The organism is Streptomyces mobaraensis (assembly GCF_020099395.1).
Taxonomy (GTDB): Bacteria; Actinomycetota; Actinomycetes; order Streptomycetales; family Streptomycetaceae; genus Streptomyces.
Genome location: NZ_CP083590.1, coordinates 2,631,012 through 3,088,486, shown reverse-complemented (window position 1 = coordinate 3,088,486; position 457,475 = coordinate 2,631,012). Strand labels below are relative to the sequence as shown.

At 72.6% G+C, this 457,475-nt stretch carries 398 protein-coding genes and 5 pseudogenes (1 of these 403 only partly in view); 232 read left to right on the top strand and 171 right to left on the bottom strand.

What is annotated here, in order from left to right; genetic code table 11:
- Positions 1–1,412, top strand: the 3' portion of a protein-coding gene (locus K7I03_RS13100) for an NCS2 family permease (protein WP_185941662.1). The gene continues 55 nt to the left of window position 1, outside the view; only the last 1,412 of its 1,467 coding nucleotides appear in the window; the start codon falls outside the window, past its left edge; its stop codon occupies positions 1,410–1,412.
- 72 nt (positions 1,413–1,484) lie between these two features.
- Here K7I03_RS13100 and K7I03_RS13095 read toward each other — a convergent pair whose 3' ends face one another.
- Both K7I03_RS13095 and K7I03_RS13090 read right to left on the bottom strand, forming a co-directional pair.
- Complete coding sequence (locus K7I03_RS13095; protein ID WP_185941465.1) at positions 1,485–1,877, bottom strand: type II toxin-antitoxin system VapC family toxin; 393 nt, start codon at positions 1,875–1,877, stop codon at positions 1,485–1,487.
- Positions 1,874–2,155, bottom strand: a complete 282-nt coding sequence (locus tag K7I03_RS13090) for a hypothetical protein (RefSeq protein WP_185941464.1) — start codon at positions 2,153–2,155, stop codon at positions 1,874–1,876. Before K7I03_RS13090 ends, K7I03_RS13095 begins: the two co-directional genes overlap by 4 nt.
- Before the next feature lie 241 nt (positions 2,156–2,396).
- Between K7I03_RS13090 and K7I03_RS13085 the strand changes: the two genes are divergently transcribed.
- Entirely contained in the window at positions 2,397–2,903 is a 507-nt protein-coding gene (locus K7I03_RS13085; protein ID WP_398857106.1) for a MarR family winged helix-turn-helix transcriptional regulator, read from the top strand.
- Between the two features lie 25 nt (positions 2,904–2,928).
- A complete protein-coding gene (locus K7I03_RS13080; protein WP_185941463.1) occupies positions 2,929–4,314 on the top strand; it encodes an MFS transporter in 1,386 nt (461 codons plus the stop codon).
- A gap of 67 nt (positions 4,315–4,381) precedes the next feature.
- Here K7I03_RS13080 and K7I03_RS13075 read toward each other — a convergent pair whose 3' ends face one another.
- A complete protein-coding gene (locus tag K7I03_RS13075; protein WP_185941660.1) occupies positions 4,382–4,915 on the bottom strand; it encodes a GNAT family N-acetyltransferase in 534 nt (177 codons plus the stop codon).
- A 19-nt stretch (positions 4,916–4,934) separates the two neighbouring features.
- Here K7I03_RS13075 and thpR point away from each other — a divergent pair, with 19 nt between their 5' ends.
- The gene (gene thpR / locus K7I03_RS13070) at positions 4,935–5,495 is read left to right on the top strand and encodes an RNA 2',3'-cyclic phosphodiesterase (RefSeq protein WP_185941462.1); all 561 of its coding nucleotides are present in this window, start codon (positions 4,935–4,937) and stop codon (positions 5,493–5,495) included.
- A 390-nt stretch (positions 5,496–5,885) separates the two neighbouring features.
- On the opposite strand, the gene K7I03_RS13065 is transcribed toward thpR, so the two are convergent.
- On the bottom strand, positions 5,886–6,863 hold the full coding sequence (locus tag K7I03_RS13065) for an aldo/keto reductase (RefSeq protein WP_185941461.1): 978 nt from the start codon (positions 6,861–6,863) through the stop codon (positions 5,886–5,888).
- 385 nt (positions 6,864–7,248) lie between these two features.
- On the opposite strand from K7I03_RS13065, the gene K7I03_RS13060 reads away from it, so the two are divergent.
- Positions 7,249–8,622, top strand: coding sequence for a glycosyltransferase (locus tag K7I03_RS13060; protein ID WP_185941460.1), 1,374 nt, complete (start codon positions 7,249–7,251; stop codon positions 8,620–8,622).
- Between the two features lie 273 nt (positions 8,623–8,895).
- Here the strand turns inward: K7I03_RS13060 and K7I03_RS13055 are convergent, their stop codons facing one another.
- On the bottom strand, positions 8,896–10,656 hold the full coding sequence (locus tag K7I03_RS13055; RefSeq protein ID WP_224347025.1) for an isocitrate lyase/phosphoenolpyruvate mutase family protein: 1,761 nt from the start codon (positions 10,654–10,656) through the stop codon (positions 8,896–8,898).
- A 64-nt stretch (positions 10,657–10,720) separates the two neighbouring features.
- Between K7I03_RS13055 and K7I03_RS13050 the strand changes: the two genes are divergently transcribed.
- Complete coding sequence (locus K7I03_RS13050; protein WP_185941459.1) at positions 10,721–11,395, top strand: ArsR/SmtB family transcription factor; 675 nt, start codon at positions 10,721–10,723, stop codon at positions 11,393–11,395.
- A gap of 97 nt (positions 11,396–11,492) precedes the next feature.
- Positions 11,493–12,455, top strand: a complete 963-nt coding sequence (locus K7I03_RS13045; RefSeq protein WP_185941458.1) for an RNA polymerase sigma-70 factor — start codon at positions 11,493–11,495, stop codon at positions 12,453–12,455.
- 50 nt (positions 12,456–12,505) lie between these two features.
- Here K7I03_RS13045 and K7I03_RS13040 read toward each other — a convergent pair whose 3' ends face one another.
- The gene (locus tag K7I03_RS13040) at positions 12,506–13,201 is read right to left on the bottom strand and encodes a DinB family protein (protein WP_221902666.1); all 696 of its coding nucleotides are present in this window, start codon (positions 13,199–13,201) and stop codon (positions 12,506–12,508) included.
- Positions 13,202–13,711: 510 nt separating this feature from the next.
- Between K7I03_RS13040 and K7I03_RS13035 the strand changes: the two genes are divergently transcribed.
- Complete coding sequence (locus K7I03_RS13035; RefSeq protein ID WP_185941457.1) at positions 13,712–14,728, top strand: helix-turn-helix domain-containing protein; 1,017 nt, start codon at positions 13,712–13,714, stop codon at positions 14,726–14,728.
- A 73-nt stretch (positions 14,729–14,801) separates the two neighbouring features.
- Here the strand turns inward: K7I03_RS13035 and K7I03_RS13030 are convergent, their stop codons facing one another.
- From K7I03_RS13030 to K7I03_RS13015, 4 genes are all read right to left on the bottom strand, one after another.
- Complete coding sequence (locus tag K7I03_RS13030) at positions 14,802–15,143, bottom strand: cupin domain-containing protein (RefSeq protein WP_185941456.1); 342 nt, start codon at positions 15,141–15,143, stop codon at positions 14,802–14,804.
- A gap of 58 nt (positions 15,144–15,201) precedes the next feature.
- Positions 15,202–16,092, bottom strand: a complete 891-nt coding sequence (locus K7I03_RS13025) for a putative protein N(5)-glutamine methyltransferase (protein WP_224347024.1) — start codon at positions 16,090–16,092, stop codon at positions 15,202–15,204.
- Between the two features lie 229 nt (positions 16,093–16,321).
- Entirely contained in the window at positions 16,322–16,660 is a 339-nt protein-coding gene (locus tag K7I03_RS13020; RefSeq protein ID WP_185941455.1) for a deoxyxylulose-5-phosphate synthase, read from the bottom strand.
- Positions 16,661–16,739: 79 nt separating this feature from the next.
- Positions 16,740–17,243: a MarR family winged helix-turn-helix transcriptional regulator gene (locus K7I03_RS13015; protein WP_221902665.1), complete on the bottom strand. Its 504-nt coding sequence runs from the start codon at positions 17,241–17,243 to the stop codon at positions 16,740–16,742.
- Between the two features lie 178 nt (positions 17,244–17,421).
- On the opposite strand from K7I03_RS13015, the gene K7I03_RS13010 reads away from it, so the two are divergent.
- From K7I03_RS13010 to K7I03_RS13000, 3 genes are all read left to right on the top strand, one after another.
- On the top strand, positions 17,422–17,850 hold the full coding sequence (locus K7I03_RS13010) for a DMT family transporter (RefSeq protein ID WP_185941454.1): 429 nt from the start codon (positions 17,422–17,424) through the stop codon (positions 17,848–17,850).
- Positions 17,851–17,919: 69 nt separating this feature from the next.
- A complete protein-coding gene (locus tag K7I03_RS13005) occupies positions 17,920–18,240 on the top strand; it encodes a DMT family transporter (RefSeq protein ID WP_185941453.1) in 321 nt (106 codons plus the stop codon).
- A gap of 157 nt (positions 18,241–18,397) precedes the next feature.
- On the top strand, positions 18,398–19,891 hold the full coding sequence (locus K7I03_RS13000) for an amino acid permease (RefSeq protein WP_221902664.1): 1,494 nt from the start codon (positions 18,398–18,400) through the stop codon (positions 19,889–19,891).
- 143 nt (positions 19,892–20,034) lie between these two features.
- On the opposite strand, the gene K7I03_RS12995 is transcribed toward K7I03_RS13000, so the two are convergent.
- Positions 20,035–20,553, bottom strand: a complete 519-nt coding sequence (locus tag K7I03_RS12995) for a DinB family protein (RefSeq protein ID WP_185941452.1) — start codon at positions 20,551–20,553, stop codon at positions 20,035–20,037.
- Positions 20,554–20,640: 87 nt separating this feature from the next.
- Complete coding sequence (gene serC, locus K7I03_RS12990) at positions 20,641–21,762, bottom strand: phosphoserine transaminase (RefSeq protein ID WP_185941654.1); 1,122 nt, start codon at positions 21,760–21,762, stop codon at positions 20,641–20,643.
- Between the two features lie 228 nt (positions 21,763–21,990).
- Here serC and K7I03_RS12985 point away from each other — a divergent pair, with 228 nt between their 5' ends.
- On the top strand, positions 21,991–22,638 hold the full coding sequence (locus K7I03_RS12985) for a class I SAM-dependent DNA methyltransferase (RefSeq protein WP_185941451.1): 648 nt from the start codon (positions 21,991–21,993) through the stop codon (positions 22,636–22,638).
- Positions 22,639–22,942: 304 nt separating this feature from the next.
- Here the strand turns inward: K7I03_RS12985 and K7I03_RS12980 are convergent, their stop codons facing one another.
- Positions 22,943–24,235 (bottom strand): MFS transporter, encoded by a 1,293-nt coding sequence (locus K7I03_RS12980; RefSeq protein WP_224347023.1) that lies wholly within the window; start codon positions 24,233–24,235, stop codon positions 22,943–22,945.
- A 98-nt stretch (positions 24,236–24,333) separates the two neighbouring features.
- On the opposite strand from K7I03_RS12980, the gene K7I03_RS12975 reads away from it, so the two are divergent.
- Positions 24,334–24,789, top strand: coding sequence for a winged helix-turn-helix transcriptional regulator (locus tag K7I03_RS12975; RefSeq protein ID WP_185941450.1), 456 nt, complete (start codon positions 24,334–24,336; stop codon positions 24,787–24,789).
- Positions 24,790–24,951: 162 nt separating this feature from the next.
- Here K7I03_RS12975 and K7I03_RS12970 read toward each other — a convergent pair whose 3' ends face one another.
- The gene (locus K7I03_RS12970; protein WP_185941449.1) at positions 24,952–25,341 is read right to left on the bottom strand and encodes a VOC family protein; all 390 of its coding nucleotides are present in this window, start codon (positions 25,339–25,341) and stop codon (positions 24,952–24,954) included.
- A 326-nt stretch (positions 25,342–25,667) separates the two neighbouring features.
- On the opposite strand from K7I03_RS12970, the gene K7I03_RS12965 reads away from it, so the two are divergent.
- Positions 25,668–26,507, top strand: coding sequence for a GNAT family N-acetyltransferase (locus tag K7I03_RS12965; protein WP_185941448.1), 840 nt, complete (start codon positions 25,668–25,670; stop codon positions 26,505–26,507).
- On the top strand, positions 26,504–26,728 hold the full coding sequence (gene infA / locus K7I03_RS12960) for a translation initiation factor IF-1 (RefSeq protein WP_185941447.1): 225 nt from the start codon (positions 26,504–26,506) through the stop codon (positions 26,726–26,728). Before K7I03_RS12965 ends, infA begins: the two co-directional genes overlap by 4 nt.
- Before the next feature lie 101 nt (positions 26,729–26,829).
- Here the strand turns inward: infA and K7I03_RS12955 are convergent, their stop codons facing one another.
- From K7I03_RS12955 to K7I03_RS12925, 7 genes are all read right to left on the bottom strand, one after another.
- Positions 26,830–27,180 carry a hypothetical protein gene (locus K7I03_RS12955; protein WP_185941446.1) on the bottom strand — a complete coding sequence of 117 codons (351 nt, stop codon included), beginning with the start codon at positions 27,178–27,180 and terminating at the stop codon, positions 26,830–26,832.
- 22 nt (positions 27,181–27,202) lie between these two features.
- Positions 27,203–27,853, bottom strand: coding sequence for a TMEM175 family protein (locus K7I03_RS12950; RefSeq protein ID WP_185941445.1), 651 nt, complete (start codon positions 27,851–27,853; stop codon positions 27,203–27,205).
- A 76-nt stretch (positions 27,854–27,929) separates the two neighbouring features.
- A complete protein-coding gene (locus tag K7I03_RS12945; RefSeq protein ID WP_185941444.1) occupies positions 27,930–29,123 on the bottom strand; it encodes an alpha/beta hydrolase family protein in 1,194 nt (397 codons plus the stop codon).
- 122 nt (positions 29,124–29,245) lie between these two features.
- Positions 29,246–29,662, bottom strand: coding sequence for an NUDIX hydrolase (locus K7I03_RS12940; protein WP_185941443.1), 417 nt, complete (start codon positions 29,660–29,662; stop codon positions 29,246–29,248).
- 268 nt (positions 29,663–29,930) lie between these two features.
- Complete coding sequence (locus tag K7I03_RS12935; protein ID WP_185941442.1) at positions 29,931–30,125, bottom strand: DUF397 domain-containing protein; 195 nt, start codon at positions 30,123–30,125, stop codon at positions 29,931–29,933.
- A gap of 15 nt (positions 30,126–30,140) precedes the next feature.
- Entirely contained in the window at positions 30,141–30,992 is an 852-nt protein-coding gene (locus K7I03_RS12930; RefSeq protein WP_185941441.1) for a helix-turn-helix domain-containing protein, read from the bottom strand.
- A 762-nt stretch (positions 30,993–31,754) separates the two neighbouring features.
- Positions 31,755–32,069 (bottom strand): hypothetical protein, encoded by a 315-nt coding sequence (locus tag K7I03_RS12925; protein ID WP_221902663.1) that lies wholly within the window; start codon positions 32,067–32,069, stop codon positions 31,755–31,757.
- Positions 32,070–32,515: 446 nt separating this feature from the next.
- Between K7I03_RS12925 and K7I03_RS12920 the strand changes: the two genes are divergently transcribed.
- The 6 genes and pseudogenes from K7I03_RS12920 (at position 32,516) to K7I03_RS12895 (ending at position 41,079) form a co-directional block, all read left to right on the top strand.
- Positions 32,516–34,198 carry an acyclic terpene utilization AtuA family protein gene (locus K7I03_RS12920; protein ID WP_185941440.1) on the top strand — a complete coding sequence of 561 codons (1,683 nt, stop codon included), beginning with the start codon at positions 32,516–32,518 and terminating at the stop codon, positions 34,196–34,198.
- Positions 34,195–35,793: an acyl-CoA carboxylase subunit beta gene (locus K7I03_RS12915; RefSeq protein WP_185941439.1), complete on the top strand. Its 1,599-nt coding sequence runs from the start codon at positions 34,195–34,197 to the stop codon at positions 35,791–35,793. The genes K7I03_RS12920 and K7I03_RS12915 overlap by 4 nt, the downstream gene beginning before the upstream one ends.
- Before the next feature lie 24 nt (positions 35,794–35,817).
- A pseudogene (locus K7I03_RS12910) lies at positions 35,818–37,870 on the top strand (ATP-binding protein); the annotation flags it as partial.
- 641 nt (positions 37,871–38,511) lie between these two features.
- A complete protein-coding gene (locus K7I03_RS12905) occupies positions 38,512–39,684 on the top strand; it encodes an acyl-CoA dehydrogenase family protein (protein WP_221902662.1) in 1,173 nt (390 codons plus the stop codon).
- Positions 39,685–39,739: 55 nt separating this feature from the next.
- Positions 39,740–40,477, top strand: a complete 738-nt coding sequence (locus K7I03_RS12900) for an enoyl-CoA hydratase family protein (protein WP_185941437.1) — start codon at positions 39,740–39,742, stop codon at positions 40,475–40,477.
- A 59-nt stretch (positions 40,478–40,536) separates the two neighbouring features.
- On the top strand, positions 40,537–41,079 hold the full coding sequence (locus K7I03_RS12895) for a TetR/AcrR family transcriptional regulator (protein WP_221902685.1): 543 nt from the start codon (positions 40,537–40,539) through the stop codon (positions 41,077–41,079).
- Positions 41,080–41,125: 46 nt separating this feature from the next.
- Here K7I03_RS12895 and K7I03_RS12890 read toward each other — a convergent pair whose 3' ends face one another.
- On the bottom strand, positions 41,126–42,220 hold the full coding sequence (locus tag K7I03_RS12890; RefSeq protein WP_185941436.1) for a citrate synthase 2: 1,095 nt from the start codon (positions 42,218–42,220) through the stop codon (positions 41,126–41,128).
- Between the two features lie 721 nt (positions 42,221–42,941).
- Between K7I03_RS12890 and pdxH the strand changes: the two genes are divergently transcribed.
- Both pdxH and K7I03_RS12880 read left to right on the top strand, forming a co-directional pair.
- Positions 42,942–43,643 (top strand): pyridoxamine 5'-phosphate oxidase, encoded by a 702-nt coding sequence (gene pdxH / locus K7I03_RS12885; RefSeq protein WP_185941435.1) that lies wholly within the window; start codon positions 42,942–42,944, stop codon positions 43,641–43,643.
- Positions 43,644–44,178: 535 nt separating this feature from the next.
- Entirely contained in the window at positions 44,179–45,657 is a 1,479-nt protein-coding gene (locus tag K7I03_RS12880) for a PAS domain-containing protein (protein WP_185941434.1), read from the top strand.
- Between the two features lie 476 nt (positions 45,658–46,133).
- Here the strand turns inward: K7I03_RS12880 and K7I03_RS12875 are convergent, their stop codons facing one another.
- A complete protein-coding gene (locus K7I03_RS12875; RefSeq protein ID WP_185941433.1) occupies positions 46,134–46,889 on the bottom strand; it encodes an SIS domain-containing protein in 756 nt (251 codons plus the stop codon).
- 250 nt (positions 46,890–47,139) lie between these two features.
- Between K7I03_RS12875 and K7I03_RS12870 the strand changes: the two genes are divergently transcribed.
- From K7I03_RS12870 to K7I03_RS12860, 3 genes are all read left to right on the top strand, one after another.
- Positions 47,140–47,832 carry a metal-dependent transcriptional regulator gene (locus tag K7I03_RS12870; RefSeq protein ID WP_185941432.1) on the top strand — a complete coding sequence of 231 codons (693 nt, stop codon included), beginning with the start codon at positions 47,140–47,142 and terminating at the stop codon, positions 47,830–47,832.
- 1,439 nt (positions 47,833–49,271) lie between these two features.
- The gene (locus K7I03_RS12865; RefSeq protein ID WP_185941431.1) at positions 49,272–50,183 is read left to right on the top strand and encodes an alpha/beta fold hydrolase; all 912 of its coding nucleotides are present in this window, start codon (positions 49,272–49,274) and stop codon (positions 50,181–50,183) included.
- 193 nt (positions 50,184–50,376) lie between these two features.
- The gene (locus K7I03_RS12860; RefSeq protein ID WP_185941430.1) at positions 50,377–51,930 is read left to right on the top strand and encodes an FAD-dependent monooxygenase; all 1,554 of its coding nucleotides are present in this window, start codon (positions 50,377–50,379) and stop codon (positions 51,928–51,930) included.
- A gap of 76 nt (positions 51,931–52,006) precedes the next feature.
- On the opposite strand, the gene K7I03_RS12855 is transcribed toward K7I03_RS12860, so the two are convergent.
- The 4 genes from K7I03_RS12855 to K7I03_RS12840 all read right to left on the bottom strand — a co-directional run bounded on the left by K7I03_RS12855 (position 52,007) and on the right by K7I03_RS12840 (position 55,937).
- Positions 52,007–52,603: a DUF7691 family protein gene (locus K7I03_RS12855; RefSeq protein WP_185941429.1), complete on the bottom strand. Its 597-nt coding sequence runs from the start codon at positions 52,601–52,603 to the stop codon at positions 52,007–52,009.
- 75 nt (positions 52,604–52,678) lie between these two features.
- Positions 52,679–54,307, bottom strand: a complete 1,629-nt coding sequence (locus K7I03_RS12850; RefSeq protein ID WP_185941428.1) for a transporter — start codon at positions 54,305–54,307, stop codon at positions 52,679–52,681.
- Entirely contained in the window at positions 54,304–55,092 is a 789-nt protein-coding gene (locus K7I03_RS12845; protein ID WP_185941427.1) for an ABC transporter ATP-binding protein, read from the bottom strand. Before K7I03_RS12845 ends, K7I03_RS12850 begins: the two co-directional genes overlap by 4 nt.
- A 170-nt stretch (positions 55,093–55,262) precedes the next feature.
- Positions 55,263–55,937: a bifunctional DNA primase/polymerase gene (locus K7I03_RS12840; protein WP_185941426.1), complete on the bottom strand. Its 675-nt coding sequence runs from the start codon at positions 55,935–55,937 to the stop codon at positions 55,263–55,265.
- Positions 55,938–56,300: 363 nt separating this feature from the next.
- Here K7I03_RS12840 and K7I03_RS12835 point away from each other — a divergent pair, with 363 nt between their 5' ends.
- The 4 genes from K7I03_RS12835 to purU all read left to right on the top strand — a co-directional run bounded on the left by K7I03_RS12835 (position 56,301) and on the right by purU (position 61,274).
- The gene (locus tag K7I03_RS12835; RefSeq protein WP_185941425.1) at positions 56,301–57,689 is read left to right on the top strand and encodes a transcriptional regulator; all 1,389 of its coding nucleotides are present in this window, start codon (positions 56,301–56,303) and stop codon (positions 57,687–57,689) included.
- Between the two features lie 434 nt (positions 57,690–58,123).
- Entirely contained in the window at positions 58,124–59,650 is a 1,527-nt protein-coding gene (locus K7I03_RS12830) for a hypothetical protein (protein ID WP_185941424.1), read from the top strand.
- Between the two features lie 103 nt (positions 59,651–59,753).
- The gene (locus K7I03_RS12825) at positions 59,754–60,197 is read left to right on the top strand and encodes an SCO4402 family protein (RefSeq protein ID WP_040890138.1); all 444 of its coding nucleotides are present in this window, start codon (positions 59,754–59,756) and stop codon (positions 60,195–60,197) included.
- A gap of 186 nt (positions 60,198–60,383) precedes the next feature.
- On the top strand, positions 60,384–61,274 hold the full coding sequence (gene purU / locus K7I03_RS12820; protein ID WP_185941423.1) for a formyltetrahydrofolate deformylase: 891 nt from the start codon (positions 60,384–60,386) through the stop codon (positions 61,272–61,274).
- A gap of 131 nt (positions 61,275–61,405) precedes the next feature.
- On the opposite strand, the gene K7I03_RS12815 is transcribed toward purU, so the two are convergent.
- Positions 61,406–62,656: an anti-sigma factor family protein gene (locus K7I03_RS12815; RefSeq protein WP_317988264.1), complete on the bottom strand. Its 1,251-nt coding sequence runs from the start codon at positions 62,654–62,656 to the stop codon at positions 61,406–61,408.
- Entirely contained in the window at positions 62,653–63,246 is a 594-nt protein-coding gene (locus tag K7I03_RS34055; protein WP_313772139.1) for a sigma factor, read from the bottom strand. Before K7I03_RS34055 ends, K7I03_RS12815 begins: the two co-directional genes overlap by 4 nt.
- A gap of 531 nt (positions 63,247–63,777) precedes the next feature.
- Here K7I03_RS34055 and K7I03_RS12805 point away from each other — a divergent pair.
- Positions 63,778–64,149, top strand: coding sequence for an STAS domain-containing protein (locus K7I03_RS12805; RefSeq protein WP_185941421.1), 372 nt, complete (start codon positions 63,778–63,780; stop codon positions 64,147–64,149).
- 306 nt (positions 64,150–64,455) lie between these two features.
- Here the strand turns inward: K7I03_RS12805 and K7I03_RS12800 are convergent, their stop codons facing one another.
- Entirely contained in the window at positions 64,456–65,577 is a 1,122-nt protein-coding gene (locus K7I03_RS12800) for a sensor histidine kinase (RefSeq protein ID WP_185941420.1), read from the bottom strand.
- On the bottom strand, positions 65,574–66,242 hold the full coding sequence (locus tag K7I03_RS12795) for a response regulator (RefSeq protein WP_185941419.1): 669 nt from the start codon (positions 66,240–66,242) through the stop codon (positions 65,574–65,576). Before K7I03_RS12795 ends, K7I03_RS12800 begins: the two co-directional genes overlap by 4 nt.
- Positions 66,243–66,441: 199 nt before the next feature.
- Between K7I03_RS12795 and K7I03_RS12790 the strand changes: the two genes are divergently transcribed.
- Complete coding sequence (locus K7I03_RS12790) at positions 66,442–67,308, top strand: DUF4344 domain-containing metallopeptidase (RefSeq protein WP_185941418.1); 867 nt, start codon at positions 66,442–66,444, stop codon at positions 67,306–67,308.
- A 116-nt stretch (positions 67,309–67,424) separates the two neighbouring features.
- On the opposite strand, the gene K7I03_RS12785 is transcribed toward K7I03_RS12790, so the two are convergent.
- On the bottom strand, positions 67,425–68,600 hold the full coding sequence (locus K7I03_RS12785) for a tetratricopeptide repeat protein (RefSeq protein WP_185941417.1): 1,176 nt from the start codon (positions 68,598–68,600) through the stop codon (positions 67,425–67,427).
- Positions 68,601–68,698: 98 nt separating this feature from the next.
- A complete protein-coding gene (locus tag K7I03_RS12780; protein WP_185941416.1) occupies positions 68,699–69,883 on the bottom strand; it encodes a winged helix DNA-binding domain-containing protein in 1,185 nt (394 codons plus the stop codon).
- A 189-nt stretch (positions 69,884–70,072) separates the two neighbouring features.
- Here K7I03_RS12780 and K7I03_RS12775 point away from each other — a divergent pair, with 189 nt between their 5' ends.
- The 4 genes from K7I03_RS12775 (at position 70,073) to K7I03_RS12760 (ending at position 77,060) form a co-directional block, all read left to right on the top strand.
- The gene (locus K7I03_RS12775; RefSeq protein WP_185941415.1) at positions 70,073–71,407 is read left to right on the top strand and encodes a serine hydrolase domain-containing protein; all 1,335 of its coding nucleotides are present in this window, start codon (positions 70,073–70,075) and stop codon (positions 71,405–71,407) included.
- 73 nt (positions 71,408–71,480) lie between these two features.
- Positions 71,481–73,445, top strand: coding sequence for a serine/threonine-protein kinase (locus K7I03_RS12770; RefSeq protein ID WP_185941414.1), 1,965 nt, complete (start codon positions 71,481–71,483; stop codon positions 73,443–73,445).
- 150 nt (positions 73,446–73,595) lie between these two features.
- Complete coding sequence (locus tag K7I03_RS12765; RefSeq protein ID WP_185941413.1) at positions 73,596–75,230, top strand: succinic semialdehyde dehydrogenase; 1,635 nt, start codon at positions 73,596–73,598, stop codon at positions 75,228–75,230.
- Between the two features lie 51 nt (positions 75,231–75,281).
- Positions 75,282–77,060 (top strand): GMC oxidoreductase, encoded by a 1,779-nt coding sequence (locus K7I03_RS12760; protein ID WP_185941412.1) that lies wholly within the window; start codon positions 75,282–75,284, stop codon positions 77,058–77,060.
- A gap of 683 nt (positions 77,061–77,743) precedes the next feature.
- Here the strand turns inward: K7I03_RS12760 and K7I03_RS12755 are convergent.
- The gene (locus tag K7I03_RS12755; RefSeq protein ID WP_185941411.1) at positions 77,744–78,040 is read right to left on the bottom strand and encodes a chorismate mutase; all 297 of its coding nucleotides are present in this window, start codon (positions 78,038–78,040) and stop codon (positions 77,744–77,746) included.
- A 319-nt stretch (positions 78,041–78,359) separates the two neighbouring features.
- Between K7I03_RS12755 and guaA the strand changes: the two genes are divergently transcribed.
- Complete coding sequence (gene guaA / locus K7I03_RS12750) at positions 78,360–79,955, top strand: glutamine-hydrolyzing GMP synthase (protein ID WP_185941410.1); 1,596 nt, start codon at positions 78,360–78,362, stop codon at positions 79,953–79,955.
- A gap of 209 nt (positions 79,956–80,164) precedes the next feature.
- Complete coding sequence (locus tag K7I03_RS12745; protein ID WP_185941409.1) at positions 80,165–80,689, top strand: DoxX family protein; 525 nt, start codon at positions 80,165–80,167, stop codon at positions 80,687–80,689.
- A gap of 43 nt (positions 80,690–80,732) precedes the next feature.
- Here the strand turns inward: K7I03_RS12745 and K7I03_RS12740 are convergent, their stop codons facing one another.
- On the bottom strand, positions 80,733–80,960 hold the full coding sequence (locus K7I03_RS12740; protein WP_185941408.1) for a hypothetical protein: 228 nt from the start codon (positions 80,958–80,960) through the stop codon (positions 80,733–80,735).
- Positions 80,947–82,281 carry a PspC domain-containing protein gene (locus tag K7I03_RS12735; protein WP_221902659.1) on the bottom strand — a complete coding sequence of 445 codons (1,335 nt, stop codon included), beginning with the start codon at positions 82,279–82,281 and terminating at the stop codon, positions 80,947–80,949. The genes K7I03_RS12740 and K7I03_RS12735 overlap by 14 nt, the downstream gene beginning before the upstream one ends.
- Before the next feature lie 132 nt (positions 82,282–82,413).
- Between K7I03_RS12735 and K7I03_RS12730 the strand changes: the two genes are divergently transcribed.
- The 4 genes from K7I03_RS12730 to K7I03_RS12715 all read left to right on the top strand — a co-directional run bounded on the left by K7I03_RS12730 (position 82,414) and on the right by K7I03_RS12715 (position 87,517).
- Positions 82,414–84,111, top strand: coding sequence for a serine/threonine-protein kinase (locus K7I03_RS12730; protein ID WP_224347022.1), 1,698 nt, complete (start codon positions 82,414–82,416; stop codon positions 84,109–84,111).
- Positions 84,112–84,273: 162 nt separating this feature from the next.
- On the top strand, positions 84,274–85,581 hold the full coding sequence (locus K7I03_RS12725) for a PspC domain-containing protein (protein WP_185941406.1): 1,308 nt from the start codon (positions 84,274–84,276) through the stop codon (positions 85,579–85,581).
- Positions 85,578–86,270: a LuxR C-terminal-related transcriptional regulator gene (locus K7I03_RS12720; RefSeq protein WP_185941405.1), complete on the top strand. Its 693-nt coding sequence runs from the start codon at positions 85,578–85,580 to the stop codon at positions 86,268–86,270. The genes K7I03_RS12725 and K7I03_RS12720 overlap by 4 nt, the downstream gene beginning before the upstream one ends.
- A gap of 128 nt (positions 86,271–86,398) precedes the next feature.
- Positions 86,399–87,517: an alpha/beta hydrolase gene (locus K7I03_RS12715; RefSeq protein WP_224347021.1), complete on the top strand. Its 1,119-nt coding sequence runs from the start codon at positions 86,399–86,401 to the stop codon at positions 87,515–87,517.
- Positions 87,518–87,535: 18 nt separating this feature from the next.
- Here the strand turns inward: K7I03_RS12715 and K7I03_RS12710 are convergent, their stop codons facing one another.
- The gene (locus tag K7I03_RS12710) at positions 87,536–88,612 is read right to left on the bottom strand and encodes a C40 family peptidase (protein WP_185941404.1); all 1,077 of its coding nucleotides are present in this window, start codon (positions 88,610–88,612) and stop codon (positions 87,536–87,538) included.
- 313 nt (positions 88,613–88,925) lie between these two features.
- Between K7I03_RS12710 and K7I03_RS12705 the strand changes: the two genes are divergently transcribed.
- Together K7I03_RS12705 and pcrA are read left to right on the top strand one after the other, a co-directional pair.
- Positions 88,926–89,279, top strand: coding sequence for a hypothetical protein (locus K7I03_RS12705; RefSeq protein WP_185941403.1), 354 nt, complete (start codon positions 88,926–88,928; stop codon positions 89,277–89,279).
- Positions 89,280–89,361: 82 nt separating this feature from the next.
- Positions 89,362–91,821, top strand: coding sequence for a DNA helicase PcrA (gene pcrA, locus K7I03_RS12700; RefSeq protein WP_185941402.1), 2,460 nt, complete (start codon positions 89,362–89,364; stop codon positions 91,819–91,821).
- A gap of 45 nt (positions 91,822–91,866) precedes the next feature.
- Here the strand turns inward: pcrA and K7I03_RS12695 are convergent, their stop codons facing one another.
- Both K7I03_RS12695 and K7I03_RS12690 read right to left on the bottom strand, forming a co-directional pair.
- On the bottom strand, positions 91,867–93,441 hold the full coding sequence (locus K7I03_RS12695; protein ID WP_185941401.1) for a M23 family metallopeptidase: 1,575 nt from the start codon (positions 93,439–93,441) through the stop codon (positions 91,867–91,869).
- Between the two features lie 266 nt (positions 93,442–93,707).
- Positions 93,708–94,574 carry an esterase/lipase family protein gene (locus K7I03_RS12690; RefSeq protein ID WP_185941400.1) on the bottom strand — a complete coding sequence of 289 codons (867 nt, stop codon included), beginning with the start codon at positions 94,572–94,574 and terminating at the stop codon, positions 93,708–93,710.
- A 370-nt stretch (positions 94,575–94,944) separates the two neighbouring features.
- Between K7I03_RS12690 and K7I03_RS12685 the strand changes: the two genes are divergently transcribed.
- Positions 94,945–95,358 carry a cobalamin B12-binding domain-containing protein gene (locus K7I03_RS12685; RefSeq protein ID WP_185941399.1) on the top strand — a complete coding sequence of 138 codons (414 nt, stop codon included), beginning with the start codon at positions 94,945–94,947 and terminating at the stop codon, positions 95,356–95,358.
- On the opposite strand, the gene K7I03_RS12680 is transcribed toward K7I03_RS12685, so the two are convergent.
- Both K7I03_RS12680 and K7I03_RS12675 read right to left on the bottom strand, forming a co-directional pair.
- Positions 95,324–97,012, bottom strand: coding sequence for a DUF5691 domain-containing protein (locus K7I03_RS12680; protein ID WP_224347020.1), 1,689 nt, complete (start codon positions 97,010–97,012; stop codon positions 95,324–95,326). The two genes, K7I03_RS12685 and K7I03_RS12680, sit on opposite strands and share 35 nt — an antisense overlap.
- Positions 97,013–97,074: 62 nt before the next feature.
- Positions 97,075–98,427 (bottom strand): SWIM zinc finger family protein, encoded by a 1,353-nt coding sequence (locus K7I03_RS12675; RefSeq protein WP_185941398.1) that lies wholly within the window; start codon positions 98,425–98,427, stop codon positions 97,075–97,077.
- 126 nt (positions 98,428–98,553) lie between these two features.
- Between K7I03_RS12675 and K7I03_RS12670 the strand changes: the two genes are divergently transcribed.
- The 7 genes and pseudogenes from K7I03_RS12670 (at position 98,554) to K7I03_RS12640 (ending at position 108,796) form a co-directional block, all read left to right on the top strand.
- Positions 98,554–99,750 (top strand): ATP-binding protein, encoded by a 1,197-nt coding sequence (locus K7I03_RS12670; protein ID WP_185941397.1) that lies wholly within the window; start codon positions 98,554–98,556, stop codon positions 99,748–99,750.
- Positions 99,747–102,134 (top strand): DUF5682 family protein, encoded by a 2,388-nt coding sequence (locus K7I03_RS12665; protein ID WP_224347019.1) that lies wholly within the window; start codon positions 99,747–99,749, stop codon positions 102,132–102,134. The genes K7I03_RS12670 and K7I03_RS12665 overlap by 4 nt, the downstream gene beginning before the upstream one ends.
- Positions 102,131–103,372 carry a VWA domain-containing protein gene (locus tag K7I03_RS12660; protein WP_185941396.1) on the top strand — a complete coding sequence of 414 codons (1,242 nt, stop codon included), beginning with the start codon at positions 102,131–102,133 and terminating at the stop codon, positions 103,370–103,372. The genes K7I03_RS12665 and K7I03_RS12660 overlap by 4 nt, the downstream gene beginning before the upstream one ends.
- A gap of 403 nt (positions 103,373–103,775) precedes the next feature.
- Positions 103,776–104,951: an ADP-forming succinate--CoA ligase subunit beta gene (gene sucC, locus K7I03_RS12655; protein WP_185941395.1), complete on the top strand. Its 1,176-nt coding sequence runs from the start codon at positions 103,776–103,778 to the stop codon at positions 104,949–104,951.
- 22 nt (positions 104,952–104,973) lie between these two features.
- Positions 104,974–105,858, top strand: coding sequence for a succinate--CoA ligase subunit alpha (gene sucD, locus K7I03_RS12650; protein ID WP_152262140.1), 885 nt, complete (start codon positions 104,974–104,976; stop codon positions 105,856–105,858).
- Between the two features lie 255 nt (positions 105,859–106,113).
- Positions 106,114–106,468: pseudogene (locus tag K7I03_RS12645) on the top strand (cell division protein PerM); the annotation flags it as partial.
- Between the two features lie 150 nt (positions 106,469–106,618).
- Positions 106,619–108,796, top strand: coding sequence for a cell division protein PerM (locus K7I03_RS12640; protein ID WP_224347018.1), 2,178 nt, complete (start codon positions 106,619–106,621; stop codon positions 108,794–108,796).
- A gap of 64 nt (positions 108,797–108,860) precedes the next feature.
- Here the strand turns inward: K7I03_RS12640 and K7I03_RS12635 are convergent, their stop codons facing one another.
- Entirely contained in the window at positions 108,861–109,712 is an 852-nt protein-coding gene (locus tag K7I03_RS12635) for a hypothetical protein (RefSeq protein WP_185941394.1), read from the bottom strand.
- Here K7I03_RS12635 and K7I03_RS12630 point away from each other — a divergent pair.
- The 3 genes from K7I03_RS12630 to purH all read left to right on the top strand — a co-directional run bounded on the left by K7I03_RS12630 (position 109,711) and on the right by purH (position 112,559).
- The gene (locus K7I03_RS12630) at positions 109,711–109,860 is read left to right on the top strand and encodes a hypothetical protein (RefSeq protein WP_185941393.1); all 150 of its coding nucleotides are present in this window, start codon (positions 109,711–109,713) and stop codon (positions 109,858–109,860) included. The genes K7I03_RS12635 and K7I03_RS12630 overlap by 2 nt on opposite strands.
- A gap of 468 nt (positions 109,861–110,328) precedes the next feature.
- Positions 110,329–111,000 (top strand): phosphoribosylglycinamide formyltransferase, encoded by a 672-nt coding sequence (gene purN / locus K7I03_RS12625; protein ID WP_185941392.1) that lies wholly within the window; start codon positions 110,329–110,331, stop codon positions 110,998–111,000.
- Complete coding sequence (purH, locus tag K7I03_RS12620) at positions 110,997–112,559, top strand: bifunctional phosphoribosylaminoimidazolecarboxamide formyltransferase/IMP cyclohydrolase (protein WP_185941391.1); 1,563 nt, start codon at positions 110,997–110,999, stop codon at positions 112,557–112,559. Before purN ends, purH begins: the two co-directional genes overlap by 4 nt.
- 121 nt (positions 112,560–112,680) lie before the next feature.
- Here purH and K7I03_RS12615 read toward each other — a convergent pair whose 3' ends face one another.
- A complete protein-coding gene (locus K7I03_RS12615; protein WP_185941390.1) occupies positions 112,681–113,271 on the bottom strand; it encodes a hypothetical protein in 591 nt (196 codons plus the stop codon).
- A gap of 313 nt (positions 113,272–113,584) precedes the next feature.
- Between K7I03_RS12615 and K7I03_RS12610 the strand changes: the two genes are divergently transcribed.
- The 6 genes from K7I03_RS12610 to K7I03_RS12585 all read left to right on the top strand — a co-directional run bounded on the left by K7I03_RS12610 (position 113,585) and on the right by K7I03_RS12585 (position 120,143).
- Positions 113,585–114,478 carry a bifunctional methylenetetrahydrofolate dehydrogenase/methenyltetrahydrofolate cyclohydrolase gene (locus tag K7I03_RS12610; protein ID WP_185941389.1) on the top strand — a complete coding sequence of 298 codons (894 nt, stop codon included), beginning with the start codon at positions 113,585–113,587 and terminating at the stop codon, positions 114,476–114,478.
- Complete coding sequence (locus tag K7I03_RS12605; protein WP_185941388.1) at positions 114,468–114,893, top strand: DUF3017 domain-containing protein; 426 nt, start codon at positions 114,468–114,470, stop codon at positions 114,891–114,893. The genes K7I03_RS12610 and K7I03_RS12605 overlap by 11 nt, the downstream gene beginning before the upstream one ends.
- Before the next feature lie 469 nt (positions 114,894–115,362).
- Positions 115,363–116,187, top strand: a complete 825-nt coding sequence (locus K7I03_RS12600) for a helix-turn-helix domain-containing protein (protein ID WP_185941387.1) — start codon at positions 115,363–115,365, stop codon at positions 116,185–116,187.
- Positions 116,184–117,083, top strand: coding sequence for a helix-turn-helix domain-containing protein (locus K7I03_RS12595; RefSeq protein ID WP_185941386.1), 900 nt, complete (start codon positions 116,184–116,186; stop codon positions 117,081–117,083). Before K7I03_RS12600 ends, K7I03_RS12595 begins: the two co-directional genes overlap by 4 nt.
- A gap of 423 nt (positions 117,084–117,506) precedes the next feature.
- Positions 117,507–118,988 (top strand): helix-turn-helix domain-containing protein, encoded by a 1,482-nt coding sequence (locus tag K7I03_RS12590; protein ID WP_185941385.1) that lies wholly within the window; start codon positions 117,507–117,509, stop codon positions 118,986–118,988.
- A 165-nt stretch (positions 118,989–119,153) separates the two neighbouring features.
- Positions 119,154–120,143, top strand: a complete 990-nt coding sequence (locus K7I03_RS12585) for a malate dehydrogenase (RefSeq protein ID WP_185941384.1) — start codon at positions 119,154–119,156, stop codon at positions 120,141–120,143.
- Between the two features lie 169 nt (positions 120,144–120,312).
- Here K7I03_RS12585 and K7I03_RS12580 read toward each other — a convergent pair whose 3' ends face one another.
- The 4 genes from K7I03_RS12580 to K7I03_RS34315 all read right to left on the bottom strand — a co-directional run bounded on the left by K7I03_RS12580 (position 120,313) and on the right by K7I03_RS34315 (position 123,408).
- Positions 120,313–121,356: a helix-turn-helix domain-containing protein gene (locus K7I03_RS12580; protein ID WP_185941383.1), complete on the bottom strand. Its 1,044-nt coding sequence runs from the start codon at positions 121,354–121,356 to the stop codon at positions 120,313–120,315.
- A 251-nt stretch (positions 121,357–121,607) separates the two neighbouring features.
- A complete protein-coding gene (locus K7I03_RS12575) occupies positions 121,608–122,345 on the bottom strand; it encodes a class I SAM-dependent methyltransferase (RefSeq protein WP_185941382.1) in 738 nt (245 codons plus the stop codon).
- A 154-nt stretch (positions 122,346–122,499) separates the two neighbouring features.
- Positions 122,500–122,733: a glycine-rich domain-containing protein gene (locus K7I03_RS12570; RefSeq protein ID WP_224347759.1), complete on the bottom strand. Its 234-nt coding sequence runs from the start codon at positions 122,731–122,733 to the stop codon at positions 122,500–122,502.
- A 21-nt stretch (positions 122,734–122,754) separates the two neighbouring features.
- On the bottom strand, positions 122,755–123,408 hold the full coding sequence (locus K7I03_RS34315; protein WP_185941381.1) for a hypothetical protein: 654 nt from the start codon (positions 123,406–123,408) through the stop codon (positions 122,755–122,757).
- Positions 123,409–123,692: 284 nt separating this feature from the next.
- Here K7I03_RS34315 and K7I03_RS12560 point away from each other — a divergent pair, with 284 nt between their 5' ends.
- Positions 123,693–124,400, top strand: coding sequence for a toxin-antitoxin system YwqK family antitoxin (locus K7I03_RS12560; RefSeq protein ID WP_185941380.1), 708 nt, complete (start codon positions 123,693–123,695; stop codon positions 124,398–124,400).
- A 147-nt stretch (positions 124,401–124,547) separates the two neighbouring features.
- Positions 124,548–125,090, top strand: coding sequence for a cupin domain-containing protein (locus K7I03_RS12555; RefSeq protein WP_185941379.1), 543 nt, complete (start codon positions 124,548–124,550; stop codon positions 125,088–125,090).
- Between the two features lie 4 nt (positions 125,091–125,094).
- Here K7I03_RS12555 and K7I03_RS12550 read toward each other — a convergent pair whose 3' ends face one another.
- Together K7I03_RS12550 and K7I03_RS12545 are read right to left on the bottom strand one after the other, a co-directional pair.
- Entirely contained in the window at positions 125,095–125,505 is a 411-nt protein-coding gene (locus K7I03_RS12550) for a VOC family protein (protein ID WP_185941378.1), read from the bottom strand.
- Positions 125,506–125,688: 183 nt separating this feature from the next.
- Positions 125,689–126,267, bottom strand: a complete 579-nt coding sequence (locus tag K7I03_RS12545) for a TetR/AcrR family transcriptional regulator (protein WP_185941377.1) — start codon at positions 126,265–126,267, stop codon at positions 125,689–125,691.
- Between the two features lie 89 nt (positions 126,268–126,356).
- Between K7I03_RS12545 and K7I03_RS12540 the strand changes: the two genes are divergently transcribed.
- Positions 126,357–126,803 carry a DUF1772 domain-containing protein gene (locus K7I03_RS12540; protein WP_185941376.1) on the top strand — a complete coding sequence of 149 codons (447 nt, stop codon included), beginning with the start codon at positions 126,357–126,359 and terminating at the stop codon, positions 126,801–126,803.
- Positions 126,804–126,953: 150 nt separating this feature from the next.
- Here K7I03_RS12540 and K7I03_RS12535 read toward each other — a convergent pair whose 3' ends face one another.
- Both K7I03_RS12535 and K7I03_RS12530 read right to left on the bottom strand, forming a co-directional pair.
- A complete protein-coding gene (locus tag K7I03_RS12535) occupies positions 126,954–127,346 on the bottom strand; it encodes a helix-turn-helix domain-containing protein (protein WP_185941375.1) in 393 nt (130 codons plus the stop codon).
- 51 nt (positions 127,347–127,397) lie between these two features.
- On the bottom strand, positions 127,398–127,958 hold the full coding sequence (locus K7I03_RS12530; RefSeq protein ID WP_185941374.1) for a protease inhibitor I42 family protein: 561 nt from the start codon (positions 127,956–127,958) through the stop codon (positions 127,398–127,400).
- Positions 127,959–128,046: 88 nt separating this feature from the next.
- Here K7I03_RS12530 and K7I03_RS12525 point away from each other — a divergent pair, with 88 nt between their 5' ends.
- The 6 genes from K7I03_RS12525 to K7I03_RS12500 all read left to right on the top strand — a co-directional run bounded on the left by K7I03_RS12525 (position 128,047) and on the right by K7I03_RS12500 (position 136,992).
- Positions 128,047–128,781, top strand: a complete 735-nt coding sequence (locus K7I03_RS12525; RefSeq protein ID WP_185941373.1) for a hypothetical protein — start codon at positions 128,047–128,049, stop codon at positions 128,779–128,781.
- Positions 128,782–129,052: 271 nt separating this feature from the next.
- Positions 129,053–130,555, top strand: coding sequence for an aldehyde dehydrogenase family protein (locus K7I03_RS12520; RefSeq protein ID WP_185941372.1), 1,503 nt, complete (start codon positions 129,053–129,055; stop codon positions 130,553–130,555).
- A gap of 366 nt (positions 130,556–130,921) precedes the next feature.
- Positions 130,922–132,484 (top strand): GMC family oxidoreductase, encoded by a 1,563-nt coding sequence (locus tag K7I03_RS12515; RefSeq protein WP_185941371.1) that lies wholly within the window; start codon positions 130,922–130,924, stop codon positions 132,482–132,484.
- Positions 132,485–132,966: 482 nt separating this feature from the next.
- Positions 132,967–134,079 carry a quaternary amine ABC transporter ATP-binding protein gene (locus K7I03_RS12510; protein WP_185941645.1) on the top strand — a complete coding sequence of 371 codons (1,113 nt, stop codon included), beginning with the start codon at positions 132,967–132,969 and terminating at the stop codon, positions 134,077–134,079.
- On the top strand, positions 134,076–136,031 hold the full coding sequence (locus tag K7I03_RS12505) for an ABC transporter permease (protein WP_224347017.1): 1,956 nt from the start codon (positions 134,076–134,078) through the stop codon (positions 136,029–136,031). Before K7I03_RS12510 ends, K7I03_RS12505 begins: the two co-directional genes overlap by 4 nt.
- A complete protein-coding gene (locus K7I03_RS12500; protein WP_185941370.1) occupies positions 136,021–136,992 on the top strand; it encodes an ABC transporter substrate-binding protein in 972 nt (323 codons plus the stop codon). The genes K7I03_RS12505 and K7I03_RS12500 overlap by 11 nt, the downstream gene beginning before the upstream one ends.
- A gap of 4 nt (positions 136,993–136,996) precedes the next feature.
- Here the strand turns inward: K7I03_RS12500 and K7I03_RS12495 are convergent, their stop codons facing one another.
- The 3 genes from K7I03_RS12495 to K7I03_RS12485 all read right to left on the bottom strand — a co-directional run bounded on the left by K7I03_RS12495 (position 136,997) and on the right by K7I03_RS12485 (position 139,333).
- Positions 136,997–137,899, bottom strand: coding sequence for an aminoglycoside phosphotransferase family protein (locus K7I03_RS12495; protein WP_185941369.1), 903 nt, complete (start codon positions 137,897–137,899; stop codon positions 136,997–136,999).
- Positions 137,900–138,116: 217 nt separating this feature from the next.
- Positions 138,117–138,836, bottom strand: coding sequence for an isocitrate lyase/PEP mutase family protein (locus K7I03_RS12490; protein WP_185941368.1), 720 nt, complete (start codon positions 138,834–138,836; stop codon positions 138,117–138,119).
- Positions 138,836–139,333, bottom strand: coding sequence for a carboxymuconolactone decarboxylase family protein (locus tag K7I03_RS12485; RefSeq protein WP_185941367.1), 498 nt, complete (start codon positions 139,331–139,333; stop codon positions 138,836–138,838). Before K7I03_RS12485 ends, K7I03_RS12490 begins: the two co-directional genes overlap by 1 nt.
- 47 nt (positions 139,334–139,380) lie before the next feature.
- Between K7I03_RS12485 and pdxR the strand changes: the two genes are divergently transcribed.
- From pdxR to tgmC, 10 genes are all read left to right on the top strand, one after another.
- On the top strand, positions 139,381–140,874 hold the full coding sequence (gene pdxR, locus K7I03_RS12480; RefSeq protein WP_185941366.1) for a MocR-like pyridoxine biosynthesis transcription factor PdxR: 1,494 nt from the start codon (positions 139,381–139,383) through the stop codon (positions 140,872–140,874).
- Between the two features lie 81 nt (positions 140,875–140,955).
- Entirely contained in the window at positions 140,956–141,312 is a 357-nt protein-coding gene (locus K7I03_RS12475; protein WP_185941365.1) for a hypothetical protein, read from the top strand.
- A gap of 5 nt (positions 141,313–141,317) precedes the next feature.
- Positions 141,318–142,514: a glutathionylspermidine synthase family protein gene (locus K7I03_RS12470; RefSeq protein WP_185941643.1), complete on the top strand. Its 1,197-nt coding sequence runs from the start codon at positions 141,318–141,320 to the stop codon at positions 142,512–142,514.
- Positions 142,515–142,705: 191 nt separating this feature from the next.
- Positions 142,706–143,935, top strand: coding sequence for a helix-turn-helix domain-containing protein (locus K7I03_RS12465; RefSeq protein WP_224347016.1), 1,230 nt, complete (start codon positions 142,706–142,708; stop codon positions 143,933–143,935).
- Between the two features lie 55 nt (positions 143,936–143,990).
- Positions 143,991–144,431, top strand: coding sequence for a hypothetical protein (locus K7I03_RS12460; protein WP_185941363.1), 441 nt, complete (start codon positions 143,991–143,993; stop codon positions 144,429–144,431).
- Positions 144,428–144,856: an ATP-binding protein gene (locus K7I03_RS12455; protein WP_224347015.1), complete on the top strand. Its 429-nt coding sequence runs from the start codon at positions 144,428–144,430 to the stop codon at positions 144,854–144,856. The genes K7I03_RS12460 and K7I03_RS12455 overlap by 4 nt, the downstream gene beginning before the upstream one ends.
- Complete coding sequence (locus tag K7I03_RS12450) at positions 144,856–145,356, top strand: hypothetical protein (protein WP_185941362.1); 501 nt, start codon at positions 144,856–144,858, stop codon at positions 145,354–145,356. Before K7I03_RS12455 ends, K7I03_RS12450 begins: the two co-directional genes overlap by 1 nt.
- A gap of 97 nt (positions 145,357–145,453) precedes the next feature.
- Positions 145,454–145,756 carry a putative ATP-grasp-modified RiPP gene (tgmA, locus tag K7I03_RS12445; RefSeq protein ID WP_185941641.1) on the top strand — a complete coding sequence of 101 codons (303 nt, stop codon included), beginning with the start codon at positions 145,454–145,456 and terminating at the stop codon, positions 145,754–145,756.
- Positions 145,753–146,715, top strand: a complete 963-nt coding sequence (gene tgmB / locus K7I03_RS12440; RefSeq protein ID WP_185941361.1) for an ATP-grasp ribosomal peptide maturase — start codon at positions 145,753–145,755, stop codon at positions 146,713–146,715. The genes tgmA and tgmB overlap by 4 nt, the downstream gene beginning before the upstream one ends.
- Positions 146,705–148,021: an ATP-grasp peptide maturase system methyltransferase gene (gene tgmC, locus K7I03_RS12435; protein WP_185941360.1), complete on the top strand. Its 1,317-nt coding sequence runs from the start codon at positions 146,705–146,707 to the stop codon at positions 148,019–148,021. Before tgmB ends, tgmC begins: the two co-directional genes overlap by 11 nt.
- Here tgmC and rocD read toward each other — a convergent pair.
- A complete protein-coding gene (gene rocD / locus K7I03_RS12430; protein WP_185941359.1) occupies positions 148,018–149,223 on the bottom strand; it encodes an ornithine--oxo-acid transaminase in 1,206 nt (401 codons plus the stop codon). The genes tgmC and rocD overlap by 4 nt on opposite strands.
- A 102-nt stretch (positions 149,224–149,325) precedes the next feature.
- Between rocD and trpS the strand changes: the two genes are divergently transcribed.
- The 3 genes from trpS to K7I03_RS12415 all read left to right on the top strand — a co-directional run bounded on the left by trpS (position 149,326) and on the right by K7I03_RS12415 (position 152,139).
- A complete protein-coding gene (gene trpS / locus K7I03_RS12425; protein WP_185941358.1) occupies positions 149,326–150,339 on the top strand; it encodes a tryptophan--tRNA ligase in 1,014 nt (337 codons plus the stop codon).
- Between the two features lie 185 nt (positions 150,340–150,524).
- Positions 150,525–151,115 carry a 2'-5' RNA ligase family protein gene (locus K7I03_RS12420; RefSeq protein WP_185941357.1) on the top strand — a complete coding sequence of 197 codons (591 nt, stop codon included), beginning with the start codon at positions 150,525–150,527 and terminating at the stop codon, positions 151,113–151,115.
- 133 nt (positions 151,116–151,248) lie between these two features.
- Positions 151,249–152,139 (top strand): YihY/virulence factor BrkB family protein, encoded by an 891-nt coding sequence (locus K7I03_RS12415; protein WP_185941356.1) that lies wholly within the window; start codon positions 151,249–151,251, stop codon positions 152,137–152,139.
- 44 nt (positions 152,140–152,183) lie between these two features.
- On the opposite strand, the gene K7I03_RS12410 is transcribed toward K7I03_RS12415, so the two are convergent.
- A complete protein-coding gene (locus tag K7I03_RS12410) occupies positions 152,184–153,566 on the bottom strand; it encodes a D-alanyl-D-alanine carboxypeptidase family protein (protein ID WP_313772142.1) in 1,383 nt (460 codons plus the stop codon).
- 115 nt (positions 153,567–153,681) lie between these two features.
- Here K7I03_RS12410 and K7I03_RS12405 point away from each other — a divergent pair, with 115 nt between their 5' ends.
- From K7I03_RS12405 to K7I03_RS12380, 6 genes are all read left to right on the top strand, one after another.
- On the top strand, positions 153,682–153,963 hold the full coding sequence (locus K7I03_RS12405; RefSeq protein WP_185941355.1) for an SCO4848 family membrane protein: 282 nt from the start codon (positions 153,682–153,684) through the stop codon (positions 153,961–153,963).
- Positions 153,964–154,086: 123 nt separating this feature from the next.
- Positions 154,087–155,655: an ABC transporter substrate-binding protein gene (locus K7I03_RS12400; RefSeq protein ID WP_185941354.1), complete on the top strand. Its 1,569-nt coding sequence runs from the start codon at positions 154,087–154,089 to the stop codon at positions 155,653–155,655.
- 266 nt (positions 155,656–155,921) lie between these two features.
- Positions 155,922–156,353 (top strand): SgcJ/EcaC family oxidoreductase, encoded by a 432-nt coding sequence (locus tag K7I03_RS12395; RefSeq protein WP_185941353.1) that lies wholly within the window; start codon positions 155,922–155,924, stop codon positions 156,351–156,353.
- Positions 156,354–156,458: 105 nt separating this feature from the next.
- Positions 156,459–157,451, top strand: a complete 993-nt coding sequence (locus tag K7I03_RS12390; RefSeq protein ID WP_185941352.1) for an aldo/keto reductase — start codon at positions 156,459–156,461, stop codon at positions 157,449–157,451.
- 47 nt (positions 157,452–157,498) lie between these two features.
- Positions 157,499–158,029: a PadR family transcriptional regulator gene (locus K7I03_RS12385; RefSeq protein WP_185941639.1), complete on the top strand. Its 531-nt coding sequence runs from the start codon at positions 157,499–157,501 to the stop codon at positions 158,027–158,029.
- Positions 158,030–158,191: 162 nt separating this feature from the next.
- On the top strand, positions 158,192–159,313 hold the full coding sequence (locus tag K7I03_RS12380; protein ID WP_185946280.1) for an IS30 family transposase: 1,122 nt from the start codon (positions 158,192–158,194) through the stop codon (positions 159,311–159,313).
- Positions 159,314–159,389: 76 nt separating this feature from the next.
- Here K7I03_RS12380 and K7I03_RS12375 read toward each other — a convergent pair whose 3' ends face one another.
- From K7I03_RS12375 to sdhC, 4 genes are read right to left on the bottom strand one after another with little or no spacing between them, the layout of a single operon-like run.
- A complete protein-coding gene (locus K7I03_RS12375) occupies positions 159,390–160,148 on the bottom strand; it encodes a succinate dehydrogenase iron-sulfur subunit (protein WP_185941950.1) in 759 nt (252 codons plus the stop codon).
- A complete protein-coding gene (gene sdhA / locus K7I03_RS12370; RefSeq protein ID WP_185941949.1) occupies positions 160,148–161,902 on the bottom strand; it encodes a succinate dehydrogenase flavoprotein subunit in 1,755 nt (584 codons plus the stop codon). The genes K7I03_RS12375 and sdhA overlap by 1 nt, the downstream gene beginning before the upstream one ends.
- Positions 161,903–161,922: 20 nt before the next feature.
- Positions 161,923–162,393: a succinate dehydrogenase hydrophobic membrane anchor subunit gene (locus K7I03_RS12365; protein ID WP_004944539.1), complete on the bottom strand. Its 471-nt coding sequence runs from the start codon at positions 162,391–162,393 to the stop codon at positions 161,923–161,925.
- Positions 162,394–162,401: 8 nt separating this feature from the next.
- A complete protein-coding gene (gene sdhC / locus K7I03_RS12360; protein WP_185941948.1) occupies positions 162,402–162,782 on the bottom strand; it encodes a succinate dehydrogenase, cytochrome b556 subunit in 381 nt (126 codons plus the stop codon).
- Positions 162,783–163,117: 335 nt separating this feature from the next.
- Between sdhC and K7I03_RS12355 the strand changes: the two genes are divergently transcribed.
- From K7I03_RS12355 to K7I03_RS12325, 7 genes are all read left to right on the top strand, one after another.
- Positions 163,118–164,788, top strand: a complete 1,671-nt coding sequence (locus tag K7I03_RS12355) for a beta-N-acetylhexosaminidase (protein WP_185941947.1) — start codon at positions 163,118–163,120, stop codon at positions 164,786–164,788.
- A 219-nt stretch (positions 164,789–165,007) separates the two neighbouring features.
- On the top strand, positions 165,008–167,095 hold the full coding sequence (locus tag K7I03_RS12350; RefSeq protein ID WP_185941946.1) for a glycosyltransferase: 2,088 nt from the start codon (positions 165,008–165,010) through the stop codon (positions 167,093–167,095).
- A 674-nt stretch (positions 167,096–167,769) separates the two neighbouring features.
- Entirely contained in the window at positions 167,770–169,023 is a 1,254-nt protein-coding gene (locus K7I03_RS12345) for a DUF4328 domain-containing protein (RefSeq protein ID WP_224347419.1), read from the top strand.
- Between the two features lie 34 nt (positions 169,024–169,057).
- The gene (locus K7I03_RS12340; RefSeq protein WP_185941944.1) at positions 169,058–169,774 is read left to right on the top strand and encodes an RNA polymerase sigma factor; all 717 of its coding nucleotides are present in this window, start codon (positions 169,058–169,060) and stop codon (positions 169,772–169,774) included.
- Positions 169,774–171,060 carry a hypothetical protein gene (locus tag K7I03_RS12335; RefSeq protein ID WP_185941943.1) on the top strand — a complete coding sequence of 429 codons (1,287 nt, stop codon included), beginning with the start codon at positions 169,774–169,776 and terminating at the stop codon, positions 171,058–171,060. The genes K7I03_RS12340 and K7I03_RS12335 overlap by 1 nt, the downstream gene beginning before the upstream one ends.
- A gap of 478 nt (positions 171,061–171,538) precedes the next feature.
- Entirely contained in the window at positions 171,539–173,140 is a 1,602-nt protein-coding gene (locus K7I03_RS12330) for an acyl-CoA mutase large subunit family protein (RefSeq protein ID WP_185941942.1), read from the top strand.
- A gap of 40 nt (positions 173,141–173,180) precedes the next feature.
- Positions 173,181–173,393, top strand: a complete 213-nt coding sequence (locus tag K7I03_RS12325; RefSeq protein WP_185941941.1) for a hypothetical protein — start codon at positions 173,181–173,183, stop codon at positions 173,391–173,393.
- Positions 173,394–173,431: 38 nt separating this feature from the next.
- Here K7I03_RS12325 and K7I03_RS12320 read toward each other — a convergent pair whose 3' ends face one another.
- Both K7I03_RS12320 and K7I03_RS12315 read right to left on the bottom strand, forming a co-directional pair.
- Complete coding sequence (locus tag K7I03_RS12320; RefSeq protein ID WP_185941940.1) at positions 173,432–174,949, bottom strand: alpha/beta hydrolase; 1,518 nt, start codon at positions 174,947–174,949, stop codon at positions 173,432–173,434.
- Positions 174,950–175,131: 182 nt separating this feature from the next.
- A complete protein-coding gene (locus K7I03_RS12315) occupies positions 175,132–175,491 on the bottom strand; it encodes an ADP-ribosylation/crystallin J1 (protein WP_185941939.1) in 360 nt (119 codons plus the stop codon).
- 290 nt (positions 175,492–175,781) lie between these two features.
- On the opposite strand from K7I03_RS12315, the gene K7I03_RS12310 reads away from it, so the two are divergent.
- The 4 genes from K7I03_RS12310 (at position 175,782) to K7I03_RS12295 (ending at position 180,092) form a co-directional block, all read left to right on the top strand.
- The gene (locus K7I03_RS12310) at positions 175,782–177,146 is read left to right on the top strand and encodes an amidase (protein ID WP_398857059.1); all 1,365 of its coding nucleotides are present in this window, start codon (positions 175,782–175,784) and stop codon (positions 177,144–177,146) included.
- Positions 177,147–177,475: 329 nt separating this feature from the next.
- Entirely contained in the window at positions 177,476–177,745 is a 270-nt protein-coding gene (locus K7I03_RS12305; protein ID WP_185941937.1) for a hypothetical protein, read from the top strand.
- Positions 177,746–178,063: 318 nt separating this feature from the next.
- A complete protein-coding gene (locus tag K7I03_RS12300; RefSeq protein ID WP_185941936.1) occupies positions 178,064–178,387 on the top strand; it encodes a hypothetical protein in 324 nt (107 codons plus the stop codon).
- Positions 178,388–178,577: 190 nt separating this feature from the next.
- Positions 178,578–180,092 carry a hypothetical protein gene (locus K7I03_RS12295; RefSeq protein ID WP_185941935.1) on the top strand — a complete coding sequence of 505 codons (1,515 nt, stop codon included), beginning with the start codon at positions 178,578–178,580 and terminating at the stop codon, positions 180,090–180,092.
- A gap of 14 nt (positions 180,093–180,106) precedes the next feature.
- On the opposite strand, the gene K7I03_RS12290 is transcribed toward K7I03_RS12295, so the two are convergent.
- The gene (locus K7I03_RS12290; RefSeq protein ID WP_185941934.1) at positions 180,107–180,808 is read right to left on the bottom strand and encodes a FadR/GntR family transcriptional regulator; all 702 of its coding nucleotides are present in this window, start codon (positions 180,806–180,808) and stop codon (positions 180,107–180,109) included.
- A gap of 224 nt (positions 180,809–181,032) precedes the next feature.
- On the opposite strand from K7I03_RS12290, the gene K7I03_RS12285 reads away from it, so the two are divergent.
- Positions 181,033–181,509 carry a gluconokinase gene (locus tag K7I03_RS12285; RefSeq protein WP_185941962.1) on the top strand — a complete coding sequence of 159 codons (477 nt, stop codon included), beginning with the start codon at positions 181,033–181,035 and terminating at the stop codon, positions 181,507–181,509.
- A gap of 357 nt (positions 181,510–181,866) precedes the next feature.
- Positions 181,867–183,264: a GntT/GntP/DsdX family permease gene (locus K7I03_RS12280; protein WP_185941933.1), complete on the top strand. Its 1,398-nt coding sequence runs from the start codon at positions 181,867–181,869 to the stop codon at positions 183,262–183,264.
- 42 nt (positions 183,265–183,306) lie between these two features.
- On the opposite strand, the gene K7I03_RS12275 is transcribed toward K7I03_RS12280, so the two are convergent.
- Entirely contained in the window at positions 183,307–184,827 is a 1,521-nt protein-coding gene (locus K7I03_RS12275) for an FAD-dependent monooxygenase (RefSeq protein ID WP_185941932.1), read from the bottom strand.
- 70 nt (positions 184,828–184,897) lie between these two features.
- Here K7I03_RS12275 and K7I03_RS12270 point away from each other — a divergent pair, with 70 nt between their 5' ends.
- Positions 184,898–185,548, top strand: coding sequence for a TetR/AcrR family transcriptional regulator C-terminal domain-containing protein (locus tag K7I03_RS12270; RefSeq protein WP_185941931.1), 651 nt, complete (start codon positions 184,898–184,900; stop codon positions 185,546–185,548).
- Positions 185,549–185,561: 13 nt separating this feature from the next.
- Here K7I03_RS12270 and K7I03_RS12265 read toward each other — a convergent pair whose 3' ends face one another.
- The 3 genes from K7I03_RS12265 to K7I03_RS12255 form a co-directional block, all read right to left on the bottom strand.
- On the bottom strand, positions 185,562–186,695 hold the full coding sequence (locus K7I03_RS12265) for an acyltransferase family protein (RefSeq protein ID WP_224347013.1): 1,134 nt from the start codon (positions 186,693–186,695) through the stop codon (positions 185,562–185,564).
- Between the two features lie 242 nt (positions 186,696–186,937).
- On the bottom strand, positions 186,938–188,290 hold the full coding sequence (locus K7I03_RS12260; protein WP_185941930.1) for a polysialyltransferase family glycosyltransferase: 1,353 nt from the start codon (positions 188,288–188,290) through the stop codon (positions 186,938–186,940).
- A complete protein-coding gene (locus K7I03_RS12255; RefSeq protein ID WP_185941929.1) occupies positions 188,290–189,276 on the bottom strand; it encodes a glycosyltransferase family 2 protein in 987 nt (328 codons plus the stop codon). The genes K7I03_RS12260 and K7I03_RS12255 overlap by 1 nt, the downstream gene beginning before the upstream one ends.
- A gap of 250 nt (positions 189,277–189,526) precedes the next feature.
- On the opposite strand from K7I03_RS12255, the gene K7I03_RS12250 reads away from it, so the two are divergent.
- The 11 genes and pseudogenes from K7I03_RS12250 to K7I03_RS12200 all read left to right on the top strand — a co-directional run bounded on the left by K7I03_RS12250 (position 189,527) and on the right by K7I03_RS12200 (position 202,974).
- Positions 189,527–190,819 carry a DUF6716 putative glycosyltransferase gene (locus tag K7I03_RS12250; RefSeq protein WP_185941960.1) on the top strand — a complete coding sequence of 431 codons (1,293 nt, stop codon included), beginning with the start codon at positions 189,527–189,529 and terminating at the stop codon, positions 190,817–190,819.
- Positions 190,820–190,890: 71 nt separating this feature from the next.
- Positions 190,891–191,787, top strand: a pseudogene (locus K7I03_RS12245) (acylneuraminate cytidylyltransferase family protein); the annotation flags it as partial.
- A gap of 252 nt (positions 191,788–192,039) precedes the next feature.
- Positions 192,040–193,071, top strand: coding sequence for an N-acetylneuraminate synthase family protein (locus K7I03_RS12240; RefSeq protein ID WP_185941928.1), 1,032 nt, complete (start codon positions 192,040–192,042; stop codon positions 193,069–193,071).
- A gap of 13 nt (positions 193,072–193,084) precedes the next feature.
- On the top strand, positions 193,085–194,407 hold the full coding sequence (locus K7I03_RS12235) for a hypothetical protein (protein WP_224347012.1): 1,323 nt from the start codon (positions 193,085–193,087) through the stop codon (positions 194,405–194,407).
- 132 nt (positions 194,408–194,539) lie between these two features.
- Entirely contained in the window at positions 194,540–195,790 is a 1,251-nt protein-coding gene (locus K7I03_RS12230) for an amidohydrolase (protein ID WP_185941958.1), read from the top strand.
- A 129-nt stretch (positions 195,791–195,919) separates the two neighbouring features.
- Entirely contained in the window at positions 195,920–196,951 is a 1,032-nt protein-coding gene (locus K7I03_RS12225) for a BMP family lipoprotein (protein WP_185941927.1), read from the top strand.
- Positions 196,952–197,205: 254 nt separating this feature from the next.
- Positions 197,206–198,810 carry an ABC transporter ATP-binding protein gene (locus K7I03_RS12220; RefSeq protein ID WP_185941926.1) on the top strand — a complete coding sequence of 535 codons (1,605 nt, stop codon included), beginning with the start codon at positions 197,206–197,208 and terminating at the stop codon, positions 198,808–198,810.
- On the top strand, positions 198,807–199,913 hold the full coding sequence (locus tag K7I03_RS12215) for an ABC transporter permease (protein ID WP_185941925.1): 1,107 nt from the start codon (positions 198,807–198,809) through the stop codon (positions 199,911–199,913). Before K7I03_RS12220 ends, K7I03_RS12215 begins: the two co-directional genes overlap by 4 nt.
- Positions 199,910–201,202 carry an ABC transporter permease gene (locus K7I03_RS12210; protein ID WP_185941924.1) on the top strand — a complete coding sequence of 431 codons (1,293 nt, stop codon included), beginning with the start codon at positions 199,910–199,912 and terminating at the stop codon, positions 201,200–201,202. The genes K7I03_RS12215 and K7I03_RS12210 overlap by 4 nt, the downstream gene beginning before the upstream one ends.
- Positions 201,199–201,594, top strand: a complete 396-nt coding sequence (locus K7I03_RS12205) for a cytidine deaminase (protein ID WP_185941923.1) — start codon at positions 201,199–201,201, stop codon at positions 201,592–201,594. Before K7I03_RS12210 ends, K7I03_RS12205 begins: the two co-directional genes overlap by 4 nt.
- Positions 201,595–201,690: 96 nt before the next feature.
- Positions 201,691–202,974, top strand: coding sequence for a thymidine phosphorylase (locus tag K7I03_RS12200; RefSeq protein WP_185941922.1), 1,284 nt, complete (start codon positions 201,691–201,693; stop codon positions 202,972–202,974).
- 344 nt (positions 202,975–203,318) lie between these two features.
- On the opposite strand, the gene K7I03_RS12195 is transcribed toward K7I03_RS12200, so the two are convergent.
- On the bottom strand, positions 203,319–204,608 hold the full coding sequence (locus tag K7I03_RS12195) for an MFS transporter (protein ID WP_185941921.1): 1,290 nt from the start codon (positions 204,606–204,608) through the stop codon (positions 203,319–203,321).
- Between the two features lie 141 nt (positions 204,609–204,749).
- On the opposite strand from K7I03_RS12195, the gene K7I03_RS12190 reads away from it, so the two are divergent.
- Positions 204,750–205,715: a LysR family transcriptional regulator gene (locus K7I03_RS12190; RefSeq protein WP_185941920.1), complete on the top strand. Its 966-nt coding sequence runs from the start codon at positions 204,750–204,752 to the stop codon at positions 205,713–205,715.
- Between the two features lie 3 nt (positions 205,716–205,718).
- Here the strand turns inward: K7I03_RS12190 and K7I03_RS12185 are convergent, their stop codons facing one another.
- Positions 205,719–206,447 (bottom strand): alpha/beta hydrolase family protein, encoded by a 729-nt coding sequence (locus K7I03_RS12185; protein ID WP_221902774.1) that lies wholly within the window; start codon positions 206,445–206,447, stop codon positions 205,719–205,721.
- A 260-nt stretch (positions 206,448–206,707) separates the two neighbouring features.
- Here K7I03_RS12185 and K7I03_RS12180 point away from each other — a divergent pair, with 260 nt between their 5' ends.
- Positions 206,708–207,823 (top strand): adenosine deaminase, encoded by a 1,116-nt coding sequence (locus K7I03_RS12180; RefSeq protein WP_185941919.1) that lies wholly within the window; start codon positions 206,708–206,710, stop codon positions 207,821–207,823.
- 191 nt (positions 207,824–208,014) lie between these two features.
- A complete protein-coding gene (locus K7I03_RS12175) occupies positions 208,015–208,410 on the top strand; it encodes a hypothetical protein (RefSeq protein WP_185941918.1) in 396 nt (131 codons plus the stop codon).
- Positions 208,411–208,534: 124 nt separating this feature from the next.
- Here K7I03_RS12175 and K7I03_RS12170 read toward each other — a convergent pair whose 3' ends face one another.
- From K7I03_RS12170 to afsQ1, 5 genes are all read right to left on the bottom strand, one after another.
- Positions 208,535–208,741 carry a PspC domain-containing protein gene (locus K7I03_RS12170; RefSeq protein WP_185941917.1) on the bottom strand — a complete coding sequence of 69 codons (207 nt, stop codon included), beginning with the start codon at positions 208,739–208,741 and terminating at the stop codon, positions 208,535–208,537.
- An 80-nt stretch (positions 208,742–208,821) separates the two neighbouring features.
- Complete coding sequence (locus K7I03_RS12165) at positions 208,822–209,418, bottom strand: VanZ family protein (RefSeq protein ID WP_185941916.1); 597 nt, start codon at positions 209,416–209,418, stop codon at positions 208,822–208,824.
- 91 nt (positions 209,419–209,509) lie between these two features.
- Positions 209,510–210,088 carry a hypothetical protein gene (locus tag K7I03_RS12160; protein WP_185941915.1) on the bottom strand — a complete coding sequence of 193 codons (579 nt, stop codon included), beginning with the start codon at positions 210,086–210,088 and terminating at the stop codon, positions 209,510–209,512.
- The gene (locus K7I03_RS12155; protein WP_185941914.1) at positions 210,085–211,665 is read right to left on the bottom strand and encodes a sensor histidine kinase; all 1,581 of its coding nucleotides are present in this window, start codon (positions 211,663–211,665) and stop codon (positions 210,085–210,087) included. Before K7I03_RS12155 ends, K7I03_RS12160 begins: the two co-directional genes overlap by 4 nt.
- 193 nt (positions 211,666–211,858) lie before the next feature.
- Positions 211,859–212,536 (bottom strand): two-component system response regulator AfsQ1, encoded by a 678-nt coding sequence (afsQ1, locus tag K7I03_RS12150; RefSeq protein WP_004943811.1) that lies wholly within the window; start codon positions 212,534–212,536, stop codon positions 211,859–211,861.
- Positions 212,537–212,772: 236 nt separating this feature from the next.
- On the opposite strand from afsQ1, the gene K7I03_RS12145 reads away from it, so the two are divergent.
- Positions 212,773–213,531: a SigE family RNA polymerase sigma factor gene (locus K7I03_RS12145; protein WP_185941913.1), complete on the top strand. Its 759-nt coding sequence runs from the start codon at positions 212,773–212,775 to the stop codon at positions 213,529–213,531.
- Between the two features lie 279 nt (positions 213,532–213,810).
- Here K7I03_RS12145 and K7I03_RS12140 read toward each other — a convergent pair whose 3' ends face one another.
- Entirely contained in the window at positions 213,811–214,479 is a 669-nt protein-coding gene (locus K7I03_RS12140) for an ATP-binding protein (RefSeq protein ID WP_224347011.1), read from the bottom strand.
- Between the two features lie 124 nt (positions 214,480–214,603).
- Between K7I03_RS12140 and K7I03_RS12135 the strand changes: the two genes are divergently transcribed.
- A complete protein-coding gene (locus K7I03_RS12135) occupies positions 214,604–215,071 on the top strand; it encodes a hypothetical protein (RefSeq protein WP_185941912.1) in 468 nt (155 codons plus the stop codon).
- Positions 215,072–215,150: 79 nt separating this feature from the next.
- Here K7I03_RS12135 and K7I03_RS12130 read toward each other — a convergent pair whose 3' ends face one another.
- From K7I03_RS12130 to deoC, 3 genes are read right to left on the bottom strand one after another with little or no spacing between them, the layout of a single operon-like run.
- Positions 215,151–216,035 (bottom strand): aldehyde dehydrogenase family protein, encoded by an 885-nt coding sequence (locus K7I03_RS12130; RefSeq protein ID WP_185941911.1) that lies wholly within the window; start codon positions 216,033–216,035, stop codon positions 215,151–215,153.
- The gene (locus tag K7I03_RS12125; RefSeq protein WP_185941955.1) at positions 216,028–217,464 is read right to left on the bottom strand and encodes an aldehyde dehydrogenase family protein; all 1,437 of its coding nucleotides are present in this window, start codon (positions 217,462–217,464) and stop codon (positions 216,028–216,030) included. Before K7I03_RS12125 ends, K7I03_RS12130 begins: the two co-directional genes overlap by 8 nt.
- The gene (deoC, locus tag K7I03_RS12120) at positions 217,461–218,453 is read right to left on the bottom strand and encodes a deoxyribose-phosphate aldolase (protein ID WP_185941954.1); all 993 of its coding nucleotides are present in this window, start codon (positions 218,451–218,453) and stop codon (positions 217,461–217,463) included. The genes K7I03_RS12125 and deoC overlap by 4 nt, the downstream gene beginning before the upstream one ends.
- 380 nt (positions 218,454–218,833) lie before the next feature.
- Between deoC and K7I03_RS12115 the strand changes: the two genes are divergently transcribed.
- The gene (locus K7I03_RS12115; RefSeq protein ID WP_185941910.1) at positions 218,834–219,322 is read left to right on the top strand and encodes a hypothetical protein; all 489 of its coding nucleotides are present in this window, start codon (positions 218,834–218,836) and stop codon (positions 219,320–219,322) included.
- Between the two features lie 194 nt (positions 219,323–219,516).
- Positions 219,517–220,134, top strand: a complete 618-nt coding sequence (locus K7I03_RS12110; protein WP_185941909.1) for a PH domain-containing protein — start codon at positions 219,517–219,519, stop codon at positions 220,132–220,134.
- Here K7I03_RS12110 and K7I03_RS12105 read toward each other — a convergent pair.
- Positions 220,119–221,321, bottom strand: coding sequence for a hypothetical protein (locus K7I03_RS12105; RefSeq protein ID WP_185941908.1), 1,203 nt, complete (start codon positions 221,319–221,321; stop codon positions 220,119–220,121). The genes K7I03_RS12110 and K7I03_RS12105 overlap by 16 nt on opposite strands.
- A 288-nt stretch (positions 221,322–221,609) precedes the next feature.
- On the opposite strand from K7I03_RS12105, the gene K7I03_RS12100 reads away from it, so the two are divergent.
- The 3 genes from K7I03_RS12100 (at position 221,610) to K7I03_RS12090 (ending at position 223,959) form a co-directional block, all read left to right on the top strand.
- Positions 221,610–222,143, top strand: coding sequence for a DUF6879 family protein (locus K7I03_RS12100; protein WP_185941907.1), 534 nt, complete (start codon positions 221,610–221,612; stop codon positions 222,141–222,143).
- Between the two features lie 33 nt (positions 222,144–222,176).
- Positions 222,177–223,403, top strand: a complete 1,227-nt coding sequence (locus K7I03_RS12095) for a helix-turn-helix domain-containing protein (protein ID WP_185941906.1) — start codon at positions 222,177–222,179, stop codon at positions 223,401–223,403.
- Positions 223,404–223,563: 160 nt separating this feature from the next.
- Positions 223,564–223,959, top strand: a complete 396-nt coding sequence (locus K7I03_RS12090) for a DUF6415 family natural product biosynthesis protein (RefSeq protein WP_185941905.1) — start codon at positions 223,564–223,566, stop codon at positions 223,957–223,959.
- Positions 223,960–224,012: 53 nt separating this feature from the next.
- On the opposite strand, the gene K7I03_RS12085 is transcribed toward K7I03_RS12090, so the two are convergent.
- From K7I03_RS12085 to K7I03_RS12060, 6 genes are all read right to left on the bottom strand, one after another.
- Positions 224,013–224,426 (bottom strand): PIN domain-containing protein, encoded by a 414-nt coding sequence (locus K7I03_RS12085; RefSeq protein ID WP_185941904.1) that lies wholly within the window; start codon positions 224,424–224,426, stop codon positions 224,013–224,015.
- Positions 224,408–224,692 carry a hypothetical protein gene (locus K7I03_RS12080; RefSeq protein WP_185941903.1) on the bottom strand — a complete coding sequence of 95 codons (285 nt, stop codon included), beginning with the start codon at positions 224,690–224,692 and terminating at the stop codon, positions 224,408–224,410. The genes K7I03_RS12085 and K7I03_RS12080 overlap by 19 nt, the downstream gene beginning before the upstream one ends.
- Before the next feature lie 69 nt (positions 224,693–224,761).
- Positions 224,762–225,619 carry a LolA-like protein gene (locus K7I03_RS12075; protein WP_185941902.1) on the bottom strand — a complete coding sequence of 286 codons (858 nt, stop codon included), beginning with the start codon at positions 225,617–225,619 and terminating at the stop codon, positions 224,762–224,764.
- A gap of 158 nt (positions 225,620–225,777) precedes the next feature.
- Positions 225,778–227,469, bottom strand: a complete 1,692-nt coding sequence (locus K7I03_RS12070; RefSeq protein ID WP_185941901.1) for a phospho-sugar mutase — start codon at positions 227,467–227,469, stop codon at positions 225,778–225,780.
- Between the two features lie 491 nt (positions 227,470–227,960).
- On the bottom strand, positions 227,961–228,782 hold the full coding sequence (locus tag K7I03_RS12065; protein WP_185941900.1) for a purine-nucleoside phosphorylase: 822 nt from the start codon (positions 228,780–228,782) through the stop codon (positions 227,961–227,963).
- Positions 228,783–229,011: 229 nt separating this feature from the next.
- Positions 229,012–229,449, bottom strand: coding sequence for a gamma-glutamylcyclotransferase (locus K7I03_RS12060; protein WP_004943863.1), 438 nt, complete (start codon positions 229,447–229,449; stop codon positions 229,012–229,014).
- A 146-nt stretch (positions 229,450–229,595) separates the two neighbouring features.
- On the opposite strand from K7I03_RS12060, the gene K7I03_RS12055 reads away from it, so the two are divergent.
- Entirely contained in the window at positions 229,596–231,017 is a 1,422-nt protein-coding gene (locus tag K7I03_RS12055) for an NAD(P)H-quinone dehydrogenase (protein WP_185941899.1), read from the top strand.
- Positions 231,018–231,196: 179 nt separating this feature from the next.
- Positions 231,197–232,201, top strand: coding sequence for a DeoR/GlpR family DNA-binding transcription regulator (locus K7I03_RS12050; RefSeq protein ID WP_238513586.1), 1,005 nt, complete (start codon positions 231,197–231,199; stop codon positions 232,199–232,201).
- A 105-nt stretch (positions 232,202–232,306) separates the two neighbouring features.
- On the opposite strand, the gene K7I03_RS12045 is transcribed toward K7I03_RS12050, so the two are convergent.
- Positions 232,307–232,867, bottom strand: a complete 561-nt coding sequence (locus K7I03_RS12045) for a TetR/AcrR family transcriptional regulator (protein ID WP_185941953.1) — start codon at positions 232,865–232,867, stop codon at positions 232,307–232,309.
- 163 nt (positions 232,868–233,030) lie between these two features.
- On the opposite strand from K7I03_RS12045, the gene K7I03_RS12040 reads away from it, so the two are divergent.
- Both K7I03_RS12040 and K7I03_RS12035 read left to right on the top strand, forming a co-directional pair.
- Positions 233,031–233,312 carry a type II toxin-antitoxin system Phd/YefM family antitoxin gene (locus K7I03_RS12040; RefSeq protein ID WP_185941897.1) on the top strand — a complete coding sequence of 94 codons (282 nt, stop codon included), beginning with the start codon at positions 233,031–233,033 and terminating at the stop codon, positions 233,310–233,312.
- The gene (locus K7I03_RS12035; RefSeq protein WP_185941896.1) at positions 233,309–233,554 is read left to right on the top strand and encodes a type II toxin-antitoxin system RelE family toxin; all 246 of its coding nucleotides are present in this window, start codon (positions 233,309–233,311) and stop codon (positions 233,552–233,554) included. Before K7I03_RS12040 ends, K7I03_RS12035 begins: the two co-directional genes overlap by 4 nt.
- A 73-nt stretch (positions 233,555–233,627) precedes the next feature.
- Here K7I03_RS12035 and K7I03_RS12030 read toward each other — a convergent pair whose 3' ends face one another.
- Complete coding sequence (locus K7I03_RS12030; protein WP_185941895.1) at positions 233,628–235,391, bottom strand: acetyl/propionyl/methylcrotonyl-CoA carboxylase subunit alpha; 1,764 nt, start codon at positions 235,389–235,391, stop codon at positions 233,628–233,630.
- A 557-nt stretch (positions 235,392–235,948) separates the two neighbouring features.
- On the opposite strand from K7I03_RS12030, the gene K7I03_RS12025 reads away from it, so the two are divergent.
- Entirely contained in the window at positions 235,949–236,689 is a 741-nt protein-coding gene (locus K7I03_RS12025; protein ID WP_185941894.1) for a hypothetical protein, read from the top strand.
- 81 nt (positions 236,690–236,770) lie between these two features.
- On the opposite strand, the gene K7I03_RS12020 is transcribed toward K7I03_RS12025, so the two are convergent.
- The 5 genes from K7I03_RS12020 to K7I03_RS12005 all read right to left on the bottom strand — a co-directional run bounded on the left by K7I03_RS12020 (position 236,771) and on the right by K7I03_RS12005 (position 241,331).
- Positions 236,771–237,403: a Maf family protein gene (locus K7I03_RS12020; RefSeq protein WP_185941893.1), complete on the bottom strand. Its 633-nt coding sequence runs from the start codon at positions 237,401–237,403 to the stop codon at positions 236,771–236,773.
- A gap of 66 nt (positions 237,404–237,469) precedes the next feature.
- On the bottom strand, positions 237,470–238,933 hold the full coding sequence (locus K7I03_RS12015) for a peptidoglycan D,D-transpeptidase FtsI family protein (protein WP_224347009.1): 1,464 nt from the start codon (positions 238,931–238,933) through the stop codon (positions 237,470–237,472).
- 195 nt (positions 238,934–239,128) lie between these two features.
- Entirely contained in the window at positions 239,129–239,257 is a 129-nt protein-coding gene (mmpB, locus tag K7I03_RS33810) for a morphogenic membrane protein MmpB (protein ID WP_260630143.1), read from the bottom strand.
- Between the two features lie 102 nt (positions 239,258–239,359).
- Positions 239,360–239,569, bottom strand: coding sequence for an acyl-CoA carboxylase epsilon subunit (locus tag K7I03_RS12010; protein ID WP_004949088.1), 210 nt, complete (start codon positions 239,567–239,569; stop codon positions 239,360–239,362).
- Between the two features lie 100 nt (positions 239,570–239,669).
- Positions 239,670–241,331, bottom strand: a complete 1,662-nt coding sequence (locus K7I03_RS12005; protein ID WP_221902765.1) for an acyl-CoA carboxylase subunit beta — start codon at positions 241,329–241,331, stop codon at positions 239,670–239,672.
- Positions 241,332–241,693: 362 nt separating this feature from the next.
- On the opposite strand from K7I03_RS12005, the gene K7I03_RS12000 reads away from it, so the two are divergent.
- The 6 genes from K7I03_RS12000 to hutH all read left to right on the top strand — a co-directional run bounded on the left by K7I03_RS12000 (position 241,694) and on the right by hutH (position 249,050).
- Positions 241,694–242,551: a biotin--[acetyl-CoA-carboxylase] ligase gene (locus tag K7I03_RS12000; RefSeq protein WP_185941891.1), complete on the top strand. Its 858-nt coding sequence runs from the start codon at positions 241,694–241,696 to the stop codon at positions 242,549–242,551.
- Positions 242,552–242,642: 91 nt separating this feature from the next.
- Entirely contained in the window at positions 242,643–243,866 is a 1,224-nt protein-coding gene (locus tag K7I03_RS11995; RefSeq protein ID WP_185941890.1) for an adenylate/guanylate cyclase domain-containing protein, read from the top strand.
- Between the two features lie 258 nt (positions 243,867–244,124).
- On the top strand, positions 244,125–244,844 hold the full coding sequence (locus tag K7I03_RS11990; RefSeq protein WP_185941889.1) for a ribonuclease H family protein: 720 nt from the start codon (positions 244,125–244,127) through the stop codon (positions 244,842–244,844).
- Between the two features lie 183 nt (positions 244,845–245,027).
- Positions 245,028–245,828 carry an enoyl-CoA hydratase/isomerase family protein gene (locus K7I03_RS11985; RefSeq protein WP_185941888.1) on the top strand — a complete coding sequence of 267 codons (801 nt, stop codon included), beginning with the start codon at positions 245,028–245,030 and terminating at the stop codon, positions 245,826–245,828.
- Positions 245,829–246,055: 227 nt separating this feature from the next.
- Positions 246,056–247,156 (top strand): GGDEF domain-containing protein, encoded by a 1,101-nt coding sequence (locus tag K7I03_RS11980; RefSeq protein WP_185941951.1) that lies wholly within the window; start codon positions 246,056–246,058, stop codon positions 247,154–247,156.
- A gap of 340 nt (positions 247,157–247,496) precedes the next feature.
- On the top strand, positions 247,497–249,050 hold the full coding sequence (gene hutH / locus K7I03_RS11975; protein ID WP_398858508.1) for a histidine ammonia-lyase: 1,554 nt from the start codon (positions 247,497–247,499) through the stop codon (positions 249,048–249,050).
- A 167-nt stretch (positions 249,051–249,217) separates the two neighbouring features.
- Here the strand turns inward: hutH and K7I03_RS11970 are convergent, their stop codons facing one another.
- The gene (locus K7I03_RS11970) at positions 249,218–249,496 is read right to left on the bottom strand and encodes a hypothetical protein (protein ID WP_224347008.1); all 279 of its coding nucleotides are present in this window, start codon (positions 249,494–249,496) and stop codon (positions 249,218–249,220) included.
- A 314-nt stretch (positions 249,497–249,810) separates the two neighbouring features.
- Between K7I03_RS11970 and K7I03_RS11965 the strand changes: the two genes are divergently transcribed.
- Together K7I03_RS11965 and K7I03_RS11960 are read left to right on the top strand one after the other, a co-directional pair.
- Positions 249,811–251,088, top strand: a complete 1,278-nt coding sequence (locus K7I03_RS11965; RefSeq protein WP_185941863.1) for a L,D-transpeptidase — start codon at positions 249,811–249,813, stop codon at positions 251,086–251,088.
- Positions 251,089–251,174: 86 nt separating this feature from the next.
- The gene (locus K7I03_RS11960; protein WP_224347007.1) at positions 251,175–252,473 is read left to right on the top strand and encodes a DUF2786 domain-containing protein; all 1,299 of its coding nucleotides are present in this window, start codon (positions 251,175–251,177) and stop codon (positions 252,471–252,473) included.
- Between the two features lie 93 nt (positions 252,474–252,566).
- Here K7I03_RS11960 and K7I03_RS11955 read toward each other — a convergent pair whose 3' ends face one another.
- The 7 genes from K7I03_RS11955 to K7I03_RS11925 form a co-directional block, all read right to left on the bottom strand.
- Entirely contained in the window at positions 252,567–253,961 is a 1,395-nt protein-coding gene (locus K7I03_RS11955; protein WP_185941861.1) for a glutamine synthetase family protein, read from the bottom strand.
- A complete protein-coding gene (locus K7I03_RS11950) occupies positions 253,961–255,442 on the bottom strand; it encodes an amino acid permease (protein WP_185941860.1) in 1,482 nt (493 codons plus the stop codon). Before K7I03_RS11950 ends, K7I03_RS11955 begins: the two co-directional genes overlap by 1 nt.
- Before the next feature lie 200 nt (positions 255,443–255,642).
- Positions 255,643–256,764, bottom strand: a complete 1,122-nt coding sequence (locus K7I03_RS11945) for a hypothetical protein (protein WP_185941859.1) — start codon at positions 256,762–256,764, stop codon at positions 255,643–255,645.
- Complete coding sequence (locus tag K7I03_RS11940) at positions 256,764–257,234, bottom strand: hypothetical protein (protein WP_185941858.1); 471 nt, start codon at positions 257,232–257,234, stop codon at positions 256,764–256,766. Before K7I03_RS11940 ends, K7I03_RS11945 begins: the two co-directional genes overlap by 1 nt.
- Before the next feature lie 108 nt (positions 257,235–257,342).
- Positions 257,343–258,623 carry a helix-turn-helix domain-containing protein gene (locus tag K7I03_RS11935; RefSeq protein WP_185941857.1) on the bottom strand — a complete coding sequence of 427 codons (1,281 nt, stop codon included), beginning with the start codon at positions 258,621–258,623 and terminating at the stop codon, positions 257,343–257,345.
- A 167-nt stretch (positions 258,624–258,790) separates the two neighbouring features.
- Positions 258,791–259,078: a hypothetical protein gene (locus tag K7I03_RS11930; protein ID WP_185941856.1), complete on the bottom strand. Its 288-nt coding sequence runs from the start codon at positions 259,076–259,078 to the stop codon at positions 258,791–258,793.
- Positions 259,079–259,173: 95 nt separating this feature from the next.
- Positions 259,174–259,695, bottom strand: coding sequence for a hypothetical protein (locus tag K7I03_RS11925; RefSeq protein WP_185941855.1), 522 nt, complete (start codon positions 259,693–259,695; stop codon positions 259,174–259,176).
- A 431-nt stretch (positions 259,696–260,126) separates the two neighbouring features.
- Between K7I03_RS11925 and K7I03_RS11920 the strand changes: the two genes are divergently transcribed.
- The gene (locus tag K7I03_RS11920) at positions 260,127–261,377 is read left to right on the top strand and encodes a glycosyltransferase (protein WP_224347006.1); all 1,251 of its coding nucleotides are present in this window, start codon (positions 260,127–260,129) and stop codon (positions 261,375–261,377) included.
- Between the two features lie 133 nt (positions 261,378–261,510).
- Entirely contained in the window at positions 261,511–261,630 is a 120-nt protein-coding gene (locus K7I03_RS11915) for a SapB/AmfS family lanthipeptide (RefSeq protein ID WP_221902723.1), read from the top strand.
- A 69-nt stretch (positions 261,631–261,699) separates the two neighbouring features.
- Here the strand turns inward: K7I03_RS11915 and msrA are convergent, their stop codons facing one another.
- Both msrA and K7I03_RS11905 read right to left on the bottom strand, forming a co-directional pair.
- Positions 261,700–262,365, bottom strand: a complete 666-nt coding sequence (gene msrA / locus K7I03_RS11910; RefSeq protein WP_185941854.1) for a peptide-methionine (S)-S-oxide reductase MsrA — start codon at positions 262,363–262,365, stop codon at positions 261,700–261,702.
- Positions 262,366–262,462: 97 nt separating this feature from the next.
- Complete coding sequence (locus K7I03_RS11905; RefSeq protein ID WP_185941853.1) at positions 262,463–263,533, bottom strand: hypothetical protein; 1,071 nt, start codon at positions 263,531–263,533, stop codon at positions 262,463–262,465.
- A gap of 177 nt (positions 263,534–263,710) precedes the next feature.
- Here K7I03_RS11905 and K7I03_RS11900 point away from each other — a divergent pair, with 177 nt between their 5' ends.
- Positions 263,711–264,862 (top strand): cystathionine gamma-synthase, encoded by a 1,152-nt coding sequence (locus K7I03_RS11900; protein ID WP_185941852.1) that lies wholly within the window; start codon positions 263,711–263,713, stop codon positions 264,860–264,862.
- A 329-nt stretch (positions 264,863–265,191) separates the two neighbouring features.
- Here the strand turns inward: K7I03_RS11900 and K7I03_RS11895 are convergent, their stop codons facing one another.
- Positions 265,192–265,692 carry a MarR family winged helix-turn-helix transcriptional regulator gene (locus K7I03_RS11895; RefSeq protein ID WP_004949133.1) on the bottom strand — a complete coding sequence of 167 codons (501 nt, stop codon included), beginning with the start codon at positions 265,690–265,692 and terminating at the stop codon, positions 265,192–265,194.
- 281 nt (positions 265,693–265,973) lie between these two features.
- On the opposite strand from K7I03_RS11895, the gene ilvA reads away from it, so the two are divergent.
- The 3 genes from ilvA (at position 265,974) to K7I03_RS11880 (ending at position 269,331) form a co-directional block, all read left to right on the top strand.
- Positions 265,974–267,290 (top strand): threonine ammonia-lyase, encoded by a 1,317-nt coding sequence (ilvA, locus tag K7I03_RS11890; RefSeq protein ID WP_260630124.1) that lies wholly within the window; start codon positions 265,974–265,976, stop codon positions 267,288–267,290.
- Between the two features lie 158 nt (positions 267,291–267,448).
- On the top strand, positions 267,449–268,474 hold the full coding sequence (locus K7I03_RS11885; RefSeq protein ID WP_185941851.1) for an ATP-binding cassette domain-containing protein: 1,026 nt from the start codon (positions 267,449–267,451) through the stop codon (positions 268,472–268,474).
- Positions 268,471–269,331 (top strand): ABC transporter permease, encoded by an 861-nt coding sequence (locus K7I03_RS11880; RefSeq protein ID WP_185941850.1) that lies wholly within the window; start codon positions 268,471–268,473, stop codon positions 269,329–269,331. Before K7I03_RS11885 ends, K7I03_RS11880 begins: the two co-directional genes overlap by 4 nt.
- A 168-nt stretch (positions 269,332–269,499) precedes the next feature.
- Here K7I03_RS11880 and greA read toward each other — a convergent pair whose 3' ends face one another.
- The gene (greA, locus tag K7I03_RS11875) at positions 269,500–269,997 is read right to left on the bottom strand and encodes a transcription elongation factor GreA (protein ID WP_004947986.1); all 498 of its coding nucleotides are present in this window, start codon (positions 269,995–269,997) and stop codon (positions 269,500–269,502) included.
- Positions 269,998–270,301: 304 nt separating this feature from the next.
- On the bottom strand, positions 270,302–270,712 hold the full coding sequence (locus K7I03_RS11870) for a DUF4307 domain-containing protein (protein WP_224347005.1): 411 nt from the start codon (positions 270,710–270,712) through the stop codon (positions 270,302–270,304).
- Between the two features lie 104 nt (positions 270,713–270,816).
- Between K7I03_RS11870 and mca the strand changes: the two genes are divergently transcribed.
- Together mca and K7I03_RS11860 are read left to right on the top strand one after the other, a co-directional pair.
- Entirely contained in the window at positions 270,817–271,686 is an 870-nt protein-coding gene (mca, locus tag K7I03_RS11865) for a mycothiol conjugate amidase Mca (RefSeq protein ID WP_185941848.1), read from the top strand.
- 7 nt (positions 271,687–271,693) lie between these two features.
- A complete protein-coding gene (locus K7I03_RS11860; protein WP_185941884.1) occupies positions 271,694–271,984 on the top strand; it encodes an RAMP4 family protein in 291 nt (96 codons plus the stop codon).
- A gap of 269 nt (positions 271,985–272,253) precedes the next feature.
- Here K7I03_RS11860 and K7I03_RS11855 read toward each other — a convergent pair whose 3' ends face one another.
- Entirely contained in the window at positions 272,254–275,556 is a 3,303-nt protein-coding gene (locus K7I03_RS11855) for a tetratricopeptide repeat protein (protein ID WP_185941847.1), read from the bottom strand.
- 218 nt (positions 275,557–275,774) lie between these two features.
- Here K7I03_RS11855 and K7I03_RS11850 point away from each other — a divergent pair, with 218 nt between their 5' ends.
- A complete protein-coding gene (locus K7I03_RS11850) occupies positions 275,775–277,817 on the top strand; it encodes a thioredoxin domain-containing protein (protein WP_185941846.1) in 2,043 nt (680 codons plus the stop codon).
- A gap of 46 nt (positions 277,818–277,863) precedes the next feature.
- Here the strand turns inward: K7I03_RS11850 and K7I03_RS11845 are convergent, their stop codons facing one another.
- The 3 genes from K7I03_RS11845 to trhA all read right to left on the bottom strand — a co-directional run bounded on the left by K7I03_RS11845 (position 277,864) and on the right by trhA (position 281,258).
- Positions 277,864–278,496 carry a TetR/AcrR family transcriptional regulator gene (locus K7I03_RS11845; protein WP_185941845.1) on the bottom strand — a complete coding sequence of 211 codons (633 nt, stop codon included), beginning with the start codon at positions 278,494–278,496 and terminating at the stop codon, positions 277,864–277,866.
- Entirely contained in the window at positions 278,493–280,061 is a 1,569-nt protein-coding gene (locus K7I03_RS11840) for an MFS transporter (protein WP_185941844.1), read from the bottom strand. The genes K7I03_RS11845 and K7I03_RS11840 overlap by 4 nt, the downstream gene beginning before the upstream one ends.
- A 462-nt stretch (positions 280,062–280,523) precedes the next feature.
- Positions 280,524–281,258 carry a PAQR family membrane homeostasis protein TrhA gene (gene trhA, locus K7I03_RS11835; RefSeq protein ID WP_185941843.1) on the bottom strand — a complete coding sequence of 245 codons (735 nt, stop codon included), beginning with the start codon at positions 281,256–281,258 and terminating at the stop codon, positions 280,524–280,526.
- Between the two features lie 273 nt (positions 281,259–281,531).
- Here trhA and K7I03_RS11830 point away from each other — a divergent pair, with 273 nt between their 5' ends.
- Positions 281,532–283,364: a phosphoenolpyruvate carboxykinase (GTP) gene (locus tag K7I03_RS11830; RefSeq protein WP_185941842.1), complete on the top strand. Its 1,833-nt coding sequence runs from the start codon at positions 281,532–281,534 to the stop codon at positions 283,362–283,364.
- 91 nt (positions 283,365–283,455) lie between these two features.
- Here the strand turns inward: K7I03_RS11830 and K7I03_RS11825 are convergent, their stop codons facing one another.
- The 5 genes from K7I03_RS11825 to K7I03_RS11805 all read right to left on the bottom strand — a co-directional run bounded on the left by K7I03_RS11825 (position 283,456) and on the right by K7I03_RS11805 (position 289,991).
- Positions 283,456–283,878 (bottom strand): SCO4983 family protein, encoded by a 423-nt coding sequence (locus tag K7I03_RS11825; RefSeq protein WP_185941841.1) that lies wholly within the window; start codon positions 283,876–283,878, stop codon positions 283,456–283,458.
- 98 nt (positions 283,879–283,976) lie between these two features.
- Positions 283,977–285,188 (bottom strand): pyridoxal phosphate-dependent aminotransferase, encoded by a 1,212-nt coding sequence (locus tag K7I03_RS11820; protein ID WP_185941840.1) that lies wholly within the window; start codon positions 285,186–285,188, stop codon positions 283,977–283,979.
- A gap of 86 nt (positions 285,189–285,274) precedes the next feature.
- The gene (locus tag K7I03_RS11815) at positions 285,275–286,909 is read right to left on the bottom strand and encodes an N-acyl-D-amino-acid deacylase family protein (protein WP_185941839.1); all 1,635 of its coding nucleotides are present in this window, start codon (positions 286,907–286,909) and stop codon (positions 285,275–285,277) included.
- 276 nt (positions 286,910–287,185) lie between these two features.
- Positions 287,186–288,466, bottom strand: a complete 1,281-nt coding sequence (locus K7I03_RS11810) for an amino acid deaminase (protein ID WP_185941838.1) — start codon at positions 288,464–288,466, stop codon at positions 287,186–287,188.
- A 193-nt stretch (positions 288,467–288,659) separates the two neighbouring features.
- Positions 288,660–289,991, bottom strand: coding sequence for a M14 family metallopeptidase (locus K7I03_RS11805; RefSeq protein ID WP_185941837.1), 1,332 nt, complete (start codon positions 289,989–289,991; stop codon positions 288,660–288,662).
- Positions 289,992–290,205: 214 nt separating this feature from the next.
- Here K7I03_RS11805 and K7I03_RS11800 point away from each other — a divergent pair, with 214 nt between their 5' ends.
- Positions 290,206–291,114 carry a trypsin-like serine peptidase gene (locus tag K7I03_RS11800; protein ID WP_185941836.1) on the top strand — a complete coding sequence of 303 codons (909 nt, stop codon included), beginning with the start codon at positions 290,206–290,208 and terminating at the stop codon, positions 291,112–291,114.
- Between the two features lie 87 nt (positions 291,115–291,201).
- Here K7I03_RS11800 and K7I03_RS11795 read toward each other — a convergent pair whose 3' ends face one another.
- Positions 291,202–293,055 carry a chitinase gene (locus tag K7I03_RS11795; protein WP_185941835.1) on the bottom strand — a complete coding sequence of 618 codons (1,854 nt, stop codon included), beginning with the start codon at positions 293,053–293,055 and terminating at the stop codon, positions 291,202–291,204.
- A 506-nt stretch (positions 293,056–293,561) separates the two neighbouring features.
- Between K7I03_RS11795 and K7I03_RS11790 the strand changes: the two genes are divergently transcribed.
- From K7I03_RS11790 to K7I03_RS11725, 14 genes and pseudogenes are all read left to right on the top strand, one after another.
- Positions 293,562–294,392 carry a hypothetical protein gene (locus K7I03_RS11790; RefSeq protein WP_224347004.1) on the top strand — a complete coding sequence of 277 codons (831 nt, stop codon included), beginning with the start codon at positions 293,562–293,564 and terminating at the stop codon, positions 294,390–294,392.
- A 304-nt stretch (positions 294,393–294,696) separates the two neighbouring features.
- The gene (gene cpaB / locus K7I03_RS11785; RefSeq protein ID WP_185941833.1) at positions 294,697–295,497 is read left to right on the top strand and encodes a Flp pilus assembly protein CpaB; all 801 of its coding nucleotides are present in this window, start codon (positions 294,697–294,699) and stop codon (positions 295,495–295,497) included.
- Positions 295,412–296,452, top strand: a pseudogene (locus tag K7I03_RS11780) (AAA family ATPase); the annotation flags it as partial. The gene cpaB and the pseudogene K7I03_RS11780, both read left to right, overlap by 86 nt.
- A gap of 418 nt (positions 296,453–296,870) precedes the next feature.
- Entirely contained in the window at positions 296,871–297,287 is a 417-nt protein-coding gene (locus tag K7I03_RS11775) for a TadE/TadG family type IV pilus assembly protein (protein WP_224347417.1), read from the top strand.
- Between the two features lie 423 nt (positions 297,288–297,710).
- Positions 297,711–298,175 carry a pilus assembly protein gene (locus K7I03_RS34310; protein ID WP_238513483.1) on the top strand — a complete coding sequence of 155 codons (465 nt, stop codon included), beginning with the start codon at positions 297,711–297,713 and terminating at the stop codon, positions 298,173–298,175.
- Positions 298,172–299,731, top strand: a complete 1,560-nt coding sequence (locus K7I03_RS11765) for a CpaF family protein (RefSeq protein ID WP_185941831.1) — start codon at positions 298,172–298,174, stop codon at positions 299,729–299,731. Before K7I03_RS34310 ends, K7I03_RS11765 begins: the two co-directional genes overlap by 4 nt.
- Before the next feature lie 194 nt (positions 299,732–299,925).
- The gene (locus K7I03_RS11760; protein ID WP_185941830.1) at positions 299,926–300,870 is read left to right on the top strand and encodes a type II secretion system F family protein; all 945 of its coding nucleotides are present in this window, start codon (positions 299,926–299,928) and stop codon (positions 300,868–300,870) included.
- Between the two features lie 85 nt (positions 300,871–300,955).
- Positions 300,956–301,843, top strand: coding sequence for a DUF5936 domain-containing protein (locus K7I03_RS11755; RefSeq protein ID WP_185941829.1), 888 nt, complete (start codon positions 300,956–300,958; stop codon positions 301,841–301,843).
- A 286-nt stretch (positions 301,844–302,129) separates the two neighbouring features.
- Positions 302,130–302,291 (top strand): Flp family type IVb pilin, encoded by a 162-nt coding sequence (locus tag K7I03_RS11750; protein WP_004947925.1) that lies wholly within the window; start codon positions 302,130–302,132, stop codon positions 302,289–302,291.
- Entirely contained in the window at positions 302,288–302,938 is a 651-nt protein-coding gene (locus K7I03_RS11745) for a pilus assembly protein TadG-related protein (RefSeq protein ID WP_185941828.1), read from the top strand. Before K7I03_RS11750 ends, K7I03_RS11745 begins: the two co-directional genes overlap by 4 nt.
- Positions 302,939–302,963: 25 nt before the next feature.
- Positions 302,964–303,545 (top strand): hypothetical protein, encoded by a 582-nt coding sequence (locus K7I03_RS11740; RefSeq protein ID WP_185941827.1) that lies wholly within the window; start codon positions 302,964–302,966, stop codon positions 303,543–303,545.
- 3 nt (positions 303,546–303,548) lie between these two features.
- On the top strand, positions 303,549–304,193 hold the full coding sequence (locus K7I03_RS11735) for an OmpA family protein (protein WP_185941826.1): 645 nt from the start codon (positions 303,549–303,551) through the stop codon (positions 304,191–304,193).
- A gap of 171 nt (positions 304,194–304,364) precedes the next feature.
- On the top strand, positions 304,365–305,486 hold the full coding sequence (locus K7I03_RS11730; RefSeq protein ID WP_185941825.1) for a DUF2332 domain-containing protein: 1,122 nt from the start codon (positions 304,365–304,367) through the stop codon (positions 305,484–305,486).
- A 90-nt stretch (positions 305,487–305,576) separates the two neighbouring features.
- Positions 305,577–306,833 (top strand): hypothetical protein, encoded by a 1,257-nt coding sequence (locus K7I03_RS11725; protein WP_185941824.1) that lies wholly within the window; start codon positions 305,577–305,579, stop codon positions 306,831–306,833.
- Positions 306,834–306,849: 16 nt separating this feature from the next.
- Here the strand turns inward: K7I03_RS11725 and K7I03_RS11720 are convergent, their stop codons facing one another.
- Positions 306,850–307,230, bottom strand: coding sequence for a DUF192 domain-containing protein (locus K7I03_RS11720; protein ID WP_185941823.1), 381 nt, complete (start codon positions 307,228–307,230; stop codon positions 306,850–306,852).
- A gap of 128 nt (positions 307,231–307,358) precedes the next feature.
- Between K7I03_RS11720 and K7I03_RS11715 the strand changes: the two genes are divergently transcribed.
- On the top strand, positions 307,359–308,099 hold the full coding sequence (locus K7I03_RS11715; protein WP_185941822.1) for a prepilin peptidase: 741 nt from the start codon (positions 307,359–307,361) through the stop codon (positions 308,097–308,099).
- A gap of 782 nt (positions 308,100–308,881) precedes the next feature.
- On the opposite strand, the gene mgrA is transcribed toward K7I03_RS11715, so the two are convergent.
- Positions 308,882–309,925 carry an L-glyceraldehyde 3-phosphate reductase gene (mgrA, locus tag K7I03_RS11710; RefSeq protein WP_185941821.1) on the bottom strand — a complete coding sequence of 348 codons (1,044 nt, stop codon included), beginning with the start codon at positions 309,923–309,925 and terminating at the stop codon, positions 308,882–308,884.
- A gap of 126 nt (positions 309,926–310,051) precedes the next feature.
- Here mgrA and K7I03_RS11705 point away from each other — a divergent pair, with 126 nt between their 5' ends.
- The 4 genes from K7I03_RS11705 to K7I03_RS11690 all read left to right on the top strand — a co-directional run bounded on the left by K7I03_RS11705 (position 310,052) and on the right by K7I03_RS11690 (position 315,456).
- Positions 310,052–310,813: an isoprenyl transferase gene (locus K7I03_RS11705; protein ID WP_185941820.1), complete on the top strand. Its 762-nt coding sequence runs from the start codon at positions 310,052–310,054 to the stop codon at positions 310,811–310,813.
- Between the two features lie 441 nt (positions 310,814–311,254).
- Positions 311,255–312,577, top strand: a complete 1,323-nt coding sequence (locus tag K7I03_RS11700; RefSeq protein ID WP_185941819.1) for a PhoH family protein — start codon at positions 311,255–311,257, stop codon at positions 312,575–312,577.
- Positions 312,578–313,060: 483 nt separating this feature from the next.
- Positions 313,061–313,798 carry an aggregation-promoting factor C-terminal-like domain-containing protein gene (locus K7I03_RS11695; protein ID WP_185941818.1) on the top strand — a complete coding sequence of 246 codons (738 nt, stop codon included), beginning with the start codon at positions 313,061–313,063 and terminating at the stop codon, positions 313,796–313,798.
- 200 nt (positions 313,799–313,998) lie between these two features.
- On the top strand, positions 313,999–315,456 hold the full coding sequence (locus K7I03_RS11690; protein WP_185941817.1) for an AI-2E family transporter: 1,458 nt from the start codon (positions 313,999–314,001) through the stop codon (positions 315,454–315,456).
- 163 nt (positions 315,457–315,619) lie between these two features.
- Here the strand turns inward: K7I03_RS11690 and K7I03_RS11685 are convergent, their stop codons facing one another.
- Positions 315,620–316,153 (bottom strand): alkyl hydroperoxide reductase, encoded by a 534-nt coding sequence (locus tag K7I03_RS11685; RefSeq protein ID WP_004941958.1) that lies wholly within the window; start codon positions 316,151–316,153, stop codon positions 315,620–315,622.
- An 11-nt stretch (positions 316,154–316,164) separates the two neighbouring features.
- The gene (locus tag K7I03_RS11680) at positions 316,165–316,719 is read right to left on the bottom strand and encodes a peroxiredoxin (RefSeq protein ID WP_185941816.1); all 555 of its coding nucleotides are present in this window, start codon (positions 316,717–316,719) and stop codon (positions 316,165–316,167) included.
- A gap of 131 nt (positions 316,720–316,850) precedes the next feature.
- Between K7I03_RS11680 and K7I03_RS11675 the strand changes: the two genes are divergently transcribed.
- The gene (locus K7I03_RS11675) at positions 316,851–317,882 is read left to right on the top strand and encodes a LysR substrate-binding domain-containing protein (protein WP_224347003.1); all 1,032 of its coding nucleotides are present in this window, start codon (positions 316,851–316,853) and stop codon (positions 317,880–317,882) included.
- 32 nt (positions 317,883–317,914) lie between these two features.
- On the opposite strand, the gene K7I03_RS11670 is transcribed toward K7I03_RS11675, so the two are convergent.
- The 6 genes from K7I03_RS11670 to K7I03_RS11645 all read right to left on the bottom strand — a co-directional run bounded on the left by K7I03_RS11670 (position 317,915) and on the right by K7I03_RS11645 (position 323,779).
- Positions 317,915–318,520: a Uma2 family endonuclease gene (locus tag K7I03_RS11670; protein WP_185941815.1), complete on the bottom strand. Its 606-nt coding sequence runs from the start codon at positions 318,518–318,520 to the stop codon at positions 317,915–317,917.
- A gap of 78 nt (positions 318,521–318,598) precedes the next feature.
- A complete protein-coding gene (locus K7I03_RS11665) occupies positions 318,599–321,250 on the bottom strand; it encodes an ABC transporter permease (protein ID WP_317988263.1) in 2,652 nt (883 codons plus the stop codon).
- Positions 321,247–321,933 carry an ABC transporter ATP-binding protein gene (locus tag K7I03_RS11660; RefSeq protein WP_185941814.1) on the bottom strand — a complete coding sequence of 229 codons (687 nt, stop codon included), beginning with the start codon at positions 321,931–321,933 and terminating at the stop codon, positions 321,247–321,249. The genes K7I03_RS11665 and K7I03_RS11660 overlap by 4 nt, the downstream gene beginning before the upstream one ends.
- Complete coding sequence (locus K7I03_RS11655) at positions 321,930–322,454, bottom strand: PadR family transcriptional regulator (protein ID WP_185941813.1); 525 nt, start codon at positions 322,452–322,454, stop codon at positions 321,930–321,932. Before K7I03_RS11655 ends, K7I03_RS11660 begins: the two co-directional genes overlap by 4 nt.
- A 99-nt stretch (positions 322,455–322,553) precedes the next feature.
- Positions 322,554–322,832, bottom strand: a complete 279-nt coding sequence (locus K7I03_RS11650; RefSeq protein WP_185941812.1) for a hypothetical protein — start codon at positions 322,830–322,832, stop codon at positions 322,554–322,556.
- On the bottom strand, positions 322,829–323,779 hold the full coding sequence (locus K7I03_RS11645) for an SPFH domain-containing protein (RefSeq protein WP_185941811.1): 951 nt from the start codon (positions 323,777–323,779) through the stop codon (positions 322,829–322,831). The genes K7I03_RS11650 and K7I03_RS11645 overlap by 4 nt, the downstream gene beginning before the upstream one ends.
- Before the next feature lie 204 nt (positions 323,780–323,983).
- On the opposite strand from K7I03_RS11645, the gene K7I03_RS11640 reads away from it, so the two are divergent.
- Positions 323,984–326,275: a transglycosylase domain-containing protein gene (locus K7I03_RS11640; protein WP_185941810.1), complete on the top strand. Its 2,292-nt coding sequence runs from the start codon at positions 323,984–323,986 to the stop codon at positions 326,273–326,275.
- Positions 326,276–326,372: 97 nt separating this feature from the next.
- On the opposite strand, the gene K7I03_RS11635 is transcribed toward K7I03_RS11640, so the two are convergent.
- The 5 genes from K7I03_RS11635 to K7I03_RS11615 all read right to left on the bottom strand — a co-directional run bounded on the left by K7I03_RS11635 (position 326,373) and on the right by K7I03_RS11615 (position 333,091).
- Positions 326,373–327,860 (bottom strand): catalase, encoded by a 1,488-nt coding sequence (locus tag K7I03_RS11635; RefSeq protein WP_185941809.1) that lies wholly within the window; start codon positions 327,858–327,860, stop codon positions 326,373–326,375.
- A 136-nt stretch (positions 327,861–327,996) separates the two neighbouring features.
- Complete coding sequence (locus tag K7I03_RS11630) at positions 327,997–329,976, bottom strand: SpoIIE family protein phosphatase (protein WP_185941808.1); 1,980 nt, start codon at positions 329,974–329,976, stop codon at positions 327,997–327,999.
- Positions 329,977–330,091: 115 nt separating this feature from the next.
- Positions 330,092–330,772 (bottom strand): class I SAM-dependent methyltransferase, encoded by a 681-nt coding sequence (locus tag K7I03_RS11625; protein WP_185941807.1) that lies wholly within the window; start codon positions 330,770–330,772, stop codon positions 330,092–330,094.
- A gap of 155 nt (positions 330,773–330,927) precedes the next feature.
- The gene (gene fomD, locus K7I03_RS11620; RefSeq protein ID WP_185941806.1) at positions 330,928–331,620 is read right to left on the bottom strand and encodes a cytidylyl-2-hydroxypropylphosphonate hydrolase; all 693 of its coding nucleotides are present in this window, start codon (positions 331,618–331,620) and stop codon (positions 330,928–330,930) included.
- 76 nt (positions 331,621–331,696) lie between these two features.
- On the bottom strand, positions 331,697–333,091 hold the full coding sequence (locus tag K7I03_RS11615) for a class II fumarate hydratase (protein ID WP_185941805.1): 1,395 nt from the start codon (positions 333,089–333,091) through the stop codon (positions 331,697–331,699).
- A 108-nt stretch (positions 333,092–333,199) separates the two neighbouring features.
- On the opposite strand from K7I03_RS11615, the gene K7I03_RS11610 reads away from it, so the two are divergent.
- Positions 333,200–334,726 (top strand): ricin-type beta-trefoil lectin domain protein, encoded by a 1,527-nt coding sequence (locus tag K7I03_RS11610; RefSeq protein ID WP_185941804.1) that lies wholly within the window; start codon positions 333,200–333,202, stop codon positions 334,724–334,726.
- Between the two features lie 232 nt (positions 334,727–334,958).
- Here K7I03_RS11610 and K7I03_RS11605 read toward each other — a convergent pair whose 3' ends face one another.
- The gene (locus K7I03_RS11605) at positions 334,959–336,644 is read right to left on the bottom strand and encodes a fumarate hydratase (protein ID WP_185941803.1); all 1,686 of its coding nucleotides are present in this window, start codon (positions 336,642–336,644) and stop codon (positions 334,959–334,961) included.
- A gap of 217 nt (positions 336,645–336,861) precedes the next feature.
- On the opposite strand from K7I03_RS11605, the gene K7I03_RS11600 reads away from it, so the two are divergent.
- Complete coding sequence (locus K7I03_RS11600; protein WP_185941880.1) at positions 336,862–337,515, top strand: DUF1707 SHOCT-like domain-containing protein; 654 nt, start codon at positions 336,862–336,864, stop codon at positions 337,513–337,515.
- A gap of 259 nt (positions 337,516–337,774) precedes the next feature.
- A complete protein-coding gene (locus K7I03_RS11595) occupies positions 337,775–338,080 on the top strand; it encodes a WhiB family transcriptional regulator (protein WP_004941922.1) in 306 nt (101 codons plus the stop codon).
- A gap of 327 nt (positions 338,081–338,407) precedes the next feature.
- Here K7I03_RS11595 and glpX read toward each other — a convergent pair whose 3' ends face one another.
- A complete protein-coding gene (glpX, locus tag K7I03_RS11590; RefSeq protein WP_185941802.1) occupies positions 338,408–339,439 on the bottom strand; it encodes a class II fructose-bisphosphatase in 1,032 nt (343 codons plus the stop codon).
- Positions 339,440–339,649: 210 nt separating this feature from the next.
- Between glpX and K7I03_RS11585 the strand changes: the two genes are divergently transcribed.
- Positions 339,650–340,288, top strand: coding sequence for a DUF4245 domain-containing protein (locus tag K7I03_RS11585; RefSeq protein WP_313772144.1), 639 nt, complete (start codon positions 339,650–339,652; stop codon positions 340,286–340,288).
- Positions 340,289–340,394: 106 nt separating this feature from the next.
- Here the strand turns inward: K7I03_RS11585 and K7I03_RS11580 are convergent, their stop codons facing one another.
- The 4 genes from K7I03_RS11580 to K7I03_RS11565 form a co-directional block, all read right to left on the bottom strand.
- A complete protein-coding gene (locus K7I03_RS11580; RefSeq protein WP_185941801.1) occupies positions 340,395–340,985 on the bottom strand; it encodes a malonic semialdehyde reductase in 591 nt (196 codons plus the stop codon).
- A gap of 136 nt (positions 340,986–341,121) precedes the next feature.
- The gene (locus K7I03_RS11575) at positions 341,122–341,394 is read right to left on the bottom strand and encodes an exodeoxyribonuclease VII small subunit (RefSeq protein WP_185941800.1); all 273 of its coding nucleotides are present in this window, start codon (positions 341,392–341,394) and stop codon (positions 341,122–341,124) included.
- Positions 341,395–341,434: 40 nt separating this feature from the next.
- A complete protein-coding gene (xseA, locus tag K7I03_RS11570; protein ID WP_185941799.1) occupies positions 341,435–342,652 on the bottom strand; it encodes an exodeoxyribonuclease VII large subunit in 1,218 nt (405 codons plus the stop codon).
- A gap of 208 nt (positions 342,653–342,860) precedes the next feature.
- Positions 342,861–344,234, bottom strand: coding sequence for an APC family permease (locus K7I03_RS11565; protein WP_185941798.1), 1,374 nt, complete (start codon positions 344,232–344,234; stop codon positions 342,861–342,863).
- Between the two features lie 115 nt (positions 344,235–344,349).
- Between K7I03_RS11565 and K7I03_RS11560 the strand changes: the two genes are divergently transcribed.
- Positions 344,350–345,372 carry a 4-hydroxy-3-methylbut-2-enyl diphosphate reductase gene (locus K7I03_RS11560; RefSeq protein WP_185941797.1) on the top strand — a complete coding sequence of 341 codons (1,023 nt, stop codon included), beginning with the start codon at positions 344,350–344,352 and terminating at the stop codon, positions 345,370–345,372.
- A gap of 30 nt (positions 345,373–345,402) precedes the next feature.
- The gene (gene ppgK, locus K7I03_RS11555) at positions 345,403–346,170 is read left to right on the top strand and encodes a polyphosphate--glucose phosphotransferase (RefSeq protein WP_185941796.1); all 768 of its coding nucleotides are present in this window, start codon (positions 345,403–345,405) and stop codon (positions 346,168–346,170) included.
- Here ppgK and K7I03_RS11550 read toward each other — a convergent pair.
- Positions 346,064–346,690 carry a DUF6542 domain-containing protein gene (locus K7I03_RS11550; protein WP_224347001.1) on the bottom strand — a complete coding sequence of 209 codons (627 nt, stop codon included), beginning with the start codon at positions 346,688–346,690 and terminating at the stop codon, positions 346,064–346,066. The genes ppgK and K7I03_RS11550 overlap by 107 nt on opposite strands.
- A 199-nt stretch (positions 346,691–346,889) precedes the next feature.
- Between K7I03_RS11550 and ychF the strand changes: the two genes are divergently transcribed.
- On the top strand, positions 346,890–347,978 hold the full coding sequence (gene ychF, locus K7I03_RS11545; protein WP_185941795.1) for a redox-regulated ATPase YchF: 1,089 nt from the start codon (positions 346,890–346,892) through the stop codon (positions 347,976–347,978).
- Between the two features lie 117 nt (positions 347,979–348,095).
- On the opposite strand, the gene K7I03_RS11540 is transcribed toward ychF, so the two are convergent.
- Positions 348,096–348,359 (bottom strand): tyrosine-type recombinase/integrase, encoded by a 264-nt coding sequence (locus K7I03_RS11540; RefSeq protein WP_224347000.1) that lies wholly within the window; start codon positions 348,357–348,359, stop codon positions 348,096–348,098.
- A 343-nt stretch (positions 348,360–348,702) separates the two neighbouring features.
- Between K7I03_RS11540 and K7I03_RS11530 the strand changes: the two genes are divergently transcribed.
- The 7 genes from K7I03_RS11530 (at position 348,703) to K7I03_RS11500 (ending at position 360,639) form a co-directional block, all read left to right on the top strand.
- Positions 348,703–350,283: an IS1182 family transposase gene (locus tag K7I03_RS11530; protein WP_185941877.1), complete on the top strand. Its 1,581-nt coding sequence runs from the start codon at positions 348,703–348,705 to the stop codon at positions 350,281–350,283.
- A gap of 303 nt (positions 350,284–350,586) precedes the next feature.
- Entirely contained in the window at positions 350,587–353,019 is a 2,433-nt protein-coding gene (locus K7I03_RS11525; RefSeq protein WP_185941794.1) for a type I restriction-modification system subunit M, read from the top strand.
- 17 nt (positions 353,020–353,036) lie between these two features.
- Entirely contained in the window at positions 353,037–354,248 is a 1,212-nt protein-coding gene (locus tag K7I03_RS11520) for a restriction endonuclease subunit S domain-containing protein (RefSeq protein WP_221902721.1), read from the top strand.
- Positions 354,245–357,337, top strand: a complete 3,093-nt coding sequence (locus K7I03_RS11515; RefSeq protein ID WP_185941792.1) for a type I restriction endonuclease subunit R — start codon at positions 354,245–354,247, stop codon at positions 357,335–357,337. Before K7I03_RS11520 ends, K7I03_RS11515 begins: the two co-directional genes overlap by 4 nt.
- A complete protein-coding gene (locus tag K7I03_RS11510) occupies positions 357,324–358,046 on the top strand; it encodes a M48 family metallopeptidase (RefSeq protein ID WP_185941791.1) in 723 nt (240 codons plus the stop codon). Before K7I03_RS11515 ends, K7I03_RS11510 begins: the two co-directional genes overlap by 14 nt.
- Positions 358,047–358,243: 197 nt before the next feature.
- Positions 358,244–359,770: an AAA family ATPase gene (locus K7I03_RS11505; RefSeq protein WP_185941790.1), complete on the top strand. Its 1,527-nt coding sequence runs from the start codon at positions 358,244–358,246 to the stop codon at positions 359,768–359,770.
- A 20-nt stretch (positions 359,771–359,790) separates the two neighbouring features.
- Positions 359,791–360,639: an HNH endonuclease gene (locus tag K7I03_RS11500; RefSeq protein WP_185941789.1), complete on the top strand. Its 849-nt coding sequence runs from the start codon at positions 359,791–359,793 to the stop codon at positions 360,637–360,639.
- An 885-nt stretch (positions 360,640–361,524) separates the two neighbouring features.
- On the opposite strand, the gene K7I03_RS11495 is transcribed toward K7I03_RS11500, so the two are convergent.
- Positions 361,525–362,916 (bottom strand): M1 family metallopeptidase, encoded by a 1,392-nt coding sequence (locus K7I03_RS11495; RefSeq protein WP_185941788.1) that lies wholly within the window; start codon positions 362,914–362,916, stop codon positions 361,525–361,527.
- 263 nt (positions 362,917–363,179) lie between these two features.
- On the opposite strand from K7I03_RS11495, the gene K7I03_RS11490 reads away from it, so the two are divergent.
- From K7I03_RS11490 to K7I03_RS11470, 5 genes are all read left to right on the top strand, one after another.
- Complete coding sequence (locus K7I03_RS11490) at positions 363,180–363,932, top strand: GntR family transcriptional regulator (protein ID WP_185941787.1); 753 nt, start codon at positions 363,180–363,182, stop codon at positions 363,930–363,932.
- A gap of 359 nt (positions 363,933–364,291) precedes the next feature.
- The gene (locus tag K7I03_RS11485; RefSeq protein ID WP_185941786.1) at positions 364,292–365,944 is read left to right on the top strand and encodes an APC family permease; all 1,653 of its coding nucleotides are present in this window, start codon (positions 364,292–364,294) and stop codon (positions 365,942–365,944) included.
- Between the two features lie 158 nt (positions 365,945–366,102).
- A complete protein-coding gene (locus tag K7I03_RS11480; RefSeq protein WP_185941785.1) occupies positions 366,103–366,324 on the top strand; it encodes an SPOR domain-containing protein in 222 nt (73 codons plus the stop codon).
- 215 nt (positions 366,325–366,539) lie between these two features.
- Complete coding sequence (locus tag K7I03_RS11475; protein WP_185941784.1) at positions 366,540–366,953, top strand: ATP-binding protein; 414 nt, start codon at positions 366,540–366,542, stop codon at positions 366,951–366,953.
- Between the two features lie 191 nt (positions 366,954–367,144).
- Positions 367,145–369,703: a SpoIIE family protein phosphatase gene (locus K7I03_RS11470; RefSeq protein WP_185941876.1), complete on the top strand. Its 2,559-nt coding sequence runs from the start codon at positions 367,145–367,147 to the stop codon at positions 369,701–369,703.
- Positions 369,704–369,902: 199 nt separating this feature from the next.
- Here K7I03_RS11470 and K7I03_RS11465 read toward each other — a convergent pair whose 3' ends face one another.
- The 5 genes from K7I03_RS11465 to K7I03_RS11445 form a co-directional block, all read right to left on the bottom strand.
- A complete protein-coding gene (locus K7I03_RS11465) occupies positions 369,903–371,885 on the bottom strand; it encodes a TPM domain-containing protein (protein WP_185941783.1) in 1,983 nt (660 codons plus the stop codon).
- Between the two features lie 54 nt (positions 371,886–371,939).
- Positions 371,940–372,719: a succinate dehydrogenase/fumarate reductase iron-sulfur subunit gene (locus K7I03_RS11460; RefSeq protein ID WP_185941782.1), complete on the bottom strand. Its 780-nt coding sequence runs from the start codon at positions 372,717–372,719 to the stop codon at positions 371,940–371,942.
- Positions 372,716–374,665 (bottom strand): fumarate reductase/succinate dehydrogenase flavoprotein subunit, encoded by a 1,950-nt coding sequence (locus K7I03_RS11455; protein WP_185941781.1) that lies wholly within the window; start codon positions 374,663–374,665, stop codon positions 372,716–372,718. Before K7I03_RS11455 ends, K7I03_RS11460 begins: the two co-directional genes overlap by 4 nt.
- 13 nt (positions 374,666–374,678) lie before the next feature.
- The gene (locus K7I03_RS11450) at positions 374,679–375,521 is read right to left on the bottom strand and encodes a hypothetical protein (RefSeq protein WP_185941780.1); all 843 of its coding nucleotides are present in this window, start codon (positions 375,519–375,521) and stop codon (positions 374,679–374,681) included.
- Between the two features lie 68 nt (positions 375,522–375,589).
- Positions 375,590–375,865: a hypothetical protein gene (locus tag K7I03_RS11445; RefSeq protein ID WP_185941779.1), complete on the bottom strand. Its 276-nt coding sequence runs from the start codon at positions 375,863–375,865 to the stop codon at positions 375,590–375,592.
- Positions 375,866–376,197: 332 nt separating this feature from the next.
- On the opposite strand from K7I03_RS11445, the gene K7I03_RS11440 reads away from it, so the two are divergent.
- The 7 genes from K7I03_RS11440 (at position 376,198) to K7I03_RS11410 (ending at position 386,904) form a co-directional block, all read left to right on the top strand.
- Positions 376,198–378,291 (top strand): ABC transporter family substrate-binding protein, encoded by a 2,094-nt coding sequence (locus K7I03_RS11440; protein ID WP_185941778.1) that lies wholly within the window; start codon positions 376,198–376,200, stop codon positions 378,289–378,291.
- Positions 378,292–378,646: 355 nt separating this feature from the next.
- A complete protein-coding gene (gene typA, locus K7I03_RS11435) occupies positions 378,647–380,554 on the top strand; it encodes a translational GTPase TypA (protein WP_185941777.1) in 1,908 nt (635 codons plus the stop codon).
- A gap of 466 nt (positions 380,555–381,020) precedes the next feature.
- On the top strand, positions 381,021–382,649 hold the full coding sequence (locus K7I03_RS11430; protein ID WP_185941776.1) for a peptide ABC transporter substrate-binding protein: 1,629 nt from the start codon (positions 381,021–381,023) through the stop codon (positions 382,647–382,649).
- A gap of 93 nt (positions 382,650–382,742) precedes the next feature.
- On the top strand, positions 382,743–383,669 hold the full coding sequence (locus tag K7I03_RS11425) for an ABC transporter permease (protein ID WP_152262286.1): 927 nt from the start codon (positions 382,743–382,745) through the stop codon (positions 383,667–383,669).
- Complete coding sequence (locus tag K7I03_RS11420) at positions 383,662–384,675, top strand: ABC transporter permease (protein WP_185941775.1); 1,014 nt, start codon at positions 383,662–383,664, stop codon at positions 384,673–384,675. The genes K7I03_RS11425 and K7I03_RS11420 overlap by 8 nt, the downstream gene beginning before the upstream one ends.
- Before the next feature lie 11 nt (positions 384,676–384,686).
- Complete coding sequence (locus K7I03_RS11415) at positions 384,687–385,739, top strand: ABC transporter ATP-binding protein (protein WP_004941835.1); 1,053 nt, start codon at positions 384,687–384,689, stop codon at positions 385,737–385,739.
- Complete coding sequence (locus K7I03_RS11410) at positions 385,732–386,904, top strand: ABC transporter ATP-binding protein (protein ID WP_185941774.1); 1,173 nt, start codon at positions 385,732–385,734, stop codon at positions 386,902–386,904. The genes K7I03_RS11415 and K7I03_RS11410 overlap by 8 nt, the downstream gene beginning before the upstream one ends.
- A gap of 66 nt (positions 386,905–386,970) precedes the next feature.
- Here the strand turns inward: K7I03_RS11410 and K7I03_RS33800 are convergent, their stop codons facing one another.
- The 4 genes from K7I03_RS33800 to K7I03_RS11390 form a co-directional block, all read right to left on the bottom strand.
- Positions 386,971–388,179 carry a cytochrome P450 gene (locus tag K7I03_RS33800; protein WP_185941773.1) on the bottom strand — a complete coding sequence of 403 codons (1,209 nt, stop codon included), beginning with the start codon at positions 388,177–388,179 and terminating at the stop codon, positions 386,971–386,973.
- 270 nt (positions 388,180–388,449) lie between these two features.
- The gene (locus K7I03_RS11400) at positions 388,450–389,772 is read right to left on the bottom strand and encodes a lanthionine synthetase C family protein (protein WP_224346999.1); all 1,323 of its coding nucleotides are present in this window, start codon (positions 389,770–389,772) and stop codon (positions 388,450–388,452) included.
- Position 389,773: 1 nt separating this feature from the next.
- Complete coding sequence (locus K7I03_RS11395) at positions 389,774–392,851, bottom strand: lantibiotic dehydratase (protein ID WP_185941772.1); 3,078 nt, start codon at positions 392,849–392,851, stop codon at positions 389,774–389,776.
- An 87-nt stretch (positions 392,852–392,938) separates the two neighbouring features.
- Positions 392,939–393,109 carry a hypothetical protein gene (locus K7I03_RS11390; RefSeq protein ID WP_154080448.1) on the bottom strand — a complete coding sequence of 57 codons (171 nt, stop codon included), beginning with the start codon at positions 393,107–393,109 and terminating at the stop codon, positions 392,939–392,941.
- 584 nt (positions 393,110–393,693) lie between these two features.
- Here K7I03_RS11390 and K7I03_RS11385 point away from each other — a divergent pair.
- From K7I03_RS11385 to K7I03_RS11355, 7 genes are all read left to right on the top strand, one after another.
- Positions 393,694–395,322: a peptide ABC transporter substrate-binding protein gene (locus K7I03_RS11385; RefSeq protein ID WP_185941771.1), complete on the top strand. Its 1,629-nt coding sequence runs from the start codon at positions 393,694–393,696 to the stop codon at positions 395,320–395,322.
- 34 nt (positions 395,323–395,356) lie between these two features.
- A complete protein-coding gene (locus K7I03_RS11380) occupies positions 395,357–396,280 on the top strand; it encodes an ABC transporter permease (RefSeq protein ID WP_185941770.1) in 924 nt (307 codons plus the stop codon).
- Complete coding sequence (locus K7I03_RS11375) at positions 396,273–397,337, top strand: ABC transporter permease (protein ID WP_221902719.1); 1,065 nt, start codon at positions 396,273–396,275, stop codon at positions 397,335–397,337. The genes K7I03_RS11380 and K7I03_RS11375 overlap by 8 nt, the downstream gene beginning before the upstream one ends.
- A 10-nt stretch (positions 397,338–397,347) precedes the next feature.
- Positions 397,348–398,346 carry an ABC transporter ATP-binding protein gene (locus tag K7I03_RS11370; RefSeq protein WP_185941769.1) on the top strand — a complete coding sequence of 333 codons (999 nt, stop codon included), beginning with the start codon at positions 397,348–397,350 and terminating at the stop codon, positions 398,344–398,346.
- Positions 398,346–399,395 (top strand): ABC transporter ATP-binding protein, encoded by a 1,050-nt coding sequence (locus K7I03_RS11365; RefSeq protein ID WP_185941768.1) that lies wholly within the window; start codon positions 398,346–398,348, stop codon positions 399,393–399,395. The genes K7I03_RS11370 and K7I03_RS11365 overlap by 1 nt, the downstream gene beginning before the upstream one ends.
- Before the next feature lie 84 nt (positions 399,396–399,479).
- Positions 399,480–400,037 (top strand): RNA polymerase sigma factor, encoded by a 558-nt coding sequence (locus tag K7I03_RS11360; protein WP_185941767.1) that lies wholly within the window; start codon positions 399,480–399,482, stop codon positions 400,035–400,037.
- The gene (locus K7I03_RS11355) at positions 400,034–401,092 is read left to right on the top strand and encodes a hypothetical protein (RefSeq protein ID WP_185941766.1); all 1,059 of its coding nucleotides are present in this window, start codon (positions 400,034–400,036) and stop codon (positions 401,090–401,092) included. Before K7I03_RS11360 ends, K7I03_RS11355 begins: the two co-directional genes overlap by 4 nt.
- Positions 401,093–401,095: 3 nt before the next feature.
- Here the strand turns inward: K7I03_RS11355 and K7I03_RS11350 are convergent, their stop codons facing one another.
- From K7I03_RS11350 to K7I03_RS11325, 6 genes are all read right to left on the bottom strand, one after another.
- Complete coding sequence (locus tag K7I03_RS11350; protein ID WP_185941765.1) at positions 401,096–402,115, bottom strand: ABC transporter ATP-binding protein; 1,020 nt, start codon at positions 402,113–402,115, stop codon at positions 401,096–401,098.
- Positions 402,112–403,236: an ABC transporter ATP-binding protein gene (locus tag K7I03_RS11345; protein WP_224346998.1), complete on the bottom strand. Its 1,125-nt coding sequence runs from the start codon at positions 403,234–403,236 to the stop codon at positions 402,112–402,114. Before K7I03_RS11345 ends, K7I03_RS11350 begins: the two co-directional genes overlap by 4 nt.
- Positions 403,237–403,287: 51 nt before the next feature.
- Positions 403,288–404,265, bottom strand: coding sequence for an ABC transporter permease (locus tag K7I03_RS11340; protein ID WP_185941764.1), 978 nt, complete (start codon positions 404,263–404,265; stop codon positions 403,288–403,290).
- Between the two features lie 87 nt (positions 404,266–404,352).
- The gene (locus tag K7I03_RS11335; protein WP_185941763.1) at positions 404,353–406,146 is read right to left on the bottom strand and encodes an ABC transporter substrate-binding protein; all 1,794 of its coding nucleotides are present in this window, start codon (positions 406,144–406,146) and stop codon (positions 404,353–404,355) included.
- A 95-nt stretch (positions 406,147–406,241) separates the two neighbouring features.
- Positions 406,242–407,249: an ABC transporter permease gene (locus tag K7I03_RS11330; protein ID WP_224346997.1), complete on the bottom strand. Its 1,008-nt coding sequence runs from the start codon at positions 407,247–407,249 to the stop codon at positions 406,242–406,244.
- Positions 407,250–407,632: 383 nt separating this feature from the next.
- Positions 407,633–409,753 (bottom strand): S9 family peptidase, encoded by a 2,121-nt coding sequence (locus K7I03_RS11325; protein WP_185941761.1) that lies wholly within the window; start codon positions 409,751–409,753, stop codon positions 407,633–407,635.
- A 226-nt stretch (positions 409,754–409,979) separates the two neighbouring features.
- Between K7I03_RS11325 and K7I03_RS11320 the strand changes: the two genes are divergently transcribed.
- The 8 genes from K7I03_RS11320 (at position 409,980) to K7I03_RS11285 (ending at position 418,677) form a co-directional block, all read left to right on the top strand.
- Positions 409,980–410,174 carry a hypothetical protein gene (locus K7I03_RS11320; RefSeq protein WP_004954526.1) on the top strand — a complete coding sequence of 65 codons (195 nt, stop codon included), beginning with the start codon at positions 409,980–409,982 and terminating at the stop codon, positions 410,172–410,174.
- An 80-nt stretch (positions 410,175–410,254) separates the two neighbouring features.
- Positions 410,255–411,184, top strand: a complete 930-nt coding sequence (gene mshB / locus K7I03_RS11315; protein ID WP_185941760.1) for an N-acetyl-1-D-myo-inositol-2-amino-2-deoxy-alpha-D-glucopyranoside deacetylase — start codon at positions 410,255–410,257, stop codon at positions 411,182–411,184.
- On the top strand, positions 411,178–411,561 hold the full coding sequence (locus K7I03_RS11310; protein WP_185941759.1) for a DUF6113 family protein: 384 nt from the start codon (positions 411,178–411,180) through the stop codon (positions 411,559–411,561). The genes mshB and K7I03_RS11310 overlap by 7 nt, the downstream gene beginning before the upstream one ends.
- Before the next feature lie 228 nt (positions 411,562–411,789).
- On the top strand, positions 411,790–414,858 hold the full coding sequence (locus K7I03_RS11305; protein WP_185941758.1) for a hypothetical protein: 3,069 nt from the start codon (positions 411,790–411,792) through the stop codon (positions 414,856–414,858).
- 172 nt (positions 414,859–415,030) lie between these two features.
- A complete protein-coding gene (locus K7I03_RS11300; RefSeq protein ID WP_185941757.1) occupies positions 415,031–415,990 on the top strand; it encodes an ABC transporter ATP-binding protein in 960 nt (319 codons plus the stop codon).
- Positions 415,987–416,727 (top strand): ABC transporter permease, encoded by a 741-nt coding sequence (locus K7I03_RS11295; protein ID WP_185941756.1) that lies wholly within the window; start codon positions 415,987–415,989, stop codon positions 416,725–416,727. The genes K7I03_RS11300 and K7I03_RS11295 overlap by 4 nt, the downstream gene beginning before the upstream one ends.
- Positions 416,728–416,775: 48 nt before the next feature.
- Positions 416,776–417,963 (top strand): sensor histidine kinase, encoded by a 1,188-nt coding sequence (locus tag K7I03_RS11290; RefSeq protein WP_224346996.1) that lies wholly within the window; start codon positions 416,776–416,778, stop codon positions 417,961–417,963.
- Positions 417,964–418,038: 75 nt separating this feature from the next.
- Positions 418,039–418,677, top strand: coding sequence for a response regulator transcription factor (locus tag K7I03_RS11285; protein WP_185941755.1), 639 nt, complete (start codon positions 418,039–418,041; stop codon positions 418,675–418,677).
- 19 nt (positions 418,678–418,696) lie between these two features.
- Here K7I03_RS11285 and K7I03_RS11280 read toward each other — a convergent pair whose 3' ends face one another.
- Positions 418,697–419,530 (bottom strand): transglutaminase-like domain-containing protein, encoded by an 834-nt coding sequence (locus K7I03_RS11280; RefSeq protein ID WP_185941754.1) that lies wholly within the window; start codon positions 419,528–419,530, stop codon positions 418,697–418,699.
- Positions 419,531–419,641: 111 nt separating this feature from the next.
- Positions 419,642–420,625, bottom strand: coding sequence for a GNAT family N-acetyltransferase (locus K7I03_RS11275; protein WP_185941753.1), 984 nt, complete (start codon positions 420,623–420,625; stop codon positions 419,642–419,644).
- 114 nt (positions 420,626–420,739) lie between these two features.
- Between K7I03_RS11275 and fdxA the strand changes: the two genes are divergently transcribed.
- Positions 420,740–421,060: a ferredoxin gene (fdxA, locus tag K7I03_RS11270; RefSeq protein WP_004950253.1), complete on the top strand. Its 321-nt coding sequence runs from the start codon at positions 420,740–420,742 to the stop codon at positions 421,058–421,060.
- Positions 421,061–421,171: 111 nt separating this feature from the next.
- Positions 421,172–422,293, top strand: coding sequence for a succinyldiaminopimelate transaminase (dapC, locus tag K7I03_RS11265; RefSeq protein ID WP_185941752.1), 1,122 nt, complete (start codon positions 421,172–421,174; stop codon positions 422,291–422,293).
- Positions 422,294–422,446: 153 nt separating this feature from the next.
- Here dapC and K7I03_RS11260 read toward each other — a convergent pair whose 3' ends face one another.
- Together K7I03_RS11260 and K7I03_RS11255 are read right to left on the bottom strand one after the other, a co-directional pair.
- The gene (locus tag K7I03_RS11260) at positions 422,447–422,893 is read right to left on the bottom strand and encodes an ATP-binding protein (protein ID WP_185941751.1); all 447 of its coding nucleotides are present in this window, start codon (positions 422,891–422,893) and stop codon (positions 422,447–422,449) included.
- A 327-nt stretch (positions 422,894–423,220) separates the two neighbouring features.
- A complete protein-coding gene (locus K7I03_RS11255) occupies positions 423,221–424,138 on the bottom strand; it encodes a hypothetical protein (RefSeq protein WP_185941750.1) in 918 nt (305 codons plus the stop codon).
- Positions 424,139–424,305: 167 nt separating this feature from the next.
- Between K7I03_RS11255 and dapE the strand changes: the two genes are divergently transcribed.
- A complete protein-coding gene (gene dapE, locus K7I03_RS11250) occupies positions 424,306–425,388 on the top strand; it encodes a succinyl-diaminopimelate desuccinylase (RefSeq protein WP_224346995.1) in 1,083 nt (360 codons plus the stop codon).
- A gap of 80 nt (positions 425,389–425,468) precedes the next feature.
- Complete coding sequence (locus tag K7I03_RS11245) at positions 425,469–426,218, top strand: LOG family protein (protein WP_185941748.1); 750 nt, start codon at positions 425,469–425,471, stop codon at positions 426,216–426,218.
- Positions 426,219–426,293: 75 nt separating this feature from the next.
- Here the strand turns inward: K7I03_RS11245 and folP are convergent, their stop codons facing one another.
- The gene (gene folP / locus K7I03_RS11240; protein WP_185941747.1) at positions 426,294–427,154 is read right to left on the bottom strand and encodes a dihydropteroate synthase; all 861 of its coding nucleotides are present in this window, start codon (positions 427,152–427,154) and stop codon (positions 426,294–426,296) included.
- Between the two features lie 130 nt (positions 427,155–427,284).
- Between folP and K7I03_RS11235 the strand changes: the two genes are divergently transcribed.
- Positions 427,285–427,653 (top strand): hypothetical protein, encoded by a 369-nt coding sequence (locus tag K7I03_RS11235; protein WP_185941746.1) that lies wholly within the window; start codon positions 427,285–427,287, stop codon positions 427,651–427,653.
- Positions 427,650–428,240, top strand: a complete 591-nt coding sequence (locus tag K7I03_RS11230) for a DNA-3-methyladenine glycosylase I (protein WP_185941745.1) — start codon at positions 427,650–427,652, stop codon at positions 428,238–428,240. Before K7I03_RS11235 ends, K7I03_RS11230 begins: the two co-directional genes overlap by 4 nt.
- A 207-nt stretch (positions 428,241–428,447) precedes the next feature.
- On the opposite strand, the gene K7I03_RS11225 is transcribed toward K7I03_RS11230, so the two are convergent.
- Positions 428,448–429,248, bottom strand: a complete 801-nt coding sequence (locus K7I03_RS11225) for an enoyl-CoA hydratase-related protein (protein WP_185941744.1) — start codon at positions 429,246–429,248, stop codon at positions 428,448–428,450.
- A gap of 329 nt (positions 429,249–429,577) precedes the next feature.
- Between K7I03_RS11225 and K7I03_RS11220 the strand changes: the two genes are divergently transcribed.
- The gene (locus tag K7I03_RS11220; protein ID WP_185941743.1) at positions 429,578–429,745 is read left to right on the top strand and encodes a DUF3117 domain-containing protein; all 168 of its coding nucleotides are present in this window, start codon (positions 429,578–429,580) and stop codon (positions 429,743–429,745) included.
- A gap of 158 nt (positions 429,746–429,903) precedes the next feature.
- Here K7I03_RS11220 and K7I03_RS11215 read toward each other — a convergent pair whose 3' ends face one another.
- Positions 429,904–430,614 (bottom strand): O-methyltransferase, encoded by a 711-nt coding sequence (locus tag K7I03_RS11215; protein ID WP_078588175.1) that lies wholly within the window; start codon positions 430,612–430,614, stop codon positions 429,904–429,906.
- A 141-nt stretch (positions 430,615–430,755) separates the two neighbouring features.
- Here K7I03_RS11215 and sigE point away from each other — a divergent pair, with 141 nt between their 5' ends.
- The 5 genes from sigE to K7I03_RS11190 all read left to right on the top strand — a co-directional run bounded on the left by sigE (position 430,756) and on the right by K7I03_RS11190 (position 436,839).
- Positions 430,756–431,529: an RNA polymerase sigma factor SigE gene (gene sigE / locus K7I03_RS11210; RefSeq protein WP_078588176.1), complete on the top strand. Its 774-nt coding sequence runs from the start codon at positions 430,756–430,758 to the stop codon at positions 431,527–431,529.
- Positions 431,526–432,290 (top strand): zf-HC2 domain-containing protein, encoded by a 765-nt coding sequence (locus K7I03_RS11205; RefSeq protein ID WP_185941742.1) that lies wholly within the window; start codon positions 431,526–431,528, stop codon positions 432,288–432,290. The genes sigE and K7I03_RS11205 overlap by 4 nt, the downstream gene beginning before the upstream one ends.
- A gap of 1,376 nt (positions 432,291–433,666) precedes the next feature.
- Entirely contained in the window at positions 433,667–435,382 is a 1,716-nt protein-coding gene (locus K7I03_RS34305) for a trypsin-like peptidase domain-containing protein (protein ID WP_398858505.1), read from the top strand.
- A 106-nt stretch (positions 435,383–435,488) separates the two neighbouring features.
- Positions 435,489–435,932, top strand: coding sequence for a sec-independent translocase (locus K7I03_RS11195; protein WP_185941741.1), 444 nt, complete (start codon positions 435,489–435,491; stop codon positions 435,930–435,932).
- Positions 435,933–436,047: 115 nt separating this feature from the next.
- Entirely contained in the window at positions 436,048–436,839 is a 792-nt protein-coding gene (locus tag K7I03_RS11190) for a hypothetical protein (protein ID WP_185941740.1), read from the top strand.
- A gap of 287 nt (positions 436,840–437,126) precedes the next feature.
- Here the strand turns inward: K7I03_RS11190 and K7I03_RS11185 are convergent, their stop codons facing one another.
- Genes K7I03_RS11185 through K7I03_RS11175 form a run of 3 tightly spaced genes read right to left on the bottom strand, consistent with a single transcriptional unit; the run spans position 437,127 to position 440,220 of the window.
- Positions 437,127–438,284 (bottom strand): Mrp/NBP35 family ATP-binding protein, encoded by a 1,158-nt coding sequence (locus K7I03_RS11185; RefSeq protein WP_185941739.1) that lies wholly within the window; start codon positions 438,282–438,284, stop codon positions 437,127–437,129.
- Positions 438,285–438,326: 42 nt separating this feature from the next.
- Positions 438,327–438,902: a DUF1003 domain-containing protein gene (locus K7I03_RS11180; RefSeq protein ID WP_185941738.1), complete on the bottom strand. Its 576-nt coding sequence runs from the start codon at positions 438,900–438,902 to the stop codon at positions 438,327–438,329.
- Entirely contained in the window at positions 438,892–440,220 is a 1,329-nt protein-coding gene (locus K7I03_RS11175) for a magnesium transporter MgtE N-terminal domain-containing protein (protein WP_185941737.1), read from the bottom strand. The genes K7I03_RS11180 and K7I03_RS11175 overlap by 11 nt, the downstream gene beginning before the upstream one ends.
- 156 nt (positions 440,221–440,376) lie before the next feature.
- On the opposite strand from K7I03_RS11175, the gene K7I03_RS11170 reads away from it, so the two are divergent.
- Complete coding sequence (locus tag K7I03_RS11170; protein WP_185941736.1) at positions 440,377–441,180, top strand: hypothetical protein; 804 nt, start codon at positions 440,377–440,379, stop codon at positions 441,178–441,180.
- A gap of 219 nt (positions 441,181–441,399) precedes the next feature.
- Here the strand turns inward: K7I03_RS11170 and K7I03_RS11165 are convergent.
- Positions 441,400–441,904, bottom strand: a pseudogene (locus tag K7I03_RS11165) (hypothetical protein).
- A gap of 184 nt (positions 441,905–442,088) precedes the next feature.
- Here K7I03_RS11165 and K7I03_RS11160 point away from each other — a divergent pair.
- Positions 442,089–442,994 (top strand): DMT family transporter, encoded by a 906-nt coding sequence (locus K7I03_RS11160; protein WP_185941871.1) that lies wholly within the window; start codon positions 442,089–442,091, stop codon positions 442,992–442,994.
- Here the strand turns inward: K7I03_RS11160 and corA are convergent.
- Positions 442,972–444,078 carry a magnesium/cobalt transporter CorA gene (gene corA, locus K7I03_RS11155; protein WP_185941734.1) on the bottom strand — a complete coding sequence of 369 codons (1,107 nt, stop codon included), beginning with the start codon at positions 444,076–444,078 and terminating at the stop codon, positions 442,972–442,974. The two genes, K7I03_RS11160 and corA, sit on opposite strands and share 23 nt — an antisense overlap.
- Positions 444,079–444,566: 488 nt before the next feature.
- Here corA and K7I03_RS11150 point away from each other — a divergent pair, with 488 nt between their 5' ends.
- The 4 genes from K7I03_RS11150 to K7I03_RS11135 all read left to right on the top strand — a co-directional run bounded on the left by K7I03_RS11150 (position 444,567) and on the right by K7I03_RS11135 (position 447,858).
- Positions 444,567–445,178: a suppressor of fused domain protein gene (locus K7I03_RS11150; protein WP_185941733.1), complete on the top strand. Its 612-nt coding sequence runs from the start codon at positions 444,567–444,569 to the stop codon at positions 445,176–445,178.
- A 78-nt stretch (positions 445,179–445,256) separates the two neighbouring features.
- The gene (locus K7I03_RS11145) at positions 445,257–445,898 is read left to right on the top strand and encodes a DUF6758 family protein (protein ID WP_185941732.1); all 642 of its coding nucleotides are present in this window, start codon (positions 445,257–445,259) and stop codon (positions 445,896–445,898) included.
- Positions 445,899–446,133: 235 nt separating this feature from the next.
- Positions 446,134–446,994 carry a PHP domain-containing protein gene (locus K7I03_RS11140; protein WP_185941731.1) on the top strand — a complete coding sequence of 287 codons (861 nt, stop codon included), beginning with the start codon at positions 446,134–446,136 and terminating at the stop codon, positions 446,992–446,994.
- Between the two features lie 258 nt (positions 446,995–447,252).
- Entirely contained in the window at positions 447,253–447,858 is a 606-nt protein-coding gene (locus K7I03_RS11135; RefSeq protein ID WP_185941730.1) for a MarC family protein, read from the top strand.
- 144 nt (positions 447,859–448,002) lie between these two features.
- Here the strand turns inward: K7I03_RS11135 and K7I03_RS11130 are convergent, their stop codons facing one another.
- Positions 448,003–448,155, bottom strand: a complete 153-nt coding sequence (locus K7I03_RS11130) for a hypothetical protein (RefSeq protein ID WP_004945549.1) — start codon at positions 448,153–448,155, stop codon at positions 448,003–448,005.
- A 186-nt stretch (positions 448,156–448,341) separates the two neighbouring features.
- On the opposite strand from K7I03_RS11130, the gene K7I03_RS11125 reads away from it, so the two are divergent.
- Both K7I03_RS11125 and K7I03_RS11120 read left to right on the top strand, forming a co-directional pair.
- On the top strand, positions 448,342–449,268 hold the full coding sequence (locus K7I03_RS11125) for an NYN domain-containing protein (RefSeq protein WP_185941729.1): 927 nt from the start codon (positions 448,342–448,344) through the stop codon (positions 449,266–449,268).
- 198 nt (positions 449,269–449,466) lie between these two features.
- A complete protein-coding gene (locus K7I03_RS11120; RefSeq protein ID WP_185941728.1) occupies positions 449,467–450,243 on the top strand; it encodes a VOC family protein in 777 nt (258 codons plus the stop codon).
- Here the strand turns inward: K7I03_RS11120 and K7I03_RS11115 are convergent.
- Positions 450,218–451,147 (bottom strand): alpha/beta fold hydrolase, encoded by a 930-nt coding sequence (locus K7I03_RS11115; RefSeq protein ID WP_185941727.1) that lies wholly within the window; start codon positions 451,145–451,147, stop codon positions 450,218–450,220. The genes K7I03_RS11120 and K7I03_RS11115 overlap by 26 nt on opposite strands.
- Before the next feature lie 67 nt (positions 451,148–451,214).
- Between K7I03_RS11115 and K7I03_RS11110 the strand changes: the two genes are divergently transcribed.
- Complete coding sequence (locus tag K7I03_RS11110; protein ID WP_185941726.1) at positions 451,215–451,985, top strand: SDR family oxidoreductase; 771 nt, start codon at positions 451,215–451,217, stop codon at positions 451,983–451,985.
- A gap of 211 nt (positions 451,986–452,196) precedes the next feature.
- On the opposite strand, the gene K7I03_RS11105 is transcribed toward K7I03_RS11110, so the two are convergent.
- Complete coding sequence (locus tag K7I03_RS11105; RefSeq protein ID WP_224346993.1) at positions 452,197–455,265, bottom strand: DEAD/DEAH box helicase; 3,069 nt, start codon at positions 455,263–455,265, stop codon at positions 452,197–452,199.
- A 550-nt stretch (positions 455,266–455,815) separates the two neighbouring features.
- Here K7I03_RS11105 and K7I03_RS11100 point away from each other — a divergent pair.
- A complete protein-coding gene (locus K7I03_RS11100; RefSeq protein ID WP_152262320.1) occupies positions 455,816–456,562 on the top strand; it encodes a ferritin-like fold-containing protein in 747 nt (248 codons plus the stop codon).
- A gap of 81 nt (positions 456,563–456,643) precedes the next feature.
- On the opposite strand, the gene K7I03_RS11095 is transcribed toward K7I03_RS11100, so the two are convergent.
- Complete coding sequence (locus K7I03_RS11095) at positions 456,644–456,922, bottom strand: hypothetical protein (RefSeq protein WP_185941724.1); 279 nt, start codon at positions 456,920–456,922, stop codon at positions 456,644–456,646.
- A gap of 314 nt (positions 456,923–457,236) precedes the next feature.
- Positions 457,237–457,464, bottom strand: coding sequence for a DUF3107 domain-containing protein (locus K7I03_RS11090; protein WP_185941723.1), 228 nt, complete (start codon positions 457,462–457,464; stop codon positions 457,237–457,239).
- Positions 457,465–457,475 lie beyond the last annotated feature (11 nt).

Below are 457,475 nucleotides of genomic sequence, written 5' to 3'. Positions count from 1 at the left end.
CCGGCGGTCCGCTCGACCGCTACTTCCGGATCAGCGAGCGGGGCTCGTCCGTCGCCCGCGAACTGCGCGGCGGTCTCGCCACGTTCTTCGCGATGGCGTACATCATCATCCTGAACCCGATCATCCTCGGGGCCGGCCAGGACAAGTTCGGGCACCAGCTCGACAACGCCCAACTGGTCACCGCCACCGCGCTGATGGCCGGCCTCAGCACCGTCCTCATGGGCGCCATCGGCAACGTCCCCATCGCCTGCGCCGCCGGCCTCGGCATCAACGCTGTCGTCTCGCTCCAGCTCGCCCCCAAGATGAGCTGGCCGGACGCGATGGGCATGGTCGTCCTGGCCGGCCTGGTGCTGATGCTCCTGGTCGCCTCCGGCCTGCGGCAGCGCGTCATGGACGCCATCCCCAATGGCCTCCGGCGCGCCATCGCCATCGGCATCGGTCTGTTCATCTCGCTGATCGGCCTGGTCGACTCGGGCTTCGTCACCCGCAACCCGGACGCCGCCCACACCACCGTCCCGATGGGCCTCGGGCAGGGCGGTCAGCTGCACGGCTGGCCGGTGCTGGTCTTCGCCGCCGGGCTGGCGCTGACGTTCATCCTGGTCGTCCGCAAGGCGCCCGGGGCGATCCTGATCGGCATCGTCGTGATGACCTTCGTGGCGATCCTGATCAACGAGCTGGCCGTGATCCCGGACCTCAACTGGGGCCTCAGCGTGCCCCGCATCCCCGACAGCGTCGTCGCCACCCCCGACTTCGGCCTGGTCGGCAACATCAGCCTCTTCGGCGGCTTCCACGAGGTCGGCCTGCTCACCGGCTGCCTGTTCGTCTTCACCGTGCTGCTGTCCGGGTTCTTCGACGCGATGGGCACGATCATCGGCGTCGGCGAGGAGGCCGGGCTCACCGACGAGAACGGCCAGCTGCCCAACATGGGCAAGATCCTGATGGTCGACGGCGTCGCCGTCGCCGCCGGCGGCCTCGGCTCCGCCTCCGCCAACACCTGCTTCGTCGAGTCCACCGCCGGCGTCGGCGAGGGCGCCCGCACCGGCCTCGCCAACCTCATGACCGGCGGCCTCTTCCTCCTCGCCCTGATCTTCACCCCGCTGGCGACCGTCGTCCCCTCCCAGGCCGCCACCCCGGCCCTGCTCGTCGTCGGCTTCCTGATCATGGCGGCCAACGTCAAGGAGATCGACTGGAGCGACTTCACGATCGCGATCCCCGCGTTCCTGACGATCGTCTCGATGCCGTTCACCTACTCCATCACCAACGGCATCGGCATCGGCGTCCTCGCCTTCATCCTCCTCCGCGTCGCCGACCGCCGCGCCCGCGAGATCCCCTGGCTCCTCAACGTGGTGGGCGCCTGCTTCCTCGTCTACTTCATGCTCGACCCGATCGAGCGCGCGCTCGGCGTGAAGTAGCCCTTCCCCGCACGCGGCCACGACGGCCGGGGCAACCGGTGACGGTTGCCCCGGCCGTCGTGCCGTCCGGCGTCAGACCGCCTCGACGGCGATATGGGGCCGACAGAGCCGACGCAGGTCGTCGACGTCGCTGGTGATCACTGTGACGTCCCCGTGCTCCGCATGCGCGGTGGCCGCGAGCATCGCGTCGATGGCGTACTTGTGGCCGTGCGGACCCTCGGTCGCCAGCAGCCTTCCAGCCGCGCGGGCGATCTCCTCGGTGACGGGGCGCACCTTGGTCAGGGATACCGCGTGGTCGAACGCCGCCTGTGGCACTTTGGGGTCGCGTGCTTCGACGAGGGCCGCGGCGCTGGTCACCACCACGAGGTCCAGTCTTCGGGCGACGTCCAGCCACACGGTCATGGTGCGATGCCGGCGGCACAGCGTGGAGAGGGCTTCGCTGTCGAGAACCAGCGTCCCGCTCACGCGGCGTTCTCCGGGGCTGACCCGCTCCGGCGGGCGGCGTGGAAGGTGCGCAGACGCTCCACCTGGGCATCCACCTCGGCCTGGTCGACCGGGCCGTGATCGGCTTCGGCGGCCGCGATGAAGTCGTCGATCGCCTCCCGCTGGAGCTGCCGCTGAACGGCTTCCTCCACGTATGCGGACACGCCTTGCCGGCCTGCGCGCGCACGGATGGCTTCCAGGGTCTCGGTCCGCAGGGAGACGCTGGTGACGCTGGTGCTGCCACGGCGAGCTGGGGTCATGAGCCGAGCGTAATAAGCCATGTATGAAGGCGGCTAGGAATCACGGGAACTGCTAGGAAGTGCCAGGAACTACGGGGAACTGCGGCGGCGAAGTGCTGGGGGCGGCGAGTCGCGCGAGGCGTCGAGGGCGCGTACCTGCCGCCGTGCGCCCCTCTGCGGCCCGCCCCTGGGACCCCGCTGCTCCCGTGCGCCCGTCCGTGCACACTTTCCTTAGGTGAAATAATGAGTTAATCTAATGAACATGCCGGACCTGTCCCGCACCTCTTCCCCTGAGGTCCCCGACCCCGCACAGCAGCCCTCGGACACCGCCGCCGCCGACAGCGGCACCGACCCCGACACGGACGCCGTCGACGCGTTGCGCTCGGGTGTCATGCGACTGTCCCGGAGGCTCAAGCACCAGCGGGTCGACGAATCGCTCAGCCCGGCCGAGATGTCCGTCCTGGGCACCCTGGCCCGGTGCGGTTCGGCCACCCCGGGGGAGCTGGCCCGCAAGGAGCACGTCCAGCCGCCGTCGATGACCCGCATCGTCGCGCTGCTGGAGAGCAAGGACCTGGTCAGGCTGGAACCGCACCCCGAGGACCGCCGGCAGAAGGTGGTCACACAGACCGAGCGGGCCGAGGCCATGCTCGAAGAGAGCCGGCGCAAGCGCAACGCCTGGCTGGCCGAGCTGGCCGGGCGACTGGACGAGGACGAGTGGGCGACGCTGCGCGCCGCCGCACCGGTACTGGAGAAACTCGCGCACTTGTAGCCCGAGCAAAGGAGGCGAACCCACTTTGAGTACGGGACCCGGAGCAGACTCCGCACCCGCACCGAACCGCCACGACGACGCACGCACCACCCCCCTGACCCGCAAGGGGGGCATGTTCAGCTCACTCAGGATCCGCAACTACCGGCTCTTCGCCGCCGGCCAGGTCGTGTCGAACACCGGCACCTGGATGCAGCGAATAGCCCAGGACTGGCTGGTCCTCGGCCTCACGGGCTCCTCCGCCGCGGTGGGCATCACCACCGCCCTGCAGTTCCTGCCGATGCTGTTCCTCGGGCTGTACGGCGGCGTCATCGCCGACCGGTGCCCCAAGCGCCTCCTGCTCCTCGTCACCCAGGCGGCGAGCGGACTGACGGGCCTCGCGCTCGCGGTCCTGACCCTCTCCGGCCACGTCCAGGTGTGGCACGTCTACCTCACCGCCCTGGCCCTCGGCCTCGTCACGGTCGTCGACAACCCCGCCCGGCAGGCGTTCGTCCACGAGATGGTCGGCCCCGCCGACCTCGGCAACGCCGTCAGCCTCAACTCCGCCAACTTCCAGACCGCGCGGCTCGTCGGTCCCGCCGTCGCCGGTGTCATGATCACCGCCGTCGGCAGCGGCGCCGCCTTCCTCTTCAACGGGCTCTCCTACATCGCCCCGATCGCCGGTCTGCTGATGATGCGCACCGGGGAGCTGCACAAGGCCGAGACCGCCCCGCGCGGCAAGGGACAGCTCCGCGAGGGGCTGCGGCACGTCCGCGAACAGCCCGACCTGCTCTGGCCGATCATCCTCATCGGCTTCGTCGGCACCTTCGGCTACAACTTCCCCATCTGGCTCACGGCGTTCGTCAACGACGTCCACCACGCCGGCGCCGGCACCTACGGCCTGCTCAACACCCTGATGGCGGCCGGCTCCCTGGCCGGCGCCCTGCTCTCCGCCCGACGCGGCAGCTCGCGGCGGCGCGTCATGGTCGGCGCGGCCCTCGTCTTCGGACTGCTGGAGGTCGCCGCCGCCCTGTCGCCCACGTTCTGGCTGTTCGCCGTGCTCCTGGTGCCCATCGGGATGTTCGGTCTGACGATCAACGTCACCGCCAACTCCAGCGTGCAGCTGGCCGTCGCCCCCGCCATGCGCGGCCGGGTGCTCAGCCTCTACATGATGGTCTTCATGGGCGGCACCCCGATCGGCGCGCCCCTCGTCGGCTGGATCACCGACGCCTACGGCGCCCGCGTCGGCTTCGCGGCCGGCGGTGTGATCTCCGTCCTCGCGGCGGCCGGCATCGGCCTCGGCCTGGCCCGCGCCGCCGGCCTGCGGCTCCAGGTCGACCTGCGGCGCGGCCGCCGGCCCGTGCGCTTCGTGCCACGCCGGCCGGCGCCGGCGGAGGAGCGGCAGGAGGCGGGGACGCTGACGACGGCGGCGTGAGGGGAGACGGCGGGGGCGCTGACGACGGCGGCGTGAAGTGAGGCGGCGGGGGCTCCCGGGGCCCTCGTCACCCCACCCGGCGCTCCAGCACCTGCCCCGGCCAGTCGCCCACGCGGAACGTCTCCGTCGGGACGAACCCCTGGCCCCGGTAGTACGCGACCAGCCGCCCGTCGTCGCCCGCGTAGCAGTCCACCCGGAGCAGGTCCACGCCCTGCCGCCGGGTCTCCCGCACCGCGTGCGCGAGGAGCGCCGCGCCGGTGCCCCGGCCCGCGCGGCGGCGGTCGGTGACGAGCAGGCGGATGAACACCTCCGGTTCCCCGGCCGGTTCGACGTACTCGGACGGCCGGGGAGCCAGCGTCAGCGTGCCGACGGGTATGCCGTCGCACTCGGCGATCCAGGCGGTGGCCGACGCCAGGTTGTCGCGGATCCTGTCGACGCTCGCCGGCCGCGCCGAGAACGGCTCGGTGCCCCACTGCCCCGGACGGCCCCGGGCCGTCAGCCACGCGACGGCACTGTCGAGCATCGCGAGGACCGCGGGGAGGTCCTCGACCCCGCCCTTCCTGATGACCAGCCGGTCGTCTTCCCGCTGCGTGATCTCCATCCGCGCGACACTAATCGGCATGCGCCTCTTTGTCGCCGTCATTCCCCCGCCGGCCGCCCTGTCCCAACTCGGCGCGGCGGTGGCCGGGTTGCACGCCCTCCCCGACAGCGGACGGCTGCGCTGGGCCGCCCCCGCGACCTGGCACTTCACCCTCGCCTTCCTGGGCGAGGTGGACGAGGCGCTGCTGCCGGACCTCACCGAGCGCCTGGGCCGGGCGGCCCACCGCCACCCCGCGCACGAGCTCCGGCTGGCGGGCGGCGGCCGGTTCGGCGACCGCGTCCTGTGGACCGGCGCGGACGGCGACGTCGCCACCCTCCGCGCCCTCGCCCGCTCCACCGGCGCGGCCGCCCGCCGCGCGGGCATCCCCGTCGACGAGTCCCGCCCCTTCCACGCCCACCTCACCCTCGCCCGCGCCGGCGGCGGCGTCCCCCTCCGGCCGTACGCGGAGGCGCTCGCCGACTTCCAGGGCTCACCCTGGACCGCCGAGCGGCTGGAACTGGTCCACAGCCGGCTGCCCGGCTCGGGGGTGCCGGGGGAGCGGCCCCGCTACGAGACGGTGCGGTCCTGGGGGCTGGGGTGATGAGGGGGTACCGAGGGGGAACTGAGGGGGTTCGTTACCCTTCCAAGGTGGACCCGAAGACCAGAAACCGGATCATGACCGGGGCGCTTGCCCTGGTGCTCGTCATTGTGGCCGTGGTGGCGGCTGTGCGCTGATTGCCGCCTGTGGCGGGGGGTGCCCCGGTCCCTCCCCCAGAGGGGGCACCCCCACTTCGCCGCTTCCCGGGGGCGAGCCCCCCGGACCCCCTGAAGCGCGCTGCGCGCGCTGTCCTCAAACGCCGGACGGGCTGATATAGCCCGTCCGGCGTTTGAGGACGAGCGGCGAAGCCGCGACAAGCGGGGTCTGGGGCGCAGCCCCAGGAATCGGCGAAGTGGGGGTGCCCCCTCTGGGGGAGGGACCGGGGCAGCACCCCTACCAGGCGAAAGCCTCCGGCGTCTCGCCCGGCCCCGGGAAGATCTCGTCCAGCGACACCAGGAGCTCCTCCGGCAGCTCCAACTCCACAGCCTTCAGGGCGGAGCCCAACTGCTCCACCGTCCGGGGCCCCACGATCGGCCCGGTCACCCCCGGCCGCGCCAGCAGCCACGCGAGGGCCACCTCGCCGGCCACGAGCCCATGCGCGTCGACGACGTCCTCGTACGCCTGGACGCGTTCCCGCACCGCCGTGTTCGCGAGCGCCTCCGCCGACCGTCCCGTCTCCGCCGCGCGGCGGATCGCCCCGCCCAGCAGCCCGCCGCCCAGGGGCGACCAGGGGATGATGCCGAGCCCGTAGGCCCGGGCCGCCGGGATGACCTCCATCTCGGCCCGCCGCTCGACCAGGTTGTACAGGCACTGTTCGCTGACCAGCCCGTACGAGCCGAGACTGCGGGCGGTCTCGTTGGCCTGGGCGATGTGCCAGCCGGCGTGGTTGGAGGAACCGGCGTAGAGGATCTTGCCCTGCTGGACCAGGACGTCGACCGCCTGCCAGATCTCCTCCCAGGGCGTCTCCCGGTCCACGTGGTGGAACTGGTAGAGGTCGATGTGGTCGGTGCGGAGCCGCCGGAGGCTGGCCTCCACGGACCGCCGGATGTTCAGCGCCGACAGCCGGGACCGGTTGGGCCACTCGCCCTCGGCCCCCGGTTCCGTCGCGCCGTACCCCTTGGTGGCCAGCACCACCTTGTCCCGCCGGCCGCCGCCCTTGGCGAACCAGTCGCCAATGATGATCTCGGTCCGGCCGCGGTCGTCGCGGGAACCGTAGGTGTTGGCCGTGTCGAAGAAGTTGACGCCCGCAGTGAGGGCGGCGTCCATGATCGCGTGGCTGTCGGCCTCGTCGGTCCGCGGTCCGAAGTTCATCGTCCCGAGAACGATCCGGCTGACACTGAGTCCCGTGCGCCCGAGTTGCGTGTACTCCATGCGCCCAGCCAACGCCCTGGGCCGGGCGGGAATCAAGGGTGACTCTTTCGAGGGCGCGGCGGGCTCGCGGCCCGCGACGGGGAGCGCGACGTGCGCCGGGGCGCGGACGTGTACGTAGGTGGCCACGGCAAATATTCGGAATCGTGGCGCATCGGGGTGGAACCGGCATCCCGCCCGGGTAGCCCGAAGACCGGACGAGAGCGACGAGCCGAGAGAGGCGCCGCCCGCGAGGCCCCGCTTCAAGGCCGGGCGGCCCTCGGAGCCGGGCGGTTCCCGGAGCCGGGTGACCCTCAAGGCTCGCCGGTCGTCGAACCCGCCGGTTCTCGAAGCCGGCCGGTCGTCGAAGCCGCGCGTCCCGGACGAGAACGCCCGCGGAAAGGATCCCGTGGCCGCACTGGACAGGATCGCCCAATACGTCGCCCTCGGGGTCGCCCTGTGCACGGTCGTGTACAACATCCCGCTCCTCCTCCGGGGCATCGCCCTCGCCCGCCGCGCCGACGGCTCACTCCGGGGTCAGCTGGGAGCGGCACACGAGCGGCCCGCCCCGCTCCCCGCCGACTGGAGCGTCTTCGTCCTCCTTCCCTGTCTGAACGAGGAACGCGTCGTCGGCAACACCCTGCGGTGCCTGCTCGACGGGCAGCCGGGTGTGCGCGCCGTCGTCGTGGACGACGGCAGTGACGACGCCACCTCCCGCATCGTGGCCGCCGTCGGCGACGACCGCGTGACCCTCCTCCGCAGGACGCCGCCGGCCGCGCGGCAGGGCAAGGGCGCGGCCCTCAACACCGGCCTGCGTGCGGTGCGCGAGCGGGCGGGGAAGGAGGGCCTCGACGCGTCGCGGGTACTGGTGTGCGTTCTGGACGCCGACGGCCGGATGACGCCGGGCGCCGCGAACCGGGTGACGCGGCTGTTCGCGGAACCGGGGGTGGGCGCGGTCCAGTTGGCCGTGCGCATCCGCGGCAGGCACCGCCTGCTGCTGCGGTTGCAGGACATGGAGTTCTGGGCCCTGAGCGCACTGACCCAGTTCGGCCGGGTCCGCACCGGCTCGGTGAGCATGGGCGGCAACGGCCAGTTCAGCAGGCTGTCCGCGCTCGACGGCGTCGGGACCCAGCCCTGGTCGGACTCCCTGACCGAGGACCTCGACCTGGGCATCAGCCTCGCCGCCCGGGGCTGGACGGTCACCTCCACCACCACGGCGTACGTCTCCCAGCAGGGGCTGACCAGCCCGCGCCGGCTGCTCCGCCAGCGCACCCGCTGGTTCCACGGTCACATGAGCGCCATCAAGCGCCTGCCGGAACTCTGGGCACGTCCCGCCGTCGGCTTCCTCGGCCGCGTCGAGCTCACCGGCTACCTGCTCGGCCCGTACGTCGTCACGTTGCCGGCCTCGGTCGTCCAGCACTACTCGATCTTCCGCGCGCTGTGCGGCCACGGCGTCGGCACGCCTCTCCTCGTGCCCGGCCCGGTATGGCTCAACCTCCTGGCCTGGCAGGCGCTTCCCTTCGCCGCCTACCTGGCGGCGGCGTTGCTCTACTGGCACCGGACGGACGACCTTCCGCTCTGGAAGGCGGTCTGCTGGTCCCCCGCCGTGGTGGTCAGCCTGTATCTGAGCTTCGCGGCCGGCTGGCGCGCTCTGGGGCAGATCGTCACCGGGCGGGGGCACTGGACCAAGACCGAACGCGCGGTGGAGGCGCCTGTCGCGGGCGGGACGCCCGCTCCCGGAGAACGGACGGCCGAAGGTGCCGGGTCCGCGGAGTACGGGTAGCGGACGGGCGGGTTCCCTTCCGCCCGGCCGGGTTCCCTTCCGCCTGGCCGCGTTCGCTTTCGCCCCGGTCGGGATCCGGGCACGCCGGGGAGCGAACGGGCGGGGTACTTCCCGTGGTTGCCGGTGCCGCGGTGTGAGGGGCGGCGCTGGAGGCGGAGCCCGGTCCACCGGCCGGCGCGCGCTTCGCGCGGTCACAAGGGGGACGCCGTCGGCAGGGCCTTCGCCCAGCGATTCCGGTCGGCGTACTCCTCCGGGCCGTCCACCGCCCCCTCGTCACCGCGTACCGTCCCCCGGCCCGCGCCGCCCGGGGGCCGACAGTGCCTGTACCTCCGCGTAGGAGGGCGCCGGAAGGCGGCGTTCCACCGACCGGCCGTCGCGTACGGCGGTCGCGACGGCCACGGCCGCCGCCAGGGCCGTCCGGTAGGGCAGCGAACCGAGGCTCACCCGGCGCACCCCCAGGGCCGACAGCTCGGCGAGGGTGGGACCGTCCGGTGCGTGCAGGACGTTCAGCGGGACGAGCAGACCGGCGACCAGGGCGGCGATGCCGTCCGGGTCCGTGAGGCCGGGCACGAACACGCCGTCGGCGCCCGCCTGTTCGTAGCGCGCGAGGCGTGCGGCCGTCTCCTCCCGGCGGACGCCGAGCCAGTGGGTGTCGGTGCGGGCGTTCACGAACAGGTCCGGTACGGCGGCCTTCACGGCGGCGATCTTCGCGGCGTGCAGGCCGGCGGGGGCGAGGGTGCCGTCCGGACGGCCGTCCTCCAGGTTGATCCCGACGGCTCCGGCCGCGTGAAGCTCCCGGGCCAGCCCGGCCACCTCCTCCGGGTCGTCGCTGAACCCGCCTTCGGCGTCGACGCTGAGGAGGAACGGACCGCGCCCGAGCCGGCGGGCCAGCGCGAGCGTCTCCCCGGCGGTGGCGGCGGCCCCGTCCGGGAGCCCGGCCGCGGCGGCGACGCCCAGGCTCGTCGTGCCGACCGCCGGGAACCCTTCCGCGGCGAGCGCGGCGGCGGAGGCGTGGTCCCAGGCGTTCGGCAGCAGGAGCGGCGCGGAGCGGTGGTGCAGCCGGGCGAAGGGGGTCGACGGGCGGCGGCCCAGCAGCCCCTCGGCCAGGGCGAGGGCGTGTGCCCGGCCGGGGCACGGGCGGGGCTCCGCCCCGAAGGTGAGCGGTGCGGGGTGGGTGCGGTGGGCGGCGGCGATGTCCAGGACGACCACGTCGCCCGCGGCGATGTCGCGTCCGGCGAGGCGGGTGGGGCGGGTGGCCACGCGCCGCATGCCGCGCAGGGGGGTGTTCTCCCGGATGACCCGCGCCAGCGGTTTGTTGCTGCCGGTCGCCGTCTCCACCAGTGCGGCGGTGGCGCAGGCTTGTACGAGGAGGCCGATGCGGTTGGCGACTGCCTCTGCGTGGGGGGTATGCCCCGGTCCCTCCCCCAGAGGGGGCACCCCCACTTCGCCGTTTCCTGGGGGCTGCGCCCCCAGACCCCCTTGATCGCGGCTTCGCCGCTCGTCCTCAAACGCCGGACGGGCTGAAATCAGCCCGTCCGGCGTTTGAGGACAACCGCGCGAAGCGGGGTTTCGGGGGTGCGGGGGCTCGCCCCCGCAAGAAACCGGGGGCGCCCCCAGCAGCGCCACCAGCCGTCCCACCGCCTCATCCGCGGCCGGATCCTCACCACCGAAGTAGACCCCGGCCACCAGAACCACGTCGTCAGCGACCTGCCGAGGCTCCGGCATCCCCAGAGCCTCCGCCAGCGCGCGCACCACCCGCACTCGAACGTCTTTCCCGGCCCGTGCCGGAGCCTTCCCCTCCACCGCCCGCCGCAAGGCGCCGGGCTCCACGCGGGCCAGTTCCGCCTCCACCAGGGCCCGCCGCCGGCGGTGCGTCTCGCCGGAGGAGAAGCGGGCCACGGTGGCCCGCAGCCACGCGACACTCGCGCCGGCGGGGCCCGGCGCGCCGGCCGGGAGTTCGGGGGCGAGGGCGGGGTCGGCGAGGGCGGCCCGGATGTCGGCGGCGTCGTCGAGGACGTGCGTGTGCGTCGTCATGCCCCGACGCTACGGCCGGAACGTTTCGGCGCCCGCCGAACCGTTCCCGCGCCATGATGACGTCATGTCACCTCTCGCCGAGACCGCCGCGCTGCTCGCCGACCGCACCCGGGCCGCCTTCTGCCAGGCCCTGCTCGACGGCCGCGCCTGGACGGCGGGCGAGCTGGCCCGCCACGCGGGGGTGCGGCCGTCCACCGCCAGCGAACAGCTCTCCCGCCTCGTCGAGGGCGGCCTGCTGACCGAGGAACGCCAAGGGCGGCACCGGTACGTCAGGCTGGCGGGCCCGGAGGCGGCCGGGCTGATCGAGGCCCTCGCCTCGTACGCCCCCGGTACGCCGCGCCCGGACGGCCTGCGCGCGTCCGTCCGGCTCGGCGCCGAGGCCCGGGCCCGTACCTGCTACGACCACCTGGCCGGCCGGCTGGGCGTGACCCTGGCCGACGCGATGCTCGCCCGGGGCCTGGTGGCCGCCGACGCCGGACTCGCCGTCACCCCGGCGGGCCGCGCCTGGCTGGCCGACGCCCTCGCCTTCGAACACCCCGCGGGCAACCGCCGCCCCCTGGTCCGGAGCTGCCTCGACTGGACCGAACGCCGCCACCACCTCGCCGGTGCCCTGGGCGCCGCCCTCTGCGCCACGGCGCTCGACCGCGCCTGGGTACGCCGCGTCGGATCCGGACGGGCGGTGAAGGTCACGCCGGACGGCGCGGAGGCGTTCCGCGAACTGCTGGGGGTGGACGCGTAGGCTGCCCGGCGTCCGCGAGCCACCCCGGATGTCACAGGCGGCGCCGCCGTCTCGTCGTGTAGGGGAGCGGAGCATTCTCGATCATGGGGGTACGGCGATGACGACGACCGTGGAGCACACGTCACAAGAAAGCGGCACGAGCAGGACCGACGACTTCGAGGAGCTGCGCCCCCTCCTCTTCTCGATCGCCTACCGCCTCCTGGGCAGCGTGAGCGAGGCCGAGGACGCCGTGCAGGAGACCTGGCTCCGCTTCGCGGGCACCCCGACGCGGCCCCGCTCGGTCAGGGCCTTCCTCTCGACCACGGTCACCCGGATCGCCATCGACGTGCTGCGCTCGGCCCGCGTCCGGCGGGAGGCGTACGTCGGTCCGTGGTTCCCCGAGCCGCTGCTCGCCGACCCCTATGCGGATCCGGAGCGCTCGGCGGAGCTGGCCGACTCCGTCTCGATGGCCGCCCTGTTGCTGCTGGAACGGCTGAGTCCGGCGGAGCGGGCGGTGTTCGTGCTGCGGGAGGTGTTCGACTTCGGCTTCCCCGAGGTCGCGGCGGCCGTGGGACGCTCCGAGGCGGCCTGCCGCCAGCTCGCCGTCCGGGCCCGGCGTCACATGGCCGACGGCCGCCCGCGCTTCGAGGCGGCCCGCGAGGAGCGCGAGGAACTGGCGGCACGGTTCTTCGGCGCCCTGCGCGAGGGGGACGTCACCGGTCTGCGCGGCCTCCTCGCCACCGACGCGTCCGTGGTCGGGGACGGCGGCGGGAAGACCCCGCAGCTCGCCAGGGCCGTCGTCGGCGACGGGAAGGTGGCCCGGCTGCTCGCCGCCTTCTTCCCGCGCCTGGCGCACGCCGACGTCACGTACGAACGCCGGGAGGTCAACGGGCAGGAGGGCGCGGTCTTCCGCGATCGGGACGGCAAGGTGCTCCAGGTCATGGCGCTCGACGTCCACGACGGGCGGATCCACGCCATCCGCATCGTGCTCAACCCGGACAAGCTCGGGCACGTCGGACCGGTCGCGGACGCCTGGGCGATCCACGACGAGCTGCGCCGCAATCCGAGGTGCGCGGTCTGAGGACGGCCGTGTCGAGGCGGGCAGAGCGAGGAGGCCGCGCCCGCCGCCTGCTACAGCTGCCGCGGCCGCCCGTCCCACCGCCACCGCGTCACCCGCTCCCGGCCCGGGAGTTCGCCGCGGCCGGTGGCCCACAGCAGGGTGGCCCACGGGTCGGTGTCCGCCGGCGCGCCGGGGAACAGTCGGGCGCGTACGCGGGCGCACACGTCGGCGGGCGGGTCCCAGGCCAGGCCGAGGCCGGCCGCGAGGTCGTGGGTGTGCAGGAGCGCCTCGACGGTGCCCATGGCGGCGAAGCCGGCCGGGTCGGACGCGCCGAAGACGTGGTGCGCCCGGACGTCCGGCGGCGTCGTCCGGACCACGGCGACCAGCAGCGCGCCGCACGCCTCCAGCACCTGGAGGAGTCCGTCGGGGCCCGCCGCGCGGTCCGCGTGGATGACGTTCGCCGGCCCGCCCGGACGCCGGCTCTCCCACACGAACGGAACCTCGCCGTCCTGCGGGGGCCGCCGCGGGCCCAACTGGGCGGCGTAGGCGAAGAAGTCGTCGCTCAGGTGCTCGACGGTCTCCCAGCACGTCCACTCCAGGCCGCCCGCCGGGCGGTCCCAGGCGGCCGGTTCGGCCTGCCGGAGGGTGTCCGACGCGAGCCGTACGACGAGGGCCAGGTCATCGGCGAAGGCGGAAGCGGAAGCGGAGGCGACGGAAGGGGAGGCGGCGGAAGAGGGCGTACGGCCGGGAGGCGGAGGAGTCACCATGCGGTGAACGTACTGTGCGCACCGGCGCCGCCGACAGCGCGTTTCGCACGTGACGAGAGCGCGTACCGCCCTGCTCCGAGGGCACCCGGGAAAGGGGAGGGCGCCGTCCCGCCCCCACGCGGGACGGTGCCCTTCCGCTTCGTCCAGGCATGCCCCCCAGCACAACCCCGCCGTCCCCCCAAGAGTCGGCAGGGCCACCTGGACCGCGCCGCGTCGGCGGCGCCCGGGCCGATGTGGAGGCGGCCCGCCCGGGGAGTGTGGGGCAGGCGGGACCGCGCCCGCAAAGCCCTTCGGCCCTGGCCGAATACCGGTACCGGCAGGGGGCCGGAGGGGCGCGTCCGGTCGCGCTTAACATAAGCGGACGAACGAGCCTCTTCGTCCTGTACGTACCCATGCGTTCCCATGCGTTCCCTGCGGCCCGCTATGGGGTGGTCGTGCGTCCGGCCATGGGACGGCCGAAGGGTCCGCTCGTGCCCTTGTTCCCGCGCAGCGACCGGAGGGAGGTCGGCCATGACCCTGCGACTGCACTTCGAGGCGGAGGACCTCGCCCGGATCCGCGTCACGCCCGTACCCGACCCGCTCGCGGAGGCCACGTTCAGCCTGCCGCTGCTGCAGAGCCCCGGCCTGGGCGCGACCGCGTTCGACGGCTGGCGGGAGCGGTCGCTGCGCCGGCTGACCCCGGCCGTCCGGCCGCTGCTGGAGCTGGCGCCGGCGGGCCTGGACGAGTACGTGCCCGAGGCGTTCATCCGGGTCCGGGGCTCGGCCTCGCTGGAGGACAGCCTCCGGGCCACCTGGAGCATGCCGCGCCGGATCTGGACGGCCGACCTGTCCGTCACCGAGGAGTGGCGGTCCGACGTCCCCCGCTGGATCGGCGACCTGCACACCGGCGACCGCGAGGCCGCCCGGCTCGTCGACCGCGGCTTCCGCGCCTACTACGACGCCGCCATCGCGCCCTACTGGCCCCAGCTGGCCGCCGCCGCCCACGCGGACCGGACCCACCGCGCCCGCGTCCTCGCCGACCACGGCGTCGAGCGGCTGCTCGCCGACCTCCACCCCACCCTGCGCTGGGAGTCGCCGGTCCTGCACGCGCCCTGCACGCTCGACATCGACCTGCGCCTCGGCGGCCGGGGCGTGCTGCTCACCCCCACCTTCTTCCTCACCGCGCCGGTGCTCCGCCTGGACAGCGCCGACCCCGACGCGCCCCTGGAGATCCGCTACCCGATCGCCCGCGAACCGGCCGCCCACCTCTCCGTCCTCACACCACCCACCGGCACCGGGCGTCCCGGCGAACTCGCCCACCTGGAAGCCCTGATGGGCCGCACCCGGGCCCGCGTCCTCGCCGCCGCCGCGACCGGCGGCAGCACCGCGGAACTCGCCCGCTCCGCCGGCGTCTCCCCGGCCTCCGCCAGCGAACACGCCACCGTGCTGCGGACGGCGGGCCTCATCACGACGCGCCGCGCCGGCCCGTCGGTGCGGCACACACTGACGCCGCTGGGCCGGGCGTTGCTGGAGAACGGACCGGGGTGAGCGGGGCAAGGTGAACAGGCCGGGGTGAACGGGCCGGGGTGAGCGGGCGCGCCCGCCCCGTAAGGGCGTCGAGTCAGTCCGCCGCCCGCTCGACGATCACCAGCGTGCCGTGGCTGCCCGGCAGCACCGCGTGCGGAGTGCCCGCCGGGACCGTGTACAGCGCACCCGGCCCGACGTCCACCGGGCGCCCGTCGACGGCCAGCCGGAGCAGGCCGTCGAGGACGAGCAGCGCCTCGGCCGCCTCATGCCGCTCCTCCGGCACCGGACGCCCGTCCATCCGCAGCACTTTGATCTGCGCGGTCCCCACCTGCCCCACGACCGCCGAACTCCAGGCTGCGGGCAGCCGGGCGGACACTCCGGTCACATCGGTCGAACCCGTCGAACCCGTCGAACTCGCCGCTCTCGTCGCGCACATGGGCACACGTCTCCTCCGCGGCCGGCACGTGGGGACACACCGGCCGCCGCTGTGGTGATCAGGGATGACGGGAGCGTATGCGCACCGGACCGTCGGTGGGTCGACCGTTCGGCAAAGACCGGGACGAGGGGCGGACGCCCCCGCGCCCCGGCCGGGTCCCGACGACGACCGTGGCGTCCCGTTCGTCGCAGACCGCCAGGCGCGGCACCAGCCCCGCGCCGGCGAACAGGGCCATCGACCGCACCGCCTGCCGCTCGCTCGTCTCCATCAGCAGCCGGCCGCCCGGCGCCAGCCACCGGACCGCCTCCGTGGCCACGCGGCGCTGCACGTCCAGGCCGTCCGCACCGCCGTCCAGTGTCACCAGCGGCTCGTGGTCGCGCGCCTCGGGCGGCAGCAGCGGGATCTCGCCGGTGGGGACGTACGGGGCGTTGGCCACCAGGACGTCCACCCGGCCCCGGAGGCGTGCGGGAAGTGGTGCGTAGAGGTCGCCCTCGTACACCCGGGCCGCCGGCCCGAGGTTGCGCCGGGCGTAGTGGACGGCGGCCGGTTCGACGTCGGCGGCGTGCAGTTCGACGCTGCCCAGGGCCGCGGCCACCGCCGCGCCCACCGCGCCCGAGCCGCAGCACAGGTCGAGGACGACCGCGCCGGGACGGGCCGCCGCGACGGCCTGCTCGACCAGGAACTCGGTACGGCGGCGGGGGACGAAGACCCCGGGGCCCACGGCGACGCGCAGCCCGGCGAACTCGGCCCAGCCCAAGACGTGTTCCAGGGGGACGCCGGAGACGCGCTGCTCCACGAGGGCGTCGAGGGCCGCGGCGGAGCTTGCCGCGGAGTGGAGCAACTCGGCTTCCTCCTCGGCGAAGACGCACCCCGCGGCCCGCAGCCTGCTGACGGTCGAGGAAAGCGAGGAGAGAGGGGTGAGAGGGGAAAGAGAGGATGATGTCGACATGAGAGCCTTCCGGGGAATCAGAAGGGCACTCCCGTACGCCGCGTCGCCTACGCGGCGACCGCACTCATCCGGAGGGGGAGCACCCGACCTGCCACTGCGGTGATCGGTCCCACCTCCTCAGGTCGTACGCGGTTCTGGTCGGCGTCACTGTACCTGACCCGCCGTCCGCCGGCCGGTCGGGGCCGGGCACCCTGCCCGGAGGCCGGAACGCCCTCGTCCGCCGGTCCGTTCAGGGCAGTTCGCGCCGGACGAGCGCCCGCGCGAAGGGCTCGCCGGTCCGGCGGGCGTACGTCATGCGCTCACGCACCTCGAAGAGGGTCCGCGGACGGTAGCCGGGGCCGTCGTCGCAGCAGTCCGTATGGAAGCGGACGCCCGCGTTCAGGAGGACGGAGAGGGTGCGCCAGCCCGCCGCGTCCCGGCGGCGCGGCGGCTGGAACGCGGCCCCCGCCTCGGTCATCGGCTCCGCGCAGCCCGGACAGCGCCGCGCCGGTTCCCCCGGCCCGAGCCGCGCCAGCTTGAACGACGACCGGCAGGGGAGGCAGACGTGTGAGGTCTTCGCGGGAGGCATGGCGAGAAGGGTAGGCGGGGTCGCGCGACAGGCGCGAACGCTTTTGCGTCCCAGGGACTTTCGGGGGTGCGGGTGGAGGTCAGCCCAGGGTGCTCCGCAGGGCCGCGACCGTCGCCCCCGCGCCGCTGTCGTTCTCGGCCGCCTCCTCCAGCGCGGCGGTGAGGGTGGCCTCGTACGTGGCGGTGGCGGCGGTGTGCCGTGCGCGGCCGGCCTCCTCCAGGACGGTGTAGACGCCGCGCTTGTCGTCCGGGCAGACGTCGCGGTACGTGAAGCCGGCCGCGTTCAGCCGGCCGACCAGGCGGGTCACGGAGCTCTGGTTGAGCCCCAGCCGGTCGGCCAGTTCCTGCATGCGGAGCTCACTCCGGGGCGCGGCGGCCAGGAAGCCCAGCGCCCGGTACTCGGAGAGGCCGAGGCCGTGGTGGCGCTGGAGCGCGGTGCTCAGCCGGTGCTCGACGTGGGCGTGGAGGGCGAGGAAGCGGTGCCACATGCGGGCGTCCGCCGAGGGTGCGGGGGTTGGTGCGGGGTCCGTCGGACGGCCGGACGCCTCGGAAGACTCGGCGGGCCTGGCGGTCGGTGCGGGCATCTGCGGCTCCGGAGCGGTCGTGGTGGCGGTGATGACGGTGGCGGCGGCGGTGTGGGTGGCTGTACGGCGTTGACACAAGATTACTTGCACATGCATGCTTCTTCCTGTCCCCAAAAGCATGCACGTACATGCAACTACATGTGTCGACCATCCGCCAACGCCCGGAGGAGCCGGAACCATGGCCTGGATCTACCTGCTCATCGCGTCCGTCTTCGAGGTCGTCTTCGCCCTCGCCACCAACGCCACCGAAGGCTTCACCCGGTTGGGGCCCTCGCTGCTGACCGCCGGGGCCGCCGCGGGCGGCATCTTCTTCCTGAGCCTGGCGCTGCGGACGCTCGACGTCGGCGTGGGCTACACCGTCTGGACGGGCATCGGGTCCGTCGGCACGGTCGTCCTCGGCTCGGTGATCTTCGACGAGCCGGTCAACGCCTGGAAGGTGCTCGCCTTCGCCCTGATCATCGGCGGGGTGCTCGGCCTCAAGCTCGCCGACGGGTTCGGCGGGTCCGGCGGGTCCGGGGAAGCGGGCGCGGGCGACGAAGCGGGCGCGGACGGCGAGGGCGCGTCCACCGGCCGGCGCCGCGCCCCGGCCTCCCCGGCCTCCGCCTGAACCGTCCGCCCCTCACCACCACCCCTCTCGTAACCCTGTCGCCACCCCCCCCCGCAAAGGAGCGCCGTCATGGCCTGGGTCTACCTCGCCGTCGCCATCGTCTTCGAGATCGCCTTCGCGCTGGGCACCAACGCCACCAAGGGCTTCACCCGGCTCTGGCCGTCCGTCTTCACCGTCCTCGCCGCCGCCGGCGGCATCTTCACCCTCAGCCAGGCGCTCAGGACCCTCGACGTGGGCGTCGGCTACACGATCTGGACGGGCATCGGCTCCATCGGCACCGTCGTCCTCGGCGCCGTCCTCTACAAGGAGAAGATCACGCTGCCGAAGCTGCTCTCCTTCGCCGCGATCATCGCCGGGGCCGTCACGCTCAAGCTGGCGGCCGGCGCCTGAGCCCCGGCGTACGGGGTGTGACCTGCGCCCCTGTGCTGTATGAAGATCTCGAAAACACTTGTCGATGGCCGAAAAGCGTACCTAGGGTCGCGGAACCGAGCTCCGTGCCGAAGAGGCGGCACGGCTCGTCGGCACGGATCGAGAAGGGTTCTGTTGCATGCAGCCACCGACAACGGGCGGGACGACGCCCGCCGAGCCCGTGGACGCCGTTCCCGGCAAGGGCGGCGCGGGGATCGCGGAGCAGGCCGGGCCGGCCGGGCATGACGCGGGGGCCCGCGGGGCCGAGACCGCCGAGGGCTACAAGCGCGGACTCGGCACCCGGCAGATCCAGATGATCGCCATCGGCGGCACCATCGGCACGGGCCTGTTCCTGGGCGCCGGAACGGCCATATCCCAGGCCGGGCCGAGCCTGATCATCTGGTACGCGGTGGCCGGCGCCGTCCTGTTCCTGGTGATGCGCGCGCTCGGCGAACTCCTCACCCACCGCCCGGTGTCCGGTAGCTTCGCCGAGTACGCCCGGGAGTTCCTCGGCCCGTTCTGGGGGTACGCGACCGCCTGGACCTACTGGATCATGTGGGTCACCACCGGCATGGCCGAGATCACGGCGGCCGGGCAGTACGTCAAATACTGGTTCCCAGGCGTGGCCCAGTGGCAGACGGCCCTGGTGTCGCTGGTGGTGCTGCTGGCCGTGAACATGATCTCGGTGAAGGCGTTCGGCGAGCTGGAGTTCTGGTTCGCGCTCGTCAAGGTCGTGGCCATCGTCGCGATGATCCTCGTCGGCGTCGCCGTCCTGGTGGTCGGTTTCGGCGACGTCGGTGACACCGCTTCCGTGACCCACCTGTGGAAGGACGGCGGGATCGCGCCGCACGGCGTGCACGACTCCCTGATGACGCTCCAGATCGTCCTCTTCGCCTACCTCGGCGTCGAACTCGTCGGCGTCACCGCCGGCGAGGCGGAGGACCCGCAGAAGAACATCCCCCGGGCCATCAACAGCCTCCCGGTGCGCTTCGGCCTCTTCTACATCGGCACCCTCATCGTCATCCTCTCCGTCGTCAGCTGGGCCGAGTTCAGCCCCGGCGTCAGCCCCTTCGTCGCCGCCTTCGCCAAGATCGGCATCCCGGCCGCGGCGGGCATCGTCAACTTCATCGTGCTCACCTCCGCGCTGTCCTCCTGCAACGCGGGCGGCCTCTACTCGACGGCCCGCATGCTGCGCACCGCCTCCGTCAACGGCCACGCCCCCAAGGCCCTCTCCCGGCTCACCGGCCGCGGGGTCCCCGCCCCCGCGCTCTGGGTGTCGGCGGTCGTCATGGGACTCGGCGTCCTCATCAACGCCCTCGACCCGGAGCACGCGTTCGCCTACATCACCTCGGTCTCGACGGGCGGCGCCATCCTCGTCTGGAGCGTCATCCTCGTCACCCACCTCCGCTACCGCCGGGCGGTGGCGAGGGGAGCGGCGGAACCCTCCCCGTACCGCCTCCCCGGCGCGCCCTACACCAACATCCTGGCGCTGGCCTTCTTCGCGTTCGTGACCGTCCTCATCGCCTGGAGCGCGGACACCCGGATCGCCCTGTACGTGATGGGCGTCTGGGTCGTCCTGCTGCTCCTGGGCTGGGCGGCCCTGCGGCGACGAGGGACGACGGCCCGGGCCTGACGTGGCCTGACGGGGGAGGGACCGGAGGGCGCCCCGGCATCCGTGCCGGGGCGCACGGCGTTGTCGGCCCCCGGCCCTCAGCGCCCCGGCCCGGAACGGGCCGGGCTCCCGGCGGGCCCCGCCACTGCACAACTGCCCGGCGCCTACACGCCCGTGACCCCGTCCACCGCCTCCCGGAGGAGATCCGCGTGCCCGTTGTGGCGCGCGTACTCCTCTATCAGGTGGATGAGGATCCAGCGCAGGGACACCACCTCCGAGCCGAGCCCCGCGGCCTCTTCCGGCGACAGCCGCCCCACGTCGTCCAGCGAGGCGTCCGCGATCAGCTCCCGCCCGACCGCGATCTCGGCCCGCCAGGCGGCCAGGGCCTCGTCCAGCCCCTGCGCGGGGTCGAGCCCGAAGCCGGCGTGCGCCGGGATCTCCGGCACCGTGCGCCCGGCGAACACCCGCTGGAACCAGTTGCGTTCCACTATCTCCATATGCCGGACCAGGCCCAGCAGGGACATCGTGGAAGGCGAGACGGAGGTGCGGCGCACCTGCTCGTCGTCGAGACCCCGGCACTTCGTCTCGAGCGTCGCGCGCTGGAAGCCGAGCCAGCTCTCCAGCGCCTCGCGCTCGCCGGCGAGCGGGGGCGGAACGGGTCGGCCGTCGGGTGTCGTCGTCATGGAGCCACCTTCCCACGCACCACTGACAATCGCCCCGGCTCGCCGGCCTACCCGGACCTCCCCGAACGTCCTCCCCAGGTCACGGCGTCAAAGCCGCTCCACCACGAAGTCGACGCACGCCGTCAGCGCCTCGACGTCCGCCGGGTCGATCGCCGGGAACATGGCCACGCGCAGCTGGTTGCGGCCCAGCTTGCGGTACGGCTCGGTGTCGACGATGCCGTTGGCGCGCAGCACCTTGGCCACGGCCGCCGCGTCGACGTCGTCCGAGAAGTCGATCGTGCCGATGACCTGCGACCGCTTGGCCGGGTCGGTGACGAACGGGGTGGCGTGCTTGGACGCCTCCGCCCAGCCGTAGAGGGCGCGGGCCGAGGCGGCCGTGCGGCGGACGGCGAAGTCCAGGCCGCCCTGGCCGTTCAGCCACTTCAGCTGCTCGTCGAGGAGGAACAGGGTGGCGAGCGAAGGGGTGTTGTACGTCTGGTTCTTCAGCGAGTTGTCGATCGCGGTGGGCAGCGAGAAGAACTCGGGGACGTGCCGGCCGGAGGCGTGCACCCGGGCGGCGCGCTCCAGCGCGGCGGGGGAGAAGACGCCGATCCACAGGCCGCCGTCGGAGGCGAAGGACTTCTGCGGCGCGAAGTAGTAGACGTCCGTCTCGGCGATGTCCACAGGCAGGCCGCCCGCGCCGGAGGTGGCGTCCACCAGGACGAGCGCGCCCTCGTCCGCCCCCGCCACGCGGCGGATCGGCATGGCGACGCCGGTGGACGTCTCGTTGTGGGTGAGCGCGTAGACGTCGGTGCCCGGCTCGGCGTACGCCTCGGGGTGGGTGCCGGGGTCGGCGGAGACGACGGTCGGCTCCGCGAGCCAGGGCGCGAGCTTCGCGGCCTTGGCGAACTTCGAGGAGAACTCGCCGAAGGAGAGGTGCTGCGACCTGGACTCGATCAGGCCGTGGGTGGCGATGTCCCAGAACGCGGTGGACCCGCCGTTGCCGAGGATCACCTCGTAGCCGTCGGGGAGCGGGAACAGCGCGCGGATGCCGTCGCGCACGGACCCGACCAGGTTCTTCACCGGCGCCTGGCGGTGGGACGTGCCGAGCAGCGAGGATCCGGTGGCCGCCAGGGCGGCGAGCGCCTCCGGGCGCACCTTGGACGGGCCGGCGCCGAAACGGCCGTCGGCGGGCTTGATGTCGGCGGGGATCTGGATATCAGCCTGGATGTCAGCCACGGGGGCAGCCTAATCCGTCGGACGGTCGCGGGTGGAGGAATGTCCATCGGGTGAGACGTGCGTTCGGGCAGGCGGGGGCGGCGCTGGACTCCGCGGTCGCCGAGGCGATCGGCCCCTCCGGAGAGCGGCCGGCGCCCGTCGCGGACGGGCGTGAGGGCGCCGGGGCCCATGGCCCAGGCCCCCTCCCCACCGGAGAACGCGCCCCGCTACGGTCTCCGGATGACCGAATCCGACGCCCTGCCCACCACCCGCGAGGCATACGACGCCGTCGCCGCCACCTACGCGGACCTCTTCCGCGACCACCTGCGCGAACGCCCCCTGGAACGCGCCCTCCTGAGCGCCTTCGCCGAGCTGGTACGGACGAACGGCGACGGCCCGGTCGCCGATCTCGGCTGTGGGCCGGGCCACATCACGGCCCACCTCCACGAGTTGGGCCTGAACGCCTTCGGCATCGACGCCTCGCCCGCCATGATCGAGCTCGCCCGCGAAGCGAGCCCCGCCCTGCGGTTCGAGACGGGTTCGATGTCCGCCCTGGACATCGAGGACGGCACGCTCGGCGGCGTGCTCTCGCGCTGGTCCGTCATCCACACCCCACCGTGGGACCTGCCCACCATCCTGGCCGAGTTCGGCCGCGTCCTGGCTCCCGGCGGACACCTCCTGATCTCCTTCCCCGCGACGGACGCCCCGGACGACGAGCCGCAGCCTTACGAGCACACGGTGGCGACGGCCTACCGCTGGTCTCCCGACCGCTTCGCCACCCTCCTCCGCGAGCATGGGCTGACGGAGACGTCCCGCCTGCTGATCGAACCGGAGCCCACGGACCGCCGGCAGTTCCGCGAGGTCCAGCTCTTGGCTCGGAAGGCGTAAGCGAAAGGCGTAAGCGGCCGCCCAACGGGCCCCTGCCGGGCGGGTGCCGGACGGGGGCTTCCGGCACCCGCCCGACCCGAACGCACCGTCGGCCGACGGCGTACCGGAAGCGGCCACCGGAGGGCGGATCGTTTTATCGGACCGTATGCGTGACGATCCGGGTGCCGGGCCGTTCACCCGGTGTGCGCGCCGCCGGGCCGAGTGGCCAGGGCTTCTCCAGCGCGACGTCGGACGGATCTCCGATGAGCCACGATGAAATGGAGGCTTCCGTCCGGAACTTCGTCGACACGTACGATCCCGACGACTAGCGGAGCGGAACCGCACGGTGATCCCCCGGGGCCGTCCCGGCCCGCCGGGTGATCAACCACAGCACGAATCCGAGTCCGGCGAACCCGGCCCCCAGGGCGCACACCGCCCCCCACCCGGCCGCCGCGTAGAGGGAGGTCGCGGCGAGGGCGCCGACGGCGCTGCCGATCGAGTAGAAGACCATGTATCCGCCGATCAGGCGGCTGCCGGCGTCCGGGTGGAGGGTGTAGATCAGGGTCTGGTTGGTGACGTGGACCGCCTGGACGGCGAGGTCGAGGACGATCACGCCGAGGAAGAGGGCCCAGAGCGAGCTGCGGGTGAAGGCCAGGGGCAGCCAGGAGGCGGTGAGCAGGGCCAGGGCGATGCCGGTGGTGCGCCGGGAGTGGCCGCGGTCGTTCAGGCGGCCGGCGACGGTCGCGGCGAGGGCGCCGGCGACCCCGATCAGGCCCAGTGCCCCGATCGCGCTGTGGGAGAGGCGGTACGGGGCCTCGCTGAGCGGCAGGGCGATGCTGCTCCACAGGGTGCTGAAGGAGGCGAAGACCAGCAGGCAGAACGCGGCCCGCAGCCGCAGGAGACGTTCCCGGGCGAAGAGGGTGAGGGTGGAGCGCAGGAGCTGCCCGTAGCGCAGGGTGGTCGGCGGGGTGGCGACGCGGCGCGGCAGCACGTGGTGCAGGACGAGGGCGAGCAGCGCGGTCAGCGACGCCGAGGCGACATAGACGGACCGCCAGCCCGCGAGGTCGGCGAGCAGGCCGGACGCGGTCCGCGCGAGCAGGATCCCGGTGACGACGCCGCTGGTGACGAGGCCGACGACCCGCCCGCGCCCGGCGGGTGGGGCGAGGGAGGCCGCGAAGGCCACCAGCGTCTGCGTGACGACGGCGAGCAGCCCCGTCGCCGCCATCCCCACGAGCAGCAGCGCCGCCGAGCGGGCGGCGGCCACCAGGGCCAGCGCCCCGACGAGGAGCAGCAGTTGGACGACGACGAGCCGCCTGCGGTCGGCGACGTCACCCAGCGGCACGAGGAAGAACAGCCCCAGCCCGTACCCCACGTGCGTGAGCGTCACGACGCTGCCGACGACCGCCGGGCTCATGGCGAGGTCGTGGCCCATGGTCACCAGGAGCGGCTGGGAGAAGTAGACGTTGGCCACGGCCGCCCCGCAGGCCACGGCGAAGAGGAGGACGAGGCCGCGGGAGAGGGTGAACGCGGGCCCCTGTTCGCCCTGTTCGCCGGCCCGTCGTGGCGCGGCCCGCCGCTTCGCGGCCTGTCGTGTCACGCTCCCGCTGTCGCCGGACATCGGCACCCCCACCTTTCCCTGGTTGCAACTTGCCACCAGCACCCGACCGTAAACCCGCTTGGTAGCATGTTGCAACCAGCCCGAGAGTGAGGGACGCCATGGTGACCAGGACCCGCTTCGACGACAGCGAATGCCCCGTCGCCCGCTCGGTGGACGCGATCGGCGACTGGTGGTCCCTGCTGATCGTCCGCGACGCCTTCGACGGGAGCCGGCGCTTCGGCGAGTTCCAGCGCAGCCTCGGCGTCGCGAAGAACATCCTCACCGCCCGGCTGCGCACCCTCGTCGCCGGCGGCATCCTGGAGTCCGTCCCCGCCTCGGACGGCAGCGCCTACCGCGAGTACGTCCTGACCCCGAAGGGCAGGGCGCTCTTCCCCGTCATCGTGGCGCTGCGGCAGTGGGGCGAGCAGCACTTCTTCGCCCCTGACGAACCCCACTCGGAGCTCCTCGACCGCCGCCGGGAGCGGCCCCTGCGCCCGCTGGAGGTCCTGTCCGCGGACGGCCGACGGCTGGACCCTGACGACACCGTCGTCCACAAGCTGCCCGCCACTCGGTGAACCGGGCTGGGGGCCGGTCGGTGTCCCTGCCGGGCGGCGCGGGGCGGTCGTGCCGGCCGCGGGCCGCGTCCCGCGCCGGAACGCGGCCCCCGGCTCATGCGCCTACGCCGGCCATCCGCCGCCTACGCCGGCCATCCGCCGCCTACGCCGGCCATCCGCCGCCTACGCCGGCCATCCGCCGTACGGGACGGTGATGAGCTCCATGGCGTGCCCCGACGGGTCCATGAAGTACACGCCGCGGCCACCGTCGTTGTGGTTGACCATGCCCGGGTGCTGTCGCCGAGGGTCGGCGTAGTGCTCGATGCCGCGCCGCGTGATCAGTGCGTACGCCGCGTCGAACTCCTCCTCCGACAGCAGGAAGGCGTAGTGCTGCGGAGCGATCTGTTCCGCGGGGATCGTGGCGTAGTCCAGCGTGACGCCGTTGTTCAGCGCGACCGCGATGAACGGGCCCCACTCCGCGGCGATTTCGAGGCCGAGCAGTTCCGTGAGGAACTCGGCGGATTCCCGGTTGTCCCGGGCGTGGACGATGGTGTGGTTCAGCTCGACTGGCAAGGAATGCCTCCAAAGGCATATCCCCGGCACCTCCATGCCTCACCCGGCCGGTGACCGGCACGCGATGCCGTCGTCGATCTTACGGCGGGACGCGACGGCGCGACGACGTCACCTCGCCACGACGCCCGAGCGCAGTTGCGAAAAAATGAGTTGAGCGAGGCGGCGCCCCGCGGTTACGTTCATGGCGGACCGCGAAGTCGTCGTATGGAGGTGAGACCCGTGAACGCAGTTACCCGTGGGTGCTCCCTCATTCCGTCACGGTCCGGCGGCTGACGTTCGGCGTCGCCAGGAGCGCCTGAGACCGAGGCACTCCTGAGGAGACTCCGATGAACACAACACCTTTCCCTTCCGGCCTGAGCGAGAACGCCGTGGTGATCACGCGCGTCGCGGACAGGCAGTGGCACGCGCTGGACGACGGCCTGGTGGTCGGCCGCGGATACGCGGAGCGCCGGGCCGACGGGCGCCTGTTCGCCTGCGTCGACGCCTGGCACGACGCTGTCTTCGACCGGCTCGCCGAGGCGATGCTGGCCGAACTGCCCACGCCGCTCTACGCGGTGGTCGACGAAGCCGACGCCGGACTGACGGCCGGCTGGCGGCGGGCCGGATTCGCGGTCCGGCGCCGCGAGTGGGAGTACGCCGTGCCGACCGACCCGCGCGCCACCGGACTCGGAGCGGTCCCGCCGCCTCCGGGCGTGACGATCGTCCCCGCCGGCCAGGCGGACGAGGCCCTGCTCCGGGAGCTGGACCGCGCGATACGCGACGAGGTCGGCGCGGCCGCCGGGTGGCACTCGATGCCCGCGGAGGTGATCCCCCTTCCCCCGGGCGACACCATCGTCGACCCGTCGAAGTACGCGGTGGCGGCCGGCCCGGACCGCTACCTGGGCCTGATCCGCGTGGTGACGGTGATCCGGCCGCGCATCGGGCTGCTCGCGGTCCGGGCCGGCGAGCGGCGCCGCGGTATCGCGCGGGCGCTGCTGGCCCACGCGCTGGGGACGCTGCACCACGCCGGATACGCGGCGGCCTGGACGGAAGTCCAGGAGGCCAACCGCGCGGCCTCCGCGCTGGTCGAGGGCTTCGGCGCCCGGCCGATGAGCAGCAACCTGGAGCTTGAACTGGACCAGAACCTGAACCAGAACCTGGACCTGGACCTGGAGCTGGGCCGATGACGAGGAACAAGAACGTCATCGAGGTGCAGGGCAGGGTCATCGAGTGCCTGCGCAGCGCCATGTTCACCGTGGAGCTCGACAACGGCCACCGGGTGCTCGCGCACATCAGCGGGAAGGTCCGCAAGAACTACATCAAGATCATGCTGGAGGACCGCGTGCTGGTGGAGCTCCCGCCGTACGACCTCACACGCGGCCGGATCGTCTTCCGGTACCGCGACTAGCGGAGGCCCGCGCCCTCTGCTGTAGCTGATCCCACCCTCGGACCCCGGCCACGAGACGACATCTCGCGGCCGGGGGCATGTCGTGACCGGAGCCCGCCGGCTCAGAGCCGGCGCTGCGCCGCTTCGACGCTGTCCCCGCCGCTGCTGTTGAACGCGATGGCGGCCTGTGGCGCGTGCTGACGGATCAGGTTCACGATCTGCTCGAAGAGGGGCAGAAGCTGCTCGGTCTTGCGGATCCCGCCGCCGATCACGACCACGCCCCACGGACGCTCGCTCAACGACGCGACGAGCGCGGGCTCGGCCGACGCGTCGACGCGGACGAGCGTCATGGCTGCGTCGATGCCGTGCTCGCCGAAACGCGCCAACTCGGCGTCCAGAGCGGCGCGGAGCGCTGTCCCATCGACGCCGGGTATGCCCTGAGGGTCGTAACCGATCACAAGTACGGAAGACATCCGCCTAAGCTACCGAGGCCCGTCAACCCACCGAGGCCCGTCCGGCGCGGAGCCACCCCAAGAGAGGCCCGCCGCAAGCGGCGGCGCCGTGCGCGACGAACCACAGGACGTAGGCGTAGGGGAATACCCAGGCCAGAGCGCCGCTGAGGACGAACCAGAAACCGACGGACCAGGAGGCGTCGGCCTGCCGGCGCGTGGTGGCAGGAGCGTCGACAACCAGGCGGGCGGCGACGGCGATCTCCTTCACGGTCGCCTCGCAGCACACCATGGCGGCCATCGTGCCCGCGAACAGGGTCTGTGCCAGCGGATTGGTGATCGATGCGCCGATGACCGCCGTCGGGAACGGCAGGAAGGCCACCAGGAGCAGGAACGGCGCGTGCCAGAACGCGAACCCCCTGGACAGCCGGCGGACCCCGTCCATCAGCTCGTGATGGCGCCGCCACACCGACCAGAGCAGCACGAACGCCAACGCGAACGCCAGGTAGGCGCTCCGCTGGTCGACCAGGAAGCCCCACAGCGCGCGCCCGGAGCCGAGTTGCCGGTCGCCCGGGTGTTTGAGCTCCACCGCCAGCAGGGTCATCGCGATCGCGAAGATCGCATCGGTGAAGAAGGCCAGCCTCTCCGGCGAGAGCCCGGCTTCGAGCCGCGCGTCGGTGCTCGTCTCGGTGCTCATGAGGACTCCCTGTCATCGGGATCTTCGACGGGGTCGGGGCGGGCGCGAGCGCACCGGAACCAGGGGAGGGGGCGGCTCAGAGGGTCTGGTCGAGCCAGTCGTACATGTGCTGGTGGAGGGTGGAGCGACCGCCGTACGCGCAGTGCTCGCCGAGCCCGTCGGCCCCCGGCAGGGTGACGAGGGTGCTGGGTGCCCTGAGTGCCCGGTGCAGTCGGGCGGGCTCGCTCTTGAAGAAGGCGTCGTCCTCCGGGTCGAAGATCAGGGCGGGCGTGGTGATCCGGTCGACGACGCCGTCCAGCGTGTAGGCGCGCGAGCGGCGGACGTAGTCGGCGATCGAGTCGGCGCCGAACGTCCACACCCCGTTGCGCAGCGCCCACCGCAGGGAGGTGCTGCCCGCCATCGCCATCCGCAGGACGCGCTCCGCGTCGTCGTCCCGGCCGTCCAGCATCCACTGGAGCAGCCACGGCGGGAGCGGCCGGGTGGTGGCGTCGAAGTAGCTGTAGATGCCGCCGTCGAGGACGAGTGCGGCGGCCCGGTGTTCGAACGCGGCCGCGCGCGGGACGAGTTGGCCGCCGAAGCTGTAGCCGTACAGGACGACGCGGCCGGGGTCGATCTCCGGGCGGGTCAGGGCGTAGTCCAGTACCGGGGTGACGACCGCCTCCCAGTCGGGCCGGAAGAACAGCCGCTGTTCGCGGAGCGCGGCACCCTGGCCCGGGCCGTCGTAGGCGAGGCAGTGGTAGCCGCGGCGCAGCGCCGACGCCGCGACCGCGAAGTACGCCTCCTCCAGGATGGAGTCGAACCCGCTGGTGAAGACGATCGCGGGGCGCGGCGCACCCGAGTCGTCGGCGAGGAAGAGGCAGCCGGGCAGGGTGGTGTCCCCGTACGGGATCGCCACCCGTTCCACCGGAGTGTCGAGATGCGCGGCGGCGGTCGCGAACGTGCTGCGGGCGAGGCCCGCCAGTTCCCTGGCCCGGTCGTCGCCGAACGGGTCGTCGCGGAGGTAGAACTCGGCGGTCCGGTAGTAGTTCGACGCCCGCAATAACGCCTCGCGCGCACCGACGCGCTGCCCTGCCGCGAGCGCCTTGTCCCCCTGTTCGTGGACGCGGGCGGCGGTGGCGCGCCACCGGCGGTACCAGGCGTCCTCGTCACCGTCCGGGATCGCCCGCGCGGTGGCGATCACTTCGCCGAGATCGGCCCCGCCGTACGCAGCGAAGCACGCGGTACGCAGGGTCTCGAAGGCGAAGGACTCGTCATCGAAGAGGAATTTCACGGCGGGCTCTCCTCGCCTTCGGGACGAACGGCACCATCCCGCCCTACCCAGGGCGGCCCGGCGCCAACCGGAGCGCCCGGTGGCGGAGGCGCTCCGGTCGGCGCCGGGCCCCGCCCGTTCGCCTAACGGCCTTCCGTCGTCCTCAAGGCCGTCGCCGCCCCGGTGATGAGGAGGTGTTCGTGGGGGCTGACGCCCTCGGCGATGCCGGGGTAGTCGACGAAGGCGAAGGCGGTGATCTCCGTCCGGGCGCCCGGTAGTTGGATGCGTGCGATGTCGTCCGCCTGGAGGTTGTCGCACGCGAACAGGTACGCGCTGGAGCCGGTGCCCACGATCGGCTCCATGCCGAGGACGAACCGGGGCTCGACCCTGATGTGCAGGTCCCGGCGTACGTGGTAGGCCATCGCGTTCCGGGCCGACTCGTTGGGGAGCGCCGGGCCGCCCGGCAGGCGCCAATTGCCTTCTGCGGTCTTGAGCATGAGGAGACGGCCGTCGGGGTCGGTGAGGTGTGCGAGGCCGGCGATGTGGGGGGTGGGAGGCATGGCTCACTTCCTGGCGCGGGCGGATGGTTCCTTTGGGGAGAGGGTGGCGCGCGCGGAGGTCAGGTAGTGACGTTTTGGCGAATCCAACTGCCCTACGTGCACGCCGAGTTCCGGCGGCGCGGTCGGCGCCGCCCGGGGCGGTGGCGACGTACGGAAGGTAGCGGCGCGCGAAGCCCCGGTGCAAGGGTTCACCGGTGAACGGTTGCACCGGCATATGACAAACGCCCCCCACCTGCACAGATGGAGGGCGACCGAACCTGCTGGTGCACTAAATCGGGTGACGCAATCCACCGGCCTTGACGCCGGAGATGAAAGCGCGCAGCTTGGCGCGAGATGCCTTGATGGTCGCGCCCGGCGCATCGCTCTCGCGAATCAGCACTTCGCCGGGGATCTCACTCGCCAGTTCTATGCACTCGTCTCTGTCGTTGGAAAAGGAAGACTTTTGCCACTTCACTTCCGACATCTGGATGCCTTGCCCTCACAATTGGTTCGCGACGCTGCGGATGAAATCCCGGGAGGCCCTCGGTGGGAGGGCAGTCTTTTTGGCGTGCCTTAGGATGCACCGATAGTTTTCGAGGTGCGAGTCGGTGTCGAGGAAGAGCGATCCATGTGCGGTGTCGATCTGTACCGTATCCAGTCGCGGAACAGGCCCCGCAGCGTAGGTGCAGGAGCTGTTGGCTCCCGGAAACGAACCGTGGGAAAAGGGGATCACGTGGATGGTGAGGCCGTCGTGGGTGCTCATCTCCAGCAGCCGCTCCAGCTGTCGGAGCTGACCCTCCCTGCCGGGGTGGATCATCCGCAGTGCCGCTTCGTGGATCACGAAGGTGCACGGTGTCGCAGGGTCGCGCTGCATCACGCACTTTCGACTCATTCGATGCGATACCCGGCGTTCCACCTCCACTGAGCTCAGCGGCGGAACGGTGTTCCGAAAGAGGCTTGCCGCGTATTCCTCGGTCTGGAGGAGCCCCGGGATGTACGCGAACTGCATAACCGTCAAGCTCGCGGCGTGGTATTCCAGCTCCGCGAGGTCGAGCATGCTGGTGGCCAGGATTCCCCGAAATTGCTCCCACCAACCCTTGTGGCGCTCCTCCGCCATCCGTACCAAGGTCTCGACGAATTCGCCGTCCGGGTATGCGTAGAGGTCGGCGAACGTGCGGATGCGCTCCGCGCTCACGCCGAGCCGTCCGGCCTCGATGTTGCTGATGCGGCTGCGATCCGCGCTGATCAGGCGCCCGGCTTCGGCGACGTTCAAGCCCGCTTGCTCCCGCATCCTGCGCAACTCGGCGCCGATTCGCTGTTGCCGCGCAGTGGGTGCCGTCCTTGGTGGCATGCCGCTCTCGCTCCTTCTCCTGGGCTTGCGGCACAGTCTCGCGTGTGCCATCTGGCGGGTCTAGCCGGTGCATGAAGTTTCCAGTGTGGTTGCAAGGGTGCACCCATGACCCCTATGGTCCTGCGCAGCACCGCGCCGCACGCCGGGAGGATCCGAAGTGCAGCCGCCTGCACGCCCGTTGGGGCGTCCCGGGAGGCGGCCGAGCCACGGACGGCGTCGGATGGACGGTCCCCGACAGCGCGAAGGAGGCGATCCCATGAGGGCCACGCGGCGAAGACCCTGCTCAGGGAAGCGACCAACAGGTACATCGGCGATGGGGGAAGCGCGGCGACGGGTTCCATGTCACGCACGCCGCCTCGGCAGTTCGAGTGAGGGAAGGTGGCGGTCGCCGCCGTCCACGTGCCGCGCCGGGGCTGTGAACGGGGCCTTCCGGCAACGTGCCGGTCCCGGCCGGCATCCGGACGGCGGACCTGCCGGGCCGGGAGCGCCGTCGGCCGGACGGGCCGGCGTCAGCTTCCCGTGAGGCCGGACCCGCGTGACCCGCAACGCGCATAAGCGCGCATAAGGAAGCCGGGCATCGTTCCGCGACGCGCCTGGTGCCCCCGTCTTGCCAGGGCGGGGGCGAACCTGGCGCGCCGTCGGTCGGAGACAACGAGCCACGTCCACCGGTCGGCGGTCCCGGGCCTGCGGAACCCGGCCGGTGCCGGAGCTCGCGGAACGGTTCGACCGGCGAGGGGAGAACGCGGGCTGCCGGCTTCCTCTTCAAGCGCTGTCCGCCTCGTACGGCGGTGAGGGCCGGTTCCAGACGGCGTCGGATCGGCCGACGACCTGGCGGAGTTCGCGGGCGTTCCGAGGCGACATGGCCTGCATCACGGTATCGAGGAGGGCGCGGGCTTCGAAGGGATCGCCGCAGCAGTACCAGTGCGCGTTCCCCCACTCGTGGTCATGCCACAGTTGACGCTCGGGGCGGCGGACATAGTCCTTCCACAGGCGCACGGCCGTGCTGACGTCGCCTGGCCGCAGGTAGTTGCGGCTGCGTTCGAGTCGGGAGATCTCGGACAGCGCGCGCGAGGACAAGCCGTCGATGGCGGTGCCTGTGTCCGGTGTCCGGTGGCGGGAAAGGCCGGTCCGGACGTGTCCTGGCCGGCTACGCGGCATGGACCTTTCGGTTCGTCGTCATGCCATACATCGTGCCACGATCCCGGACGGTGTCGAAACGGAGCCGTACGGGCCGGTCGCCTGGGACGCACCGGGCCTTCGGGCGGCCGTCGTCTGGTCATCCGCTCCCGCCGCGCCGCACGCGATGGTGACGAGGGCTGTCGGGGCGCGTGACCTCCGCGCCCGTCCGTCCACCGGTCCGCCACACGCCGGTACCGGCCAAGTCCGCCTGCCGCCCGCAAGCGCGCACCCCAACGTCACGTTGTCCGGCCGGACCGCACGCGCCGTCCGCCGACGGCGCGAGGCGGCCGGAAACCGAGCAAGCACGCTTGCTTGTTTCGCGGGCCGCTGCCACGCTCACCGACGTGCTGAGGATCGGGAACGCCTCCGGCTTCTACGGTGACCGTTTCGACGCGATGGAGGAGATGCTCACCGGCGGCCCCCTGGACGTACTCACCGGGGACTATCTCGCCGAACTGACCATGCTCGTCCTCGGCCGGGACCGGCTGAAGGACCCGGAGCGGGGGTATGCCCGCACGTTCCTCCGGCAGTTGGAGCACTGCCTCGGGATCGCCGCCGAGCGCGGCGTGCGGATCGTCGCCAACGCGGGCGGTCTGAACCCCGCTGGACTCGCCGAAAGGATAGGCGAGTTGGCCAAACGGTTTGGCACCGGCACCCGTGTCGCGTACGTCACCGGTGACGATCTGCTCCCCGCCCGCGACTGGGGCCCCGGTGTGCTCACCGCCAACGCCTACCTCGGCGGGGCCGGGATCACCGCCTGTCTGCGGGCCGGGGCGGATGTCGTCGTGACCGGCCGGGTCACGGACGCGGCGCTGGTCAGCGGGGTGGCGGCCGCCCACTTCGGGTGGCGGCCGGGGGCGTACGACGCCCTCGCGGGCGCCGTCGTCGCCGGGCACGTGCTGGAGTGCGGGGCGCAGGCGACCGGCGGGAACTACGCGTTCTTCCGGGAGCACGACGTCCGTCACCCCGGTTTCCCCATCGCCGAACTGAACGCCGACGGCAGCTCGGTGATCACCAAGCACCCCGGCACCGGCGGTGCCGTCACCATCGGGACCGTCACCGCGCAGCTGCTGTACGAGACACAGGGCGCCTGCTACCCGGGCCCGGACGTGACGGCCCGGCTCGACACCGTCCGGCTCGCGCAGGACGGACCGGACCGGGTGCGGATCGACGACGTCCGGGGGGAGCCGCCGCCAGCCGTGCTCAAGGCGGGGCTGACCCGCCTGGTCGGGCTGCGCAACGAGGTCGTGTTCGTCCTCACCGGCCTGGACATCGAGGCCAAGGCGCGGCTCGTCCGGGAGCAGATGGAGGACGCGCTCGCCCGCCGCCGGCCCGCCTCCGTCCGCTGGACCCTGGCCCGTACGGACCACCCCGACGCGGCCGCCCAGGAGGAGGCGAGCGCGCTCCTGAGGCTGGTGGTGCACGACCCCGACCCGGGGACCGTCGGCCGGGCGGTCGGTGCGGCGGCCGTGGAGCTGGCCCTGGCGAGCGTGCCGGGGCTGCACCTCACCGCGCCGCCGGATCCGGGTTCCCCGTACGGGACGTTCGAGGCGGTGCCCGTGGACCCGGAGACCGTGCGGCACATCGCCGTCCTGCCCGACGGGACGCGCGTCCCCGTCCTCCCGCCGCCCGTCCGGACCGACGACGCGCCGCCGCTGCCCGACCCCGCGCTCCCGGAACCGCTGCCCGCCGGGCCCGTGCGCCGCGCGCCCCTCGGGCGCGTCGTGGGCGCCCGCAGCGGGGACAAGGGCGGCGGCGTCAACGTCGGCGTCTGGGCGCGGGACGAGGACGCGTGGCGGTGGCTGGCCCACGCGCTCACCGTCGACCGGTTCCGCCAACTTCTGCCCGAGACAGACGCGCTGGAGATCACGCGGCACGTCCTTCCCAACCTCCGCGCCCTGAACTTCGTCATCGAGGGCCTCCTCGGGCGCGGCGTCGCGGAGAACGTCCGCTTCGACCCGCAGGGCAAGGGCGTGGGGGAGTGGCTGCGCGCCCGGTGCACGGAGATACCGGAGGTGCTGCTGTGACCGTCCTGACCTCCCGGCTCGACACCACCGGGCCCGACTACGCGGCCAACCGGGCCGCCATGCTCGACCGCCTCGCCGAGGTCGAGGCCGCCCACGCGCAGGCCGTGGCGGGCGGTGGCGAGAAGTACGCGGCCCGGCACCGGGCCCGGGGCAAGCTCCTGCCGCGCGAGCGCGTCGAGTTGCTGCTCGACCCGGACACGCCGTTCCTGGAGCTGTCCCCGCTGGCCGCCTGGGGCACCGAGTACGCGGTGGGGGCCTCGCTCGTCACCGGCATCGGCACGGTCTCCGGCGTCACCTGCCTGATCAGCGCCAACGACCCGACCGTACGCGGCGGGGCGAGCAACCCGTGGACGCTGCGGAAGGCGCTCCGCGCGCACGAGATCGCCCGCGCCGACCGGCTGCCGGTGATCAGCCTGGTGGAGTCCGGCGGCGCGGACCTCACCGGGCAGAAGGAGATCTTCGTCCCGGGCGGCGCCCTCTTCCGCGACCTCACCCGCCTCTCCGCCGCCGGCATCCCCACCGTCGCCGTCGTCTTCGGCAACTCCACGGCCGGCGGCGCGTACGTGCCGGGCATGTCCGACCACGTTGTCATGGTCAAGGAGCGCGCCAAGGTGTTCCTCGGCGGGCCGCCGCTGGTGCGGATGGCCACCGGGGAGGAGGCCGACGACGAGTCGCTGGGCGGCGCGGACCTGCACGCGCGCGTCTCCGGCCTCGCCGACCACTTCGCCGTCGACGAGTACGACGCCCTCCGGCAGGCCAGACGGATCGTCGCCCGCCTCCACCACCCGCCCGCGCCCGCCGCCCCCTGGCCGTCCGCACCGCCCCGCTACGACCAGGACGAGCTGCTGGGCATCGTCCCCGGCGATCTCCGGGTGCCGTTCGACCCGCACGAGGTGATCGCCCGCATCGTCGACGGCTCGGACTTCGACGCGTTCAAACCGCTGTACGGCGCCGGGCTGACCACCGGCTGGGCCCGGCTGTACGGCCGGCCGGTCGGGATCCTCGCCAACGCGCAGGGGGTCCTCTTCAGCGCCGAGTCGCAGAAGGCCGCGCAGTTCATCCAGCTCGCCAACCAGCGGGACATCCCGCTCCTCTTCCTGCACAACACCACCGGCTACATGGTCGGGCGCGCCTACGAACGCGGCGGCATCATCAAACACGGCGCCATGATGATCAACGCGGTGGCGAACTCCCGGGTGCCGCACCTCTCCGTTCTCCTCGGCGCGTCCTACGGCGCCGGCCACTACGGGATGTGCGGGCGGGCGTACGACCCCCGGTTCCTCTTCACCTGGCCCAGCGCCCGCGCCGCCGTCATGGGACCCAGGCAGCTCGCCGGCGTCCTGTCGATCGTCGCCCGCGCGTCGGCGGCCGAGAAGGGGCTGCCGTACGACGAGGAGGCCGACGCCGGCCTGCGGGAGGCGGTGGAACGGCAGGTGGAGGCGGAGTCGCTGCCGCTCTTCCTCTCCGGGCGGCTGTACGACGACGGGGTCATCGACCCGCGCGACACCCGGACCGTGCTCGGCCTGTGCCTGGAGGCGGTGTACGGCGCGCCGGTGGCAGGGCTCCGGGGCGGCTTCGGGGTCTTCCGCATGTGACGTCCCCGCTGGGGAGGGGTGACCGTGATCGAGAACGTGCTCGTCGCCAACCGGGGCGAGATCGCCTGCCGCGTCGTCCGCACCTGCCGTGCGCTCGGCATCGCGACGGTCGCCGTCCACTCGGACGCCGACGCCGGGGCGCTGCACGTCCGCGCGGCCGACACGGCCGTCCGCCTGCCCGGCACCGCCTCCGCCGACACGTACCTCCGGGCCGACCTGCTCGTCCGGGCCGCAGTCGCGGCGGGGGCGGACGCCGTACACCCGGGGTACGGGTTCCTGTCGGAGAGCGCCGCGTTCGCGAGGGCCGTGCGGGCGGCGGGGCTGGTGTGGATCGGGCCGCCGCCCGAGGCGATGGAGGCCATGGCGTCGAAGACCCGCGCCAAGGAGATCGCGGCCGGCGCCGGCATCCCGGTGCTCACGCCTCTCGTACCGGACGCCGTCCGCCCCGCCGACCTGCCCGTCCTCGTCAAGGCGGCGGCGGGCGGGGGCGGCCGGGGCATGCGGGTGGTGCGCGAACGGGCGGAGCTGGACGCTGCCTTGGCGTCGGCCCGCGCGGAGGCGGCCGCCGCGTTCGGCGACGGGACGGTGTTCGTGGAGCCGTATGTGACGGGCGGACGGCATGTGGAGGTGCAGGTCCTGGCCGACGCGCACGGCACGGTCTGGACCCTCGGCACCCGCGACTGCTCCCTCCAGCGCCGCCACCAGAAGATCGTCGAGGAGGCCCCGGCGCCCGGTCTGCCGGCCGGTCTGGAGGACGCCTTGTGCGCGCACGCCGCCGCACTCGCGCGGGTGGTCGGGTACGAGGGGGCCGGGACGGTGGAGTTCCTGGTCGGGGGTGACGGGCGGCCGTGGTTCCTGGAGATGAACACCCGGTTGCAGGTGGAGCATCCGGTCACGGAGTGCGTGTACGGGGTGGATCTGGTCGCCCTGCAACTGCGGGTCGCGGAGGGCGGCCGGCTGGAGGGCGAGCCTCCCGTGCGGCGCGGACACGCGGTCGAGGCGCGGCTGTACGCGGAGGATCCGGGACGGGAGTGGCGGCCTTGGGTGGGAGTGGTGCGGGAGGTCGCGTTCGGGGGAGTGCCGGCAGGGGGCTCCGGGGGCGGGACGGGCAGTGCGGGGGCATTGGGTGGGCCGTACGTGACCACTGGCGCGGAGGGCGGCCTCGGGTCCGGTGGTGCCGGTGGTGCCAGCGGGCTGCGCGTCGACCTCGGCGTCGGGCCCGGCGACGACGTCAGCCCGTACTACGACGGGCTGCTCGCCAAGGCCGTCGCCCACGCCGCCGACCGCCCGGCGGCCCTCCGGCTCCTCGCCCGCTCCCTCGAACGCGCCCGGATCCACGGCCCGGTCACCAACCGCGACCTGCTCGTCCGCACGCTCCGCCACCCGGAGTTCGCCGCCGGGGGCGCGGGGACGGACTTCTACGACCGCCGCCTCGCCGAACTCACGGCTTCCGGCGGCGCCTTGTACGAGGCCGACGCCCGGCGCGCGGCCCTCGCCGCCGCCCTCGCGGACGCGTGGGGGCGGTCGCCGTTCGGCGGGTGGCGCAACGTTCCGTCGGGGCCACAGGTGAAACGGTTCCGTGTCGAGCCGGAGGGGACGGAGTACGAGGTCCGCTACCGCGTCGGCCGCGACGGCGGCCTGGTGGAACCGTCCGGGCCGGAGGCGACGCGGCTGTGCGCGGTGGAGTTGTTGCGGGGGGGCCGGCGGCGGCCGCGGCGCCCGAGTGGTCCTGGAGACGCCCGACGGCGTCCGGCGGCCGTACGCCGTCGCGTTCCACGAAGACTCGGCGTACGTGGACGGGCCGTCGGGCGCCTGGACGTTCACCGTCCTGCCCCGCTTCCCCGACCCGGCCCCGGCCGTGGAACCCGGCTCGCTGCACGCGCCCATGCCGGGCACGGTCGTGCGCGTCGCCGACGGGGTCGCACCCGGGCGGGAAGTGGCGGCCGGACAACCGCTGCTCTGGCTGGAGGCCATGAAAATGGAACACCGCGTCACGGCCCCCGCCGACGGCACTCTCACGGCCTTGCACGCGTCCCCCGGCCGCCAGGTGTCGACCGGCGACCTGCTCGCCGTCGTCACACCGACGCGCAGGCCGCCGACGCCGCCGGACGTCGGCGTGTCCGCGCCGGACGGCCGCGTCTCCGTGCCGACCGACGACGGAGCCGCGCCGGCCGGCGACGCTTCCGAGCCGGACAGCCGCGTTTCTGCGCCAACCAGCGATGGTTCCACGCAGGGGAGTTACGCGTCTGCGCCGGACGAATACCTGGTCGGGCCGGACGGGCCGACGAACGCGCCGGACACGCCCATGTCCGTACCGGACAAGGTGCCACCGGTACCGGACAGATCCCCGCCTGCGCCGGACAAACACGCGGCCGCGCCGAGCGAGCCCACGTTCGTACCGGACAAGCCCCCGGCCGCTCAGGGCGAGTCCCCGGCCGCACAGGACGAACGCACGTCCGCGTCGGGCGAACCCACGCCCGTACCGGACAAGCGCACGGCGCTACCGGACAAGGCGCCACCCGTACCGGACAAGTTCATGCCCGTACCGGACAAGGTGCCACCCGTACCGGACAAGCTCACGCCCGTACCGGACAAGGCCCAAGCCGCACCGGACGGCTCTCCGCCTGTGCCGGACAATCCCGCACCCGTACCGGACGAGATCCCTCCCGCACCCCCAACGCCCGCGCCCCCGCCCGCCCTCCCCGAGGAGGCACAGCCATGACCACCGCCCCGCACGGCGCCACGGCCCCTCGAAGCACCCGAATCCCTCGGACTCCGCACGGCACCGCCGAGCAGCAGGCCCTTCGCGCCGCCGTCGCCGCCCTCGGCGCACGTGGGCTCTCGCCGGACGAGCTCTGGGCGGAGGCCGGCAAGCTCGGCTACCTCGGGGTCAACCTGCCCGAGGAGTACGGGGGCGGCGGCGCCGGCATCGTCGAGCTCGCCATCGTGCTGGAGGAGCTGGCGGCCGCCGGCAACCCCCTTCTCCTCATGGTGGTGTCGCCCGCCATCTGCGGCACGGTCATCGCCCGCTTCGGCACCGACGAGCAGAAGCGGCGGTGGCTCCCGGGGCTCGCGTCCGGTGCCACGCGCATGGCGTTCGGGATCACCGAGCCCGACGCCGGTTCCAACTCCCACCGCATCACCACCACCGCCCGCCGCGACAAGGGCGACTGGCTGCTCACCGGCCGCAAGGTGTTCGTCTCCGGCGTGGACGTCGCGGACGCGACCCTGATCGTGGGGCGCACCGAGGACGCCAGGACCGGCCGGCTCAAGCCCTGCCTCTTCGTCGTCGATCGCGAAGCACCCGGTTTCCGGCGCAACGCCATCCCCATGGAACTCTCCGGTGACATCCGGCAGTTCGAGCTCGTCCTGGACGACGTACGGTTACCCGCCGACGCGCTCGTCGGCGACGAGGACGCCGGTCTGCTCCAGCTCTTCGCCGGGCTGAATCCGGAGCGCGTCATGACCGCCGCGTTCGCCCTCGGCCTGGCCCGGTACGCGCTCCGCAGGGCCGTCGAGTACGCCCGCGTCCGGCAGGTGTGGGACCGGCCCATCGGCGCCCACCAGGCCGTCGCCCACCCGCTCGCCGACGCCCACATCGGCATCGAGCTGGCCCGGCTGATGACGTACCGGGCCGCCGGGCTCTACGACGCGGGCGACGACGCGGCCGCGGGCGAGGCCGCGAACATGGCGAAGTACGCGGCGGCCGAGGTCGCCGTCCGCACGGTGGACCGGGCCGTGCACACGCTCGGCGGCAACGGCCTCACCAAGGAGTACGGCCTCGCCGCGCTCCTCACGGCGGTGCGGGTGGCGCGCGTGGCGCCGGTGAGCCGGGAGATGATCCTCAACTACGTGTCCCATCGGTCCCTCGGACTGCCCAAGTCGTACTGAAACCCGTACCGTTCGTCCGGACGACCCGGGGCCGTACCGGGGGACTGGAGAGGCCATGCCCGTACAGCTTGGAACCGCCGTCGGCGTCACCACCCTCACCCTCGACCGTCCCGCCCGGCGCAACGCCCTCTCCGCCACGCTGATCGACCGGCTGCGCGCCGGGCTCGCCCGCGCGGCGGACGACCCGGACACCCGGGCCGTCGTCCTCACGCACACCGGCGGCACCTTCTGCGCGGGCGCCGACCTGGAGGAACCCCCGGGCGCGGCCGAACTGACGGGCCTGTTACGAGAGATCGTCGAGCTGCCGAAACCGGTGGTCGCGCGCGTGGCCGGGCACGTCCGGGCCGGCGGTCTGGGCATCGTCGGCGCGTGCGACATTGCGGTGGCGGGGGAGGGCGAGGGGGTCACGTTCGCCTTCACCGAGGCCCGGCTCGGCCTGGCCCCGGCGGTGATCTCGCTGCCGCTGCTGCCCCGGCTCGACCCGCGCGCGGCCGGCCGCTACTACCTCACCGGCGAGACGTTCGACGCCCGCGAGGCGGTGCGCGCCGGCCTGGTGACGGTGGCGGCGCCGGACGTCGACGCGGCCCTGGAGACCGTCCTCGACGGGCTGCGCGCGGCGTCCCCGCAGGGCGTCGCGGAGTCGAAACGCCTGGTCACGGCGGACGTTGTGGCCGCGTTCGAGCGCGATGCGGAACGGCTCACGGCGCTGTCGGAGCGGCTGTTCGCGACGGACGAGGCCCGCGAGGGCATCACCGCTTTTCTGGAACGGAGGCGTCCCGCGTGGCGACAGTGACCACCGGCACCACCGACACCACGGGCCGGAACCGCGGCCGGGCCACCCGCCGCCGGGTCATGGACGCCGCCGTCGACTGCCTCGCCGAGTACGGCTGGACGGGCTCGACGGTCACCGTGGTGGCCGAACAGGCGGGCGTCTCGCGCGGCGCCCTGCAACATCATTTCCCCACCCGCGAGGACCTGTTCACGTCGGCCGTCGAGTACGTGGCCGAGCAGCAGTCGGCGGCGCTCCGCGCGCTCGTCGAGAGCGCGGCGCCGATCGTCGGCCCGGCCCGCCGGTACCTCGCCGTCACCGAACTGGTGGACCTCTACACCGGCCCCCTCTTCCGCGCCGCCCTCCACCTCTGGGTGGCCGCGGCGACCGAGGAACCGCTGCGCCCGCGCGTCGTCGAACTGGAGGCGCGCATCGGCCGCGAGGCGCACCGCATGGCCGTCGGACTGCTCGGTGCGAACGAGAAGGAGCCGGGCGTCCGGGAGACCGTCCAGGGCCTGCTCGACATGGCCCGCGGCCTGGGCCTCGCCTCGCTCCTCACGGACGACGGGGCACGGCGGCGCCGGGTCGTGGAGCAGTGGATGGCGATCCTGGACGACGTGCTGTAGAGGCGGCGTGCTGTAGGGGCCGGGATCCCCGGCCCCTACAGGTGGGTCAGCGCTCCTGGAACCCGGGGATCTCCCGCGGGTCGCGCGGGCCGGGGCCCACGTACTTGGCCGACGGCCGCACCAGGCGGCCGGTGCGCTTCTGCTCCAGGATGTGCGCGCTCCACCCGGCCGTCCGGGCGCAGGTGAACATCGACGTGAACATGTGCGCCGGCACCTCGGCGAAGTCCAGCACGATCGCCGCCCAGAACTCGACGTTGGTGGCGAGCACCCGGTCGGGACGGCGGTTGTGCAGCTCCTCCAGCGCCGCCTTCTCCAGCGCCTCGGCGACCTCGAAGCGGGGCGCGCCCAGCTCCTTGGCCGTCCGCCGCAGCACCCGCGCCCGCGGGTCCTCGGCGCGGTAGACGCGGTGGCCGAAGCCCATCAGGCGCTCGCCCTTGTCCAGGGCCTGCTTGACGTAGGCGGTGGCGTCGCCGGTGCGCTCGATCTCCTCGATCATGCCGAGGACGCGGGACGGCGCGCCGCCGTGCAGCGGGCCGGACATGGCGCCGACCGCGCCGGACAGTGCCGCGGCGACGTCCGCGCCGGTGGAGGCGATGACGCGGGCGGTGAACGTGGAGGCGTTCATGCCGTGTTCGGCGGCCGACGTCCAGTAGGCGTCGACGGCGGCGACGTGCTTGGGGTCGGGCTCGCCGCGCCAGCGCTTCATGAAGCGCTCGACGACGGTCTCCGCCTTGTCGATCTCCCGCTGCGGGACCATCGGCAGGCCTTGGCCGCGCGCCGACTGGGCCACGTAGGAGAGGGCCATGACGGCGGCGCGGGCGAGGTTGTCGCGCGCGGTGGCCTCGTCGATGTCGAGCAGCGGCTTCAGGCCCCACACGGGGGCGAGCATGGCGAGCGCGGACTGGACGTCGACGCGGATGTCACCGGAGTGGACGGGGATGGGGAACGGCTCGGCGGGCGGCAGCCCCGGGTTGAACGAGCCGTCGACCAGCAGGCCCCAGACGTTCCCGAAGGAGACGTGGCCGACCAAGTCCTCGATGTCGACGCCTCGGTAGCGGAGTGCGCCGCCCTCCTTGTCGGGTTCGGCGATCTCCGTCTCGAACGCGACGACTCCTTCGAGTCCGGGTACGAAGTCGGACATCAGGCGGCTCCTCGTGAGGTGTTCGACAAGCGGCTGCCGACCGTGGCGGTGTCCCCGGCCGGTGGTCAGCTGAAGGTTTGGTGAGTCTGGTGAGGCTGATGAGGTCTGGTGCGTGCGGTGTCTGCGGTGCTGCTGCGGCTGTCCCTGCCGCCGGGCCCGTCCCGGACGGTGGCGGGGCGGGTGCCGGCCGGATGCGCGGCCTCGGCTCGCGCTCCGTGGTGTGTTCTTGGGGTCGTGCTCGGGTGGTGCCGGGGGTGGTGCTCTGGGCGGTGCTCGGGGTGGTGCTGGGGGGTCGTGCTCGGCTCGGTCTCGGCTCGTTTCCACCGGTCGTGCTCTTCACCGGTTGTGTGGTCACCGGTGGTGTGCTGACCGGTCGTGCTTTCCACCGGTCATGCCCCGTGCGGGAGCACTTCACCCGGCACTTCACCCGTCTCCTCGGGGGAGCCGGGCCAGGCCGGAAACGATAGCCGGTGCTGTGGGGGGGTCCACAGCCTTCCACCTGGCGATTTTGGTGGGTTCGCCACATGCGGGGAAGGGTGATGTCCGGCACACCGTGCATTTCACCACGGGAAGGGTTGGGGGGAGCGGTGACGGGGCAGGATGAGTGGTTCCTTCGTGCGAAGACCGTTCTGCCGGCCGGCTGTGGAGGAGCGGGCCGGCGTTCGGTTCTCGGGCGCGCAAGGTGCTGCGGACGCCCCCGCGCGTACTGCAAGATGAGCGGATGCCCCACCTCACCCCCGTCCCGCCGGCCGAGGATCCCGACGGCCCGCTGGACCCCGCCGCCATGCGAGCCCAGTACCGCACCTCCGGCCTGCGGGAACAGGACCTGGCCGACGACCCGTACCGGCAGTTCGCCCGGTGGTTCGCCGAGGCGACGGCGAGCGGGCTGGAGGAGCCCAACGCCATGATCGTCTCCACGGCGGACGCGGGCGGGCGGCCGAGTTCGCGGACGGTGCTGCTGAAGGCGTACGACGAACGCGGGTTCGTCTTCTTCACCAACTACGGTTCGCGCAAGGGCCTGGAGATCGCGGCCAACCCGTATGTGTCGCTGCTGTTCCCGTGGCATCCGCTGGCCCGTCAGGTCATCGTCGCGGGCCGGGCGGAACGCGTCGCCCCGGAGGAGACGGCGGCCTACTTCCACTCCCGCCCGCACGGTTCGCAGGTCGGCGCCCTGGCGAGCGCCCAGTCGACGGTGGTCGGCTCCCGGGAGGAGATCGACGCGGCGTACGCGCGGCTGGCGGCCCGCTACCCGGAGGGCACGGAGGTGCCGGTGCCGACGGGGTGGGGCGGCCTGCGGGTGGTGCCGGAGAGCGTGGAGTTCTGGCAGGGGCGGGAGAACCGGCTGCATGACCGGCTGCGGTTCGTACGGGTGGCGGAGGCCGCCTCGGGAGGAATGTGGCGGGTGGAGCGGCTATGCCCGTAGAGGCGTGCTGACGCGGGCGGGTGCGGTCACGTGCGGTCGGATGCGGTCGGGTACGGCTGAGGCGCGTGTACGGCGGAAAGGTGCGGACGTGGTCCCGTCGGCCGCTCGTTCGCGTAGGTGGCCCTGAAACCGCGCGGAACCCCGAAACGCAGACGATCCGTGGGCCGCTGACCGCCGCGCCTGACGGCGCGGCGGTGCCGAGCGGACGACTCGGCGGCCCACGGATCGGGTGACTGCTGGGAATTGGGCCGGCTTCCCCGGGGCCCGTCAGGACCCGGAAGACCCGGCGCTGCGCTCTGCGCGACGACGGGCGCTAGCCCGCAGTCACCTCACGCGTCCGGACTGAAATCACTGTCCGATCACCTCCCTTCTCGTGTGCCCCACACAGTAGGCAGCCGCCGGGAGGGTCACAACCGAATTTCCGCGCGCACCAATTCGCGCACCGATTTCGCCGAAGACGGTGTGGTGTCCGGCGGGGTCGAGTTGAATGGCCCGTCGTGCAGGACATGCAGACGCGTCCAGCAGGGGGTATCTCGTGACCGCTCCACACCACTCCGGTCCCGCCCGCCACGAGGCCCGGCCGGCGGCGGAGGACACCGACGCCACCGGCCCCGGATCCGTCCCCGGCGACGGCCGCGACGCCGACGGCCGCGGGTCCCCCTCCGACGGCGACGACCACGACCTCCTCGCCGCCCTCCTCGACGGCATGGACGCCGCCCTCTGCGCGTTCGACGCCGAAGGCACCGTGACCCACTGGAACCGCGAGGCCGAACGCATCCTCGGCTGGACGGCGAAGGAGGCGGTGGGCCGGCAGGGCCTCGCCGGCTGGGCGGTGCGCGAGGCGGACGCGGCGGCGCTCGACGCCCGGCTGGCCGACGCGATGGGCGGCAACGGGCGGCAGGTGGACGAGTTCGCGCTGCTCACCAAGGACGGCGGCCGGGTCCTGGTCCGTACCCAGACCTCGGCCGTGCCGGGACCCGACGGCGAGCCGGCGGGCGTGTACTGCGCGTTCAGCGAGGTCCACACCCAGATCGACCTGGAACGCTCGGTGGCGCTCAGCGAGGCCCTGTTCGGGGACGCGTCCTGGGGCGTCCTGCTGATCGACGCCGACCTGCGGCCCGCCCTGGCCAACGCGCACGCGGCGCGCGCCCTGCGGTGCAGCCGCTCCGGACTGCTCGGCCGCCCGCTCGGCGACCTGCTCGACCAGGGGCTGGAGGACGTGGAGAGCGCGCTCCAGCACGTCCTCGCGACCGGCGCGCCGCCCGCCCCCACCGAGCTCTGGGTCACCGTCCGGGGCGGCGCCGACACCGCGTCGGACGGCCGCGCGGCGGGCGCGCCCGAGCGGCGCTGCTGGCGGAGCGGGTTCCTCCGGCTGGCCACGCCCCTCGCCGAGGAGCCGGTGCCGCTGGGCGTGGCCTGGCTCTTCCTCGACGTCACCAAGGCCCGGCTCGCCGAGCAGGAGAGCGCCCGGCTGCGGTTCCGCGGCAGCCAGCTGCACCGCGCGGGCCGGGCGGTCGCCGAGTGCGAGGACCCCATGGAGGCCGCCGCCCTGTACATGGACTTCGCCCTCGCCGGCTTCGCCGACCACGCCCTGATCGACCTGCTCCCCGAGCCCGAACCCGACCCCGAGCGCCCGATCCGGCTGCTCAGAGCCGCCGCCACCCCGGCGGGGGCGACGGGCGGGAGCGGCACCGCCTCCGTCCGCGGCTGCCTCCCGGTGCCGTACGCGGAGGGGCACCCGGCCCTCCAGGCGGTCGAGCGCTGCGGCTCCGTCCGGGCCGTCTCCGACCGCACCCGCGACTGGGCCGCCGCCCGCAAATGGCCCGCCGGCACCCAGCACGCCCTCTCCACCGCGCTGCGCAGCAGGGGGCGCACGGTGGGCGTGGTCACCTTCCTGCGCGGCCCGTCACGCCGGCCGTTCGACCGGGCGGACGCGACGTACGCGGAGGACATCGCGACGCGGGTGGCGGCGGCGGTGGACCTGGCGGCGGCGACGGCGGCGCCGGCGGGGTGAGGGGCTCGGGGGCCGCCGGGCCGGAAGCGGGCGTTCCCTCCGGCTCCCTCAGGCTCCCTCCGGCGGCGGGCGGACGGCGCCCTGGGGCGAGTCCGTCAACCGGTCCGGTGCCGGACCGCGAAAGCGGTGCGGTCCTGCGGAACCGGTGCCGTCAGGCGGAAACGGGTACCGCCTTGCGGAAACCGGTACCGCCTTGCGGAACTGATGCCGTCCGCTGACCCCAGCGCCGTCCGCTGACCTCGGTGTCGCCCCGCCGACCTCAGCGCCGGACCGCCGAACCTGGTGCCGGACTGCCGACCCCAGCGTCGCCCCGCCGGACCTGGTGCGTCCCGCCGACCCCAGCGCCGGACCGCTGACCTCGGCGTCATCCCGCCGACTTCAGCGTTGCCCCGCCGGACCGGGTGCGTCCCGCCGACTCCAGCGTTGCCCCGCCGGACCGGGTGCGTCCCGCCGACCCCAGGGCCGTCCCGCCGAACCTAGTGCCGGAAGAAGATCCGGTCCCGGTACTCCGCGAGCACCCGGCCGTTCCACTCGTGACCGCCGTCCACGTTCCCGGACCGCAGCATCGGCGGCTCGATCCCGCGCGCGGCGAGCTCCCCGGCGGCCGAGGCGATCACGGCCTGCATCAGGGCGCTGGTGACGACGGTGGAGGCGGGCGCGAAGGGCGCGGCGATGCCCTCGGCCGTCAACTCCGCGTCCCCAATGCCGATCTTGCTGTCGAGGACGACGTCGCAGTGGTCTTTCAGGAACGTCCCGGACACGTGCCGGGACTTGGTGTGCTCGGCGTAGGCGAGCGAGGTGAGGCCGACGACCTTGAGGCCGAGCGCGCGGGCGTTCATCGCCATCTCGACGGGCAGCGAGTTGCGGCCGGAGAGGGAGATCACGACGAGGACGTCGCCCGCCTGCACGGGACTGGTGTCGAGCACCGCGCCCGCGAGCCCGTCCACCCGCTCCAGGGCGCTGCCCAGGGTGGCCGGGGTGACGTCGACGCCGACCGTCCCGGGCACGGCGAGCAGGTTGACCAGGGCCAGGCCGCCGGCGCGGTAGACGACGTCCTGGGCGGCGATGGACGAGTGGCCGGCGCCGAAGACGAAGATCCGTCCGCCGTCCGCGACGGTGTCGGCGATCAGGGCCGCCGCGTCGGCGATGTGCTCCGCCTCCTCGTCGCGGGCGCGCCGGAGCAGCTCGATCGCGGCGTCGAAGAACTGGCCGGCCAGCTTGTTCCCGCTCATCGCCATGGGCTCCTCGGCATCTCTGTCGGCGTCGTCGGCGTCAGGTCAGGTCGCCCGCGCGGCGGCGATCCGCGGCGCCGGCACGGTGCCGGCGGCGCGGGGGCCGTCGTGGTGGCGCGGCTCACGTTGCGGGTTTGACCTGGGCCCTGTCAATACGGCGGTCCCGGCCCGGGCGGTACACGCCCGGCTTGTCAGTGGTATGCGTCAGAATTGGTGCCAGGGCCAGCGCACGACTTATCGAGGGGCACGCATGTCCGGACTGATCGACACCACGGAGATGTATCTCCGCACCATCCTGGAGCTGGAAGAGGAAGGTGTGGTCCCGATGCGTGCGCGCATTGCGGAGCGGCTGGACCAGAGCGGTCCGACGGTGAGCCAGACGGTCGCGCGGATGGAGCGCGACGGCCTGGTCACGGTCGCCGGCGACCGCCACCTGGAGCTCACCGAGGAGGGCCGCCGGCTGGCGACGCGCGTCATGCGCAAGCACCGGCTCGCCGAGTGCCTGCTGGTCGACGTGATCGGCCTGGAGTGGGAGCAGGTCCACGAGGAGGCGTGCCGCTGGGAGCACGTGATGAGCGAAGCCGTCGAGCGCCGCGTGCTGGAGCTGCTGCGCCACCCCACCGAGTCGCCGTACGGCAACCCGATCCCCGGCCTGGAGGAGCTCGGCGAGAAGGCCGAGGCCGACCCCTACCTGAACGAGGACATGGTCAGCCTGCTCGACCTGACGCCCGGGACGGAGGGCAAGACCGTCGTCGTGCGGCGCATCGGCGAGCCGATCCAGAGCGACGCGCAGTTGATGCACACCCTGCGGCGCGTGGGGGTGCAGCCGGGTGCCGTGGTCAGCGTGACGGAGTCGCCCGGTGGGGTGATGGTCGGCAGCAGTGGCGAGTCCGCCGAGCTGGCCTCGGAGATCGCCTCGCACGTCTTCGTCGCCAAGCGCTGAGCCGGGGCTCGTCCCGGGCCTTCGCCCGGGACGACCGGCGCTGACCGGTGGATTCACCTCCGCCACCGGTCCCGCCACCGGCTCGTACGGCACCCGCCCGCGCGGCCCGCACGGCCCACGCGCGCCGGCCCCGCGCCGCCGCGCGGGCCCACGCGCCTCTCCCGGCGGGGTGCCGGCGGGACCGGCGGTGTGGTCAACTACCCATTCCCCGGCCGGAGTCGGCGGAAGTCGGCGGATCGCGTACAGACGCCCCCGGGGCGTGTCACGCTGGCGTAGTGGCATATGCGCTCGCGCCGCCGACCAGGGAGGGGAGCCGATGAGGCACGGGGTGCTTTCTGCGCTGCCCGCGCCTGTCGGGGCGTGTGTGCCGCCCGTGGTTTCCACCGGGACGGCGAAAACGGCCGTGGCCACGCGGGCGGCGCGTGCCGCGACCACGGCCCGGTCCGCCGCCACGATGCGGGCCGCGGCCACGGCCTGCTCCATCCATGCGGCCAAGGCCTGTTCCGCCCATGCGGCCACGGCCCGCTCCGCCCGCATGGCTACTGTCAGGTCCGCCCACCCGGCCACGGTCCGACTGTTCGCGGCGCGGAGGCCCGCGTTCCCGCAGCGCGTCCGGGCATCTGCCCGCTCCGTCGACGGGGCGGCCGCCCGGGCCGCCGCCGGGACTCTCGCAGCGTGGAGGCCCTTGCTCCCGCACCTCGTCCGGGCATCCGTCCGCCGCACCGGCGTGCTCGCGGCGGCCCGGACTGCCATCGCCGGGGTCCTCGCGGCACAGAGGCCCGAGTGCCCGTACCCGGCTCAGGCGGCCACCCCGGCGCGTCCGGCGCGGGCGCCGCATGGGGCACACGCGCCGAGCGGATCGCTGCGTGCGAGGAAGCGGGCGCGCCCGGCAGAAGCGCCGCACGGCATGGCTGCCGTCCGCTCAGCGCGGGTGCCGTACGAAGCGTCGGCGACGAGCGTGCCGGTTCGCGCGGCAAGGGTGTGGTGCGCGATCGCTGCCGTCCGCCCGGCACGAGTGTCGTGTGCAATCGCCCCCGCACGCCCGGCGTGCGCGCCCCGCATCGCGCGGGTGCGGGCGGCGGCCCGGGCGGTGCGCCGCGGTGCGTCGACGCGGTCGACGGGAGCGCCGCCCACCGGACATCCGCGCCCCGCAGGGGCGCGAAGCATGACAAGGGCCCCGGCGCCCTCGCGGGCGGCCGGGGCCCCGCCTCCCCGTATTCCCCCTGCGGCGACCCGGGGCCCCGAGCTCCCAGGGTGCGCCTCGCGGACCTGTTTCCCCGAGCGGTCCGCGCCCGAGTCGATTTCTCCCCTTGGCGACGACGGTCAACCCTCGGCCCCGGTCACTCGAACGAGGGGTGTTGAGCGCGAGAACCGTCCCATTCGAAAGGGGGTTCCATAAGGTGGAGCTGTCCGGGGGTGAAGTGGGGATGCCAGGAGTGATGGCGCGGCGTATCGATGTCAGTGGCAGTGGTGGAGTGCGGCTCGCCGCCTGGGAGTTCGCCGACCGGACGCGGACGGTCGACGCGCTCGGCAGGGCGCCTGTGCACACGGTGCCGGCCGTGGCCCGGGGGCGGGAGCCCGGCGAGGGCGGGGTCCTGCTGCTGCACGGGCTGATGGGCCGCGCGGCGCACTGGGCCGAGACGGCCCGCTGGCTCTCCACCCGGTACCGGGTGGTGGCCCTCGACCAGCGTGGACACGGGCGCAGCGAGAAGCCCGTCGGGGGCCCGTACGTGCTGGACGCCTATGTGTCCGACGCCGAGGCGGTCGTCGAGCGGCTGGGGCTCGCCCCGGTCACCCTCATCGGCCACGCGATGGGCGCCCTCACGGCCTGGCGGCTGGCGGCGCGCCGGCCCGACCTCGTCCGGGCCCTCGTCATCTGCGACATGCGTGCCTCGGCGCTGGGCGCGGCCACCCAGCGCCGCTGGGGCGAGTGGTTCAAGTCCTGGCCGGTGCCCTTCGCCACGCTGGCGGACGTCCGGCACTGGTTCGGCCAGGAGGATCCGACCCTGGACCGCCCGGCCCCCGCGCGCGGCGACTTCTACGCCGAGGTGATGGCCGAACGCGCGGACGGCTGGCGTCCGCTCTTCTTCCGCCGCCAGATGCTCATGGCCCGCGAGGCGTACGCCCACGACGCCCACTGGGAGGAGCTGGCCCTCGTCGAGTGTCCCGCCCTCGTCGTCCGCGGCCTGGACGGGGAGCTCGGCCGCGCCGAGGCGCAGGAGATGGTCCGCGTCCTCCCTCAGGGCCGCTACGCGGAGGTGGCCGACGCGGGCCACTTCCTCCACTATGACCAGCCCGCCGCCTGGCGCCGCGCGGCCGAGCCCTTCCTCCGGGCGGCGGTGCCGGTGTAGCCGCGGCCCGGGCCGCGCCGAGCGCGCACCCTCACACCGCGCCTCACCCTCCTCCCCCGCAGCCTGCCGAAACGCTGGCGGAAGGGGCGCGCGGCCGCACGCCCGAAATTAATTCAACGGGCGTTGACATTCCTTCGGCCCAGGTGTGCACTGGAAGGGAACAGGCCAGAGGAACCGGCCAAAGGAGGCCGTCATGTCCGCTCGTACCGCCACCTCCACGTCCACCCGCACCGAGCCGCCCGCGGACGTCCTCGTCGTCGGGGCCGGCCCGACCGGTCTGCTGCTGGCCGGGGATCTCGCCGCCTCCGGTGTGAACGTCGTGCTGCTGGAGCGGCGGAGCGCGGAGTCCAACCTCACCCGGGCCTTCGCCGTGCACGCCCGGACCCTGGAGGTGTTCGACGCGCGGGGGCTCGCCGAACCGCTGATCGCGACGGGCCACCTGGTGGACGGCGTCCGCCTGTTCGGGCGGATGGCCATCGACCTCACCCGGCTGGAGACCCGCTTCCCGGGCGTCCTCATGACCCCGCAGTACCACGTCGAACACCTCCTCGAAGAGCGCGCCGTGGCGGCGGGCGCCGACATCCGGCGCGGGGTGCGCTGCACCGGACTGCGGCAGGACGCCGACGGGGTCGCGCTGGACGTCGAGGAGGCGGACGGCACCGCGCGCACCCTGCGGGCGCGGTACGCGGTCGGCACCGACGGTGTGCGCAGCACCGTCCGGCAGGCGCTCGGCATGCCGTTCCCGGGGCGGGCAGTGCTCGACTCCGTGATGCTCGCCGACGTACGGCTGTCCGCCGCGCCGCGCGAACTGCCCGCGTTCCGGGGCGGCGCCGAGGGCTTCGCGTTCGTCGTCCCGTTCGGCGACGGCTGGTTCCGGATCATCGCCTGGCGGCGCGGCACCCGGCTTCCCACCGATGCCCCCGTCGACCTGGACGAGCTCAAGGGCGTCACCCGCGCCCTCTTCGGCACCGACTTCGGCATCCACGACGCCCGCTGGACCTCCCGCTTCCACAGCGACGAGCGCCAGGTGCCCCGCTACCGGGACGGCCGGGTGTTCCTGGCCGGCGACGCCGCCCACGTCCACTCGCCCGCCGGCGGCCTGGGCATGAACGCCGGCCTGCAGGACGCCGCCAACCTGGGCTGGAAGCTGGCGGCCGTCCTCCACGGCCGGGCCGAGGAGGCCCTGCTGGACAGCTACCACGCCGAACGCCATCCCGTCGGCGCACAGGTGCTGCGCGTCAGCGGCGCCATCGTCCGCGCGGTGCTGCTCGACTCCCCGGTGATCCGGGGCGCGCGCAACGTCGCCGCCCGTGTCCTGCCCTTCACACCGGCCGTGGGACACCGGCTCGCCCGTACCGTCTCCGGACTCGCGGTCGCCTACCCGGCACCTTCCGGATCCCACCCGCTCACCGGCCGGCGCGTGCCCGACCTGCCGCTCGTCGAGACCGGCGACGGACCCACCCGCCTCTACGAGGCACTGCGTGCCGGCACCCACCTCCGCGTCCTGCCGCGCGACACCGGCCCCGACGTCCCGCCGGCCCCGCCCGGCGCGCTCACCGTCACCCGAGCCGACTCCGTACGGACGGCCCTGCTCGTCCGCCCCGACGGCTACGTGGAGTCGGCGGAGGAACTGCCGCCGAGCTGGACCCTGCCGGAGGCGGAAGCGGTGGCGGCAACGGGAGCAGGCCGGGAGAAGGCGGCGCCGGCCGGACCGGAGGCCGCGGAACGGAACGCCGTCGTGGCGTGACCGCCCGGCATCGCGCCGCGGGAGCGGAACGGCCGTATCCGGCACCGGGGCCCAACTCCGGTGCCGATCACCCGTCTCACGACAGGAAGCCGACGACCCCGAACCCCGGCATCCGCCCCGCCGCCCGCATCCAGCCGACGCACTCCTCGATCACCTCCATCGTCATCGGGTCCACGGCCCGCCGCCGCTCGTCCGTGGTGGCCTCCCACTGCGCCAGGCCCTTGGCGCACTGCTCCGCCGTCCACTCGCCGTAGCCGGGCAGGTCGGTGAACGGCAGCGGGTCGGGGAGCGAGTAGGTGAGCTCGGACACGGAGACGGCGGTGATGCCCAGGCCCGCCAGCGCCTCGTCGAGGACGGGCAGCCACGAGGCGCGTATCGGGCAGAAGTTGTTGTTGGGCAGGCGGTACCCGGTGAGCTCGCAGAGCCTCTTGTACGCGTAGCCGTACTGGAAGGCGAACCCCTCGTCGAACGGACCGCCGTTGACCACCGCTTCCAGCGCCTGGTACGCGGTGGGGGCACCCCGGCGTATCTCACTGCCGAAGTAGTCGTCGTCGGCGGCCAGATCGGCGCCGAAGTTGTCGCGGACGGCGTGCAGCAGCCCCTCGTCGCGGCAGCCGATGAAGGCGCGCGCGGCGGCGAGGTCGAGCAGTGTGAGGGACATCGCGGAACTCATGGAACCACCGTAGACCCGGGCACTGACAACGCCCCGGGCCCACGGTGGCACCCCCCGTGAGCGGCCCTGTGGCCGCTACGCCTTGCTCGCCGCATCCAGGATCTCCGGCAGCCGCCGCGCCATCCGCGGCGCGGCGAACCGCAGCCCCGCCCAGGCGGCCAGCGGCCCGTAGACGACGCCCAGCGGCAGCACGGTCCACAGCAGCCCGTGGCCGTCCGTCAGGTGCAGGCCGATCGTCAGTCCGATCAGCGGCGCGCAGACGGCCAGGCCGACCAACGACCAGAGCGTGCCGAGCCAGGCGATGCCGGACTGGCCGGGGGCGATGTTCTTGAAGGCGTGGTCCTGCGGGACGGAGTACGGGTACTGCACCGAGGCGATGGCCCCCGTTCCCAGGAAGCCCCCCAGCGCCGCGAGGCTCAGGCCCAGCACCTCCGGGCACTGGTCCCACCTGCCCGTGATCACCGCCATCGCCAGGACGAGCACGAGGAGGTAGGGCACCGTGATCAGGGTCAGGGCGAGCGCGCGGCCGCGCAGTTCGGCGAGCGCGTCGCGCGGCGAGCCGATCGCCTGGAGGACCATCCAGAAGGCCGGTCCGTCCTGACCGAACTGGTTGTACATCAGACCGGTCAGCATGATGACCGCGACGGAGATGAAGTACAGATTGTGCGAGCCCTGCACGATGTTGATCAGAGGGATCGCGACGCCGATGCCCAGCGTCGACCCCCAGGTCGTCTTGATCTTCGGATCGCGCCAGGCGTAGCGCAGCTGCCGCTGGGCGGCCGTGCCCGTCCGCCCGGCGGGCAGCAGGCGGGCGAGGCCCGCGCCGGCCCCGCGCTCCTTCTCCGGCTTCGCCGTGGAGACGAGGGTGGAGGAGTCCGGCGAGGTCATGACCTTGGTGAGGGTGCGCTGCCACCAGAGCGTCAGGACGGCCAGCAGGGCGGCGGTCAGGGCGAGTTCCGCGGCGGCGAGCCCGTACTCGCCCTCGCCCGCGGCCCGTACGGCGTCCAGCGCCGAGCCCGGCGGGATCCAGCGCGTCACGTCGGCCACCGGCTCCAGCCGGGCCAGCCCGGCCTCGCTCAGCTTCTGCACCGCCAGGTTGACGAGCTGTGCCCCGACGCCGATGATCACGCCGCTGAGCAGCGCGAGATCCTTTCCCTTCCGGCTGGACAGCAGCCGGACGTTGGCGGTGGCGACGGCCCGTGTCAGGGCCACGCACACCAGCAGCGTCAGCAGTACCGCCGGCACCGCGACCGCGAACGCCGCGGCCCCGTGCGCCGTCGCGATCACCGAGCCGATCAGGATCAGCAGGGTGAACGCCGGGCCGATGCCGATCAGCGAACTGACCAGCAGCGCGGCGATCAGCGGCGCGGGCCGCAGCGGCAGCATCGCCAGCCGCGTCGGGTCCAGGGTCTCGTCGCCGCCGGGGAAGAACAGCGGCATCACCGCCCAGCCGAGCGCGAGCAGCACCGTCAGCGGCACGGTGAACGCCGCCACGTGCTCGGTGCCGCGCAGCGCCACCAGACCGAGCAGCTGCAGCGCGCCGAACAGGGCGACGAGGACGATGGACGCGATGAAGACGGCCTTGCGCTTGTTCGACTGCCGCAGACCGTTGCGCAGCAGTGTCAGCTTCAGGCGGGCGAAGAGCGGGGTCAGGGAGAGCAGAGGGGCGGCGGGGGCGGCGGGGGAGGGGGTCGCGGTGGTCATCGGACGCCGCCCAGCCAGTCGAGCTCCTGGCCGTCGCTCGTCCCGCGGGCGCCCACGAGGTCGAGGAACGCGGCCTGGAGCGTCGGCGCCTCCCCCCGGACCTCCTCCAGGGTGCCGTGCGCGCGGATGCGGCCCGCGGCGAGGACGGCGACCCAGGAGCAGAGGGACTCCACCAGCTCCATCACGTGACTGGAGAAGACGACCGTGGCGCCGGAGGCGGTGTAACGTTCCAGCACCCGGCGGATGGACTGCGCGGAGACCGGGTCGACACCCTCGAACGGCTCGTCCAGGAAGAGGACTTCGGGGTTGTGCAGCAGCGCCGCCGCCAGCCCGATCTTCTTGCGCATGCCGGTCGAGTAGTCGACGACGAGCTTGTGCTGCGCGCCCGCGAGGTCGAGCACGTCGAGGAGCTGGGTGGCCCGCTGGTCCACCTCGTCGCCGGGCAGCCCCCGCAGCCGCCCGGTGTAGGCGAGGAGTTCGCGCCCCGACAGCCGCTCGAACATCCGCAGCCCCTCGGGCAGCACGCCGATCACGGACTTGGCGGCGGCGGGATCCTCCCAGACGTCGCGTCCGGCGATCTCCACCCGTCCCGAGTCGGGCCGCAGCAGGCCGGTGACCATCGACAGCGTCGTGGTCTTGCCCGCCCCGTTCGGCCCGACGAGCCCGATGAACCGGCCGGCGGGTATCTCCAGATCGATCCCGGCCACGGCCACCTGTTCGCCGAACCGCTTCCAGAGTCCCTCGACGCGTACGGCCGCGGATGTCGCTTCCCGTCCCACTGCCATCCCTCGTTCCTGGTGGTGCTCGGGGGCGGCAGGCCCCGCCCCGTCCTCAGCCTAGGGTCGGCCGGGGACGGAAGCAGGTGACAAACGTCAGGGACTTCCAGACGGGGCGGGTCCTGGTCCGGAGCCCTTTCGGGAAGCCCGGTCCGGAGGCCTTCTGGAGGGCCGGCCCGCTACCGCCCCCGCGCCTCCGCGGACTGCCCCCCGCACGCGTACGCGAGCGCGCTGACCAGCTCCTCCGCGTCCGGCAGCCAGCGGTTGGCGGCGGTGGGCTGGCGCGCCCACTGCACGGCGCCGCGGTTGCCCACCCGGCTCGGCGGCGCCACCACGTAGTCGCCCTCGCCCCGCGCCACCAGGTCCAGCGAGGAGGGGCGCCAGCCCAGCTTGCGCGCCGCGTCCGCGACCTTGAGCGCCCCGCCCGGCAGGACGAAGAAGAGCATCCGGCGGAACGGGGTGCTGGTGATCGGCCCCAGCTCGATGCCCATCCGCTCCATGCGGGCCAGCGCCAGACAGCCCGCGGACTCGGAGACGTCCAGGGCGTCGAACGTCCGCCCCGTCGGCAGCAGGACCGCGGCGCCCGGGTGTTTCGCCCACATGCGGCGCGCGCCGACCGCGCTGCCGGTGGCCTGCGTGGCCCAGTCCGGCCGGGCCGGGTGGGCGCCGGGGGCGGGGCAGTCGAGGTCGCCGCAGGAGCAGCGTTCCCGGCCGTCCACGGCCTCCAGCCAGGTGCCGGCGAAAACGTCCCAGTGCCGCTCCTCCGCGTACCGCACCGCGGCGTCGAGGACGCGCTCGCCGCGTTGTTGGGGAATGCGCGGGGTCCCTACTCCGATCGTCTCTTCCACGTTCATCACAACTCCCCTTGTCACCAGGGGTTACGGGCCGTCCCGGGGGTGCATGGGGGCAGCGGGGATCAGCACACGGGGCGCACGGATGCATGTGCGGGGGCGCAGAGGCGGCTTCGCCCCGGGAGGGGGGTAGCCACTGGCGAGGCGGAAGCCGGCACAGCCGACGCATTCATCAACGCTCTGGCATCAATACGGGAAAGTCCGGCATTCTCAGGACATTGGGGGGAAAGATCGCAGAGGAAGGCGCTCTCAGCTGTCCCAGCTTCTCCGTATGTCGCGAGGTCCTTCGCGAGGAACTCCGTGAAGGACCCCGCGAAGAGCTCCGCGAAGTCCTTCGCGAACGCATAGCAGTCTCAGGGGGTACAGATGGCCGCACGGCCACTCGTCGCGCGGCAGCCGAACGAACGGCTGCAGGCGCTCATCCAGGAGGCCGGCTGCTCCAACGCCGGCCTGGCGCGCCGCGTCAACATGTGCGGCGCCGAACACGGCCTTGATCTCCGTTACGACAAGACGTCCGTCGCCCGCTGGCTGCGCGGCCAGCAGCCCCGCGGCCGCGCCCCGGCCGTCATCGCCGAGGCGCTCGGCCGCAAGCTGGGCCGGACGGTCACCATCGACGAGATCGGCATGGCCAACGGCAAGAACCTCGCCTCGGGCGTGGGCCTGCAGTTCTCCCCGACCGTCATGGGAGCGATCGAGCAGGTCTGCGAGCTGTGGCGGAGCGACGTCGGCCGGCGCGACTTCCTCAGCGGCACCTCGGTCGCCTCGTCCGCGCTGGTCGAACCCAGCCGCGACTGGCTGATCACCGGCGCCGACCCGCAGGTCGCGCGGAGCGCGGGCGCCCGGGTCGGGGTGTCGGACGTGGAAGCGGTCCGCGCCACCACGGAGGCGCTCGTCGAGCTCGACCACCGGTACGGGAGCGGGCACGTCCGCCCGGTCGTCGTCCACTACCTCAACAGCGTCGTCTCCGGGCTGCTCGCCGGCTCGTACCGGGAGGCGGTCGGACGCGAACTCTTCGCCGCCGTCGCACGGCTGACCGAACTCGCGGGCTACATGGCCGTCGACACCGGGCAGCCGGGGCTCGCCCAGCGCTACTACATCCAGGCCCTGCGGCTCGCGCAGGCCGCGGGCGACCGCGGCTACGGCGGCTACGTACTCGCCGCCAGCATGAGCCACCTCGCCGCGTCGCTCGGCAACCCACGGGAGATCGCCCAGCTCGCGAAGGCGGCACAGGAGGGCGCCCGGGGGCAGGTCACGCCACGGGTCGAGGCGATGTTCCACGCGGCGGAGGCGCGCGGGCACGCGCTCCTCGGCGACGCCCGGTCCTGCCAGACCGTCGCCGCCAAGGCCGTCACCAAACTCGAACAGGCCGACGGAGGCATCGACTCCGGCGATGACCCCTCGTGGATCCGGCACTTCGACCGCGCGTACCTCTCGGACGAACTGGCCCACTGCCACCGCGACCTGGGCCAGTCCGAACCGGCCCGCCGGCACGCGGAGGACGCCCTGGCCAACCACCCCGAGGGCCGCGTCCGCCGCCGCGCCATCGGCCTCCTCCTGCTCGCCACCGCACACGTGCAGCAACGCGAGGTGGAAGAGGCCTGCGCGACGGGCACCCGGGCCCTGGAACTCCTCGGCACCCTCCGGTCCAACCGCGGCGCGGAGTACCTGGAGGACTTCCAGCAACGCCTCCAGCCGTTCCGGGACGAGCCGGCGGTACGGGACTTCGGGGCGCGGATGGAGATGCAGGCGGCTTAGGGGGGGGAGGGGTGGGGCCCCGGTCCCACCCCTTCGCCACTTCCTGGGGATGCGCCCCAGACCCCCTTTGTCCTCAAACTCCCCCAGAGGGGGTACCCCCAACGGGCTGAATATCAGCCCGTCCGGCGTTTGAGGACAGCGCGCGCAGCGCGCTGCGGGGGTGCGGGGGTTGGCCCCCGCAAGAAGCGGAGAAAGGGCGGGGCCGGGGCATCCCCCCTCCCCTCCCCACTGCACACGTGGCCTGCCGCCAAGTCACCGGGTAGCGTGAGCCGCCGTTCCGTACCCGTACAGCATGAGGAGTCCCGGTGACGCAGAGCGGACAGGGAAACGAGCCGCAATTCCCTGCGACCCCGCCGGACGGGCGACGGACGCCGCTGCCACCCGAGATGCCTCCGCCCGGCGCCGGCACGGCGCCCCGAATACCCGGCGCGCCGGTGCCCCCGCAGGGACTGGGCCCGGCGGCGCGCGCCTTCGACCCAGTACCGCCCCTGCCGGGCCGCGCCCCGGCGCCCGAGTACCTGCCGCCCGTCGCGGGCGTGGGCGCGGGCGGTGCCGAGGGCGAGCCGGCCACGCAGTACTTCCCGCCGTTCCAGGAGCCGTCGGCCCCCGCGCCGCACGGCGACGGGGAGGCGACGCGCTACCTGCCTCCGGTCACTCCTGCCACCTCCTCCCCAGGAGCTGCTTCGGACTCCGCCGCCACGCAGTACCTCCCGCCGATCCCGGGCGGAACCCCGACCGCCGGTTCGCCCGCCGGGGAGGCCGCCACCCAGTACCTCCCGCCGGTGCCCGGCCCGTCTCCCGCCGGTTCGCCCGCCGGGGAAGCGGCCACCCAGTACCTTCCGCCGGTGCCGGGCGGCCCCGCCGGGGTCGGCCCCGACGCGGCGTCGGCTGCCACGCAGTTCCTGCCGCCCGTCCAGGGGGCCACGGGGCACACCGCCGCTCCCGGTGACCCGGCGGCCGCCACGCAGTACCTCCCGCCGGTCACTCCCGGAGCAGCCGGCACGGCCAGCACGCCAGGCACGGCAGGCACGGCAGCAGCCGGGGCACCCGCAGGCGCCCCCGCCCCGCCCACCGGCGACCGCAGCGCCCCGCCCGCCGAGTTCGACACCCTCTTCCGCCAGTCGGCCGCCTCCTTCCGTGAGGCGCCCGCACGGCCCGGCCCCGGTCCCACGGGCGCCGGCCCGGCGACACCGCCCGGCCCCGCCGGTCCGCGTATCCCCGGCCCCCCGCTGCCCGGGGCCGCCGCTCCGGCCGCCGGCTACGCGCCGCCACCGCCCGCCCCGGCGAAGCCGGCCCGCTCGGGCCGGGGCCGGAGCGTCGCCGTGATCGGCGGCGTCGTGGCCGGCTGCGCCGTCGCGGGCCTCGCCGCGGGCGCGTTCTTCTGGGGCGGAGGTGACGACAAGGACAAGGGGCAGGAGCCTCAGAAGGCCGCCTCCGTCACGACGGAACCGAGCGCCCCGGCCACCCCGGACGGCACCCCGAGCAAGAAGCCCAAGCCGAAAGACCCGGGAGAGGGCCAGGCCAAGGCGCTGGACGCGCTGCTCCAGGACAGCGGCAGCAGCCGGGGCACGGTCATCCAGGCCGTGGACGCCACCAGGAACTGCAAGGACCTCGGCAAGTCGGCCGGTGACCTCCGCGACGCCGCGAAGGACCGGAACGGCCTGGTCGACCGGCTGCGAAAGACCCCCGTGGACAAACTGCCCGGCCACGGCGACCTCACCGCGCAGCTCACCAAGGCGTGGCAGTCGTCCGCGTCCGCCGACGCCCACTACGCGGCCTGGGCCGATCAGGTCGGCGGCAAACACGGCTGCCACAAGGGTCACGCCCGTCCCAGCAAGGAGGCCCTCGCCGGCGACCGGGCCAGCGGTGAGGCGACGGCCGCCAAGAAGCGGGCGGCCGACCTGTGGAATCCGATCGCGAAGAAGTACGGGCTGCCGCAGCGGCAGTGGACGCAGCTCTGACGCCGTCCGGCACCCGTGGACGCGATGCCGGGGCGGGAACGTACGATCGATCGCTGTGCAAGGTTCGGAGAAGTCTTCCCGTCGCGGCCGCCGCTCGACCACCATGGACGGCATGCCGCTCAATGACATGCCATGGTGGCGCTGGCGGGCGAACGTCCGCTCGGCGCTGCACATGCTCTCGGACCCGGCCTTCCAGCAGGAATGCTGGCTGACCGGGCGTGAAGGGTACGGAGACGTGACCGACGCCGTCTACCGCCTGGTCGAGGACACCTGGCTGGACAACTGGTCGGCTGAGAAATACGTCGGAACGGTGTTCCGCGACTCGGGCGAGGCCGCCCTGGTGGACGTGGCGGTGCTGCGCGTGCTGCGGATCATGCACCAGGTCGGCGCCGACGCGCCGGTCTCGGCCTATCTGGAGCACCACGGCTGGCCCGAGGCCGTCCGGGCGGCCCGCGAGGCGCACGTCCGGCTGGCGGCGGGGGACGGGGACGACCCGGACGTACCGCCGCGCTCCCTGCCCGTCCTGGCCGTCCTGACGAAGGTCTGACCCGGGCGAGGACGGGCCGGCGGGGCCCGCGGGGCCGGACGGCGCCACGGGCCCCGACAGGACGGGGCCGTACGCGCCGGGGCTCCCCGCCCCGGCCCTCCGCCCGGCCGCGCTCCCGCCCCCGCCCCGGCCCCGCGGAACCGGGTGGTCCGGCGGAGCCCCGCGGATATGCGACGCTATTGGGCTATGAACGCCTCGCAGCCGGCGCCGCCCGCGCGGACCGCACAGCCCGACCAGTACGTCCTCACCCTCTCCTGCCCGGACAAGCAGGGCATCGTCCACGCGGTGTCCAGCTACCTCTTCATGACCGGTTGCAACATCGAGGACAGCCAGCAGTTCGGCGACCACGACACCGGGCTGTTCTTCATGCGGGTGCACTTCGGCGCCGAGGCCCCGGTGACGCTGGAGAAGCTGCGGGCCAGCTTCGCCGCCATCGGCGACGCGTTCCACATGGACTGGCAGATCCACCGCGCCGACGAGAAGATGCGCATCATCCTGATGGTGTCCAAGTTCGGGCACTGCCTCAACGACCTGCTCTTCCGCTCCCGGATCGGCGCCCTGCCGGTGGAGATCGCGGCGGTCGTCTCCAACCACACCGACTTCGCCGAGCTCGTCGGCTCCTACGGCATCCCCTTCCACCACATCCCGGTGACGAAGGACACCAAGCAGGAGGCCGAGGCGCGGCTGCTGGAGCTCGTCCGCGACGAGAAGGTCGAACTCGTCGTGCTGGCCCGCTATATGCAGGTGCTCTCCGACAGCCTCTGCAAGGAGCTGTCGGGCCGGATCATCAACATCCACCACTCCTTCCTGCCGAGCTTCAAGGGCGCGAAGCCGTACCACCAGGCGCACGCCCGCGGTGTGAAGCTGATCGGTGCCACCGCGCACTACGTCACCGCCGACCTCGACGAGGGCCCGATCATCGAGCAGGAGGTCGAGCGGGTCGGCCACGAGGTGACCCCCGAGCAGCTGGTCGCCATCGGCCGGGACGTGGAGTGCCAGGCCCTGGCCCGCGCGGTGAAGTGGCACAGCGAGCACCGCGTGCTGCTGAACGGCCGCCGCACGGTCGTCTTCGCGTAAGCGCAAGGCCGTCTCGCGGCCGCTCCGGGCCCGCCCGCGTTCGCGGGCCCGGCGGTCGTGCCCCCCCCTGTGCCCCCTTCCCTCGCTCCCGCCGCCTACAGCCGTGACGCCGCCTACAGCCGTGACGCCGCCTACAGCCGTGACAGCGAGGCCGTGGCGAAGAGGACGTCCCGGATGGCCTCCGGGTCCCCGTCCTGTCCGGCCGCGGCCTCCTGCGGCTCGACCCGCCCGGCGGCGAGCCGGCAGAACTCCAGCCCGTCGAGCGCCACATGGGCCACTTCCGTCCCCGGGGAGACGTGGGCGGTGGGGGAGTCCAGGGCGATGTACCAGTGGCCGCCGCCGCTGCCCTCCACCTCCAGGTGCAGCGCGCGTCCCGGCGCGCCGGCGGTGGTCAGCATGTGCGCCGGCGGGGCCAGCCCGGCCCGTCGGCGGCCGGCGATCGCGCCCGGCAGCATCCGGGCCGCCAGGTCGATCATGCGGTGCAGATGGGACGGCGCCGGCGGCTCGTACGGGTACGCGACCGCGTCGGCGACGTCCTCCGCGTGCACCCAGCACTCGAAGGCGCGGTCGAGGAAGGCGTCGCGCAGGGGGAGGCTGAACGGGCCGTACTCGACGCTCGTGGCGGCCGTGGCCTCGGCGTTCCCAGCGGTCTCGCCGCTCCCGGCGTTCCCGCCGTTCCCAGCGCTCCCGGCGCTCCCGGCGCTCCCGGCGGCGAAGGACGCGCTCCTTATCAGGGCGCGGCTCTGGTCGCGCCAGGCCGCGTGGGCGCTGCCCGAGGGCCGGCCCTCCTCGGCCGTCCACAGGGCCTCGGTGCGTCCGTCGGGCGACACCGGCACGCGGCCCGCGGGCGCCGTCGCCGCTCCGCCGCCGGACAGGACGGCCACCGCGGCGGCCGGCGCCGGCACCGGGTCGGGCAGGCCCAGCGAGCCGGCGACGAGGCCGTCCACCGCCGTGAGGTGGCTGATCACTGCGGCCACGCTGACCTCCCGTTCGGCGGGCCGGCGCCCGTCGAACCAGGCGAGCCGCACCGGCGCCCGCCAGTCCTGCTCGCCGATGTCCCGCAGCAGGGCGTCGAGGCGGGCCGTCTCCGCCTCGTAAGGCGCGGCCCAGCCGGGCACCGGGATGCGGGCCGGGCGGCGGCCGAGGCAGTGCGCGAGCACCCGGGAGCGCAGGGACGGATCGAGGTCGAGGCTGTCCTCGGGGTGGAGTAAGGCGACCGCGTCCCGCAGCCGGACGGCCTCCTCGGCGCAGGAGGCGCAGTCGGTCAGGTGCTCCTCGACGGCCGCGGTCTCGTCGGGGGAGCAGGCGGCCAGCGCCCAGGCGCCGAGCAGCGAGGTGAGCGCGGGGTGCGGCCGGGACGGCTGGAGCGGGTGTGCGGTCATCGTGGGTCTCCGCCGGCGGAGGGTGGCGGCGGGCCGGCCGCGCGGTGGCCCGGGTGGCGGGGGCCGTGGGCGGTGGAGAGCAACTGGAGCCCCAGGCGCAGCCGGCGGCGCGCCTCGTCCTCGGTGACGCCCAGGCCGGCGGCGGCCCGGCGGTAGTCGAGGCGGCGGGTGTAGGCGAGGTCGAGGGCCTCGCGCAGGGGCGCGGGCATGGAACCGACGATGTAGTCGGCGCGGGCGGCGACGGAGGCCGCGCGGACGCGTTCGTCGATCTCCTCGGGGGTGGCCGGGCCGCCGGGGCCGTCGCTCTCCGACCGGCGCAGCCGGGCGACGGCCTGCCGGTGGGTGAGGTCGGCGAGCCAGGAGCGCAGCGGGCCCTGCCGGGGGTCCCACTCGCCGGGGTGCTCCCAGACGTGGCCGAAGACGTCGCGCGTGACCCGGTCGGCGCCGGCCTCGTCGCCGAGGACGCGGTGGGCGAGGCCGTGCACCAGAGAGGCGAAACGGTCGTACAGCTCGCCGAGCGCGGCCGCTTCGCCGTGCGCGAGCCGCTGCTGCATCCTCCGGTCCCACCGTGGTGGTGCGTCCGTCGTCATCCGCCCCTCCTCCCGTGCGTCGTCACGACGCCTGCACTTCGCAATGTAACGGGAGGGTCCGACAACGGGCGCTCGTTCGGACGGAAATCCGGGTAACTCCGGGGAAGATCAGGGAAGCCCGGGCACGGGGCCGCCACGGGTGGTAGGGCTTGACGGAGCCGGGATGCCGGCCGGCCGCCGGCGCGGGGTGCCGGGGCGGTCCGGCTCGTCTTCGCAGGTGGCGCGTGGGACGGTGGCAGTCCGTCGGCCGACCGTCAAGCGATCGGTGTTTGACCGGACATGCTCGAATGTGCCGATGTGTTATGCGGGTGTGACCGGATCCGGGGGGAGGAAGGGTCCGGGCTGGGCATAGGGTCAGGGCGGTGGTTTATGCCAGACGGCAATTCGCGGCGGATCCGGCTGCCGGATCCCCGAGGGTCGTACGACCGTCGCGGAGGGCAGGGGACGGCGGCCACACCGCGGAAGGGCTCAGTCCGGAATTGCGCCGGGAAGCGCGAACAGCCGGCGGACCGAGTGGAAGGGCTCGAACGCGTGACGTTGAAGGTGTGGGAGCGCGAGCAGGGGAACTGGGCCGTGCTCCAGGTCAGCGGCGAGATGGATCTGGTGACCTCCCCGGCGGTCCGGCAGCGCGTGCACGACGCGGTGGCGGAGGGGCGGCGGAGTCTGGTGCTCGACCTCGGCGAGGTGCGGTTCTGCGACTCCAGCGGGGTCGGTGTGCTCATCGCCGCCCGGCGTCTGATGCGCTCCTGCCAAGGACGGCTGCGGCTGATCCTGCCCGCCCAGGGGGCGGTCGACGGATCGCACGTCAACAGGGTGCTCGCCGCGCTCGGCGTACGGCGCCTCTTCGAGGTCTACCCGGACCTGGCGAGCGCCACCGCCGAGACCGACCCCCTCTCGGCCTGAACCGGCCCGGCCGCGGAAACGGCCGGACGACCACCCCGCGCCGCACGGCGCCGGGGGCCGTCGACATGCCCGAAGGTGCGCACACCGGTACCGAAAGCGCGCACACCGGCACCGAACGCCGCACACTGACGCCGTCCGGCGCCCCACGGTCACCTTCCGCGCGGAAAAGCACACGGTCACCACCGTCCGGGAAGCACGCCGCCGGTCAGCACGCGGTCACCTCCGGCCGGGAAGCCCGCCGCCGTAAAGCACACGCTCACCCCCGCCCGTACAACACCCGGCCACCCCCGCGCGGAAGCCGCACGCTCATCCCCCGCGCGGAAAGCGCGCCCGCACCACGAACCCGTCGTCCTCCGTCGGCGCCGCCTCCAGCGTGCCGCCGAGACTCTGCGCGCGCTCCCGCAGCCCCACCAGGCCGTGGCCGCCGCCGGGCAGCCCGGGTGCCGGGACGGCCGAGTCGGCCGGCCCGTTGCGGACCTCGACGCGCAGCCCGCCGTCCGGCTCGTCCACCCGCACCCGTACCTTCGCCCCGGGCGCGTGTTTGCGCACGTTCGTCAGCGCCTCCTGCACGGTGCGGAAGGCGGCCCGTTCGACCGCCTCCGAGCGTTCGGCGGCGGGGTCGTACGCGGCCTCGTACGTGACGTCGAGCGCGCTCAGTTCGATCAGCCGCAGCAGGTCCGCGAGCTTCGGCTGCGGTGTCAGCTCCTCGGTGTCCGCGCCCGCCGCCCGCAGGATGCCGACCATGTGCCGCAGTTCGTCCAGCGTGCGCACCGACAGCTCGCGGATGGTCCGCGCCCCGGCGCGGGCCCGGGTGTCGGCCGTGCTGACCTGCACCGCGCCCGCCTGAAGACTGATCAGGCTCACCTGGTGGGCGACGACGTCGTGCATCTCGCGGGCGAGCCGGGCGCGTTCGGTCGCGAGGACCCGGTCGGCGAGGAGCCGGTCCTCGCGGGCCCGGCTGCGGGTCAGTTCGTCCAGTCGGGCGGCCAGTTCGCGGCGGGTCCGGGAGAGCAGCCCCAGCGCGATCGGCGCCGCCGCGATGACGACCGCGTTGATCGCGTCCAGCGCCAGCCCGCGCGGGTTGCCCACCGGCAGGTCGGAGACGGGGTAGGGGAGGAAGTGGACGACGGCGAAGAGCAGGCCGGTGACGCCCAGCAGCCGCCGGTCGGGCCGGCGCACGGCCGCCACCGTGTAGAGCGCGATCAGCGGCGCGAACCAGATGTAGCCGATGTAGAAGCCCGGCAGAACGGCGAGGAAGACCGTCACGGGGAAGCGCCGCCGCCACAGCAGCGCCACGGCGGCCGCCAGGGAGAGCAGCAGGGCGGCCCCCGGCGTCACGCCGTTGACCAGGAGGGCGTCGGCGACGGCCAGCGCCACGGGCGCGACGAGCGGCACCCAGGCCGGCCGGCTCCGCGCCCGGGGGTTCACCGGACGCCGTCCCCGGGCCGTGGGACGGGCACCAGCCCCGCGCGGTCGGCCACGACGGCCGCCTGCACCCGGTTGATCCCGCCGAGCTTGCCGAGGACCGCGCGGACGTGGTCCTTGACCGTGCTGGGCGCCAGGCCCATGCGCTCGGCGATCTGCGGGTTGGCCAGTCCGGCGCCGACGTGGGCCAGCACCTCGCGCTCGCGCGGGGTCAGGCTCCGTACCGCCTCGGCGGCCGAGGCCCCGGCGCCCGCCGCGAGGTAGCCGCCGATCACGGTCCTGGTCACCCCGGGGTCGAGCACGCTGCCCCCGGCCGCGAGCGTCCGCACGGCCCGGACGAGCTGGTCGGGGTCGGTGTCCTTGAGCAGGAACCCGGCCGCCCCGCCGCGCAGCGCGGCGGCCAGGTACTCGTCGGCGTCGAACGTGGTGAGCATGGCGACGGCGGGCGGCTCCGGCGCGGCCCGCAGGGCGCGCAGCACGGTCAGCCCGGAGACGTCCGGCATCCGCACGTCGAGGAGGACGACGTCGGGTCTGCGGGCGAGCACGGTGGCCACGGCGTCGCCGCCCCCGCAGTCCGCGACGACGTCGATGTCCCGGGCCGTGCCCAGGATCATCCGCAGCCCGGACCGGACCAGCTGTTCGTCGTCCACCACAGCGACACGGATCAACGCCCGCTCCCTCGTCCCTTTCACACCAGGAGCCCCGGAGGACTCCCGGCACCTTCCAGCCTGCCGTACCGGCGCGGAGAAAGCGGAATCCAATACTCCGCCGGTCGGCCGGGCCCGGCCAACCGCGGCCGGAGGGCCACGGCGGCCGGCGGACCGGGTGGATTTCCCTCCCGGTCTGCCGTCCGGCAGAGTGCTGCCCATGCTGCACCATGCCGGGTCCGGCCCTGGTACGCCGTCCCGCGCGCGGTACGTCCGTATTCTGCCCGCGGCGCTGGCCTGCGCCTTCATGGCCACGTTCTGCGCCTTGACGGCCACGGCCTGCGGCGGCGGAGGCGGCGGCGCGGGACCGGACGACGGCACGGCCCCCCGCCCCGGAAACGGAGTGACCGTCTCCTACCGGACGGCGGACGGCGGCGACACGGAGCACCTGGCCTTCCTGCGCCGCCGGCGGCTCGCCGAGCGGGTCGCGGACGACCTGAACGCCACCTTCCGGCTGCCCCGGCGGATCGCGATCGTCGGCCGCTCCTGCGCCGAGGACGACGTCCCCGAATACGACCCGGAGACCGGGCGGGTCGGCCTCTGCTACGGCTACGTCGGCGAGGTCCGCGCGATGTTCCGCGCGGCCCACGACCCGGACGTGCCCGGCCGCACCGCCGGAGTGCTCACCGAGACCCTGTACCACGAGGTGGCCCACGCCCTCATCGACCGGCTGGACCTGCGGTTCACCGGACGCGAGGAGGACGTCGCCGACCAGTTCGCCGCGTACCGCCTGCTCTCGGGCGGTGCCGAGGGCCGGGCCGCGCTACGGGCCGCCGCCGACAACTACGCCCAGTACGCCGCCGACGACCCCAAGGACGGCGACCCCAGCGACGAGCACGCCCCCGACGCCGTCCGCAGCGCCAATTACCTCTGCTACCTGCACGGTTCCGCGGGTGCCCACGACCGCGAGTCTGTGGACGGCAAACGGCTCACCCGCGAACGGGCCGAGCAGTGCGCGGACGAGTACCGCGCCCTGCGCCGCGGCTGGGAGGCGCTGCTGAAGCCGTACGCCGTACGGGGTAAGTGATCAGTCTGTCCGGCATTTGAGGACGAGCGGCGAAGCCGCGAAAAGGGGGTCTGGGGCGCAGCCCCAGGAAACGGCGAAGGGGTGGGGCCGGGGCATCCCCTCCGCCCCGCCCCCGCTCACCCGCACGGCCGCCGAGGGCGTACCGCCGGCGCCGGCCCCAGCGTCGTCGTACCGGGCGCGGCACGGTGGCCGAGCCCCGTCCGGTACGCGTTCAGCGCCGCCTCCGTGCGTCCGGTCCGCCGCAGCAGGTCCCCGAGCAGCCGGCACAGATCGGCCAGGTCACCGGCCGCCCCGGTGCGTTCCAGCAGCGACAGGGCCGCGCAATAGTGCTCCTCCGCCGAGTCGGTGTCGCCCCGGTCCTCCGCCATCAGGCCGAGCAGCCGGTGCGCCCCGCCCGCGTGCACGGCACCCCGCTCGGCTCCGAGCGCGTCCGGTGTCAGCAGCGGGGCCAGCAGACCGGCCGCCTCGTCGGCCTTGCCGCGCCGCCGCAGCACGTCCGCGAGCTCCACCTCCACCTGCACGGTGAACAGCGGCGCCCGCTTCGCGGCCAGCATCGCGCGCGCCGTGCGCAGTTCGCGTTCGGCGGCGCCCAGGTGCCCGTCCTGGGCGTGGACGTAGCCGTACGCCCAGTGGCAGTGCGCCAGTTCGGTGCGGATCCGCCGGCTCCGGCACAGCTCCCGGGCCCTGGCCACAGCGGTGCCGGCCTCGGCGAACCGCCCCTCGACGACGAGCGTCCTGGCCGCTCCCCGCAGCGCGCCCGCCACCAGCACCGGATCGTCCACCTGCGCCGTGAGCGCCAGCGCGAGCTCCGCGGCGCGCGCGGCCCGCGCGTACGCCCCGAGGTCGACGTACGGCGCGATGGCCGTGGTGTGCAGGGCGAGCAGGGCCCGCGGGTCCCCCGCGCCCGCGGTGCCGAGCTCGTCCAGCGCGGTCTCCAGCAGGTGGCAGCAGTACCGCAGTTCGCCCGCCAGCAGGTGCGCGGTGGCGCGCCCCCGGCGGGCCGGTGCCCGGCACGCCGGAGGCTCGTCCGCGAGCAGCAGCTCCGCCTCCGCGAAGTGGTCGCGCGCGTCGCTCAGTTCCCCGGACTCCAGGGCGCAGTCCCCGAGGCCGACGAGCGCCGCCGCCCGCTCGGGGACGAGACCGAGCCGGGCGGCCTCCTCCTGTAGTACGCGGTAGATTTCGGCGGCTTCCGCCGCCACTCCCCAGTGCAGGACGTCCCGGGCCTCGGCGAGGCGCGGAACGATGTCGTCCGGCTCGTGGGCCGGCATCCCCTTCGTGCTGTTCTCGGCCACTTCAACCCCCCGGTACATGACGCCGTCGTCCAGGTTGCGGGTTGCGTCCGCACAGGGTCATCCCTGCCCGGAACGGAGCCGTCGCACGGCGATCCGCCCTATTTCGCCAACTCCCGCTCCAGCGGCGCGCGGAACCGGGGCGTGACGCGTACGCCGCCGATCCACCCGGTCAGCCGTTCCGCCTCGGCCTCGACGGCGGTGACCGCCTCCCGGCCCACGTCGGCGAGCAGCCGCCACACCACCTCGCCGTCCGCGCGCTGCGCCCACGCGCCCACCACGCGGCCGTTCCACCAGACCGTGGGGCCCGCATTGCCTGCGCGGTCGAAGAGGGCGGGGACGTGTTCGGGCGACAGGTACCAGTCGCGGTGGCGCCAGCCCATGGTCGTCGGGTCCAGGCCGGGCAGCAGGGCGGCCCACGGCTCGGCCGGGGGCGCCTCCTCCTCCAGCTGACCGGGGAGCGCGCGGCCGGGCCCGCAGTCCAGCTCCACGTCCACCGCGCCCGCGTCGGCGAGGGCCTTCCGGGTGTCCCCGAGCGACCAGCCGGTCCACCACTTGAGGTCCGTCTCGGTCGCCGGGCCGAACGAGTCGAGCCAGCGGCGCGCCAGTTCGGCCTTGGCCTCCCGTACGGGCAGCTCGGGCAGCTGCTCCACGGCGGCCCAGGGGAACATGCTGCTCGTCCAGGAGCCGCGCGGCCGGGCGCGGCGGATGTGGCCGTCGGCGGCCAGCAGCCGCAGGACGCGGCTGCCGACGCTCTGGCGTGCGGCGTAGGGCTTGTCCGGGGACCTCAGGAGGGTTTCCCGCAGGGCGGGCACGTCCTTGTTGAGCTCGGCGGTCGTCGCCTCGCCGCGGGCCGCGAGGGCTTCCAGGGTGGCGCGTTCGGTGGCCGCGAGCCGGTCTTCGTCCCAGTGCGCCCCCTCCTCGATGTCCTCGCGGAGGTGCTTCAGCAACTGCACGCGCTCCCGGGCGGCGATGGCCCGTGCGGTCGACGAAGCGACGTAGGGGGCGAGTCCGGTGGTGACGGCGAAGAGGGTGCGCCGCATGGAGAGCAGCTTCACCAGCGTGACGTCGTCGTACAGCGCCCGGTCCACCTCGTCCGCCGCCGGCTCCGCCAGCCGGGCGCAGACGGACAGGTACACGGTCGCCGGGTCCGTCGCGTGCAGGGCCACGACGGCGTCGGCGACCTCTTCGGCCGAACCGGCCCGGTGCGCGGGCGCCAGGAGGTGGCGGCGTCCGATGCGGGCACGGCGCTGATCGTCGCTGAAGCGGGGGCGGAGGCTGCTCATGACCGCAGGGTAGGGGGTATGTAGGCCGACTCCTGACCTACTTGGGTGGCGTCCGGCCGACGGGAGGGGACGGGGCGCCCCGGGCCTCGCTCAGGGGTGCGGATCGGGGACAACCCTGACAGGAGGTCAGGGGCACGTCGGGGCTCTCCCGGATGGGCCGGCAGCCGTTCCGCCGGAAGACTGGACGGCATGGAGACGACGAGGACGGGGCCACGCGGGGCGGGGACGGGTGCGCCGCAGCAGCGTGGGGCGGAGCCGAGAACGAGGGCGCGCGGCGCGGGGTGGGCGGCGCTGGCGGCCGGGCTGTCGGCCGCGATGCGGAGCGGCAGCGCCGGGCACGGACAGGCGCCGCCGCTGGACCGTGCCGCGCTGCGGCGGGCGGTCGACGGGATACCGGCCAGGGAAGTGACGGGTGCGGTGGTACGGGTGGCCGGGGCGGACGGGCACTGGTGGGGCTCGACGGGCACCGGTGACCTGGAGACGGGCGAACGGGCGCGCGCGGACGGCCTGTTCCGTGCGGACGGCGTCAGCGCCCTCTTCACCGGCACCCTCGTACTGCGGCGGGCGGGGGAGGGCCTGCTCGCCCTGGAGGCGCCCGTCCGCGACCACCTTCCGGACCTGCTGCCGGGCGGGCCGGACGGCTATGACGCGGTCACCGTCGGCATGCTGCTCGACCACACCAGCGGCCTTCCCGGGCCGCACTCTTCCGTCTTCCGTTCGCCGGAGGAGGCGGTCACGGCCGCGCTGCGGGACGGTGGCCGGGCCTTCGCGCCGGGTGAGTACCAGCAGGAGAACGACGTCAACACGTGGGTGGCGGCCCTGGTCGTGGAGAGGGCGACCGGCCGGCCCCTCGCCCAGGAGCTCCGGGAGCGGATCACACGGCCCCTGGGGCTGTACCGCACCCGCCTTGTGCGTGCTGCCGTCCCGCAGACGGGTGCGCGGCCCGGGGACGCGGGGTTCCCCGAGACCGCGACAGGCGAGGGCGGAGAGTGCGCGGGCGGCATGGTGTCCACGGCGGCGGATCTGGACCGCTTCCTTGACGCGCTCCTGGGCGGCCGGCTCCTCGGACCGGCCCAGCAGAGACTGCTGTTCGAGCTCCCGGGGCCCGATGTGATCACCCTGCCCCGGGCCGGGGCCACCGGCGGGGGAGGAGGAACCGGACCGGGAGCACCGGCGGCGGATCCGGCACCGGCGGTGGATCCGGTGGCGACGGATCCGGTGGCGACGACGGGTCCGGTGCCGCACCGGATCAGCCGGGGCGGCCTGACGCGGGTGGTCCTGGCGGACGGCCCGCCGTCCGGCACCCCGTCCGGCACGCCGGACGGAACGGCGAACGGGGCGGCGGTCTGGGGCCGGACGGGGGCGGGCCCGGGGTACGTCAACGGGCTGTTCGGCACCCGAGACCGTACGCGCCGGCTGGCCTGCTCGCTCATCCGGTCCGCTCCACCCGTGCGGGACGGGGAACGGCACGTCGACGACCTGATACGGGCCGCCTTCACCGCCGGACGGCCGGCCGGAAGGTGACGCGGCGGCCCCGGCACCGCGTCGGGCGGTGCGGCGATCCCATGGGACCACCCCGTGGGGCAAGATGTTGCCCATGGGGAGTTTCGCTGCACACGACAGCGTGATCGCGGGGCGCTATCGGCTGGGGCGGCGGATCGGGCGCGGTGGCATGGGCACCGTCTGGCGTGCCACCGACGAGCTGCTGGGCCGCGAGGTGGCCGTCAAGGAGCTGCACACGGACGACGCCGCGTCCGCCGGGGCCGCGCTGTCGTCCCAGGAACGCACCCTGCGCGAGGCCCGGGCGGTGGCCCTCATCAAGCACCCGAACGTCATCGTACTGCACGACATCGTGGAGCAGGACGGCCGGCCCTGGATCGTCATGGAGCTGGTGGACGGCCGGTCGCTGTCCGACCGGCTGGCGGCGGACGGTCCGGTGGACGCGCGCGAGGCGGCCGGGATCGGGCTCGCGATGCTGGGCGCGCTGCGCGCCGCCCATGAGCGGGGAGTCCTGCACCGGGACATCAAGCCGCCCAACGTCCTCCTGGAGGCGGACAGCGGGCGCGTGGTGCTCACGGACTTCGGCATCGCCCAGGTGTCGGGTGCCACGACGATCACCGAGACCGGGGCGTTCGTCGGGTCGCCCGAGTACACCGCGCCCGAGCGGATGGCCGGCGGCCGGACGGGCCCGGAGTCGGACCTGTGGTCGCTGGGGGTGCTGCTCTGCACGGCGCTCAGTGGTGAATCGCCGTTCCACCGTGACTCGCTGGGCGGCATCCTGCACGCGGTGGTCTACGACGAGATCCGGCCGCCGTCGTCCGCGGGGCCGCTGCTGCCGGTCGTCCGCGGCCTGCTGGAGCGCGACCCGGCCCGGCGTATGGGCGCGGACGAGGCCGAGCGGCTGCTGCGCGCCTACCTGGACACCGGTCGCACCCCGGCCGCCTCCCTGCACTACACGCCCACCCAGCGCAGCGTCCCCACCCCGACACCCGCCCCGCCCACCTCACCGGCCGCGCCCGTCGATCCGCGGACCCCAACTCCGGCACCACACGCCTCGGATGCGGCACCCAGCACACCCACCGCCTCCGCCACACCCATCACGTCCGCTCCCCCGTCCGACCCGCGCACTCCGGCCACTCCGGCCACTCCGGCCACTCCAGCCGCGACGCCCTCCGCGCCCGCGCCGGAGGCTCCCGGCGCGCACCCCGGCACGCCCCCGGGCACACCGCCCGCGACGCCCCCGGCGGCGTTCGTCCCGCCCCCCGGGCCGTCCGCCGGGCCGGCCACCGCGCCCCGCCGCACCGTGCGGGTCCGTACGGCCGTCCTGGCGGGCGTCGCCGTGGTCACCCTGGCCGGGCTGGGCGCCGGGGCGGCGGCCTGGCTGATGCTGCGCGGCGACGGGGAGCGGGACGACGCCCGCGGGCCCGTCGTGGTCCACGGCACCCCCGGCCACCCGTCCGCCGCACGCTCCGCCGCCGCGTCCGCGCGCCCCGGGCCGCACGGGCCCACCGCCGGAGCCTCCCCCGGGGCCTCCGCCGCGGGACCGGCCGCGAGCGCGGACCCGGAGACCCCGCCGCCCGGTTCACCGACCCCGCCCGCCTCCCCGGCAGCGGGTAAAGCGCCCGCGGGCTACCACGTCGTCCAGGACCCGCTGGGCTTCACCCTCGCCGTCCCCGACGGCTACACCCGCTCGCTCGAACCGCCGCGCGTCTTCTACTACTCGCCGGACAAGGAGTTCCGCATCGGAGTGCTGATCTCCGACCCCAAGGACGGCGGCCCCGTCGGCTTCATGCGTGACTCCGCCGCGCAGGCCCCGGACCACTACCCGGGCTACCGTGACGGCCGCGTCACACGCACCACGCACAACGGAAACCAGGCGGCCTCCTGGGAGTTCACCTGGGACGGCTTCGAGGACACCGCCGGTCCGCGGCGCACCCAGGACATCTGCTGGAACGAGGGCGGCAAGATGTACGACGTGTGGGTGTCCGCCCCGGTCGCCCGGGCCGCGGAGGGGCGCCGGCAGTTCGACACCGCCCTCGGGAGCTTCGGCCGGTCCGGGTGACCCCGAGCCCCGGCGTTCCCGATCAGGCGAGGCCCCGCCCCGGCCGCCCCGCCAACTCCGCCATCAACCACTGGCGCGATTGTGGATGACCGGTGAAAACAAGCTACTTGCGGGTACCAAAAGGCCGCGCCCCCGCCTACGCTCGCCCTCATGACGGACTCGCGGCACAGCACAGCAGCGACGGCGCAGGCCCCGGCGGCCCCCGGGGGCAACCCCGTCGCCCCGGCCAAGGACACCCGGACGGCGGCCGACGTGGTCACCCCGGAGCTCGTCGCCCGCCTCACCCGCGGGGTGACCGGTTCCGGTACCACCGCCAGCCACACCCCGTTCACCGAGGAGGAGCTGGCCCGCCTTCCGGAGGCGACCCCCGAGGACGTCGCGGCGGCCTTCGCGCGGGCGCGCGAGGCGCAGCGCCGGTGGGCGGACGTGCCGGTGCGCCGGCGCGCGGACGTCCTCCTGCGCTTCCACGACCTCCTGTTGAGCCGGCAGTCCGAGGTCCTCGACCTGATCCAGCTGGAGACCGGCAAGGCCCGCCTGCACGCGCACGAGGAGGTGCAGGCCGTCGCCGTCGCCGCCCGGCACTACGGCCGCGGCGCCCCCTCCTACCTGCGGCCGAAGGCGCACACGGGAGTGCTGCCGCTGCTGACCAAGGTCACCGAACTGCGCCGTCCCCGGGGTGTGGTGGGCCAGATCGCCCCCTGGAACTACCCGCTGGAACTGTCGGCCGGCGACGCCCTCCCGGCCTTCGCCGCCGGCAACGCGGTGGTCATGAAGCCGGACACCGAGACGGCCCTCACCGCGCTGTGGGCCCGCGCGCTGCTGATCGAGGCGGGGCTCCCGGAGGAGCTGTGGCAGGTGGTCCTGGGCGAGGGCCCGGTCGTCGGCCCCGAGGTCGTGGCCCACGCCGACTACGTGACGTTCACCGGTTCCACCCGCACCGGCCGCGACGTCGCCCAGCGCGCCGCCGCCCGCCTGGTCGGCGCCTCGCTGGAGCTCGGCGGCAAGAACGCCATGCTGGTCCTGCACGACGCGGACGTGGAGAAGGCCGCCGCCGGAGCGGTCCGCGGCTGTTTCTCCACCGCCGGCCAACTGTGCATATCCATCGAGCGGTTGTACGTCCACAGCTCGATCGCCGACGCCTTCCTGGAGCGCTTCACCGCCCGCACCCGCGCCCTGCGGCTCGGCACCTCCCTGTCGTACGGCGCCGACATGGGCTCGCTGACCTCCCGGCGGCAGCTGGAGACGGTCGTCCGGCACGTCGAGGAGGCCGTCGCCAAGGGGGCCACCGTCCTCGCCGGCGGCCGTCCCCGCCCGGACGTCGGCCCCCTCTTCCATGAGCCGACCGTCCTGGAGGGCGTCGAGCCCCCGATGGCCGTGTGCGCCGAGGAGACGTTCGGCCCGGTCGTCTCCGTCTACCGCTTCGACGACGAGGACGAGGCCGTGCGCCTCGCCAATGCCACGCCGTACGGGCTCAACGCCAGCGTCTGGACCCGCGACGGCCGGCGCGGCCGGGAGATCGCCGGCCGGCTCCGGGCGGGCACGGTCAACGTCAACGAGGCGTACGCCGCCGCCTACGGCAGCGCCGCCGCGCCCATGGGCGGCATGGGGGAGTCCGGCATCGGCCGCCGGCACGGCGCCGAGGGCATCCTCAAGTTCACCGAGGCACAGACCGTCGCCCACCAGCGGCTGGTGCCGCTCGCGCCCTCCTTCGGGCTGGACGACGCGGCGTACGCACGGCTGATGACCGGCGGCCTGCGCGCGCTGAAGGCCCTCCGCCTGCGCTGACGCGCCCGGCCGCGCCGCCCCGCACACCCCGACCCGCACACGGAGGTACTGGTGGCACAGTTCGACTACGACGTCATCGTCGTGGGATCCGGTTTCGGCGGCGCGGTCGCGGCCCTCCGGCTGTCGGAGAAGGGCTACCGCGTCGGGGTGCTGGAGGCCGGCCGGCGCTTCACCCGGGACTCCCTGCCGAAGACGTCCTGGGACCTGCGGAACTTCCTCTGGGCGCCGGCCCTCGGCCTCTACGGCATCCAGCGCATCCACGTGCTGGGCCACGTCATGGTCCTCGCGGGCGCCGGGGTCGGCGGCGGCTCGCTCAACTACGGCAACACCCTCTACGTCCCGCCCCCGTCGTTCTTCACCGACCCGCAGTGGGCGGACATCACCGACTGGCGGAAGGAACTGGAGCCGTACTACGAGCAGGCGCGGCGCATGCTCGGCGTACGGCTCAACCCGACGACGACGCCGTCCGACGTCCACCTCAAGGCCGCCGCGGACCGGATGGGCTACGGCCACACCTTCCAGGCCGCCCCGGTCGGCGTCTTCTTCGGCGACGGGCGGGACGGGGAGGGCAACGCCCCGGTCGCGCCCGGGACCGAGGTGCCCGACCCCTACTTCGGCGGCGCCGGGCCGGCGCGCACCGCCTGCACCGAGTGCGGCGAGTGCATGACCGGCTGCCGGCGCGGCGCGAAGAACACCCTCAACGAGAACTACCTCCACCTCGCCGAACGGGCCGGAGCCGTGATCCACCCGCTGACCAAGGTGGTGGCGCTGAGCGAACTCCGCGGCGGCGGCTGCCGCGTGGTCACCGTCCCCACCGACCGGCGGCGCGGCGCCCCGCCCCGGGTGCTGCGCGCGGAACACGTGGTCGTCGCCGCCGGCACCTACGGCACCCAGACGCTCCTGCACACCATGCGCGACCGCGGCCTGCTGCCCCGACTCTCGCCCCGCCTGGGGCACTTGACCAGGACGAACTCCGAGGCGCTGTTCGGCGCGCAGACCACCGACCGCCGCTACCGCGCGGTGCACGGCACCGGCGTCGACTTCACCCGCGGCGTGGCCATCACCTCGTCCGCGTACCCCAACGAGGACACGCACATCGAGCCCGTCCGCTACGGCAAGGGGTCGAACGCGATGGGGTTCCTGTCGATCCCGCTGGTCCCGCTCGCCGGCCGGGCGGTGCCGCGCGTCCTGGGCTTCGCCGCGACCTGCGCGCGGCACCCGACGGTCCTCCTGCGGTCCTTCTCCAAACGGCGCTGGTCCGAGCGGACGATCATCGGCCTGGTGATGCAGTCCGTGGACAACTCCCTGACCACGTACCGCCGCGGGCGGGGGCCGGGGAAGGGGCTGCTCACCGCGCGACAGGGGCACGGCGCGCCCAACCCGGTGCAGATCCCCGAGGCGGTGGAGGCGGCGACCAGGATCGCCGAGGAGATCGGCGGGTTCGCCGGCAGCAACGTGGGCGAACTCATGGGCACTCCGCTGACGGCCCACTTCCTGGGCGGCTGCACGATCGGTTCCGGTCCCGACCGGGGCGTGATCGATCCGTACCACCGCGTCTACGGTCATCCGTCGATCTCGGTGGTCGACGGCTCTGCGGTCACCGCCAACCTCGGCGTCAACCCGTCGCTCACCATCACCGCCCAGGCCGAGCGGGCCATGTCCTTCTGGCCCAACAAGGGCGAGACCGACCCCCGGCCCGAGCAGGGGGCCGCGTACGAGCGCGTGGCCGCCGTGGAACCGCGTGAACCGGCGGTGCCGAAGGACGCGTTCGGGGCGCTGCGGCTGCCGTTCCTGCCCGTACCTCCGGTACCGCGCGCGCCCCGGGAGTGAGCACGGCGGTGTGCGCCGCGCGGCCGGTCGCGCACGGCGCACGGCAGGCGAAGGGCCCCGGACCGTCTACGCGGGGGCGTGCGGACGGCCACGGGGCCCTTGACAGCCGGCACCGGTGGAACAGGGCGGCCCGGTGCCGCGGTACGGCGCCGGGGGGAGCGCCGTGGTCCTCGGGTGGTGCGGTGTTCGTCGGTGGTGCGGTGTTCCTTGGTGGTGCAGTGCCGGAACCGTACGGTCCCGGATGGTGCGGGGCGTTCTTCCGGTGGTCCGACCAATGGCGGTGCGGTACGGGGGAATTGGCGCCCTCTTCGCATCGTGGGGTATGAACCGCGTCGAACGCAACCGTTCGGGGTGGATACGGTCGGTTCCAGGCGTCCCCGGAACCGACCGTTCCTTGGTGGCGGCCGGGCTGCTGTCCCCTGCCGACCGGCCGCCGTACCACCGGAGTGAGGTCCCACGACGCGCGTCGGCGCGCGTCTCACACTCCGGTGGAATCCGCCCTGTCGTTGCCGGGCGCCCTGGTGAACAGGGGCGGAGACCACGCGTGGATTCAGGTGGGCCGCTCCTGGCTGGCGCGGACACCGACTCCAACGAAGGCGGATCGCGCCCGGTCACGCGCCGTACGGGTGACGGGACAGGCGGCGGGTTTCCGCCGCGCCGACGGGTTCCGTTGCCCCGGGGCGTCAGACACGGCCCCGGCAGAGGTCCAGCAGGGTCATCGCGAGGACGGTGCCGTTCTTCCCCAGCCGGTCGCTGTAGTGGGTGAGGATCTCCATCTCGCGGGAGAGGCTGACGCGCCGCCCGCCGGAGGCGATGCGCTCGCGCTGGATCTCCTCCGAGACGGCCATCCGTTCCTGGACGAGGCCGATGATCCTGCCGTCGAGATCGTCGATGCGCTCGCGGGCGCCGGTGATCAGGCGGGCGGCCTCGTCGGTACGGGCGCCGGTGTCGGTGGTGACGGGGGTGGCGATGGTGCTCATGTCCGGTGTTCTCCTGGTGTCCGGGGCCCGGCGCCGACACGGCCCTGGGGAGAAACGCACGAGCGCCCCGGGCCTTGGCCGGCCCGGGGCGCTCGTGGAAGTCGCTGTTCTATCGCTGAGCAGCACGACCATGGCAGCCGGACGGGCCGGTGCCATAGGTAAAGACGAAGGTCGAGTGCTCGCGCATGGCGGACAGTATGGCCCCCGGGGGGTTCCGGAGCCAACCGCATTCGGATGGTGAGACAAAAGCGACCACCCCCGTCCCGGTAGAATCGACAAATAGAGACCCCCACCCTCGACCGCCGGAAGGGCCGCTCCCGTGTCAGCAGCACCACCCCCCGCCGCCCACGACAACACCGCGGAGCCGGTCCTCGTCGTCGACTTCGGCGCGCAGTACGCCCAGCTCATCGCCCGCCGCGTCCGTGAGGCCCGGGTCTACAGCGAGGTCGTCCCGTCCACCACGCCGGTGGCCGAGATCCTCGCCCGCAAGCCGAAGGCGATCATCCTCTCCGGCGGCCCCTCGTCCGTGTACGAACAGGGCGCCCCGACGCTCGACCGCGAGATCTTCGAGGCCGGCGTCCCCGTCTTCGGCATGTGCTACGGCTTCCAGCTGATGGCCACGACCCTCGGCGGCACGGTCGACAACACCGGCGCCCGCGAGTACGGCCGCACCCCGCTGTCCGTCTCCCGGCCGTCCTCCACCCTCTTCGAGGGCACCCCGGCCGAGCAGCCGGTGTGGATGTCGCACGGCGACGCCTGCTCCGCCGCGCCCGAGGGCTTCACCGTCACCGCGTCCACGGACCTGGTGCCGGTCGCCGCCTTCGAGAACGACGAGAAGAAGCTCTACGGCGTGCAGTACCACCCCGAGGTGATGCACTCCACCCACGGCCAGCAGGTCCTGGAGCACTTCCTCTACCGGGGCGCGGGCATCGAGCCCACCTGGACCACGGGCAACGTGATCGAGGAGCAGGTCGCCGCCATCCGCGAGCAGGTCGGCACCAAGCGTGCCATCTGCGGTCTGTCCGGCGGCGTGGACTCCGCGGTCGCCGCGGCCCTCGTCCAGAAGGCCATCGGTTCCCAGCTGACCTGCGTCTACGTCGACCACGGGCTGATGCGCAAGGGCGAGACCGAGCAGGTCGAGAAGGACTTCGTGGCCGCGACCGGCGTCAAGCTGAAGGTCGTGGACGCGCAGGAGCGCTTCCTCGCCGCCCTCGCCGGCGTCTCCGACCCGGAGGAGAAGCGGAAGATCATCGGCCGGGAGTTCATCCGGGTCTTCGAGCAGGCCCAGGCCGAGATCGTCGCCGAGGCGCCGGACGACCAGCCCGTCGAGTTCCTGGTCCAGGGCACGCTCTACCCGGACGTCGTCGAGTCCGGCGGCGGCACGGGCACCGCGAACATCAAGTCCCACCACAACGTGGGCGGCCTCCCCGAGGACCTGGAGTTCAAGCTCGTCGAGCCGCTGCGCCAGCTGTTCAAGGACGAGGTCCGTATGGTCGGCAAGGAGCTCGGCCTCCCGGACGAGATCGTCCAGCGTCAGCCCTTCCCCGGCCCCGGCCTCGGCATCCGCATCGTCGGCGAGGTCACCAAGGAGCGTCTCGACCTGCTGCGCGAGGCCGACGCCATCGCCCGCGAGGAGCTGACGGCCGCCGGTCTCGACCGTGAGATCTGGCAGTGCCCGGTGGTCCTGCTGGCCGACGTCCGCTCGGTCGGCGTCCAGGGCGACGGCCGCACCTACGGCCACCCGATAGTGCTGCGCCCGGTCTCCTCCGAGGACGCGATGACGGCCGACTGGTCGCGCCTGCCGTACGAGACCCTGGCGAAGATCTCCACCCGCATCACCAACGAGGTCCGCGACGTCAACCGCGTGGTCCTCGACGTGACCAGCAAGCCGCCGGGGACGATCGAGTGGGAGTGACCCCTCCCTGAGCCCCGACCGTGCCGCCCTTCGTCCACAGCTGTGGACGAAGGGCGGCACGGCCTTTTCCCGGCCCGTCCGGGACACCGGGGGCCGTCCGCTCGCCACGGCGATGCGTAGGGTCGGGGGCGTACGACGCATGACGCATGACCGGGGCGCGGGCGGACAGGCGCCGCCCGGGCCGGGAAGCGAGAGGAGCGGTGGACGGCATGACACTCCTGGGGCGAGGGGAAACGGTGAGCGGCGGTACGGGACGACATCCCTCGGCTTCTCTGTACGCGCTGCTGCCGCTGCGGCTGTTCCTCGGCGTCACCTTCCTCTACGCGGGGCTCGACAAGCTCACCGACGGAGCGTTCCTCGCGAGCGACGGCCCGGGCTCGCTCGGGGAGCTGATGCGCTCCTGCCGGGACAGCGCCGGCGCTCCCTGGCTCGTCGACCTGGGGCTGCACAGCCCGGTCGGTTTCGGCTGGGCGATCGGCCTCGGCGAGGCGGCCGTGGGCGCGGCCACGCTGCTCGGGCTCTTCGCCCGCGTGGCGGCCGCCGGTGGCGCGCTGATCTCGCTCTGCCTCTGGCTGACGGTCAGTTGGTCCTCGACCCCCTACTACTACGGCAACGACCTCGTCTATCTGATGGCCTGGACCCCGCTGGTCATCGCGGGGGCTCCCCTCCTCTCCCTGGACGCCGTCCGCCCCCGCCGCCGGGCCCGCGCCCGGCGGGGCGCCTTGTTCACCTGAGCCCGGTGTGGGCCCGGGTGTGGCGCCGGGGTGCGGCGGCGGCTCACTCCCGCTCGCTCCGGTCCCGCGTCCGGGCCGTCCGGTGCCGGTGCACGAGGAAGCCGATGGACGAGGTGGCCCCCGCCAGGCAGAGCCCCCCGACCAGGGCGGGCAGCAGCGCGAAGGCGGGGAAGTGCCAGCGGCCCGCCGCCGCCCCGAGGTAGGCCAGCCCACCGCCCACCAGCACCAGCCCGATGATGAGCTTGCCGGGTTCGAACTCATGGCGTCGCACGGGTCACCTCCACTTCACCGAGACCGGCCTTGAGCCGCAGTTCCAACGTGCCGCGCGAGGCGTGCCCCGGTCGCGGACCCACGGTCACCCGCTTGCTCTGGCGGGGCTGGACGTCCACGTCGTCGCGGCCGCTGCCGGGCAGCTTGATGTATCCGATGCCCACCTCCACCGTCAGCTCGGCCGTGACGTCGTCCGGGAGGACGACCGTCAGCCGTCCGGCACCCGCCTCGGCACGGGCGGCCAGGGGCTTCGAGCCCTGCTGCCCTTCCGCCGGCCAGGAGAGGCGGGACAGGTCGAGAACACCCACGCCCGTGCCGACCTCGTACTCCGGCCGGAGCTCCGCCGCGCTCACCGGCTGCCACGTCACCCGGCGCCACTCCGCGGTGACCGACTTCGGCAGGGCCGCCGCCCCCACCAGCAGCAGCCCGGTCAGCACGGCCGCGGTGACTGTCCCGCCGCCGGTGCGGCCGTAGCGGGAGCTGAGGGCTATGCCCAGCCCGTACACGCCCAGCGCGCACGCCAGGCCCGTCTCCAGCGAGGTGCCCAGGGGCCGCCCGTGCCAGGTGAGGGCCGTGCCGGCCGAGAACGCCGCCAGGGCCAGCAGGAACGTCCAGCCGCCGAGCTGCCGCCCGTCCCGCGCCGGGCGTCCCCGCCGCGGCTCCCGCCGGGCGGCGTCCTTCGGGCCGTCGCCGTCGTCCGGTCCCCACAGGTAACCGGTGCCGTGATACGGCAGGCCGGCCACCTCCACATGGAGGAGCGGATCCCGCCACCACGACGGAGCGGCCGGCGGCGGGGGCGCCTGGGTCTCGGGCGGCGCGTCCACCGCCTTCTGCGCCTTCGACGGCCTCCCGGCGCCCGGTACCGAGGCCGCCTCCTCGTCGGCGTCGGGCGTCCGGCGCCGCTGCGACCAGTACGCCGTCCCCACCAGGGTCACGGTCAGCAGGAGCGAGAATGACATGGCGCCGCTGTTGTTGAGCATGGACAGGAACAGTCCGCAGCCCACCAGCGCGCACAGCACCGCTGTCAGCGCCGGGCCGTCCACCCGGCCCGACAGCATCCGGCGGCCCTCGTTCTCCTCCTCACCCTCCAGGGGGATCAGCAGCCACGCGAAGCCGTACACGATCAGGCCGAAACCACCGGTGACCGCCAGGACCCCGAGGATCACCCGGAAGATCACGGGGTCCAGGTCGAAGAAGCGGCCCAGCCCTCCGCACACGCCGGAGAGCACCTTGTGGTCGCGGCTGCGCCGCAGCGGTGGCCCGGACGCGGCGGGTGGCGCGTCCCGGTGCCGCGGGTTCTCGGTGGGCGGTGCGTCGGTCATGAGCACATGGTGTCAATCGCGGCCGCCGAGCGGCATCCGTGATGACCCTGGCCCGTCCCTGAGATCGACCCTGAGATCGGGACGGTTAGGGTGGCGCATCGAACAGATAGTCGTCATCCGGAGGGGCGCGCGGTGTCCGAGTCAGTGTCCGGTGCGTCGGCCGGGGCCCCCGGCCCGGCCTCCGGCCGCCTGCTCGCCGGCCGGTACCGGCTGCTCGAGCGCATCGGCCGCGGCGGCATGGGCACCGTGTGGCTCGCCGAGGACGAACTGCTGGGCCGCCGCGTCGCGGTCAAGCAACTGCACGTGTCCCGCGGGCTGGACGAGGAGGAACTCGCCACCCTCTACGAGAGGACCCGCCGGGAGGCGCGCAGCGCGGCGCGGATCAGCCACCCCAACGTGGTCGTCGTCCACGACGTGGTCGAGGACGACGGCCTGCCGTGCATCGTGATGGAGCACGTGCCGTCGAAGACCCTCGGCGACGTGCTGAAACAGGGGCCCCTGACGCCGGAGGAGGCGGCCCGGATCGGGCGCGGGATGATCGCCGCGCTGCGGGCCGCCCACGCGGCCGACGTCCTGCACCGCGACGTCAAGCCGGGGAACGTGCTGCTCGGCGACGACGGCCGCGTCGTGCTCACGGACTTCGGCATCGCGCACCTGGCCGGGAACTCCACCCTAACCAAGACCGGTGAGATGGTCGGTTCGATCGACTACATCGCCCCCGAACGCGTCCGGGGCGCCCGTCCGGGCCCGGCCTCGGACCTGTGGGCGCTGGGCGCCACGCTGTACGAGGCGGTCGAGGGCCGGACGCCGTTCCAGCGGCCCACGCCCGTCGAGACGGCGTACGCCATCGCCGTGGACCCGCTGGAACCCCCGCTGCGCGCAGGCCCGCTGACCCGGTTGATCGAGACCCTGCTGTCCCGTGACCCGGACCTGCGGCCCCCCGCCGACCTGGTCGAGCAGATCCTCCGCGAGCCGGCCGCCGAGCCGGGGACGGCCCGTCACCCGGCGCCGGGAGCAGACGGGTTCGAGCGGTCCGAGGCCACCACCGCCGTGACACCGCCCCGCGTCGAACCCGCCGCGGAGCCGGCCGTTCCGGCACCGGATCCCACGCCGGATCCCGCACCGGATCCCGCGCCGGCTCTCCGTCCGCGGCCGACCGTGCCCACCGCCGTCGCGCCTCCTGGGCCTGTCACCGCCTCAGCTTCCGGCGGGCGCCGGAGGATCGGGAAGTGGGTGGCGGTGGCGGCCGTCACGAGCGTCGTGGGAGCGGTCTGCGCGTTCTTCCTCCTTCCAGGGGAGAAGGAGGACGACGCCGCGCCGCCGGCGCCGAAGCCCCCGGCGTCCACGACCGCCCCCACGCCCACCCCCTCCTCGCCGCCGCCCGTACCGCCCGGCTACCGCCTGGTGACGGAGAAGCGCCTCGGGGTTGCCTTCCCGGTGCCGGAGGGCTGGAGCCGGAAGGAGAAGTCGGCCGTCGAGGTGGACTACATCGATCCCACCGGCCTCGTCGACCTCAAGGTCAACGTCCTGGACCTGGCGAGCCCCGATCCGCTGAAGCACTGGCAGGACGTCGAACAGGAGGTGAGGACGAAGGTCGACGACTACCGGCGGCTGCGCATGCAGGCCACCGCCTACCGCGGGGACCCGGCCGCCGTCTGGGAGTTCGTCTTCAAGGGCCGCGCCCGCGAGTACCGGGCCATCGACCTGGGCTTCGGCCGCGCCGGCGGCGACGAGTACGCCGTGTACCTCTCCGCGCCCGTGGCCGGCTGGGACCGCCACCGGCCGGTCTTCGACGCGGTCCGGGACGGGTTCCGGGTGCTCCCGCGCTGACCGGCGCGTGCACCGGCCGCGGCGGCTCGGGCGGGGACCCGTGCACTCGGGCGGGAAACCGGTGTAAGGGACGCCAACAGGGTTTCCTCAGGGGAACAGATCGGGGTCCGGTCAGGGACGACCCCGATACCGCGGGGGCCCGCGACGTGTGACGATCGTGCCATGACCGGCGCATCGACGACGCAACCCCGAGCCGGCGGTGCCTACGCGCCCGCCACCCCCGACCCCGTGCCCCTGCGCAAGCTCTACCGCAGCGCCGAGGGCCGGATGCTCGGCGGCGTGGCGCGCGGCCTCGCCGGGCACTTGGGCGTGCCGGTCTCCTGGGTGCGGCTGGTCTTTCTCGCCCTGCTCATGGCCCAGGGCATGGGCGCCCTGCTCTACGCGGTCTTCTGGTTCGTCGTACCGCTCGGTGTCGGTGGCGTCGAGGCCCGCCTGCCGGACGCGGAGGTGGCGCCGGACGGCCGGAGACACCTTTTCGCCCGCAAGCCCGACCGGGGCCAGGTCTTCGCGTTCATCGCGCTCATCGTGGGCGCCGCGATCTTCCTGGACCGGCTGCACCTCGGCCGCGCCAACGTCTACGTCTGGCCGCTGGTCCTGATAGGAGCCGGCGTCGCCCTGGTGTGGCGGCAGGCGGACAACGCCCGGCGGGCCCACTGGGTGGAGGTGAGCCGGCGCAAGCGCGTCCTGCCGCTGGCCCGGGGCGCGGCCGGCGTCCTGCTGGTCGGCGCCGGGGTGACGGGCATCGTCGTGCTCCAGGGCTCCGCCGAGCATCTGGGCACCGTGCTGCAGGCGTCGCTCGCGGTTCTGGTCGGCATAGCCCTGCTGGCGGGGCCCTCCGTCGTGCGGATGACGCAGGACCTGTCCGCCGAACGCACCATGCGCATCCGCGCCCAGGAGCGCGCCGAAGTCGCCGCGCACGTCCATGACTCGGTCCTGCATACGCTCACGTTGATCCAGCGCAACGCGGAGGACTCCAGGGAGGTGGCACGCCTCGCCCGGGCCCAGGAGCGCGAGTTGCGCGCCTGGCTCTACAACCCCGAGGGCCACGGCAAGGACGAGTCCGACGAGCCCGAGACCCTGGCGGAGGCCGTACGCGCCAACGCCGCCGAGGTCGAGGACCACCACGGCGTCCCCCTGGAGGTGGTCGTGGTCGGCGACTGCCCGCTCGACGAACGCCTGCGGGCGCAGATGCAGGCCGCGCGCGAGGCCATGGTCAACGCCGCGAAATACGGTGGTCAGGGTGGGGCAGTTCAGGTTTATGCCGAGGTCGAAGGGCGTACGGTCTTCGTCTCGGTGCGTGACAGAGGCCCGGGCTTCGACCCGGACGCCGTGCCCGACGACCGGATGGGGGTCCGGGAGTCGATCATCGGCAGAATGCAGCGCAACGGTGGCACCGCGCGCCTGCGCTCCGTTCCCGACGGGGGGACGGAAGTGGAGCTGGAGATGGAGAGGGCGGAACAGACGTCATGACGAACGGGACGACGACCGAGCCGACGGACCGGAGGGTCCGGGTGGTGCTGGTGGACGACCACCGGATGTTCCGCACCGGGGTGCAGGCCGAGATCGGGGTCACCGACCGGACGGGCGTCGAGGTCGTCGGCGAGGCCGCCGACGTCGACCAGGCCGTCACCGTCATCACCGCCACCCGCCCCGAGGTCGTCCTGCTGGACGTCCACCTGCCCGGCGGCGGCGGGGTGGAGGTGCTGCGCCGCTGCGCCGGGCTGTCGGCGAATACCGAGGCGCCGATCCGCTTTCTCGCGCTCTCCGTGTCCGACGCCGCGGAGGACGTCATAGGGGTCATCCGAGGCGGCGCGCGGGGTTATGTGACCAAGACGATCACGGGCTCCGACCTGATCGCCGCGATCTTCCGGGTCCGGGACGGGGACGCCGTGTTCTCCCCGCGGCTGGCCGGGTTCGTCCTCGACGCCTTCTCCTCCACCTCCGCCCCGCCCGTCGACGAGGACCTCGACCGCCTCACCCAGCGTGAGCGTGAGGTGCTGCGTCTGATCGCGCGCGGTTACGCCTACAAGGAGATCGCCAAGCAGCTGTTCATCTCCGTGAAGACGGTCGAGTCCCATGTCTCGGCCGTGCTGCGCAAGCTCCAGCTGTCCAACCGGCACGAGTTGACCCGTTGGGCGACGGCCCGGCGTCTGGTGTGAGAGACGGCACCTTCCGTCACCGTGCGGAACCATAGGCACGCGCCACCCCTCTGCACAGGGTGAGTGGCTCTCGACCAGCAGGGCCCGGGCCCACCGGGCCTGACGTCGGAACGAGAGCCGCTGACTCGATGAGCCTGATGGGGACGCCCTTCTTCGTGACCACGATCGCCCTGGTCGTGGTGGCACTCGTCCTGCCGCTGCTGGTGTGGAGCAGGGTCCCGGGGCCGAGGTTCGTCCGGTATGCGACGCGGCTGCTGATGCTGCTCTTCGCCCAGGCCGCCGCGATCACCGCGGTCTTCGTGGTCGTCAACGACGACAACGACCTGTATGACAACTGGGACGACCTGCTCGGCACGGGCAACCACGTCACCTCGGCCGCCTACCTGGGAGCGGACGGCACCGGCGGCAAGAAGATGAAGGACCTGCCGAAGGTCGTCCAGAAGTTCACGGCCGCGACCGACTCGCTCATGGGGGATGGCGTCCGGCAGACACAGCTCAAGGGCGCCGTCTCCGGCGTGAGCGGTGAGGTCTACGTCTGGACCCCGCCCCAGTACGACGATCCCCGGTACAAGGACAAGAAGTTCCCCGTGGTGGAGGTGCTGCCCGGCTTCCCTGGTTCGGCGAAGGCGTGGTTCGGCTCCCTGAAGGTCAACGAGCAGCTCAGGCCCATGATGGAGCGGGGCGAGATCCAGCCCTTCGTCATCGTCGCGCCCCGCACCACCCTCCTCGGCGGCAGCGTGGACACCGGCTGCGCCAACACCCCCGGCACGATCAACGCCGACACCTGGCTCAGCTTCGACGTCCGCAAGATGGTCGTCGACAACTTCCGCGTCAGCGACAAGCCCAGGGCCTGGGGCGTCGCCGGCTACTCGGCGGGCGGGCACTGCGCCGCCAAGCTCACCATCGCCCACCCCGACCGCTTCCACGCCGGAGTGAGCCTCTCCGGCTACAACGACCCCGCCGGCGTCCGCTCCTCGCTCACGGCCAAGACCCCCGAACTCCGCCGCGCGAACAACCCGCAGTGGATGCTCGAGCGGGCCAAGACGCCGCCGCACGTGGCGCTGTTCTACTCGGGCAGCGAGCTGGACGGTTACCGGGCTGGTATGGACGTCAAGAAGGTGGCGAAGCCGCCGACCACCGTGGTGGTCAAGAAGATCCCGGCCGACGCCGGCGGCCACAGCACGGCCGTCTGGAAGGAGCAGGTCCCCGAGGTCTTCCGGTGGCTCACCGGGCAGCTCGCCCCCTGACCCGCCCCGGGCGGCCCGCTAGGCGGGTCTGACCGCCCCGGCGAAGGGCATCGAGTCCACCGGCGCGATGCTGACGGGCGCCCCCGGATGCGGGGCGTGGATCATCTTCCCGTCGCCGACGTAGAGACCGACGTGGCTCACACCGGAGTAGAAGAACACCAGGTCGCCCGGGGCCAGCCGGGACCTGGTGACCCGGTGCCCGGAGTTGATCTGGGTGTAGGTGGTGCGCGGCAGCGAGACACCGGCCGCCCGCCAGGCCGCCTGTGTCAGCCCCGAGCAGTCGTAGCCGGAGGGCCCGGTGGCCCCCCAGACATAGGGCTTGCCGAGCGCCCCGTAGGCGAAGGCCACGGCCTGCGCGGCGCGGCCCGTCGCCGGGGCGCGGCCGGCCGGCGCCGCCGCGGGGGGCGGCGCCGCGTCCGCGGGCGCCGAGCGTCCGGCCGGGTGGCCGGCCCCGGTGTCGCCGTGCCCGTCGTCGGCGGGCCGTACGGCGGGCGGCAGCGTACGGAGCAGGTCGCGCGCGGCGGCGAGCTTGGCCTCGATGGTCCGGCGGTGCCGCGCGAGCGCGTTCCGCTCGTCCTCCAGCTCCCGGAGCTTGCCCTCGGCCGTGGTCCTGACCTGCCGTACCTGCCGGAGCTCCTCCCGCACCCGGGCCACCTCGGTGGCCTCGCGGGCCCCGGTGCGCTCGGCCATCGACGCCCGGTCCAGGAAGTGCCGGGGCGAGGACGAGAGCAGCAGCCGCACCGAAGGGGGGATGCCTCCGGCGCGGTACTGGGCCGTGGCGTACGACCCGAGGGCGTCGCGGGCGGCGTTGAGCCGCTCGGTCCGGCGGGCGGCGTCGTCCTGGAGGCCGTCGAGCACGGCCCGGGCCCGGTCCGTGCGCTCCTTCACCCCGTTGTACCGCTCCGTCGCCACCTCGGCCTGCCGGTAGTAGCGCGCGACCTGTGCCTTCACCTCGTCCGGGGTCCGCTGGGGCGCCGCGTGGCCGGTGCCGGCCGGCACGGTGGCGGTGGCGGCACCCGCCAGGGCGAGTCCGGCCGCCTTCCGGGCGGTGCCGCTGAGGAGCGGGTGGTGCTTGGGCTTGCGGTGCGACGCCACGGCGGCCGTCACTTCCTTCCTGTCCGGGGGCAGGCTGGGGGCTCAGGCGGCGGCCCGTCCGAGGGAGGGAGGAGGGCGGGCCACCGCCGTCTGGGGCAGGACGCTAAACCGCGAGATCCGCCGGTAACGCACATGACTGTTAATGGCCGGAACCGGTGGTGAAAAGACCGGTGCGGACCGGGAACTCCTCAGCCCCGCGGAAGGTTTGGATCCAGGACTGACCGGATCGATGATCTTTGCCCGATTACGGGGGAGTTGGTGCTACGGAACCCGATTTATGCGGAGCCTGAACGTCCGGCTAGGGTCGGCCCTCATGGACCTTCTGATTCACGCCATGATCGGCTTGCACATCATCGGCATCGCCGCCCTGCTCGGTGGCTTCCTGGCTCAGATGAAGGCCATGGGCAAGGGAGAGGCCCGGATGACCCCCGGGATGCTGCACGGCGCCCTCACCATGCTGGTCACCGGCATGGCACTGGTCGGTCTGCACCGCGCGCAGGACGACGCGGTGAACACCTTCAAGATCGGCCTGAAACTGACCCTGCTGGTGGTGGTCCTCGGCCTCGTGTACCTGAAACGGGACGACGATCGGGCCGGGGCGGCCGCCTTCGGCACGGTCGGGGCGCTGACCACGGCCGACGTCTTCATCGCCGTCCTCTGGACGTGACCCGCGTCACGGCACCCCTCCCCGTCCCCCGGGAAGCCGGGAGGGACGGGTTGTCAGTGGGGCCGCCTAGACTCGGATGACGATGAGCAGCCTCTTTGACGACAGCTTCCTGGCGGATCTCGTCCCTTCCGACGAGGAGCCGCCGCCTCCTCCGGAGGACACGGCCCCCGAGCCGCTGCCGGACGACCTCTTCGGCGGCGCCTTCGACGCGCCCGTCCCCAGGGAGGCCTACTACCGCGACGGCGCCCCGCGGCCCGTCGTGGACCCCGCCGCGCTGCTGGAGGGCATGAACGACCAGCAGCGCGCCGCCGTGGTGCACTCCGGCTCCCCGCTGCTCATCGTCGCCGGCGCGGGCTCGGGCAAGACCCGCGTCCTCACCCACCGCATCGCCCATCTCCTCGGCGCCCGGGGTGTCCACCCGGGGCAGATCCTCGCGATCACCTTCACCAACAAGGCCGCGGGCGAGATGAAGGAGCGCGTCGAGCAGCTCGTCGGTCCCCGGGCCGACGCGATGTGGGTGATGACGTTCCACAGCGCCTGCGTCCGGATCCTGCGCCGGGAGAGCAAGAAGCTCGGCTTCACGTCGTCCTTCTCTATCTACGACGCCGCCGACTCCAAGCGGCTCATGGCCCTGGTCTGCCGCGACCTGGACCTCGACCCGAAGAAGTTCCCGCCGAAGTCGTTCAGCGCGAAGATCTCCAATCTCAAGAACGAGCTGATCGACGAGGAGGCGTTCGCGGCGCAGGCCGCCGACGGCTTCGAGAAGACCCTCGCCGAGGCGTACGCGATGTACCAGTCGAGGCTGCGCGAGGCCAACGCGCTCGACTTCGACGACATCATCATGACCACGGTCCACCTGCTCCAGGCGTTCCCGGACGTCGCCGAGCACTACCGGCGCCGCTTCCGGCACGTCCTGGTCGACGAGTACCAGGACACCAACCACGCCCAGTACACGCTGATCCGCGAGCTGGTGGGCACCCCGGCGACGGCGGGCGAGGAGGGCCCCGGCGAGCTGTGCGTCGTCGGCGACGCCGACCAGTCCATCTACGCCTTCCGCGGCGCCACCATCCGCAACATCCTCCAGTTCGAGGAGGACTACCCGGACGCCACGACGATCCTGCTGGAGCAGAACTACCGCTCCACGCAGACGATCCTGAGCGCCGCCAACGCGGTCATCGAGCGTAACGAGAACCGCCGCCCGAAGAACCTGTGGACCGAGGCCGGCGCCGGCTCCACGATCACCGGCTACGTGGCCGACACCGAGCACGACGAGGCCCAGTTCGTCGCCGACGAGATCGACCGGCTGACCGACGCCGGCGACGCCAAGGCCGGCGACGTCGCGATCTTCTACCGGACCAACGCCCAGTCCCGTGTCTTCGAAGAGATCTTCATTCGCGTCGGCCTGCCCTACAAGGTCGTCGGCGGCGTGCGCTTCTACGAGCGCAAGGAGGTCCGGGACGTCCTCGCCTACCTGCGCGTTCTGGCCAACCCCGAGGACACCGTGCCGCTGCGCCGGATCCTCAACGTGCCCAAGCGCGGCATCGGCGAGCGCGCCGAAGCCATGATCGACGCGCTGTCCCTGCGCGAGAAGATCAGCTTCTCGCAGGCGCTGCGCCGCGTCGACGACGCCTACGGCATGGCCGCCCGCTCGGCCAACGCCGTGAAGCGCTTCAACGTCCTGATGGACGAGCTCCGCACGATCGTCGAGTCCGGCGCCGGACCGGCCACCGTTCTGGAGGCGGTGCTGGAGCGCACCGGCTACCTGGCCGAACTCCAGGCGTCCACCGACCCGCAGGACGAGACCCGCATCGAGAACCTCCAGGAACTCGCGGCCGTGGCCCTGGAGTTCGAGCAGGAGCGGACCGAGGACGAGCCCGGCACCCTCGCGGAGTTCCTGGAGAAGGTCGCCCTCGTCGCCGACTCGGACCAGATCCCCGACGAAGACACCGAGGGCACCGGCGTCATCACGCTGATGACCCTGCACACCGCCAAGGGCCTGGAGTTCCCGGTCGTCTTCCTCACCGGCATGGAGGACGGCGTCTTCCCGCACATGCGCGCCCTCGGCCAGACCAAGGAGCTGGAGGAGGAGCGGCGGCTCGCCTACGTGGGCATCACCCGGGCCCGCGAGCGGCTGTACCTGACCCGGTCGAGCATGCGCAGCGCCTGGGGCCAGCCCGCCTACAACCCGCCGTCCCGCTTCCTGGAGGAGATCCCCGACCGGTACGTCGAGTGGCGCCGCACCGGGCCGGCCACGCCGTCGGCGTCGGTGTCCGGGATCGCCTCGGGCCGGTCCGCGGCCTCCTCGTCGTCGCGTATCGGCGGCCGGGGCGCGGCGGGGCCGAGCGGCTTCGCCACGCGGCGCGCCAAGGACCGTCCGGTGGTGTCCCTGGCGATCGGCGACCGGGTCACCCACGACTCGTTCGGCCTGGGCACGGTCGTCGGCGTCAAGGGCAGTGGCGACAACGCCGAGGCGACGATCGACTTCGGGCAGGAGAAGCCCAAGCGCCTGCTGCTGCGCTACGCGCCGGTCGAGAAGCTGTAGCCGGGGGCCGGGGGCGGTGCCGGCCGACGGCCGCTCCCGGGCCGGTCAGGTCGGGTCGAGGTCGTGGGCGCGCAGCCACGGCAGCGGGTCGACGGCCGAGCCGCCGGGCCGTACCTCGAAGTGCAGGTGCGGTCCGGTGGAGTTGCCCGAGTTGCCGGAGTAGGCGATCACGTCACCGGCCTTGACCTGCCCGGACCGCACCCGGGTGCTGCTGAGGTGGCAGTACCAGGTCTCGGTCCCGTCCGGGGAGGTCACTATGGCCATGTTGCCGTAGGCGACGTTGTACTGGGTGCGGACGGTGCCGTCGGTAGCCGCCATCACGGGGGTGCCGTAACTGACGGGGAAGTCGATGCCGGTGTGTACGGACATCCAGTTGACGCCCGCCTGTCCGTAGTACGCGCTGAGCCCGTGCTGGGCGACGGGCAGCGCGAACTTGGGCCGTTCGGCCTCCTTGCGGGCGGCCTCCTCGGCCTTCCGCTTGCGTTCTTCCTCCTGGCGCAGCCGCAGGTCGATGCGTTCCTGCGTCCGGTTGGCGCGGGTGGCGAAGTCGTCCGCCCCCCGGCTCAGTCCGGCGAGCTGGGTGTCCAGCTTGTTGTTGGCGGCGGAGAGTTTGGCGGTGGACGCGTCGGGGGCGGACGCGGCCTGGGTCTGCTGCGCCTCGTGGCCCCCGCTGGACGCGACGGTCGCGGCGGCCACACCGGCCACGCCCATCACGGCGACCGAGGGCACGGCCACCGTGAGGAGGGCCTTGCGGCGGGGCCGGTAACCGGAGCGGGGGGCGCCGCCCTTGCGCCGGTTGCGCACCGGGCGGTCGCCGGCGGTCGCCTCGGCGCCGTGCCGGTCGTCGTCACCGGCGGGCTGGTCGTCCGGGACGGACCCGTCGGCCATGAGGTCGCTCGCCGCCGGGTCGTCCGGGGCGAAACCGTCCGTGGCCGGGGCGAAGACGGCGTGCATGGTCCGCGTGTCGGCGTCGGTCACCGGTGCCGGGCCGGGCGGTACGTGCTCCGCGCCGAGGCCGGGGATGACGGCCATCAGCGTCGGGTCGTGCGGCGGCGCGGGCTGCGCGGTCTCCGCCCAGGCGCTGGCGTCCCAGGTCTGCGTCTCCGCCGCGTGGTTGCCGGCCCAGGGGTCGGCGGGCTGGGCCCAGGCCGAGGCGTCCCAGGTCTGGGTCATGGCGTGGTCGACGGGCTGCTGTGGGGCCTGCGGCAGGGAGCCGTAACCACTGGTGTCCCACTGGCCCGAAGTGTCCCACTGGGCGGAGTGTCCGGTGTCCCACTGGCCCGAGGCGTCACCCCAGCCACCATCAGGAAGGTTTCCCCACCCGGTCGAACTCGACGTCTCCCACTGCCACTGCCCGGCGGGCCCGCTGCCGGAGCCGGTCGCCCAGGAGCCGCCCTGGGCCTGTCCCCAGCCGGTCTGCCCGCCGGTGTCACAGGCGCTGAAGTCCCAGGTCTGGGTGTGACCGGAGGCGTCCCACTGATGGGTCGTGTCCCACTGGCCGGTGTCGTGACCGGTCCAGCCGTAGGCGGTGGGCTGCTGGGGGGACGGGTGGTGTCCGAATGCTGCATCGGGAGCGGGAACGGACGGATCCGGGGCCGCCGATGGGTGACGGTCGTTCACCACCACTTCCATTTCGCCTCGGGAGCAGGAGAAGTAGCGGCGACTGTACCCGGCGGTATGCGACGGCCACAATCTTCCTCACGTTTCGTGGGCCGGGAGCCTGGGCATTTAGCCGCCTTTTGGCGGACGGGGCACGCCTGAGTCGCTTTGACGTTCGAAAATCGTTCGACATTAATCGGGCAAGTGGGGTGCGATCAAAGGTTGCCCTATGGTTTCCGCGCGTCACACGAAGGGGCGCCGAAGTTCCCGTGGACGCGACGCCGGAGTCATGCCACGGATACCCGCCCGGCGTCGTCCTCGCTCCCGTCCCGCGACGCCAGCGCCTGCCGGATGCCCGCCACCACGGCCGGGTGGACGGGGAGGGCGAGGTGGCCGACGCCGCTGACGCGGATGTTCCGCACCATCAGGTCCGGATGGTCGAGACGGGCCGTCTCCACGGGGACCATCACCTGGTCCAGATCGCTCCAGAAACCGACGAAGCGCGTCCGGCAGCCGGGGGCCGGCGCGGCCAGCTCCCTGATGACTCCGGAACCCGGGCGCATCTGCCGTACCAGCGGGTGCACCGACATCGGCGGGGCCACCCGCGTGCCGCCGTGCGGCGTCCCGAGCGTGACCAGCCGGCGGACCAGGGCGTCACCCCCCAGCCGCTGGACGTAGTAACGGGCCACCAAGCCGCCCAGACTGTGCCCGACGACATCGATCCGCTCGGCGCCCGTCCGGGCCCGAAACTCCTCGACGTACCGGCTCAGCGCCGTGGCGGCGGTGCGGATGTCGCGGGTGAGGAGCGAGTGGTTGAGCGAGGCCACGTGCCCCCAGCCGTGCCGGAGCAGCGAACGGCGCAGCAGGACGAACACCGAACGGTTGTCGGCGAATCCATGGAGGAGGAGCACGGGAACGCGGTCGTTCGTGATGTCCTTCTCCATGGGTGCCAGTGGCGTGGCGAGGGGCGGTGGATGACGCTCCTGGGTGACGCCCGTCGGGTACAGCAGCGTGTGGCAGGCCAGGATGACCAGCTCCAGCGCCGTGGACCGGACCAGCGCGGCCGACGGCCGCGGGGCGCCGGAACCGGTGGATGGCGAAGCCCCGGAGACCAGAGCTCCGGAGACAAGGGATAAGGCGGGCAAGGCCCCCATGGTCGACCTCCGAACGGCACACAGGCCGAAGCCCTGTCCCCCGTGTGCCCTCATGGGCAGCTGTGCGCCGGCTGCCGGGACGCCGCCGCCGAGCGGCTGTCGGCGGCGGCACGGCAGACCTCGTCGAGGCTCCCCTTCGCGGCCCGCGCCGGGCTCCTTGGCGCCACGGCCGGGCGGCTGTACGGCACGTGGCGGGCGGGAGAGGGGCGCGGGTCGCGGCGAACGTGATGTCCCACGTGTGATTTCCCCCTCCCTCCGCACCGCGAAACGACCGCTTGCGGGATGCTGTGGATAACGTTCGTTCACACCCGGGCCCGTTCGGCACGGGATCCTCGCGGCCGGCTGACGGCAGTCGTACATGGAGGCAGTGATGGGAGTGACCGGTCCGATCCGTGTGGTGGTGGCCAAGCCGGGGCTCGACGGACACGATCGCGGGGCCAAGGTCATCGCACGTGCGCTGCGGGACGCCGGCATGGAGGTCATCTACACCGGGCTTCACCAGACCCCCGAGCAGATCGTCGACACCGCGATCCAGGAGGACGCCGACGCGATCGGCCTGTCCATCCTGTCCGGCGCGCACAACACCCTGTTCGCCAAGGTGATCGAGCTGCTGAAGGAGCGCGACGCCGAGGACATCAAGGTGTTCGGCGGCGGCATCATCCCGGAGGCCGACATCCCGCCGCTCAAGGAGCTGGGAGTGGCGGCGATCTTCACGCCGGGGGCGACGACGACGTCGATCGTCGAGTGGGTCAACGCCAACGTCCGCCAGGCCGCCGGGGCCTGAGCAAGTGGTTCCCTCCGGCGGAGCCGGCCGGGTGTGCGTCACCCGCCAGCTCCGCCCGCATGACGGCGCGCAGCCGGAGCGTTCCGGCGAGCCGCTGGAACGCCTCCGCCCAGTAACCCGTCGCCCCGGGCGGGGTGGCGTCCTCGCGCGGGACGCCTCCGGTACCGGCCGGCACGGCCAGCCGGTCGGCCTGGTCCGGGTCGAGGCAGCGCTCGGCCAGGCCCATGACGCCGCTGAAGCTCCAGGGGTAGCCGCCCGCGTCCCGGGCGGTCTCCAGGGCGTCCACCACGGCCAGCCCGAGCGGTTCGGCCCAGGGCACCGCGCAGACTCCGATCAGCCGGAACGCGTCCGACAGTCCGTGGGCGGCGACGAACCTTGCTACCCAGTCGGCCCGTTCGGCCGCGGGGAGGACGGTGAGCAGCCGGGCCGGGTCCCGCCCGGGCGATCCCTCGGGGGCCGGGGGCGCCGTGGCGGGGCCGAGCAGGGCCCGGGCCCAGGCCGCGTCCCGCTGCCGGACGGCGGCGCGGCACCAGGCCGCGTGCAGGTCGGGCCGCCAGCCGTCGGCGACGGGCAGCGCAACCGCCTCGGCGGCGCCGGGGACGCCCAGCCGGGCCGGCCAGACGGACAGCGGTGTGGCCTCCACGATCCCGCTCAGCCACCAGGACCGCGCGCCGCGCCCCGACGGGGGTCTGGCCGTGATGCCGTCCCGCCGCATCCCGTCGTCGCACTCGTGCGGGGCCTCGACCACGACGACGCCCTGGTCGAGCGCGACGCACGTGCGGGCCCGGGCGGTCATCCGGGCCGTCAGGGCGGAACCGGGCAGTCGGCCGAGGAGTTCGGCGGCCATGGCCCGGACGGAGCGGCCCCGGTCCGACAGGGCCGCCTCGAGGAACGGCTCGTCGTCCGGGGAGAGCCCGTCGCGCAGCGCGCCGAGGAACGCCTGCCGGTCCTCGGCCCGTTCGGTGGTCCAGGTGCCGGCCAGCAGCTCGCGCCCGGCCGCCGGGTCGCGCCGCCGGACCGCGGTGAGGGCGGCCAGACGGTCGGCGAACAGGCCCTCCCGCCACACGCGGCGCAGTCCGACGAGGCCGACGGCGTCCGGTGAGCCGGAGGAGGCCGCCGCCGAACCCGGCGGATGGGAACGGAGCACGTACGCCCACTGCGGGTTGAGGCGGGCCAGCCACCGTCCGCGGGGTCCGGCGAAGGCCAGCGCCTCGGGACGGAGGTCGGTCCGGGCCCGCGCGGCGTCGAGGAGACCGGGCAGCAGGATGTCCGGAGGGCGGTAGCCGTGCGCGTTGGCGGCGGTCAGCCACTGGGGGAGCAGTTCGACGAGGTCGGGGGCCGCCGTCCGGCGCCGGTCCCCGGCGCCGGCGCGCTCGCCGAGGAGCAGCGCCAGCCGTCGTTGGGCGGCCCCGGGAAGCGGCGGGCGGGGATCGGGAGGCGCGGGCTCGGGACGTTTTCCCGCGGCGACGGGCAGGGCGGCGGCACGGCGTCGCACGGTGTGGAGGGCGGCGGCGTCCAGCAGGGCGAGGGCGGGGTCCTGCCCGGGGCGTGGCCCGGCCGGTGTGCCGCGGCGGCCCGTACCGATCAGGGCGGCGGTGACGAGATCGTCCCAGGGGACGTCCGTGGGCGGAGCCTCGGGGCCGGATGCGTTCATGGGTGACCTTTCTCAGGTGGCGCGGGCGGAAGAGGGCGGGAGAGGCGGACCGGTCCGCTTGGTCAGCGCCGTAGGGAGATCAACTCCGGCGCCCAGACGGCCAGGGGCGCGAACCCGCGGTGCCCGCACTCGCCGAAGACCCGTACGGGCCTGCCCGCGGCCACCGCCACCAGCCGCCACCAGCCCGATTCGTCGGTGCGGCGCGCGTCGACGGCCAGCGCGGCGTCCCCCTCCGCGTCGGCCAGCCGGCGGCCGATATCGGGATCGGGCAGGGGGACCACCCCGTCGAGGACCACCGGCCACGCGTCGAGCCACGGGTCGTCGCGCAGCGCCGTCCCGTAGGCGGCGAGGGCGGCCTCGACGCCCACGCCCGGCGGCGGTCCGGCGGCGGGCTCCGGGTCGCCGTGGCGCGTTCCGAGGACGGCGCGCAGCGGCACGGCGGCGGGATGGAAGACCAGGTCGGCGTCGAGGGAGAAGCCGACCGGGAGCGAGAGGCCGGGCGTCCGGCCGGCCGCTCCGTAGGACAGCAGCAGCGCCGCGCGGCCGGTGTGTCTCCCCTGGAGCCGGATGCGCCGCGTGATGAGGCTGTTGTCGTCGGAGGTGTCGTCCTGCGAGAGGACCAGCCACTCGTCCCGGACGGGTGGCGCGGAGGCCGACAGTGCGGCCGAGTCCACGGTGATGCCGACGCGGGCGCGTACGGTCGCGGCCAGTCCGGCGGGCAGCCGGTCGACGCGCGCGTACGCGCGGTTGAGCGTATGCAGGAGCGCGCACTCCTCCAGCAGCCGTGAGGCCCAGTCCGGACCCGCGGCGGGCAGTGAGCCCAACTCGCGGGCGACCGCGGCGAGTCCGGGTGCCTGGGCGTCGACCATGCGGGCGGCGGCACGGTCCCACTCCTCCCGTGCGCCGCCGCCGGAACCGGCGAGGCCGCCGTGCACCAGATCGGCGAGCCGACGCTCCAACTCCTCGGCGCCCTCGGCGATTCGGAGCGCCCGGTTCGCCGCCCGGCGATCGGACGGCGCCGACGCGGCGGGAGGGCGGACCGCAGACGGAGAGGCCCGCCGTCTCCGACGCCCCTCCAGCCACTCGTGCGCCCACGGCGGCGGCTCCTCGGCAGGCCGGACGGACTCGTGACCCGCCGCCCACAGCAGCAGCAACCCCACCGCGTGCTTGCACGGCACCTCGCGGCTTGAACAACTGCACGCGCAGCTCGGTCTGTTGGCGTCCGAGGTGTCGACGACGGTCCGGTACGTCCGGCCGCCGCCGCCCGCGCACTCCCCCCACACCGCGTCCGGGCGCGCTCCCGTCCCCGACCACGATCCCGGCGTCGCGAGCCTGCCGCCCGCCGTGCGCGACGCGGAGTCGCGTGGCGGCGCGAGCGTCTGGTCCGCCGTCCGGTGTTCCCCCTGCGGATTCATGTCATCGACGGTAGGTCCCCCCACTGACAATCGCCCTGACCTGGGGCTTCGTTGCGGCCGAGGGCGATTGTCAGTGGTGTGGTGCAGGGTGGAGTCACTTCCCGGACCGCACGACGAGGGGGACTTGTGACCGTGCCCGGAAACCGCTTCGTACCCACCGACGCGCCTGTCACCACCGACGCGTCCACCACCCACGAGACACCTGCCGCCCACGAGACACCTCCCACCCACGAGACGCCCGCCGCCGAAGTCATCCGCCCGCACGCGGAAACGGCGTTCGCCGGCGAGCTGGCGGCCCTGGCGGCGGCGGACGACCGGCCCCGGCCCGAGCGCTGGCGGCTGTCGCCGTGGGCCGTCGCCACCTACCTGCTCGGCGGAGTGCTGCCCGACGGCACGGTGATCACCCCGAAGTACGTGGGCCCGCGGCGGGTTGTCGAGGTCGCCGTGACCACCCTGGCCACGGACCGGGCGCTGCTGCTCCTCGGCGTTCCCGGCACCGCCAAGACCTGGGTGTCCGAACATCTGGCCGCGGCCGTCAGCGGGGACTCCACCCTCCTCGTCCAGGGCACGGCCGGCACGGCCGAGGAGGCCGTCCGCTACGGCTGGGACTACGCCCGGCTGCTGGCGCACGGGCCCAGTCGGGACGCCCTCGTGCCCAGTCCCGTCATGCGGGCCATGGCCCAGGGCATGACCGCCCGGGTCGAGGAACTGACCCGCATCCCCGCCGACGTGCAGGACTCGTTGATCACGGTGCTGTCCGAGAAGACCCTGCCCGTTCCCGAGCTCGGCGAGGAGGTCCAGGCCGTGCGCGGCTTCAACCTCATCGCCACGGCCAACGACCGCGACCGCGGCGTCAACGAGCTGTCCAGCGCCCTGCGCCGCCGCTTCAACACCGTGGTCCTGCCGCTCCCCGCCACGCACGAGGACGAGGTCGACATCGTCGTGCGGCGCGTCGACCAGATCGGCCGCTCCCTCGACCTGCCGGCCGCGCCGGGCGGCGCGGACGAGATCCGCCGGGTCGTCACCGTCTTCCGCGAACTGCGCGGCGGGGTGACGGCGGACGGCCGGACCAGACTCAAATCGCCCTCCGGGACACTCTCCACGGCCGAGGCGATCTCCGTGGTCACTGGCGGCCTGGCGCTGGCCGCGCACTTCGGCGACGGTGTGCTGCGCGCCGGGGACGTCGCGGCCGGCGTCCTCGGGGCGGTCGTCCGCGACCCGGCGTCGGACCGCACGGTCTGGCACGAGTACCTGGAGACGGTCGTCCGGGAGCGGGACGGCTGGCAGGACTTCTACCGCGCCTGCCGCGAGGTGTCGTCATGAACGCGCCCGCCCTGCTGGGCGTCCGCCACCACGGACCCGGTTCCGCGCGGGCCGTGCGCGCCGCGCTGGAGCGGCTGCGGCCCCGCGCGGTGCTCGTCGAGGGCCCGCCCGAGGCCGACAGGATCGTCCATTGTGCGGCGGACGAGGGCATGCGGCCCCCGGTCGCGCTGCTCGCTCACGCCGCCGACGATCCCGGCCGGGCCGCCTTCTGGCCGTTCGCCGCCTTCTCGCCGGAGTGGGCCGCCATCCGCTGGGCCCTCGCCCACGGCGCCGAGGTGCGGTTCATCGACCTGCCCGCCGCCCACACCATCGCCGCGCGGGGAACGGCCGGCCGGGACGGGCCGGACGGCGCGGCCGGGCCGCCACCCGACCCGCTCGCCCTGCTGGCCGGGGCCGCGGGCCACGACGACCCCGAGCGCTGGTGGGAGGACGCCGTCGAGCACCGCGGCGCCGTCCGGCCGGGCGACGGCGGGCCCGGTGACGATCCCCTCGGACCCTTCCGGGCCGTCGCCGAGGCCATGGCCGCGCTGCGCTCCGCACCGGAGGACGCGCCGCCGGGCGGTGAAGCGCCGTCGGCGGAAGGCGGGCCGCCGAACCCGCGCGACGACGCCGTACGGGAGGCCCACATGCGGCTGCGGCTCCGCGACGCGGTCAAGGAGTTCGGGCACGAGGTCGCCGTCGTCTGCGGCGCCTGGCACGTGCCCGCCCTGGCGGTCCGGCGTCCCGTCACCGCCGACCGGCGGACGCTCAAGGGGCTGCCGAAGGTCAGGACGGAGATCTCCTGGGTGCCCTGGACCCACCGCCGTCTCGCCCGGAGCAGCGGTTACGGCGCCGGGATCGCCTCGCCCGGCTGGTACGCCCACCTGTACGCGGCCCCGGACCGCCCGGTCGAACGCTGGATGTCCACGGTCGCCCGGCTGTTGCGCGAGGAGGGCCGGCCGGTCTCGTCCGCGCACGTCATCGAGTCCGTCCGGCTCGCCGACACGCTCGCCGCCCTCCGCGGCCGGCCGCTCCCCGGCCTCACCGAGACAATCGACGCCGTGCGCGCCGTGCTGTGCGACGGCTCGGACGTGCCGCTCGACCTGGTGCGCGACCGGCTCGTCATCGGCGACGACCTCGGCGAGGTCCCCGACACCGCACCCGCCACACCACTCCAGCGCGACCTCACGCGCCTCCAGCGCACCCTGCGCCTCACACCCGAAGCGGGCGTGAAAGAAAAGGAGTTGGACCTCCGCAAGAACACCGACACCGAGCGGAGCCGGCTGCTGCACCGCCTCCGGCTCCTCGACGTCGACTGGGGCACACCCCTCGCCTCGCGCGCCGGCCGTGGCACCTTCCGCGAGACATGGCGCCTGTCCTGGCAGCCGGAACTGGCCGTCCGGCTCGCCGAAGCGGGCGTCTGGGGCACCACCGTCGAAGCCGCCGCGACCGCCCGCGTGGAAGCCGCCGCACACGAGGCGGACGGCCTCGCCGACCTCACCACCCTGGCGGAACGGTGCCTGCTCGCCGCGCTGCCCGCCGCCCTCCCCGCCGTCCTGGGCGCCCTCGCCGACCGCGCCGCCCTCGACACGGACGTCGGCCACCTCGCCGAGGCCCTGCCCGCCCTGGTCCGCTCGGTGCGCTACGGGGATGTGCGCCGCACGGACACCGCGGCCCTCGACGACGTGGCGGCCGGCCTCGCCGACCGGATCTCCGTCGGTCTCCCCGCCGCCTGCGCCGGGCTCGACCACGACGCCGCGCGGGCGATGAGGGGCCATGTCGACGCCGTCCACCGGGCGGTGGCCCTCCTGGAACGCCCCGGCGTCGGCGACCGCTGGACGGCGACGCTCACCGTCCTCGCCGAACGCGAACACCTCCCCGGAGAAGTGCGCGGCCGGGCGGCCCGTCTCCTGCTCGACGAGGGCACGCTGACCGCCGACCGGACCGCCCGGCTCCTGGGCCGCGCCCTCTCACCCGCCGTGGCTCCCGCCGACGCGGCGGCCTGGATCGAGGGGTTCACCGGCGGCACCGAGCCCGGCGGCGGGCTGCTGCTCCTTCACGACGAGCGGCTGCTCGGCCTGATCGACACCTGGCTCACCGGCATCCCCGCCGGCGCGTTCACCGACGTCCTGCCCCTGCTCCGCCGCACCTTCTCGGAGCACGAGCCGGCCCTCCGCCGCGCGATCGGCGAACGCGTCAGAAACGGCCCGGCCACCGGCCCGGCACGCGGACGCGCCGCACCGGCCTGGGACCCGGAGCGCGCGGCGGCCGTACTGCCCACGATGCGGCTGCTCCTGGGCCTGGACGACGAGGAGCACGGCATACAACACCCGCCTGGCGAAGGGGAGATGGTGGAAGCAGGAGCGAGCACCCGGACGGCATCCACCGGGGGAGGGGCGCGATGACCTCGACGACCACTCCCGCACCGCTCCCTCGCCCCACGGATCCGCCGTCCTCCGAAACCCCCGACCCTGCCGACGAACGGCTGCGCCGCTGGCGGCTCGTGCTCGGCGGGGAGGCGGGCGGGGACGGCACCGGCCGCGAGCTCGCGGGCCGGGACGCCGCCGTGGACCGGACACTGGAGGCGCTCTACGGGGCAGGGCCCCGCCCGTCCGGCGCGGGTGCGGGCGCCGGCGACGGCCGGCGGAGCGGTGGTCTCGGAGCCTCCGCCCCGCGGGTCGCCCGCTGGCTGGGGGACATCCGGTCGTACTTTCCGGCGTCCGTCGTTCAGGTGATGCAGCGGGACGCCCTGGACCGGCTCGGCCTGACCGCCCTCCTCCTCGAACCCGAGCTCCTGGAAGCGGTCGAACCGGACGTCCACCTGGTCGGCACCCTGCTGTCGCTCGGCAAGGCGATGCCGGAGGAGACGAAGGCCACCGCCCGCGAGGTCGTCCGCAAGGTGGTCGGGGATCTGGAGCGGCGCCTGGCGTCCCGTACCCGGACCACGCTCACCGGAGCGCTCGACCGGTCGGCCAGGGCCGCCCGGCCCCGCCACCGGGACATCGACTGGAACCGCACCGTCCGGGCCAACCTCAAGAACTACCTGCCCGAGCACCGCACGGTCGTGCCCGAACGGCTCGTCGGCTACGCCCGGGCGGCGCGCTCGGTGCGGAAGGAGGTGATCCTCTGCGTCGACCAGTCCGGATCGATGGCGGCGTCCGTCGTCCACGCCTCCGTCTTCGGCGCCGTCCTGGCCTCGATACGCGCCCTCGACACCCGGCTGATCGCCTTCGACACCTCCGTCGTGGACCTCACCGACCAGCTGGCCGACCCGGTGGACGTGCTCTTCGGCGTGCGCCTCGGCGGGGGCACCGACATCAACCGGGCGCTGGCCTACTGCCAGTCGAGGATCACCCGCCCGGCGGACACCGTCGTCGTCCTGATCAGCGATCTGTACGAGGGCGGCGTACGGGAGGGGATGCTCGGACGGGTCGCGGCCATGCGGGCGTCCGGAGTGCGGTTCGTCACCCTGCTGGCCCTCTCCGACGAGGGCGCCCCGGCGTACGACCGGGAGAACGCGGCGGCCCTCGCCGCGCTCGGCACACCGGCCTTCGCCTGCACCCCCGACCACTTCCCGGAGGTGATGGCGGCCGCCCTGGAGCAGCGGCCGCTGCCCGTACCCGACCCCGGGGGCGGGACGTGACGGAGACGGGGAAACCCGCCGGGCGGAAAGGGAGATGACGGCGAGGGCGGAGAAGGGAGGACGGGAGGGAGCGCACCGGAGGCGACGGCAGGGCGGCGTGCGGACCGGGAGGTGGGGGACGCCCCGGCGGGACGCCGGCGCGTACCCGCGGGCCGGGGCCGGGCGGCGTACGCTCTGTCGCGATGCGTGCGGGGTTTGTGCGCGATCTGTGAGCGTAATCACGGCCGGAGTGTGATCTGCGATTTAGGGACCTCCGGCCCTCGGGGATAACCTGCGAGACGGACATGCCGCGTATTCGGCGCACGTGTGCCGCCCTCGTCATAGATCGCGTCCTCACGCTGCCACCGCGGCACGCCCGCGCAGACAACGAACCGCGATATCCATGGAAAAGGGACGGACGCGCGTGGACCTGTTCGAGTACCAGGCGAGGGACCTCTTCGCCAAGCACGGTGTACCGGTGCTGGCCGGTGAAGTCATCGACACGCCTGACGCGGCGCGCGCGGCGACTGAGCGCCTTGGCGGCAAGTCGGTCGTCAAGGCGCAGGTGAAGGTCGGTGGCCGCGGCAAGGCCGGCGGCGTGAAGCTGGCCGCCACCCCGGACGAGGCCGTCGCCCGCGCGACGGACATCCTCGGCATGGACATCAAGGGCCACACGGTCCACAAGGTGATGATCGCCGAGACGGCTCCGGAGATCGCCGAGGAGTACTACGTCTCGTACCTCCTCGACCGCACCAACCGCACCTTCCTCGCCATGGCGTCCGTCGCCGGCGGCATGGACATCGAGGAGGTCGCCGCGACGACCCCCGAGAAGCTCGCCAAGGTGCCGGTCGACGCCAACGAGGGTGTCACCATCGAGAAGGCCCGCGAGATCGTCGCCCAGGCGAAGTTCCCGGCCGAGGTCGCCGACCAGGTCGCCGACGTCCTCGTGACCCTGTGGAAGACCTTCATCGCCGAGGACGCCCTCCTCGTCGAGGTCAACCCGCTCGCGAAGGTCGCCGACGGCCGCGTCATCGCGCTCGACGGCAAGGTGTCCCTGGACGCCAACGCCGCGTTCCGCCAGCCGGAGCACGAGGCGCTGGAGGACAAGGCCGCCGCCGACCCGCTGGAGGCCGCGGCCAAGGCCAAGGGCCTCAACTACGTCAAGCTCGACGGCCAGGTCGGCATCATCGGCAACGGCGCGGGTCTCGTCATGAGCACGCTGGACGTCGTCGCCTACGCCGGTGAGAACCACGGTGGCGTCAAGCCCGCCAACTTCCTCGACATCGGTGGCGGCGCCTCCGCTGAGGTGATGGCCAACGGTCTCGAGATCATCCTCGGCGACCCGGACGTCAAGTCCGTCTTCGTCAACGTCTTCGGTGGCATCACCGCCTGTGACGCGGTCGCCAACGGCATCGTCCAGGCCCTGAAGCTCCTTGAGGACAAGGGCGAGAAGGTCGAGAAGCCGCTGGTCGTGCGCCTCGACGGCAACAACGCGGAGCTGGGTCGCAAGATCCTGAACGACGCCGACCACCCGCTGGTGCAGCAGGTGGACACCATGGACGGCGCCGCCGAGCGCGCCGCCGAGCTGGCTGCGAAGTAAGGGACGAGGTCACTAGAACACCATGGCTATCTTCCTCACCAAGGACAGCAAGGTCATCGTCCAGGGCATGACCGGCTCCGAGGGCCAGAAGCACACCAAGCGCATGCTGGCTTCCGGCACCAACATCGTCGGCGGCGTGAACCCGCGCAAGGCCGGCACCACCGTCGACTTCGACGGCACCGAGGTCCCGGTCTTCGGCTCCGTCAAGGACGCGATGGAGAAGACGGGTGCCGACGTCACCGTCATCTTCGTCCCGGAGAAGTTCACCAAGGACGCGGTCGTCGAGGCCATCGAGGCCGAGATCGAGCTGGCCGTCGTGATCACCGAGGGCGTCGCGGTGCACGACACCGCCTCGTTCTGGGCGCTCGCCCAGGCCAAGGGCAACAAGACCCGCATCATCGGCCCCAACTGCCCCGGCCTCATCAGCCCCGGCCAGTCCAACGCGGGCATCATCCCGGCCGACATCACCAAGCCCGGCCGCATCGGTCTCGTGTCCAAGTCCGGCACGCTGACCTACCAGATGATGTACGAGCTGCGTGACCTGGGCTTCTCGTCCTGCGTCGGTATCGGCGGCGACCCGATCATCGGCACCACGCACATCGACGCCCTCAAGGCGTTCGAGGCCGACCCCGACACCGACCTGATCGTCATGATCGGCGAGATCGGCGGCGACGCCGAGGAGCGTGCGGCGGACTTCATCAAGGAGCACGTCACCAAGCCGGTCGTCGGCTACGTGGCCGGTTTCACCGCGCCCGAGGGCAAGACGATGGGCCACGCCGGTGCGATCGTGTCCGGTTCGTCCGGCACCGCGCAGGCCAAGAAGGAGGCCCTGGAGGCCGCGGGCGTGAAGGTCGGCAAGACCCCGTCCGAGACCGCCCGCCTGGCGCGCGCCGCGCTGAGCGCCTGATCACTCGCCTGGTCACTCCCAGATTGGCGGCCTGACCGGCCGTCCGGTCTGATCCGGCCCCTCATGGGCCGGAGTACGCGTGGGCCCGTACCTCTGCGGAGGTACGGGCCCACGCGCGTTCCCTGCGGGTGGCCCCGGCGCAAGGGCCGACGGCCCCCGGCGCAAGGGGACCGGCCGCCCTCCGGACCGCGCCGCCCTGAACACGACACGACGGTCATTTGTCGCTACCCGCCCGAAAGGCGCGTTGTTGGCAGCATGGCCCTTGTGACCCCATATGCCCACAGCGGTCCGCCACTGCCGTCGCACCCCCGATCCGCGGCGCGTCACAAGCCGGGGGCGGGCAGGGCCTTCCTGGGCGGGGCGGTCGCCGCCGGACTGGGACTCGGGGCGTTCGCCACGCTCGTCCTGGTGCTGTGGATCGTGTCGCCCTACCCGGACAGCGGGCCCGCCGGAGCGCTGCACATCGCCACCGGCCTCTGGCTGCTCGCCCACGGCGCCGACCTCGTCCGCACCGAGACCCTCTCGGGCAGCCCCGCACCGGTCGGGCTGACCCCGCTGCTGTTCTCCGTCGTGCCCTGCCTGCTCATCCACCGGGCGGCGCGCCAGGCGCCCATGCCGCCGGACGACGCGGAGCACGCGGACGAAGCGGACGAGGCGATCGAGGCGGATGAGGCGGATGAATCGGGTGGCCCAGGTGACCTAGGTGGCCCGGGTGGCCCAGGCGACGCGCGGGGGGGACGGTTTCCCCACCGCCGCGTCCGTGCCACCCGGTACGCTGCCGGCGCCCTGGGAGGTGCCCCTGCTCCCCGCGCAACTCCCGGTTCCGCCGCTGCCGCCGCGCACCGCGTTCACCGCGCTCCTCGGTGGATACCTGCTGGTGAGCGCCGCCGCCGTGCTCTACGCCTCGTCCGGCCCGATCCGCGTCGACCCCCTGAGCGCGCTGATCCACGTCCCCCTCGTCGCCGCGGTCCCGGCCGCGGCCGGGGTGTGGATGGCGGTGGGCTGCCCGCCCTGGACGCCCTCGGCCCGGGTGCGCCGGGTGTGCCGGGTGGTCCCGGGGTTCGTACGCCGCTGGTTCACGGCGCCGCACGTCGTGGCGGTCGCCCGGGCCGCCGCGGCCGGTACGGCGACGCTGTTCGGTGGCGCGGCGCTGCTGCTGGCGGCGTCGCTGGCCGTGCACGCCGGTGCCGTACGGGACGCGGTGGAGCACCTCACGGTGGGCTGGCCGGGGCAGTTGGGGGTGGCGTTGCTGAGCGTGGCACTGCTGCCCAACGCGGTGGTCTGGACGGCCGCCTACGGCCTGGGGCCCGGGTTCGCGGCCGGCGTCGACGGGCTCGTCGCCCCGCTGGCACTGCCCGTCCTCGGTTCACCCGACCGGTCTCCGCTCCCGCCCTTCCCGCTGCTCGCCGCGCTGCCCGCGCCCGGCGAGGCCGAGCCGGTGGGCCTGGCCGGTGCCGCCGCCCTGGTGACGGCCGTCGGCATCGCGGTGGCGGCCGCGGCCGTGCCGCGCCGCCCGGCGGCCGTGGGGCGGCGCGAGACGGCCGCCGTCGCCTTCCTCGCCGCGCTCCTCTGCGCGGCCGTCGCCGCCCTGCTCGCCTACGCCGCCGGCGGACCGCTCGGCGTCGCCGCCCTGTCCCGCTTCGGCCCCTCGTGGCGCCTCACCGGGCTGGCCTGCCTGGCCTGGACGCTGGTCATCGGCGTTCCGGGGGCGCTGGTCGTCCGCCGGATCCGCAGGGAGGAACGGGCCGTGACGGCACCCGACGGGTCCCGGCCGCGCGGCTGGGGGCGCAAGGCGCGGAAGGCCCTCGGACTGCGGGCCGCCACGGCGGCTTCCACGGATGGTGCGGTGAGTAGTGCGACGGGTGGTGCGGTGAGTGGGGGAACGGCCGCTGGAAAGGGCGCGGCGATGGTGACGGACGAGAAGAGTGCGCCGGACGGGGCGGACGCGACGTCGGCTGCGGGCCCGTCCGCTCCGCGACGCGTACGGCCCTGGGGCCCGCGCGCCTGGTGGCGGGGGCTCGCCCGCTGGCTGGGCTTCGCCGTGGGCGGCGACGGCCCGGACGCCGGTCAGGCGGCCCCGGTGGCGCCCGAACAGCGGCGGACGAAGGGCCGCGGGCAGCGGCCGGCGGGGGATCGTTCAGCGGACCGTTCAGCGGACGCGGACGGTCCATGGCCGGGAGCGCCGGACGGCTCGTGGGACGGTCCGCTGAGCGGTTCACGCGACGGTTCGCGGATCGGCTCACGCGATGGCTCGCGGAACGGTTCGCGCGAGGGCTCACGCGACGGCTCACGCGACGGTTCGCGGAACGGCTCGCGCGACGGCGAGTCGGCCGCCGGGGCCGACGACGGGCCGGCCGGCGCGGCGGGTCCCGGAGCGGCGGGCCCCGGAGCGGGCCGGAAGCCGGCGGGGGGAGCGGACGCGGGCCGGGGCGACGAGCCGGACGGACCTCGACCGTCCATGCCGCCGCAGCAGCAACCCCAGCCTCAGCCGCAGCAGCAACCGTCCCGGCCGGAGCAGCCCGTCCACCGGAACCCCGCGCATCCGGTGAACCCCGTTTCCTACGCCCCCGAGAGCCTGCCCCTCCTCCCCGTCCACGGCATCGTCCTGGGGGCCGACGGGCGGGCGGAACCCCCGCGGCGCAGGCACCGCGGCGCCAGGGTGTCCCGAGCGGAGCGCGCGGCCCGGCGCCAGGCGGCGCGGACCGCCCGGCGCGAGGCGAAGCAGGCGGCGCGCAGGGCGCGGAAGGCGCGGAAGTCACCGATGCCGCCCGTCCCGGGCCCGGCGCCGGCCGGCCGCCCAGAGGGGGCCGACTGGCACGACACCGATGTGCGGCAGGCCCGCTGGGCGGCGATGAAGGACTCGGGCGGCGGGCTGATGCCGGACTTCGAGCCCCGCGACCCGGCACGGCTGCTCGACGAGCGCTGGGGCGAGGGGTGACGCCCCCGCGCAGGCGCTGCGGGTCCGCGGCACCGCGGTCCCGCACGCCCCTCCCGTGCCTCCGTCAGTCGTCCACGCTCAGCAGCGGCCGCAGCGGCTTGGGCAGGTGGTTCTCGCAGGACTGGCGGGACGTCTGCGTCAGCGCGTCGTCCACACAGGTGTAGTAGTCCCGGTAGATCAGCTGGAAGGTGAACGTGGAGACCACGATGACCAGCGCCAGTCCGCCCATCACCAGTCCGCTCACGGCCGCCGTCGTCTGCGGCCGGAAGCCGCCGGGCTGCGGCGCGGGCGCCGGGGCCGGGCCGTCGCCGTTCCGCCGGCCGTTCTTGGCGCGCAGCGAGCTGACCGCCCAGTAGACCGACAGCGCCCCCAGCAGCAGGGCGATCTCGGGGAGGCTGAAGAGCGCGAAGAAGAAGCCCCAGAGCCCGGCGAGGAGGGCGTAGCGGGCGCGGCGCTGGGCCGGGTCGGTGGGGTCCCAGCGCGGGCCGCCGCCGGTGCCGCCGTTGGCGGGGTCCTGGCCGCCGCCCTGCGGGCCGCCGAACCCGCCGCTGTGGCGGCCCGGCTGCCGGCTGCTCCACTGGCTGCCCCACGCGGGCGGCTGCCCGGACCCGTCCTGGCCCTCGGAACCGGAGGAACCGTCGGATCCGCCGCCGTGCCGCGGCTCGCGCGGCCGCCACGGCTGGTCCGGCCGGTCCGCGGGCGGTGCGGCGAAGGGGTTGTCGGCCTCGTTCGCGCCGTGCCCGCCGCGACCGTCGTCCTCGCCCCGGCCGTCCCCGTCCCGCTCCGAGCCCTCCCGGCCCTGCCGCTCCGGCGACCGCCGTTCGCGGACGGCCACCGAACCCGGCCGGGGGCCGAAGGAGGCCGCGACGGCCGACGCGAAGCGGCGACCGGAACCGAAAGCGGAAGCGGAAGCCATGGAGACCGTCGAAGCCATGGAGGTCGTCGAGGCCAGGGAGATCGTCGAGGCCACCGAAGCCACGCGATCACTCGACGCCGCCGCCTCCACGGCGAACGGCCGCGTCCGCGTCCCGGCGGACGCGGCGGACAGCGGAAGGGGGCGGTGAACCGCGGGGCGGCGTCGGTCCGGCATGTGGAGTGTGTCTTCCCCTGGTGTCGTCTGTGTCGCGTCCTGCTGGTCGCGCTCCGCGGCCCGCGCTCCGCTGATCAGCATTCCTGCTGGGCAGCGTCCCGCGGTCCCGCGTCCTGCTGTGTCGCGTGTGTCGCGTCCTGCACTTCGAGCGTACGGCCGGGAGCCCGGTTTCCCGGAGCCGATTCCGTGCCGCGTCGGCCCCACCGGGCGCCTGGCGGGCGTCTGACGGACGGCTGACGGACGCCTGGTGGACGCCCGGCGGGCGGCCGGCGGACGCCGTCCACAGACGCTACCTTCCGCGCGCGCCCCCGTCCCGCGGGGGCCGTCGGGTGTGCCGGTATCGTTGCTGGCGGTCGGCGGCTTCGTAGGGTCCCCCGTATTCGGGGACCCCTCTGTCTCGTACGACCATACAAACCGCACCGCGCGCGAGAAAGGGCCCGCCGTGGCGTCCCCGGCCCCCCAGGCTCACCCCGCCCCCTCCGACCGTCCCGACGAACCGGCCCGGCCGGCCCGTCTCGTCGTCCTCGTTTCCGGTTCCGGTACGAACCTCCAGGCGCTGCTGGACGCGATCGCCGCCGACCCCGAGGGCTACGGCGCCCGGATCGTGGCCGTCGGCGCCGACCGGGACGGCGTCGCGGGTCTCGAACGCGCCGAGCGCGCCGGGATCCCGGTCTTCGTCGAGCGGGTGAAGGACCACGCCTCCCGCGCCGACTGGGACCGCGCCCTGGCCGAGGCGACCGCCGCGCACGCCCCGGACCTGGTGGTCTCGGCGGGTTTCATGAAGATCCTGGGGAAGGAGTTCCTCGCGCGCTTCGGCGGGCGGACGGTCAACACGCACCCCGCCCTGCTGCCCAGCTTTCCCGGCGCCCACGGCGTGCGCGACGCGCTCGCGTACGGGGTGAAGGTCACCGGGTGCACCGTCCACTTCGTCGACGACGGCGTCGACACCGGACCGATCATCGCCCAGGGCGTGGTCGAGGTCCGGGAGGAGGACGACGAAGCCGCTCTGCACGAGCGGATCAAGGAAGTCGAGCGACAGCTGCTCGTCGAGGTCGTGGGGCGTCTGGCCCGGCACGGCTACCGCATTGAGGGACGAAAGGTACGGATCTCGTGACCGCCGAAGGTACGAAGCGGCCCATCCGCCGGGCGCTGATCAGCGTCTACGACAAGACGGGTCTCGAGGAGCTCGCCCGAGGGCTGCACGAGGCCGGCGTCGAGCTCGTCTCGACCGGTTCGACGGCCGGCCGGATCGCCGCCGCCGGGGTGCCGGTCACCCCGGTGGAGGAGCTGACGGGCTTCCCCGAGTGCCTGGACGGCCGGGTCAAGACGCTGCACCCGCGCGTCCACGCCGGCATCCTGGCCGACCAGCGCCTCGACGCCCACCGCGCGCAGCTCGACGAACTGGGCGTGCGCCCCTTCGAGCTGGTGGTCGTCAACCTCTACCCGTTCCGTGAGACCGTCGCCTCCGGCGCGTCCCCGGACGAGTGCGTGGAGCAGATCGACATCGGCGGCCCGTCCATGGTGCGCGCCGCCGCCAAGAACCACCCCTCCGTGGCCGTCGTCGTCAGCCCCGGCCACTACGCCGACGTCCTGAAGGCCGTCGCCGAGGGCGGGTTCGACCTGGCGGCGCGCAAGCGGCTCGCCGCCGAGGCGTTCCAGCACACGGCCGCCTACGACGTGGCGGTGGCCAACTGGTTCGCCGCCGACTACGCCGCGGACGAGGGCCCCTGGCCGGACTTCATCGGCGTCACCTACGCCCGTCAGCAGGCCCTGCGCTACGGCGAGAACCCGCACCAGCCCGCCGCCCTTTACACCGACGGCACGGGCAAGGGCCTCGCCCACGCCGAGCAGTTGCACGGCAAGGAGATGTCGTACAACAACTTCGTCGACACCGAGGCCGCCCGCCGCGCCGCGTACGACCACGACGAGCCCTGCGTCGCGATCATCAAGCACGCCAACCCCTGCGGCATCGCGGTCGGTACGGACGTCGCCGAGGCGCACCGCAAGGCGCACGCCTGCGACTCGCTGTCGGCCTTCGGCGGCGTGATCGCCGTCAACCGCCCGGTGTCGGTGGCGATGGCGGAGCAGGTCGCCGAGATCTTCACCGAGGTCATCGTCGCCCCGGCCTATGAGGACGGTGCGGTCGAGGCCCTGGCGCGCAAGAAGAACATCCGCGTGCTGCGCTGCGCCGACGCCCCCGAGGCCGGCGGCGAGTCGCGGTCGATCGAGGGCGGCGTGCTCCTCCAGGCCAAGGACCGGCTCCAGGCCGAGGGCGACGCCCCGGACCGGTGGACGCTCGCCTCGGGCGAGGCGCTGTCCGCCGACGAGCTGGCGGACCTGGCGTTCGCGTGGAAGGCGTGCCGCGCCGTGAAGTCCAACGCGATCCTGCTCGCCAAGGACGGCGCCACCGTCGGCGTCGGCATGGGCCAGGTCAACCGCGTGGACTCCGCGAAGCTGGCCGTCCAGCGGGCGGGTGAGGAGCGGGCCCGCGGGTCGTACGCGGCCTCGGACGCCTTCTTCCCCTTCCCCGACGGTTTCCAGGTGCTGGCGGACGCGGGCGTCAAGGCCGTGGTCCAGCCCGGCGGTTCGGTCCGCGACGCGGAGGTGGTGGAGGCGGCGAAGGCGGCCGGGGTGACGATGTACTTCACGGGTACGCGGCACTTCTTCCACTGACCGGCCTTGCGCTGACCGGCTTCGGCCGACCGGACGGAGAACGGCCGGAGGCCGCACCCCTGGTGAGGGTGCGGCCTCCGGGCCGGACGGTGTGCGGCGCTCGATGACGCGGCTGCGGCGCTCAGTACCGCGGGCGCTGAAACCATTCGGCGGACGCGCGCTTGGCGCAGAAGACGATGGTCAGGATCGCCATGACCAGCGTCAGCAGGCCCAGGCCGTAGGCGGGGGCGGTGAACAGGCCGCTGATGATGGCGAACGACGCGTAGACGATGGAGCCGACGCGGACGCCGTTGCGGCCCTTGCCGTAACGGATGGCGAGGATGATGCCGATGATCGCGAAGACCGCGGCCAGGATGGCGAGGAAGGCCACGAAGCCCCGGGCGAGGCCGAAGGCGGTCTCGGCGTCGACGGTGTCGCCGTTGCGCGTGGTGACCGTCTCGCCGGTGTGCTTCCCCGCCTGGTCCTTGATCGCCACATAGGCCCAGATCATGAGCCCGGAGATGGTCACGTGCACGGCCGCGATGACCCACATGAAGATCCGCGCGGCCTTGGTGATGCCCGGCATCTCCGCCGGCACCGGCGGCATCCCGTTGTACCCGCTCTGCTGCGGGAACGGCGCGTACGGCTGCCCCGGGTACGGGGCCTGCTGCGGGTAGGCGTAGCCGGCCTGCTGGGGCGGGCCGTACGGGTTGTTCTGCTGACCGAAGCTCATGGTCGGGGGATTCCTCCGTTGCTCGTGCGGGGACGACGCGGACTTCCGGAGGACTGGCTGAGCGGCGCACCCCCCGTCACCGCCCGCGGCACTGGCGATTCATCGTGGTAGGGCTCTTGACATTTGTCCAGCCGATACCCTCTGCGTTGTTCAAGCGCCGCGCGACCGTGATCTCCACGTGAACGTGAACCGACCACGGTGCACCAGCGACCCACCACGGTGCACCGGTGGCCGCCCCCGGTGTACCAGTGAACACAGGGCGGCGTGCCCTCCTGATTGGAAGGGCCGCCGCCGGATCCAGGAGTATGGAGCCATGACCGCTCAGATTCTCGATGGCAAGGCCACCGCGGCCGCGATCAAGTCCGAACTCTCCACGCGGGTGGAAGCCCTCAAGGCCAAGGGCGTCACCCCCGGCCTGGGGACGCTCCTGGTCGGCGACGACCCGGGCAGCAAGTGGTACGTGGCGGGCAAGCACCGCGACTGCGCCCAGGTCGGCATCGGGTCCATCCAGCGCGAGCTGCCGGCGACCGCGACGCAGGAGGAGATCGAGGCGGTCGTCCGGGAGCTCAACGAGAACCCCGACTGCACCGGCTACATCGTCCAACTCCCGCTCCCCAAGGGCATCGACACCAACCGGGTGCTGGAGCTGATGGACCCGGCCAAGGACGCCGACGGCCTGCACCCGATGAGCCTGGGCCGCCTGGTGCTCAACGAGACCGCGCCGCTGCCCTGCACCCCGAACGGCATCATCGAGCTGCTGCGCCGCCACGGCGTGGAGATCAACGGCGCGCACGTGGTCGTCGTCGGGCGCGGCATCACCGTGGGCCGGTCGATCGGCCTGCTGCTCACCCGCCGCTCCGAGAACGCGACGGTCACCCTCTGCCACACCGGCACCCGTGACCTCTCCTCCCACCTGCGGCAGGCGGACATCATCGTCGCGGCGGCCGGCGTCGGGCACCTGATCAAGCCGGAGGATGTCAAGCCGGGCGCCGCCGTGCTGGACGTCGGCGTCAGCCGGGACGGCGAGGGCAAGATCATGGGCGATGTGGACCCGGGGGTCGCGGAGGTCGCCGGCTGGATCTCCCCGAACCCGGGCGGCGTCGGGCCGATGACCCGCGCCATGCTGCTCGTCAACGTCGTCGAGGCGGCGGAGCTCGCCGCGGGTGCCTCCGGCGACGAGGCCGGGGGAAGCGTCGATGCCGGCTGAGACGGGCAAGGCGGCGGGCTCCGGGCGGTCCCGGATGTCGCGCCGCTTCCCCCAGTTCACCCGCGACACCGCGCGGCCGGAGGGCGGCGGGCGCGCCGCCCCCGGGGGCGCGCCCGCCCCGGCGCGGCAGTGGCCGCTGCTGGTGGTGCTGGGGCTGACGGGTCTGGGCTTGCTGATCGTGGCCCTGGACGGCTTCCGGATCGGGACGATGCTGATCGGCATCGCCATGATCGGTGGCGCGGTGCTGCGCTGGGCGCTGCCCTCGGTCGGCATGCTGGCCGTACGGTCGCGGTTCACGGACATGTTCACGTACGGCGGGCTGGGGCTGGCGATCCTGCTCCTGGCGATGCTCGCGCAGCCGCACGCGTGGCTGAAGATCCCTTTCCTGGACGACATTCTGCACTTCACGGTCTGAGTGGTCCGTACGGTGTGGCCCGTCCGTACGGTGTGGCCCGTCCGTACGGTGTGGCCGGTCCGGGGCGGTGTGGCCGCTCCGGGATGGTGGGGCGGGCCCGGGGCGGTGCGGGCGGACCGGATGGTCCCGGTGGACCGTCCTCTCCCCCGTAAGAGGACGGTCCGGCCGGGAGACGGCCGGCCGGCGCGGGGTGGACCGCGCCGACCGGCTCGCTGCACTGACTGTGATGCGCCACATCCCCACCTGCCAAGAGTTTCCGGCCGGATGGGCCGTCGTGGGACGTCCCACGCTCTCAACTGCGGTGACGCCCGCGCTCCTGAGGCCGCGGTGGGACGTTCCGGCTCCACCGCCGTTGGCCGGAAACCTGCGTGTCGGCCGAAGGCACGGGAAAACGCCGTCAGGCGTCGCCATCATGTGCGACACAGGAGGCTCATGCCTCGGGGGACCATGTGACGGTGTGGGGTGGAACATGCCGCGTTGGAAGGAACTGCCGGCGTCGCTCGACCAACGGGTGAGCCAGTTTGTCGTACAACTCCGCAGACTCAAGGACCGCAGCGGACTCAGCCTGGCCGCGCTGGCGGCCAAGACGTCGTACAGCCGGTCCTCCTGGGAGCGCTACCTCAACGGGCGGCAACTGCCGCCCCGCGAAGCCGTGGAGGAACTCGCCCGGGTGTGCGGAGCGGATCCGGCCCGCCTGCTGGTGCTGCATGAGATAGCGGAGGAGGCATGGCCCTCCGCCGCATCCGCCACGTCTGCCGCATCCGTTACGTCCGTCACGTCCGTTACGTCCGCCACCTCTGCCGGGTCCGGTACGTCTCCCGCGCCTCCTGCGTTGCCGGACGCCGCGGGGCTCCAGGAGACCAAGCGGCGCCTGTGGCTGTACATCGCGGCGGTGGCCGTGCTCGTCGTCGCGTTGGCGGCCGCGCTGCTGGCCGCCCGGCCCTGGAAGGACGACGACGCCCACCCGAAGGCCGACGCGCCGTCGGCCATGGACTCCCCGTCCCCCTTCGTCTTCGTGCAGGGACGTTCCCGCCCGTGTCCCGTGGAGCGCCGGGGAGGGGAGCTGTGGGCCGGGTACAGCCCGACCCGCACGGTGCTGATGGACCTCAAGAGCAGTGGCTGGGAGGTGCTGGAGGCCCAGTGCCTGCTCAAGCACCACGGCTTCGACCCCGGACTGACCGACGGGTCCTTCGGCCCTCGCAGCAAGGCGGCGGCGGAGCGGTTCCAGAAGGCCAGGGGCCTGGTCGTGGACGGGATCGTGGGCCCCGACACCTGGAAGGAGCTGCGCCGGTGAACGCCGGGCCCCCGCTGCCCGCGGAGTGCGCCCGGCTGGCCGCCGCACTGCGGGAGTTGCGGGAACGCACCGGTCTGAGCCTGGCCGCGCTCGGCGGGCGGACGGCGTTCAGCAAGTCGTCCTGGGAGCGGTACCTCAACGGCAAGAAGCTGCCGCCGCGCGAGGCCATCGAGGCGCTGTGCGCACTGGCGGACGAGCCGCCCGGCCGGCCGCTCGCCCTGTGGGAGCTGGCGGAACAGCGGTGGACCGGACGGGCCGCGTCCGCTCCCGGGGCCACCGGCGGGGGAGCGGCGGGCACGCCGGTGTCACCGCCCGCGTCCGCCGGCGCGTCCCCGGACGCTCCGGCGGACGCGGACACTGGGCGGCGGCCCGGCCGGCGCGTCCCCGGGTGGTCCCTCGTCGTCGGAGCGGCGGCGCTGGCGGCGGCCGTCCCGCTGGCCCTGGCGCTGCTGTCGGACGAGGATGCGACGACCGGGACGGCCGCCGGGCCCGGTGGACCGGGTTCGTCCTCCGTGCCGTCCTACGCCCAGTCCTTCGAGCCCGGCTGCCACGGCAAGGACTGCGAGGGGGCCGACGCGCAGGCGATGGGGTGCGGCGCTCAGGGGCTGCCCGTCACCCTGGCCTCCCGGCGGTCGGCGGGCGGGGAGCGGATCGAGATCCGGTACGCGGAGAAGTGCGGCGCCGTCTGGGCCAAGGCCACCGGCCTGCGGCTGGGCGACCGGGTGGAGCTGACGCTGCCCGGCGCCGACGCCAAGGAGGTCAGGGCCGCCAGCCGCCGCGACACGGAGATCTACCTGTCGACCGCCATGACGGCGACCGACGATCCGCGCCGGGCCCGGGTCTGCCTGCACCCGGCCGAGGGGGCGGCCGAGTGCTTCGCCGCGCCGGGCGGGTGACGCGCGGGACGCGGGAGGAGCGGGGGGAGCAAGGGGAGCAAGAGGCGACGACGAAGCGGGCGAGGCGGGTGGGGGAACGGGCGGACCCGGCCGGTCCTCCACCCCCGTGGGAGGACCGGCCGGACGTCCTCCCCGAGCATCCAGACGGCGGCATTCCGGTTCAAGGCGGGTCCGGGTCTTGTGACGCGGAACAGATCATTCCGCTACGAGGTCACCGTTCTGTACCGGAATGGCGCCCTGCCCCACCGGAAGGGTGCGTTTCCCGAAGGGTGTTTCGGGTGCACGGCGGGCGAGGGGGCGTGCGCCCTGGTGCGTTGATCAACCCTGAACGCCCCTATGCGCCCGCCGACGAGGAACTGGGAGGCTGTGTCGCGGCATCCCCTGGGTAGCACCGCGGTACGCAGGGTGACTAGGGGGAGGGCCATGCCTCGTTGGAGAGCGCTGTCGGACGAACTCGACCCGCAAGTGCGGGAGTTCGTGGAACAGTTGCGCCGCATCGTCGAGCGCAACGGGATGAGCGTCGGCGCGGTCGCGGACCGCACCGGGTACAGCAAGACCTCCTGGGAGCGCTACCTCAACGGCCGCTTGCTGCCGCCGCGGGGTGCCACCGAGGCGCTCGCGGAGGCGACGGGCACGGACGTCGGGCACCTGCTGACCATCTGGGAGCTGGCCGAACGCGCCTGGAGCCGGTCCGAGCTGCGGCACGACGTGACGATGGAGGGGCTCCGGGTCGAGGCGGCGCGCGCCGCGCTGGCCGAGTACGCGCCGCCGGCCGCCATGGGGAGGCGGGGCTGGACGCTCCGCAGGGGGAGGGCGGCGGAGCCGGGTGCGGGCGATGGTGAGCACGTGACGTCCGGGGCGACGCCCGAGGCGGCGCCAGGGGGGACACCTGAAGCGACGCCCGAGGTGACGCCCGAGGTGACGCCCGAAGGGGCGCGAGAGCTGACGGAATCGCGGCAGGACCAACGGGACAGGCGAGGCGACGCGGAGGGCCAGGATGGGCCCCGGCCCCGTACCGGCCTCCCCTCCGCGAGGGCGGCCGGCGTGGACGCCCGTGCGCAGGCGATCCCCTTGACGGACCTGTCGGCGGACCCGTCCGCCGCTCCCTCCACCAACCCGTCCACCAACCCCTCCACCAACCCGTCCACCGATCCCTCCACCGACGCCTCCGCGGGCCCGCCCGTCGGTACGCCCGGCGGCCGGCCCGGCGGCACGCCCGCAGGTGCGGCGAAGCGGCCTTCGGCCGGCCGGCGCCCGTACCCCCGTCCGTACCCCCGCTCCCACCCCCGCCCCAAGCGCCGCGCGGCGCTGCTGTTCACGGTGGGAGCGGTCGGCGCGCTGTTCATGGTCGTCGCGGCCGTCCTGCTGCTCGGGTACGGGCCGGGCGGCGGCGCCCGGAAGGCCCCGCCGCCGGCCGCCGCGCGGGACGCCGGCAGCCCGGCCGGTCTCCCGGCGGGCGTCAGGTGCGCGGGCGGCGCGTGCACGGGCAAGGACCCCGAGAGCATGGGGTGCGGCGGCCGGCGGGCGACGACGGCGGGCTCGGCGACGATCGGCAGCACCTACGTGGAGGTGCGCTACAGCGAGACCTGCAAGGCGGCGTGGGCCCGGATGACGCAGGGCGGCCCGGGCGACACCCTGCGGGTCAGCGCGGCCTCCCGTACCGGTGAGGGCCGGATAGAGCGCGGCACGGACGGCCACAGCACCATGGTCGCGGTCGCGGCTCCGGGCGAGGCCAGGGCCTGCGTGGTGCTCAGCTCCGGACGCCAGGGCTGCACGCTCCCCAGGAAGCCGGGGACGGGAGAGAGCAGCGGGACGCCCGGGACTGACGGTTCGAAGGGGTCCGCCGGGGCGTCCGGTGCCGCCGGGGCGGAAGAGGCGTCCGAAGCGTCACAGGAGGTGCCATAGGCCCAGGTGAGGCCCGGGTGGGACTCGGGTGAGGCGTCCCACACCGGTTCGGGGGTTCCGGGCGTGCGCGGTCGGATAGCCTGACGCCGGATCTCTTGATACCAAGAGAGGTCCGCACAACAGGGGCAGGGACACCCACCGCCAGTTTCGCAGCAGGAGATCGCCATGACCCGCACTCCCGTCAATGTCACCGTCACCGGCGCGGCCGGTCAGATCGGCTACGCGCTGCTCTTCCGCATCGCCTCCGGTCACCTCCTCGGCGCCGACGTGCCGGTCAAGCTGCGACTTCTGGAGATCCCGCAGGGTCTCAAGGCCGCCGAGGGCACCGCCATGGAGCTCGACGACTGCGCGTTCCCGCTGCTGCGCGGCATCGAGATCACCGACGACCCGAACGTGGCCTTCGACGGCGCCAACGTCGCGCTGCTCGTCGGCGCCCGCCCCCGCACCAAGGGCATGGAGCGCGGTGACCTCCTGGAGGCCAACGGCGGCATCTTCAAGCCGCAGGGCAAGGCCATCAACGACCACGCCGCGGACGACATCAAGGTCCTGGTCGTCGGCAACCCGGCCAACACCAACGCCCTGATCGCCCAGGCCGCCGCGCCGGACGTGCCGGCCGAGCGCTTCACCGCGATGACCCGCCTGGACCACAACCGCGCCATCTCGCAGCTCGCGAAGAAGACCGGCACCGCCGTCTCCGACATCAAGAAGCTGACGATCTGGGGCAACCACTCCGCCACCCAGTACCCGGACATCTTCCACGCCGAGGTCGCGGGCAAGAACGCCGCCGAGGTCGTCAACGACGAGGCGTGGCTGGCCGACACCTTCATCCCGACCGTCGCCAAGCGCGGCGCGGCCATCATCGAGGCGCGCGGCGCCTCCTCGGCCGCCTCCGCCGCCAACGCCGCCATCGACCACGTCCACACCTGGGTCAACGGCACCGCCGCGGGCGACTGGACCTCCATGGGCATCCCCTCGGACGGCTCCTACGGCGTTCCGGAGGGCCTCATCTCGTCCTTCCCGGTCACCTGCAAGGACGGCAAGTACGAGATCGTCCAGGGCCTGGAGATCAACGACTTCTCCCGCGCCCGCATCGACGCCTCCGTCAAGGAGCTCGAGGAGGAGCGGACCGCGGTGCGCGAGCTCGGTCTCCTCTGACCGGGCGGTTCCGATCGGAACGGGTTCTGATCGGACGGTTCCGATCGGACGGGCGGCCCTGCCGCCGGTGACTTCGCGTCGCCGGGGCGGGGCCGCCCGTCCGCGTGAGGGCCCCCGGAACTGCCCGGCACCGCCCCGGACGGCGTCCCCGCCTGAGCGGGCGCTCCGGTCACGTGCCACGCAGGGCGGCGCGTACGGCGGCGCCGCCCCGGACGGCGGCCCCCCGGGCGGCTTCCGCCGCGGCCAGTGCCCGCTCCCTCCGGCAGTCGCGGCACCACGGTTCGTCGTCCACCGGGTGGAAGAGGAACCCTTGCGTGTGATCGCCCCGGCATTCGCGCATGGTCATGTTCTTCGGCTGTGCCCGCTCGCGGGGCGGGGGAGGGGCGGAAATCGGCGGAGCTTCCGGCAGCTTGCGCAGCAGCCGGTTGCGGACGAGGGCCGCGGCGTGATGGATCCGCTCCGGCAGCCCGACGCTCAACTCCTCCCGCAGTTGAGGCGCCTTCACCCCGCGCAGCAGCCAGTCCGCCGCCAGCGGTGCGAGTTCCTTGACCTCCCGGCCGGTCAGCCGCAGCCGGGGTTCGCGGTGGGAGACGGAGGCGAGGATGAGTGCGCCGTGCTCGATGAGTTGCTCAGGCAGGCAGGCCGGGGGAGTCGGGCGCGGCCCGGGTGGGGGAGGCGGTGGCGGTAGCTCCTCCGCTTCCGGCTCCGGTTCTGGCCACGGTTCCGCCTGTGGCTGTGGCTGTGGCTGGGGCTGGGGCTTTGGCTCCGGCGGGGCGGGCGGAAGGGACGTGTTGCTCACCGTCTTATCCCTAGGGTGACCACCGACCACCCGACACCCCGGCTCACCGACGGCCGGTTCCCCGGTACTCGGTGAGCCGGACACCTCCTGCCCGTCCCACACGGCCCGCGCCTCCTCGGCACTCAACGGCACCGAAGCCACCAACTGCGTGGTCACCCACCGCCCGTCGGCCCCCTGCCGCCGCCACTCATGCGCGTAACCGGCCTCCTTCAACTGCGCCTTGGCCCGCTGGAACGCCCCGTTCTTGATCCCAGCCCGCCGCGCGACGTCGGAGAAGGAGACGCCGGAGGTGTCGGCGAGTGACAGCAGCCAGACGAGAAGGCGTACGGCATCCGAAGAAAGGTCCGCGTGGCGAATGATGTCGTTCGATACCTGGGTGAAGCGACGCTGGGGCGCGCTAACATGGCGCATCATCCCGTGGGTCTCCGTTTCAGACCTCGGCGGTGTAGGCCCTCGCGATGTCCTGGCAGACATGCGGGGGCCGCTCCGTTTGTGGAGTTGGGTGTGGCCGAGAGTACACGCAACTCGGCACCGATTAAGGGCTGTTGGGAGCGCCTGGAAGACGTTGCCAGCGCACAGGCTGACTAGGGGGCGCACGCCTCTCGTTGGGGCGCCCTCAAGCAGTTCAGGGCCGTCGCCACCCGCTGTGACAAGCGCGGATACGTCTACCTCGGCACCGTCACCGCCGTCGCACTCCTCGTCTGGCTCCGATCCTGATCGGAGAGACAGAACCTATCCACTGAGGCGCGCACGAGCAGCGTGCCCAGGGCCTCGTCGCCCGGCGGGGGGATGATCCGGGCGTCGACGTCGTCGAAGCCGTGGCGCTTCAGCAGCTCGGCCCACATGTGGGGGGCGTACTGCCAGCGCAGGACGGTCAGTTCGCGCTCGCGTCCTTCCAGCCACTTGCCGTGCATCCGCTGGGGCCCGTACACGTCGGGGGCGGGCTCGGCGTGGCTGAAGACGAAGATGCCGCCGGGGGCGAGCCGCTTGGCGACCAGAGGCAGGAGCTGGTCGGGGTCGGTGAACCACGCCGCGCCCCACATGGAGTAGATCGCGTCGTACTCGGTGGCCTCGGTGACGAGGAAATCGCACACGTCGGCGTGAACGAAGGCGACGTTCGGCTCGTTCGCCCACCAGCGGCGGGCGCGCTCGACCTGGTAGGCGGAGAAGTCCACGGCGGTCACCTGGGCGCCGCGACGTGCGAGGTAGACAGCGTCAGCCCCTTCTCCGGGCCCGAGTTCCAGGACGGTGCGCGGCGTGCCGAGTAGTTCCGGGCCGGGCCCGTGGTCGGGGAACTGCGTCCACTCGAACCGGTCGGGCGCGGGGGCCGGCTGCTCGCCCTCCCCCCGGTATGGCTTGTAGAGGTTCCAGTATTCGGCGGGGGTGAGGGGCGGGCGGGGCATGGGGCTCCTCGCGGGGAACGGCGGGCCACGTGAGTTCGCCACCGTATCGGCACTGCTCTGTCGCCGAGGCGTGTTCGCCGAACTCCGTCCGCTTGGCCCATGGAACGGCCCGGAGACGCTCGCGGCGTCCCCGGGCCTGACCGTTCCGGTTCGCTCAGTGGCAGCTGGTGCCCTGGGCGCACGGCCCGCACTTGGCGTAGTCGGCCTCCCAGAGCTTCCAGTCCACCTCGAACCCGTTCCCGGCGATGATTTCCGCGGTGCGTTCGACCGACCCGTCGTACGTGAACTCGATCTCGGGGATGTGCTCCAGGAACCGGCCCTGGAAGTGCTCGTGGCAGAACTCCGACGCCCGCGCCGCCACCGCCACCGCCACCCGCACGGACGCCACGTATGCGACCCTTTCATCCTGCTACGCCCTGGCCTCGCGCGTCCTGACGAAGATCGGCCAGTACGAGCGTTCCCGGATCACCGCCGACCGGGCCATCACGTACGCGGACCTCTCCGGCGACCCCATCGCCACCGCCGCCGCATCGCGCGAGCTGAGCATCGTCCTGCGGCACCAGGGCCAGCCGGAGGCCGCCCAGCGCCTTGTCGACAGCGCCCTGGTCGCCGTCGAACGGACCGGCCTGGCCACCCAGGCGCAGGCTATGGCGTACGCGCAGATGCTTTGCACCACCTCGTACACCGCCGCCCGGGCCGGCCACCGCGACCAGGCCCTTGCCCTGATCGCCGAAGCTTCGCGGGCGGTCCGCCGACTGCCGAACACGCCGCCGGCGGGGCCGCGTTCTCCATCAGCCCGGCGGCCGTCACCCTCTACGAAGTCGGCGTCCACTGGGCCCTGGGCGACGTCGGCGCCGCTCTCCACGTCGGCCGCGAGCTGCGCCCAGGCCAGTTCCCGACGGCCGAACGGAAGGCCCGCATGCACACCGACCTCGCCCGCGCCTGGTGGCAGTGGGGTAAACCCCAACAGACCGCCGACGCTCTCCTGGAGGCCCTGCGTGCTTCCCCGGCCGAGGTCCGGGATCGGCCGGCGATCCGCCGCGTTGCTGTGGATCTGGTCCACCGGCACCCCCACACGGCGGGGCGACGGGAACTCGCCTCGGGCATTGGGCTGCGTGCCCGGTAGCGCTCACCGTGTCCCATGCCGGGAGGGGGCGTTACGAGGGCATGGATGAGCCGGAGCAACTGCCCGGCGACGGCTGGGTGACGACGGCGCTGCTTCCCTGCGGCGAGCTGGGTGTACCCGCCGCGCCGCGCTGCGGTTGCCCGGCGGCGGGAACCCGCCGGATCATGCCGGGCGTCGTACAGGGACAGGGCGGTTCGTCCGCTCCGGGGAGAGGTGGATCCATGCGCCGAGATCGGCCGACCGACGACCAGTTGACGAGGGTTTTCGCCACCGTGCTGAAAGAGGTGCTGAGCGGACAGGGTCTGCGGAACCACACCGGCCTCGACATGGAAACGGATGACGCCCTGTGGGAGATCGTCAAGTATGGCCCGGGGGCCCCTCCCGAGCTCGTCGACGCCGCCCGTGCCGCCTTCGCCGGACAACTGGACGGCAGCAACGCCGCGCGTTGGCGCGCAGAGCTCACGCGCAAGTTCGGACCCCGCCGGCAGCTCCCCGCCGAGCATGAGTCAGGGCCCAGCGGCACCGAGGCTCGCGGTGGTGCCGAGCCGCCGGTGAAGCCGCTCAAGGAGACGCCGACCTCCGTGCGGGCGGTACGCGTCAAAGGCGATCAGACCTACGTGGACGAGTACGGGCGCACCTGCTACGAAGGGGAACTTTTCACCGGTGAAGTCGAGGAACTGGCGGACAACGGGCACACCTTGTCGCTCGGCACCTACTTCCAGGGCATCGAGCACGGGCGGCAGCAGGAGTGGTGGCCGGACGGGACCAAGCGGGCCGAGGGCGTGACCGTCATGGGTGCCGCGGTGGGTGAGTGGCGGTACTGGCACGCCAACGGCCGGCTGTCGGAGTTGGTCGTCCTCGACGAGAACGGCCGGGAGAAGACGAGAAAGCGCTGGAATGCCTTGGGTGAGGTGAGCATGGATCTGTGACGCGCCGGGCCCGATCCTGCCTGGGCCGGCCCCTGTGAAGTGGCCCATGTTTCCCTGACGGAAGTGGACCAATCCCTCGGGCCGGTCTGCCCCTAGTCTGATCGACGAGCGGCGTGGACGCGCCGCCTGATCAGGGGGAACACCACCATGGCCAGCACCAGCACCAGCACCAGCACCAGCACCAGCACCAGCACCAGCACAAGCACCAGCGCCGATTTCACCGCCGTCCTCACCCGGGCCGCCGAGGCCGAGACCGCGAGTGACCCGAGCAGCGTGATGACGCTGCTGGCGGACTCCGACGCCACCGGCGGTCTGCTGACCAGCTACCGCTCGACCTTCGCCGAGGGGGCCGTCGGGGCGCCGGCGCACTTCCACACGCGTGCCGCCGAGATGTTCTTCGTCGTCGACGGCTCGCTCCGCGTGCTGGTGGACCAGGAGATCAAGGTTCTGAACAGCGGGGACTTCCTCCTCGTCCCGCCGAACACCCCGCACGCCTTCGCCGCCGCTCCGGGCCGCACGGCCGATGTCCTGTTCGCCTTCACGCCCGGCATGGCGCGATTCGACTACCTGCGGCTGCTGGGACGGGTCATGCGCGGCGAGGCCGGTCCCGACGAGATCAGGGAGTCCTCGGAGCGGTTCGACAACCACTACGTGGACAGCCCGGTCTGGAACGCCGCGCTCGGCGCGTGACGCGTCAGCCCTTCGGCTGGGTGAAGCGGATGCGGTTGCCGAAGGGGTCGCGGAGGCCGCAGTCCGTGCCGTACGGGCGCTCGGTCGGTTCCTCGGTGAACTCGACGCCCTGGGCCAGCAGGGTCTCGTACGTCTTGCGGCAGTCGTCCGTGGTGAGGATGAGCCAGCCGGCCATGGCGCCCTTGGTGACCAGGTCGCGGACCTGGGCGGCGGTCTCCTCGGACATGGCCGGGGCGCCCGGCTTCTCCAGCAGGATCTCGCGGTCGGGGTGGCCGGGGACGCGGACGGTGAGCCAGCGCATGAAGCCCATGTCGATGTCAGCGCCGACCTCCAGGCCGAGCTTGCCGACGTAGAAGTCGAGGGCCTCGTCCTGGTCGAGGACGAATATCTGCGAGTGCGTGATGGCGGTGAACATGCGCCTTACGTTAGTGAGCGGGCGGGACGGAAACTTATCCGAAACTGCTCGGTTCGGGCGTTGGCGGATCGGCGGATCGGCGGATCACGCCGATTGGTGGGGCGTGAGCCCGCTCGGCCGTGGTCTGGTGGTGTCGTCGGCGGGCGCGTTCGGCGGCCGGAACGTCAGCGCCGGGGCGGTATGTCAGACCATGACGAGGCGGTCGACGAGCAGCTGCACCCTCCGTTCCATGTCCTGAGGTGGCAGCCGTCCGGCCCGGGTCAGGGTCGCCAGTCCGTGCAGCGTCGCCCAGAACACCTCGGTGAACAGCGCCGGGTCGACGCCGTCCCCAGCGACCTCGCCGAGGCTCTCCAGCAGCCGGGCGAAGGCGTCTTTCAACGGCTCCGGGGTTTCCTTCTGCGCGAACGCCAGACCGCCGTCGAGGCGGAACATCGCGTCGTAGGCCGCCGGGTTGCGCTCGGCGAAGTCGAGATAGACGCGGGCGAGGCGGGCGACTCGGTCGCGCGGTTGGTCCGCGGGTGAGACCGCGGTCCGCAGCGCAGCGGCCAGCTCGGCGGCTCCCTCGACGGCGACGGCGCCGATGATTTCCCGCTTACCTCGGAAATGGCCGTAGAGGACGGGCTGGCTGTACTCGATGTGCTCAGCGAGCCGGCGGGTGGTGACCGCTTCCCAGCCCTGGGATTCGGCGAGTTCACGGGCCGTCGCCACGATGAGGCGCTCGCGGACCGCCCGTTCGCGCTCCTTGCGTTCCTGCACTGACATGGAAGGAATCTAGCAGCGCTAGACAAGCGAGCGACAGACGAACTAGCGTCGCCCTGATATCTAGCGTTGCTAGATCAGGAGGGAAGGTCATGCTTACCGCACTTGAGGTGTTCACCACCGTGGTCGTCGGCGTCATGGTGGGGGTGGAGTTCTCCGTCGCCTTCTTCCTCCATCCGATCGTCGACGGTCTCCCCGGCGACAACGGTCCGCTCGGCCGTACCCGCGGGGCCCGGCTGCTCGGTGCCGTGATGCCGTTCTGGTACGTCGGCTCGCTCGTCCTCGGCGCGGCCTGGGTCATCGTCGGATGGCACCGTCCCGGGACCGGCCTCGTCGTCAGCGCCGCCGCACTGTTGATCCTCAGTGTTGTCATGTCGATCCTGCTGCTCGTCCCGATCAACGACCGGGTCGCGACATGGACTGCCGACTGCCGGCCCGCCGACTGGCGCCGGCAGCTGAGGCGTTGGGACTGCCTTCACTACGTCCGCGTCGCCGTCATCGTCACCGCATTCGCCTTGCTGGTCGCCGCCCTCGTCTGAGTCGGTGGGCCGGGACGGCACATGCGATGCCGTCGAGCGGTCGCTGCCCGACGGCGGAACGGGGGAGCGGGTGGGATCGGTGACTCGAAGCGGAAGCCGTGGGTGGTGAATTCAGGGCTGACGGGCGTGCAGGCGGAGGGGAGCTCGGAATCAGACGCTCGGGCGCGTCCAGGCCATCGCGAAGCACGTCGGCACTCCCGCGGCCGTCGCCTCCTTGCGGTAGGCGCGTGGGGAGCGGCCGACGATGTCGCGGAAGGTGCGGCTGAAGGTGCCCGGGCTGCCGAAGCCGACCTCGAAGCAGATGTCGGTCACGCTGCGGTCGGTGTCGCGCAGCAGGGCCATGGCGCGTTCGACGCGGCGGCGCCGCAGGTAGCGGTGGGGTGTCTCGCCGAACGTGGCCCGGAAGACGCGGATGAAGTGGGCCTCCGAGACATGGGCGATCCGGGCCAGCGCCGGGACGTCCAGCGGCTGCGCGTAGGCGCGGTCCATGGCGTCCCGGGCGCGGAGCATCCGGCGGTTGGTCTCTTCGGTGGGGCGGCTCACGGGGGTATCCCACCACGTCCCGTCCTTCGGCGGCCGGGGCCCGGCCCCGGCTCAGCGCACCGTCACGGGGTACGTGACCGACCGGGCGAGCTCCGGGGAGTAGCAGCCGGCGGTGCGGTCGGAGCCGCAGCGGTTGGTGAGGACGATGCGCGTGGTGCCGGTGCCGACGGCCTCGAACGTGAAGTACAGGGCGTGGCTGGAGCCGATCAACTCCCTTTCCCGCTCCGTCTGGTGGCTGCTGGTTCCGGCGGGGCGCGCGACGGCACGGTCGGGGCCCGGGGAGGCGAGGCTCCAGTTCAGGCGCGCGGACGCGCTCTCGCGCATCGCGATCGTGAAGCGTTCCCCGTGCCGGACGGTGAGCGTGCCCTCGGTGCGGTCGCGCGGGTTCGGCCGCGCCGGGTCGTATGGCGGCATCCGGTCCTCGTGGACCGTGCCGAGCCCGGCGGGACGCTGCCGGTCGTGGTCCCCGCCTCCGACCTCGCGGTCTCCCTTGCCCTTGCCGGTGTCCTCGCCGCCGCCCCCACCCCCGCAGGCGGTCAGGGCGAGCGTCAGCAGGGCCGCTCCCAGGGGCAGGAGGGCGGCGCGTCCGGAGGGTCTCTTCGTTCTGTTCACGCGGCCATGTTCGCGGGTGCGGACGGAAGATGGCCATCCGGTTCCTCGGGCGGCGGGCGATGTCAGTGGGTGGCCCTAACGTGCTGCCATGACGTCGTTCTTCACGCGCTACGCGCGCCAGGGTGAGCACGAGCAGGTCTGGGACGAGCTGCGCGGGCTCGGGCCGGTGCCCGGGGCGCTCCGGGAGGATGTGGAGGCGGTGGCCACGGCCACCATGGAACGGGTGGCGCGGCACGTGGTCCGGCTCGCGGAGGCGCTGCCCGAGCTGGGGTTCGTCCCGGCCACGGCGGGGACAGCGCCGCACCGGCCGCCCACGGAGGGCACCCCGGCCCTCGTGCGCGCGATGGAGGAGGTTGTCGGCGTGCTGCCCGCCGCGCTCAAGGCGAGCTTCCTGACCGTGGGCGACGTGTCCTTCCTCGGCGACTGCCCGGTGCTCGGGCTGCACTACCACGAGGGCCCCCTGCCCCGGACGGGCCCGCCCGGCGCCGGTTACCCCGATCCGCTGGACGTCGCGGGCGCCGAGCACCTGCGGTACGAGTGGGAGGCGTACACGGAGGAGGACGAGGAGGAGGACGCCGAGTTCCTCTTCTCCCTCGCGCCCGACGAGTACCACAAGGCCAACATCAGCGGCGGCACCCACGACGTCGTCCTCCCCGATCCCCATGCCGATCCCGAGGTGTACGGGGTGATCGGCCGCAAGGGCATCACGCTCGTCGAGTACCTGAGGACGTCCATAGCCTGGGGCGGACTCCCCGGGTGGGAGTTCGCCCCGGGCCCGGCGCCGGAGGCGCTCGGGCGGCTGGCCGTCCGCCCCGACTTCTGACCTGCCCGGATGACCCGCACGGATGACCCGCACGGATGACCCGCACGGATGACCCGCACGGATGACCTGCACGGAATGAGCCGCCGGGAAGGGGAACAGACCCGATGAAACCGAGGTGGTTGCAGTGACTTAGGTCACTCTATGAGCAAAAAGAGGCATGGGCGTCCCGCATGCGGTTAGGCGCGCCCCGTTGGCGGCTGAGCTCTGTGCTCTGGGCCCTGTGCTCCGGCCGTCGATGGGACCGCACGGAGACCGGAAGCAGAGGGAGATCATGTCGTCAGTCGAGACGATCCACGTGAACGGGAGGTGGCGTGCCGCCGCCTCCGGCGCTCAGCGGGAGGTGCTCGACCCGGCCGACGCCAAGGTCCTCGCCGTGGTCTCCGAAGGGGGGACGGAGGACACGGACGCCGCCGTGGCCGCCGCCCGGGCCGCGTTCGACGAGGGCCCCTGGCCGGGTACGCCCGTAGCCGAGCGCGCCGCGCTGCTGCGTCGCGTCGCGGACCTGCTCCAGCGGGACCGTGAGGAGATCGCGCTCATCGAGAGCCGCGACACCGGCAAGACGCTGGAGGAGGGCCGGGTCGACGTCGACGATGTCACCAACGCCTTCCGGTACTTCGCCGACCTCGTGGTGAACGAGAGTGGCGGCCGGGTCGTCGACGCGGGCAGCCCCGAGGTGCACAGCGTGGTCGTGCACGAGCCGGTCGGCGTCTGCGCGCTGATCACGCCGTGGAACTACCCGCTGCTCCAGGCCAGTTGGAAGATCGCCCCGGCGCTGGCCGCCGGCAACACCTTCGTGATTAAGCCCAGCGAGGTCACGCCGCTCTCGACCGTGCACCTGATCCGCCTCCTCGTCGAGGCCGGACTGCCCGCCGGTGCGGCCAACATCGTGACCGGCGCGGGCGACCCGGTCGGCGCCCGGTTGTCCGAGCACCCCGACGTCGACCTCGTCTCCTTCACCGGCGGCCTGGCCAGCGGCACCCGCGTGATGCGCGCCGCCGCCCCCACCGTGAAGAAGGTCGCGCTCGAACTCGGCGGCAAGAACCCCAACGTCGTCTTCGCCGACGCCTGCGCCACCGACGAGGGCTTCGACACCGCCGTCGACCAGGCCCTCAACGCCGCCTTCATCCACAGCGGCCAGGTCTGCTCGGCCGGCTCCCGGCTGATCGTCGAGGCGTCCGTCCGCGAGCGCTTCGTCGCCGAACTCGCCCGCCGAGCCGAGAAGATCCGCCTCGGCCGGGGCACCGAGCCGGGCGTCGAGTGCGGGCCGCTCGTCTCCGCCGCGCAGTTGGAGAAGACCGAGGCGTACGTCGCCTCCGCGCTCGCCGAGGGCGCGGTCCTGCGCTGCGGCGGCGCCCGCCCCGAGCCCAGCGACGTCCGGCCCGCCACCGGCTACTTCTACGAGCCGACCGTCCTCGACCGCTGCACGCGCGGCATGAAGGTCGTCCGCGAGGAGACCTTCGGCCCCATCCTCACCGTCGAGACCTTCCGCACCGAGGACGAGGCCGTCGCGCTCGCCAACGACACCGAGTACGGGCTCGCCGGCGCCGTCTGGACCCGGGACGCGGGCCGCGCCCGCCGGGTGGCCGGGCGGCTGCGGCACGGCACGGTGTGGATCAACGACTACCACCCCTACCTGCCGCAGGCGGAGTGGGGCGGCTTCGGCAAGTCCGGCACCGGCCGCGAGCTGGGGCCGTCCGGGCTCGCCGAATACCGGGAGGCCAAGCACATCTACCAGAACCTCGCCCCCGCGCCCGTGCGCTGGTTCGCCGGCTGATTCCGGCATCCGCGCACGTCGTACCGGTGAAGTGCCGGGCGCCGTACCGCCGCCACATCCCGGCGGGGTACGCGCCCGGCCGCCGAGATCGTCGACAAGGCCGACGAAGGCTGAGGCCGACGAGGCCGATGAAGCCGACGAGGCCGGCAAGACAGGAGTCCCGGCCCGCGCGACGGAACGCACCGCCCCCGGAGCGCGGGACCGGCCCGTCACACCCCGACGCCCCGCCGGGCGCCTGCCCCGACGTTCGACCCACCCACGTCTCACTCCCCACATCTCACCCCCCACCAAGCCACAAGCCACGCACACAGCACGACCCAGCGCAGTACCTTCCGCGACCACTCCACCCCAGAGGAGCACTCCCGCATGCCCCCCGCAGTTGAGAAGATCACGGCTGACTACGTCGTCGTCGGCGGCGGAACCGCCGGCTCGGTCATCGCGTCCCGCCTCGTCGAGGACCCCGGCACGAGCGTCGTCGTCATCGAGGGCGGTCCCACGGACATCGACCGCCCCGACGTCCTCACCCTGCGCCGCTGGCTCGGTCTGCTCGGTGGCGACCTGGACTACGACTACCCCACCGTCGAGCAGCCGCGCGGCAATTCGCACATCCGCCACAGCCGCGCCCGTGTGCTCGGCGGGTGCTCCTCGCACAACACCCTGATCTCCTTCAAGCCGCTGCCCGGCGACTGGGACGAGTGGGCCGCTGCGGGTGCCGAGGGCTGGGACTGGGCGTCCATGGACCCGTACTTCAAGCGGCTGCGGAACAACATCGTCCCGGTCGACGAGAAGGACCGGAACGCCATCGCCCGCGACTTCGTCGAGGCCGCCCAGGAGGCCGCCGGCGTGCCGCGCGTGGCGAGCTTCAACGCGGAGCCGTTCCACGAGGGCGTCGGCTTCTTCGACCTCGCGTACCACCCCGAGAACAACAAGCGTTCCTCCGCGTCCGTCGCCTACCTCCACCCCCACATTGAGGCCGGTGACCGCCCCAACCTCCGCATCCTGCTGGAGACCTGGGTGCACAAGCTGGAGCTGGACGGCACCCGGGCGACCGGCGTCCGTGCCCGGACCCAGGACGGGCGGGAGCTGCTGGTCGAGGCCGGCCGCGAGGTGATCCTCTGCGCGGGCGCGGTCGACACGCCCCGGCTGCTGATGCACTCCGGCGTCGGCCCCAAGGCCGATCTGGAGGCGCTGGGCATCCCGGTGGTCCACGACCTGCCGGGCGTCGGCGAGAACCTGCTCGACCACCCCGAGTCGGTGATCGTCTGGGAGACGAACGGGCCGATCCCCGAGAACTCGGCGATGGACTCCGACGCGGGCCTCTTCGTCCGCCGCGACCCGGACTCCACCGGTCCGGACCTGATGTTCCACTTCTACCAGATCCCGTTCACCGACAACCCCGAGCGCCTGGGCTACGAGAAGCCCGCGCACGGCGTGTCGATGACCCCCAACATCCCCAAGCCCCGCAGCCGCGGCCGCCTCTACCTCACCAGCGCCGACCCCGAGGTCAAGCCGGCCCTGGACTTCCGGTACTTCACCGACGAGGAGGACTACGACGCGCGCACGCTCGTCGACGGCATCCGCCTCGCCCGCGAGATAGCGAAGACCGAGCCGCTGGCCGGCTGGCTCAAGCGCGAGGTCTGCCCCGGCCCGGAGATCACCTCCGACGAGGAGCTCAGCGAGTACGCCCGCAAGGTCGCCCACACCGTCTACCACCCGGCCGGCACCTGCCGGATGGGCGCCGTGACCGACGACCAGGCCGTCGTCGACCCCGAGCTGCGGATCCGCGGCCTGGAGGGGGTGCGGATCGCCGACGCGTCGGTCTTCCCGACGATGACGGCGGTCAACCCGATGATCGGCGTGCTGATGGTGGGGGAGAAGTGCGCGGAACTGCTTGTGTCGGGCCCGACCGAGAGGGGTGACGGCCAGTGAGCGGAACCGACACCGTCAACCGCACGCCCGACGCGGGGTCCTCGCGGACGGCCGCGACTGGGGCTTCGCGCTCCGCTGACGCGGGGTCTTCGCGGACGGCCGCGACCGGGGCCTCGCGGGCCGCCCACACCGCGGCCGCGAAGCCGGCCGGCCCCGAGTCCTCGGGGTCCGCTGACGCGGAGTCCTTGCGGACGGCCGCCACTGGGGCTTCGGGGTCCGCCGCCGAAGCGGAGTCCTCGCGGACCGACGCCACCAAGGCCTCGCGGCCCGCTGACGCGGGGTCCGCACGGCCCGCCGATGCCGGGCCCTCGCGCCCGGCCGACGCCCCGGCCGAGCAGGCGTCCGCCGCCGAGCCGGCAGGCGACGGCGCCGCCGGTCAGGCCGGAAGTGCCACCGAGGCGGCCGGGCACGCCGCCGCCGAGGCCGAGGCGAAGCCTGCCGCCGGGTCCGGCCGCGCTACGGCGGCCGAGAGGGGCGACGGCATCGCCCCGGCCTCCGCCACCGACCGCGCCCCCGACCCCGGCGGCACCGCCGCCCCCGTCTTCTCCGTCCGCAACCTGTGGAAGGTCTTCGGCCACCGCCCCGACCGCGTCCCCGGAACCGACCTCGCCGACCTCACCCCCGAGGAGCTGCGCGAGAAGGCCGGCTGCACGGTCGCCGTCCGGGACGTGTCGTTCGACGTCCGGCCGGGCGAGGTCTTCGTCGTCATGGGCCTCTCCGGCTCCGGCAAGTCCACGCTCGTCCGGTGTCTCACCCGCCTCATCGAGCCCACCAGCGGCAGCATCGCCATCGACGGCGAGGACGTCCGCTCCATGGACAAGAACGCCCTGCGCGAACTGCGGCGCCACCGCGCCGCCATGGTCTTCCAGCACTTCGGCCTGCTGCCGCACCGCACCGTGCTCGACAACGTCGCCTACGGCCTGGAGATCCAGGGCATGGCCAAGGCCGAACGCCGCGCCCGCGCCGCCGAGATGGTCGACAAGGTGGGCCTGGCCGGCATGGAGGCCCGCCGCCCCGGCCAGCTCTCCGGCGGCCAGCAGCAGCGCGTCGGCCTGGCCCGCGCCCTCGCCGCCGACCCCGAAGTCCTGCTGTTCGACGAGCCGTTCAGCGCACTCGACCCGCTGATCCGGCGCGACATGCAGGAGGAGGTCGTCCGGCTGCACCGGGACGAGGGCCGGACGATGGTCTTCATCACCCACGACCTCTCCGAGGCGCTGCGCATCGGCGACCGGATCGCGCTGATGCGCGGCGGCCGGGTCGTGCAGTGCGGCACCCCCGAGGAGATCGTCGGCTCCCCGGCCGACGACTACGTCCGCGACTTCGTCCAGGACGTCCCCCGCGAGCAGGTCCTCACCGTCCGGCGCGCCATGCGCCCCGCCACCCTCGGCGAGGCGCGCGGGGACACCGGGCCCACCGTGACGGCCGGGACGACCGTGGCCGAGGCCATCGACGTCGTCGCCCGCGACGGCAAGCCCGCCCGCGTCCTGGACGGGGGCCGCTGCGTGGGGATCGTCGACTTCAAGTGCCTCCTGAACGTCGTCGCGGGGCTTGACGGTCCACAGCGCGGCGGACGCCTGGAGAAAGCGGCCGCATGAGCACCACCAGCACCACCCCCGCCTCCACCCTGGCCACGGCCCCGGACACCGCCCGGTTCCGGGCGCTTCTCCGCCGCCCGGCCGCCCGCAAGGTCCTGGCCCTGGCCGTGGCCGGGCTGGTCCTCGCCCCCTTCGCCCACGCGGCGTGGGGAAGCGGCGGCTGGCCGCACGCGCTGACCGTCTCGCTCGACGAGCCGCTGCGCTCGGCCGGCGACTGGATCGTGGACAACCGTGACAGCCACTGGCTGTTCCTGTACTTCTTCGGTCACATCAGCAACGTCATCATCGGCGCCGTGCACCTCGTCTACGTCGTGCTGCTCGCCCTCGGCTGGGCCGGCGTGACGGCCGGCGCCGCGCTGGTGGCCTGGCGCGCCGCGGGCGTCCGGGCCGCCGTGACGGCCGTGGCGTCGTTCGCCGTCTGCGGCCTGCTGGACATGTGGGTGCCGACGATGCGGACGCTCGCGCTGATGGCCGTCGCCGTCGCCGCGTCCGTCCTGGTCGGCGCGCTCCTCGGCCTCGCGGCCGGGCTGTCCGACCGGACGTTCCGCGTGCTGCGGCCCGTCCTGGACACCATGCAGGCGCTGCCCGCCTTCGCCTACCTGCTGCCCGTCGTCCTCGTCTTCGGCATCGGCGTGGCCCCCGCGGTCCTCGCCACCGTCGTCTACGCGGCGCCGCCGATGGCCCGGCTCACCGCGCTCGGCCTGCGCTCGACCGACGCCGGCGTCATGGAGGCCGTGGAGTCGCTGGGCGCGACCGGGTGGCAGCGGCTGGTGACGGCACGCCTGCCGATGGCCCGCAAGCAGCTCCTGCTGGGCGTCAACCAGACGATCATGATGGCGCTCTCGATGGCCGTCATCGCTTCCGTCATCGGCGCGGACGGCCTCGGCGACCGCGTCTACCAGGCGCTCTCCACCGTCGATGTGGGCGCCGCGCTGGCCGCCGGCATCCCGATCGTGCTGCTGGCGATCGTCCTCGACCGCACCACCTCGGGAGGCTCCGACGGCACCCCCGTCCGCCGCGGCCACCCCGCGGTCGGCTGGGCGCTCGCCGCGGCGCTGGTCGCCGGCTTCGCCCTGACCCGCTCGCACGACTGGCCGCGCGGCTGGACCGTCGCCGTCACCGAGCCCGTCAACCGGGCGAAGGACTGGATGGTCGACCACCTCTACTCGGGCATCCCGGGCATCGGCGGCACCGCCGACTGGGCGGCCCACTACACCGGCTGGGTCCTCGACCCGCTGCGCGACGGCCTCCAGGCGCTGCCCTGGTGGGGCGCCGTCCTGCTGGTCGCCGCCCTGGCCTGGACCATCGGCACCTGGCGCACGACCCTCACGGCCGTCCTGTCGCTCTCCGCGATCGGCGTGCTCGGCCGCTGGGACAGCGCCATGGACACCCTCTCGCAGGTGCTCGCCGCCGTCGCCGTCACGCTCGTCCTCGGCTTCGCCGCCGCCGTCGCGGTGGCCCGCAGCCGCCGCACCGAGCGGCTGCTGCGGCCGGTGCTGGACGTGTTCCAGACCATGCCGCAGTTCGTCTACCTCATCCCGGTGGTCGCCCTGTTCGGCGTGGGCCGGGCGCCCGCCGCCGCGGCGGCCGTCGTCTACGCGCTGCCCGCCGTCATCCGCATCGCGGGCGAGGGGCTGCGGCAGGCCGACCCGCGCGCCATGGAGTCGTCGACGTCCATGGGCGCGACCGGCCGGCAGCAGCTGCTCCAGGTCCAGTTCCCGCTGGCCCGCGACGAGTTGCTGCTCGCCGTCAACCAGGCCGTGGTGCTCGTCCTGTCCGTCGTCATCATCGGCGCCCTGGTGGGCGGCGGCGGCCTCGGCTACGAGGTGGTCTTCGGCCTCGCCCGCGGCGACCTCGCCACCGGCCTCGTCGCCGGCGCCTCGATCGCCTGCCTGGGGCTGATGCTCGACCGGGTCACCCAGCCGACGAAGGGAGCGCGCGATGCGCGGTAAGTGGATCGCGGGGGTGGCCGCACTCAGCTCGCTCGGCCTCCTCGCCCTGACCGGCTGCGGCGCGGCCGACATGACCAAGCAGGGCTCGCCGTACGCCAACGCGGCCGGTACGAAGTCCGTGACGCTCTCCGTGCAGTCCTGGGTCGGCGCCCGCGCCAACACGGCCGTCGCCCAGTACCTGCTGGAGCACGAGCTCGGCTACCGCGTCGACACCGTCCAGGTCGACGAGGTCCCCGCCTGGGACGCGCTCAGCCAGGGCCGGGTGGACGCCATCATGGAGGACTGGGGCCACCCCGAGCAGGAGAAGCGGTACGTCAGCGACAAGAAGACCGTCGCGGACGGCGGCGACCTCGGGGTCACCGGCCACATCGGCTGGTGGGTCCCCAAGTACTTCGCCGACGCCCACCCCGACGTCACCGACTGGCGGAACCTCAACAAGTACGCGGCGCAGCTCAAGACCCCGGAGAGCCGCGGCAAGGGCCAGCTCCTCGACGGCTCGCCGTCGTACGTCACCCACGACAAGGCGCTGGTCGACAACCTCAAGCTCGACTACCAGGTCGTCTTCGCCGGCTCCGAGGCGGCGCAGATCACCCAGATCAAGCAGTTCGCCAAGGACCGCAAGCCGTTCCTGACGTACTGGTACGAGCCGCAGTGGCTGTTCAACGAGGTGCCGATGGTGGAGGTCAAGCTCCCGCCGTACTCGGACGCCTGCGGGACGAAGGGCGAGTCGGACCCCGACTCCGTCGACTGCGCCTACCCGACCACCCCGCTGAAGAAGTTCCTCAACGCCGACTTCGCCCGCAAGGGCGGCGACGCGGCCCGCTTCCTGAAGAACTTCCGCTGGACGAAGCGGGACCAGAACGAGGTCGCCCAGCTGATGGCGGAGGACAAGCTGCCGGCGGACAAGGCGGCGGCGAAGTGGGTCAAGGCGCACCCGGAGGTGTGGAAGAAGTGGCTCTGACCTTTTAGCGGCTGAGCAGCCCGGCCACATGGTCGTACATCCCCACCAGCCACTCCGGGTCTCCGTGGTCGCGCCCCCAGAGCGCAGCCTGGACACAGCGCAACTGCGCCCACCTGAACGTCCGTTCCCGGTCCAGCTCCGCCGCCTCGGCGAACACGTCGAGGCGGCGGAGCAGTGCCGCGCCCAGGTCGGGGGCGGTGAGCAGGTCGGCCGCCCGGCTGCGCAGGAGCGTGAACGCGTCGTAGGCCGGGTCGCCGACGAAGCCCTTCGGGTCGATGGCGAGCCACGGCTCTCGTTCGCCGCGCAGCACGTTGGCGGCGTGCAGATCGCCGTGGACGAGCGTGTCGGGCTGGTCGGGGACCAGCTCGCGGACGGTGGCGAGCGCCGCCCCGAGCACGGCGGCGGGCAGCGGATGACCCAACCGGACGTCGTCGGCCGCCAGTTCCTCCGCCCACACCCCGGCCCGCTCGCGCAGCCGGGGCAGGCCGGGCGGCGCGGGGACGGCCAGCCGCCGGGCGAGCCGGCCGGCGGCCGCCATGGCCTCGTCGGCGTCGGGGAGTTCTGCGAGCGAGCCGGTGCCCGCCCGTTCCAGCAGCATCGCGAAGTGCGCGTCGTCCCGTTCGAGGAGGCGGACGGCGCCGCGCCCGGCCCAGACGGCGAAGGCGTCGGGCTCGTGGACGTTCCCGGGGTGCGGGAACGACACCTTCAGCACGGCGGGCGCGCCGTCGGCCCGCCGCACGGGGACGACGACGCCGACCTGCCCGTGGACGACGGACCCGTCCCGGACGCAGCGCCACCGCCCGAGCAGCTCCTCGACGATGCCGGGCAGCCGGTCGAGCCAGGCACGCCCGGCGTCGCCCTCCCGGCCGGCGGTCGACTGGGCGAAGGCTTCGGGTATCAGGTGCATCGGGTCACGATAACCGCCCCTCGCGGTGGCGGATTTCGGCCCTTGCGTAGGTGTGGCGGGACCCTCGAGTGCGGGGGCCGCTCCGCCTACGTGCCCGTCGTCCGGCCGGCTTCGTCGTCCGGCCGGACGCCGATGGCCGGACGCCGATGGCCGGACGCCGATGGCCGGCCGCCGAAGGGGGAACGGCCTACGCGGGGCGGTTCGCGCCCCGGAGGCCTCACGCCGACCGCAGCCCCTTCGCGACGTCGCCCGCCGCCGCCATCGCGCGCACGTACATCCCCTTGCCGAAGGTGATCCGCCCGGCGCCCAGCGGGCCGAGCCGCCGGACGGCCGAAGCGTCCGGCGCGGACAGGGCGTTGACCGGGACGCCGGACGCGGCGGCGATTCCGGCGAGGGCCTCCTCGGGTGCCATGATCGGGTACACGCAGTCCGCGCCGGCCGCCGCGTACAGCCGGGCCCGCTCCCGTGCGTCCTCGTCGGAGGCGCCGCGCAGGTAGGTGTCGATCCGGGCGTTGAGGAACAGGGCGTCCCCGGCCTCCGCGCGGACGGCGGCCAGCCGGTCGGCTTGCGCGCGCGGGTCGAGGAGCCGTCCGGTGGCCCGGTCGGTGTCCTCCAGGTTGCAGCCGACCGCGCCGGACTCCAGGATGCGTTCGACCAGCTCCCGGGGCGGGAGTCCGTAGCCGTCCTCCAGGTCGGCGGAGACGGGCACGTCGACGGCCCGGACGACGCGGGCGACCGCCGCGAACATCTCCGCCGCCGGAACGTCACCGTCCGCCATGCCCAGCGACGCGGCCACCGCCGCGCTGGGCGTGGCCAGCGCGGCGAAGCCGGCGTCGGCGAAGGCGCGGGCGCTGCCCGCGTCCCACGGGCCGGCCAGGACCAGCGGGTCGCCGGCCGGCCGGCCGTGGTGCAGGGCGCGGAACGCCGCGGCCGTCATCAGCGGGCCTGGTAGGCGCCGGGCACCGCGCGGGTGGTCACGGCGAACCGGTTCCACGCGTTGATCGCGACGATCACGGCGATGAGCTGGGCCAGTTCCTTCTCGTCGAAGATGTCGGCGGCCTGGTCCCAGACCTCGTCCGGCACGAAGCCGTCGGTGATGACGGTGACGGCCTCGGTGAGGGCGAGCGCCGCCTGCTCCTTCTCCGTGTAGTAGCCGGTCGCCTCCCGCCAGGCGCTCAGCAGGTAGATGCGGTCCTCGGACTCGCCGGCCTTGCGGGCGTCCTTGGTGTGCATGTCCAGGCAGAACGCGCAGTGGTTGAGCTGCGAGGCGCGGATCTTGACCAGTTCGACGAGGGTGTGGTCCAGGCCCTCCACGGCGGCCCGCTCCAGGGCGTACATCGCCTTGTAGACGTTGGGGGCGGCCTGCGCGTACTCCATCCGCGGGCCGTGCTGGTGGGTGCCGGTGTGCGCGGTGTTCTTCGTGGTCTCCGTCATGTCTTCGACCCTACGGCCGGGGCGGCCCACGGGTATGGTCCACTTCCATGGAGAAAACGTGGGCCACTTCTGCCGATCCGGCCGCATCCGGGCGCGGCGGGACGGCCTCCGGCGCTGATCTGCACCTCGACCTGTCCGGGCCGGGCGGGGTGCGAGCCGCGCTGGTCAGGGCGCTGCGGGACGCCGTGCGCTCCGGCCGGCTCACCCCCGGCACCCGGCTGCCGTCCTCCCGCTCCCTCGCCGGCGACCTCGGCATGGCCCGCAACACCGTCGCCGACGCGTACGGCGAGCTGGTGGCCGAGGGCTGGCTCACCGCCCGGCAGGGCTCGGGCACCCGAGTGGCCCAGGCACCGGCGGTCCGGCCCGCAGCCCCTGCCCGTTCCGGATCCCCCGTCCGGTCCGCGTCCGCTGGGGGGCTCGTACGGCCGCCCGCGCGCCCCCTGCACGACCTGCGCACCGGCACCGCGGACATCTCCTCCTTCCCGCGCACCGTCTGGGCCGCGGCGGCCCGGCGCGCGCTCACCGCCGCGCCCAACGAGGCGTTCGGATACGGCGACGTACGCGGCCGCGTCGAGCTGCGCACGGCCCTCGCCGAGTACCTGGCGCGGGCCCGGGGCGTACGGGCCGAGCCCGAGCGGATCGTCGTCTGCGGGGGCTTCATGCAGGGCCTCGCCCTCCTCGGGGGCGTCCTGCGGCGGCGCGGGACGCGTGCCGCGGCGGTCGAGTCGTACGGCTTCTGGGAACACCACGACGTGTTCACCCGGGCGGGCCTGCGCCAGGTGCCCATCCCGGTCGACGACCGCGGCGCCGACGTGACCGGGCTGGACGGGCGGCGGGACGTCGGCGCGGTCCTCCTCACCCCCGCCCACCAGTTCCCCACCGGCGTCCACCTCCACCCCGACCGCCGGACCGCCGTCGTGGAGTGGGCCGGGCGCACCGGCGGCCTGGTCGTGGAGGACGACTACGACGGCGAGTTCCGGTACGACGGACGGCAGGTCGGAGCGCTCCAGGGCCTGGCCCCGGACCGCGTCGTCTACTGCGGCACCACGAGCAAGTCGCTCTCGCCCGCCCTGCGGCTGTCCTGGATGGTGCTGCCGGAGGACGTGGCCGCCGAGGTGGTGCGGGCCAAGTCGACGGGGGAGTGGCGCACGGGCACCCTGGAGCAGCTGACGCTCGCCGAGTTCATCACCTCCGGCGCGTACGACCGCCACGTCCGCTCGATGCGGCTGCGCTACCGGCGCCGCCGCGACCGGCTCGTCGCCGCGCTCGCCGAGCACGCCCCGCACATCCGGGTCACCGGCATCGCCGCCGGGCTGCACGTCGTCCTCGAACTCCCGCCCGGCACCGAGCAGTCCACGCTCCAGGCGGCGCACTGGCAGGGGCTGGCCCTGGAAGGGCTGAGCCGCTACCGCCACGCCGCCGCGCCGCCCCTCCCGCCCGAGGGTCCCGACGGCGTGATCGTCGCCTACGGGACCCCCGCCGACCACACCTTCCCCGGTGTCCTGGAGGCGCTGCTGAGGTCCCTGCCGCCAGCGGACTGAGGGGGTCCGGGGCGCTGTCGGTGCCCGGGTCTATCGTGGAACGAACAGCCGGGCACACGGTTGTACGACGGGGGAAGAAGAATGGGACAGAACGCCTCACGACGTAGATTCCGGTCCAGCACGGTCGTCCTGGGCGGCATGGGCGTCCTCGCCGCCGCCCTCACCTCGTGCGGGTCCGAGCCGGACAAACGCTGCGTCGATCCGAACAGTTACGACGTGTCGCGCGGCTATCGCGTGCTGGACTCCAAGGCGTGCAAGAGCACGTCTTCGTCGGGCTCGTCCGGTTCATCCGGCACATCGGGCACGTCGTCGGCCCGCTGGTACTACGGCGCCGACCGCAAGTCCGGCGGCTACGCCGACAGCGGTACGTTCAGCAAGAGCCAGGCCGTCGACCGCGGCGGCTTCGGCTGCTCGTCCTCCGGCTCCGGAGGCGGGTGACCGCCGTGCGCCGCCACCGCACCACCCCGCGCCCCGGCTGGCAGGAGACCGTCGAGGAACAGGGCCTCATCTACCCGCTCACCCGCCACCCCGACGGCGAACTGCGCCCGTACTGGGACGAGAGCGCCTACTACTCCTTCACCCCGCCCGAGATCGAGGCGCTGGAGGAGACCGTAGCCGAGCTGCACACGATGTGCCTGGCCGCCGCCGCGCACCTCGTGGACACCGGCCGCTTCGCCGACCTGGGGATCACCGACCCCCGGCTGACCGCCCTGATAGCCGAGTCCTGGCACCGCCGGGACGAACTGCCGTCGCTCTACGGCCGGTTCGACCTCCGCTACGACGGGACGGGCCCCGCCAAGCTGCTGGAGTACAACGCCGACACCCCCACCTCCCTGGTGGAGGCCGCGAGCCCGCAGTGGTTCTGGATGGAGGAGCGCTTCGCCGACACCCCCGACGCCGACCAGTGGAACTCCCTGCACGAACGCCTCGTCGACGCCTGGCGCCGGCAGGCCGCCCTGCTCCCGCCCGGCACACCGGTCCACTTCGCCCACTCCGCCGGCGACGAGCTCGGCGAGGACCTGATGACCGTCGCCTACCTCCGCGAGACCGCCGCCCAGGCCGGCCTGGAGACCCGCGCCATCTCCATGGAGAACATCGGCTGGGACCGCATATCCCACCGCTTCGTCGACGAGCGCTACGGCTTCCTCCGCGCCTGCTTCAAGCTCTACCCCTGGGAATGGCTGGTCTCCGACGACTTCGGCCCCCACGTCCTGGACACCCTCGACAACGGCGGCGGCACGGGGTCCACGCTGTGGATCGAGCCGGCGTGGAAGATGCTCCTCTCCAACAAGGCGCTCCTCGCCGTCCTGTGGGACCTGTACCCCGGACACCCGAACCTCCTCCCGGCGTACCTGGACGGCCCACGGGACCTCGCCCGTACGACGGGCTACGTCGCGAAACCGCTGCTCGGCCGGGAGGGGGCGGGCGTGACGGTCCACCCGCCGGACGACGCCGCCCCGGCGCTCCGGGACGAGCCCTGCTGCTACCAGGAACTGGCGCCGCTGCCGTCGTTCGACGGGAACCACGTGGTGCTGGGCGCGTGGGTCGTGGAGGACGAACCGGCGGGGCTCGGCATACGGGAGTCCTCCGGACTGGTGACGGACGGCTACGCGCGGTTCCTGCCCCACGTGATCCTTTAGCGCCGGACCGGGCGGGTCACCGGGCGCCCCGTCGCCCGGCCTTGCACCGGACAGCTTCCCGCCAGGTGGCCCTCCACACGCCGTGCAGGCTGTAGGTACGGTGCAGGGGTACGAGCCCGACGGATGGAGCACCCGATGCCTCGCCGCCCGCCTGAGCGCCACCGGCGCCTCACTCCGAATGAGGTGCGTTGATGTTGGAAGAAGCCGAGGAGATCGGACGCCGAGCACGCCGTGCGCGACTCCGACTGGGCATGGCCCAGGCCGACCTCGCGGTCGCCCTGGGAAAGTCTCAGGGGTGGGTATCGAAGATGGAGCGGGGCCTGATCGAAATCGATCGTGTGGGCCTCCTGAACCGGCTGGCCAGTGAGCTGCACATCCACCCGAACGATCTCATCGGACGGCCCTACAACAGCAGCCCTGGCGAGAACCAATGGCAAGTCGCCGCCTCTTCGATCCTCCGGGAGCTTCGCCGCTACGACTTGACCCCGGTCTTCGCCGGAACCCCGCGGCCGGCCCGGCAGCTCTGGCAGGAGACCACCCGGCTTCACCGCCTCAGGGACGCCGCGGCCAACGTGGCGATCATGGAGGTGCTCCCCGACCTCCTACGCGAGGCCCGGGCCCTGGCGGAGGTCTGCACGGGCCACGAGCGGGAAGAGGCTTTTGCCATCTACGCGGTGTGCTGCAAGTTCGCGCACACCGCAGCCCACGCCCTGGGCCACCCTGAGTTGGTCGCCATGTCGTGTGAACGGGCGGCTTGGTCCGCCCGTCTCTCCGGCGACCCGGTCATGCCCGCCGTGGCCGACTGGATGCGCGTATGGGACATGTGGGCGACCGCGGACTGGGAAGACGCAACCACCCTGTCGGACAAGGCCATTCGCAGTGTTCAAGAAGGCTATGACCAGGGTGAACCACTCGCCGTCCGCGCGTGGGGTTCACTCCAGCTCCGGGCCGCCGTCTCCGCGGCACGCGGCAACCGCCGGTCAGAGGCCGAGGACCGTATCGCGCACGCAAAAGCCGCGGCCGACAGGCTGGCCGAGTACGTCGGTCCGCCTGTCTATGACCGGCACTCCCTGACGTTCTCGCCTGGCAACGTGCAGATCCATGCCATCAGTGTTGCCCTTGAGATGCGGGACCAGCGGCGGGCACTGGCCATACACCGACGCACGAGCCCAGAGCTGATCGCCTCGCTCCCCAGCTCCCGTCGAGGGCACCACCACATGGAACTCGCTCGTGCCTGGTTGTGGGACGGCAGTAGAGATGCCGCGCTGGCCGAGCTGGAAAAGGCCGAGCGCATCGCACCCCAGCTCATCCGCAACCACCCCATCGCCCGGTCAACCCTCCGCAGCATCGTGTACGCGGAACGAGCGTCCACCCGCGAGAAGCTGCGCCGCATGTCAGACCGGTTCCACCTCGACGGATGAGAGCGGTATTCCTTCGGTTCATATTCGGTGGCCGGCCACCTCCTAACTTCGGAGCATGGCCGATACGACTTCGGAGCAACTGCCGTTCGTAAAGCGGAAGATGGGGACGGGGGAGCCGTACCACCCTCGTTTGGGTGACCTCGCCTTCGACCTCGGGGCGGGTGGACGGATCGGCGTCGTCGTGGCCCTCCCCCGCGAGGGTGCGAAGACGTACAAGCTGCGCCTACCGGGCGGCGGAAAGGAATGGTCCGCGCCTTCCGACGGCTCCACCCTCCGCATGGTGCCCGTTCCGGTCACGCACGTCACGCTGCTGAAACGCGACGCTCAGTATGACCACCGCGCCCAACGAGCGGTCATGTACGTCCAAGTGCACTTCGAGGACGGCAGCAACGTCGAATCGGCGCTGCTTCTGACACCGTCCGAGGTCCTGATGTCCCAGATCCAGTTCGAAAGGCTGATCCAGCGTCGCGAACGGACACGGGGGTGTGAGAGGTGAGCGCCTTCACACCGGCACTCCGTGCTTGCGCCTCCGCTGGCCAGCCGCCGCATCTCACCCTGCCCGCCACCGAGCAGGCGCCCGCCATGGCCCGCGCCTACGCCCGGGAGGCCGTCAAGCTCGCCGTGGCGGATCCGAACGACGCATACATGTTCGCCGTCACGCTCGTTGTGTCCGAGCTGGCGACCAACTCCGTTCGCTACGGCAGCAACCCTGGTGACCGGCTACGCATCATCGTGGACGCCACCGACACCCGCACCCGTATCGAGGTCTACGACTCCGTGCGCCGCGAGCCTCGGTTGAGGCCCATGAGTGAAGAGTGTCCCCGGGGTCGTGGCCTGCACATCGTCGATGCCTGTGCCACGTGGGGGACCACCCACAGGCCGATCGGCAAGGCCGTATGGGCGGAGGTGAGACCGCGGTGATGGCGACGCGGATCACTCCGAGCCTCGGATTCCTCGCCGGTCTCACCTACAGCCATGGAGTGCGTCACACGGACACCGGCCCCGTCGCCCACCTGCTGCTGACCCACGCCCCGCCCCGGCGGGCCGGTGAAACCGCCGAGTGGATCGAGGCCGGCATGCGCGCCCTGTCCTTCTGTCTGGGCCTGGGCCCCATCGAGGAAGAACCCCGCTATGTCGGATCGCGGATAACCCTGCACCACGGGGTCGCCCGTCTCGACTACGGCGACGACTGGTGGGAACTCCACATCCCCGGCACTGGACGGGAGTGGCAGCAGCACGTCGCCGCCGGCTGCCCCGTGCGCCTGACGCTCTCGTTCGAGCCGACACCCGTCGCCCGCACCCCAGAGGCCCTTTCCCGCTTCATCGAAGCCGGCGTGCAGGGCGGTACGGTCCGCTGGGGCACCACCCGCGCGCGCCCCCGTTCCCGCCTCAACGGACGAACGAGCCGTCGCGAAGCCTGATCCACCCCTGTCCGCCCCCAGCCACCCGGGCCGAATCGCTCGCCGCTTGTCCTCCTACCGCCACAGTCCTGTCCGTCTCCGCATGGAAAGGCTCGCGATGTTCCGTTACGCCGACCGTTTCCCCACCGGGACACCGCTCCCGCAGGGGCAAGAGACCCCCACCCCGTGGGCGCTGCGCCGTATCGCCCCGTACCCGCCCGTCAAGGGGCACCAATACGCCCGCGTCGAACTGGACGCGAGCACGCAGACCGCCCGTTACCTCGACGCCGCCGGCGCGGTGATGGCGGCGCCGGGGCACGGCACGTCGTCCGGTACCAACCCGCCGACCGGCACCACGGGCCAGGGCGACCGCAACAGTGACTCGCCCGACAGCGACACGGGAAACGACACCGACCAGTGACGGGTCCCCGCCCGGTGGCGGTCGTCACCAATCTTGACGACCCGACCGCCGACCTGGTGATCACCGAGCTGCACGACCGGGGCGTTCCGGTCGTGCGGTTCGACTCGGGTGACTTCCCCGCCACCCTCGCGTGCTCCGCCTTCATCGGTGGAGAGGCGGGACAATGGCGCGGAAGCGTGCGGACGGCCACGCGCATTGCCGAGTTGGGCTCCGTCCGGTCCTTGTACTACCGGCGCCCCTCAGGATTTGCCTTTCCCTACCTCGATCCCCAGGACGCCCGGTTCGCCGCCGCTCAAGCCCGATACGGCCTGGGTGGCGTTCTCGTCTCGCTCCCCGACTGCCTGTACGTCAACCACCCGCACCGCATCGGCGACGCCGAGTACAAACCCGCCGGCCTCGCCACCGCCGCCGCGTGCGGCTTCACCGTCCCCTCCACGCTGATCACCAACCGGCCCGACGACGCCCGTGCCTTCATCAAGCGGCACGGCCCCGTCATCTTCAAACCGATCTCCGTGCCGCTCTACTTGGTTGACGGCAAGGCGCAGACCGTGCCCGTCACCGCGGTCCAGGCCGACGAGATCGACGACGCCCTCACCGGCACCATGCACCTCTTCCAAGTACAGGTGGAGAAGGCCGCGGACGTCCGCGTGACCGTGATCGGGCGCCGCATATTCGCGGTGCGCATCGATTCCGGGCTTCTCGACTGGCGCACCGATTACGGCACTCACACGTACACCCCTGTCATCCCGCCGCCGGACGTAGCGCACGCGGCCTTCGCCTATCTCCGGCACTTCGGGCTCGTCTTCGGCGCATTCGACTTCGCCCTCACCGCCTCCGGCGAGTGGGTGTTCATCGAGTGCAACCCTTCCGGGCAATGGGCGTGGATGGAGCCCCCCACGGGCCTGTCCATGACCGCCGCCCTCGCCGACCTACTGGAACGAGGCACGCATGGCACCTGACGTCGTCCCCACCGCAACCACTCTGCGGCATCGACTCGCGGCGCATCTCGCCGACGACGGTTGGCTGCGCAGCCCGGCGTGGCGCGCGGCCGTCGAGGCCGTTCCCCGGCACGAGTTCGTCCGCTGCTTCTACCGCGAGACCGACGCCCCCGGCCTGACGACCTGGGCCCCCGTCACGGCCGGCCTCGTCGGCGTCGAAGAATGGCTGCGGCAGGCGTACTCCGACGAAACCCTCGTCACGCAGTTCGACGGCCAAGAGAGCGACTGGGACGACCCGAAGCCGGTCAGCGGCGCGCACCCGACGTCGTCCTCGACCCTGCCGGCCCTCGTCGTGCACATGCTGGAAGAACTTCGGGTGGACGATGGAACGACCGTCATGGAGATCGGCACCGGTACCGGGTACTCGACCGCCCTCATGTGCCACCGCCTCGGCTCCGACCGGGTCACGTCCATCGAGACGGATCCCGCCGTCGCCGCCCGGGCACGCGGAGCCCTCGGCCACTGCGGGTACACACCGCGCCTCGTCATCGGCGACGGCCTCGCCGGGGCCCCCGCGGGTGCCCCCTACGACCGCACCATCGCCACGTGCGGCGTTCGCCACGTTCCGTACGCATGGGTACGGCAGACCCGTCCCGGTGGGCTCATCCTCGCCACCCTCCGGGGGTGGATGCGCTCACTCGGTCTTGTCCGTCTCACTGTCGGCCGTGACGGCCGTGCCGAGGGCCGGTTCATCGACGGCGACCCCAGTTTCATGATCGCCCGGCAGCAGGACGGCCCCACGAGCCTCGGGGTGATCCCCGCGCAGGACGACGGCGTTTCTCGCGGCACCCCCTACGGACCCGACGTGCTGACCTCGGGCGACAGCGGGTTCATGGCACAACTCGCCATGCCCTGCGCCCGCTTCTTCTCCCTGCCGGCCGACGACGGCACGCCGCGCACGTACGTGCTCGACGGTGCCGACGGCTCCTTCGCCGTCCTCACGCCCCAGGGGAACGGGGTGTGGAACGTCCGGCAGGGCGGTCCGGTCGCCCTGTGGGACGCGCTTGAGGACGCGCTCGACGCGTGGCATGCGGCCGGCTCCCCGGCGCCGACGGAGTGCGGCGTCACCGTCACGGCGGAGAGCCAGTGGGTGTGGCTCGGAGCGCCGGACGGCCCGAGCCTGCGCCTGCCGGCTCAGGTGACGACGTCGGACGGCTCGGCCCAGCCGGACGGCCCCCGACGCCGTTCACCGCGGTCGGGCTCGGCACCGGCCGGGCCGGGTGGCGGCCCGGCCGGTGCCGAGGTCGAAGGGGGCACCCCTCACTAACCCGCCAGCACCGCCCGCAACTGCTCCAGCCCCCAGTCCAGGTCTTCCTTCGAGATCACCAGCGGCGGCGCGATCCGGATCGTCGACCCGTGGGTGTCCTTCACCAGCACCCCCCGCTCCATGAGCCGCTCGGACACCTCCCGCGCGGTCCCGAGTGACGGGGCGATGTCGACGCCGGCCCAGAGGCCCCGGCCGCGGACCGCCTCCACGGCGCCCGTGCCGACGAGCAGTCCGAGCTCGTGGTGGAGGTGTTCGCCGAGGCGGGTGGCGCGTTCCTGGTGTTCGCCCGTCTTGAGGATGGCGATGACCTCCAGGGCGACGGCGCAGGCGAGCGGGTTGCCGCCGAAGGTGGAGCCGTGTTCGCCGGGGCGGAAGACGCCGAGGACGTCGCGGTCGGCGACGACGGCGGAGACGGGGACGACTCCGCCGCCGAGGGCCTTGCCCAGGACGTACATGTCGGGCACGACGTCCTCGTGCTCGCAGGCGAAGGTGCGGCCGGTGCGCCCGAGGGCGGACTGGATCTCGTCGGCGATGAAGAGGACGTTCCGCTCGGCGGTCAGCCGGCGTACCCCGGCCAGGTAGCCGGGCGGCGGGACGAGGACGCCCGCCTCGCCCTGGATCGGCTCCAGGAGCACGGCCACGGTGTTGTCGTCGACGGCCGCCTCCAGGGCGGCCAGGTCGCCGTAGGGCACGATCTCGAAGCCGGGGGTGTAGGGGCCGTAGTCGGCCCGGGCCTCGGGGTCGGTGGAGAAGCTGACGATGGTGGTGGTGCGGCCGTGGAAGTTGTTGTCGGCGACGATGATCTTCGCCCGGCCGTCCGGCACGCCCTTGACCCGGTAGCCCCACTTCCGGGCGGTCTTGACGGCGGTCTCGATCGCCTCCGCGCCGGTGTTCATCGGCAGGACCATGTCCTTGCCGCAGAGCGCGGCGAGCTCGGTACAGAACTCGGCGTACCGGTCGTGGTGGAACGCCCGGGACGTGAGAGTCACCCGTTCGAGCTGTGCCTTGGCGGCGTCGAGGAGACGGCGGTTGCCGTGGCCGAAATTGAGCGCCGAGTATCCGGCGAGCATGTCGAGGTAGCGGCGCCCCTCGACGTCGGTCATCCACGCGCCCTCCGCGGTCGCCACCACGACCGGAAGGGGGTGGTAGTTGTGCGCGCCGTGGGCCTCGGCGGCGGCGATGCTGCGTTCGGTGGCGTTCAACGTGTGCTCCGTTCGGGTCGGGGCATGCGGTTGTCCGCCTTTCTAACACCGGCGCGGCCACCGCCGGACCGAGTCGGGGCCGGTACCTGAGAGAATGTGCGCATGGCCCTTGATCGTCCGCGCGCACTGTCCGGTATCCAGCCCACCGCCGGCTCCTTCCACCTCGGCAACTACCTCGGTGCCATCCGGCAGTACGTGGCGCTGCAGGAGACGCACGACGCGTTCTACATGGTCGTCGACCTGCACGCGATCACCGTCCCGCAGGACCCCGCGGAGCTGCGCGCCAACACCCGCGTCGCCGCCGCCCAGCTGCTCGCCGCCGGCCTCGACCCCGAGCGCTGCACGCTGTTCATCCAGAGCCATGTCCCCGAGCACGCGCAGCTCGGCTGGGTGATGAACTGCCTCACCGGCTTCGGCGAGGCGTCCCGCATGACGCAGTTCAAGGACAAGTCGGCCAAGCAGGGCGCCGACCGGACGACCGTCGGCCTCTTCACGTACCCGGTCCTCCAGGTCGCCGACATCCTGCTCTACCAGGCGGACTCCGTCCCGGTCGGCGAGGACCAGCGCCAGCACATCGAGCTGACCCGCGACCTCGCCGAGCGCTTCAACGGCCGGTTCGGCGACACGTTCACGCTGCCCGCCGCGCACATCGTCCGTGAGACGGCGAAGATCTACGACCTCCAGGACCCGACGGCCAAGATGAGCAAGTCGGCGTCCACCGCCAAGGGCCTGATCAACCTGCTCGACGAGCCCAAGGTCTCCGCGAAGAAGATCAAGAGCGCCGTCACCGACACCGACACGGTGATCCGCTTCGACCCCGAGGAGAAGCCGGGCGTCAGCAACCTGCTCACGATCTACTCCACGCTCACCGGGACGGGAATCGCGGAACTGGAGCAGAAGTACGAGGGCAAGGGCTACGGTGCGCTCAAGACCGACCTCGCCGACGTGATGGTGGAGTGGGTGACGCCGTTCCGTGCCCGTACACAGGAATATCTGGACGACCCGGAGACGCTGGACTCTGTCCTGGCCAAGGGCGCCGAGAAGGCCCGCGCGGTCGCGGCCGAGACCCTCGCCCAGGCGTACGACAAGGTGGGCTTCCTGCCCGCCAAGCACTGAGCCGCACCGCGACCGCATCACCCCGGATGTGAGAAGTCCGTCACACCGGACAAGTCCGGACGGCCCGAAGGCGCAGGGAGGACGGCCGTCCTCCCCGCGCCCGGGACCAGGACACCTGGCAGGGAACGCGGCGCAGCCGCCACACTGACCACGGGGACCTACAGGCGCACAGGAGGGAGAACTCGATGGGGACCGTAACGCTCGGCGTTTCGATCGCGGTCCCGGAGCCGTACGGCAGCTTCCTCCAGAAGCGCCGCGAGGGCTTCGGGGACCCCCACGCGCACGGCATCCCCACCCATGTCACCCTCCTCCCGCCCACCGAGGTCGAGGCGTCGTCGCTCCCCGTGATCGAGGCGTTCCTCGCCGAGGTCGCCGCGGCCGGCCGCCCGTTCCCCATGCGGCTGGCCGGGACGGGCACCTTCCGCCCGCTCTCGCCGGTGGTCTTCGTCAACGTGGTGGAGGGCTCCGCCGCCTGCTCCTGGCTGCAGAAGCGGATCCGGGACGCGTCCGGTCCGCTGGCCCGCGAGCTCCAGTTCCCGTACCACCCGCACGTGACCGTCGCCCACGGCATCGCCGAGGAGGCCATGGACCGGGCCTACGAGGAGCTGGCGGACTACGAGGCGGCCTGGACGATCGACGGCTTCGCCCTGTACGAGCAGGGGGCCGACGGCGTCTGGCGGCTCGACCGCGAGTACCCCTTCGGCCGTCCGGGTCCCGTCCCGGCCGCCCTGCCCCGCCAGACGGGCGCGTCCCGGCCGCCGGCCGCCTCCCGCTGAGCGCCGGCGGCGCGGGTTCGCAGCCGACGGCGCAGGTTCACGCGAGCGCGCCCCGGCGTGCACCCCTCGCGTGCGCCCTGGCGCGCACCCCTCCAGGGCGGTGAGCGGCGCCCGCATGGGGTAGACGTGGATCATGGACTGGTTGATCCGGCTGCCGGTGGTCGGGCCCGCCGCGGCCCGGCTGATGCGGACGCACGCGTGGCGCTCGTACGAGACCCTGGACCGCGTGAAGTGGACGCGGCTCGCCGCGGCGATCACCTTCACCAGTTTCGTCGCCCTGTTCCCGCTGCTCACCCTGGGCGCGGCCGTCGCCGCCGCGATACTCAGCGACAAGCAGGTGCAGGACCTGGAGCAGAAGCTCGCCGAGCAGGTGCCCGGCATCTCCAACGCCCTCGACATCGGCTCGCTGGTGGACAACGCCGGCACGGTCGGCGTCGTGGCCGGTGCCCTGCTGCTGTTCACCGGCGTCAACTGGATCGGCACCCTGCGCGAGTGCCTGCGGGCCGTGTGGGAGCTGGAGGAGAGCCCCGGCAACCCGTTCCTGCTGCGGCTCAGGGACGCGGGCGTGCTGCTCGGCCTCGGCGGGACGACCCTGCTGTCCCTCGGCTGCTCGACCTTCGCCACGACGGCCGTCACCTGGTCGGCGGACAAGACCGGCCTGCCCACCGCCGGCGCCGGCGGCGCCCTGCTCACCGCCGCCGGGTTCTGCGCCGCCGCGCTCGCCGACTTCCTCCTGCTGCTCTACGTCCTCACCCGGCTGCCCCGCGTCCAGCCCGCCCCCCGCACCCTGCTGATCGCCGCGCTGCTCGGCGCGGTCGGCCTGGAGGTGCTCAAGCTGGTGATCGGCGGCTATCTGAGCGGGGTGGCGGCCAAGAGCATGTACGGCGCGTTCGGCACCCCGATCGCCCTGCTGCTGTGGATCAACTTCATCGCCAAGCTGCTGCTGTTCTGCGCCGCCTGGACGGCCACCACGCGGCACGACAAGGCCGGCGCGGACCTGCTGGCGGAGGACTCGCACGAGTGACGGGCGCCTCCGGCCGGAAGGCCGGGCGGCGCCCGTCGACGGGTTCAGGACCGGCCGCCCCGCCGCTTGGCCAGGTCCGGCAGCGGCCACCGGCGGTGCACCACGTACGCCGCCGCGGCCAGCGCCACCACCGAGGCGCCGGTGATCCCCACGGCCGTCCACATCCCGCCGCCGCCCGAGCCGGACGATCCGGCGACCGACGCCTGCGCCTTGTCGCCGGACTGGCCCCCGGCCTTCCCGCCGTCCTTGCCGGGCGCGTTCAGCGGCGCGACGAGCGTGCCCACCGGCTTGACGTGGCCTGCCGCCTCGAAGCCCCAGTCCAGCAGGTGCGCCGCCTCCTTGTAGACCTCGTTGGGCTCCTTGGTCTCCGGGTTCATCACGGTCACCAGGAGCTTGCGGTTGTCATGCTGGGCGACGCCGGTGAAGGTGTTCCCGGCGTTGGTCGTTGACCCGTTCTTCACCCCCGCGATCCCCTTGTAGAAGGGCACGCCCTGGCCGGTGAGCAGCCGGTTGGTGTTCTGGATGCCGAACGTCTCCCGCTTCCCGTCCTTCCGCTCCTCGCCGGGGAACTGGGCGGTGGCGGTCGAGCAGTACTTCCGGAAGTCCTGCTTCTGGAGGCCGGAGCGGGCGAACAGCGTGAGGTCGTACGCGCTGGAGACCTGCCCGTCGGCGTCGTAGCCGTCGGGGGTGACGACGTGTGTGTCGTTCGCCTGGAGTTCCTCGGCGTGCGCCTGCATGTCCCGGACGGTCTGCTGCACGCCGCCGTTCATGGCGGACAGCACGTGCACCGCGTCGTTGCCGGAGCGGAGGAAGACCCCGAGCCAGAGGTCTTCCACCGAATAGGTGGAATCCTCCTTCAGCCCGACCTGGCTGCTGCCCTCGCCCATGCCCTCCAGGTCGGCGGCGACCACCTTGTGCCGCTGCTCCTTGGGGAACTTGGGCAGCAGGGTGTCGGCGAAGAGCATCTTCAGCGTGGAGGCCGGCGCCAGCCGCCAGTGGGCGTTCTTCGCCGCCAGCACCTCGCCGGTCTCGGCGTCGGCGACCAGCCAGGCGTCCCCGCTCAGGTCCTTCGGCAGCTCGGGCGCGCCCGGCCCGCGCAGCACCTGGACGCCCGGCCTGCCCAGCAGCTCGCCGCCGACCTCGGACATCTTCGCCGGCGGCTGTTTGGGCGGCCGGCCCTTGCCGTCGTCGGGCGTCCCGCTCGGCTTCCCGCTCGGCTTCCCGCCGGGCGTCCCTCCGGGGTGCGTGCTCGGGCTCCCCGGGGCGGACGGGGTGTGACTGGAGGAAGGGTGGTGAGGGGCGGGCGGGGCCGCGAGCGCCGGCGCCGCGGCGGCCAGGGGGAGCAGGAACGAGGCGGAGGCGGCCACGAGGGCCGCGCCACGGCGGCGGGCCGTCGCTGAGCGCGTCGCGTTCGGTGATGTCGTCATCGGCACGCCGGTGAACGTACCGTTCCGCCCGCTTCCCGAGGGCGAGCCGGTGGCCCGGGCTTCCGCCGAGGACCCGATAGGACCAGTGCGTGCTCCGGATCGCATACTGAAACCCATGGTGAATCCCTCCGGCTCGACAGCCCCTCGCACCCCCGCGTCCCTCTCCCGCCCCGTCTCCTGGTTCCTGCTCGCCTTCGGCGTATGGAGCTGGTTCATCTGGATCACTTTCGCAAAGAATCTCTGGAAGGACGGAAGCGGGCTCGCCTTCGACGACGCGGGCGAGCCGACCGCGTACTTCTGGGTGCATCTGCTGCTGGCGGTCACCTCTTTTCTTCTGGGGACGGTCATCGGCCTCATCGGGTTGCGTGGGGTTAGGGCGTTGCGTCGCACCTCATAGCGGTTCCCCGGGCAACGCCCCTGACAGCCTGTCGGCCCCGTAAGTCGATCACTTGGCCGATTCCCCGGACGCACGCGCGTTCGTGTGTTTAGGTGAGGCGCGTCACGGAAAGGGGGCGCAGCCATGCGTGGGGTCCGGAGGCGAAGCCGCAGCAAGGTCATTGTGGCGGCGTTGGCGCTGATGTCGGTGGGGTTGAGCGGCTGTTCGAGCCTGTCGTCGGACGACGGGGACGAGAAACCGATCGTCGTGGGGACCACGGATTCGGCCATGGGGCTGGATCCGGCCGGTGTCTACGACGTCGGTTCGTGGTCGCTTTTCGGCAATGTCTACCAGACGTTGCTGACGTTCACGCCGGGCACCGACAAGCCGACGCCCGATGCCGCCAAGAGCTGCGGCTTCAGGGACGTCGAACGGCGGACGTACACCTGCGTCCTGAGGTCCGGGCTGAAGTTCGCCAACGGACACGATCTCACCGCCCAGGACGTCAAGTTCTCCTTCGACCGGATCCTGCGCATCAAGTCGGACCAGGGGCCCGCGGTGCTGCTGGAGACGCTGGAGTCGGTGCGCGCCGAGGGGGACGACACGGTGACCTTCCGGCTGCGCACGCCGGACGCCACCTTCCCGTCCAAGATCGCGTCCGGGGTGGGGTCGATCGTGGACAGCCGCACCTATCCGGCCGACAGGCTGCGGACCGGCAACGAACTGGACGGCTCCGGTCCGTACCGGCTGACGGCCTTCCAGCCGGACGGCAAGGCCGAGTTGAAGCCGAACCCGCACTACAAGGGCGCCAACCGGACGTCGGGAAACCCGGTCACCGTCCGGTACTTCGGCAAGCCCAAGGACCTCATGGCCGCCTGGAAGCGGCAGGACATCGACGTCGCCTCCCGCGACCTGCCGGCCGCCGACGTCGCCAAACTCTCCCTCGGCGACAACGACTTCAGGGTCACCGAGAACGCCTCGGCGAGCACCCGTTTCCTGGCCTTCAACCTGAAGAGCAAGTCCCCGGTGAAGGACGTCGCCGTCCGGCGCGCGGTCGCGTCCGTCCTGGACCGGGTGGCGGTGGCGCGGGACGTCCACTACCGGACGGTCGAACCGCTCTACTCCCTCATCCCGCAGGGCCTCTTCGGGCATACGACGTCCTTCTTCGACCGCTATCCCCGCCCGGACGCGGAGGCCGCCGGCCGGCTGCTGCGGGCGGCGGGCGTGACGACGCCGGTGCGCTTCAAGCTGGCCTACTCCAAGGGCGTCTCCACGGACGAGGAGACGGCCCTGATCAAGAAGCAGCTGGAGGCCACGGGCCTGTTCCGGATCGACACGGAGCACGTGGAGTGGGCGCGGTTCCAGCAGGGCCGGGCCAAGGGCGAGTACGACGCGTACCTCCTGGGATGGGTCGCCGACTACCCGGACGCCGACACGTTCACCAGCCCGCTCGTGGGCACCGGGAACACGCTCTACTCGGGCTACTCCAACGACCGGATCGACAAGCTGATCCGTGACGCCCAGCGGAACGGCCGGCGCGACGGAAGCACGGACGACTACCGCACCATCCAGAAGATCATCGCGGAGGACGTGCCGCTGCTGCCGCTGTGGCAGAAGAAGGAGTTCGTGGTGAGCAAGGAGTCCATCTCGGGGGCGCAGTACCTGAGGGACGGCTCGGGGCTGTGGCGGCTGTGGCGCCTGGACAGGATCTGACCGGCCGGACCGGTCCCGTCCCCTCGCGGTCGACCCGACCGGCCGGCACCGGCCCGTCCCGACCTGACAGACTCCGCCGCCGGCCGGCAGTTCACCGGCCGGCGGCGGACCGCTTCCCTCCGGTCACCGGGCCCCGCACCCGGAACCGAAGCCTCCGCACCGCCCGCCCGACCGCCTTGACCTCGACCGGAGTTGAGGTTGTTGAGTAGGGGACATCGGTCCGGACGGGCCGGAGCCCGGAACAAGGCAAGAAAGCGGTATTCACCATGGCAACGACCAGCGAATTCCACGACGTCGTCCCCGCCGATGTCGCCATCGCCGTACGCGACGTCGTCCGCGCCCTCCAGGACGCGTTCAACGCCAAGGACGCCACGGCCCTGGCCGACTGCTACGCGCGGAACGCCACCTGGACCAACGCCATGGGCAAGCGCCTCACCGGCCGCGAGGAGATCACCGAGCTCTCCCACAAGGTGTTCGCCGTCCTGCCCGACCAGCCGGTCCGCTACGACGTCGTCCGGATGTTCGCCATCCGGCCCGAGGTGATCGCCGTCAACGTCGTCCAGACGCCGGTCTCCCCGGCGGGCGACCCCGTCGAGGGCGCCAAGGGCGCGCCGCTCTACGTCATCTCGAAGGAGGAAGACGGCTGGAAGATCATCGCCGGGATGAACGGCTTCCTCACCGACCCGGCGACGGACTGAACCGCTCCCCGGGACTCCTCGCGGGCGGCGCTTGACTTCGAGTGGACTCGAACTCCTAACGTCTGACACGACAGCGCAGCACAACCGCCCCAGGAGGCACCGGTTATGACCAGCATTCCCACCCGACGACTCGGCGGACTCACGGTCGGCGCCCAGGGGCTCGGCTGCATGGGCATGAGCCACGCGTACGGCGCGTCGGACGACGACCAGTCCATCGCCCTCCTGCACCGGGCCCTCGACCTGGGCGTCACCCTCCTCGACACCTCCGACTACTACGGCGGCGGCCACAACGAGGAGCTGATCGGACGGGCCCTCGCCGCCCCCGGGCGGCGCGAACAGGCCGTCGTGGCCACCAAGTTCGGCTTCGCCAACCGGCTGGGCGAGCCCACGGTGATCCGCGGCGACGCGGCGTACGTCCGGCAGGCGTGCGAGGCGTCGCTGCGCCGCCTCGGCCTCGACCACATCGACCTCTACTACGCGCACCGGATCGACCGGAACGTGCCCGTCGAGGAGACCGTCGGGGCGATGGCCGAGCTGGTGGCGGAGGGCAAGGTGCGCCACCTCGGCCTCTCCGAGGCGAGCGCCGCCACCATCCGTCGGGCACACGCCGTCCACCCGATCGCCGCGCTGCAGAGCGAGTGGTCGCTCTGGACCCGCGACATCGAGGCCGAGGTGCTGCCCGTCTGCCGCGAACTCGGCATCGGCATCGTCCCGTTCTCGCCCCTCGGCCGCGGCTTCCTCACCGGCCGCTACACCTCGGTGGACACGCTGGAGCAGACGGACATCCGGCGCACCCAGCCGCGCTTCGCCGACGGCAACCTGGAGAAGAACCTGGTCATCGTCGAGCGGCTGGAGGCGCTGGCCGCCGACCGCGGCGTCACCGCCGGCCAGCTGGCCCTGGCCTGGGTCCAGCACCGCGGCGACGACGTCGTCCCGATCCCGGGCACCCGCCGCGAGAAGTACCTGACGGAGAACGTCGCCGCCGCCGCGCTCGAACTCTCCGCGGCCGACCTCGCCGCCATCGACGCGGCGGCCCCGGCCGAGGCGATCGCCGGCTCGCGGTACGACGAGACCAGCCTCACCTTCGTCAACGCCTGATCGCTCGGGTCCCGGGCCCCGCGGCTAAGCTCTCGGGCATGTCCGGCCTGTTGGATCTCGCCATCCAGGGGTTCCTCCACGAGGAGCCCCTGCACGGCTATGAGCTGCGCACCCGCATCGCCCGTCTCACCGGTCACGTGAAGGCGATCAGCCACGGCACCCTGTACCCGGCGATCAAGCGCATGGAGACGGCCGGACTGCTCGTCCGCGAGCCGCGACAGGGCGCGGTGGCGGCGCCCCGGCACGTGCTCAGCCTGACCGAGGCGGGGCGGCGGACGTTCCTGGAGCGGCTGCGGCGGCCCGAGGAGCCGTTCGTCACCGACGAGAACCGCTGGTTCGTACTCCTCGCCTTCCTCCGCCACCTGCCGGACCGGCAGGCACAGGCGGAAGTGCTGCGCCGGCGGCTGGCGTTCCTCCGCGAGCCGAGCAGCTTCTTCTACGACGGCGACCGGCCGCTCGGCGTCGAGGACGTGGACGACCCGTTCCGGCGCGGCGTCCTCACCATCGCCCGCGCCACCTCCCGCGCCGAACTGGCCTGGCTGGAGGAGACGATCGCGGAGCTGGAACGGCCGGGGTGAACGCCGAAGGGCCCCCGCTCCGGGCTTGGGTTCTAGTGGTCGTCGCAACACCCCAGTTCAAGGGGTGCGATGGACGTCGAGAGCGGCAGGGTACGGAAGCGTCCGGGGCATGCTCCTTTGATCCATAAACGGGAGGAATACTTCCGGCTTGTGGATCAAGGAATGAGCTTCGCGGAGGCCAGCCGGATTGTCGGCATCAACCTCCGCACAGGCAAGCGCTGGCGAAACGGCCGTCATGCCTCTGGCGGCCGGAAGGCGGTACCACCGGTCAACGCGGTGGTACCGCCTTCCGGCCCGTCCCGGTATCTGTGCGAGGCCGACCGCATCCACATAGCCGACCGGCTGCTGGAGAAGGCCACGGTCCGCGCCATCGCGGCGGAGCTGGGCCGCAGCCCGTCCACCGTCAGCCGTGAGATCCGCCGCAACCGGCATCCGGTCAACGGCCAGTACCGGCCTTATGCCGCCCAGGTCCGCGCTGATGCCCGCCGGCCCCGGCCCAAGACCGGGAAGATCGGGCAGAACCCTGCCCTGCGGGACTTCATCCAGGCCCGCCTGGCCCTACGGTGGAGTCCCGAGCAGATCTGTCAGGCTCTGCGGGAGAACTTCCCCGAGCGGCCGGAGATGCACGTGGTCCACGAGACCGTCTATCAGGCCCTCTACGTCCAGGGCCGCGGCGAACTCCGCCGCGAACTCACCCGAGCCCTGCGCACCGGACGTACCCGCCGCAAACCGCACCGCCAGGCCCAGCACCGTCAGGCCAGGTTCTCCACCCCGATGATCATGATCGGCGAGCGCCCCGCCGAGGCCGACGACCGGGCCGTGCCCGGCCACTGGGAAGGCGACCTCATCATCGGCAAGGACAGCGGCTCGGCAATCGGCACCCTGGTCGAGCGCGCCACCCGCTACACGATGCTGGTGCACCTCCCCGACGGCCGCAGCGCGGAACGCATGCGCGACGCCCTGGTGAACACCGTCCAGAGCCTGCCCGGCCACCTGACCCGCTCACTGACCTGGGACCAGGGCGCCGAGATGGCCGCCCACGGCTCCTTCACCCTCGCCACCGACATCCCCGTCTACTTCTGCGACCCCGCCAGCCCCTGGCAGCGCGGATCGAACGAGAACACCAACGGCCTGCTGCGGCAGTACTTCCCCAAGGGCACCGACCTCTCGGTCCACCCCCGCGAGCACCTCAACGCCGTCGCCGCCGAACTCAACGGCCGCCCACGCAAAACGCTCGGCTGGGAAACCCCAGCCGAGCGCCTGCATAAACTGCTCACGGCCTGATCAAACCAACCCAGTGTTGCGACGATCCCTAGAAACCGCCGGGAGGAGCGGGGGCCCTTCGTGCGTACGACGGGGATCAGAAGCGGCGCGTGATCAGCGCCCGCTTGACCTCCTGGATCGCCTTCGTCACCTCGATGCCGCGCGGGCAGGCGTCGGTGCAGTTGAAGGTCGTCCGGCAGCGCCAGACGCCGTCCTTGTCGTTCAGGATCTCCAGCCGCTGCTCCCCGGCCTCGTCACGCGAGTCGAAGATGAAGCGGTGCGCGTTGACGATCGCCGCCGGGCCGAAGTACTGGCCGTCGTTCCAGAACACCGGGCACGAGGACGTGCAGGCGGCGCACAGGATGCACTTGGTGGTGTCGTCGAAGCGCTCGCGGTCCTCGGCGGACTGCAGGCGCTCGCGCGTCGGCTCGTTGCCCTTGGTGATCAGGAACGGCATCACGTCCCGGTACGCCTGGAAGAAGGGCTCCATGTCGACCACGAGGTCCTTCAGGACCGTGAGGCCCTTGATGGGCTCCACCGTGATCGGCTTCTCGGGGTTGATGTCCTTGATCAGGGTCTTGCACGCGAGGCGGTTGCGGCCGTTGATGCGCATGGCGTCGGAGCCGCAGATGCCGTGGGCGCAGGACCGGCGGAAGGTCAGCGAACCGTCCAGGTCCCACTTGATCTTGTGCAGACCGTCGAGCACGCGCTCCTTCGGGTCGATCTCGACCTCGAAGTCCTGCCAGGTCGCCTCGGCGGAGACCTCCGGGTTGAACCGGCGGACGCGGAAGGTGACCGTGATGTAGGGGGAGGCCTTGCTCGCGGCCTCCACCTTGTCTTCGATCGCGGTGCTCATCAGTACTTACGCTCCATGGGCTGGTAGCGGGTCTGCACGACCGGCTTGTAGTCGAGCCGGATCGAATCCCTGCCGTCCGCGTCGACCTCGCGGTACGCCATGGTGTGGCGCATGAAGTTGACGTCGTCGCGGTTGGGGTAGTCCTCGCGGTAGTGACCGCCGCGGGACTCCTTCCGCGCGAGTGCGGAGACCGCCATGACCTCGGCCAGGTCGAGCAGGTTGCCCAGCTCGATGGCCTCCAGCAGGTCGGTGTTGAAGCGCTTGCCCTTGTCCTGGATGGACACGTTCTTGTAGCGCTCGCGCAGCTCGGCGATCTTCTCGACGGCCGTCTTGATGGTCTGCTCGGTGCGGAAGACCATGACGTTGGCGTCCATGGTCTCCTGCAGCTCCTTGCGGAGCTCGGCGACCCGCTCGCTGCCCGTGGACTCGCGCAGCCGCTCGACCTGCTCCTGGACGAACGCGGCCGGGTCCTCCGGCAGCTCGACGAAGTCGGCCTTGTGCGCGTACTCGGCGGCGGCGATGCCCGCGCGCTTGCCGAAGACGTTGATGTCCAGCAGCGAGTTGGTGCCCAGGCGGTTGGCGCCGTGGACGGACACGCAGGCGACCTCGCCGGCGGCGTACAGGCCCGGCACGACGGTGTCGTTGTCGGCCAGCACCTCGCCCTCGACGTTGGTCGGGATGCCGCCCATGGCGTAGTGCGCGGTGGGCTGGATCGGGATCGGGTCCGTGTAGGGCTCGATGCCGAGGTAGGTGCGCGCGAACTCGGTGATGTCCGGCAGCTTGGCGTCCAGCTGCTCCGGCGGCAGGTGCGTCAGGTCCAGGTAGACGTGGTCGCCCTCGGGACCGCAGCCGCGGCCCTCGCGGATCTCCGTGTAGATGGAGCGCGAGACGACGTCACGGGACGCGAGGTCCTTCATGACCGGCGCGTACTTCTCCATGAAGCGCTCGCCGTCCTTGTTGCGGAGGATGCCGCCCTCACCGCGGGCGCCCTCCGTCAGCAGGATGCCCATGCGCCAGATGCCCGTCGGGTGGAACTGGAAGAACTCCATGTCCTCCAGCGGCAGGCCGCGCCGGTAGCAGGCCGCCTGGCCGTCGCCGGTGAGGGTGTGCGCGTTGGAGGTCACCTTGAAGAACTTGCCGGTGCCACCGGAGGCGTAGATGACCGACTTCGCCTGGAAGATGTGGATCTCGCCGGTGGCCAGCTCGTAGGCGACCACACCGGCGGACTTCTTGACGCCGTCCACCTCGGTGATCAGCTGGTCCAGGACGTAGAACTCGTTGAAGAACTCCACGCCCTCCTTGACGCAGTTCTGGTACAGCGTCTGGAGGATCATGTGGCCGGTGCGGTCCGCGGCGTAGCAGGACCGGCGGACCGGCGCCTCGCCGTGGTTGCGCGAGTGACCGCCGAAGCGGCGCTGGTCGATGGTGCCGTCCGGGGTGCGGTTGAACGGCAGGCCCATCTTCTCCAGGTCGAGGACCGCGTCGATGGCCTCCTTCGCCAGGATCTCGGCGGCGTCCTGGTCGACCAGGTAGTCACCGCCCTTGACCGTGTCGAAGGTGTGCCACTCCCAGTTGTCCTCCTCGACGTTGGCGAGGGCGGCGGCCATGCCGCCCTGGGCCGCGCCGGTGTGGGAGCGGGTGGGGTACAGCTTGGTGAGCACCGCGGTGCGGCTGCGCTTCGTCGACTCGATGGCCGCGCGCATGCCGGCGCCACCGGCGCCGACGATGACGGTGTCGTACTTGTGGATCTTCATGGTCGCGTCAGCCCCGGGCTCTAGCGGATGTTCGGGTCGAAGGTGAAGATCACCAGCGTGCCCAGCAGGACGGTGAACACCGTGGCGGTGTACAGCAGCATCTTCAGCCAGAAGCGGGTGGTGTCCCGCTCCGCGTAGTCGTTGATGACCGTACGGAGGCCGTTGGCGCCGTGCAGCATGGCGAGCCACAGCATGATCAGGTCCCACGCCTGCCAGAACGGCGAGGCCCAGCGGCCGGCCACGAAGGCGAAACCGATCTTGGTGACACCGCCGTCCAGCACCAGCTGGATCAGCAGGTGGCCCAGGACCAGGACGACGAGCACGATGCCGGACAGCCGCATGAACAGCCAGCCGTACAGCTCGAAGTTGGTGCGGGTCGCCTTCGGCGTCTTCTTGGTGCGCTTGCGCGGCGCCTCGATGACCGGCGCCGGGTTGTCGACGTCGTAGAGGGAGACGCCTTCGGCGGTCGCGGGGGTGGTTTCAGCGGACATGTCTTGCGTCAGCTCCCGAACAGCGTGTGCAGCGTGTGGCTGAGCACGGGGTAGAAGGCGCCGGCCATCAGGACGATCCAGACGCCCACGACGGTCCACAGCATCTGCTTCTGGTACCGCGGGCCCTTGGACCAGAAGTCCACCGCGATGACGCGGAGGCCGTTGAGCGCGTGGAAGAGGATGGCGGCGACGAGGCCGTACTCCATCACATTGACGACGGGTGTCTTGTACGTCGCGACGACGTCGTCGTACGCCTCCGGGGAGACGCGGACGAGAGCGGTGTCCAGGACGTGCACGAACAGGAAGAAGAAAATGAGGACGCCGGTGACTCGGTGAGCCACCCACGACCACATGCCTTCCCGGCCGCGGTACAGCGTTCCAGCCGGCACGGAAAACCCTCCGGGAGCGGGGATTGGGGGCGGCCGCCAGCTTTTAACCCAGTCAGGACTGCACTGTCGGTCGGGCCCGGCCGGGTACGGTCCACCGGCCCTGGCCATCGTAGCGACGCCTTGTCGGTTCGGTCGCGCGGGGTCAGTCAGGTGTGATCAAACTGGCATGTACGGGTCGCCGGTGGTGGACGAGAGCCGCATGGGGGTCCATGGTTGGCCGAATGGCCCTGGTTCGCTGTCCGGAATTCACCCATAAGAGAGAGTTTTCGGGCGGGTATTCGAGGCTGTCGGCGGCGGAAAGAACTATCTTTTCCGCGATTGGGAGGTTTTGCTCCATGGGACTGCCTGTCAGAATCACCCGTATCGCCCGTGTCGCCCTTTTCGGGCGGCCCAGGCGTGTCGCGCCCCGCCGGCCGTACGCCGTCCTCGCGCTGCTCGCCGCGGCCGCCCTGCCGGCCGCCGCCGGCTGCGCCCACGACGGCGGGGCGTCCGGGTCCTCCGGCCGGAGCGCCGGCCGGGACGACGACCGCTCCACCCAGGCGGCGGCGCCCTCCTCCGCCGCCCAGGTCACACCCGTCACCGGAATGCCGCGCACCGTCCCGGCCGTCCGCTCCTTCACCGCCCGCGGCGGCCCCGGCTGGCGGCCCTCCTCCGCCGTCCGCGTCGTCACCGACCCCGACGGGCCCCTCGCCGACGAGGCCCGGCTGCTGGCCGGTGAGCTCAAGGTCACCATCGCCCCCGGACCGGCCCGCGCCGGCGACGTCGAACTCGCGCTCCGCCCCGGCCAGCGCGGCGGCCCCGAGAGCTACGAGCTGACCACCCGCGACGGCAGGGTCCTCATCACCGCCCCCGACGAGGCCGGCGCCTTCTACGGCACCCGCACCCTCGTCCAGTCCGTCCGCTCCGGCGGCGGCCTCCCCGAGGGGGTCGTCGCCGACGCCCCCGACCGGCCGCAGCGCGGCCTGCAGCTCGACATCGCGCGCAAGCACTTCACCGCCGAGTGGATCGAGGCCCGGCTGCGCGAGATGGCCGACCTCAAGCTCAACCAGCTCGGCCTGCACTTCTCCGACGACCAGGGCTTCCGGATCGAGAGCGCGAGCCACCCCGAGATCGTCTCCCCGGAGCACCTCACCCAGGCCGAGGTCCGCCGCATCGTCGCCCTCGCCTCGTCGCTGCACATCACCGTCATCCCCGAGATCGACTCGCCCGGCCACCTCGGCGCCGTCCTCAAGGCCCACCCGGACCTCCAGCTCAGGGACGCCACCGGCACCGCCTCCCGGGGCGCCGTCGACATCTCCCTGCCGGGCGCGGCGAAGATCGTGGACGACCTGCTGCGCGAGTTCACGCCCCTCTTCCCCGGCCCGTACTGGCACCTGGGCGCCGACGAGTACCGGGCGCTGATGGCCCGCGACCCGCAGGGGTCCTACCCGCACCTCGCCGACCTCGCCCGGCAGCGCTACGGCTCGCAGGGCCGGGTGCAGGACCTGGCCACCGCCTGGCTCAACGACCGGGCCGCCGTCGTGCGGTCCCTCGGCAAGAAGGCCAAGGCGTGGAACGACGGCTTCTTCCGCGGCGGCCTCGTCGCCCCCGACCAGGCCATCGAGGTCGAGTACTGGACCGGCCGCGAGCTCGGCGCCCGGGACCCGCAGGAATACCTGAACGAGGGACGCACGGTCGTCAACCTCAACGACCAGTACCTCTACTACGTGCTCGGGGAACCGAACGACTTCCGCTACCCCACCGGCGAGCTGATCTACAAGGAGTGGTCCCCGGCCGTGCTGCGCGGCACCGCGCCCGTGGCGGCCGGGACGGCGGACCCGCGCCGGGTGCCGGGCGGCCGGTTCGCCGTCTGGTGCGACCACCCCGACGCGCAGACCCCCGACCAGGTGGCAAACGGAATCCGGCTGCCGCTGGCCGCCGTCTCCCAGCGGCTGTGGGACCCCCGCCCGCCGAAGCCGTCCTGGCAGGAGTTCGGGGCCCTGTACACCGCCGTCCGAGGGGGCTGAAGTCCCGGCGCCGCGTGGGCTTTCGACCGGTTTGCCGGGCCTTGGGAGCGCCCTGAGGGTGGGCGCTCCCCACACACCTGCAAAGCGGGCTAGCCTCCGGGTTGAACCATGCGCGGCGTCCGGTCGTTGTCCAAGCGGAAGGCATCGGCCGGTGCGCGGCGCAGCTGTCCACGGCGGACGTGCGCGCTCGCGCGCCCATCGCACTGAACGAGGGCCCGGATGAAGATCGAATTCCTGCTGCACAATGCGTACGGCATCGGCGGAACCATCCGTTCGACCGTCAACCTCGCCACCGCTCTCGCCGACCGGCACGAGGTCCGCATCATCAGCGTCAACCGGCCCGTGGACGAGCCCGAGCTCACGATCGACCCGCGCGTCCGGCTCACCCCCCTCGTCGACCTGCGCGAAGGCACCGACGGCGACGAGTACGCGGCCCCCCTCAACCAGCGGCCCAGCGAGATCTTCCGCGACGAGCGCATCGACAACGGCCGGATGGCCGCCACCGCCCTCACCGACGAACGCGTCGCCGCCCACCTCGCGGCCACCGACGCGGACGTCGTCATCGCCACCCGCCCCAAGCTCATCGGCTACCTCGCCCGTTACGGCAGCGACCGCTACCTCCGCCTCGGCCAGGAGCACCTCACCCACGAGGCCCACGTCCCCGAGCTGCACGCCGTCATGGACCCGGCCATCGCCGCCCTCGACGCCTTCGTCACCGTCTCCGAGGCCGACGCCGGCCACTACCGCGACGCCCTGCCCGCCGACCGCCGGGCACAGGTGCTGTCCGTCCCCAACGCCGTCCCCGCCCCCGCCGCCGCGCCCTCCGACGGCAACTCGAAGATCATCGTCTCGGCCGGGCGGCTCGTCGGCGTCAAACGCTACGACCGGCTCATCAACGCCTTCGCGAAGATCGCCGACGAGCGCCCCGACTGGCAGCTCCGGATCTACGGCCGCGGCACCTCCAAGGCCAAGCTGCGCCGCCAGATCGAGGACCTGGGCCTCTACGAGCGGATCACCCTCATGGGCGCCCGCTCGCCCATCGAGACCGAGTGGGCCAAGGGCGCCGTCGCCGCCGTCGCCTCCGACGCCGAGTCCTTCGGCATGACCATCGTCGAGGCCATGCACGCCGGACTGCCGGTGATCGCCACCGACTGCCCCTATGGCCCCCGCGAGATCCTCAACGACGGCACCGACGGCATCCTCGTCCCGCTCTCCCCGCAGAGCGAGACCGACAGCGTCGACGCCTACGCGGAGGCGCTGCTCAAGCTCACCGGCGACGACGGACTCCGTGCCCGGCTCGGCGCCGCCGCCCGCGCCGCCGCCCACCGCTACGAGCCCGACGCCATCGCGCAGCGCTACGAGCGGCTCTTCGAGGAACTCCGCCCCGGCTGCACCGCCCCCGCGAAGAAGGGCGGCCTGCTCCGCGGCCTCTTCGGCGGCGGCCGCAAGCAGCAGGCCGCCCCCGCCGCCTCCGCCGTCTCCGCGCCCACCGAGACCGCCCACCCCGAGGCGCGCTGCGCCGTCGCCGCCGACGGCTCCCTCGTCTTCCGGGTACGCGCCGAGCAGCTCACCGCCGACGACTCCCACCTGCTGCTCCGCCACCGCGGCAGCAAGGGCAAGGAGGCCGTCCGCGTCCCGCTCCGGCGGACCCCCGGCGCCGACTGGGCCGAGGCCCGCGTCGAACGCGCCGCGCAGACCCTGCCCGAGGGCCGCTGGGACAGCTACGCCGAGCGCAAGGCCGACAAGTCGCGACGCCGGCTGTCCGCCGTCCTCGTCGAGCAGCAGGCCCTGCTCGGGCTGGGGCTCCAGACCGGCCCGTCCGGCGTCGCGCCCTGGATCCCGTACGAGACCAGCGACGGCTTCCTCGCCGTCCGCAGCTGGCTGCGCGAGCGGCACGCCGAGGTGACGGAGGTACGGGTGGGGTCGGCCGAGGAGGGCGTGGTCACCCTGACGGTCGCCGCCCACGGCGTCGAGCTCCGCGACGGCGCCGAGCTGATCGCCCGGCTGCGCGGCGCCGACGGCGAGGTGGCCGACGTCCGCGCGCCGCTGGAGGGCGGCACGGGCCGGCTGCCGTACGAGCCGATGTGGCGGCGCAGGGGCGAGGAGCAGGACCTGTGGGACCTGTACGTACGCCCCGGCGCGGGCGCCGCTCCCGTCCGGCTCGGCCGGCTGACCGGCGACTTCGCGGACCGCAAGGGGATCGACACCTTCCCCGCGGCGGACCGGGACGGGGTGCGGCTGCGGCCGTTCTTCACGGTGACGAACGACCTGACGGTCTCGGTCAAGGACATCGCCGCGGAGGACTGACGCGGGCTTCGCGCGCCGGCGCGGGCGCGGGGACGGCCGGGCCACCACCCCCCACAGGAGAGGCCGCGGCCGTCGCCCGCCACGCGCCTTGGTGAGGCGCGCACTTCCCTCAGCGCCGAACGGCCGGATTCCGTCACACCGCGCACGGGGGTCCGGGCCGTCGACCGCCCTTGGCCGGGCCGTCGACCGCCCGTGGCCGGGCCTCGGAGGCCCGGCCGGGTGCCTTCCGGGTGTCTTCCGGGTGTCTTCCGGACGCCGTATGTGGCCGGTTCTCTCCGGTCGGCCGTTCGCGCCCGGCCTCTTATGGACGGGACCCGGTCTCTTCTGGACGGGAGCGGTCCGTTGCCCGTAACGTGCGGGCCGCGTCGCCCGGTGCGCACGCGACGGCCCGCCGGCCGCCGCCCCGCCCGTCAGGCCGGCGCCGACGAGCAGTCGACTCACCGGCGCCTGGCCGCCGGTGCCGTTCCGGCGTTCCGTGGGGGGACGAAGAGATGTATCCGTGCGGTCGATGCCGTGCCACCGCCGTCGGACCGGACGGCCGCTGCGCGGCGTGCGGCGCCGAGCAGCGGGGACCGGAGGGGGCCGCGGTGCCGGCCGGACAGCCCGAGCCGCCGCCTCGCCCGTCCCATGCGCCTCCGCTGCCTCCTGTGCCTCCGCTGCCGCCTGTGGGCGAAATGCCGTTCGCCGGCGCGTCCGGGCCCGAGCCGCTCGGCGGGATCGGGGGGTTCGCGGGGATCGCGGGGATCGACCTGCGCCGCGGGGTGCGGATCTCGCTCACCACCGTCCTGACCCTGGCGCTGCTCGGTCTGCTGCTGCTCGCCGCCGCCCGGTTCCAGCAGCGCGGCGCGCTCGGCGACGTGCTGGCGGAGGGCGCCGTGCTCAGCGACGGGACCGCGGACAAGGCGAACCAGGCGGACGCCTTCTTCGGCTCGGTCTCCCTGGTGACCACCGTGCTGGGGCTGGGCGCGGCCGGTCTGTGGGCGGCCTGGTTCCGGCGGGTGCGGCTCAACGCCGAGGTGCTCGCGCCCGGTACGCACCGCTTCGGGAGCGGCTGGGCGGCGGGTGCCTGGTTCACGCCGGTGGTCAACCTGTGGTTCCCCAAGCAGATCGCCAACGACATCTACCGCGCGTCCGCCCCCGCCGGCCCGCAGGGCGCGCGGAAGGGGCTGCTCAACGCGTGGTGGGTGAGCGGGATCGTGGCCGGCGCCCTCGCGGGGGCGAGCGCCTTCGGCTATGCGCTGACCGAGGCGAAGATGCGCCGCGACTTCCGGCTGGAACGGTTCGACGCCTGGGAGGACGACGTCCGCAACCTGAGGATGCTGGCCGGGGCGAGCGCCTTCGGGTACCTGCTGTGTGCCGTCGGGGGCGCTCTGGCGCTGCTGGTGGTGCGGCAGTTGACGCGGATGCAGGAGGAGCGGGCGCTGGAGGGGCTGGGGTGCGAGGGGTCCGCCGGGGCCGGTGGTGCGTATGCGGCCGCCGATCCTTACGTGGCCGTCGGTCCGTATGCGGCCGTCGGTCCGTATGCGGCCGTCGGTCCGTATGCGGCCGTCGGTCCGTATGCGGCCGCCGGTCCGAATGAGACCGCCGGTCCGTATGCGACCGCCGGTTCTTACGCGGCTCCCGGTCCGTACGCGGGACCCTGGCCGTACTCCCATCCGCAGTCAACTCCCGGACCGTACGGTGCTCCTGGGGTGTACGGGACGCCCGGGGTGCCACCCGGGCCCTCTCCGGCCGCCGGGCCGTACGCTCCCTACCCGCCGCCGGGCCAGGGCCCGTTGCCCGGGGCGCCGGTCGGCCCGTACGGTCCTTCGTACGGGCCGTCGTACGGCGCGCCGAACGGTTCGCCGTACGGTTCTCCGCCCGGCGCGGGGAGTTCCGGGCCGAACCCCTACAGCAGTGAGCCCGAGGGCGGACCCGCGCATTACTGATTCATGAGTTCTGCAAGTGATGCAGGATGTGGGTGTGCAGGGGGATGACGCTGAGCTGACCGTCGCGGTACGCGCGGCGCAGGGCGGGGACGAGACGGCCTTCCGCGCGGTCTACCGGTCCGTCCAGCCCCGCCTGCTCGGGTACGTGCGCACGCTCGTCGGCGAGACCGACGCCGAGGACGTGGCGTCCGAGACCTGGCTCCAGATCGCCCGCGACATCGACCGGTTCACCGGCGACGCCGACCGCTTCCGGGGCTGGGCCGCCCGCATCGCCCGCAACCGCGCCCTCGACCACATACGGATGCGCGGCCGGCGGCCCGTGATCGGCGGCGACGACAGCGAACTCGCCGCGCGCGCCGGGGACGCCGACACCGCGGGCGAGGCGCTGGAGGCCCTGGGGACCGAACGGGTCCTCGCGCTGGTCGCCCGGCTGCCGCGGGACCAGGCGGAGGCCGTGGTCCTGCGCGTGGTCGTCGGCCTTGACGCCGCCACCGCCGCGGAGGTGCTCGGCAAACGGCCCGGCGCCGTCCGCACGGCGGCCCACCGCGGTCTGCGCGGACTCGCGCAACTGATGAACGGAACGGACCCGACGGGAGAGGCCGGAGGGGCCGGAGAGGCCGGAGAAGGGGGTGCCGGAGTGAGAGGGCAGCCGGGACCGGACGGCATCCCCGGACAGCGCGGATCATCCACCGGTTCCCGTTCCTCTCGCGGTGTGACGCGATTGGGCGCGCGGACGCAGAAAGACATGTGATGGCGGACGACCACGAGCACGACTGGTTGCGGCACGACGACCGGTTGGACGGAACGGCGCTCGCCTCCTGCGCCGCGTGCGGCCCCTGTGCTTCCTGTGCTGCCCGCACGCCGTCCCCCGACCCCGAGCGGGTGGACGCCGCCGTGGCCGCACTCCGCGCCCTGGCCGCCCCCGCCCCGGCGCCGGACCGCCCGCTCCCGGGCGAGGACGCCGCCGTCGCCGCCTTCCTCGCCGCGCGCCGCGCGGCGCCCTCGGAACAGTCCGTGGGCGCGGGGGAGTTGGTGTCGTCGCGGCATGTGACCGACGATTCGGCGGCCCGGGAGGCCGGCCACCCGCACCGGAGCGGAGAACCGGGCGAGCGGTGGGAACGCGCCGGACGGAACGACGCGCGCGGCAGCGGGACCGGCCCGCGCGGCCGGAGCGCCGACCGCGGCGGCCGGCACGGGACGCGTTCCCTGCCGCACCGCCGCCCCGCCCGGGCCGTGCTGGTCGCGGCCCTGGCCGCGTGCGCGCTGAGCGGCATCGCCGTGCTCTCCGGCGTCGTCGCCGTGCCCACCCCGTTCACCGCCACCGGCCGCGATCCGGCGGCGGTGGACGACCGGGCGGGCACCGTGGGCGGAGACGGCCCGCACACCGTCCGGCCGCGTCCCCACGGTTCCGCGTCCGACGGCCCGGCCGGCGGCCGCGCCGAGGGAGGGCGCGACGGGAAGGGCGCGGACGGACACCTCCTCCCGCCCCCCGCCGGCCCCTCGCCCTCCGGCCACGGCACTCCCCGCCCGAGCGAACGGCCCTCGGCCGGGCCGGGCGCGGGCACCGACCGGGACGGGGAGACGGCCTCCCCGTACCAGGGGGACGCCGACGGCGACTCCCGACAGGCCCTCGGCCTCTGCCGCGACTACCTCACCCGGGGGAAGTGGCGCGAGCAGGCGGACGAGGACGCCGTCCACGCCCTCGAACGCCGGGCCGGCGGCCCGTCCGCCGTCCGCGCCTACTGCACCCGCCTCGTCCACGACCACGACCAGGTCGCCGGTGACGGCAACGGCAACGGGAGCGGCGGCGACGGAAGCGACGAGGAGAACGAGGACGACAAGGAGGGCGAGGCGGACGGCGGGGACGACGAGGACGACAGAGGAAGCGACGACGGGAGCGCTCACCGGGCCGGCGACGCCTACGACGACCGCGGCGATCACGGGGGCCGCGAGGACCACGACGACCACGACAACCGCGACGACCGTGACGACCGCGGCGGCCAGGGCGATCCGGAGAGCCGCGGCCGCGCCGGCTGAGCGCGCGCCGGAAGGGATGAGGCGAGGGCCGGGGCGCCGGGCGCGGCGGTGCGCGGCGGTGACCCGGCGCGTGGTCCTCCGGCAGGCGTCCCACCGGCCCGGCCATCCGGCTCCGCGCCCCGGTCACCCAGCCCTGCGCCCCGGCCGCCCGCCGGCCACGGTGCCGGCTCCCCGGCCGGGACGCCGGGTGTGACGCTTTCCGGGGGCACGGCGCTGTAGGGAGTGGGCCGACTGGTCATCGGCCGCGCGGAAGCCGCAGTTCCCCCCATGCCGCAGGCTCCGCGCAACAGCGCGGGCGGGGTACGTCCCCCCGGCCCTGCCCGCGCTCCTCCCTTCCTCTCCCTCCCGTCACCTGCCACCTTTCTCCCCTCCTCTCCGGTCTCCCCCTTCTCCGGCCTGCGCGTCCCCCTGACAGTGCCGCCCGGCCGTCGCTACAGTCCGGTTGCTCGTAGGCGAGGACGGCGGGAGGCGGCAGCCCATGGCACAGGAGCCGGAAACCACCCGGACCACCGAGTCGGGCCTCGGCATCCGGCCCGTCTACGGGCCCGAGGCGCTCGAAGGCTGGGACCCCGCGGCCCGGCTCGGCGAACCCGGCGCGTACCCCTTCACCCGCGGCATCCACCCCACCCTGTACACCGGGCGGCCCTGGACCATGCGGCAGTACGCGGGGTTCGGCACCGCCGCCGAGTCCAACGCCCGCTACCGGCAGCTCATCGCCCACGGCGGCCACGGCCTCTCCGTCGCCTTCGACCTGCCCACCCAGATGGGTCACGACTCCGACGCGCCGGAGGCCCGGGGCGAGGTCGGCAAGGTCGGCGTCGCCGTGGACTCCGTCGAGGACATGCGCGTCCTCTTCGACGGCATCCCCCTGGACCGGGTCTCCACCTCCATGACCATCAACGCCCCGGCCGCCCTGCTGCTGCTCATGTACGAGATCGTGGCCGAGGAACAGGGCGTCCCCGCGGACCGGCTGACCGGGACCGTCCAGAACGACGTCCTCAAGGAGTACATCGCCCGGGGCACCTACATTTTCCCGCCCGCACCTACCTTGCGCCTCACCTCCGACATCTTCCGCTACTGCCACACCGGGATCCCCCGGTGGAACACCATCTCCATCTCCGGCTACCACATGGCCGAGGCCGGCGCCTCACCCGCGCAGGAGATCGCCTTCACGCTGACGAACGGCATCGAGTACGTCCGCACCGCCGTCGCCGCCGGTATGGACGTGGACGACTTCGCCCCCCGGCTCTCCTTCTTCTTCGTCGCCCGCACCACCCTCCTCGAAGAGGTCGCCAAGTTCCGTGCAGCCCGCCGGATCTGGGCCGGTGTGATGCGCGACCGGTTCGGCGCCCGCAATCCCCGCTCGCAGACGCTGCGGTTCCACACCCAGACGGCCGGCGTCCAACTCACCGCCCAGCAGCCCGAGCTGAACCTGGTCCGGGTGACCGTCCAGGCCCTCGCGGCCGTCCTCGGCGGCACCCAGTCCCTGCACACCAACTCCTACGACGAGGCCATCGCCCTCCCCACCGACAAGGCCGCCCGCCTCGCCCTGCGCACCCAGCAGGTCCTCGCCCACGAGACCGACGTGACGGCCACGGTCGACCCGTTCGCCGGCTCGTACGCCGTCGAGTCCCTCACCGACGACCTGGAACGGGCCGTCCTCGACCTCATGACCCGGATCGACGACATGGGCGGCGCGGTGGCCGCCATCGAGCGCGGCTTCCAGAAGGCCGAGATCGAACGCAACGCCTACCGCATCGCCAGGGAGACCGACGACGGCGACCGCGTGGTCGTCGGCGTCAACCGCTTCCGGCTCGACGAGGAGGAGCCGTACGAACCCCTCCGCGTCGACCCCGCCATCGAGGCCCGGCAGTGCGAGCGCCTCGCCGCCCTGCGCGCCGCCCGCGACCGGCGGGCGGTGGACACCGCCCTCGCCCGGCTGCGGGAGGCGGCGTCCGGCACGTCGGAGAACGTCCTCCCCCCGATGAAGGAGGCCCTGCGCGCCCGCGCCACGGTGGGCGAGGTGTGCGGGGCGCTCCGTGAGGTCTGGGGTTCCCACGTGCCCACCGAGAGTTTCTGACCGCTCCCTCCCCGTCCGGTGGATTTGCGACACTGGACCGATGTCCGCACCCCGCCGCACCTGCCCCGTCTGCTCCCGCGAGATCGCCGTCGTGGGCGGCCGTTACGCCCGCCACGACCCGCCCGGCCGCAGAATCTCCTACGAACTGGTCTCCTGTCCGGGCTCCCGCCGCTCGGCACCCCTCCTGGCCACCGAGCCCCGGCTGTTCGACCCGGAGGAGCCGCCGATGGACGGGCAGGGGCAGCTGTTCTGACGGGAGCGGCGGCAGGGGAGAGGCCGGGCGCCGGCCGGCTAGCCGGCGCAGACCATGTCCTTTCCGGGCCGCTTCCCGGTGCGGAGGAAGTCGGTGACCTTCCGGTCCCCGCAGGCGTTCCCGTTGCCCAGGTACACGCCGTGGCCCCCGGCGTCCACCGAGACGAGCCGGGCCCGCTGCCCCAGCGCCTCCCGCATCTTCAGCGCGCCGAAGTACGGTGTCGCCGGGTCGCGCAGGTTCTGGATCATCAGGATGTTCGACGGTCCGTCGGAGGTGATCCGGGTGGGTTCCTCGGCGGGGGCCCACTTCCAGAAGGCGCACGCGAAGACACCGGCCGGCATGCCGCCGGTGAGCGGGTACCGTGCGCGGTCGGCCGCCACGTCCCGGGCGGCCGCCGGTATGGAACGCCGCGGCCACCGCACGTCGTTGCATATGGTCGAGACCGTCACGGCCGCCTCGTGCTCGGGCACGGAGCCGGCCAGCGCGGCCGGCAGGACCGGCGTCGCCCGTGAGTCGTCGGCGTCCTTGATCAGCTGTGCGGTGTCGGCGAAGGCCCGGTCGCTGTACATCGCCAGTTGCAGTGCCTGCCGCAGCCGGTTGCCGGTGAGCGGCTTGCCGGGCGTGGTCGTCGGCTTGGGGTGGCGGTCGAGCCGTTCCGCCAGGGCGATGACCATCGGACGGACGTCCCCGGCGCGCCGGGCGAGGCGGAGCCCGTCCCCGTCCGCCGGTCCTTCCTTCTCGCGGGCCGGGTCGGCGGCCCACCGGGCGAAGTCGGGGAACCGCTGTTCCATGGCCGGCGACAGATTCGCCGACCAGCCGCGCCCCACCCGCTTCGGATCGGGGTCGCCGTTGCTGTCGAGCACCCAGCGGTCGGTGCGGTCCGGATACTTCTGCGCGTACTGCGCGGCGACGTACGTGCCGTACGACGATGCGTACGCGGAGAGCTTCTCCTCACCCAGCGCCTTGCGGAAGGAGTCGATGTCGCGCGCCTCGTTGGCCGTGCTCATGCTGCGGAGCAGCGGACCGCCGTCACGGGCGCAGGCGTCGGCGATGCGACGGGCACGGCGCACGCTGTCCGAGACGTCGCCGCCCGGCCCGGGCCAGGGGCGGAGATTGACGAGGTCCCGGTCCTCGTCGCTCAGGCCGCAGCCCGTGCGGTCGCTCCCGCCGATCCCTCGCGGGTCCAGGGCGATGAGGTCGTAGGCGCCTTCCAACTCCTTCTGCAGTGCCTTCCCCTTCTGGGTCAGCCGCTGCGTCCCCGAACCGCCCGGCCCGCCGGGAATGACGATCAACGTGCCCCGCCGGGCCTCCGGCCGGTCGCTGAGCACCCGGGACACCCCGAGCCGGGTGCGCGGCCCGTCCGGCTTCCCGTAGTCGAGCGGCACGGAGAGCTCGGCACACTCCTGCCCGGCCGGACCGTCCTCCTGCGCACAGGGTCTCCAGCGGAGCTCCGGTGACGAGGAGCCGGCCGCGTGCACGGGCGTGACCGAGAGAGTGGCGGCGACGGCGGATACGGACAGGGCGAGCAGGAGGCCCGAACGGGCGCGTTGCGTCATGCCCTCAAGGCTGCCGAAGCGGCGGCTCCGGGGATATCGGGGAAACCCCCCAATTGCGGGTGGGGGTTCCCCTCAGGGAAGCGTTCGAGTCCGGGACCGCGCCGAGCGGAAGCCGGCGTGCCGCGCCGGCCATCCGCGTCAACCCGCCGCTGACGCCTGGGCGTTATGCCGCCGCGAAGCCGTCACGAAAAGGAATGCACGACCTCGATCGTTCCGACGATGTGCCGATTGAAGACGTCCAGCTCCTCGGCCGGCACCCAGAGCTCGAGAATGGTGCGTCCGCCTGCCTGCCGCACGGGGTATCGGGTCAGGAATTCCGCGTCCATCGCGAAACGGGTGACATAACCGGCCCCGTCGTGGCGGACGTTCCAGTCCCGGGCGATCCTGATCGCGTAGTCCTCGTTGAGCACCGGATAGAAGATCGGCTGCTCCGGCAGCCGCGGCGGCCAGGCCCGCCAGTCGAGCTCCTCCAGCAGGGCGAGCTCCTTGGGCCCGACAGGGCGCCAGAGCGTGGTGGTGAAGGGGGCGGTGCGGCTGGTCATGGATCTGGTTCCGGTTTCGTTCTCGGCCCGCGCCGGATCGGGCGGCGGGCGGTTTTCGGGGACTTTACCGAGACGGGTGGAAACGGGCGACGGAATTGCCGGTCCGCGCGCTTCCCTGGAGCGTCATCCGTGTGACGCGGCTCTCCTCTCCCGTGGGCTCGTCCCGGCCGGACGGGCGCGCCTACCGTGAGGGGGACGGTCCGGAGGGGAAGGGGCTTGCGGTGGCGCGGTTCGGGAGCTGTGAGTCGGATGGGGTCACGGGGTTATCGCGTGCGCTGGGGCAAGGGGAGGTGTCGGCCAGGGAGTTGGCGCTGGAGGCGCTGCGGCGGATCGACGTGACGCACGGGACGCTGAACGCCTTCCGGTGGGTGCGGGACGAGGACGCCCTGCGGGACGCCGACGCGGCGGACCGGCGGCTGCGGGCGGGGGAGCGGGGAGCGCTGCTCGGTGTGCCCGTGGCCGTCAAGGACGACATGGACGTGGCCGGCCTGCCCACCGCCTTCGGCTGCCCCGGCGACTTCCCGGTGAAGCGGACCGACAGCGAGGCCGTGCGCCGGCTCCGCGCCGCCGGTGCCGTGATCGTCGGGAAGACCAACACGCCCGAGCTGGGGCAGTGGCCGGTGACCGAGGGGCCGGCGTTCGGAGTGACGCGGAACCCGTGGAACACCGCGTACACGCCCGGCGGTTCGTCCGGCGGCTCGGCGGCGGCCGTCGCCGCCGGGATCGTGCCGGCGGCCCTCGGCTCGGACGGCGCCGGATCCGTGCGCATCCCGGCCGCCTGGACGCACCTGGTGGGGATCAAACCGCAGCGGGGACGCATCTCCGCGTGGCCGGAGCGCGAGGCGTTCCGCGGGCTGACGTGCGGCGGAGTGCTGGCGCGCACGGTCGCGGACGCGGCGCTGCTGCTGGCCGCCGCGAGCGGTTCGCACGCCGGCGACCTGCACCGGCCCGCGGCGGTCGACGTCGTCGCCGCCCTGGGGCGCGCCCCGCGGCGGTTGCGGATCGCGCTCTCGCTGCGGCCGGCGTTCGCCGCGGTGCGGCACCGGCTCGACCCCCGGGTGCGGGCCGCGACCGTACGGACCGCGGAGCGGCTGGAGGAGCTGGGGCACGAAGTGGTGGCAGAAGAGCCGCGGTTCGGGCCGGTGGGGCTGACGTTCGTGCCCCGGTCCATGTCGGGGGTGCGCGAGTGGGCGGGCCGGGTGCCCGAACGGCGGCTGCTCGACGGGCGGACGCACCTCAACGCGCGCGGCGGGCTGGTGCTCGGCGGCGCCGTGCTGCGCGCGGCGCGCGCGGCGGAAGCGCCTCTGCGGGGGCGGATGAACGCGCTGTTCGGCCGCTACGACGCGCTGCTCACGCCGACCACGGCCGCGCCGCCGCTGCCCGTCGGGGCGCTGGACGGGCTCTCCGGCCGGGAGACGAACTCGCTGATGATCACGGCGTGTCCGTACGCCTGGCCGTGGAACGTCCTGGGCTGGCCCGCCGTGAACGTCCCCGCCGGGTTCACGGCGAACGGACTGCCGCTCGGCTCGCAACTGCTGGGGCCGGCCGGCGCCGAGCCGCTGCTCGTCTCCCTCGCGGCGCAACTGGAGGAGCGTGAGCGGTGGTTCGAGCGGCGCCCTGCCGTGGACTGGGGCGTGGGGGAGGCCGTGGTGTGACGGGCTCGGCCGGCGGGGTGTCGGGGTGTGAACTCCCCTGCGGGGGAAGGTTTCTTCTTTTGGCGCGGCGACAGGCAGGACAGATTTTTCCCTGTAAGTCCCCATTATTTCCCGGCTCCCCGCCCGACATGCCGTAGATGCCCAATCCAGCTCCAGACGCAACCCGTCCGAGTGAGACGCCGAGCGATGCCGTGCTCGTGATGCGTATCCGGCGCTAGCCTCCTTGCGGGATGGCGGGGCCAGGAAGGCCCACGGGTGTGCCGGGCGCGGTGCCGGGCGACCCGTGGGTGCCGGATGGGGAACGGCGCCGTCCGGAGGGAGGGATGACGATGAGAACCGCTGTGACCTTCGAGGAGCTCGCCGGGCTCCACGGCGAGGAACTGCCGCCTCGTACGGTGCTGTCCAGCCTGCCGGCGGGGAACGGGGATCCGTCGTTGTACCCCATGCTGGTCAGATCCGAGCACGGTACGACCGTCGTGTACGCCTGCCAGTACCGGCAGGACGCGGGCAGCTCCGGCCTCCTGGCGGCGCTGGGTCTGGCACCCAGCACCCCGGGCCACACGATCACCTGCATCCCTGCGGGCATCTCCACTCACTGACCGCGCCTGTCGGCCGCACCGGAAGCGCACCGCACGGCACTGCAACGCGACCAGACGAAGACCTCTCCACCCCGCCGCCGGCGACGCCACCGTGCGCGGCGCGGCGGTGCTGCACGCTCCCCTCAGAGATATCCAAGGTCTCATCCCCGGAGGCCGTCCGGCCGGGGATGGAGTACCCGGTCCCGCCGGTCCGGCGGCCGGGTGCGGAGGCCCGGCGAGTGCGGTCCACCAGGGCATTCCCAGGGCATCCAGTACGTCCCAGGGCACCCAGCACGTTTTTCCGTCCAGCACGTCCCACGTCCAGAGAAAGGGAATGGAATGGACAACCTCATCAGCTTCGAGGAGCTCGCAGGGGTCTCGGGCGAGGTGCTGCCCGAGCGCACGGTCATGGGCATCATGGCCGTCCCGTTCGGTCCCGGCGACGGCGGTGCCGGCAGCGCCGCCGGCAGCTCGTCCAGCTCGACGGCCGGTGGCGGCGGCGTCTTCGCCCCGCCCCCGAGCGACCACGGCACCACGGTGCTGTCGTCCTGCCAGTCCCTCGACCACCCGCAGACCGCGGGCCTGCTCGGTTCGCTCGGTCTCCCGTCACAGAACACGACCACCAGCGTCACCTGCACGCCCGCGGCCATCTCCAGCCACTGATCCCTCCCGGGTCACGGGCCCGGTAGCGGAACGCCGCGCTCGCTTGGTGGGGGAGGGCCGTGTGCCCTCGGTCCTCCCCCGCTGTGCCAAGAGAGCCGTTGCCCAAGAGAGCCGTTGCCCAAGGGATCCGTTGCCCAGGAGATCCGTAACCCAGGGGATTCACCGCCCGACACCCTTTCGGAGAGCACCCATGACCCTGCCCTTCGTCCCGGGCGCCGGCCGCGCGGGATCCCCGCCGGGGCGGCTGCCGGTCCCGGCCCGGCGGGCGGCCGGAGAGCCCCGGCTGGTGCCCGGGATCGAGCTCGTCGGCGAGTTCGAGGGGTCCGGCTACCGCGACCCGCCGCAGCTGGTCTGCCGGCCCGACGGGCAACTGGTGCGCCTGCCCGGCCTGCTGTACCAGGTCGTACGGGCCCTGGACGGCCGCGGTGACGCCTGCGGCGACGGCCGAAGTGGCGGCTCACGTGACGGCTCAAGCGACGGCCACGGCGACGCCGCCGAGGTCGGGGAGCGCTCCGCGGAACGACGGCCGGACGAGGACGGCCCGACGAGCATGGGGAAAGGCGCTCCGGGCGGTGCCCCGGGCGGCGGCTCCGTCATGGCGCGCGTGGCGGACCGGCTGAGCCGGGAGACCGGACGGCGGTTCACCGCCGACCACGTCGCGTACCTCATCGACGAGAAGCTCGCCCCCCTCGCCCTCACCACCTACAGCGACGGCTCCCCGCCACCGCCGGCCCGCCGGAGCGACCCCTTTCTCGCCTTCCGGTTCCGGCTCGCGGTGCTGCCCGAGCGCGTCACCTGGTGCGTCTCCGGCCTCTTCGCCTGGCTCTTCCACCCGTTGGCGGTGTACCTCGCGGTCTGCGTCTTCGTGGTCGGCGAGACATGGGTGTGGATGTCCCCGGAGACCGTGACCGCCCTCCAGACGGTGCTCACCGCCCCGGGCAGCGTGCTCCTCGTGGTATTCCTGGCCATCGCGTCCTGCGTCTTCCACGAGTGGGGGCACGGCGCGGCCTGCCGGTACGGAGGGGTGCGGCCCGGCGCCATGGGCTGCGGCATCTACCTCGTCTGGCCCGCCTTCTACACGGACATCACCAACTCCTACCGCCTCGGCCGGGCCGGGCGCATCCGGGCCGACCTGGGCGGCGTCTACTTCAACGCCCTGTTCGTCCTCGGCCTGCTGGGGCTGTACGCGGCCACGGGGTTTCAGCCGCTCCTGGTCGCGATCGTCGCCGTCAACCTGGAGATCATCCAGCAGCTGCTCCCCACCCTGCGGTTCGACGGGTACTACATCGTCGCGGACCTCGTCGGCATCCCCGACCTCTTCTCGTACATCGGGCCCATCCTCAAGCGCGTGCTGCTCCGGCGCCCGGCGGACGAGCGGCTCCGCGCCCTCAAGCGACGGCCTCAGATCGTGGTCGCGTGCTGGGTGCTGTGCCTGATCCCGGTGCTCCTGCTCCAGGTCGGCATCCTCCTGCTCAACCTGCCCCAACTCCTGGCCGCCGACTGGCAGAAGGCGCGCTGGCTGCTGGAGAACGCGGGCGCGTCCGGCCATCAGATCCTCGGCATGGTCTCGGCCTGCCTGCAGATCGTGCTGTTGGCCCTGCCCATCGCCGGACTGCTGCTCGCCCTGGTGCGGCCGGTGCGTTCGCTCGTCCGGTTCCTGGGCCGCAAGGCGGGGTGGAGCGGCGGGGCGTCCGCCGGGAAGTGACGCCGGGTGAGCCGCTACGGCGCCAGGATGTCCAGCTCGGCCATCGCGCCCGTCGCGATCTCCCGGGTGAGCGCCTCCGCCCGCTCCGCGTCGTGGAGCCGGACCGCCTCGGCCACCTGTACGTGGAGGGTGACCGCGGCCGGATCCGGGTCGGTGAACATCACCTGATGCCGCGTCCGGCCGGTGAGCACCTCGGCGACGACATCGCCGAGGCGGGCGAACATCTCGTTGCCGGAGGCGCGCAGGACGACGCGGTGGAACGCGATGTCGTGCAGCAGGTAGGCGTCCAGCTGCTGGCCCCGTGAGGTGGAGACCATCCCGAGCGCGTGCTCGGTGAGTTCGGCGCACTGCTCCGGGGTGGCCAGGCGGGCGGCGAGCCCGGCCGCGACGGGTTCGACGGCCGAGCGGAGCACGGTCAGCGACCGCAGCTGCCGGGGGCGGTCCGGGCCGGCCAGCCGCCAGCGGATGACCTGCGGGTCGTAGACGTTCCACTCCTCGGTCGGCAGCACCGTGACACCGACCCGCCGCCGGGAGCTGACCAGGTGCATGGACTCCAGGACGCGTATCACCTCGCGGACGACCGTGCGCGAGACCTGGAACCGCTCCTCCAGCTCGTCCGTGCGCAGCACGCTCCCCGGCGGGTATGCGCCCGCCGTGATCGCGGGTCCCAGGGACTCCAGCACCCGTGCGTGCGGTCCCTGCCCATGGTTGGCCATGGGATCAGCCTACGTGTCCATGGCGGCCCCGATTAAGTATGACGTTTGGGTCACAGAGGCTTGATACGTCGTACTTCTTCGGGTTCAGTGGAGCGGCAGCCGGCGCCGAGGAAGACGTCGGAGACAGTGAGGTGCACATGACCACCGCCGACAGCGGAGTCGCCCCCGGCGACGGGACGCCCGGCGCTCCCACGCCCCCGGCGGCCCCCCGGGTCGTCGTCGTGATGGGTGTCGCCGGTACCGGCAAGACCACCGTCGGCCCCCTCGTGGCGGACGCCCTGGGCGTCCCCTACGCCGAGGGCGACGACTTCCACCCGCCCGCGAACATCGCGAAGATGTCGTCCGGCATCCCCCTCGACGACGCCGACCGGGCCCCCTGGCTCGACGCGATCGGCGCCTGGGCACGCGGCCGCGCGGGCCGCGGCGGAGTGGTCAGCTGCTCCGCGCTCAAGCGCGCGTACCGCGACCGGCTCCGGGCCGCCGCGCCGGGCGTCGTGTTCCTGCACCTCACCGGCGACCGGGAGTTGATCGCCGGCCGGATGGCCGCCCGCAAGGGCCACTTCATGACCACCCGGCTGCTCGACTCGCAGTTCGCGACGCTGGAACCGCTGGGCGCGGACGAGGCGGCGGTCGCCGTGGACGTCGCCCCGGAGGCGGCCGTCATCGCCGAGCGCGCGGTCGCCGCCTTGCGGCACGTCTGACCCGGTACGTCGAGGCGCCGGTACTTCGGTACGTCTAGACGTCGGTACGTCGAGACGCCGGCCCGGCCGCGTCGGCAGGCGCTGCGGACGGGCACGATAAGCGCCCGTGGCCGTGCGTCGACCGCCGGCCCGGAACGGACCGTGGCGGTACGACGGCGGGGCGCCCCCGGCGCCGTACTCGCGGAAGCGCCGTCCGCGCCGCTCGCGGCGACCGAACCGCCGGTACCCGGCACTGACCGCCGACCGCCGACCGCCGACCCCGTGCCCCGGCCCCACCCGGCCCCCGGGCCCCCGCCACCGCGGGGCCCCACACCCCCGCGGCCCCCGCCGCGCCCCCCTCACCCCCAAGGAAGCCCCGTGAGCACTCTCAGCGTCGAGATGCTGGCCGCGGCCCCCGCCGAACCGATCACCTCGGCGGGCCACGCACAGCTGGGCATCGCCGTCCTCGCCGGCATCGCCGTCATCGTCCTCCTCATCACCCGTCTCAGACTCCACGCCTTCCTGGCGCTGACCATCGGTTCGCTGGTGCTCGGCGCCGCCGCCGGGGCGCCGCTGGACAAGGCCATCGCCAGCTTCAGCGCCGGTCTGGGCTCCACGGTCGCCGGGGTCGGCGTCCTCATCGCCCTCGGCGCGATACTCGGCAAGCTGCTGGCCGACTCAGGCGGCGCCGACCAGATCGTGGACACGATCCTGGCCAGGTCGAGCGCACGGACGATGCCCTGGGCCGTCGTCCTCATCGCGGGGGTCATCGGACTGCCGCTGTTCTTCGAGGTGGGGATCGTGCTGCTGATCCCCGTGGTGCTGCTGGTGGCCAAGCGCGGCGGGTTCTCCCTGATGCGCATCGGCATCCCGGCCCTGGCCGGCCTCTCCGTGATGCACGGTATGGTCCCGCCGCACCCCGGGCCGCTGGCCGCGATCGACGCGATCGGGGCCGACCTCGGGGTGACCCTCGCCCTCGGCGTGCTGATCGCCGTGCCGACCGCGGTGATCGCCGGGCCGCTGTTCTCCCGCTTCGCCGCCCGCTGGGTGGACGTGCCCCCGCCCGAGAAGCTGATGCCCCAGCGCCCGTCCGAGGACCTGGAGCGCCGCCCGGGCTTCGGCGTCACCGTGGCCACCGTCCTGCTGCCGGTGGTGCTGATGCTGGTCAAGGCACTCGTCGACGTCGTCGTGGACGACCCGAAGGACCACGTCCAGCGGGTCGCGGACGTCGTCGGCTCCCCGCTGATCGCGCTGCTCGCGGCCGTCCTCGTCGGCATGGTGACCCTCGGCCGGGCCGCCGGCTTCGGCCGCGACCGGCTGGCCTCCACCGTCGAGAAGTCCCTGGCCCCGATCGCCGGCATCCTGCTGATCGTCGGCGCGGGCGGCGGCTTCAAGCAGACGCTGATCGACGTGGGCGTCGGCCGGATGATCCTCGACTTCTCCAAGGACTGGTCCGTCTCCGCCCTGCTCCTGGCCTGGCTGATCGCGGTCGGCATCCGGCTCGCGACGGGCTCCGCCACCGTGGCCACCATCTCGGCCGCGGGGCTGGTGGCGCCGCTCGCGGCCGACATGAGCACCACCCACACCGCCCTCCTCGTCCTGTCCGTCGGCGCCGGCTCGGTCTTCTTCAGCCATGTGAACGACGCGGGTTTCTGGATGGTGAAGGAGTACTTCGGCCTGGAGGTCGGGCAGACGCTCAAGACCTGGTCGGTGATGGAGACGATCATCTCGGTGGTGGGGCTGGGGTTCGTGATGCTGCTGTCGCTGGTGATCTAGGCCGGTGGCGGGGTCGCAACCGGCCCCCGCCACCCCCGAGCACTACGCCCCGACCACCTCCGCCAGGTACTTCCGCACCTCCGCCGCGTCCTCCGCGGCGAGCCCGATGTACCCGTCGGGCCGGATCAGGAACAGGCCCGGCCCGTAGGCCCGCGCCAGGTGCCCGTCGACGTCCGTCAGGTGCGCGATCCGCACCAGCGGCCCGGCGACGTCCGCCGGAAGCTCGTCCTCCGCCGCGCGTCCGACCGCGAGCAGGGTGTAGTGCCCGCTCCCGAACAGGTCGAAGAGGCGCACCGGTTCGCCGGAGTCCGTCGCGCACGGCGCGTCGGGCGCGCGGTCGCCCGCGCACGGCGCCTCCCCGGCCGGGAGGGCGCGCGCCTCGCGGCTGAGCGGGCTCTCCCGGTAGTGCAGGTCGAGCTGGTGCGCCTCTTTGCCCCGCCGCGCGCTGAGCTTCAGTCCCTCGCGCCCGTTGCCCCGGTGGATACGGGTGCTGAGGCCGAGCACGCCCGCCGCGACGGGCAGCCGCTCCGCCTCGTACGAGTCGAGAAGCGCGTCCGGCGCGCCGTGCCGCACCACGTGTCCCAGCTTCCAGCCCAGGTTGTACGCGTCCTGGACGCTGGTGTTCAGCCCCTGGGCGCCGGCGGGGGAGTGCACGTGGGCGGCGTCCCCGGCGAGGAAAACCCGTCCTTCGCGGAACCGTTCCGCCATGGCCGCCCGGGCGCGGAAGACCGAGGCCCAGTCCACCTCCCGGGCCGTCAGCCCGGTCCGCTCCGTGACCAGCGCCCGGACGGCCTCCGGCGCCGGGTCCGGCTCGCCGTCCTGGAAGGCGGCGACCAGCTGGAAGGCGTCCGTCGCGTGCAGCGGGCAGAGGACGAGCATGCCGGCGGGGTGGTCCGGCCAGGTGTGCCAGTGCGTGCGCGGCAGCCCCTCCACGTGGACGTCGGCGACCAGCATCGGCGTGGGGTCGACGGTCTCGCCGGAGAACGGGGTGCCCAGCAGGTTCCGTACGGTGCTGCGGCCGCCGTCCGTGCCGACGAGCCAGGAGGCGCGGACCGTGGACGTCGTGCCGTCCGCGGTCTCCAGGTGTGCGGTGACGCCGTCCGCGTCCTGCGTCAGCCCGGTGAGCCGGGTGGCGAACTCGACCGTCCCGCCGAGTTCGCCGAGCCGTTCCCGGAGGATCTCCTGGGTGCGCCACTGCGGCAGCAGCAGCGGCTGTCCGTAGGGCGCGTCGGGCGTCGGCTCGCTCCGGGTGAGCATGTCCCACTCCGCGACCATCTCCCCGTCCCGCCAGCTGCTCATCAGCGGCGCGGGGCCGCCGTCCGCGAGGAAGCGGTCGACGACGCCGAGCGTCCCGAGGAGCTCCAGCGTCCGCGGCTGGATCCCCTTGCCGCGCGACCCGACGAACCCCCCTTCCCCGGCGTCGACCAGGCGGAACGGGACGCCCTGCTCGGCGAGGACGCAGGCCAGGACCAGGCCGGACGGTCCGGCGCCGACGATCAGCACCTCCGGGTTCTCGACGGCTCCGGAGCCGGGCGTAACAGGCGTAGTGGATGTAACGGACATGGCGCAGCCCCCTTAACGGCGTTCAATTTAACGTTGTTAAGCGTGGCCTGAACGGCGTTAAACTGTCAAGGTGGGAAATCGACTGGACCGCGACCAAGTGGTGAGCACCGCCCTGGAGCTGCTGAACGACGTGGGCCTGGAGGGGCTGACCCTGCGCCGCATCGGCAAGGAGCTCGACGTCCAGGCGCCCGCGCTCTACTGGCACTTCAAGAACAAGCAGGACCTGCTGGACGCCATGGCCACGGAGATGCTGCGCCGGATGACCGCCCTCCAGGAGGCGGAGGGCGGATTCGCACACGCGACGTGGCAGGAAACGCTGGCCGGCAGCCACCGGGCGCTGCGGCGGGTGCTGCTCACCTACCGCGACGGCGCGAAGGTGTACAGCGGCACCCGCTTCACCGACACGTCGTACGCCGTCCCGATGGAGCGGTACCTCGCGTCGCTGGTCGGCGCCGGCTTCACGCCGGGAGAGGCCGCGCGTGCGTACTACACCGTGTACTGCTTCACGATCGGATACGTCATCGAGGAGCAGTCGGCGGCGGACCATCCGGAGCGGGGCGTCAAGGGCATCGATGTGGCCGAACGCGCGGAACGGCTCGCGGAGTTCCCGCTCGCCGCCGCGGCGGGGCCCGAGCTCTTCGGGGACGCGGACGCCGGGTTCGAGGCGGGGCTGGCCGCGATCGTCGCGGGGATCGCGGCGACGCGGGAGCGGGTGGGCTGATCGGGGGCGGGGTTCAGCGGCTTTTCGCCGCCGGCTCCCGTGGCGTCGCTTCCAGCCCCCTCCGCAACAGCGGCGTCAGGCGCCGCTCCACCCCCACGTGCAGCACCCAGGCCAGGGCCAGCATCAGTCCCACCGTCAGTGCCAGCACCCCGTACGACGGGATCCCCAGCCTCCGGTGCAGCACCTGCACCACGAGCCACCCCAGGTGCTCGTGAACCAGGTAGAAGGGGTACGTCAGCGCCCCCGCGACCGTCAGCCACCGCCAGGACGGCCACCGGGCACCCCACACCGCCACGGCCGCGACCGCCGCGTACCCCAGGGCCAGCACCGCGATGATTACGACGGGGGAGCGGTACGAGAAGTGGTGCGGGCCCGGCGGATGCCACAGACCCGCCACCGCGTAGTGCTGGCCGACCAGGAAGCTCACCACGACGATGCCCCAGGCCGTCAGCGAGTGGCCGTACCGGTGGACGAGGTAGAGGCCGATGCCGCCGATGAAGAACGGGGAGTCCTCCGGCATCACCACCACCTTGAGCGCCTCGGCGTGCGCGGCCGCGGTGAGCGCCGACGCGAGCGTCCACACCGCGCAGAAGAGGACGACGCGGTGGCGGGTCGCGCCCGGCAGGACGACGAAGAGTGCGAACAGGGCGTAGAAGCGGACCTCCACCCAGAGCGTCCAGCAGACCCCGAGCACCCGCTCGGCGCCGACGGGCTGCTGCAGCATCGTCAGGTTGACGAGGGTGTCGCTGGTGGACACCGAGCCGCCGTAATGCCGAGCGAGCGGAAGCGCGAAGGCGGCGGTGACCAGCAGGATCGCCGCCCAGTAGGCGGGATAGAGGCGGGCGGCGCGGGAGGCGGCGAAGGAGCGGAGGGAGCGGCCCCAGCCGCTCATGCAGATGACGAAGCCGCTGACGACGAAGAAGAGTTGGACGCCTAGGCAGCCGTAGGCGAACGCTTGTGACAGGTGGGGGAATTGGTGGCGTGGGGAGCTTCCCCACGCCGTGGTGATCTGGCCGCCGCGGCCGCCGTAGTGGTAGAGGGCGACCATGAGGGCGGCGAGGAGGCGGAGGGCGTCGAGGGCGGTGAGGCGGGTGGGGTGGCGGGGGGTGGGGTGCCCCGGTCCCTCCCCCAGAGGGGGGACCGCCACTTCGCCGTTTCCTGGGGCTGCGCCCCAGACCCCCTGATCGCGGCTTCGCCGCTCGTCCTCAAGCGCCGGACGGGCTGAATCGTGCGCCTGGGCGGGCACTTCAGCCCGTCCGGCGCTTGAGGACAACCGCGCGAAGCGCGGTTTCGGGGGCGCGGGGGCCCAGCCCCCGCAAGAAACTGGGGGCACCTCCCAGCGGTAGCTGGGGGAGAAAGGGCGGGGCAGGGGCTCTACTCCGGGTCGGCTCACTTGCGCCCCTTTCCGCGCAACCGCCGCTGAACCGACCGCGCCCGGCGCGCGAGCCGACGCACCGCCGGGTTGCGGGGGAGGAAGGCGAGACGGGCGGGAAGGGCGCCGGGCAGGGCAAGGGCGGTGAGGCGGCGCCGCTTGAAATAGCGGCGAGTGCGGGGTGTCAGATGGTGCGCCAGGTAGCGCTCGGCGGCCGGGCGCAGGTCGGCGTTGACGCGTGGCTGCATCGCGTAACCCACCGCCGACAGCAGGTCGTTCAGCTCGGCCGCGTCCGACGGCGGCGCGCCGCCGGAGGTATCCTCCAGCGCGGGCAGCAGCGCGTCGACGATCGTCACCGGCACCCGGTTGCTGTTCTCGTACGGCGAGAGCCGGTCGAGCAGCAGGTCCGTGCCGGTCCGGGCGGCCGGGAGGCCGTAGAAGGCGCGCGCCGTGACGAGCGCGGTCGAGAAGCAGCCGGCCACCAGCGCGGGCCGCAGGCGCTGGAACACCGCCTCCGCCAGGGTGGTGCCGTCCAGCACCGTGAGGCGGACGCCGAGCCGGCCGGCCTCGTCCTCCAGCAGCCGCGACCAGCGGGCGGGTGCGGTCGGGTGTGGTTTGAAGACGACGTCGCGGTGGCCGCGCCCGGCCGCGCCGCGCAGCATGCGGACGTGCAGCCGCTCCTCCTCCTCGGGGGTGAGGATGTCCAGTGCGGAGAGGTACTGGCCGAGGAGCAGCGCGGCGCCTTCCGGGGCGGGCGGCGGCGGGGTGGCGTCGGCCAGTTCGGCCAGCACCTTGGTGACGACGTCGCCGGGGACGATCTCCGGCCGGACCCCGAACTCCCGCAGCAGGAGCGGGCGCAGGCCCGGTACAAGGTCGAGGTGGAGCAGCCGGCGCACCCGGGTGCCGATCAGCGGGTCGAGCTTGTCGCGCGTGGGGCCGTAGCTCATCAGCCCGTCCGCGTAGACGTCCAGCGGGGCGTCGGGGAAGATCCGGGCGACCGCCTGGGCCGGGTCGACCTGGAGGGATTCGAGGACGAGCGAGACGTCGTCCGTCCCCAGGTCCCACAGCAGCCGCAGGTGCCGCTCCCACAGGGGGACGTCGTCGGGGCGCGGGGACCAGCCGCCGGGGTGGAGCGGGCTGATCGTCTCGTTCCAGGAGAGGACGTCGTCGAAGCGGGTGCGCAGCCGGTCGAAGCCGGGGGCCCGGTCGAGTCCGGGGCTGGTCTCGGGGACGGCGGCGTTGTTGGCGACGAGCAGCAGCCGGCGGCTGTCGGCGGGGAAGAGGCCGGCGTCGAGGGCGGCGGCGAGGGTCGCGGCGCCGTAGAGGGTGGAGGCCAGGAAGATCTGGGCGGTGCGCGGGTGGCCGGGCATCAGGCGGGCACCCCCGCCCGGGGCGCGGGGAGGGGACGGCGGCGCAGTCGGCGCAGCCGGGCCGCCCGGTCGGCGTCCATGGCGTTCAGGGCGTCGGTCAGCAATGCCGGGGGCATCCGTTTCATCGCGGCGGCGCTCATCGACCGCAGGGCGCGGGCCACTTCGGGTTCGAAGCGTTCGATGGAACCGAGGTGGTGGGAAATGATCGCGCAATAGGTGCGCACGGCTTTCGGCAGCAGCGCGTCGGCGTCGCGGTCCCGGCGCGTTTCCTCGATCACCTGGTCGAATGCGCGCAGGAAATCGAGTTGCCGCACGTCGCCGATCTGGGTGAGCGAGGAAGCCACCCCGCGGCGGTAGAAGACGCCGAGGAGCCCGGCGATCGCGAAACTGCGGGCCTCGCGGTGCAGCCGCCAGATCCAGGGCCGGTCCTCGGCGGTGCGCAGACCGTCCGGGAAATGCAGGAGTCCGTCGTCCAGCAGCCTGCGGTGGTAGATGCCGGCCCAGGCGTACGGGTAATCGACGGCCGTGGAGCGGTCCGCGGGGAGTATCGCGTCGCGGGGGTCGAGGACGACCCCGCGCCGGCCGTCCGGGACGCGGTGGAGGGTGCGGTTCCGGCCGGTGCACCGCACATGGTCGGTGCGGACGAAGTCCACGCCGATGTCCTCGATGACCTGCACCAATCGCGTGTAGTAGCCGGGCGCGAGCCAGTCGTCGCCGTCCAGGAAGGTCACGTACTCGCCGCGGGCGGCGTCCAGTCCGGTGTTCCGGGCGGTGGCCAGGCCGCCGTTCCGTTCGTGGCGCTTCAGCACCACTCCGGGTATGTCGTCCCGGGCCCGTTCCAGAAGCGCGGACGTGCCGTCGGTCGAACAATCGTCGACGAAAATGAATTCGAAATCCTCACGGGAGTTCGCTTTCAGGCTGCGCAGCGCGTCCGAGGCATACGTCTGCACATTGAAGAACGGCACGATGACGGAGAGCTTGACCACCCGCGTCACGTTAGGTGACGCCCCGGCATTCGTGCTGTCCGGTGCCGTAAGCCGGGGTGAACGAAGTGCGGCGGAATGATGAACCGGGTGCGCGCGTCAACGGCTTCGCCGGGTGTCGGCGCGCTGTTTACCGAGTGTTGCGCTCGCGTTGGTCAGCCAAACCGGATCCATTCCTATCGTCGGTTCCGTGCCCTCAGCGCCCTCCGCTCCCGCAGCGCCCCCGCATTCCGCGTCCCCGCCGCGCGTCGCCGTGCTCGCGGACTCCGACACCCGGTGGAAATGGGGAGCGCTCACCGCGCACCGGCTCGCCCCCGGCGCCCGGCTGGACGGCTTCCTGCTGCGCGGGCGGGCCACTCCCACCCGCCGCCAGCTCACCGAAGTCGGCGTGCGGGCCGACGCGTTGCGCGAGGTGACCGCCGCGGAGTTCACGGCCGCGGCCGGCCGGCCCCCGTACGACGTCGTGCTCCTCGCCTGCGTCGGCGGCACCGTCCAGGCGATGCTGCACGCGCTCGCCCGGGCCTGGTCCGGCGCCGGACGGCGTCCGGTCGCCGTGACCGGCTACGTCGGTGTCGTCTACGAAAAGCTGGCCGACGGACTGCTGTTGCGGCACGGAGCCGACGTGGTCCTCGCCAACTCCCGCCATGACGCGGACCGTTTCCGCGCGGTCTACGAAGGGGTCGGCGCCCCGGCGGACGGCGTCACGGAGTGCGCCCTGCCGTTCCTCGGGGGGCTCCCGTACGAGCCCGTGCCCCGCGAAGTGCGCCCGTACACCGTCGTGTTCGCCGCCCAGCCATCCGTGCCGGAAAGCCGCGCGGACCGGCTGTACCTGCTGCGGCGGGCCGCCGGGCACGCCCGCGCGCACCCCGGCCGCGAAGTGCTGATCAAACTGCGCAGCAAGCCCGGCGAACACACGACGCACATCGAGGAACACCCGTACCAGAAGCTCGCCGCCCGGCTGCCCGGCGGCCTCCCCGCCAACTGCCGCCTGGTGTACGGCAACATGGGCACGGTCCTCGACCGCACCGACCTGCTGGTCACCGTCAGCTCCACCGCCGCCCTGGAAGCCCTGCACCGGGCGGTCCCCACAGCCGTCCTCACCGACCTCGGCATCCGCGAACGGCTGGGCAACCACCACTTCCTGGGCTCCGGCTGCCTGACCTCATGGGACCACCTGGACGCCGGACGGCTGCCGAAGGCCGAACCGGAGTGGCTGGCCCGGCAGGGGGTGGCCGCCGACCAGCCGTACGAGCGGGCGTTCGACGCGGCCCGGCGGCGCGTCGCGGACCTCGTCGCCCGCGACCGGCTGCCGCCCCCGAGCCCGTACTACACACCCGAGACCGCCCCCGGCTACCTGCCCGCCGTCCTCGCCCGCCACGGCTTCGGCCCCGACGGGCGCCCGCTGCCCGGCCGCGCCGCGCCCCCGCCCGGCCGGAGCGCCCTGCGCCGCGCCGGCCGCGACGTCCTGCGCGGGGCGGCCCGAGGGGCGTACCGGCACGGCGTCCAGCGGGTGGCGCCCGTCATCCGGCGGCTGGGGGAGCTGTGAACCCGCCGGCCGGCCACCGCCGCCCCGCGCCGGACGGCGCGTCCGGAGCACCCGAACCCGAGGAGTCCCCGATGCCCTCCGTCCTCGCCGTCGTCCCCGCCCGGGGCGGATCCAAGGGGGTGCCCGGCAAGAACCTGGCGCCCGTCGGCGGGATACCGCTCGTCGCCCGCGCGGTACGCGCCTGCCGGGCCGCCGCGCTCGTCACCGACGTCGTCGTCTCGACCGACGACCCCGCCGTCGCCGCCGCGGCCCGCGCGGCCGGCGCGGACGTCGTCGAACGGCCCGCGGCGCTCGCCGGGGACACGGCGACCAGCGAGGCGGCGGTGCTGCACGCCCTGGACGCGTACGAAGCCGCGACCGGCCGGGCGGTGGACACCGTCCTGCTCGTGCAGTGCACCAGCCCGTTCGTCACCGCCGGGGACGTCGACGGCGTCGCCGCGCCCGTCCTGCGGCGGGAGGCGGACTGCGCGCTGACGGTGGCGCCGTTCCACGGCTTCCTGTGGCGGGAGGGGCGGCACGGGCGGGACGCACCGGAAGTCCTCACGTCCACCGGCGCCCGGGGCGTCAACCATGACCCGTCCCACCGGCCCCGCCGCCAGGACCGCCCGCAGGACCTGCTGGAAACCGGAGCCGCCTACGCCATGCGCGCCGACGGCTTCCGCGCCGCCCGGCACCGCTTCTTCGGCCGCGTCGAACCCGTCCGCACCGAGCCCGCGCGCGTCCTGGAAGTGGACGACCCCGCCGACCTGGCGCGCGCCCGCGCCCTCGCGCCGCTCCTGGACGCCGACGCGCCTGCCACGCACTCCGTGCCCCAGCCCGCCGTCGGCGCCCTCACCGGCACCTCCGGTGGCTTCCCCGACGGCTTCCCCGGGAGCGACGGCATCGACGCCGTCGTCCTCGGCTCCGACGGCACCCGGACCGGCGGCCGGGTCCTGGTGGACACCGACGGCCGCGAGTGCGCCGCCGTCCGTCCCTCCCACCGCGTCCCGCGTCCCTGACCGACCACCGCCGTACCTCACGTCCGGGCCCGTGCGGCCCTGCGGACCGGCCCGGTACACCCGGTCCGGTCCCGGCGGAGAGGTCCGTACCGCGATCCGCACCCCACACCGCCCGCGAGCTCCGCGCCTTGGCGCGGGGCGCGCACCACCGCAGCCCCCGCGCCCAGCAGCCGTCACCACCCCCGTCCCCCCACGCGTCCCCACACGAAGGAAACCGTCCCCATGGCCTCCACCGCCACCCTCATCAGCCCCGCCGCTCGCACCCGCCACCTGGGCGACCGTCCCGTCGGCCCCGGTCACCCCGTCTACATCACCGGCGAGATCGGCATCAACCACAACGGTGACCTCGGTACCGCGCTCGCCCTCGTCGACGCCGCGGCGGACGCGGGCTGTGACGCGGTCAAGTTCCAGAAGAGGACCCCGGAGGTCTGCACTCCGCGCAGCCAATGGGAACTCGAAAGGGACACGCCCTGGGGCCGGATGACGTACATCGACTACCGCCACCGGGTGGAGTTCGGGGAAGACGAATACCGCAGGATCGACGCGCACTGCCGGGAGCGCGGCATCGCCTGGTTCGCGTCGCCGTGGGACGTCGAGTCCGTCGCCTTCCTGGAGAAGTTCGACCTCCCGGCCCACAAGGTCGCCTCCGCCTCGCTCACCGACGACGAACTCCTGCGCACCCTGCGTGCCACCGGCCGCGCGATCGTACTGTCCACCGGGATGTCCACCCCGAAGCAGATCCGGCACGCCGTCGAGGTGCTGGGCAGCGAGAACATCGTGCTCTGCCACGCCACTTCCACCTACCCGGCCCGCGCCTCCGAGCTCAACCTCCGCGTCATCCACACCCTCCAGGCCGAGTACCCCAACGTCCCCATCGGCTACTCCGGTCACGAGACCGGTCTCCAGACCACCCTGGCCGCCGTCGCCCTCGGCGCCGCCTTCGTCGAGCGGCACATCACCCTCGACCGCGCCATGTGGGGCTCCGACCAGGCCGCCTCCGTCGAACCCGGCGGCCTGCAGCGGCTGGTGCGCGACATCCGGGTGGTCGAGGAGTCCCTGGGGGACGGAGTGAAGCGGGTGTACGAGAGCGAACTGGCGCCGATGCGGAAGCTCCGCCGGGTGCCGGGCGTCGTCGCGCAGGCGGACGAACGGGCCGAGGGCGCCGAGGGGCCCGAAGGGGCCCACGGGAGCGGCCGGACCGACCGGACCGACCGTACCGACCCCGCCGGTGACCGCGAACCGGCCGCGGTCTGACGGGCGCCGGCCGATGACCGAACCCGCCGATGACGCGGTGGACGACGGCGCGGTGGACGACGGCGCGGTGGACGCGGAGCGCTCCCGGCGGCCCGGGGACCCGGCCACCGACCCGGACCGTGGCCCGGCCGAGACCCTGGCCTTCGTCGAGAGCCCCGTCCAGCTCCTCAACGTCCTGGAGTGGGCGCACTCCCGCGCGAGCGCGCCCCCCGCACCGCCTCCGCCCCTCGCCGGCCTCCTCAGCGCCGGCGTCCCCCGCCAGACCGACCGCCGCGCCGCCGACCGCCGCGCCATCGAAGGCACCGGCACCACCGAAGCCACGGACACCAGGGACACCAGGGACGACACCCCCGACCCCCACGACACCGTCATCGTCGTCCTCGCCCCCCACGACCCCATGACCCGCGGCCAGCTCCGCCGCATGGCCGAGCTGGCCCGCGCGCAGGGCCACCGGCTGCGCTGGGAGGAGGCGCGCGGCGGGGCCGGGGCGCCGGTGCAGACCATCGGCGGGCTGGCCGGGCCGCTGCGCGCCGCCCGCCGCGTCGTCATCGGCGACCCGTTCTCGCGCTATGTGCAGCTGCTGCTCACCCTCACCCGGGCGAGGGAGCTGGTGGTGGTGGACGACGGCACGGCCACCATGGAGTTCGTCGGCCAACTGGCGCGCGGGGAACGGTTCGTACGCTGGCACCGCTACCGGGGCGGGCGCGGTGGCTGGGGAGCGCTTGACGTCGTCTTCGCGCCGGTATCCGCTTCGGCGCGCCGGATGCTCACTCCGAACAACCGCCGAAGTGTGGAGTTGTTCACGTCGATGCCGGTCGAACCACCCCCGGGAGTGGCCGTGACGGCCAACACCTTCGCGTGGACCCGCGCGGCCTTCGGCCCGCCGCGCCTCACCCGGAGCACGGACCTGGTGGGAACGTCCCTGGTCGAGACGGGGATCGTGGACGCGGAGCGCTACCTGGAGGCGGTCGCCGCGCTGGCCGGGGAGCACGGCGCCACCCGCTACTTCGCGCACCGCCGCGAGAACACCGACAAGCTGCGCCTCATATCCGGACGGCTCGGCCTGGAGGTCGTCCGGCCCGACCTGCCCCTGGAACTGATCGCCCGGCGCGGCCCGACAGGACGTACGGTGCTGAGCTTTCCGTCCACCGTCGTGCACACGCTGCCGCTCGCGCTGGCCGGCACCGGGGTGACCGTCGCCGTCTGCGACGTCGATCCCGCCTGGCTCACCGCCCATGCCTCGCCGCGTGCCGAGGGCTTCCTCTCCCGCGTCACCGGCAGCGCCCGAGGAGCGCACCGCCTACCGCGGATATCCGCCCAAGCGAGTGCCACCTGACGGTGTCTCGCAAAGGTACGCCGTAAATACGGGTCATACCCCCCTGGCGACCCATCCATGCGGCTGAACTTTTCATGATCGGAGGGCAGTTGCCCTGTGAAGGGCTCTACTCTTCAAAGGGTGAATCACCTGATGCCCTGTGAGGCCGCTCCCGAAACCACCGTCGACGATCTCGAAGGCGGCCTGGCCGGCGCGCTGCCCGGCCGTCTTCCGGCCGACCTGCGCGCCGAACTCATCGCCTTCCGGCGGGACTTGCACATGCACCCCGAGCTGGGGCACCGCGAGTTCCGGACCACCGCGGCGGTCAGGGCCAGACTGGAGAAGGCCGGGCTGCGGCCCCGGACACTGGCCTCCGGCACCGGGCTGATCTGCGACATCGGGCGTTCCCGGCCGGGCGCCGTGCGCCGCCCGGTGCTGGCCTTCCGGGCCGATCTCGACGCGCTCCCCATCCCCGACACCAAGCAGGTCCCGTACCGCTCCACCGTTCCCGGCGCGGCCCACGCCTGCGGGCACGACGTGCACACCACCGTCGTCCTCGGCACGGGCCTGGTGCTCGCCGCGCTGGCCGAGGAGGGGCTGCTGCCGCACCCCGTCCGGCTGATCTTCCAGCCCTCCGAGGAGGTGCTGCCCGGCGGCGCCCTGGACGCGATCGAGGACGGCGCCCTGGACGGCGTCGGGCGGATCGTGGCGGTGCACTGCGACCCCAAGGTCGAGGTCGGCCGGATCGGGCTGCGGACCGGACCGATCACCTCCGCCTGCGACAAGCTGGAGGTCGCGCTGGACGGCCCCGGCGGCCACACCGCTCGCCCCCACCTGACCACGGACCTGGTGACCGCCGCGGCCAAGGTGGCCACCGAGGTGCCCGCCCTGCTCGCCCGCCGGATCGACACCCGCGCGGGCCTCGCCGTCACCTGGGGACGGCTGGAGGCCGGGCACGCGGCCAACGTCATCCCGCAGCGCGCCGAGCTCTCCGGGACCGTCCGCTGCCTGGACATCGACGCCTGGCGCGACGCTCCCGACCTGGTGCACGCCGCCGTGGACGAGGTGGCCACCCTGCACCGCGCCAAGTCGCAGATCACCTACATCCGCGGAGTCCCCCCGGTGGTCAACGACGCGGAGATCGCCGGGCTGCTGGGCCGGGCCATGACGGCGCGGCGCGGCGCGGACGCGGTGGAGGACACCGAGCAGAGCCTCGGCGGGGAGGACTTCTCCTGGTACCTGGAGCGGGTCCCGGGGGCCATGGCCCGGCTGGGCGTCCGCCCGGTGGGTGACACGACACGCCGTGATCTGCACCGCGGCGACTTCGACGTCGACGAGGGGGCCATCCAGGTGGGGGTGGAGCTGTTCACGGCCGCGGCTTTGCTTGATCGCAACCAAATGTAGGTTTGTCGGTCGAGTTCGGTTCGCGACGATCCGATAACGGCTTGGGACTAGCCCTTTTCAGGCCATCTACGCGCGTTACGATCCCTCCGAACCAGCGCCAATGGAGGCGCTTCGAGTGAAGGGGCCCTCGTGCGCCGGGTATCCACCATCACTGTCGCGGGCATTGCCACCGCGGCTCTCGCATTCACCCTCACCGCCTGTGGCGAGTCCTCGACCGAGTCGGGCGGCAAGGAGGACAAGGGTCTCGGTCTCGCCTTCGACGTCGGCGGCCGTGACGACCACTCCTTCAACGAGTCCGCCGCCCGCGGCGCCGACAAGGCGGAGAAGGAGCTGGGCGTCAAGGCCCGCCTGATGACCGCCAAGAACGGTGAGACGGAGGCCGAGCGCGAGCAGCGGCTGAACTCGCTGGCCGAGGCCGGGTACAACCCCGTCATCGGCGTCGGCTTCAACTACCAGAAGTCGATCGAGAAGGTCGCCAAGGACCACCCGGACACCACCTTCGCCGTGATCGACTCGGTGGCCCAGGGCAAGAACGTCGCGAGCGTCACCTTCGGTGAGCACGAGGGCTCCTACCTCGCGGGTGTCGCCGCCGCCCTGAAGTCCAAGTCCCACAAGGTCGGCTTCATCGGCGGTGTGAACAACGCCCTCATCCAGAAGTTCCAGGCCGGGTTCGAGCAGGGCGTCAAGGACACCGACCCCAAGGCGCAGGTGACCTCGCAGTACCTGTACCCGAACAACGACAAGGGCTTCAACGACCCGGCCGCGGCCAAGGACAAGGCCAAGGGCATGCTCGACTCGGGCATCGACGTGATCTACACCGCGGCCGGTCTCTCCGGCAACGGCTCCATCGAGGCCGTCGCGGGCCAGAAGGACGCCTGGGCGATCGGCGTGGACTCCGACCAGTACCAGCTGCCGGGCCTGGCGCAGTACAAGGACCACATCCTCACCTCGGTGGTGAAGAACGTGGACGTGGCCGTCTTCGACCTGGTCAAGAGCGTCAAGGACAAGAAGCCGATCACCGGCCCGAAGACCTACCTGCTCAAGGACGGCGGCGTCTCGCTGGTGACCTCGGGCGGCTTCATCGACGACATCAAGGACAAGATCGAGGCCGCGAAGAAGAAGATCGTGGACGGTCAGGTCAAGGTCAAGACCCAGCCGTGACCGTCGGCCGGCTCCGGCCGGCCGACCGGTTGACCGGGCCCGGCGGGGAACACCCTCGCCGGGCCCGCACATACGCGCCAACGCTACGCGCGTAGCGTGCAGTTGCCGCGTGTAGCGTCACCCCCGCCCGTCCGGAGATCTCCACCGTTCCCCCACCCGGTGGACAGCCCGGTGTCACCCCCGCTCCCTTTCCCCGAGGAGAGTGCGCCATCAAAGCGTCCAGCAAAGAATCCAGCAGCGGCACCGCTCCGGCGGTGGAACTGCAAGGCATCACCAAGCGGTTCCCCGGTGTCGTGGCCAACCACGACATCTGCCTCACGGTCCGCCGCGGCACCGTCCACGCCCTCTGCGGCGAGAACGGCGCCGGCAAGTCCACCCTGATGAAGATCCTCTACGGCATGCAGAAGCCGGACGAGGGCACCATCACGCTCGACGGCGAGCAGGTCAGCCTGCACAGCCCGGCCGACGCCATCGCGCGCGGCATCGGCATGGTGCACCAGCACTTCATGCTCGCCGACAACCTGACCGTTCTGGAGAACGTCGTCCTCGGCGCCGAGAAGCTCCACGGCATCGGCGGCAGGGCCCGCAAGAAGATCAAGGAGATCTCCGACGCGTACGGCCTCGGCGTCCGTCCCGACGTCCTCGTCGAGGACCTCGGCGTCGCCGACCGCCAGCGCGTGGAGATCCTCAAGGTCCTCTACCGCGGCGCCCGCACGCTGATCCTGGACGAGCCGACCGCCGTCCTGGTCCCGCAGGAGGTCGACGCGCTCTTCGACAACCTGCGCGAGCTCAAGGCCGAGGGCCTGACGGTCATCTTCATCTCCCACAAGCTCGGCGAGGTGCTCTCCGTCGCGGACGACATCACCGTCATCCGCCGCGGCACCACCGTCGGCACCGCGGTCCCCAGCGAGACCACGCCCAAGCAGCTCGCCGAGCTGATGGTCGGCGAGGAACTGCCCTCGCCGGAGACCCGCGAGTCCACGGTCACCGACACGCCCATGCTCACCGTCGAGGGCCTGCACCTGTCGGCCACCGACTCCGACGGCGTGGTCCGGACCGTCCTCGACGGCATCGGGTTCACCATCCACAAGGGCGAGGTCCTGGGCCTCGCGGGCGTGGAGGGCAACGGCCAGGCCGAACTGGTCGAGACGATCATGGGCATGCGCGACCCGGACCGCGGCACCGTCACCCTCGACGGCGCCGAGATCACCCACACGCCGACCCGCAAGCGGCGTGAGGGCGGCATCGGCTACATCCCCGAGGACCGGCACCGCCACGGCCTGCTGCTGGAAGCCCCCCTGTGGGAGAACCGCATCCTCGGCCACGTCACGGAGAAGCCCAACAGCAAGGGCGCGTTCCTCGACAACAAGGCCGCCCGCGCCGACACCGAGCGCATCGTCCGCGAGTTCGACGTCCGCACGCCCGGCATCGAGGTCACCGCGGCCTCGCTCTCCGGCGGCAACCAGCAGAAGCTGATCGTCGGCCGCGAGATGAGCCACAAGCCGAAGCTGCTCATCGCCGCCCACCCCACCCGCGGTGTGGACGTCGGCGCGCAGGCGCAGATCTGGGACCAGATCCGCGAGGCGCGCCGCGAGGGACTCGCGGTGCTGCTGATCTCTGCTGACCTGGACGAGCTCATCGGGCTCTCCGACACCCTGCGGGTGATGTTCCGCGGCCGCCTGGTCGCCGACGCGGACCCCGCCACCATCACCCCGGAGGAGTTGGGCTCGGCCATGACCGGCGCCGCGACCGGGCACCTCGAGCACGCCGAGAACCCCGAGACCCCCGAAGAGCCGCCGGCCCCGGCCGACGGCACCAACGACGACAGCGACAGCGCGGAAGGAGGAGACTCCAAGTGAAGAAGTTCGACAAGAACAAGATCATCCTGGGGATCGCCGCGCCCCTGCTGGCGATCGTGGCCGCCGTCGCGATCACCTCGGTCATCATCGCGGCCACCGGCAAGGACCCGTTCCACGCCTACCAGGTGATGGTCGACTTCGGTTCGAAGAGCGACAGCCAGGTCTGGATCATCAACAAGGCCACCCCGTACTACCTGTCCGCGCTGGCCGTCGCCATCGGCTTCCGGATGAACCTCTTCAACATCGGCGTCGACGGCCAGTACCGCATCGCGGCCTTCTTCGCCGCCGTCGTCGGTGGCGCGCTCACCCTGCCGGGCATCATCCAGATCCCGGTCATCATCATCGTGGCGATGGCGGTCGGCGCGATCTGGGCGGGCATCGCGGGTCTGCTGAAGACCACCCGCGGCGTCAATGAGGTGATCAGCACGATCATGCTGAACGCCATCGGCGCCTCGGTGATCGGCTACTTCCTTCAGGACGGCCGGCTGGCGAAGAAGGAGGGCAACCTGCTCCACACGCCCTACCTGCCGGACTCGGCGCACTTCTTCGAGATCCCGACCACGCCCAAGCCGATCTACGGCTTCGTGATCGTCGCGGCTGTCGCGGGCCTGGCCTACTGGTTCGTTCTGGGCCGCACCCGCTTCGGCTTCGACCTGCGCACCGTCGGGCAGTCCGAGTCGGCCGCCCAGGCCAGCGGCGTCAGCGTCAAGCGCATGATCGTCACCTCGATGCTGCTCTCCGGCGCCGTCGCCGGCCTCGTCGGCATGCCGACCCTGCTCGGCGTCTCGTACAACTACGGCACCGACTTCCCCACGGGCATCGGCTTCACCGGTATCGCCATCGCCCTGCTGGGCCGCAACCACCCCGTCGGCATGGCGCTGGGCGCCCTGCTCTGGGGCTTCCTGGACCGCACCGGCACGCAGCTCGAATTCGAGGGCTACGCCCAGGAGATCGTCGGCGTGATCCAGGGCGTCATCGTCCTCTGCGTCGTCATCGCCTACGAGATCGTGCGGCGCTACGGCCTCAAGACCCAGCAGCGCAAGGTCGGCGAGGAGCTCGCCGCCCAGGCCCGCAAGAGCGACAAGGCGGAGGTTTCCGCGTGAGTACCACCTTCACCTCCGGGCTCGCCGACCGGCTGAGCGGGAAGAACAAGGGCGACGGCGGGAAGCGGAAGCTCTCCTACCCCGTCATCATGCTGGGCGTGGCGGGCGCGCTGATCCTGCTCTCCGCGCTGCGCGCGATCACCGGCGCCAACGACCTGACCGGCTCCGGCCAGTTCGGCTCGGCCCTCGCGGCCGCGGTGCCGATCGGCCTCGCGGGCCTCGGCGGCCTCTGGTCCGAGCGGGCGGGCGTCGTCAACATCGGCCTCGAAGGCATGATGATGCTGGGTGCCTTCTCCGCCGGCTGGATGGGCTGGCAGCACGGCCCCTGGGTCGCGGCCGCGGCCGGCATCGCCGGCGGCGCGCTCGGCGGCCTGCTGCACGCGATCGCCACCGTCACCTTCAACGTGGACCACATCATCTCCGGTGTGGCCATGAACATCCTGGCCCTGGGCGTCACCCAGTACTTCGCCAAGCTGTGGTTCGGCGCCGAGGGCAGCGCCGCCCAGCAGGCGGGCGGCAACGACAAGCAGTCGCCCGTCATGAGCAACATGGGCGACTTCTCCATCCCCGGCCTTGCCGACTGGCTGCACGACGTGGAGAAGCACCACTGGTTCCTCGTCTCAGACCTCGCCGGCATCGTGCGCGGCTTCGTCTCCGAGGTGTCGTGGCTGACGATCGTCGCCGCGCTGCTCTTCGTCGGCACGTTCTTCGTGCTGTGGCGCTCGGCCTTCGGCCTGCGCCTGCGCTCCTGCGGTGAGAGCCCGGTGGCCGCCGAGTCGCTCGGCGTCAACGTCTACACGTACAAGTACGCGGCGGTTGTCGTCTCCGGCGCCCTCGCCGGACTCGGCGGCGCGTTCCTCGCCATCGGCACCCACATGTACTCCGACGGCCAGACCGGCGGCCGCGGCTACATCGGCCTCGCCACGATGATCTCCGGCAACTGGCGGCCGGGCGGCGTGGCCATGAGCGCCGGCCTCTTCGGCTTCATGGACAGCCTCCAGCTCCGCTCGGGCGGCCCCACCGTCCACGCGCTGCTGCTGCTGATCGCCGTGCTGCTGGTCGGCTTCGCGGCCTGGCGCTTCAAGGGCGGCAAGATCCGCGCGGCCGTCGCCGCCGCGGTCGTCGCCGTGGCGCTGTTCGTCTGGTTCGCCCTGACGGACACCGTGCCGCTGGAGTTCGTGGACGCCACGCCGTACGTCGTCACGCTGCTGGTGCTGTCGCTGTTCTCGCAACGGCTGCGGATGCCCAAGGCGGACGGCAAGCCCTACCGAAAGGGTCAAGGAAAGTGACCTCTCCCGCTCTCTGGGCGGATCTGCGCGCGCAGGCCCGGGACGCCATGTCCCGGGCCTACGCCCCGTACTCCGGCTTCCCCGTCGGTGCCGCGGCCGTCGTCGACGACGGCCGCGTGGTCACCGGCTGCAACGTGGAGAACGCCGCCTACGGCGTCGCCCTGTGCGCCGAGTGCGGTCTGATCTCCGCCCTCGTCTCCTCCGGCGGCGGCAAGCTGACCGCCTTCACCTGCTGCGACCGCAACGGCGACCTCCTGATGCCGTGCGGCCGCTGCCGCCAGCTCCTGTGGGAGCACGGCGGCCCGGAGCTGGCCGTCGACACGGCCTCCGGGATCCGCCCGCTGGCCGAACTCCTGCCGGACGCGTTTGGGCCCGCCGACCTCGATCGATGAAGATGTCCTCAAGCGCCGGACGGGCTGACGCGTCAGCCCGTCCGGGTCACTTTCCGGCCCCGGGAAGACCTGAGGACGCACGAACTTAAGGAAAATGTGCTGATGGACGCCATTTCCGTCATCCGCGCCAAGCGCGACCGCGGCCGTCTGACCGACGAGCAGATCGACTGGATGATCGACGCCTACACGCGGGGCGAGGTCGCCGACGAGCAGATGTCCGCGCTCGCCATGGCGATTCTGCTGAACGGCATGGACCGTGCGGAGATCGCCCGCTGGACGGCGGCGATGATCAAGTCCGGCGAGCGCATGGACTTCTCCTCGCTGCCCGTGCCCACCGCCGACAAGCACTCCACCGGCGGCGTCGGCGACAAGATCACGCTGCCCCTGGCCCCCCTGGTCGCCGCCTGCGGCGCGGCCGTCCCGCAGCTCTCCGGCCGCGGCCTCGGCCACACCGGCGGCACCCTCGACAAGCTGGAATCCATCCCCGGCTGGCGGGCGCTGCTCTCCAACGACGAGATGATGGACGTCCTCCGGAACGTCGGCTCCGTCATCTGCGCGGCCGGTGACGGCCTCGCCCCCGCCGACAAGAAGCTGTACGCGCTCCGCGACGTCACGGGCACGGTGGAGGCGATCCCGCTGATCGCCAGCTCGATCATGTCGAAGAAGATCGCCGAGGGTACGGGCTCGCTCGTCCTCGACGTCAAGGTCGGCTCCGGCGCGTTCATGAAGAACATCGAGGACGCGCGCGAGCTCGCCTCCACGATGGTCGGCCTCGGCACCGACCACGGCGTCAAGACCGTCGCCCTGCTCACCGACATGTCGACCCCGCTCGGCCTCACCGCCGGCAACGCCCTCGAGGTCCGCGAGTCCGTCGAGGTCCTCGCGGGCGGCGGCCCGGCCGACGTCGTCGAGCTCACCCTCGCCCTCGCCCGCGAGATGCTCGCCGCGGCCGGCCTGCCCGACGCGGACCCGGCCAAGGCCCTCGCCGACGGCTCCGCCATGGACCACTGGCGCCGCATGATCATCGCCCAGGGCGGCGACCCGGACGCGGCCCTCCCGGTCGCCCGCGAGCAGCACGTCGTCACCGCGACGGCGTCCGGCGTCCTGACGAAGCTCGACGCCTACGCCGTCGGCGTCTCCGCCTGGCGCCTCGGCGCGGGCCGCGCCCGTAAGGAGGACCCGGTGCAGGCCGGCGCGGGCATCGAGATGCACGCCAAGCCGGGCGACACGGTCACGGCCGGCCAGCCGCTGCTGACCCTGCACACGGACACCCCCGAGAAGTTCGACTACGCCCTCGCGGCCCTGGACGGCGGCGTCGAGATCGCCCCCGCCGGCACGGACTTCACGCCGAACCCGATCGTGCTGGACCGCATCGCCTGACCTGCGGACGCCATGAACGGGTGAACGGGGCCGGTGGCTTGCCACCGGTCCCGTTGCCGTATCCGGGGATTCATCCCCGGCTTTCCCACGGCACGTCACTGCACTGCCCCGCCCGCGCGAACGCCGGTTCGGAGCCCCTGTCCCACCCTTTCACCGTTTCTTGCGGGGGCTGCGCCCCCCCGCACCCCGAGCGCGCCTGCGGCGCGCGTCCTCAAGCGCCGGACGGGCTGATATAGCCCGTCCGGCGCTTGAGGACAATCGCGCGGAGCGCGGTTTCGGGGCGCCGGGGGCTTGGCCCCCGGGAATCGGCGAAGGGGTGGGTCTGGGGCAGCCCACCCGCGGGCTCACGCCCGCGCGGCCACCCGCCGTTCCACCAGCGCCTTGCGCGTCGCGTACAGCGTGATCGACGCCGCCGCCACCATCGCGACGAGACCGAGGACGATGACGCCGTCCCAGCCCCCGGCGCGGAACGCGAGCGCGCCGACCGTGCCGCCCACCGAGCTGCCGAGGTAGTAGGCCGTCTGGTAGAGGGCGGACGCCTGGGCGCGGCCCGTGGTCGCGGTGCGGCTGACCGAGGACGAGGCGACCGCGTGGCCCGCGAAGAAGCCGGCGGTGATCAGGACGAGGCCGAGGAGGACGGCCGTCAGGGAGGACGTCAGCGTCAGCAGCAGGCCCAGGGACGTGGTGCCCATGGCCAGGTAGAGGGCGCCGCGCCGGCCCAGCCGGCCGACCAGCTTGCCGGCCGCGGCCGAGGAGACCGTGCCGACCAGGTAGACGAGGAAGACCGAGCCGACGAGCCCCTGCGGGAGGGAGAAGGGCGCCGCGGCCAGGCGGTAGCCGATGACGGTGTAGACCGCGCCGAAGACGGTCATGAAGAGCGCGCCGATCAGGTACAGCCGGACCAGCAGCGGGTCGGAGAGGTGCCGGCCGAGCGTACGGGCCAGGTCGCGCGGCGCCACCGAACCGGGGGTGAAGTGCCGGGCCTTGGGGATCAGCAGCCGGAACGCCACCGCGCACACCACCGCCAGCACGCCGACCGACGCCAGCCCCGCGCGCCAGTCCCACGCCTGGGCGACCCAGCCGGCGAGGATGCGGCCGGACATGCCGCCGATCGCGTTGCCCGCCACGAACAGCCCGACCGCGCCGACCAGGGCGCGCGGACGGACCTCCTCCGCCAGGTAGGCCATCGCCGACGCCGGCACGCCCGCCAGCGCCGCGCCCTGCGCCACGCGCAGCCCGGTCAGCCAGCCGAGGTCCGGGGCGAACGGCACCAGCAGCCCCAGCAGTGCCGCGACGCACAGGGCGGCCGTCATCATGGCCCGCCGGCCGAACCGTTCCGAGAGGGCGCTGAGCGGGACGACGGCGAGGGCCAGGCCGGCCGTCGCGCCGGAGACCGTCCAACTGGCCTGGTCGGCGGTCACCCCGAGGCCGTCGGAGACCGCGGGGAGCAGGGCCTGGGTGGAGTAGAGGAGCGCGAACGTGGCGACGCCCGCCGCGAAGAGGGCGAAGCTCATCCGGCGGTAGCCGGGGTCGCCGGGCGCGATCCGGGAGTCCTGGGTGGGGGAAGGGGACGGCGAGGGAAAGGCATCCGAGCGCGCTATGACGACGGATGCCCCGGTATCGGCAGGAGGCATGTCCAAACCGTATGCAGGCTGCATCTGATGCGTCCAATGCACAGAATGGCCATAATCCATCCTGTGAAGCATGAACGCAGGTCAGGGCCTCCTCTGTCACCGGAGCGCAACAGAAAAGACATCCCTGTTACTGGCGGATCCTTGACGCCCGTCACCTCGGCGGCAGCGACGGGACCCGCGCCGAGCGCTGACGTCGAGGCGGACTCCTGGGCGGTGACGCTCACTCCGCGGCTCGCCCAGTTCGTCGCCGTGGCCCGGCACGAGCACGTCACCCGCGCCGCCCAGCAGCTGGGGATGCCGCAGTCGACGCTCAGCCGCTCCATGGCCCGGCTCGAACACGACCTCGGCGTCGCCCTGTTCGCCCGCCACGGCCGTACCGTCTCGCTCACCGCCGCCGGCCGGACCTTCCTCGCCACGGTCGAGCGGGCGCTCGGGGAGGTGGACCGCGCCGCCGAGTCCGTCCGGGCGGACGCCGACCCCGCCGCCGGCAAGATCGCGTTCGGCTTCCTGCACACCATGGGCTCCGAGACCGTACCCGAGCTCATCCGCGCGTTCCGCGCCGACCACCCCCGCGTCCGCTTCCAACTGGTCCAGAACTACGGCGAGGCGATGATCGAGCGGCTCCGCGACGGCGACCTCGACCTCTGCCTCACCTCGCCCGTCCCGGACGCGCCGGACCTCGTCGCCCGCCGCCTCGACGAGCAGAAGCTGCGGCTCGTCGTCCCCGACGACCACCCGCTGGCCGTCCGCAAGCGGATCCGCCTCGCGGAGGCGTCCGCCGAGCTGTTCGTCACCCTCGAACCGGGCTACGGGCTCCGCCGCATCACCGACGCGCTCTGCGCCGAGGCCGGGTTCACCCCGAAGATCGCCTTCGAGGGCGAGGACCCCGAGACCCTGCGCGGCCTGGTCGCCGCCGGGCTCGGTGTCGCCCTGCTCCCGCCGCCCGCCGTGCCGCGCCCCGGCGTCGTGGAGCTGACCGTCACCGCGCCGCGCGCGGTCCGCGAGATCGGGGTGGCCTGGCTGGACGGCCACCCCGACACCCCGCCCGTGGCCGCCTTCAAGCGCTTCCTGCTCTCGCGCCGGGGGCAGCTGCTGCTGCACCGCTGACCGTCAGTGGCCGAGCGTCTCCCCGAACCCGCAGGCCAGCGGCATCCGCAGGCCCAGCGGGGGCGGCGCGGCCAGGGCGTCCGCCAACGGCCGGGCACACGGGTGGCCGAACAGGGTGCCCCGGACGAAGTCGGCGGTCAGGGCCAGCACTTCGGCGCGGTGCTGCCGCAACCCATGTCCGTCCGAGTGGACTTCGAACCGGCACACCTCCCGGTTGATCTTCTTGGCCCGCTCGGCGAACCGGTAGGAGAGGTCCGGATCGGTGCGCTCGTCGTTGGTCCCGTGCACCAGCAGCACCCGGCGCCCGGCCAGCTGCCGCACCGGATCCGGGTCGAGGACGGCCTCCGGGTCGGGCAGCCAGAGGGCGATCGCCACCGCGCAGGTCACCGCCGGATGGCCGGCCGCCCGCAGCGCCGCCCGGCCGCCCAGGTCCGTACCCACCAGGCACACCGGCACGTCGCCGTACCGCCGCACGACCTCGTCCGCCGCCCACAGCGCGTCCTCCACCGGATGCGCCGCCGCGCCGTTCCAGCCCCGGTGGCGGTAGCGGACGACGTGGGTGGCCAGGCCCTCGCCGGCGCCCGCGCGGGTGAGCCGGCGGGCCAGCCGGCCCTGGGCGGCCGGGATCCGGGACGGCGGCCGCCGTCGTCCTATGGCCGGGCCGCCGGGCAGCAGCAGCGCCACCCCGGTGACGGCCTCCCCGGCCCGGCCCGCCCCGAACGGCCTGCTCAGCGCGGGCTCGACGGCCTTCCGGCGCTGTGGGCCGCGTTTGCGCCCCCATGGCCCCACAGGGCCGTGCGGTCCCTTTGATCCCTCTGGTTCCTCTGATCCCTGTGAGGACCCTTCCGGCCCCAGCGGATCCGGTTGCGGCAGCGCTTGCTGAACCATGGCAGACAACGATGGCAGAACGAGACGCGGTGTCCACCCCGCCGACGGGTCACCGTTCCGTATCGTTCGGGTGCATCTACGCGCGTAGGGGCTAGAGTGCCGAAATGACGAGCGACACCACCGCACTCCCGAGCCCCGAACAGATCCGCCGCGCCCCCAAGGTGCTGCTCCACGACCACCTGGACGGCGGCCTGCGCCCCGCCACGGTCGTCGACCTGGCCCGGGAGACCGGGTACGACCGCCTCCCCGAGACCGACCCCGAGAAGCTGGGCGTCTGGTTCCGCGAGGCCGCCGACTCCGGGTCGCTGGAGCGCTACCTGGAGACCTTCGCCCACACCTGCGCCGTCATGCAGACCCGCGAGGCCCTGGTCCGGGTGGCCGCCGAGTGCGCCGAGGACCTCGCCGCCGACGGCGTCGTCTACGCCGAGGTCCGCTACGCCCCCGAGCAGCACCTGGAGGCCGGACTCACCCTCGAAGAGGTCGTCGAGGCCGTCAACGAGGGCTTCCGCGAGGGTGAGCGGCGGGCGAAGGCGGCGGGCCACCGCATCCGCGTCGGCGCGCTGCTGACCGCCATGCGGCACGCCGCCCGCGCCCTGGAGATCGCCGAACTCGCCAACCGCTACCGGGACTCCGGCGTCGTCGGCTTCGACATCGCGGGCGCCGAGGCCGGCTTCCCTCCCACCCGCCACCTCGACGCGTTCGAGTACCTCAAGCGCGAGAACAACCACTTCACCATCCACGCCGGCGAGGCGTTCGGCCTCCCCTCCATCTGGCAGGCCCTGCAGTGGTGCGGCGCCGACCGGCTTGGCCACGGTGTGCGGATCATCGACGACATCGAGATCGCCGAGGACGGCACGGTCAAGCTCGGCCGCCTCGCCTCCTACGTCCGGGACAAGCGCATCCCCCTGGAGATGTGCCCGACCTCCAACCTCCAGACGGCGGCGGCCACCTCGTACGAGGAGCACCCGATCGGCCTGCTCCGCAAGCTGCATTTCCGGGCGACGGTGAACACCGACAATCGTCTGATGAGCGGAACCAGCATGAGCCGCGAATTCGATCACCTGGTCAAGGCGTTCGGCTACACGCTCGACGACATGCAGTGGTTCACCGTCAATGCGATGAAGTCCGCCTTCATCCCCTTCGACGAGCGGCTGGCAATGATCAACGACGTGATCAAGCCCGGATACGCCGAGCTCAAGTCGGAGTGGCTGTTCCGCTAGGAGCGACGGAAACCGTCGGGTCGCGGCATTCGCAGGCAATACGACTGGCGGTCAATCGTCCCTGAATACGACTGATACGGCCGGGAATTCAAACGTCCCGGCCGTGTCATTCGGTATGGGCCGGTCGTTCTCGTGACAGGTTGCAAAGCCTCCGGGAAATTAACCTCCCCCGTCACGAGGACAGATTTCACATGAAGCAGGGAACCATCAAGACCATCGGTGCCGCCGCCCTCGGCGCTGCCATCGCCGTCACCGCGGCGGGCACCGCGTCGGCCGCGGCTCCCACGGGCCCGTTGGAGAAGGCCACCAACCTGGCCGCCCGCACCAGCAAGCAGCTGCCCATCGAGGACCTCGCCCCGGTGCTCCCCGGCGGACCGCTGATCAGCGCCACCAACCGCGCGCTGGGCTCCTCCGCGCTGCAGACCACGGCCGGGGCCGTGGACCGCGCGGTGTTCCCCCAGAAGGGCCCGGTGGCGCAGGAGGGTCCGGGTGACAACAAGGGCAACGGCGGCCTCCTGGGCCTCGTCCCGGACGGCGCCCTTCCCAAGGGCCTCTCGACCGGCAACCTGTCCGGCGGGCACCACTGAGAACCGCACGACCTCACGGACGCCGCACCCGGCGCCCCGTCCGCACACCGGCCGCGCCCCCGAGCAGGGGCGCGGCCGCTGTGCGGACGGGGCGCCGGCGGGCCGTCCCGGCGGCGGCCGGGCGTCACCAGGATTCGGACGAGCGGCGGCCCTCGTCGGGCAGCATCACCCAGAGCGCCAGATAGACCAGGAACTGCGGGCCGGGCAGCAGACAGGACACCAGGAAGATCAGACGCATCGTGGTGGGCGTGGTGCCGAAGCGGCGGGCGAGTCCCGCGCAGACACCGGCGATCATCCGGTGGTCACGCGGGCGGACCAGGGCGGCGGGCATGGCGGAGTCTCCTCGCGTACGAGCGGGCGACCCGGGCGGCGGCCCGGGACCGGGAGGGGCGTCCTCCCGATGACTCCACGCTAGGACCGGGCGCCCGGCAGGGCGTCACTCCACGGGGCGACTCCGACCCTGGGGATCGTCGGGGTCGGACCCTGAGACGTACCCTCCTCCCGGAGGAGGGGACGGGGAGGGCGGACCGGGGCGCCCCGGCCCCGCCGGCGCAGCCGGGCCCGCGCCGCGGGCACCACCGCGAGGTGGGCGACCGCCACCCCGGTGACGTTGAGCAGCAGCGCGTCCAGGTCCAGCACCTGCCCCACCACACCGCCCCGGACCACCTGGAGGACCAGGGAGAGCATGGCGGAGGTGAAGACCGTACGGGCCAGCGAGCCGAGCGGCGACGCGTCGAGCCGGCCGCCCGCCCAGGGCAGCAGCACCCCCAGCGGCGCGAACGGGAGCAGCCCCCCGAAGATCGCCCGCGTCGCGTCCCAGGGCCCGAGCGCCAGGTCGGCGCGGAGCGTGGCGAACGGCTCCAGATGCGCGGCGGAGACCCAGGGAGCGGTCAGCGGCCGCATGGCCAGCCAGCCCACCACGACCAGGTGGGCGGCGAGGAGGACGCAGCCCGCGACGCGGTAGCGGTGTCGGAGGGCGGCCGTACCGCCGTAACCATGACGCTGCACGCACCACAGGACGCGGTGTGCGGGGCGCGCGGTTCCGGCCGCGGACGCGCGGTACCGGCGCGGACCGGGCGCCGGCGCCGCGCCGGAGCGCTCAGTCGCCCTGGAGGTTCTCCGGGTGGGCCCGGGTGTCGTCCGTGCACACATAGCTCCGGGGCGCCTCCCCGCCGGGCCCGCCGAGCAGCACCGAGCGCCGCCCCCCGGCCGCCGCGGTGCCCGCGAACGTACAGACGATCTGCGCCAGACCGAGCTGCGGGAGCTCGTCCGGCGGGGTGCTCAGCCGGAGCGTGCCGGCCGGGTCGTCCCGGCGCGGGCCGGCGACGGTGAGCCGCTGCGGCACGTCGGTGGACAGGCCCGTCGCCTCCTCGGCGGACGAGGGCTGGCGGCGCAGCTCCTCCAGGAGCGCCCGCGCCATGTCGACGGTGCGCTCTGGCCCGAGGCCGGTGCGCTGCCGGACCACCGGCGTCAGCTGGGAGGCGCACACCAGTTGCACGGTAAACGTCTGTCCCTCGGGCTGGGGCGTGGCCGGGGCCGGCGCCGGCCGGGTCAGACAGGACGCCCGCGAGGGTGCGCTACCCGCGTCGACGGGGACGGCGGTGCCGCGGATGCCGCAGCCGGCGGCGAGGGCGCACAGGGCGGCGGTGAGCGCGGCCGTCCGCGCCGTGCGCCTCACTTCGTGCCCCCTTGAGCCGGACCGCGGCCGTCCTTGCCGTCCTTGCCGCCGGTCTTGGCGTTCTTGGCGTTCTTCGGGGCCTTCGCGTCCGTGTCCTTCGCGTTCCCGTCCCCGTCCCCGTCCTCGTCCGCGTCCCCGGTCGCGGACACGTCCCGCGGCAGTGTCAGCGTGAAGACCGCGCCGCCCTCGGGCGAGTTGGCGGCCGTGATCTCGCCGCCGTGGATGTGGGCGTTCTCCAGTGCGATGGACAGGCCGAGGCCGCTGCCCTCGGAGCGCGGGCGCGAGGCGCTGGCCTTGTAGAAGCGGTCGAAGACGTGCGGCAGCACGTCCTCGGGGATGCCGGGGCCGTGGTCGCGGACCTCGATGATCAGCTCGTCGTCCACCGGGCGCACCCGCACCCGCACTGGCGAGCCGCCGTGCTTGAGCGCGTTGCCGATCAGGTTCGCCAGGATGACGTCCAGGCGGCGCGGGTCGAGGCGGGCCATGATGCCGCGCTCGGCGTCCAGTTCGACGGCGTCCAGCCAGGCGCGGGCGTCGATGCAGGCGGTCACCTGGTCGGCGACGTCCACGTCGTCCAGGACGAGCCGGGCCGTGCCCGCGTCGAAGCGGGTGACCTCCATCAGATTCTCCACCAGGTCGTTCAGCCGCCGGGTCTCGCTCACCACGAGCTGCACCGCGGGCGCGATCATCGGATCGAGGGAGTCCGCCTCGTCCTCCAGCACCTCCGTCACCGCCGTGATGGCGGTCAGCGGGGTGCGCAGCTCGTGGGACATGTCGGCGACGAACCGCCGGCTCGCCGCCTCGCGGGCGCTGAGCTCCTCGACCCGCTGCTCCAGCGACGCGGCGGCCCGGTTGAAGGTCCGCGACAGCTCCGCCAGTTCGTCCGTGCCCGAGACCTGGAGCCGGGTGTCCAGCTTGCCCTCGCCCAGCCGGCTCGCCGCCTCGCCGAGCCGCTGCACCGGCCGCAGCACCGTCGAGGCCGCCGCCTGCGCGAGCAGGGCCGAGCCGATCAGGGCCAGGCCGGTGGCGATCCCCAGCGACCAGGCGAGCGAGTTGAGGTCCGCGCGCTCGTTCTCCAGCGACTTCAGCAGGTAGCCGGTGGGGCCGCCGCCGATCACCTTGGCGCCGCCCACCAGGTACGGCTTGCCGTCGAGGGTGATCCGCTGCCAGTACAGGTGGTACGGGTACGGGTTCGAGTCGTCGACCTTGCGTTCCCGGTTGACCGCGGTGACCAGCGTCTTCGGCACCGTCTCCAGCGTGAACAGGTCGCGGTCGGAGGGCGCCGCGCAGCTGCCGCCGCCCTTGACCTTCCCGATCAGCAGGACCGCGTACTTCTGCGAGGTCCCGGCCATCCGGTCGGCGGCGTCCTGGAGTTCGGGACAGGTCGGCGACAGCGGCAGCGCGCCGGTGTTGTCCTGGAGCGACTTGCGGAAGTCGTCCAGCGCCGCGTTCTGGGTCCGGGTGAGGACCGCGTCGCGGTTCAGCCAGTAGGCGATCGCCGACGCGGACACCGCCGCCGCCAGCGCCACCAGGGCGAAGACCAGCATCAGCCGCAGCCGCAGGCTGATCCACCGCATGCTGATCCTCATCAGGCTCCCGGCGGCCCGGCCTCGGCCGGTCTCTTCCGTCACTGCGCTCTCTCTGTCCGTATGTGTCCGTATGTGTCGGGCTCTGCCCGTGCGTTGTCACGGTCTGGGGAACTTCCGGCTCACGGCCTGGGGAACCTCCGGCCCAGGAGGCGCCGGGTGCCGGGGGCCCGGGCCTACCGGGTCACTGCGGCGAGTCGAGCCGGTAGCCGACCCCGCGGACCGTACGGATGAGGGTGGGGGAGGACGGTACGTCCTCGACCTTGGCGCGCAGCCGCTGCACACAGGCGTCCACCAGCCGCGAGTCGCCGAGGTAGTCGTGCTCCCAGACCAGCCGCAGCAGCTGCTGGCGGGAGAGGGCCTGGCCCGGGCGGCGGCTGAGCTCCAGCAGCAGCCGCAGCTCGGTCGGGGTGAGCTGGAGGTCCTCCCCGTTCTTGGTGACCGTCATCGCCGAGCGGTCGATCACCAGCGAGCCGAACGTGGCCGAGTCGTTCGACTCCCGTTCGCCCCGGCGCAGCACCGCGCGGATCCGGGCGTCCAGCACCCGGCCCTGCACCGGCTTGACCACGTAGTCGTCCGCGCCCGACTCCAGGCCGACCACCACGTCGATGTCGTCGTTCCGGGCCGTGAGCAGGATGATCGGCAGCTGATCGGTACGGCGGATGCGGCGGCAGACCTCGAAACCGTCGATCCCCGGCAGCATCACGTCCAGCACGATCAGGTCCGGCCGCTGCTCGCGCAGCAGCTTCAGGCCGTCCTCGCCGGACGCCGCCGTCACCACGCGGTGACCCTGGCGGGACAGGGAGAACTCAAGGGCCGTACGGATGGCGTCGTCGTCCTCGATCAGCAACAGGAAAGGCACAGTGGTCATTCTGGCCTACCGCAGGGCGGTAGTTCGACTTCCGCTCCCGCGGCCCGCCGCCGCCCTCCGGTCCGCGGCCCGGCGCGGCCCGTCACGAAGGCCCCGCCCGCTGTTGCACGGCTGTGACAGTCGGCGGACAACGCCATGAAACTGGCCCACCAAGCTGGTGGTCACCGGGCGAGAAGCAGTCCGGAACCACACCGGACCCAGCTGGCTCCACCGACGGGGGGCGCGACATGAACACACTGCACAGCACCACCACCAGCGCAGTTCGCACGCGCCTTCACGACGCCGGGCGGAGCTCCGAGAAGTCCGGTGCCGCGGGCGTACGGGGGTGTGCCCGCGGCACCGGACGCCGGACGCCGGGGATGTACCTGACGGCCATCGACGCCGCCGTGTATGGCGAGCCGGCCGCGCCGCGGAACGGCGAGGGCGCCCCGGAGGCCACCGGCACCGGCACCAAGGCGTCCCGGGCGGAGGCGGAGTTCACCGCCTACGTCCAGGAGCGCCGGGCCTCCCTCTACGCGACCGCCTACCACCTCACCGGCGACCGCTACGAGGCCGAGGACCTGCTGCAGAGCGCGCTGTTCTCCACCTACCGCGCCTGGGACCGGATCACGGACAAGGCGGCGGTCGGCGGCTACCTGCGCCGCACCATGACCAACCTGCACATCAGCGCCTGGCGCCGGCGCAAGCTCAACGAGTACCCGACCGAGGAGCTGCCGGAGACGGCGGGCGACCAGGACGCGATGCGCGGCACCGAGCTGCGCGCGGTCCTCTGGCAGGCGCTCGCCCGGCTGCCCGAGCTCCAGCGGACGATGCTGGTCCTGCGCTACTACGAGGGCCGTACGGACCCGGAGATCGCGGAGATCCTGGACATCAGCGTCGGCACGGTCAAGAGCAGCATCTGGCGCTCGCTGCGCCGGCTGCGCGAGGACGAGGCCATCGGCTCCGGCCGTGGCGTCGAGGAGTCGTTCGGCGAGCTCGTGGCCTAGGACGACTCGGGGGGAACGGGGGAAGCCACGGGGGAATCGAGGGGGGAGAAAAGGGGGGGATAGAGGGGGGAACGGGGGAACCACGGGGGAAAGGGAGCGGGCGGACGGCCGGGGGGTCTGTCCGCCCGCTTCCGCGTTTCCCGGGGCGGGGCGGCCCCTGGTTTCCCAGGGCGGACGGCCTCCGCCTCAGACCGTCGCGCCCGGCCGCCTCGTCCCCTGGGCGGGGTCGGACCGTCGCGCCCGGTCGCCCCGCTCCCTGGCCGCCTCAGACCCGCCGCCTCAGACCGTCGCGCCCGGCCGCTCGGCCCGTTCCGGGACCCCCACCTTCTCGCAGTGCCCGGCCGCCGCGGCCGCGATCCGGCCCATCGCCGCGTCCCGGCCGCAGGCGAACGCGCCGAGCGCGGTGTGCCGGGCCACGATCCCCCGCTCCTCGCGCATCAGCCGCAGCCCCCGGCGCACCAGGTAGCGGACCGGCTTGCGGGCCTCGCGCAGGTCGCGCAGCAGCCGCCGGCGGAACGTCGTCGAGGGACGGCCGCGCAGGCACAGCGCGTCGGCCAGCACGCCCAGGTCACGGCAGCGGTCGATGATGTCGGCGGCGAAGATGCCCTCCGCCACGAACAGCGGCGTACGGCCGATGTCCAGCGTGCTCTCGCCGGTCCGCGCGCTGGTGGAGATGTCGTACAGCGGGACGCCGGTGCGCCGCGTCCGGCAGAGCGCGTCGATCGCGGCGACCGCCGCGTCCGCGTCCCAGGACAGCGGCGAGTCCCAGTCCGGGCCCTCGTTGTCGGGGAGCTGGGGGAGCGTGGGGTCCGTGCCCTCCTTGTAGAAGTCGTCGAGGTTGAGCACGGGCAGCCCGGTGCGGGCGGCGAGGGACGACTTGCCGGAGCCGGAGGGGCCGGTCAGCAGGATCACACGGGCGCACGGCGCCTGGGGCGGGAGGGCAGTCACGGAACACCAGTGTGACGCATTGGGCCGGACGGGGGACCCCCCTGGGTCGCCGGATGCGCCGGGAGTGACCGCTCAACTACGCTGCGTCGCTGAATGGTTCCGGTTCCCGGCTCGGCAGGTGGTCATGGCCTCGCACGCACGTCACGCGTTCCGTCCGTCCTCACGTCTCGCGCGCCCCCTGGTCCGGACGGGGCTGACGCTCACCGCGGGGGCCGCCATCGCCGTCACCGGGGCGACGGAGGCGAGCGCCCATCCGCATGCCGGGCCGAGTGCCCGTCCGGCCGCTCACCCGTCCGGCCACCCGTCCGCCCGTCCCGGCAGTACGGCGCAGGCCCAGCTCGGGCCGGTCGATCTGGCCGCCGCGGCCGAGGGGGCGCGGATCGGCCTCCAGAAGTCGGTGGAGCCGCTGATTCCGGTGCTGCGGATGCTGCCCGTCAATCCGCTCGCGCGGACGGGCTCGGACCCGCTGAACAACGCGGTCGGCACGCAGGTGGGGGACTTCAAGCCGGTCAGCACACGGGCGTTGACGGGATCGCTGTCGGACGGCGGGAAGGTGCAGGACCTTCCGGGGCTGAACATGCTGCCGCGCTGAGGCGGTGCGTGACGGTACGTGGATGCGGAGAGGGCGGGACCGTGACGGTCCCGCCCTCTCGGCGTCTCAGTACGAGGTCTCAGTACGAGGAACCGCCCGCGCCCAGCGACCCCGTCGGGTGCCAGACGGTCTTGGTCTCCAGGAACGCCATCAGCCGCTTGGTGCCCGGCGCCGCCGCCCAGTCCACAGCCTGTGGACGGAGAACGCGCTTCAGGTTGTCCGCCGCGGCCGCCTCCAGCTCGGTCGCGAGCTCCGCGCCCGCCCCGGCCAGGTCGATCGCGTTGACGTCCTGGTGCGCGGCCAGCGACGGCATGATCTCCGCCGCCCGGCCGGACAGGATGTTGACGACGCCGCCCGGCACGTCGGAGGTGGCCAGCACCTCGCCGAGGGAGAGCGCCGGCAGCGGCGCCTTCTCGGACGCGACCACGACGACCGTGTTGCCGGCCGCGAGCGCCGGCGCGATCACCGAGACCAGGCCGAGGAACGACGAGTCCCGCGGCGCGACCACGGCCACGACGCCCGTCGGCTCGGGGGACGAGACGTTGAAGAACGGCCCGGCCACCGGGTTGGTGCCGCCCGCGATCTGGGCGATCTTGTCGGTCCAGCCGGCGTACCAGACCCAGCGGTCGATCGCGGCGTCCACCTGCGCGGCGGCCTTGGCCTTGGACAGGCCCTCCGCGTCGGCGACCTCGGCGACGAACTGGTCCCGGCGGCCCTCCAGCATCTCTGCGACGCGGTAGAGGATCTGGCCGCGGTTGTACGCGGTCGCGCCGGACCAGGCGGAGAACGCCTTGCGCGCGGCCACGACGGCGTCACGGCCGTCCTTGCGGGACGACAGGGGCGCGTTGGCGAGCCAGTTGCCCTTCGAGTCGGTCACCTCGTACACCCGCCCGCTCTCGGACCGGGGGAACTTGCCCCCGACGAACAGCTTGTACGTCTTGAAGACGCTCAGACGCTCAGACATCGAGGTACGCCTCCAGACCATGACGGCCGCCCTCGCGGCCGAAGCCCGACTCCTTGTACCCGCCGAAGGGCGAAGTCGGATCGAACTTGTTGAACGTGTTGGCCCAGACGACGCCGGCCCGCAGCTTGCTCGCGACGGCGAGCATGCGCGACCCCTTCTCCGTCCAGATGCCGGCCGACAGCCCGTACTGCGAGTTGTTGGCCTTGGCGACGGCCTCCGCCGGGGTGCGGAACGTCAACACGGACAGCACCGGGCCGAAGATCTCCTCGCGGGCGATCCGGTGGGCCTGGGTGACGTTGGTGAACACCGTCGGCGCGAACCAGTAGCCGGACGACGGCAGTTCGCAGGACGGGGCCCAGCGCTCGGCGCCCTCCGCCACACCGCTGTCGGCGAGCTCGGTGATCCGGGCGAGCTGCTCGGCGGAGTTGATCGCGCCGACGTCCGTGTTCTTGTCCAGCGGGTCGCCGACGCGCAGCGTCGCCATCCGGCGCTTGAGGGCGTCCATCAGCTCGTCCTGGATCGACTCCTGCACCAGCAGGCGCGAACCGGCGCAGCAGACCTGCCCCTGGTTGAAGAAGATGCCGTTGACGATGCCCTCGACGGCCTGGTCGACCGGGGCGTCGTCGAAGACGATGTTGGCGCCCTTACCGCCCAGTTCGAGGGTGAGCTTCTTGCCCGTGCCGGCGACGGTCCGGGCGATGGCCTTGCCGACGGCGGTGGAGCCGGTGAAGGCGACCTTGTCGATGCCGTCGTGGCCCACCAGCGCGGCACCCGTCGTGCCGTCACCGGTCAGGATGTTGACGACGCCCTTGGGCAGCCCGGCCTGGCGGCAGATGTCCGCGAAGAACAGGGCGGACAGCGGGGTGGTCTCGGCCGGCTTGAGGACGACCGTGTTGCCCGCGGCCAGCGCCGGGGCGATCTTCCAGGCCAGCATCAGCAGCGGGAAGTTCCACGGGATGACCTGGCCCGCGACGCCCAGCGGCCTCGGGTCGGGGCCGAAGCCCGCGTGCTCCAGCTTGTCGGCCCAGCCCGCGTAGTAGAAGAAGTGCGCGGCGACCAGCGGGAGGTCCGCGTCGCGGGTCTCCTTGATCGGCTTGCCGTTGTCCAGCGTCTCCAGGACGGCCAGCTCGCGGGAGCGCTCCTGGATGATGCGGGCGATGCGGAAGAGGTACTTGGCGCGCTCGGAGCCGGGCAGCGCCGACCACTTCTCGAACGCCTTCCGGGCGGCCGCGACGGCCGCGTCGACGTCGGCCTCGGTGGCCTGCGCGACCTCGGAGAGGACCTCCTCGGTCGACGGGGAGACGGTCTTGAAGACCTTGCCGTCGGACGCCTCGCGGAACTCGCCGTCGATGAACAGCCCGTAGGAGGGGGCGATGTCGACGACGGCGCGCGACTCGGGCGCCGGTGCGTATTCGAAAGCCATGGTCAGTCCACCGTCACGTAGTCGGGACCGGAGTAGCGCCCGGTGCTGAGCTTCTGCCGCTGCATCAGCAGGTCGTTGAGCAGACTGGAGGCACCGAAACGGAACCACTCGTTCGTCAGCCACTCCTCGCCGACGGTCTCGTTCACCAGCACCAGGAACTTGAGCGCGTCCTTGGTGGTGCGGATGCCGCCGGCGGGCTTCACGCCGACCTGGACGCCGGTCAGCGCGCGGAAGTCGCGGACGGCCTCCAGCATCAGCAGCGTGTTGGCGGGGGTGGCGTTGACGGCGACCTTGCCGGTCGAGGTCTTGATGAAGTCGGCGCCGGCCAGCATGCCGAGCCAGGAGGCGCGGCGGATGTTGTCGTACGTCGACAGCTCGCCGGTCTCGAAGATCACCTTCAGCCGGGCGGCGGTGCCGTCCGGACGGCGGCACGCCTCCTTGACGGCCTTGATCTCCTCGAAGACCTTCAGGTAGCCCCCGGCCAGGAACGCGCCGCGGTCGATCACCATGTCGACCTCGTCCGCGCCGGCGGCGACGGCGTCCTTGGTGTCCGCCAGCTTCACCGGCAGGGCCGCCCGGCCCGCGGGGAAGGCGGTGGCGACGGACGCGACCTTCACGTCCGAGCCGCGCACGGCCTCGGCCGCGGTGGCCACCATGTCGGGGTAGACGCAGATCGCGGCGGTGCGCGGGGTGCCGCGGTCCGTCGGGTCCGGGTTGAGGGCCTTGGCGCACAGCGCCCGGACCTTGCCCGGGGTGTCCGCGCCCTCGAGGGTCGTCAGGTCGATCATCGAGATCGCCAGGTCGATGGCGTACGCCTTCGCCGTCGTCTTGATCGAGCGGGTGCCGAGCGCGGCGGCGCGGCCCTCCAGCCCGACCGGGTCGACGCCCGGGAGGCCGTGCAGGAAGCGGCGCAGCGCACCGTCGGAGGCGGTGACATCCGCCAGCGAGGCCAGTCGCTCCGCGGCTTCTTTGCCGTGGGAAGGAACAGTGGGCATGGTCACCTGATGAGCATATCTACGCGCGTAGCGCGTGTCACCCCCTGCGGGGTGTCGAAGCGGTGTCGAAGTGGCCCCGGAGCGGTCCGGGAGTGGTCCGGGAGTGGTCCGGGAGTGGTCCAGGAGTGGTCCGGGAGCGGTCCGGGAGTGGTCCGGAGAGGTCCGGGAGTGGCCGGAAGCGGTGCCGGGGCGGGACGAACGCCCGTGGAGGCGTTTCTTCCGTTTACTGTCGAGCGTCCGTGACATACGAAAGACCGTGCGATGACACGCGATCCATAGATTTTTCCCAGCACGACCGCCCGACTCACCGGCCCCACGCCGTGAGGAAAGCGGCATGCCGATCGCCTACCCCGTCCGGCGCTCGTCACCAGGAGCCACGCATGTCCCGACGCCGTAACACCCTGCGCATCACCCTCGCCTCCGCCGCCGTCGCGGGGGTCGTGCTCGCCCCGGTCTCCTCCGCCTTCGCGGCGTCCCACACCCCTGCCGCCGCGTCGGCGAAGCCCTCGGTGGCCCGGGCCGCCAAGGCGCACAAGGACTTTCCGCCCGTTCCGTCGGGCAAGTGCGTGTACAAGAAGTCCCTGAGCATCGGCGCGGGCGCGTCCGCCGACCTGTACAACACCACCGGCGGCCCCCAGGTCTTCCTCATGACCACCGACGAGCGCGGCCGTCCCGAGGTCTTCGGACACCTGGACCGCAAGCACCCGTCGCTGCCCAAGAACGCGGGCATCATCGCCAAGATCGTCAATGCCGGCAGTGCGCAGCCGAAGTTCGTGTTCCAGACCCAGGGCGGCCCCGGCAGCCACCCGGAGACGGTTCTGTTCCGGAAGCTGCCCAAGGGCTGCGTCGCGGTGCACCACGTCAAGTAACACCCCGCTTCACCCCCTATCACCCCAGCAGCACCCCGGCACCGGGGCGGGCCGTCGTCACCAGCGGCCCGCCCCGGTGCCGTCGTTTCCCCTTCACACGGCGTTCCCGTTCATGCGCGTTCTCGCTGGTACGGGCGGTACGGCGTTGCCGTACTGCAACGTCCGGGAGGCCCGCGGTCCGGCAGAATCGGGCCATGACGAGTTCACCAGATGCGCCGGAGTTCGCCGAGCGCCGCTACCGCTCGGCCGCCGGCATCGCGAGCGGCGTCCTGCTGCTGGCGCTGGCCGCCTGGCTGGGCGGCGACGCGATCGTGCGGGGCAGCGGCAGGACGCCCTGGCTGGCGCTGTCGGGGCTGCTGTTCCTGGTGCCGCTGGTCATCGCGTTCACCGTGCGCCCCGCGGTCTGGGCCTCCGAGGACCGCCTCCTCGTCCGCAATCCCTTCCGGACGATCACCCTGCCGTGGTCCCGTGTCGCCGCCGTCCGCGCCGGATACTCCAGCGAGGTGCTGACCGAGACCGCGAAGTACCAGCTCTGGGCCATCCCCGTCTCCCTCCGCCAGCGCAAGCGGGCCGCCGGCCGCCAGCAGCGCGCGGCGGCGGAGGGCATCAGCGACCGGGTCACCGTCCGCCCTTCCGACACCCCGGACCGCTCCCCCTCCGACCAGGCCATCGAGGACCTGCGCGAACTCGCCGAGCGCTGCGCGCGACGGGAGGGCGCGCAGGGGGAGACGTCGGTGCGGTGGGCGTATGAGCTGATCGTGCCGTCGTTGGTGGGGCTGGTGTTGTGCGCGGTGCTTTACGCGGTGATCTGACCGCGCTGATCCGGTCGTTCCACCGCCGGGAGGGTGACGGCCTCTTCCCGGCAGTCGCGGCAGAGCGCACCGGGGTGGGCGGCGCGGATAGCGCGCTCGCAGCCGTCGCAGGTCCGGAGGGGGAGCGGCTTCGGCGCGGCCCGCTCCGGCGGCGAGGGCCGGAGCGGCCCGTCGGGCAGCGCGGGCGGCAGCCCCCGGACGAGCCGGTGCCGCAGCAGCCGTACGGGCCGGGCGATCCGGCCGACGGGCAGGTCGGCGGTCAGCGCCCGGACGACGTGGACGGGCCCGACGCCCCGGTCCAGCCAGGCCCGCACGGCGGGCGTGAGTTCACGGACGTCGTCGGCGGAGAGCAGCAGGCGGGGGTCGTACCGGCGGAGGACGGCGAGGACGTCGGCGGCGGGCTGGTCGGCGGGTGCGTCGGCGGTCGGCAGCGGAGTGGGCGCGGTCCGGGGGCACGTGTCCGGCCGCCTGCCCGGCCGGTCGGCGGAGGACTCACCGCCGTCCGGTCCGCCGGCCTCCCGCTCGGCGCGATCGGCGGGCGCGTGGCCGGGAGCGCCGCCGGGAGCCGGGACGGTTTCACCGGGCCGTCCGTCAGGCAGCGCCCGCACCCACGCGCCGCCGACGCCCGCCTCGCCGCTCCGGCCTCGTCCACCCTGTCCACCCCGTCCACTGGACACCGGCCTTCGGGTGCCTGGCGACACGCCCCCGGCATCCGGCCGTTCCACGTCCGGCGCGGACGGGAACGGGGCGGGCGGCCGTCGCCCGATCACACCCGCCGTCCCCATCGACCCCACCGCGCGCCCCGGGCCAGGCCGCCGCAACTCCCGCGCCGCCGCCCGTGGATGCTCGTTCCACCGCGTGACGGTGACGACCTGCCCGCCCTCCGTCCGGACGCGCCGCCGCTCCAGATACCCGACGGCCTCCAGTTCGCGCAGGCCGCGCCCGATGACCACTTCGCCCTCGCGGAAGCGGCGGGCGAGGTCCTTGATGCCCACGTGAACGCCGTCGGGGAGGGACTGCACGTACACCCCGATCCCGATCGCGACCAGCGACAACTCGCGGTGCTGCGGGAGGTGGTTGCCGACGACGGTGAAGTGACTCGTGTGCCGGTGCCGCAGGTGGATCACTCCACCGTGCGAACGCCCGGCGCGCGCGGAAGCCCGCGCGCTAGACTGCGCCTCAGTCATGGGGAAGGTATCGCTTCCTCGGTGATCAGGCCCTCGCCCGGGATGCCCGTCCCGGCGGGGGCCGTCTGTGTTTGTGGGGTGGTTCGCCGCGACCGTACCGCGCCGCTCGTCGCACGATCCACCGCGTCACCCGATGGTGTGACGGGGAGGGTTTGGTTGGGTATGGCTTTCCCAACTTCCTTTTCCTCCAAGGGTCCGGGCGCGCCGGGAGGCGGTCCGCCGGATCCCGGTTCTCCGGATGCGGCGGGGCGTCAGCGAGCCGCACCCCAAGCCCATGGAAGGCGATGAATGACCGTGCCGGAGTTCGTCCCGCAGCAGCGGATCAGTGAGTTCATCAACGACGGCTTCGAGCACACGGCTTGGCGCCTGGAAACGCGCACTGGCTACGTCTCCGATCAGGTCGTGCCGTCCTACGCGGAGTTCCTCCGCACCGGTGACACGGCAGGGGAAGTGGGCCACCCGTGGTTCGACAACGTCCGCCGTATGACCGGATCGGGAAAGCGCTTCGAGCGCGTTCGTCTGGTCGATAAACCGCCCACGGTGAACCAGCGTTACCTTCTGGCCTGCGCCCGGACCAACGTCGCGGCGGGTGAGGACATCCGCTACTTGTGGCGCGACGACGCCGACCGGCACGGCCTGAATCTCTCCGACTTCTGGCTGTTCGACTCGCGGACACTCGCCCGGTTCCCATTCGACGGCGAACGCACGGTGGGCATGGAGCTGATCACGGATCCCGTGGAAGTGCTGCGTGCCTGCCAGGTCCGTGACGCGGCATGGCACTACGCGGTGAGGTACGGCGAGTTCAGGGCCGCGATGCCGTGAGCACAGCGCTCCGCGAGGGCGTAGCGTCGGAGCATGGTCGCGAACGAGCACCTGGGTGATCGTCTGGGGAAGCTGCGGCGCACGGCCGGGCTGACGCAGGAGGGGCTGGCGGGACGGGCGGGGGTGTCGGTCGACGTCCTGCGCAAGCTGGAGCAGCGGCGCAAGCACTCGGCCCGGCTCCCCACGCTGCATGCCTTGGCGAGGGGACTCGGCGTGGAGCTCACCGCCTTGCTGGGGGACCCGCCGGGGGTTCCCTCCACCGGGCAGGCCGAGCCGCCCCGGCTCGTGGCGCTGCGGCGGGCGATCGCGCCTCCTCTCTTCGCGCCGCCGCCCGAGCCGGACGGGCCGGAGGCCCTTACGTTTCCGTTGCTCCGCGCCACGCTCGAAGAGGCGTGGACGCTGTACCACGCCGCCGCATTCGAACCGCTGATGGCGGCGCTGCCGGGGATCATCGCGGACAACCGCCTGGCCGCCGCGGTGGGCGACGACGCCCAACGTGCCGTCGGGCAAGCCGGCCTGGCGAAGGCGTTGCAGCTCGGCGGGCATCTGTCGATCCGTTTCGGCAAGACGGACCTCGCGCTGTCCGCACTGGAACGGGCGGTCACGGCCGCCGAGGCGTCGGGGGATCCGCTGCTTCCCGCGATGGTCTGCAACTCCGTGGCCTGGGCTTACCAGCGTCAGAACCGGCTGGACGACGCGCTGGGCCTGGCCGTGCACGCCGCCGACGGCGTCGAGCGCGACCGGGCGCGCGGCACGGAGGGCGTACGCGTCTGGGGCGGTCTGCTGATGTCCGCCGCCACCAGCTCCGCCCGCTCCGGCGACTACGACACGGCCGACGAGATGATGCGCACCGCCGAGCAGGCGGCTGGCCGTCTGGCCGCTCTGCCGCCGGCGCCCAACGGCAAGCTGGTCAGCGTGTTCAGCCGGTCGTCCGTGCGCATCGAACGCGTCCGCCTCGCGGTGCAGCACGGCCGCCCGCAGGAAGCACTCCGTCTCGCCCGGCGGATGCGGCTGAGCGCCGACATCCCGCCGTCCTGGCGCACTTGGCTGCTCCTCGATCTGGCCCGCGCCCACGCGGACCTCGGCGACGCGGCGGAAGCGGTCCGCGCCCTGGAGAAGCTGCACCGCACGGCCCCGGGCTGGATGCGGCACCACACGCTCGCCGTCGCCATCGTCGTCGACCTGCTGTCCGGCCCGGCCCGGCCACCGGGGCTGCGCAGGCTGGCCACGCTCCTCGGGGTGGACGAGCGGGGGCGGTGAAGCGCCGGAAAGTGGGACGTTGCGTCCCTGTGGCCGCACAGCCCGTCACGGCAGGCTTGCCGCGAAGGAAGCGGCGGCGCGGGAAAACGGAACGAGCCGCCACTATGAACGGCGCACGGACCGACGGCGCGCCGCCCACAGACGGAAGCAGGCGATCACCATGCCCCCAGCCGAGGAGCCGAGCAGCCATGACCGCGACGCGCATCCACCCGTGATGACGCTGATGACCGGCGACATCGAGCCCATCGACCTCGTCTCCGTCCGGGCCACCGTCCGCCGCGCCCTCCAGGTGCGCGCCCGTCCGCCTCGGGCGGTGGAAGTGCGGGAGATCACCGGGGCGTTGCGGGGGCATGTGCGGCGCATGCTGTGCGTTGCGCGGAGTCGGGTGGAGGGGATCGAGCGGGGGACGGTGGCGTGGATCCAGTGGACCGCGTTGATCCACCGGGCTCAGGATGACCTGGACCGCGTCGCCGGGAGCGGCAGCGCCGCGGCGGCGGTGTACATGGACGACCTCGGGCGGACCTGCCGGCGGCTCGCCGACTGCCTCGACGAGTGAGGCGCCGACCGAAGGCCGGACCTCGTACCCCACCGGCGCGGCAACCGGCCGGTTCACATCGCGACGAGCCGGATCCGGTCTCCGCACAGCTTGGTCATGTCGTCGACGTCCGAGGTCAGCATCACGACCGGTCGCCGCTGCCGGAGGGCCGTCTCGGCCACGGCCGCGTCGATGGCGTACTTGTGGCCGTGCAGACCGGCGGCCATCAGCAGTGCCGAGGCGGCCTTCGCCTCCTCGTCGCCCACGGCGACCACCCGTAGGCCGGACAGCAGCCATCGCAGCCGGGCCTTGTCGGTGCGGGCGTGGACGGTCTCGATGATGGTGAGGGCGCAGATCACCACCTCCATGCCCCGCCGCCGGGCCTCCGTGACCAGGGCGACCACGTGCTCGTCATCGCCCAGCAGCTTGGACAGGCCCTCGCTGTCCAGGACGAGGGTCCCTTCATGGGTCAGCTTGCGGCGGGCCACTGCTCCTCCTCGGCGAACACCTCGTCGAAGACATGCCGCGCCCGCTCCCGCGCCTGTTCCGAAACCGGGCCCAGGCGCTGTTCGTAGTCGGCCAGGTACTCGTCCAGGATCCGGCCGCGCAGCTCACGCTCGACCGCTGCCGTGATGAACGCGGAGAACTCGCCCTTGCCCGCCCGCGCGCGGATCGCCTCCGCCGTCCCCTCCGGCAACGACAGACTCACCCGCGTCGCCGGGCCCTCACCGATGCCGTATGTCTCCTCGGTCATGCGGTCATGGTGTCAAACGAGTAGGAAAGCAACAAGGCGCACAGGCCGGCACGCGGACGCGGGCGGGGTTCAGCCCGCCAGCGGGCCGCCGATCGTGGACGGGTCGACGGCGGGTGCCCCCGGCGGGACGGTGGGGGCGTGGACCGGTTTGCCGAGGTCCGAGAGGGTGAGCAGGGTCGACACCTCGCCGCCGGTGCCCGCGGACATGCCGAAGCGGGTCCGGACGACGCGGCCTTGGCGGTCGACCCAGACGTCCGCGCGGGGCAGGAGGTAGCGCCGCATGTCCCCCCAGTGGGACGCGAGCTTCGTGCGCTGTGCCGTGACCATGCGGTGGGTGAGCGTCTTGAGGTCCGGCTCGGCGCGGTAGTGCGTCGTGGGCGTGCCGTTCACCTTCTCCTCGCCCACCTTCCGGGCGGACGGCAGCATCGCCACCTGGCGGAGGACGTGCGTCGGGTCGTTCATGGGCGCGCGGAAGAGGTAGTGCACCTCTGCCCTGTCCCGGCGCGTGGACCGCCAGGACGTCTTGCCGGTGGGCTCCTGCGGCATCCGGAAGTACACCGTGCGGCCCGCGAAGACCTCGTCGAGCGGGACGGGCGGCCTGCCGTCGCTCCGCAGCCGCACCCGCAGGTCGCCCTTGCCGCCGGCCAGGTCGAGGGCGCCCCGGATGGTGAGGCCCGCTCTCGTCGTGCCGTCACTCATGTCGATCCGCTCGTCGACCCGCGCGGTCGTGCGCGCCGTCGCGGCCGCCGCGGCGCGGACCGCCGCGCCGTCGTCCGCCGGGCGCGGGGCGGGGGCGGTCCGGGACGGCGACGCGGCCGCGGCCGGTTTCCCCTTGCCCTCGTTCCTCTCCCCGCCGCCGCTTCCGCCTCCGCCGCAGGCGGTGCAGAGCATGATCAAGCCGACGAGCGTCACCGTGGAACGCCGCATCACTTACCCCCCAATAGTTGGCAGGGCACCCCCGAGCCCCGTGAATCGAACGTTCACTCTAGCGGCGGCGGCCGCAGGAAGGCTGCGGATTTCCACGGCGGAGGCCCCGCCCCCGGTCTTCCCGGGGGCGGGGCCTCACAAGGCGCTGACCGGCGGCGTCAGATGCCCGCCGCCTCCGCCAGGTCCTTCTTGACCGACGCGAGGACGTCCGCCGCGCGGCGCCGCGCATCCGTCAGGTCCGCCGTGGAGCCGACCGGGACGACGACCTCCAGGTAGCACTTGAGCTTGGGCTCCGTGCCGCTCGGACGGACGATCACCCGGGCGGCCGAGACGGTGCCCTCGGCGTCACCCGAAAGGTGGTACCGCAGGCCGTCGGTCGGGGGCAGGGCCTCGGAGCCCTCGGCCAGGTCCTCCGCCGACGCGACCGCGAGACCGGCCAGGGCCGTCGGCGGCTGCTCGCGCAGGCGGCGCATGGCGGCGGCGATCAGGGACAGGTCCTGGACGCGGACCGACAGCTGGTCCGTGGCGTGCAGGCCGTGCTCGACGGCCAGGTCGTCGAGGAGGTCGGTCAGGGACCGGCCCTGCTCCTTGAGCCCGGCGGCCAGCTCGGCGACCAGCAGGGCGGCGGTGATGCCGTCCTTGTCCCGGACGCCCGCCGGGTCCACGCAGTAGCCCAGCGCCTCCTCGTAGGCGTAGCGCAGGCCGTCGACGCGGGCCAGCCACTTGAAGCCGGTGAGGGTCTCGGTGTAGTCGACGCCGGCGCTCGCCGCGGCGATGCGGGAGAGCAGCGACGAGGAGACGATCGTCGTCGCGAACGTGCCGGTCGCGTCCTTCCGGCCCAGGTGGGCGGCGAGCAGCGCGCCGACCTCGTCGCCGCGCAGCATCCGCCAGCCCGCGTCGGCGGACGGGTCGGGGACGGCGACGGCGCAGCGGTCGGCGTCCGGGTCGTTGGCGATGACGATGTCCGGCGCCTCGCCCCGGCCGGCCGCGGCGCGGGCCGTGGCGAACGCCAGGTCCATCGCGCCCGGCTCCTCCGGGTTGGGGAACGCGACCGTCGGGAAGTCCGGGTCCGGCTCGGCCTGCTCGGCGACGACGACCGGCGCCGGGAAGCCGGCGCGGGCGAAGGCGGCGGTCAGGACGGTCCGGCCGACGCCGTGCATGGGCGTGTAGACCACGCGCACGTCGCGGGCCGAGCCCTCGGTGAGGACGGCGTCGGTGCGCTCCAGGTACGCCTCGACGACCGCGTCGTCCAGCGTCTCCCAGCCCGACTCGGGGCGCGGAACGTCGTCCAGGCTCGCCACGGCGGCGATCTCGGCGGCGATGCCGGCGTCGGCCGGCGGCACGATCTGCGAACCGTCGCCCAGGTAGACCTTGTAGCCGTTGTCGCGCGGCGGGTTGTGGCTCGCGGTCACCTCGACGCCGGCCACGGCGCCCAGGTGGCGGATGGCGAAGGCCAGCACCGGGGTGGGCAGCGGACGCGGCAGCAGCGCCGCCTTCAGGCCCGCGCCGACCATGACGGCCGCGGTGTCGCGCGCGAAGTCCGCGCTCTTGTGACGGGCGTCGTAACCGATCACGACGGTGCCGTTGGCGTGGCCCTGCTTCTTGAGGTACGCGGCGAGGCCCGCGGCCGCCCGGATGACCACGGCGCGGTTCATCCGCATCGGGCCCGCGCCCAGCTCGCCGCGGAGGCCGGCGGTGCCGAACTGGAGGGTGCCGGCGAAGCGGGACGCCAGCTCGGGCAGGTTCTCGGCGTCGACGAGCGCGGCGAGCTCCGCGCGGGTCTCGGGGTCGGGGTCCTCGGCGAGCCAGGTCCGGGCTCGGGTGAGGAGGTCGTCTCGCTCCTGCTCCACGATGTTCCTCCGGGGGTTGTCTGAGTTGCGTGTGCGGGCCGCTGCGCGGTGCTGTTTCAGGGCGGTGCGGTGCGGGGTGCTGGGTGGTGCTGTGCCCCGGGGCGGGGCGTGCCGGGCGGGACGGTCGTGGACGGCCGCGGGGCGGCGGGGGCTGTTACGGGTGTTCCCCGAAACGCCGGGAAGATCGCCCGGGGCTGCCCGGAGCCGGCGGGAACTGGCCGTCGGGGCCTCGGTACGGGTCCGTTCGCCGCTTCGGCCTCCGGCGCGCTTTCGCCGTCCCGCCGCCGGGTGCGCCCGGGGCCGTACGGCCGCGTCCGGACGGACCGCCCGGGCCCGTACGGCTGCCCGGGCCCGTGGCGTCCGGGTCCGTGGCGTCCGGGCCCGTACGGCCGCCCGCGAGCGATACGACGCGCCGGAGGCGCGGGCCCGCCCACGGCGGCCCGCCGTGGGTGAATCCGCGCCTCCGGACGGCCGTCACGCGACGCGTCCCGTCACAGGCGGGGCAGCACCTGGGCCAGCAGCGAGCCCATGCGGGCGGCCGAGTCGCGGCCGGCCTGGAGCACCTCTTCGTGGTTGAGGGGCTCGCCGGTCATGCCTGCGGCCAGGTTGGTGACGAGGGAGATGCCGAGCACCTCGGCGCCCGCCTCGCGCGCCGCGATGGCTTCCAGGGTGGTGGACATGCCCACCAGGTCGGCGCCCAGCAGGCGCGCCATGCGGACCTCGGCCGGGGTCTCGTAGTGCGGGCCGGGGAACTGGGCGTAGACGCCCTCCTCCAGCGTCTCGTCGACCTCCTTGCACAGGGCGCGCAGGCGGGACGAGTACAGGTCCGTGAGGTCGACGAAGTTGGCGCCGACGATCGGCGAGGTCGCCGTGAGGTTCAGGTGGTCGCTGATCAGCACCGGCTGGCCGGGGCGCATGCCGTCGCGGAGACCGCCGCAGCCGTTCGTCAGGACGACGGTCTTGCAGCCGGCGGCGACGGACGTGCGGACGCCGTGGACGACGGCGGCGACGCCGCGGCCCTCGTAGTAGTGCGTGCGGCCGAGGAAGACCAGCGCGCGCTTGTCGTTGATCTTGTACGAGCGCACGGTGCCCGCGTGGCCGGCGACGGCGGCGGCGGAGAAGCCGGGGAGCTCGGTGACCGGGAACTCGGTCTCGGGCGCGCCGAGCGCCTCGGTCGCGGGAACCCAGCCGGAGCCCATGACCAGGGCGACGTCGTGGGTCTCGGCGCCCGTGAGCTCGCGCAGTCGGGCGGCGGCGGCGTCGGCCGCGGCGTACGGGTCGGCCTGGATGTCCGGAGTAACTGATGCGTTCACGCGGACGAGGGTAACCGGTCGGCGCCTACGCGCGTAGATGTCGCAGGTTACGGTCTTGCGACTGTTGCTTTGTCGCTTCTCACGAAGTGGGCCGGGGTGGCCTGCGGGGGTGCCCCTGTCCCTCCCCCAGAGGGGGCACCCCCACTTTCGCCGTTTCTCGCGGGGGCAAGCCCCCGCACCCCCGGAGCGCGCTCCGCGCGCTGTCCTCAAACGCCGGACGGGCTGAAAGTCAGCACGGGCGCTTCCTGATTTCCATCACATAGTCGTGCGGCGCCCCCGCCGACTCCGCCGCGTCCGCGATCTCGCCCAGGTAGCGGGCGGAGGGCAGGCCGCCCTCGTAGCCGTTGAGGACGTAGATCCAGGCGGTCTCGTCACCCTCCAGGGTGTGCACCCGGACCCGCATCCGCCGGTAGATGCCGAGGCCGACGCCCTCCCAGCGGTCCATCGACTCCTCGTCCATCGGGGCGATGTCGTAGAGGGCGACGAAGACCTGCGACCGCGGCTCCTCCACCACGGTGGCCAAGGCGCCCTCCCAGCCCATCTGCTCCCCGCCGAAGGTCAGGCGCCAGTCGGCGAGCCAGCCCGTGCCGCGCAGCGGCGAGTGGGGGGCGCGGCGCGTCATCAGCCGCGCGTCGAGGTTGCCGGCGTACGCGGCGTAGAGCGACATGGTTCTGAGGGTACGGGAGTGAGGCGGGACCGCATTTGGGATGGCAGTCTCGTAGGGACCGCCCGCTTCCGGTTCCGGCGCCGCATCCGGCGGGCGCCGGAACCACCGGAGGCCCCGGAAGGAGTCGCTTTGATGGGTGCGGGACAATGGAGTACGTGACTCGGATCGTGATCATCGGTGGCGGACCCGGCGGCTATGAGGCGGCGCTCGTCGCCGCGCAGCTCGGTGCGGAGGTGACCGTCGTCGACTGCGACGGTCTGGGCGGGGCGTCGGTGCTGACCGACTGCGTGCCCTCGAAGACGCTCATAGCGACGGCGGAGGTGAGGACCTCCTTCGACTCGTCGTACGAGGAGCTGGGCATCACCGTCGAGGACGGCGCCCACATCGGGGTGGACCTGGGGAAGGTCAACCGCCGGGTGAAGCGGCTGGCGCTGGCCCAGTCGCACGACATCACCGCCTCCGTGACCCGGGCCGGCGGCCGGGTGCTGCGCGGCCGGGGCCGGCTGGACCCGGTGCGGGAGGCCGACGGTACCCGCCGGGTGATCGTGCGGACGGGCGACGGCGAGGAGACGCTGCTCGCGGACGCCGTCCTGATCGCCACCGGCGCGCACCCCCGGGAGATCCCGGACGCGCTGCCGGACGGCGAGCGGATCCTCAACTGGACCCAGGTCTACGACCTGGAGGAGCTGCCCGAGGAGCTCATCGTGGTGGGCTCGGGCGTCACCGGCGCCGAGTTCGCCGGCGCGTACCAGGCGCTGGGCTCGGAGGTCACCCTGGTCTCCTCGCGCGACCGGGTGCTGCCGGGCGAGGACCCCGATGCCGCCGCCGTGCTGGAGGACGTCTTCCGCCGCCGCGGCATGAACGTCATGGCGCGCTCGCGGGCGCAGGCCGCCAAGCGGGTGGGCGGCCGGGTGGAGGTCACCCTGGCCGACGGACGCGTCATCAGCGGTACGCACTGCCTGATGGCCGTCGGTTCGATCCCCAACACCGCCGGCATGGGCCTGGAGGAATCCGGCGTCCGGCTGACGGAGTCGGGCCACATCCGGACGGACAAGGTCTCGCGCACCAGCGCTCCGGGCGTCTACGCGGCCGGCGACTGCACCGGTGTGCTGGCGCTCGCCTCCGTCGCCGCCATGCAGGGCCGGATCGCGATGTACCACTTCCTGGGCGACGCGGTGGCGCCGCTCAATCTCAAGGCTGTATCCGCGAACGTATTTACGGATCCCGAGATTGCTACGGTCGGGTATTCGCAGGCGGACGTCGACAAGGGCCTGATTGACGCCCGGGTCGTCAAGTTGCCGCTGCTGCGCAATCCCCGCGCGAAGATGCAGGGAATCCGGGACGGATTCGTCAAGCTGTTCTGCCGTCCGGGGACCGGGATCGTGGTCGGCGGCGTGGTCGTCGCGCCGCGGGCCAGCGAGCTGATTCATCCGATCTCGATCGCGGTCGACAACAATCTGACCGTGGAACAGATCGCGAACGCGTTCACCGTGTACCCGTCCCTGTCCGGGTCTGTCGCGGAAGTGGCGCGTCAGCTGCACACGCGGAAGGCCCAGCGGGAAGGCTGAGGCCCACCGGGGTTCCGGGGGACCGGAGGGGGTGGCTCTCCTTCCGGTTCCCTATACCACTTCTTGGGGTGCTCGGCGAACAACTTCCGTTAGTTGGTGCAACCTGCTGAAAGCAGATGGTCGTTGGCGTTACTGTCGGTTTCGTGTTCGCTGCAGAACGTCGTCAATTGATCCTCGAAATGGTGCGCGCCAACGGAGCGGTATCGCTGCGTGAGCTCGCCCGCGTCGTCCAGACCTCCGAAGTGACCGTACGGCGGGACGTACGGGCGCTCGAAGCCGAAGGGCTGCTCGACCGCCGGCACGGCGGTGCGGTGCTGCCGGGCGGTTTCACCAGGGAGTCCGGCTTCCCGCAGAAATCCCATCTAGCGACCGCGGAGAAGACGGCCATCGCCGATCTCGCGGCGAGCTTCGTCGAGGAGGGCGAGGCCGTCGTCGTCGGCGCCGGTACCACCACGCAGGAGCTGGCCCGCCGGCTCGCGCGGGTGCCGGGGCTCACCGTGGTGACCAACTCCCTGCTCGTCGCCCAGGCGCTCGCCCACGCCAACCGGGTCGAGGTCGTGATGACCGGTGGCACCCTGCGCGGCTCCAACTACGCGCTGGTCGGCAGCGGCGCAGAGCAGTCCCTCCAGGGGCTGCGGGTCTCCCGGGCGTTCCTCTCCGGGAGCGGTCTGACCGCCGAACGCGGCCTGTCCACCTCCAACATGCTCTCCGCCAGCGTCGACCGGGCCCTGGTGCAGGCGGCGGCCGAGGTCGTGGTCCTCGCGGACCACAGCAAGCTCGGCACCGACACCATGTTCCAGACCGTCCCGACGGACGTGATCACCAGACTCGTGACCGACGAGCCGCCGCCGCACGACGAGCGGGCGGCGACGGAGCTCCAGGCGCTCGCCGACCAGGGGGTGCACATCTCCGTCGCGGGCCACGGCGCGCAGCCGGGCCCCCACGGCGAGCCGGGCCCACCCGCCCGCCGCCGGGAGGCGCCGCCCCTGCCCGGGCAGCGGCGGGCCCACCCGCTGGGCGGCGAGGGCGGCCGGCACGGTGCCCACGGCGGCCCGCACGGCCAGCCCTACCCGGGGCCCGCACAGGGCGGACCGCCGGGGATGCAGGCGCAGCTCCGGGGTGCCGGGCCGCTGGGCGAGCAGCCGTCGGCCCGCGTCGCGGACCTGGCGCCGCGACGGCGTTGAGCACCGCAGAACCGCCCGTTCGGGTGAATGCCGAACGGTGGCACAACGGTGGCCGTGACGGTGTCCGTAACGGTGGCCATCGAGAAACGCGCACCGCGGAACCCGTCAGTCCGCGAGGGGCTCGGGCCGAATGCCCCGCAGCGTCAGCGTGAGCAGGCGGTCGGCCAACTCCGGGTCCTCCGGCGTCTGTTCGACCGCCAGCGCGATGGCGTTGGTCAGCTGCAGCAGATCGGTCACGCTCACGTCCGCGCGGACCGCCCCGGCCCGCTGCGCCCGGGCGAGCAGCGTGCCGCCCGCCTCCCGCATCGGCAGACTGCACCGGGCGAGCGCGGACGCCTCGTCGGACTGAGCGGCCATCAGGGCCCGGGCCAGTCCCCGGTAGGTGCTGGCGTGCGCGATGACGGCCCGCAGCCAGTCGACGAGCGCCCGGCACGGCTCGGGCGCGGCCAGCAGCTCCCGCGAGCGCGCCAGCAGCCCGTCGACCTCCCCCTGGAAGACCGCGCACATCAGCGCCGTGCGGTTGGGGAAGTGCCGGTAGAGCGTCCCGATCCCCACCCCGGCCCGCCGGGCCACGTCCTCCAGCGAGGCGTCCGTCCCGTGCGCGGTGAAGGCGGTCCGCGCCTCCGCGAGCAGCCGTTCGTAGTTGCGCCGGGCGTCCGCCCGCATGGGTCGTGCTGACGTCCGTGCCGTCTCGGTCGTCATGTCCGTCCGTCCCTCCGGTCGCTCCCCGCGGTGTCAAGGATGTCATGGGGGCGGGGGGCGTCCGGCGGGGTCGTTTCATACGAACGGGCGACTGTGTACACAGTCGCTTGACGGTACCGTTTTCGGTATGGAGACCTACCCCCTCGTGGAGGCCCGCAACCAGCTCGGGCAGCTGGTCGGCCGGGTGCGGCACGGGCACGAGCACATCGTCATCACCGAGTACGGAAAGCCGGCGGCGGCTCTCATCCCCATAGGGGAGCTGGAAGAGTACGAGCGCCTTCGTGACGAGGCGGATCTGGCGCGGGCCAAGGCCGTCGCGGAAGACCCCGGGAGCCGCTGGATCCCGCATGACCAGGTCGAAGCGCTGCTGGCCGCCGACGAGGCCGCGGAAGGGAAGCCGGCTGCGTGACCTGGACCGTGGTGTGGGAGCACCACAGCGTGAACGCCCTCCGGCGGCTGCGTCACGGTGACCCCACAGGAGCCAAGCTCTGTGTGGCCGCCGTGCGGGAGCTGGCCGGCGATCCGCGTCCGGAGGGCGCCTCACCGTTGGGGGAGACCGGGTACCACCGTCTGGCGGTCGGTGCCTGGCGTGTGCTGTACCGGGTGAGCGAGGACACCGTACGCATCACCCACATCGGACGCGTCGTCTGACGCGCAACGCGCGAGGGCCCCGGCCGGCATCCGCAGGGACGCGACCGGGGCCCTCGCGCAGGGGCGAACCCCGTCAGTCCTTGATCTCGCAGATCACCGCGCCCGACGACACCGAGCCGCCGATCTCCGCCGTGATGCCCTTGACGGTGCCCGCGCGGTGCGCGTTGATGGGCTGTTCCATCTTCATGGCCTCCAGGACCACGATCAGGTCGCCCGCGTCGACCTGCTGGCCCTCCTCGACCGCCACCTTGACGATCGTGCCCTGCATGGGCGAGGTGAGGGCGTCGCCGGAGGCGGCCGAGCCGGCCTTCTTGGCGGCGCGGCGCTTGGGGCGGGCGCCGCCGGCGGCGGCGGTACGGGCGATGGTCATGCCCAGCGACGACGGGAGGGAGACCTCCAGCCGCTTGCCGCCTACCTCGACCACGACGGTCTCGCGGCCGGGCGTCTCGTCCTCGTCCTCGGCGGCGGTGCCCGCGAAGGGGGGGATCGTGTTCTGGAACTCGGTCTCGATCCAGCGGGTGTGGACCTTGAACGGAGTGCCGTCGGTGGGGGCGAACGCCGGGTCGGCGACCACCGCGCGGTGGAACGGGATGGCCGTGGCCATGCCCTCGACCTGGAACTCGCCGAGCGCGCGGGCGGCCCGCTGGAGGGCCTGCTCACGGGTGGCGCCGGTGACGATCAGCTTGGCCAGCAGGGAGTCCCACGCCGGGCCGATGACACTGCCGGCCTCGACGCCCGCGTCCAGCCGGACGCCCGGACCGGACGGCGCGTCGAAGCGGGTGACCGTGCCCGGGGCGGGCAGGAAGTTGCGGCCCGGGTCCTCGCCGTTGATACGGAACTCGAACGAGTGACCCCGCAGCGGCGGGTCGTCGTAGCCGAGCTCCTCGCCGTCGGCGATGCGGAACATCTCACGGACCAGGTCGATCCCGGAGACCTCCTCGGTGACCGGGTGCTCGACCTGGAGCCGGGTGTTGACCTCCAGGAAGGAGATCGTGCCGTCCTGGCCCACCAGGAACTCGCAGGTGCCGGCGCCTTCGTAGCCCGCCTCGCGGAGGATGGCCTTGGACGCGCGGTAGAGCTCGGCGTTCTGCTCGTCGCTCAGGAACGGCGCGGGCGCCTCCTCGACGAGCTTCTGGTGCCGGCGCTGGAGGGAGCAGTCGCGGGTGGAGACCACCACGACGTTGCCGTGCTTGTCCGCCAGACACTGCGTCTCGACGTGCCGGGGGCGGTCCAGGTAGCGCTCGACGAAGCACTCGCCGCGGCCGAAGGCGGCGACCGCCTCGCGGACGGCGGAGTCGTAGAGCTCCGGCACCTCCTCCAGCGTGCGGGCGACCTTCAGGCCGCGCCCGCCACCACCGAAGGCCGCCTTGATGGCGATCGGCAGGCCGTGCTCCTCGGCGAAGGCGACGACCTCGTCGGCGCCCGCGACCGGGTCGGCCGTACCGGCCACCAGCGGCGCGCCGGCGCGCTGGGCGATGTGACGGGCCGCCACCTTGTCGCCCAGGTCGCGGATGGCGTGCGGCGGCGGGCCGATCCAGGTCAGGCCCGCGTCGAGGACGGCCTGCGCGAACTCGGCGTTCTCGGAGAGGAAGCCGTAACCGGGGTGGATCGCGTCCGCCCCGGACTCCGCCGCGGCGGCGAGCACCTTGGCCATGTCGAGGTAGCTGGCCGCAGGAGTGTCACCACCCAGCGCGTAAGCCTCATCCGCCACCCGGACGTGCAGGGCGTCCCGGTCCGGATCGGCGTAGACCGCCACACTTGCGATCCCGGCGTCCCGGCACGCACGAGCAACGCGGACAGCGATTTCGCCACGATTGGCGATGAGCACCTTGCGCACGATGGCTCCCTCCTTGAAACAAGGTGAGTTTAGGTACTGGCGACACTCTGTGCCGACCCGACGTCGAGGGTGACCTTGCCCACACGGAGCGTGAAGCGCGCGTTCCGCGCACCCCGGAGACCCTTGATGTCCCACGGTACGCCGCCTGTACCTGGGTGACGGCCGAATCGGGATGTGGTCAAGGTCTCGACGATCACCCGGGTGCGCCGGGGCGCAATCTTTGTGGGGTCCCTACGAACGGACGGCGGAAAGTTTGCGATGCGGCGCGTTCGGGCGGCGGGGCCTCCGGGGCGGCCGAGAGGGAATGCGAGGGGGGCGAGGGGAGGGGCCCGAGTGGTGTCGGAGGGGAGCGGTACGGGGCGTTCAGGGAGGGTGCGGCAGGTGTTCAACTGCCGTTTCCGCGGCGTGAGTCAGGTCCGGCCCCGTGGGGCGCGCGGGTCGCACACAGGCGGGGGAGGCGTGAAGTGCGTGCGATTTCCGGGGTGTTCCACGGGGACTACGGGGTGCGGGGGTGCCCGGGGCAGTGACCGATATGGCGTGACATCGTTGAAGAAGTCATGATCAAGCGCATCGCAGCAGCCGCCGCCCTGGCCGGGGCCGCCCTCTCCGTGACCACCGCCGCGTCCGCCGCACCGCTGCCGCTGCCGCAGCCGAAGGAGCCGACGGCGAGCGCGGGCGACGTCACCGCACCGCCGGCCACCGCGACCCAGCACCGGACGGCCACCGCGCGGGACACGACGCACGCGCAGAAGGCACAGCAGGCGCAGAAGGCGGCCACCGGGCAGAAGGCGGCCGCCGCACGGAAGGCGACCTCGGCGCAGAAGACGGCGGGAGCGGTGAAGGCGACCGGAGCCGCGAAGACGACCGGGACCGCGAAGACGACCGGAGAGACCAAGACGACCGGAGCCGCGAAGGCCACCTCCGCGCGGCCGGCGGCCGGCCCGCGGCACGCCGCCGGCGCGCGCCATGCGGCGGGTCCGCGCCACGCCGCCGGTCCGCGCCACGCCGCGGGACCGCGGCACGCGGCCGGGCGGCAGCAGCCGAGCGCACCGGCGCAGACGGCGATGGGGCCGCAGGCGCCCATGGCACAGGCGCAGCCTCAGCCCCAGCAGTCGATGCAGCCTCAGGCGCCCACTCCGCCGCAGCAGCCCCCGGCGCCCACTCCGCCCCAGGCCACCGAGATGCCGCAGAACCCGCCCACCAGCATCTACCCGGACGCGGTCAACGAACTGGGCAAGCTGAGCCAGATCAGCCAGCTGAAGAAGGTCGGCCAGGCCACCAAGCAGCTTCCGCTCTGATCACGCCTTTCCGATCAGGTCCGTCTGCTCACGCCCAGGCCACCCGGCCCCCGGACACCGCGCCGGCACGCGGTACGGGCGTCACGCCCACAGATCGGTGATCGCCGTTCCCAGCTCCGCCAGCAGCTTGCGGAGGAGCGGCAGGGACAGGCCGATCACATTGCCCGGGTCGCCGTCGATCCCCTCGACGAAGGGGGCCGACCGGCCGTCCAGGGTGAAGGCTCCGGCCACGTACAACGGTTCGCCGGAGGCCACATAGGCGGCGATCTCGGCGTCGGTCGGCTCACCGAAGCGGACCGTCGTCGAGGCGGTCGCCGAGGTGCGCCGGCCGGTCGCCGTGTCGATCACACAGTGACCGGTCCGCAGCACGCCGGAGCGCCCTCGCATCGACTTCCAGCGGGCCGTGGCGTCCTCCGCGTCCGCCGGCTTGCCGAGCGCCCGGCCGTCCAGCTCCAGCACCGAGTCGCAGCCGATCACCAGCGCCCCCGCGGCCTCCGGCCGGGCGGCCACCGCCGCGGCCTTGGCCTCGGCCAGCACCAGCGCCAGCGTGCCCGGGTCGGGCGCGGTCAGCGCGTCCTCGTCCACCCCGCTGACGATCACCTCGGGGGCGAGCCCGGCCTGGCGCAGCAGGCCGAGGCGGGCGGGGGACTGGGAGGCCAGGACGAGGCGGCGTGCGGGTGAGGCGGTGGTGGTCCCGGAGGGCGTGGCAGTCATACGGGCCAGGCTAAGGGAGACCCCGGGCGGCACTCGCCCGCCCGCCCGAGCCGCACCGCGCGGGCCTCACCTCTTCAGCACCGCCTGCATGATCTTCTTCGCGATGGGCCCCGCGAGCCCGCCGCCCGAGACGTCCTCGCGGTCGACGCCCGAGTCCTTCGGGTCGATGAAGACGGCCACCGCGACCGGCGAGCCGTCGGCCTGCTTGGCGTAGGAGACGAACCAGGCGTACGGGATCTCGCTGTTGCCGACGCCGTGCTGCGCGGTGCCCGTCTTGCCGCCGACCGTCACCCCGTCGATCAGCGCGGCCTTGCCGGTGCCCTCCCGCGCGGTGAACTCCATCATCTCCCGCACCTTGCGGGCGGTGTCCGCCGAGACGGCCTGCGACATCTCCTCCGGCTTGTGCCGCTCGACCGTGGACAGGTCGGGCGAGCGCAGGCTGTCGACCAGGTACGGCTTCATCAGCTTGCCGTCGTTGGCGAGGGCGGCGGTCATCATCGCGACCTGGAGCGGGGTGGCGGCGAGGCTGCCCTGGCCGATGCCGGTGAGCGCGGTCTGCGGCCGGTTCATCTCCTTCGGGTAGACGCTCTTGACCGTCGCCACGGGCATGAAGAGGTCCTGGTTGAACCCGAACTTCTCGGCCGTCTCCCGCATCTTGTCCTTGCCCAGCTCACCGGCGATCTTGGCGAAGACGTTGTTGCACGAGTACTGCATCGCGACCTTGAGCGAGGCGTTGCGGCAGGGCGCGTTCTCGTTCTCGTTCTTCATCGGCGTGACCGTGTCCGGCAGGTTCCAGGGGTACGGCGAGTCGGTCGGCGAGTCGACGTCGTGGTACAGGCCGTGGTCGAGGGCGGCCGCGGCGGTGAGGATCTTGAAGGTGGAGCCCGCCGGGTACAGCTCCTTGATCGCCCGGTTGGAGAGCGGCTTGTTCGGGTCCTTCTCCAGGGCCTGCCACGCCTTCGCGTCCTTGTCGCGCTCCCCGGAGAAGACCGACGGGTCGTACGACGGCGTGGAGACCAGGGCGAGGATCTTCCCGGTGGACGGCTCGATCGCCACGGCGGCGCCCTTGTACTTCGCCAGCCCCTCGTAGGCGGCCTGCTGCGCCTTGGGGTCGATGGTCGTGACCACGTCGCCGCCCTCGGGCTTCTTCCCGGTCAGCGCCCGGGTGGTGTTCCGGAGGAACAGCCGGTCGTCGTCGCCGGTGAGGAAGCGGTCATAGACGTGTTCGAGCTGACTGTTGGCGTAGATCTGCGACGAGTAGCCGGTCACGGGTGCGTACATCGGCCCGTTCTTGTACGTGCGTTTGTACTTCAGATCGCCCGCGGACGTCGGCGTGGAGCCGGTGACCGGACTGCCGCCGACGATGATGTCGCCGCGCGGCTGGGCGTAGGCGGCGATCTTCACCCGCCGGTTCTTGTCGTGGTGCGCGAGCTCGTCGGCCTGGACGAACTGCACCCACGTGCTGCGCACCAGCAGCGCGAGGACCAGCAGGCCGGTGAAGATCGCTATATGTCGCACGGGCTTGTTCAAGGTGTGACCACTCCCCGGTTCGCGGTGGACCCCCCCAGGGGAGGATGCGGAACCGGAGTGGCCCGGTTGCAAAAGGGAAGAAACCTGTGAGGCTCCTGTGAAAAGGGGCAATGCCCGCGCAACAACCCCGAAAGGCCCGTCACGGGACCCCTCACGGACCTCTGACGGACTCCTCACGGACCCCTCAGGGGCCCCTCACGGCGTCCCGAGCAGCACGAACAGCACCACCATCACGACCGCCAGCAGCAGCCCGGCCCGCCGCAGCATGGCCTGGGCCTCGCGCAGCTCGTCGGGCGGTTCGTCGGACGGGTCGGACCACAGCACACCCCCATGGTCCGGCGCACGGTCCGGTCCGGCCTGAGTACAGGTACTCAGGCCGGGATGTGAACCGGGTCTCCCGGGCTCGGGCGGCCCGGTGGCCCGGGCTCAGGCCGGCCAGTACGACGTGCGCCAGGCCCGCGGCCCGGGCGCCGGCGCCCGCCGGGTCCTGGCCAGCCGGGCCGGGCTGGCCCACTCGGGGCGGACGACCTCGTCCGGCGCGGCGGCGTTCGCCCGGGCCGCCGCGCGGGCCTGGACCACCGCCAGTGCGGCGGCCAGCTCCTCCGGCGTGGGGTTGCCGCGTACCACCTTGATCACCTGAAGCTCCCTTCACGCGCTGCCACCGCTGTCCGCCGCGCGTTCCGCCCACACCGCGTACGGGGCCGGAACCGCGGCGCCCTCTTCGTACAGCCGACCGCTACAGCGGGATGTTCCCGTGCTTCTTGGGCGGCAACACCTCGCGCTTGTCCCGCAGGGTGCGCAGGCCGCGGACGATGTGCCGGCGGGTGTCGGACGGCATGATCACCGCGTCCACGTAGCCGCGTTCGGCGGCCGTGTAGGGGTTGAGGAGCGTGTCCTCGTAGTCGGCGATCAGCCGGGCGCGCAGCTCCTCGCGCTCCTCGTCGGACTCGACGGCCGCCAGCGCCCGGCGGTGCAGGATGTTGACCGCGCCCTGGGCGCCCATGACGGCGATCTGGGCGGTCGGCCAGGCCAGGTTCAGGTCCGCGCCGAGGTGCTTGGAGCCCATCACGTCGTACGCCCCGCCGAACGCCTTGCGGGTGATCACCGTGATCAGCGGGACCGTGGCCTCCGCGTAGGCGTAGATCAGCTTGGCGCCGCGCCGGATGATGCCGTTGTACTCCTGGTCCGTGCCGGGCAGGAAGCCGGGGACGTCCACGAAGGTGAGCACCGGGACGTTGAACGCGTCGCAGGTGCGGACGAACCGTGCCGCCTTCTCGCTGGCGTCGATGTCCAGGCAGCCGGCGAACTGCATCGGCTGGTTGGCGACGATGCCCACCGGGTGGCCCTCGACCCGGCCGAAGCCGGTGATGATGTTCGGCGCGAACAGGGCCTGGGTCTCCAGGAACTCGCCGTCGTCCAGCACGTGTTCGATCGCGGTGTGCATGTCGTACGGCTGGTTCGCCGAGTCCGGGATGAGGGTGTCCAGCTCCCGGTCGGTGTCCGAGACCTCCAGGTCGGCCTCCTCGGGGAAGGCGGGCGGCTCGGAGAGGTTGTTGGACGGCAGGTAGGAGAGGAGCGCCTTGACGTACTCGATGGCCTCCTTCTCGTCGCCCGCCATGTGGTGGGCCACGCCGGAGGTCGCGTTGTGCGTGCGCGCGCCGCCCAGTTCCTCGAAGCCGACGTCCTCGCCGGTGACGGTCTTGATGACGTCGGGGCCGGTGATGAACATGTGCGAGGTCTGGTCGACCATCACCGTGAAGTCGGTGATCGCCGGCGAGTAGACCGCGCCGCCCGCGCAGGGGCCGACGATCAGGGAGATCTGCGGGATCACCCCGGAGCCGTGCACGTTGCGGCGGAAGATCTCGGCGAACAGGCCGAGCGCGACCACGCCTTCCTGGATCCGGGCGCCGCCGCCGTCGTTGATGCCGACGACCGGGCAGCCGGTCTTCAGCGCGAAGTCCATCACCTTGACGATCTTCTCGCCGTAGACCTCGCCCAGCGAGCCGCCGAAGATGGTGAAGTCCTGCGAGTACACGCAGACCGTGCGGCCGTCGACCGTGCCGTAGCCGGTGACGACGCCGTCGCCGTAGGGGCGGTTCTTCTCGATGCCGAAGTTGGTGGAGCGGTGCCGCGCGAACTCGTCGAGTTCGACGAACGACCCCTCGTCCAGCAGCAGCTCGATCCGCTCCCGGGCGGTCAGCTTGCCCTTGGCGTGCTGCTTCTCCACCGCCCGCGCGGATCCGGCGTGCGTCGCCTCGTCGATCCTGCGCCGGAGGTCGGCGAGTTTGCCCGCGGTCGTGTGGATGTCGATCCCCTCGGTGCCCGCGGCACCTTCCGCGCCGGGCGGGCCGGCGGCGTCGGGACGGCGGGCGGCGGGCTGGGCGGCTGACTCGGACATCGGGCTGCGGCTCCTGTGTGTCCTGAGGTGGGCGGTGGTCCGGACAAGCGGGGGGGGCGGGAACGGGAAGGTGACGGGGGCGGGGGACGGAGTGCTGGACGACCTGCTGCGGGCGTGCCGGAGCCGGCCGCCGGAGCGGCCCGGATCGGGGCTACCGGGTCGTAGCGTATCGGCGCGGCTGCCTTCCGGGAGTGCGGCGTTGGCCACACCTCGTGGGGCCGGTGAGACATGGGTCATCGGGGGTTTTGGGGTGGTGGCCGGCGGGGTAGACGAGGCGGCCGGTGAGGTGACGGAAGGACGGAAGGTCCGGCCAGGAGGTCCGGGCCGGAGGGTCCGGCGCGGCGGATGTCTAAGGTGACGGCATGACTCCGCCCGACTCCCCCGGAAGCCGCTGGTCCGACCTGGACCGGCCCCCGCTGAACGCCCCCGCGCTCCGGCGCGCGCTGCTGCGGCCCGGAGGGCTGTGGACGTCGCTGGACGTGGTCGCGAACACCGGGTCCACCAACACCGACCTCGCCGCGGCCGACGGCCCCGAAGGCGCCGTGCTCGTCGCCGAGGAGCAGTCGGCGGGCCGCGGCCGGCTGGACCGCACCTGGTCCGCGCCCGCCCGGTCCGGGCTGTTCCTCTCGGTCCGGCTCACCCCCGGGCCCGGCGTGCCCGTCCACCGCTGGGGCTGGCTGCCGCTGCTGACCGGCGTCGCCACCGCCTCCGCGCTGTCCCGTGCCGCCGGCGTCGACACCGCCCTGAAGTGGCCCAACGACCTCCTCGTCACCGTCGAAGGACGGGAGCGCAAGGCCGGCGGCATCCTCGCCGAGCGGGCCGGCGACTCCGTCGTCGTCGGCATCGGCGTCAACGTCTCCCTGCGCGCCGACGAACTCCCGGTGCCCACCGCGGGCTCGCTCGTCCTCGCCGGCGCCGGGCGGCTGGACCGCGACCCGCTGCTGCGGGCCGTGCTCCGCTCGCTGGAGGACTGGTACACGGCCTGGCGTGAGGCCGACGGCGACCCGGCGGCCTGCCGGCTCCAGGAGGCGTACGCGGCCGGCTGCGCCACGCTCGGCCGGACCGTACGGGCCGAACTGCCCGGCGACCGGCAGCTGGTCGGGGAGGCCGTGGCGGTCGACGGCGACGGCCGGCTGGTGCTCGCCACCGAGCACGGGGTGCAGCGGCCGGTGGACGCGGGGGACATCGTTCATCTGCGCCCGGCGTCGTCAGGAGAGTGAGCTAGGGCACACCTGCCGTATCGTTGTGACCGGAAAGCGAGCGAGCGGCGATCGGCAGGGCAGTGCGCACGGATCGGACAGGGGGCGGGCGGTGACCGCCGACGGTGGGGGTACCTCCCGTTCCGTAGAGGCCGGGGAGGCCGGGGAGGTCTCGGAGGCCGACGGGCAGGGGCGGACCGCGCGAGGTGCGGGCGCCCCGGACGACACGGCGGAACGGGCCGACGGGCCCGCGGAGCTCGACTCCGCCGCCGACGAGGGCGGCGACCCGCTCGCGCTCCGGCTGGAGGCGCTGATCCTCGGCGCCGAGCGGCGCTACACCCCGTTCCAGGCCGCCCGCGCGGCCGGCGTCTCCATGGACCTCGCGGCCCGCTTCTGGCGCGCCATGGGCTTCGCCGACATCGGCCAGGCCAAGGCGCTCACGGAGGCGGACGTCCTCGCCCTGCGGCGGCTGGCCGGCCTGGTCGAGGCGGGGCTGCTGAGCGAGCCCATGGCCGTCCAGGTGGCCCGCTCCACCGGCCAGACCACGGCCCGGCTCGCCGACTGGCAGATCGACTCCTTCCTGGAGGGCCTGACCGAGCCTCAGGAACCGGGCCTCACCCGGGCGGAGATCACCTACCCGCTCGTCGAACTGCTCCTGCCGGAGCTGGAGGAGTTCCTCATCTACGTCTGGCGGCGCCAGCTCGCCGCCGCGACCGGCCGTGTGGTGCAGGCCCAGGACGACGCGGAGATGGTCGACCGGCGGCTGGCCGTCGGCTTCGCCGACCTGGTGGGCTTCACCCGGCTCACCCGGCGGCTGGAGGAGGAGGAGCTCGGCGAGCTCGTCGAGGCGTTCGAGACCACGGCCGCGGACCTGGTGGCCGCGCACGGCGGCCGCCTGATCAAGACCTTGGGCGACGAGGTCCTCTACGCGGCCGACGACGCGGGCACCGCCGCGGAGATCGGCATCCGGCTGATCGAGACCCTCAGCCACGACGAGACCATGCCCGAACTGCGCGTCGGCATGGCCTTCGGCACGGTGACGACGCGCATGGGCGACGTCTTCGGCACGACGGTCAACCTGGCCAGCCGGCTGACGTCGATAGCGCCCAAGGACGCGGTGCTGGTGGACGGCGCCCTGGCGGAGGAGCTGCTGCGCAGCGGGGACGCCCCGAAGTCCGAGGCCGAGGTGGCGGCGGCCATGGCCGCGGCGGAGGCGGAGGGCAGGCCCGCCGAGGCGGTCAAGTACCGCTTCGCGCTCCAGCCGATGTGGCAGCGGCCGGTGCGGGGACTGGGCGTCGTGGAGCCGTGGCTGCTCACGCGGCGCGAGCAGGGGTGAACGCGGCCGCTGTGCCCGCGTCGTGGCGGACGGGCGGCGTGAACGGGCCCTCGGCGGGGGCGGCGTGCGCTGCTTGAGCCGACAACTCGCGGGTGAGGGGCGGTGGTCGGTGGCGGGTGCCGTCGCCGCCGGTGACCGCCGGGCGGATGCCGCCCACGCGCGGGCCGGGAGCCGACGGCGCGGTGCGGCCGGGTCCGCCGGAGAGGCGGTTCCGGTGTGAGGGCGGGGGAGGGGCGCGTCTCCTGACATCATCGGGGCATGCTCGATCGCATCATCGCCGCTTGTGACGGCGCTTCGAAGGGGAACCCCGGGCCGTCCGCCTGGGCATGGGTGGCGGCCGACGCCGAGGGGCGGCCGGAGCGCTGGGAGGCCGGCCCGCTGGGCCGGGCGACCAACAACATCGCCGAGCTCACCGCTCTGCGACGGCTGTTGGAGGCCACCGACCCGGCCGTCCCGGTCGAGGTCCGGCTCGACTCGCAGTACGCGATGAACGCGGTCACCAAGTGGCTGCCGGGATGGAAGCGGAACGGCTGGAAGACGGCGGCCGGGAAGCCGGTCGCCAACCAGGACCTGGTCCGGAGCATCGACGAGCTGCTCACCGGGCGCACGGTCGAGTTCCGGTACGTGCCGGCGCACCAGCAGGGCGGCGACCCGCTCAACGCGATCGCCGACCAGGCCGCCAGCGACGCCGCGGTCTCCCAGCGCGCGGCGGGCACGGCCCACGGCGACGACGGGTTCCCCGTCCCGGACACCTCCCGCGCGACGGCCACGCCGCGCCCCCGGCGGACCGGGGGTACGTCGGGCGGGTCCGGTGGCTCGGCCACGAAGGGCTCCCGCTCGCGAGGCACCCTCAAGGCGAAGTTCCCGGGCCGGTGCGTCTGCGGCACGCCCTACGCGGCGGGGGAGCCGATCGCCAAGAACCAGCAGGGCTGGGGGCACGTGGCGTGCAGGACGGATGCCGGCCCGTCCGGCGTCTGAGGACGCTGTGCCGCAGGCGCGCTCGGGGGGTGCGGGGGCCTGCCCCCGCAGGAAACGGAGAAAGGGCGGGGCCGGGGCAACCCCCGGAGGGCACCGGCCCGCGCGGCAAGCCCCCCACGGGTATGGCACCGCCCCGGCGGCCAGTGCATGATCGTGGCCACAGCCGAGGAGAGGGTGAATCGCGTGAGCGAACAACGCTTTGGTGAGTGGGTCGCCGTCCGCCCGCACGAAGACGGCCGGGTGGCCGAGCTCGTACTCGACCGCCCGAAGGCCATGAACGCCGTGTCCACCGGACTGGGCCGCTCGATCGCCGAGGCGACCGCCGCCCTCTCCGCCGACCGGACCGTCCGCGCCGTCGTCCTGACGTCCACGCACGAGCGGGCGTTCTGCGTCGGCGCGGATCTCAAGGAGCGCAACTCCTTCACGGACGCCGACCTCTCGCGGCAGCGCCCGCACGCCCGCGCCGCCTACACCGGCGTCCTGGAGCTGCCGGTGCCGGCCATCGCCGCCGTGCACGGCTTCGCCCTCGGCGGCGGCTTCGAACTCGCCCTGTCCTGCGACATCATCGTCGCGGACGAGACCGCCGTGGTGGGGCTCCCCGAGGTGTCCGTCGGCGTGATCCCGGGCGGGGGCGGCACCCAGCTGCTGCCGCGCCGGGTCGGCGCGGCCCGCGCCGCCGAGCTGATCTTCAGCGCGCGGCGGGTGGCGGCGGCGGAGGCCCGGGAGCTGGGCCTGGTCGACCAGTTGGTGCCGGCGGGGCAGGACCGCGACGAGGCGCTGGCCCTCGCGGCCCGGATCGCCGCGAACTCGCCGGTCGGCCTGCGGGCGGCCAAGCGCGCCCTGCGCCTCGGGCACGGTCTGGACCTGCGGGCCGGGCTGGAGGTCGAGGACGCGGCCTGGCGCACGGTGGCCTTCTCCGGGGACCGCGCGGAGGGCGTGGCCGCGTTCAACGAGAAGCGGACGCCGGACTGGCCCGGCGAGTGACGGTACCGGGGGCCGGCCGGTCCCCGGCCGCGAGCCGATCGTCGTCGACGAAACGGGATGACCTGGGATGAAGAGGGAAGTCGCGGAACCCTCATAAGGCGGATTGAGCGCACCATTCCTACGCTGGAGTGCGAGGGCTGCGCGCAGCGGTGGAATGTGAGGCTCTGGTGGCTGGTGACGCGGATCGTGACGACCGCCTGTCCGCCGTGGTGGAGCTGGCGCAGGCGATGGCGGCGGCACAGTCCCCCCTCGACGGGGTGGCCGCGGCCGCGGAGGGCGCCCGGCGCGCCCTGAACGGCTCCTTCGCCGCGGTCTCCGTCTGGGAGCGCGAGAGCGGCCGGCTGCGGGTCCTCGTCAACGAGGGGGCGCGCGATCTCGACGAGGAGCGGTTCCCCGCCGACGAGACGTACCCGGTGCACAACTTCCCCGAGGTCGCCGAGTTCCTGCACGAGGAATGGGTGGGCGGGCGGCCGCACGCCTGGGTGGAGAACCTGGAGGCCGGGGAGGCCGGGCGGGGCCCCCTTCCCCTGGGCCACCGCGTCGAGGTGCTGCGCCGCCGGCGCCGGGGCAGTTGCGTGATCGCCCCGATCGTGCTGCACGGCCGCGCCTGGGGCGAGCTGTACGTGGCGCGGCCCGTGGGCGCTCCCCGCTTCGACCGCGCCGACGCGGACTTCGCGGCCGTCCTGGCCGCCGTCACCGCCGCCGGCATCGTCCAGACCGAGCGGCTGGAGGAGGCCCGCAGGCTGGCCTACACCGACCCCCTGACCGGCCTGGGGAACCGCCGGGCCGTCGACGCGCGGCTCGACGAGGCCATCGAACGGCATCTGGCGGAGGGCGTCGTCGTCAGCCTGGTCGTCTGCGACCTCAACGGCCTGAAGCGGGTCAACGACACCCTCGGGCACGCGCAGGGCGACCGGCTGCTGGAACGTTTCGGCTCACTGCTGTCGCTGTGCGGCGCACGGCTGCCGGGCGCGCTCGCCGCGCGGCTCGGGGGCGACGAGTTCTGCCTGCTCGCGGTCGGGGCTCCGGCCGACGAGGTGGTGCGGGCGGCCGAGGAACTGTGCTCGCGGGCGCGGCGGTTGGAGCTTGGTGAGGGGGTCGCGTGCGGCATAGCGTCCACGGGTGACCCCATAGGTCCTGTTCGTACCGCCCGCCGTCTCTTCCGGCTCGCTGACGCGGCTCAGTATCGCGCGAAGGCGGCGGGTGCGGAGAAGCCGGTGGTGGCCGGCCGCGAGGGCGGCCCCGACGATCCGGTCGTCCGGCTCGCGGACCGGCCGCCGGAGCCGCCGCGCGCCGAGCGGCGCCGGTTCCGGGGGCGGCGGCCCTAGGGCCGCGCCCGGTGGGGTGCCCCGGTCCCTCCCCCAGAGGGGGGACCCCATTTCACCGTTTCTTGCGGGGGCGAGCCCCCGCACCCCCGAAGCGCGCTGCGCGCGCTGTCCTCAAACGCCGGACGGGCTGAGATTCAGCCCGTCCGGCGTTTGAGGACGAGCGGCGAAGCCGCGACAAGTGGGGGCTGGGGCGGCAGCCCCAGGAAACGGTGAAAGGGCGGGACCGGGGCACCCCCCCCGCAGACGCCCGACGGCATGCGCGCAGCCCGCACGGTGTTGTACCGGACAGTTCCCCTAGTGACAGACCGCGATTCAGACCCTAGGGTGCCTGAATATGGATATGCAGACGCACGTGGACACCGACGTGGTGGTGGGAAGCTCCGGAACGACCGCGAACGACGTGATCGCCGTGGCGCGCCACGACGCGCGCGTCGTCGTGTCCCCCGAGGCCCTGGCCGCCGTCGCCGCCTCCCGGCAGGTCATCGAGGACCTGGCGGCCAAGCCGGACCCGGTCTACGGCGTCTCCACCGGCTTCGGCGCCCTCGCCGTCCGCCACATCAGCCCCGAGCTGCGCGCCCAGCTCCAGCGCAACATCGTGCGCTCGCACGCCGCCGGCATGGGACCGCGCGTGGAGCGCGAGGTCGTGCGCGCGCTGATGTTCCTGCGCCTCAAGACCCTGGCCTCCGGCCGCACCGGCGTCCGGCCCGTCGTCGTCGAGACGATGGCCGCCCTGCTCAACGCGGGGATCACCCCCGTCGTCCACGAGTACGGCTCCCTCGGCTGCTCCGGCGACCTCGCGCCGCTGTCGCACTGCGCGCTGACGCTCATGGGCGAGGGCGAGGCGGAGGGCCCCGACGGCGTCCTCGCGCCCGCCGCCGACCTGCTCGCCGCGCACGGCATCGAGCCCGTCGAACTCCGCGAGAAGGAGGGGCTCGCGCTCCTCAACGGCACCGACGGCATGCTCGGCATGCTCGTCATGGCCTGCGCCGACCTCGCCCGTCTGATCACCTCCGCCGACATCACCGCCGCGCTCTCCCTGGAGGCCCTGCTCGGCTCCGAGAAGGTCCTCGCCCCCGAGCTGCACGCCATCCGCCCGCACCCCGGTCAGGGGACCAGCGCCGACAACATGCTGCGCGTGCTGGCCGGTTCCGGGATGACGGGCCATCTCCAGGACGACGCGCCGCGCGTGCAGGACGCGTACTCGATCCGCTGCGCGCCCCAGGTCGCGGGCGCGGGGCGCGACACCCTCGCGCACGCCCGGCTCGTCGCCGACCGCGAGCTGGCCGCCGCCGTCGACAACCCGGTCGTCCTGCCCGACGGACGCGTCGAGTCCAACGGCAACTTCCATGGCGCGCCCGTCGCGTACGTCCTCGACTTTCTGGCCATCGCCGCCGCCGACCTGGCGTCCATCGCCGAGCGGCGCACCGACCGGCTGCTCGACAAGAACCGTTCGCACGGCCTGCCGCCGTTCCTCGCGGACGACCCCGGGGTCGACTCCGGCCTGATGATCGCCCAGTACACGCAGGCGGCCCTGGTCAGCGAGATGAAGCGGCTGGCCGCGCCCGCGTCGGTGGACTCCATCCCGTCCTCCGCGATGCAGGAGGACCACGTCTCGATGGGCTGGTCCGCGGCGCGCAAGCTGCGCACCGCGCTGGACGCCCTCGCCCGGGTCATCGCCGTGGAGCTCGTGGCTGCCACGCGGGCCGTCGAGCTGCGGGGCGGGCTGACGCCCTCGCCGGCCACGGCCGCTGTGCTGCGGGCGGTGCGGGAGGCGGGGGTCGAGGGGCCGGGGGCGGACCGGTTCCTTGCGCCGGATCTGGCGGCGGCGGAGGGGTTTGTGCGGCGTGGGGGGCTGGTGGCCGCCGTCGAGGCGGTGGTGGGGGAGCTGGGGTGATCCCGGGCTGACGCCCGGTGGGGGCGCCCCTGACCCACCCTTTCTCCCCCAGCTACCGCTGGGAGGTGCCCCCAGTTTCCTGCGGGGGCTTGCCCCCGCACGCCCCACAACCGCGCTGCGCGCGGTTGTCCTCAAGCGCCGGACGGGCTGAGCGGGGGCTGGTGTCCTCAGATGCCTGACGGGCCCGAAGCCCGCGAGCGGCGTATCGCCAGGGTGATCAGTGCCCCGCCCGCCGCCACAAAGCCCACGCCGCCGTAGACGTACGGCGTGGTGTCCACGCTGCCCGAGTCCGCGAGGCGGTGGCCGGCGTCCGGGGCGGGGGCCGACGGGTGGGTGGCCGGTGGTGCGGGATGGGCGGTCGTCGCGTGGGCGGCCGGGACCAGCCAGCCCACGCACAGCAGCGCCCCGGCGGCGACGGCGGTCAGCAGTGGGCGGCGAGCGGTCACGGCGGGGCATCCCCTCGGCATCGGTGAACGTCGAACTGATGGTAGTGATACGCGTGCGCGGTGCGGAAGGCGCGGGTGCCGCCGGTCTTCCGGCCCTCTGACCACCCGGCTTGGGCGCAGGCGCCCCGAGGGTCTTTACTGGGTGGTCTTCCCCACACTTTGCGCGTGGGTGGAACGGGCGCGACGGGTCAGGCGTTCCCTAAGCAGTAGCCGGGACCGGTGGGCGCGCGTGGGCGTCCCGCTGTGCCGGTGAAGGCCGAGGGGCCGGAGCGTGCCCTCGTGGCCCGGTCCGGGGATTTTCGGGGTTCAGAGCGATGGAGATGCGTGTGATGAAGGACGGCAAGCGCCGCAAGGGCCTGGTGGCCGCGGCCGCCGTGCTCGGTGGGGTGCTCACCCTCGCCGCCTGCGGCGGTGGCGACGACGGCGACAACAAGGGTGGGGGCTCCGGCAAGGAGAAGTCCCAGCAGAACGTCGACGCGGCAGCCGCCAAGGACGCCTCCACGGCGCAGATCAAGATCACGCCCAAGGGCGGCACCAGCAACGCCGGCACCGCCGTCGACGCCGTTCAGGTCACGGTCAGCGACGGTGAGCTCACGAGCGTCAAGATGACGGACGAGAAGGGTCGCCCGGTCGAGGGGTCCCTCGCGCCGGACAAGAAGAGCTGGCGGCTCAAGAACCCGCTGGAGCGGTCCTCCAAGTACAAGATCGTCGCCGAGGCGAAGGACGACAAGGGCCGTCGCGCCACGGAGAACTCCTCGTTCTCCACAGTCTCGCCGAACAACAGCTTCATCGGCAGCTTCACCCCGGAGAACGGTCAGACCGTCGGCGTCGGCATGCCGGTCTCGATCAACTTCGACAAGCCGATCAAGAACCGCAAGGCCGTCCAGTCCCACCTCCAGGTGACCTCCAGCAGCGGCCAGCAGGTCGTCGGCCACTGGTTCAACGACCAGCGCCTCGACTTCCGCCCGCAGGAGTACTGGAAGGCCAACTCCGAGGTCACCCTCAAGATGGAGCTCGGTGACGTCGAGGCCGCACCGGGCATCAAGGGCCTGCAGAACAAGACCGTCAAGTTCCGGATCGGCCACTCCCAGGTCTCCACGGTGGACGCCAAGACCCACCAGATGACCGTGGTGCGCGACGGCAAGGTCCTCAAGACCATCCCGATCTCGGCCGGCAGCCCCTCCAACCCCACCTACAACGGCAAGATGGTGATCTCGGAGAAGTTCACCGAGACCCGCATGGACGGCTCCACCGTGGGCTTCTCCAAGGCCGACGGCAAGGGCGAGTACGACATCAAGGACGTCCCGCACGCCATGCGGCTGTCCACGTCGGGCACGTTCATCCACGGCAACTACTGGGGCAGCGGCATCTTCGGCGTCGAGAACACCAGCCACGGCTGCGTCGGCCTGCAGGACAAGCAGGGCGCCGACGACCCGAACACGCCGGGCGCCTGGTTCTTCAAGAACTCCCAGATCGGCGACGTCGTCGTGGTGAAGAACTCCGACGACAAGACGATCTCCCCGGACAACGGCCTCAACGGCTGGAACATGAGCTGGCAGGACTGGGTCAAGGGCAGCGCCACCGGCGCCTGATCCCGACCCGTCCCGCCGCCGGGCGGCGGCCGCCCCGCGCGGCCGCCGCCCGGCGGTTTCGCATGAAACACCAAGGAGGGAATCCCGTGGGCAAGCGCCGGGACCGGGAGCGGCCCGAGGAGGCCGCCGGGCCGGGGCCCGCCGTCGAGGCGGCCGTGCGCCGGCTCCGCGCGCTCCCCGCGGACGCCGTCGGGGCCATCGAGGACGCCGCCGACGCCGACGCCTCCGTCCTCGCCGCCGCGCCCGCCGGACCGGCGGCCGTCGGACGCGCCCTGCTCGCCACCGCCGAGGCGGAGCTCCGGCGCGCCTGGGAGCGCGGCTGGCAGCCCGCCGACGTCGTCCGGCTGGCCCGCCGCGACGCCACCGGCCCCGGCCTCCGCTTCGTCCTCGCCGCCGTCGCCGCCGAGGCCCGCCGCTACGCCCCCGGCACGCTGCCCCCGCGCTGGGCCGGACAGCTCCGCGACCTCGACGCGGCCGTGTGGTGGCCGGACGACGACGCCTTCCTGGACGGCTTCGCGCGCCGCGAGCGCCTCAGCCGCTTCGAGACCGTCGCCACCGCGCTCCTCGCCCTGCGCCTCGTCGTCCGCCTGCCGCACATCGGCACCGCCGGGCCGCTCCCCGGCGCCGCGAGCCATACGGACGTGCGGGCCGCCGCCGTCGAGCCGAAGACGCTCGCCCGGATCCGGGCCCTGCTGGCCAAGGCCGAGTCGACGGACTTCCCCGACGAGGCCGAGGCGTTCTCCGCCAAGGCACAGGAGCTCATGGCGCGCCACTCGCTCGACGACGCCCTCCTCGCCGCCGCCGCGGACGCCTCCGCCGCCGACGGGCCGGGGGTCTGCCGGCTCGGTGTCGAGGGCCCGTACGAGTCCGCGAAGGCCCTGCTGCTCAGCGCCGTCGCCGAGGCCAACCACTGCCACGCGGTGTGGTCCGGCGAGTACGGCTTCTCGACGGTCGTCGGCTTCGAGGCCGACCTGGAGCTCGTCGAGCTGATGTACACCTCGCTGCTGGTGCAGGCGGACGCGGTGATGATCCGCGCCGCCGACGCCCACCACCGCGGCCCGGGCGAGCGCGGTGCGAACGAGCGCGGTGCGCGCGCCCGTTCGGGCCGTCGGACGCGCGACTTCCGCGAGTCGTTCCTCATCGCCTACGCCGCCCGGATCGGCGACCGGCTGTCCGCCGCCGCCCGGGACGTGACCGAGCACGCCGCCCGCCCCGAGGCCCTGCCGGTGCTCGCGGCCCGCGACGTCGCCGTCGGCGAGACGGCCGGGCGCCTCTTCCCCGAGACCACCTCGCACCGGCTCAGGGGCCGCGACGCGGAGGGCTGGGCCCGGGGGATGGAGGCCGCCGACGCGGCCCGGCTGGGGCGGCGGCGCCCGGCGGGGTGAGGCCGCCTTCTTAAGGAGGCCGGCACCTCCTTCTTAAGGAGGCCAGCACCTCAAGGGGATGAGAACCTTCAAGTAAGCGGTCTCACCCGCCCCTTACGCATACTCCCACCACCGCCGCACCTCCTCGTCGGTGACCTCCTCGGCCTCCGCCACCGCGCCCAGCGCCTCCACCTCGACCTCGGCCGCCCGCGCGTAGTGCGCGGCGACCTCGTCCGTGAGCAGTTCCCTGGCCAGGGCGCCGGCGCGGAACCGGTCCAGGGCCTCCGCCAGACCCGTCGGCACCGGGGGCGCGTCCTGCCCGTAGGCGCTGCCGGTGACGGCGGGCGGGGGTTCGAGGGTGTGGTCGAGGCCGTGCCGGATCGCGGCCAGCGCGGCGGTGAGCGCGAGGTACGGGTTGGCGTCCGCGCCCGGCAGCCGGATCTCCAGGTGGAGGCCCTTGCCGCGGCCGACGACCCGGACCGCACAGGTCCGGTTGTCGAACCCCCAGGTGAAGGCGGTCGGCGCGAAGCTCTCCGATACGTAGCGCCGGTAGGAGTTGACGTTCGGCGCGTACAGGGGCGTCAGCTCCGGCAGCGCGGCGAGCAGCCCCGCCACGGCGTGCCGGCCCGTCGCCGACAGCCCGCCGCCGGCGTCCGGCACCACCGGCTCGTCGCCCTTGCCGCCCTTGGTGCCTGACCAGAGGGACAGGTGCAGGTGCAGCCCGCTGCCCACCCCCGGCGCCGGGACCGCCATGAACGTGGGCGCCAGGCCCGCCCGCGTCCCCACGTGTCGGACGGCGTGCTTGAAGAGGACGTGCCCGTCGCAGGCCGCCAGTGCCTCGCCGTACGGGAAGGTGATCTCCACCTGTCCGGGCCCGGCTTCGGTCTTGGCCGCCTCCAGCGGCAGTCCCGCCCCGCGCATCGCCGCCCCGAGCCCGCGCAGGAACGCGTCCGTCCGGTCGTCGTGGTCGAGGGCGAGGTCCCGGTTCCGGCCGGTGACGGGCCGCAGCCCGGCGCGTCCGGCCGCCACCGCGTCGTACGACCCCTCGTAGAGGGCGAACTCGGTCTCCAGCCCCGTCCGGACGCTCAGCCCGCGCTCCGCGAGCAGGGCCAGTTCCCGTCGGAGCATCTCCCGGGGCGCCACCGCCACCGGCCGCCCGTCGATCGTCGCGTCCGCGAGCACGAGCGCGGTCCCCGGCCACCAGGGGAGCACCCGGACGGTCTCCGGGTCGGGGGTCAGGTGCAGGTCGCCGTAGCCGGTGTTCCAGGAGGAGAGGGCGTAGCCGGGCAGCGGGCGCATGTCGACGTCGGTGGCGAGCGCGTAGGCGCACATCTGCGAGCCGCCGTCGACGACCTTCTCGACGAAGTGCCCGGCGTCGTAGCGCTTGCCCTTCAGCCGGCCCTGCATGTCGACCAGGGCCAGCGCCACGGTCTCCACGCGGCCGAGCCGGACCTCCTCGCGCAGTTCGTCCGGGGTGAGCCGGCCGTTCGCCGGTGTGGGAGTGTCCATCAGACGATGTCCTCCATGAGCTGGGTGCCGCGGGACGAGGTGTCGTACGTGGGCGTGGTGAGGGAGCTCTTGGCGAACGGCCACCAGGCGGTGGCCAGCAGCAGCGCCGCGGCCAGGGCGATGGAGGCGTAGTTCATCGTCTCCGCGTTGACCGGGCTGGTCTGCGGCAGGCAGAACAGGACGGTCGCGAACGCCACCCAGCCGACGGCTATCCAGCCGACCGGCCGGCTCCAGCGGCCCAGGCTCCACGGCCCCGGGGTGAACCGCTCGGGGTGGCGCAGCCGCAGGAACACGGGGATGACGTACGAGGGCGTGATGCCGATGACGTTGATGGCCGTGACGGCGTTGTAGGCGGTGGTGGAGTACAGCGACGGCAGGGCGAGGACGAAGGGACCGACGACCGCCAGCCACACGGCCGGGTACGGGGTCTGCGTCTTGCTGCTGACCCGCCGCCACAGCCGGGAGCCCGGCAGCGCGCCGTCGCGGCTGAACGCGAACGTCATCCGGCTCGCCGACGCGATGCCCGCGTTGGCGCAGAACAGCTGCGCGCCGATGACGATCAGCAGCAGGAACGTCGCGCCGTTCGTCCCCACGGCGTCGAGGAAGATCTGCGCGGGCGGCACCCCCGCCTCGGCCGTCGTCGTGTAGTCGCTGATGGCGAAGGTCAGACCGGCCAGCAGGACGAAGCCCGCGATCCACGACACCCAGATCGAACGCACCATTCCGCGGGCGGAGGCCATCGAGGCGTTGGTGGTCTCCTCGGAGAGGTGGGCCGACGCGTCGTAGCCGGTGAACGTGTACTGGGCGAGCAGCAGACCGAGCGCCGTCACGTACAGCGGGTTGTCCCACCCGGTGTTGTTCACGAACTTGGTGAAGACGAACGACGGCGACTGGTGGCCGTCCGGCGCGATCCACAGCACGCCGACGATGATGGCCACACCGAGCAGGTGCCACCACACGCTGACCGAGTTGAGGAACCCGACCATCCGCACGCCGAAGAGGTTCAGCACGCCGAAGACCAGGAGGATGACACCGAAGATCAGCAGGGTCGACTCCGGGGTCGGCGCGTGCCCGAACCGCAGCTCGATGAGCGCGCCGATGAACTGGGCCGCGCCGTAGCCGCTGCCCGCGATGCTGCCCAGCAGGCCCAGCAGGTTGACCCAGCCGGTGTAGTAGCCCCAGCGGCGGCCGCCGAGCCGGTTGGCCATGTAGAACATCGCGCCGGAGGTGGGGTAGGCGCTGGTGACCTCGGCCAGCGCCATGCCGATGAAGAGCACCATCAGGCCGACGCCGGCCCAGCCCCACATCATCACCGACGGGCCGCCGGTGTTCAGGCCGAAGCCGTAGAGGGTCATGCAGCCGGACAGCACCGAGATGATGCTGAAGCTGATGGCGAAGTTGCCGAATCCGCCCATGCGCCGCGCCAGCACCGGCTGGTAGCCGAGGTCCCGCAGCCGCTCGCTCTCGTCCGGCAGCCGCATGGAGTGGTCCGGCCCCACTCCTGCTCGTGGTCTCGACGTAAAGGACACAGGACTTACCTCCGAAGCGCTGAACGGGAAGGGTGACAAGGGGGTCTGTTCGGGGACGCTCTGTTTCGGGACGGTCTGTTCGGGGACGGTCTGGCGTTCGCGACGCGGGCGGCGGGGACGGGACGGGGGTGTGGTGGGGGACTACCGGAAGCTCACCGGCGCGGTCCCCCGCCTCCCTGTCCCCCGCCCCCCTGCCCCTCGGCCGCCGCCTCGCACTGGGCGCGGGCCCGGACGATCCACTCGGCCGCCACCTCCTCCGCGGGCCGGCGGTCGTGGGCCTCGGCGCGGTGGATCCAGGGCCGGGTGGCCGCGCACGGTCCCATCGCCGCGAACACCCGGGCGGCCTCGGTGAACCGGTGGGCCGCCCATAAGGCGTGGGCGAGGTGGCTGAGGTCGAGGATCGAGAGGTCGGGCGGGCCTGCCGCGCCACCTCCTGCCGCGTCCGGGACGGGCGTGTCGGAACCCGCCGCGTGGAACCTCGCGTCGAACCAGCCCCACAGGGCGCGTTCAGCGTCCTGGACGGCGTACTCCCCGGCCCAGTACATGTCCAACTCCCGGCCGGGGCCGTGCCGGTCGCGCCACAGCCCCACGCGCACGTAGAGCGGCAGGACCAGCAGCGGCGAGCCGTGCGGCGTCCGGTCGAGCACCCACCGGACGAACTGGTGCGCCTGCCCCCAGGAACCGTCCGCCCGGGTGGCCAGCAGCGTCGTCATCCGGTGGTACGCCTCGCGGTTGCCCGGATCGCGCCGCTCGACCTCGCCCAGCAGGTTCCACGGACCGGGGGCCAGCAGCGGGTCCGGGGCGGGCACCCGGTGCTCGGGGAGCCGCTGGTGCCCGTCCAGCGGGGCCAGGGAGAGCAGGCAGATCCAGGGCACGGGGTCGTCCGGGGACGCGTACGCCGCGACGCGGCACGCCTCCACCGCCTCGTCCCACAGCCGGGCGGCGTCCGGGTGCCCGACGCGGTACGCGCGTACGGTCCGCTCGACCGCCACCCGGGCGTGCATCACGGCCGCGGCGACGCTGTCCGGCTCCTCCGCCCGCCACATCCGCACCATGTCCGTTCCGGCGGCGGCCGCGCCCAGGACCTGGGTGCGGCTCGCCCACCGGCTCCAGTCGCGGGCGAGGAGGGTCCGGTCCAGCAGGTGCCGCATCGACAGCCAGCGTCCGGCGGGCAGGTCGGGCAGCACCATCCGCAGCTCGTCGTCCAGCCCGGCGGGGTCGAAGCGGGGCCGGAACTCGCCCCGGCCGGCGGCCCCTCGGGTGATCGGCGCCATCAGGACGCCACTTCCCCGGGCCGCGCCGCCCGGCTTTCCCGGGACTCCTCCTCGGCGCGGGCCTTGCGCGCCCTGCCGATCGCCTGCCGCAGCGCGTCCGGTCGCGTGGGCGAACGGGGTGCGGCGGGAACGACGTGCCAGTGCAGGCCGGGCGGCCGGGTGCGCTCGGCGGACGGGACGAGGACGTGGCAGCGCGGCCCGAGCGGCACCGTGCCCTGCACCTCCCAGAGGGCTGCCGTGCCCACCGGGACGAGGAAGTACATCCGGGGCTCGGGCCCTTCGGGGTCCAGCACCACCGGGCCGACCGGTTCGCCGGCCTCCCGGAGGAACGCGACCGCCCGCCGGCCGACGGCCTCCCCGACGCGTACGGCGTCCCACCGTTCCCCCGCCGCGCACAGGTGCGGCCCGTCGCCGACGGGCACCCAGCGCGGGGGGAGGGGCTGCCGGGCCGCCGGACGGGCGCTGGACATCGAACGGTCTCCTCTTCCACAACGTGAGGCCGACCATTCCATTCACCGGGCGTTCGCGTGCGGACAGATTGTCCGCGCGTCCTCCGGCGCGGCCCCTTGACACCGCCCTTATGCGGTCCCGACGCCTGCCCAACTGCCGAAGCGCACCAGCTCATTGGGAGGACTCGCGTCCATCCGCAGCAGCGCGGCCGACGTCTCGCGGACGGACGGGTGGAACCGCGTGTGGTTCGGCGCCAGTTTGCGCGCCCGCTTCAGCGCGGCGAACGCCCCGGACCTGTCCCCGGCGGCGAGCCGGGCGGAGGCCAGGTCGATGAAGTGGTGGCTCGACCGCTCACCGGCCGTGCCGGCGGGAGGAGTCCACTCCCCGCCCGGAACCGGCGACCAGCGCGCCGGCAGCGCGAGGGCCCGTTCCGTATCGCCCGTGACCAGCGCCGTGTGCAGCTCGTGGATGCGGATGTTCGTCGGGCCGAACGACATCTCGTACGCGAGGGAGTCGCGGTTCCCGGCCGCCCGTGCCACGTCCTCCGCCTCCCGCAGCCGGTCCCGCGCCCGTTCGGGGGCGTTCTCGCGCGCTTCCAGCACCGCGAGCTTCAGCAGGACCGCTCCGTGGACGGCGAGCACGTCGTCCGGGGCGGCCGTGGCGGGTGCGGCCGTGGGGCGCAGCTTTCCGAGTTCGGCGTGGAGCGCGCGGAGTTGGCGGCGCGCCGGGGCGTACGCGCCGTGGCGGAGCATCGCCCCGGCGACCAGGTATCCGGCCGTGATCGGCAGCAACGGGTCGCCGGAGCGGTCGGCGGCCCACCGCACCCGTTCCAGGGCGGTGTGCGACAGATCGTGGTGGCCGGTCTTGTGCGCCAGGGAGTTGACCGCCCGGTAGGAGCGGGCCAGCTGGCGGAATGCCTCGTACCGGTCGGCCTCCCGGCCGTCCAGGGCGATATGCGTCAACTCCGCGATGACCGGCGCGAGAAGGGGACCCATGGGGACGTACCGGGCGTCCCGCCGGAGGGCCGCCACCTGGTCGACCTCCGAGGCCAGCACCGGCAGCGGGCGGGGAGGCATGAGCAGGTCGTCGGGGCTGTCGTAGCACAGCAGGGCCCTGCGGAGCTCCGGCAGCACGGCGTACACCCCATCGTCCGCTTCCGGTTCACCGTAGTGCGGCTGCCCGGTGAGGGCCTCCGGGCCGAGGTGCAGCGCCTTCGCGAGGGCCAGGACGAGCGCGGCCGACGGCTTCCGCTTTCCCGACTCCAACTTCTGTACGTAGCTGGGGGAGATGGCGGCCTTCTGCGCCAACTGGGCGGCGGACAGCCCGCGCGCCCGACGGGCGATGCGCAGGCGGTCCCCCGTCGTGAGCCGGTGGCGCGACGGCGGGCTGGTCTCGTCGTGATCAAGCACTCGGCCGAGATTACTGAACTGGGGTTCGAGCGCTACCCCTTGCGCGCCCGGATCGGCGGCCGTTTCCGGGTATTTCACGGTCTGTTCGACGCTCATTCGTCGGGAGGGAGCGGCGCGGGCGGCCCTGTCGGGCCACCGGTCACCGGATACCGGGTGCCGGTCACCGGTCAGGCGAGCAGGTGCGCCGCCTGCCACCCGATGACCCCGTGGGCGATCGCGCACGTCGTCCAGCCGGTGGCCCCACGCACTCCATGGCGTACGACGTCCGCCCAGCCGACGGCGAGAAGGGCCGCGGACAGGCCCCAGAAGACCCAGGCGATGACGTACCAGACGGTGGACGGGTCGGTGACGAACGTCAGGCAGACGGTCGGGATGACCGCCAGGAGCGGGAGCGCCCAGGTGCCTTCGCTCGCCTTGTCGTCCGACATCTCCTGATCACCGGCCGGGGGTGTCATGGCTCGCTGTCGCCTCCTCGGGTCGCCCTCATCATGATGCCGTGTGCCGGGGTGGCCGGGCCGCGAGACCGCCGCGGCCCGGCCACCCCGTTCCGTCACGCGCCGGCGGCCACCTTCGGGTCGGGTGCGTAACCGCCGTTGTGGAAGTGCCAGTAGATGTCGTAGAGCGAGTAGCCCACCGTCAGGGACCTGATCGCGGCCCTGACCGGCCAGGGCAGCCCGTTGTACCAGTCCTTGAACGTTTTGTAGGTGCCGGCGACGGCTTTGGCCCAACCGCCGATCTTCTTCATCAGCTTCAGGACCTTCGCCCAGCTCGCCTTGAGCTCCTGGGGGGCCTGCCCGTCGGCGACGGCCCGCAGGTCGGCCAGTTCCTCGGGGTCGAGGGACGCCACCAGCTCCTGGGCCTCCCGCTCGTCGCTGGCGAGCAGCGACCGCGCGGCCTCCTGGGCCTCTGTCAGGGTGACGACGTGCAGGTCCTCCTCGGTGGGATCGTCGAGACCGGCGACGGCCGCGGGCCGGGTGTCCTCGGTCGCGGCCAGGGCGGCGGGGGCCGCGACGCCGATGGTGACGGCGGCCAGGGCGATGACGCCCGCCGAGCGTAGGGTTGTGCGCTTCACGTACACTCCTCCTGTGGTATGCCGGGGAAGAGGGCATGCGGGCGTTCCGGTGAGGATTGCAGCCGATTCGGGACGCGTGCGGCCCTCTTCCCCGTCTTCATGTCCGGCCGTTACTGGGGGACTTGGTGTGGCCGGATGGGGTGCTGTGACGCTAGCTCACTCCTGTGGCGATGCCCCAGGGTGTGGCGTCGTGGCAAAGGTCACGGAACGCGAGGTGCCCGCCAACTGTCCGGCCCGAACGAACAGTTGCATAGGCGACGCATGTCAATGAGCCTGTAAATAAGGCGGGTTGGGATGACGTGACGGCTCGCCGCGACGCGCGCCACGAAAGGGTGGCCCCCGGGTCGGCCGGTATCTGTCGGTCGAACGGGAGTGCGCGGGCTCCCTGGATGTGAGGGCGGCGACCGCCGTCGCGCGGCATACTGCGGACCATGCGAGTGGCGTTGATGACGGCGGGGTCGCGGGGCGACGTGGCGCCCTTCACGGGCCTGGGACGCGGCCTGGCCCGCGCCGGACATGAGGTCACCCTGGTCACCCACGGCTCTTTCGCACCGCTGGCCGAGGCCGCGGGGCTCCGCTTCCACGCCCTGCCGGTGGATCCGCAGGCGGAAATGCACACCGAACAGGGCCGGGCCCTGCAGGAGAGCCCGACGGGCATCGGGCAAATGGCCCGGGTCGGGGCCATGGCCCGGTCGGCCCTGGAGCGGATGCTCGACGATCTGCTCCGGGCGGCCGAGGAAGCCGACGTGCTGCTGGTGTCGAGCGGGCTCGGCACGCTGGGGCACACCATCGCCACCGGGCTCGGCCTGCCGAGCATGGGCGTCTACCTGCAGCCGCACGCCCCGTCACGGGCGTTCGCGCCCCCGCTCCTCGCCTCCGGCTCCTGGGGCGCCACCGCCAACCGGCTGGCCGGGCGGGCCGTGAACGCCGCCGTGGACAGCATCTTCGTGCACGCCGCGCGCACCGTACGCGCCCGGCTCGGCCTGCCGCCCCTCGGCTCGCGCGCCGCCCGGCGGATCCGGGAACGCCAGTGCTGGCCCGTGCACCACGGCTTCAGCCCCCTCGTCGTACCGCGCCCGGCCGACTGGCATCCGGGCCTCACCGTCGACGGCTACTGGTGGCCGTACACCGCGCCCGACGCGGAACTGCCCGCCCGGGTCCGGGACTTCCTCGCGGCCGGCCCGCCGCCGGTCTTCGTCGGGATGGGCAGCGCGACCCTGCCGCACCCCGAGCGCCTCGCCGCGACGTTCGTGCGCGCCCTGCGCGCGGCCGGTCTGCGGGGCATCGTCCAGCGGGGCTGGGCCGGACTGGAGGCCGAGGGCGACGACCTGCTTACCGTCGACGAGCTGCCGCACGCCGTCCTGTTCCCGCGGCTGGCGGCCTTGGTGCACCACGCGGGCGCGGGGACCACGGCCGCCGGTCTGCGCGCGGGCGTTCCCGCGGTGCCCGTGCCCGTCCAGTTCGACGCCTTCTTCTGGTCCGGCCGGCTGGCCGCCCTCGGCGTCTCCCCCGGCCCCGTCCCCCTCCGCCGCCTCACCGCCCCCACCCTCACCACGGCCCTCCGCAGGGCCACCACCGACCCCGGCTACCGCACCCGCGCCCAGACCCTGGCGACCCGGCTCCGCACGGAGGACGGGGTGGCCCCGGTGGTCACGGCGGTGAACCGGCTCGCGGGGGCGTGAGGGGGCGCACCACGGCGGCGGCGCCGGGCCACGCATCCGGACGCCGGGCTCCACGCCTGCCGCTGCCCGGCGCTTCCCCGGTAGACCTCAAAGCGGGATGTCCGTCGCGACGCGGAGAGGGTGAGGGACAGTGGTGCTGCTCGATCTTCAGGTGCTGGAAGCGGAGTGGGACGCGCGGGCGGGCAGGCCGGGAGAGGAACCCGAGGCCGCTTCCGTCCTCGACAGTGCCCTGAGCCTCCTCCTCTGCCACTAGTCCTCCGCCGGCGGCCGAGGACCCGAAGACGGGCACCACAGGTCTGTCCGACGGCTTGGCCGCCGCCCGTCACTCCCCGGCGGGCGCGACCCCGATCGGGCAGCTCACGCCCGTCCCGCCGATGCCGCAGTAGCCGCCCGGGTTCTTGTCGAGGTACTGCTGGTGGTAGTCCTCGGCCCAGTAGAACGGGCCCGCCGGGGCGATCTCGGTGGTGATGTCGCCGTGGCCGGAGGCGCGGAGGACGGCCTGGTAGGCGTCGCGGGAGGACTCGGCCGCGCGCTGCTGGGCGGGGGAGTGGGTGTAGACGGCGGAGCGGTACTGGGTGCCGCGGTCGTTGCCCTGGCGGAAGCCCTGGGTGGGGTCGTGGGACTCCCAGAAGACCTTGAGCAGCGTCTCGTAGGAGACGACGGCAGGGTCGAAGACCACCCGGACCGCCTCCGTGTGCCCGGTCAGGCCGCTGCACACCTCGTCGTACGTCGGGTTCGGGGTGATGCCGCCCTGGTAGCCGACGAGGGTCGTCCACACGCCGGGCGTCTGCCAGAAGCGGCGCTCGGCGCCCCAGAAGCAGCCCAGGCCGAAGTCGGCGACGGCCAGGCCCTCGGGGTAGGGGCCGGCCAGCGGGTTGCCGAGGACGGTGTGGCGGCCGGTGAGCGGGAAGGCCGGTTCGGGGCGGCCCTTGAGGGCCTCCTGCTCGGTGGGCAGACGGTGGTCGTGGCGGAGGTGGGGGAAGAGCATCACGACTCCAGGGCGGCGGTGAACGGTGCGGTGCGGATCAGGGGAACGCGCGGCCCGGGGGTCGGAATTCCCGGTTCTCCTCCCGCCGTCCCCTCGCTCAGAACCCCGCGACCGCCCGCGCCCGGTACGCGGTGTACACGGCGACCGGGTCCTGCTCGTACGTCCACGGGATCGCGCCGATGTGGCCGTCCACCGCCCGCAGCTGCTCCAGGGCCTCGGCGTACCGTCCCGCGTTGACCAGGAACCAGACCAGCAGGTGCCGCACGTGCGGCAGGACGGGGTGGTCGGCGGGAGCGTGGACGACCGCGTACTGGGCCGCCTCGATCGCGTCCCGCACCACGACGCTGTCGTACAGGCCGCGCACCAGGTTCACGTCGGGCAGGTGGTCGTGGACGGCGAAGAGCGGCAGCGCGGGCAGCAGGCTGCCCTGCGGGGCCGCGGCGGCGGCGTGCCGGGCGAAGGCGTCGGCCTGCTCCTGCGAACCGTGCCACTTCGCGCTCCAGTAGCGCAGCGCCACCAGATGAGCCCCCATGTGCCCCGGTGCGCGGGAGAGGACGGTCTCCCAGACGGACTGGAACTCGGCCTCGCCCGCCCCGAGCCCCCGCTCGACGTTCAGCCGGACGATGTACGGGACGGGGTCACCGGGCGCGAGCAGCGCGGCCTCCGCGCACACCGTCCGGGCCTCCTCCAGGATCATGCGGTAGTCCTGCGACGAGGGGTCGCGCATCGCCCGCTGGACCAGGAACTCGGCCTGCACGGCCGCGCCCCCCGCGTCCTTGGGGGCCACCACGCGCCAGTGGCGCAGCCACATGCCGCCGGTGCCGGGCGTCTCGGCCAGCTCCCGCGCGGCCGCCCCGGCCAGCGTCTGGACGCGCTGCCAGCGCAGCTCGGCGGAGCCGTCGGCCGGGGTGCGGGCCAGCAGCTCGGCGGCCGGCTTCCAGTCCTGGGTGCGGCGGGCCTCCTCGACGGCGGCCAGCAGCTCGGGGTCGGGGCCCGGCAGGCGGACGTCCAGCCGCTCGGCGGGGACGAAGCCGTGCCCGTACGACGGGTCGACGGCCGCGCCGGCGCCCCGCAGCGCGTCCTGGGCCGCGCGCCGGCGGCGCAGCGCGGGCGCGACGACGACGCCGCAGACGACGACGAGGGCGAGCAGGATGAACAGAAACTCCATGAGCTGTCCTGGGTGGGAGGGAGTGCGAGGGGGCGCTCTGTAAGGGCCGACTACGTAAGGACGAGGCAGGGCGCCCGATCGTTCCTGACCTCGGATTCCGTGGCCCGGCCGATCGTTCATCCGCCGGTTACAAGTGAACAGGAGTATTCCGGTAAGGCGGGTACTACTCTCGGAACAATGAGCGACCAGCAGCAACAATCCTTCGAGACCCTCGCCATCCACGCCGGGCAGGAGGCGGACCCGCTGACCGGGGCCGTCGTGCCGCCGATCTACCAAGTCTCGACCTACAAGCAGGACGGCGTGGGGGGCCTGCGCGGCGGGTACGAGTACAGCCGGAGCGCCAACCCGACCCGAACCGCCCTGGAGGAGAACCTGGCGGCGCTGGAGGGCGGCGTCCGGGGCCTGGCCTTCGCCTCCGGCCTGGCCGCCGAGGACTGCCTGCTGCGCACGCTGCTGGCCCCCGGCGACCACGTCGTCATCCCGAACGACGCCTACGGCGGAACGTTCCGCCTGTTCGCCAAGGTCGTCGGCCGCTGGGGCGTCGAGTGGTCCGTCGCCGACACCTCGGACCCCGCCTCCGTCCGGGACGCGATCACCGACCGCACCAAGGCCGTCTGGGTCGAGACCCCCTCGAACCCGCTGCTCGGCATCACGGACATCGCCGCCGTCGCCCAGGTGGCCCACGAGGGCGGGGCCAAGCTGGTGGTGGACAACACCTTCGCCAGTCCCTACCTCCAGCAGCCGCTGGCGCTCGGCGCGGACGTCGTCGTGCACTCGACCACCAAGTACATGGGCGGCCACTCCGACGTCGTCGGCGGCGCCCTGATCACCGACGACGCCGCGCTGGGCGACGAGCTCGCCTACCACCAGAACGCCATGGGCGCCGTCGCCGGCCCCTTCGACTCCTGGCTGACGCTGCGCGGCATCAAGACCCTCGCCGTCCGCATGGACCGGCACAGCGCCAACGCCGAGCGCGTCGCCGACCTGCTGCTCTCCCACCCCAAGGTCACCCGGGTCTACTACCCCGGCCTGCCCGAGCACCCGCTGCATGAGATCGCGGCCAAGCAGATGCGCGCCTTCGGCGGCATGGTCTCGTTCCGCGTCGAGGGCGGCGAGGAGGCGGCGGTCGAGGTCTGCAACCGCGCCAAGCTGTTCACCCTCGGTGAGTCCCTCGGCGGCGTCGAGTCGCTGATCGAGCACCCGGGCCGGATGACCCACGCCTCGGTCGCCGGCTCGGCCCTGGAGGTCCCGGCGGACCTCGTCCGCCTGTCCGTGGGCATCGAGTCGGTGGACGACCTGCTGGCGGACGTCAAGCAGGCGCTGGGCTGAGCGTTTTCAGCCTGGGCGGGCACTTCAGCCCGTCCGGCGTTTGAGGACAACGCGCGCGGAGCGCGGTTTCGGGGTCTGGGGCGGCAGCCCCAGGAAACTGGGGGCACCTCCCAGCGGTAGCCGGGGGAGAAAGGGTGGGGCCGGGGCAACCACCACCCACGCCCCCCGCCGCACCGGACAGCCAGGAGCCGGGCGCCGTACGGCAGATGACGCCGTCGGCGCCCGTCGCGCGGCGCCTGCGCGCGAGCGGGCGGAGGAGCGGACTCCGCACCGACCGCGTCGGTACCGCCGAAGGCCGGCACCGCCGTCAAGAAGCCGGCGGTACCCCGTCAGGAAGCCGGTGGCACCTGCGGCAAAGAGCTGTGCACCTCGGACAGCGCGGAGTTGAAGCGCGTCAGCAACGTGCAGAACACCGCCCGCTCCTCCTCCGTCCACCCCTCCGTGCACAGCGCCATCAGCTGCCGGCGCGAAGCGCGGACCTCGTCCAGCCGCGCCTTGCCGCGCGGCGAGAGCTGGAGGACCACGGCCCGGCCGTCCTCGGGGTGCGAGGTGCGCTTGACCAGGCCGGTGTCGACGAGGGGCGCCACCTGGCGGGTGACGGTCGACGAGTCGATGCCCATGCCCGCGGCGAGCGCCTTGACGCCCATCGGGCCTTCCTGGTCGAGGCGGTTGAGCAGCAGATAGGCGGCGCGGTCCATCGAGTTGTGGACCCGGCCGACGCCGCCGAGCCGGGTCTGTTCTGCACGACGGGCGAAGACGGCAACCTGGTGCTGGAGAGTGTCGAGGACACCTGGTGCGAGGTCGGTCGTCATGTCCGGAGGGGTGGGCATGGCTGGGGACTCACTTCGTGCGGCGGGCTGGAATTGCTCGGGAATGGGGGACAGAGTACGCGGCCGGACGGGCGCGCGTGCCGTTGCCGGGCAAACCGGTCGGTTCGTATGGTCGCGGGGTTCCGTTCGTTCGGATGGCGGCCCCACGGATGGCGGCCCCACGGTGGGGCCCGGGCTGCGAGACTGGCGGTATGGCTGCACGAGTGGGCGGCGGCGACCGTCCGGCGCGCGTTCCGCCCGGTTCATCCGGCTCACCCGGTTCGTCGGCGTCCTCGGTTCCGATGCCCGGCCCTTCCGGCCCTTCCGGCCCTTCCGGCCCTCCCGGTGACCCCGGTACGCCGAGCGAGCCCGGAGAGCATGGAGAGGCCGGAGAGCACGGTGAGCCGCTCTCCGACCTGCCCGTCACCCTCGACGCCATCCGCCAGGCGCAGAAGACGCTGTCCGGCGTCGCCCGGGTCACCGCGCTGGAGGGCAGCCGGCATCTGTCCGGACTGATCGGTTCGCCGGTGCACCTCAAGTGCGAGAACCTCCAGCGGACCGGCTCGTTCAAGGTCCGCGGCGCGTACGTGCGGATCGCGGGCCTCTCCCCGGCGGAGCGCGCGGCCGGTGTGGTCGCGGCGAGCGCGGGCAACCACGCCCAGGGCGTGGCCCTCGCGGCGTCCCTGCTCGGCGTCCGGTCCACGGTCTTCATGCCGGAGGGCGCACCGCTGCCGAAGGTCGTCGCCACCCGTGAGTACGGAGCCGAAGTGCGGTTGCGCGGACAGGTGGTGGACGACGCGCTGTGCGCCGCCCGGGAGCACGCGCGGCGCACGGGCGCGGTCCTCATCCACCCCTTCGACCACCCGGACGTCATCGCGGGCCAGGGGACCGTGGGGCTGGAGATCCTGGAGCAGTGCCCTGAGGTGCGTACCGTCGTGGTGGGCATGGGCGGCGGCGGGCTGGCGGCCGGGATCGCCGTGGCGCTCAAGGCGTTGCGCCCGGACGTCCGGGTCGTCGGCGTCCAGGCGGCGGACGCGGCGTCGTACCCGCGGTCGCTGGCCGCCGGCCGTCCGGTGGTCGTGGAGGCGCCGGTCACGATGGCCGACGGCATCAGGGTCGCGCGGCCCGGCGACGTACCGTTCGGGATCGTCCGGCGGCTGGTGGACGAGGTCCGCACCGTCTCCGAGGACCAGTTGGCGAGCGCGCTGCTGCTCTGCCTGGAGCGGGCGAAGCTGCTGGTGGAGCCGGCCGGTGCGAGCCCGGTGGCCGCGCTGCTGGCCGCCCCGCGCTCGTTCGAGGGGCCCGTCGTGGCGGTGCTGTCCGGCGGGAACGTCGATCCCCTGCTGCTGCAGGGCGTCCTGCGGCACGGCATGGCCGCCGCCGGGCGCTACCTCTCGCTGCGGCTGCGGCTCACCGACCGCCCGGGGGCGCTCGCCGCCCTGCTGGAGGTGCTGTCCGCGGTGGACGTCAACATCCTCGACATCGGCCACGTCCGCACCGACCCGCGGCTGCGGCTGACGGAGGCGGAGGTCGAACTGCACCTGGAGACGAAGGGCCACGAGCACTGCGCCGCCGTGCGCACGGCGCTGCGGGAGGCGGGCTATCCGGTGCTGTCCTGAGCGGTTCCGGCGGCCGTCAGCCGCGAGCACGGTCGCGGGAATATCCGGAATTTCCGTTCACGGAGCGGAATGCTCCCTACGAACGTAGAATCCTCTACTACGTCCCTACATCCTTGGTCCCACGTCCCTGTAGACGCCACCGAACGGGGAGAAGCTCCATGCCGGGAGCGATTCACGCCGAAGGTCTGGTCAAGGCATTCGGCGAGGTAAGGGCTCTGGACGGCGTCGACCTCGACGTCCCGGAGGGGACGGTCCTGGGGCTGCTCGGGCCCAACGGCGCCGGGAAGACCACGGCCGTACGCGTCCTGACGACCCTCATCAAACCCGATCGTGGCATGGCCTCGGTGGCGGGCGTCGACGTGCTGCGACGGCCCGACGAGGTCCGCCGCAGCATCGGCCTGTCCGGCCAGTTCGCCGCCGTCGACGAGTACCTGACCGGCCGCGAGAACCTGCGGATGGTCGGCAGGCTCTACCAGTTGAGCGGGCGCGAGGCGAAGCGCCGGGCCGGCGAACTCCTGGACCGCTTCCACCTCGCCGACGCCGCCGACCGCCCCGCCAAGACGTACTCCGGCGGGATGCGCCGCCGCCTCGACCTCGCGGCGGCCCTGGTCGTCAGGCCGCCCGTGATGTTCATGGACGAGCCGACGACCGGCCTCGACCCCCGCAACCGGCAGCAGTTGTGGGAGGTCATCCAGGAACTGGTCGCCGGCGGAACGACGTTGCTGCTCACCACGCAGTACCTGGAGGAGGCCGACCACCTCGCGCACGACATCGCCGTCGTCGACCACGGCCGGGTGATCGCGCGCGGTACGTCCGACCAGCTCAAGGCGCGGACCGGCGGGGAGCGCGTCGAGGTCGTCGTGCACCGGCCCGAGCACATCCCCGTCGCCGACGCCGTCCTGCGGGGCTTCGGCGACGGCGGATCCGCCGTCGAACCGCACACCCGGCGGATCACCGTCCCGGTCTCCGGCGGCGCCCGGCTGCTCGCCGAGATCATCCGCGAACTGGACGCCCGGGACGTCGGTATCGACGACATCGGACTGCGCCGCCCCACTCTGGACGACGTGTTCATCTCGCTGACCGGCCACGCCGCCGAGGACGCGGACGAGAGGGAACCGGAGCCGGGGCGGGAGCGGGAGCAGGGACGTCAACAAGGACGTCAACAAGGAGGGGTCTCGCCATGACCGCCGTCGACCACACCGTGCGAGGGGGGCCTCCGGCGCTCAGGCGGGGCCGCGTCGGCCGTTCCGTCCACGACTCCCTGGTCATCGCGCAGAGGAACCTGCTGCGCATGCGGCGGATCCCCGAGGTGGTCGTGTTCGGCGTCGTACAGCCCGTCATGTTCGTGGTGCTGTTCAGCTACGTCTTCGGTGGCTCGATCGCCGTCGGCGGCGATACGGAGCCGTCGCTCTACCGCGAGTTCCTCATGGCGGGCATCTTCGCCCAGACGGTCACCTTCGCCACCGCGGGGGCGGGGGCCGGGATCGCCGACGACATGCACAAGGGCCTCATCGACCGCTTTCGTTCCCTGCCGATGGCCCGGGGCGCCGTCCTCACCGGACGGACGCTCGCCGACCTCGTGCAGACCGCGCTGACGCTGGTGGTGCTGGCGATCGTGGCCGCCATCGTGGGCTGGCGGATCCACGAGGGGGTGCCGAAGGCGCTGGCGGGCTTCGCCCTGCTGCTCCTGCTGGGATACGCGTTCTCGTGGATCGGCGCGCTGATCGGGCTCTCCGTGCGGACTCCGGAGGCGGCCACCTCCGGCGGACTCGTCTGGCTGTTCCCGCTCACGTTCATCTCGAACGCGTTCGTGCCGTCCGGCAACATGCCGACCGTCCTGCGGGTGATCGCCGAGTGGAACCCCTTCAGCGCCACCGTCCAGGCGGCCCGGGAGCTCTTCGGCAACCTGCCGCCCGGCTATCCCGTGCCGGCGGCCTGGCCGATGCGGCATCCGGTGTGGGCGTCGCTGATCTGGTCGGCCCTGATCATCCTGGTGTTCCGGTGGCTGGCGGTACGGAAGTACCGGTCCGCCACGGGGTGAGGGCGGGGACGCGACGGGGTGGGGGCGGGGACGCGACGGGCCCGTCCCGACAGAGCTCCGGCCCCGGACCGTTGCGGGCGGTCCGGGGTCGGGAAGCGAGGGTGATGCGACGCGCCTTCACGGTGCGCCTTCGCCGCGCGCCTCCGCGACGCGCCTCGAGGGGCGGGCTCAGCCCTGGTACGGCGTGGCGTCCATGATGCGGACCTTCGCCTTGCGGCCGTTCGGCAGCTCGTACTCGGCGTCCTCGCCGACCTTCTTGCCGTTGACGCCGGTGCCCAGCGGGGACTGGGGGGAGTACGTCTCGATGTCCGAGCTCGCGTACTCGCGGGAGGCGAGCAGGAAGGTCAGGGTGTCGTCCGGGTCGCCGTCGAAGGCGATGGTGACGACCATGCCGGGGGCGACCACGCCGGTGGCGGCCGGGGCCTCGCCGACCTTCGCGTGCTCGAGCAGCTGCGTCAGCTGGCGCACACGGAGCTCCTGCTTGCCCTGCTCCTCCTTGGCCGCGTGGTACCCGCCGTTCTCTCGCAGGTCACCTTCCTCGCGCGCCGCGGCGATCTTGGCCGCGATCTCGGTGCGAGCGGGACCAGACAGGTACTCCAGCTCGGCCTTGAGCTGGTCGTACGCCTCCTGAGTCAGCCAGGTGACGCTGTCGCTGGTCTGGGTCACAGGTGCTCCTCGTCGGTGCTGGGAAAAACTTCGGGGTCACGGATACAAATGAACGCCCTACTCAGAAGGGTGCACCTCCAAAGGCGGGCGAAACCACGAGCCTAACAATTACGTCCGGAATGGGGGAAGAAGTCGTGGGACGAAATCCCGCAAGGATCGCGTCGCCGCAGGTCAGAGCAGTGATCGCCGGATCTCCCCGGCTGCGGCGCCGATCGCTCGTCCGTTCGCCGTCCGCGCCCGCCGACTGTGCGCGCCCGCCGACCGTACGTGCCCACCGGCCGTGCCCGCCGGTCGGCCGCCGCCGTCAGCCGCGGTCGGTGGTCCGGCAGCCCTCCAGCTCCGTGATGCGCGCGGGAGCGGTGGTACGAAGGGTGACGAGCTCGGTGAAGTGCGTCTCACGGCGGTCGAGGGACACGTCCTTGCGGGCGACCTCGGCCCCGTCCTCGCCCAGCGAGCGCAGGGTGCACACGCCGCTGTCGTTCTTCTCCTTACGGACCTCGATGACCGCCTGCACCGACGTCTCGGAGATCTTCTTCGACCGGATGAGCTGGCCGCTGACGTCCGACTTGGTGACATAGTGCACACCGGCCCACGCGACGAACCCGAGCAGCACCGCGAACAGCGCCCCTCCGACGATCTTGAGCTTGCGGTTCGCGCGCTCGTCCGCCGAGCGGCCGTAACGCCCCTCGGGCAGGGCCTCGCGCTGCGCAGCCATGATCATCGCCTCCCGGACGCCGATTTGTGAACGCGGAATGAAACGGCTCCCGCTTCGGTCACTATAGGAGGCGTCTGCCGAGACGAGTGACTGAGGATCGAGCCTTGACTGAGCAGCTGCGAATGATGGCCGTTCACGCCCACCCCGACGATGAGTCGAGCAAGGGCGCGGCCACGATGGCCAAGTACGTGTCCGAGGGGGTGGACGTGCTGGTCGCCACCTGCACGGGTGGGGAGCGCGGTTCCATCCTCAACCCCAAGCTCCAGGGGGACCCCTACATCGAGGAGCACATCCACGAGGTCCGGGCCAAGGAGATGGCGGAGGCCCGGGACATCCTGGGCGTCAAACAGGAGTGGCTGGGCTATGTGGACTCCGGCCTCCCCGAGGGCGACCCGCTGCCCCCGCTGCCCGAGGGCTGCTTCGCCCTCCAGGACGTGGACGAGGCGGCCGGTGCGCTGGTCAAGCTGATCCGCGAGTTCAAGCCGCACGTGATCACCACGTACGACGAGAACGGCGGTTATCCGCACCCCGACCACATCATGACCCACAAGATCTCGATGGTGGCCTTCGAGGCGGCCGGCGACCCCTCGCGCTACCCCGAGGCCGGCGAGCCCTGGCAGCCGCTGAAGCTCTACTACAACCAGGGCTTCAACCGGCCGCGCACCCAGGCGCTGCACGACGCGCTGCTGGAGCGCGGCATGGAGTCGCCCTACGGGGAGTGGCTGGAGCGCTGGCACACGATGGGCCGGGAGCGCAACCTCACCACCTTCGTCCCCTGCGGCGACTTCTTCGAGATCCGCGACAAGGCGCTGATCGCCCACGCCACGCAGATCGACCCGGACGGCGGTTGGTTCAAGGTGCCGCTGGACCTCCAGCGGGAGGTGTGGCCCACCGAGGAGTACGAGCTCGCCAAGTCGCTCGTCGGCACGTCCCTCCCCGAGGACGACCTCTTCGCGGGCATCCGCAACAATTGAGCCCATGATGAGCGCGACTGCCTCCTTCGCCGCCACCCACTTGGTGCCGCTCGCCGCCGCCGGGGACGACCTCGACAAGAGCAAGGTCACCCCCGGTGTCCTGGGCTTCATCGTCTTCGCCGTCATCGGTGCCGCCGTGTGGCTGCTGATGAAGAGCATGACGAAGCACATGAAGCGGGTGTCCTTCGAGGAGGCGCCCGAGGGCGCCGCCCCGGCGCCCGCCGCCGTGTCCGCCACCACCGCCGCGGCTACCGCAGACGAGGCGACACCGGCGGCGGGCGGCAAGCCCTCCGCCTGACCCCGCGGCGGGACCGAACCGCCCGGCCGCCCGCCACGCGGGCATCCGGACGGTCCGGACCTGCGCGGTGGGAGGGCCGCGACGCGACGGCAGCACGCTTCCGCGCGTCGGCCTGCCTTGGCAGCGGCGGCTGCGGCACGCTTTCAGCACGCCGGGACGCCCTTGGCAGCGGCGGCTGCGGCACGCTTCCGACACGTCCGCACGCCTTCGGCGCGCGGCGGCAGACGGCTCCGACGCGCCGGTACGCCCTCGCACGCGACGGCTCGATCTCAACGCGGCAGCACGGCCATCACCTCCCGTGCCCGCCGTCCCGGCACCATGCCCAGGCGCCACGCCTGCCACCCGGTCTCCGGCTCCACCCCGCGCTCCAGCACCAGCGCGTACGCCTCCGCGTACTGCTCCAGAGCCGGGTCCACGGCCCAGTCCGCACCCCGCAGCTCGCGCCGCAGGCGGGCCAGGTCCTCCCCGGCGACGGCCGCGCCCACCACCGAGCCGCCCGGTGACACGAACGGCAGCAAGGTGCAGCGCAGGAAACGCGCCCAGCTCTCGCCGCGCCGGTCGCCGAACCCGGTGAACAGCCGCTCCGCCTCCTCCGTCAGCTCCAGCGCCTGCTCCAGCCTCCCGTTCCCCGCGTCGACCACCGCCAGCTCCAGGCACGACCACGCCTCGCCGTGCGCGACGCCCACCCGCTGGAAGTCCAGCCGCGCGTCCTGGAGCAGCTGCCGGGCGAAACCGCTGTTCCGCAGGCTCCCCGTCTGGGCCGCCCGCTGGTCGCGGGTGACCCGCGCCGAGTGGTGACGGGCACAGGCCAGCCCGTACACGTCACGCATCCGGTTGAACATCGTCCGGGCCCGTTCCAGCTCCCGCAGCGCGGCCGGCAGATCGCCCAGCTCCTCCAGGGCCTGGCCCAGGTAGAACAGGGTCCACGCCTCACCCCGCGCGTCCTCGTGCTCCCGGTGCCGGGAGACGGCCTGCCGGAGACCCTCCACGGCCGCCGCCGCGTCCCCGGCTATCAGCCGGCCCCGCGCCAGCTGGGTGAGGGCCCACGCCGCGCCCCGACCGTCCTGCGTCCGCCCGTACAGCTCCAGCGCCTGGCGCAGCTCGGCCTCCGCCGGCTCGGGGCGGCCCATGCGCAGCCGTACCTGGCCCAGCTGGAAGTGCGCCCACGCCTGGCCGTGCAGGCTTTCGCTCTCCCGGTGCAGCTCCAGCGCCACGGCCAGCAGGTCCAGCGCCTCCGCCAGCCGGCCGCGGTCGCGCTCCACCGCGGCCAGCGCGTGCATCGTCCACGCCCGGTCACCGCTCAGCTCGGGGGCCGCCTGCAACTCCAGCGCCTCTCGCAGCTTCGCCGCGGCCTCCTTGAGGTTCCCCTGGTGCTGGAGGGTGATGCCCAGGTCGCGCAGGGCCCGTGCCGCGCCCGCGTGGTGCTGGGCGTCGAGGTACAGGTCCACCACCGACGTCAGCGTCGTCCGGGAAGTGTCCAGCTCACCGAGCTGCCGGGCGGCCACACCCGTGCGCCACTGCACGGAGCGGGTCAGCAACTCCCGGTCCGTGGCCTGCGTCAGCTCGCTCAGCTCGCCGAGCCGGTAAAGGTCCCCGCGGAGCAGGCAGTAGTCGCACAGGGCGCCCAGCAGGTGCAGCACCGCCGACTGGTCGACGCCCTCCGCGTGCCGGAGCGCGGCCGTGATGAAACTCGACTCGTCGTCCAGCCAGCGCAGGGCCGCGTCCAGCGACGGGAATCCGTGGCCTCCGGCCGCGCCTTGGGAGAACATGTCCGCGCGCGTCGACGTCTTGCCGTCCACCATTCGGATGACCGTGTCGGCGAGCTCGGCATAACTGCGGATCAGCCGCTCCTGGGCCGCCCCCCGCTCCCCGGGATCCTCTTCCTCGTGCAGCCGCGCGTGCGCGAAGTCCCGTACCAGATCGTGCATCCGGTAGCGCCCGGGGCGCACCGGTTCGATCAGCCCGGCCCGTGCCAGCTCCGTCAGCCGCTGCGTCGCCTCCTGGCCGTCGGCCGCGAGCAGGGCCGCCGCGGCGGCCGCGCCCAGGGACGCCCGGCCGGCCAGCGCGAGCCGCCGCAGCAGCCGCCGGGCGTCCTCTCCCTGGTCCATGTAGCGCAGCCACAGGGCCCGTTCCACCGGACCGTTCTGGCCCGCCGCCTCCAGCTCCACGGCCAGCGCGCGCGGCGTCCGCGCGCCGAGCGAGGACCCGGCCACTCGCAGGGCCAGCGGCAGACCGCCGCACAACTCCCTTACGCGGGTGAGCGACTGGGCGTCGTACAGTTCGTCCTCCTGTGCGGTGCCGTCCTCGCGTTCCTCCTCCGGCGCGGTGACCGAGCGCAGCAGTTCCTCCGCGCCCGCCTCGTCCAGCGGGCCGACCTCCAGCTGGTGCACCCACGCCTCCAACTCGGTCGGCAGCTCCAGCGGCTCGCGGGAGGTGACCAGCACCAGGCTCTCCGACCGGTCGGGCACCAGGGCGCGCACCTGCTCCGCGTCGGACGCGTCGTCCAGCACGATCGTCACCGGCAGCCGGGCGAGGTGCTTGTGGTACACCTCGGACAGCCGCCTGAGGTGCTGCTCGCGCGAGGAGCGTTCCCGGAAAAGCAACTGGTCGCGAGGGGCGCCGAGCCGGTTGAGCAGGTGCAGCAGCGCGTCGCGGGTCGGCAGCGGCGGCTCCTCCTGGCTCTCGCCGCGCAGATCCACCAGGCAGGCGCCCCGGAACTGATCCCGCAGTTGATGTGCGGCGCGCAGCGCCAACGCGGACCGGCCCACCCCCGGCGGACCGTGCAGCACCACGACCGTCGGTTTCGTCTCGGTGCTCGCCCGGGCCTGGCGCACCCACTGGGCGATCCGGTCCACCTGGGCCTTACGCCCGGCGAACACCCCGTCGTCCTGCGGGAGATCATCGAAGGAACGGGCCAGGAGGCTGCGCTGCCGGGCCATCGCGCTGCGGTCGCCGCCGCGCAGTTGCGGCCCTCGCGACGAACCGCCCGTCCCCGGCTTGCTCCCCGCCGGGCTTTTGCCGTTGTTCGCTCCCTGAAGCATCCGCTGCCGGTCGAGGAACGGCCGGATACCCCGTACCTCCACCGCCGTCCGCCACTGAAGTCTCAACTGCTCTGCCCCGCCCGGCTGTCCGCGCAGCCCGGCCCGTCGGTGACGGGCCGGCCAATGGCCGGCCGTCAGCTTCGCGAGCGTCGCCACGGAGCCCGCGAGGGCCACCGCCACCGCCGTGCTGACGGCGGTGCCCGTGGACGTCCCGTACCCCAGATCGGCCCCGAGGGCCGTCACCGCCGTCACGGCCGTCACCAGCATGGGCGTACCGAGCGCGGCCCCCGACAAGCGCGCGGACAACGGCCCGACGGCCGCGGCCTCCTCGTCCAGCGCCCGGACGTACGCCGCGTACTCCTCGGCCGCCGCCCGGGCCAGCGCGTCCAACTCCTCGCGCGCCCGCCGCAGCAGCACATCACCGTCGACACGCCCACCCGACCGCCGCACCTCCTCCCCGATCGCCCGCTCCAGCAGGCCCTCGACTTCCGCGCGGTGGTCCTGCCGCAGCGCGGTCAGCGAGTTCTGCATGTGCCGTCCCCCCTTCGACCAGCGAATGCTGAAGGCGTCCCAGTGTTCCGCCTCGAAGAGGATTCCGGCAGGCCTGTGGATAACCCCCTGTGGAAAACCCGGCCGAACGGTCTCAGGGGAGTGGCCGGGGCCCATCAGGGTTCTGTCAGGGGAAGCCGGGGGGAGAGTCGGGGTGCCGAATGAGACGGCCGGGGCTCCTGTTGGGGAAGGATGGAGGCATGCCGAACCGCCTGGCGCACGAGACGTCCCCTTACCTCCTCCAGCACGTCGACAATCCGGTCGACTGGTGGCCCTGGTCCCCCGAGGCCTTCGCGGAAGCCCGGCGCCGGGACGTCCCCGTGCTGCTCAGCGTCGGCTATTCCAGTTGCCACTGGTGCCATGTCATGGCCGGCGAGAGTTTCGAGGACGAGGAGACCGCCGCCTACCTCAACGAGCACTTCGTCTCCGTCAAGGTCGACCGTGAGGAACGGCCCGACATCGACGCGGTCTACATGGAGGCGGTGCAGGCCGCCACCGGGCAGGGCGGCTGGCCCATGACCGTCTTCCTGACGCCCGATGCCGAACCCTTCTACTTCGGCACGTACTTCCCGCCCGCCCCCCGGCACGGGATGCCCTCCTTCCGGCAGGTGCTGGAGGGGGTGGCGGCCGCGTGGCGTGACCGGCGGGACGAGGTCGGCGAGGTGGCCGGGCGGATCGTCGAGGATCTGTCGCGACGGCCCCTGACCGCCGCCGTCGGCGGGCAGCCGCCCACGGCCGATGAGCTGCACATGGCGCTGATGGCGCTGACCCGCGAGTTCGACGCGGTGCGCGGTGGTTTCGGCGGGGCACCGAAGTTCCCGCCGTCCATGGTGCTGGAGTTCCTGCTGCGCCACCACGTCCGCACCGGGTCCGCCGCCGCTCTGGACATGGTGACGGCCACCTGCGAGGCCATGGCCCGCGGCGGGATCCACGACCAGCTGGGCGGCGGCTTCGCCCGCTACTCCGTGGACAACGGGTGGGTCGTACCGCACTTCGAGAAGATGCTGTACGACAACGCGCTGCTGTGCCGCGTCTACGCGCATCTGTGGCGGGCCACCGGCTCGGAGCTCGCCCGGCGGGTGGCCCTGGACACCGCCGACTTCCTGGTCCGGGAGATGCGCACCGACCAGGGCGGTTTCGCCTCCGCGCTGGACGCGGACAGTGACGACGAGCAGGGCCGGCACCGCGAGGGCGCCTACTACGTCTGGACCCCCGAGCAGCTCCGGGAGGTGCTGGGGGAGGCGGACGCCGACCTGGCCGTCGACTACTTCGGCGTCACCGAGGAGGGGACCTTCGAAGAGGGGGCCTCCGTCCTCCAACTGCCCGACCGCGAGCGGCTCGTGGACGCCGAGCGGATCGCGTCCATCCGGGAGCGGCTGCTGGCGGCCCGCGCCCGGCGGCCCCGGCCCGGCCGGGACGACAAGATCGTGGCGGGATGGAACGGCCTGGCCGTCGCGGCACTGGCCGAGACCGGCGCCTACTTCGACCGCCCCGACCTGGTCCAGGCCGCGACGGACGCCGCCGACCTGCTCGTCCGCACCCACATGGACTGGAACGCGCGCCTCTTCCGCACCTCCCTGGACGGCGTCGCCGGTGGCCACGTGGGCGTGCTGGAGGACTACGCGGACGTGGCCGAGGGCTTCCTCGCCCTGTCCGCCGTCACCGGCGAGGGCGTCTGGGTGGACTTCGCGGGACTGCTGCTGGACACCGTCCTAATCCGGTTCCGCGACGAGGAGGGCGCCCTCTTCGACACGGCGGACGACGCCGAGGCGCTCATCCGACGCCCGCAGGACCCGACGGACAACGCCACCCCGTCGGGTTGGACCGCGGCCGCCGGTGCCCTGCTGACCTATGCGGCGCTCACGGGGAGCGCGCCGCACCGGGAGGCGGCCGAGCGGGCGCTCGGTGTGGTGCGGGCGCTCGGGCCCAAGGCGCCGCGCTTCATCGGCTGGGGTCTGGCGGTGGCGGAGGCGCTGCTCGACGGGCCGTACGAGGTCGCCGTCGTCGGGCCGCACGACGACCCCGCCACCCGGGAGTTGCACCGCACCGCCCTGCTCTCCCAGCGGCCCGGGCTGGCCGTCGCCCTGGGGGAACCGGCCTCCGCGACGGCCGCCGAGGTGCCGCTGCTGGCGGACCGGCCGCTGCTGGCCGGCCGCCCGGCCGCGTACGTGTGCCGCGGCTTCACCTGCGACGCGCCGACCTCCGACCCCGAGGAGCTCGCCGCGAAGCTGAGGGGGAGGTGACCCCCGTCCCCGTATAGAGGTGACCCCCCCGTGGAGGGGACGGCGTTCAGAGGGCGAGGCCCCGCTCCAGCACGTCCAGCGCGCGCCGCAGGTAGTCGAGCGGATCGCCGGCCTGGCCCTCGTCCACCCACACCATCACGGCCTCCTGCATGACGACCAGCACCGCGGTCGTCACGACGCGCAGTTCGAAGTCGTCCTCCGGGCGGCCGGTGCGCTCGGCCAGGACGGAACGCAGGAGGCGCGCCGACTCGCCCACGCCCTCACTGGCGCGGGCCCGCAGGCTGGGGACGTCCCGGATCAGCCGGTTGCGCATTCGCATCTCGGGGCTGGCGGTGCCGAGGATGTCCCGCATGCCCTCCAGGACGGTGTTGCGGATCGCGCGGAGCGGGGGCTCGTCGGCCGGGCGGGACCGGAGCGCCGCCTCCAGAAGGGGGTCGTACTCGTCCGTGAGGACGATGTCCTCCTTGGTCGGGAAGTACCGGAAGACGGTGCTGGGCGAGACGTCGGCGGCCTCCGCGATCTGGTCCACGGGCGTCGCGTCGTACCCCTGCTCCTCGAAGAGCCGGTAGGCGGCGTCGCGGATCGCCTGGCGGGTCTGGATCTTCTTCCGTTCGCGCAGCCCGAGCCGGGGGCCCGGCTGGGTGGTGGGGGAGGTTTGTGCGGAGGCCATGAGCGTCATTGTCGGGCATTCGGTGTTTCCGCGGCCACAGCGGTGGGTGCGATCACCGCCCGTGCGCGGGTCCCGGGCAGGAAGGCGGCGATCAGGAGAGCCGCCGCGAAGGCGATGCCGCCGGAGGCCAGCAGGGCCAGGTCCATGCCGTGCAGGTAGGCGGCGTCCGCCGAGCGGGTCAGGGCCGCGTCGCCGAGCCCGGCCGCCACCCGGTGGGCCCCCATGACCGATTCCTCGGCCGCCTCCGCGGCGGCGGCCGGCACGCGGGGCGTCTCCAGGCGCGCGCGGTACGCGGCGGTGAGCAGGCTGCCCAGGATCGCGACGCCGATCGCGCCCGCGACCTGGCGCAGCGTCATGAGGAGACCGGAACCCACGCCCACCCGTTCGCGGGGCAGCATGCCCAGGGCGCCGTCCATGGCGGGGATCAGAGCGATTCCGACGCCGGCACCGGCCAGGACCAGCCAGGCCGCGGTGAACGCGTAGCCGTCGCCGACGGCGGTCCGGCTGCCGAGCAGCGCGCCCAGGCCGAGCAGTACGAGTCCGGCGGGGATGACGACGCGCGCCCCCGCGCGCCGGGTCAGCGGCGGAGCGAGCCGGGAGGCGATCAGCATGCCGACGGGCATGGGGATCATGCGCAGACCGGTGCCGAAGGCGTCGTGGCCGCACACGGTCTGGAGGTAGGAGGGCAGGACGAACAGCAGGCCGGTGAAGATGAACATCGCCAGAGAGGCGGCGATGCAGTTCCACAGGAAGCCGCGGTGCCGGAGCAGCGTCAGGTCGAGCATCGGCCGCACCTGCCGGCGTGACCGCAGGGTCAGCAGGGTGAGCAGGACGACGGCGGCGGCGAGCGTGCCGAGGACGACCGGGGAGGTCCAGCCGCGGTCGGGGCCCTCGGTGACGCCGTAGACGAGCGCTCCGAGGCCGCCGGCGGTGAGCGCGGTGGCGAGGCCGTCGACGCCGGGAGCCGCGGGGTCCTTCATCTCCGGGAGCAGGAAGCGGCAGGCGACGACGGCCACGCCGACGAGCGGCACGTTGACCAGGAAGACCGAGCCCCACCAGAAGTGGTCGAGCAGGAACCCGCCGATGATCGGCCCGAGGGGCAGCCCGAGCGCGGAGGCGCCGGAGACCGCCCCGATGGCCTTGCTCCGCTCCTCGGGTGTGAAGAGGGCGGGGAGTACGGACATCGCGAGCGGCATGATGAAGGCCGCGCCGACCCCCATGACCGAGCGGGCGGCGATGGCGGTGCCCGCGTCCTCCGCGAAGGTCCCGACGAGCGAGCCGGCGAGGAAGAGGACGAGGCCGGCGACGAGGGTGCGGCGGCGGCCGAAGCGGTCGCCCAGCAGGCCCGCGGGGAGCATGAGCGCCGCGAAGACGACGAGGTACGAGTCGGCTATCCACTGCAGGGTGCCCGCGTCGGCGTCGAGTTCGGTGGCCATGGTCGGCAGGGCCACGTTCAGGATCGTGCCGTCGAAGCCCAGGACGAGCATGCAGGCGACGATCGCGCCCAGAGCCCACCAGCGGCGGGGGTCGGGGCGGGGGCCCGCGCTGGGCGGGGACAGGGTGGGCGTGGTCATCGCGGCACTCCTCGGGCAGACTCTGACTGTTGGATGCTTTTGATAGTAGCTCTCAAAAGATGGAAACAGTCAATTCTTGCCGCGCCCCTTGCCGCCTCCCTGACGCCACGCTGATTGTCAGTGGGGTGTGTCACGCTGTGTGCAGGGAAGGGGAACGGTCGGTAAGAGACCGAACGGGAGGGGTGATCCCTGATGGGTGCCGTGGTGAACGCTGGCGCCGTGCTGATCGCGGCACTGAGTGTGGGCGGGTATCTGATCGCGGGCGAGGCGGCGGTGGTGGCCGTGGTGCTGGTCGGCGTCATGGGCCTGACATGGCGAGTGGCCGTGACCTCACGGCCACGGCCACCGCGGGCGGCGCGTCAGGAACGGAACGCGCCCCGGCCGCTGCCGGACGGCCGGTGGGCCGGGCCGTCGGGCGGGCGGAGCGGGGCGCGGAGAGGGCGAACGGAGGGGGCGGGTGGGTCAGGCGTGCTGATAGGCCACCAGGGAGATGCCGACGTAGTGCACGACGAAGGCCGCCAGCGTCAGTGAGTGGAACACCTCGTGGAAGCCGAACCAACGAGGTGACGGATTCGGGCGCTTGATGCCGTAGATCACGCCGCCCACGCTGTAGAGGAGGCCGCCGACGATCACCAGGACGAGCACCGCGATGCCGCCCTTGCGCAGGAAGTCGGGCAGGAAGAAGACGGCCGCCCAGCCCATCGCGATGTAGCAGGGGGTGTAGAGCCAGCGCGGCGCACCGACCCAGAAGACCCGGAAGGCGATGCCGGCCGCGGCCGCGGCCCAGACCGCCCAGAGCAGCAACTGGCCGCGCCCGCCCGGGATCAGGAGCATGGTCAGCGGTGTGTAGGTGCCGGCGATGATCAGGAAGATGTTGGCGTGGTCGAGGCGGCGGAGCACGGCGTTGACCCGTGGGCTCCAGTCGCCGCGGTGGTAGAGGGCGCTGACGCCGAACAGCAGGCATGCGCTGAGGACGTAGACGGCGCAGGCGACCCGGCCGCGGGTGCTGTCCGCGAGCGCGGTCAGGAAGACGCCGGCGATCAGGACGGCGGGGAACATCCCCGCGTGCAGCCAGCCGCGGAGCCGCGGCTTGACGACTGCCGACAGGGGTTCGGGGCAGGAGGTGAGAGGCGCGGTGGTCGCGGCACCGGCGGGAGTTGCGGGCGCGACGGGCGCCGCGTCGGACGCGGGTGTCATGACGCAATGCTACCTACGCCACCGTAGGTTACGGGGCGGTATCACGTGGCGATGGTCACGGGAGTGCCCCCTGGACAGAACCGAAACGGAGTCGGATGATCAAATGAGTGCGGGCGGCACCGGATGAGCGGTCACGAAGCGTCTGGGTCGCAGCCCCCAAGGGGCGAATGTGCAGAAACGGACCAACTGCCGGGTCAGGCAAGCGGATGGTCCGTTCCACCCTCAAGATGCGACGCCGGGCGCCCCCTGGGTCCCCGGCGGGACGGAGCGATCGTGGCGCGCGCAAATGCGGCTCCCACCACCCCCACCCACCACCAGGAACTGATCTCCTGGGTCGACCGGATCGCCGCCCTCACCCAGCCGGACCGGGTCGTCTGGTGCGACGGCTCCGAGGCCGAGTACGAGCGCCTGTGCGAGGAGCTCGTCGCCAAGGGCACCTTCCGGAAGCTCGACCCGGTCAAGCGCCCCAACTCGTACTACGCCGCCTCCGACCCCACGGACGTGGCGCGCGTCGAGGACCGTACGTTCATCTGCTCCGCCAAGGAGGAGGACGCCGGCCCGACCAACCACTGGAAGGACCCCGCCGAGATGCGGGAGATCTTCCAGGGCGAGCAGGGCGTCTTCCGTGGCTCCATGCGCGGTCGCACCATGTACGTCGTGCCCTTCTGCATGGGCCCGCTCGGCTCGCCGCTCTCCGCGATCGGCGTCGAGATCACCGACTCCGCGTACGTCGCCGTCTCCATGCGCACCATGACCCGCATGGGGCAGCCGGTCCTCGACGAACTGGGCACCGACGGCTTCTTCGTCAAGGCCGTCCACACGCTCGGCGCCCCGCTGGCCGAGGGCGAGGCCGACGTCCCCTGGCCCTGCAACTCCACCAAGTACATCTCGCACTTCCCCGAGGACCGCGAGATCTGGTCCTACGGCTCCGGCTACGGCGGCAACGCCCTGCTGGGCAAGAAGTGCTACGCCCTGCGCATCGCCTCCGTCATGGCCCGTGACGAGGGCTGGCTCGCCGAGCACATGCTCATTCTCAAGCTCACCCCGCCGCAGGGCGAGGCCAAGTACGTGGCCGCCGCCTTCCCGTCCGCCTGCGGCAAGACCAACCTCGCCATGCTGGAACCCACCATCTCCGGCTGGACGGTGGAGACCATCGGCGACGACATCGCCTGGATGCGCTTCGGTGAGGACGGCCGGCTCTACGCGATCAACCCCGAGGCGGGCTTCTTCGGCGTCGCGCCCGGCACCGGCGAGCACACCAACGCCAACGCCATGAAGACCCTCTGGGGCAACGCGGTCTTCACCAACGTCGCCCTGACCGACGACGGCGACGTGTGGTGGGAGGGCATGACCGAGGAACCGCCCGCCCACCTCACCGACTGGAAGGGCAACGACTGGACGCCGGAGTCCGGCACCCCGGCCGCCCACCCCAACGCCCGCTTCACCGTTCCCGCCGCCCAGTGCCCGATCATCGCGCCCGAGTGGGAGGACCCCAAGGGCGTGCCGATCTCGGCCATCCTCTTCGGCGGCCGCCGGGCCTCGGCCGTGCCGCTGGTCACCGAGTCCTTCAGCTGGCAGCACGGCGTCTTCATCGGCGCCAACGTCGCCTCCGAGAAGACCGCCGCCGCCGAGGGCAAGGTCGGCGAGCTGCGCCGCGACCCCTTCGCCATGCTGCCGTTCTGCGGCTACAACATGGGCGACTACATGGGGCACTGGATCAAGATCGGCCAGGCCGCCGCCGAGCGGGGCGACGAGGCGAAGCTGCCGAAGATCTACTACGTCAACTGGTTCCGCAAGGACGCGGGCGGCCGTTTCGTGTGGCCGGGCTTCGGCGAGAACGGCCGGGTGCTCAAGTGGATCGTCGAGCGTCTGGACGGCACCGCTGAGGGCGTCGAGACGCCGATCGGCGTCCTGCCGACGCGCGAGGCGCTCGACACGAACGGCCTGGACATCGCCGACACCGACCTCGACCTGCTGCTCTCGGTCGACAAGGACGTCTGGCGCGAGGAGGCCGGGCTGGTGCCCGAGCACCTCAACACCTTCGGAGAGCACACGCCGAAGGAGCTGTGGGACGAGTACCGGGCACTGGTGAAGCGCCTGGGCTGAGGTGACGGGGCGTGGACCGGGAAGTCGTCCGGTCCCGCCCTGCCGTGTTCTCACCGGTGAGCCGGGCGCGTCGGGCCGGGGCATGTCCGGCTCAGATGTCGTCGGTGATCCCCAACGCCGCCGCGTGCGCCCGCAGCCGTCCCTCGGCCAGGGCCGCCCCGGCGGCGTCGCCGCGCGAGCCGGCGACCACCAGCGCCTGGCCGGCCAGCATGTGCGCCCGCTGGTGCAGGGCGTGCGCACGGGCCGGGCCGCCGTCGGCCACCGTGGGTATTGCCCGCAGCGGGGCGTGCCCGCCGCGCAGCCGCTCGATCCGGGCGGCCAGCCGCCGGGCGGCGTCGTCCAGCTCGGCGGACGGGGTCAGGGCCCGCAGCTCGTCGGTCACCGTGAGCAGGGCGGTCAGGTGCCCCGCGAGCCGGATGTCGAGCTCCTGGCCCCGGGAGCGGTGCGGGCCGTGACCGCCGCGCACGGGTTCGGCCATGGTGTGGACCGACTTGGTGCGGATCGGTTCGTACATGGATGGCCTCCTGTCCTTCTTAGAAGGCCATCCTAACTTAGATCCTGTCTAAAGTTATGTCGTGTACGAGACGGGGGTCGTCCGGGGCGGTGCGGGCGTCAGGGCTGGCTGTAGCCGTCCAGGAAGGTGCCGATCCGGGTGACCGCCTCCGCCATGTCCTTGGCGTTCGGCAGCGTGACCAGGCGGAAGTGGTCCGGCTCCGGCCAGTTGAAGCCCGTGCCGTGGACCACCATGATCTTCTCGGCGCGCAGCAGGTCGAGCACCATCTGCCGGTCGTCCTTGATCTTGTAGACCTTGGGATCCAGCCGCGGGAACGCGTACAGCGCGCCCTTCGGCTTCACGCACGTCACACCAGGGATCTGCGTCAACAACTCGTGCGCCACATCGCGCTGCTCCAGCAGCCGGCCGCCCGGCAGGACCAGGTCGTTGATCGACTGCCGGCCGCCGAGGGCGGTGGCCACCGCGTACTGGGCGGGCATGTTGGCGCACAGCCGCATGTTGGCCAGGATCGTCAGGCCCTCGATATAGCTGTCCGCGTGCGCCTTCGGGCCGCACACCGCCATCCAGCCGCTGCGGTAGCCGGCGACCCGGTACGCCTTGGACAGCCCGTTGAAGGTGAGGGTCAGCAGGTCGGGGGCGATGGCGGCGGTCGGGGTGTGGGTGACGCCGTCGTAGAGGATCTTGTCGTAGATCTCGTCGGAGCAGACGATCAGGTTGTGCCGGCGGGCGATCTCCGTGAGGCCGCGCAGCATCTCGTCGTCGTAGACGGCGCCCGTGGGGTTGTTGGGGTTGATGATGACGAGCGCCTTGGTGCGGTCGGTGACCTTGCGCTCGATGTCGGCCAGGTCCGGCATCCAGTCGGACTGCTCGTCGCAGCGGTAGTGCACCGCCGTTCCGCCCGCCAGCGAGACCGACGCGGTCCACAGCGGGTAGTCCGGCGCCGGGACGAGTACCTCGTCACCGTCGTCGAGCAGCGCCTGCATCGACATCTGGATCAGCTCCGAGACGCCGTTGCCCAGGTACACGTCCTCGACGGACAGCTCGATGCCCTTGGTCTCGTAGTGCTGCACCACCGCGCGCCGGGCCGAGAGCAGACCCTTGGCGTCGCCGTAGCCGTGCGCGTCGCCGACGTTGCGCAGCATGTCCTCCAGGATCTCCGGAGGGCACTCGAAGCCGAAGATCGCCGGGTTGCCGGTGTTGAGCTTGAGGATGCGATGGCCCGCCGCCTCCAGCCGCATCGCCTCCTCCAGCACCGGACCACGGATCTCGTAGCAGACATTGGCGAGTTTCGTTGACTGGATCACCTGCATGACGGCCACCATACGGGGGCGCGCGACGGCGCGCGCCGGCTTTCCGGGTGCGTCGGACGCGCGCGATCGGCGCTGTTCAGGGCGGTTCAGGACGCGGGAGCGCGCCGGACGGCGCGGCCCGCCAGAACGTCCGTCCGGCGTCCGTCTTCCATCACAAAGCGTCCGGCAATAAGGACATAAGGAATGCCGGTCGGAAGCCGCCGAGGATCTTCGAAAGTGGCCCCGGCGGCGACCGTCTCCGGATCGAAGAGCACCAGATCGGCCCGGCGCCCGACCCGGACGAGACCCCGGTCGGACAGCCCGAGACGGGCCGCGGGACGGGACGTGAGATGCGCCACGCACTCCTCCAGGGAGAGGATCCCCAGCTCGCGGACGTAGTGCCCGAGGTAGTGCGGAAAGGTGCCGTACGCCCGCGGATGCGGCTTGGCGCCGTGCAGGATGCCGTCGCTCCCACCGGTGTGCGCCGGGTGGCGCATGATCGTCCGGACGTTCTCCTCGTGGCCGACGTGCAGCAGGACCGTCGTCCCGAGCCGGTCCTCGACCAGCAGTCGGCGGGCCGTCGCCCAGGGCTCCTCGCCGCGCTCGCGGGCCAGCCCGGCGATCGTCCGGCCCACGTACCCGGGAGCCCGCCGCGCGTCCGCGACCCCCGACATCCCGACCCCCGACACCTCGACCGCCGCCCAGTCGACCGGCAGACCATGGCACCCGTCCGAGCCCTCCACCTCCAGGGCGTACCGGATCCGGGCGGCCGTCGCGTCGTCGCGCAGCCGGACCAGTACCGCCTCGGGGCCCCCTTCGGCCGCCCAGCTCGGCAGCAGCGACGCGAGCGTGGTGCAGCCGGGGGTGTAGGGATAACTGTCGAGCGTGAGGTCCACGCCCTCGGCGCGGGCGGCGTCGAGCAGGCGCAGCAACTCCGGTGCGCGCCCCTCGTTCCCCGCGAAGTTGAGGACGGTGTGCGCGAGGTGCAGCGCGCAGCCCGCGTCCCGTGCCACCTCGATCATCTCCGCGTACGCCCGCAGGGCGTGCGCGCCGTACGAACGGTGGTGCGGGCAGAAGTACCCGCCGTACCGCGCGACCACCCGGCACAGCGCGGTCAGTTCGGCGTCGTCCGCGTACAGGCCCGGGGCGTAGGTGAGCCCCGCCGACAGGCCCATGGCCCCCTGCTCCAGCCCCTCCGCCACCAGCCGCCGCATCCGTCCCAGCTCGGCGTCCGTGGCGGAACGGTTCTCCCAGCCGACCGCCAGCATCCGGACCGTCCCGTGCGGCACGAGGTACGCGGCGTCGACCGCGATGCCCTCGCCGCCGAACCCCCGGTCGAGCCGGTCCAGGTACTCGCCCGTCGTGCGCCAGGTGAAGTCGGCGTCCCGCCCGTCACCGTTCCAGCCGGCGATCTGCCCCCGGACCCCGGCGAGCGTCCGGTCGTCCACGGGCGCGTACGACAACCCGTCCTGCCCGAGCACCTCCAGCGTCACGCCCTGCGCGACCTTGGCCTCGTGCCCGGGATCACGCAGCAGGGCCAGGTCGCTGTGCGCGTGCATGTCGACGAAGCCGGGGGAGAGGGCGAGGCCGTGCGCGTCGACGGTCCGCCGCCCGGCCGGGCGGCTCCCCGTGTCCTCGCGGACGATCGCGGCGATCCGCCCGCCGTCCACGCCGACGTCGGCGCGGAAGGACGGGCCGCCGCCACCGTCGACGAGCCGGACGTCCCGGAAGACCGTGTCCATGGGCAACCGCCTTTCGACGACGCCGGACCGGCGAGGACGGTGGCCGGCGTCGGAGGCCGGGGCGCGCCGCCGTCCTCCGAGCGCGTCGGTCGCTCGTCCGGTGCGTCTCCGGCACGGCTCACCCGGACGATACGTGCACCGGTCCGCTTCCGACAGACCTCGGCGGCGGGCTCGGAAGTCTCGGAAGCCGACCGGGGCCTCGCGAGTCCCGGCGGCTTCCGAGATCTCCGAGACTCCTGAGGTTCAACCACCCACGAGGGGCCGCCGCGTCAGACGTCAGAAGAACGTCCGCACGTACTCCGTCACCGTCCCGCTCGCGTCCACCACCGGGATCATGGGCCACTTGTCGAAGGCCGTGCAGGGGTGCGAGATGCCCAGGCCGACCCAGTCGCCGACCTCCAGGGGGTCGTCCTCGGGCAGGGTGACGAAGGCGTGCTGGTCGGCGAGGCCCGTGATCGTCATGTGGTCGGCGGGGCGCTCGGCGCCGTCGCGGGCCGAGCGGACGACCTGCGCCTCGGGGAAGCCGAGGTCGTACGGGGCGTCCCGCTTGCCCGCGTTGAGGTAGGCGCGGCCGGGTTCCGGGCGGGAGACGCACTGGGTCCAGAGCCGGAAGGCCGGCCGCAGGGCGCCCTCCGCGGGGTGGCGGACGAAGGGGGTCTTGCGGCGGTACTGGCCGTCGTCATGCGTGACGTACGCGCCGGAGCGCAGCAGCTTGAGCACCGGCGCGGACAGCTCCGGAAGCTCTCCGAAGACCTCGGCCACCGCGTCGAACCACGAGCTGCCGCCCGCGCTGACCACGATCTCCTCGACCCCGGCGAACCGCCCGGCCGCGTCGAACTCCACGGCCAGCGACGTCAGATCGCGCACCCAGGCACGGACCCGCGTCTCGTCGGCGTCCGGGATCTCCGCCTCGTACCCGGCGACACCCACCAGCCGCAACGTTTCCGCACCCGCCACCGCGTCCGCGACCAGCGCGGCGTCCGCCGCCGTCCGCACGCCCGTCCGGCCGCCCGCGGCGCCGAGTTCGACGACGACGTCCAGCGGCCGTCCCGCTCCGGCGCCGCGCAGGGCCGCGTCCATCAGCTCGACGCCGCGCACGGAGTCCACGTAGACGACGATCCGGAAATCCGGATCGGCGGCGAGTTCGCCGGCCAGCCAGCGCAGCGCGGCGGCGTCCACCACCTGGTTGGCGAGGAAGATCCGCCGTACGCCGAAGGCCCGGTAGACGCGGACCTGGGCGGGCATGGCGGCGGTGATGCCCCAGGCGCCGCGCGCCAGCTGCCGTGCGAACAGGCTCGGGGCCATGGACGTCTTGCCGTGCGGCGCGAAGGCCAGGCCGTGCTCCGCGGACCAGCGCTCCATCAGCGCGAGGTTGTGATCCAGCGCCTCGGCCGACAGGGTCAGCACGGGCGTCGTGAAGCCGCCGGTGAACAGGGAGCGCCGCTGGGCCGTGAGGGCGCCGACGGTCAGCCCCTCCGCGTCCGGGGGCAGCCCCTTGAAACGGTGGTCCACCGGCTCGTGGGCGAGCCGGGCCAGGGCGTCGTCGGCGACGGCCATCGAGTCTCCTCGTTCTGCGCGTCCGGTGCGACATCCACCGTGCGCACCGCTCGCGGCTGTCTAACATCCGGCGGAACACCTGGTCAACGGCGGTCACCGGTAGTTCGTAGGCGATCGTGCGCACCGGCCGGAGCACACCGGGCGGGCGGCCCGCCGCGGCCCGCCCGCCCGTGACCCGCCCGCCGACGGCCGCCTACCGCTTCGCGCAGTACTGCTGCTCCTTGCCGATCGACCGGTACATGCAGTCCGCGTTCTCCAGCAACTGGAGTACCGCGTCCCGGTTGCGTGCCGTTTCCCGGTCGATCACCGAGGCCGGCGGGTAGAAGCCGCCGCCGCCCGCGCCCGTCGGGTACATCTCGAAGGTGTAGGCGAAGACCTTCTGCTCGCCCCACAGCCAGTCGTCGATGGTGCCGTCGGTGATGTACAGGTCGCTCGACTGCTCGGCCGTGTAGCCGTTGCTGGCCGCCATCGCCTTGCCCACCTTGGCGAACGCGTCGTGATCGTCCTGCGTCATGCCGGACGCGGTGTCGTCGTACGTCCAGCCGAACGGCCACATGACCAGTTCGCTGTAGGTGTGGAAGTCGATCGCGGCCTTGATCCGCTGCTTCCCGTTGACGACGCGTCCGCGGACGAAGTCGGCGACGACCTTGACCTCGGGTGCCGACTCGGCGGCCCGGCCGCGGTAGGTCTCCGACCCGGTGTTGCCGGAGGAGCCGCCGCAGCAGCCCCACTTGTAACCCCAGTTGCGGTTGAGGTCGGTGCCGACGTTCGAGGAACCGGAGTTGGGCTGCCGGTTCTTGCGCCAGTTGCGGTAGGTGCCGGTGGCGATGTCGTATTCGCCACCGTCGGGGTTGACATCGGGGACGATCCAGATCACCCGCTCGTCGGTCATCTTGGTGACCCGGGGGTCGGTGCCGTAGCCGTTGCCGAACTCCTTCAGCAGGTAGAGGGCCATCTCGACGGTCAGGTGCTCGCGCGCGTGCTGGTGGTGGGTGAAGAGGACCTCCGGTTTGGCGTCGTCGGGCTTCACGCCGGAACTGACCCGGACGGCGACGATGTCGCGGCCCTCCTGGCTCTTGCCGATGACCCGCTTGCTCATGATCGAGGGGTGGGCCGCGACGTCCGCGTCGATCTCGGCCATGGCCTCGCGGTAGTTGTGGTACTTGGCGTCGCGGGACGGGAAGTCATGCGGGACGGGCCGTTCGCCGGCCGAGCGGTCCGGTGGGCCGGGCAGTTCGGTCACGCGGTGGCCGAGACGGCGGACGCGGTCGGCCTCGGCCGCGTTCGCCGTGATGACCACGGTGTTCCCGTGGACGGCGTCGACGGACGCGCCGGTCGCGGCGACGGCGGTGCGCTGGGCGGCGGTGCGCGGGCCCGTCACCTCGTACGAGTGGGACGTCCCGGTCGCGGGGCGCGGTGCGGAACCGCCCGCGGAGGAGACGGCGGGCGCGGCCAGAGCGAGGGAGGCGAGGGAGAGGACGGTGGCGAGGGCGGCTGCCCGGCCGCCGGAGGAACGCGGTCGCATGACGGCCTCCTGAGGGGTCCGGTGTGTGCGACGGGTGGGGGGTGGGGCGAGGCCAGTGTCAAGAGAATGACATGAGCAGGTCAAGGACTTCGGTACGAGGGGTTCCGGCCAACTTCGCCGTCACTCGGGTCCGATTGATTGCGCGTGACCTCAGGGTCACCAACAATGCACATGCCAAATCGGAACGCATTCCGTCCGGAGAGGACCACCCCCCATGAGACGACCTCTCGTCGGCGCACTCACCACCCTGCTGCTCGGCGGCGCGGCCGCGACCGGCATCGGCGCCGCACCCGCGGCCGCCGCGTCCCAGACGGCCGACGCCCCACGGGCGTCCGCGCCGCAGGCCGGGGTCGCGGTGCAAGCCGAGGCTGCGGTGAAGGCCAAACCCAAGGCCGTCGACTTCGCCGGCACCGTCGCCCTCAGCAACTGCTCGGGTTCGCTGATACGCCTCCCCAACTCGGCCGACAACGACCCGGCCCTCGTGCTCACCAACGGACACTGCCTGGAGACCGGCATGCCGGGCGCGGGCGACGTCATCGTCGACCAGGCGTCGTCCCGTACGTTCAGCCTGCTCAACTCCACCGCGGGCAAGGCGGGCACGCTCCGCGCGAGCAAGGTCGCCTACGCGACCATGACCGACACCGACGTCACCCTGTACCAGCTCACCACCACCTACGCGCAGATCAAGAAGAGCTACGGGATCAACGCCCTCAACCTCTCCGCCGACCACCCCGCCACCGGCACGCCGATCAAGGTCGTCTCGGGCTACTGGAAGCGGATCTACTCCTGCAACGTGGACGGCTTCGTCCACGAGCTCCGCGAGGGTGACTGGACCTGGAAGGACTCGCTGCGCTACACGCCCTCCTGCAACACCATCGGGGGGACGTCCGGTTCGCCGGTCATCGACGTGAACACCGGCAAGGTGATCGCCGTCAACAACACCGGCAACGAGAACGGCGAGCGGTGCACGGAGAACAACCCGTGTGAGGTGGACGAGAACGGGAACGTCACCGTTCGGCGCGGCATCAACTACGCCGAGCAGACCTACGGCATCACCAAGTGCGTGACGGCCGGCAACAGGATCGACCTGAGCCTGCCGGGCTGCGCCCTCCCCAAGCCGTGACGGCGGCGACGGCAGCGGTGTGAAGCGGGGCCCGCCGGGGATCCGGCGGGCCCTCGTCGCGCGGTCACGCGCGGTCGCGCGGGATCGTTACGGCAGCCCGTGGACGTGCGGGCCGACCGCGTTGGACCAGGCGTTGCCGTTGCTCGCGTCCCAGTTCGTCGACCAGGTCATCGCCCCGCGGATGCCCGGGTAGGTCTTCGCGGGCTTGAACGAGCCGCAGCCGGTGCCCTTGGCGAGGCAGTCGAGGGCGTTGTTCACCACGGACGGGTCCACGTAGCCGCTGCCGGCGCCGCGTGGGGAGGCGGGCAGCCCCAGGCCGACCTGCGAGGGCGCGAGCCCGCCCTCCAACTGGATGCAGGCCAGGGCGGTGAGGAAGTCGACCGACCCCTGCGCGTACACCTTGCCGTCGCAGCCCAGCATGGAACCGCTGTTGTAATACTGCGTGTTGACGACGGTCAGGATGTCCTTGATGTTCAGCGCCGTCTTGAAGTAGCTCGCCGATGTCGACTGCATGTCGAGCGTCTGCGGCGCCATGGTGATCACGAGCTTGTCGCCGGCCTTCGCCGACAGGGCGCGCAGGGCCTGCGTCATGTACGTCGGGTCGAGGCCGTTCTCCAGGTCGATGTCGACACCGTCGAAGCCGTACTTCTGCATCAGCCGGTAGACGCTGTCCGCGAAGTTGGCGGCGGAGGCGGCGTCGTTGACGCGCACGCTGCCGCGCTCGCCGCCGACGGATATCACCACCGACTTGCCGGCCGCCCGTTTGGCCGCGATGTCGGCCTTGAAGTCCGCCTCGCTGTAGCGCAGACCGGGGTCGAGGGTGAAGTCCACGGCGCCGGGCGTGGCGGTGGCGTCGGCGAAGGCGACGGCGATGATGTCGTACTGCGCCTGCACGTCGCTGATCCGCTGGACCTTGGCGCCGTTGTCGAAGTTCTGCCAGTAGCCGGTCACCGCGTGCTTGGACGCGGGGGGCTGGCCGCCGCCGGCCGCAGTCGTGACGCTGATCTCGGCGGAACGGGGGGATTCCCCGGCCGCGTTGACCGCCGTGACCTGGAAGCGGTACGTGGTGGAGGGCGCGAGTCCGGTGACGGTGGCCGAGGCGCCGGTGACCGACTGCGCCTTCGTCCCGTCGCGGTAGACCTGGTAGCCGGTGGCGCCGCCGACCGGCGTCCAGGACAGGTCGACGGACGAGGAGGTGGTCCGGCCGGCCGTCAGCCCGCCGGGGGCGGAGGGTACGGGGTCGCCGGGGTCGCCCGGGTCGCTGCCGTCCGGGCCGGTGAGGGTGATGTCGTCGGCGAGGTAGGGGTTCTGGCCGTACCAGCCGTGGGTGTAGACGGTGACGGAGGTGGTGTTGGGGCCCGTGGTGAAGGAGGTGGTGAGCTCCTTCCAGTCCGATCCCGTGCCCGGAGTCCAGGTGGAGACGTCGGTGGTGCCGGTGCCGCTCGCGCCCAGGTACACGTACGAGCCCTGGACCCAGGCGCTCAGCGTGTAGGCGGAGCCGGGTTTGACAGCGACGGTCTGTGCGCAGCGGGCGTTGTCGAGTCCGCTCGGCGCGGCTTTGAGGGCGGCGGTGCCGGAGTGAGCGGGGGTGCCGGTGGTGCCGCTGTCGGCGGAGCAGGACCAGGGGGACAGTCCGTTTTCGAAGCCGGCGTTTTTAAGGAGGTTGGGCGCGGCTTTCGGGGTGTTGGTCCCGGTGGCGGTGGCGGTGGCGGTGGCGGTGGCGCGGGTGGCGTCGGCGGTGTGGGGTGCGGCGTGCGCGGTGGCGGTGCCGGTGGTGGCCGCGCCCGCGGCGGCCAGGGTGAGGGCGGCGAGGAGGCCGCCGAGGCGGTGGGTCCTTCTGCTTCCTGCGTGAATCGGGCCGCTTCCTGTGGGGGTCGGATTGTTTTCCGCGGGGGACGGGCCGGGGCGTGCGTCATGACACGGGTGATCCGGGCGATTCACTACTGCCTCCGGTGGGGGGAGAGTTGAAACGGTGAGTGGGGGGTATGGCTGTGTAAGAGGGGGGTCACCGACCGGTGCGCTGAGGATGGTCCAGACCAATCCATCCGTCAAGGGGAGGCGCGGAGGGCGCTGTTCGCGCTCGCGGGCGGGGTGTCGTGCGGGGCTGCTTCCGTGGTGGGCGGGATCGGGCGGGGCTGTTCCTCTACGGCTGGTCGGGTCCTCTGCGGCTGGTCGGGCGGGACTGTGGGTTCAGCGGGTCGCCTCGCGCTCCCCATGCGGGCCTGCGCGCGAAAGCCGGCCGCCGCTCGGAAACGGACCGGAGAGGGCGGGGCAGAGACCGGAAAGGGCGGGAAGAGACCGGACCGAGCCGGTTCGGAGGAACGGTTCCGGGCCGCTCCGTTCGTGGATAAAGTGCGGGGCGCCGGAGCGTGCGGGGCACCGGCGCCGAGCAGGGTCGATCCATGGCCGCCGGGGCTCCGGAGGCAGGAGTGGACGGGGATTCGGACGTGCCGATTGCGATAGCCGTCACCAGCCCCGACCTGGTGCTGCCCGCCCCCGACGGCCCGGCGCCGGCCGCGGCCGTCCTCCAGCCGCCCGAGGCGCAGCCCCTGGAGACCGCGGTGGCCCAGGCGTCCGTCCTGCTCGACCGGTGCGGCCACCTGGTCGTCGTCCACTCCGACGCGCTGCCCGCCGCCTACGTCCGCCGGCTGCACACCGTCCGCGCGGTCCTGGAGAGCGAAAGGATCGCCCTGCTGCCCGTCTCCCTGCCACCGTTGGCGGTCGGCGTCCTGGCCCGCCAGTTACGCCAGCTGTCCGTCTCCGACCTGGGTCCCGGAGTCCTCGCCTCCGCCACCCGGCTCCTCGCCCACTACATCTACGCCGGCGCCCAACTGGCCAGCGTCGCCCGCTTCGACCGGGTGCCGGTCGGACTCGGTCCGCACCTCACCTCACTGCTCCCCGGCGTCCGTTTCGGCGTCCTCGTCAACCCCGCTCCCCGTCTCGTCCGCCCCGGCGGTGACGACGTCCCGGGCCCCGCCTACCCGACCCGGCTGACCGTGGCCCGGGACGGCCCGCGCAGGGGCGAGGACTGGGTGACGGACGTCCTGGCCCCGGAGTGGCGCGTCGAAGGGGTCCAGGAGGTGTCACCGTTGCCCGCGGAGTCCGTCCGCTGGTGGGGCACCCGGCGCGCCGTGGAGTTCGCCGCCGCCATCCCCGACCCGTCGATCCTCTACCAGCTGATCGCCTCCGTCCGGCGGGAGGAGTGCCGATGGTGCGGGCTCGAACTCATCGGCGACCGCTGTGGGTTCTGTGCGGCGGGTGTGGGAGCCGCGGCGTGAGGGGCCGGTTCCGGGGGTGCCGGGACACCGCTCGAAGGAGTGCGTTACGCCGGAACGACCCACCCGGGCCCGCCGATCGGCGTACCCTCGCAGCCCCGGCCGCCGCCTGCCCGCCGGACCTGCCGGGGGCGCGTGCCGCGCCGCGGGCTCCGGCGCCGTACGGGAGCGCCGGCGCGTACGCGCCGACCCCTGCTCTGGGAACGACCGGCGGTGAGCGGCCCACCACCCCGCCGTCCGTCGCCGATTCCGTGGGACCACCCGAGCCGCCGTACCCCAACCGAGCCCCAGCGAGGTCCGCCGCACCATGAACTCACGCCAGCGACGCGGGATTATCCTGCTGCTCCTGTCGGTCCTCTGCGCCGTGGGAGCGGCGGCCGGGGTGTACGCGGTGGTGGACGACGCCGAGTCGAAGGTCGGTCCGGAGGTCACGGCCTACCGGCTGCGGTCCGACGTCGCGGCCTACCGGGCGCTGGACGAGGGGCAGTTCGAGAAGGTGTCGATGCCCAGGCGCTGGCTGCCCGCCACGGCGGTCACGGATCTCGCCGAGGTGCGCGGCAAGATCGCCGTGACTCCGCTCCGCAGGGGATCGCTGCTGCAGAGCGACATGATCGTCAATCGGCCCGCGCTCGCGCCCGGGCAGCAGGAGATCGCCATCATGATCGACGCGGCGACCGGGGTGGCCGGCAAGATCACGCCTGGGTCGAAGGTCAACATCTACGCCACCTTCGACGGCAGGGGCGGGGCTACGGGCGTCACGGCCGGCGGTGCTGCCGGCGCTGGCAAGGACGGGAAGGACGCGAAGGACGCGAAGGACGCGAACCCCCAGCCGGTGTCGAAGGTCATCGTCAGCGGCGCCCAGGTCATCGAGGTCGGCCGACTCACCCCGCTCGACGGCCGGAGCGGCGGCGCCCGGACCGGCGCGTCCGGCGCACGGCAGGCGGGCGACGCCGTGCCGATCACCTTCGCCCTGGACACGAAGGACGCGCAACGCGTCGCGTACGCCGAGTCGTTCGCGACCCATGTGCGGCTGGCCCTGGTGGCACCGGGCGACGACACCGGCGTCAGCGGGTCCGACCGCACGTACACCCTCGACGGCGACAAGTAGACGGGGGACGTTCCCGGTGACCATCCGCATCCTCCCGGCCGTCGCGGACCCGGAGACCGCCCGGACCGTCGGCGGACTCCTCGCCCAGCTCCCCGGCGTCGAACCGCTGCGCACCGTCGGGGACTCGACGGCACTCCTCGACGCGCTCTCCGTACTGGGCGCCGCCTCGGTCTCCGGCCTCCCCGAGGTCGTCCTCGTCCACGAACGGCTGGGACCCGCCCCCGCCCTCGAAGTCGTCCGGGAGGTGGCCCTCCGCTTCCCCGCCACCGGCGTCGTCCTCCTCTCCGCCGACGCCGGGCCCGCCCTGTACGCGGCCGCCATGGACTGCGGCGCCCGCGGCCTCGCCGCGCTCCCGCCCTCGTACGACGAACTCGGCACCCGCGTCCAGGCGGCCGCCCACTGGGCCACCGGCGTCCGCCGCCACCTGGACGCCGGCCCGGGCGGCCCGGCGGGCGGCGGGCCCGGCGCGGCCGATGGGCGTCTCGTCGCCGTCGTCGGCGCCAAGGGGGGTGTCGGGACGACCGTCGTGGCCGTCCAACTCGCCCTCGCCGCCCGGTCCGCGGGGCACGAGGTGGCCCTCGTCGACATGGACCTCCAGTCCGGCGACGTCGCCTCGTACCTGGACGTCCGCTTCCGGCGGTCCGTCGCCGACCTCGCCGGCATCAGCGACATCTCGCCCCGCGTCCTCCAGGACGCCGTCTTCCCGCACCCCACCGGGCTCGGCCTGCTCCTCGCCCCGGCCGAAGGCGAACGCGGTGAGGAGATAGGCGACCCCGCCTCCCGCCAGATCACGGCGGCGCTGCGCCGCCGCTACCCGCTCGTCGTCGCCGACTGCGGTACGCAGATCACAGCGGCGGGCGCGGCCGTCATCGAGACGGCCGACCTCGCCCTGCTGGTCACCACGCCCGACGTGGTCTCCGTGCGGGCCGCCAAACGCATGGTCCGGCTGTGGGACCGGCTCCAGATCCGCAAGGCGGAGGACACCATGACCGTCGTCAACCGGCACACCCGCGGCGCCGAGGTGCAGCCGCCGCTCGTCGCCCGGACCACGGGGACGCGGGTGGCCCGTACCGTCGTCCCCGCCGCGTACAAGGAGCTGCGGGCGGCCGTCGACTCCGGCCGGATGCAGGACCTGGACGCCCGGTCGGGGGTCCGGCAGGCGCTGTGGGCCCTCGCCGGCGAGCTCGGACTGGCCGCTCCGGCGTCCGGCACCCGGCCCGGCGGCAGCTCGCGCCGGCACCGGGCGCTCGGGGCGGGGGGTGGTGTGGCGGAAGGGCCAGGAGGGATGGGCGGCCTTGGAGGGGGGGGCCGGTTCGGGAGGGGCGAGCGGTTTCGGAGGGGCGACCGGTTCCGGGACGGCGACGGGTGGGGCTATGGGCGGAGGGACGGGCCCGGAGCGGCTCACCCCCGTCCCCGCGACCTCGCCGTTCCGCCGGTTCCGCAGGTGGGGCGGGGACCGGGGACAGGTCGCCGTCGAGTTCGCCGGGATCTTCCCCATGATCCTCGTCGCCCTGGCGGTGGTCTGGCAGTGCGTGCTGGTCGGCTACACCTACTCCCTCGCCGGGCACGCCGCGGACCGCGCGGCCCGCGCCGGGGCGGTGGGCCGCGACTGCGCGGAGGCGGCCCGCGCCGACCTGCCGGGGGAGTGGCGTACCGGCTCGATCGACTGCGGCCGGGAGGGCGACGTCTACAAGGCGACGGTGAAACTGAAGGTGCCCGTGCTGGTACCGGACGCGGTCGACTGGCCGTGGGCGGTGGGCGGCACGGCGGGCGTGGCGCGGGAGGACTGAGCGGTGGCGGGGGCCATCAGGGCTATCGGGGCCATCGGGGTCTGCGTGACGCGGCTCCTCGGAGGTGGGGTGAAGCGGTCTTCGGCGGCTGAGGACGACGTGTGGGCGTTCGGGGCCGGCGCGGCACGGCCGTCCGCCGGCGAGGCGGTGCCGTTCCTTCCGGCCCAGGACACCCGAGACCGCCGACGCCTGCGGGCCGCGGGGGTGCCGGCCTTCCGGGCCGGGGCGGTTCGGACCGCCCGGTCCGGGGAGCCGGAGGAACGCGCTCGCTCCCGGGCCGGGGCGGCGCGACGTTCCCGGGCCGAGGCCGTACGAGGCCGCCCGCGCGTCCGACCCGGAGCGGCGGGCAGTCGCCGCCGGCCGCCAGGCGACCGCGGTTCCGCTGCCGTCGAGTTCATCGGTTTCCTGCCTGTCCTCCTCCTCGTGGGTCTGGCCGCGATCCAGCTCGGCCTGGCGGCCTTCGCCGCGCAGCAGGCGGGAACCGGCGCCCGCGCCGCCGCCCGTACGGCGACACTCGACGACTCCCGCACCACCCCGGAAGCCGCCGCCAGGACGGCCATGACCGACTGGGTCGCCCGGCGCGCCGACACCGTCCAGGCACCCCCCTGCACTCCCGGCGCCTCCGAAGTGACCGCCACGGTGGACGTCTCCGTCCCCGGCCTCCTCCCCGGCACCGGCTTCCACGTCACCCGGCACGCCACCATGCGCTGCCCGAATGACGCGCACGCCCCCACCGACGTTCCGGCCGGGCCTTCGGCCCTTCCCCCCTCCGGCGGTTCGCCTGGGCCCGCCGCCCTCTCCCGCAATCCCCCCGATGACTCCCATGAGCCTCATGAGCCTGACAAGTCTCACGAGCCACGAGTGCTTCCTCAGGAGAGCCGCCCATGAGCCTCCGGGCCCGCGTCGTCAGCCCCGAACCGCCCGGCGGCGGGCGGGAGTCGGACCACCTCGTCCCCGTCTACCGCGCCAAGCTCCTGGAGGAGATCGACCTCGCCGAGATGTCCGCGCTCGCCGCCGCCGAGCGGCGGGCCCGGCTGGAGCGGGTGCTGGGCCACATCATCAGCCGCGAGGGCCCGGTCCTCTCCACCGCCGAACGCGACCGGCTCATCCGCCGGGTCGTGGACGAGGCCCTGGGCCTGGGCATCCTCGAACCCCTCCTGGAGGACCCGACCGTCACCGAGATCATGGTCAACGGACCGGACCAGGTCTTCGTCGAGCGCGCCGGCCGCGTCGAGGCCGTCCCCGTGCGGTTCGCCTCCCACGAGCAGCTGATGCAGACCATCGAACGCATCGTCTCCACCGTCAACCGCCGCGTGGACGAGTCCAATCCCATGGTCGACGCCCGCCTCCCCAGCGGTGAACGCGTCAACGTCATCATCCCGCCCCTCGCCCTCAACGGCGCCACCCTCACCATCCGCCGCTTCCCGCGCGTCTACACGCTGCGCGAACTCGTCGGCATCGGCACGCTGGACGAGCCGACGCTGATGCTGCTCGCGGGGCTGGTCCGGGCGAAGTTCAACATCGTCATCTCCGGCCCCACCGGCTCCGGCAAAACCACGCTGCTCAACGCCCTCTCCGGCCTCATCCCGGACGGCGAGCGCGTCATCACCGTCGAGGACGCCGCCGAACTCCAGCTCCAGCAGACACATGTGATCCGCCTTGAATCCCGCCCGCCCAACGTGGAGGGCAAGGGCCGGATCACCATCCGGGACCTGGTGCGCAACTCCCTGCGCATGCGTCCCGACCGCATCATCGTGGGTGAGGTCCGGGGCGGGGAGACCCTCGACATGCTCCAGGCCATGTCCACCGGGCACGACGGCTCCCTCGCCACCGTCCACGCCAACAGCGCCGAGGACGCGCTGATGCGGCTGCGCACACTGGCCTCCATGTCGGAGGTCAAGATCCCCTACGAGGCGCTGCGCGACCAGATCGACAGCGCCGTGGACTGCGTCGTCCAGCTCACCCGCACCGCCGACGGAGCGCGCCGCATCAGTGAAGTGGCGCTACTGGACTCCTACGCGCCCCACGGGCGGCCCGGCGCTCCGGCCGAGCGGTCCGCCGCCTGGGCGCCGGCCGCCACCGGCCACCGTCTCACCGCCGTCGTCTGCTTCGACGCGCTGCCCATGGGCCCGGACCGCGTCGTCCGCGGCACGTTCGCCCACTTCCCGCTGCCCGAGCGGGCCGTCGGCCGGTTGCGCCTGGCCAACGAGCCGGTTCCGCAGGCGTTCGGGGTCGCCGCGCCGCCCGGCACCGTCGCCGGGCCACGCACCACGGGCCGCCACGCCGGGCGGGCCGCGGCCGGCGAGAGAGTCCCGGCCGGCGAGGGGGCTGCGTACGGCGAGGGGACGGCTTACGGCGAGGGGACGGCTTACGGCGAGGGGACGGCTTACGGCGAGGGTGCCGCGTACGGCGAGGGGGCCGCGGAAGCCGAACAGACCCCCTAGTGGGGTGATATCCGGGACGCGTCCGGGTCGACTCGGGGTTCACCCGAGGCCGCCTCCTGGGAAGACCCACCAGGACGCCGGCGGCAGCCGCCGCGGCACCCACGACGGTACGGACCAGAGGCCATGGAGACGGCCACGAAAGGCCACGGAAAAGGCCACGGAAGGCCAAGGAAGGCCACGAAAGGCGACCGCACATGAACGACTCCCTCGCGCTCCTGACCCTGGGCATCACCCTGCTCTGCGGCGTGCTCGCCGTCGCCGGTGTACGGACGTACCTGACCGGCCGGGAGCGGCAGGCCGCTCTCGCCGAACGCCTCGCCGACCCAGGGGAGTCGTCCCGCTCCACCGCCCGCTCCCGGCCCTTACGCCGCTTCGACCGCGCGGTGCGCGGGACGCGCCTCGGCAGACGGCTGGAACTGCGCATCGCCGCCACGGGACTCGGGGTCGCGCCGGGCGACTTCCTGCTGTGGACCGGCGCCGCAGCCGTTGTCCTCTGGGTCGTGGCAGCCCTCGCACTGGCCCCCTTCTTCGGACCGCTCGCCGCGGTGGTGGCCGTCTGGACGGCGTTCGCCTTCCTGGGGCGGCAGCGCCGCAAACGCATCGAGAAGTTCATCAACCAACTCCCCGAGCTGGCCCGCATCCTCGCCAACGCCACCCAGGCGGGCCTCGCCCTGCGCACGGCCCTCGGCATGGCGGCGGAGGAGATGGACGCCCCAGCAGGTGAGGAACTGGCGGCCGTCGCCGATCGGTTGGCCGTGGGGCACTCCGTCGAAGAGTCCCTCGCCGAACTGGCCGACCGGCTGCCCTCCCGCGAACTCGGCGTGCTCGTCACCACCCTGGTCCTCTCCCACCACGCCGGAGGCTCGGTCGTCCGCTCCCTGCGCAACCTCACCGAGACGCTGGAGGAACGGAAGGAGACCCGACGGGAGGTCCGAACCCAACTGTCCCAGGTGACCGCCACGGCATACGTCGTTCCCCTGATGGGCGTCGGCACCCTCTTCCTCCTGGACCGCATCGCCCCCGGCTCCATCGACCGTATGACGGGCACCGCCCTCGGGCAGCTCACCGTCATAGGCGCCTTCGCGCTCTACGGCGTCGGCTTCTTCCTCATACGCCGCATGTCCCGCATCGACATCTGAACCCGCCCCGCGCGGCGAAGAGCCCACCCGCACACCCGCCCCTGCCACCCCCCCACCCCTCCCACCACGCTCCGAGGAGACGGACATGGGCCTGCTGATCGCCCTCCTGGCCGGCGCGTCCGTGGCCGGCGTCTGCTACGGCGTCGCCCTCTGGCGCAGCGAGGCCAGACTTCCCCCGGACCTCGCCGTCGCCCTGGAGGTCGGAGCCACCCGCACCACCGCGGTCGGCTCGGCCGTCGACCGTCTCGGCATGCGGTGGGCCCCGCTCGTGCTACGCCTGATGGGCCCGCGCCGCGTGGCCCGGATCCGCACGCGGATCGACCGCGCGGGCAACCCCGGCGGTCTCACCGTCGACCGCTACGCGGCCCGCCGCGCGGTGTACGGGGCCCTCGGTTTCGGTGGCGCGCTCGTCATGCTGGTCGAGGGGCGGTTGCTCATAGCCGTGCTGCTCGTCGCCTTCGGCCTGTTCTGGATCGAGGTCGGCATCTGGGCCGCTGTCCGGGAGCGGCGGACCGCCATCGAACGGACGCTCCCCGACTTCCTCGACGTCCTCGCGGTCGTCGTCAGCGCCGGGCTGAGCTTCCGGCAGGCCCTCGACCGGGTCGCCGAACGGTACGAGGGTCCGTGGGCGGACGAACTCCGTATCGCTCTGCGGCAGATGGACATGGGCGTCAGCCGCCGGGACGCCTTCGACGGGCTGCGCCGGCGGAACGACTCCGAACAGGTCGCGCAGTTCGTCTCGGCCCTCCAGCAGGGCGAGGAGCTCGGCTCGCCCATCGTGGACACCCTCATGGACATCGCAGCCGACATGCGCCGCACCGACGCCCAGAACGCCCGCCGCAGGGCGGCCCGCGCGGTCCCCAAGGCCACGGTCGTCATCACCACGTTCATGGTCCCCGGCACGCTGGCCCTGATGATCGCCGGATTCTTCCTCGGCTCGGGCGTCGACTTCGGCACGGTGTCGGGCCGATGAGGCCGGGACGGCGGGCGGCGGTCCGGACGGAGGAGTTCTGTGAAACCTCTTCGCTTCTGCAACCGGCTGTGGGACAGTCTTCGCCCGAAGGACCTCGGCGGTGGTACGCGAAGCTGGACGGGGGTGGCGCGTGTGACGCACGGGAACGACCAACTCCCCTGCGAAAGAGGGAATACGAGGCACGCGCACTGTCCCGCGTCCGGTGTTCGGGCGTACGTTTCCCCTGCGGCGACCGGCCGTTCCGGACGCCACCCGCAGCGCCCGGCCACGCGTGGAGGGGATGGGAATGGGGAAGCGCTTCTGGGAGGACGACCGGGGGCAGACCTCGGTCGAGTACCTGGGCATCATCGCCGTCGTGGTGGCGATCGTCCTCGTCCTCACGACGACGGACTTCGGCACGGTGATCGCAAAAGCGATCATGGATCAGATCCAAAAAATCGCCAAGTGACCCCAGGTCCGCCGCTGTTCCGCGGGCCGCCCGGTCGACGGGACGCGGGCCAGGCGTTCCCCCTGTACATCGTGGCGGTCGCCGGGTTCCTGTTCGTCGCGCTCGCCGTCTTCGCCGTCGGCATGGCGGGAGCCGCCAGGAACGGCACCGGGTCCGCCGCCGACGCCGCCGCCCTCGCCGCCGCACAGGACTACCGGGAGCAGTCCTACACCGGCTTCCTCCGGGATCTCACCACCCGGCCCGGCGGCGACTGGCGGCGCTGGTTCGACGGCCGCGGCGACACCCCCGTCACCGCCTGCCGCGAAGCGGAACGCCTCGCCCGCGACAACGCCGCCGGCCTCACCGGCCCCGGCTGCGCCCCGGCCCCCGGTCCCGACCCCACGACGCTGGCCTTCGACGTCACCGTCACCGCCCGCGACGGGATCGGCACCTCCGTCGTCCCCGGCAGCGAGGACGTCCGCCCCACCGTCAGCTCCCGTGCCGTCGTCGCCCCCCGCTGCCGCCCCGCCCCGGGCGGGGACGTTGGCGCCGCTTACGCCCGGCTCGACTGCGACGACGGGCCGCTGACCGTCGACCCCGCCCACCCCGACCCCCGGCTCACGGCACGCACCCTCTTCGCCGTCCGCCTCGCCGCCACCGACCGATGACCCCACGAGCGGAGGAACGCCACCCATGAGCGCAGGGCGCCGACACCCCCGGGCCGTGCTGCCGGTGTCGCTCGCCGTCGCCGCGGTGCTCGCCCTGTCCGGCTGCGGAGACGGCGGCGACGGCGGTGGCGACGAGCGGAACGCGTCGGGCCGCCCGACCGCCGCGGACACCGGGAAACCCGAACCCAAAGGCCAGGGAAAAACCTCGTCGTCCGCGGCACTGGGCGAAATGCGCAACGGCGACGGAATCGTCGTCACCATCACCTCCGCGGCCCGGGAGGACGGCGGGTTCGTCACCGTCCAGGGCACCGTCACCAACCGCGGCACCAAACTGTTCAACGCCCTGGAATGGCGTTCCAAGGAAACCGACGTCAGGTCTCAGTCCGCCGTCTCCGGCGCCACCCTCGTCGACGCCAAGGGAAAAAAGCGCTACCTCGTCCTCCGGGACACCGACGGCCAATGCCTGTGCAGCACCGGCCTCACGGGAATCAAACCCCAGGAATCCCGGCCCCTCTTCGCCCAGTTCCCCGCACCTCCCGCCGACGTCGCCCAGGTCGACTTCCAGATCCCCACCATGCCCACCGTCCGCATCGCGCTCTCGGGGTGACCCGTGACCCGCCGCCCGCCGACACCGCCCGCCCGCCACCACGGGCCGCTCGCCACGGCCGTCCTCACGGCGGCCTTCACGGCGGCCGCCCTCCTCACCGCCGCGCCGGCCCCCGCCCACGCCTCCGGCCCCGGAGACCAGGCCCGCAGCGAGCCGCCCGTCAAGCTCGACGCCCACGCCTCCGGACTCAGACTCCGCAAAGGCGCGAAACTCGCCCCCGGCCGGGTCCTGGACATCAAATCCGTCATCGAAACCGGCAACGGCAGCGAACGCCGCGTCGACACCAACGTCAACGTCACCTTCGCCCTTCAAGCCGAAGTCCTCTTCGACAAGGACAGTTCGTCCCTCAACGGCGCCGCGGCCCAACGCATAAAAACCATCGCCGACGAGGCACGCAACCAACACGCCACCACCCTGCGCGTCTTCGGATTCACCGACAACCTCGGATCCGCCGACCACGGGACAGCCCTGTCCAAAGAACGCGCCAACGCCGTACAGCGCCAACTTGCCAAAGAACTCGGCTCCTCCGCGATCTCCTACCAGATCCGCGGCTACGGCGAGGACTACCCCATCGCGGACAACGCCACGGAGGACGGCCGCCGCAAGAACCGCAGAGTGGAGGTCAGCTTCCCCCGCCAGGGCCGCTGAACACCCGGCACCGCGCCCCGGCACACCCACGTACCGAGGCCGGCGCGCGCCTGAGGTGTGGATCACTGCCCCATCCTCCCCGGAACCAGCGCGTCCGCCGCTAGGTTGACCGATACCGCCGGACAGCACCGACCATCGCCGGACGACACCGACAGTCCCCGAGGAGGGCCCATGACCCGCGCCCGCACCGCCGACCTCCTCGACACCCAGGCCCAGGCCTGCGCCGAACTCAACTCCCCCCTCTACGCCACGCTCCTCACCCGCGCCGCCCAGGACGTCCGCGACGGCGGACCCTGCGCCGACGCCGTGGCCCCCCTGGAGGGCGCCCCGGGCCCGGCCGCCGTCGGACTCCGGCTGATGGGCGCGGTCCACGCGCTCGTCCTGCTCGGCGAAGCACCGGACCTGGCCGCCCACTACCCCACGGCGGGCGGCACCGCCGACGACCCGGACGCGGCGTGGGAACCGTTCCGGCGCGCCGTCGCCGACCACCCCGAGCACATCACCGACTGGATGCGCCGCCCGCCCCAGACGAACGAGGTCGGCCGCGCGAACATGCTGATCAGCGGCCTGCTCACCACGGTCGCCGCCCTCGGAACCCCCGAACCGCCCCCCGTCCGCCTGCTCGAACTCGGCGCCAGCGGCGGCCTCAACCTCCGCGCCGACCGCTTCCGCGTCACCGCCGGCGACCCGGCGGCACCCCGCTTCGCCTGGGGAGACCCCGCCTCGCCCGTCGTCCTCGACGGCGCCTGGCGCGACGGCACCCCACCGCCCCGGATCGCCGACGCCGCGGCCCGCGTCCCCGCCCTGGACGTCGTCGAACGCCTCGGCTGCGACGTCGACCCGCTGGACCCCCTCGACCCCACCGGCGCCCTCGCCCTCCGCGCCTACGTCTGGCCCGATCACCCGGCCCGCCCCGTCCGGCTCTCCGGAGCCATCGACCTGGCCCGGCGACTGCCCGCCCGGGTCCTCTCCCAGGGCGCGGCCGACTTCCTCGCCGACGCCGGCCTCCGCTCCGGCACCCTCACCGTCGTCTGGCACTCCGTGATGCGCCAGTACGTACCACCCGCGGAATGGGACCGTGTCGAGACGGAGCTCGCCCGGTTGCGCACGGCCGCGACCGGACCGGAGACGGGCTGGTTCGCCCACCTCGCGTTCGAACCGCGGCGCGTCGGGGACACCCACCGGTTCGTCCTCACCGCCCGCCTCGGCGACGGGCCGGAGGAGGTGCTGGCCGAGGCCCACCCCTGGGGCCTCGACGCTCGCGCATGCGAGATCACCTCCCTCACCGGCTGAAACCGCCCCACCGGTATCTCGCCAACCACCCTCGCCAGGCGGCAGGATGGGCCTTCCGAAAGCCCTGGTGGCGAACGAGGGGGGCGGTACGTGACGGGCGGTACGAGGCGGTCGGCACGGAAGGGAACCGGCGCGCTGCGACTGGCCCTCGCCGCAGGAGCGCTCGCCACGGCAGCGGCCCCCGCGGTCGCCGCACCCGCCGGGGCGACGAGCGCCGGACCGCCGGCCGCCTACCGGACGGCGCCCGACGCCCAGGAGATCCACGGAGCGCGGGCCGCCACAGCCGACCCGCCCCTCGTGCCGAGCGGCCACACGGCGACGGACACCATCGCCCCGGGCGAGCGGAAGTTCTACGCCGTCCGCCTGGACGGCACGTCCGACGCCTACGTCTCCGCGGTCGCCGCACCTCGCCCGGGCGGCACCCCGGGCCTCCGCGACGGCATCGACGTATCGCTGCGCCGCGCCGACGGCACCCCTTGCGGACCGTCGCGCCACCGCTCCTTCCTCGCCGAAGGCGGTGCCTACCCACTCGCCGACCACACCGAACGTCTCGCGGGAGCGGGCGGACCCTGTGCGGCGGCCGGCACCTACCACTTCGTCGTGGCCCGGGGCGAAGCGGACGACGGAGACCCCGCCCCCGTCTCCCTGGAACTTACCGCCGTCACCCGCCACCCACCGGTCACCCCCAAGCCGACGTCTCCACCCGGCACATGGAGCTCAGAACCACCACCGGAACCGGCCGGACCGGCGAAGGACGTCACCGGAGGCAGCGGGTTCAACGACGCGGCCGACGTCCGGACGGGCACCTGGAAGGACTCGATCCGCCCGGGGGAGACCCGCTTCTACCGCACCCCGGTTGCCACCGGCCGCCAGCTGTTCGCGAAAGCGACGTTCGGTGACGCCCCGGGACGCGTCCCCTATGTCGCCAACGGCGTGCGCCTGGGCCTGAACGACGCCGCCCGCGGCCATGTGACGAACCGGACGGACGGCTACCAGGGCCACGCCGTCGCCATCCCCCTCGCCGCACCGCCGCCGGGACGGGACACGGGATCCGAGGGCTGGTACTACCTCCAGGTCAGTCTGAACACCAAGGTCGGTCAAAGGCGTTCGGAAGCGGTGCCCGTCACGCTCACGGTCACCACGGCACCGGCCCGGAGCGCGCCGACGGGCCCGCCCGGCCCTCACGCCCACCGCGCCCCCGACGGCACCACCTTCCGCGCCGCGGCGGCCTCCCCGGCACCGGACGGGCGCCTGAAGGCCGTCGGCTACGCGGGCGTCGGCACCGGAACGGCACTCCTCCTGGGCCTCGGCGGCTGGTACCTGGCGGCCCGCAGACCGGAGGAGTGAGCCCCCCGGTCACCATTCACCCGGGCGTGACGGGCGGAATCCGCACGTGCGCCCCTTCGCGCAGCCCCCATCGCGCCATCGTTCCGGCCGCCGACTCCAGCACATGGCGGGCCGTCGGCCGGGGCCGGCCGAGACGGTGCGGAGGCATGGTGCGCACGGCGAGCACCCGCATGTCCCGGCTCAGATAGGCGACGTCGATCGGGAACCGCATTCCGAAGGTGTGCACCGAGCCGGCCGGGGTGAGCAGCATGGCGCCCTCGATCCCGTCCCGTCCGAGCAGCCCGCGCGTCCGGGCACGGTAGGAGGCGGCGACCTCCACCGGAACCGCCGGGCCCCCGCACTCCGCGGGTCCGACGGTGAGGTGGGTGAAGCCGTCCACCCATCCTGGCATCGGCATGCCCCTTCGCCTGGAGAGAAGTCGACCAATCAGCCTTCCGGGTAGCCAAGTTATCCACATGCGGCGGGTCGTCCACAGCTTTCGCGGGGATCGCCCCCTCCCCTCGCCCGGCTCCGTAATCTCGCCGCATGAACTGGTTGTCGATCGTGCTGGTGGCTTCGGCCGCCCTCTACGGAACTCTGGCCGGCACGCTGGTGCCGGGTGCCCGCTACCGGCTGTCGGTCGAGCCGGACGAGCCGTGGCGGACCGTGGCCCCCTGCGGGCACGTGCTCGGCGGCGGAATCGGATGGGGACGGTGTACGGCGTGCGGGCGGACGAGATACGGCCCCGGGGTGGTGTGGCCGGCCGGAGCGACGGCCGTGGTGTGCGCGGTGACGGCCGCGGTGGTCGGCCCGCGGCCCGAACTCGGCGTGTGGCTGCTGGCGATACCGGTGGGTGTGGTGCTCGCGGGAGTGGACTGGGCCGTGCACCGGTTACCGGACGCCCTGACGCTGCCCCTGGGCGTGGGCACGGCCGCGCTGCTCGGAGTGACCGCCCTGCTGCCGGCGTCCGGCGGCACGTGGACCGGAGCCCTGCTCGGGGGCCTGGTGCTCGGCGGCGCCTACCTCCTGCTGTTCCTGGCCCACCCGGCCGGGATGGGGTTCGGCGACGTCAAGCTCGCCGCGGGGCTGGGCTGCGCACTGGGCTGGTACGGCTGGGGCGTGCTGATACTCGGCGGCCTCGCGGGTCTGCTGCTGGGTTCGGTGTACGGCATCGCGCTGATGCTCACCCGCGGCGCGGGACGCGGCACGACCATGCCCCTCGGACCCTTCCTGCTCGCCGGAGCCTGGCTGGCCCTCCTGGCGGGCGGGTGGTCGGCGCGGCCTTGATGGGGGCGGAGGCGGGGAGGGGGCCGGGGAGGGAGGGGAGGGGGAGGGGCCCCGACCCCCAGGGGGAAGCACGTGCTCCGGCGACCGGCGTCAGCGTTCCGCTGCCCGAACGCTCGCCTCGCCCCCCCCATTCGGCCCACCCCCGTCAAGTCGGCGACGAGTTTGTGCAACATTTCGATGACGGTGACGGACAGCACGATCGGCAGGTGATCACTTGGCTGGTTCTACACCGTAGCCCCAGTGCTGACACGGAGGAACGGGGATCCCGTGACCCCGGCCGCCGAGCATTACAAGATCAACAACTGTGCCGAAAGTCAGCGCGCCACGCTATGTCACCCTCGCCGATGCGCGATGCACCCCCTCCGACCGGTTATGGTGGAAACCCCCCCTCGGGCCGGTCCGTATCCCCCCCACGGACCGGCCCGTTTTTCATGGGCGGATGTCACTCTCCGTATGGATTCGTGCGACTCCGGGCAGTTGTGATCCGGATCCGGTGGAATTCCCCCGCCGCAAGGGCGCCGGAATCACCCACGATTCATGCACAAATCATTCGCGAAGCGTCTACGCGATGCGTGCGGGACACCTGTCGGACATCTGTGGCCGACGGGCGGGGTCGGCCGCGCGGGCCGGCCCCGCGCGGCCGCAGGTCACCGCCCGCCCCCTCCGGTACCCGGCGCCCGGCCCCCCGGCGTCCGGCCCCACTCCTCGCGCCTCTCGTACCCCTCCCAACCCCTCTCCCCCGCTCGCTATCCCCCTGCCCCCCCCCGGATCCCCGCAGACCCCTACGAGCCGCCCCGATTCGCCCAGATGTTGACCCCTTCCGCGCTCACCGCGAAGGAATCGATCTCAGCCAGTTCTTCCCCGGTCAATTCCGGTCCCTCCAGCGCCGCCACATTCGCCTCCAGCTGCCCCACGCTGGAGGCGCCGATCAGCGCGGAGGTCATCCGCTCGTCCCGCAGCACCCAGCGCAGCGCCAGCTGCGCCAGCGACTGCCCGCGGCGCCGCGCGATCCCGTCCAGGCCGCGCAGCCGGCGCAGCATGTCCTCGGTGAGCAGCGTCGGGTCCAGCGACGTCCCCTTGGCGGCCCGGGAGCCCGCCGGCACGTTCCCGCCCAGGTACTTGTCCGTGAGCAGCCCCTGGGCCAGCGGCGCGAAGGAGATGCAGCCCATGCCCTCGTCCTCCAGGGTGTCGAGCAGCCCGTCGTCCTCCGTCCAGCGGTTGATCATGGAGTAGGAGGGCTGGTGGATCAGCGCGGGCACGCCCATCTCGCGCAGCAGCCGGGCGGCCTCCCTGGTCTGCTCCGCCGTGTACGAGGAGACACCGGCGTAGAGGGCCTTCCCCTGCCGGACGGCGGACGCGAGGGCGCCCATCGTCTCCTCCAGCGGGGTGTGCGGGTCGAAGCGGTGCGAGTAGAAGATATCGACGTAATCGACACCCATTCGGACCAGTGACGCGTCGAGGGACGAGAGCAGGTATTTCCGCGAACCCCATTCGCCGTACGGGCCGGGGTGCATCAGATAGCCGGCCTTGGTGGAGATGAGCAGTTCGTCGCGGTAGGGCCGGAAGTCCTGGGCGAAGAGCTTGCCGAAGTTCAGCTCGGCGGAACCGGGCGGCGGTCCGTAGTTGTTGGCCAGATCAAAGTGGGTGATGCCCAGGTCGAAGGCGCGCCGGAGAATGGCGCGCTGTGAGGCCAGGGTGCGGTCGTCCCCGAAGTTGTGCCACAGTCCGAGGGAGATGGCGGGCAGTTTGAGCCCGCTGCGGCCGCTTCGCCGGTACTCCATGGAGTCGTAGCGAGTTTCGGCCGCGCGGTAGTGCGAATCGGTCATGTCGCCACTGACTATCACGACCCGGTGACCGGCCGAGTTGGGTCCTCGCGACACGCTGGCAGTAATGTGGCGCTCTCGGGCGCCCGCAGTGGCGGGGAACCGCAGTGGCATGGAGGGGCTGGAAACGTGAAGTTGCGCGACCTGGTGTACAGGCTCTACGCACACCGGGTGGAAGGCCGCCTCGATCACGCCCAGGTGCCCAAGCACATCGGCGTCATCCTGGACGGCAACCGCCGCTGGGCCCGGGCCGACGGGCGGACCCCGGAGCAGGGTCACCAGGCCGGCGCGGACAAGATCCAGGAGCTTCTGGGCTGGTGTGACGAGACGGACGTCGAGGTCGTCACCCTGTGGATGCTGTCGACCGACAACCTGGACCGGCCGGCGAAGGAGCTGAAGCCGCTCCTCGGCATCATCGAGAACACGGTGCGCGGGCTGGCGGCGGACGGCCGTTGGCGCGTCCACCACGTGGGCCAGCTCGACCTGCTCCCGGCCGAGACGCAGACCGTCCTGAAAGAGGCCGAGCAGGCCACGCTCGACGTCAAGGGAATACTCGTCAACGTGGCGGTCGGCTACGGCGGCCGGCAGGAAATCGCGGACGCCGTCCGTTCTCTGATCCTGGAAGCCGCCGACAACGGCACGTCCTTCGAGGAACTGGCCGAGTCGGTCGACATCGACCACATCACCAAGCACCTCTACACGCGCGGCCAGCCCGATCCGGACCTCATCATCCGCACCAGCGGCGAGCAGCGGCTGTCCGGCTTCATGCTCTGGCAGAGCGCGCATTCCGAGTACTACTTCTGCGAGGTTTTCTGGCCGGCCTTCCGCAAGGTCGACTTCCTTCGCGCACTGCGTGATTATGCGGCGCGCCACCGGCGTTACGGATACTGAACGGACGTGCCGGGCGCGGACCTCCGGGAGTCCGCCGTACGGGTCGTCACGGCCCTTGTCCCGTAGGTGCGCTGGGCGATTGCCCGATGTCACAGCGTTGCCGGCCGGGCCGCCGTAGCGGTCCGGTGATCGGTCGTTCACCTGCTCGTCGCATATGCCGTTGCATGGTCAAGCGCTTCGGCGGGAATATCCCCCACAGGCCGGCGGTCGCCCCAATGACCGTCGCTCTGCCAGCGGGCGGCATGGGGCCGCCCGCCCGGGAGGCCCTTTGCGACGGACGAAGCCCGCGACGGCTGAGCGGTGCAGGCGGATCATGCCGCCCCCGCGGGTCGCGCGGAGGACGTGGAGGGCCGTCGACCGGCCCTCGAAGGGCGTGGACCCGGCCCCTTCCCCGCGACCCAGGTCGCGTCCAGACCTCTCCCCGAGGGGGTTCGTGCACCCGTGGTGACCAGCAAGAAGCGCCGTGAGAACGACCGGCGCACCTATGTCCTCGACACCAGCGTCCTGCTGGCTGATCCAGGCGCCATGTGCCGCTTCGAGGAGCACGAGGTGGTGCTGCCCGTCGTGGTGGTCACGGAGTTGGAGGCCAAGAGGCACCATCCGGAGCTCGGTTACTTCGCCCGGAAGGCCCTGCGCCGACTCGACGAGTACCGGGTGCAGTTCGGCCGGCTCGACGCACCGATCCCCATCGGGGAGCTCGGCGGAAGCCTGCGGGTCGAGCTCAACCACTCCGATCCGGCCATACTGCCGGTCGGATTCCGCCTGGGGGACAACGACTCGCGCATCCTCGCGGTCGCCCGCAACCTCCAGGCGGAGGGGTACGACGTCACGGTGGTCTCCAAGGACCTGCCGCTGCGCATCAAGGCGTCGTCGGTGGGCCTGCTGGCCGAGGAGTACCGGGCGGAGCTGGCCATCACCGACTCGGGCTGGACGGGGATGGCGGAGCTGTCCGTCACCGCCGAGCAGGTGGACGAACTGTTCGCCGCCGAACGGACATACATCCCGGAAGCGGTCGAACTGCCCGTCCATACCGGCCTGGTGCTCCAGTCGCCGCGGGGCAAGGCGCTGGGCCGGGTGACGGCCGACGGCGCGGTGCGCCTGGTCCGCGGCGACCGTGAGGCGTTCGGCATCCACGGGCGCAGCGCCGAGCAGCGCGTCGCGCTGGACCTGCTGCTCGACCCGGACGTGGGCATCGTCTCGCTGGGCGGCCGGGCCGGCACCGGCAAGTCGGCGCTGGCGCTCTGCGCCGGCCTGGAGGCGGTGCTGGAGCGGCGGCAGCACCGGAAGGTGATGGTGTTCCGTCCGCTGTACGCGGTCGGGGGCCAGGAGTTGGGCTATCTGCCCGGCAGCGAGTCGGAGAAGATGAGCCCCTGGGCCCAGGCGGTCTTCGACACGCTCTCGGCGGTGACCACGGCCGAGGTGATCGAGGAGGTCGTGGGGCGCGGGATGCTGGAGGTGCTGCCGCTGACGCACATCCGCGGGCGGTCGCTGCACGACGCGTTCGTCGTCGTGGACGAGGCCCAGTCGCTGGAGCGCAACGTCCTGCTCACCGTGCTCTCCCGCATCGGCGCCAACTCCCGTGTCGTCCTCACCCATGACGTGGCCCAGCGCGACAACCTGCGGGTCGGGCGGTACGACGGGGTGGCGGCGGTGGTGGAGAAGCTGAAGGGGCACCCGTTGTTCTCGCATGTGACCCTGACGCGTTCGGAGCGGTCGCCGATCGCGGCGCTGGTCACGGAGATGCTGGAGGACGGGCGCATCTGACGGACAGCCGGACGCGGCCTGTCCGGCCATGCCCGGTGACGCCGGGTGACAACGCGCGGCAAAGCTTGGGAGCTTAGCCGCGCGTTGTGCTGCAGCGCCGCCATTCCCGGAATTCCGGTGCGCCGAACATGGTGTGACGTTTCCCACGCAACGCGGAATTGCCTCCGAGCGTGCGCGTCGGGCAGAGTCTGGTTCCTGTCAGGCCCCGCATACGGCACTTGCACCTCGGGCTCCCCAGGGAGCGCGCGGGTCACCGCCCTTGAACCGGCGAGTGAACCGACAACTGAACAGCGTCGCCGTATGCCGCCCGAGCACCGTACGTACCTCCCCCACCGGGAGGTTCACCGACGGCCCGCCGGGCCAGTGCCTCCAGTGACCGGCCGGTCCCGCGATGCCGCGGCTCCGTACCAGCAGAGGCCAGCGTCAGGGGCGCGATCGCGTCCGCGAGGGTCATATGCGCGGGCGATGCTGGAAGGAAAGCGTGTGAGCCGGATCTCGGTCCGGGGATTCGCCGTGGCCTCCGCCACCGCGGTCACCACCGTCGGCGCCGTCGTGGGCGTCGCCCAGGGCGACGAGCAGGGTAAGACGACGACCGGCGGAGTGCAGGCCGCCGCGGCCGACACGACGCTCCTCGCGGAACTTCCCGCCGGGCAGAACGCCGTCCAGACCGCTTCGCTGACGGAGCAGGCGGACACCCAGGTCGGCGTGGCCCAGACGATCGCCAAGAAGGAAGCCGAGGAGGCCGCCCGCAAGCAGGCCGCCGAGGACGCCAGCGCCAAGAAGGAAGCCGCCGAGGCCGCCGCCAAGAAGGAGGCGGAGGAGAAGGCCAAGGAGAAGGCGGAGAGGGACCGGGAGAAGAAGGACAAGGACGAGGTCGCGAGCCGTTCGGCGACGCGCGACTCCGTCGACATCCCGGTCAAGGGCTCCTACAGCACCGCCGAGGTGCAGGCGATAGCCCGGCAGATCGTTCCCGCCGACCAGTTCCAGTGCTTCAGCAACATCGTGAACAACGAGAGCAGCTGGGACTACACGGCCACCAACGCCTCCTCCGGTGCCTACGGCCTCGTCCAGGCGCTCCCCGCCGAGAAGATGTCCTCCGCGGGCGCCGACTGGCGGACCAACCCGGCCACCCAGATCAAGTGGGGCCTCAGCTACATGAACGAGCGGTACCACAGCCCGTGTGGCGCCTGGTCCTTCTGGCAGGCCAACAGCTGGTACTAGGCCCACGGCCGGTATCAGGCTCTCCGGCGCGCGCCGCGCTACGCTTCCACGAGCCCCCGACCTCAACCGGTCGGGGGCTTTGTGGGTCTTCCGGAGGGAACGCGGGCCCCACGGGCGGAAACCTTTCGTCTCCGACCCATGGGGCCCAGGTAACGTTCATGCCGGATGGCCGCGGGGGATGTGGGGGTAGAGGAAGAGAAATGTCCAGATTGCCACAATGGCTCGACAGGGTCGGCTCGGGCCTGACGCGGCTCTCCCAGCGGCTGGAGGAGCGCAAGGCGCGCACCGACCCGGACGGTGTGCCCGCCTGGGCGCGGCCGCCGGCCGGCGACTCCACCCCCGGGCGACCGGTCCACGAGCCGGCGGACGGGGGAGCCGCCGCGCCCGGACCCGTAGGACCCGCCGCGTCCGAACCGGGAGCACCCGCCGCACCCTCCCGGACCGGATCGGCCGAATCCGTCGCATCCGCCGAACCGTCCGCCGCCGCACCCGACGAGGCACCGGCCCCGGGGACGAGCTCAGCCTCGGCCGACCGGACCCCGCCCCCTTCCGCCGCGGCCGTCCTCGCCGAACCGCCGCGTCCCGACCCCGTCTCCGCCGTGCCCTGGGGCGTCCGCGTCGCCGCCGAGGCCGGCTGGCGACTGCTGGTGCTCGCGGGAACGCTGTGGGTGCTGATGCGCGTCATCAGCGCGGTGCAGCTGGTGGTGCTGGCGTTCGTCGCGGGCCTTTTGATCACGGCGCTGCTCCAGCCGACCGTCGCGACGCTCGTCCGACGGGGCCTTCCCCGGGGACTCGCGGCGGCCCTGACCTTCATCTCGGGCTTCGTGATCATGGGACTGGTCGGCTGGTTCGTGGTCTGGCAGGTGATGGACAACGCCGACGACCTGTCCGGGAAGCTGGAGACGGGCCTCCACGACCTGAAGGAATGGCTGCGGACCAGTCCGTTCCATGTCACCCAGGACCAGATCGACAACATCACCGACAACCTGACCAAGGCGCTCCGGTCCAACACGGACGAGATCACCTCGGCGGGCATACAGGGCGTCCAGGTCATCATCGAGACCCTGACCGGGATCGTCCTGGCGATGTTCACCACCCTCTTCCTGCTCTACGACGGGCCGAGGATCTGGCGCTGGGTGCTCAGGCTGGTGCCGAGCGCGGCCCGCGAGGGTGTCGCCGGGGCGGGGCCGCGCGCGTGGGCGACGCTCACCGCGTATGTGCGGGGCACGGTGATAGTGGCCATGATCGATGCGATCTGCATCGGCATCGGCCTCTACTTCCTCAAGGTGCCGATGGCCGTGCCGCTGGCCGTCTTCATCTTCCTCTTCGCCTTCATCCCGCTCGTCGGTGCCGTGGTCTCCGGCGCGCTGGCGGTCGTGGTGGCGCTGGTCACAGAGGGTGTCTTCACGGCGACGATGGTGCTGGTGGTCGTGCTGGCCGTGCAGCAGATAGAGGGGCACGTCCTCCAGCCGTTCATCCTCGGCCGGGCGGTCCGCGTGCATCCGCTGGCGGTGGTGCTCTCCGTGGCGGCCGGCTCGATGATCGCCGGGATCGGCGGCGCGGTGGTGGCGGTGCCGCTGGTGGCGGTGACCAATACGGTCGTCGGCTATCTGAAGGCGTACTCCCGGGGCGAGGTCCCGGGCGAACGCCTGGAGTGAACCGGCCCGGGCGCGACGAAAGCCACGGAACCCCCCGGGGCGACGAAGGCCTCGGACCCCGGGTGCGACGAAGCTCGCGGAGCCCCCGCCATCGGACGGCATGACGACGGCGGCCCGCCGACCAAGGAGGTCGGCGGGCCGCCGTGCGTACTACGGGATGTGCTCAGCCGTTGAGAACGGCCTCGGCGTCGAGCGTGGCGCCGACGGCCTGGAGCACGGAGGCGATCTTGAACGCCTCCTGGATCGTCTCGCGGGCCACACCGGCCTTGCGCAGCACCTGCTCGTGCGAGTCGAGGCACATGCCGCAGCCGTTGATGGCGGAGACGGCCAGGGACCACAGCTCGAAGTCGACCTTCTCCACGCCCGGGTTGCCGATGACGTTCATCCGCAGACCCGCGCGCAGGTTGCCGTACTCCGGGTCCGACAGCAGGTGCCGGGTGCGGTAGTAGACGTTGTTCATCGCCATGATGGCGGCGGCGGCCTTGGCGGCGGTGTACGCCTCCGGGGACAGGTTCGCCTTCGCCTCGGGCTCCAGCTCGCGCAGGACGATCGGCGAACGGGTCGCGATCGCGCAGGCGAGGACGGTGCCCCACAGCTGCTGCTGCGGAAGGTCGGAGTTGCCGATGACCGAGCCGAGGTTCAGCTTCAGGTCCTTGGCGTAGTCCGGTATGGCGGACTTCAGTTCATCGAGAGCCATGGGGAATCAGCTCACTCGCCCGAGAGGAGCGCGACCGGGTCGAGGGTCTCGTCGCCCTTGCTCCAGTTGCAGGGGCACAGCTCGTCGGTCTGCAGGGCGTCGAGGACCCGCAGGACCTCCTTGGGGTTACGGCCGACGGAGCCGGCGGTCACCATGACGAACTGGATCTCGTTGTTCTGGTCGACGATGAAGACGGCGCGCTGGGCGTAGCCGTCCTCGCCCTCGACGCCGCAGGCGCGCATCAGCTCGTGCTTGGCGTCGGCCAGCATCGGGAAGGGCAGGTCACGCAGGTCGGCGTGGTCCTTGCGCCAGGCGTGGTGGACGAACTCCGAGTCACCGGAGACGCCGAGGATCTGGGCGTCACGGTCGGCGAACTCGTCGTTCAGCTTGCCGAATGCGGCGATCTCGGTCGGGCAGACGAAGGTGAAGTCCTTCGGCCAGAAGAAGACGACCTTCCACTTGCCCTCGTAGGTCTTGTGGTCGATCTGCGCGAAAGCCTTGTCCGCGTCGAGGTCCACACAGGCGGTCAGGTCGAACTCGGGGAACTTGTCACCGACAGTGAGCACGCGCTCTCCTTGCAGCGAAGAAAGTCCCGGTTTCGGACTTTCTGCGGGGTTGGACGTGATCCACCCTGCCACAGGAGGCATTGATAGCGGAAATAGTTAGACTGATTGGTGTTGATCGGAGGTGGTTATCGATGGGCTCGACGGAATCGTTCATACCGCGGAACCGGGCCGCCCGGGGCGCCGCGCCCCAGGAGCCGGCCGCCCGCCCGGGCGGGGCGAAGGCGTCGTCCGGCCGGCCCCGCCAGCCCAGCCTGGCCCAGCTCAGGGCGTTCGCGGCGGTCGCCGAGCACCTGCACTTCCGGGACGCCGCCACGGCCATCTCGATGAGCCAGCCGGCGCTCTCGGGCGCCGTCTCGGCCCTGGAGGAGTCGCTCGGGATTCAGCTCTTCGAGCGTACGACGCGGAGAGTGCTGCTCAGCCCGGCGGGTGAACGGCTGGCCGCGCGGGCCCGGACGGTGCTGGACGCCGTCGGCGACTTCATGGAGGAGGCCGAGGCCGCCCGCGCACCCTTCACCGGCGTACTGCGGCTGGGCGTCATCCCCACCGTGGCCCCGTATCTGCTGCCCACCGTGCTCCGGCTGGTCCAGGAGGTCTATCCCGACCTCGACCTCCAGGTGCACGAGGAGCAGACCTCGTCCCTCCTCGACGGCCTCACCCAGGGCAGGCTGGACCTGCTGCTGCTCGCGGTGCCGCTCGGCGCCCCCGGGGTCACCGAAATGCCTCTCTTCGACGAGGACTTCGTCCTGGTCACGCCCTGCGACCACGAACTGGCCGGGCGCGCGGACGTCCCGCGCAGCGCGCTGCGCGACCTCGACCTGCTGCTCCTGGACGAGGGCCACTGCCTGCGCGACCAGGCCCTCGACGTCTGCCGCGAGGCCGGCCGCGCCCCCGGCGCATCCGTGGCCACCAGCGCGTCCGGCCTGTCCACGCTGGTCCAGCTCGTCGGCGGCGGGCTCGGCGTCACGCTGCTGCCCCGGACGGCCGTCCGCGTCGAGGCCGCCCGCAGCGACCGCCTCGCCACCAGCTGCTTCGCCGCGCCCCCACCCTCCCGCCGGATCGCCCTGGCCATGCGCTCGGGCGCGGCGCGGCAGAGCGAGTTCGAGGAGTTCGCGGACGCCTTGCGGGACGCGCTGAGCTCGTTGCCGGTTCGTATCGTGGGCTGAGCGGCGGTCGGCCCCGGATCGTGGACGGGGCGTCAGCCCCGGCGGCCGGCCCTCTTGAGGATGCCGTCGACGTCGAGTTCGATCTTCGCGCCGATGGATTCCGGGAGTTCGGCGCGCTCGCCGGGTGCGTAGACGCGGTGGTTGCGGTACTCGTTGGCGAACGGGTCCGTCAGGACGTGCAGCCGCTGCTTCTTCCGGTCGACGATGACGTAGACCGGGATCTTGGCGATCGCGTAGGCGGCGACCTTGGTCCGCACGTCCTGGGCGTAGTTGGTCGAGGTGACTTCGAGGACCAGGCGGAAGACGGCCGGGTCGTAGTAGGTCGACTCGACGGCGTGCTCGTCCGCGTCGCTGTCGACGACGGACAGGTCGGGAATGGCGTAGTCGTGCGGTCCGTCGGGGAGCCAGACGGCCACGCCTTGGACTACGGACGTCTCCTCGGTGTGCGCTGCCTCGAAGGCGAAGGTCAGGTCGGTCAGGGAGAGGGCGTGAAACGCGTCGGGCGGTGGTGTGACCGTGATCTGTCCCCCCAGAATCTCGACTCGGTAGCCGGGATTCCGTTCCGCGAGTCGCTCGGCCTCCTCCAGCAAGGTCGGCTCCTCGCGATCGCGGGGGCGCTCGGTTGCTGCGACGGGCATCGTGTTCCTCCTGGCGGCCGGTGTCGAGCCCACATCGTCGTAGGCCGGTACAGCCCTTCCGATCCCTTGCACAGGTGTTCACTCGCAGGGGCTAGCGGCACCCGAAAACCCCACCTGACCTGTGGTAAAAGCCCCCGCTACTCCGTCCGCAGCCCCTCCGGCCGCGTCACCCGCAGCAGCACCGGCAGCGTGGCGAGGGTGACGACGGCGATGAGGCCCACGCCCGCGCCGGTCACCGGGAGGAACGCCCACCAGTCCGCGACCCGCGCGTCCGTCAGCCGCAGGACGGCCCAGCCCAGGCCCAGGCCGCCGGCCACGGCGACGGCCATGCCCAGCAGTACAGGGATCGCCGTCTGCCACAGCACCGACCAGGCCAGGGTGCGGCGGGGGGGTGCCGACGGCCACGAGGGCGGCCAGCATGCGCCGCCGTTCGCGGAGCTGTTCCAGCGTGGTGACGAGCATGCTCGCGCCGATCAGGGCCAGCATGCCCGCGGCGCCCAGTAGCAGGCTGCGGTGGACCAGCGGGTAGTTGTCGTCCTTCACCACGCCGCCCAGCCGCCCGATGCGCAACGTGGGGTCGATGCCGGCCGCCGTGTTGCGGACCCTTTCGATGGCGTCGGGGTCGCCCGGCTCGGTCCGGACGGCCAGCCGGGTCCTGGCGTCGGGCAGGGCGGACGTGTCGACGGCCGACGGGGTGGCCAGGACGCCGTCGGGGTGCTCGCCCGTCGGATCGGGCCGGGTGCGGACCACCCGCGCGGAGTCGGGGACGGTCCACCGGTACGGGCGCGCCGCGTCGTCGGTGTACGGGTCGGCGACGACCTTGGTGCCCGGACCGAACGCGTCGGCGTGGCCGGGCTCCCCGGAGCGGCCGAGGAAGACGTCGCCGTCCCGGCAGGAGCCGATGTCGGCGAGCTCGGCGAGGGTGGCGCAGTCGCCGATGACGACGCTGGTGACCGTGTCCGGCTCGCCGTCCTTCTCGATGTACCGCTCCACGTACCCGGCCGCCGCCCGCACACCCTCGGTGCGCCGGAGCCGGTCCACCCAGTCGTGCACCTCCCTCGGGGAGCCGACCGTGTGGGAGCCGACGAGCTGCGAGTGGGTTGCGAGCGCCTCGGGCGATGTGTCGAAGTCGCCGCGCACACCCGTGAAGACCGTCTGCACGGCGATGGCCCCGGCCACCGCGACGGTGATGCCGCTGATCGCCCGGGCCGCCGGACCGCTGTTCAACTGGAGTCTCCGCACAGCCAGCTGCCAGGATGGCGGGCCGCCGCGCAGCCGGGCGACGCACGCCTCGACGGCCCACGGCAGCAGCGCCGTGACGCCCAGCAGCAGCAGCGCGGCGCCGATGGCCACCTGCCAGGCGTCCATCGGCACGCCCGGCAGCTCCCCGGTCGCCCGGCCGAACGCCGGGGTGAGCAGGACGGCCCCCAGTGCCGGCACCAGCAGCCGCCACCACAGCCGGCGCCGCCGGGGCGCCGTGCCGCGTACGACGCCGAGCGGTTCGACGGCGACGCCGCGCAGGGTGAACAGGGTGACCGCGACCGCGCAGGCCGGCACCGCGACGGCGATCAGCGCCATCGTCCAGGGCGCCGGCAGGACGTCGGACGGGAAGACCCCGGTGTCGCGGATGGTGAGGTCGCGGGCGTACCCGCGCAGCCACAGGAAGAGGGCCGTACCGGCGCCCAGCCCGAGCACCGCGCCGGTCAGCGCCTCGCCCGCCGCGATCCGGCGGACCATCCGCAGGTCCGCGCCGATCAGCCGCAGCGCGGCCAGCCTGCGGTCGCGCCCCGCGCCGCCGAACCGGGCGGAGGTGCCGATGAAGACGGCGACCGGCGTCAGCAGCACCACGCAGGTGAGGACGGTGAGGACGATGAGGACCGGGCTCATCGGCGCGTCCGGCGCGTCGTATCCGAACCGGTCGACGCGCTTGGCGCCCGTCGCCGGGCCGATGCGGTCGCTGCCCGCGTAATAGAGGAGCTCGTCGGGGCCGACGAGCCCCGCGTCGCCGATGGTCCCGACCGTCCGGTAGGCGGCGAACCGGTCGCGGAGCAGCGCTCCCCGGTCCGATGCCAGCAGCGCGGCGAGGGCGGGGGAGACCACCATCTCGCCGGGCTCCGGGAGCCGGTCCACGCCGGGCGGGCGGGGCGCGTCGGGGCCGTCCGCGGTCAGCAGTCCGCCGGTGACGGGCTTGTCGCGGAAGTCGGTGCCGACCTCCTGGTAGAGCAGGGTGTCCGGGCCGCGCCGGGCGTCCCGCTCGGCCGGGTCGCGGAACTCGCCGGTGACGCCGACCGAGCGGGCCGCCTCCCGGGCGTGCCGGTGGGCGAGCATCGACGGCACGGACGCGACGAGCAGCAGCAGGGCCACGCCGAGGCCGACACCCACCGCCGTGAGCGCGGTCCGCAGCAGCCCCTCCCGGCCGCCGGCGACGGCGTACCGGGCGCCGAAGCACAGATCGCGGAGCCAACGGGCGGGGCCGTGGGGGCCGGTGGGGCGGGAGGCGCGGGGCGGGGTGCGGTCCCCGCCGAGGGGCGCGGGACGTACGCGGCGTGGGCGCACCTCGTCGTCCGGGCGCACCTCGTCGTCCGAGTCCTGGCCCGTCGCGCGGACGTCCTCGTCGTCCGATGCCCTGCCCGCCGCGCGGACGTCTCCGTCCTCTATGTCCCTGCCCGCCGCTCGGACATCCCCGTCGTCCGGATCCCTGCCCACCGCGCGGACGTCACCGCCCGTCACAGCACCCCCGTCATGTCCCGCACCCTGCCGTCGCGGACGATGACCTCACGGTCGGAGTACGCGGCGACCCGCGACTCGTGGGTGACGAGGACGACGGCCGCGCGTGTTTCCCGGGCGGCGGCGGTGAGGAGCTCCATCACCCGCTCGCCGTTGAGGGAGTCGAGGGCGCCGGTCGGCTCGTCCGCGAAGATCACGCGGGGTGTGGTGACGAGTGCGCGGGCGACGGCGACGCGCTGGCCCTGGCCGCCGGACACCTCGCCGGGCCGCTGGTCGCGGGTGTCGGCGACGTCCAGCCGCTCCAGCCAGTGCAGGGCCCTGGCCTCGGCTTCCTTGCGCCGGAGGCCGGCCAGCCGCAGCGGCAGGGCCGCGTTCTCCACGCACGTCAGCTCCGGCACCAGCCGGCCGAACTGGAAGACGAAGCCGAACTCCCCGCGCCGCAGGGCGCTCCGCTCGGCGTCCGGCAGGTCCGTCAGACGGCGGCCGTCGTAGGTGACGACGCCCTCGTCCGGCCGCACGATGCCCGCCAGGCAGTGCAGCAGCGTGGACTTGCCGGAGCCGGAGGGCCCCATGACGGCGACGACCTCGCCCGGGTGGACGGAGAAGTCGGCGCCGTCGAGGGCGCGCGTCGGCCCGTAGGACTTGCGCAGGCCGACGGCGCTCAGCAGGGAGCCGGCGGGTATCACGCGCCCACCGCCTCGGCGAGCCGGCCGAGCCGGGTGGCGGTCATGTCCAGCCACCGCAGGTCGGCTTCGAGGTGGAACAGGGCGTGGTCGCAGATCAGCTGGTCGGCCAGGTCGCCGGAGCGCTTGCGCTCGGTCAGGCCGCGCATCATCCGCAGGTGCTCCGCCCGCTGGGCGTCGAGCAGTCCGGTGGCGTTCCGCCCGGTCAGCAGGGCGAGGACGATTTTGGTGTAGAGGGTCGACTGGAGGTACGGCTCGGGCCTCTCGGGCCGGGCGAGCCACTGGCCGACGTCGTCGACGCCGGCCGCGGTGATCGCGTAGCGCTTGCGGTCCGGGCCGCCGCCCTGCTCGATCCCGTCGACTTCGACGAGCCCGTTCTTCAGCAGCCGCGACATCGTCGCGTACACCTGGCCGTAGTGCAGCGGCCGGTCGTGGCCGAAGTGGGCGTCGAAGGCCCGCTTCAGGTCGTAACCGTGCCGCGGACCGGATTCCAGCAGGCCGAGCAGAGTGTGTCCGATCGACATGCCGCGACTGTACAACAGGTCTATACCTTGGGTGTATAGACGCGGTGTACAGCCGGTTCATCCGGAACGGCCGCTACCGCCGTCGTCGGTCCAGACGCCTCAGCCGCCGGATTCGGTTCCCCGCCGTTCCTCGCGAGGTTCCTCCCGGCCCTCCTCCGACGCGGCGGGACGCCCGGGCCGGCGGATCGCGCCGACGTTCCGGGGCAGCCGGCCGGCCTCGGCCAGGGCCTTGCGCAGCAGGAACTCGATCTGCGCGTTGGCGCTGCGCAGCTCCTCGGCGGCCCAGCGCGAGAGCGCGTCGTGGACCAGAGGGTCGAGCCGCAGCAGCACCTGCTTGCGCTGCCGCGGCCGTCCTTGGGGTGGCAGGTCGTCCGTCACTGGTACAGGGTGCCGGTGTTGAGGACGGGCTGTGCGGCCCGGTCCCCGCACAGCACCACCATCAGGTTGCTCACCATCGCCGCCTTCCGCTCCTCGTCCAGCTCCACGATGCCCTGCTCGTTGATGCGGGCCAGGGCCTGCTCGACCATGCCGACCGCACCCTCGACGATCATCTGCCGGGCGGCGACGACCGCGCCGGCCTGCTGCCGCTGGAGCATCGCGGAGGCGATCTCCGGAGCGTAGGCGAGGTGCGTGAACCGCGACTCGACGATCCGGACGCCCGCCGCCGCCACCCGGGCGTGCAGCTCGACGGCCAGCTTCTCGGTGATCTCCTCGGCGTTGCCGCGCAGCGACAGCGCCGCCTCGTCATGGGCGTCGTAGGGGTACTCGATGGCGATGTGCCGGACGGCCGCCTCGGTCTGGACGGAGACGAACTCCTGGAAGTCCTCCACCGCGAACCGTGCCTGCGCGGTGTCCTCGACCTGCCACACCACGACCGCCGCCAGCTCGATCGGGTTGCCGTAGGCGTCGTTGACCTTCATGACGGCGGTCTCGTGGTTGCGCACCCGGGTGGAGATCTTCTCCCGGCTGGTGAACGGGTTGACCCAGCGCAGGCCCTCGGTGCGGATGGTGCCGCGGTAGCGGCCGAAGAGCTGGACGACGCGGGTCTCGCCGGGGGCGATGGTGTTCAGCCCGCACATGGCGATGATCGCGCCGAGTCCGACGACCACCCCGCACGCGATGAGGCCGCCGGCCGCGCCCCCGTTCCCGTCCGCCCCGAGCCCGGCGCCCAGGATGACCAGCCCCACACCGGCCAGCAGTCCCAGCAGCCCCAGCAGCAGGGCGAGTCCGCCCCCGATGTCCCTGGCCGGGAACTCGCGGACGGGCGGCGGCGCGGGTGTGGTGGCCGGGATCGCGGCGGTGGTGTCGAGCGGTGCTTCGGGCATGGCTGTCCCCCTGAGTGGTGTCTAGCAATCTGATATCAGTTTATCGCCCTGTACGGTTTCCCGCATCGCGCCGCACCCGGGTTCCGTCCTCCGGGGTGCTATATGTCACGTGCGCCAAACCCTTGATCGATGGGCCTTTGGTCACACTTGCGGTGTTAGCTTCGTGAGCTGGTTGGGGGCGGACAGAGTGGAGCTACGGGAGAGATGGGTCGAGCCGAAGCACGACGGGCGCAGAAGGGCAGTGCCCGCAGCGCCAAGGGCAAAAAGCCCAAAAAGACCGGTATACGCCGCTTTTTCACCTGGAAGAAGCTGCTCGCCTACTTCTTCGGGCTGATAGCCCTGGGCGTGGGTGCCTTCGTTGCGCTGTACCTGTACGTGGACGTGCCGACCGACGGCAAGCACGCCGCGATGGCGCAGGCCACGGTGTACAAGATGCCCGACGGCAGGGTCATCAGGCGGGACGGCGAGTTCAACCGCGAGATGGTCGACTTCTCGAAGATCCCGAAGAACGTCCAGAACGCCGTCATCGCGGCGGAGAACAAGGACTTCTGGGACGACTCGGGCGTGGACCTGATGGGCACCACCCGCGGCATCCTCAAGACGGTCATGGGCGAGGGCAAGCAGGGTGGTTCGACGATCACCCAGCAGTACGTCAAGAACTACTACCTCGACCAGCGACAGACCGTCAGCCGTAAGGTCACCGAGCTCATCATCTCGCTGAAGCTCAAGAACAAGCTCTCCAAGGAGAAGATCCTCGAGGGCTATCTGAACACGAGCTACTTCGGCCGCAACTCCTATGGCATCCAGGCCGCTTCGCACGCCTACTTCAACAAGGACCTCGACAAACTCTCCGTCGAGGAGTCGGCCTACCTCGCCGCCCTGCTCCAGGCGCCGAGCCAGTACGACGTCGTCACGGGGACCGAGACGGGCAAGAAGCTCGCCAAGCAGCGCTGGAACTACGTCCTCGACAAGATGGTCGAGAAGAACTGGCTGGCGAAGGACAAGCGCCAGACGATGAAGTTCCCCGAGGTGAAGAAGCCGAAGGCGGTCACCGGACTCAAGGGCCAGGACGGGTACTTCTACAAGCTGGCCCAGGACCAGGCTTCGGAGATTCTCAAGAAGAAGAACATGGACATCGGTGCCGGTGGTTACACGATCACCCTGAGCATCGACCCCAAGAAGCAGAAGCAGCTGGAGAGCGCGGTCAAGACCGAGCTCTGGGACAAGCTGAGCCCCAAGACCCGCAAGGTCGACAACTACGTCCAGCCGGGCGCCGTCTCCGTGGATCCGAAAACCGGCAAGATCGTCGCCATGTACGGCGGCAAGGAGTGGGCCACGCACCAGATCTCCAACGCCACCCGTGAGGACTACCAGCCGGGCTCCACGTTCAAGCCGCTGATCTACGCCTCCGCCCTGGAGAACGGGTCGACGACCCAGGACGGCAAGCCGATCAACGCCAACACCATCTACAACGGCGACAACGAGCGCATGGTGGTCGGTCCCAACGGCCCGACGGGTTACCACCCGGAGAACGAGGACCAGCAGTCCTACGGACCGCAGACCGTCGAAGAGTCGATGATGAAGTCCGTCAACTCGGTCTTCGCGCAGATGGCCGTGGACGTCGGTCTGGAGAAGGTCAAGAAGACCGCGACGGACCTCGGCATGAACGGTGACGCCCGGGACTTCGGCGCCCACGCCTCCATGGCCCTCGGCGCGATGAGCCAGAGCCCGCTCCACATGGCCGCGGCCTACGCCTCGCTGGACGCGCACGGCAAGAAGGTCACGCCGACCATCATCAAGTCCATCAGCCGCAACGGCCAGAACATCGACCTGGACAGCGCGGTCGGCGGTGACGCGATCTCCCGGGGCGCCGCGGACGGTGTCACGGCGATCCTGAAGAGCGTGGTGCAGAAGGACGGTACGGGCAAGGTCGTCCGGAGCGACCGCTACCAGATCGCGGGCAAGACCGGTACCTCCGACGAGGACCGTTCGGCCTGGTTCGCGGCCTACACCCCGGACCTGGTCACCACGGTCGGCCTCTTCGGCGAGGAGGCCAACGGCAACCACGCCAAGCTCTACGGAGTCGGCGGCGAGGAGCGTACCAACGGCAGCGGCTTCCCGGCGAAGATCTGGGACGCCTACATGTCCGAGGCGCTCGGCGACAACCCGACCGCCGAGTTCGACCTCGACACCAAGAACGGCGCCGCCACCGCGGAAGCCCCGCCGCCGGCCACCACGGCTCCCCCCGTGACGACGGCCCCGACGACGCCCCCGCCCACCACGCGCGCGCCGTCCACCCCGCCGCCGACCAAGTCGACACCGAACAAGCCGTCGACACCGTCGGACAGGGAGACGAAGCACACGCCGCCGCCCAAGCCGCCGTCCAAGCCGCCGCACACCAACCGGCCCAGCCCGCCGGACACCGGTGGCCCCGGTGGCCCGGGTGGTCAGGGAGGCCCGGGTGGCGGTGACGACGGCGGGCTGAACCTGCCGTAGCCGCGCTCAGGACCCGACCTGACACGACAAGGGCCGTTCCCCTCTACCCGATGGTGAGGGGAACGGCCCTTCGTCGTGCCCGGAAACCGGAGGAGCCTCAGCCCCCGTTCACCCGCGCCGCGATGCGGTCCCCGGTCGCCTTGTCGATGTTGCGCCAGTACTGGAGCGCACGGCTCAGCACCGGCGCGCTCACCCCGTTCAGCAGGTGGCCGGAGACCGTGGCGACGAGGCGGTCGCGGGCCGCGTCGTCGAAGACCTGGCGGACGAGGGTGCCGGCCTGGCCCCAGTCGTCGTCCTCGCGGTGCAGCCGGTACGCCTCGCGGACCATGTCGCCCGAGGCGTGCCAGCCGGCGACGTCCCCGAACCGGGCGGTGTCGGCGGCCGGCCCGCCGTACGAGTTGGGGGCGTACGGGCGGGCCGTGCGCGACGGCTCGTAGCGCATCGGGCCGTCCTTCGCGTACGAGTTCACGCCGGAGCGCGGGCGGTTGGGCGGCAGCTGGGCGTAGTTGGGGCCGACGCGGTAGCGGTGGGCGTCGGGGTAGGAGAAGAGGCGGCCGAGCAGCATCTTGTCGGGGGACGGGCCGATCCCGGGGACCAGGTTGGACGGCTCGAAGGCGGCCTGCTCGACGTGGACGAAGAAATCGTCGGGGTTGCGGTCCAGGGTGAGGCGCCCCACCTCGATCAGCGGGTAGTCGCCGTGCGGCCACACCTTGGTGAGGTCGAAGGGGTTGAAGCGGTAGTCCGGGGCGTCGTCGAACGGCATCACCTGGACGTGCAGGGTCCACGAGGGGGCGTCCCCGCCGTCGATCGCCTGCCAGAGGTCGCGGCGGTGCCGGTCGGGGTCCTCGCCGGCCAGGTGGTCGGCCTCCTCCTGGGTGAGGCACTCGATGCCCTGGTCGCACGTGAAGTGGTACTTGACCCAGTGCTTCTCGCCGCCGCCGTTGACCCACAGGTACGTGTGCGAGCCGTAGCCGTTCATGTGCCGCCAGGTGCGGGGGACGCCGCGGTCGCCCATCAGCCAGGCGACCTGGTGGGCCGACTCGGGGGAGAGCGTCCAGAAGTCCCACTGCATGTCGTTGTCGCGCAGCCCGTTGTCGGGGCGGCGCTTCTGCGAGCGGATGAAGTCCTGGAACTTCTGCGGGTCGCGGACGAAGAAGACCGGCGTGTTGTTGCCGACCAGATCGTAATTGCCCTGTTCGGTGTAGAACTTGACCGCGAAGCCGCGCGGGTCGCGCCAGGTGTCCGGCGACCCCTGCTCGCCCGCCACCGTCGAGAACCGCACCAGTGTCTCGACCGTGGCCCCCGGCTGGAAGACGGCCGCCTTGGTGAACTGGCTGACGTCGTTGGTCACCCGGAACGTGCCGTAGGCGCCGCCGCCCTTGGCGTGGACCACCCGCTCGGGGACCCGCTCCCGGTTGAACTGGGCCATCTTCTCGATCAGATAGTGGTCCTGGAGAAGGATGGGGCCGGTGTCGCCGATGGTGAGCGAGTGTTCGTCGCTCTCCACGGGGATGCCGACGTTGTTCGTGGTGTACGGAGTATTCGCACCGTTCGTGTCCGGAGTACCGTGCGCCGATTCGGTCATGGAAGACGCCTCCCGCGACGGACGAGGTGAGGGCGGCGCCCTCGCCGCCCTCCGCACCGGGCAAGTCAACTCCGCCCGCGCCGGGTTCGGCAACACGGTCCCCGAACCCCGCCCGACCTTGGCCGGTTCCCTGCGGTCAGTGCCCCTGAGCGGACGGACCGGGCAGCCCCAGCTCGAACCACACCACCTTGCCCGTGCTCAGCCGGGTCGCACCCCACCGCCGGGCCAGCTTGTTCACCAGGTACAGCCCGCGTCCGCCCTCGTCCGACGGCCGGGCCTGCCGCAGCCGCGGCAGTTGCGGCACGTCGTCGCCGACCTCGCAGCGGAGGACGTCCGTCCGCAGCAGGCGCAGGGTGATCGGCCGCTCCGCGTACCGGACGGCGTTGGTGATCACCTCGCTGACCAGCAGCTCCACCGCGTCCGTGAGCTCGGTCAGGCCCCAGCGGTCCAGCGCCCGGCGGGCGAGCCGGCGGGCCTGGCGGGCGGTCTGCGGGCGCGGATCGAGGAACCAGTACGCGACGTCGCTGGGGGCTATGCCCTCGAAGCGGGCGGCGAGCAGGGCGATGTCGTCGTCCCGGTCGCCCGGGCCGAGCATGCCCAGCACCTCGTCGCACAGGGGCTCCAGCGGCGGCGGGTTGGGGCCGGTGAGGCGGGCGGTGTCGATGAGGCGCTCACGCAGCTGCTCTATGCCCGTCCACACGTCCCGGATCCGCGACTCGACGAGCCCGTCCGTGTAGAGGAGCAGCGTGGCCCCGGCGGGCGCGTCCAGCTCGACGGCCTCGAAGTCCACCCCGCCCACGCCGATCGGCGCGCCCGGCGGCACCCGGAGCACCTCCGCGCGGCCGCCGCGGTGCAGCATGATGGGCGGCGGGTGGCCCGCGTTGGCGATCACGATGCGGTGCGAGACCGGGTCGTAGACCGCGTAGAGGCAGGTCGCCATCCGGTCGGAACCCAGCCGCTGGGCCTGCTCGTCGAGGTGGTGCAGCACCTCCTGCGGCGGCAGGTCCAGGCCCGCCAGGGTCTGCGCGGTGGTGCGCAGCTGGCCCATGATCGCGGCGGACGTCATGGAGTGGCCCATCACGTCGCCGACGACCAGCGCGATGCGGTTGCCGGGCAGCGGGATCGCGTCGTACCAGTCGCCGCCCACCCGGGCGGTCTCCGCGGCCGGGAGGTAGCGGCTGGCGAGCCGGACACCGGTGGGCTGCGGGAGGGAGTCGGGGAGCATGGTGCGCTGGAGCTCGTCCGCGATGTACACCTCGCGGCCGTAGAGCACGGCCTTGTCCACGCCGAGCGCGGTGTGGGTGGCCAGCTGCGCGGCCACCAGCAGGTCGTCGCCCTCGAACGCCGCCCGGTCGGGGCGGCGGATGAAGACCGCGGCGCCGATCACCCGGCGGCGGCCGCGCAGCGGCGCGAGGATCGTCCGCCGCCGCTGCGGTACGTGCCGGTCCTCGCCCAGCAGTTCGGGCAGGGCCGCCCGCGCGGCCGAGGAGTCCCCGAAGACCGGCCGGACACCCCGCAGCACCTCCGCGAGCGGCCCGCCTATGCGCACCTCGCAGCGCTCGGCCGCCTCGTCGGCGAGCTCCAGGCCCAGGCCGGGGGAGTCGGCCGAGCCGGACCGGGTCCCCTCCGGCGACACGGGTGCCTCCGGCGGCCAGACGCTGTCCGTGCCCATGCCGCGCGCGTACTCGGGGAGCCGGTCGGTGCGGCGCAGCCGCAGCACGACGGGGCCGACGGGCCGCTCGTCGCCCACCGGCAGCGGGTCGCGCAGATAGACGAGGATGGCGTCGGCGAAGGTCGGCACGGTGGCCCGGCAGAGGCCGAGCACGATCTCGTCCAGGTCGATGCCGCGGGCGATCCTGCGGGTGGCGGCGCCGACGAAGCGCAGCCGCTCTCCGCTGCCGCCGGGGTGCTGCCCGGCCGCGGGGCCCGTGCCGCCGGGCGGTCCGGCCGCCTCGGAGGCGCTCACGACGGGCCGTACGGGCCGCGCCCCGCGCGGCAGCGGCAGCCCGTCGTCGGGCCGGTCGCCGGGAGCGTCGCCGGCGGCACCGCCGGGGCGGGGGCGTGGCGCTTCGGCCGAGGCGGGCGCCGGCGCGGGGGCCGGTGAGGGCGTCGGCACGGGGCTATGCCGGACTGCGGCATTCCGCTGTCCTCCGTGGGAGTCGGTCTGCTCCGTCACGCGTGGGGTTCCATCCGTCGGGGCGTCGAGCCCGGTCGCACAGGGCGCACCATGGTCAGGCGGCGCGTCGCAGATTGAGGAAGAGCTGGATCTCGGGCGGGACATCCGTGCTCAGCGGGGCGTAGGCCAGCGAGTTCTCCCCGACGATCTCGAACCCCGCCTCGCGGACGACCTCCCGCAACTCGTCGCGCAGGTAACCCGATACCCGAATCGTGTTACCGAGGAACGGTATCGCATAGTCGTCCACGTCCGCCTCCACCATCGAGAGAGCCATCAGCCCCCCGGGTCTCAGCAGCCCGTGCAGCATCCGCAGCGCGTGCGGTATCTCCGGGCGCGGCAGCATCAGCAGCGCGAAGAAGGCCGCGACGCCGTCGAAGGTCCCCAGCCGTCCGTCCCGCAGGTCGGCCAGGTCGGCCTGGTGGAACTCCGCGCCGGGGACGTGGGCGCGGGCCAGGTCGAGCATCCCGGCGGACAGGTCGACACCCACCACGTCGTGCCCCGCCTCCACCAGCTGCCGGGCCGTCGGGAGGCCGGTGCCGCAGCCGACGTCGAGGATCCGGGAGCCGGCCGGCAGCGACTCCGCGAGCCAGGCGCCGGACGCGAGCTGGCCCTCCTTGTGCGGGAACGCCTCGTCGTACCGGTCGCCGATGGCGTCGAACGCCTCGGCCTGCCCGCTGCGGTCCAGGCCCGCGGGGGCGTAGCCGTCGTAGGCCCGCCGGATGTGGTCACCGCTCACCGCTCCGCCCTTCCGCCTGCTGCCTGACTGGTGCCTGTCTAATGCCTGACTGACTGTCACTTTCCGTGTCGCGCCTGGTGCGTTGCCGGTCGGCGACGCGTAAGGGGGCGCGGAGGACGATCCTACGGTTGCCCCGCAGGGCGACGGCAAGCGCTTCACGCCCGCAGGTGCGCCGGAGTGCGCCCCCAGTCGTCCGGGAGCTCCGGCACCGGCCACGCGGGGTCGGGCCGCCAGTGCTCCCAGCCGGAGGCGAACGGGGCGCCCCACGCCTCGATCCGCTCGACCGCCGCGTGCCCGGCGGCCCGCACCTCCTCGGCCCGGGCGGCCGACATCAGGCCCACCCGCTGCGCCTGCGCGAACTCGTCCTCGTCCTTCCACTCCCAACTGCGGTCCGGGTAGACGGCGATGTCCAGGAAGTGGTCCTCGGAGTCGACCCCGCCGGCCCAGCGCGCGAGCGGTTCCTCAAGATTCACGTACCAGTTCCTGAACCTCCAGTCGAGGTCCCAGAAGAGCCAGACCGACCAGGGCTCGCCGGGCCGGGCCAGCTTGAGCACGCCCGTCCCGGACCAGGCGTCGACGCTGGTGGTACGCGGCTTGGTGTAACGGGTCGCCAGGGGCTCCTGGTACGGGGGTCTGCCGTCGGCGAGCACGGGCCGGACGCACGCCGTCCCCGGCGCCACCCAGACGGCGAGCAGGTCCGCGGTGTCCTGGACGACCGTCACCGGCCGGCAGATGTGCACCCGGTCCTCGGCGTTGGCGCGGTACCGCCAGAGGATCCGGTCGCCGGGCGCCCAGAAACCGCCCGCGGAGCCTGCCGTGGTCCTGGTGTCCGCTGTCTCCGCTGCCATGCGCAGATCTTAGGGGGCGGGGCCGGGCCCGTGCCGTGATGTGTACCGCACGGGCAACGGCCGTTCGGATCCCGCGTTACGGCCGCGTCATCCGCAGCACGTCCAGGGCCTCGTCGAGCTGCTCCATGGTCAGCAGGCCGCGCTCGACGTACCCCTCGTCGAGCACCACCTGACGGATCGTCTTCCGCTCCGCCAGCGACTTCTTGGCGACCTTCGCCGCCTCCTCGTACCCGATGTACCGGTTCAGCGGCGTGACCACCGAGGGGGACGACTCGGCGTACTCCCGCGCCCGCTCCACGTTCGCCGTGATCCCGTCGACCGTCCGGTCGGCCAGCAGCCGCGCCGCGTTGCCGAGCAGCCGCACCGACTCCAGCAGGTTCTTCGCCATTACCGGCAGCATCACGTTCAACTCGAAGTTGCCCGCGGCGCCCGCCGTCGCCACCGTCGCGTCGTTGCCGATCACCTGGGCGGCCACCATCAGCACGGCCTCCGGGATCACCGGGTTGACCTTGCCCGGCATGATCGAGGAGCCCGGCTGGAGGTCGGGAAGGCTGATCTCGGCCAGACCCGTGCGCGGCCCCGAGGACATCCAGCGCAGATCGTTGGCGATCTTCGTGAGGCCGACGGCGATCGTCCGCAGCTGGCCGCTGGTCTCCACCAACCCGTCGCGCGCGCCCTGCGCCTCGAAGTGGTCGCGGGCCTCGGTGAGCGGCAGCCCGGTGGCCCGGGCGACCTCCGCGATGACGGCGGCGGAGAAGCCCGCCGGGGTGTTGATGCCGGTGCCCACCGCCGTGCCGCCCAGCGGGAGTTCGGCCAGCCGCGGCAGCGAGGAGCGCAGCCGCTCGACGCCGTACCGGACCTGCGCCGCGTACCCGCCGAACTCCTGGCCGAGCGTCACCGGCGTGGCGTCCATCAGGTGCGTCCGGCCCGACTTGACGACCTCGGCGAACTCCTCGGCCTTGCGCTCCAGCGCCGCCGCCAGGTGCTCCAGCGCCGGGATCAGCTCACGGGTGACGGCGGCCGTGGCGGCGATGTGGATCGAGGACGGGAAGACGTCGTTGGACGACTGGCTGGCGTTGACGTGGTCGTTGGGGTGCACGTCCCGGCCCAGGCGCTCGCTGGCGAGGGTGGCGACGACCTCGTTGGTGTTCATGTTGGAGGAGGTGCCGGATCCGGTCTGGAAGACGTCGACCGGGAAGTGCTCGTCCCAGCGCCCCTCGGCGACCTCGGCCGCGGCGGCGGCGATGGCCTCCGCCACCTCCTTGTCGACCACGCCCAGCTCGGCGTTGACCTTGGCGGCGGCCGCCTTGATCCGGGCTAGCGCCTCGATGTGCGCCCGCTCCAGCCGCTGCCCGCTGACCGGGAAGTTCTCCACGGCCCGCTGGGTCTGCGCCCGCCACTTGGCCTGGGCGGGGACGCGCACCTCACCCATCGAGTCGTGCTCGATCCGGTACTGATCGCTCTCGGTCATCGTCACTTACCTCCTGTGGAGTACAGCGTTTGGCCGGTTCACCGTGTTCCCGAACACCACTACCAGCCAGTAAATACCGCGAGTAACAACAGGAATCGGGGAGGCTCCATGACACGCAGACCCACCCTGCGCTGTTCTCTCGCGGCCGTCGCGGCTTTCGCAGCCGCGTTCGGCGGCATGACCGGAACCATGGCCACCGGTAGTACCGCCCACGCCGCCACCGCCGTCACGGCCACCACTCCGCTCTCACCCGAGCTGGAGAAGATCCGGGCCGCCGAGGCCGTCAAGCTCTACGGCGACGCCGCCGAACGCCCGCTCGCCGAACGCAAGACCTCCCTGCTGTCCCTGGGTGACAGCGAGATATCCGGCGAGGGCGTCGGCACCTACGAACCCGGCACCAGCGGCCCGGACAACTGGTGCCACCGCTCGCCCGAGGCCGCCATCCACCGCACCACGATCCCCGCCGACGTCACCTACAACGTCGCCTGCTCCGGCGCCACCACCGCCAACATCCGCATCGGCGGCACCAAGCAGTACGCGGACGAGCTGGTCCAGAGCGACAACCTCGCCGTCAAGGCGCGCAACACCCGCGTCAAGATGGTCCTGCTCGTCGCCGGCGCCAACGACGACCTCCAGTTCGGCCCGGTCATGACCGACTGCGTCACCCGCTACCTCACCCTCCAGGGCACCTGCGAGCCGAAGTACGACCCCGGCTGGCAGGCCCGCGTCGACGGCCTCGTCCCCAAGGTCGAGCAGACCGTCCGCGACCTGCGCACCGTGATGCGCGACGCCGGCTACGCCGACGGCGACTACAAACTCGTCGTCATGGGCTACCCGAGCCCCATCGGCCCCGACATCGAGGACAACCCCAACTACCCCGGCAAACTCCCGGGCGGCTGCGTCGGCTACACCTCGGACGCCGCCTGGGGCCGCAACACCGCCGTCCCCGCCTTCGAACGTGGCATGCGCCGGGCCGCCCGCGAGAGCGGCGCCTTCTTCCTGGACAACTCGCGCCTCTTCCACGGCCACGAGGTCTGCATGGACGACGCCTGGGCCCGCGGACTGTACATCGACCTCTCCAACCCCGTCCCGCCGGACTCCAACTCCGTCCGCCAGTCCTTCCACCCCAACATCCGCGGCCACGCCGCCTTCGCCGCCTGCCTGAGCGCGTTCTACGCCGCCGACCGCCGCGAGGCGGGCTGCGCCGACCCGGCGAGCACCGGGAAGCCCGAGCTGTACGGCGGCGCCTGGGACGACGCGTACCGGCCGCTGCGCAACGACGCGACCGGCACCTGCGTGGACGCCTACGGCGCTTCGTCGCGCAACGGGACGGCCGTCGGCGGCTGGGACTGCACCGGGAACCGCAATCAGCAGTGGTGGTACGACGCGGGGCGCGGGTCGTTGCGGACCGCCCTCTCCCACGACCGGTGCGTCGACGTCCCGGGCGGCACGTACGCGGCCGGCACCGCCGTCGCCCTGTGGAACTGCCACGGCGGCGACAACCAGCGCTTCACGCGTTCCGGAGGAACGTTCCGCCCGGCGGCGGCACCGGACCTGTGCCTGACGCTCGCGTCGGCGAAGGACCCGGTGCGGCTGCAGCGGTGCGACGGGTCGCGGAGCCAGAGCTTCGCCTGACGGCGGGGGTGAGCCCCGGTCCCGCCCTTTCGCCGCTTCCTGGGGCTGCGCCCCAGACCCCCTTTTTCGCGGCTCCGCCGCTCGTCCTCAAACGCCGGACGGGCTGAATAGTCAGCCTGTCCGGCGTTTGAGGACAACCGCGCGGAGCGCGGTTTGGGGGTCCGGGGGCTTGCCCCCGGGAATCGGCGAAGTGGGGGTCCCCCCTCTGGGGGAGGGACCGGGGCGAACCCACCTACAGCCCAGGCCCCCGCACCGGGATCGAGGTAAACGTCGGAGACGCCGGCGCCGGATCCTGGAAGAAGTCATTCCCCTTGTCGTCGACGACGATGAACGCCGGGAAGTCCTCCACCTCGATCCTCCACACCGCCTCCATCCCGAGCTCCTCGTACTCGACGACCTCGACCTTCTTGATGCAGTCCTGGGCGAGCCGGGCCGCCGGCCCGCCGATCGACCCGAGGTAGAACCCACCGTGCGCGGCGCACGCCTCCGTGACCTGCTTCGACCGGTTCCCCTTGGCGAGCATCACCTTCGACCCGCCCGCCGCCTGGAACTGCTCGACGTACGAGTCCATCCGTCCGGCCGTGGTCGGCCCGAAGGAGCCCGAGGCATAGCCCTCGGGGGTCTTGGCCGGGCCCGCGTAGTAGACCGGGTGATCGCGCAGGTACTGCGGCATCTCCTCGCCCGCGTCCAGCCGCTCCTTGATCTTCGCGTGCGCGATGTCCCGCGCCACGACCAGCGGCCCGTTCAGCGACAGCCGCGTCTTGACCGGGTACTTCGTCAGCTCGGCGAGGATCTCGTCCATGGGCCGGTTGAGGTCGACGCGCACGACGTCGCCCTCCTCGGCGAGCTGCTCGTCCGTGGTGTCCGGCAGGAACCGCGCCGGGTCCGTCTCCAGCTGCTCCAGGAAGACGCCCTCGGCGGTGATCTTCGCGACGGCCTGCCGGTCGGCCGAGCAGGACACGGCGATGGCCACCGGGCAGGACGCGCCGTGCCGCGGCAGCCGCACCACGCGCACGTCGTGGCAGAAGTACTTGCCGCCGAACTGCGCGCCGATGCCGATCTTCTGCGTCAGCTCGAAGACCTTCTCCTCCAGCTCCTTGTCCCGGAAGCCGTGGCCGAGCGGGGAGCCCTCCTCGGGCAGCTCGTCGAGGTAGTGCGCGGACGCGTACTTGGCGGTCTTCAGCGCGTACTCGGCGCTGGTGCCGCCCACGACGATCGCGAGGTGGTACGGCGGGCACGCGGCCGTGCCCAGCGAACGGATCTTCTCCTCCAGGAACTTCATCATGCTCGCCTCGTTGAGCACGGCCTTCGTCTCCTGGTAGAGGAAGGACTTGTTGGCCGAGCCGCCGCCCTTGGCCATGAAGAGGAACTTGTAGGCGCCGCCGTCCGTCGCGTACAGCTCGATCTGCGCCGGGAGGTTGGAGCCGGTGTTCTTCTCCTCCCACATGGTGAGCGGCGCCATCTGCGAGTAGCGCAGGTTGAGCTTGGTGTAGGCGTCGAAGATGCCGAGGGAGAGCGCCTCCTCGTCACCGCCCTCGGTGAGGACGTTCTGGCCGCGCTTGCCCATGACGATCGCCGTGCCGGTGTCCTGGCACATCGGGAGCACGCCCGCGGCGGCGATGTTGGCGTTCTTCAGCAGGTCCAGGGCGACGAACTTGTCGTTGGACGACGCCTCGGGGTCGTCGACGATCTTCCGCAGCTGGGCGAGGTGCGCGGGGCGCAGGTAGTGCTGGATGTCGTGGATCGCCTCTTCCGCGAGCCGGCGCAGCGCCGTGGGCTCCACCTTGAGGAACGTGCGTCCGTCCGCCTCGAACGTGGACACGCCCTCGGAGGTGATCAGTCGGTACGGCGTCTCGTCCTCGCCCAGGGGCAGCAGATCCGTGTAGGCGAACCCTGGGGGGACTGACCGGTCAGACATCGCGGCGATTCCTCACTCACTCTGCGGGTTGGGAGTGCCGGACGGGTCCGGGGGGACCGTCGGCGTCTCTCAGGGTAGGCCGCCGGGCGGGCGGCGGGCCGGTGAGGTTGCCCTCACAACAGCGGCCCGGGCGTCTCCGCACCCGCGCCCCTGTCGCGATCTATCGCGAGTCGCTAGGCTGGTGTCCGTGGACGAGTCATCGCTGGAGAAGCGCCGAGTGCCCCTGACCAAGACCCCCGCCGCGGCACCGGTCGCGCCCGCCGCGCCCGCCGGGCCGGCCCTGCGCGCGTCCGACGCGGACCGCGACCGGACGGCGGACATCCTGCGCGAGGCGCTGGCCGAGGGCCGGCTCACCCCGGACGAGCACGCCGACCGCGTCGACGCCGTCTACCGGGCCCGTACGGTCGGCGAGCTGGAGCCGCTGGTCCGGGACCTGCCGGCCGGCGCCGCCCGGCCCGCCGCCGCCCACCGCCCGTACCCGGGACCCCACGCACCGGCCGCCCCCGCGGAGAACCTGATAGCCGTCTTCGGCGGCGCCGGCCGCCGGGGCCGCTGGCGCGCGGGCGCCAGGCTGAACGCGTTCGCGCTGTTCGGCGGCGTGGAGATCGACCTCACCGAGGCGCTCTTCGAGCAGCGCACGGTGGTCATCAGCAGCTGGGCCCTCTTCGGCGGCGTCGACATCAAGGTCCCGGAGAACGTCTCGCTGCGCTGCACCGGCACGGGCGTCTTCGGCGGCTTCGACGTCGACGGGTACGAGTCGCCCGACGAGGGCGCCCCCGTGGTCGTGGTGACCGGCTGGGCGCTGTTCGGCGGAGTCGTGGCCAAGGCCCGTCGGGGCAAGCGGGTCAAGGACCTCCGCGCGGCCGGCTGACCGCCCCGCGCCCGGCGGGGAGGGGGCGGGGGTGACGGACGGGATTCCGGTCATGGCAACGGTGTGAATAAGCACGCGCACAGCGGGTAAAGCTTGGTGCATCGTCTCTCGTACGGCTGCGGGTGCGACTGTCGGACAGGGGCCGTGCAGGGTGAGACGGGCAAGGGTGACTCAACCGGCCGAGCAAAGCCGTCGTCAGGAGTGGACCGTGCTGCTACCGCATCAGCCCCTGCAGGAAGCCGCCGTACCGTCGCCGCGGATGTCCGCGCGGGATCAGGCCGGCCCCTGGCATTCGGAGGCGGTGTGCCGCCGGGATGAAGCCGGTCTGTTCTTCGCACCGTCGAAGGAGCCCACGGCGGCACGTCTGTCCCGCGAGGAGGCCGCCAAACGCGTCTGCGCGCGCTGCCCCGTGATGGTCGAGTGCCGGGAGCACGCACTGCTCCAGCCCGAGCCGTACGGCGTGTGGGGCGGCCTCACCGCCGCCGAGCGCCGCGTCGTGCTCGCCCGCCGGCGGCGCCGGGACGCGGAGCTCCAGCGCTCCACCCGGGTGGCCGCGGCGGGATAGCGGACGCCCCGGGTTCCCGGACGCCGGACGGGCCGGCCGTGACGGATCCGATCCGCATGGCCCCCGCCCGTCCGGCGTCCGGGGACGGGCGGCGAGCCGCTTCCCGGGGCCGAGTTCCAGCCGGACCGCGCGGACGGCTTTGGCTGACCTGACCGCTCGGGCTGTCCGGCCGGCCGGGTCGCTCGGCGCCGCCGGTCCGCTCGTAGCGGATGCGGCCGTTCCGCCTGGACTCGATCCGGCCGGCCCGCCCGGACTCGATCCGGCCGGCCCGCTTGGGCCCGATCCGGCCGTTCCGCTTGGGCCCGATCCGGTCCGCGCGAAGTGGGTTCAGCTGGGCCGCTCGAAGTCGATCGCGCTGTACGCCCGGAGCTTCGAGAGCCGGTGCACCGAGTCGATCTGCCGGATCGTCCCCGACTTGGACCGCATGACCAGCGACTGCGTGGTCGCCGTCTCCGCGCGGTAGCGCACGCCGCGCAGCAGTTCGCCGTCGGTGATGCCGGTGGCGACGAAGAAGACGTTGTCGCCGCTGACCAGGTCGTCGGTGCAGAGCACCCGGTCCAGGTCGTGCCCGGCGTCGATCGCCCGCTGCCGCTCGGCGTCGTCCTTGGGCCACAGCTTCGTCTGGATGGTGCCGCCGAGGCACTTGATGGCACAGGCGGCGATGATGCCCTCGGGCGTACCGCCGACGCCCAGCAGCAGGTCGACGCCGGTGCCCTCGCGCGCCGCCATGATCGCGCCGGCCACGTCGCCGTCGGAGATGAACTTGATGCGGGCGCCCGCCTCGCGGATCTCCTTGACGATGCCGTCGTGGCGCGGCCGGTCGAGGACGACGACCGTGACGTCCTCGGGGGAGGAACGCTTCGCCTTCGCGATCCGGCGGATGTTCACGGCCACCGGGGCGTTGATGTCCACGTAGTCCGCGGCCTCGGGGCCGGTGACCAGCTTGTCCATGTAGAAGACGGCCGAGGGGTCGAACATCGAGCCGCGGTCGGCGACGGCGAGTACGGAGACGGCGTTGGCCATGCCCTTGGCGGTCAGGGTGGTGCCGTCCACCGGGTCCACGGCCACGTCGCACTCCGGGCCGGTCCCGTCGCCGACGCGCTCACCGTTGTAGAGCATCGGGGCGTTGTCCTTCTCGCCCTCGCCGATGACGACGACGCCGTTCATCGACACGGTGTGGATGAGCGCGCGCATGGCGCGGACGGCGGCGCCGTCGGCGCCGTTCTTGTCTCCGCGGCCGACCCAGCGGCCCGAGGCCATGGCGCCCGCCTCGGTCACCCGGACCAGCTCCAGGGCGAGGTTGCGGTCCGGGGCCTCCGGGCTGACCTCAAGCTGGGACGGGAGATGGTGATCGGTCATCGGGCGCACCTTTCTGTACGGCGGTCGGCCGTGGGTCCCCCCTGCCGGGTGAGCCAGGAGGGTGAGGGTGTCCATGACTTTATCCGCTGATTTCGAGAATGAGCAGGGCACCCCACGCATGAGCGGCGTCAAGGCCCCGCCACCCGCCCCGACGCGGCCGTGACCCCCTCCGGCGTGATGATCGCCGAGGTCATGGGGGACGATGGGGGCGTGGCAGGCAGGAACGGGAAGAACAAGACGGCGCGCAACATGCTGCTGTCGCTGGCGGTGACGATTCCGGTGGCGGGCACGGGCTATCTGCTGCTCCCGCACGAGGGCAGCGGTCGCGATCCGGTGAGGACCGTCGCTTACCAGGTGGAGACCGCCTCCGCCCGGCGCGCGGCACCGTACCCGGTGGTGGCCCCCGAGGGGCTCGGCGCCGACTGGCGCGCGACATCGGTCTGGTACCGCCAGGAGCCCGGCGGGGGCAAGGTGTGGCACCTGGGCTTCGTCGACCCGGACACCCAGTACGTCCAGATCGAGCAGAGCGACGGCCCGGCGGCCGACTTCATCGAGGACTCCACGCAGCACGCGGAGCCGACGAAGCGGACGCAGCGGGTGGGCGACACCGTCTGGCAGCGCTACGAGGGCGAGAAGTACAACGCCCTGGTGCGGACGGAGCACGGGGCGACGACGGTGGTCGCCGGGACCGCGTCCGACCGCCGGCTCGTGGAGATGGCCGCCGCGCTCCGGGACGGGAAGACGGGCGGGAAGCCGGACGGAAAGACCGACGGGAAGACCGACGGAAAGACCGACGGGAAGACCGACGGAAAGACCGACGGGAAGCCGGACGGGAAGACGAAGGGCTGACCGCGGGGGCGGCGCCGCCCCCAACAGGCCCGGACATGCCGAAGGGGCCCACGAGGGGCCCCTGGAAGGCTGCGGCGGCTCGCCGGTCAGGCGACCGATGCGCCGGTCAGACGACCGACACGACCTGGTCGTAGGCCAGGCGCGGGGAGCGCGGACGGTAGGCGTCCTCCGACGGCTTGCCGATGTTGACGACGAGCATCGGGGTGTGGTCGCCGTCCAGGAACTCCTTCTGGATGCCCGCGGCGTCGAAGCCGGTCATCGGGCCGGCGGCCAGGCCGGCGGCGCGGACGCCCAGGATGAAGTAGCCGGCCTGCAGCGCGGCGTTCAGCTCCGCGGACTTCTCACGGACCGGGCGCTCGCTGAAGAAGACGTCCTTGGCCTGCGGGAAGTGCGGGAACAGGGCCGGCAGCTCCTCGTGGAACTCGCTGTCGGCGGCCAGGATCGCGACCAGCGGCGCGGCCTTGCTCTTGGCCTGGTTGCCCTCGGACATGTGGGCGACGAGGCGCTCGCGGGCCTCCGCGGAGCGGACCAGGACGATGCGCAGGGGCGACTGGTTGAACGCCGTGGGGGCGTACTTGATCAGGTCGTAGAGCGCCTGCATCTGCTCGTCGGAGACGGGCTCGTCGGTGAACGCGTTGGCCGTGTGCGCCTCACGGAAGAGCAGGTCCTGCGCGGCGGTGTCCAGGGCGAGAGTCATGGGGGTGACCTTCTTTGCTGTGCTGGGGTGTTGGGGGTCGGCCGGGGTCCACTCTAAAACAAACTATGTGAACTTTCAACTGAAACTTAAACTAATGCGGTAGGGGTCCGCGCCGCCGACCGCGCGGACCCGAGGCTCAGCCCCCGTCGACCGCTCCCTCGTCGGCCCCCGCCTCCGGCGCGGAGAGCGCCGCGTCCAGCCGCGCCCGCGCCCCCTCCAGCCAGTGCCGGCACACCCGGGCCAGCGCCTCGCCGCGCTCCCACAGGGCCAGCGACTCCTCCAGCGTCTGGCCGCCGGTCTCCAGCCTGCGGACGACCTCGATCAGCTCGTCCCGCGCCTGCTCGTAGCCGAGCGCGCTCAGCTCCTCGTCCGCGCCGGTCCCGGTGCCGGACTCATCCGTTTTCGCCATGCCGCCCAGCGTAGGGCCTGCCGCCCGGCGTGCCACGGGCTCAGTCGGCCGGCCCCTCGACGCGTACGGCGAACGCACCCTCGGCCACCCGCGCCCGCAGCTCCTCGCCCGCCGCCACCTCGTCCGCGGCCCGGACCACCGAACCGTCGGCGTGCTGGAGGACGGCGTACCCGCGCCGCAGCGTCGCGGCGGGGGAGAGCGCCACCACCCGGGCGTGCGTGTGCGTCAGCTCGGAGTCGGCGCGGTCCAGCAGATGCCCGAACGTCCGCCGGGCCCGCCCCAGCAGCCCCTCCACCTGCTCCTCGCGCTCCTCCACCATCCGCTGCGGACGCTCCATGCACGGCCGCGCCCGTACGGCCGCCAGCCCGCGCTCCTCCCGGTCCAGCAGCGTGGTCACCGCGCGCAACGCCCGGCCGCCCAGCTGCTCGACGCGCGCCAGCTCCTCGCCCACGTCCGGGACGACGCGCTTGGCGGCGTCGGTGGGCGTCGAAGCCCGCAGGTCCGCGACCAGGTCGAGAAGCGGGGAGTCCGGCTCGTGCCCGATCGCCGACACCACCGGCGTCCGGCACGCGGCCACCGCCCGGACCAGTTGCTCGTCCGAGAACGGCAGCAGGTCCTCGACGCTGCCGCCGCCGCGCGCGACGATGATCACGTCCACCTCGTCGAGCGCGTCCAGCTCCCGGACCGCCTCGACCACCTTCGGCACCGCGTGCACCCCCTGTACCGGCACATTCCGCACCTCGAAGCGGACGGCCGGCCAGCGGTGCCGGGCGTTCTCCAGCACGTCCCGCTCGGCGGCCGACGCCCGCCCGCAGACCAGACCGATCAGCTGCGGCAGGAACGGCAACGGCCGCTTCCGCCCGGCGTCGAACAGCCCCTCCCGCGCCAGCGACTTCCTCAGCTGCTCCAGCCGCGCCAGCAGCTCCCCGACCCCCACCGGCCGGATCTCCGCCGCCCGCAGCGACAACGACCCGCGCGGCGTGTACCACTCCGGTTTCGCGTGCACCACGACCCGCGCACCTTCGGACACGACGTCCGCGACCCGGTCGAACACCGCGCGGTAGCAGGTGACGGAGAGGGAGATGTCGTGCGACGGATCGCGCAGCGTCAGGAAGACCACCCCCGCCCCGGGCCGCCGCGACAACTGCGTGATCTGCCCCTCGACCCAGACGGCACCGAGCCGGTCGATCCAGCCCCCGATGAGGCGGGAGACCTGGCCGACGGGGAGGGGGGCGTCGGGGGAGGTGGTGAGGGCCATGCGGTCGAGGGTATCGGGGGTGGGTGTGCCCCGGTCCCGCCCTTTCGCCGTTTCCTGGGGCTGCGCCCAGACCCCCCTTGTCCTCAAGCGCCGGACGGGCTGGATGCCCGGCCCGTCCGGCGCTTGAGGACAACCGCGCGGAGCGCGGTTGCGGGGGTGCGGGGGCTTGCCCCCGCAAGAAATGGTGAAAGGGCGGGACCGGGGCACCTCACCGCGCTTCGCGCGCCCCCGCCCCCTGAACCGCGAGCACCGCCACCCCCAGCCCCAACCACACCACTCCCACAACCTGCGCCACCCCCGCCGCCCGCACAAGCACCGCGACCACCACAGCCAACCCGACCAGCGGCACCAGCACGTCCCGAACGACGCCGCACCGCATCCGCCGCCGTACCGCGAACCACCCGATCACCGACAAATGCAACAACCCAAAAGCCACCAACGCCCCCACATCCACCACCGACACCAGCCGATCCAGCCCATCCCCCCGCCGAGCGGCCCACACCGCCGCGACCAGCGTGACGACGGCGGCACACAGCACCGCCCGCCGCGGCACCCCCGTCCCCCGGTCGACGACGGCCAGAGCACCCGGCAGCCGCCGATCCCGCGCCATCGCGAACAACAGCCGCCCGGCCGCCGCCTGCCCGGACAGAGCCGCGAACGCCGCCCCGCCGGCCTTGCTCGCCGCGACCAGATCGTGCAGCCACCGCCCCGTTGAGGCGTCCACCGTGTCGTAGAACGCAGCCCCCTGCCGAGCCGGCTCGGCAGCGAGCTCCGCCGCCGACACCGGCATAAGCAGCGCCGCCAGATACGTCTGGACGAGGAAGAGGACACCCGCCGCCACCAGACAGGTGAGCACCGCGCGGGCCACCCGCCCCGGCCCGCCCGCCGCCTCCTCCGTGAACGCGGCGATCGCGTCGAACCCCAGGTACGACAGCACCGCCACCGACACCGCCGTCAGCACGGCACCCGTGTCGAAGGCGCCCTCGCCGGTCAGCGGCGCGAGCCAGCCGCGCCGGGGCCCGTCCGTGGCCAGCGCCCAGGCCGCCGCGGCGACGAAGACGCACAGCACTACGATCTCCACCGCCAGCACCACGAACCCCGCCAGCGCCGCGACCCGCACTCCTGACAGATTGAGGCCGGTCGTCACCGCGACCGCGAGCGCCGTCCACACCCACGGGTGCACCGTCGGTACCAGCGCGTGCATCGCGATGCCCGAGAACAGGTAGGCCACCGCGGGGATCAGCAGGTAGTCGAGCAGCGCCATCCACCCCGCGACGAACCCCGGCCCCTCGCCCAGCCCGACCCGCACGTAGGCGTAGACGGAACCGGCCCGCGGCACCACCCGCACCATCCGCGCGTAGGAGTACGCGGTGAACCCCATCGCGACCGTCGCCACCAGGTACACCGCGGCCACCGCGCCGTGTGCCTTCGCCACCAGCGTGCCGAAGACGCCGACGGGCGCCATCGGGGCGATGAACAGCAGCCCGTAGACGACGAGGTCCCGGAAGGTCAGCGTGCGGCGGAGCGCGCCGTCCCCGCCGGCGCCGGATTCCGGGGAGGGAGGTGCTGAAGGTGCCGGCATACGGGTGCCTCCCCTGCGGTCGGTCGGAACGGGTGCGGGGCCGCCCGGCCAGTATTCGGCCCGGCCCGGGGGAGGGCACCGGGACGCGCCGCCGATGTCGGTGGCGGCCCGTACGATGGACGGCATGACTGCAACCAGCGCTCGAAAGGTCCTGCTCGCCGCCCCCCGTGGCTACTGCGCGGGCGTGGACCGTGCCGTGATCGCCGTCGAGAAGGCCCTGGAGCAGTACGGCGCGCCGGTCTACGTGCGCCACGAGATCGTCCACAACAAATACGTGGTCAAGACCCTGGAGAAGAAGGGCGCGATCTTCGTCGACGAGACGTTCGAGGTGCCCGAGGGCAACATCGTGATCTTCTCGGCGCATGGTGTGGCCCCGGTCGTCCACGACGAGGCCAGGCGGGGCAAGCTGGCCACGATCGACGCGACGTGCCCGCTGGTGACCAAGGTCCACAAGGAGGCCGTGCGCTACGCGCGCGAGGACTACGACATCCTCCTGATCGGCCACGAGGGCCACGAGGAGGTCATCGGCACCTCCGGCGAGGCCCCCGACCACATCCAGCTCGTCGACGGCCCCGACGACGTCGCCAACGTCGAGGTCCGCGACCCCGAGAAGGTCGTCTGGCTCTCCCAGACCACCCTCTCCGTCGACGAGACCATGGAGACCGTCGGCGCCCTGAAGAACAAGTTCCCCAACCTGCTCTCCCCGCCGTCGGACGACATCTGCTACGCCACGCAGAACCGGCAGACCGCGGTGAAGCAGATGGGCGCCGAGGCCGACCTGGTCATCGTCGTCGGCTCCAAGAACTCCTCCAACTCCGTCCGCCTCGTCGAGGTCGCCCTCGGCGCCGGCGCCCGCGCCGCGCACCTGGTCGACTACGCCGAGGAGATCGACGAGACCTGGCTGGAGGGCGTGGCGACGGTCGGCGTCACCTCCGGCGCCTCCGTCCCCGAGATCCTCGTCGAAGGCGTTCTGGAGTGGCTAGCCGCCCGCGGCTACGAGGACGTCGAGACCGTCAAGGCCGCCGAGGAGTCCATCACCTTCTCCCTCCCCAAGGAACTCCGCCGCGACCTCCGCGCGGAGGTCGCCGCGGCCGTCGCGGGCCCGCAGGCCGCCGCGGGGACGCCCACGGAGGGGTGACGGCGGGCTTCCGCCCGTAGCGTGGTCGCCATGGACGCATTCGGTGTGGACATCGGCGGATCCGGCATCAAGGGCGCTCCGGTCGACCTGACGAAGGGGGCGACGGCGGTGGAGCGCCACAAGGTGCTCACCCCGCACCCGGCCACCCCCGACGCGGTCGCCGACCGCGTCAAGGAAGTGCTGGACCACTTCGGCTGGTCCGGCGGCCCGGTCGGGGCCACCTTCCCCGGCGTGGTCACCGGCGGCGTCACCAGGACGGCCGCCAACGTCGACAAGGGCTGGATCGGCCGGGATGCCGCCGCCCTGCTCGGCGCGCGGATCGGCGCCCCCGTGACGCTGCTGAACGACGCGGACGCGGCCGGTGTCGCCGAGATGACCTTCGGCGCGGGCCGGGGCCGCACGGGCACCGTCATCGTGCTCACCTTCGGCACCGGCATCGGCAGCGCGGTCTTCACCGGCGGCCGGCTCGTCCCCAACACCGAGCTCGGCCACCTGGAGCTCGGCGGCCACGACGCCGAGACGCGGGCCTCCAGCCGGGCCAAGGAGGAGGGCGACCTCTCCTGGCACCGCTGGGCGCGCCGGGTGCAGAAGTACCTGCGGCACGTCGAGGCGCTGTTCTCGCCCGAGCTCTTCGTCATCGGCGGGGGCGTCAGCCGCAAGGCGGAGCGGTTCCTGCCGCTGATCGAGGGCGTCAGTGCCGAGATCGTTCCCGCTGAGCTGGAGAACGACGCGGGGATCGTGGGGGCCGCGATGGCCGCCGCCGCGCCTGCGCCCGTCCGTCCGTCCGCCGCCGTCTGACCAGCCGCACCCGCCGGCCGAGGACGATCAGGGCGGCGAGCAGCGTCCCGCCGTACAGCCAGCCGGCCTGCAGCGACAGGAAGCCGACCAGGGCCATCGCCCGGCCGGCGAGCCCGCCGGAACCGGCGGTGGCGGCCGTGACGGGCAGGGCGCCCGCGGCGAAGGCGATGGGCGCGCTCACCGGCGCGGCCACCAGCTCTGCCGGCCGCACCCCCAGCGCGCAGACGGCGCAGCAGAGCGTGAAGAGGACCCCGTAGGCGATCGGGGAACCGGCGGCCAGCCGGGCGACGAGCACCCCCGCGACCAGCATCGCCACCACGGCGAGGAGCCCGCTGCCCAGGCCGGTCAGCCGGACCGGCTGGTCCCGCCGGAGCGCGCGCAGCAGCGGCGGCGGGGTGCGGCCCGCCCGCTCCCTCCCGGCCGGCGCCGCTCTGCCCTGCCCCACCGGGGCGGCCGGGCGGGGCACCGGGGCCGTGCGACGGATCCTGTGCTGGGTGATGCGTGCGCCGGGTTGCTCCACCCGTCCAAACTAGGTCGAGGACCGGCGCGAACCCGGCGTTGGACACGCTCTTCACCCCCCGTCGGCCGTTCGTTCGACCCGTGGGGCCGTCCGCCCCGGCCGGTGCCCGGCGCGGACCCGTAGACTGGTGGACCGGCCCGGACCGGGCCCCCTTGCTGCCTTTGTTCGCCCTGGGCCCTCACTATCAGGAAGTCGCCACGTGTCGCTCACGATCGGAATCGTCGGTCTGCCCAACGTCGGCAAGTCGACGCTGTTCAACGCCCTGACCAAGAACGACGTGCTGGCGGCCAACTACCCGTTCGCCACCATCGAGCCCAACGTGGGCGTCGTCGGCGTCCCCGACGCCCGGCTGACCAAGCTGGCGGAGATCTTCGGCTCGCAGAAGATCCTCCCCGCCACCGTCGACTTCGTCGACATCGCCGGCATCGTCCGCGGCGCCTCCGAGGGCGAGGGCCTGGGCAACAAGTTCCTCGCGAACATCCGCGAGTCCGACGCGATCTGCCAGGTCATCCGCGCCTTCAAGGACGAGAACGTCGTCCACGTCGACGGCAAGGTCTCGCCCAAGGACGACATCGAGACCATCAACACCGAGCTGATCCTCGCGGACCTCCAGACCATCGAGAAGGTGCTGCCGCGCCTGGTCAAGGAGTCCCGCATCCAGAAGGACAAGGCGGCCAAGGTCAAGGCCGTCGAGGAGGCCAAGGCGATCCTGGAGAAGGGCGACACCCTCTTCTCGGCGGGCATCGTCCAGGGCTCCGAGAAGGCCGAGCCCCTTCACGACCTGCACCTCCTCACCACCAAGCCGTTCCTCTACGTCTTCAACGTGGACGAGGACGAGCTGACGGACGACGCCTTCAAGGCCGAGCAGCGCGCCCTGGTCGCCCCCGCCGAGGCCATCTTCCTCAACGCCAAGCTGGAGGCCGACCTCGCCGAGCTGGACGAGGAGGACGCCATGGAGCTCCTCCAGTCCGTCGGCGCCGAGGAACCCGGCCTCGCCACCCTCGCCCGCGTCGGCTTCGACACCCTCGGCCTCCAGACCTACCTGACGGCCGGCCCCAAGGAATCCCGCGCCTGGACCATCAAGAAGGGCGCCACCGCCCCCGAGGCCGCCGGCGTCATCCACACGGACTTCCAGAAGGGCTTCATCAAGGCCGAGGTCATCTCCTTCGACGACCTCGTCACCTGCGGCTCGGTAACCGAGGCCCGCTCGGCGGGCAAGGCCCGCATGGAGGGCAAGGAGTACGTGATGGCGGACGGGGACGTGGTGGAGTTCCGCTTCAACGTCTAATACGTCCAGCGAAAGGCCGTCTGACCTGCGGGAGAGTGGGTTGGGCGGCTTTTGCGGTCCGCACACGGTCCGCAGCGTGCTGGCGTCGGGTACGTCGGCCGGCGCGTGGGGGAGTGGCTACGCCGCCGCTTCCGCCTGTGGTTTGTCCCTCTCGGGTCGGTCCGCATACGCCTTGTCGACGGCTGCCCGCGTCCGCTCCTCGGAGTCGGGCCACAGGTGGGTGTAGATGTTCAGCGTCATGGCGGCGTTGGTGTGGCCGAGACGCTCGGAGACGGTCTTCACCGACTCACCGTGCTTGATCAGCAGGCTCGCGTAATGATGCCGGAGGGCGTGGGGGCCGGTGCCCTTCGCTATGCCGCCTTCGCGCAGGCGGGCCGCCACGCTCTCAACGACCCTGCCTGTGACGCCCTCAACACCGCCCTCGCCGCAGCAGAGACCGCAGGGCACGACCCCGCGCGGCTCCTCCACCAGGCAGTCGACCAGCGAGCCCTAGACGACGCCACTTCTCCTGCGAAGGTGCTGATCTGGCGTATCCAGCGCCTCACCGAGCGGCCCGCTCCCAGCCCCCGAGCTCGCGCAGCGCAGGCTCGCTCGACGACAGCCGCTCAACCGTCTTAGATGGCACAAGCGGATACGACGGTCACACACTGCCTAGAAGACTGATGAAAATCTTCGGTTCTGGCCCCGCCGCGTGAGTGGTGGGGCCAGACTCGTTGGTGTGGTGATGGGGGAATGGGCCGGGGAGACGGTCGGGCCTGATGTGTGGGAGGTCTGCCGGGAGTTGATCCCGGCAGGGAGTGTCTTCGCGTTCCTGGCCGAACATCGCGGTGCGTTGTTCCCGGCGGAGATGTTCACGGACATGTACCCGTCGCCGAACGGCAGGCCGTCCATGCCGCCGCAGATCCTGGCCTCAGCGGTCATGTTGCAGGTCCTGCATGGGCTGTCGGACTTCGAGACGGTCCAGGAGCTTCGGTGTGATCTGCGGTGGAAGGCCGCCTGTGGGCTGGGACTGCATGACACCGCCTTCCATCCGTCGCTGCTGGCCTACTTCCGTCGACGGCTGGCCCGCTCGTCCCGTCCGGACCGCGTTTTCGAGGCGGTGCGGGAGGTCGTGAAGGCCACCGGGGTGCTGAAGGGCAGGCACCGGCGGGCACTGGACTCCACGGTGCTGGACGACGCGGTGGCCACCCAGTACACCGTCACCCAGCTCATCGCCGCCATCCGTGCGGTGGTCCGCGAGGTCCCTGGCGCTGTCGACGTGGCGGCCGCCTGCTGCACCGCTCATGACTACAGCGATCCGGGCAAGCCCCGCATCGCCTGGAACGACGAACAGGCCAGGGCCGGCCTCGTCGACGCACTGGTCACGGACGCGCTCCAGTTGCTGGGCCGTCTGCCCGAACAACAACTGGGCGAGAAGGCCGCGAACACGGTCGGCATCCTGGCCCTGGTCGCCGGGCAGGACGTCGAACCGGCCGACGACTCCGACGGACGCGACGGGCGCTGGCGCATCACCCGGGGCACCGCCCACGACCGGATGATCTCCACCACCGACCCCGAATCCCGTCACGTCCACAAGACCCGCACCCACCAGCAGGACGGATACAAAGCTCACCTGGCCGTCGAACCGGAGACCGGCCTGTTCACCGCCGTCGCCCTCGCCCCGGGCACCGGACCCGAGTACCACGAGGCCGCCGTCGGCCTGGACCTGCTCGCCGACGAGACCACCGTGCTCGATGTCTTCGGTGACACCGCATACTCCACCGGCGAGGCCCGCCACACCCTCGACCAGGCCGGACACCGGCTGTTCCTCAAGCCCGCACCGCTGCGGCCCGCCGTCCCAGGCGGCTTCACCCCCGACGACTTCGACATCGACGCCCAAGCCGCCACCGTGACCTGTCCCCAGGGCCACACTGTTCCCCTCTCGACCCCCGGCGGGCGGCACCGCCAGCGCATCGCCTCCTTCAAAGGCCTGTGCATCGGCTGCCCTCTGCGCGACCGGTGCACCACGGCCAAAGCCGGGCGCGCGATCACCATCCGCCCGCACCACGATCTCCAGACCGCGGCCCGCTTCCAGGCCGCCAACGACCCCGACTGGCAAGCCGACTACCGCCGTTGGAGGCCACCGGTCGAACGCGCCGTCGCCTGGCTCGTCCAGCACGGAAACCGCAGACCCCGCTACCGCGGCACCATCGATAACAACACCTGGCTCCACACCCGGGCAGCCGCCCTCAACCTCCGCCGGCTCATCAACCTCGGACTCACCCGCACCACAGACTCCTGGCACCTCGTACCGGCCACCACATAAGCCCTGGGGCTGCCCGGCCCACAGTCGGACAGCCCCAGGGCAAGATTTTCATCAGTCTTCTAGGCCTAGTTGCACACCGCGCCGCGGCCGACGCCCCTGAGCGTCGCACACTAACGGCATCCTGTCCCGCCACCCGGCGCTATCGTGTGAGGCACTTAGCTTGGGCTTTGCCACTAGTGGCACTGCTGTCATGCACCGGCATGCGAAGGATGGGCGCCGAAGGATGGACAGGTCACACGTACACCTCACTGCGGGATCGCGGTCAGGCTCCAGGCTCGGCTCTGACAAGGGGGTGGCGTGCTAGTGGCTCTCAAGAAGTCAGACCTGTACAGCTCACTGTGGCGGAGCTGCGACGAGCTGCGTGGTGGTATGGATGCCAGCCAGTACAAGGACTACATCCTGACGCTGCTGTTCGTGAAGTATGTGACGGACAAGGCCAAGTCCGATCCGAACTCCTTGATCGACGTCCCCGCTGGCGGATCCTTCGATGACATGGTCGCCCTCAAAGGTGATAAGGAGGTCGGCGACAAGATCAACAAAATTATCGGCAGCCTCGCCGAGGCCAACGGGCTTGAGAAGGTCATCGACCTGGCCGACTTCAACGACGAGGAGAAGCTCGGCAAGGGCAAGGAGATGCAGGATCGCCTCTCCAAGCTGGTAACGATCTTCGCTGATCTCGACTTCCGAGGTAGTCGCGCTGAGGGCGACGACCTACTTGGCGACGCCTACGAGTACCTCATGCGGCACTTTGCAACGGAGTCGGGCAAGTCGAAGGGCCAGTTCTACACTCCGGCTGAGGTCTCGCGGGTGCTCGCCAAGGTCGTCGGCATCGGAGGGGGCACCCGGCAGGACCACACGGTCTACGACCCGACGTGTGGGTCCGGCTCGTTGCTCCTCAAAGTCGCTGACGAGGCCCCACGCGGCCTCACCATCTACGGTCAGGAGAAGGACAACGCCACCTGGGCGCTGGCCCAGATGAACATGATCCTCCACGGCTATGAGGACCGCGACATCCGCAAGGGTGACACGATTACCAGCCCACAATTCACCCAGGGCACACGACTGCAGACTTTCGACTTCGCCGTCGCCAACCCGCCGTTTTCGATCAAGTCGTGGAGCAATGGCTTGGAGAGCGAATACGGACGCTTCGAGTACGGTCGGCCGCCGGAAAAGAATGGCGACTACGCTTTCCTGCTGCACATTCTCAAGTCGCTTAAAAGTACGGGCAAAGCCGCAGTTATCCTGCCACATGGTGTGCTATTCCGCGGCCATGCCGAGGCGAGCATTCGGAAGGAGCTGCTGCGTCGCGGCTACATCAAGGGGGTAATCGGACTGCCCCCGAACCTCTTCTACGGCACGGGGATTCCGGCTTGCATCGTTATCCTCGATAAAGAGAACGCACAAGCGCGCACCGGCGTCTTCATGATCGACGCCTCCAAGGGTTTCATTAAGGACGGCAACAAGAACCGTCTCCGAAGCCAAGACATTCACAAGATCGTCGATGTTTTCAATAAGAAGACCGAGATCGAGCGCTACTCGCGTATGGTGCCGCTCCAAGAGATTGCTGACCTGAAGAACGACTACAACCTCAACATCCCGCGCTATATCGATTCGTCCGAGCCGGAAGATATCCAGGATCTTAACGCTCACATTCATGGCGGGATCCCGGACTACGACCTGGACGCACTCAATGGGTACTGGGAGGCGTTCCCAAGCCTTCGTGCCACACTCTTCAAGCCGAATCGCCCCGGCTACAGCGACCTGGCTGTCGGTGTGGCTGAGGTGCAACAGACCATCCTGGACTCCGACGAGTTCCAGAAGTTCGCTATGGACGTCCGCAGCCAGGTTGACGACTGGTTCGCCGCGCACCGGTCGGTTCTGCAAGCGCTCAACCCGGACACTGTCCCCAAGGACCTGATCGCTGGTATCAGTGACGATCTCCTGGCCCGGTTCAAGAATACCCCTCTGCTCGACGAGTACGACGTCTACGAGCAGCTCATGGCTTATTGGCATGGCGTCATGCACGACGACGTCTTCCTCGTCATGAACGACGGGTGGTGTGAGGCGGCGAAGCCCCGCAAAACCATCGAGGACAAGGAGCGCAAGCTCTCCGAGACCCCGGATCTTGTCATTGGCTCGGGGCGCAGCGCCACCAAGTACAAGATGGACCTTATTCCACCGACGCTTGTTGTCGCTCGGTACTTCGCGGACCAGCAGTCCAAAGTCGACACACTGCACGCGGAAGCTGAAGATGCAAGCCGCGCTGTCGAAGAGTACGTCGAGGAGCATGCCGCAGAGGACGGCCCGCTTGCTGAGGCGATGGAGGACGGCAAGATCTCCAAGCCGCTTGCTTCGACGCGGCTGAAGGTGGCTCGGCACGAGGGAGCTGACCCGGAGGAGATCAAGGCCCTTCAGCACTTGATCAAGCTGTACAACGAACAGGCTGTCGCCAAGAAGGCCGCCAAGGAAGCCCAGACCACCCTGGATCTTGCGGCCCTCAAGAAATACGGCGACCTCACCGAGCCTGAGATCAAGCAGCTTGTGCTTGACGACAAGTGGCAGGCAACCGTCGCGAACCGCGTTGCGCAGGTAGTTGACTCGCTGACGCTCGCTCTGGTTGGACGAATCCAACAGCTTGGAGAACGCTATGCGGATACGGTTGGCGGAATTGAAGCGAAGATCACGGAGTTGGAAGGCTGTCTAGCTAAGCACCTCGCGGCGATGGGGGTTGAATAATGACGGCGCCTTGGCCGATGTCCACAATCGGCGATCAGTTCGAAGTGCAGCTGGGTAAGATGCTCGATACGGTCAAGAATATTGGGATTCCAAAACCGTATATCGGGAACCGGGCAGTGCAGTGGGGCAGGATTGACTTGTCGGCCGTAGGAACCGTTCCTCTGACGCGATCAGACATGCGCCGCTTCCGCCTGCGCAAGGGTGATCTTCTGGTCTGCGAGGGTGGCGAAGTTGGCCGGGGAGCCATTTGGCGAGACCAACTTCTTGAGTGTTACTACCAGAAGGCTCTACACAGGTTGCGTTCGAAAGGTGGTTACGACGTTCGGCTGATGCTGGCGCTGCTTGAGTATTGGGCATCTGTCGGAGTGTTCTCCAATTATGTGACGCAGACGAGTATCGCGCATCTTCCGCGGGATAAATTCATTCGGATGCCGTTGCCTCTGCCTTCGGTGGCAGAGCAGGGTCGAATTAGTGATGCGATACAAGATGTTAATGACCTGATTTTTGCACTGGAACAGATGATCGCTAAGAAGCAGGCGATCAAGCAGGGCATGATGCAGCAGCTGTTGACCGGTAGGACTCGCCTCCCGGGCTTCAACGACCTGTGGCGCGAGGTGTGCTTGCGAGAAGAGGGTGCCACGTACGGGGGCCTCACAGGAAAGGCGAAGAAGGACTTCGATGCTGGCTCGGCGCAGTTTGTGACGTTTATGGAAGTCATGGCCGGCCCGCGACTCCTAGGTCACGGTCTTGGGCGCGTGACGGTGGGGCCTAACGAACGGCAGAACGCAGTTCAACGGGGAGACGTCCTATTTAACGGGTCGTCAGAGACTCCCGAAGAGGTGGCACTGGCTGCTGTAGTTGACTTCAGCCCGAGCCCGACCACCTTTCTAAATAGTTTCTGCTTTGGTTACCGCCTAAAGAGACACAGTCGCATCGATCCCGCGTACCTGGCATATTTCTTCCGTTCCGACGGTGGCCGTGCACTAGTGGCGGTGCTCGCGCAAGGAGCCACCCGGTACAACATCGCAAAGACGAAGCTCCTCGACGTCAGCCCCATTCTCCCTCCAGTTGATGAGCAGCGTGCCATTGTCGCGACGCTACGGGATGCTGAGAATGCGATCGCTGTGGCAAAGCGCCGCCTTGTTAAGGCACGTGCGATGAAGACGGGGATGGTGCAGGAGCTCCTCACGGGGCGTACACGCCTTCCTGTCAAGGAGGGCGCAGCATGAGCAACGTCGGCCAGCCGGAGCGCAAAACCCAAGACCGCATCGTCGAGTTGTTCCGGGACTCGCTGGGGTACGAGTACCTTGGTAACTGGGAGTATCGCCCGGAAAACTCCAACATCGACGTCGAGCTACTGGCGCAAAATCTCCGCGCTCGGGGCTACAGTGGCAACCTGATCAGCAAGGCGGTCGGCAAACTGAAGAGTGATGCCTCGCTTGGTGGCGGCCGCGATCTGTACGAGGCGAACCGGGACGTCTACGGCCTGCTCCGGTACGGGGTTAGGGTCAAGCTTGGTGTTGGCGAGCAGACGGAGACAGTGTGGCTCATCGACTGGGCCCACCCCGAAGCCAATCACTTTGCCTTAGCGGAGGAAGTGACAGTGCTGGGGCAACACACCAAGCGCCCGGATATCGTGCTGTACGTCAACGGAATAGCCTTCGGAACGATTGAGCTCAAGCGCTCGAAGGTCGCCGTTTCTGAAGGGATCCGGCAAAGCATCGGGAATCAGCGCCCCGAGTTCATCCGGTCGTTCTTCACGACGGTGCAGCTTGTCATGGCCGGCAACGACGTCGAGGGGCTGCGTTACAGCGTTATCGATACGCCGGAGAAGTACTGGCTCGCGTGGCGTGAACCGTCCGACATCGCCGATCCCCTCGACCGGTCGTTGACGCAGCTCTGCTCGAAGAAACGCCTGCTCGAGCTGGTTCATGACTTTATGCTCTTCGACGCGGGGCAGAAGAAGACGTGTCGGCACAACCAGTACTTTGGCGTCAAGGCGGCTCAGGAGCGGATCGGCAAGCGCGAGGGCGGTATTATCTGGCATACCCAGGGCTCCGGCAAGTCGTTGACGATGGTGTGGCTGGCTAAATGGATCCGGGAGTCTCAAGTTGGCACAAATCCACGGGTCTTGCTGATCACTGATCGGACCGAACTGGATGATCAGATTCAGAAGGTCTTTCAGGGAGCCAAAGAGCCCATCTATCGGACCAGGAGCGGCGCTGATCTCCTTGCCACTTTGAACGCGAGCGAAGAGTGGCTGATGTGCTCGCTGGTTCACAAGTTCCGTGGCTCGGAAGACGCGGTCGCCCGTGATGAAGCTGAGAGTGAGTTCATTCGTGAGCTCACAACGGCCGTCCCTAAGGACTTCCAAGCCAAAGGCAACCTCTTCGTCTTCGTGGACGAGGCCCACCGTACGCAGTCGGGCAAGATGCACGACGCTATGAAGGCGCTCATGCCTGGGGCCATGTTCATTGGTTTCACCGGAACACCTCTCCTCAAGAAGGACAAGGACACCACTGTCCAACGGTTCGGCAGCTTCATTCACACCTACAAGTTCAATGAGGGCGTTGCCGACGGTGTCGTGCTCGACCTGCGGTACGAGGCTCGCAACATCGACCAGGATTTGACCTCGCCGGCGAAGGTCGACCAGTGGTTCGAAGCTAAGACCCGCGGCATGACTGACCTCTCCCGCGCTGAGCTCAAGAAGCGCTGGGGCACCGTTCAGAAGGTCGCCAGCTCGGAGCCGCGAGCCCGGCAGATAGTCAATGACATCCTTTTCGACATGGAGACCAAGCCGCGGCTGATGGATGGCCGAGGCAATGCCATGCTCGTCAGCCAGAGCATCTACCAGGCGTGTAAGTTCTACGAGCTTTTCGTTCAGGCCGGGTTCAAGGGTAAATGCGCCATCATCACGTCGTACACCCCGCAGGCAAGTGACATCGCCAAGGAAGACTCAGGGCACGGTGCGACGGAGCGGCTGCGCCAGTACGAGATCTACCGGCAGATGCTCGCGGATCACTTCAACGAGCCTGCAGACAAGGCGATGGGCAAGGTCGAGCAGTTCGAGAGGGACGTCAAGGAACGTTTCATCAATGACCCGGCCCAGATGCGGCTGCTCATCGTCGTCGACAAGCTCCTGACCGGCTTCGATGCTCCGAGTGCGACCTACCTGTACATCGACAAGAAGATGCAGGACCACGGCCTGTTTCAGGCGATCTGCCGGGTCAACCGTCTCGATGGTGAAGACAAGGACTACGGCTACATTGTCGACTACCGTGACCTGTTCAACTCCCTTGAGTCCGCGATCACGCACTACACCGGCGGGGCCCTCGAAGGCTACGAGTCGAAGGACATCGAAGGGCTGCTGTCAGACCGGATCGAAAAGGCCCGTGTCGACCTCGATGAGGCTCTGGAGAAGGTCCGGGCGCTCTGTGAGCCGGTCGCCCCCCCAAAGAACACCCTCCAGTACCAGCAGTACTTCTGCGCCCTGGAGCAGGGCAACACCGAGCAGCTCAAGGCCAATGAACCCAAGCGGGTGGAGCTTTACAAGTCCGTGGCGGCCGTGACTCGCGCGTACGGCAACCTCGCCAACGAAATGCTCGCTGCTGGGTACAGTGACGCCGAAGCCACAACGATCAAGGAAGAGATCGCCCATTACGCCAGCGTGCGTGAAGAGGTGAAGCTCGGTGCCGGCGAGAATGTTGACTTCAAGCAGTATGAAGCCGGCATGCGACACCTACTGGACACGTACATCAGCGCCAGCCCCTCCGAGGTGGTCTCTGACTTCCAGGAAGCCGGGCTGGTCCAGTTGATCGTCGAGATGGGAGCTGGCGCGCTCGACAAGCTTCCCGCGGGTATCAAGAAGGACCCGGAAGCGGTGGCGGAAACGATCACCAACAATATGCGGGCGGTGATCATCGACGAGCGCCCGATGAACCCCAAGTACTACGACAAGATGTCGGAGCTGCTCGACGCCATACTTGAGGAACGGCGGCAGAGTGCTTTGGACTACAAGGACTATCTCGCGAAGCTCCTGGAGCACGCGTCCAAGCTTGGCAAGGGCGAGTCAGGTGCCCAGTACCCGGAGTGGGCTAACAATGGTGCTCGCCGCGCTCTGATTGATTTCTTCGGTCCAACATCGGACCTCTCCGTGGTTGTAGACACCACTATCCTCCATATCAAGCCCGACTCGTGGGTGGGTGACACGATGAAAGAAAAGAAGGTCAGGCGCGCGCTCGCTCAGGCGCTGCCCGCCGACTTTGACCGGCTTGATGAGCTACTGGAATTGTTGAAGGCGCGCCATGAGTACCGCTAGCGCCTCTCTCACCATCCGTGGCATCGATGTTGACATCATCTACAAGGACATCAAGAACCTGCACATCGGTGTTTATCCGCCACTAGGGCGTGTCCGTGTAGCAGCGCCGCACCAACTCGACGACGAGCAGGTGCGACTCGCTGTGATCCAACGCCTACCGTGGATCAAGCAGCAGCGAGAGCAGTTTCAATCTGTCGAACGACAGTCCACGCGAGAGATGGTCACAGGCGAGTCCCACTATGTATGGGGCGTTCGTCGCAGGATGAAGGTCGTGGAGCGTCCCGGGCGGGCTCACATCGAACTAGATGGTGAACGACTGCTGCTGTATATCCCGGTCGGCACAACGACTGAACGACGGCGGGAACTATTGGACCGTTGGTATCGGGAGCAGCTTCGGCATGTGCTCCCGGGTTTTATTTCCAAATGGGAAGCCGCTCTCGAGGTTTCGGTGCCGCGGTGGAATATCAAGCGAATGAAGACCAAGTGGGGTTCGTGTAATCGTGAGACCGGGCGCATTTGGTTCAATGTTGAGCTAGCCAAGAAGCCCCCAGGTTGCCTCGAGTACATCGTTGTCCATGAGATGACGCACTACTTTGAACGCAATCACGATGAGCGCTTCACAAAGCTCATGGAAAGGTTCATTCCGAATTGGCGGAGCCTTCGTGACCAGCTGAATGACGCGCCGCTTGCAGAGGAATCTTGGAGCTGAGAGAGCGGGAGAAGGGACTCCTCGCAGGGCGAATCTACGCAAACAGGACCGCATTGCTGACGGCAGCGTGAGCCACGACAGGGGGCACGGCCTTGAGCCGAAGAGGTCGTGCTCGTCCTGTCAGAGAGAGGCGATAGAGTCCAAACCCAGTTCGACCGAAGTGCGGGTGTCCGCCGCGGAACCGGAGGCTCGACCCGGTGAAGTTCATTGTCCTGCCCCAAGATACGCCAGTGCGCTCGGGCCCCGAGGCTGCGGTCCTGGTGGCCGATGACTGGGATGACTTCGGCTTTCGGACGGGCTATACGCTCTGGTACAGAGACTCACAGACGCAGATGAACCTGGGCTTCGTCAAGGTCGCCGTCGCTGATCAGGGAGACGGCCCCAGCCCCATCCGTGCTGGGGTCTACGATGACTCGCCTCCGGGAGAGCTCTTCTCCCTCGGGCAGAGTGATCGCTACTACGACAACATCAAGAAGCTCGGACACGACAGGCGCGAAGCAATCCTTCGAGGGCTGTCTGACGTGGCCTACAATCTCGACCTTCTTGAATCCGCTATGCAGTACCCAGTGACACGCTCATCACTGTTGCGAACGATCGAGGAACAGACGGTCAGGGCGCAGTTTAACCGGATCGCACGCGGCGGAGTCCGGCTGACCGAGTACCGGTTCTGCTACACAGCACCGGGGCATGGGGCTGAGAGCACTCTCGACTTCAAGGTCGATCCGGAATCCACACCGTCTAGCAATATCCATGTCCTCATCGGTCGCAACGGAGTTGGCAAGACGACCTTGCTACGGAATCTTGCCGCTGCGGTTGTCTGGCCCGAGAGGCGCACGGAATTCGGCCGCGTGGATGTGCTCCCGACGTCCACGTCCGCAACGGGCGAGCGGTTCGTAAACGTGGTCTCAGTTACCTTCAGCGCCTTCGATCCCTTCGTCGAAGTGGTCGAGGAGAGCGGTCCCCAAGCGGTGAAGTACACCTACGTCGGCCTTCAAGACAACTCGCTCGACGATCTGCCCACCGGCACCCAGCAGCAACGGCTGCAAGCGGCCTTCAACGCTGGAGTCCATGCCGTCATCAACTCGCGCGAGCTCATGCGCTGGCGTGAGGCCATGATGCTGTTGAGTCGTGACCCGCAGTTCGCGAACTCTGCCATCGCGGCCTACGCCCGGGACATACGGGTCGGCATGAAAGTTCCCGAATCACACGTGCGGGAACTGACCTCTGCCTTTGGGCGGATGAGTTCAGGTCACGCTATCGTGGCGCTGACCATGACACAGCTCGTGCATCTCGTGGCAGAGCAGTCCCTGGTCCTGGTGGACGAGCCTGAGGCCCATTTGCATCCGCCGCTGCTGGCTTCCTTCATGCAGGCGCTGTCTAACCTGTTGTCCGCGCGCAACGGCGTCGCAGTGGTTGCTACACACTCGCCAGTCGTACTTCAGACGGTGCCGCGGTCCTGCGTCTACAAGCTCATACGTCAGGGTGAGAGCAGCCGCTCCGAGCGCCCATTGATTGAGACGTACGGTGAGAACGTGGGTGTGCTGACTCATGAGGTCTTCGGGCTGGAGGTAATGGAGTCCGGCTTCTATGCGGAGATCGGCAAAGCGGTGGCCGTGCTGGACACCTACGAGGAGGTTGTTGCCCACTTCGGCGGCAAGCTCGGCGGAGAGGCAAAGGGGTTGGTCCGGGTCCTTCTCGCAGAGAAGACGGATGGTGCCCTTTGATGTGGCCCCTAAAGGTTCCCATGCGGAAGGCGAGTGACAGTTACCGGGCATGTGTCGCTCGTACCAAAGCGGAAGAGCGGCGTGAGCTTCTGCTTAACGCGGCCAACGCTGTGCAGAAGGCTGGTCAGGCGCTTCGTGAGGCTGCGGCTGCCAGGAATCTGCATGACCTTGACCCGAAGGGCTTTAAGGTTCCCGAGATCGCCGACGACGCCTTCGTGGATTGGGCCTACGAGAACGGCATGCAGACCGTCGGGGGGCGGGTGATACGTGACGAGCTGATGGCCGCTCCACCCAACGAACGCTGTCCGTTGTGCAGACAGGGCACCGTTCGCCAACTTGACCACTTCATGCCGAAGAGTCACTTCCCTGTGCTGTGTGTCGATCCGCTCAACCTTGTCCCCGTCTGCGAGCGGTGCAATTTGATCAAGGGGAACAAGCAGCCGGACAGCGCCGAGAACACCCTCCTGCATCCATATCTCGACCGGATATCCCATGAGGGCTGGTTGGATGCGCAATCGATCCACGATTCGGGCACGGTGCGGCTGCGCTTCTTCGTCAACCCGCCGGCATCCTGGGATGCCACGCTCATCGCACGGGTCGAAAACCACTTTAGGCTCTTCGAGCTGGGGAAGCGCTACGCCATCGAAGCCAACCGCGCGATCTCCGATGTGACGTATAGCGTGGAGAGGCAGCGTAAACGCGGTGGCGCACGCATGGTCCGAGTCTACCTGGAGGATGAAGCGGAGAGCCGGCTCGCCGTAGACCTCAACAGCTGCGAAGGCATCACGTACCGGACACTCGCAGCCGACGACCTCTATTGCGAAGGCTCCTCGATGCAAGACAGTCCCAGCTCAATGGGCTCGTCGTAACTCACCAGATCGGGTGCGGCGGCGCAGCTCCTCGTCGATGGACGCCCACCTTGGGACCGGAGTCAGGGAACAGAAACTCTCCGCCCTCGTCTTCGGAGCGGTCGGCCTCCCAGTCGAATCAGGCGACGCGTCTGCCCTCTGGGTAGGCGTGCAGCCACACGGCCTCCCCACACTCGTCCGAGAACTGGAACCTAGGCGTGCAAACCGGATTTACGCCCAGCATCAGGTCGATCTCGTCGAGTGTTGTCCTCTCCGCAGCGGCCGTATCCAGTTTGAAGGATGCCGCGGCGCCCTGCATCGGTCGCCGAGTCGGGGAACGAGGTGCGTACGGCGTTCCGCCTGTTGAAAAGTGAAGGAGGTTCGTCTTACCGGATGCGTTGGCGCCGAAGACGTCGACTTCAGGGAGGACGGACACCTCGCGGTCTCGGTCGCGCCGACCCGCCGTGCGCGCCCTACCATTGCCTGGGTCCGCACCGATCAACGACAGCTCGCACCACGGCGGAAGCGGGCACCAGGAAGGGGTTGCTCGGTGCAAGCAGCGAGGTGCCGAGCCCGCATGGGCAGCGTTCCAAGGGCAGTCCGCAGTCAGTCCGCACTCAGTCCGCAAGAAGGCCGTAATCGGCTGTCGCAGCCCATCGCAGGGCAACCGTAAAGCTGCAGGTTAAAGATGTGAATGGGCCTCCGCCGCAGGTCAGAATCGGCCGCCCCACGTTCCGCTTCAACGTGTGACCGGGCGGAAGGCGACATCACTGACGAGTAAGGGGCCGGGCTCTTAGGAGCCCGGCCCCTTACTCGACCTCAGCCGTTTCGGGGCGGACCGTCATCTCCCGTTCGGAGCCGGCTCCTTCGCCGGTCGCGTCCCCCTCGCGTATCGCGTGATCCCGGCTACGGCGCCGCCGGTTTGCCGCTGGTGTAGAGCCATTTCTGGAAGAGGGGGGACAGGTCCTTGCCCGCCAGCTTCGTGCACAGGTCCGTGAAGTCCGTCGTGCGGACGTTGCCGTGGCGGTGGTCCGTCGTCCAGGTGCGGAGGATGGTGGAGAAGTTCGCGTCGCCCACCGTCTCGCGGAGTCTGTGGAGGGTCATCGCGCCTCGGTAGTAGACCGGGTCGCCGGAGATGTCCTCGGCCGATGGGGGGTTCGCGGGTGGGAAGGTCCAGAGGTCGTCCGTTTTCGGGAGGGCGTAGTACTCGGCGAAGGTGTCCGCCGCGGTGGGGCCCGCGTGTTGTTCCTGCCAGAGCCACTCGGCGTAGGTGGCGAAGCCCTCGTTGAGCCACATGTCCTGCCAGGAGCCGGGGGTGACGGAGTCGCCGAACCACTGGTGGGCGATCTCGTGGACGAGGGAGATCTCGTCGGGGGCGTGGTTGAAGTAGGGGCGGGTCTGGGTCTCCAGGGCGTAGTCGATGGACGGGCCCGAGCCGATCGTGGCGCCGGTGGAGGAGAAGGGGTACGGGCCGAAGAGCCGGGCTCCCCAGTCGGTGGCGGAGGCGACCCAGGCCGGGACGTCGGTGGCCCGCTTCGCCTGGGCGGTGTGGATGGCAACGGTCTGCGGGACCGTGCCGGCGGCCGTGCGGTCGAGGGTGAAGGAGCCGATGGCGACGGTCGCCAGGTAGCTGGCCATGGGTTCGGCGGTGTGCCAGCTGAAGGAGGTTCGGCCATTCGCCGTTTCCTGTTTGCTCAGTTCGCCGTTGGAAACGGCTGTCACGCCCTCGGGGACGCTGACGGTGAGGTCGTAGGCGGCCTTGTCGGAGGGGTGGTGGTTGCCGGGGAACCAGGCCATGGAGCCGTTGGGCTCGCCGAGGGCCACGGCGCCGTCGGGGGTCTTCAGCCAGCCTTCCTGCGAGCCGTCGGGATCGGTGAGCGCCTCGGGGACGCCGTGGTAGGTGATGACGGCGGTGAAGGCGGTGTCGGAGGCCAGTTCCTTGGCGGGCGTCAGACGGAGTGCGTCGCCGGTGCGGGTGGCCGTGGCCGGGGCGCCGTCGACCGTCGCCCGGTCCACCTGGAGGCCGTGGAAGTCCAGGCTGAACGATGACAGGGCCTGGTCGGTGCGGGCGCTGATCTCCGCGGTGGCGGTGATGCTCCCGTCCTTCGGCTCGTAGGAGAGGGCGAGGTTGTAGTGGTCCACCTCGTAGCCGCCGTTGCCCATGGTGGGGAACAAGGGGTCGCCCACGCCCTTGGCGCCGGCCGTCGCGGGGTCCGCCGGGCGGACGGTCGTCCGGGCGGGGGCGCAGGCCGGCAGGAGGGCACACAGCAGGACGCAGAGAAGGGGGCGGCGGCGCACGAGGGCTCCTTAGGGTCACCGGCTCCCCGGATCTCCCGAAGGTCCCGGATCGCCCCCTGTCGGCCGGTCCTTCCGAAGATCACTGGGATCGTCCGCATCGTCGCAGATGTGCCGCCGGAGAGTGCGTATTGCACGTGCGTCAGGGCGGCGCTCACACCCTTCTGAGCTGCAATTCACCACATCTAGTGATTCCTTGGCCCTTAGTTGCGGATCGCCACGGTGAGTTGCGAAGCTGTTGCGGAAAGTCAACCTTGGGAGTGGACGTGGCATTCGGTGACCAGCCCGCATATCTCCGCGTCGCCGGCGATCTCCGTCAGAAGATCGTCGCCGGCGAGCTGCCGCCGCACACCCGCCTCCCCTCCCAGGCCCGCATCCGCGAGCAGTACGGCGTCTCGGACACGGTCGCCCTGGAGGCCCGCAAGGTGCTGATGGCCGAGGGGCTGGTGGAGGGCCGGTCCGGGTCGGGCACCTACGTCCGGGAGCGGCCCGAGCGGCGCGCCGTGGTGCGTACCGGCTACCGGGGGGTGGGGGAGTCCTCGTCGTTCCGCCAGGAGCAGGCCGACCCCCGGGTCAAGGGCGCCTGGGAGGCCCGCAGCGAGCAGCTGTCCGCCTCGCCCGCGGTCGCCGAGCGGCTGCGGATCGCGCCCGGCGACCGGGTGATGCGCACCGACTACCTGTTCCGCTGCGCCGGCGAGCCGGCGATGCTCTCCACCTCCTGGGAGCCGCTCGCCGTCACCGGCCGGACGCCGGTGATGCTCCCCGAGGAGGGCCCGCTGGCCGGCCGGGGGGTGGTCGAGCGGATGGCGGCCATCGACCTCGTCGTGGACAACGTCACCGAGGAGATCAGCGCCCGCCCGGGCCTGGCGCAGGAGACGCTGGCGCTGGGCGGGGTGCCGGGCCACTGCGTGCTGGTCGTCTCGCGGACGTACTTCGCGGGCGGGCGGGCGGTGGAGACGGCGGACGTGGTGATGCTGGCCGAGCGGCACCGCGTCGCGTACCACCTTCCGGTGAAGTAGCCGGAAGTAACCGGGTTCACAGGGGGGTGAGGGGAACCGGGCGGACCGCGTTTCGCGTACCACCTGACGGTGAAGGCGGCATGTCGTCCTCGTGAACGCTTCCGACGTCCGGTGGAACTGACTCACGAGTCAGGAGCGTGGCCGGAAAGAGACCCTTACCCGCACTCCCTACCCGAGGGTAGGAACTGTGCGGGATGCCCCTGTATGCACCCATATAAAGCCCTGGTTTCTTGTGTTGCAAAACTCACATAGCCCCAGCTCAGGGGCTTTTGGCAGAACCGACCCGGCCAAATCGCTCGTACGATGGCGCGGTTTGTGTCCTGCTGTGGGGGAGTAAGAAAGAAAAGGAGAGCCGGGGCTTGAGTACCGAACGGGGTTCCCACTCCAATTACCGCCGGACCCTCGGTCCGGTGGCCCTGACGGCCGTCGGCCTCGGGTCGATCATCGGCTCCGGCTGGCTCTTCGGCGCCCAGCGCGCCGCCGGCATCGCCGGGCCGGCGGCGATCCTGGCCTGGGTCATCGGTGCCGTCGTGGCGCTGACCATCGCCCTGACCTACAGCGAGCTGGGTGCGATGTTCCCCAAGGCCGGCGGCATGGTCCGCTACGGCCAGTACTCGCACGGCTCGCTCGCCGGCTACCTCGCCGCCTGGGCCAACTGGATCGCGATCGTCTCCGTCATCCCCGGCGAGGCGACCGCCTCCGTCCAGTACATGAGCTCCTGGAAGTGGAGCTGGGCCAAGGAGCTGTACGACGGCAAGGAGCTCACCGGCTCCGGTGTGGCCCTCGCCAGCGTCCTGCTGGTCTTCTACTTCTTCCTGAACTGGTTCGCGATCACCCTGTTCGCGAAGACCAACAACGCGATCACCGTCTTCAAGGTCGTCGTCCCGGTCCTGACCGCCGGCGCCCTGATGTGGTCGCACTTCGACACCCACAACATCAAGGTGGCGGGCGGCTTCACGCCCAACGGCTGGAGCGCCGTCTTCACCGCCGTGGCGACCTCCGGCATCGTCTGGGCCTACAACGGCTTCCAGTCCCCGCTGAACATGGCCGGGGAGGCCCGCAACCCGGGCAAGTCGCTGCCGAAGGCCGTCATCGGCTCGATTCTGATCGCGCTGGTCATCTACATCGCGCTGCAGGTCGCCTTCCTGATGGCCGTCCCCGCCGCCGACCTCGGCGACGGCTGGAGCGCCCTCACCTACAAGTCCCCGCTGGCCGACCTGGCCATCGCCTGGGGCCTGAACTGGCTGGCGATCGTCCTCTACGCGGACGCGTTCATCTCCCCGTCCGGCACCGGCATGATCTACGCCGCGACCACCTCGCGCATGATCCACGGTGTGCAGGAGAACGGCCACCTGCCGGGCATCTTCGGCAAGGTCGACCCGAAGACCGGCGTGCCGCGTCCGGCCCTGCTGCTCAACCTGGTCATCGCCTTCCTGTTCCTCGCGGTCTTCCGCGGCTGGGGCTCGCTGGCCGAGATCGTCTCGATCGCGACCGTCATCTCGTACATCACCGGCCCCGTCGCCGTGATGTCGCTGCGCCGCATCGCCCCGGGCATCAACCGCCCGGTGAAGCTGCGCGCCATGCCCGTCATCGCGCCCGTCGCGATGATCTTCGGCTCGCTGGTCCTCTACTGGGGCAAGTGGCCGCTCACCGGCAAGGTCATCCTGATCATGGCGGTCGGTCTGCCGATCTGGGCCTGGTACGAGCTGCGCAAGCCGTGGGCCGAGCTCAAGCCGCACCTCAAGGCCGGCGCCTGGATGGTGGCGTACCTGCTGGTCATGGCCTTCGTCTCGTGGGCCGGCGGCAAGGACTACAACGGCAAGGGCTACCTGGCCGAGGGCTGGGACCTGCTGGTCGTCGCCCTGATCGGCCTGGTCTTCTACATGTGGGGTGTGCGGAGCGCCTGGCGCAACCCCTCCCTGGTCGCCGCCGAGGAGGAGATCGCGGAGGCCGAGCGCGCCGAGGCGGCGAGCGAGTCCGAGGACGCGGTCCCGTCGGCCTCCAAGGCGTGACGGCGCGCGTGCGCGCGCCTGAGGGCGCGCGTACGCATGGCCGAATGCGCACCTCTTCGTGAAAACCCGTATCCGCTGCGTAAAGGTCGGGCGTACGCTCGGGCATATGCGGACTGCGGTTTCTTCCCGAAGGGTGCGACGGCGGAGGGGCAGGGGCGATGAGTGAGAACGAACCGGTCCTGCCCTGGCTGGTGATCCGCCAGGACGACAACGGCAATCGCTACCGCGTCGGGCGGTACGCCACCAGGCTGGAGGCCGAGCGCGTGGCCGACCGCCTGGACGAGAGCCTGGAGACGCCGGACAAGGCGACGGACAAGGCCCCGGACAAGAGGGGCCGCCGGCAGCTCTACATAGTCGAACGCGTACGGGTGGCCCCCTGACCGGGGGGCCACCCGTGGCCGTTTCCGGAGCCGGGCCCCTTCCTTCACCCTGTTCAGGCCACGCACACCCGTCCCGCCTGTCCCATCGGCGCGTCGTCACCCGCCGTAACCCGACTGCGGGCCGGAGCGGTACACCGACCCTCATACCGGGTATGTGCTGATTATTGGTCCCAAGCCGGGCATTCCGGCTGGGTCGCATCAGAGCGGTCTGGGAAGTGGTCGGCGTGAGCGACAGCGCACTGGCATCGACGCCGGGTTTCGCCGAATGGAGCTTCCCCGCCGAGGCCGGTGCGGTGCGCACCGCCCGTACGCTCGTCCGCGACACCCTGCTCGCCTGGGGACTGGCGGACGTCACCGACGTCACCGTCCTCCTCGTGAGCGAGCTCGTCACCAACTCCCTGCGGCACGCCACCGGCCCCATCGGCGTCCGGATGTACTCCCGCGCCGGCCGGGTGCTGCAGGTCGAGGTCTCCGATCCGCTGCCCGATCCGCCCCGCGAACGTGTGGCCGAAGCCGACGACGAGGGCGGGCGTGGACTGCAACTCGTCGCACTGGCGTCCCGCCGCTGGGGTACCCGCCGGGGTGACAACGGCAAGACGGTGTGGTTCGAACTGAGCTTGCCAGGTTAGGAACCCGGGGAAGACCCATTGCGGGTCGAGACCGTGCTGTGATCGTGAAGTCCGTGTTCCGAGGGCCTCCCGTGCTGGATACTCGGCCTTCTGATGCCGGTGCGAGCACATGAGCCGGAGGGGACGGGCACGTGAGCGAAAAGCCAGCGGGCGCCGAGGCGGGCGGCCCAGAGGGTAAGGACACGACCTCGATGTGGCAGAACAGCCCGCCCGGATCCCTCTACGACTACATCCGCGTGGCGTCGTTCTCGCTGGGACCCGACGGCCGGATCGAGCAGTGGAGCGAGCGCGCCACCGAGCTCTTCGGAATAACTCCGGGTCAGGCGGTCGGCCGGGATCCCCAGGACGTGTTCGCCGCCGCGCAGCAAGGGGTCCTCTTTTCGGGCGACCTGGGCGACCTGGGCGACCTGGGCGGCCCGGGGGACCTGCCGCTCGGTGCGGAGCCGGACGCCCGCGCCCGGACCGGCCTCGTCCCGTACCAGCGCGACGGGCGGCAGCAGGGCCTCGCCGAGGTCTACGTGATGCCCAGCCGGAACGAGCGCGGCGAGCGCGCCGCGCTCTGTGTGGCCGTCGACGTCCGGGCGCTCCAGGGAATAGAGACCGACATCGCGGCGTCGGAAGCCGTTTTCGGCCAATCTCCCCTGGGGTTCTTCTTCTTCGGCACGGACCTGCGGCTGCTCCGCGTCAACGAGAGCTTCGCCCAGGCCCTCGGCCGTCCCGTGGCCTGGCACCGGGGCCGCAGGCCGCACGAGTTCCTGCCCCGCACCGAGGCCGAACGGCTGACGCTCGCGCTCCGCCAGGTCCTCGACACGGGCCGGCCGGTGGCCGATCTCCAACTGATGGGGCCGATCCCCGGCAAGGCCGAACGCCGCCGCTGGTCGGTGTCGCTCTACCGGCTGCACGGCGGCAGCGGGCGGCCCATCGGCGTGGCCGCCATCGCCACCGACGTCACCGGCCGCCGCCGCGCCGAACGGGAGGCCGCCGGCGTCCGGCGCAACCTGGCGCTGCTCAACGAGGCCAGCGCCCGTATCGGCACCTCCCTCGACCTGGAGACCACCGCCCGCGAACTGCTGGACGTCGCCGTCCCGCAGTTCTGCGACCTCGCCTCCGTCGACCTCTACCAGGGGCTGCTCGCCGGCGACGAGGCGCCGCCCGGCCTGGCCGACGGCAGCGCCGAGCTGCGCCGCGTCGCCTTCGCCAGCGCCGTGTCGGGCGCGCCGGTCGCCTCCGACGAGCCCGACGAGAAGGCCATCCAGGTCGGCGAGGTGCACCGGTACCCCTTCCACTCGCCGTGTGCCGGCGCCCTGCGCACCGCCCAGGTGCAGGCCGTCCCCGGCGGCGGGCGGGAGGGCGCCGAACCGCCCGAGCCGGGCATGTCGGCGCAGTGCACGCTGGCGGTGCCGATGGTCGCCCGGGACACGGTGATGGGGCTGGTCCAGTTCACCCGCACCAAGGGCAGCGAGCCGTTCGGCGAGCGGGAGACGGCCGTCGCCGTGGAGCTGGCCTCGCGGGCGGCGGTCTGCATCGACAACGCCCGCCTCTACCGGCGCGAGCACGAGCGGGCCCTCATCCTCCAGCGCAGCCTGCTGCCCCCGGTCGACCCCGAGGCCGCCGGGCTGGAGATCGCCTGCCGCTATCTGCCCGGCAACGCGGCGACCGAGGTGGGCGGCGACTGGTTCGACGTCATCGAACTGCCCGGCCACCGTACGGCCCTGGTCGTCGGCGACGTCATGGGCCGCGGCCTGCGGGCCGCCGTCGCCATGGGCGAACTCCGCACCGCCGTACGGACCCTGGCCATGCTGGACATGGAACCGGCCGAGGTGCTGTCCGCCCTCGACGAGATCGCCCACGGCCTCGGCCGGCCCGGCGGCAAGCAGTCCGCCTCGCGCGGGGTGCGGGGGAGCGTCCGCCCCGCCGATCTGTCCGAGGTGTACCTGGCGACGTGCGTCTACGCGGTGTACGACCCGGTCACCCGGCGCTGCACGGTCGCCAACGCCGGGCACCTGCCACCCGTCCTGGTCGAGGAGGGCAAGCCGGCGCGGCTGCTGGAGGTGCAGCCGGGGATGCCGCTCGGGGTGGGCGGCGAGCTGTTCGAGGAGACCGTCCTGGAGCTGCCGGACGGGGCGCTGCTCGCGCTGTACACCGATGGTCTGGTCGAGTCCCGGGATCACCCGCTGGACGAGGGGCTCCAGGCGTTCCGTGACGCTCTTACCGATCCGGCCCGGCCGCTGGAGGACGTGTGTGATCACGTCCTGTCCGCTCTGGACACTCATCACGGCGAGGACGACATCGCTCTGCTGATGGCCCGGCTGCGGGGGCTGCCGCCCGGGCACGTCGGCGACTGGACCCTGCCTCCCGAGCCGCGGTCCGTCTCCCGGGCCCGGGAGCTGGCCCGGGAAATGCTGCCGCAGTGGGGGCTGGAGAGCCTGGTGGACACCACCGAGTTGTTGGTGAGTGAGCTGGTCACCAACGCACTGCGGTACGGGGAGGGGGACATCCGGCTGCGGCTGCTGCTGGACCGGACGCTGGTGTGCGAGGTGTGGGACGCGGGGTCGGTGCAGCCTCGGCGGCGGCGGGCTCGGGATACGGATGAAGGGGGGCGGGGCCTGCAGTTGGTGGGGTTGCTGAGTGCGGCTTGGGGGAGTCGGCGGATTCCTCCGCAGGGGAAGACGGTGTGGTTTGAGTTGGCCTTGCCGGATGGAGAGGCGGGGGCGCCTGATGCGGTGGAGGCTCTTATGAGCCTCTATTGAGGCTCGGGGGAGGGTGCCCCAGTCCCGCCCCTTCGCCGTTTCCTGGGGCTGCGCCCCAGACCCCCTTTTCGCGGCTTCGCCGCTCGTCCTCAAACTCCCCCCTCTAGGGGAGTTTGAGGACAACCGCGCGGAGCGCGGTTTCGGGGGTGCGGGGGCTTGCCCCCGCGAGAAACGGTGAAAGGGCGGGACCGGGGCATCCTCACCGCTCCGGCGCCGCCAGGCGCCCCCGTGTCGCGCCGCCGCCGAACGTCGCCGGCAGCAGCCCCGCGAGGACGATGCCGCCGAGGAGGGCGCCGCCCAGCGCCCGCGCCGGGCGCGCCGTGTCGGGCATGGCGTGGGCGACGCCGTAGACGCCCACGTCGCGTTCGGCGGCCGTCCGGGCCTGGAGGGCGAGCAATTCGGCACGGGTGGCCTCGGCCGGGTCCCGGCGCGCCAGCGTCAGGTGCCGCTCGGCCTCCGCGAGCCGTGTGCGGGCGCGGGCGCCGACGGCGCCGCGGTGGGTGGCGATGAAGTCGCGGGCGCCCGCGACCCGGGCGCGGGCGGTGAGGAGGGCGCGGCCGGTCCGGGCGCGGGTGCGGGTGGCGCGGGCCGGGTCGTCGGGGGGCAGGTCGTCGTCGAAGGCGGCGGCGGCCTCGTCGATGCGGCGGAGGACGGCCCGCGGGTCGGTCCGTTCGCAGGCGACCTCGCGGCGGACGGCGGTGAGCAGGTCGAAGGCGGCGCCCTCCGTGTGGCCCTCCGCCGCGGCCTCCGCGTCCGCCAGGGCCTCGGCGAGCCGCCGGGTGGCGCCGTCGAGTTCGTGGGCGTGCCGGAGGGCGGCGGCGGCCAGGGTGCGGGCCTGGGAGAGCGCGGCCTCGGCCGCGCGGACCGAGACCGCGGCCCGGTCCCGGTCGCCCTCGGCGAGGCCGGTGTGCGCGTCCTCCAGGGCGGCGCCCGCGAAGGCGAGCCGGTCGCGGGCCTCGGCCGGGTACCGCCAGACGGGGGCCAGCGCGTCCTCGGTGCACCGGTGGCGGAGGGCGAACAGGGCGTTCTCGGCGGCGTCGATGCGTGGTTCGAGGGCCCGGGCGGCGTCCTCCGCGCGGTCGAGGACGACCGCCGCGTTGGCCTTGAGCGCGCGCAGCCGGTCGAAGGCGGCCGCCTCGGCGTCCAGCCGCCGGTTGGCGCTGGTGCAGCGGGAGCAGATCTCGTCGAGGGCGTGCCGGCGGAAGTCGTCGTCGTGGGCGGGGGCGTCGTCGAGCCGCTGCCGCAGCCGGAAGGCGGCGGCCAGCTCGCCGCGCGCGTAGCCGACGGCCTCGGCGAACGGCAGCGTCGCCGCCTCGCCGAGCTGGGCGACGGCGAAGGACAGCTCCTCGGCGCTGGTGCGGACGGCGTCGTCGGTCGCGACGAGGTTGAGCGACGCCTCCGTCTCCAGGTCGGGCAGCGGGGTGAGCGGCTGGGCCATCCGGGCGAGGCCCGGCTCGGTGGAGGCGGAGACGGTGACGGAGGCTACGGGGGTACGGAACGGGACGAGGGTGACCCGCCGGCGGGCCCGGCGGCGCCGCTGCCGGCGCAGCAGCAGTCCGGCCAGGCAGAGCAGCGCCCCGGCCGCCACGGGTGCCCAGAACCGCCGGTCGCCGGGGAGCAGCCCGCTGTCCCCGGGGTCGCTGCGGCCGGGGACGATGACGGGCGGCCGGACGGCCTGGCCGGCGAGGACGGACCGGTAGCCGTCGGCGGCCCCGATCGCGGCCCCGGCCCAGTCGTGGGCCTTCAGGGCGGGGGTGATGGCGACGGTGGCGACCTGCTGGAGCTGGTCGGCGCGGAAGCCGGAGTCCTGGGCGGCGGAGACGGCGAACTGCCGGGGGGAGGTGGCGACGGCGAGCAGGACGTCGTGGGGGCCCAGGCCGTTGCGGTCGGCGGTGGCGTCGGCCCACTCGCGGCCGGTGCGGCCGGAGAAGTCGTGCACGTAGGTGACGTAGAGCTGGACGTCCCGGCCGGCCAGCCGGGCGAGGGCGGCCTCGACCTGGGGCCGGCGGCGGCCGAGCGCGCCGACCGTGTCGGTGACGTGCCCGGTGGCGTCGAGGTCGAGCGGGGTCTCGGCACGGGCGACGGACGGCGCCGGGAGGAGGAGGACGCACAGCGCGAAGAGGGCGCCGACGATGGCCGGGCCCGGCGCCCCGGGCCCGTACCGCCTCAAAAGCCGCGTCACACTTCGGAGGGTATGACCGGTTTGCCGGAGCCGCTACCGGGAGGGTGTGTGGTATTACGTTCCGTGCCCGGCGCCCCGGCGGCGGATCTTGCTGCCCAGCCAGACCAGCGGGTCGTAGGAGCGGTCGACGACCCGCTCCTTCAGCGGGATCAGCGCGTTGTCGGTGATTTTGATGTGCTCAGGGCAGACCTCCGTGCAGCATTTGGTGATGTTGCAGTAGCCGAGCCCGTGGTCCTCGCGGGCCGCCGCCTTGCGGTCGACGCCCGCCTCGGCGGCGGCGTCCAGCGGGTGCATGTCGAGCTCGGCGACGCGCATCAGGAAGCGCGGCCCGGCGAACGCGGGCTTGTTCTCCTCGTGGTCACGCACCACATGGCAGGTGTTCTGGCACAGGAAGCACTCGATGCACTTGCGGAACTCCTGGAGCCGGTCCACGTCCTGCTGCCGCATCCGGTACTCGCCCGGCTTGAGGTCCGGCGGCGGGGCGAACGAGGCCACGTCCCGCGCCTTGGCGTAGTTGTACGACACGTCCGTCACCAGGTCGCGGACGACCGGGAACGCCCGCATCGGCGTCACCGTGACCGTCTCCGCCGGGTCGAACACCGACATCCGCGTCATGCACATCAACCGCGGCCGGCCGTTGATCTCCGCGCTGCACGAACCGCACTTGCCCGCCTTGCAGTTCCAGCGGACGGCCAGGTCCGGCGCGGCGGTGGCCTGCAGCCGGTGGATGATGTCGAGGACGACCTCACCCTCGTTGACGGCGACCTCGTAGTCGGTGAGGCCGCCGCCGTCAGCGTCACCCCGCCACACCTTGAAGCGGGCCTGATAACTCATCGGGTGAGCTCCTCGTCCGTCAGGTACTTCTTCAGCTCGTCCTTCTCGAACAGCTCCAGCAGGTCGGGACGGATCGCGGGCGGCTCCTGCCGCTCCAGCCGGATGCGGCCCAGCGCCGGGTCCTCGGCGGCCGGCTCGGTGCTGTCGTCGGCCAGCCGGCAGACCAGCCGCGCCTTCCGCCAGCGCCGGTCCATGCCCGGGTGGTCGTCCCGGGTGTGTCCGCCGCGGCTCTCCGTCCGCTCCAGCGCCGCCCGCGCCACGCACTCGCTGACCAGCAGCATGTTCCGCAGGTCCAGCGCCAGGTGCCAGCCCGGGTTGAACTGCCGGTGCCCCTCGACCCCGGCCCGCCGGGCGCGGGCCCGCAGCCCGGACAGCCGGCGCAGCGCCTCCTCCATCTCGGGCGCCTTCCGGATGATCCCCACCAGGTCGTTCATCGACTGCTGGAGCTCCTGGTGCAGGGCGTACGGATTCTCGGCGGCCCCGCCGGTGCTCTCCTCGGCGCCGAACGGCCGCAGCGCCTCCGCCTCCGCCGACGCCACGTCCGCGTCGGACACCGCGGGCCGTCCCGCCCCGTCCAGCCCGGCCGCGTACCGGGCCGCGTACAGGCCCGCGCGCCGTCCGAACACCAGCAGGTCGGAGAGGGAGTTGCCGCCGAGCCGGTTGGAGCCGTGCAGCCCGCCCGCCACCTCGCCGGCCGCGAAAAGACCCGGCACCCCGACCGCCGCCGCGGTGTCCGGGTCGACCTCGACGCCGCCCATCACGTAGTGGCAGGTGGGGCCGACCTCCATGGCCTCCGCGGTGATGTCCACGTCCGCCAGCTCCTTGAACTGGTGGTGCATGGACGGCAGTTTGCGGCGGATGACGTCGGCCGGCATCCGCGTCGAGACGTCCAGGAACACCCCGCCGTGCGGCGAGCCGCGGCCCGCCTTCACCTCGGAGTTGATCGCCCGCGCCACCTCGTCGCGCGGCAGCAGCTCCGGCGGCCGGCGGTTGTGGTCGGGGTCGGTGTACCAGCGGTCGCCCTCGTCCTCCGTCTCCGCGTACTTCTCCTTGAAGACGTCGGGGATGTAGTCGAACATGAACCGCTTGCCGTCGCTGTTGCGCAGCACCCCGCCGTCGCCGCGCACCGACTCGGTGACGAGGATGCCCTTCACGGACGGCGGCCAGACCATGCCCGTCGGATGGAACTGGACGAACTCCATGTTCACCAGCCGGGCCCCGGCGAGCAGCGCCAGGGCGTGCCCGTCGCCGGTGTACTCCCAGGAGTTGGAGGTCACCTTGAACGACTTGCCGATGCCGCCGGTGGCCAGCACCACGGCCGGCGCCTCCAGGACGAGGAACCGCCCGGACTCGCGCTCGTAGCCGAAGACGCCGGAGACCCGGGAGGTGCCGGAGACGGCGTCGCGGTCGCGGAGCACCCGGGTGACCGTGCACTCCTGGAACACCTTCAGCCGGGCCTCGTGGTCGCCGTGCCGCCGGAAGTCCTCCTGCTGGAGGGCGACGACCTTCTGCTGGAGCGTGCGGATCAGCTCCAGGCCGGTCCGGTCGCCCACGTGTGCCAGCCGCGGGTACTCGTGCCCGCCGAAGTTCCGCTGTGAGATCCGCCCGTCCGGCGTCCGGTCGAAGACCGCCCCCCAGGTCTCCAGCTCCCACACCCGGTCCGGGGCCTCCCGCGCCAGCAGTTCGGCCATCCGCCAGTCGTTGAGGAACTTGCCCCCGCGCAGCGTGTCGCGGAAGTGCACCTGCCAGTTGTCGTTCGCGTTCACGTTGCCCATGCAGGCGGCGATGCCGCCCTCGGCCATCACCGTGTGCGCCTTGCCGAACAGCGATTTGCAGATCACCGCGCAGCGCAGTCCCTGCTCGCGGGCCTCGATCGCGGCACGCAGCCCGGCGCCCCCCGCGCCCACCACGACCACGTCCCAGGACTGCCGGTCCACCCGAGTCATCAGTAGGTCTCTCCTAGAAGAAGCGCGGATCGTCGAACACGCCGCCGGCGACCAGGTACACGTACAGGTCGGCCAGCGCGACGCTGATCAGGGACGCCCAGGCGAGCAGCATGTGACGGGCGTTCAGCCGGCTCACCAGGCCCCACATGCGGTAGCGCACGGGGTGTTTGGAGAAGGTGCGCAGGCGCCCGCCGACGATGTGCCGGCACGAGTGGCACGAGAGCGTGTACGCCCAGATCAGGCCGATGTTGGCGAGCATGACGAGGGTGCCGAGACCCATGTGCCCCCAGGCGCCGTGCTCGTCGCGGAAGGCGAGGACGGCGTCGTAGGTGAGGATGCCCGCGACGATCACCGCGAAGTAGAAGAAGTACCGGTGGATGTTCTGCAGCACCAGCGGGAAGCGGGACTCCCCGGTGTACTTCGCGTGCGGCTCGGCGACCGCGCAGGCCGGGGGAGAGGCCCAGAACCCGCGGTAGTACGCCTTGCGGTAGTAGTAGCAGGTGAGCCGGAAGCCCAGCGGGAAGATCAGGACCAGCAGCGCGGGCGACAGGGCCCACCAGGAACCGAAGAGCCCCCAGTCGGCGCCGTCCTTCATGGGGACGCAGCGCTCGGCGAGGCAGGGCGAGTAGAACGGCGAGACGTAGGGCGCGGCGTAGTAGCGCTCGTCGGCGAACGCCCGCCAGGTGGAGTAGACGACGAACGCCAGCAGTCCGGCCGCCGTGGCCGCGGGCGGCAGCCACCAGCGGTCGCGGCGCAGGTGGCGGGGGGCGATCGAGGCCCGTGAGGAGTGGTGGACGCCGCCGCGCGCCGGGGAGCCGGCGGCGGCGGACGGTCTGGGGTCGGTGCCAGTGGACAAAGGGACTCCGTCGAGGAGCGGGGGTGTGGGACGCCGGGCGCGGGGGCTCAGGGGGGCCGCCGGCGGCGCTACGGGGCGCGGGAGCCGATGCCCTCCTCGTCGGCATCCCGCCAGAGCGCGGGGTCGTACGGGGTGTCGGGGATCTGCACCATGGCCGGGCGGGGGCGCTCCGGGGGCTGGGCCTCGCACAGGAGCGTCAGGCTCTCGCGCAGGTGGCCGGCGTCGGAACGCATCCGCCGCAGCTCCGGGCCTCCGCTGCCCAGCCGGCGCTCCAGCCGGCCCAGGGCGCGGTCGAGTTCGCCGAGGCAGCGCTGAACCGCTGTCAGGTCGTCGTTCAGGGACACGGATCTGCCCTCACTTCCGCGGTACGGGCGGTTGCGGGTGGCGACTGTGATGCGACAGAGAGTGTCGCGCGTCACACCCCTTCAGGGGAAGATAGCGGCCCCGATTGCACCTTCGCGGGAGCGCATTCCTCGCGAGCCCTGCCGCTGCCCAAACGTTCGTCCAGGCGGGTGGCGTGCGCCGGGGAGGCGCCGTGTCGGCACCCCGTTCGCGCGGGTCGTCGCTTTCAGTGGTCGGCAGTAGATCCGATCAGCGGTTCATTGGACCGGCTGACCGGCCCCTGATCGACCCCCTGATCGTGGATCCGGACCCCGTACGGCGGAGGTTGTCGCCCATGTTCCCCCTCTCGACGAGCGAGCGGCCCCGCGTCCGCCGCCTCCGCCGCACCCGCCGTTCCGCCGCCCTGCTCGCCGCGGGCGCGCTCCTGCCGCTGCCCGCGCTGGCCGGCTGCGGGGGCTCCGGGGAGAGCGCCGAACCGCCCGCCGGCATCCAGGACGTGGCCGCCGCACCACGCGCGAAGATCGCCGACAAGGGCACGCTGACCTGGGCCGTCGACGCGCTGCCGGCCACCTACAACGCCTTCCAGTCGGACGCCGACGCGGCCACCCGGCAGGTGGCGGGCGCGGTGCTGCCCGCCCTCTTCACCCTCGACGGCCGCGGGCGCCCCCAGCGCAACCCCGACTACCTGCTCTCCGCCGAGGTGGTGGCGCGCGAGCCGCGGCAGGTCGTCGTCTACCGGCTGAACCCGGGCGCGGTGTGGAGCGACGGCACGCCGATCACCGCCGCCGACTTCGAGGCCCAGTGGAAGGCGCTGCGCGGCAAGGACAGCGCGTTCTGGTCGACGGGCAACGCCGGCTACGACCGGATCGACAAGGTCGAACGCGGCGCGGACGCCCGCGAAGTGAAGATCACTTTTGCGAAGCCGTACGTGGACTGGGCCTCCCTCTTCACCCCGCTCTACCCCCGGGCGGCGATGGCCAGTGGCAACGCGTTCAACGACTCGATGCGCAAGGAGCTCAAGTTCGCGGCCGGCCCGTTCCAGGTGGGCGAGCGCAACGACGGGCAGGGCACGCTGACCCTCGTCCGCAACCCCCGCTGGTGGGGCGACCGGGCCAAGCTCGACCGGCTGGTGCTCCGCGCGGTGCCGCGCGGCGAACGCGCCGACGCGCTGGCCAACGGCGGTGTCGACCTCGCCGACATCACCCCGGCCGCGGCCGAGCGGATCGACCGGGCCAACGCCCCGGCGAAGAAGGCCGACGACGCCAACAAGCCGGAGGCGGCGGCCGGGCTGCACGACCTCGTCGTCCACCGGGCGCTGGAACCGGTGTGGACGCAGCTCGCCCTCAACGGCACCTCCGGCGCGCTGGCCGACGAACGGGTGCGGCGGGCCGTCGTCCGGGCCGTCGACCGCAAGGAGCTCGCCCGGTACGTCCTCGGCACCCTCGGGCTGCCGGCCGACCCGCTGGGCAGCCACGTCCTCGTCGCCGGGCAGCCCGGCTACGAGGACAACAGCGACGCCGTCGGGCCCGCCGATCCCGGCGCGGCCCGGGACCTGCTCGCCGACGCCGGCTGGAAGGAGGGCCGGAGCGAGCCGGCCGGGCGCGGGCGGGCTCAGGCCGACGGGGCGGGGGCACGGCATGGGCGGGACGACAAGGCGGAGCCGCATGGGGCTCCCGACCTGGAATCTCCGGGAATCCCGGCGTCACCGGCTCCCGGGTCGGCGCCGGAGCCGGCGGCCGGGGTGCCGGCCGAGAAGCCCGAGAATCTGCCGGAGCCGGCGGACGCGGGGGAGGAAGGCGGAGACGGGTCCGGAAGCGGCGCCGGGGCCGGTGGGGACGACAAGAGCGCCCGGGACGCCGGGGGCGGCAAGGGGAGTGCGGCGAAGACCGTGCCCGTACGGTTCAAGGACGGCAAGCGGCTGGCCCTCCGGTTCGTCCTCCCCAAGGGCACGGGCGCGGAGCCGTTGCGGCAGGTCGGGGAGCGGATCGCCCGGCAGCTCGACGCCGTCGGCATCCACACGGACCTCGTCACGGTCGACGACGCGGGCTTCTTCCGCGACCACATCGCCTCCGGCGACTTCGACCTCGCCCTCTACTCCTGGCCCGCCAGCGCCTTCCCCGCCACCGACGCCCGGCCCATCTTCGCCAAGCCGCGGCCGGCGGCGGACGGGTCGCTCCAGGTGGAGCAGAACTACACGCGGGTCGGCACCGACCAGATCGACCGGCTCTTCGAACAGGCCTCGACGGAGCTGGACGCGGAGGCCTCGCGGGATCTGGTGGTGCGGGCGGACGCCCGGATCTGGGCGGCGGCGGGGTCCGTGCCGCTCTATCAGCGGCCGGAGCTTGTCGCCTCGCGGCGGGCCCTGGCGAACGTCGGTGCTTTCGGGCTGGCCAGCCCGCGGTATCAGGACATGGGGTTCCTGAGGTAGGGGTGCCCCGGTCCCGCCCTTTCGCCGTTTCCTGGGGCGAGCCCCAGACCCCATGAAACCGCGCTCCGCGCAGTTGTCCTCAAGCGCCGGACGGGCCGAATCAGCCCGTCCGGCGCTTGAGGACCTCGCGGCGGAGCCGCGGTGCCGGGGTCCGGGGCGGAGCCCTGGAAGAAACGGCGAAATGGCGGGACCGGGGCATGTCACCGCAGGTCAGAGGCACCGCACCGCTCCCCGGGCGGCCTCCGGTCGGAGTTCCCCGTACCATGGAGTAAAGGCCGTGGCTCGATCGCCCGGCAGGCCCGCGTACCGGACCGGACGCGCGGGCATCCACGATCCCGGGAGAAGCGCCGCAAGTATGCCCACGCGCCATGACATTCGTAACGTCGCCATCGTCGCCCACGTCGACCACGGCAAGACGACCATCGTCGACGCCATGCTCAAGCAGGCCGGCGCCTTCGCCGCGCACCAGCTCGACTCCGTTGACGACCGCGTCATGGACTCGAACGACCTGGAGCGTGAGAAGGGCATCACGATCCTCGCCAAGAACACGGCGGTGAAGTATCACCCCAAGGACGGCGGGGCCCCGATCACGATCAACATCATCGACACCCCCGGCCACGCCGACTTCGGTGGTGAGGTCGAGCGCGGTCTGTCGATGGTGGACGCGGTCGTGCTGCTGGTCGACGCCTCCGAGGGCCCGCTGCCGCAGACGCGCTTCGTGCTCCGCAAGGCGCTGCAGCAGCGGAAGCCGGTCATCCTGTGCATCAACAAGACGGACCGCCCGGACTCCCGCATCGACGAGGTCGTCAACGAGACGTACGACCTCTTCCTCGACCTGGACGCGGACGAGGACCAGATCGAGTTCCCGATCGTCTACGCCTGCGGCCGCGACGGCATCGCCTCGCTGACCAAGCCGGAGGACGGCACCGTCCCGGCGGACAGCACCAACCTGGAGCCGTTCTTCTCCACCATCCTGGAGCACGTCCCGGCCCCGACGTACGAGGAGGACGCGCCGCTCCAGGCCCACGTCACCAACCTCGACGCCGACAACTTCCTCGGCCGTATCGCGCTGCTCCGCGTCGAGCAGGGCGAGCTGCGCAAGGGCCAGACGGTCGCGTGGATCAAGCGCGACGGCACCATCCAGAACGTCCGCATCACCGAGCTGATGATGACCGAGGCGCTCACCCGGAAGCCCGCCGAGGTGGCCGGCCCCGGTGACATCTGCGCCGTCGCCGGTATCCCGAACATCATGATCGGCGAGACCCTGGCCGACCCGGAGAACCCGGTCGCGCTGCCGCTGATCACGGTCGACGAGCCGGCGATCTCCATGACCATCGGTACGAACACCTCGCCGCTGGTCGGCCGTGGCGGCACGGGCAAGGGCGCGGACGCCAAGGCCGCGGTCAAGGACCGCAAGGTCACCGCCCGTCAGGTCAAGGACCGGCTGGACCGCGAGCTGATCGGTAACGTCAGCCTCCGGGTGCTCGACACCGAGCGTCCCGACGCCTGGGAGGTGCAGGGCCGCGGTGAGCTGGCGCTGGCCATCCTGGTGGAGCAGATGCGCCGCGAGGGCTTCGAGATGACCATCGGCAAGCCGCAGGTCGTCACCAAGCAGGTCGACGGCAAGACGTACGAGCCGGTCGAGCGCATCACCATCGACGTGCCCGAGGAGCACATGGGCGCGGTCACGCAGCTCATGGGCACCCGCAAGGGCCGGATGGACAACATGTCCAACCACGGCTCCGGCTGGGTCCGCATGGAGTTCGTCGTGCCGTCCCGCGGTCTGATCGGCTTCCGTACGGAGTTCCTGACGAACACCCGCGGTACGGGCATCGCCCACTCGATCCACGAGGGCCACGAGCCGTGGTTCGGCGAGCTGAAGACCCGTAACAACGGTTCTCTGGTCGCCGACCGCGCCGGTGCCGTCACCGCGTTCGCGATGACGAACCTCCAGGAGCGCGGCGTGCTGTTCGTCGACCCGGGTACCGAGGTGTACGAGGGCATGATCGTCGGCGAGAACTCGCGCGCCGACGACATGGACGTCAACATCACCAAGGAGAAGAAGCTCACCAACATGCGCTCCTCCTCCGCCGACTCCTTCGAGGCGATCGTCCCGCCGCGCAAGCTGTCGCTGGAGCAGTCCCTGGAGTTCTGCCGCGACGACGAGTGCGTCGAGGTCACCCCGGAGGCGGTTCGCATCCGCAAGGTCGTCCTCGACCAGAAGGAGCGCGGCCGCTCCGCGTCGCGCGCCAAGCACGGCTGAGCCGCGTCAAGCACGGCTGAGCCGCGTCAAGGACCACTGACGTCGCGTCAGTTCGTCGCTGACCCGGTCCGGTGACGCAGAGGCCCGGTACCCCGCGAGGGGTGCCGGGCCTCTCGGTGTTTTCGCGCCACGACGCACGAGTCGTCCGGATAACGGACGCTCCCCTCCCGATGTGGCGTCAACAGCCCGTTTCGTACGTGTCTGTCTGGGCCGTCTTTGTCCGTATTTCGGGCATGTGGCAGTGATCGATGTGACCAAAGCGAGACCCAGTAAGTGTGGTTTAAGGAGCGGCGGTGCTCAATAGTGGGGCCATTAGCTCGGGTCAATGGGTCACGCGCTGTGGGGAGTGCGGGGGCTCACGAGCACATTCGGGGGTTCCGGTTCCTGTGAGCGCTGTCAGGGGTGTCAGCGCGTAGGGGCCGGTTCCTCCTATCTGGTGACAGTGGACTCCTGAGGAGGGATACCCATGCGCGGTGCCAAGAGCGCCAAGTGGGTCGTGGGTGCGATAGTCGTCGCGATGGCGGCGACGGCCTGTGGCGGCGGCAACAAGGACGATGACGAGGGCAGTGCGGCCGTTGACCCCAACGGGGTCTTCACGTACTACAACACCGAGCCGCAGCGCGGGCTCATCCCGACCAACACCAACGAGGTCGGCGGCCACTACATGATGGCCAACATGTTCCGCGGCCTGGTCACCTTCGACATCGACAACAAGCTGCAGATGGCACAGGCGCAGAGCGTCGAGACCACTGACAACCAGCACTACACCGTCAAGCTGAAGCCGGGCTGGAAGTTCCACAACGGCGAGACGGTCACCGCGAACTCCTTCGTCAAGGCGTGGAACTGGGCCGCGAACGCCAAGAACGCGCAGCTCAACTCCTCCTGGTACGAGGCCATCAAGGGCTACGAGGACGTCCACCCGGAGAAGGGCGACCCCAAGGCCGACGCGATGTCGGGCCTGAAGGTCGTCAACGACAACGAGTTCACCATCGAGCTCTCGCGTCCTGTCTCCACCTTCAAGCAGCGGCTGTACTACGACGCCTTCTTCCCGCTGCCCGAGGCGTTCTACAAGGACCCCAAGGCCTTCGGCGAGCACCCCATCGGCAACGGCCCGTACAAGATGGAGGGCTCCTGGGCCCACAAGGTCGAGCTGAAGGTCCGTAAGTTCGCCGACTACAAGGGTGACGACAAGCCCAAGAACGGCGGCATCGACTTCAAGTTCTTCAGCAAGGACGACGCGGCCTACGCGGAACTGCTGTCGGACAAGATCGACATCATGTACCAGGTGCCCAACTCGCAGGTGGGCAAGTTCCAGCAGGACCTCGGCAAGCGCGCCATCAGCCAGCCGTACGGCGGCAACACCAACATCGGCTTCCCGCTCTACGACAAGGAGTGGGGCAAGCCGGAGAAGGCCAAGGTCCGCCAGGGCCTGTCCATGGCGATCGACCGCGAGACCATCGCCAAGACCGCGCTCAAGGGCAGCAAGGACGCGGCCACCGGCTTCACGCCGAAGGGCATCCCGGGCTGGCAGGACGGCGCCTGTGGCGAGTACTGCAAGTTCGACCCGGCGAAGGCCAAGGACCTCATCAAGCAGGGCGGCGGCGTCCCCGGCAACAAGGTGACCATCACCTACAACGCCGATGGCGCCAACAAGGAGTGGGTGGACGCGGTCTGCAACGACATCCGGCAGAACACCGGTGTCGAGTGCGTGACCGACGCGAAGTCCACCTTCCAGGAGTCGCGTGACCTGATCACCGAGAAGAAGCTCAGCAACCCGTTCCGTATGGCCTGGGTGATGGACTTCCCGAACATCGCCAACTTCGTCACCGAGCAGTTCCGCACCGGTGCCGGCGCCAACGACATGGGCTACAGCAACAAGGACGTCGACGCCCTGATGAACAAGGCGGACGAGGCCAAGACGCCCGAAGAGGCCAACAAGGGCTACTTCGAGGCCGAGAAGAAGCTCATGGAGGACATGCCGGCGATCCCGCTGTTCACCGACCACACCGTCGCCGGCTACTCGAAGCGCGTGCAGAACGTGAAGATCGACTACCAGCGCCAGGCGATCTGGACCGAGGTCGAGGTCAAGAAGTAACCGGGACGTTTGCAGTGACGCAGGCCCAGTGGCCGTCCGCCTCCCACGAGGAACAGGCGGCGGCCGCTGGGCCCGTCGGCGACAGGAGGAACGATGGGGCGCTTTGTCGCGAGGCGACTGCTCCAGATGATCCCGGTGTTCATCGGGACCACGCTGCTTATTTTCTTGATGGTGTATTCGCTGCCGGGCGACCCCGTCAAGGCGATGTTCGGCGCGAAGGCGGCCGATCCGGCGACAGTTGCGAAACTGCGCCATGACTACGGGCTGGACAAACCCCTGATCCAGCAGTACTGGGACTACCTCAGCGGTCTCCTGCAGGGCGACTTCGGGCAGAGCTTCACCGGCCGGCCCGTGTCCGACCTGCTGGCGGACGCCTTCCCGGTGACCATCCGGCTGGCGCTGTTCGCCTTCGTGATCGAGCTGATCTTCGGCATCGGCCTCGGTGTGCTCACGGGGCTGCGGCGCGGCAAGATCCTGGACCAGGCGGTCCTGATCTTCACGCTGATCGTGGTGTCCATCCCGGTCTTCGTGCTCGGCAACATGGCCCAGTTCCTGATCGGTGTGAAGTGGAAACTGGTGGCACCGACCGTCCGGGACTCGGAGGACATCACCCAGCTGGTCCTCCCGGCCGTCGTGCTGGCCCTGCTCTCGCTGGCGTACGTGACCCGGCTGACGCGGACGACCGTGGCGGAGAACCTCCGCGCCGACTACATCCGCACCGCGGTGGCCAAGGGCCTGCCCCGGCGCCGGGTCGTCGGGGTGCACCTGATGCGCAACTCGCTCATTCCTGTCGTCACGTTCCTCGGCACCGACCTCGGCATGCTCATGGGCGGTGCGATCGTCACCGAGGGCATCTTCAACGTCCCCGGCGTGGGCAACACGCTCTACCAGGCCGTCATCACCAGTGAGGGCGCCACCGTGGTGGGCGTCGTGACCGTCCTGGTGCTCGTCTACCTCGTGAGCAGCCTGGTCGTCGACCTGCTCTACGCAGTCCTGGACCCGAGGATCCGCTATGCCTGACAAGAAGACCCCCGAGGTGACCCCCAGCGAGGTCATGGGCACCGGCCCCAGCCTCTCCGGCGGCTTCGCGGACGTCTCCGCCGCGAGCGTCGCGGCCGCCGCCGAACTCACCACCATGGCCGACAAGCAGACGTCGTCCGAGAAGCCCCGCAGCCTCGGCCAGGACGCCTGGCGCGAGCTGCGCGGCAGCTGGCTGTTCTGGGCGTCGGGCGTCCTGCTGGTCCTGCTCGTCCTCATGGCCGCCTTCCCGACGCTGTTCACCGACGTGGACCCGCGCCAGGCCGACCTGCGCAACCACTACCTCACCGGGCCGAACTGGTCGCACTTCTTCCAGGCGGACTGGTTCGGGTACAACGTCCAGGGGCAGAGCGTCTACGCGCGTACCGTCCACGGCGCCCGGGCCTCGATCATCGTCGGTGTCTGTGTGACCCTCGCGGTCACCGTCGTCGGCGGCATCATCGGGATGCTCGCCGGGTACTTTGGCGGCTGGCTCGACACCGTCCTCTCCCGCATCACCGACATCTTCTTCGGCATCCCGCTGCTCCTCGGCGGCCTGGTGCTGCTCCAGGCGTTCACCAACCGCACGGTGTGGACGGTGACCTTCGCCCTGACCGCCTTCGGCTGGATGCAGATCGCCCGTGTCATGCGCGGTGCCGTCATCACCCAGAAGCAGGCGGACTTCGTCACCGCCGCCCGGGCGCTCGGCGCGGGCACCGGCCGGATCCTCTTCCGGCACATCCTGCCGAACGTGCTCGGCCCGGTGATCGTCGTCGCCACCATCGCGCTCGGCGGCTACATCGCCACCGAGGCGACGCTGTCCTACCTGGGCATCGGCCTGAAGGACCCGACGGTCTCCTGGGGTGTGGACATCTCTGCCAGCCAGAAGGACCTGCGCGACGGGCCGCACGCCCTGCTCATGCCGGCCGGCTTCCTGAGCCTCACCGTGCTCGCGTTCATCCTGCTCGGCGACGCGGTGCGCGACGCCCTCGACCCCAAGCTGCGCTGAGGGAGGCGTACGTGACCACCATCGAGAAGACGGCGGACGCCCCCGAGCGGAAGGGCCCGGACGCCGGGCCGCTGCTGGAAGTCCGCGACCTGCACGTCGAGTTCCACACCCGGGACGGCGTGGCCAAGGCCGTCAACGGCGTCAACTATTCGGTCAGCGCGGGCGAGACGCTCGCCGTGCTGGGCGAGTCGGGCTCCGGCAAGTCCGTGACGGCGCAGGCCATCATGGGCATCCTCGACATGCCGCCGGCGAAGATCCCCAAGGGGGAGATACTCTTCCGCGGCCAGGACATGCTGAAGATGTCCGCCGAGGAGCGCCGCAAGCTCCGGGGCGCGAAGATCGCCATGATCTTCCAGGACGCGCTGTCCTCCCTGAACCCGGTGCTCTCCGTGGGCTACCAGCTCGGCGAGATGTTCCGCATCCACCAGGGGCTGTCGAAGAAGGACGCCAAGGCCAAGGCCATCGAGCTGATGGACCGCGTCCGGATCCCGGCGGCCAAGGACCGGGTCGGGGACTACCCGCACCAGTTCTCGGGCGGCATGCGGCAGCGCATCATGATCGCGATGGCGCTGGCCCTGGAGCCGGACCTGATCATCGCGGACGAGCCGACCACGGCCCTGGACGTCACCGTCCAGGCGCAGGTGATGGACCTCCTGGCCGAACTCCAGCGGGAGTTCAACATGGGGCTCATCCTCATCACCCACGACCTCGGTGTCGTCGCCGACGTCGCCGACAAGATCGCGGTGATGTACGCGGGCCGGATCGTCGAGACCGCGCCCGTCCACGAGCTCTACAAGCGCCCGGCCCACCCGTACACCCGGGGTCTGCTCGACTCGATCCCGCGCCTGGACCAGAAGGGCCAGGAGCTCTACGCGATCAAGGGCCTGCCGCCCAACCTGCTGCACATCCCGGCGGGTTGCGCGTTCAGCCCGCGCTGCCCCAAGGCGCAGGACATCTGCCGTACGGAGATCCCGGCGCTGCACGACGTGGCGGAGGCGGACGGCGCGGCGCTGCCGGGCCGGCGGAGCGCCTGCCACTTCTGGAAGGAGACGATCCATGGCTGAGACCGGCAAGAAGCCCGGCGGGAAGTCCGCTGAGCAGGACGCAGCCGTGGACGCGACGCCCAACGTCTCCGACGTGCACGTGGCCGACGCGAGCACGACCGCCGAGGTGGAGGCCGTCCTCGACGCGCCCGTCGAGCGCGGCGAGCCGATCCTCCAGGTGCGCAACCTCGTCAAGCACTTCCCGCTGACGCAGGGCATCCTGTTCAAGAAGCAGGTCGGCGCGGTCAAGGCCGTGGACGGGGTCTCCTTCGACCTCTACCAGGGCGAGACGCTGGGCATCGTCGGCGAGTCCGGCTGCGGCAAGTCCACAGTCGCGAAGCTGCTGATGACGCTGGAGCGGGCCACCGCGGGCGAGGTCTTCTACAAGGGCCAGGACATCACCAAGCTGTCGGGGCGGGCGCTGAAGGCCGTGCGCCGCAACATCCAGATGGTGTTCCAGGACCCGTACACGTCCCTGAACCCGCGGATGACCGTCGGCGACATCATCGGCGAGCCCTTCGACATCCACCCGGAGGTGGCCCCCAAGGGCGACCGCCGGAAGCGGGTCCGGGAACTGCTGGACGTCGTCGGCCTCAACCCGGAGTACATCAACCGGTACCCGCACCAGTTCTCGGGCGGCCAGCGGCAGCGCATCGGCATCGCGCGCGGGCTGGCGCTGAACCCCGAGATCATCATCTGCGACGAGCCGGTGTCCGCGCTGGACGTGTCCGTGCAGGCGCAGGTCGTCAACCTGATGGAGAAGCTCCAGGACGAGTTCAACCTCTCCTACATCTTCATCGCCCACGACCTGTCGATCGTCCGGCACATCTCCGACCGCGTCGGCGTGATGTACCTGGGAAAGATGGCCGAGATCGGGACCGACGTCCAGATCTACGACCACCCGACCCACCCGTACACCCAGGCGCTGCTGTCGGCCGTGCCGGTGCCCGACCCGGACGCCCGCGAGGGCCGCGAGCGGATCATCCTGACCGGTGACGTCCCGTCGCCGGCCAACCCGCCGTCCGGCTGCCGGTTCCGCACCCGCTGCTGGAAGGCGCAGGACAAGTGCGCCGAGGAGGTGCCGCTGCTGGCGGTGCCGGAGGTCTTCGCGGGCAAGGAGATCCCGGCGGCCCACGAGTCGGCCTGCCACTTCGCGGAGGAGAAGCAGGTGGTGGGCGCCGCGTAGCCGCGCTGTCCGCCCGTCGCGTTCGTCAGGGGCTTCCCGGCCGGTCCGGGGAGCCCCTGACGCGTGTCAGCGGCCGAGGGCGACCGGGAGGGTGAGGAAGCCGCGGAGGGTGGGGTGGGGTTCGTGGCGGCCCGGGGCGTCGGGGGTGGCGTCGGGGTGGGCGGTGGCGAACTCGGTGAGGAGGACGCGGGCTTCGAGGAGGGCCAGGGGGACGCCGAGGCAGGCGTGGGGGCCGAGGCCGAAGGCGAAGTGCGGGTTCGGGGTGCGGGTGAGGTCCAGCCGGTCGGGGTGGGGGAACACCTCGGGGTCCCGGTGGGCCGAGCCCAGCAGCACCCGGACCCGGTCGCCGGCGGCCAGGCGGCGTCCGCCGAGCGTCGTCGCGGCGGTCACCGCCCGGTCCTGGGCCTGGAACGGGCTGTCGTAGCGGATCAGTTCGTTCAGGGCGGCCGTCAGCCGGGGGCCGTTCGCGGTGGCGAGGCGGGGGAGGGCCCCGGGGGTGCGGATGAGGGCGTTCAGGGCGTTGCCGAGCAGGCGCGGGCCCGAGTTGAGCGCGGCGAACAGCAGCGCGCACAGCGCGCCGGTCAGCGCTTCAAGGGCGACCGCGCGCTCGGCCTCGTGCAGCCGCAGGTAGCGCAGGACGCCGCCGCGGCGGTCGCTGCCGCCGTGCGCGTACCGGTACTCGGCGCGCAGCATCTGGCCCAGCAGGGCCCGGGCACGCAGTCCCGCCTCGGTCTCCTCGGGCGTGGCCCCGGCCGTCATGCCGCGGGCGGCGTCCCGGCAGGTGTCGAGGAAGCCGTCCCGCCGCGCGAGGCCGCCGCCGAACAGCGCCCCGGCCGCGTAGGAGGCGACGGGCATCGCGAGGTCGGTCACGAAGTCCGTCTCCGTCCGCGCCCCCTGCCTCGCCAGGAGCCGCCGGGTGAACTCCCGTACGTCCGCCGCCAGCTGGCCGAAGTCCTGCGCCCGGAAGGCGTCGGTCAGCAGCTCCCGCACCGGCGCCCGCTCCTCCGGCGCGAGCGTGCCGGCCCGCTCCGGCCCGAGCGCTCCTGCGTCCCGCAGCCGGCGCGGGTCGGCGGTGAACAGCGCGTCGTCGCGGAGCACCGTCAGGCAGTCCTCGTAGCGGGATATCACCCAGAGCCCGGATTCCGGATGACGGTGGACCGGGTCCTCCTGCCGCAACTTGGTATAGACCTGATAGGGGTCCTGGAGAAAGGCCGGGGAAAGCGGGTCGAAAAGCGCGCCGGCGGGTGATCCCGGCCCGGCGGAATTCCCGGACACGGGGGATTCCCTGGTGCACATCCGTCCCGTCCCCGGATGCCGTGGTTCCGGCTCGCTCATCCGCGTTCCTCCTGGTCGTCCGCGACCGCCGAACTGCGCTGCAACCGACGGGGTTGGTAATTGAATGCGAGACGACGCATCGTACTGAGGGGGCGGGGCCCGGGGACAGGGAAAGGACGGAAGGGGGCCGGAAGGGAATCGGAGGGCGGTCCTCGGATTTCCGCTTCCCGTGCCCGGGGGCGCTGTGCCGTAATCCGCTTCCGTCGGGCTTCAGTTGACCAGCAGCGCCATGTCCCACCCCGCGTGCGCCCGGCCGCCGTGCGCGTAGGCGTCCAGGGCGAGGGCGGTGCCGGCGGCGCCGTCGAGGAAGCCGGGGACGTCGGCGCCTTCCGGGGCGTTCGTGACGGAGGCGCGGAAGCCGAAGCGGTGCTCCTCGCGGAAGTGCCCGATGGTCAGGGCCGCGAGCTCGTCGACGACGGCGTCGAGACGCTCGTCGTCGATGTGCTGCCGCAGCAGCCCCAGGACGTGCAGCGCGCCGCCCGTGCCGTGGCAGAGGCCGGCGTCCTCCAGGCCCCAGTCCGCCACCGGGCGGGAGAGGAGGGGCAGGAGGGAGCGGTGGGCGAGGTCGTGCCAGTCGGGGCGGTCGAGGGCGAGGGCGGCGAGCTGGACGGCGCGCGCGATGCCGGGGGAGCCGTAGCACCAGGAGGGCCGCTGCGGGGGCGCGGTCGGCGCACCGGGTCCGGCGGCCCAGTCGTCCAGGGTGAGGTACGGCGGCCATCGCAGCCCCTCGCCGTCGGGAACGGCCCACGTCTCCAGCAGTCCGACGACGGCCTCGACGGCCTCCCGCTGTCCGTCGACGGCCACGCCGGACCGCCAGGCTAGCGACAGCAGGGCGAGCGGTCCGCTCACGCCGTGCGAGAGACCGAGGTTGAGGTGGCCGTCCGGGAGCTCCGCCTCCTGGCCCGCTCTGGGCGCGGCCCGCGCCCACCAGTGCGGGACCGTGTGCCCCCGCCGGGTGATCCCGCCCAGCGCCATGGAGGTGAGGTACTCCAGCACCGCGCGGGTCTCCTCCTTGGCGCTCCCGCCCCGGGCGAGGAGGTGCCGGCCCACGCCGCTCATGCCGCGGATCAGCTCGAACTCGGCGTTGGAGGCGACGGGTTCGGACGGTACGCGGGGCAGCGCCCGCCGGACGAGCTCGCGGTGGTAGACGTCCAGCCGGGCGAGCGCGTCGCGGTAGCCGCCGGTGGCGCGGTGGGCGATCAGCAGGGCGTAGGCCGCGGCGCTCGTGGTGGCGTAGAGGCCGCCGGGCGGGTTGTTCCCGGAGGCCACCGCCGTCAGCGACCGCCGCAGGTGGGCGTGGGCGTGTGTGACGTGCGAGGGGTGGCGCTCGGTGGCGCCGCTGAAGGCGAGCGAGACGGCGGGGAACCCGTTGGCCAGGGACAGGGGGACCCAGAGGCCGTCGGCTTCCGTGCCCGGACCGGCCGGAAGGTCCGGATAGCCCGTCCCGGCCTCGACGGCCTCCGGCTCGGCGAGCCGGCCGAGCACCCGCGCGGCCACGGCACGGGCCTCGTCGGCATGGCGTGGTGCCCGCACGTCAGACGTCCTTTCGGGGGCTCGTGCCGGTGCCGGTGTGGCGGCGGCGCCCGAGGTGCTCGCGTGCGATGCCGCGGAGGACGGCGTACCCCCGCTCCTCGCCGTCCCGGTCGATGCCGAACAGCCGGTTGTGCTGCATGTGGAGCAGACCGAGGAGGGCGGCGGTGTCGTGCGGCACCACCAGCGGCCCGTAGGCCCGGCCCGCCGGGGCACCGGCCCACAGTTCCGCCAGGTGGGGCGCGCCCAGGAGGGTGGCGAGGCCGGTGGCCGCCCGGCCCGGCAGGACGGCTTCCCTGGCCGCCGCGCGGTGCCGCTGGAACGCGCTGTGCTCCGCGCCTTTCGAGAAGACGGCGTCGACCCAGGCGCACCAGTCCCAGTCGCCCAGTGATTCCAGCAGGGCGGCGTGGTTGGCGGCGGCCAGGACCTCGTCCGGCGGTCGGGGGCCGCCCCGGGCGCGCAGGGCGAGCTGGTCGAGGACCGAGCGGCTGTCGAGATGGAAGAGGCGTTCGGCGTGCGGCAGCGCGTCGGGACCGCCGTAGCGGCCTGTCTCCGGCTCGTAGGTGTCCAGGACCAGCCGGCGGAGCAGCCCGGCGTCCTGCCAGGACCGCGCGTGCCGGGCGAGCACGGGCAGGAGGCGGCCGTGCAGCGGCCCGGGGTCGCCGTGGAAGCGGAGCCGCAGGTGCGGGTCCGGGTCCCGGTACCGGAGGAAGAACCACCGGTCGGCGTCCTCGCCGGCCTCCCGCACGAGGCGGGGCAGCCACCGGCCGAGGAGTTCGGCGTGGGCGTCCTCCGCGGCGTACAGCTTGGCGTAGAGCCAGTCCTCGCCGGGTAGGTGCCGTCCGGCGCGGGGGGACGGCGCGACGGTCCGGGGCGCGGCGGCGGGTGCCGGCCCGGTGCCGGGTGCCGGCCCGGCGGGCTCGGGGCGGTGGACCAGCGGGACCACCACCTCGGTCCGGTGCCCGTGGGCCCAGCCCAGTCCGGTGCCGTCGGCCGACGGGTCCTCGGTGACGAGGAAGGGGACGGCGGCGCGGACCTCGTGCCGCAGCACCGTGCGGTGCCAGGGGTCGTCGAGATCGAGACCGTAGCCCCGGTCGTCGAGGACCAGCTGGACGTGGCGCGGTATCCCGTGGCGGTCCCGCCAGGCGGCCACCGCGGCGTCCCAGCGGTCGGGGTCGGCCGCCGCCGCGCGCAGGTGCCGGTCCGGCTTCCAGCGGCGCGGGCAGAGGGTGACCCTGCCGAAGGTCACCCGGGGGAGGGCGGGCAGGTCCTCCAGCCCGTACCAGTCCCAGCCGGTCCACGGCCGTCCCCGGCCGTGCCCGATGTCGATCAGCAACCGGGCCGGGCCGGGCGCCAGTTTGTGCGGGTTGACCATGTGGGGGACGACCGGCAGGACCGTCCGGCCGGTCGCGGGGTCCGTCAGCCGCAGCCCCGAGGCGTCGACGCCCACGAGCAGCCGGCGCCAGTCGAGGTGGCCCGGCAGGGCGGGATCGGCGTACACCCCGACCGGGATGCGGTGCGGCACGAGCGCGGGGACGCGCATCGGGTTGAGCGCGCGCGGGTCGTGCGGGCGGAAGACGACCTGGGCGGGCAGGGCCCGGCCGTCGTCGAGCCGGCCGAGCACCCGGGCCAGGTCCTCGGTGGCACCAGTGACGCCGGCGAACCGGGCGACGGTGGCGCCCGCGGTCCACGAACCCGTGTGCGGGCCCGCGATCAGCCGGAACTCGCCCCGGTCCAGGGCCTGGAGGTCGTCGGCGAGCAGTTGGAAGCAGAGGTCCAGCGACTGCGGCGGTGCGGTCCGCCGCTCCGCCTCCGACGGTTCGTCCCGCGCCGGCAGGGCCAGGACGTCGGGGTCGAGCCGGAGTTCGCCGTCGTGTGCGGACATGGCCTCCTGCACCAGCTCGGCGAGCAGCAGGCGGCGCCGGCGGGCGGTGTCGTCGCGGGGGTCGTGCGGAGGCGGCGCGGCGTCGGGGTCGCGGTAGACGGCGGGCAGGCCGAGGCCGCGGTGCGGGTCCGTCAGCTCGCCGAGCGGGACCAGGCCGGTCGCGCCGTAGCGGTCGACGAACGCGTCCTGGTAGTCCCGCAGATGCGGCAGGGCCGCCCAACGGGGTGAGAGCGTCCACATCATGGAGGCGTACCGACGGACCTCCTCGGCGACGGCCTCGGGCAGGCGGACGTCGGCGACCGCGCCCAGGTCGACCTGGACGGGCGGGGTGCCTGCCGGGCGGTCGGGGGAGAGGGCGGCCACGGCGGTCCGCCACACCGTCTCCCCGGCGCCCGGGTCCGTCCGTTCGTACGCCGCGAGGGCGGCCCGGGCGCCGCGCAGTTCGGCGACGGCGTCCGGCAGTCCGGCCACGGCCTCCTCGACCCGGTCGAGGATCCGGCCGTCGGCGTCGGGCTCGCCCAGCGAGCCCAGCAGGAAGCCGTGCCGCAGCAGTCGGGCCAGGGCGCCGTCGACACGCTCGGCCGGCACCTCGGGGAACGCCGCGACCGCCTTCGCGATCAGTTCGCCGTACGGGACCGGGGCGGCGGCGGTCTCGCAGGCCCAGTCGACCAGGGCGTTGCGGCGTACGGAGGTCTCGCCCCGCCCGGCCGGAAGCAGCAGGCGGTCACCGCGGACCCGGCAGAGGTCGTTGACGGCCACGGAGATCCGGTGCCGGACCTCCGGGACCGTCAGCCACTGCCTGACGCGCCCCTCCAGCCAGGTGCCGTCGACCCGGACGGACTTCCGGCCCGGTCCGGTGATCTCCGCCCGCGCGGGGCCCGTCCGGGCGACGGCCACCCCGGCGAAGAGGCCGAACGGGGTGGGGCGGCCACTGTGGCGCAACGCGTACCGGGTGAGGGACAACGCGGTGCGGGTGAGGTTCTTGGGGCTCAGCCGCTCTCCGGCTTCCAGCCGGTCGAGGGTGTCGGCGAGGCTGCCGCTGGCGACGCGTACCGCCTCGCGCAGCAGCGGGTCGGAGGCGAGCCGGCGGATGTGCGCCCGCGGGTCCGTCTCCCCGGTGGGGAGGTACCGGGTGCGGGGTGCGCCGGCCATGCGGACGAACAGCGGCCCGGCGGTTTCGTAGTGGTCGTACGGCAAGCCATGCCCCCTTGTGTGCGGTCGACTGCGGCCGGACGCGAGCCGGGGGCGGCCGAAGCCGCCCCCGGTGCCGGTGGGAGCCGGTCGTCAGTTGCAGTTCCAGCAGCGGCTGAAGTGACCGCCCCAGCTGTTGCAGGTGCTGGTGCTGGTGGCGTACCGGGTGACGGTGAAGTCCGTCTCCGGGACGTTGACATCGAAGTCGAGGTCGGTGACGTCCAGGTAATCCTGGGCGGCGTCGATGGAGTCCATGTTCGGCATAGAAATCTCCTGACTGTCGTCGCGTGGCCGAGGCCCCGCGAGTCGAAATGTGAGTTCGACGAACTGCCGGTGACCTTAGGCGGGGGTAATAGTGGTGATCAAGGGATCGTCGGTAATCATTTCCGGAAACCGGTGTCCGCCTTGTCGTGGCCGTCGGGTATTCGCGTGCGATGTCCCGTGCGATGCGCCACGCAAAGCTGCCGGCGGGGTGCGCAGGGTTATGACGCAAGGGCTGTAGGTCGGTAAAGAAGCGGAAAGCAGAACCGGAACATCCGGGTCCCGGAAAGAGTGTGTCAAGTTACTGCCACGCTCTCCGTGGCGGGCGTTTTTCGGGTGGCATTCCGGCGTGCGGGGGCGTCGGCGGTTCCTCCGCCCCGTCGGCGTGTCCCGGCACACCCCGCCCGCTCCCGTCGGCGCCGCCGATCCCGCATCCGGGCGGTTTCTCGCCGCCGAGGCGCACGTTCAGCGCCTGTGGGAGTGCACTGAGTGATCCGATTGGTGATATTTGTCCCTGCGTCGGCGTCCCCGCCGTAGTCCGTTCCCCGGCCCGACCCGGCCTGGCTCCCGGCCCCGAGGAGGCATCCATGCGAGGAGGCGTACGCACCCGGGCCGGAATGGCCCTGTGTGTCGTCGGGCTCGTCGTGGTGGCCGCCGCCGGGTGTGGGGGCGGGGTGGACGAGCGGACGGTGGGGGTGGTGCGGGCGTCGTGGGGGGATCCGCAGAACGCGCTGGAGCCGGCCAACACCAACGAGGTGCAGGGCGGGAAGGTACTGGACCTGATCTTCCGGGGGCTCAAGCGGTACGACCCGGGGACCGGCGCCGCCGAGAACATGCTGGCCGAGAAGATCGAGTCGGACGACGCCCAGAACTTCACCGTCCACCTCAAGGACGGCTGGACGTTCAGCAATGGGGAGAAAATCACCGCGCAGTCCTTCGTGGACGCGTGGAATTACGCGGCACTGGTGGACAACCGGCAGAAGAACGCCGCTTTCTTCGCGTACGTCGACGGTTATGAGAAAGTGCATCCCGCGCGGGGTGAGGCGACCGCCAAGACTCTTTCCGGGCTCGCCGTAAAAGACCCCCGGACCTTCACCGTCAAGCTCCGCACCAAGTTCTCCACCTGGCCGGACACCCTCGGCTACCCGGCCTTCGCCCCGCTCCCCCGGGCCTTCTTCGAGGACCACGCCGGGTGGCTGCGGAAACCCGTCGGGAACGGGCCGTACGCGATCGACGCGTACACCCGGGGGTCCGTCATGCGGCTCAGCAGATGGGACGGCTATCCGGGCCCGGACAAGGCGGCGAACACCGGCGTGGAACTCCGCGTCTACACCGACAACAACACCGCGTACACCGACCTCCAGGCCGGGAACATCGACCTCGTCGACGACATTCCCAGCACCCAGCTGAGAAACGTCCGGAAGGACCTCGGCGACCGCTACATCAACCAGCCGGCCGGCATCCTGCAGACGCTCGTCTTCCCGCTGTACGACGAGCGGTGGACGAAGGCCGGGATGGAGAAGGTCCGGCGGGGGCTGTCCATGGCGATCGACCGGGAGCAGATCACCCGGCGCATCTACCGCGGCACCCGGACGCCGGCGGGCGACTGGACCTCACCCGTGCTCGGCGACAAGGGCGGCTACAAGGCCGGGCTGTGCGGAGAGGTCTGCACCTACGACCCGGGCCGCGCCAAGCAGTTGATCCGGGAGGGCGGCGGGCTGCCCGGCGGGCGGGTCACCCTCACCTCCAACGTCGACAGCGGGTCCCACCGGGTGTGGATGGACGCCGTGTGCAACAGCGTCAACAACGCCCTCGGCGACGACCGGGCGTGCACCGTCAACCCCGTCGGCACCTTCGCCGACTTCCGCAACAAGATCACCCAGCAGCGGATGACCGGCCTGTTCCGCTCCGGCTGGCAGATGGACTATCCGCTGATCCAGAACTTCCTCCAGCCCACCTACTACACCGACGCCTCGTCCAACTACGGCAAGTTCAGCGACGCCCGCTTCGACCGGCTCGTCGACGAGGCCAACGCCGAGTCCGACACCGGAAGGGCGGTCGCCAAGTTCCAGGACGCCGAGCGGGTCCTCACCGAGCTGATGCCGGCGATCCCGCTCTGGTACCAGAACGGGAACGCCGGCTACACCGCCGAGATCTCCGACGTGACGCTCAACCAGTTCAGCGTGCCCGTGTACGAGCGGATCAAGGCCAAGTGATCCCCGTCTCCACCGCACCACGAGGAGGGGTCCCATGGGACGGTACGTGATCCGCCGGCTGCTCCAGATGATCCCGGTGTTCATCGGCAGCACGTTCCTCATCTTCTTCATGGTCTACGCCCTCGGCGACCCCGTCGCCGCCCTGTTCGGCGACAAGGCGCCCGACCCGGCCGTCGCCGCCCGCATCCGCGCCGAGCTCTACCTCGACCAGCCGCTGTGGAAGCAGTACCTGCACTACATGGGCCAGATCCTCACCGGGGACTTCGGCACCGCCTTCACCGGGCAGCCCGTGCTGGAGCTGATGGGGGACGCCTTCCCGGTGACGCTGCGGCTGACGATCGTCGCCGTCGCCTTCGAGGTCGTCGTCGGCATCGCCCTCGGCGTCGTCAGCGGGCTGCGGCGCGGCCGGCCGGCCGACACCTCCGTGCTGATGGTGACCCTGATCGTCGTCTCCGTCCCCACCTTCGTCAGCGGCTACCTCCTCCAGTACCTCTTCGGAGTGAAGTGGGCGGTCGTCTCCCCGTCCGTCTCGCCCGGGGCGACCTTCGCCGAACTGCTGCTGCCCGGCGCCGTCCTGGGCCTGGTGTCGCTCGCCTACGTCACCCGGCTGACCCGCACCTCGCTCGCCGAGAACGCCCGCGCCGACTACATCCGCACCGCCGTCGCCAAGGGCCTCCCGCGCCACCGCATCGTCGTCCGGCACCTGCTGCGCAACTCGCTGATCCCCGTGATCACCTTCATCGGCGCGGACGTCGGCGCGCTGATGGGCGGCGCCATCGTCACCGAGCGGATCTTCAACATCCACGGCGTCGGCTACCAGCTCTACCAGGGCATCCTCCGGCAGAACTCGCCCACCGTGGTCGGCTTCGTGACCGTGTTGGTCCTCGTCTTCCTCCTCGCCAACCTGATCGTCGACCTCCTCTACGCCGTGCTCGACCCGAGGATCCGCCATGTCTGAGCCCCCGTACCCGCCGCAGACCCCGGAGGGAGCGGCCCCTGGCGGCCTCGGCGGCCCCGGTGGCCTCGGCGGTCCCGTCGGCCCGGTGATCCCCGCCGGTCCCGTCAGTCCCGGCGACGGCGGCGCCGCGCGGCTGGCCTCCCGCGAGGCGGAGACCCTGGAACGGCCGGCGGGGAAGCCCCCGTCCGAACCGGCCCCGCGCGCCACCGAGAAGACGCGCAGCCTGTGGTCGGACGCCTGGCACGATCTGCGCCGCAACCCCGTCTTCCTGCTCTCCGCGCTGGTCATCGCCTTCCTGCTGCTGATCGCCGTCTGGCCGGGACTGGTCGCGGGCGGCAACCCTCTCCAGTGCGACCTCGCCAAGTCCCAGGAGGGGTCGCAGCCCGGCCACCCCTTCGGCTTCGACGCCCAGGGCTGCGACGTCTTCACCCGCACCATCCACGGCGCCCGCGCCTCCATCACCGTCGGCGTCTGCGCCACCGCCGGGTCCGCGCTGCTCGGCAGCGTCCTCGGCGGGCTCGCCGGGTACTACGGGGGCTGGTGGGACGCGCTGCTCTCGCGGCTCGCCGACGTCTTCTTCGGCATCCCCATCATCCTCGGCGGCCTCGTCTTCCTCTCCGTCGTCACCGGCGGTTCCGTCTGGCCGGTGGTCGGCTTCATCGTGCTGCTGGGCTGGCCGCAGATCTCCCGGATCGCGCGCGGCGCCGTCGTCGCCGCCAAGCAGCACGACTACGTCCACGCCGCCCGCGCCCTCGGCGCCGGCGACCGCAGGTTGCTGCTGCGGCACATCGCGCCCAACGCGGTGGCCCCCGTCATCGTCGTCGCCACCATCGCCCTCGGCACCTACATCGCCCTGGAGGCCACCCTGTCGTTCATCGGCGTCGGCCTCAAACCGCCCACCGTCTCCTGGGGGATCGACATCTCCAACGCCTCCAACCAGATCCGCAACGCCCCCCACATGCTGCTCTGGCCGGCCGGGTTCCTCAGCGTGACGGTGCTCGCGTTCATCATGCTCGGCGACGCGGTGCGCGACGCCCTCGACCCCAAACTGCGCTGAGGAGACGGCCGTGAGCGACGCCCTGCTGGAAGTCCGCGACCTGCACGTCGAGTTCCGCACCCGGGACGGCGTGGCCAAGGCCGTCAACGGCGTCAGCTGCTCGGTGGACGCCGGGGAGACGCTGGCCGTGCTCGGCGAGTCCGGGTCGGGCAAGTCGGTGACCGCGCAGGCCGTCATGGGCATCCTGGACTCGCCGCCCGGCCGCGTCACCGGCGGTCAGGTCCTCTTCCGCGGCCAGGACCTGCTCACCATGGGCGCCGAGCACCGGCGCCGGCTGCGCGGCGACCGGCTGGCGATGATCTTCCAGGACGCCCTCTCGGCGCTCAACCCGGTGCTCACCGTCGGCGCCCAGCTCGCCGAGATGTACGAGGTCCACCAGGGCATGACCCGCAGGGACGCGCGGGCCCGCGCGGTCACGCTGATGGACCGGGTGCGGATCCCGGCGGCCAAGGACCGGGCCGGCGACTACCCGCACCAGTTCTCGGGCGGCATGCGGCAGCGCATCATGATCGCGATGGCGCTCGCGCTGGAACCGGACCTGATCATCGCGGACGAGCCGACGACCGCGCTGGACGTGACCGTGCAGGCCCAGGTGATGGACCTCCTCGCCGAGTTGCAGCGGGAGTTCACCATGGGCCTCATCCTCATCACCCACGACCTGGGCGTCGTCGCGGACGTCGCCGACCGGATCGCGGTGATGTACGCGGGACGCGTCGTCGAGAACGCCCCCGTCCGCGACCTCTACGCCGCCCCCGCCCACCCCTACACCCAGGGCCTGCTGGAGTCCGTCCCGCGCCTGGACCGCAAGGGCAGGGAGCTGCACGCGATCAAGGGCCTGCCGCCCAGCCTCGTCGCCATCCCGCCCGGCTGCCCCTTCCACCCCCGCTGCCCCAGGGCCCAGGACGTCTGCCGCACCGACCGGCCGCCCCTCTTCCCCGTGGCCCCCGGCCGCAGCAGCGCCTGCCACTTCTGGCGGGAGACCCTCGACGAGAGCCGGGGGGCCTCCTGATGCGCGCCGACGGCGGGGCGGTCCTGGAGGTACGCGACCTGGTCAAGCACTACCCGCTGACCCGCGGCGTCCTCGTCCGCCGGCAGGTCGGCGCCGTCCGGGCCGTCGACGGCGTCTCCTTCGACCTGCGGCGCGGCGAGACCCTCGGCGTCGTCGGCGAGTCCGGCTGCGGCAAGTCCACCCTGGCCCGGCTCCTCGTCAACCTCGAACGGCCCACCGCCGGGCGGATCCTGTACAAGGGCGAGGACATCACCCGGCTCTCGGGGCGGGCGCTGAAGGCCGTCCGCCGCAACATCCAGATGGTGTTCCAGGACCCGTACACCTCGCTGAACCCGCGCATGACCGTCGGCGACATCGTCGGCGAGCCCTTCGACATCCACCCGGAGGTGGCCCCCAAGGGCGACCGGCGGCGCCGGGTGCGGGAGCTGCTGGAGGTCGTCGGCCTCAGCCCCGAGCACGTCAACCGCTACCCGCACCAGTTCTCGGGCGGCCAGCGGCAGCGCATCGGCATCGCGCGCGGGCTCGCCCTGCGCCCCGAGATCATCGTCGCCGACGAGCCCGTCTCTGCGCTCGACGTCTCCGTGCAGGCCCAGGTCGTCAACCTGCTGGAACGGCTCCAGGACGAGTTCGAGCTGTCGTACGTCTTCATCGCCCACGACCTCTCCGTCGTCCGGCACATCTCCGACCGGGTGGCCGTCATGTACCTCGGCCGGCTGGTGGAGGCGGGCACCGACGCCCAGATCTACGAACACCCCACCCACCCCTACACCCAGGCGCTGCTGTCGGCCGTGCCGGTGCCCGACCCGTCCGTCCGCACCCGCCGCGACCGCATCCTGCTGATGGGCGACGTCCCCTCGCCCGCCAACCCGCCGTCCGGCTGCCGCTTCCGCACCCGCTGCTGGAAGGCCCGGCGCCGCTGCGCCGAGGTGGTGCCGCCGCTGGAGGTCCCGGAGGCGTTCCGGGAGAGCGGCGGACCGGCGGCGCACGTGTCCGCCTGCCACTACGCGGGGGAGCGGCGGGTGGTGCCGACGGCGGGGGAGGAGGCCTGAGCCGGGGCCCCGCGAACGCTCTCCCCGCCGGCCGACAAGTACGGTCCGAGGGCCGCTGACCAGGCGGCCGGGGGAGGATGGCCGGTGGAAACCGACGATGAGCTGCTGGTGCGCTCGGCAGGGGAGGCGGGGGCCTTCGAGCCGCTGGTCGGGCGGCACGCGACCGCGCTGCACGGCTACTTCGCGCGCCGGGCGCCCGGGGCGGCGGACGACCTGCTGGCGGAGGCGTGGCTCCAGGCGTTCACGGCGCGGGGTACGTACGACCCGGCGCGCGGCACGGCGCGCGCCTGGCTGTTCGGGGTGGCCCGGAACGTCCTGGCGGCGCACTGGCGCGGGGAGGCCCGGCACCGCCGGGAGATACGGGCGGACGAGCCGAGCAGCGACCCCTGGTACGCGGTCGACCGGCGGCTGGACGCGGCCGCGGTCGCGCCGCTGATCCGCGAGACGATGGCGGAGCTGCCGCATGTGGAAAGAGAGTTGATCCTCCTCGTCGCCTGGGAGCAGCTCTCCCCGGCCGAGGCCGCCGCCGTGGTCGGCGTCCCGGCCGGCACGGCCCGCTCCCGGCTGCACCGGGCGCGCGCCCGGCTGCGCGCGGCCCTCGCCCCCTCCGGCACGCTGCCCCTGACAGGAGACCTCACATGAGCGGGAACGCACGCAAGGACGGCACCGAGCAGGACTACCTCGACTTCACCGGCGCCGCCCGGCTGCGCGCGGCCGGGAGCGTCGAGCCGCCCCCGGCGGACGTCGTCGCGGCGGCTCTCGACGCGGTCCGGGCGGCGGCGCGCGCCGAGGAGGGCCACGCGCCGGAGGGCACCGATGCGGCGCCCGCCCCGCGCGTGCCGGACGCGCCCGGCGCCGTACCGCTCCGCGCCCGCTGGCGCCGTCGCGCGCCGGTCCTCGTCTCGGCCGCCGCGGTGGTGGCGGTCGCCGTGGGCGCGGCGGCCTGGTTCGGGCCGGGGGACGACGGGGGGCGGGTGCGGGCGGCGCAGACGGCGGCGACACCGTCGGGGGAGCCCGGCGCGTTCTTCGAGGTGCGGACCGCCGAGATGTCCAGGGGCCCGCGCGGCGCCGAGGAGAAGTCCACGAGGACCGTCTGGCTGGGCCGGACGGAGGTCCGGTCCAGGTCGGGGGACGGACCCGTGTACCAGGAGCCGCGGTCGGCGGACGGCAAGAGCCTGGCGTTCGAGGTGAACAGCAGGGAAGTCCGGTGGGACGACCTCGGCAAGCTGCCCACGGACCGGGAGACGCTGCGCACGGTACTCACCGCCAAGGTGCCCGGGATGGGCGATCCGTCGGCGGAAGGGCTCTTCAACGGCATCGAGGAACTGCTCGCACGGTCGCCCGCCTCGCCGCGGCTGCGGGCCGCGCTGTACGACCTGCTGCCCGGCATCCCCGGGGTGCGGGCGGTGGGTACGGTCCGCGACGACAGCGGCCGGACCGGTACGGCCTTCGACTACACGGGCGGCGGCCGGAGGGCCCGCATGGTGATCGATCCCCGGACGCACCGGGTGCTGGAGACGGCGACCTTCCTGGTGGGCGACGCCGATCCGCGGGACATGTACCTCGGCGGGCTCAAGGACGGTGCCGTGTTCAACCGCACCACCTACCTGGTCACCCGGCCCGTCCGGGAGGCGCCTCCCGCCAAGCCCCGTCCCAGGATGACGTCCCTCCCGCTGCCGGGGGCCACGGCGGACTGAGGCTCACCCCTCCGGCGAAGCCACCGGCTCCGGGAAATGGCAGGCCGACAGATGCCCCACCCCGCTCCCCTCCGCCCGTACCAGCGGCGGCTCCTCCACCGCGCACTTCTCCGCCGCCTTCCAGCAGCGGGTGCGGAAGCGGCAGCCGGAGGGCGGGGAGACCGGGGAGGGGACGTCGCCGGTGAGGCGGATGCGCTCCTGGGGGGCCGCCTCCGCCGGGGCGCCCGGCCGGGGGACCTCGGGGACGGCGGAGAGCAGCGCGTGGGTGTACGGGTGCCGGGGGCGGCCGTAGATGGCGTCCCGTGGGCCCACCTCCACGATCCGTCCCAGGTACATCACCGCCACCCGCTGCGAGAAGTGCCGGACGACCGCGAGGTCGTGGGCGATGAACAGGAAGGCGATGCCCAGTTCCCGCCGCAGCGTCTTCAGCAGGTTGACGACCTGGGCCTGGATGGAGACGTCCAGGGCGGAGACCGGCTCGTCCGCGATGATGACCTTCGGGTCGAGGGCGAGCGCGCGGGCGATGCCGACGCGCTGCCGCTGACCGCCGCTGAACTCGTGCGGGAAGCGGTTGTAGTGCTCGGGGTTGAGGCCCACGGTGTCCAGCAGTTCGCGCACCCGGGCCTCCCGGCCGCCGGGCGGGCGGATGCCGTTGACCTCCATCGGGCCGGCGATGATCCGGCCGACCGTCTGCCGGGGGTTGAGCGAGGAGTACGGGTCCTGGAAGATCATCTGGATCTGGGAGCGGACGGGCGCGAGTTGTCGTCGTCCCGCGTGGGTGATGTCCTCACCCTGATAGGTGATCCGGCCGGCGGTCGGCTCCAGCAGCCGGGTGAGCAGCCGGCCGGTGGTGGACTTGCCGCAGCCGGACTCGCCGACCAGCCCGAAGCCCTCCCCGGCCCGGACGGCCAGGTCGACGCCGTCCACGGCCCGTACCGCGCCCACCCGGCGGCGGACGGGGAAGCCGCCCAGGACCGGGAAGTGCTTGGTCAGCCCCTCGGCGACCAGGATGTCGTCGGTCATGCCTCGCTCCTCGGGCCCGTCGGCGGATCGATGTTCCCCAGGCCCGCCGGTGGATCGATGCTCTCCGGGCCCGCCGGCGGATCGACGAAGTCGGGGTGCCGCCGGCCGGGCGGCAGGTGGCAGGCCGCGCCGCGGCCGGCGGGCAGCTCCGGGCGCTCGGTGGCGCAGCGGTCGCCCGGCACCTCCCCGGTCCAGGCGCAGCGCGGGTGGAACGGGCAGCCGGGCGGCGGCGCCAGCAGGCTGGGCGGCGCGCCCGGGACGGGCACCAGCGGCGCCTCCGGGTCGGTGGTCAGCCGGGGCATCGAGCCCAGCAGGCCCCAGGTGTAGGGGTGGCGCGGGTCGCCCAGCACCTCGCGGACGGTGCCGCGCTCCACGGCCCGTCCCGCGTACATCACCAGCAGGTCGTCCGCCGTGCGGGCCACCACGCCCAGGTCGTGGGTGATGAGGACGATCGCCGAACCGGTCTCCCGCTGGAGCTCCTTGAGCAGGTCGAGGATCTGCGCCTGGACGGTGACGTCGAGGGCGGTGGTCGGCTCGTCGGCGATCAGCAGCTCGGGGTCGCAGACCAACGCCATCGCGATCATGGCGCGTTGGCGCATGCCGCCGGAGAACTGGTGCGGGTAGTCGTCGACGCGCCGCGCGGCGTGCGGGATGCCGACCCGGTCCAGCATCTCGACCGCCCGCCGCCGGGCGGCCTGCCGGGAGGCGCCGGTGTGCTTGCGGTACGGCTCGGCGATCTGCCGGCCGACCGTGTAGTACGGGGAGAGGGCGGTCAGCGAGTCCTGGAAGACCATCGCCGCCTTGGCGCCGCGCAGCCGCTCCAGCGCGGATTCGGACGCGCCCGTCACCTCCTGCCCGTCCAGCAGCACCTGCCCGGTGACCTCGGTGGTGCGCGGGTCGTGCAGGCCGAGCACGGTGAGCGCGGTCACGGACTTGCCCGAGCCGGACTCCCCGACGATGCCGAGCGTGCGCCCGCGCTCCAGGCCGAGGGAGAGCCCGTCGACGGCCTTGACGACGCCGTCCTCGGTGCGGAAGCGGACGCGCAGGTCGCGGATGGAGAGGAAGGGCGGTGGTTGCGCTTCCGCTTCCGTGGGGCCGGGCGGCGGCGGGGTGTCATTCATCGGGGAACTCCTTGCAGGTCCTGGGGAGCCTCGGCCGGGTCCGGGGGAGCCTCAACCGAGCCGCACCCGCGGGTCGATCACCGCGTACGCCGCGTCCACGACGATGTTGGCGACGACGATCGCCGTACAGGCGACGAGCATCACGGCCATCAGCGTGGGCAGATCGGTCTCGCTCACCGAGGAGACGGCGAGCCGGCCGAGCCCGTGCAGGCTGAACGTGAACTCGGTGACGATCGCCCCGCCGAACAGCGACCCCAGGTCGATGCCGAAGAGGGTGACGATCGGCGTCATCGCCCCCCGCCAGGCGTAGCGGAAGAAGACCGTGCGACGGCCGAGGCCCTTGGCGCGGGCGGTGCGGACGTGGTCCTCGGCGAGCTGCTCGATCATCTGGGAGCGCGTCATCCGGCTGTAGTTGGCGATGAAGATGATCGACAGCACCAGCCAGGGGATGATCATCCCGGTGAACCACTTCACGGGGTCCTCGGTGATCGGGTAGTACGCCGGGTTGTCGAACCAGTGCAGCCCGCTGACGAACACGGCGAGCGCGACGACGCCCACGAAGTAGATCTGGAGCGAGTTGCCGATCAGCGACAGCGAGCTGAAGAACTTGTCGATCCAGGTGCCCCGGAAGGCGGCGGCGATCATCCCGATGCCGACGCCCACGACGAGGAAGACGACGGCCCCGCCCAGGGCGATCGACAGGGTGGTCGGGAAGCGGTCCACGATGGTGTCCCAGACCGGCTGCTGGTTGGAGAACGAGTAGCCGAGGCAGGGCGCCGGGCAGTGGCCCACCGAGAAGTCGCGGCCGGTGAAGATGCCGGTCATGTAGTGCCAGTACTGGACGGGCACCGGCTCGTTCAGGCCCAGGTTCTTGTTGATGACGGCCAGCGCGTCGGGCGTGCAGTTCTTGCCGCACGACATCAGGGCGGGCTCGGAGGGCAGCGCGAAGAAGAGGAAGAAGGTGATCGCGCTGATCAGCAGGACGATGACGATCGCGCCGAGGAACCGGCGGAGGAGGAATCTCAGCATGGCTGCGGGCTCTTCACGGGTCGGTGTCCGGCTTGGTGGAGGGGTGGCGGCCGTACGGGCGGGTGGCCCCCGCCCGTACGGCCGGTGTCACTTCACGAACACGCCGGTCGGGTCGACCGTCCCGTACACCGGGTGGTACTTGACCCCGCCGAGCCCCGAACCCCACAGCGAGAACAGCCGGTTGTAGAACGTGGGCACGCCCGGCACGTCGTCGGTGAGGATCCGGTCGGCCAGCTTCTGCCACTCGGCGCCCGCCTGCTTCACATCCGTGATCCTTGTGATGCGGTCGACCTCCGCGTTGACCTTGGGGTCGTCGAGGTGGCCGTAGTTCTGCGCGCCGTCGGCGATCTGCCGGCCGTCGTACAGCGGCGGGACGACGGTCGAGGAGACGGGCCAGTCGGCGCCCCAGGAGGTGCGGTAGATGTCGAACTTGTTGCCCACCTCGGAGATGGCGGTCCGCCAGGTGTTGGAGTCGATCTCCTTCTTCTGCACCTTGAACCCCGCCCGTTCCAGGGCCTGGGTGACGACGACGGCGATCTTCTGCTGGATGTCCGTGTTGGCGTACGCGTAGACGATCTCCTGCCCCTCCTTCCCCGCCTCCTTCAGCAGGGCCCGGGCCTTCTCCGGGTCGCCCGCGGGTTTGTCCTTCTTCCCGTACGGGTCGGTCGGCCGGTAGCCGTCCATGGCGGGGGAGAGGTAGTTGGTGGCCACGACACCGGCCGTCGCCCCGCCGTTCTGCTGGAGGATCTGCCCGTTGGGCATGGCGTAGGCGAGGGCCTTGCGGACCCTGACGTCCTTGAGGCGGGTGGTGTTGAAGGAGATGTAGTCGACGTACGGCTGGATCTCCAGCAGCCGGCGCGCCTTGGTGTCCCGCTGGCCGAGGACCTTCTCGGTCATCTCGGGGGCCACGCCGTTGCTGAAGGAGAGCGCGTTCTTGTCCCCGCCCTGGTCGGCGAGGAAGCGCCGGGTGGAGTCGGCGAACTGGTGGCCGAAACTGATCTCGTACCGGTCGGCGTACTGATGCCGGATCGGGTCGGTCTTCGGGTCCCAGTGCTCGTTCCGCACCAGGGTCAGCGACTTCCCGACCTTGTAACTGCCCACCTTGTACGGCCCGGAGGAGAAGGGCGCGTTGTCGTACTTGCGCTGCCCGTCCTTGTCCGCCTTCACCGCCCCGATGTTGGGCATGGCCGTCGCGTAGGGGGTGTCCGCGTGCGGCGCCTGGAAGTGGAAGACGATCGTCTTGTCGTCGGGGGTGTCCAGGACGGACGACGGCAGGTGCTTGCCCTGGTACGGGCCGTCGGGCAGCGCCTTGCGGAAGGCGTTGCCGTCCCCGCTGAGCCACTGCGGGATGTACAGCGGCCCGTCGGTCTCGAACGGGGCGTAGAGCCGCTCGATGCCCCAGCGCACGTCCTTGGACGTGATCGGGGACCCGTCCTCGAACTTCAGCCCGTCCTTGAGGGTGAACTTCCAGGTCTTGCCGCCGTCCGACGAGGTGCCGGAGTCCGTCGCGAGGTCGCCGACGACCTTCACCCGCCCCTTGTCGTCCACCTTGTACGAGGTGAGGGAGCGGTTGTAGAGCATCTGGTTGGCCAGCACGTCGTTGAAGTAGATCTGGCCCGGATCCAGGTGGTTGAAGGCGTCCCGCTGGAGGACGGTGACCGTGCCGCCCTTCTTGGCGCCCGCGGCCTCGGGGGCCGGACCGGCGGCGTCGGCGGCGGTGCCGATGGAGTAGTTGGCGGAGACGGTCTTGTCCTCGCCGGGTCCCTCGCTCTTCGCATCACCCCCGCCGCCCCCGCCCCCGCCGCTGCTGCACGCGGAGACCACCAGTGCCCCGGCGGCCAGGGCCACGGCGTACGGGGCCCTGCGGTCGTGTCTCCTCATGGGTGCACCTGCCTGTCCGTGTGGTGACGTTGACGTGCCGTGCTGTGCCGTACGTGCCGTGCTGTCCGTGCCGTTGTCTTGCCTTGGGCGCCCGATCAGCGCTGGGTCCGGGGGTCGAACGCGTCCCGGACGGAGTCCCCGAGGAGGTTGAAGGCCACCACGAAGAGGATCATCGCTATCCCGGGGAAGAAGATGTAGGTGATGTCGCTCTCGTAGTACCTGGCGCCGTTGGCGAACATCCGCCCCCAGTCCGGGGTGGGCTCCACGATGCCGACGCCGATGAAGGACAGCCCCGCCTCCGCGGTGACCAAGGCGGGGAGCATCAGGGTGGACTGGACGAGGATCGGCGTCCACAGGTTGGGCAGCAGTTCGCGGGTGATGATCCGCCACGGCGACGCGCCCGTCACCTTGGCGGCCTCCACGAACTCCCGCTCCCGCAGGCTCAGTACCTGCCCGCGCAGCAGCCGCGCCAACCCCATCCAGCCCAGCGCCCACAGCACCACGATCAGGGTCACCACCCTGAGATAGGTCGGGGTCTCCTTCTCCGGGCTGACGAACAGCGCGTAGACGACCGGCGTGAACGCGACGAACGACAACTGCTGCGGAAACGCCAGCAGCAGATCGATGAACCGCCCCAGGAAGTAGTCCGTCCGCCCGCCCACGTACCCGGCCGTCACCCCGATCAGCACGCCCGTCACCACGCACAGGACGGTGGCCGCCGCGGCGATCAGGAGCGAGGTGCGGATGCCGTAGACGAGCTGCGTCAGCACGTCCCGGCCGAGCGTCGGCTCGATGCCGAACCAGAACCGGCCCGACATCCCCCCGTTGGGGGCGATCGGGTAGCCGTACTCGTTGAGCAGGCCCGTCTCGTCCAGCCCGTACGTCGCCGTCGGGGTCTTCCCGTACAGCTTCGAGACCAGCGGTGCCGCCGCCGCGACGGCGAAGAAGAACACCACGACGCAGGCCGAGACGACGCCGGCGCGGTCGCGCCGGAACCGCAGCCACATCAGGCGTCCTGGGGAGCGGCCCGCGAGTTCCGGTGGTGCGACCGGTACGGCCCCGGCGGGCGGGGGAGGCGGAACGGTCGGGGAAGGACTCGTCATGGCGCGGCCCCCCGCTGTGTCGTCGGTGTGTCCCGGCGGTGTGGTCGGGCTCACACGCCGGTTGGACGGGACTGTGGCAACGGAGTTACCGCGCGGTCAAGAGGGCTGCGGCGGGTGGTGCGGAATCGTGCCCCGGTCCCTCCCCCAGAGGGGGTGCCCCCACCTTCGCCGATTCCGGGGGCTGCGCCCCAGCCCCCCCTTTTTTCGCGGCTTCGCCGCTCGTCCTCAAACTCCCCCAGAGGGGGACCCCCAACGGGCTGGATAGTGCGCCCGGGCGGGCACTTCAGCCCGTCCGGCGTTTGAGGACAACCGCGCGGAGCGCGGTTCCGGGGGTCCGGGGGCTTGCCCCCGGGAAACGGCGAAAGGGCGGGACCGGGGCACCCTCACCCGCCCAGCGACCGCCGCAGGAAGTCCACCTGCAGCAACAGCAGGTTCTCGGCCACCTGCTCCTGCGGGGTCATGTGCGTCACCCCGGACAACGGCAGCACCTCGTGCGGCCGCCCGTCCGCGAGCAGCGCGGACGACAGCCGCAGCGCGTGGGCGACGACCACGTTGTCGTCCGCCAGCCCGTGGATGATCATCAGCGGGCGCCGCTCCGGGGCGGCGCCCGACAATCCCCGCTCGCTCACGAGGGAGTTCCGCTCGTACACCTCCGGCCGGTCGTCCGGCAGCCCGAGGTACCGCTCGGTGTAGTGCGTGTCGTACAGCCGCCAGTCGGTGACCGGGGCGCCCGCGATGCCCGCGTGGAAGACGTCGGGGCGGCGGAGGACGGCGAGGGCGGCGAGGTAGCCGCCGTAGGACCAGCCGCGGATGGCGACGCGGCCGAGGTCGAGGGGGAAGCGGCCGGCGAGGCCGTGGAGGGCGTCGACCTGGTCGTCGAGGGTGACGCCGGCGAAGTCGTCGCGGATCGCCTTCTCCCAGGCGGGGGAGGTGTGCGGGGTGCCCCGGCCGTCGGCGACGACCACCGCGAAGCCCTGGTCGGCGAACCACTGGGACGTGAGGTGCGCGTTGTGCGCGGCGACCACCCGGGGGCCGTGGGGTCCCCCGTACGGGTCCATCAGGACGGGCAGCGGACCGTCGCCCTCGCGGTAGCCGGTCGGCAGCAGCACGGCACACGGAATCCCGCGATCCCCCGACCGGGTGAACCGGGGGCGTGCGGAGAGCACGGGGGTCTCGGCGAGCGACGCCACGGTGGCCACCGGCTTGCCGTCGCGCAGGACGACGGCCTCGCTCCCGGGCCGGTCCGGTACGGCCGAGACCAGCACGGTGACCGCCCCGGAGCGCACGGCGGAGTGCCGCCCGCGCCGGTCGGAGAGCCGTTCCGCGCCCCCCTCGCCGATCCGCCAGACGTGCGCCGCGCCCGGCTCCGGATCGTCCGCGGCGGCCCCGGCGGATGCCCTGACCAGCACCGATTCATCGGTGATGTCGAGCACGTCGTGGACGAACAACTCGGGTCCGGTGAGCACCCGTTCGCCGACGACCAGGGCGCGCGCCCCGTCCGTATCCGCGATCCGCACCAGCCGGCCGTCGGGCGTCCACGCGGGCACCCCGGGGAAAAGATCCAGCCAATTCGCCGGGTCCTCCTCGGTGAGGAGCGCACGCGTGGCGCCGGTGGCGGTGTTCACCTCCAGGACGGTCTGCGTGCGCTGGTCGCGAGCCTGCACCAGCAGCAGCGGGGGGCCGCCCGCGGACCAGTGCACCCGGGCCAGGTACGGGAAGCGGGCGCGGTCCCACGCCACCTCCGTGCGGGAGCCGTCCAGGCCCAGCAGGGCCAGCGAGACCTCCGCGTTCGGGGTCCCGGCGGCCGGATAGGCGATCTCGGCCGGGACCTCGGCGGGCCGCGCCGGGTCGGCGATCCACCAGCGGCGCACGGGCGCCTCGTCCACCCGGGCCGCCAGCAGGGCCGTACCGTCCGGCGACCACCAGAAGCCGCGCGAGCGGTCCATCTCCTCCGCCGCGATGAACTCCGCCAGCCCCCAGGTGACGTCCGCCGACTCCGGCTCCGCCAGCGGCCGGTCCTGGCCGCCGTCCGCCTCCACCACGCGCAGCGCCCCGCCCGCGACGTACGCGACGTGCCGGCCGTCGGGCGACGGCCGCGGGTCCGTGACCGGTCCCGGCACGGGGAGTTCGACGGTGCTCCCGCCCTGGAGCTCGGCGACGAACAGCCGCCCCGACAGGGCGAAGGCCGCCAACTCGGCCGCGCCGTCCACCGCGTAGCCCACGATGCCCGCCGAGCCCTCGCGCGCCCGCTCGCGCCGCGCGCGCTCCTCGGGCGACAACTCCTCCTCCGCGCCGCCCAGCAGCGCCGCCGGATCGCCCGCCGGGTACTCCCGGCCGTCGTCGAGATCGAGCACCCACAGCACATGAGAGCGGTCGGTGCCCGAACGGGAGCGCAGGAAGACGACGCGTGAACCGTCCGGTGCCACGGTGAACGCACGGGGCGCGCCCAGGGTGAAGTGCTGGGTCCGGGCGTACTGGCGGGGGAACGAGAGCTGTCCGGTCATGCGGCCGAGCCTAGGGCCGGCCGGTGCCGCGCGGCGAGAAGTCACCGTGCGCCCCGGGCGCGCTCCTGTGCACCGAGTCACGGGAGCTGTGCGGATAGTTATGATCCTTCACGCAGAGGGGGGACGCCCCCGCTTCTCCGCCGCGTGTCCCCACGGGCCCGTGCGCGCCGTTCGACCTGCCGTCCGTCTGCCGTCCGTTCGACCGCGTATCTGGAGGTGAACCGCTGTGGCGCTCTCGATTTCGGCGGTGGTGCTGCTGGCGATCATCGTGATCCTGCTGTGCCGGAAGTCGGGGCTGAAGGCGGGCCACGCCGCGATCTGCGTGCTGCTGGGGTTCTACCTCGCGAGCTCGACCGTCGCCCCCACCCTCCACCAGCTGACGAAGAGCGTCACCGCGATGATCGGTGGTATCAAGTTCTGACCGCGCCGGCAGGTCCCGGGCGCCCGCGCGGCGCCGCGGTCGGCTCCCGTGCCGCGCCGTCCGGCTCGTAGGCTGTTCCCATGACCGACCTTCCCGGCCGCCGGCTGCTCCTGGTGCACGCGCACCCGGACGACGAATCGATCAACAACGGCGCGACCATGGCCAAGTACGCGGCCGAGGGTGCCCACGTCACCCTGGTGACCTGCACCCTCGGCGAGGAGGGCGAGGTGATCCCGCCGGGCCTCGCCCACCTCGCGGCCGATCGGGAGGACGCCCTCGGCGCCCACCGCGCGGGCGAACTGGCCGCCGCGATGAAGGAGCTCGGCGTCACCGACCACCGCTTCCTGGGCGGCCGGGGGCGCTACCGGGACTCCGGGATGATGGGCGCGCCGCAGAACGACCGTCCCGGGAGCTTCTGGAGAGCGGACGTCGACGAGGCCGCCGGGTACCTCGTCGAGGTGATGCGCGAGGTGCGTCCGCAGGTGCTGGTCACCTACGACCCGCACGGCGGCTACGGCCACCCCGACCACATCCAGGCGCACCGGGTGGCCATGCGCGCGGTGGAGCTGGCGGCCGAGCCCGCGTTCCGCCGGGACCTCGGGGAGCCGCACCGGGTGGCGAAGGTGTACTGGAACTGCGTCCCGCGCTCGGTCGTCGAGGCGGGCTTCGCGCGGCTGCGCGAGGCCGCGGCGGAGGGGGAGCCCCGGCCGTTCCCCGGCGTCGCCGCGCTCGACGACGTGCCGGGCGTCGTCCCGGACGACGAGGTGACGGCCGCCCCGCACACGGCCCCTTATCTCGCCGCGAAGGCGGCGGCCATGCGGGCGCACGTCACCCAGATCGTGGTGGACGGTCACTTCTTCGCCCTCTCCAACGAGCTGGGCCAGCCGCTCCTCGCCGACGAGTACTACCGCCTCGTGCGCGGAAAGGCGGCCGCGGACCGGGAGGACGACCTGTTCGCCGGGGTCGCCGGTGCGGCCGAGGGCGTCGAAGGGCCGGGTGCGGCATGCTGACCGGCACTCTGACGGCCGGGAAGGTCGTCTCCCATCTGGGCCTGCTCGTCCTGGGCTTCCTGGTCGGCGTCGCGGGCGCGCTGGTGCAAGGCGCCTGGTTCCCCGGCGGGTTGCTGCTCGCCCTGCTCGCCGTCGGCGGCCTCTGCTACGGCGGACGGGCGCTGACGGGCGGCCGGACGGGGGCCGCCGTGGGCGGCGTCGGCTGGCTGCTCGCGGTGCTGCTGCTCGCCCTCAACCGGCCCGAGGGGGACTTCCTGTTCGAGGCCGGGATCGGGTCGAACGTCTTCATGCTGGGCGGGATGGTCGTCGTTGTGATCTGTGCCACGCTGGTCCGAAATCCGCAACCGAACGGGCGCGACAGTCGACTTGGCCCGTGAGGCGACTGTTTTGTCCGGCGTTTCGCCTGACTTTTCCTTGATGTCGCCCGCCCCCGTGCGGGCCGCGACGGCGCGTATCGCCGGTGGGCGGCCTGGGTATCCGGCGCTCGTCAAGTGCGCGCCCGCGGTGCCCAGTATGGTGGTGGCGCCGCCGAGCCCCCCTGACCTTGGGCATGGGCGACCCCGGAGAGGTCGGAGGGCGGCGGAGAATAACCGGGAGAACCTGCTTTGAGCCGAGAATCTGACAGTCCGTCCTCCGGGCCCCAGGGCCGCGGTGGTGCCGCGTATCCGTCGGGGACTCAGCCCTACGGATCCGCGGGCGACGGCCGGCCGACCACCGGACGCAAGCCGGACGCGCCGAAGACCGAGACCACGCTGACCACGCGGATCCGCATCAACATCCCGGGTTCGCGTCCCATCCCGCCGGTCGTCATGCGGACGCCCGTGGGCGACGAGTCACAGGCCGGCGAGGCCGCCGCGGCCCCCGAGACCTCTCAGGGCGCGGTGCGACAGCGCGAGGCGGACGAGCGTCCGCAGGCCGCCGCGCCCGCCCGGCGGCCCGAGCCGCCCGCCGCCCCGGCCCCCGAGCCGGAGCGCCCGGCCGAGAAGACCAGCGACTGGTTCGCGCCCCGCAAGCCGGCCGCCGGCTCCACGCCGCCCGGCGGCTCCCCCGCGGCCGGCGCCGACGGTCTGCCCCGCCGCACCCCCGCGCCGCGCGGCCCGGTGCCCGGTACGGGCGCCGACGCCGGTACGGGCCCGGTGCCCGGCATACCGCGCGACCTCGCCGGCGGCGGTGCCGCCCCGCACCCGCCGCTGCCCGGCGACCCGTCGACGACGGGCGCGGTGCCGCGCGCGGGCGTCCCGGGTGCCCCCGGCGCCCAGGGTGGGCGGAGCGGCCAGGCGGGACAGGCCGGGCAGGCCGGACAGGGGGGCAGCCCGTGGTCGGGCGGCCCCGGCCCGTCCGGCGACCCGTTCGGCGGCGCGCAGTCGCCGTACCCGCAGTCGCAGCAGTCGCACCCGACGCAGCAGATGCGGCAGATGCCGGGGGGCGGCAACGCCTCCTGGCCGGGCGACCCCGCCACGACCGGCGCCGGGCCCGTCCCCGGTGACCCGTTCGCGAGCCCGGCCCCCGGCCAGGGAGCGCACCCGGGCATGGGCGGCGGCCACCAGGCCCACGGGCAGTTCCCCGGCCAGGGCGGTACGCCGTGGCCCGGCGGCCCGGAGACCACGGGTGCCATGCCCGTACCCGGCGACCCGTCCGTCACCGGCGCGACGCCGCTGCCCAGCGACCCCTTCGACACCACCCCGGCGGCCGGGGGAGCGCCCTGGACCGCCGACGCGCTGACGGGCAACGCCCCCTCGCGCCCCGGCGGCCCCCAGGCCCCCGGCGGCGCGCCGTGGAGCGGGCCCGGCGCCGGAGCGGCGAACGGGCCGGGTGCCCCGGAGACCACCCAGCAGTTCCCGGCGCCGCCGTTCCCGGGCCAGGGCCAGGCCCCCGGTCAGGGCGGCCAGGCCGGGCCGGGGAGCCAGGGCGGCCAGGGGCAGGGCCCCCGCCTGCCGTTCCCCGTCGGCAACCGGACGGACACCCCGCACGACGGCTTCCCCGTGGTGCCGCCGCCCGTGGGGCAGTCCCCGGTCGTGCCGCCGCCCGCGCCCGGCCCCGCGCAGCAGCAGAAGAAGCAGAAGCAGAGCAAGAAGAAGAAGGGCGCCAAGGGCGCTCCGCAGGCCGGTCAGCCGTTCGGCCAGCAGCAGGGCGGTCAGCAGCCCGGCGGTCAGCAGCGGCCGGGCCCGCAGGTGCCGCCGCCCGGTGTCCCGGGCTCCGTCCCGCCGCCGCCCGGCGCCATGCGCCCGAACCCGGCCGCGGAGACGCTGGTCAGCGGCATGCCGCCGGTCCCCGCGCCGGGCGGGCACAAGGCGCCGGGCGGCCCCAAGGCACCCGGTGGACCCAAGGCGCCCGGCGGGCACACCGCACCGGGCGGGCAGAAGGCCGGGCAGCAGGCCCCGGGCGGTCCCAAGGCCCCGGCCGGACCGAAGGCCCAGGGCGGCCCCCAGGCCCCCGGCGGCCCGAAGCCGCCGCTCGACAGCGGCGCGCCCCGCGTCGCCGTGCCCAAGCCGCCCGTCGACAGCGGTGCCCCGCGCATCGCCGTGCCGAAGCCGAAGACGGGCGCGGCGGCCGGCCAGGGCGCCCCGTCGGCGTCCGGTCCCGGCGCCGGTGCCGGCCCCGCCGTGCCCAAGCCCGGTGGTCCGTCGGTCCCCAAGCCGCCGGGCGTGGTCCAGGGCACTCCGCCGAGCGCCCCGAAGCCCCCGGCCAAGGCCGCCGCGAAGGGCGCGGCCAAGAAGCCCAAGAAGAAGGGGCGCAACAAGCTCGTCCTGCTGGCCGGCGGCGTGGTCGTCCTCGGCGGTGTCGCCTACGGCGCCGGCCTGGTGATGAACCACTCCGACGTCCCCCAGGGCACCACCGTGCTCGGTGTCGACATCGGCGGCAGCTCCAAGGAGCAGGCCGTGCAGAAGCTCGACGCCAAGGTCGGCAGCCGCGCCACCGCGCCGCTGAAGGTGACCATCGGCGACAAGAAGGTGGACCTGAAGCCGTCCGTTGCCGGGCTGTCCATCGACACCCAGGAGACCGTCCGCTCGGTCTCCGGCCGGGACTACAACCCCGTCACCGTCGTCGGCTCCCTGGTGGGCAGCGGCAAGACGGCCCGGCCGACGGTGACCGTCGACGAGGAGAAGGTCGCCGCCGCGCTCAAGTCCCTCGCGGGCGAGACCGGCGGTGCCAAGGACGGAACGATCCGCTTCGTCCCCGGCAAGGCGGTCCCGGTGTACGGCAAGCCGTACCAGGGCGTGGACGTCGACAAGGGCGTCCAGGCCGTGGCCGACGCCTACCGTCAGCGCGTCGAGACCGGCGAGGACGTCCCCGTGACGCTGCCGACCACCAGCCGGCAGCCGAAGGTGTCCAACGCCGAGGTCGACCGGATGATGGAGGAGTTCGCCAAGCCGGCGATGTCCGACCGGGTCACGATCCAGACCGACCTGGCGCACCGCGTCCAGTTCGGCCCGGCCTTCTCGCTTCCGAAGATCCTCACGGTCAAGGAGGTCGGCGGCAAGCTGGTCGAGAGCTACAACCTTGAGGCGATCAAGTCGCTGTACGGCAAGAGCTTCGACGGCGTGCTGATCACCCGGGGCAACGGCAGCAAGACGCCGGTCACCCCGCAGGACGTCGCCGGGGCGCTGGGCAAGGCGCTGCGCGGCAAGACGCCGGCCGAGCGGCTGGTCGTCATCAAGACGAACGTCGGCTGACACCCGGCACGCACGGCGTGCGGAGGTCCCCGTCCCGGTCACCGGCACGGGGACCTTCCCGTACCGCCCGTATCACACCCGCCCCGGGCGAGGCGGGGACATGACATCTGTCATGCCGAGCACACGACGCCCGACACTGCCCCGCGCGCCGCCGCCCGGCCAGGATGGCCCTATGACCATCACCGCAGGGACGTTCACGGGGGACAGCCGGCGCGCGGGAGCCGTTCCCGCCGTCAGCTTCGCGAACGTCAACAAGAGCTACGGCACCGTACGGGCCGTGGCCGATCTCGATCTCCAGCTCTACCCGGGCGAGACCGTCGCCCTCCTCGGCCCCAACGGCGCCGGCAAGTCCACCACCCTCGATCTCCTCCTCGGCCTGAGCCAGGCCGACTCCGGCACGGTCGAGCTCTTCGGCACCACCCCGCAGCGCGCGCTCGAACAGGGCATGGTCGGCGCGATGCTGCAGAGCGGCGGCCTGATGGAGGACGTCCGCGTCCGCGAACTGGTGCGCCTCGCCTGCGACCTGCACCCGCGCGCGTATCCGGTCGACCGGGTCATGGAGCAGGCGGGCATCACCGAGATCGCGGACCGGCTGGTCAACAAGCTCTCCGGCGGCCAGGAGCAGCGGGTGCGCTTCGCACTCGCGACGGCCGGCGCGAACGACCTGATCGTCCTCGACGAGCCGACGACGGGCATGGACGTCACCTCCCGCCAGACGTTCTGGGGCGCCATGCGCCGCCAGGCCGACGAGGGCCGGGCCGTCCTCTTCGCCACCCACTACCTGGAGGAGGCCGACGCGATCGCCGACCGCGTCATCGTCCTCCACCGCGGCCGGATCCTCGCGGACGGCTCCGCGGCCGAGATCAAGGCCAAGGCCGGCGCCCGCCGGATCGTCTTCGACCTGGACGGGCAGATCCCCCAGGACGCCCTGCGCTCCCTGCCGATGCTGGCCGCCCTGGAGGTCTCCGGCCGCACCGTCCGGATCCAGTCCCACGACGCCGACGCCACCGTGCACGCGCTGTACGGGCTCGGGCTCTACCCGCGCAACCTGGAGGTCGCGGGCCTCGGCCTGGAGCAGGCCTTCATCGCCATCACCGACGCCGCCACCGCCGGGGAGGCGGTCTCCTCATGAACACCCTGATCCGGCTGGAAGTCTCGCGCACCCTGCGCAACAAGAAGTTCATGTTCTTCTCGGTGCTCTATCCGGCGGCGCTCTACCTGCTGATCGCGTCCGGGGCGAAGAGCGACGAGAAGCTGGGCGACACCGGGCTGACCTTCCCGGTGCTGTACATGGTCTCCATGGCCACCTTCGGCGCCATCACGGCCGTCCTCATCGGCAACGCCGAGCGCATCGCCAAGGAGCGCGAGAAGGGCTGGGTGCGCCAGCTGCGGCTGACCTCGCTGCCGGGCCGCGGCTATGTGACCGCGAAGATCGCCTCGGCCGCCGTGGTCTCCCTGCCGGGCATCCTCGTGGTGTTCGCCATCGCGGCCGCGGCCAAGGGCGTGCGCCTGGAGGCGTGGCAGTGGCTGGCCCTGACCGGTTCCATCTGGGCCGGCAGCTGCGTCTTCGCGGCGCTCGGCGTGGCCATCGGCTACCTGGCCACCGGTGACGCCGTCCGTCCCATCGTGATGATCGTCTACTTCGGCCTGGCCGCCCTCGGCGGTCTGTGGATGCCCTCCGCGACCTTCCCGCACTGGCTCCAGACGATCGCCGAATACGTTCCCACCCACGCCTACGCCGGACTCGGCCAGGCCATCGAGCGCGGCGACGCGCCGGGCGCCCGGGACGTCCTGCTGCTCGTCGGCTACCTCGCGCTGTTCAGCGGCGCCGCGGCCTGGCTGTACCGCAAGGACACCCACAAGGCGTGAGCCGGCGCGGCCCCCGGCTCCCGGGGGCCCTGAGGGAGACTCGGGGACATGGACGGAAACGGTGACATGATGATCGGCAGGGCCCCGGAGACCCGGCGGCAGGTCCTGGTCAAGTCCTGCTGGACCGTCCTGTACCTCACCTATCTGGTATACGCGGTCGCCGACCTCACCGGCGGCCGGCACTCGCCGACCGCCACCGCGTTCGGCTGGTGCGGGCTCTCCGCCTTCCTCGCCGGCTACCTGTATCTCCTCTTCGGCCCCCGGTCGGGCGACGTCGCCAACCGGGGGCAGCTGGGCGTCCTGGCCGGGCTGTACGTCCTGTCCCTGCTCATGGTGGCGACGCTCGGCGGCCCCTGGCTCACCCTGCTCGTCTACGTCTCCATCTCCAGCGCCGTCCTGCTGCCGGTCCGCCTGGCGGCCCGGGCCATCGCCGCGATCGGCGCCACCGTCCTGGCCCTCGGCCTGCTCAGCGGCCACGCGGACAGCGGCCTGTTCATGGTGCTCACGGCCACGCTGCTCGGCGGCGGGGCGATGACGGCCGTCGTCCAGATGGGCCGCACCATGCGCGAACTCCGCGAGGCACGGGCCGCCGTCGCCCAGCTCGCCGCCAACGAGGAGCGCCTCCGCCTCGCCCGCGACCTGCACGACCTGCTCGGCCACTCCCTCTCGCTCATCACCCTCAAGAGCGAGCTCGCCGGCCGGATGCTGCCGGACCGCCCCGAGCAGGCCGCCCAGCAGGTCGCCGACATCGAACGCGTCAGCCGGCAGGCCCTCGTCGACGTCCGCGAGGCCGTCACCGGTTTCCGCCGCCCCACCCTGGAGGGCGAACTCGCCGGCGCCCGGACGGCCCTCGCCGCCGCCGGCATCACCGCCGACCTCACCCGGGCCGGCACCGGCCACCCCGACCTCGCCCCCGACGCCGAGGGCGCCCTCGCCTGGGCCCTCCGCGAGGCCGTCACCAACACCGTCCGGCACAGCGGCGCCCGCCGCTGCGAGGTCTCCCTCACCGAGAGCGGCGACGAACTCCGCCTCACCGTCACCGACGACGGCCAGGGCCCCCAGTGCCCGCACGGCAACGGCCTCACCGGCCTCGCCGAACGCCTCGCCCTCGCCGACGGCCGCCTCGAAACCGGCCGCGGCCCCCGCGGCGGCTTCCGCCTCCGCGCCTGCGTCCCCCTGGTCCGCGCGGCACCGGAGACACCGGCCCCGGCGGAGACGCCGGAACGCGCTTCCTGAACCGCGGGCCCCTCACCTCCCCTCTCAACTGCACCGACGCACCGCGCGCCGGCCGCCGCCCCCTACCCTGACGGCATGAGCGAAACCTCCGCCGAGCCGTCCTCCCCACCGGTCCGCGTCCTCCTCGCCGAGGACCAGTCCATGGTCCGCGAGGCGCTCGCCGCGCTGCTGGACCTGGAGGCGGACATCGAGGTCGTCGCGCAGGTGGCGCGGGGGGACGAGGTGGTGGAGGCGGCCCGGCGGGCGCGGCCCGACGTGGCACTGCTCGACATCGAGATGCCCGGGCTGACCGGCCTGGAGGCGGCGGCGCTGCTGGGACGGGAGGCACCGGAGGTACGGATCGTCATCCTCACGACGTTCGGCCGCCCCGGCTATCTGCGCCGGGCGATGGAGGCGGGCGCGTCCGCCTTCCTGGTCAAGGACGCCCCGGCGGCCCAGCTGGCGGACGCCGTACGCCGGGTGCTGCGCGGCGAGCGGGTCATCGACCCGGCGCTCGCGGCGGCGGCCCTCGCCGCGGGGGCGGACCCGCTGACCGAGCGCGAACGGTCGGTGCTGCGCGCCTCGGCCGACGGGTCGACCAACGCCGAACTGGCGAAGCGGCTCCACCTGTCGCACGGGACCGTCCGCAACTACCTGTCGACGGCGATCCAGAAGACGGGGGCGCGGAACCGGGCCGACGCGGTGCGCATCGCGCGGGAGAAGGGGTGGCTCTGAACGGTCCCGCGGCTCGGCGTCAGTTGAGCAGCGCCCGCGCCGCCAGCGCCTGCCGGCGCACCGCCTCCGCCGTCTCCGGCTCCACCGGGGCGATCACCTCGGCGTACTCCTCCAGTTCCCGCGCCCCACGGGCGAACTCCCCGCGCTCCACGAGGAGTTCGGCGTGCTCATGGCGGAGCCGCGCGGGGTGGCCGGGGAGGAGCAGGGAGAGTTCCACGGCCCAGAGCCGGACGCCGCCGCGCTCGGGGCGGGCCGTCGCCCAGGCGCGGATGTTGTTGAGGATGCGGAGGACGATCTCCAGGGGTTCGGCGGGCGAGAACGCGGCGGGCGGCACCGGGGTGCCGGTGGCGCCGGCGACGAGCAGCCCCGCCTCCTCCTCGGACAGCGTCCGCCCGCCCTCGAACGGGTCGGCGAGCACATGCCGCCCGTCGGGGGCGCCGAAGCCGACGACGAAGTGGCCGGGCAGCGCCACCCCGTACACCGGCGCCCCGGCCCGCCGGGCCACCTCCAGCCACACCACGGACAGCAGGATCGGCAGCCCCCGACGCCGCTCCAGCACCGAGGTGAGGAGCGAGGACTCCAGCCGCCGGTAGTCGGCGGGGGTCCCGTGGAAGCCGCAGCGCTCGCCGAGCAGCTCCGCGAGGGCCGCGGCCCAGCGCTCCGGCTCGGCGTGCCGGCCGAGCGCCGGCAGCATCCCGGCGAGGCGGTCCAGCTCCATCTGGGCCGCGTCGAGCTCCCGTTCACCGAGCCCGGGGTCGGCCTCGGCGGCGATGAGCAGGCACAGCAGCGCCAGGTCGGGCCGCTCGTCGCGGGCCGCTTCGGCGAACCGCCGCCGGCCGCTGGTCTCGGTCATTCCGGCCTTCCCCAGGTCATGAGGGCCGGCCGCGCGGTCTCCGCGCGCCGCCCGCCGCCCTCCAGGCTTCCCATGGTGATCCCTCCGCGGCGCTCCCCGCACGCCCGCCGCTCAGTGCTCCGGTTCGCGACGGTAGTGGTAGGCGTGGTGCGTCGTGAAGCCGAGCCGGTCGTAGAGCGCCAGCGCGCCCGCGTTGCCGGTCTCGACCTGGAGGTACGCGGCCGAGGCGCCCTCGTTCAGCGCCCGCCGCGCCAGCGCGGCCATGACCCGCGTCGCCAGCCCCTTCCGCCGGTGCTCGGGGGAGACCTCCAGGGCGGCGAACCCCGCCCACCGGCCGTCGACCACACAGCGCCCGATGGCGGCGCCGGGAACGCTCGCGCACCACACGGACGGCCCGCCGGCCAGCACCGCGCGGGCGGCGCCGGGGTTCTCGACGCGCCCGTACATCTCCAGCCACGCCTCGTCCGGCTCGCGGCTCAACAGCACCTGATCGACGTCCTCCGCCGCGTCCGCGACCGGTGCCAGGGCGGCCGTCCGCATCAGGGCGTACCGCTCGGCGGTCCAGCCGCGGGCGGCCAGCCCGGCGTCGAGCCGCTCGTCCTCCGCCGGGTCGCCGGTGGTGACCTGGACGCGCGCCGGGAGTCCCCGCTCGTGGTACCAGGCGGTGACCCGGTCCACCGCCTCCGGCAGCGGCAGCCCGGAACGGCCCAGGGGCAGCGCCGAGTTGGCGCGGGCGGTGAAGCCGCCGGCGGCGCGGAGCGCCCAGTCGCCCAGCCGCCCGGTCTCGGTGGCGGGCCAGCCGCGCGCGGCGACGTCCTGGAGCTCGCGCAGCGTCGCCGCCGGACCGCGCCGCCGCGCCGGGGCGGCCGGGACGACCTTGCCCGCGACGAGCGCGTCCTCCGCGACCTCGACCGTCCGCCCGTCGCGGCGTGTGATCCGCAACACACCATCCGTCCAGGAGGTGAGCACTCCGACGGCGTCGGCGAACCGCTCCGGGGAAGAGGTGCGGTCGTTCAGTGCCCGCACCGACACCCTTTTTCCCACATCTTCGGAACTGATCCGTATTTCCAGCCGTCCGCCCGTGGTGAATTCCACAGCTCTCCCAGCCCCTCCTGTTCGTGATGAGCCCCGGAACGGAGATACTAGGTGTGGGCATCGACGACGCCGCGCTCCCGCGCGAGATGACCCCTACCGAGGAGGAACGACAGCGTGACCTACGTCATCGCGCAGCCTTGTGTCGACGTGAAGGACAAGGCGTGCATCGAGGAGTGCCCCGTCGACTGCATCTACGAGGGCTCCCGGTCCTTGTACATCCACCCGGACGAATGTGTCGACTGTGGCGCCTGTGAGCCCGTCTGCCCGGTGGAGGCGATCTTCTACGAGGACGACACCCCGGACGAGTGGAAGGACTACTACAAGGCGAACGTCGAGTTCTTCGACGAGCTCGGCTCGCCGGGTGGCGCCTCCAAGCTGGGGCTGATCGAGCGGGACCACCCGTTCATCGCCGCGCTGCCGCCGCAGAACCAGTGAGCTGCCCCTAGGCACCGCACCCGGCCCCGTACAGCCCACCGCCGTACGGGGCCGCGGCATTCCCCCTACTTTCACGGACCACTCCCAGCCCAAGAGAGCGAGCAGCCCAGCGTGACCGCAGTCTCCTCCCGCCTCCCCGTCTTCCCCTGGGACCGCCTCGAGCCCTACAAGGCCACGGCAGCCGCGCACCCCGACGGCATCGTGGACCTCTCCGTGGGCACGCCCGTGGACCCGGTCCCCGCGCTGGTCCGCCGGGCCCTCGCCGAGGCGGCGGACAGCCCCGGCTATCCGACGGTCTGGGGCACGGCCGCGCTGCGCGACGCGCTCACCGGCTGGACGGAGCGCCGGCTGGGCGCCCGCGGGATGGCGCACGAGAACGTGCTGCCGGTGGTCGGCTCCAAGGAGCTGGTCGCCTGGCTGCCCACCCAGCTCGGCCTCGGCGCGGGCGACAGGGTCGCCTACCCGCGGCTCGCCTACCCGACGTACGAGGTGGGCGCGCGGCTGGCGGGCGCCGAGCCGGTCGTCTACGACGCCGAGACCTTCACGTCCGACGCCGCGGTGGCGGAGCTCGACCCGGCCGGCCTCAGGCTCCTCTGGCTGAACTCGCCCTCGAACCCCACCGGCCGTGTCATGTCGGCGGACGAGCTGCGCCGCGCGGTCGCCTGGGCCCGCGAGCACGGCGTCCTGCTCGTCAGCGACGAGTGCTACCTGGAGCTGGGCTGGGAGACCGAGCCGGTCTCCGTCCTCCATCCGGACGTCTGCGGGGGCTCGTACGACGGGATCGTCGCCGTCCACTCGCTGTCCAAGCGCTCCAACCTGGCCGGCTACCGGGCCGCGTTCCTCGCCGGCGACGCGGCCGTCCTCGGCGAGCTGCTGCGGATCCGCAAGCACGGCGGGATGATGGTCGCCGCCCCGGTGCAGGCCGCCACGGTGGCCGCGCTCGGCGACACGGCGCACGTCACCGAGCAGCGGGCGCGCTACGCCCGCCGCCGGGCCGCCCTGCGGGCCGCCTTCGAGGGCGCCGGGTTCCGCATCGAGCACAGCGAGGCGTCGCTGTACCTGTGGGCCACGCGGGACGAACCGTGCTGGGACACCGTCGGGGAGCTGTCGAAGCGCGGCATCCTCGTGGCGCCCGGCGAGTTCTACGGCGCGGCGGGCGAGCGCTTCGTGCGGATCGCCTTCACCGCGACCGACGAGCGGGTGGAGGCGGCCGTCCGCCGCCTGGCGGACTGAGCCGCCGGTCCGCGCACGCGTGAAGGGCCCGGGATCTCCCGGGCCCTCACGTGCCGGACGCGTCGCCGACGGTGGTGCCGTCCGGTCCGCGGGCCGGTGGACGCGGCCCCGGACCGGACCGGCGATCCGCTCGCGCCGTACGCTCCGGCCGGTTCAGCCGCCGAGCGGCAGGGACTTGGTCACGCCACCGCCGAGCTGGTCGGTGGGCAGGCCCTTGCCCATCGCGCCGCCCTTGCCCACGGTCTTGGCCGCGCCGCCGACCGCCGAACCGGCGGTGCCCGCCAGGTGGCCTGCGGTCTTCTGGCCGGAGTGCAGGGTGGCCTTGCCGGTGGTGCTGGTGGTGCCCAGCGCCTTCTTGGCGGCGGGCAGGGCGGTGTGCACGACCTTGTTGCCCGCGTCCGTCGTCACCGCGTCGGCCGTCTTGGAGACCGTCTCGACGTGGTTGCCCACCTGGGTGGCGTCCACCGCGGTCAGACCGCCCAGCTCGGGGGCCTTGAGCGCGTCCGCGCTCGCCGCGCCGGCCGCGCCGACGACGGGGGCGGTGCCCGCCGCGACGAGCAGGGCGACCTGGGCGATCCGACGCGTGAGGGGGAGGGACATGTTGCTCCTTCGACGGGGTGTGCTTCGACGGGTGTGACTGTCGTTCGCTGTCCGGCGTGCGGACGCAGTGACTACCGCCCGAGCCCTCCGAAGGTTGCGGTGGCCTTGTGTAAAGAGTTGGTAATGCGTCGCATTATCAGTTCTGTGAACAATCGGGCAAACCAGTCGGGCGTCCGGGGGAGGGAAAAGGCCGACAATCCTCTGTTCACCAGCGGCGCGACCCGGAACCGCCGCATCGGGCGCGGGCGTATACCCCGCCCTCCCAGGCGGCAACCTTCCGTTCCGGCGGATGCCCCCGACGGGGGCACGCTCGTACTGCTGAGCGGTCTACTGGGCGGTGGTGATCCGGACGGCCGCCGCGCCCTCGCCGGCGCGGCCCGTCTCCGTACGCCAGCCGGCCCGGGACTCCTCGGCGGTCCACACCCGGCCGTCGAACGCCACCCGGGTGACGCGCAGCTCGGCCGCGTTCGCCACCGCCCACGACGCCAGCTCCCAGCCGCGCCGCCGCGGCCCGTCGTCCGTCGCCGCCGTCCGCACCGGACGGGCCGGGACGGTCACCGTCCGGGACGCCGCGGCGCCCTGCCGCCCGGCGGCCTCCGCGGCCGGCAGCACCTCCGCGCCGAAGTCCCGCCGCAGCTTCGCCCGCAGCGCCGCCGGGTCGCCCGGCTTCCCGTCGCTGGGGCTGGTCGCGCAGCTGAACGCGGCCGGGACCCGCCCGGTCAGCGCCGCCGCCAGCAGCGACGCCCCCGGCTCGTGCTTCGCGTACGCCTGCGGGAACCCGCTGCGCTGCACCCGCTGCGCCGCCACCGTCAGCGGCAGCCGCGAGTAGCCCGGCACCTGGACGAGGTGCTCGTAGAACGAGCCCGACGCGTACACCGGATCGGTGATCTGACGGGCCGTGCCCCAGCCCTGCGTCGGCCGCTGCTGGAACAGGCCCTGCGAATCCCGGTCGCCGTGGTGGATGTTGCGCAGCCCCGACTCCTGCATCGCGGTGGCCAGGGCGATCGTCACGGCCCGCTCCGGCAGCCCGCGCGAGGTCCCCACGGCGGTGATGGCCGAGGCGTTCCCCGCCTGCTCGGGGTCGAGCGAGTACGACTCCCCGTCGACGAACACGGTGCAGCGCGGGGCGCCCGGGCCGGCCGTCAGGTAGTGCGCCACCAGGTATCCGGCCAGCGCCAGCAGCACTCCGCAGGCGGCCCCGACGCGCAGCAGTCGGCCGCGGCGGACAGCGAAGATCGGGGGCATGCGGCCCACGTTACTTGACGCGGCGGGTGGCGGTCCGCTTCGTCCGGACGCGGTGTCAGGGCGGGCGGCCCGCGGATGGAGGGGACGATTCCGGTGGCGGCGGGTTCCCGACGGGCCGTCCGTCCGGGCCGGGCCGGCCCCCGCGGCTCCGGGTTAGAGTCGCCTGCATGGACCACGCCGCCGCACTCGACCTGTCCCTCGACGCCGCCGCGCTCACCGCGCGCCTCGTCGACTTCCCGTCGGTCAGCGGTACGGAGGGACCGCTCGCCGACGCCATCGAGCGGGCCCTGCGGGAGCTCCCGCACCTGACGGTGGACCGGCACGGCAACAACGTCGTCGCCCGCACACACCTCGGCCGGGCCGAACGCGTCGTCCTCGCCGGGCACATCGACACCGTGCCCATCGCCGACAACGTCCCGTCCCGGCTGGACGATGAAGGCGTCCTCTGGGGCTGCGGCACCAGCGACATGAAGGCCGGCGTCGCGGTCCAGCTGCGCGTCGCCGCGACCGTGCCCGAGCCCAACCGCGACCTCACCTTCGTCTTCTACGACAACGAGGAGGTCTCCGCCGACCTCAACGGCCTCGGGCACGTCGCGAAGGCCCACCCCGACTGGCTGGCGGGCGACTTCGCGATCCTCCTCGAACCCTCCGACGCCGAGGTGGAGGGCGGCTGCCAGGGCACCCTGCGGGTGATCCTCCGCTTCGCGGGCGAACGCGCCCACTCCGCCCGGAGCTGGATGGGCTCCAACGCGATCCACGCCGTCGCGCCGGCCCTCGCCCGGCTGGCCGCCTACGAGCCGCGCCGGCCCGTCATCGACGGCCTCCAGTACCACGAGGGCCTCAACGCCGTCCGGATCGGCGGCGGGGTGGCGAACAACGTGATCCCCGACGAGTGCACCCTGACGGTGAACTTCCGCTACGCGCCGGACCGCTCGGCGGAGGACGCGCTGGCCCACGTCCGCGAGGTGTTCGAGGGCTGCGGTGTCACGGAGATGACCGTCGACGACCACTCCGGCGGCGCTCTCCCCGGCCTCTCGCACCCGGCCGCGGCGGCCTTCATGGCGGCCGTCGGCGGCACCGCGCGGCCCAAGTTCGGCTGGACCGACGTGGCCCGCTTCTCCGCCCTCGGGGTGCCCGCCGTCAACTACGGCCCCGGGGACCCGCTGTTCGCGCACAAGCGCGACGAACACGTGGTCACGGCACGGATCCACCAGTGCGAGGAGCGGCTGCGGGCCTGGCTGACGGCCTGATCCCACACCGCCCGGGGACCCCAGTTCCCGCCCGTTGGGCCTACGCTGAACTGCACCAACGGCAGCGGAGGGAGCACGGAATGGTCAATTCCGACGGGGCGCGTACGCGGCGGGAGCAGCGCCGGGGGCCGGTGCTGCGACGCCATGGGCAGATGCAGCAGGGCACCACGGACCAGCATCTGCTGGACACCCGGGGGACGGCGGACTGGGTGCACGAGGACCCGTTCCGGGTGCTGCGCATCCAGTCCGAGTTCGTCGAGGGCTTCGGCGCCCTCGCCGAACTGCCCCCGGCGATCAGTGTGTTCGGTTCCGCCCGGACCCGGCGGGACTCGCCGGAGTACGAGGCCGCGACCGCGATCGGCCGGGGCCTGGTCGAGGCCGGCTTCGCCGTGATCACCGGCGGCGGGCCCGGCGCGATGGAGGCGGCGAACAAGGGCGCGATGGAGGCGGGCGGCGTCTCCGTCGGCCTCGGCATCGAGCTGCCCTTCGAGCAGGGCATCAACCCCTATGTGAACCTCGGGGTCGACTTCCGCTACTTCTTCGTCCGCAAGACGATGTTCGTGAAGTACGCCAGCGGCTTCGTGGTGCTGCCGGGCGGGCTGGGGACGCTGGACGAGCTGTTCGAGGCGCTCACCCTGGTGCAGACGAAGAAGGTGACGCGGTTCCCGATCGTCCTCTTCGGCTCGGAGTACTGGCGCGGGCTGGTGCGGTGGATCGAGGACACCTTGGTGGCGGAGGGCAAGGTGGGGGCGCACGACCTCCAGTTGTTCCATGTGACGGACGATGTGGAGGAGGCCATCACGCTGGTGACGAAGGAGGCGGGGGCGTAGGGGCCGGCGAGCAGGGGGCGCGGCTACGGTCCCGCGCCCCCGCCCCGCTCGGCCCACCCGCTCCGCGCGCTACCGCTACGCCAGTCCGCGCCGGGCCACCGCCGGCTCCCGGTGGCCGGCGATGGACGCCACCATGTCCAGCACCTGCCGGGTCTCCGCCACCTCGTGCACCCGGTACACCCGGGCGCCCAGCCAGGCCGAGACCGCGGTCGTGGCCAGCGTTCCCAGGAGCCGCTCCTTGACCGGCCGGTCCAGCGTCTCGCCCACGAAGTCCTTGTTGGACAGCGAGACCAGCACCGGCCAGCCGGTCTCCGCCATCTCGCCGAGCCGCCGCGTGGCCTCCAGCGAGTGCCGGGTGTTCTTCCCGAAGTCGTGCCCCGGGTCGATCATGATGCCGTCGCGCCGCACGCCGAGCGCGACCGCCCGCTCGGCCAGCCCCACGGTGACCCGCAGGATGTCCGCCATCACGTCCTCGTACTCGGTCCGGTGCGGCCGGGTGCGCGGCGCGACGCCGCCCGCGTGGGTGCAGACCAGGCCGGCGCCGTGCCGGGCGGCGACCTCGGCCAGCCGGGGGTCGAACCCGCCCCACGCGTCGTTCAGCAGGTCCGCGCCGGCCGCGCAGACCGCCTCGCCGACCTCGTGCCGCCAGGTGTCCACGCTGATCACGACGTCCGGGTGGCGGCGGCGCACCTCGGCGACGAAGCCGACGGTCCGCCGGGCCTCCTCCTCGGCCGTCACCTCCTCGCCGGGACCGGCCTTCACCCCGCCGATGTCGATGATCGCGGCGCCCTCGGCCACCGCCTGTTCGACCCGGGCCAGCGCGGGCTCGTCCTGGAAGGTGGCCCCCCGGTCGTAGAACGAGTCCGGCGTCCGATTGACGATCGCCATGATCACCGGCTCATGGGCCCCGAACTCGCGTCGTCCCAGCCGCAGCATTCTTCCCGCACTCCCTTGTCGTGGTCCGTGAGCGACCTTAACCGTCGGTGCGGCCCCAAGGGACATGGCACGATCGGGGAGGACGGACCGACCGGTGGAATCCGTCCGCCGGCACCCCGGGGAGACGCTCGTGTTCTGGTTCTTGCTCATCGCGCTGGTCGTGGTGGTCGCCGCGGTCACGCTCGCCGTGCTGAGCGGCCGCGACGGCGTGCTGCCCGAGGCGGAGCCGGACCGCACGGCCTGGTCGCTGCCCCCGGACCGGCCGCTGGCCCGCGCGGACGTCGACGGCCTGCGGCTCCCGGTGGCCGTCCGCGGCTACCGCATGACCGACACCGACGACGTCCTGGACCGCCTCGCCGCCGAACTGGCCGAACGGGACGCGCGCATCGCCGAGCTGGAGGCGGCCCTGGCGGGGGCCCGCGCGGAGGCGCGGGGCGCGGTCACGGACGCGGTGGAGGGCCGGACGAAGGCCGGGAACGACGAGGGGGAGCAGCGGTGACCGACGGAGTGGTGATCGGGCCGGACGGCCTGGCGCGGTGCCCGTGGGGGCTGGAGGACGCGTCCCGCGAGGACTACCGCCGCTACCACGACACGGAATGGGGTGTTCCGGTCCACGGTGACGACGCCCTGTTCGAACGGATATGCCTGGAAGCGTTCCAGTCCGGCCTCTCCTGGCTGACGATCCTCCGCCGCCGCGAGGGCTTCCGCGCCGCCTTCGCCGGCTTCTCCATCGCCAAGGTCGCGGCCTTCACGGAGACGGACGCGGAGCGGCTGCTCGCCGACCCGGGGATCATCCGCAACCGCGCCAAGATCAGCGCTGCGCTGGCCAACGCGAAGGTGGCCGCCCAGTGGGCCCCCGGGGAGCTCACCTCGCTGGTCTGGTCCTTCGCCCCGGCCGCCGGGCCCTCCCGGCCCGCCCCGCGCACGGCGGCGGAGGTGCCGGCGCTGACGCCGGAGTCGACGGCGCTGGCGAAGGAGCTGAAGAGGCGGGGGTTCCGGTTTGTGGGGCCGACGACGGCTTATGCGCTGATGCAGGCGTGTGGGGTGGTGAACGATCACTTGGCGGGGTGCCACGTGCGGGGGTGAGGGGGTTTGCCCCGGTCCCACCCTTTCGCCGTTTCCTGGGGGCTGCGCCCCCAGGCCCCCTTGTCGCGGCTTCGCCGCTCGTCCTCAAACGCCGGACGGGCTGGTTTTTCAGCCCGTCCGGCGTTTGAGGACAGCGCCCGCAGGGTGCTTCGGGGGTGCGGGGGCTTGCCCCCGCAAGAAACGGGAAGGGGCGGGACTGGGGCAACCTCACCGCCCAGCGAACCGCGGCCGCTCCTTCCGCAAGAACGCCTCCACCGCGGCCCGGTGATCCTCCGACCCCCCCACCCGGGTCTGGAGGACCTCCTCCACCGCCAACGTCTCGGCGAGCGAGTGATCCGCCCCGAACGCCAACGCCTGCTTGATCGCGGCGAACGTCATCGTCGGCCCCTCGGCCAGCCGCCGTGCGACGGCCGTGGCCTCGGCAAGCAGCTCGCCCGCGGGCACGACCTTGTGCGCGAGGCCGAGGGAGAGCGCCTCCGCGGCGGACACGTTCCGCGGGAAGAGGAGCAGGTCCATGGCCCGGCTGTGCCCCACCAGCCGCGGCAGGGTCCAGGAGACCCCGGAGTCCCCGGTGAGGGCGACCCCGGCGAAGGCGGTGTTGAAGGAGGCCGTGTCGGCGACGATCCGGTAGTCGGCGGCGAAGGCGAAGCCCGCGCCGGCCCCGGCGGCGACCCCGTTCACCCCGGCGACGACCGGCTTGGGCATCTCGGCGAGGGCGAGGGTGATGGGGGAGTAGTGCTCTTTGACCGTCTCCCAGGTCCGCGCGGTGCCGTGCTCCCGGTCGGCGGCCAGGGAGGTGGCGTGCTCCTTGAGGTCCTGGCCCACGCAGAAGGCGCGGCCGGAGCCGGTGAGGAGGACGGCGCGGACGGCGTCGTCCTCCGCGGCCCGCAGGACGGCGTCGCGGAGGGCCGCCTTGGTGGCGGTGTCCAGCGCGTTCATGGCGTCGGGCCGGTTCACGGTGATCGTCGCGAGCCCGTCGGCCACCTCGTACAGCACGGTGTCGGCCATGGTGCGTCCCTCCCTCGGAATGACTGCGGTCAGCGGTCAGCTTGCCTCAGACGGCCGTGAAGCACAGGGGGCCGGCATGTGACCTGCGTCAAAGAAGTCAAAGAATCGTTCCTCTGTACGGGTGCGCAGTTACCGGGCAGGCACAGGGCAATCGCCGAATTGGGTGGTTTTGCCGGAGCGTGTTGCCGAAGGGATGCCGACCGATGTTGGTCATTGGGTCGCGCGATGCGGGATAATGGCCTGGAAGCAATGTGTTCGATGCCGGTGACACGTGCCCTTCGGAGGGGTCGTCGGCTGACGATGAGCTGGTTTCAGGAAGGGGAACGAGCATGGCGGCCATGAAGCCGCGGACGGGCGACGGCCCGCTCGAGGTGACCAAGGAGGGGCGGGGCATCGTCATGCGGGTTCCGCTCGAGGGCGGCGGTCGTCTCGTCGTCGAGCTGACCCCGGACGAGGCGTCGGCTCTTGCCGATGCCCTGAAGAACGTCGTCGGCTGACACCCGGACCGCGGGTCTTTCGCTGACTTTCCCTGCCCCGGCAGCCGGTACTCCCGGCTGCCGGGGCAGGGTTTTCTCGTATTCCGGACGGTTTCCGGGCGATTCCCGGAAGGACCGCCCTCCCGTCGGCCGGCGGCCGCCCCGGGGGCCCGGCCCCGTCAGCCCCGCCGGGCCGCGCACAGCAGCCCGTCGCCCACCGGCAGCAGCGACGGCAGCAGTACCGCCGACTCCCGGACCACCCTCAGGAGTTCGCGCAGGCGCAGCACCTCCGCCGGCTGGGCGGCCGAGTCCACCGTCCGGCCGTCCGCGAAGACGCCCTCGAAGCAGACCACCCCGCCGGGGCGCAGCAGGCGCAACGATTCCGCTAGGTAGTCGAGGTACTCCAGCCGGTCACCGTCGCAGAACACCAGGTCGTATCCGCCGTCCGCCAGGCGCGGCAGCACCTCCAGGGCGCGGCCGGGGATGAACCGGGCGCGGTTGCCGGCGAAGCCGGCGGCGCGGAACGCCTGCCGGGCGAACTGCTGGCACTCGGGGTCGCTGTCCACGGTGGTGAGGACGCCGTCCGGCCGCATGCCGTGCAGGAGGTGCAGGCCGGAGACGCCGGTGCCGGTGCCGATCTCCGCGACGGCCTTGGCGTCCACGGCGGCGGCCAGCAGGCGCAGTGCGGAGCCGGTGCCGGACGACACCGAGCGGAGCCCTGCCTCGTGGGCCCGGTCGCGTGCCCAGAGCAGCGCGGGGTCCTCGATGTGCTCGACGCCGTACGCATCGGCGAACGCCCAGCTCGTCTGCCGGTTGCCGGTAATGGCCCTCTCCTGTCCCCATGTGTCGACGCAACGGTGACTGTATCCGCTGCTGTCGGGAACCCGCAGATGGGACCATGCGTTGACGGGGTGTGAGGGAGCGTGGGGAGAGTGGGGCGGAGGCTCGTCGGCCCTGAGGAGGGCCGGGCCGCGGATCAATCCCAAAAGCAGGTCAAAATTCCTTATCCGGAGCTAACGGGCGAGGTGGATATGGTAGGGGCTCCACTGGACACCACCAGAGCCGACAGGGGAGGTGCGGCTTCGAACGGTGACCGCCGGGGAGTGCTGAGGCGCTTCCGCCGGTCCGCCGCGGAGCCGAAATCCGTGACCGACACCGCTGACCGTTCCGCCGCCCGCAAGACCGCGACCGCGACGTTCGCCACCGACGCGGACGCGCCGGCGTGGACTCCTCCCACCTGGGAGGAGATCGTCAGCACGCACAGCGCACGGGTCTACCGCCTCGCCTACCGCCTGACGGGGAATCAGCACGACGCCGAGGACCTGACCCAGGAGGTCTTCGTCCGGGTCTTCCGTTCGCTGTCCACGTACACGCCGGGGACGTTCGAGGGCTGGCTGCACCGCATCACCACCAACCTGTTCCTCGACATGGTCCGCCGCCGCCAGCGCATCCGCTTCGACGCGCTGGGCGACGACGCGGCCGAGCGGCTCCCCAGCCGCGAGCCCTCCCCGCAGCAGCACTTCAACGACACGCACTTCGACGCGGACGTGCAGCAGGCGCTGGACACGCTGGCGCCCGAGTTCCGCGCCGCGGTGGTCCTCTGCGACATCGAGGGCCTCTCCTACGAGGAGATCGCGGCGACCCTCGGGGTGAAGCTGGGCACCGTCCGCAGCCGTATCCACCGCGGCCGTTCCCATTTGCGCAAGGCGCTGCGGCACCGCTCGCCCTCCGCCCGCGCCGAGCAGCGGGCCCTGGCCGGGGCGGCCCCCGGCGCCCGACTGAGTGGGGAGGTCGGGATCGCGTGACCGGTTCAGGCGGTCAGTCCCCCGCCGAGATCCATCTCGGCGACCGCCTCGCGGCCCTGGTCGACGGGGAGTTGGGACACGATGCGCGGGAGCGGGTGCTCGCCCACCTGGCCACCTGCTGGACCTGCAAGGCGGAGGCCGACGCACAGCGTCGGCTCAAGAGCGTGTTCGCGGAGGCGGCGGCGCCGCAGCTCTCGGAAGGGCTGCTGGCCCGCCTCCAGAGCCTGCCGGCCATGGGCCCGGACGGCCCCGCGGGGCCGGGGCGGGTGACCGACGACGCCCCCGGCGGCCCGGGCGGCGCCGAGCGCGGCGACGGCTTCGGCCCGCGGGCGGACGCCTTCGCCCTCCTGCCGGCGGGCGCCCTGACGGCCCGTGACCGCGGCTTCCGCGTCCACGAGGTGGGACGGAGTCCGTCGCGCGGCCGGCGGTTCGCCTTCGCGGCGGCGGGGGCCGTCACGATAGCGGCGTTCGCCCTGGTCGGTGCCGAGCCGCTGCGGACCGCCGTGGAGGCGCCGCGGGCCCGTCCGGAGAACCCCAGAGTGGCTCACCCGCTCAACCCGCTCGCCCTGTCCGCTCCCGGTGGCGGCACCGGTGAGGGCCGCCGGCCGGACCGGGGCCGCCCGGGCGGCACCCGCACCCCCGCGCCGGACTCCGGGCAGCCCGCCCGGCCGTCCGTGACCCGGGCCGTGCTGGTCCTACCGCCCGCCCTGCCGGTCGCCGTCCCCTTCCGGATGCCCCGGCAGGCGGTCGGCACACGCTGACACGTCCGCTGATGCGCACCTGACAGGCCGGGTACCCTGCTCCGCGCCCACCGGCACCTGGTTGAATCGCCGGTGGGCCGGGCATCCCGCTGGATGCCACGGCTCGTGGACGCATCGTGGGGGGAGCAGAGATGAACGAGGGCAAGGCACCGGTGCCGCCGACCGGCCGGGACGGCTCCCCGTCGGACGCGGCCGGGCACCCGGCGCAGGGCGGGAAGCCGCTGCACGACCCGGACCCGTACGGCACACCCCCCTACGGCCGTCCGGGCCCCTGGGCCCCGGCCCCTCCGGTCCAGCACCCCACGACCGCCACCCCGCCCCCGGCCGCATGGCCGTACTCGGCCCTCGACGGCCACCCCCAGGCGCCCGGCACGCCCTCGGCGTACCCGACGGCCGCGCCGCGGGACGCGGTGGCGCCCGAGGGCCACCCGGCGAGCGCCCCGCGGGGCGCGGAACCGCCAACGAGCCACCCGGCGGCCGCCCCGCAGGACATCGCCGTCCCGGCGGCCCATTCGGCGAACCCGCCGCAGGACGCCGTGCCTCCGGGGTACGCCGCGCCCTGGCCCGCCCCGCAGCCCCCGCGGCCCGCCTCGCAGCCGTCCTCGGCCGCCCCGGCCCCGAGCCAGGACGCCTCCCACTCCCCGGCGGCCCCCGAGCCCGGCCCCCGCCCGGCCGGCCCGGCCGCCGCCGACGCGGCGGTCCCCGCCGACCGGCCGCCGACCACCACGGCACCCCCGAGCGACGGCCCGGACGCCTCCACCGCGGCGGACCGTCCCTCCGGGGCCCTGCCGGGTACGTCCGCCCCCGCGAGGGAGCAGGACGGTTCCGCCGACGCCCGGCACCCGGGCGCGCCGGCCGCCGCGTCCGCCGCGAGCGCGGGTGAGGAGCCGTTCGGCGCGGCCCGGACGCCGTCCGCCTCCGACCCGCAGGGGCCTGCCATGCCCGGCCCTTCGGCCGCCGTCCCGCAGGCCACCGCTCCGGCGGACCGTCCGTCCGGGTCCGGCCCCGACGCGCCGGACTCGTACGCCCTGAGGCCGCCGGCCACGCCCGACCGGGCCGAGAGCCTGCCGGGGACCGCGGCGCGGCACCCGTCCGCGCCGGCCGCCGCCTCCGCCGCCGAGGACACGTCCGAGCCCGGTCCCGCCGCCGTCACGACGCCCGGCGGGGACGACCGGTCGGCCGCCACCGCTCGGCTCCCACGCATCCCGGCCGAACCGGCCGCGTCCGCCCCGACGGCCACCGGCCCGGCCGGAACCGTGCCGAGTACGCCGGGACCGTCCCCCGCCGCCGCACAGCCCTCCCGGCCCGCACCGAGCGCGCCTGCCTCCTCCGCACCGGCGGGCAACGGCCCGCACACGACCGCCCCGGAGGGCCACATGACCGAATCCGCGCCCGGTACGCCGGATTCGTACGCCCTGGAGCCGCCCGCCGCGTCCGCGCCGGGTACGGACGAGCGGGCCGGCGTCGACGCGCGGGGCTCGTCCGCGCCCGCGCCCCGGCCCCCGTCCGTCCCGACCGCGCAGGACTCCACCGGTGGCGGTGAGCCGGCCGAAGGGCGGCTCTCGCACCCGCATGCCCCCGCGCCGGGCGAGCAGGTGACCGCCGTCCAGTCCCCGTCCGTCCAGCCCCCGTTCGTTCCGGGCCCGTCCGTTCCGGGCGCGCCGGGTGCCGGGCCGCAGCAGACCGGCGACGGCGCCCGGCCTCCCGCCGCGCCGGCGGTCGTCGAGGCGGCTGCCGGGCAGCAGCCCGGCGGGGGTGCGCCGCACCCGCAGCAGCCCGCGCCGGGCGCCCCCGTCGCACCGCACCCGTACGCCCCCATGCCCGCCCCCGCCCCCGTCGGCTACGGCTACCCGGCCGGTGCCGCCCTCGCCCCCGCCGGGTACGGACCCGGGGCACCGGCCGGGCCCGCCGGGCCCTGGCAGTACGACCCCTGGGCCGGGGGCGCGGCCGGGAGCCGGCCGCCGGAGGGGAAGGCCGCCGGGAAGCCGGTCAGCCGGTCCCGGCTGGTCACCGGTGCGCTCGTCGTGGCCCTGGTGGCCGGTGGGCTCGGTGGTGGGATCGGGGCGTGGCTGGAGCGGGACGGCGGGCCGGGGCACCGGGTGACGCTGCCTCAGGCGCCCGCCGACAAGGCCGACCGCGACCCGGGAAGCATCGCGGGCATCGCGGCCCGCGCCCTCCCCGGCGTCGTCACCCTGCACGTGCGCGGCAGCGGCGGCCAGGGCACCGGCACCGGCTTCGTCCTGGACAACAAGGGCCACATCCTCACCAACAACCACGTCGTCGAGCCCGCCGGCAGCGGCGGCGAAATACAGGTGACGTTCAACGGCGGCCAGACCGCCAAGGCCACCGTCATCGGCCGGGACAGCGGCTACGACCTGGCCGTCGTCAAGGTCAAGGGCGTCTCCGGGCTCACCCCGCTGCCGCTGGGCAACTCGGACTCCGTGCACGTCGGCGACTCGGTCGTCGCCATCGGCGCCCCCTTCGACCTCGCCGGCACCGTCACCACGGGCATCATCAGCGCCAAGGCCCGCCCGATCACCGCCGGCGGCAAGAAGGGGGACGGCAGTGACGTCAGTTACGTCGACGCCCTCCAGACGGACGCCCCGATCAACCCGGGCAACTCCGGCGGCCCCCTCGTGGACTCCCGCGGCCGGGTCATCGGCATCAACAGCGCCATCCGCTCGGCCGGCGGCTCCTCGGAGTCGGGCGGCCAGGGCGGGAGCATAGGGCTCGGCTTCGCCATCCCGATCAACCAGGCCAAGCGGGTCGCCGAGGAGCTGATCAACACCGGCCGGGCCACCCATCCGGTGATAGGTGTGTCACTCGACATGGAGTACCAGGGTGAGGGCGCCCGGGTGAATCCCAAGGGCGGCAGCGGCACGCCCGTGACCCCGGGCGGCCCGGCCGAGAAGGCGGGCATCGCCCCCGGCGACGTCATCAAAAAGGTCGACGACGTGCCCGTCCGCAGTGGTCAGGAGCTCATCGTCAAGATCCGCAGCCACCGTCCGGGCGACCGCCTCACCCTGACCGTCGAGCGCGACGGCAAGGAGCGGACGGTCCGGATGACCCTCGGGACGGCCAGTTCGAGCTGACCCTTGGCCCGATGTTGGCCCGGCCGTCTCCCGCGGTGCCCGCCGGGCCAGGTACCGTGAGAGGCGGCCTGAACCCCTGGGCCGCCCACGCATCAAGGAGCTGCAGGTGCTCGACATAGGACTTCCCGAGCTGATCGCGCTCGTCGTCCTCGCTCTGCTCATTTTCGGTCCGGACAAACTGCCGAAGATGATCCAGGACGTGTCGCGCACCCTGCGCAAGCTGCGCCAGTTCTCGGAGAGCGCCAAGGAGGACATCCGGTCCGAGCTGGGTCCCGAGTTCAAGGACTTCGAGTTCGAGGACCTCAACCCGCGCACCTTCGTGCGCAAGCACGTCCTCGACAAGGACGAGCTCGGGCTGAAGGAGATCCGTAACGGCTTCGACTTCCGCTCGGAGATGGCCGACGTGGCCGACGTGGTGCACGGCCGCGACCCCGAGCCGACCGCCTCGCCGTCCTCCGGCGGCCCGGACCTGGTCAAGAAGCCGGATCTGCTGAAGAAGGGGCCCGTCCAGCCGGGCGAGCGACCTCCGTTCGACTCCGACGCCACCTGAGCCACGCCTGCGCTGCCCCATTGACGCGGGTGGCTATCCTCCCCTTGTCCGGGTCGACGGCGCTCGCCGGAGCGGCAGGCCGGGCACGACGGGGCAACGAGGAGGCGCCGCGCAGATGGAGACCACCAGTCGGGCAGTGACGGCCGGAGCGTCCGCCGGGGAGGCCCTCCCCGGGGGACCGGACGAGCCGGAGCGGGCACCCGGCGACCGGCGACCACTCGACGGCTACCTCCAGGCGGCGTTCCCCTGGTACGGGCTGGACGGCACGTTCACCGGACGGCGCTGGCTGCTGCAGGTCGGCACGGCCGCCGACGGCACGGTGGAGCACGGCGCGACGGGCCACGGCGCGGAGCCCACACTGCGCTCGGGCCGCCCCGGCCGGGGCGGCCGTTCCCCCAAACCCGACCGGTTCGACAAGGCCGGCACCCTCTCCGACGGACAGCGCTTCTCGGTCGTCGTGACCGTCGCCAGCCGCCCGGTGCGCCGCAGCGCCGACGGCACGGGCGTGCTGGAGGCCACCTCCGTCTCCTCGGCGGCCTGGCTCGCCGGCGCCGGCCTCCTCGCCTGCACCTGGCCCGCCCGCATGGAGCGGGCTCTGCGGCAGAACTGGCTCGACCAGCAGACGGCCCTCGCCTGGGAGCTGGCCGACCACCTGGACGAGGCCCCCTGGACCACGCTCTCCCTGCCGGTCGACGGCGTCTCGGCCGACTTCCGCTACCGCGAGTCCGAGTACGGCTGGGTCCTCGCCGGCTCCGCCCCGCACGCCTGCGGCCACGGCGGCGATGGCGGCTCCTGTGGGACCGGGGGCTGCTCCGGCGGGGTGCACATCGGCGCGTACGGGCGGGGGATGAGCGCTTACGGCATGGGCTTCGCGGTCATCGAGGACATCGCGTCGTACACGGAGTGAGCCTCGTAGGCGGAATGAGCCTCGTACGAGGACCGAGACGCGGCACGGCCTGACGGCCGCGGGGCCTGGAGCCCGTACGGACCGACGTGCGGGGCGGGCGCGGCCCGGAGGCCCACCACACCACGGCGGACGCGCGACGGACGGCCGGCCGCCCGAGGCGCCGGCCGCACGGCAGGCCGACCGGCCCGCGCCGCCGCGCCCCCGCGAGCCGCGTACCCGCCGTACGCGCGTCGCACGCCGGCCGGCGCCCGGCCGTCCACCCGCGCCCGCCCCGAAGGGGCGACCGCTCAGAACTTGTTGCGCGGCGTGATCCCCAGCGACAGCCCCGACAGCCCCCGCTGCCGCCCGCCCAGCTTGCCCGCGATGGCGCGCAGCGCGCTGCCGGCCGGCGAGTCGGGGTCGGTCAGCACGACGGGCTTGCCCTCGTCGCCGCCCTCGCGCAGCCGGACGTCGATCGGGATCGAGCCCAGGACGGGGACGGTGGCGCCGGTGGTGCGGGTGAGACCGTCGGCGACCAGCTTCCCGCCGCCGGTGCCGAAGACGTCGACCATCTCGTCGCAGTGCGGGCAGGGCAGCCCGGACATGTTCTCCACCACGCCGACGATCTTCTGGTGCGTCTGCACGGCGATGGAGCCGGCCCGCTCGGCGACCTCGGCGGCGGCCTGCTGAGGCGTCGTCACCACCAGGATCTCCGCGTTGGGCACCAGCTGGGCGACCGAGATGGCGATGTCGCCGGTGCCCGGCGGCAGGTCGAGGAGGAGGACGTCGAGGTCGCCCCAGTAGACGTCGGCGAGGAACTGCTGGAGCGCGCGGTGCAGCATCGGGCCGCGCCAGACGACCGGTGCGTTCCCGGGCGTGAACATGCCGATGGAGATGACCTTCACACCGTTCGCCGACGGCGGCATGATCATGTTCTCGACCTGGGTGGGGCGGCCCTCGGCGCCCAGCATCCGCGGCACCGAGTGGCCGTAGATGTCCGCGTCCACGACGCCGACCTTGAGCCCGTCGGCCGCCATCGCCGCCGCCAGGTTGACCGTGACCGACGACTTGCCGACGCCGCCCTTGCCGGAGGCCACCGCGTAGACGCGGGTCAGCGAGCCGGGCTTGGCGAACGGGACCTCGCGCTCCGCGACCCCGCCGCGCAGCGTGGCGGCCAGCTCGCGCCGCTGCTCGTCGCCCATCACGTCCAGCTCGACCGTCACACCGGTGACGCCCGCCACACCCGCGACCGCCGCCCGCACGTTCTCCGTGATCGTCTCCCGCATCGGGCAGCCGGCCACCGTCAGGTAGACCGCCACCGCGACCGAGCCGTCCGCCGCGATGTCGACGGATTTCACCATGCCCAGGTCGGTGATCGGCCGGTGGATCTCGGGGTCGTTCACCGTCGCGAGCGCGGCGCGCACCGCCTCTTCGGCGGGGACGGTGACAGGGGTCTCGGTAGCCATGCCCTGATGGTACGGCGGACCACCGACAGCGGGGTAAGGCCGTCAGCGGTCGCGTTCCTCACTCTCCTCCGGGAATACCCGGCGCTGTTCCAGCTCCTTGATCAGATCCTGGAACTCGGAGCGGATCCAGTCCCGCGTCGCCACCTCGCCCAGCCCCATCCGCAGCGCGGCGATCTCCCGCGTCAGGTACTCGGTGTCGGCGATGGACCGCTCGTTCTGCTCCCGGTCCTGCTCCAGGTTGACGCGGTCCCGGTCGTCCTGCCGGTTCTGCGCCAGCAGGATCAGCGGGGCGGCGTAGGACGCCTGGAGGGAGAGCATCAGGGTGAGGAAGATGAACGGGTAGCGGTCGAAGCGCAGATGGCCGGGGGCGGTGGTGTTCCACACCACCCACAGCACGACGATCACCGTCATCCAGACGATGAACCGGCCCGTGCCGAGGAAGCGGGCGATCTCCTCCGAGGTCCGGCCGAACGCCTCCGGGTCGTACTCCGGCAGCCAGCGGCGCCGCTTCTGCTGCGGCTGGTCCAGCCGGACGCGCTGGGTCGCGGGAGCCGTGGCGGATCGTTCCTTCGCCCGCTCGCGCGACGGACCGTGCTCACGGCCCCGGTCACCGCCCATCCCTCGCCTCCCCCGGCTCGTTCGTTCCGCCCGGCCCGTCCGTCGCCTCCATCGCGCTCATACCCAGCGCCCCCTGGTGCAGTTCCGTCTCCCGCCAGTCGTCCGGCAGCAGGTGGTCCAGCACGTCGTCCACGGTGACCGCCCCCAGCAGCGAGCCGCCGGCGTCCACCACGGGCGCCGCCACCATGTTGTACGTCGCCAGGTAGCTGGTCACGGCGGGCAGCGGGGTGTCCGGGGGCAGCGGCCGCAGGTCCGTGTCGGTGATCGAGCCGACGAGCGTGAACGGCGGGTCGCGCAGCAGCCGCTGGAAGTGGACGGTCCCCAGGTATTTGCCGGTGGGCGTCTCGTCGGGCGGCCGGCAGACGTACACCTGGGCGGCGAGCGCGGGGGAGAGGTCGGGGTTGCGGACCCGGGCGAGGGCGTCCGCGACGGTGGCGTCGGGCCGCAGCACGATCGGCTCGGTCGTCATCAGACCGCCCGCCGTCCGCTCCTCGTACGCCAGCAGCCGGCGCACGTCCGCCGCGTCCCCCGGCTGCATCAGGGTGAGCAGCCGCTCCTTGTCCTCCTCGGGCAGCTCGGAGAGCAGGTCGGCCGCGTCGTCGGGGTCCATCGCCTCCAGGACGTCGGCCGCGCGCTCCTCCTTGAGCTTGCCGAGGATCTCGATCTGGTCGTCCTCCGGCAGCTCCTCCAGGACGTCCGCGAGCCGGTCGTCGTCGAGGGCGGCGGCCACCTCGGCACGCCGTTTGGGGGACAGGTGGTGCAGGACGCTGGCGAGGTCGGCGGGGCGCAGCTGCTCGAAGGTGGCCAGCAGGCTGGCGGCGCCCTGCCCGTGCTCCTCCAGGGAGAAGCCGGTGACGGCCGACCACTCGACGGTCAGCGTCTCCCCCTTCCGGCGCAGCGCCCCGCCCTTGCCGCGGCGGACGAAGACCTTGTCGATCTCCCACTCGCGGCGGGCGTGGAGCTGGGTGATCGACACGTCGAGGACGGTGACCTCGTCCCCGGTGGCGACGAGCCGCACCCGGCGGTCCAGCAGCTCACCCAGGACGAGCGTCTCGGTGGGACGCTGTTCGAAGCGCCGCATGTTGACGACGCCGGTGGTGACGACCTGGCCGGACTCCACGCCCGTCACCCGGGTCATCGGCAGGAAGATGACGCGCCGGCTGACGACCTCGACGACCAGCCCCAGCACGCGCGGCGGCCGGGCGCCGACCCGGAGCATCGCCACCACGTCGCGGACCCGGCCGACCCGGTCGCCGTTCGGGTCGAAGACGGCCACGCCGGACAGGTGCGACACGAACACGCGGACGCTCGCCGCCACGCCGCACACCTCCTCCACCGGCCGCCCCCGGCCGCTGTCCGGTTCAGGCTAACGTGACCGGCCGCACCGTGCCGCTCTGAGGTGCCGGGGGCGGTCCGCGGGGGAAGAGCGCGCGAGTACGCTGCCGTATCCAGTGCTGACAGGAGGCAGGAGCAGGTGCGAACCCGGAACGCGGCTCTCGTGGGGGCCCTGTGCGTGGGGCTGTCCACGGTCCTGGTGGCCTGCGGTGGCGAGGAGGACCCGGACGCGGGCACCAACGGCGTGGGCAGACTCAAGGCCGCGGCGATCCAGGAACGGGCCCGGGAGGCCGCCCGCGGGGCCGACGCCGTCCACCTGTCCGGCAGCGTCGTCAGCCAGGGCCGCACCTACCGGATCGACGTCCGGCTGAAGCAGGACGGCGGCAGCGGCAAGGTCACCTCCGGGGACGTCGCCTTCGAGCTGCTGCGCGTCGGCGACGAGCTGTTCGTCAAGGGGGACGCGGCGTTCTGGGCCCGCGGCGGCGCGGGCGCCCGCCCGGGCGGCGGCCCGAACCCGGTCCCGGCGCCCGGCGCCGGGACCTCCGCCAAGAAGGGCGGGGGCGACCTCGCCACAGCGGCCCAGAAGCTCAACGGCAAGTACGTGAAGGTGCCCTCCGGCGACCCCGCCTATCAGCGACTGCGCGGATTCACCGACAAGAACACGCTGCTCGACGGGCTTCTGGGCCTGCACGGCAAGCTTTTCCGTGGGGACCACGGGACGGTGGGGGGTGCTCGCTCCATTCGGCTCACGGCGGGTGATGCGCGGGGGGCCGGTGGGGTTCTGGATGTGTCCCTCGACGGGACTCCGTATCCGTTGCGGCTGCAACGGGCGGGGGGTGCGGGGGAGGTGGACTTCGCGGAGTGGGGTAAGGAGTTCCCCTTGCGGGTGCCGGGCAGGAGCCAGACGCTGGACTACGGGAAGCGGCTGCCTGCCGGGGGGTGATGTGCCCCGGTCCCGCCCTTTCACCGTTTCCTGGGGCTGCGCCCCAGACCCCCTTTTCGCGGCTTCGCCGCTCGTCCTCAAACGCCGGACGGGCTGAATAGTCAGCCCGTCCGGCGTCTGAGGACAACCGCGCGGAGCACGGTTTCAGGGGGTGCGGGGGCTTGCCCCCGCAAGAAACGGTGAAAGGGCGGGACCGGGGCACATCACCCCGCAGGGGCCTCAGCCGCGGCGCCCCCGCCGCAGCAGCCGCGGCAACCCCGCCGGCATGGCCCGCCGCGTCGTCGCCGGAGTCGGCAGCGGAACGGCCGTCAGCGCCCCGTCGGGCAGCGGGGCCGTCGCCCCCGTGGGGGGCGAGTCGGAGGACCCGGCAGGTCCGCGCCCACCGCTCGGCGATCGTCTCCGCGTCGGAAGCGTTCAGCCGCTTGCCCTTGAGTTCGGCGACCGCCGCCCCCCACTCCTCGCCACCGGGGGCGAGTTCGGCGACCGCGGCGGTCCATTCGACGAGCCGGCCGCCTTTGTCCTTGCTGCGGACCGTCACCGAGGCGGTGCCGCCGTCGACGAGGCCGAGGTCGTCCACCGGCTGTTCGCCGGGGCCGCCGACGACGAGGACCGCGCCCTCGTGCCAGACGTGCCAGAGGGCCCGGCTGGGCCCGGTGGGGCCCTGGACCCAGATCAGGCCCGACTTCTTGGCAGCCTCTTCGATCAGCGCCCGCGTCTCCGTCATGCGCCCAACTCTAGGGCCATGCGCCGGTTCGTCCCTCCGTGCGCCGATGATTCCGGTTACCCTGCGCGACGTTGCGGCCTAGGCTTGGGGCGTGAGCGATTCCTGTACCGAGCGGCCGGCGGTCGCCGCGCCTTCCGCACCGCGGCTCGACGCGAAGCCGGCCACCGCGCGGGCGGCGGCGTCCCTGGTCTCCCTGGACCTCGTCCTCCTGTTGGTCGCCGTTTCCGGGCTCGCCCTGTCCGCGCCGCTCATCGCCCACATCACGGCCGTCCCCGCGCTCGCCATCGCGTTCTGGCGCAACGCCATGGCGGTGGGCGTGCTCACCCCGGTCGCGCTGCTGCGGCACCGTGCCGCGCTGCGCGCCATGAACCGCCGGGCGGTGCTGCTGTCCGTCGCCGCCGGGGCCCTGCTCGCGCTGCACTTCGGCGTCTGGCTGCCCAGCCTGGGCATGACCTCGGTCGCCTCCTCGACCGCGCTGGTCACCACCACCCCGATATGGACGATGATCCTGCTCCGGCTGCGCGGCCGGCGGCAGCCCCGCGTGGCCTGGGCGGGCACGGCCCTGGCCTTCCTCGGCGTGGTCATCCTCACCGGCGTGGACCTCTCCAGTTCGCCGCGCGCCCTGGCCGGGGACGGCCTCGCGCTGGCGGGCGGCGTGGCGGCGGCGGGGTACGTCCTGCTGGGCGCGGAGGTGCGGCGGACGGTGGCCACCGTCCCGTACACCCTCGTCTGCTACGCGACGACCACCGTCGCCCTGCTGGTGGCCTGCCTGATATCCGGTGCCTCCCTCGGCCCGTACGACGGCGGCGCCTGGACGCAGCTGGTGCTGCTGACGGCCACCGCGCAGCTGCTCGGCCACTCGCTGATCAACCGGGTGGTGAAGAGTCTCGGCCCGTCCGTCACCTCGACCGCGATCCTGCTGGAGACCCCGGGCGCGGCGCTGATCGCGGCCCTCTGGCTGGGGCAGTTGCCGCCGGCCGCGTCCTATCCGGCGCTCGCGGTGATCCTGGCGGGCCTGGCCCTGGTGATCGCCGCGGAGCGCGGGCAGAGAGAGGGGAGGGGGACCGTTAGAGCCAGCCGTTCCGCTTGAAACCGCGGTGGATCGTCACACAGATCGCGACGGTGACGACCATGACCGCGGGATAGCCGTACTTCCAGTGCAGTTCCGGCATGTGGTCGAAGTTCATGCCGTAGATGCCCGCGATCATCGTCGGCACCGCGAAGATCGCCGCCCAGGACGTGATCTTGCGCATGTCCTCGTTCTGCGCGACGGACGCCTGCGCGAGGTTGGCCTGGAGGATCGAGTTGAGCAGGTCGTCGAAGGCGACCACCTGCTCGTGCACTCGGGCGAGGTGGTCGGCGACGTCCCGGAAGTACTTCTGGATGTCCGGGTCGACCAGCCGCATCGGCCGCTCGCTCAGCAGCTGCATCGGCCGCATCAGCGGCGTCACCGCCCGCTTGAACTCCAGCACCTCCCGCTTCAGCTGGTAGATGCGGCCCGCGTCACCACCGCGCGAGGAACCCTTGCTGGGGGCGGAGAAGACGTCGATCTCGACCTCGTCGATGTCGTCCTGCACCGCGTCCGCGACCGCTATGTAGCCGTCCACGACCTGGTCGGCGATGGCGTGCAGCACCGCGGAGGGGCCCTTGGCCAGCAGCGGCGGGTCCTGCTCCAGCCGGTGCCGCAGGGCGCGCAGCGAGCCCTGGCCGCCGTGCCGGACGGTGATGACGAAGTCCTCGCCGGTGAAGCACATCACCTCACCGGTCTCCACCACCTCGCTGGTGGCGGTGAGTTCGGCGTGCTCGACGTAGTGGATCGTCTTGAAGACGGTGAACAGGGTGTCGTCGTACCGCTCCAGCTTGGGCCGCTGGTGGGCGTGGACGGCGTCCTCCACGGCGAGCGGGTGCAGGTTGAACTCGCGCGCGATGCCCGCGAACTCCTGCTCCGTCGGCTCGTGCAGACCGATCCAGACGAAGCCGCCGTCGGCGCGTACGCGCCGCATGGCCTCGGCGGGGCCGCAGGGGGCGCTGGCCCGCATCCCCTCGCGGTAGACGGCGCAGTCCACCACGGCGGTGCTGGCGGACGCGTCCCGGGTGGCGTCGTACTCGTACGGGGCGCCGCCGCGGCGCAGGGCGGGACGGACGGCGGCGCGCAGGTCACGGATCATCGACATGGCTGGCTCCATTCACGGGCCGGCCGCCGGTCGGGGGCGCGGGGGCAACACAGCCCGGAACGGGGACGTGCGGGCCTGTGGGGAACGAGGTACGGACACAGGCGTACGTCCACGAAGCGGGCCGCGCTTCGTGCGCCGCGCGAGAACGGCGGCAGTTCGCGGAGAACTTCGCTGAAGACTTGCAAGGGGGGCGTGAGGCAGCGTTCTTCCGCCAAGAGCCGCGGGCGCGAAGGGACTTCCGGGAGCCGGCACGGGGCCGGCGGGGGAAGGCGTCAGATCACAGGGATCGCGGGACGCGCGTCCGGAGCGGAGAGACGGGAGAACTGTCGGTACTGCACGGTCGACTAGGATCCACCGCAGCCCCACCTCCTCCGGCCGGTCCCCGCTGAGGGACGGACGTAACTCCCTGACCAGAGGCCAAGGCTAGCAGCCGCCCGGGACGTCAAGCCCCCGCTTTGCCTGTTCGATACGCGTTCTATGCTCGGCGCATGTCAGACGTTCTCGCCCGGGTCGAGGCCGGACTCCGCTCCGCCTTCGGGGAACCGGACGCCCGCGCCGCGGTGACCTTCCTCGGCACCGACCGCATCGAGGTCCTCCGCTTCCCGGCCCCGGCCGCCGGCGACGCCGGTACCGGCGGAGACGCCGTCCGGTACGCCACCCTCGGCATGTCCGCGCACCCCATGGCCGACCCGACGTCCCCGCTGGCCGACCCGGTGCGCGGCCCGCGCGCCGAGCTGCTCCTCACCGTCCGCCCCGGCCGCGCCGACACCGACAAGGTGCTCCGCCCGCTCGCCGTCCTCGCCGCATCCCCGCAGGTGGAGGGCCTGGTCGTGGCCCCGGGCGCGTCCCTGGACACCGGCGAGCCGCTGTGGCCAGGCGCCTCCTTCACCGCTGTCCTCGTCGGCGAGCCCGGCGGACTCGTCGAGGACCTGGCGCTCGACGAGCCGATGGATCCCGTCCGCTTCCTCCCGCTGCTGCCGATGACCCCCAACGAGGCCGCCTGGAAGCGCGTCCACGGCGCGGCGGCCCTCCAGGAGCGCTGGCTGCGGTACGGCACGGACCTCCGGGACCCGCTGCGCAAGGGCGTTCCGCTCGACTGACGCGGGGGCCGGCGGGCGGCACTCCGGAAGGGTGATCGTCCTTGACGCGACGGCGCCCTCGGAGGACCGTTGGAACCTATGAGGGGCGAACCCAGTTGCCCGAAGTGCGGTGGCCGGGTGCGTGCGCCCGGTCTCTTCGCCGACTCCTGGCAATGCGCAGTGCACGGCAGTGTGCACCCTCTGCAACCCGTGGTCCCGCCGAGCGTCGAGGCGCTGGCCGTCGTCGTCGGCCGGGCGCGGGTCCCCGTTTGGATGCCCTGGCCGCTGCCGGTGGGCTGGCTGTTCACCGGCGTCGTCTGCGCCGGTGACGACCGCAGCGGCGGCCGGGCCACCGCCGTCGCCTGTTCCGGCCCCGGCCCGCTGGGCGGCCCCGGCGAGCTGCTGCTGGTCGCGGAGGAACTGGGCGTCGGGCTGGGTGCCCGGTACGCGGGCATCGACGGTCCCGACCCCGGTACGCGGCTGAGCGTCGACCGCTCCCCGGACGCCAAGGTCCTCGCGGCGGGCCGCCCCACTCCCCTCTGGCACGTCTCCGGCGTCCCCGGCGACCGGGCGGTCTTCGCCGGCGAGGCGTGCGGGCTCTGGCTGTGGGCCATCGTCTGGCCCGAGCGGTCGGGGCTGCTGATGTACGACGAACTGGTCCTCACCGACCTGCGGGACGCCGGCGCGGAGGTGGACCTGCTGCCCTGCGGGGCGCTCTCGCCCTGGATCGTCTCCCCCTGAGGCATCGTCTCCCCCTGAGGCCGGACGGGCCCCGCGGCGCGCCGCCCGAGCCGCGCTGGACGAACCGTCGCGTCCACGACGCCCGGGGTGCCGGACCGGACCGGCCGGTGAGCGAGCGGACGACCGTTATCCTTAACCGGTTCGTCCGTAGCTTGTCGCTGACCGGTCCGTTCGGTTCTGTTCCGATCCGTTCCGTTCCGTTCAGCTCTCGTCCGTTCGCTGGGAGGCCCGAGTCGTGCGCATCGACCTGCACACCCACTCGACGGCCTCCGACGGCACGGACACCCCCGCCGAGCTGGTCCGCAACGCCGCCGCGGCGGGCCTGGACGTCGTCGCGCTGACCGACCACGACGGCGTCGGCGGGCACGCGGAGGCCCTCGCGGCGCTGCCGCCGGGCCTCACCCTCGTCACCGGAGCGGAGCTCTCCTGCCGGCTGGGCGGCGCCGACGGCGTCGGCGTGCACCTGCTGGCGTACCTCTTCGACCCGGCCGAGCCGGAGTTCGCCGCCGCGCGCGAGCTCGTCCGCGACGGGCGCGAGCCCCGCGCCCGCGCCATGGTGGCCCGGCTGCGCGAACTCGGCGTGCCGATCACCTGGGAGCGGGTCGCGGAGCTGGCCAAGGGCGCCGTGGGCCGGCCGCACGTGGCGACGGCCATGGTCGAGCTCGGGGTGATCGACACCGTCTCGGACGCGTTCACGCCCGAGTGGATCGGCAACGGCGGGCGCGCCTACGCCGACAAGCACGAGTTCGACCCGTTCGACGCGGTCCGCCTGGTCAAGGCCGCCGGCGGGGTCACCGTCCTCGCCCACCCGATGGCCGTCAAGCGGGGCGTGTGCGTCCCCGAGGACGCGATAGCCGAGCTGGCCGCGGCAGGACTCGACGGCATCGAGGTCGACCATATGGACCACGACGCCCCGGCCCGCGCCCGGCTGGGCGGCCTCGCCGCCGACCTCTCCCTGCTGACCACGGGGTCCAGCGACTACCACGGCCGCAACAAGACCTGTGAACTCGGCGAGTTCACCACCGACCCCGAGATCTACGGCGAGATCACGCGCCGCGCGACGGGCGCGTTCCCCGTCCCGGGCGCGGGCGGCTGAGCCCACACCACCCCGGAAGGCCCTCCGCGCGGGCCGGGCGCTCCTTACGGCGTCCGGGCTTCCGCGCGCCTCCGTGCGCCGTACGACGTCGGCGCGCCACCACCCGCCCTTCCACGCGCCGCCTTCCGCCTCCTTCGCTTCCGCGACGACCTTCTCTCTCCCTCTTCGTCCCCCCTCACCCCTCTTCAGTCCGCGACGGCCGCTCCGCGCGTCGCCCTCCCCGTCCTCCGACCGGCACCACACCGCAAGGCCCTCACTGTGTTCGACTTCGCTGTCTTCGGCTCGCTCTTCCTCACCCTGTTCGTGATCATGGACCCGCCCGGGATCACGCCGATCTTCCTCGCCCTGTCCTCGGGCCGCCCCGCCAAGGTCCAGCGGCGGATGGCCTGGCAGGCGGCGGCGGTGGCCTTCGGCGTCATCACCGTCTTCGGCGTCTGCGGCCAGCAGATCCTGGACTACCTGCACATCACCACCCCGGCCCTGATGATCGCGGGCGGTCTGCTGCTCCTGCTCATCGCGCTGGACCTGCTCACCGGCAAGTCGGAGGAGCCCACGCAGACGAAGGACGTCAACGTCGCGCTGGTGCCGCTGGGCATGCCGCTGCTGGCCGGGCCCGGTGCGATCGTCTCGGTGATCCTCGCCGTGCAGCACGCGGACTCGGTCGCCGCCCAGGTCTCGGTGTGGACGGCCATCGCCGCCATGCACGTGGTGCTGTGGCTGGTGATGCGCTACTCGCTGCTGATCATCAAGGTGATCAAGGACGGCGGTGTGGTGCTCGTCACCCGGCTCGCGGGCATGATGCTCTCCGCGCTCGCCGTGCAGCAGATCATCAACGGTGTCTCCCAGGTGATCCACAACTGGTGACCAACCCGGCGATCCCCACCCGGTGAACCCCCGCGCGGGCGGCCCGAGTACGCCCCCGTGAACGCGAAGCGCCCCCGTACGGACGGTCCGTGCGGGGGCGTTCCGCGTCCGACGGCTGCCGGACGTGCGTACTCTTTCAGCCTGTCACCGGGTCGCGGTGTCGGCCGGGCGGATGTAGATGCGCTGGCCGATCGAGGCGGCCTGCTGCACGATCCGGTTGACGGAGGCGGCGTCCACGACGGTGCTGTCGAGGGCGGTGCCGTCGACGTCGTCCAGTCGCATGATCTCGAAGCGCACAGGCTTCTCCCTTCGTCTGATCCTCCTGAGGAGAACTTCGCGAGAACAGGAAACGGCGCCGCCACTCTGCGGCGCGTTCCGAATCTGTCCAACGAGGTGCTGTCTGCAAACATTCCCTACGCTAAAGAAATTTTTATCATGACTAATTACTGACCGGTAGTGTTTTCGAGCGAGCGAGCCCCCCACATGACCGAAGAACACCCGGACGCGCCCGGCCTGGCCGAGGTCGTCGCCGGTATCGAGCACACCAACGCACTGCTCACCCGCGTCCTCGCCGAGGTCGCGACCACCCCCGCTACCCACGCCGTCTTCGTGGACGCCGGCTACGCCTACGCCGCCGCCGGCCGCCTCGTCGTCGGCAGCGAGGACCGCCGGGCCATCGAGCTCGACGCCGAGGGCCTGATCGAGGCGTTCATCGACAAGGCGCGGACGATCTTCCCCGACAGCCGGCTGCTGCGCGTCTACTGGTATGACGGCGCCCGCCGCCGCATCCACACCGCCGAGCAGCAGGCCATCGCCGAGCTCCCCGACGTCAAGGTCCGGCTCGGCAACCTCAACGCCCACAACCAGCAGAAGGGCGTCGACTCCCTGATCCGCACCGACCTGGAGACCCTGGCCCGGCACCGGGCGATCAGCGACGCCGTGCTCGTCGGCGGCGACGAGGACCTGGTCTCCGCCGTCGAGGCCGCGCAGGGCTACGGCGCCCGCGTCCACCTCTGGGGCATCGAGGCCCCGGGCGGCCGCAACCAGGCGGACCCGCTGCTCTGGGAGGTCGACAGCCGGCGCACCTTCGACCGGGAGTTCTGCGAGCCCTATGTGACCCGGCGGGCCGCCCCCGAGCCGGCCGTCGAGGCGCCGGCGCACCGGGGGACGGTCCCGGAACGCGACGAGGTGCGGTTCGTCGGCGCCCGGGTCGCCTCCGAGTGGCTCGGCGCCCGGGGCCCGGACGCCCTGGCCGAGCTCCTCCCCAGCCACCCCTACCTCCCCGGCGCCGTCGACCAGGAGCTGCTGGTCGCCGCCGAGGCGCTGCTGGGCCTGTCCCTCCGCGGCCACGCGGACCTGCGCCGGGCGCTCCGCGACGGCTTCTGGGACCACCTCCGGATGAGGTTCTGAGGCACCGGTGAAGCGAACGGGGATGGAGTGACGGAACGGGGGCATACGCCGGGGGGAAGAACTGCGCGCGGGACGCGCGTGCCGGAATGCGCGCCGGAGGACCGAGTGGAACCCTTGCTACGGGTGGGTCGCGGCCCGACGCGCGCCGGCCGCCCGTCACCGCTGGAGTACCGGACAAGAGAAACGAGGCGATCGGCCATGTCGGCTTCCGAGCGCGCGGGGCCGGGGACGCCCTGCTGGGTGAGCCTGTTGACCGGCGACCTCGGCGCGGCGCAGCGGTTCTACGGCGCGGTGCTCGGCTGGACCTTCCGGCAGGGGTCGCTGGGCGAGGACTTCTGCGTGGCGCTCTCCGGCGGCCGGCCGGTCGCCGGACTGGGCAACGTCGCCCGCCGGATGGGCGTCGCCGTCCACTGGAGCAGCTACTTCGCCGTGGACGACGCGGACACGGCCGCCGCGCGGGTCCGCGAGCGCGGCGGCACCGTCGCCGTCGGCCCGCTCGCCTTCGGCGGCGGCCGGGCCGTGCTGGCCGCCGACCCGGACGGCGCGGTCTTCGGGTTCTGGGAGGGGCGGGTGCTGCGCGACTGGAGCATCGGCAGCGGCGCCGCCCCCGCCTGGCTGGAACTGCGCACCCGCGACTGCTTCGACGCCGCCCTCTTCTACGGCGGCGTCTTCCAGTGGGACAGCCGGGAGACGGACGTGCGCTACGAGGACGACGTGGTGATGGTGCGGGTGGCCGGCCAGACGGTGGCCTGCCTGCGCGGCGGCGCCGTCGAGGCGGCGCCCGACCCCAAGGTCCGGCCGCGCTGGCACGTCTACTTCCGGGTGGACAACGTGGAGAAGGCCGTCGAGGCGGCCCAGGCGGCGGGCGGCTCGGTCGTCGCCGAGCCGGCCACCTCCCGGGTCGGCCCGGAGGCGACCCTCTGCGACCCCGAGGGCGGCATCTTCACCGTCACCGAGGCGGCGCGGGGCTGCTGACCGCCGAGGGGGAGCCGGTCGACGGGGTGGTCTTCGACAGGGAGGACCAGAACTCCAGGAGCCGGGCGGCCGTGGCCACCGGCTCCTCGGCGTTCGGCGAGTGCCCCGCCCCCGCGATCAGCACGCGCCGCGCGGACAGTTCCTCCGCCATGGCGTCCAGCTCCGGCACGGGCCAGGCGTAGTCCTCCGCGCCGGAGACCACGCACAGCGGGAGCGGCAGCCGTGCCAGCTCCGCGACCCGGTCCGGCTCGGTCATCAACTGCCGCGCGGTCGCGGTGAGTTGTGCGGGACGGGTGGCCAGCCAGCGGCGGTGCAGGAACGCGCCCTGCTCTGTCGGCAGGATGCTCCCCTCCGGATCGCCGCCCTGCTCGGCGTCCAGCCGCCGCATCTCCCGCCACACCTCCTCCATGCTCATCCCCACCACCTCAAGGGCGTGGACCAGCAGCCGGGTGCGCTCCCGCTGCCCGGCGGAGACCGGCCCCCGCCCACTGCTCATCAGCGTGAGCGACCGGAACGGGCGCGGGTCGCGCAGCGCGGCCGCCCGGGCGATCAGCCCGCCGAGCGAGTGGCCGAGCAGATGCACCGGACCGTCGCCGAGCGCGGCGGCCTGGGCCAGCACGTCGAGGGCCAGCTCCTCCCGCCCGTAGGCCGACGCGTCGTCGGGCCCGGGCGTCTCGAACTGCCCCCGCCCGTCCACCGCCACGGCCCGGAACCCGCCCTCGGCCAGAGGCTCCAGCAGGGCGATGAAGTCCTCCTTGCTGCCGGTGAACCCCGGCACCAGCAGCACCGTGCCGCGGCGCTCGCCCGCCGGCCGGGCGTCGTGGACGGCGAACTCCCCGCGCGCGGTGGCGAGCCGGTACGCGCGGGCACAGGAGGGCAAGGTGAGGAACGGCGGCCTGCTCATGGTCCGAGGCTAACGCGACGTCCGATGGCCGCCGGTCCCGGGCATCCCGGACGAAGAAGATCGAAGCATGCAGAACACAGTGAACAACGCAGTGGTCCCCGTCGAGTTCGACGGCCGCGCCGCCCTCGTCACCGGCGGCAGCCGGGGCATCGGCCGCGCCGTCGTCCTCCGCCTCGCGGCGGGCGGCGCGGACGTCGCCTTCACCTACCAGTCGAACGAGCGGGCCGCGACGGACGTCGTCGCCGAGGTGAAGGCACTCGGCCGGCGCGCCCTCGCCCTCCGCGCCGACGCGGCGGACGCCACGGCCGTACGCGACGCGGTGGACGCGACCGTCTCCGCGTTCGGACGCCTCGACGTCCTCGTCAACAACGCGGGCGTCGGCGCCCTCGGCCCGATCGGCGAGCTGACCGAGGAGGACGTCGACCGGGTCCTGGCCGTGAACGTCCGCGGCGTCTACCTGGCCACCCAGGCGGCCGTGCGGCACCTCGGCGCGGGCGGGCGCATCATCATGATCGGCAGCTGTATGACGCAGCACGTGCCGTTCGCGGGCGGCACGCTCTACGCCACCAGCAAGGCGGCTCTCACCGGCCTCACCAAATCCCTCGCCCGCGAGCTCGGCCCGGCCGGGGTCACCGTCAACATCGTCCACCCCGGTCCCGTCGACACGGACATGAACCCGGCGGACGGGCCGTTCGCGGAGGCGCAGGCGGGGGCGACGGCGGTTGGGCGGTACGCGCGGCCGGAGGAGGTCGCGGGGACGGTCGCCCACTTGGCGGCGCCTTCCGCCGGATACGTGACGGGGGCTTCGGTGGCGGTGGACGGAGGGCTGGCCGCGTAGGGGAGCTGCCCCAGCCCCACCCCTTCGCCGATTCCCGGGGGCGAGCCCCCAGACCCCCGAAACCGCGCTCCGCGCGGTTGTCCTCAAACGCCGGACAGGCTGGAAAACCAGCCTGCCCGGCGTTTGAGGACGCGCGCCGCAGGCGCGCTCGGGGGTGCGGGGGCTCGCCCCCGCAAGAAACGGTGAAAGGGCGGGGCTGGGGCCCAACCCCTTAGGCCACGACCTCCGCCTCGGCGACGGCCTTCTTGACCGCCCGAGTGCGCTTCGGCTTGGCCTCGGCCTCCGCCACGGGCACGTCGGCAACCTTCTTGGTCGCGCGAACCCGCTTCGGCTTGACCTCGCCCTCGGCAACCGGCGCCGCAGCAGCCTTCTTGGCCGCCCGAGCCCGCTTCGGCTTCGCCTCGGAGGCCTCACTCTCGGCGACCGGCGCGGCAGCGGCCTTCTTCGCCACCCGCGTCCGCTTCGGCTTGGCCGGCTCCTCCGCCACGGCGGTCTGCTCCGGCTCGGCGGCCGCGGTGTCGGCAGCCTTGGTCACGCGCTTGCGCGTCCGCTTGACCGGCGTGGCGGCCGCCTCGTCCTCCACCGGCGCGGCGGCGGTCTTCTTGGCGGCGCGCGTGCGCTTCACGGGCTCGGGGGCCTCGGCGGTCTCGGCGGCGTCGACGGCCGGAGCCGCTTCGGCGCGCTTGGCGGTCCGACGCGTGCGCTTCACGGGCTCGGCGGCCTCGGCAGTCTCGGCGGCGTCGACGGCCGGAGCCGCCTCCGCGCGCTTGACCGTCCGCCGGGTCCGCTTCACGGGCTCGGCGGCCTCGGCCACCTCGGCGGCCGGTGCCTCCGGCGCGTCCGCGCCCAGGGTGGTGACGGCCCGCTTGGCGACCCGTCGGGCGCGCTTCACCGGCTCGGCGGCCACCGGCTCGACCGGTGCCGGCTCGACTGCCGCAGCCACCGGGGCGGCGTCCGCACCGAGCGTGGTGACGGCCCGCGTGGCGACGCGCCGGGTCCGCTTCGCGGGGGCGGCCGGCGCGGCCGGTGCCTCGGCGACCGGCTCGGCCACGGGCTCGGCCGTCGGCGCGGTCTCCGCACCGAGAGAAGTGACCGTACGCGTGGCGACGCGTCGCGTCCGCTTCGCCGGCGCGGCCGGTGCCTCGGCGGCGGCCGGCTCCGCAACGGGCTCGGCCGTCGGCGCGGTGTCCGCGCCGAGCGAGGTCACCGTACGCGTGGCGGCCCGACGCGCCCGCTTCACGGGAGCGGTCTCGGCTTCGGCGGCCGGAGCCACCGGCGCCTCGGCCGGGGCCGCGGAAGCGGCGGCCGCGGCCTTCGCCTCGGCGGCGGCCCGGGCGGCCGCCTGCACGCGTAGGAGAGCGGTCTCGACGGTCTCGAACTCGCCTTCCGGCACGGCCGTGGCCGGAGCCGCGTACCGCGGACGCGCGGTACGGCCGCCCCCGGCCGACACGGCCTGCGACGGCAGCGACGTGCTCCCCTGCCGGGGCGCGGCGGTCCGGGCGCGGCGGCGCGGACGGGCCGGGGCCTCCGGCTCGGGGGCCTGCGCCGTGACCACGGACGTCTTCGGGGCCGTGGCGGCTCGGGCGGTCCTGTCCGCAGACGCCGTGGGCGCCGCAGACACCGCGGGCGCCGCGGACTTCGCGGGTGCCTCGGCCGCCGGGGCGGCGGCGGGCGACGCGGCGGGAGCCTCCGGCTGGGCGACGGCCTGCGCAGCCGCCGACGGGGCCGTGCCGCGCGTCCGGCGACGGCGGCGCGGACGGGCGGGCGTCTCGGGAGCCGTCGTGGCCGGTGCCGCCGCAGGGGCGGCGTTCTCCGTCACGACGGTCACGGCGGTCTCGGCCGTCACAGCAGTCTCCGCTGCGGCCTCCGGAGCGACGAACGTCGGCGCGGCGGTCGTCGCCGCCTCCAGCGTGGCGCCGGAGCGCGTCCGCCGGCGCTGCCGCGGCGTACGGGTGCGCTCAGCGCGCTCGCCGGCAACCTCCGGCTCGCCTCGGTCGCTCCGCTCGCCACGACCGTCCCGGGCGCCGCGTCCGTCACGGTCGCCCCGGGCGTCCTTGGAGCCGCGGCCCCGGCCGGCCCCACGGCCGCCCGTCTCGCCGAGGTCCTCGATCTCCTCGGCCTCCAGCCCGGCCAGGGTCCGCCGCGAGCGCGGCAGGATGCCCTTGGTGCCGGCGGGGATGCCCAGCGCCTCGAAGAGGTGCGCGGAGGTGGAGTACGTCTCCTCCGGGTCGTCGAAGGGCAGTTCCAGCGCCTTGTTGATGAGCTTCCAGCGCGGGACGTCGTCCCAGTCGACCAGCGTCACGGCCGTACCGGACTTGCCCGCCCGGCCGGTGCGGCCGATGCGGTGCAGGTAGGTCTTCTCGTCCTCGGGCGTCTGGTAGTTGACGACGTGGGTGACGTTGTCGACGTCGATGCCGCGCGCGGCGACGTCGGTGCAGACCAGCACGTCGACCTTGCCGTTGCGGAACGCGCGCAGCGCCTGCTCGCGGGCGCCCTGGCCGAGGTCGCCGTGGACCGCGCCGGCGGCGAAGCCGCGGCGGATGAGCTGCTCGGAGATGTCGGCGGCGGTCCGCTTGGTCCGGCAGAAGATCATCGCGCGGTCGCGGCCCTCCGCCTGGAGGATGCGGGCGACCATCTCCGGCTTGTCCATGTTGTGGGCGCGGAAGACGTGCTGCGCGATGTTGGCGACCGTCTGGCCCTCGCCGTCCGGCGAGGTGGCGCGGATGTGCGTCGGCTGCGACATGTAGCGGCGGGCCAGCGAGATGACCGCGCCCGGCATGGTCGCCGAGAAGAGCATGGTCTGCCGCTTGGCCGGCAGCAGGGTGATGATGCGCTCGACGTCGGGCAGGAAGCCCAGGTCGAGCATCTCGTCGGCCTCGTCCAGCACCAGCGCCTTGACGTTGCCCAGATCCAGCTTCTTCTGGCCGGCGAGGTCGAGCAGCCGGCCGGGGGTGCCGACGACGACGTCGCAGCCGGCCTTGAGCGCCTCGACCTGCGGCTCGTACGCCCGGCCGCCGTAGATGGCCTGGACGCGCACGTTGCGCACCTTGCCGGCGGTGAGCAGGTCGTTGGTGACCTGCTGGCAGAGCTCACGGGTGGGGACGACGATGAGGGCCTGCGGCGCGTCGGTCAGCTGCTCGGGCTTGGCCCGGCCCGCCTCGACGTCGGCGGGGACGACGACGCGCTCCAGCAGGGGGAGGCCGAAACCGAGGGTCTTGCCCGTGCCGGTCTTGGCCTGGCCGATGACGTCGGAGCCGGAGAGGGCGACCGGGAGCGTCATCTCCTGGATCGGGAAGGGGTGGAGGATGCCGACGGCCTCGAGCGCCTCGGCGGTCTCGGGGAGGATCCCGAGTTCTCGGAACGTGGTCTTCTGGGTGTCAGGGGTATTCAGGGTGCTGCCTCTTCTGTGAGACGCGGCACGCGGCGGCGAAGGGGGTCGTACGAGGAGTCCGTACGTACCGCGCCGTCGTACTCGTTCCGGCGGGAGCCGGATGGCGCGGGACCACTGCCTTCGCGCGAGCACACGTGCTGCGAGCGGATCCCTCCTGGTGTGCGGACGACTCGTTCGCACCGCGCGGAGGGCGGTCGGTCGGGTGGAAGCCGATCGGGCCACCGACCGGGCATCCGCTGGCGCTCCGAGGACTCACTCCCGGAGGAACCTGCATGGAGACGGCCAGTCGAACGCACACCATGCTCGGCGTACTCGGCGGGCCGTATAGCACTCTACCCCGGAACCGCGCATACGCGCCCGGGCCATTCGTCCCCGACCTCGTGGACGCCTGGCTGACCAGGGGCTTCCGTCTCCGGCGGAGCGGGCTAAGGTTCCGTTCATGGAGACGTCCGACAAGGCAGCGGCGGCCACGGGCCCCGCCGAGGAACTCACCGGAATCGCCGCCCAGGACTGGGCCCAGGCGTCCGCCGACCCCCGTTACCGCGCCGCGGTCGTGGACCTGCTCGGCGCACTCGCCTACGGCGAGCTGGCCGCCTTCGAGCGGCTGGCGGAGGACGCCAAGCTGGCGCCGACGCTGGGTGACAAGGCGGAACTGGCCAAGATGGCCGCCGCCGAGTTCCAGCACTTCCAGCGGCTGCGCGACCGGCTCGCGGCGATCGACGTCGAGCCGACCGCGGCGATGGAGCCCTTCGCCGCCGCGCTGGACGAGTTCCACGGCCAGACGGCCCCCTCGGACTGGCTGGAGGGCCTGGTCAAGGCGTATGTGGGCGACTCGATCGCCAGTGACTTCTACCGGGAGGTCGCGGCCCGGCTGGACTCCGACACCCGGGCGCTGGTGCTGACCGTCCTCGACGACACCGGGCACGCCACGTTCGCGGTCGAGAAGGTGCGGGCCGCGATCGAGGCCGAGCCGCGGGTCGGCGGCCGGCTGGCGCTGTGGGCGCGGCGGCTGATGGGCGAGGCGCTGTCGCAGGCGCAGCGGGTCGTCGCCGACCGTGACGCCCTGTCGACGATGCTGGTCGGCGGGGTGGCCGACGGCTTCGACCTCGCGGAGGTCGGGAAGATGTTCTCCCGGATCACCGAGGCGCACACCAAGCGGATGGCCGCGCTGGGGCTGGCCGCGTAGGCGGGGCGGCCGGCACGGCCGGCCGGGTCGGTACACGGCCCACCGTCCCGTGACACCGGGGGCTCCGTCCGGCGGCCCGGCTCAGGCCGTGGCTGACCGGCGGGGCGGCCCGGCGGGCCGCAGCAGCAGGGACAGCAGCGCGACCGCCACGACGAGCGAGGCCGCCAGGATCGCGAGGGCGTGACCGGGGCCGAGCACCGAACGGGCCAGCAGCCCGCCGAACAGGCCGGCCACCGGTCCGGTGCCCAGCGTCAGGGTGCGGGAGCGGAACCGCCCGAAGCGGGCGGGCAGCCAGCGCAGGGCCCCGAGGGAGACGGCGAGGCCGATGAGGACCGAGCCGAGCGCTTCCCAGAGGATCATCGTCGTTACCCCTCCCGTGCCGCGGGGCGGCAGGTGCAAATCGGTCGTAGCGGTCCTACCCCGGGGCCGCCCGCGGCAACCCTCGGGGCGGATCTCCCATGGTTCTCTTCCGGAGCGCGCGAAGCGGTTCCCGACACGCCTCGCGCCCGGTTCTCCACGGGCCTCGGCCGCCGGTTCCGGACGGGCCTCGGTGCCGGTTTCCGACACGCCTCAGCGTCGGTTTCCCACCCGCCCCGGAAACAGCGGGCCGCCGGGTACGACGACGGGCGGGACCCCGGTGCCCGCGCACCGGGGTCCCGCCCGCGCCTGGTGAATCAGATGGTGGTGAAGCCGACCCGCCGGGTGGCGGGCTGACCGATCTCCACATAGGCCAGCCGGTCGGACGGAATCAGGACCTTGCGGCCGTGCTCGTCCGTCAGGCTGAGCAGCTGTGCCTTTCCGGCCAGCGCGTCGGCCACCGCGCGCTCGACCTCCTCGGCGGACTGACCGCTCTCCAGAACGATCTCGCGGGGCGCGTGCTGCACGCCGATCTTGACCTCCACGGCTACTGTCC

What these genes read in the sequence shown, in the direction of transcription:
- K7I03_RS13090 (WP_185941464.1), bottom strand. Translation starts at nt 2,155, where the DNA reads ATGACCCCAGCTCGCCGTGGCAGCACCAGCGTCACCAGCGTCTCCCTG.
- K7I03_RS13085 (WP_398857106.1), top strand. Translation starts at nt 2,397, where the DNA reads ATGCCGGACCTGTCCCGCACCTCTTCCCCTGAGGTCCCCGACCCCGCA.
- K7I03_RS13075 (WP_185941660.1), bottom strand. Translation starts at nt 4,915, where the DNA reads ATGGAGATCACGCAGCGGGAAGACGACCGGCTGGTCATCAGGAAGGGC.
- thpR (WP_185941462.1), top strand. Translation starts at nt 4,935, where the DNA reads ATGCGCCTCTTTGTCGCCGTCATTCCCCCGCCGGCCGCCCTGTCCCAA.
- K7I03_RS13065 (WP_185941461.1), bottom strand. Translation starts at nt 6,863, where the DNA reads ATGGAGTACACGCAACTCGGGCGCACGGGACTCAGTGTCAGCCGGATC.
- K7I03_RS13055 (WP_224347025.1), bottom strand. Translation starts at nt 10,656, where the DNA reads ATGACGACGCACACGCACGTCCTCGACGACGCCGCCGACATCCGGGCC.
- K7I03_RS13050 (WP_185941459.1), top strand. Translation starts at nt 10,721, where the DNA reads ATGTCACCTCTCGCCGAGACCGCCGCGCTGCTCGCCGACCGCACCCGG.
- K7I03_RS13045 (WP_185941458.1), top strand. Translation starts at nt 11,493, where the DNA reads ATGACGACGACCGTGGAGCACACGTCACAAGAAAGCGGCACGAGCAGG.
- K7I03_RS13040 (WP_221902666.1), bottom strand. Translation starts at nt 13,201, where the DNA reads ATGGTGACTCCTCCGCCTCCCGGCCGTACGCCCTCTTCCGCCGCCTCC.
- K7I03_RS13035 (WP_185941457.1), top strand. Translation starts at nt 13,712, where the DNA reads ATGACCCTGCGACTGCACTTCGAGGCGGAGGACCTCGCCCGGATCCGC.
- K7I03_RS13030 (WP_185941456.1), bottom strand. Translation starts at nt 15,143, where the DNA reads ATGTGCGCGACGAGAGCGGCGAGTTCGACGGGTTCGACGGGTTCGACC.
- K7I03_RS13025 (WP_224347024.1), bottom strand. Translation starts at nt 16,092, where the DNA reads ATGTCGACATCATCCTCTCTTTCCCCTCTCACCCCTCTCTCCTCGCTT.
- K7I03_RS13020 (WP_185941455.1), bottom strand. Translation starts at nt 16,660, where the DNA reads ATGCCTCCCGCGAAGACCTCACACGTCTGCCTCCCCTGCCGGTCGTCG.
- K7I03_RS13015 (WP_221902665.1), bottom strand. Translation starts at nt 17,243, where the DNA reads ATGCCCGCACCGACCGCCAGGCCCGCCGAGTCTTCCGAGGCGTCCGGC.
- K7I03_RS13010 (WP_185941454.1), top strand. Translation starts at nt 17,422, where the DNA reads ATGGCCTGGATCTACCTGCTCATCGCGTCCGTCTTCGAGGTCGTCTTC.
- K7I03_RS13005 (WP_185941453.1), top strand. Translation starts at nt 17,920, where the DNA reads ATGGCCTGGGTCTACCTCGCCGTCGCCATCGTCTTCGAGATCGCCTTC.
- K7I03_RS13000 (WP_221902664.1), top strand. Translation starts at nt 18,398, where the DNA reads ATGCAGCCACCGACAACGGGCGGGACGACGCCCGCCGAGCCCGTGGAC.
- K7I03_RS12995 (WP_185941452.1), bottom strand. Translation starts at nt 20,553, where the DNA reads ATGACGACGACACCCGACGGCCGACCCGTTCCGCCCCCGCTCGCCGGC.
- K7I03_RS12985 (WP_185941451.1), top strand. Translation starts at nt 21,991, where the DNA reads ATGACCGAATCCGACGCCCTGCCCACCACCCGCGAGGCATACGACGCC.
- K7I03_RS12980 (WP_224347023.1), bottom strand. Translation starts at nt 24,235, where the DNA reads ATGTCCGGCGACAGCGGGAGCGTGACACGACAGGCCGCGAAGCGGCGG.
- K7I03_RS12975 (WP_185941450.1), top strand. Translation starts at nt 24,334, where the DNA reads ATGGTGACCAGGACCCGCTTCGACGACAGCGAATGCCCCGTCGCCCGC.
- K7I03_RS12965 (WP_185941448.1), top strand. Translation starts at nt 25,668, where the DNA reads ATGAACACAACACCTTTCCCTTCCGGCCTGAGCGAGAACGCCGTGGTG.
- infA (WP_185941447.1), top strand. Translation starts at nt 26,504, where the DNA reads ATGACGAGGAACAAGAACGTCATCGAGGTGCAGGGCAGGGTCATCGAG.
- K7I03_RS12955 (WP_185941446.1), bottom strand. Translation starts at nt 27,180, where the DNA reads ATGTCTTCCGTACTTGTGATCGGTTACGACCCTCAGGGCATACCCGGC.
- K7I03_RS12950 (WP_185941445.1), bottom strand. Translation starts at nt 27,853, where the DNA reads ATGAGCACCGAGACGAGCACCGACGCGCGGCTCGAAGCCGGGCTCTCG.
- K7I03_RS12940 (WP_185941443.1), bottom strand. Translation starts at nt 29,662, where the DNA reads ATGCCTCCCACCCCCCACATCGCCGGCCTCGCACACCTCACCGACCCC.
- K7I03_RS12935 (WP_185941442.1), bottom strand. Translation starts at nt 30,125, where the DNA reads ATGTCGGAAGTGAAGTGGCAAAAGTCTTCCTTTTCCAACGACAGAGAC.
- K7I03_RS12930 (WP_185941441.1), bottom strand. Translation starts at nt 30,992, where the DNA reads ATGCCACCAAGGACGGCACCCACTGCGCGGCAACAGCGAATCGGCGCC.
- K7I03_RS12905 (WP_221902662.1), top strand. Translation starts at nt 38,512, where the DNA reads ATGACCACCGCCCCGCACGGCGCCACGGCCCCTCGAAGCACCCGAATC.
- K7I03_RS12900 (WP_185941437.1), top strand. Translation starts at nt 39,740, where the DNA reads ATGCCCGTACAGCTTGGAACCGCCGTCGGCGTCACCACCCTCACCCTC.
- K7I03_RS12895 (WP_221902685.1), top strand. Translation starts at nt 40,537, where the DNA reads ATGGACGCCGCCGTCGACTGCCTCGCCGAGTACGGCTGGACGGGCTCG.
- K7I03_RS12890 (WP_185941436.1), bottom strand. Translation starts at nt 42,220, where the DNA reads ATGTCCGACTTCGTACCCGGACTCGAAGGAGTCGTCGCGTTCGAGACG.
- pdxH (WP_185941435.1), top strand. Translation starts at nt 42,942, where the DNA reads ATGCCCCACCTCACCCCCGTCCCGCCGGCCGAGGATCCCGACGGCCCG.
- K7I03_RS12875 (WP_185941433.1), bottom strand. Translation starts at nt 46,889, where the DNA reads ATGAGCGGGAACAAGCTGGCCGGCCAGTTCTTCGACGCCGCGATCGAG.
- K7I03_RS12870 (WP_185941432.1), top strand. Translation starts at nt 47,140, where the DNA reads ATGTCCGGACTGATCGACACCACGGAGATGTATCTCCGCACCATCCTG.
- K7I03_RS12865 (WP_185941431.1), top strand. Translation starts at nt 49,272, where the DNA reads ATGGCGCGGCGTATCGATGTCAGTGGCAGTGGTGGAGTGCGGCTCGCC.
- K7I03_RS12860 (WP_185941430.1), top strand. Translation starts at nt 50,377, where the DNA reads ATGTCCGCTCGTACCGCCACCTCCACGTCCACCCGCACCGAGCCGCCC.
- K7I03_RS12855 (WP_185941429.1), bottom strand. Translation starts at nt 52,603, where the DNA reads ATGAGTTCCGCGATGTCCCTCACACTGCTCGACCTCGCCGCCGCGCGC.
- K7I03_RS12850 (WP_185941428.1), bottom strand. Translation starts at nt 54,307, where the DNA reads ATGACCACCGCGACCCCCTCCCCCGCCGCCCCCGCCGCCCCTCTGCTC.
- K7I03_RS12845 (WP_185941427.1), bottom strand. Translation starts at nt 55,092, where the DNA reads ATGGCAGTGGGACGGGAAGCGACATCCGCGGCCGTACGCGTCGAGGGA.
- K7I03_RS12840 (WP_185941426.1), bottom strand. Translation starts at nt 55,937, where the DNA reads ATGAACGTGGAAGAGACGATCGGAGTAGGGACCCCGCGCATTCCCCAA.
- K7I03_RS12835 (WP_185941425.1), top strand. Translation starts at nt 56,301, where the DNA reads ATGGCCGCACGGCCACTCGTCGCGCGGCAGCCGAACGAACGGCTGCAG.
- K7I03_RS12825 (WP_040890138.1), top strand. Translation starts at nt 59,754, where the DNA reads ATGGACGGCATGCCGCTCAATGACATGCCATGGTGGCGCTGGCGGGCG.
- purU (WP_185941423.1), top strand. Translation starts at nt 60,384, where the DNA reads ATGAACGCCTCGCAGCCGGCGCCGCCCGCGCGGACCGCACAGCCCGAC.
- K7I03_RS12815 (WP_317988264.1), bottom strand. Translation starts at nt 62,656, where the DNA reads ATGACCGCACACCCGCTCCAGCCGTCCCGGCCGCACCCCGCGCTCACC.
- K7I03_RS34055 (WP_313772139.1), bottom strand. Translation starts at nt 63,246, where the DNA reads ATGACGACGGACGCACCACCACGGTGGGACCGGAGGATGCAGCAGCGG.
- K7I03_RS12790 (WP_185941418.1), top strand. Translation starts at nt 66,442, where the DNA reads ATGCTGCACCATGCCGGGTCCGGCCCTGGTACGCCGTCCCGCGCGCGG.
- K7I03_RS12780 (WP_185941416.1), bottom strand. Translation starts at nt 69,883, where the DNA reads ATGAGCAGCCTCCGCCCCCGCTTCAGCGACGATCAGCGCCGTGCCCGC.
- K7I03_RS12775 (WP_185941415.1), top strand. Translation starts at nt 70,073, where the DNA reads ATGGAGACGACGAGGACGGGGCCACGCGGGGCGGGGACGGGTGCGCCG.
- K7I03_RS12770 (WP_185941414.1), top strand. Translation starts at nt 71,481, where the DNA reads ATGGGGAGTTTCGCTGCACACGACAGCGTGATCGCGGGGCGCTATCGG.
- K7I03_RS12765 (WP_185941413.1), top strand. Translation starts at nt 73,596, where the DNA reads ATGACGGACTCGCGGCACAGCACAGCAGCGACGGCGCAGGCCCCGGCG.
- K7I03_RS12755 (WP_185941411.1), bottom strand. Translation starts at nt 78,040, where the DNA reads ATGAGCACCATCGCCACCCCCGTCACCACCGACACCGGCGCCCGTACC.
- K7I03_RS12745 (WP_185941409.1), top strand. Translation starts at nt 80,165, where the DNA reads ATGACACTCCTGGGGCGAGGGGAAACGGTGAGCGGCGGTACGGGACGA.
- K7I03_RS12735 (WP_221902659.1), bottom strand. Translation starts at nt 82,281, where the DNA reads ATGACCGACGCACCGCCCACCGAGAACCCGCGGCACCGGGACGCGCCA.
- K7I03_RS12725 (WP_185941406.1), top strand. Translation starts at nt 84,274, where the DNA reads ATGACCGGCGCATCGACGACGCAACCCCGAGCCGGCGGTGCCTACGCG.
- K7I03_RS12720 (WP_185941405.1), top strand. Translation starts at nt 85,578, where the DNA reads ATGACGAACGGGACGACGACCGAGCCGACGGACCGGAGGGTCCGGGTG.
- K7I03_RS12715 (WP_224347021.1), top strand. Translation starts at nt 86,399, where the DNA reads ATGAGCCTGATGGGGACGCCCTTCTTCGTGACCACGATCGCCCTGGTC.
- K7I03_RS12705 (WP_185941403.1), top strand. Translation starts at nt 88,926, where the DNA reads ATGGACCTTCTGATTCACGCCATGATCGGCTTGCACATCATCGGCATC.
- pcrA (WP_185941402.1), top strand. Translation starts at nt 89,362, where the DNA reads ATGAGCAGCCTCTTTGACGACAGCTTCCTGGCGGATCTCGTCCCTTCC.
- K7I03_RS12690 (WP_185941400.1), bottom strand. Translation starts at nt 94,574, where the DNA reads ATGGGGGCCTTGCCCGCCTTATCCCTTGTCTCCGGAGCTCTGGTCTCC.
- K7I03_RS12685 (WP_185941399.1), top strand. Translation starts at nt 94,945, where the DNA reads ATGGGAGTGACCGGTCCGATCCGTGTGGTGGTGGCCAAGCCGGGGCTC.
- K7I03_RS12680 (WP_224347020.1), bottom strand. Translation starts at nt 97,012, where the DNA reads ATGAACGCATCCGGCCCCGAGGCTCCGCCCACGGACGTCCCCTGGGAC.
- K7I03_RS12675 (WP_185941398.1), bottom strand. Translation starts at nt 98,427, where the DNA reads ATGAATCCGCAGGGGGAACACCGGACGGCGGACCAGACGCTCGCGCCG.
- K7I03_RS12665 (WP_224347019.1), top strand. Translation starts at nt 99,747, where the DNA reads ATGAACGCGCCCGCCCTGCTGGGCGTCCGCCACCACGGACCCGGTTCC.
- K7I03_RS12660 (WP_185941396.1), top strand. Translation starts at nt 102,131, where the DNA reads ATGACCTCGACGACCACTCCCGCACCGCTCCCTCGCCCCACGGATCCG.
- sucD (WP_152262140.1), top strand. Translation starts at nt 104,974, where the DNA reads ATGGCTATCTTCCTCACCAAGGACAGCAAGGTCATCGTCCAGGGCATG.
- K7I03_RS12630 (WP_185941393.1), top strand. Translation starts at nt 109,711, where the DNA reads ATGGAGACCGTCGAAGCCATGGAGGTCGTCGAGGCCAGGGAGATCGTC.
- K7I03_RS12635 (WP_185941394.1), bottom strand. Translation starts at nt 109,712, where the DNA reads ATGGCTTCCGCTTCCGCTTTCGGTTCCGGTCGCCGCTTCGCGTCGGCC.
- K7I03_RS12615 (WP_185941390.1), bottom strand. Translation starts at nt 113,271, where the DNA reads ATGAGCTTCGGTCAGCAGAACAACCCGTACGGCCCGCCCCAGCAGGCC.
- K7I03_RS12610 (WP_185941389.1), top strand. Translation starts at nt 113,585, where the DNA reads ATGACCGCTCAGATTCTCGATGGCAAGGCCACCGCGGCCGCGATCAAG.
- K7I03_RS12605 (WP_185941388.1), top strand. Translation starts at nt 114,468, where the DNA reads ATGCCGGCTGAGACGGGCAAGGCGGCGGGCTCCGGGCGGTCCCGGATG.
- K7I03_RS12600 (WP_185941387.1), top strand. Translation starts at nt 115,363, where the DNA reads ATGCCGCGTTGGAAGGAACTGCCGGCGTCGCTCGACCAACGGGTGAGC.
- K7I03_RS12590 (WP_185941385.1), top strand. Translation starts at nt 117,507, where the DNA reads ATGCCTCGTTGGAGAGCGCTGTCGGACGAACTCGACCCGCAAGTGCGG.
- K7I03_RS12585 (WP_185941384.1), top strand. Translation starts at nt 119,154, where the DNA reads ATGACCCGCACTCCCGTCAATGTCACCGTCACCGGCGCGGCCGGTCAG.
- K7I03_RS12580 (WP_185941383.1), bottom strand. Translation starts at nt 121,356, where the DNA reads ATGATGCGCCATGTTAGCGCGCCCCAGCGTCGCTTCACCCAGGTATCG.
- K7I03_RS12575 (WP_185941382.1), bottom strand. Translation starts at nt 122,345, where the DNA reads ATGCCCCGCCCGCCCCTCACCCCCGCCGAATACTGGAACCTCTACAAG.
- K7I03_RS12560 (WP_185941380.1), top strand. Translation starts at nt 123,693, where the DNA reads ATGCGCCGAGATCGGCCGACCGACGACCAGTTGACGAGGGTTTTCGCC.
- K7I03_RS12555 (WP_185941379.1), top strand. Translation starts at nt 124,548, where the DNA reads ATGGCCAGCACCAGCACCAGCACCAGCACCAGCACCAGCACCAGCACC.
- K7I03_RS12550 (WP_185941378.1), bottom strand. Translation starts at nt 125,505, where the DNA reads ATGTTCACCGCCATCACGCACTCGCAGATATTCGTCCTCGACCAGGAC.
- K7I03_RS12545 (WP_185941377.1), bottom strand. Translation starts at nt 126,267, where the DNA reads ATGTCAGTGCAGGAACGCAAGGAGCGCGAACGGGCGGTCCGCGAGCGC.
- K7I03_RS12540 (WP_185941376.1), top strand. Translation starts at nt 126,357, where the DNA reads ATGCTTACCGCACTTGAGGTGTTCACCACCGTGGTCGTCGGCGTCATG.
- K7I03_RS12525 (WP_185941373.1), top strand. Translation starts at nt 128,047, where the DNA reads ATGACGTCGTTCTTCACGCGCTACGCGCGCCAGGGTGAGCACGAGCAG.
- K7I03_RS12520 (WP_185941372.1), top strand. Translation starts at nt 129,053, where the DNA reads ATGTCGTCAGTCGAGACGATCCACGTGAACGGGAGGTGGCGTGCCGCC.
- K7I03_RS12515 (WP_185941371.1), top strand. Translation starts at nt 130,922, where the DNA reads ATGCCCCCCGCAGTTGAGAAGATCACGGCTGACTACGTCGTCGTCGGC.
- K7I03_RS12505 (WP_224347017.1), top strand. Translation starts at nt 134,076, where the DNA reads ATGAGCACCACCAGCACCACCCCCGCCTCCACCCTGGCCACGGCCCCG.
- K7I03_RS12500 (WP_185941370.1), top strand. Translation starts at nt 136,021, where the DNA reads ATGCGCGGTAAGTGGATCGCGGGGGTGGCCGCACTCAGCTCGCTCGGC.
- K7I03_RS12495 (WP_185941369.1), bottom strand. Translation starts at nt 137,899, where the DNA reads ATGCACCTGATACCCGAAGCCTTCGCCCAGTCGACCGCCGGCCGGGAG.
- K7I03_RS12490 (WP_185941368.1), bottom strand. Translation starts at nt 138,836, where the DNA reads ATGACGGCCGCGGCGTTCCGCGCCCTGCACCACGGCCGGCCGGCCGGC.
- K7I03_RS12485 (WP_185941367.1), bottom strand. Translation starts at nt 139,333, where the DNA reads ATGACGGAGACCACGAAGAACACCGCGCACACCGGCACCCACCAGCAC.
- pdxR (WP_185941366.1), top strand. Translation starts at nt 139,381, where the DNA reads ATGGAGAAAACGTGGGCCACTTCTGCCGATCCGGCCGCATCCGGGCGC.
- K7I03_RS12475 (WP_185941365.1), top strand. Translation starts at nt 140,956, where the DNA reads ATGGGACAGAACGCCTCACGACGTAGATTCCGGTCCAGCACGGTCGTC.
- K7I03_RS12465 (WP_224347016.1), top strand. Translation starts at nt 142,706, where the DNA reads ATGTTGGAAGAAGCCGAGGAGATCGGACGCCGAGCACGCCGTGCGCGA.
- K7I03_RS12460 (WP_185941363.1), top strand. Translation starts at nt 143,991, where the DNA reads ATGGCCGATACGACTTCGGAGCAACTGCCGTTCGTAAAGCGGAAGATG.
- K7I03_RS12450 (WP_185941362.1), top strand. Translation starts at nt 144,856, where the DNA reads ATGGCGACGCGGATCACTCCGAGCCTCGGATTCCTCGCCGGTCTCACC.
- tgmA (WP_185941641.1), top strand. Translation starts at nt 145,454, where the DNA reads ATGTTCCGTTACGCCGACCGTTTCCCCACCGGGACACCGCTCCCGCAG.
- tgmC (WP_185941360.1), top strand. Translation starts at nt 146,705, where the DNA reads ATGGCACCTGACGTCGTCCCCACCGCAACCACTCTGCGGCATCGACTC.
- trpS (WP_185941358.1), top strand. Translation starts at nt 149,326, where the DNA reads ATGGCCCTTGATCGTCCGCGCGCACTGTCCGGTATCCAGCCCACCGCC.
- K7I03_RS12420 (WP_185941357.1), top strand. Translation starts at nt 150,525, where the DNA reads ATGGGGACCGTAACGCTCGGCGTTTCGATCGCGGTCCCGGAGCCGTAC.
- K7I03_RS12415 (WP_185941356.1), top strand. Translation starts at nt 151,249, where the DNA reads ATGGACTGGTTGATCCGGCTGCCGGTGGTCGGGCCCGCCGCGGCCCGG.
- K7I03_RS12410 (WP_313772142.1), bottom strand. Translation starts at nt 153,566, where the DNA reads ATGACGACATCACCGAACGCGACGCGCTCAGCGACGGCCCGCCGCCGT.
- K7I03_RS12405 (WP_185941355.1), top strand. Translation starts at nt 153,682, where the DNA reads ATGGTGAATCCCTCCGGCTCGACAGCCCCTCGCACCCCCGCGTCCCTC.
- K7I03_RS12400 (WP_185941354.1), top strand. Translation starts at nt 154,087, where the DNA reads ATGCGTGGGGTCCGGAGGCGAAGCCGCAGCAAGGTCATTGTGGCGGCG.
- K7I03_RS12395 (WP_185941353.1), top strand. Translation starts at nt 155,922, where the DNA reads ATGGCAACGACCAGCGAATTCCACGACGTCGTCCCCGCCGATGTCGCC.
- K7I03_RS12390 (WP_185941352.1), top strand. Translation starts at nt 156,459, where the DNA reads ATGACCAGCATTCCCACCCGACGACTCGGCGGACTCACGGTCGGCGCC.
- K7I03_RS12380 (WP_185946280.1), top strand. Translation starts at nt 158,192, where the DNA reads ATGAGCTTCGCGGAGGCCAGCCGGATTGTCGGCATCAACCTCCGCACA.
- K7I03_RS12375 (WP_185941950.1), bottom strand. Translation starts at nt 160,148, where the DNA reads ATGAGCACCGCGATCGAAGACAAGGTGGAGGCCGCGAGCAAGGCCTCC.
- sdhA (WP_185941949.1), bottom strand. Translation starts at nt 161,902, where the DNA reads ATGAAGATCCACAAGTACGACACCGTCATCGTCGGCGCCGGTGGCGCC.
- K7I03_RS12365 (WP_004944539.1), bottom strand. Translation starts at nt 162,393, where the DNA reads ATGTCCGCTGAAACCACCCCCGCGACCGCCGAAGGCGTCTCCCTCTAC.
- K7I03_RS12355 (WP_185941947.1), top strand. Translation starts at nt 163,118, where the DNA reads ATGGGACTGCCTGTCAGAATCACCCGTATCGCCCGTGTCGCCCTTTTC.
- K7I03_RS12350 (WP_185941946.1), top strand. Translation starts at nt 165,008, where the DNA reads ATGAAGATCGAATTCCTGCTGCACAATGCGTACGGCATCGGCGGAACC.
- K7I03_RS12345 (WP_224347419.1), top strand. Translation starts at nt 167,770, where the DNA reads ATGCCGTTCGCCGGCGCGTCCGGGCCCGAGCCGCTCGGCGGGATCGGG.
- K7I03_RS12335 (WP_185941943.1), top strand. Translation starts at nt 169,774, where the DNA reads ATGGCGGACGACCACGAGCACGACTGGTTGCGGCACGACGACCGGTTG.
- K7I03_RS12330 (WP_185941942.1), top strand. Translation starts at nt 171,539, where the DNA reads ATGGCACAGGAGCCGGAAACCACCCGGACCACCGAGTCGGGCCTCGGC.
- K7I03_RS12325 (WP_185941941.1), top strand. Translation starts at nt 173,181, where the DNA reads ATGTCCGCACCCCGCCGCACCTGCCCCGTCTGCTCCCGCGAGATCGCC.
- K7I03_RS12320 (WP_185941940.1), bottom strand. Translation starts at nt 174,949, where the DNA reads ATGACGCAACGCGCCCGTTCGGGCCTCCTGCTCGCCCTGTCCGTATCC.
- K7I03_RS12315 (WP_185941939.1), bottom strand. Translation starts at nt 175,491, where the DNA reads ATGACCAGCCGCACCGCCCCCTTCACCACCACGCTCTGGCGCCCTGTC.
- K7I03_RS12305 (WP_185941937.1), top strand. Translation starts at nt 177,476, where the DNA reads ATGAGAACCGCTGTGACCTTCGAGGAGCTCGCCGGGCTCCACGGCGAG.
- K7I03_RS12300 (WP_185941936.1), top strand. Translation starts at nt 178,064, where the DNA reads ATGGACAACCTCATCAGCTTCGAGGAGCTCGCAGGGGTCTCGGGCGAG.
- K7I03_RS12295 (WP_185941935.1), top strand. Translation starts at nt 178,578, where the DNA reads ATGACCCTGCCCTTCGTCCCGGGCGCCGGCCGCGCGGGATCCCCGCCG.
- K7I03_RS12290 (WP_185941934.1), bottom strand. Translation starts at nt 180,808, where the DNA reads ATGGCCAACCATGGGCAGGGACCGCACGCACGGGTGCTGGAGTCCCTG.
- K7I03_RS12285 (WP_185941962.1), top strand. Translation starts at nt 181,033, where the DNA reads ATGGGTGTCGCCGGTACCGGCAAGACCACCGTCGGCCCCCTCGTGGCG.
- K7I03_RS12275 (WP_185941932.1), bottom strand. Translation starts at nt 184,827, where the DNA reads ATGTCCGTTACATCCACTACGCCTGTTACGCCCGGCTCCGGAGCCGTC.
- K7I03_RS12260 (WP_185941930.1), bottom strand. Translation starts at nt 188,290, where the DNA reads ATGCCCGGCCACCCGCGCACCGCCCAGATCTTCCTGGCCTCCACCCTC.
- K7I03_RS12240 (WP_185941928.1), top strand. Translation starts at nt 192,040, where the DNA reads ATGGCCTCCACCGCCACCCTCATCAGCCCCGCCGCTCGCACCCGCCAC.
- K7I03_RS12235 (WP_224347012.1), top strand. Translation starts at nt 193,085, where the DNA reads ATGACCGAACCCGCCGATGACGCGGTGGACGACGGCGCGGTGGACGAC.
- K7I03_RS12230 (WP_185941958.1), top strand. Translation starts at nt 194,540, where the DNA reads ATGCCCTGTGAGGCCGCTCCCGAAACCACCGTCGACGATCTCGAAGGC.
- K7I03_RS12195 (WP_185941921.1), bottom strand. Translation starts at nt 204,608, where the DNA reads ATGCCTCCTGCCGATACCGGGGCATCCGTCGTCATAGCGCGCTCGGAT.
- K7I03_RS12180 (WP_185941919.1), top strand. Translation starts at nt 206,708, where the DNA reads ATGACGAGCGACACCACCGCACTCCCGAGCCCCGAACAGATCCGCCGC.
- K7I03_RS12175 (WP_185941918.1), top strand. Translation starts at nt 208,015, where the DNA reads ATGAAGCAGGGAACCATCAAGACCATCGGTGCCGCCGCCCTCGGCGCT.
- K7I03_RS12170 (WP_185941917.1), bottom strand. Translation starts at nt 208,741, where the DNA reads ATGCCCGCCGCCCTGGTCCGCCCGCGTGACCACCGGATGATCGCCGGT.
- K7I03_RS12155 (WP_185941914.1), bottom strand. Translation starts at nt 211,665, where the DNA reads ATGCGGTGGATCAGCCTGCGGCTGCGGCTGATGCTGGTCTTCGCCCTG.
- K7I03_RS12145 (WP_185941913.1), top strand. Translation starts at nt 212,773, where the DNA reads ATGAACACACTGCACAGCACCACCACCAGCGCAGTTCGCACGCGCCTT.
- K7I03_RS12135 (WP_185941912.1), top strand. Translation starts at nt 214,604, where the DNA reads ATGGCCTCGCACGCACGTCACGCGTTCCGTCCGTCCTCACGTCTCGCG.
- K7I03_RS12130 (WP_185941911.1), bottom strand. Translation starts at nt 216,035, where the DNA reads ATGTCTGAGCGTCTGAGCGTCTTCAAGACGTACAAGCTGTTCGTCGGG.
- deoC (WP_185941954.1), bottom strand. Translation starts at nt 218,453, where the DNA reads ATGCCCACTGTTCCTTCCCACGGCAAAGAAGCCGCGGAGCGACTGGCC.
- K7I03_RS12115 (WP_185941910.1), top strand. Translation starts at nt 218,834, where the DNA reads ATGTCCCGACGCCGTAACACCCTGCGCATCACCCTCGCCTCCGCCGCC.
- K7I03_RS12110 (WP_185941909.1), top strand. Translation starts at nt 219,517, where the DNA reads ATGACGAGTTCACCAGATGCGCCGGAGTTCGCCGAGCGCCGCTACCGC.
- K7I03_RS12105 (WP_185941908.1), bottom strand. Translation starts at nt 221,321, where the DNA reads ATGACTGAGGCGCAGTCTAGCGCGCGGGCTTCCGCGCGCGCCGGGCGT.
- K7I03_RS12100 (WP_185941907.1), top strand. Translation starts at nt 221,610, where the DNA reads ATGACCGTGCCGGAGTTCGTCCCGCAGCAGCGGATCAGTGAGTTCATC.
- K7I03_RS12095 (WP_185941906.1), top strand. Translation starts at nt 222,177, where the DNA reads ATGGTCGCGAACGAGCACCTGGGTGATCGTCTGGGGAAGCTGCGGCGC.
- K7I03_RS12090 (WP_185941905.1), top strand. Translation starts at nt 223,564, where the DNA reads ATGCCCCCAGCCGAGGAGCCGAGCAGCCATGACCGCGACGCGCATCCA.
- K7I03_RS12080 (WP_185941903.1), bottom strand. Translation starts at nt 224,692, where the DNA reads ATGACCGAGGAGACATACGGCATCGGTGAGGGCCCGGCGACGCGGGTG.
- K7I03_RS12075 (WP_185941902.1), bottom strand. Translation starts at nt 225,619, where the DNA reads ATGCGGCGTTCCACGGTGACGCTCGTCGGCTTGATCATGCTCTGCACC.
- K7I03_RS12060 (WP_004943863.1), bottom strand. Translation starts at nt 229,449, where the DNA reads ATGTCGCTCTACGCCGCGTACGCCGGCAACCTCGACGCGCGGCTGATG.
- K7I03_RS12055 (WP_185941899.1), top strand. Translation starts at nt 229,596, where the DNA reads ATGGAGTACGTGACTCGGATCGTGATCATCGGTGGCGGACCCGGCGGC.
- K7I03_RS12050 (WP_238513586.1), top strand. Translation starts at nt 231,197, where the DNA reads ATGGTGCGCGCCAACGGAGCGGTATCGCTGCGTGAGCTCGCCCGCGTC.
- K7I03_RS12045 (WP_185941953.1), bottom strand. Translation starts at nt 232,867, where the DNA reads ATGCGGGCGGACGCCCGGCGCAACTACGAACGGCTGCTCGCGGAGGCG.
- K7I03_RS12040 (WP_185941897.1), top strand. Translation starts at nt 233,031, where the DNA reads ATGGAGACCTACCCCCTCGTGGAGGCCCGCAACCAGCTCGGGCAGCTG.
- K7I03_RS12025 (WP_185941894.1), top strand. Translation starts at nt 235,949, where the DNA reads ATGATCAAGCGCATCGCAGCAGCCGCCGCCCTGGCCGGGGCCGCCCTC.
- K7I03_RS12020 (WP_185941893.1), bottom strand. Translation starts at nt 237,403, where the DNA reads ATGACTGCCACGCCCTCCGGGACCACCACCGCCTCACCCGCACGCCGC.
- K7I03_RS12005 (WP_221902765.1), bottom strand. Translation starts at nt 241,331, where the DNA reads ATGTCCGAGTCAGCCGCCCAGCCCGCCGCCCGCCGTCCCGACGCCGCC.
- K7I03_RS12000 (WP_185941891.1), top strand. Translation starts at nt 241,694, where the DNA reads ATGACTCCGCCCGACTCCCCCGGAAGCCGCTGGTCCGACCTGGACCGG.
- K7I03_RS11990 (WP_185941889.1), top strand. Translation starts at nt 244,125, where the DNA reads ATGCTCGATCGCATCATCGCCGCTTGTGACGGCGCTTCGAAGGGGAAC.
- K7I03_RS11980 (WP_185941951.1), top strand. Translation starts at nt 246,056, where the DNA reads ATGGCGGCGGCACAGTCCCCCCTCGACGGGGTGGCCGCGGCCGCGGAG.
- hutH (WP_398858508.1), top strand. Translation starts at nt 247,497, where the DNA reads ATGCAGACGCACGTGGACACCGACGTGGTGGTGGGAAGCTCCGGAACG.
- K7I03_RS11965 (WP_185941863.1), top strand. Translation starts at nt 249,811, where the DNA reads ATGGAGATGCGTGTGATGAAGGACGGCAAGCGCCGCAAGGGCCTGGTG.
- K7I03_RS11955 (WP_185941861.1), bottom strand. Translation starts at nt 253,961, where the DNA reads ATGGACACTCCCACACCGGCGAACGGCCGGCTCACCCCGGACGAACTG.
- K7I03_RS11950 (WP_185941860.1), bottom strand. Translation starts at nt 255,442, where the DNA reads ATGCGGCTGCCGGACGAGAGCGAGCGGCTGCGGGACCTCGGCTACCAG.
- K7I03_RS11945 (WP_185941859.1), bottom strand. Translation starts at nt 256,764, where the DNA reads ATGGCGCCGATCACCCGAGGGGCCGCCGGCCGGGGCGAGTTCCGGCCC.
- K7I03_RS11940 (WP_185941858.1), bottom strand. Translation starts at nt 257,234, where the DNA reads ATGTCCAGCGCCCGTCCGGCGGCCCGGCAGCCCCTCCCCCCGCGCTGG.
- K7I03_RS11930 (WP_185941856.1), bottom strand. Translation starts at nt 259,078, where the DNA reads ATGACACCCCCGGCCGGTGATCAGGAGATGTCGGACGACAAGGCGAGC.
- K7I03_RS11920 (WP_224347006.1), top strand. Translation starts at nt 260,127, where the DNA reads ATGCGAGTGGCGTTGATGACGGCGGGGTCGCGGGGCGACGTGGCGCCC.
- msrA (WP_185941854.1), bottom strand. Translation starts at nt 262,365, where the DNA reads ATGCTCTTCCCCCACCTCCGCCACGACCACCGTCTGCCCACCGAGCAG.
- K7I03_RS11905 (WP_185941853.1), bottom strand. Translation starts at nt 263,533, where the DNA reads ATGGAGTTTCTGTTCATCCTGCTCGCCCTCGTCGTCGTCTGCGGCGTC.
- K7I03_RS11900 (WP_185941852.1), top strand. Translation starts at nt 263,711, where the DNA reads ATGAGCGACCAGCAGCAACAATCCTTCGAGACCCTCGCCATCCACGCC.
- K7I03_RS11895 (WP_004949133.1), bottom strand. Translation starts at nt 265,692, where the DNA reads ATGCCCACCCCTCCGGACATGACGACCGACCTCGCACCAGGTGTCCTC.
- ilvA (WP_260630124.1), top strand. Translation starts at nt 265,974, where the DNA reads ATGCCCGGCCCTTCCGGCCCTTCCGGCCCTTCCGGCCCTCCCGGTGAC.
- K7I03_RS11885 (WP_185941851.1), top strand. Translation starts at nt 267,449, where the DNA reads ATGCCGGGAGCGATTCACGCCGAAGGTCTGGTCAAGGCATTCGGCGAG.
- K7I03_RS11880 (WP_185941850.1), top strand. Translation starts at nt 268,471, where the DNA reads ATGACCGCCGTCGACCACACCGTGCGAGGGGGGCCTCCGGCGCTCAGG.
- K7I03_RS11870 (WP_224347005.1), bottom strand. Translation starts at nt 270,712, where the DNA reads ATGGCTGCGCAGCGCGAGGCCCTGCCCGAGGGGCGTTACGGCCGCTCG.
- K7I03_RS11860 (WP_185941884.1), top strand. Translation starts at nt 271,694, where the DNA reads ATGAGCGCGACTGCCTCCTTCGCCGCCACCCACTTGGTGCCGCTCGCC.
- K7I03_RS11855 (WP_185941847.1), bottom strand. Translation starts at nt 275,556, where the DNA reads ATGCAGAACTCGCTGACCGCGCTGCGGCAGGACCACCGCGCGGAAGTC.
- K7I03_RS11850 (WP_185941846.1), top strand. Translation starts at nt 275,775, where the DNA reads ATGCCGAACCGCCTGGCGCACGAGACGTCCCCTTACCTCCTCCAGCAC.
- K7I03_RS11845 (WP_185941845.1), bottom strand. Translation starts at nt 278,496, where the DNA reads ATGACGCTCATGGCCTCCGCACAAACCTCCCCCACCACCCAGCCGGGC.
- K7I03_RS11840 (WP_185941844.1), bottom strand. Translation starts at nt 280,061, where the DNA reads ATGACCACGCCCACCCTGTCCCCGCCCAGCGCGGGCCCCCGCCCCGAC.
- trhA (WP_185941843.1), bottom strand. Translation starts at nt 281,258, where the DNA reads ATGACACCCGCGTCCGACGCGGCGCCCGTCGCGCCCGCAACTCCCGCC.
- K7I03_RS11825 (WP_185941841.1), bottom strand. Translation starts at nt 283,878, where the DNA reads ATGTACGAACCGATCCGCACCAAGTCGGTCCACACCATGGCCGAACCC.
- K7I03_RS11820 (WP_185941840.1), bottom strand. Translation starts at nt 285,188, where the DNA reads ATGCAGGTGATCCAGTCAACGAAACTCGCCAATGTCTGCTACGAGATC.
- K7I03_RS11815 (WP_185941839.1), bottom strand. Translation starts at nt 286,909, where the DNA reads ATGGACACGGTCTTCCGGGACGTCCGGCTCGTCGACGGTGGCGGCGGC.
- K7I03_RS11810 (WP_185941838.1), bottom strand. Translation starts at nt 288,466, where the DNA reads ATGGCCGTCGCCGACGACGCCCTGGCCCGGCTCGCCCACGAGCCGGTG.
- K7I03_RS11805 (WP_185941837.1), bottom strand. Translation starts at nt 289,991, where the DNA reads ATGCGACCGCGTTCCTCCGGCGGCCGGGCAGCCGCCCTCGCCACCGTC.
- K7I03_RS11800 (WP_185941836.1), top strand. Translation starts at nt 290,206, where the DNA reads ATGAGACGACCTCTCGTCGGCGCACTCACCACCCTGCTGCTCGGCGGC.
- cpaB (WP_185941833.1), top strand. Translation starts at nt 294,697, where the DNA reads ATGAACTCACGCCAGCGACGCGGGATTATCCTGCTGCTCCTGTCGGTC.
- K7I03_RS11775 (WP_224347417.1), top strand. Translation starts at nt 296,871, where the DNA reads ATGGGCGGAGGGACGGGCCCGGAGCGGCTCACCCCCGTCCCCGCGACC.
- K7I03_RS11765 (WP_185941831.1), top strand. Translation starts at nt 298,172, where the DNA reads ATGAGCCTCCGGGCCCGCGTCGTCAGCCCCGAACCGCCCGGCGGCGGG.
- K7I03_RS11760 (WP_185941830.1), top strand. Translation starts at nt 299,926, where the DNA reads ATGAACGACTCCCTCGCGCTCCTGACCCTGGGCATCACCCTGCTCTGC.
- K7I03_RS11755 (WP_185941829.1), top strand. Translation starts at nt 300,956, where the DNA reads ATGGGCCTGCTGATCGCCCTCCTGGCCGGCGCGTCCGTGGCCGGCGTC.
- K7I03_RS11750 (WP_004947925.1), top strand. Translation starts at nt 302,130, where the DNA reads ATGGGGAAGCGCTTCTGGGAGGACGACCGGGGGCAGACCTCGGTCGAG.
- K7I03_RS11740 (WP_185941827.1), top strand. Translation starts at nt 302,964, where the DNA reads ATGAGCGCAGGGCGCCGACACCCCCGGGCCGTGCTGCCGGTGTCGCTC.
- K7I03_RS11730 (WP_185941825.1), top strand. Translation starts at nt 304,365, where the DNA reads ATGACCCGCGCCCGCACCGCCGACCTCCTCGACACCCAGGCCCAGGCC.
- K7I03_RS11720 (WP_185941823.1), bottom strand. Translation starts at nt 307,230, where the DNA reads ATGCCGATGCCAGGATGGGTGGACGGCTTCACCCACCTCACCGTCGGA.
- K7I03_RS11715 (WP_185941822.1), top strand. Translation starts at nt 307,359, where the DNA reads ATGAACTGGTTGTCGATCGTGCTGGTGGCTTCGGCCGCCCTCTACGGA.
- mgrA (WP_185941821.1), bottom strand. Translation starts at nt 309,925, where the DNA reads ATGACCGATTCGCACTACCGCGCGGCCGAAACTCGCTACGACTCCATG.
- K7I03_RS11690 (WP_185941817.1), top strand. Translation starts at nt 313,999, where the DNA reads ATGTCCAGATTGCCACAATGGCTCGACAGGGTCGGCTCGGGCCTGACG.
- K7I03_RS11685 (WP_004941958.1), bottom strand. Translation starts at nt 316,153, where the DNA reads ATGGCTCTCGATGAACTGAAGTCCGCCATACCGGACTACGCCAAGGAC.
- K7I03_RS11675 (WP_224347003.1), top strand. Translation starts at nt 316,851, where the DNA reads ATGGGCTCGACGGAATCGTTCATACCGCGGAACCGGGCCGCCCGGGGC.
- K7I03_RS11670 (WP_185941815.1), bottom strand. Translation starts at nt 318,520, where the DNA reads ATGCCCGTCGCAGCAACCGAGCGCCCCCGCGATCGCGAGGAGCCGACC.
- K7I03_RS11655 (WP_185941813.1), bottom strand. Translation starts at nt 322,454, where the DNA reads ATGTCGATCGGACACACTCTGCTCGGCCTGCTGGAATCCGGTCCGCGG.
- K7I03_RS11645 (WP_185941811.1), bottom strand. Translation starts at nt 323,779, where the DNA reads ATGCCCGAAGCACCGCTCGACACCACCGCCGCGATCCCGGCCACCACA.
- K7I03_RS11640 (WP_185941810.1), top strand. Translation starts at nt 323,984, where the DNA reads ATGGGTCGAGCCGAAGCACGACGGGCGCAGAAGGGCAGTGCCCGCAGC.
- K7I03_RS11635 (WP_185941809.1), bottom strand. Translation starts at nt 327,860, where the DNA reads ATGACCGAATCGGCGCACGGTACTCCGGACACGAACGGTGCGAATACT.
- fomD (WP_185941806.1), bottom strand. Translation starts at nt 331,620, where the DNA reads ATGGCAGCGGAGACAGCGGACACCAGGACCACGGCAGGCTCCGCGGGC.
- K7I03_RS11615 (WP_185941805.1), bottom strand. Translation starts at nt 333,091, where the DNA reads ATGACCGAGAGCGATCAGTACCGGATCGAGCACGACTCGATGGGTGAG.
- K7I03_RS11610 (WP_185941804.1), top strand. Translation starts at nt 333,200, where the DNA reads ATGACACGCAGACCCACCCTGCGCTGTTCTCTCGCGGCCGTCGCGGCT.
- K7I03_RS11605 (WP_185941803.1), bottom strand. Translation starts at nt 336,644, where the DNA reads ATGTCTGACCGGTCAGTCCCCCCAGGGTTCGCCTACACGGATCTGCTG.
- K7I03_RS11595 (WP_004941922.1), top strand. Translation starts at nt 337,775, where the DNA reads ATGTCCGCGCGGGATCAGGCCGGCCCCTGGCATTCGGAGGCGGTGTGC.
- glpX (WP_185941802.1), bottom strand. Translation starts at nt 339,439, where the DNA reads ATGACCGATCACCATCTCCCGTCCCAGCTTGAGGTCAGCCCGGAGGCC.
- K7I03_RS11580 (WP_185941801.1), bottom strand. Translation starts at nt 340,985, where the DNA reads ATGACTCTCGCCCTGGACACCGCCGCGCAGGACCTGCTCTTCCGTGAG.
- K7I03_RS11575 (WP_185941800.1), bottom strand. Translation starts at nt 341,394, where the DNA reads ATGGCGAAAACGGATGAGTCCGGCACCGGGACCGGCGCGGACGAGGAG.
- xseA (WP_185941799.1), bottom strand. Translation starts at nt 342,652, where the DNA reads ATGGCCCTCACCACCTCCCCCGACGCCCCCCTCCCCGTCGGCCAGGTC.
- K7I03_RS11565 (WP_185941798.1), bottom strand. Translation starts at nt 344,234, where the DNA reads ATGCCGGCACCTTCAGCACCTCCCTCCCCGGAATCCGGCGCCGGCGGG.
- K7I03_RS11560 (WP_185941797.1), top strand. Translation starts at nt 344,350, where the DNA reads ATGGACGGCATGACTGCAACCAGCGCTCGAAAGGTCCTGCTCGCCGCC.
- ppgK (WP_185941796.1), top strand. Translation starts at nt 345,403, where the DNA reads ATGGACGCATTCGGTGTGGACATCGGCGGATCCGGCATCAAGGGCGCT.
- K7I03_RS11530 (WP_185941877.1), top strand. Translation starts at nt 348,703, where the DNA reads ATGGGGGAATGGGCCGGGGAGACGGTCGGGCCTGATGTGTGGGAGGTC.
- K7I03_RS11520 (WP_221902721.1), top strand. Translation starts at nt 353,037, where the DNA reads ATGTCCACAATCGGCGATCAGTTCGAAGTGCAGCTGGGTAAGATGCTC.
- K7I03_RS11515 (WP_185941792.1), top strand. Translation starts at nt 354,245, where the DNA reads ATGAGCAACGTCGGCCAGCCGGAGCGCAAAACCCAAGACCGCATCGTC.
- K7I03_RS11510 (WP_185941791.1), top strand. Translation starts at nt 357,324, where the DNA reads ATGAGTACCGCTAGCGCCTCTCTCACCATCCGTGGCATCGATGTTGAC.
- K7I03_RS11500 (WP_185941789.1), top strand. Translation starts at nt 359,791, where the DNA reads ATGCGGAAGGCGAGTGACAGTTACCGGGCATGTGTCGCTCGTACCAAA.
- K7I03_RS11480 (WP_185941785.1), top strand. Translation starts at nt 366,103, where the DNA reads ATGAGTGAGAACGAACCGGTCCTGCCCTGGCTGGTGATCCGCCAGGAC.
- K7I03_RS11470 (WP_185941876.1), top strand. Translation starts at nt 367,145, where the DNA reads ATGTGGCAGAACAGCCCGCCCGGATCCCTCTACGACTACATCCGCGTG.
- K7I03_RS11460 (WP_185941782.1), bottom strand. Translation starts at nt 372,719, where the DNA reads ATGAGTTATCAGGCCCGCTTCAAGGTGTGGCGGGGTGACGCTGACGGC.
- K7I03_RS11455 (WP_185941781.1), bottom strand. Translation starts at nt 374,665, where the DNA reads ATGACTCGGGTGGACCGGCAGTCCTGGGACGTGGTCGTGGTGGGCGCG.
- K7I03_RS11440 (WP_185941778.1), top strand. Translation starts at nt 376,198, where the DNA reads ATGTTCCCCCTCTCGACGAGCGAGCGGCCCCGCGTCCGCCGCCTCCGC.
- typA (WP_185941777.1), top strand. Translation starts at nt 378,647, where the DNA reads ATGCCCACGCGCCATGACATTCGTAACGTCGCCATCGTCGCCCACGTC.
- K7I03_RS11430 (WP_185941776.1), top strand. Translation starts at nt 381,021, where the DNA reads ATGCGCGGTGCCAAGAGCGCCAAGTGGGTCGTGGGTGCGATAGTCGTC.
- K7I03_RS11425 (WP_152262286.1), top strand. Translation starts at nt 382,743, where the DNA reads ATGGGGCGCTTTGTCGCGAGGCGACTGCTCCAGATGATCCCGGTGTTC.
- K7I03_RS11420 (WP_185941775.1), top strand. Translation starts at nt 383,662, where the DNA reads ATGCCTGACAAGAAGACCCCCGAGGTGACCCCCAGCGAGGTCATGGGC.
- K7I03_RS11410 (WP_185941774.1), top strand. Translation starts at nt 385,732, where the DNA reads ATGGCTGAGACCGGCAAGAAGCCCGGCGGGAAGTCCGCTGAGCAGGAC.
- K7I03_RS11390 (WP_154080448.1), bottom strand. Translation starts at nt 393,109, where the DNA reads ATGCCGAACATGGACTCCATCGACGCCGCCCAGGATTACCTGGACGTC.
- K7I03_RS11385 (WP_185941771.1), top strand. Translation starts at nt 393,694, where the DNA reads ATGCGAGGAGGCGTACGCACCCGGGCCGGAATGGCCCTGTGTGTCGTC.
- K7I03_RS11380 (WP_185941770.1), top strand. Translation starts at nt 395,357, where the DNA reads ATGGGACGGTACGTGATCCGCCGGCTGCTCCAGATGATCCCGGTGTTC.
- K7I03_RS11375 (WP_221902719.1), top strand. Translation starts at nt 396,273, where the DNA reads ATGTCTGAGCCCCCGTACCCGCCGCAGACCCCGGAGGGAGCGGCCCCT.
- K7I03_RS11365 (WP_185941768.1), top strand. Translation starts at nt 398,346, where the DNA reads ATGCGCGCCGACGGCGGGGCGGTCCTGGAGGTACGCGACCTGGTCAAG.
- K7I03_RS11355 (WP_185941766.1), top strand. Translation starts at nt 400,034, where the DNA reads ATGAGCGGGAACGCACGCAAGGACGGCACCGAGCAGGACTACCTCGAC.
- K7I03_RS11350 (WP_185941765.1), bottom strand. Translation starts at nt 402,115, where the DNA reads ATGACCGACGACATCCTGGTCGCCGAGGGGCTGACCAAGCACTTCCCG.
- K7I03_RS11345 (WP_224346998.1), bottom strand. Translation starts at nt 403,236, where the DNA reads ATGAATGACACCCCGCCGCCGCCCGGCCCCACGGAAGCGGAAGCGCAA.
- K7I03_RS11340 (WP_185941764.1), bottom strand. Translation starts at nt 404,265, where the DNA reads ATGCTGAGATTCCTCCTCCGCCGGTTCCTCGGCGCGATCGTCATCGTC.
- K7I03_RS11335 (WP_185941763.1), bottom strand. Translation starts at nt 406,146, where the DNA reads ATGAGGAGACACGACCGCAGGGCCCCGTACGCCGTGGCCCTGGCCGCC.
- K7I03_RS11330 (WP_224346997.1), bottom strand. Translation starts at nt 407,249, where the DNA reads ATGACGAGTCCTTCCCCGACCGTTCCGCCTCCCCCGCCCGCCGGGGCC.
- K7I03_RS11325 (WP_185941761.1), bottom strand. Translation starts at nt 409,753, where the DNA reads ATGACCGGACAGCTCTCGTTCCCCCGCCAGTACGCCCGGACCCAGCAC.
- mshB (WP_185941760.1), top strand. Translation starts at nt 410,255, where the DNA reads ATGACCGACCTTCCCGGCCGCCGGCTGCTCCTGGTGCACGCGCACCCG.
- K7I03_RS11310 (WP_185941759.1), top strand. Translation starts at nt 411,178, where the DNA reads ATGCTGACCGGCACTCTGACGGCCGGGAAGGTCGTCTCCCATCTGGGC.
- K7I03_RS11300 (WP_185941757.1), top strand. Translation starts at nt 415,031, where the DNA reads ATGACCATCACCGCAGGGACGTTCACGGGGGACAGCCGGCGCGCGGGA.
- K7I03_RS11295 (WP_185941756.1), top strand. Translation starts at nt 415,987, where the DNA reads ATGAACACCCTGATCCGGCTGGAAGTCTCGCGCACCCTGCGCAACAAG.
- K7I03_RS11290 (WP_224346996.1), top strand. Translation starts at nt 416,776, where the DNA reads ATGGACGGAAACGGTGACATGATGATCGGCAGGGCCCCGGAGACCCGG.
- K7I03_RS11285 (WP_185941755.1), top strand. Translation starts at nt 418,039, where the DNA reads ATGAGCGAAACCTCCGCCGAGCCGTCCTCCCCACCGGTCCGCGTCCTC.
- K7I03_RS11280 (WP_185941754.1), bottom strand. Translation starts at nt 419,530, where the DNA reads ATGACCGAGACCAGCGGCCGGCGGCGGTTCGCCGAAGCGGCCCGCGAC.
- K7I03_RS11260 (WP_185941751.1), bottom strand. Translation starts at nt 422,893, where the DNA reads ATGTCCCTCCCCCTCACGCGTCGGATCGCCCAGGTCGCCCTGCTCGTC.
- K7I03_RS11255 (WP_185941750.1), bottom strand. Translation starts at nt 424,138, where the DNA reads ATGCCCCCGATCTTCGCTGTCCGCCGCGGCCGACTGCTGCGCGTCGGG.
- dapE (WP_224346995.1), top strand. Translation starts at nt 424,306, where the DNA reads ATGGACCACGCCGCCGCACTCGACCTGTCCCTCGACGCCGCCGCGCTC.
- K7I03_RS11245 (WP_185941748.1), top strand. Translation starts at nt 425,469, where the DNA reads ATGGTCAATTCCGACGGGGCGCGTACGCGGCGGGAGCAGCGCCGGGGG.
- folP (WP_185941747.1), bottom strand. Translation starts at nt 427,154, where the DNA reads ATGCTGCGGCTGGGACGACGCGAGTTCGGGGCCCATGAGCCGGTGATC.
- K7I03_RS11225 (WP_185941744.1), bottom strand. Translation starts at nt 429,248, where the DNA reads ATGGCCGACACCGTGCTGTACGAGGTGGCCGACGGGCTCGCGACGATC.
- K7I03_RS11220 (WP_185941743.1), top strand. Translation starts at nt 429,578, where the DNA reads ATGGCGGCCATGAAGCCGCGGACGGGCGACGGCCCGCTCGAGGTGACC.
- sigE (WP_078588176.1), top strand. Translation starts at nt 430,756, where the DNA reads ATGGTAGGGGCTCCACTGGACACCACCAGAGCCGACAGGGGAGGTGCG.
- K7I03_RS34305 (WP_398858505.1), top strand. Translation starts at nt 433,667, where the DNA reads ATGACCGAATCCGCGCCCGGTACGCCGGATTCGTACGCCCTGGAGCCG.
- K7I03_RS11190 (WP_185941740.1), top strand. Translation starts at nt 436,048, where the DNA reads ATGGAGACCACCAGTCGGGCAGTGACGGCCGGAGCGTCCGCCGGGGAG.
- K7I03_RS11185 (WP_185941739.1), bottom strand. Translation starts at nt 438,284, where the DNA reads ATGGCTACCGAGACCCCTGTCACCGTCCCCGCCGAAGAGGCGGTGCGC.
- K7I03_RS11180 (WP_185941738.1), bottom strand. Translation starts at nt 438,902, where the DNA reads ATGGGCGGTGACCGGGGCCGTGAGCACGGTCCGTCGCGCGAGCGGGCG.
- corA (WP_185941734.1), bottom strand. Translation starts at nt 444,078, where the DNA reads ATGTCGATGATCCGTGACCTGCGCGCCGCCGTCCGTCCCGCCCTGCGC.
- K7I03_RS11150 (WP_185941733.1), top strand. Translation starts at nt 444,567, where the DNA reads ATGTCAGACGTTCTCGCCCGGGTCGAGGCCGGACTCCGCTCCGCCTTC.
- K7I03_RS11145 (WP_185941732.1), top strand. Translation starts at nt 445,257, where the DNA reads ATGAGGGGCGAACCCAGTTGCCCGAAGTGCGGTGGCCGGGTGCGTGCG.
- K7I03_RS11125 (WP_185941729.1), top strand. Translation starts at nt 448,342, where the DNA reads ATGACCGAAGAACACCCGGACGCGCCCGGCCTGGCCGAGGTCGTCGCC.
- K7I03_RS11120 (WP_185941728.1), top strand. Translation starts at nt 449,467, where the DNA reads ATGTCGGCTTCCGAGCGCGCGGGGCCGGGGACGCCCTGCTGGGTGAGC.
- K7I03_RS11115 (WP_185941727.1), bottom strand. Translation starts at nt 451,147, where the DNA reads ATGAGCAGGCCGCCGTTCCTCACCTTGCCCTCCTGTGCCCGCGCGTAC.
- K7I03_RS11110 (WP_185941726.1), top strand. Translation starts at nt 451,215, where the DNA reads ATGCAGAACACAGTGAACAACGCAGTGGTCCCCGTCGAGTTCGACGGC.
- K7I03_RS11105 (WP_224346993.1), bottom strand. Translation starts at nt 455,265, where the DNA reads ATGACGCTCCCGGTCGCCCTCTCCGGCTCCGACGTCATCGGCCAGGCC.
- K7I03_RS11100 (WP_152262320.1), top strand. Translation starts at nt 455,816, where the DNA reads ATGGAGACGTCCGACAAGGCAGCGGCGGCCACGGGCCCCGCCGAGGAA.
- K7I03_RS11095 (WP_185941724.1), bottom strand. Translation starts at nt 456,922, where the DNA reads ATGATCCTCTGGGAAGCGCTCGGCTCGGTCCTCATCGGCCTCGCCGTC.